Raw genomic sequence first — 365,731 nt, 5'->3', positions numbered from 1 at the left:
ACCGGGTTAACCGGGTAAGGCCCCCAGTAGACCACTGGGTTGATAGGCCAGAAGTGGAAGCGCCGCAAGGTGTGGAGCTGACTGGTACTAATAGGCCGAGGGCTTGTCACACACACAACACTGGACGTGCACGACACGGGAGTGTTGTACAGACTTCGACAAGTACTGCGCTGCAAGTAACGATGTTCGCGTTCACTGTACGGTTCCCGGAATACGGTCACCCCAGCAACCAGATCCCTGAGGGGGTTTGTGGTTCTGTGTTGGTTGATAGTGTTCTCATATTGTTTCGGTGGCCATAGCGTCGGGGAAACACCCAGTCTCCATTCCGAACCTGGAAGTTAAGCCCGCCAGCGCCGATGGTACTGCGACCGGGAGGTCGTGGGAGAGTAGGACGCCGCCGGACATTCACACTGTTAAGGGCCACCCCAACCGGGGTGGCCCTTAACATATGTATAGCCAGTTTTGCTGGTTGTTGTCCTGCCTTGTGCTGCCGTCGGGTGTCTGACTGGCGGCCAGGGCCTCACCCCCGCTGCGGACGCGGTAACGTTTGTCCGATTACTGCTCTTCAGCTTCGTTAGGAGTCCACCGTGGCTACGCCACCTCGCAATCCTCGCTCCGGTTCAGGGGACCGCCGCGGTTCCTCCGGAGGCGCCGGCCGTTCCGGCCGCAGTGGAGGTGGACGTCCTGAGTCCGGCGGTCGCTCGAGTTCTGGGGCCGGCCGGTCGGGTTCTGGCGGTGGTCGGTCTGGTTCTGGTGCCGGGCGTTCCAGCTACAGCGGTGGCACGGGCTCCGGCGCGGGTCGCTCGAGCTCGGGTGGCGGTGGCGGGCGTGCGGGTTCCGGAGGCGGTCGCGGCGGTTCCGGCGGTCGTTCTGGTGGCGCGCCGAGTCGTCCGGGTGGTTTTGCCGGTGGGCGTTCGGGTGGTTCGGGCGGACGGTCCGGTGGGCCTCGTTCGGGAGGCAGTTCGTCGTACCGAGATGAGGGCTCTACGGAGAACAGGCGTGGGTATGTCGGGTCCCGTGGGGATGACAAGGGTCAGCGGGATCCGTTCCGTGGCCAGCTGAGCGGCGAGGGTGGTCGCGGGGCTGGGCGTGGGGACAGGTCTGGTGGGTTCCGGCGCGATGACCGTGGCGACGATCGGCGTGATGACCGGTCCGGTGGCCGTGGTGGAAACGCGCGTGATGACCGTGGTGGGCCGCGGCGCGATGATCGCGGTGGTGACGGGCGTAGTTCGTACTCGCGGGATGACCGCGGTGGCCGTGGTGGTTCGCGGGATGACCGTGGCGGAGCCGGCGGATACAGGCGTGATGACCGCTCCGGCGGCGACCGCGGTGGATACCGGCGCGATGAGCGTTCTGGTGATGACCGTGGTGGATACCGGCGTGATGAGCGGTCCGGTGGTGAGCGCGGTGGGTATCGCGGGGATGCGCGGTCGGGTGATCAGCGCGGTGGATACAACCGTGATGACCGGTCGGGTGGCGATCGCGGTGGGTATCGGCGTGATGAGCAGTCCGGTGACTCGCGTGGTGGGTTCCGGCGTGACGAGCGTGGCGGAGACTCGCGTGGGCGGGGTCCCGGTGCGGCACGTGGTGGCGGGCCGGCGCGTGGAGAGCGTGGGGCTTTCCGGCGGGACGACCGTCCGGGCGGTGCTCGGCGAGACGAGCGCTCCGGCGACGACCGCGGCGGGTACAGCCGCGACGACCGTGGTGGCGACTCGCGTGGTGGGTATAACCGTGACGACCGAGGTGGCGACTCGCGTGGTGGCTTCCGGCGGGATGACCGGGCGGGCGACAACCGTGGTGATGCGCGCAGTGGATACCGGCGGGATGAGCGGTCGGGCGATGCACGCTCTGGCTACAACCGGGATGACCGCTCTGGCGGCGACCGTGGTGGTCGGGCGGGTGGGGCTCGGCGTGATGAGCGGGCCGGTGACTCGCGTGGTGGGTACAACCGCGATGAGCGGGCTGGTGACTCGCGTGGTGGGTACAGCCGGGATGATCGCGGTGGTGATGCTCGCGGTGGGTTCCGGCGGGATGAGCGTGGTGGGGATTCGCGGGGGCGTGGGCCTGTCGGGGATTCTCGGGGACGTGGTAGGGACGATCGGCGCGGGCCGGCCGGGCGCGATGAGCGCCGTGGCGGGCCTCGGCGGGAGGATCGCGAGGAGAAGGCCGGTCCTCGGCGGGATGACCCGAAGATTCCGGAAGGGATCACGGGCGGCGAGCTTGATCGTGGTGTGAAGGCTGAGCTCCGGTCGTTGCCGCGGACCTTGGCGGATCTGGTGGCGCAGCACCTGGTGGCGTCGGGGCGGTTCCTCGACGACGACCCGGAGCTGGCGTACCAGCATGCGCGGGTTGCGCGGCGGCTGGCGTCGCGACTTGGTGGAGTCCGCGAGGCTGTGGCGATCACGGCGTACCTGGCTGAGCACTACGACGAGGCGCTGACCGAATTCCGGGCCGTACGGCGGATGACCGGTAACCACGAGGTCATCGCGATGATGGCTGACTGCGAGCGGGCGCTCGGCCGGCCGGACAAGGCGCTGGCGCTGACCAAGGACAAGCACGTTCACGACCTGTCGGAGCCGACGCAGATGGAGCTGCTGATCGTGGCGGCCGGTGCGCGGCGTGACATGGGACAGACCGCGGCGGCGATCCAGACGCTCGAGGTGCCGGAGCTGACCAAGCGGACGCGGGCCGAGTGGCTGCCGCGACTGCGGTACGCGTACGCCGATGCGCTGGCGGAGGCCGGTCGTACGGACGAGGCGCTCGTCTGGTTCCACCGCGCGGCCGGCGTCGACGGTGACGGTCTGACCGGAGCCGCCGAGCGTGCTGCTGAGCTGGAAGGGCTCGAGTTCACCGACCTCGACGAAGACGACACCGTTCTCGACGACGAGTACTTCGAAGAAGAGGACGAGGTCGAGGAAGACGAGGACCTGGCGGACGAAGCCGACCTCGACGAACCTGAAGACGCCGCAGAAGACGACGCGGAAGACGACGCTGAAGACGAGTCCGAAGACGAAGCCGATGAGGTTGTGGACGAGGCTGATGAAGCTGAGGATGCGGCTGACGAGGCTGAGGATGCCGCCGCTGAAGCGAGCGACGAGCTGGATGAGGACGGGGTCGACGAGTTCGACGACGTGGCTGAGGACGTGAAGGACTCGGCCGGCGGCGAGCCCAAGGGCGCTGAGGAGTAGAGACGTGGCTGACCGGGACTTGGTAGTGGCTGAGAGCCCGGTCGGCGTGCTTGTCGGCGTGGCTCTCGCGAAGGGAGCGCGCCGGCTCGAGAAGTCGGTCGGGATGGTGTCGGCGGGGGAGGACGACGCCATCCATCAGGTGCGCGTCTCCTGCCGGCGGTTGCGCAGCGACCTCAAGCTGTTCCGCAAACTCCTGGCCGGCGACTGGGCGCCCGAGCTCCGGGCCGACCTGGCCGCGCTGGCCCAGGCGTGTGGTGAGGCGCGCGATCTGGAAGTGATCGCGGCCCTCGTCCGCGAGAACACCACCAGCGAGGACAACGAGGAACACGTCGACACGATCCTCACCGCACTCACCCTCGGACTCGACCGTGCCGCCGCGCGCTCCGCCGAGGTCGTGCTGGGCGAGACCACCAAGGACCTGCTCACCACGATTGAGTCGATCGCAGCGGGCCCGGACCTGAATCCCAAGGCAGACAGGCCATGCGGCGAGGTCCTACCCGAGCTCCTCGAGTCGGCCACCGCGAAGTTCACCCAGGAAGCCCACAAGCTGAAGCCCTGGAGCGCCGACGACCACTGGCACGAGGTCCGCCTGCTGGCGAAGCGCGTGCGGTACGCCGCCGACACCAGCGCCGCTGTACTCGGTGAGGAAGCAAAAGCCACCGCCGCCCAAGCAGCGACGTACCAGGAGCTGCTGGGCCAGCACCAGGACCACTGCGCCGCAGCGGACGCCCTGACCAGCATGGCTGCCGACGCGGCCGCTCAGGACGACCCGGAGCTGTCCTTCACCCTCGGACGGCTCACCGAACGCCACCGCGCCGCCCGCAAACCCCTCCGGGAGCAGTTCCTCAGCCTCTACCACCGGCCCTGAAACCTCACAGCATCCGGAACAGCAGCCCCACCCGCGGCTTCGGCCCGAACGACGTGGCCTTCTGCGGCAGTACGACGCCCTGGGCCGCAGAACGCAGTACCTGGTCCATCCGGGGTGCTGCGAGCTCTACAGCCGCCTGCTGAGGCCCAGCCAACGCCAGTGCGTCCGAGAGCGTGTGGTGGAAGCTGATGTCCTCCTCCACGACTCCCCAGGCCGGCAGCAGCACCTCATGCAGCAGTGCGACCGTTGGCGTATCCACATCGGAGTGGAGCGTCAGCCAACTGGTGCCGTCCGTGATCGAGATGCGGTCCGGATCGCCTTCCACCCGACCAGGCTGCATCTGCCAGCCGGTCGGCGTGTGCGTCCGCACAGTCTCCAGATCCAGACCCGGTACGACGCGATGGATCGGGTCCAGCGTGAGCGGATGGCGGATGTAGTCGACCAGCATCGCCAGACCGACCTCTGCGCCCGCCCTGTAAGGCTCCCGGAGCTGCCGCTCCAGGTACGCTGCGTACCGGTGGTGCCCGTCCGCGATGACGGCCTCGTGCTTGGCCAACTCCGCTGCGATCGCCTCGAGGGTCTCTGGGTCGTCGATCCGCCAGATGCGATGCTCGGCGCCGTTGTATGTCTCAGCCTCCACCCACGGCTCCCCGGAGCGCGCCGCGTCCACAGCATCGCTGGCCACGCTGCCGCCGGCGTACGCGAGCAGGATCGGCTCCAGATCCGCGTCCGTCGCCTCCATCAGCCGGAGCCGGTCGTCGACCCAGTGCGGCATGACTTCCTCGTGCGGCAGCACCACCGTCCGCGCCGGATCCAGCCGCAACGAGCCGACCAATCCGCACAGCATGGCGTTCCCCAGCCGCTGCTCGTACACGTACAGCGCGGGCCGTCCGTCCTGCACCACCACACCGTCCCGCTGCCAGCGGGCGAGCCGTTGCGCGGGCTCGTCGTACCGGCCGGGGCCGAGCTCCGGATCGCGTGGAAGGATGAGCCTCACCATGTTGTGCAGATCAGAGTCAGTCAGCCGCCGGACGATGGCGGGTTCCAGCACGTCGTACGGCGGTGACGTGACCGCGCCGAGCGCGCTCACCTTGCCGGCGACGAACCGCCAGGCACGCAGTGGATCGAGTCTCAGCACGCTCCTCCTCGAATCCGGCATGCGCGGCATCGTACGGTTTCCAGCATGAACACGGAACGTGAAGCGCCTGTTCCGCTGTCGGCGTGTGATGTACCGCTCGCGAGCCGGTACGACGTCGCGCTGCTCGACCTCGACGGAGTCGTGTACGTCGGCCCCGACCCGGTCCCGGACGCCCCGGAGAACCTGCGGAAAGCTGCCAAGGAAGGCATGCGGATCGGGTACATCACGAACAACGCGAGCCGGCCGGCGCGGGTCGTTGCCGAGCACCTCGCATCGTTCGGGCTGGATGTGATCGCCGACGACGTGGTGACCTCCGCGCAGGCGGCCGCGAAGCTGATCGCGAGCGAGTACCCGAAGGGCTCGCCGGTCCTCGTGGTCGGCGGCGAGGGGCTGATCGTCGCGCTCGAGGAGTACGGCCTGACGCCGGTCCGCAGCAGCGACGCGAACCCGGTCGCCGTCGTACAAGGTTTCCACCCGGACGTGAACTGGGTGATGCTCGCCGACGGCGCGCACGCGATCAACGAGGGCGCGAAGTGGTTCGCGACCAACCTGGACCTGACGATCCCGACCGCGGCAGGCAAGGCGCCCGGTAACGGGACGCTCGTGCAGGCGGTCCGGGCCGCGGTCGACGTCGATCCGGTCGTCGCCGGCAAGCCCGAGCCGCCGCTGCTGGAGACGAGCATCGAACGGCTGAAAGCCAAGCAGCCGTTGATGATCGGGGACCGGCTGGACTCCGACATCCAGGGCGCGAACGCGGTAGGCATCGCGAGCCTCTGGGTCGCGACCGGCGTCAACGACCCGTACGACCTGGCGCGGGCGCCGAAGAACCAGCGCCCGACGTACGTCGCCGCGGGGCTCAGCGCACTGGCCGAGAAGCAGCCCGGCGTGACCGTCGACGGCGGCAAGCACTCCTGTGCAGGCTGGACGGCCGAGATCGTCAACAATGCGGTCGCGGTCAAGGGCGAGGGCAAGCCGTACGACGGTCTGCGCGCGATCCTCTCCGCGGTCTGGACCGCCGTCGACGCGCCGACCGAGCAGGCCAAGACCGCGAAGGCCGCCGGCCGGACCCGTCGTCCCCGCCCGAAGCCTGCTCCGACACCCGATTCGATCGCGATCGACGCCGCGCTGCACCGCGTCGGCCTCGACAAGTAGGTGCTGCTGGCTGGTATCCCATGGCCGAGGCGATACCGTTGCTGGGAACGATGCGAGGAGGCAGTCATGGTGATGGACGCAGTACGTGGCTACGTACAGCTGGCGAGCGGGTTGACCGAGGTCACCAAGCAGAAGGCCCAGGCGGCTGCGAAAGCGTTGCTGCAGCAGACCGGGGCGGACGCGCTGACCACCAAGGTGAGCGACCTGGCCGACGAGATCGTTGCCACCAGCAAGAGCAATCGTCAGCTGCTGCAGGCGATCGTGGCGAACGAGGTCGAGGGCGCGGTCGCGCGGCTCGGGTTCGTCCGTTCCGAGGAGGTCGCGGCGCTGACCCGCCGGGTGAAGGCGCTGGAGACCGAGCTGGCCGAGGCACATGCCGCCGGGCCGGTTCCCGACCCGCTGATCGGGGACGCGCCGGTGCTGACCAAGAAGGCGGCAGCCAAGAAGGCCGCGAAGAAGGTGCCGGCCAAGAAGGCCGTGCCGCTCGCGAAGAAGGCCGCGGCGAAGAAGGCTGCCAAGAAGACGGCGAAGAAGGCCTGACGTGACCGAGCATCCTGGCGAGCAGTTCCCGCCGGACGTCGACCCCGACGTCGAGCCCGGTTTCGACCCGGCTGAAGAGACACCGGCCCACCCGGACTACGACACCGAGCCCGGCGCCCGGGACGCGGCCGAGCACGTGGAATCCGCCGAGCACGTCGATCCCGCCGCGGTCGAGTTCGGGCCGGAGTTCGCCCGGCCGCCGGGCGAAGAGTACGAGCACTCTTTTGAAGCCGAGTCGGCCGAGGATCCGAGCGAAGGTGGTCACCCGTTGGTCGAGGAGACCATGGCGCGGCTCGACGAGCTGCGGGACCGGCCGGTGAGCGACCACGGCGAGGTGTACGCCGATCTGCACGAGCGACTCCAGAGTGCCTTGGTGGAGGCGGACGCCGAGCAGGGCGACCGGAGCTGAGTGGCCAAGGCAGCCAAGCGTTCGCGACTCGACGCCGAGCTGGTACGACGTGGCCTGGCGCGCTCGCGTGAGCATGCGAGCGAGCTGATCGCGGCCGGCAAGGTGAAGGTGTCGGGCACTGTGGCCGGCAAGCCCGCGACCGGGGTCGGCTCGGACGCACCGATCGTCGTCGACACCTCCGAGCACGAGGACCCCGGCTATGCGAGCCGTGGCGCGCACAAGCTGATCGGCGCGCTGGAGGCGTTTCCGGCAGTCCAGGTCAAAGGCCGCCGGACTCTCGATGCCGGTGCGTCGACGGGCGGGTTCACCGACGTACTGCTGCGCAACGACGCCGCGCACGTGATCGCCGTCGATGTGGGTTACGGCCAGTTGGTGTGGGCTTTGCAGACCGACGAGCGGGTCACCGTGATGGACCGGACCAATGTCCGGACGCTGACGCTGGAGGACATCGGTGGTGAACCGGTTGATCTGGTCGTCAGCGATCTGAGTTTCATCAGCCTCACGCTGGTGCTGCCCGCGCTGATCGACGTGGTCAAGCCGGACGGCGAGCTGGTGCTGATGGTGAAGCCGCAGTTCGAGGTCGGCAAGGAGCGGCTCGGCAAGGGCGGCGTGGTCCGCGACCCGGAGTTGCGGGCGGACGCCGTACGCTCGGTGGCAGCGAAGGCTCACGACCTGGGGTGGGGAATCAAAGGGGTGGCGGCCAGCCCACTGCCTGGTCCGTCAGGAAATGTCGAATACTTCCTGTGGATACGCCGGGAAGCGCCGGTTCTCGATGAGACGATGCTGCTGACCGCTATCGAGCGCGGACCGCAATAAGGAGGCAGGGTGGCTGAGCACGAGCCGCGGCGCGTGCTGCTGGTGACGCACACCGGCCGGGAGCAGGCGGTGGAGGTCGCCCGCGAGGCGCATCGGTTGCTGACCGACGCCGGGCTGCTGGTCCGGCTGCTCGGCGGCGAGGCCGAGGCGCTCAAGCTGGACCCGGTCGAGATCGTCGACGACCCGGAGAAGGCGGCCAACGACGTCGAGCTGATCATGGTGCTCGGTGGCGACGGCTCGATCCTGCGCGGCGCCGAGCTGGCCCGCCCGCACGGTACGCCGGTGCTCGGGGTCAACCTGGGCCACGTCGGGTTCCTGGCCGAGGCCGAGGTCGACGACCTGGAGCGGATCGTCCAGGTGGTCGTCGACCGCAGTTACACGGTCGAGGAGCGGATGACGCTGGCCGTCGACGTGCGGCATGACGACGACCTGATCTTCGAGACCTGGGCGCTGAACGAGGCGAGTGTCGAGAAGGCCGCCCGCGAGAAGATGCTCGAGGTTCTGGTCGAGGTCGACGACCGCCCGCTGTCCCGCTGGGGATGCGACGGTGTCGTCGTCGCGACCCCGACCGGCAGTACGGCGTACGCGTTCTCCGCCGGCGGTCCGATCGTCTGGCCGGAGGTCGAGGCGATCTTGATGGTCCCGCTGAGTGCGCACGCGTTGTTCTCGCGGCCCATCGTGGTGGCGCCGACGTCGCGGCTGTCGATCGAGCTGGTCCCGTCCTGGAACGGGCGCGGAGTGCTGTGGTGCGACGGCCGCCGGATGGTCGAGGTGCCACCCGGCGCCGAGATCACGGTACGGCGAGGCACGACACCGGTCCGGCTGGCGCGGGCGCACGAGGCGCCGTTCACCGACCGACTGGTGGCGAAGTTCGACCTCCCGGTGCTCGGCTGGCGTGGGGCCGCCGAGCGCAAACGCAACGGAAACGGAAACTAGCCATGCTGTCAGAGATCCGCATCACCGGGTTGGGCGTGATCGAGGACGCGACGCTGGACCTCGACCCCGGATTCACTGCCGTCACGGGTGAGACCGGTGCCGGTAAGACGATGGTCGTGACCGGCGTGAACATGCTGCTCGGCGGCCGCGCGGACAGTGGCCTGGTGCGGCACGGGACCCGCCGGGCGCGGGTCGAGGGCCGCGCCAGCGCCGTACCGCGGTCGATCGTGCAGCAGGCCGAGGACCGTGGCGGCGAGCTGGACGACGACGAGTTGCTGATCGCGCGTGAGCTCTCGGCCGAGGGTCGCTCGCGGGCGTTCCTCGGCGGCGCGTCGGTGCCGGTGTCCGTGCTGGGCGAGGTGTCCGGCGACCTGGTCGCGATCCACGGGCAGGCTGATCAGTGGCGGTTGCTGCAGCCCGCACGGCAGCGCGAAACGCTGGATACCTTTGCAGGTAAGGCGGTTCTCGTCCCACTGCAGGAGTACTCCGCTGCCTACAAGCGGCACCGCGAGGTCGAGGCCGAGCTGACCGAGCTGACCACCCGCGAGCGCGATCGCCTCGCCGAGGCCGACCTGCTGCGCTTCGGTCTGGACGAGATCGCGAAGGCCGAGCCGTTGCCCGGCGAGGACCTCGAGCTCGCCGCGGAAGAGGAGCGCCTGGCGTACGCCGACGGTCTGCGTACTGCGGCAACGACCGCCGCTGATGCGCTGGCCTCCGAAGACCTCGATTCCACCCGGCCGAACGACGTACTCGGCCTGCTCTCGTTGGCGAAGCAGGTCCTGGACGCCGAGCGCGACCACGACGCCAAGCTCGCCGAGCTGGCCGACCGGGCGGGCGAGCTCGGGTATCTGGCCGCGGACCTGTCCGGCGAGCTGTCGTCGTACGCGGCCGATGTCGACACCGACCCGGCGCGGCTGGCCGTGGTCAGCGAGCGACGGTCCTTGCTGCATGGGCTCGTGCGCAAGTACGGCGCTGAGCAAGGCACTGTGGACGAAGTACTGGAGTGGACGAAGCGGTCCGCGGCCAGGCTCGCCGATCTTGACGGCAGCGACGAGCGGGTCGAGCAACTGACCGCGGAGCTGGCCGAGCTGGACGCGAAGCTTGCCGATCTCGGCAAGCAGATGCGGGAAGCGCGGATCGAAGCATCGCAACGACTCGGTGTCGCGGTGTCCGAAGAGCTGACCGGGTTGGCGATGCCACACGCGAAGCTGTCGATCGAGGTGCACGAGACTGCGGCCGGTCCGTTCGGCATCGACGAGGTCGAGTTCTGCTTCGCGGCGAACCCGGGCAGCCCGGCACGCCCGTTGCAGAAGGCCGCGTCCGGTGGTGAGTTGTCGCGGGTGATGCTCGCGCTCGAGGTGATCCTGTCCGACACGCATCCCGTGCCGACGTTGGTGTTCGACGAGATCGACGCCGGCATCGGCGGCCGGGCCGCGGTCGAGGTCGGCAAGCGGCTGGCAAGGCTGGCGGAGCGGACCCAGGTGATCGTGGTCACCCATCTGCCGCAGGTCGCCGCGTTCGCGGACCGTCACGCTGTGGTGCTGAAGAGCGACGACGGCTCGGTCACCACCAGTGGTCTGGTGGCTCTGGACGATGACGCCCGGTTGAAGGAACTGTCCCGGATGATGGCCGGCCTGGAGAACTCCGATGCCGCCCAGGCGCACGCCGAGGAACTGCTCGCGCTCGCCGCCGAACGGCACAAACCCAGGAAGAAAAGTCGTTCCAAAGGATGATTTGACGCACAGTGATCGTTATTTCAAAGCGTTAACGAGGGCCTGCCCGGGTAAATGAACCGGAAGGGGGCTCTTGACATGGCAGGATGAGAGGGCGATGAAACTGCCCAGCCTGCGGAGAGCACGACCCACTGAACTGCCCGGCGTCACCGGAGTGGTCCGGCTGGATCGACGTACCAAGAATCTCACCAAACGACTCAAACCGGGCGATATCGCGGTCATCGACCATGTCGATCTGGACCGGGTGAGCGCCGAGGCGCTGGTCGACTGCAAGATCGCCGCCGTGGTGAACGTCGCCGATTCGATCAGCGGCCGGTACCCGAACCTGGGCCCGGAGATCCTGGTCGAGGCCGGTATCCCGTTGGTCGACGGGGTCGGCCGCGAGGTGTTCTCGATCCTGCACGAGGGCGAGCAGGTCCGGCTCGACGACGGCACGCTGTACCGCGGGACCGAAGCCGTCGCGAAGGGCATGTCCCAGGACAGCAAGTCGGTCGCGGAGTTGATGGACGACGCCCGCGCCGGGCTGTCGACCCAGCTCGAGGCATTCACCGCGAACACGCTCGAGTACCTGCGGCGCGAGAAGGACCTGCTGCTCGACGGTGTCGGCGTACCGCATATCCACACGGCGATGGAGGGCAAGCACGTCCTGATTGTGGTCCGCGGGTACGACTACCGCGAGGACCTGGTCGCGCTGAAGTCCTACATCCGTGAGTACCGGCCGGTCCTGATCGGCGTCGACGGCGGCGCCGACGCCCTGGTCGAGAACGGGTACGTCCCGGACCTGATCGTCGGCGATATGGACTCGGTCAAGGACGAGACGCTGAAGAGCGGCGCCGAGGTGGTCGTGCACGCGTACCGCGACGGTCGCGCGCCCGGCTCCGAACGGCTGGAGCGCCTCGGCGTCGAGTCGATCGAGTTCCCGGCCACCGGCACCAGCGAGGACGTCGCGATGCTGTTGGCCGACTCCAAGGGCGCCTCGCTGATCGTCGCGGTCGGCACCCACAACTCGCTGGTGGAGTTCCTGGACAAGGGCCGCTCCGGGATGGCGAGCACGTTCATCACCCGGTTGCGGGTCGGTGCCAAGTTGGTGGACGCCAAGGGCGTCGGCCGGCTGTACCGAAGCCGGGTCTCTACTCTTCAGGTGGTCGCGCTCGCCGCGGCCGGCCTGTTCGCACTCGGCATGGCGCTGGTCGCGATCGGCGCCGACGACGTGCTCTGGTCGATCCTGCGGGCGCGCTGGAGCGACTTCGTCTATTGGATCCGGGAGCTGTTCACGTGATCGACTTTCGCTACCACATCGTCTCGATCGTGGCGATCTTCTTCGCCCTGGGCGCCGGTGTGGTGCTCGGCGCCGGACCGTTGAAGGGCACCGCCAGCGAGGTCGTCGCGGCGCAGGCCGACAAGGACCGGCAGCAACTCGCCGACGCGCGGGACGAGCTGACCCAGCTGAAGGCCCTGGACAAGTACCGCGACGACTACGTTGCCAAGGTCACCGCGGGGCTGACTCATGGCAAGCTGGCGAACAAGAAGATCGCGATCGTCACGATGCCGAACGCCGACAGCGACCTGAGCGACGGCGTCCAGGCCGAGCTGGAGAAGGCCGGCGGCGTGGTGAACACGAAGGTCGCGCTGGACGCGAAGCTGTTCGACCCCGGTCAGCGCCAGCTGGTCGAGTCGCTGGTGAACCAGCTCGTCACCGCGGACATGGACTTCCCGAAGGACAGTACGACGTACCAGCGGGCCGGGCTGCTGCTGGCCCGCGGGGTCGCGGCGAAGGAAGAGGGCAAGACCGCCGACGCGGACTCGACCAAGGTGATCAGCGGGCTGACCGGCGCGAAGCTGTTGTCGCTGAAGCCGTCGCAGATCACGGAGCGGGCCAGCCTGATCGTGGTGATCGCGGCCAAGCCGCCGACACCGACGCCGGACAACTCGACGTACAACGACGCGGTCGACTTCATCAAGGGCCTGGACATCGGCAGCGGCGGCGTCGTGGTCGGGGGTACGCCGGCCACCGCGGCCGACGGCGGACTGCTCAAGGCCTTGCGGAGTGACTCCGAGGCCACCAAGATCGTTTCCTCGGTGGACGTGGCCGACCTCCCCGCCGGCCAGATGACGATCGTCTTCGCGCTGGTCGAGCAGGCCGGCGGCAAGGCGGGGCAGTACGGCGCGATCAACGCGAAGAACGGCGTCGCGCCGTCGGCCGTACAGATAAAGGACAATTGACGTGGGAATTCTGAGCGCTGCCGTTGCGGCGGCCGCTACTGCCGGGCTCGAGCGCGCAGCGGAGAAGCTGCCGAAGGAGAACCGGGAGCCGTTCGAGCGCACCAACCATCGCGGTGAGTCGGTCACGCTGCTCGAGGGTCCGGTCGCGGTGCTCGGCGCGCTCGCCGGCGTCGCCGCGTCGCGGGGCAGCGGCAAGGTGAAGGCGGCCGCGCTGGTCGCCGGCGCCGTGTCCGGTGCGGTCGGTGCATACGACGATCTGCGCGGGACGACGCAGGCCAAGGGTTTCCGCGGCCACCTGAGCGCGTTGAAGCGCGGCGAGGTGACGAGCGGCGCGGTGAAGATCCTCGGCGTCGGCGCCGCCGGTCTCGCGGCTGCGGCGCTGTTGCCGCGCAAGTCCCGTGGCTTCAAGGCCTTCGCCGGAGTCGTTGCCGACGGCGCCTTGATCGCCGGTACGGCGAACCTCACCAACCTCCTCGACCTCCGCCCGGGCCGCGCGCTCAAGGCGGTCACGGCGCTGAACGCTCCGCTCGCTGTCGTCAGCGGTCCGGCCGGTGCTGTCGCCGGCGCCGCCGCTGCCTCCGCGCCCTCCGACCTCGGCGAACGCTCGATGCTCGGCGACTGCGGCGCGAACGGCCTCGGCGCGATCACCGGTACGGCGCTGGCCGCGTCGCTCCCGCGCCCGTTGAAGACCCTCGTCCTGGCGGCGGTCGTCGGGCTGAACCTGGCGAGCGAGAAGGTCAGCTTCACCAAGGTCATCGCCGACACCCCTGTCCTCGACAAGATCGACCAGTGGGGCCGACGACCCAGGTGAGTCGGCTGGCCCGCGCCGCGCTGGTTGTCGCGGCGATCACCGTTCTGGCGCGGGTGGTCGGGTTCGCCCGGTGGTTGGTTTTCTCGAAGACCGTAGGGGCCGGGTGTCTGGCCGAGGCCTACACGACGGCGAATCAGCTCCCCAACATCCTGTTCGAGGTCGTCGCCGGCGGAGCGTTGGCGGGCGCCGTCATCCCGGTGCTCGCCGGGCCGGTGGCGCGCGGGGACCGGGCGGCTCAGGGGCGGATCATCGGGGCGTTGCTGTCCTGGTCGTTGGTGCTGCTGACCCCGGTCGCCTTGCTGGCTTGGGTTCTGGCCGGCCGGTACACCGACGCGATGCTCGACCCCGGCGCCGACTGCGGTAGCACGACGGCGACCGCGACCCGGATGCTGGCGATCTTCGTACCGCAGGTCTTCGGGTACGCCGTGGCGGTGATCGCGACCGCGGTTCTCCAGTCCCACAAGCGTTTCGCGGCCGGTGCCATGGCGCCACTGATCTCGAGCCTGGTGGTCGTCGCGACGTACATCGTCTTCGCAGCCGCTGCCCCGAACGCCGATGCGGCCGCGCGCGGAGCGACCGACCTGCTCGCCTGGGGTACGACGGCCGGCGTCGCGGCGCTCGCCCTCACGGTGCTGATCCCGATGCTTTCCCTCCGCCTGCCGATCAGGCCGACGCTGCGCCTCGACCCCGGCGTCGGCCCGGTCCTGCGCAGGCTCGCGCTGGCGGGTCTCGCCGTACTGATCGCGCAGCAGCTGACTTTCGTCGTGACGACGTACTTGGCAAACCATCGCGGGGTGCCGGGCAGCATCGCGGTCTACACGTGGGCCAACGCCGTTTACCTGTTGCCGTACGCCGTTCTGGCGGTCCCGATCACGACGGCCGTGTTCCCGCGACTGGCGGCCGCGTTCGACGCGGGGGAGCGGTTCGAGTACTACGCGGCGACCTCCACCCGCGCGGTGATGTTGGCGGGCGGCGCGGGGGCCGCGCTGCTGGTCGGCACCGCGGTACCGGTCGCGAGGATCTTCGCGTACGACGACGGCGCCGTCGTCGAGTCGAGGGCAACCGCGCTCGTCGATGGGCTGCTGTTCTTCGCCCCGGCGGCGATCGGCTTCGCGGTACTGATGCATGTCGGCCGGGTGCTGTACGCGCGGCACTGCGGTCGTGAGGTGGCTGTTGTGACGTCTGCGGCCTGGGTACTGGTGGCGCTGGCCGGTGTGGTGCTGACCGCCCGATGGGCAGCGGTGCCGGCACTGGCGGCAGCGATGTCGATCGGCATGGTGATCGGCGCGGTGGTGCTGCTCGGAGTGCTACGACGGGAGGCAGGCCCGACTGTGCTGACCGGATTTGCGCGTGCGACCCTTGCAACGTTGGTCGGTGCCGCTCTGGCAGGAGCGGCAGGCTGGCTGGTCTCGGTACCGGCCGGCGACGCGGGACCGGCGAAGGCGGTCGTGTTCGCGATCCTCTCCGGCCTGGCCGTCGTCCTGGTGTACGCCGGTGTCGTGCTTGTCTTGGATCGCGCGGACGCTCGCGCACTCGTTCGACGGGAGAAGCGATGAGGATCGGGTTGCTGCTCGCGGAGTCGCGGGGCGGCATCGGGCAGCATGTGGCCTCGCTGGTGCCGCGGTTCGTGAGTGCCGGGCACGAGGTCGTCGTGTGTGCACCGCCCGGCACAGCCGAGCATTTCGAGTTCGGTCCGGCGACGGTTGTCACGCAGGCGGCCGGGCTGCGCGGCTGCGACGTGATCCATGCGCACGGCTACCGCGCTGCTATGACTGCCCTGCGGGACAGGTCGCGGCTGCGTCCGCTGGTCGTCACCTGGCACAACGCAGTGATCGCACCCGGACCACGTGGCCTGATGATGCGGATGGGGCAGCGGTTGGTTGCCCGAGGCGCTGATCTGACTCTGGGCGCCTCGAGCGACCTGGTCGAGCTGGCGAAGAGCCTGGGCGCTCGCAACGCCCAGCTGGCTCCGGTGGCCGCTCCGGCGATGCCTCGGGTCCGTACGCCGCGCGCGGACGTCCGGCACGCGCTTGGTGTCGGCAACCGGCCCATGGTGCTCACGGTCGGCCGGCTGGCGCCGCAGAAGGACTACCCGACGCTGCTGTCGGTCGCCGCGCGCGTCCACGAGTCCACACCGCACGCGGTCTTCGTCGTGGTCGGTGACGGACCGTTACGGGACAACCTGCAGGCCCGGATCGACGCCGAGAACCTGCCGGTCCAGTTGCTGGGACACCGCAACGACGTGGCCGACCTGCTCGGTGCGGCCGACGTGTTCTTGCTCACCTCCCACTGGGAGGCCCGCGCGCTGGTCATCCAGGAGGCCATGCAGGTCGGCGTACCGGTCGTGGCGACGGCGGTCGGCGGCGTACCCGAGCTGGTCGGGGACAGCGCAGTACTGGCGTTTCCGGGCGACGCGGACGGGCTGGCCGACGGTGTCCGGGCGGTTCTGGCCGAGCCGGAGACGGCGAACGCTATGCGGACACGCGGCCGGGAGTTGTCCGCTCGATGGATGGACGAGGACGCGGTGGCAAAGAATCTGCTCGACATCTACGCGGGTCTCGTCGCGACCGGTGGTTGACAAGAGGTAGACTGGAGACCCGTGGACAGGGCTTCGACTTCCCAGCAGACCAAGCACGTATTCGTCACCGGTGGCGTGGCATCCAGTCTCGGTAAGGGACTGACAGCGTCCAGCCTCGGCAGTCTGCTGACGGCTCGGGGCATCCGCGTCACGATGCAGAAGCTGGATCCGTATCTGAACGTGGATCCCGGCACGATGAACCCGTTCCAGCACGGCGAGGTGTTCGTCACCAACGACGGAGCCGAGACCGACCTGGACATCGGGCACTACGAGCGTTTCCTCGACCGGGACCTCTCCCAGGTCGCCAACGTGACCACCGGACAGGTCTACTCCAGCGTCATCGCCAAGGAGCGCCGCGGCGAGTACCTCGGTGACACCGTGCAGGTCATCCCGCACATCACCAACGAGATCAAGGAACGGATGCTCGCGATGGCGGGCGCCGACGTCGACGTCGTACTGCACGAGATCGGTGGCACCGTCGGTGACATCGAGTCACTGCCGTTCCTCGAGGCCGCGCGGCAGGTCCGGCACGACGTCGGCCGCGACAACGTGTTCTTCCTGCACATCTCGCTGGTCCCGTACATGGCGCCGAGCGGCGAGCTGAAGACCAAGCCGACCCAGCACTCGGTCGCCGCGCTGCGCTCGATCGGCATCGCGCCGGACGCGGTCGTCTGCCGGGCCGACCGGCCGATCCCGGACAGCGTGAAGCGGAAGATCTCGCTGATGTGCGACGTCGACCAGGAGGCCGTGGTGGCCGCCCCGGACGCGCCGTCGATCTACGACATCCCCAAGGTGCTGCACGCCGAGGGCCTCGACGCGTACGTCGTACGCCGCTTGAACCTGCCGTTCCGCGACGTCGACTGGACCCGTTGGGACGAGCTGCTGCGGGTCGTGCACCACCCGAAGGACGAGGTCACCGTCGCGCTGGTCGGCAAGTACATCGACCTGCCGGATGCGTACCTGTCGGTCGCGGAGGCGCTGCGCGCGGGCGGGTTCGACAACGACGCCCGGGTGAACCTGCGCTGGATCGCTTCCGACGAGTGCGCCACGCCCGAGGTTGCGGCCCGGCTGCTCGGTGACGTCGACGCGATCTGCATCCCCGGCGGTTTCGGGGTGCGCGGTATCGAGGGCAAGATCGGCGCGATCCGGTTCGCCCGCGAGCAGGGGATCCCGATCCTCGGGCTGTGCCTCGGCCTGCAGTGCATGGTGATCGAGGTGGCCCGCGACCTGGCCGGCCTGGTGGACGCGAACTCCAGCGAGTTCGACCCGGACGCCGAGCAGCCGGTGATCGCGACGATGGAGGAGCAGAAGCACATCGTCTCCGGCTCCGGCGACCTCGGCGGCACGATGCGGCTCGGCCTGTACCCGGCGAACCTCGCCGACGGTTCGATCGTCCGCGGTCTGTACGGCGCTCCGTCGATCCAGGAGCGGCACCGGCACCGCTACGAGGTGAACAACGCCTACCGGGACAAGCTGGAGACGGCCGGCCTGGTGTTCAGCGGCCTGTCGCCGGACCACGAGCTGGTCGAGTTCATCGAGCTGGACCGGTCCGTGCACCCGTACTTCGTGGCCACCCAGGCGCACCCGGAGCTGCGGTCGCGGCCGACCAAGCCGCACCCGCTGTTCTCCGGTCTGGTCGCAGCTGCCCTGGACCGGCAGCGCGAGTCCCGGCTCCCGGTCGAGGAGCCGAAGCCGGCCGCGGCCAAGAAGACGCCGGTCAAGACCCGATGACGGACCACCCCGAGCTGCGGTTCGGCGCCGGGCTCGCCGACCAGCCGGAGCACTGGCCGGTCTCCTCGTCCGAGGTTGTGCACGAGACCGGCCGGGTGATCTCGGTACGCCGGGACACCATCGACCCGCCGGTCGGTGAGGCGTTCGTGCGCGACGTCGTCGTACATCCCGGCGCCGTCGGCGTGGTCGCGCTTGACGACAACAACCGGATGCTGCTGGTGCGCCAGTACCGGCACCCGGTCGGCTACAAGCTGCTCGAACCGCCGGCCGGGCTGCTCGATGTCCAGGGGGAGCAGTACCGCCTGGGCGCCGAGCGCGAGCTGTGGGAGGAGACCGCGACCAAGGCCGCCGACTGGCGGATCCTGGTCGACGCCTTCACCTCGCCCGGCCTCACCAACGAGGCCGTCCGGATCTTCCTGGCCCGCGACCTGTCGCCCGCCAACGAGTCCTTCGAACGCCTCCACGAAGAGGCCGACATGGAGACCGTCTGGGCACCGCTCATCGACGTGGTGGGTGCGGTCCTGGCCGGCCAGCTCCAGAACCCGATCCTCGTCATGGGCTCGCTGGCCACCTGGACCGCACTCAACGGCCCCGGCTTCGACACCCTCCGCCCCGCCGACTCACCCTGGCCGGCGAAGGACCGCTGAAGTACCGGAACTACGCGGAGGTCTTGACCCACTGCGGTGGGTGAGGGTATCTGTTGCTGACAACGATGTCACACGCCACCTCACTCCGCCCCAAGGTTGGTTCCGCCCATGCGTCGTCCTGTCCGTCGTCCCCTGCTGTCCCGTCGCGCGTGCCTGCTGCTCGCCGGCGCCCTGATCGTCGCCGTCGCTCCTACGGCTCACGCCGTTCCTTCACCGTCGCCGGTTGCCTCAGGCGGGCATCCGACGACTGCGACGCCGCCGGATCCGTTGGCTGTCGGTCTTCGTACGTCTGCGGCTGCCGGGAGCAGCCGGATCACCACGAGTTCGGTTGATCCGACCGAGCAGGTGGATCCGTTGATCGGGACGTCCAATGCGGGGAACGTGTTTCCCGGGGCGGTGTTGCCGTTCGGGATGTTCTCGTTCAGTCCGGAGACGAGTCGGGGGAATGCTTATCGGACCGCTGCGCCCGGTGGGTATCTGTACGGCGCGAACAAGATCCGCGGCTTCAGCCTCACGCACATGAGCGGGACCGGGTGTGCAGGTGGTTCGGGAGACATCCCGATCTTCCCGCTGGCCGGTGAGGTGACGACCTCGCCGCAGAGTGACGCCAAGGACGAGATCTATGCGTCGACCTTCAGCCACGCGCAGGAGGTCGCGAAGCCGGGGTACTACAAGGTCGGGCTCGACTCCGGTGTGACGGCCGAGTTGGCTGCGACGACGCGGACCGGGTCGGCGGCGTTCACGTTCCCGGCCGACAAGGCCAGGACGCTGATGTTCCGGACGTCGAACTCCGAGGTCGGATCGAGCGACGCTGCCGTCAGCATCGACGCGGCGCATCGCACGGTCAGCGGATCGGTGACGAGCGGCAACTTCTGCGGGTACCTCGCGAGCGTCGGGCAGCGCAGTTACTACACGCTGCATTTCGTCGCCGAGTTCGACCAGCCCTTCAAGAACCAGGGCACGTGGACCGACACCACGGTCACGCCGGGAAGCACTCAGGCAAGCGGGGGTACGACGTACGGCACCGACGGCTGGATGCCGCCGAACAAGGGGTCCGGCGGGTACGTCGGCTTCGACAGCGACACGGTGACGATGCGGATCGGCATCTCCTACGTGAGCGCCGCCAACGCGCTGGCGAATCTGCGGGCCGAGAACCCGCGCGGTACGTCGGTCGCGATGACGGCCGCGAAAGCCAAGCAGGCCTGGCGAAAGCAGCTCGACCGGATCGAGATCACCGGCGGTACGGCGGACCAGCGCACGACCTTCTACAGCGCGCTGTACCACGCGTCGCTGCACCCGAACGTGTTCAGCGACGTCAATCACCAGTACTGGGGATTCGACCAGAAGCCGCATTACATGTCGCGCGGGCAGGCGGCGCAGTACGCGACGTTCTCCGGGTGGGATGTCTACAGGTCGCAGCTGCAACTAGTTACGTTGCTCGATCCTGATCGGGCTGGGGATATCGCGCAGTCGTTGCTCAACCAAGCCACGCAGAACGACGGCATCTGGGACCGATGGACGCACGCCTCCGGGAGTACGTCGGTGATGACCGGTGACCCGTCGGCACCTGCCGTGGCCGGCATCTATGCGTTCGGTGGGACGAACTTCGACGCCCGCGGAGCACTGCGCTCGCTGGTGAAGGCGGCGACCGTGCCGACGGCGAAGGACCTGAGCTCGGCCGGTAAGCCGGTCATGACGATCGGACAGCGGCCCTCCCTCGACAAGTACCTGGCGCTGCACTACGTCCCGACCAAGTCCAACGCGTGGGGCGGTGCGGTCGAGACGCTCGAGGACGTGACGGACGATTTCGCCTTGTCCCAGCTGGCGCAGCGGACCGGCGACAAGGCGACGTACCAGAAGTTCCTGACGCGGTCGCAGTACTGGCAGAACGTGTTCAACCCGGACAACGGCGGCTACGTGCAGAACCGGGACGACAACGGCGCCTGGCCCGCGTTCACGCCGTCGACGTACGACGGGTTCGCCGAGGGGAGCAGTGCGCAGTACACGTGGATGGTTCCGCACAACCGGGCCGGACTGGTCGACGCGATCGGCGGTGTGGACGCGACGAACCAGCGGCTGGACGCGTTCTTCAAGAACCCGGACGGGACGTGGGCGCTGACCGGTGCGGGCGAGCTGCACGCCGAGATGGACAACGAGCCGTCGATCAACACGCCGTGGATCTACAACTACACCGGTCGGCCGTACCAGACGCAGGAGACGTTGCGGCAGGCAATGAACCAGCTGTGGAACACGAGCACCGGCGGGATCCCTGGCAACGACGACCTCGCTGCGATGTCGTCCTGGTACGTATGGACTGCGCTGGGGCTGTACCCGGACGTGCCGAGCCGGGCGGAGCTGCAGGTTGCCGCACCGCTGTTCTCGAAGGCAGTGATCCACCGGGGCAGCCGGACGATCCGGATCAACGCTCCGGGTGCGGATGCGCAGTACGTGCAGTCGTTGAAGGTCAACGGGAAGTCGTCGACCAAGGCGTGGCTGCCGGAGTCGTTCGTGCGGCACGGCGGGACGTTGGACTTCAAGCTGGGTACGACGGCCAACACCTCGTGGGGGTCTGCAGCCAAGGACGCACCGCCGTCGTGGCGGACCGGTGAGATCCCGTTCCAGACGTCGACCGACACCAGCCGCGTCGTCGTCGCGCCGGGCACCACCAGTGTACCGATCGCTGTGCAGGCCCACCGACTGAGTGGGACCGCGCAGGACGTCACCTACACGATCAACGCTCCTGCAGGTCTCACCGCGACACCTACTACTGGCACGCTTCATGTGGACAAGGTCGGCAGTGCGCCGGTGACGATCGCCGCTGCAGCTGGCACGCCGGACGGCCGCTACCCGGTCACGGTGTCGATGAAGGCCGCTGACGGCACGGCCTTGCCACAGGTCGGTTTCACGGTGGTCGTCGGTCAGCCGAACTCGTTCTTCGTGCTGCGGGAAGGCGCCGGCATCTCCGACGACAACGGCGACCACACCGAGGCGGACTACGACGGCGGCGGCGTCAGCTACTCCCGCCAGGCGCTGGCCGCGGCGGGGTTGACTGCTGGGGGCAGCGGGACGGTGCAGGGCCTCACGTTCACGTGGCCCGACGTGCCGGCTGGTGACCCCGACAACGTGCCCGCCGACGGCCAGCTGCTCAACCTGAACCTGCCCGCCGGTACGACGATGCTGTCGTTCATCGGCAGTGCGGTCAACGGCAACCAGCAGACGACGGCGACGCTGAACTACGCCGACGGCAGTACGTCGCCGATCGACCTGTCCTTCAGTGACTGGACGCTGGGCGGTGGCGGCGACACCCTGCACTACGGCAACGTCATTGTCGCGACCACGCCGTACCGCAACGAGTCCGGTGGCGGGAAGGACAACGTCACGACGCACATCTTCGCCACGGCGCCTGTGACCTTGACCCAGGCCCCGGTGAGTATCACGCTGCCCAAGAACCGCGACCTACGGCTTTTCACCGTAGCAGCGGGCTGAATCGGAGGGGACTGCTGATGAGACTGACAAGTGCGCTTGCGGGCGCTGCGGTGATGGTGGCCGGTGTACTGGTCGCCACTGCACCGGCCGACGCGGCCGTTGCGCCGGTGAGCACCAAGGGTCCGTGCGGTTACACGTCGACCCCGGACGATCCGCCGGCGCGGCCGGTGTCGTTGCCGCCGGATCCGAAGCACACGCCGGACAAGGGGATCGTCAAGGTCCTCGTCGCGACCAACCAGGGCCCGATGCTGCTGTCGCTGGACCGGGCCAAGGCGCCGTGCACGGTGCAGAGCTTCCTGCACCTGGCGAAGAGCCGGTTCTACGATTTCACCACCTGCCACCGGCTCACGCTCTACCCGACCCTGAAGGTGCTGCAGTGCGGCGACCCGAGCGGTACGGGCGAAGGCGGGCCGGGCTACTCGTACAAGGACGAGTTGCCGACCGGTCTGCCGAACTGGCCGACCGATCCGACAGGTGTCAGCAAGGTGTACGCGCGGGGCACGCTCGCGATGGCGAACGCCGGACCGGACACCAACGGGTCGCAGTTCTTCCTCGTGTTCGCCGACTCGCGGCTGCGTCCGGACTACACGATCTTCGGCTCGGTCGACCGGGTCGGGCTCAGCGTGCTCGACCGCGTGGCTGCCGGCGGAGTGGTACCGACGGCCGACGACCCGGCTCCGGTCGACGGTGCGCCGGTCCGCAAGACCGACATCCTCATCGCGCGCTCACTCGGCGTCTGGTGAGGTAACGGCCTCGCCGCCGTCCTCCGCGAGGGCGGCGGCGACCTGCCGCGAGTTGGCCGCGAACTCGTCGTCGGGGATCTTCGGCAGCATGTCGTCCCAGGCCGCGATCATCGCGCCGCGGAGCTGCATCATGCCGAGCGGTCGCGCCATGAACCACACGTGGAAATGCTCGCTGCCGTCACCCCACCGGTTGAAGTGCGTCCGCGCGACGCTGTCGATCCCCTGGATCGCCTTCGCCACCCGCTGGATCATCGGCCCGAGCGTCGCCGTCAGCTCGGGTGGCAGGTTGTCGAGCCGGTAATGCTCCTGCGGCTCGAGCAGCGCCACGAACGGCAGTCCGGTCGGCCCGAACGTCTTCAACGACCACTGCTCGTCCCGCCAGATCACGTATCCGTCCGGATCCGCACACTTCGCGCACGGCTTCCCGCCGGTCTCTCCACCCCGCGGCGGCTCCGGCAACTCGGGCTCGGCTAGCGGTACTACCTGCACGTCACCCTCGAACGGGAAGAACGGGTGACCGAGCAAGGGCTCGGCCGACATGCGCTCGCCGTACGGAAGTCTGCGGTGGTACTCGGAAGGCAGCATGCACCGCACTCTGCCGGAGAATCGGTTCATGGAGAAGCCGGAGTTGGCGACGTTGCTGGACCTCGAAGCGCATCCCGAGGGCGGCTGGTATCGGGAGACGTGGCGGTCGGGAGTCGAGTTCGAGCCGGAGGGGTACGACGGGGTGCGGGCGAGTGCGACCGCTATCTACTTCCTGCTGGCGCCGGGGGAGGAGTCGCGGCTGCATCGGGTGCGGTCGGCAGAGATCTGGTTGTGGCACTCCGGCGGGCCGCTGACGTTGGAGTACGACGACGAGTCCGTCGTACTCGGACCGGATGTGCAGGCGGGGCAGCAGCCGCAGGTGGTGATCCCGCCCGGCGCATGGCAGGCAGCCCGGCCCGCGGGTGACGAGGCCGTGCTGGTGTCGTGCATCGTCTCACCCGGCTTCGACTTCGCCGACTTCACGATGCAGTAGTGAGTGCCCCTGGCAACCGTTGCCAGGGGCATCAATCTACTCGAGGACCGTTGCCAGCGCCTCGTAGCCGGGGAGCAGGTCGATCCCTTCGCGTCCCAGTTGCTGGATCGCGACGTGGTCGGCACCTGCGTCCAGATGCGCCTTCAGGCCTTCGGCGACCTCGACCGCCGAGCCGTGCAGGACCATCGCGTCGACGAGCCGGTCGCTGCCGCCGTCGGCGATGTCGTCGTCGGTGAACCCGAACCGCTTGAAGTTCGAGGTGTAGTTCGACAGCTGCAGGTACGACGCCAGCCGGTCCCGCGCCGTCGCCCGGGCGACCTCCGGATCGGTCTCGAGCACGATCATCTGCTCCGGCGCCAGCAGTACGCCGCCGCCGAGGATCCGGCGCGCCTCCCGGGTGTGCTCCGGGGTCGTCAGGTACGGCAGTGCTCCGGCGGTCCGGGCGCCGGCGAGTTGCAGCACCTTCGGCCCGAGCGCGGCCAGCGCCCGCCGGTCGGCCGGCACCTTCGCGTCGTCCAGCTCGTCCAGGTAGCTGACGATCGTCTCGTACGGCGACCGGTAGTCGTCGTTCCGCTCACGGTGACCGATCCCGACGCCGAGCAGGAACCGGCCCGGGTGCTCGTCCTCCAGCCGGTGGTACGACGCGGCGACGTCGGCGGCCGGCGACTTCCACATGTTCACAATGCTGGTGCCGACAGCAACCGAAGTCGTTGCGGCGAGCAACACCTCGGCGTCGCGCAGGCCGGTGTCGGGCGACGCGCCCAGCCACAGCGTGCCGTACCCCACTTGCTCCAGTCCCGCCGCCAGTTCCGGGCCGAAGTGCTGGGGCCCGTGCCAGACCCCGTACCGTCCCAGTTCGACTGCCACGCCGTACTCCTCTCGTCGACCAACTCAGCGCACAACCCGGGGCGGACGGGCTCCGTTCCAAGCATCCCTGACCCCAACGAATGGCCGTCAATGATCGTTGCCGAATCAGCGGTGACCGACCGTAGCCGGATCACTTCTTCTCCGTGGGGTCATCTTCTGGGAAAGGTACTGTCAAGATCAGACCATCCCGTCGGGTGGTATGAACCGGAGAGGCTTACACTCGGCAGCGACCTAGCGGCACACCCCTCAACCGCCGGGCCCGCGGACACAACGACGTGAGCCGCACACCTGGAACGTGAAAGAAGGGCAAGTTGTGAAGGTCGGAGTACCGAAGGAAGTCAAGAACCACGAGTACCGGGTGGCGATCACCCCGTCCGGTGTGCACGAGTTCGTGCGCAGCGGGCACGAGGTGCTGATCGAGCAGGGGGCGGGTGACGGTTCGCTGATCCCGGACGAGGAGTTCGTCGCGGCCGGGGCGCGGATCGTGCCGGCGGCCGACGACGTCTGGGCCGACGCGGAGCTGGTGCTCAAGGTGAAGGAGCCGGTGGCGGAGGAGTACCACCGGATGCGCAAGGACCAGGTGCTGTTCACGTACCTGCACCTTGCTGCCAGCCAGGAGACGACCGACGCGCTGCTCAAGTCCGGCATCACCGGCATCGCCTACGAGACCGTGCAGCTTCCGGACGGCACCCTGCCGCTGCTGGCGCCGATGAGCGAGGTCGCCGGCCGGCTGGCCCCGCAGTCCGGTGCGTACCACCTGATGGCGCAGGGCGGCGGCCGCGGCGTGCTGCTCGGCGGCGTGTCCGGCGTACACCCGGCCCGTGTGGTCGTCCTCGGAGCGGGTGTCTCCGGGATGAACGCGGCCGCGATCGCGCTCGGCATGCAGGCGCAGGTGCAGCTGTTCGACCGCAACATCGCCCGGCTGCGGCAGGCCGACCAGATCTACCAGGGCCACCTGTTGACGATCGCCTCGAACGCGTACGAGATCGAGCGCGCCGTCCTCGAGGCCGACCTGGTCATCGGTGCGGTGCTGGTGGTCGGTGCGAAGGCGCCGAAGCTGGTCACCAACGACATGGTCAGCCGGATGAAGCCCGGCAGTGTGCTCGTCGACATCGCGATCGACCAGGGCGGCTGCTTCGAGGACTCACGTCCGACCACGCACGCCGACCCGGTGTACCGGGTCCACAACTCTCTGTTCTACTGCGTTGCCAACATGCCCGGTGCGGTGCCGAACACGTCGACGTACGCGCTCACCAACGTGACGCTGCCGTACGCGATCGACCTGGCGAACCTGGGCTGGCGGGAGGCGCTGAAGTCGGACCACAGCCTCGCACTCGGCCTGAACACGTTCGACGGTCACGTCACCTACGGCCCGGTGGCCGAGGCCCACGACCTGTCCCAGTTGAAGCTCGACGAGGTGCTGGTCTGAGCATCAGCAGGGCAGTTGGCACCTACCTGGACCACCTCACGGTGGAGCGCGGCCTGGCCGCCAACACTCTGGCGTCGTACCGGCGTGACCTGCGCCGGTACGACGGCTACCTCGCCTCCGCCGGGGTCGACGACCTCGGCCGGATCACCGAGGCCGTCGTCAGCGACTTCCTGATGCGGCTGCGCGAAGGCGACGCGGACCATCCGCCGCTGACCGCCTCGAGCGCCGGGCGGACAGTTGTCGCGGTCCGCGGGTTCCACAAGTTCTGTGTACGCGAGGGGCTGGCCGCGGTGGACCCTGCGGCGGCCGTGAAGCCGCCTGTACCGCCGCAGCGGCTGCCGAAGGCACTGTCTGTCGACGAGGTGACCCGGATCCTCACAGCGGCCGCTGGCGCCGAGGCCGAGCCGGCTGTTCTGGCCACTCGGGACGCTGCTCTTCTGGAGTTCCTGTACGGCACCGGAGCCCGCATCTCCGAGGCAGTCGGCCTGGACGTCGACGACATCGACCTGGACGCCGGTGCGGTCCTGCTGCGAGGCAAGGGCAGCAAAGAGCGGGTAGTACCCGTCGGCTCGTACGCCCGCGACGCCCTGTCGGCGTACCAGGTCCGTGGCCGCCCCGACCTGGTGTCGCGCGGTCGTGGCACCCATGCGCTCTTCCTGAACGCCCGCGGCGGCCGCCTGTCCCGCCAGAGCGCTTGGACGGTACTGCGTCGCGCTGCGCAGCGGGCCGGGATCTCGAAGGAGATCTCCCCGCACACGCTGCGTCACTCGTACGCAACCCACCTGCTGGACGGCGGGGCCGACGTACGCGTCGTCCAGGAGCTCCTGGGACACGCGTCCGTCACGACGACGCAGGTGTACACCCTGGTCACCGTCGACAAGCTGCGTGAGGTCTACGCGACCTCGCACCCCAGAGCGCTGTCCTCTTAAGGTTCACCGCGTGAGTGAACAGACGGGGGCGGCCGAAGAGCGGCACGCGAGCTGGCTGGAGTTGTTCTTCGATCTGACGGTGGTTGCCGCGGCCGCGCAGATCTCGCATCGGCTGCACGGTGCCGCGACGATCGGGCAGGTCGCCATCTGCGCGGCGATGTTCTACGCGATCTGGAGCGTGTGGACGGCGACCAGCGTCTACGCCAACGTCGCGGGGGAGCACACGAGGCGGCGAGCGGTACTGCGGACGATGCTCGGCATCGGGGTGATGGCAGCCTCCGTACCCGGCGTCTGGCCGGGACTGCTGCCGGACCACGGCGACGAGCCACACGGTGGCAGCCGGACCATCGCGTTCACTGTCGCGTTCCTGGTCTGTCGGGGTATCGCTGCGGGCTCGGCCAGCCGGGACGGGAAGGTGATCGGCTTCTGGCCGGCTACGCAGGGTGTCATGGCTGCGCCCTGGGTCGTCGCGCTGTTCGTCCCGGCGGAGACGGCGTACTGGCTGTGGGCCGGCGGGATCGCCGCCGACCTGATGTTCTCCGTGATGGGTGCTCGCAACCCGAAGGCGATGGAGCAGCGGGCGACCAGCATCCGCCGCCAGCAGGAACAGGAGCAGTTCCGGGACCGGCTGTTGCGCCGCCTGTGGCGCGGGCGTCACGAGGAGGCACCGGCGAAACCGCCGTTGATCACGACCGCGCAGGTCGAGCGGGGGCACCTGGACGAGCGGCTCGGGCTGTTCGTGATCATCGTGCTCGGCGAGGCGTTGGCGCAGGTGGTCGCCGCGAACACCGAGATCGACTGGGACTGGCGGGTCGGTCTGGCCTCGCTGGCGGCGTTCTGGCTGCTGATCGAGCTGTGGCAGCTCACGACGCTGTACGGGTTCACGCCGGCACCCCGCAGTACCACTCCGCTCGAGCCGTGGGCCGCATTGCTCGCCCACCTCGTCGTCACCGGGGCAATCGTCGCCATGGCGGCCGGACTGGGCGGACTGATCCCGGAGGCCGGGGAGCATCTGGAGACGAAGGAGCGCTGGTACCTGTTCGGGGGGCTCGCGCTGTACTTCGTGATCAGCGGTGTGGCCGGTGTCATCGGGAGAGTGCGGCTGCGCTGGTTCCTCGGCTGGCAGATCCCGTGTCTGCTCGTGTCGGTCCTGGTCGCCGCGCTGGGGCACTCGCTGCCGGCGTACGGGCTGGCTGTCGTCGCGGCCGCCGTACCGACGTGGTTCTACAGCTACAACCGGCTCGTGCAAGGGTAGACCCCGGTGCTCGGGTTTCCGGGACGGTGTGCGATCATCTGCTCACGGCCGGTAACTCGGAGTGGGTGATCGGCCAGGTTCGGAGCTTTGTCGACAAACAGCCCCACCCCGGTGCGGAGTGGCTGGTTGAGAGTGCTTGAATGCACGCTTACAGTCGCTGGGATCGCCCGTATCGGTTGAAAGGTTTGACGAGTCATGAACGAGTCGACATTCCCGGGCACCGAGCACGTGACCGACCACCTTTCGGGCCGCATCCCGGGGCACCACCCGACCCCGGAGCCGGCCCAGCCGTTCAGCACGCCACCCCGCCCGGTGACGACGCCCCGGGCGCTGCCCGACAACTATGCGGAGATGCCGAAGCCGACGGCCAAGCTCACCGCGGAGGACCTTGCACCCGTGAACGACCCGAACGGCCCGCGTCACAAGATCGGGCCGACCGGCCGGCCGCTGCCGGACCTGCCGGTGCCGCAGCCACCCGCCAAGACCGGCCCGGCGCAGGTGATCGCGATGTGCAACCAGAAGGGCGGCGTCGGTAAGACGACGACCACGATCAACCTCGGCGCGGCGATCGCCGAGACCGGTCGCAAGGTGCTGCTGATCGACTTCGACCCGCAGGGGTCCGCCTCGATCGGCCTCGGCGTACAGCCGCACGACCTCGAGCTGTCGGTCTACAACCTGCTGATGCAGCGCGACATCACGCCGGACGAGGTGATCCAGCCGACCCGGGTGGAGAACCTCGACCTGCTGCCGGCCAACATCGACCTGTCCGCGGCCGAGGTGCAGCTGGTCCAGGAGGTCGCCCGCGAGTACACGCTGCAGCGGGTGCTGGACCCGATCATCCCGAACTACGACGTGATCCTGATCGACTGCGCCCCGTCGCTCGGTCTGCTCACGGTGAACGCGCTGACCGCGTCGAACGGCATCGTCGTACCGCTGGAGTGTGAGTTCTTCGCGCTCCGCGGCCTGGCCATGCTGACCGACACGATCGCCAAGGTGCAGGACCGGCTGAACCCGAAGCTCGAGATCGTCGGGATCCTCGGCACCATGTTCGACGGGCGTACGACGCACGCCCGGGAGGTCCTCGACCGGGTGGTCCAGGCCTTCGACGAACGCGTCTTCCACACCGTCATCCGGCGTACCGTCAAGTTCCCCGAGACCACGGTCGTCGGCGAACCGATCACGACGTACGCCCCCTCGTCCCAAGCGGCTACGCAGTACCGCGACCTTGCCAAGGAGGTGCTGGCGCGTTGTCCCGCCGGGTGAGCCTGCCAGGTGCCAGTGAACTCTTCGGGGGTGCGGCACCGAAGCAGACCAGACCCGAGAAGCGCACCACCACTGACGGACCGTCCACCGTACGGTCCCGTACGACGGTCGTCGACGACCGGAAGTCGAGTGGTCGGATCCGTCACGACACGAAGATCACCGTGTACGTGACGGAGGAGGAGCTGCTCGGCTTGGAACAGACCAGACTTGCGCTGCGCGCGGAGCACGGCCTGACGGCCGACCGCGGCCGGATCGTCCGCGAGGCGATCGACGTCCTGCTGGCCGACTTCGTCGACCACGGGCCGGACTCGGTGCTGGTCCGGCGGCTGCGCGCGTCCGAAGACCGCGCCGCGGACCGGGCCGCGGAGCTCAAGGGCCCGGAGTGACGGTGTCCTCGGACTCGTTACCACTGGACCTCGGCGCCGACGACACGTCGGCCGTTGCTGAGGGCAAGGGGTTCAGTGTTCACCTGGTGAACTTCGAGGGCCCGTTCGACCTGCTGCTGCAGCTGATCTCGAAGCACAAGCTCGACATCACCGAGATCGCGCTGTCGGTGATCACGGACGACTTCATCGCGCACATCAAGGCGCTGGGGTCGGAGTGGGATCTGGACCAGACGTCGGAGTTCCTGCTGATCGCGGCGACGCTGCTCGACCTGAAGGCGGCGCGGTTGCTGCCGAAGGGCGAGGTCGAGGACGACGAGGACCTCGCGCTGCTCGAGGCGCGGGATCTGTTGTTCGCGCGGCTGCTGCAGTACCGGGCGTTCAAGCAGATCGCGGCGCTGGTGCAGGAGCGGATGGCGGCCGAGTCGCGGCGGTTCCCTCGGGCTGTGGGGGTGGAGCCGCGGTTCGCTGAGTTGCTGCCTGAGGTGTTGCTGGGGCTTGATCCGGCCGGGTTGGCGGCGCTCGCGGCGCGGGCGATGGCGCCGAAGAACGACGTACCTGAAGGGGTTTCGCTCGCGCACCTGCATGCGCCGGCGGTGACGGTGCGGGAGCAGGCGATCGTGATCGTGGATCGGTTGCGGCGGCAACGGAGTACGACGTTCCGGGCGCTGGTGTCGGACTCGCCGGACACGGTGACGACGGTGTGCCGGTTCTTGGCGTTGTTGGAGTTGTTCCGTGAGGCTGCGGTTTCGTTCGACCAGGTGACGCCGTTGGGGGAGCTGACGATCCGGTGGACCGGTACGGACGAGGGCGAGATCGACGTCAGCGACGAGTTCGACGAGGAATCCAAACCGGTGGACGAATCCGGTGAGGCGCCGGTAGTTGCCGAGGACACCGACTTCCTGGAACCCGGCGAGAGCCTGACCGACGAATCCGACATCCCCCCGCCCCCCGCATCCGACGAGACGGCAAACCAGTGACCGACCAAACCAACACCCCCGAGTCCTCCGTACATGTTGAGGAGCAGGCCGTGACGGCCGTTCCCGACGCGCAGGAAGAAACCGCGCCGGAGCACTCGTCCGTCGTAGACGACGCCGCGGACGAGCCGGACACCGCAGGCGAGCAGGTCGACGCGGAGGATGCCGCGGGTGAACACCTCGACGGGGACGGCGCCGCAGACGGGCAAGTTGCTGCTGACGCTTCCGCGCAGAAGGCGGCAGACGTGCAGACGGACGCAGACGGCTCGGTGGGCGAGCAGGTCGACGCGGATGATGCCTCCGACGAGCAGGTAACTGCGGAGGAGCAGGTCGGTGCCGAGGGCGTGACGGAGCACGCGGCTGAGGCAGCAGGCTCCGCGCAGGCGGACGAGCAGGCTGCCGAGGACGAGCAGGTCGGTGCCGAGGAGCATGCGGCCGACGCGGAGAGCTCCGCGGAGGAGGCGGCTGACGCGGAGGGGTCGGCCGGCGGCGTGCTGGTGGATGAGGAGCATTTGCCGCCGGGGCAGACTGAGGTGCCGGTGGGGGATGAGGTTGTTGTTGATGACGACACCATGCGGCGGGCGATCGAGGCGATCCTGATGGTGACAGACGAGCCGTTGCCGGTGCTCACGTTGGCGCGGGCTGTCGGGCGGCCCACCACGGATGTTGCGAATGCGCTGGGGACGCTGGCGGAGGAGTACACCGAGCAGGGGCGCGGGTTCGACCTGCGTGAGGTGGGCGGGGGCTGGCGGTACTACACCCGCGCCGAGGCAGCGCCGTACGTCGAACGCTTCGTCCTCGACGGCCAGCAGGCGAGGCTCACGCAGGCGGCGCTGGAGACCTTGTCTGTGGTCGCGTACAAGCAACCGGTCAGCCGGGCGCGCGTGTCCGCCATCCGCGGGGTGAACGTCGACGGCGTCATGCGCACGCTGGTCGCCCGCGGGCTGGTCGAGGAGGCAGGCGCCGACACGGAGTCCCAGGCCACGCTGTACCGCACCACGACGTACTTCTTGGAACGCATGGGCATGCAGTCCCTCGACGATCTCCCCGAGCTAGCCCCGTACCTCCCCGACATGGACGACATAGAGGACGAACTAGCCGCCCAATCCCTCCCACCCGCCCCCTCACCAGACGAAGCCACCTCCACAACAGCCGAAGACTCTCCCCAGGACGCCGACTCCACAGAAACCCCCGAGCCCGACGAGTCGGAACAAACCGCCCTGACGCAACCGGCGGACGACGCCGAGCACGCGGAGCCGGAGTACGCCGACCACGCGGCGGAGCCGGAGTACGCCGAGCCGGCGCAGCACGCGACGGACGCCCAGGCCGAGTACCCCGAGCTGGCGCAGGACACGGTCGGCATGCACGACGCGAGCGGCGACGACGCGCAGGAGGCTGGCGCCGAGGTGGATGACGCACCGACGGCTGGTGCGGAGTTCGAGCAGGCGGAGTACGTCGACTCGACGGAGAACGCTGAGCAGGCGGAGGACATCGCAGAGGCGGAGGGCGTCGAGGAGGCGGGCGTGGAGTCTGCCGGCGATGCCGAGCCGGCTGCGGAGGGCTCGGCGTACGACGTGGATGTGGAAGGCGACTTGGGTGTTTTGACGCAGGGTGAGGGTGTGCGGGATGGGGGATGAGGGTGGGGTTCGGTTGCAGAAGGTTTTGGCTCGGGCGGGGGTGGCTTCTCGGCGGAATGCTGAGTTGCTGATCGAGGAGGGGCGGGTTGAGGTTGACGGCAGGGTGGTGACGGAGTTCGGGGTTCGGGTGGATCCTGAGACTGCGGTCATCCGGGTCGACGGCGAGCGGATCCCGCCGGTGAGTGCGAACGTCTACCTCGTCTTCAACAAGCCGCGCGGCGTCGTGAGCACCATGTCCGACCCGCAAGGCCGCCCCTGCATCACCGACTACGTGCAGGACCGCCCCGAGCGCCTCTTCCACATCGGTCGGCTCGACACCGACACCGAAGGGCTTCTGCTCCTCACCAACCACGGCGAGTTCGCCCACCGTCTCGCGCACCCGTCGTACGAAGTCTCCAAGACGTACGTCGCCGAGGTCGACGGCAACGTCAAACCCGGCGTACTGCGAACCCTCCTCGACGGCATCGAGCTCGACGACGGCCCGGCCCGCGCGGACACGGTGAAGATCGTCTCGACCGTCCCCGGCCGCACCCTCGTCGAGATGAGCCTGCACGAGGGCCGCAACCGCATCGTCCGCCGCATGTTCGACGCGGTCGGCCACCCGGTCAAGCGCCTCACGCGTACCGCGATCGGCCCGGTCCGCCGCGGCAACCTCCACACCGGCGAACTCCGCGACCTCAACCAGAAAGAACTAGGCCAACTCCTCGACCTCGTCGACCTCTAGCCCCAGACTGGTCCCGACCAGGGGAGGACGTCATGTGGGCAGTCATCGGGGTGTGGGACATCGATCCGGAGCTGATCGACGGGCTGCGTGACCAGGTCCCGTTGATGGCGGCAAGCAAGATCGCGTTGCCCGGCTTCGTCCACGGGACCTGGACGCAGGACGGGCACATGATCCAGGTGTACGAGGACGAGACGAGCGCGCGCAGCTACCACCAAGCGATGCTCGACCAGGGCGCGGTCGACCGCCCCGGCATTCGCAGTGTCGTCTGGCACGTCTCCGAGGTCGGCGCCGAGTCCGACACCACCGGCTGGACCGCCCGCGACGGCGAACGCCACGACCCCTCGGACCAGCCGGCGGCGACCCACTAGCCCAGGTTGGCTTCCTCGGGCAGCACGACCTGGTCGACCATGCGCTGGATCTGCTCGGCCGGCAACGCGACCGCGAGCGCCCAGAAGTAGATCACCAGACTGAAGACCGCCGTCACCAACATGTCCCACCACAGCGGGAACCACGGGTGCTTCAACGGGCCGAAGTCGCTCAGATACACGATCAGCCCCATCCCGACCAGGTACGCCGGCAACCACTGCGCCGCGCGGAGATCCAGCTGCGGCATGATCGGGTTGAGCTTGAAGACCCGGTTGGCGATCAGGATCACGTACCCGAGCAGGATCGCCACGCCGAGCTTCCAGTCCGTCATCCACCCGGACCACAGGATCAGCAGGTTCGCGACCACGAACGCCAACGGCGACAACCACGTTGCCCCAGGCAACCGGTATGGCCGATGCGCGGTCGGCAGCCGGCGCCGGAACACCCCGAGCGACAACGGCGCACCGGCGTACATCAGCACGCTCGCGCTCGTGATCAACCCGACCAGTGAACGCCAGCTCGGGAACGGCAGGAAGCAGATGCACCCGATGATGAACGCGGTGATCAGCCCGACCCACGGTACGCCGCGCCTGTTGGTCCGCTCGAACACCGACGGCACGTACCCGTTCCGGCTCAGCCCGTACGACACCCGCGAACTCCCGGTGATGTAGATCAGCCCTGTCCCACCAGGCGAAACCACCGCGTCGATGTACAGGATCGTTGCCAACCACCCCATACTCAGCAACGTCGCAACCTGCGCGAACGGCCCCGTCATCGTCGTGTACGCCGCGTGCGCCCACATGCCCTGGATCTGGTCCTTCGGCAGTGCCGCGATGAACACGATCTGCAGCAGGATGTAGATGACCGCACCGATCACGATCGACCCGATCACCGCGCGGGGGATGTCGCGCCGCGGGTTGCTGCTCTCGCCGGCCAGCTGGTCGGCCTGTTCGAAGCCGAGCAGCGCGAAGATGATGCCGCTGGTCGACACCGCGGACAGGATGCCCTTGGCGCCGTACGGGTTGAAACCGTCCGCGGCGGTGAAGTTGCTGCCGTGGAACTGGACCACGGCCAGCGCGAAGATCGTCAGCAGCGGGATGCCGACCTTCCACCACGTCGCCACGCTGTTGGTCCGCGCGAGCAGCCGGATGCTGAGGAAGTTGATCGCGGTGACCGCGGCCATCAGCAACACCGCGACCACGATCCCGGACGCGGTCAGGATGTGCTGGCCGTTCTTGGTCTTCAGCCAGCCGCTGGCGAACGAGTAGTGCTGGCCGTAGGTGATCATCGCCAGCACCTCGATCGGCGCGACGGTTGCCGCCTGCAACCAGGAGAACCAGCCGAACGACGCTCCGGCCGCGCCGCCGAACGCGTAGTGCGGGAAGCGCGCCGTACCGCCGGAGACCGGGTACATGCCGCCGAGCTCCGCGTGCACGAGCGCCAGGATCAGGATCGCCGTACCGCCGATCACCCAGGAGATGATCGCCGCGGGGCCGGCGGTGGACAGGGCGCCTTGCGCGCCGAACAACCAGCCGGAGCCGATGATCGATCCCTCGGACGCCCAGATCAGACCGACGAAGCCGATGTCACGCTTCAGGCCCGGCCGGCTCTGCCGAGCGGAGGGTACTGCTGCAGATGTGGCCATACTCAGTACCATGGCCCGCGCCGTCCGGTGGTGCAGTGAAGCTGTCCGCCGTCCCGGACCCCTGCCAGCCGGTACCCCAGCTACCCACTGACCGGCAACGGAGTTGGGTGCCTGCTGCGACGACGGGACGCGGCGGCGATCGCATGCTGGGCAGGAGAGAACCCTGCGGCGATCACGAAGGACGCACCATGCGAACACCAAGAGCTGTCGCGCTGACCGGACTCACCCTGACACTGATGGCGGGTCTGGTTGCCTGTGGCAATAACAACAACAATTCGTCCGGGAGCAGCACCACGCCGCCGCCGAACACGAAGGTCGGTGTACTGCTTCCCGACACGGCGTCCTCGCCCCGCTGGGTCTCGGCCGATCCGAACGAGCTGCGCAAGCAATGTACGGCGAACAAGCTCACCTGCTACATCGACAACGCGAACAACAGCGCGACGACGATGGAGTCCCAGGCCCAGGCGCTGATCAACCAGGGCGTCGGCGTCCTGCTGGTGACGAACCTCGACTCCGGCTCCGGCAAGGCGATCGAGTCGCTGGCCAAGCAGCACAACGTGGTGGCGATCGACTACGACCGCCTGACCACCGGCGGTACGGCGGAGTACTACGTGTCGTACGACAACGTGAAGGTCGGCGAGGACCAAGGTACGGCGCTGACCGCGTGCCCGCAGGTCGCGGGTAAGGCTGCCGTCGGGTACGTCGACATCGACGGCGCGCCGACCGACAACAACGCGACGTTGTTTGCCCAGGGCTACAACTCCGTACTGTCGAAGCAGGCCGGCTGGAAGAAGCTCGGCGAGCAGACCGGCAACTGGGACCCGGCGACCGCGCAGACCGTGTTCACCACGATGCTCGGCAAGAACCCGACCCTGAACGCGGTGATGGTTGCCAACGACACCATGGCGCAGTCCGTCATCAACGTGCTGAAGTCGCAGGGTCTGGCCGGCAAGGTCGCGGTCTCCGGACAGGACGCCACTGCAGGCGGTCTGGACAACGTGATGGCCGGCACTCAGTGCTTCACGATCTACAAGCCGGTCGCCGGTGAGGCCGATGTCGCGATCAAGCTCGCGGGCCAGATCCTGTCCGGCCAGAAGCCGACCGCCCCGGCCACGATCAAGGACCCGACCAGCGGGCGCGAGGTCCCGTCGTACCTGGCCGATCCGACGGTGATCACCAAGAAGAACGTGGCGCTGCCGGTGACGGACGGCTACGAGACGGCGGCGTCGGTGTGCCCGACTCCCGCGCTCGTGAAGCTCTGCAACGAGAACGGCATCCACACCCCGTGAAAACACTCGAACTGCGAGGCGTCGGCAAGTCGTTCGGTCCGGTCGTGGCGCTGTCGGAAGTCGACTTCAGCGCCGAGGCCGGCGACGTGACCGCCCTGGTCGGCGACAACGGAGCGGGCAAGTCGACACTGGTCAAATGCATCGGCGGTATCCACCGCATCGACGCCGGCGAGATCCTGGTGGACGGTGAGCCGCAGCAGCTGCACGAACCGCGGGACGCGGCGCGGCTCGGCATCGAGATCGTCCACCAGGACCTGGCCCTGGCGGACAATCTCGATGTCGTCGGCAACATGTTCCTCGGCCGCGAACGCGTCGGCCGGCTGCGTACGCTCGACGAGAACACGATGGAGAAGCTCGCCTCGCAAACCCTTGCCTCGTTGGGGGTCCGGACGGTTCGGTCGGTCCGCCAACGGGTCGCGAGCCTATCGGGTGGCCAGCGGCAGACGGTGGCGATCGCGAAGTCGGTGCTGTGGAGTTCGAAGATCGTCATCCTCGACGAGCCGACCGCGGCACTCGGCGTCGCCCAGACCGAGCAGGTGCTGGACCTGGTACGCCGGTTGGCCGATCGCGGCGTCGCCGTCGTACTGGTCTCGCACAACATGAACGACGTCATGCAGGTCGCCGACTCGATCGCCGTCCTGTTCCTGGGCCGGATGGCCACCCAGGTACGACGCAAGGACGTGACCCAGACCCAGGTCGTCGAGCTGATCACCAGTGGCCGGTCCGGTGAACTCGGACTGCCGGCCGAGTCGAGGGGAGCGACCCAGTGAACGCCCAGGCCGGACCGGCGGTCGCCGACGAGACATCTCACCGCAAGCCCGTCCAGGGTCCGCTCAGCGCCTATATCCGCGACTACCTGGCGAGGTTGCGGGGCGGCGAGCTCGGATCGGCTCCGGCGATCGTCGGACTGGTCGTGATCACCGCCTTCTTCGCCATCGTGCACCAAGGATTCCTGAGCGCGTACAACCTCGAGGCGCTGGTGATCCAGGCCGCCCCGATCATCGTGATGGCGATGGGGCTGGTCTTCGTCCTGCTGCTCGGCGAAATCGATCTGTCCGCCGGCACGACCGGTGGACTGTGCTCGGCGATCATGGCCGTGCTGTTGTTGCGGCACGGGCAGCCGTGGTGGATCGGCGTACTCGCAGGTCTTGCGACCGGGCTGGTGATCGGGTTCGTGATGGGGTGGTTGCGGGCGCGGGCCGGCATTCCGTCGTTCGTGATCACGCTCGCGACGTTCCTGGCGTTCCAGGGGCTGACGCTGATCCTGATCGGCGGCCAGGGCTCGGTGATCCTGCCGACCGGTTCACCGTTGATCTCGTTGGAGAACAGCTTCGTGCCGATCTGGCTGGGCTGGACGCTGCTGGGGATCTTCGTTCTCGGGTACGCCGCCGTCAAGCTGATCGATGCGCGCGGACGACGCGAGAGTGGACTGCCTGCGACGCCGGTCGTCGTGATCGTGGCGAAGGTGATTGCGGTCGCCTTGCTCGGCAGCGCGTTCACGTACGAGATGGGGATCAACCGCAACCTCATCACCAACGCGTTCTTCAGCAACAAGGCCCAGGGCGAGCCGTGGGCCGTCGTACTGCTGGTGCTGTTGTTCGTGATCTGGCATTTCACCCTCAGCCGCACCCGCTACGGCAGGCACGTGTACGCCGTCGGCGGCAACGAGGAGGCTGCTCGTCGCGCCGGCGTCGTGGTGTCGCGGATCCGGATCTCGGTCTTCGTGATCTGCTCCGGTATGGCGGCCATCTCGGGCGTGGTTGCGGCGTCGCTCCTGCAGTCGGTGCAGTCGAACGCAGGCGCCGGGAACACCCTGCTGCTGGCAGTCGGCGCAGCAGTCATCGGCGGTACGTCATTGTTCGGCGGCCGCGGGCGGATGATCGACGCCGTACTCGGCGGCCTGGTGGTTGCCGTGATCATCAATGGCATGAGCGACCTGATCCAGGGCTCGAACTCGTCGGGCTACGAGTGGGTCGTCACCGGCGCAGTCCTCTTGCTGGCTGCTGGATTCGACGCCGTGGTACGCCGCGGCCGCTCGACCTAGACCCGGTCCAGCAGCCGCTGGATCGCGGCGGCGGACAGGTTCGTCTTCGGCACGAAGCCGATCGCAGGGCTCGCGGCAATCAAGTCCGCGTAGTCCTGCTCGGCGTGCGTGGAGATCAGGATCATCGGCGGCGGTGAGCTGGCCGACCGCAGGTGTGCGATCAGGTCGAAGCCGCTCTCTTCGCCGAGGTCGATGTCAACGAGTACGACGTCCGGCCGCAGGTCCTCGACCAGCTCACCGGCCTCGGCGGCCGACGTCGCCGTACCGACGACTGTGACGCCTTCGCGCACGAGCAGACCGCGCGCCGCATCGAGGAAGTGCCGGCTGTCGTCGACGATCAGGCACCGCATGGACCAAGCATTGCAGGCACACAACGCGGTGGCATTCCTGCTGCCTGTACTACACGGTGATAGGCAGCGCGACCGAGAGCGTAGTACCTGCTCCTGTTGGGCTGTCGACCAGCAACGTGCCACCGAGAGCCTGCACCCGGTCGTCGAGCCCGATCAGCCCGGAGCCCCTTGTCGGGTCCGCGCCGCCACGTCCGTCATCGCGGACTCGCAGTAGCAGCTTGCCGTCCGCAACGTCGGCTTCGATGAGTACGACGGACGCGTCGGCATGCTTCGCCGCGTTGGTGAGTGCTTCGGATACGACGTAGTACGTGGCTGCTTCGATCGGCGCCGGGAGGCGGGTCGTGAAGCCGACCGTGACTTCCGCCGGGACCTTCGACCGGCGCGCGAGCATCCGCAGCGCCGGGCCGATGCCGCCCTCGGACAGGATCGCGGGATGGATGCCTCGGGCAATCTCTCGCAATTCGTCCAGGGTCGACGCCAACCCGTCGGCCACCTTGTCCAGCTCCACGACCGGGGTGTCCGCCTGGATCGCCCGTACGTCGAGGGTCAGCGAGACGAGCCGCTGCTGGATCCCGTCGTGCAGATCGCGTTCGATCCGGCGCCGGGTCTCGTCCGCCGACCGCACGATGCGCGCTCGCGACGCGGCCACGTCGGCACTCGCCGCGCCGAGCGAGGTCGCCATCGTGTTGAACGTACGCTCGAGCGTGCGGATCTCACCGACGCCCGTTTCCGGCACGCGTACGCCGAGGTCGCCCGCTGCGAGCTGCTTCGCCATCGCCGCCGTGACACGCACTGGCCGCACGATCGCGCGGGTCAGGTAGATCGTGAAGCCCAGGATGAGTACAACGGAACCGGCCAGCCCGACGACCGCGGCAAGAACTGCCTGATTGGCGACCGAGTCCGAGTGCTGTTGCTCGGTCACCGACAACTGCTGCTCGGAGCCGATCAGCTGGTCGAGCACCGAGCGGATCTGAGCCACCCGCTGCGCGCCCTCGGCAGTAGCAGCCTCGGTCCGAGCAGCATCCGGGTCGAGACGCGCAGCCTCGATCTCCGGCATCGAGTAGTCATGCAGGTACGACGTGACGCTCTGGCTCACCTGTTCCGCCCGCGTGAGCTCATCCGGGCTGCCGGCAACCAACTGCTGCAACGCCGCGGTCTGCGCCGGCAGCTGTGCCTGCGCCGACTGCCACGGCTGCAGGAACTTCTCCTGACCGGTGATCACGAAGTCGCGCTGGCCGGTTGCCAGGTCGCTGACCAGCCGCTCCACCTGATGCGCACTGGTGAGCACAGTCGCGGTGTGCCGGGCCTGGTGCTCCGACGTGCGCAGTCCCTGCACCGAGATGAGCAGCACCACGAACCCGGAGCCGACCAGCACCATCAACAGCCCGCTCGCGACCAGCACCCGCCGGGCGACTCCGCCGATCACGTCGCCCTCATGTCGCCGGGCGGTGCACGCCGTCCAAGTAGGTGAGTACGGCCAGCACACGGCGGTGGTCGTCGTCGGTCTCGGGCAGGTCGAGCTTGGTGAGGATGCTGCGGACGTGCTTCTCGACGGTGCCCTCGGCAACCCACAGCCGCCGCGCGACACCGGCGTTCGAGCGGCCCTCGGCGACCAGCGAGAGGACCTCCCGCTCGCGCTCGCTGAGAGCGGCCAGCGGGTCATGCCGGCGCCGGGCGTCGACCAGCTCCCGGACCAGCGCCGGATCCACCACCGACCCGCCGCGCGCGACCCGGCGCAGACTCTCGAGGAACTCGTCGACGTCCGTCACCCGGCTCTTGAGCAGGTAGCCGACCCCCTGCCCGGCAGCCATCAGCTGGAGCGCGTGCTCGACCTCCACATGCGCCGACAGCAGCAGTACGGCGGTCTCCGGGTGCTCCCGGCGGATGACGTCGGCCGCGTCGAGCCCCTCCGTCGAGAGACCGGGTGGCATCCGGATGTCGACGATGACGAGCTCCGGCCCCTCGCGTCGTACCAGCTCCAGCAGGTCCTCGGCGTTGCCCGCGGTACCGAGCACGGCGAAGCCGGACCGCTCGAGCAGACTGGCCAGACCTTCGCGCAACAGCACGTCGTCGTCTGCGATAGCCACTCGGGTCCGGCCCACGTCTGCCCCTCGATCGCCCAGCTGAGTCTGGTGAGTTCCAGTGTGGCACCGGAAACTCACCAGACAATCGGCCTCACTCGCCGGACAGCTGGTCGTAGTCCTGGGTGTCGTCGTAGTACCGCGAGTAGGCGACCTCACCGAACGTGCGCGGCACCTTGCCGAGACCCTTGATCACGGTCGCCGTCCCGTTGGCGTGCCCGATCGTGTAGAGGTACGGCGCTCCGGTCTCCTTGTCGACGCCCAGCAGCATCGTCCCGGTCCCGCACTTGGAGGCCACCAGCGCGTCGAACCCCTGCCAGGTGGTCCGCCGTACGACCTTCACCACCGGCTTGCCCGTCACCGGGATCCGGATCGTGTAGAGCGCACCGGCGCGGGTGTTGGCGAGGAAGGTGTCGTACGTGGCGGTCTGGCTGATCAGCGTCATCGTCTTGACCGCACTGAACCCGGCGTACGTCGCCTTGCGGGTGAACGACGTGCCGTCGACGGTCCAGCGCAGGATGTTGTCACCGATGACGGCGTACGCGCTGTTGCGGGCCAGTTTGTTGCCGATGTTGTAGCGGGAGTTCTCGATGTACCGCGCGTCGCCCCAGCCGCCGCCCACCGGCGTCCGCTTCACCGACGCCGGATCGACCTCGCCGCTGAAGCCCTTCACGTCGTACGTGAGCAGGTTGAGTGTGGAGCCCAGTACGACGTACTGACGCCGGCTGACTCCGGACTGGTCGGCGTTGACCTGGAGACCGAGCCCACCGGCCACCTTGATCTGGTTGTCCGGCATCAGGTCCTTGCCGCCCCAGGTGCTCGCGCCGGCGCTGGGCGGGACGGTCCCCGACAGCACCCGGAGGATGAGGTCCCCACCGCTCGTCGTCGAGCCCAGCGCCAACTGGCAGAACGGCGGTGGCGCCGTCGTACCAGCACTCGCCGGTGCGGCCTGGACCAGCGCCCCGGCAGCCATCACTACCCCCAGCAGCCCAGCTGCACGTTTCTTCATCCTGCTCACTCCCCGTAGAGAAGGTCGTCGGCCTCAGAGCTGCCGGCGAAGTATCGGAAGTACGTCTTGTCCTCGGGCCCGACGAGCTGGTCGCCCACCTTGCCCAGACCCTTGATGACCGTAGCGGTGCCGTTTGCGTGGCTGACGGCGTACAAGTAGCCGGTGCGGGTGTCCTTGTCGATGCCCAGCAGCAGAGTGCTCTGCTTGCCACACCTCTCGGCGATCAGCGTGTCGAAGGCCTGCCAGGTCGACGTACGCACCTTCTTGACCACCGGGGCGCCGCTCACCGGGATCCTGATCGTGTAGAGCGCCCCACCCCTGGTGTTGGCCAGGAAGGAGTCGTACGTGGCGGTCTGGCTGATCAGCGCCATCGTCTTCACCGCCGAGAACCCGCTGTACGCCGCTTTGTTGCGCCAGGCCGATCCCTCCACGGTCCAGCGCGTGATCACGTCGTCCTGCAGGGCATAGGTGTTCGTGCGGGTGCGGGTTCCGTAGAACGTCGACTGATCCAGGTACGTCTGATGGATCCAGCCGCCACCCACCCTCGACTTCACGTACGACGTGGGGTCGAGCTGACCGGTGCTGTTGTCGATGGCGTAGCTGAACCGGTACAGGTCGGTCCCGATCGTCACGTAGCCGCGGCTGAGCATGGCCGACGGCGGATCCGGCTCCCAGCCGAGCGACGACGCGAGCCGCACCTGGTCCACCGGGAACAGCCCCTTCGGGCGGACGACAGGTGTGCCGGCGGTCACCGGTGACGTCGCCGTGATCGTCTGGAACTTGTGATCGCCCTGCACCGTCACCGTGCCCAGGGTGAGGCTGCAGGCCGCGCTTGCCTGTGCACTCGCGGCCTGAGCCGACCCGGGCACCAGGGCGGCCGCCACCATCGTCGCGCCGAGCATCCCCGCCGCGATCCGAAGTCTCGTCATGGCCGAAAGGCTAGGGCTCGCTGGACGACCCGGTAGACCGGTTTGCATCCGTCAGGCGCCCGTCAGGTTGGTGCCGGCGGTGTAGTAGCGGAAGTACGAGTCCGTGGCCGGGAAGGTCGTCGGGACCTTGCCGAGGCCCTTGATGACGGTTGCTGCGCCGTTGGCGTGGCCGACGGCGTACAGGTAGCCGGAGCCGGTGTCCTTGTCGATACCGAGCAGCAGGGTGCCGTAGTTGCCACACTTCTCCGCGATCAGCGTCTCGAAGCTCTGCCACGTCGAGGTGCGCACCTTCGTGACCACGGGCTTACCGGAGCCGGTCTGCACCTTGACGGTGTAGAGCGCGCCGCCGTTAGTGGTGGCCAGGAAGGTGTCGTAGGTGCTGCCCTGACCGATCAGCGTCATCGTCTTGACCGCCTTGAAGCCACCGAACGTCGTGTAGTACCTCCAGCCGCTCGAGGTCACCGTCCACCGGGCGATCAGCCCGTCGGTGAACTGGTTGATCAACGAGTAGGCATTGGACCGGCTGAGCTCGACATACTTGTGCAGGTCGTCCCAGCCGCCACCGACCAGCGTCTGCTTCAGAGTCCCCGGCACGATCGCCGTACCGGTGCCGTCGGTGATGTAGCTGGTGCCGTACAGCTGCACGCCGACGACGGCCAGACCGGTGCGCTCTTCGCCGGCCGGTACGACGAGTTCGGTGCGGACTGCGGTGGGCAGGTGTGCCTTGCCGTCCGGATAGAGGTCTTTCGGGCCGACCTGGCGGGCGCCGGCCGACGGGGTCGCGGTGATGGTCTGCTGGGTGTGGTCGCCACTCGGGGTGATCGAGCCCAGTCGCATCGAGCAGACTGCCGATTGGCTCGTCGTACTGGCTGTGGCCGGTGTGGATACCAGGGTGCCGGCGGCCAGCACTCCGGTGGCGATCGCGCCGAGCGCCCGCCTGTTCTTGGTCATGTAGAAGTCCTTCCTCGCAACCAACTCGATGCGGGCGGACAGCTGATTGTTGCGTCGCGAAGGTGCATCAAAGGGGTAACGCCGGACGACGGCGCGCCTGAGATCTGGCCCGCTTGTCGGAACCGCGCCGTAGTGTGGGTGATGTGAACCGGCGAATCTTCGGTCTGGAGAACGAGTACGGCGTGACCTGTACGTTCCGCGGGCAGCGACGACTGACCCCGGACGAGGTCGCGCGGTACCTCTTTCGGCGGGTCGTGTCCTGGGGGCGGAGCAGCAACGTCTTCCTCCGCAACGGGGCCCGGCTCTACCTCGACGTGGGCTCCCACCCGGAGTACGCGACCGGTGAGTGCGACTCGGTCACCGACCTGATCGCGCACGACAAGGCCGGTGAGCGGATCCTGGAGGGACTGCTGGTCGACGCGCAGAAGCGGCTGCACGACGAAGGCATCTTCGGCGACGTCTACCTGTTCAAGAACAACACCGACTCGGCCGGTAACAGCTACGGCTGCCACGAGAACTACCTGGTCTCCCGGCACGGCGACTTCGCCAAGCTGGCCGACGTGCTGATCCCGTTCCTGGTCACCCGGCAGCTGATCTGCGGCGCCGGCAAGGTGCTGCAGACGCCGCGCGGCGCGGTGTACTCCGTGTCGCAGCGGGCCGAGCACATCTGGGAAGGGGTCTCCAGCGCGACCACCCGGTCCCGGCCGATCATCAACACTCGCGACGAGCCGCACGCGGACGCCGAGCGGTTCCGCCGGCTGCACGTGATCGTCGGCGACTCGAACATGTCCGAGACCACCATGCTGCTGAAGGTGGCCAGCACCGACCTGGTGCTGCGGATGATCGAGGCCGGCATCGTGATGCGCGACCTGACCCTGGACAACCCGATCCGGGCGATCCGCGAGATCAGCCACGACATGACCGGCCGCCGCGAGGTCCGGCTGGCGAACGGCCGCGAGGCGTCGGCGCTGGACATCCAGACGGAGTACCTGACCAAGGCGCGCGACTTCGTCGACCGCCGCGAGCTCGGGACGCCGGCCGTCGAGCGGGCGCTGTCGCTGTGGGAGCGGACGCTGAAGGCGATCGAGTCCGGCGATATGTCCGGGATCGAGCGCGAGATCGACTGGGTGATCAAGTACCGGCTGATCGAGCGGTACCGCGCGCAGAACAACCTCGGTCTGGCCAGCCCGCGGGTGGCGCAGCTCGACCTGGCGTACCACGACATCCACCGGCCGCGCGGGCTGTACTACCTGCTCGAGCGCAAGGGCGCCGTCACCCGGGTCGTCGACGACCTGCGGGTGTTCGAGGCCAAGTCGGTGCCGCCGCAGACCACGCGGGCCCGGCTGCGCGGCGAGTTCATCAAGCGCGCGCAGGAGCGCCGCCGCGACTTCACCGTCGACTGGGTGCACCTGAAGCTCAACGACCAGGCCCAGCGCACCGTGCTGTGCAAGGACCCGTTCAAGTCCCACGACGAGCGGGTGGAGAAGCTGATCGCCAGCATGTAGGTGATCACTAAATAGAGTGCCTCGTCGCCATGCGCTGCTTAGAAAGGGCGCATGGCGATTGATATCCGGCCGATCACCGCGGCCGAGTCCCTGGAGTACTTGCGCGTCCTGCCGTACGTGAACGGCTTCCCGCAGGAGGAGCCCGAGCCCTCGGCCTGGTACGCCGGAACGGCCGCCTGGCCACCGCAGGTCCCGCCGAGCCCGGCCGACCTCGAGCGGTACGCCGAGGAGCTCCAGGCGGACTGGATCCGTCCGCAGGCAGCGTTCGTCGACGGCAAGATCGCAGGTGGATCAGCGATCGTGTCGGTGCAGGTCACCGTCCCGGGTGGGCGACAGTTGGACCTCGGCGGAGTGACCTCGACGGCGGTGCTTCCGACGTACCGGAGGCGCGGGCTGCTGCGGAAGATCATGTCCGCGATGCTGGCGGACTGCCGGGAGCGTGGTGAGTTCCTGGCCGGGCTCAGTGCGAGCGAGGGGACGATCTACGGGCGGTACGGGTTCTCGCCGGCGACGTTCCAGCACCGCTGGGAGGTACGGCGTACCGACGTCGCTTTCCGGTCCGAGTTCACGGACTCGGGTGAGCTCGAGTTGGTGGACGGTGTGGTGGCGGGGGAGGTGTGGCCGGTGCTGCATGAGCAGGTGCGGGCGCAGCGCGTGGGGGAGATCAGTCCGCTGCCAGGAAAGTGGGACGGGCTCCCGTCGGGCGCGTTGCCGGCGGACGGGTCGGGGCGGGCGCATCACCTGGTGCATCGTGATGCTACGCGTGCAGTGGACGGCGCTGCGATCTTCCGGTTGCCATGGTCGCCGGATCCGGCGCAGGCCGGCGTACTGCAGGTGGAAGCGTTCGAGGCGCTGACGTCTGATGCGTACCGGGCGCTGTGGGGGTTGCTGCTCGACTTCGACCTCACCAAGCGCGTGGTCGCTGCACGCCGGCCGGTCGACGAGCCTCTGCGATGGATGCTGACCAATCCGCGGGCGTTGAAGCTCACCCGGACGCGGGACAACCTGTGGCAGCGCATCCTCGACGTACAAGGAGCTCTGGAAGCTCGGACGTACGCCGCGACCGATTCGCTCGTACTGGACGTGTCGGACGACCTGTTCGGCTCTGGCCGCTGGCGTCTGGACGCAGCACCGGATGGAGCCACCTGCACAGCCACTGACCAGAGTGCAGACCTGTCCCTTGGCATTGCCGAGCTGGGTTCGATGTACCTCGGCGGGGTCCGCGCGAGTGAGCTGTCCCACGCCGGCCGCATCGACGAACACACACCAGGCGCGGTGTCCCGGCTCGACGCAGTACTCCGAACCGAGCGCGCACCGCACAACGCCGTCGGTTTCTGAGCCTGTGACTGTACGTGGTGTGACTCAACGGTGACGCAGCCAGCCGCCCACCCGGTTGAACCCCCAGGCTAGGGTGGGCGGCGTTGTTGACCGGAGGCTAGCGGCGCGGATCGCGCCGGGATGGTTCGAGGTGCTGGTTTCGTGCGCAAGTTGTTGAGTCTGGTCGTGGTTGCGGCGCTGGGGTCGTCCCTGGTGGCGTGCGGATCGGACAAGAAGGACGATTTCGGGGCCGCCGGGGTCAAGGTGACCTCCGACTTCGGTCAGAAGCCGACCGTCACCCACCGCGACGGTGAGCCGGACAAGAACCTGGTGACCGAGGTCCTCAAGGAGGGCGACGGTCCCGAGGTGAAGAAGGGCGAGCTGCTCACCGCGAACTACCTCGGCCAGATCTGGCGCGACGGCAAGGTCTTCGACAACTCCTACGACCGCGGCGCGCCGTCGTCGTTCCCGATCGGGGTCGGCGGCGTCATCGCCGGCTGGGACGAGGGTCTGGTCGGCAAGAAGATCGGCAGCCGCGTGCTGCTGTCGATCCCGGCCGACAAGGGCTACAAGGAGCAGGGCAACACCGACGCCGGTATCAAGGGCGACGACACGCTGATCTTCGTGGTCGACCTGGTCGGCGAGGCCGCCAACGACACCCCGCTGGACGCGAACCCGGTGACCCCCTCGACGCCGACCAAGATCTCGGTCAGCGGCCCGCTGAACGCCGAGCCGAAGGTGACGGTCGCGGCCGGCACCAAGCCGCCGGCGAAGCCGGGCAAGCCGGTCGTGTTCGCGCTCGGCAAGGGCAAGCCGATCGAGAAGGCCAGCCAGCTGGTCGGCCGCTACGTCGTGTACGACTACACCGGCAAGAAGCAGGCCAGCACCTGGGACGGCCAGCCCGCCACCGCGCAGAGCCCCGCCCAGCCGGGCGCCCCGACCGACCAGCTCCAGGTCGGCCCGAGTGCGACCGGCCAGACCGGCGCCCTCGACGGCCTCGCCGGCGTACCGGTCGGCAGCCGCGTCCTGGTCGAGCTTCCGGCGTCGAAGGACCAGGCCGGCAAGACGGTCAACGCCTTCGCCGTCATCGACATCCTGAACGCGTTCCCGGCCCCGAAGCAGACGGGCCAGTAGTCACAGCTCCTCATCGAAGGCCGGTCTCTCCTACCTGGGAGACCGGCCTTCGGCGTTGAACCAGCGGGCGGTGTCGCGGTGGAAGGTGAGGAACAGCGCGCTGATCACCGCGGTGAGGTGGACGGCGCGGAGCGCGGCGATCGTGACGAAGCTGACCGACCAGTCGATCGTGGTGAAGTCGCCGTTGTCGATCAGCCAGCCGATCGGTTCGGTGACCAGCGAGACCACGCCGACCGTCCCGAGTACGCCGGCCAGCAGGTACCGCGACCAGCGCACACCCGGCCGGAAGTACCGGTCGATGATCACGAACAGCGCGCCGTAGATGACCGCGCGAACTGCGATCTGCCCGACGATCGCGGACGTCGAGACGTCGTCGGCCAGCGCGAGCCCCACCTGGACCACAGTCTCCACGACCCCGGCGCCGACCGCCAGCAACCACATCATCGTCGCGGACCGGGCGGTCAGCGGCGGTTCAACCCGACTAATCGTTCTCATGCTCCCAGCGTGGCCGCGAAGGCCCGCGGGATCAGGAGTACTGCGTCCCCACTCCGGGTGGAGGTATATCCACCAGCCCCGCCGCATGCCGTCCCGCCGCGGCGGCGGCCTCGAAGTACGCGCGGTCCTCGTCCAGGCCGCGGCCCATCGTGGACAGCTTGACCGGCGCCGCCTCCATCGCCTCGTACAACCCGTCCACGCCGACACGGACCACCCGATGCCGGGCCTTCAACGGCTCGGCCGCATCCCGTACGGCGTCCCCGAAGTCGCCCGGCAGGTCCGGTACGACGACGTCCGCCGGCTGGAGCGCCACGCGGCCGTACGCGGTCAGGCTGTGGTGCGAGATGCCCCGGTGACGCGGACGCGGGTCGGCCTCGGAGATCCGGAGCGACGCGACGGCCCGGCCGCCCAGCGTGCCGACTGTGTTCACCGCCTCGCCTGACTGCACGCCGGAGAAGCCCCAGCGCGTGCCCGTGCCCAGATTGCCCGGTCCTTGCGTGATGACGACCACCTCGGCGGCCAGGACCTGCACTGCCGTCAACAGCCCGGTGTGGACGGTGACAGCCTCCCGGTCCCCGCCGTACGCCTGGCCGACGGTCACGGTCCCGCTGAGCCAGCCGGCGTCCCGGAGCGTCGCCACGTTCCGCGAGAACGCCAGGGGGAGCGCTCCGCCGTCTGTCATCACGTAAACGACCCGCGTGGTCGGCCGAGCCTCGTAGATACCCGCCAGCACCGCAGGCAGCGCGGAGTGCAGGTCCGCGACGACAACCGGCGTACCGAAGAGGTCGTCCGCGTCTCGCAGTACGTCGTGGTCGGGGGAGTCCTGCTCGTCGGCGCCCAGCACCATCGCCTGCAGCGGCGTGTAGCGAGCCTTGACCAGGTGCCCGCGCTCCGGCGGGTCCTCCGGCAGCCGGTCCGGTACGGCGACGACCAGCGCGTACCCACCTGTTCCCAGGCCGCGGTCCAGCGCGCTCACGTTGAGCAGCACGCGGTCGCCCGGCACCGGCGTACCGACCAGGTCCGGGTACGCCAGGGCGCGCACGGTCTGCGCACCGACCGTCACAGTCAGCTCAACTGCCCCGGCCCAGCTCCGGCCGACCTGCGCCACCACACCGTCCCGCCAGCGAATCACGGAGCGACCATAGCGTGTCTTCAGCGCGTCGAAGGTGTGTTCGAAGTTTCGGTGCGGAAAGGCGGGTTTTGGACGCCCGGAGGCCGTAAGGTGGTCGGGTGTCGGCGCGGAAGAGTGAGCGACTGCTCAATGTGGTCATCTGCCTGCTGGTCGCGCGCACCTACGTGACGAAGGAACGCATCCGCGAGGTCGTCGAGGGGTACGCCGGCCAGACCGACGACGCGTTCGAGAAGATGTTCGAGCGGGACAAGGACGAGCTGCGCGATCTCGGCATCCCGATCGAGATGGGCACGATCGACAAGTTCTTCTCCGACGAGGTCGGCTACCGGATCCGCCGCGACGTCTTCGAGCTCCCCGAAGTACACCTGGAGCCGGACGAGGCCGCTGTGCTCGGCGTGGCCGCGCGGGTCTGGCAGCACGCCGGTCTGTCCGAGGCCACCACGTCGGCCGTGTTGAAGCTGAAGGCGGCCGGGATCCAGACCGACCAGTCCGCGCTGAGCGCCATCGAGCCGCACGTCGGCGCGTCCGAGCCGGCCTTCGACCCACTCTGGTCCGCTGTCGTGGCGCGGCAGGTAGTCCGGTTCCAGCACCTGCGGAGTGGTGCGTCGGAGCCGACCACGCGGACGCTGGAGCCCTGGGGCATCGTGTCGTGGCACGGCCGCTGGTACGTCGTCGGTCGCGACCGTGACCGTCAGGCCACCCGCATGTTCCGGATGTCGCGGATCGGCGGCAACGTGAAGACGGTGGGGGAGCCGGGCGCGTTCACAGTGCCTGAGGGGACGGACCTGCGCTCGCTGGTGACAGAGCTGGCTCCGCCGCGTCCGACCTCCGAGGCGAAGGTCCGGGCACGGACCGGGTCCTGTGTGAGCCTGCGTCGTCGCGCGAACGCGATCGAGGAGTACGAAGAAGGCTGGGACCTGCTGCACGTCCCGTACGCCGACTCGTCCGTCCTGGCCGAGGAGATCGCGTCGTACGGGCCGGATGCGGTCGTTGAAGGACCTGGAGACGTGCTGGACGGCGTGCTGTGGCGGCTGCGGACGGTGGCCGGGGCATGAGCAATGCGCGTGACCAGGTGCAGCGCTTGTTGGCATTGGTGCCGTACCTGCGGGAGAACGACGGCGCGCGCGTCGACGATGTGGCCAAGGAGTTCGGCGTACGGCCGAAGCAGATCATCGCGGACCTGAAGGTGCTGTGGTTCTGTGGCCTGCCCGGTGCGCAGATGGGCGATCTGATCGAGATCGACATCGAGGCGGCCGAGGGCGACGGCGTCATCCACATCAACAACGCCGACTACTTGGCGCGTCCGCTGCGGCTGGCCGCGGCTGAGGCGCTGGCGCTGCTGACTGCGCTGCGCACGCTGCGCGAGGTGACGGCCGGCACGGACCGGGACGCGGTCGACCGGGCGATTGCCAAGCTGGAGCGAGCAGCGGGCGAGGCGGCTGCGGCGAGCGAGGGCTCAGTCGCACACGTCCACGTCGAGCCGGCCGCACCGGAGATCGCGGAGACCGTCAACCGCGGCCTGGCCGGCAAGCGGCGGCTCCACCTGACGTACGACGTACCGTCGCGCGACGAGACGACCGAGCGCGACGTGGACCCCATGCGACTGGTTGTCTCGGAGGGCCGCACGTACCTCGAGGCCTGGTGCCGCCTGGCCGAGGACGTCCGCCTCTTCCGCCTGGACCGCATCGCCGCGGTCAAGCTCCTGGACCTGCCGAGCGAGCCACCGCCCGAGGCCACGCCGCGTGACCTCTCGAACGGTATGTTCCAGCCCTCCGAGCAGGACCTCCTCGCCACCGTGAAGCTGGCCCCACCGGCCCGCTGGGTCGCCGAGTACTACCCGAACGAGTCCGTCGAAGAAGGCCCCGACGACTCACTGATCGTCAAACTCCGCGTCGCCGACACCGCCTGGCTCCAACGCCTCGTCCTCCGCCTCGGCGGCGCCGCAACAGTCCTCGACCCACCCGACCTCAGCACCCAGATCGCCGCCACCGCCCGCGACGCGCTATCGGCGTACGACGACTAACCCTGGCTTAGCTGCTTCTCCAAGGGGGAGCGGAAGCGGGGGGTGACGCGGACGCCGGCCAGCCAGTTGGTCCAGCGTGCTGCTTCGGACTCGACCAGGGTGGTGGTGTCGCTGCCTACGTCTTCCAGGAGTTCGTAGCGGACCTCGCCGGACTCGGGTTGGCCCCAGCCGCCGATGATCCGGCCGTCGGCCCAGATCGTGGGGCCGATGTTGCCGGTGTTGTCGAAGAGCTTGGACTTGTGCGGGCCGAGGAACCAGTCACGTTCCTTCCAGCCCATCGGCGTCGGGTCCAGGCCGGGGAGGAACGCGACCCACGGCTCGACAGGTACTTCGGGTGCCTCGTCGCCGGGCAACACGTAGCCCACCTGCCCATCCAGATCCACGGCGACCGCCTCGACCGCTGCCAGCGCCTTCTTCGTCTGCCCGCCGGTCCACCCCGCCCACCACTGCAGATCAGCCGCCGTACCCGGGCCGAACGACGCCAGCCAGGCGCGCGCGAGCATGACCCGCGCCTCCTCCGCCACCGGCCGGTCGCCGAGCCCGCCGGGCAGCCAGTCGGCCGAGGGCGACCACTGGTGCTGGCCGCTCAGCCACGTCCCCAGCGGCCGTCCACGCACGATCCGCCCCTCTGCGGACAGCTGGAACAACACCCGGCTCGTCACGTACGGCTGAGCGGCGTACGTCTTGCCGACCGCCATGCTGAGCCTCGTCCGGAGCCGCGGCTCGTCAGCGGACAGCTCCTGCGCCGTCGCAGACCCGCGCAGCGCCAGCGCGGTCGCAGTCGACTCCTCCACGGCAGCCAGCCAGCGCCCACACGCCTCAGGGTCCTCCGCGACCCCGGCCTCGTTCAGGTGCTTGACCAGCAGCTTCCGCTGTTTGACCGCGATGTCGTCCGTGCACGCCGCCTGCACGACCGGCGCAAACGGCGTCGGTACGACGAACACCGTACGGCGCATGCCGAGCATCCGGATCAGCGAGCGATCGTCGTACAACGCACGCTCCGTGCCTGCGACATCACTCCCTGGCACGCGCGCGGCGACGCTCAGGTGCACCGTGGCCGGATCGGTGGCGTGCAGGGCGACCATCGACGCGGCCGCCTCGACCGGGTCGGCCGCCTGGCAGTCCGCCCCGAGCCGATGCCTCCGCCCGAGCCGTGCCCGCCGCTCATCGACGCCGATCCGCGCCATCCTTGCTCCCTCACCCGGCCGATCCTGAAGCCGTTGTCGTACCAGCTGTCCCGCGCTGTCACACTGCGGAGACACTCGGTTTTACCATCACGTTCCGACACCGTTGTCCGCAGAGACGCCCCGGCGGGCGTGGGCGATCGCCGGGAACCGGCTAGGCTCCTGGGTATGTACTGGTTCCTGCTCTTCCTCGCGGTGGTGGCGGTGTGGATACTCGTCCTCGCCCTGCTCGCGAAGAAATTGTGGGGCCAGGCCAAGGCACTGACGCGTGAGTTGGTCGCCGCCCAGTCCAAGCTGGACGCTGCGCAGTCCACCACCGGGTCTGGACAGACCCGCGAGGAAGCGCACGCTCCGGCGTAGTATTCGGCCACGAACTCAGGCTCGAGCTTCGAGTTGATGTTGGAAAGGGAGATCGACATGGCACCGCTCCTCGGTATGCCCCAAGGCGCAGAGTGGCTCGTCATCCTCGCGATCGTCGTGCTGCTGTTCGGATCGGCGAAGCTGCCGGCACTCGTGAAGCAGCTCGGCAAGTCGAAGAAGATCTGGGAGGAGGAGGTCGGCCCCAAGAAGAAGGACGGGGAACTGACCCAGGAGGCGTCGCAGCCTCCGGCGCAGCAGCCGGCCCCGCAGGCCCAGGCAGCTCAGCCGAACCAGGTGAACGGCCAGGCGCCGGGCGACGGCCTGCCGCCGACCCACACCGCCAACTGAGCCGAACGCCCCACCTGTGTCGATGGTGAAGTTCGGGCGACGGAAGGACAAGCAGGACCGTCGCCCGAGGGACCCAGAGGGTCGGATGACCCTGCGCGAGCACATTGTCGAGCTCCGGAACCGGCTGCTCATCAGCGTGCTCGCGATCGTGGTGTGCACGATCGCGGCCTGGTTCATCTACTACCAGGCGCTGGAGATCCTCAAGCACCCGTTCGAGACGGCCGTCAAGCCGTTCGCGGAGAACCGCGGCCTGAAGCCGCAGCTCACCTTCCAGGGCGTCGGCGACCCGCTGACCTTCCGGATCAAGGTGTCGGCCCTGCTCGGCCTGGTCGTCGCCGGGCCGATCTGGCTGTTCCAGCTGTGGGCGTTCATCGCGCCGGGCCTGCATCGCAGCGAGAAGAAGTGGGCGTACCTGTTCGCCGCGATCGCGGCGCCGCTGTTCGCCACGGGTATCGCGCTCGGTTACTGGACCCTGCCGAAGGGCATCCAGATCCTGCTCGGCTTCACTCCGGACCAGGTGCAGAACCTGATCGAGCTCGGCAAGTACCTGGACTTCGTGATCCGGACGTTGCTGGTGTTCGGCATAGCGTTCCTGATACCGCTGGTCGTCGTCCTGCTGAATATGGTCGGGGTGCTGCCGGCCAGTGCGCTGTCGAAGTTCCGGCCGTACATCATCCTGGTGATCTTCGTGTTCGCCGCGGTGGCGACGCCGTCCGGCGACCCGTTCACGATGTGTCTGCTGGCGTTCCCGATGTGCGTGCTGTTCTTCGCCTCCGAAGTGATCGCGCGGATCAACGACAAACGCCGCAAGGCGCGCAGCGACGAACTCCTGGCTGATTGATGAGTCGTCGGATCGCGCTGGTGGTCAACCCCACCAGCGGTCGTGGGCTGGGTGCGCGGATTGCGCCGGTGGTTCGGGATCGGTTGGCTGCGGCCGGGCTGACGGTTGACGTTCACGCCACGACCTGCGCCGAGGACGTCGGCCGGATCGCCGCGGAGGTGGTCGCGTCCGGGGCGGATGCGGTCACGCTGATCGGTGGTGACGGCACGATCCACCTCGGGGCGCAGGTGCTGGCCAATTCCGGGATGCCGTTCGGCGTGATCCCGGCCGGCACCGGCAACGACTTCGCGCGCGGTATCGGCGTACCGCTGAAGGACCCGCTCGCGGCAGCTGATCTGGTGGTGGCCGGCAAGACCCGGACGATCGACCTCGCCACCGCGAAGGACGTCTTCATCACCACGGTCGTCGCCGGCGGTTTCGACTCGCTAGTGAACAAGCGGGCCAACGCGATGTCCTGGCCCAAGGGCAGTTCCCGCTACACGGTCGCGACGCTGGCCGAGCTGCGCACGTTCAAACCGCTCGAGTACGTCGTGACCGTCGACGGCGACCCGATCGAGACGAGCGCGATGCTCGTCGCGGTCGGCACCGGCCCGACGTACGGCGGGGGACTGCAGATCTGCGCCGGCGCCACGATCGACGACGGCCTGCTCGACGTCACGATCATCCAGCCGGTGTCGCGGCTGACGCTGCTGCAGCTGTTCCCGAAGCTGTCCAAGGGCACCCACGTCGGCCATCCGGCGGTGCGCACGCTCCAGGGTCGCTCGGTCCGGATCGAGTCGCCCGGCATCACGGCGTACGCCGATGGTGAGCCGCTGGGCCAACTGCCGGTCGACATCGGCATCGCGCCCGGCGCCCTGACCGTCTTCGCCTGAAAACCTTAACGTTCGAGCTATTCTCATTTCTGTCCTCCGTCTGATAGGAAAGCTTCCTAACAGTTGCTGCCTCGGACGCCCCTCGGAGGAGTCATGGAGAACCGCCCCACCCGCAGGAACGCTTTGCTGCTCGGACTGTCGCTAGCGGCTGTCCCCGCAGGCCTGGCTGTCTCGCGCTACGCCCCGCACGCCGACGCTGCCGTGCAGGCGACCGGTCTCGACGATCCCGCGAAGAAGGAGATCGCGATGGAGATCGTCTGCAGCGCGGAGAACTCGTCGCTGGACTGGAAGGCGCAGTACAAGTACATCGAGGACATCGACGACGGCCGCGGCTACACCGCCGGCATCATCGGGTTCTGCTCGGGCACCGGCGACATGCTGGAGCTGGTCGAGCTGTACGCCGACCGCAAGCCGAACAACGTCCTGCAGAAGTACCTGCCGGCGCTGCGCAAGGTGAACGGCGGCGACTCGCACCAGGGTCTCGACCCGAACTACACCAAGGACTGGAAGACCGCGGCGAAGGACACCGTCTTCCAGGGCTGCCAGAACGACGAGCGCGACCGGGTCTACTTCAACCCGGCGGTCGCACAGGGCAAGTCCGACGGGGTCCGCACCCTCGGTCAGTTCTGCTACTACGACGCGATCGTCATGCACGGTCCCGGCAACGACTCGACCAGCTTCGGCGGCATCCGCAAGCGCGCGCTGGGCAAGGCGAAGCCGCCGTCGCAGGGCGGCAACGAGACCACCTGGCTCAACGCCTTCCTCGACGCGCGGGTGTGGGCTATGAAGCAGGAAGAGGCCCACAGCGACACCAGCCGGGTCGACACCGCCCAGCGGGTGTTCCTCCGCAACGGCAACTTCAACCTGGACACCCCGCTCGACTGGAAGGTGTACGGCGACCCGTACCACATCAGCTAGCCACCAGGCGCGCAGCCGGGCTCCCATCGGACCACCAGGGAAGGGAGCCCGGCTGCGTCATGTCTTGAACACCTCGCGGCGGTCCGTGCGGGAGTCGGCCTCGGCGCGCTGTCTGAGCATCGACAGGCTGGTCCCGAGCTGCTCAAGCACGCCGGCGGGTAGGACCGAGCCGACCCAGGTGTTGAGCTCGGACTCGACTGTGGGTGACGCTGCGGCCAGCGCGTGTTCGCCCGCCGGGGTCAGTGCGACGAGGGAGGAGCGGCGGTCGTGGGGGTTCGCCGTACGGCGAACGCGGCCGGCGGACTCGAGGCGGTCGACAGCCTTGCTGGTGGCGCCGACGGTGATGGCCATCGCGCGGGCCAGGTCGAAGACCCGGGCCGTGCCGTGGCTCTCGATGAAGCGCAGGAACTCGAACTGGCCGAGGGGGAGGTCGTGCTCGGCCTTCAGGCGGGTGTCGAGGACGTTGTAGAGCCGCGTTTCCAACCGGACCAGGTCCGTGAACAATGCTGTGAGATCAGTCACGGAATTAGATTCCTCGGAATGTAGTTGGAGAGAACTATATTCCTCGGAATCTATCACCAGGAGACGGACGGATGAGCGCTGAAGAACGTGAAGCAGCACGCAGCATGATGCAGAAGGCCGAGCTCGGGCGGACGCCGGACGAGCAACGGGCCGGCTTCGACGAGTTGTTCGCGAGCCGCCCGCTCGGCGACGACGTGAAGGTGGTCGAGCGGACGCTGGGTGGAGTACCGGCACTGGATGTGCACGTCGACGGCGCCGATGCGGACGGGGTGATCCTCTACCTGCACGGCGGTTCGTACGTCGTGGGTTCCGCGCGGACCGGCGCCAACCTCGCGGCGCCGTTGTCGCGCCGCAGTGGCGTGCCGGCGGTCGCGCTGGACTACCGGCTCGCTCCCGAGCACCCCTTCCCGGCCGGCATCCACGATGCGTTGGCGGCATACCGGGAATTGGTGGAGAGCGGTCAGAAGGTCGTCATCGTCGGCGATTCGGCCGGTGGCGGGCTCGGGCTGGCCACGATGATCGCGGCGCGGGCCGAAGGGTTGGCCCTGCCGGCGGGCGCGGTCCTGCTGTCGCCGTGGACCGATGTGTCGCTGAAGAGCCCGAGCATGGACAGCCGGGGCGACGACGACCCGCTGTTCAGTCGCGCCAACATGGCCGAGTCCGCTGAGTTCTACCTGAGCGGCACGAGCCCGCAGAACGAGCTCGCGAGCCCGGTCTTCGCCGACCTGAAGGGCCTGCCGCCCCTACTCGTCCAGGTCGGTACGGCGGAGATCCTGCTCGACGACTCGCTCCGCCTGGTCGCGCGCGCCGCCGAGCAGGACGTGGACATCAGCCTCGACGTGATCGCCGGCGCCCCGCACGTGTTCCAGTACTTCGCCGGCGCCATGGCCGAGGCCGACGAAGCCCTCGACCACGCCGCCACGTTCATCAAGAGCCGGCTAGCAGCTGGCTGACGCGGGTTTTGTGGGTGCCGTCGCATAGATTGGGGTCATGAGTACCCCGTCCGAGAAATATGCCTCGTTTCGCTCGGACCAGGAGCATCCGGCCGTCAAGGAGTTCCGGGGGCTCTACGACTTCGAGCTGGACGAGTTCCAGCTGCGTGCCTGCGCCGCCCTCGAGGACGGCCACCAGGTGCTGGTTGCGGCACCCACCGGCTCCGGGAAGACGCTGGTCGGCGAGTTCGCCGTCCACCTCGCCCTGGAGCGCGGCCAGAAGTGCTTCTACACGACCCCGATCAAGGCCCTCAGCAACCAGAAGTACGGCGACCTTGTCAGCCGCTACGGCGCTGACAAGGTCGGCCTGCTCACCGGCGACAACTCGGTCAACTCCGAGGCCCCGATCGTCGTGATGACCACCGAGGTCCTCCGCAACATGCTGTACGCCGGATCCCAGACGCTGCTCGGTCTGTCGTACGTCGTGATGGACGAGGTGCACTACCTGGCCGACCGGTCCCGTGGCGCGGTCTGGGAAGAGGTGCTGATCCACCTCGCGGACTCGGTCTCGGTGGTCTCGCTCTCGGCGACGGTGAGCAACGCCGAGGAGTTCGGCGACTGGCTGGAGACGGTCCGCGGCAACACCGTCGTCGTCCTGGAGGAGAAGCGGCCGGTGCCGCTGTTCCAGCACGTGATGGTGGGCAAGCGGCTGCACGACCTGTTCGCCGGCGAGGCGCCGACCGCGCGCGTCGGTGCGCCCAGCAAATCGGGTAATCCGGCCAAGGCAAACGCGCCGGTCAAGGCCGACGTGAAGGACCTGGTCAACCCGCAGCTGGTCCGGATCGCCCGCGACGACAACCGGATCTTCCGCGACGATTCGCGCAAACCCCGTCGGCGCAGGGATCTGCCGAAGAGCCGGCCGTCCCGGTCGCACTTCACGCCGTACCGCTCGGATGTGGTCGAGGAGCTGGACGCGGGCGCGTTGCTGCCGGCGATCTTCTTCATCTTCTCCCGCAAGGGTTGTGAGGATGCGGTCGTGCAGTGCCTGCGGTCCGGGCTGCGGCTGACCAAGCCGTCGGAGCGGGACGAGATCAAGCGGGTGGTGGCCGAGCGGACGGCGGATCTGCCCGACGAGGACCTCGGCGTGCTCGGGTACCACGACTTCGCCGAGGCGCTCAGTCGCGGGATCGCGGCGCACCACGCGGGCATGCTGGCGGCGTTCAAGGAGGTCGTCGAGGAGCTGTTCGCGCGCGGCCTGATCAAGGTCGTGTTCGCCACCGAGACGCTTGCCCTGGGCATCAACATGCCGGCGCGTACGGTCGTACTCGAGAAGCTGTCGAAGTGGAACGGCGAGGCGCACGTCGACATCACGCCGGGGGAGTACACGCAGCTGACCGGGCGGGCCGGGCGTCGTGGGATCGACGTCGAGGGACACGCGGTCGTGCTGTGGCAGCCCGGGTTCGATCCGCGCGAGGTCGCGGGTCTCGCGTCGACCCGTACGTATCCGCTCCGGTCGTCGTTCTCCCCGTCGTACAACATGGCCGTCAACCTGGTGCGCCAGGTCGGGCGGACGCGGGCGCGGGACATGCTCGAGCTGTCGTTCGCGCAGTTCCAGTCCGACCAGGCCGTGGTGGGGCTGGCGCGACAGGTGCAGCGGAACACCGAGGCGCTGGAGGGGTACAAGGAGTCGATCGAGTGCCACCTCGGCGACTTCCTCGAGTACGCCGCTCTGCGCCGGCGGATCGGTGATCGCGAGGCGTCCGGCTCGAAGCGGCGCAAGCTCGACCGGCGGGTCGAGGCGCAGGAGTCGATCGAGAAGCTGAAGACCGGCGACATCATCCGGATCCCGGCCGGCCGCAGCGCGGGCTGGGCGCTGGTGCTCGACCCGGGGATGCGGTCGGAGCGAGAAGGGCCGCGGCCGACCGTGCTGACGCTGGACCGGCAGGTGCGGAAGCTGTCGATGGTCGACTTCCCGGCCCCGGTCGAGGCGATCGGCGTACTGCGGATCCCGCGCAAGTTCAACCCGCGCAACCCGCAGCAGCGTCGCGAACTGGCCCAGGTACTGCGGACGCGGACCGACCTCCTCGGCGAGGACGGGCCGCCGTCGCGGACCCGTGGTCGCGACGCCGTTGCGCACGCGGATGATCCCGAGCTGCAGGAGATGCGCGCGCAGCTGCGTGCGCACCCGTGTCACGGTTGCTCGGACCGCGAGGACCACGCGCGGTGGGCGGAGCGGTACTTCCGGCTCGACCGGGAGAACCGTGAGGTGCAGCGGAAGATCGAGCAGCGGACGAACACGATCGCCCGCCAGTTCGACCGGGTCTGCCAGGTGCTGGACGCGCTGCACTACCTCGACGGCGACAAGACGACCGAGGCCGGCGATCGGCTGGCCCGGATCTACACCGAGCTGGATCTGGTCGCGGCTGAGTGCCTTCGGCAAGGAGTTTTCGACGACCTCACCGTCCCGGAGCTGGCGTCTTGTCTGGCCGCATTGGTCTACGAGTCGCGGTCGAAGGACGAGCCGACGTCACCGCGGCTGCCGCGTGGCGACGTCCGGGAAGCGCTCGAGCGGATGGGGTCGATCTGGCGCGACCTGTCCGCGCTGGAGCGGGACATGCGGGTGGACTTCCTGCGGTCGATGGACCTCAACTTCTGCTGGCCCGCGTTCCGGTGGGCGTCGGGTGCGTCGCTGGCCGAGGTGCTGTACGAGTCGGACCTCGCCGCGGGCGACTTCGTCCGGTGGGTCAAACAACTCATCGACCTCACCGAACAGATCGCCGACGCCGCCGGCGACACCCCGCTCCGCAAAACAGCCCGGTCGGTCGTCGACCAGATCCGCCGCGGCGTGATCTCCTACGCCTCGATGGTCGAGTAGACCTCTTGGGTGAAAGACTTCCTTCAACGTTGTGAGTGGTTGTAAACCTCTGCCTTGAAGGAGTAGACGTTCGTGGAGTTGTCGCGCCGGAATCTCGGGAAGCTGGCTGTCGCTACTGGTGCTACCGCGGCGGTCGGCACCGGGGTCGGTTATTCGATCGGGCGGCCGGCTGATGCCGCTGCCACCTGGAAGACGACCGGGACCGCCGTGCCGGCGTTGGCCGGGTTCGACAACCAGATGAAGGCGTTCATGCAGGCCCGCGGCATCACCGCCGGGCAGGTTGCGGTGACGTACAAGGGCCGTTTGGTGCTTGCCCGCGGCTACAGTACGTCGACCGCGATCACCGTGCAGCCGACGTCGCTGTTCCGGATCGCGAGCCTGTCGAAGTCGTTCACCGCGGCCGCGATCGTGAAGCTGGTGCAGGACGGGAAGGTGAGCCTGTCCACGCCGGTCGCGAACATCATCGACATCACGCCCGCGACGGGGCTGACCAGGGACCCGCGGTGGTCGCAGATCACCTTGTGGAAGGTACTCCAGCACCTCGGTGGCTGGGACCGGGATGTGTCCGGCGACCCGGAGTGGAAGGACGCCACCATCTCCCGGACGCTCGGCGTGCCGATGGAGCTGCACCAGGCCGACGTGATCAAGTACGTCGCCGGTCAGAAGCTCGACTTCGCCCCGGGCACGAAGTATGCGTACTCCAACTTCGGATACACGCTTGCCGGCCGGGTGATCGAGAAGGTCAGCGGACTGAGCTACGAGGACTACGTCAAGCAGAAGCTGCTCGCGCCGCTGAAGATCAAGCGGATGTCGCTCGGCTACTCGATCGCCAAGCACAGCGGCGAGACGTCGTACGAGTCGCAGTACTCCGGTCCGACCGTGCTCGACATGTCCGGTAAGACGGTGCCCGCGCCGTACGGCACGTTCAGCATGCGGATCCAGGACGCCAACGGCGGCTGGATCGCGAGCGCGCCGGACCTGGTCCGCTGGGCGAAGATGTTCGACGCCCCGTCGAGCGTCCTGAACAGCGCCTCGCTCGGCCACGTCTGGGCGAAGCCGTCGATCGGCGTCAACCCCGACGGCTGGTACTACGGCCTCGGCTGGCAGATCCGCCCCGTCACGACCGGCGGCACCGGTCGCAACACGTGGCACACCGGCAGCATGCCCGGTACGTTCACGATCGTCGTCCGCACGTACAACGGGATGAGCTGGGCCGCCCTCTTCAACCGCCGCGACGACGCCAGCGGCAAGTCGTACGGCGACATCGACGCCGCCCTCTGGACCGCCGCCAACGGCGTCAAGTCCTGGCCGACGAACGACCTGTTCCCGACGTACTTCAGCTAGAACATCAACGCCCTGAAGTGCGGCGTACTGATCTGGGCCTCGCCGGCCATGTCGGTCAGTACGTCGCGCAGGGTGTCGATCGCCTCGTCGCCGAAGCGTTTGCGGAGGCGGCGTTCGTACGCCTGATGGAACTTCCGCGCCGTCGACAGCGCGGCCTCACCACGCGCCGTCAGGTGCAGCAGCTTCGCACGCGCGTCCGACGGGTCCGGGCGGCGTTCGACGTACCCGCGGCGCTCCATGTCGTCGACGATCTGGCCCGCGCCCTGCTTGGTGATCTCCAGCCGCTCGGCCAGCCCGCTGATCGTCCGCGGGCCGGCGCCGAGCGTCCGCAGGACGAATCCGTCCGACCGGCCCTGGTCCTCGTACCCCAGCGCCGCCGTGTGCGCGCGCAGTTCGCGGACGAACTCCTGGTCCGCCAGCAGCAACAAGATCCCGATATCCGGCTTGCCCGATCGCGTCATGACAGTCATGATAGACAAGCTGACTTGGTCAAGTCAGCTTGTCTAATTGATTGGGGGACGAGATGCACGTCATTCGCGCGACCGAGGCACAGCGGTTCCAGCTGCCGGGGGTCGAGTTCACCGGGCTGGCCGCGCCGAGCCGCGGTTCGGCCGGGTTGTGCACGTGGAAGCTCACGGTCGAGCCCGGGCACGGCGGCGACGCGCCGCATACGCTCGACCGCGACGAGGTGTTCATGGTCATCAGCGGCACCGTGTCACTCGGCGCGGACAAGCTCGGCCCGGGCGACGCGGTCGTCGTACCGGCCGGTGAGCCGATCTCGCTGACCAACCTCGGCGAAGGTCCGGCGGAGCTGTACGTCGCCATCACCGCCGGCTTCACGGGCTACATGGCCGACGGCACCGCGGTCCAGCCGCCCTGGGCACAGTAAGCCTTCAGCAGCGACGGATCGGTGCGGTGTACGTCGTGTTGCTCGCCGTAGCGACGTAGTAGTCGGTGACCCAGCTGCCGTCACTCAGCCGATCCCAGACCGAGGTAGTGCCGACTCTCGACCCAGCTGTCTGACAGGTGACCCACGCCAGCGACCCAGCGGGCAGAGTGCTCGGGTACGCCGCATACGCCGCGCCCGGGCCGTGCCGCCGACTCAGCCCGCTGATCGTTGTCTGGAAGGGGAAACTGCAGCCGGGGAGTGGTGCGCTGTACCCGGGTTTGCTCGGCGTGCGGACATAGTAGTCGGTGACGTAGGTGCCGTCGATCAGCTTGTCCCAGACCGAGCTGGTTCCGATCTTCGGGCCGACCGTCTGACAGACCACGCGGACGCCGGCGTTCGCTGCGATTGTCGAGCGGACCGGGTACGCCGTCGACGGACCGGAGTACGAGTGGATCGTCGTACGGACGGTGTAGTTGTAGCCGACGGACGCAACAGGCGCGTCGAAGCGGTCGTTGTCGATGTTGAGCGTCACGCCGCCGTGCGTCTCGGTGTGGTCACCGACGTACTGCTTGCCACGCTGTCCGACCGCCCAGAACGTGTTGGGGATACCGGCCCACCCGGTGAGCAGGCTGCTGTTGTCCCAGCGTGCAATCCACAGTGCGTCCGGCCGGGCATACGACGGGGAGTTGTAGGCCGCAGCGAGGTCGGGCGCGCCCGAGCCCAGGTTGGCGTACACGCCGGACAGATAGCGCTGCAGGTGCAGCTCTTTCGTCCAGGACGACAGGTAGTGCAGCACGGCGGAACGGCAGACGGAGTTGGTGTGGTCGTAGTTCTCCATGTCGTTGTAGAGCGCACTACCCGGCAGGAGGCCTAACGCCTTGGCTTTCGCGACCGCATCGTCCGCGTCCCGCACCCCCTCGCGGTTGGACGCGGTCGTCGACATCTTGTACGTCCGCGTGCCACAGGGGGCCTGCAGCCCAAGATAGATCGGCACGAGTCGCCAGCCCATCGCGGTGACGGCTGTGACCCATGCTGGGGTCAGCTGTGGTTGTGCACAGCTCCGGTTGACGCCGCCGAAGTAGATACCGATCGCCTTGTACGGCGAGGCCTTCCACGCGGTCATCTGCGCCAGCGTCGGCGCAGTACACGTGTCGAACGCGAACCCGGTGAACCGCGTCGCCGTAGTACCCGCGTTGTAGGTGATCGGCGTCGTCGGCTCGGCGTATGCGGGCAGGACCGCGACCGAGAGCGCCATGGTGGCGAGCAAGACCTTGAGCTTCAGCATCGTGACCCCCTGGTCTCAGTAGACCCTCAGGAATCGCCGGGCGGTAGGTTGAGGCCACCATCGAGTATTTGGAGGACCGATGCCGGAGATCGTCGAGTTGGAGGAACGCCCGTACGTCGCGCTGCGGGGCAAAGTCGCGATGGACGGAATCGCCGCGTTCGCGGACCGGATGCGGGAGGTGATCGACTGGCTCGCGGCCAAGGAGATCGCCCCGAACGACGCGCCGTTCTTCAAGTACGACGTGGTCGACATGGACGCCGGACTGGTGATGGAGATCGGGTTCCCGGTCGACGACCTGCGCTCCGGTGAGGGCGAGATCGTCACCGGCGTACTCCCGGCCGGCCGGTACGCGACCGTCAGCCACCATGGCCACCCGGACGGCCTGATGGCAGCCACCCGCGACCTCCTGGCGTGGGGCGAGGAGCAGGGCGTCGAGTGGGACGCGAACGGCGACCACTGGACCGCCCGCCTGGAGATCTACCGCTCCGACCCGCGCGAGGTCCCGGACATGAACGACTGGGACACCGACCTCCAGTTCAAACTGAAGGACTGAGTGCCGACTGTCCTGGCCGGCGTCAGTCGGCTTGAGCCGGAGCGGGTTCGGCACGTTGCGTCGCCGCTGATCGAGCTGGGTTGCGCTCTGCACGTGCTGGCCGAGCCCACTCACCATGACCGGGTCGAGTGGGCGGCGTCCGTACCGCTGTCCGCCGAGCTGCGCTCCGAGCTGGCGCAGTGGTCGTGGACGGTCCGCGCGGTCCGTGCTCGCTTCTTCGCGACAACAGCTGCTACCGGCATGCCGTCGTGGTCCGATGAGCTGGCCGCGCTCCGGTCGCGCCCGCCGGAGGAGGTGGCCGCCGAGCTGGTCCGGCCGTTGCACGGTCGCCCGTTGAGCAGCCGCACCGTCGACACCGACGCCGTACTGCACTGGGCTCGCAGCCGTGGCCGTGCGGTGGCTGGGCTGGTGGAGTCGCTCGTGACGTCCCCTGCAGATCCGGTACGGCGGTTTGTCGACCTGCTGGATGCCTGCTGGCAGGAGTGGTTCGGCGAGGTCTGGTCGGCGTCACGGGACGAGCTGGCTGCCCGCGGCCGGCACGACCGCGACCTGGCGATCCGCGACGGGGTCGGAGCGATGCTGCGGTCGCTGGACGGTTCGATCGACCTGCGTGACGCGGACAGCGTCGTCGTACAGAAGGTGCAGAGCAAGCGGATCGACGTCAGCACGCGTTCGCTGTTGCTTGTCCCCAGCAACTACATCGCGCCGCACCTGTTCGTCGGCGAGATCCCTGGCGAACCGATCACGATCATCTACCCGCTGAGCGGCCGCAGTACCGTCGTACCGACCGCTCAACAGATCCGCGCCCGGCTGGACGCACTTGCGTCACCCGACCGCCTACAGGTCTGCCGAGCCGTCGCCAGCGAACCCCGCACCGCCGGTGAGATCGCCGCGCTCTGGGGTCTGCACCCGACCCAGGTCACCCGCCATCTCAGAGCGCTGACGAGAGCCGGTCTGGTCACGGCTGAACGGCAGGGCCGCTTCGTCGCCTACCGCCTCGACGAATCCGCCCTGACCACGCTCGGCACCGACCTCCTGACCCTGATCATGCGCTGATGGACTGACAGAAGTCGGCAATCCAACGGCCGGACCGGGCCGCCTGGCTTTGAGTGAGCAGGTGACTTCTCTTCCGCCTGCCGTGCGTCGGTTGATTCTGGCAACGTTGGTGAACACGCTCGGGAACGGCGTCTACGCGGCCGTCGGAGCGCTGTTCCTGACCAGGTCGGTCGGCCTGTCCGTGGGGCATGTCGGCATCGGGCTGACCGTGGCCGCACTGATCGGTCTGGTGACGAGTACCCCGCTCGGTGTCGTTGCCGATCGCCTCGGCCCGAACCGGGCGTACGTCGGATTCCTGCTGCTCCAGGCGCTCACGATGACCGCGCTCACCCAGGTCCGTTCCTTCATCCCGTACGTCGTGGTCGCCGGCGTGACCGCGATCGCGGACTCCGGGCAGCGCGGCGCCAAGGGCGCTCTGATCGCGGGACTGTCACCGGCCGACCAGCGGGTGCGGACCCGGGCGATCCTCCGGGTCGCGACGAACGTCGGCATGGGTGCCGGCATGGGACTGGCCGGGATCGTGCTCGCGGTCGACCGTCGAGAGGTCTACGTGATCGCCTTGCTCGCGAACGCGGCGACGTACCTGGTCACGGCCGGACTTGTCCGCTTCGGCATGCCCGAGGTGGACAGGGTGCCCTCGGCCGGCGGGCCGTCCGGCCTGACCGCGCTGGCGGACCGGCGGTTCCTGGTGTTCGTGGCACTGGACGGCGTACTGACGATGCACGCCGCGCTGGCGCAGGTCGGGATCCCGCTCTGGGTGGCGACCGCGACCGACGCGCCGCGGTGGATGATCTCGGTCCTGCTGGTGATCAACTCGGTCGCGGTGATCCTGCTGCAGGTAAGGGTCGCCCGAGGCACCGAACATCTCGCCGGCGCCGCCCGAGCCGGCCGTCGGGCCGGACTGCTACTCGCCGGCGCCTGCGTCGTGCTCGCTCTCACCGACACGACGTCCGGCGTGGTCACGGTTGGTCTGCTGATCGTCGCGGCACTTTTCCACGTCCTCGGCGAGATGCTCCAGTCGGCGGGCGGGTGGGGCATCAGCTTCGAACTCGCGCCGCCCGGCGCACAGGGCCAGTACCAGGGCGCGTATGCGATGGGCCGTCAACTCGGCGACCTCGTGGCGCCGTTGCTCCTCACCACGGTCGCCGTCTCCTGGGGCTGGCCCGGATGGCTGCTCGTTGGCACTCTCTTCCTCATCGCGGGTCTCCTGATCCCGGGCACGGTCGCCGGGCACCGCGCGAACACCGAACGGCGCGACCTCGTTGTGAGCTGATTCGTTGGCGAGAATGCCTGCATGGATCTGCATCTGCAGTTGGGGGAGGGCGGGCTGGCCGAGCAGATCTACGCGCAGTTGCACGAGCGGATCAGCACGGGTGTCTTGCCTGCGGGGACGGTGCTGCCGTCGTCACGGGAGCTGGCCGGGCGGTTGTCGGTGTCGCGGGCGACGGTGGTTGCGGCGTACGAACGGCTCGCGGCGCACGGGTTGATCCGCTCTCGTGCTGGGGTCGGGACGGTCGTCACCGGCCAACGCGTCCCTGCGCCGACCACCCCGCCTGCCTCGCCGCTGCGGCCTCGGGAGATCTGGACCGCCGAGCGGCTCGCCGTACCGGATCTTGTTGCGCCGGTTGCCGAGTTCGACTTCGCGCCGGGCATTCCCGCGCGGACGCAGTTCCCGTTCGCGCGGTGGCGGGCGCTGCTCAACGATCAGCTGCGTACTCGGACCGAGGTCAGGTACGCCGATCCGGCGGGCTCGGCCCAGTTGCGTACGGCGCTTGCGCGGCATTTGGTCGTGAGCCGCGGCGTCCGGATCGCTTCGGAGCAGCTCGTGATCACGACAGGTGCGCAGCAGGCCTTCGACATCGCTGCACGCATCCTGCTCGAGCCGGGCGACACGGTAGCCATGGAGGATCCCGGCTATCTGCCGGCCTATCGGGGATTCGTTGCCCACGGCGCCAAGGTCGTCGGGGTGCCGGTGGACGGCGAGGGGCTGGTCGTCGACCGGATCCCGGCCGGGACGCGGCTCGTGTACGTGACCCCGTCGCATCAGTTCCCGCTCGGCATGCCGCTGTCGGATTCCCGCCGTACGGCGCTACTCGCCTGGGCCGCGCGACACGACGCGGCGATCGTGGAGGACGACTACGACTCGGAGTTCCGGTTCAGCGGGCGTCCGCTCACGCCGCTGCAGGCGACCGACATGGAAGGGCGCGTGCTGTACGTCGGGTCGTTCTCCAAGACGCTGCTGCCGGCGCTGCGGGTCGGGTTCCTCGCCGTACCGGAGACGCTGGCGGAGGCCGCGCGGCGGGCGAAGTTCGTCGCCGACTACGGCACTGGCGGGCATGTGCAGGCGGCGCTCGCCGCCTTCATCGAGGACGGCGGTCTCGCGCACCACATCCGGCGGATGCGGCGCGCGTACGAACGCAGGCACGGCGTGCTGATCAGCACCCTGCGGGAACACTTCGACGGCGTACTCGAGCCGATCGAGTCCAGCGGCGGCACACACATGGCCGCACTCCTCACGCCCGGGCAACCGCCGGACACGACGCTCGCCGCGCGGGCCCTCGCGGCGGGCGTCAACGTCGGGACCGTCTCGCGCTGGGGGATCGACGGCGCCGGTCCGAACGGGTTCGTCTTCGGGTACGGCGCGATCGCGGCCGACCGCATCCCCGCCGGGCTGGCCGCGCTGCGCCGCGTTATCTGATCGAGATTGGACTGGCGCAGTACGTCGCGAACCGGCACCTCCACCGGCCTGAGTCCGTTCCTAGGCTGCCGCGGACACTCACCACAGGAGGACTCGATGAGATCCCTGCGCATCGCCGCCGTTGCCCTCGCCAGTGCCGGCGTGGTCGCCGGTTCGTCCGTCGCCAACGCGCATCCGCGCTGCGAGCAGATCGACGCGACCATTTCCGACAAGGTCGTCGACGTGGGCTGCCCGCCGCCGACCCAGGTCTGTGTGGCCGGCACGGTCCGCGGCAAGCACGGCTTCGACGGGACGACCGTCTTCATCCTCGGCTCCCGCGGCGAGGCGCCGCCCACTGCACCCGGCTACCGCCCGGTCAGCGGGACGATCACCTACACCTTCAAGGACGGCTCGACGCTCACCGCCCTAGAGACGAGCATCGGCAACGTCAACACCACCACGGGCACCGGGCACGCCGGCGGCACGCAGGAATTCACCGGCGGCACCGGACGCTACGAGAACGCCACCGGTTACACCTACCTCAACCAGCACTGGCAGACCGACCACTTCGTCACCACGATCCAGGGCGAGGTCTGCCGCCCGCAAAGCTAAGCGGCCTGGGACTTCAGGAGGTCGCGCAGGGCTCGGGCGGCGGTGAAGCCGGCTCGGTTGGCGCCGATGGTGCTGGCGGAGGGGCCGTAGCCGACCAGGTGGATACGGGGGTCGGCGGCCGTCGCCGTGCCGTTCATACGGATGCCGCCGGAGGTTTCGCGGAGGTGGAGCGGGGCGAGGTGGGCGAGGTCAGCGCGGAAGCCGGTCGCCCAGAGGATGGTGTCGATGTGTTCGTGACGGCCGTCCGCCCACTCCACGCCGTCTGGGGTGATGCGAGTGAACATCGGATAGCGGGTGTAGACGCCGCGGTCCCAGGCGGCCTGTTCCTGCGGACGCAGGTGCAGTCCGGTCACGCTGACGACGCTCCGCGGCGGCAGCCCGGCGCGTACCCGCTCCTCGACCCGCGCGACCACCTGTCGCCCGTACTCCGGCGTGAAGTCGTCACCCGTCCGCCACTCCGGCGGCCGCCGCGTCACCCAGGTCGTGGTCGCAACAGCAGAGATCTCCGCCAGCAACTGCACCGCCGACGCGCCACCGCCGACCACGAGCACGTGCTGCCCGGCGAGCTCTGCCGCGCCCGCGTAGTCCGCGGTGTGCAACTGCCGGCCCTTGAACGTCTCGATCCCCGGATACCAGGGGATGAACGGCCGGTCCCACGTCCCGGTCGCGTTCACCAGCGCGGCCGCGGAGTACACGCCCTTTGAGGTCTGCAGTTCGAAGCCTTGAGCGATCTCGTGCACGCTCTCGACCGCCACCGGCCGCACCACCGGCAGGTCGAAACGCTGCTCGTAGTCCGCGAAGTACGCCGGGACGAACGCGTTGGCCCGCTCCGTGTCGGCGCTAGGCGGCACCGGTACGCCGGGCAGGTTCGCGATCCCGTGGACGTCGTGCATCGTCAGCGAGTCCCACCGGTGCTGCCAGGCGCCGCCGGGCGCCGGATTCCGGTCCAGTACGACGACCTCGTCGTAGGGCGTGAATCCGAGCCGCACCAGGTGGTACGCAGCCGACAGTCCCGCCTGTCCCGCACCGATCACCGCAACTTCGAGCACACCAGCGTCAACGCCCGGGCAGGCGCTCGTCTTCCCGCGCTACCGTGACGCGCGTGGACCTCAACGCGGCGTACGGCTTCCGGATGGACTGGATCGTGAGCTTCGTCGCCGTCGCCCGGTACGGCGGGTTCTCCGCGGCCGGCAAGGCGGTGTACCGCGGTCAGTCGCGGATCAGCGAGCATGTCGCCGAGCTGGAGCGTGCCCTCGGCGTACAGCTCTTCGACCGCACACATCCCACCAGCCTGACCCCTGAGGGCCGTGCGCTGCTCCCACGGGCCGAGGAGCTCCTGCGCAACCTCCAGAGCCTGAACGGCGGGGGAGAGGTCCGCTTCGGCGCCTACCCGAGCGCGGCCGCCTGGCTGTTCCCCCGCGTCGTACGCCGCCTGCCGGACAGCATCCGGCTCCTGCTGGTCGAGGGACCGAGCATCGACCTGGAGAGCGCACTGCTGCGTGGCGACATCGACCTCGCGATCCGACCGGTGCATCCGCTCGTCACCGATGAGTCGCTCGTCCACCAGGTGCTCTGGCGAGAACCGCTCACCGCAGTCTTCCCGGCCGACCACCCGCTGGCCGAGGCTTCGTCGGTAAGCCTCGGAGAGCTCGCCCAGCTCCCGCTCATCTCGATCGGTGAGGCGGACGGGCCGCGGCAGTTCGAGTCCCACCTGGCGTTCGCGTCCGCAGGTCTCAACCCCGAGTCCGCCTTCCGCACCAACCAGCCGCAGACTCTGCTGTCGCTCGTCCGCCACGGTCTCGGCGTTGGCGTGACCAACCAGTTGGCGGTCACCACCGCCAACCTCGACGGCGTGAAGCTCGTCCCGATTCACGACGCCGGTGTGGACCGCCAGGTCGGTCTGTTCACCCGCGGCGACCGCGTGCACTCGCCCTCGCTCGACCAGGTGATCGAGGCCGTCCGGGAAGTCAGCGGATGAACTGGTCCACGTAGTCCGCGCCGAGGCCGTTGGCGCCGTAGTGGTCGCGGCAGAGCTGGATCTTGGTGAACGTGTCCTCGTACCCGATCTGGTTGCCGGCCTCGTCGACGTAGATCATCGCGCCGGAGATGTTGAAGAACGTGATCATCTCGGTGCAGTCCTCGGGTACGCGCAGCGTGTGGATCTCGCCCGGCGGTTCGTACACGAACGAGCCGGTGTCGGCGACCCAGTCGTGTTCGTCGTACTGCCACTTGCCCTTGATCACATAGCCGAAGACCGCGCTCGGGTGGCGGTGCCGCGAGACGATGCCGGCCCGGGTGACCTTGAGCAGGTTGCACCACTGGCCGGTGATCGTGTTCAGCATCAGCGGCCGGAACCACACGTCCGGCGCCTGCTGCACCCAGAGCCGGTCGTCATCGGGCACGGCCTGTACGGCGATCTCGGGCGGGACACCTGCGGATACGGGGATCATCGGGTTCTCCTCACATGCTCAGGTAGCCGCCGTCGACGGGTACGACGGTGCCGGTGACGAAGCCCGCGTCGGGGCCGGACAGGAAGGCGATCACGCCCGCGACCTCGTCCGGAGTGCCCCAGCGAGCCATCGGCGTACGGGACAGGATCCGGTCGGAGGCGATCGGATCGGACTGCAGCGCGGCAGTCAGGTCGGTGGCGATCCAGCCTGGTGCGACGGCGTTCACCCGGATGCCGTCCGGAGCCCATGCGACGGCAAGGGACTTGGTCAGCTGGACGATGCCGCCCTTGGAGGCGCTGTACGCCGGTACGAGCGGACCGCCGAAGTAGCTGAGCATCGAGGCCACGTTGACGATGCAACCGCTGCTGGCCGCGAGGAGGTCGTGTGCGGCCTCGGAGGCCCGCATTGCGCCGGTCAGGTTGATCTCGACGACCTCACGAAACACGTCTGGCTGGTGCTCGTCGCCGCGCCGGATGATGCCGGCTGCGTTCACCAGTACGTCGAGAGCCCCGAGCGAACTGATCAGTCCCTCGAGGTCGCCGGGCTGGCGCAGATCCAGCTCCACCTGGACGGGGTGGGGCGCGCTCGCTTCGGGCGTGTGGGCGTTCAGGCCGGCCGCGATGACGTGCAGACCGTCTGCCGCGAGGCGGCGTGCTGTGGCCGCGCCGATGCCGCTGGTGCCTCCGACGACCAGCGCGGTGCGTGTCATGCCTCGCATCCTGCAGGCTGCCGTGCGGTCCGACAAGCGTGACCCGGACGGCGGATCGTCGTCATCCGCCGTCCGGGTTGCCGCTTGTCAGCTCACATCGATCCGCTTGTGGTACCGCTGTCCGGCCATGCTGCCGACCAGCGCCGCCAGCAGCGTGATGACGACTGCCGCGATCACCACGACCACTCCGCCGGTCGTGAGCGTGTGGTCATCGATCGGCACCGACGGCAGATCCACCCGGTCCAGTACGTCGTACTGCGAACCGGCCAGCGCCGCCAGCCCTGCCACGACCGCCGTCACGATCACGCCGATCATCCAGACGCCGAATCCCTGACGGGCGCCGTCGAAGCGGGCCAGCCGTCCGGCGACGTACCCGCCGTTGTAGTAGGCGATCGCCAGGATCACCAGCAGGACCGCCGCCGAGGCGATCCCGATCGTGCCGGCCGAGTTGTTCCAGTCGATCGTGAGCGCGTAGTCGGCCGCGGCCGCGAGCGCCCCGACGATCCCGGTGAGCAGCGCGATCAGCCCGATCGCGACGATCCAGCCGAAGAAGGCCGCGCCGCCCTTGAACCCGCGGTACGACGGATCGACCCGATCCTTCGTCGCCACGGTGGTCCGGTCGACGGTTGTAGTCGTTCGATCGTCGTCGTACTTCTCCGACGGATCGATCCGTGTCTCTTCCTGATGCTGCTGGGTCATAGCAGTTGTCTCCTCACCAGACAGCCCCGTGCAGCCGTCCGGTACCCCGCAGCGAAACCCTCTAGCTCAGCAGTTCGTCGATCCGGTCGTGGTACCGCCGGCCGTTCTTGCCGCCGAGGATCGCCATCAGCAGCGTGAGGACCAGCAGCGCGGCCGCGGCGGCGATGCCGCCGAGCAGGAGCGTGTTGTCGGCCAGCGCCACGTCCGGCCAGTTGATCCGGCCGACCAGGTCGTACTGGTTGTCCAGCACCCAGCCGCCGCCACCCACGATCACACCGACCACGAGCGCGATCATCCACACCCCGAAGCCCTGCCGTCCGCCGTCGAAGCGGGCCAGCCGGCCGGCGACGTACCCGCCGGTGTAGAACGCGATCATCAGCATGAAGATCGACACCGCCGCCGCGGTGATCAACGCCGCGCCGGGCTGGGCCTTCGCGTCGCTGGTGGTGTAGTCGAGGACCTCGGCGGTGCCGAGCGCGGCCGCGGACACGGCTGCCAGCAGCAGGACCGACATCGAGATCGCGATCAGCCAGCCGAAGAACGCGGCGCCGAACTTGAACCCGCGGTACGACAGCAGCTCCGGCGCGACGTCGGGCTCCGCGGGAGCCGCGCCCGGCGGCTCCGGGATCGAGATCGTGCTCATCGCCCGGCTCGCCGCGGCCCGGGCTTCCTCGTACCGCTGCGTGGTGGTGTCTTCGCCGACGGGTGTGGCGATCGTGGCGGTGCTGCCCTGGTCGCCCGGGTACTGCTGAGTCATGTCCGCTGGCTCCTCACTGGTCGGCTTCCGCGCGGGTCCCTACCCGTCCGTACGGCGCCTGACACAGCCCGGGAGCGGATTTAACCGGCTCCTGGCGTGGACTCACTCACCGTGCCCGGATAGCGGCGGGGAGTGAAGACCAACGGACCATTGGGGCGGGACACGGTACGGGTCTGCGACGAGCCGATCAGGAGCAGGCACCGCATGTCAACCGTCTGAGCGTCGAGTTCGGCCAGTGTTGTCACGGTGATCGTTTCCTCCGGCCCACCGACGTCCCGGCCGATCACCACCGGCGTACCGGGAGAGCGGTGCTCGAGCAGGAGGTCGCGGGTCGCCGCCACCTGCCAGGTGCGGGACTTCGAGGCGGGGTTGTAGATCGCGATCGCCAGATCGGCCTTTGCGGCCGCGGTCAGCCGTTGGGCGATGACCTCCCAGGGCTTGAGCCGGTCTGAGAGGGAAAGGACGCAGTAGTCGTGCCCGAGCGGCGCGCCGACCCGGCTGGCGACGGCCTGGGCTGCAGTCATGCCGGGGAGCACGCGTACGGCGATATCGGCGTACTCCGGCTCCGACGCGACCTCGGTGACCGCACTGGCCATCGCGAACACGCCGGGGTCGCCGGACGAGACCACGACAACGTTCGAGCCCTTGCGGGCGAGGTCGAGGGCGAAAGCGGCCCGCTCGGACTCCACGCGGTTGTCGGACCCGTGCTTGCGCTGCCGGGCGCGGTCCGGGAGGCGGTCGACGTACGTGGTGTAGCCGATCACGTCGTCGGCACCTGCGATCGCAGCGCGGGCCTCAGGGGTCATCCACTCCGGTCCGGCCGGTCCGAGGCCGACGACGGTGACTGAGCCTTCGGTCGCGGTCTTGGTCTGTGGGGGAGTGAAGGTGTTGTTGATGGGGCTCGGGAGGAGGGCGAGGGAGAAGTACGGGACGTCGTCCGGATCTACGTCGTTGAGGGGCGCCGTGCGCTGTGCGTCGGTGGTGGCGCGTTCGACGTACCAGGCCTCGTCTGCACGTCCGGCCAGCTCGAAGGCTTCCCGGACGTTGGCGAAGGTGCGTCCTAGCTTCATCACGGCCGCCGCATCGGTTTCTCTCAGGCGGTCCGCCAGCACGTCCGGCGGCAGGGTGCCGGGGAGGACGGTGAGGATCTCGTCGCGCTCACACAGGGGGCGTCCCAGTACTGCGGCCGCCGCGCTCACCGACGTCACGCCGGGAACCACCTCGCACGGGTAGCGGTCGGCCAGGCGTTTGTGCATGTGCATATACGAGCCGTAGAACAGCGGGTCCCCTTCCGCGAGCACGACGACATTGCGGCCGGCATCGAGGTGCGCTGCGAGCCGGGCGGCGCAGTCTTCGTAGAAGTCGTCCATCGCGCCCTGATAGCCACCGGGGTGATCGGTCGTCTCAGTCGTGAGCGGATAAACGAGGTGCTCCTCGACCTGGCCGTCGGTGAGGTACGGCGCTGCCACCCCGCGCGCAATGCTCCGCCCGTGCCGCGCACTGTGAAAGGCAATCACGTCGGCGGCCCCGATCAGCCTCGCCGCCTTCACCGTGACCAGCTCAGGATCCCCAGGCCCGAGTCCGACTCCCCACAACCGCCCGGTCATCACTCCTCCTCGCTTGCGATTGCGTTGACGGCGGCGGCGGTGATCGCACTTCCGCCGCGGCGGCCGCGGACGATCAGGTACTCGAGGCCGAGCTCATTCCCCGCCAGCGCGTCCTTCGACTCGGCCGCGCCGATGAAACCGACCGGAATGCCAAGGATCGCCGCCGGCCTCGGTGCGCCTTGGGACAGCCGGTCGAGAAGGTGGAACAACGTCGTGGGAGCGTTGCCGATAGCAACAACCGCGCCGTGCAGGTGCTCGTCCCATAGCTCGACCGCTGCCGCGCTCCGGGTGGTCTCGAGGCGTTGGGCCAGCTCGACGGTCCGAGGATCCTGCAACGTGCAGATCACCTCGTTGTGGGCCGGCAACCGCCGGCGAGTGATTCCGGCCGCCACCATCTGCGCATCACACAGAATCGGCGCTCCACCTTGCAGCGCAGCCCGCGCGCTCTTCACGACGTTGGGCGACCAGGCGAGATCGCCAACCAGGTCAGTCATCCCACAGGCATGAATCATCCGCACGGCAACCTGCGCCACGTCCGCCGGCAACCCGTCCAGCGCCGCCTCTGCCCGGATCGTCGCAAACGACCGCCGATAGATCTCCGCGCCGTCGCGCACGTACTCGTAGCTCACAGCCGTTCCCCATCCACCAGATACCCATCGCCTACCGCAACCACGTCCACAAACTCGCCAGCAGGCTTCCCGCACCGGCGCTCACACCCAGCCCAATGCACCCGCCGCCCGTCACGCTCGAACGCGGGCATAAGCCTGGCCGCATCCGCCCGCACATCACCCAACGCCTTCGAACACCCCGGCCTCCCCGCACACGCCGTCACACCCTCCCAAACCGAGCCAGGCGCACTAACCAACCCAACCCCTTCCAACCCAGCAACCCCCACCCCCACCACAACAGACCGCCAAGGCGTAACCCGCATCCCACCCACCGCACCGGCTAGTACAGCTGCCTGGTCTTGCGTGAGGCTGCCGAGGGGGACAGTCACCACCAGCGCCTCGCCATGCACACCAGCCGTCACCCGGGTGGTGCTGGTGTCCAGCGGCTCGTCCGCCTGCAGACCGAGCCGCTCCAAGATCCGCTCCTCGCCACCAGGTACCTCAGCGATCCGCCACTCCTGATCACGCACCGCCAGGAACGCCTCCGCCGCACCCAGCATCAGCTCCGCCACCTCGCCCCACGACACCCGCACGCCAAGCCCCCCGAGGCTCAGCACCGCACTCCGCTCATCCACCGCACGCACAGCAACATCCGCCCGCACATCCGCCAGATCCCCCCGCCCGTCATCCAGCGCGAACAGAAACCGCCCCGGCAGCTCCGCCAACCCCGGCCGCGCACACAGCCCCCGATCCAGCGCAGCCGCCACCGGGAGTACGTCGTACCGCGACTCCCGATCCAATCCGGAGAGCGGCGACGCCAGGATGTTCCGCACCCGCTCATGCGCCATCGACGGCAACAGCCCCACGCCAAACAACCGGTCAGACAACTCCCGCGGCCCCCGCGCGTCCAGCCCGCGGATCTGCACATTCGCACGAGACGTGAGCTCCAGCCGCCCATCACCGAGCTCAGCGGCAGCAACCCGCAGTACCTCCAGCTGCTCCGCACTCACCACCCCACCCGGCAACCGGACACGCGCGAGACCGCCGTCCGCCGCCTGGTGCACAGCCAGCACACCAGGGCATCGATCGGTCTCGGTCCGCGCCATGCCCGCGATGCTACGTCCCCGGCACCTCCTGTGTTCTGGACCACAGCAGCACCGCCACCGCCACCACCGCGCACCCACCGCCGGCGACCATCGCCACCGGTATCGACCACGCGTCCACCACCAGCCCACCCAGTAGCGCACCGATAGACAACACAGCCTGGTACGACGACGTGAACCACACCGTCGCCGCCTCCCGAGACTCCGGCGCCGCCTGCGCGAACATGCTCATCGAGCAGACCGGGATCCCGCCGTACCCAAGCCCCCAGACCACGAGCAGCCCAAGCGCACCCGCCGCCGTGTGACCCGCCAGCGGCAACAGCAGAGTCGCAGCCGCAATCAGCCCTGCGCAGGCTGCGAACGTCGCCCTCAGGTTCCGTGCCGCCGCCGTACCAGCGATCACGTTGCCCACCAGCCCCGCAGCTCCGTAGATCAGCAAGAACAGTCCGATCAGCTCCGGCCGTACGACGTCGCGCAGGAACGGCGTGACATACGTGTAGGTCGCGAACTGCGCCGTGACAATCAGACAGGTCACAATGAGCGCATTCCGACTCCCGCGGAGAGCATTACGCAGTACCGCGGCTCGGGTGACCTGCAACGGCGGCAGCGGCGGCACCGTGATCCGCAGTACGCCCAGTGCCACCAGAGCGAGCACTCCGAGCGCAGCAAACGACGTACGCCAGCCAGCAAACTCACCCACAAACGTGCCAGCCGGTACGCCGAGCACCGACCCGAGCGGCACCGCGGAGAAGATCACAGCCGTCGCCCGCGGCGCCCACCGCTCCGGGACCAGCCTCCCGGCCAGGCCGGCGCCAATCGACCAGAAACCGCCGATAGTCAGTCCGACGAGGAATCTGGCGACCAGCTCGAGCCAGAAGACCGGTGCGGTCGCCGCGATAAGTCCTGCGACCGCCAGCAGCACCATGAGCACGCAGAGCATCAGCCGGCGGTCCAGCCGAGCTGTCGCGACTGTGACGACCGGTGCGGCCACGGCCGCGACCAGTCCGGGCATTGTCATCAGCCAACCGGTGCGCCCGGGAGTGAGCGCGAAGTCCGTGCCGATCGGGGTGAGGAGGCCGATCGGCAGGATCTCCGTGGTCACGATGGCAAAGATCCCGAGCGTCACCGCGACGACTCCGAGCCACCGGACAGTCGGCGTACGGGTTTCCAGAAGAGTCATAGTGTCGAGCGAACTAGTTGCAATAACGCCAGGCTCGCGGTTTTGCGACACCGCGGTGGTCGGCGAGCAAGCCGTCGCATTTCCGCGACTGTCGGTGCGGGGTGAGAGGGTGCGGCGCATGGTGCTGAGAGACCGGCCGTGGCCGGATGACGACCTGACGCTCGCACAGTCGGTGATCGGGTACTTCGAGTTCATCCACACCACCGCGGTGAACAAACTCGACGGGCTGGACGAGCAGCAGGCGCGCGCGACGCCGCTCGCCACGTCGCCGGTGATGAATCCGCTCGGGCTGATCAAACACCTGACCGCGGTGCAACGGCAGCACATCCAGCGGACCATCGGAGGGCAGGACCTGCCGTCGTTGTGGCGTTCGGACGACCATGACTACGAGTTCCGGATCGGGCCGGACGAGACGGTCACCTCGGTCGTGGCGGCGTACGACGCGGAGTGGGAGCGGTCGCGGCAGACGCTGCGTGAGGTGGACTGGAGCGGGTTCATCGAGGGGTATCGCGGGCCGATCCGGGTCGAGCGGCTGCTGCTCGACGTACTGCAGGAATCGGCCCGGCACCTCGGCCACCTCGACGTGGTCCGCGAGCTGATCGACGGCGCCCGCGGAGAATAATCTAGCTCCGGATCATCTGCGGACAGACGATCCCGCGCTACTCTCGAAGGTATGGCGCAGCTTCCGGAACGTACCGTGCCCGACCTGACCGGCTACCTCACCCACGCCGGCCACGTCCTGGAGACCCAGCTGTCCGCGGCACTGGCGGAGATCGGCCTGACCCTGCGGATGCAGTGCGTACTGCGGCATGCGCTGGAGGCGGAACGCACCCAGATCCAGATCGCCGAGCTCGCCTACATGGACAAGACCACGATGGTCGTCACCGTCGACGCCCTCGAGGAAGCCGGGTACGCCGAACGCAAACCCGCCGCCACCGACCGCCGCGCCCGCGTCATCGCCGTCACCGACGCCGGCGCCAAAATCGCCGCCGAAGGCCAGAAAATCGTCGACCGAGTCCACGCCGACGTCCTCAACGCCCTCGCCACCCCCCAACGCAAACCCTTCGTCGACGCAATCACCACCCTCGTAGACGGCCCCCTCTCCACCCCCACCACAGCCCAACCCGTACGCCGCAGCCGCCAACGCACCAGCTGAAAGAAGAACCCCCCGCGGTGCTACGCGCGACTCCTTCGTCGCCGTGCTCCGCGCCGCCCCGCCCACCCCCGGCCTTATCGCCCGGAGCATCCTTTCCGGCTATCGCCGGGGTTCTTCCGGCTGTCGCCGGACCTGCGGGCTATCGCCCGGACCCGTGCGCGCTACCGCGCGAGCGACCGCCCCGTGGTGCGGCGGGTCGTACCAGGCGAGGTGACTGCGGCCGGCCTGCGCCGCTAGGTCGTGCCTGCTGAAGACCGTTGCCGTCGGCGCTCATTCGCCCTTGTAGCAAAGGCAGAACGGGTGGCCGGCGGGGTCGGCGTACACGGGGCAGCTGCCACCCTGCGGCGGTAGCCGTCTCCCTCCGAGCTCGAGGGCGATGCGTTCCTTCTCCGTCCGGTCGTCGAAGCCGATGTCGAAGTGCATCTGTGGCGGGTATTCGGGGTCGGGCCACCGTGGTGGTTGGTAGTCGGGAACGCGCTGCAGGGCGAGCATCGGCAGCCTGTCGTCGTCGCGGGCGATCACGATCCTGTCGGGCGAGTCTTCGACCGTACGGGGCATCTCCAGCACAGCGCCCCAGAATCGCGCCAGCGGTGCTGGATCGGCGCAGTCGATCACCACGCGAACGAGCGTGCCGAGTCGGTCCGTGGACTCGGTGAGGCCGGGGTACAAGCAGAAGGGATGGCCCACTGGATCGGCGTACACGCGCCAGCCGGGGAAGTCCTCCAGCTTCGTAGCGCCGCACTCCAGGACGGCGTGCTCGGCGGCTTCCAGGTCGGCGACCTGCACATCGATGTGAATCTGCGTCGGGTTCGCCCGGTCGCGCCAGCGTGGAGTGCGCATCGGACCCTCGCCTGGCCCGATCCGTCCATCGGTGAGCATGGTGTAGAACGACCGCAGCTCGTCCTCTCGCTCCTCAGGGCAGCCCACAACGACCCAGAATCGTCCGTCCTGCTCATCGGCGTCGATCGAAGTACCGACGACCTTGCCGACCTCGTCCAGCACCACGCTCGCGAACGCCTGTCCGCGGTCGCCGACCAGCACGACCCGAACCATGTGGTCGTTGACCTGCCGCGCACTGCCCATCGTCCGATCCGAACCCGCGAGCTCCTCCACCCTTGGCTGCCACGCCTCGCCAATCCACGGACCTGGATCCCATCCGTGCAGACCACTGACCGCGATGGCCGCCGGCACATCCGCTCGCTCCAACGCATCGACCCAACGACATGCAACTTCGACGAGATCCTCCGGCATCTCGGTAGTCTCACGCCGCCAACCCATCCGAGCAAGACTCGGCGACCTCGAGCTCTGCTGGTCGTGACGCCGCCGTAAATCCCTGAAATGTGACCAGAAATCAGGGCAGGATCGCCGCATGATCACTCGTGACCGACCCGCGCGCCACTCCGCCTTCTCCGATCCGGGCCGGCACGGTCGGCTGCTCCGGGAGCTGTCCGGGATCGAGGAGATCTGCACGGCCGCGACGAATCTCGTCTTCCACTATCGCGCCGAGGAGCACTTGCTCCGCGACGACCGTCGCGACGAGATCAACTCACGCTGGGTCTCGACCATCCTGGACATCGATCAGGCACGGCATCCTGGCCCGCTGCTGGATCCACGGCCGCCTGGCGACCGGGTAGCTGGATGCTGTCGTGATCATTCCCTGCTCGCGGTCGCCGCACTTCGCGAACAGGGAATCCCGGCACGGACCCGAGTTGGCTTCACCAGCTACTTCCCAAGACCTCCGGACTTCCGTGGTGACCACGTCGTCGCCGAACGGTGGAACGGCACCAGGTGGCAGCGGTTCGATCCCGAGCTCGAGCCGGGAAGTCGCTCGTTCGACGTCCGCGATCTACCGACCGGCGAGGGCGCCCCCTTCGAGACCGCCGCGGAGGTCTGGTCGGGCTACCGTGCCGGTCGCCTCGATCCCGCGCGCTATGGCGTGGCTGCGGAGTCAGAGCTATCCGGACCAGGATTCATCCGGACATACGTGATCATGGAAGTCCTGCACCGGTATGGTCACGAGGCGCTCCTGTGGGACGAGGTCGGCACTGCCATCACGGATTCCGATGCCGACGAAATTGCCCGACTACTGCTGGCCGCCGACGCCGGAGACTCGGCTGCCGAAGATCACCTGCACCGGCAACTCCAAACCGACGCGAAGCTCCGACCGGCCTCAACGATCACCCAACTCTCGCCGTACGGAGACCCACCAGTCACGATCGACCTCACACAGCGCCGTCGCCCCTGAGGTCGCGGCGGAGTGGAACTCTATTGCGCCGTCCTGATGCACGCCCTTGCCGCATAGGCCTTGCGGTAATCGGGAGGCCGGGTTCCGGATGAGAATCCGCAGGTGAGACTCGAACTGCCGACCTACCGCTGGTGAGGTTTACCGTTCGGTTCCGGCGGCCAATGGCTGGACCTCCGCGCAGAGCCTCGGCCTCCCCAAGATGCGTCCGATATGAGGTCTTTTCGGTGTGCGTGTTCCGGTGGAGGCTTGGCTGTGGGCGATGTCCTCAGCGCAAGATGCCTCAGCGGGAGTCAACCTGGACTAAGATCACCGTAAGTCCAGGTTAAGTAGATAACCTGGACTTGCCTACAGGGAGATCCAGGTTGAGTCAGCAGATCAGTGCAGTCTGGCAAGCCAGTCCGGATGCGTACGGGCCTCGCAAGCACAGGCGTCCTTGCGAGTACACAGCGTACGTGCCTGACCTGCTCAGCGCTCATGCGCTGGAGTTCAGTGCTGAACTCGCAGCGGACATCGCCGATACCGAACGCGCTCTGGCAGCCTCTAGAGGGCCTGGCGAGCACAATCTGGAGCAACTGGCCAGATTCTTGTTACGAGCCGAGGCCGTCGCCTCGTCCAAGATTGAGGGTCTGCAGGTCAACAGCCGTCGGCTCGCGAGACATGAAGCCAAGTTGGCGGCCGGCGTACAAGACAACGACGCTACCGCGGACGCCGTTCTGGGCAACGTCAAGGCCATGAACCACGCAGTGCAGTCGGTTGCAGTGGTCGACAAGATCGAGGTGGGGGACCTTCTCGACATTCACCGGGCTCTCATGGAGCACTCGGATCGACCCGACATCGCCGGCGTGATCAGAACGACGCAGAACTGGATCGGTGGCAACAACTTCAACCCCTGCCAGGCCGCCTTCGTGCCGCCGCCGCCGGAGTACGTCGAACCATTGATGGAGGACCTGTGCGCGTTCGTGAATCGCGATGATTTGCCCGGAACAGTGCAGGCCGCATTGGCTCACGCGCAATTCGAGACGATTCATCCCTTCGCGGACGGGAACGGTCGAACCGGTCGCGCTTTGATCCATGTTGTCCTCAAGAGGCGACGGCTGGCGGACGCCTTCATTCCGCCGATCAGCCTTGCGCTGGCAACCCGTGCTTCAGCGTACGTCGGTGGCCTCTCTAGCTTCAGGTATACAGGACCCCCGGACGGGCAAGCGGCGCTCGATGGCATCCGCGACTGGCTGGACCTCTTCCTGAGCGCAACGCGGCGAGCGGCAGAAGACGCAGTCGTTTTGCAAACGAGTCTGGCGGAGTTGGAGTTGGAATGGCGAGCCACACTCAAACCGCGCAGAGGCAGCGCGGCCGAACGCCTGCTTCCCGAGTTGATCGGGCATCCAGTGGTCACCGCGGAAGACGTCATGCAGTTGACGGGGGCGAGCAGATCTGCCGCGTTCGCGGCCATGGAAAGTTTCGTCGAGGCTGGAATTCTCCAACCGATCGGCAACCAGCAGCGCTCTCGTCTCTATGAGGCTCCGAAGGTGTTCGGGATCCTTACCGACTATGAGCGTGCGTCCGCCACCGAGTCAGGAAATACCCGGGGCGAGCAGCCGAAACGCCCGGTTCCCTATCGCCAGAACCACTCTTGAGCGTGCCGATCCGCGCTCATGCTGGATCCGCGGTCTGGCGTGAGGGGCTGCCCGTCATGGATGCGGCGGCGTGGTGACAAATGCTGCGCGCTGACGACGGCCTGCAGTTACAGCCTGTCGCCGCCGTCGAGCTGGGGCTCGGCATCACGTTCCCAGCCGAGTTGCGCGGACTGTACGAGGCGACGGGCGGCACCTTTGACAAGCTAGGCGACTGGTTTGTGATGTAGCTGCTTGGAGACGTCGCACGCTGGAATCTTGAAGCCTGGAACGGATGGGAGTCCGAGGCTCGACAGAAGCTGCGTGGCTTCGGTGACGACGGCGCCGGAGATCCCTTCTGTGTCGCACTAGACGTCGGCAGGCGCCGCGGCGTCAGTCGGGGAGGTACTCCGTCAGGTCCTGCCAGGACTGTTTGGTGTCTTCGGAGTTGGTGTGTGGTTGGCGGAATAGGTGGACGTAGGAGGCGATCTCGGCCAGGGACCACCAGGTGTCGAAGAGTTCTAGGGCTTCTGGGCGTGGGGTGAACGGGCCGGCCTCTGATTGGTAGGCCGGGAGTACGTCGGTTGTGCCGTCGAGGATGGCGGCCAGGTCGCGTTCGCGAGGGGCGAGGCGGGCGGTTTCCCAGTCGACCAGGCGCATGCCGTTTGTGGTGCGGAGGACGTTTGCGCTGTGGGGTTCGCCGTGGGTTATGACCCAGGGGTCGTCTGATGCCTCAAGTTGGCGGACTAGTGCGTCGTAGTGCTTCAGCTTGTTGTGCACGTAGTCGTGCGCGGCGGCCAGCCGGAGACGGGTCGGTTCCGCGTACGGACCGGTGGACCAAGGTCGGTCGAGGTCCGCGAGCGCGGCCAGGAGATTGTCGCGGTCCGGTATCGCGAAGTCCCAACGCTGCAAGGCTTCTGGAGGCGGAGCTGCGTGTAGGCGGCCGAGGATCTGTGCGATCTGCTCTCGCTCTGTTGGGTCGTCCCAGGCGCCGTCCGGTGTGCTCCATCCCTGCAGATAGGGCAGGACTGTGAATGCCCAGCCAGCGATCGTTTTGTGAACAAGGTTGCCGGTGCGATCAGGTAGCGGGGGTACGACGAACTCGTAGCCGTGGCCGGCTAGCTCGTGGGCGGTTTGCATGGCGGCGGTGATCGCCCGCCTGCCGTTCGTGGCGACTCGATCTGCGGTCACGAACCACTGCGGTCCCTTGCCTGTGGACGCGATCCAGTGGTAGCTGCCGAATCCCACGGGAGCATAGGACACGGCGGCGACGTCGAAACCCCAATGTTCATTGAGGATTCCAGCCACCAGCTCGCACGAGATCTCCGTCGGCTCATCCCTCACTCGGCGACCCTAACCGTCGGGACGCGCGGTGGTCAGGTGGTTTTCGAAGGCGACGGGATGCGCTTGTGCAGGTGAGTTTCCCGCAAGGGTGGGACGCTCGGTGAGCGCGCAGCCGAGCGGTGGTAGCCGACTGCAGTCACCTCGACAGGTACCAACCCGCCGCACCAAGGGGCGGTCGATCGCACGGGAGCGCGCACGGGTGCGGGCGGTAGCCCGCAGGTCCGGCGACAGCCGGAAGAACCCGGCGATAGCCGGAAAGGATGCTCCGGGCGATGAGCCCGGGGCGGGTGGGGCGGCGCGTAGCACGGCGACGAAGGAGTCGCGCGTAGCACCGCGATGGGCTGACCGCAGCCACCTCTACAGGTACGAACTGGCCGGACCACGGGGCGGTCGCACGCGCGATAGCGCGCTCGGGTCCGGGCGGCAGCCCGCAAGTCCGGCGATAGCCGGAAAGGATGCTCCGGGCGATAAGCGCGGGGGTGGGTGGGTGCGGCGCGCAGCACGGTGACGAAGGAGTCGCGCGTAGCACCGCGATGGGCTCGATCTTCACCTGACCAGAAGTTCATCTGATAAGAGATCGTCTACTACAGGACTATCTGTTATGGTCGTTCTGAGTGACCAAACTGAGGAGAAGGCCTGTGAGTGTGGACGTGGTGGTGGAGGCGGCGCGGGGGCGGGGTAAGGCGCTCGTCGTGCTGTTTGTGATGCAGTTGATGATCATTCTCGATGGGACCGTCGTCACGGTTGCGTTGCCGACGATTCAGGGGGATCTGGGGTTTTCGCAGGCGGGGTTGGCATGGGTCATGAACTCGTACCTGATCGCGTTCGCCGGCCTCCTCCTGCTCGCCGGCCGCATCGGCGACCTGATCGGGAGCAAGCGGATCTTCCTAGCAGGCCTCGGGTTGTTCACCGCAGCCTCGCTCCTATGCGGACTGGCGGCCGACAAAGAGGTGCTGATCGCCGGAAGGTTCCTGCAAGGCGTGGGCGGCGCGCTGGCCTCCGCGGTGATTCTCGGGATGATCGTCAACCTGTTCCCCAAGCCAGGCGAGCAAGCACGAGCCATGGGCGTCTACAGCTTCACGGCTGCCAGCGGTGCGTCGATCGGGCTGATTCTCGGTGGCGTCATCACGCAGACGATCGGCTGGCACTGGGCATTCCTGATCAACGTCCCGATCGGAGCGATCGCGCTGGCGTTCGCAGTACGGCTGCTGGCACACCAGCCAGGACTCGGCCTCGCAAACGGCGCCGACGTACTAGGCGCCGTGCTTGTGACCGCAGGTCTATCGCTAGGCGTCTACACGATCGTCCAGACCGCAGAGCCCAGTGCCACGCTAACCCGGACGCTCTTACAGGCCGCTGCGTCGATAGCACTCCTGGCGGCGTTCGTAGTACGCCAAGCACGCATCAAGAACCCATTGCTTGCCCTGCGCATCTTCCGGCGCCGTCAGCTTAGCGTGGCCAACATAGTCGTCGTACTGCTCTTCGCAGCCGGCTTCGGCTTCCAGTTCACCACTGCGCTGTACGTGCAACGCGTACTCGGCTACGACTCCCTCACCACTGGCCTGGCATTCCTGCCCGCGCCACTCATGAACGCACTCATGTCGCTGTCGATCGCCCCACGCCTTACCGTCCGCTTCGGCCCCCGCAAGATGCTGATCGCCGGACTGGTCGTCTTCCTGCTGGCCCTCCTCTGGATCAGCCAGGCACCGGTCGACGGCTCGTACGTCGTCAACGTAGGCCCAGTTCTCGCAGTCATGGGCGCAGGTATCGGTGTAGCCATCCCAGCCGCGATCATGCTGGCCATGTCCGGCGCGGACCCCAGTGACGCCGGGCTCGCCTCGGGCCTCAACAACACCGCGCAACAGGCAGGCGCGGCGATCGGCACCGCAGTACTCGCCACGCTCGCAGCATCGACCACCGCGCACAGAGCGACCGAGGGCACCCTGAAAGCGCTCAGGGACGGGTACGGCGCAGCCTGGCTCGCGGCAGCCGGGTTCGTGTTCGCCGCGGTGGTCCTGTCGATCAGCCTGCTCCGCGAACGACACACCTGACGGCTACTCTTTCGGCCGTGAGTATGACGAGAGACCCCGACCGCCTGGTTCTGTTCACCGATGCGGTCGTCGCGATCGCCATCACGCTGCTGGTGCTGCCGCTGGTCGACCTGGTGCCGGAGGTGAGGGCGGAGGGCGGCGACGCGGTCAGTGTGGTCACCGACCACTGGCAGGAGATCTTCACGTTCTTGCTCAGCTTCGTCGTGATCGCCAACTTCTGGCTGGGGCATCACCGGCTCTTCGAACACGTTCGCGCCTACAACTCCGCGATGATTCGTCTGAATCTGCTCTGGCTGCTCACGATCGTCGTCCTGCCGTTCCCGACCGAGATCATCGGGGCCTTCCCGAGCAACCGGTTCACTGCCGGGTTCTACACCGGCACGATCCTGGCGCTGAGCATCTGCCAGTCGGCGATCGCCTGGATGATCCACGGTCACAAGGAGCTCGAGAACCCGGACAACCCGGTCAGCAGAGAGGGCCTGGTCGGCTCCCTGATCCTGACCGGGTTGACCGTGGTCGCCTTCCTGCTGGCGGCCTTCGTTCCCGGAGTGAACTTCTACGCGCTGCTCCTGCTGCTCCTGTCGCCGATCCTCATGCCGATCTGGAGGAGAACGTCAGCCAAGGTGTGACCAGAACCCGCACTGGTGCTCGGTGCTCAGGTTGACCTGCTGGATGCCGGTCTGGTCCGTCGGCGCGAGTGAGAGGCCCTTGACCTCACGTACGCCGGTGGGCGACCAGTGCGGCCGATCCGGACCGTTCGGGTTGCCGGTCCGGGCGAACGCCGTCCAGTAGTCGATCATCTGGTTCGACAGCGTCTGCTGCGTCGCCGACATCGGGAAGTCGTACCCGCCGAGCCGGAACAGGTACGGCAGCTCCATGGCGTGTGCCGCACCCAGTCCGGGCGAGGCGATCGGCGAGTGCTTGTCGGCGAACTCGTACGCGTACACCGGTACCTTCCCGGCCGCCTGCTGGTCCGAAGCGACCTGTGTGCACGACCAGATCCGGTCCGTCGTGACAGCGCCCCACGCCGCAGCGGGAGAGTCGTACCGAGCCTGCGGGTAGTGCTGCAGCACCTGCGGAGCCTTCTCGGCGCCGACCATATTCTTGACCAGTTGCGGGTAGTCCTTGATGTCGCCGAAGGCCGCCAGCCAGCCGTTGGCCTCGTCGTGGTTGTTTCCGGAGATGATCGGCACCCGGTGGAACAGTCCGGCCTTCAACGCACGCGCAGGTGACAGCGGTACGACGGTGGTCCCGCCGTACCCGATCTGGGTGAAGTTGAGCGTCTCGTCGACCAGTACGTCGGACTTCGCGGCGCGGAGGCAGTCGAGCATGGACTGTCCGGGCTTGCAGCCGAGCTTGGCCTTGTTGTCGGCTGCCCACTCCTTGCCGTTCGCCTGCACCGTGCTGGCTGGAATCCAGGGCGAGTCCGCGGCCTGACCGGGGTACTGGCTGTTGGCGGCCCAGTTGAACTCGCACGAGCCGCTCTGCATGATCGCCTTCGAGAACAGACCCGTCGAGGTCGGCGAGGTCAGCTGGGCGCAGACGCTCATGCCGCCGGCAGACTCGCCCGCGACCGTCACGTTGCGCGGATCGCCGCCGAACGCGCGGGCGTTGCGCTGCACCCAACGCAGCGCGGCCTGCTGGTCCTGGATGCCATAGGTGCCGGATCCCGGCAGACCCGGGTACCCGAAGAAGCCGAAGATGCCGAGCCGGTAGTTGACCGTCACGACGACCACGTCGCCGCGGGCGGCGAACTTCGACGCCTCGTAGCTGTTGCCGGCGCCGGAGAAGAACCCGCCGCCGGGGATCCACACCACGACGGCGCGCGGCTTCGGGGAGGGCTTGGTCGGGGTGGTGACGTTCAGGTAGAGGCAGTCCTCGGTGGACGACCCGTCCGGCGCCTCGGAGTTCGCCTGCTGTGGGCAGACGTTGCCGAGCTTCGACTCACGTACGCCGGTCCACGGCTTGGCCGGCGCAGGCGCCTTCCAGCGCAGCGGGCCGACCGGGGGAGCGGCGTACGGGATGCCGTCGAAGACCCTTGCGTCCCCGACCGTCTTGCTCGCAACCAGTCCGCCATCAGTTCGTACGACATCCTGCTGGGCCGCGTCGCTCGGCTCGGCCAGGCCCACCAACAGGCCCGCCGGCGCCAAGGCGGCCGTCATGATCACCAAGAGTTTCTTCTTCATGCCTGCAGCGTGATCGAGCCGCCGGCATCCCCGCGTCGACCCGAAGGCCAAACCGCCTACACCTTTGGTATAGGTCGGCGCCCCCTCCCACCCGCCGCTGAAGGCGGCGTTCTTTTACCTAGGTCGCCGCAGCAGGTAGGTGTCCATGATCCAGCCCTTACGATCCCGGGCCTCGGCGCGCACCTTCTCGATCTCACTCGCGACCTCGCGCAGCGGTCCGGAGATGAGAATCTCGTCAGGCGTGCCGAGATACGCGCCCCAATAGATGTCAGCGTCGAGATACTCCGTGAACGCCGTCTGCGCGTCGAGCATCACGACCACGTCGTCCACGTCCTCCGGCCAGCCGGCCGCGAGCCTTCGCCCAGTGGTGATCTGGATCGGTCGGCCCACCTGGTTCAGCCCGACTTTGTGCCGTGCGGCCAGCGTCGACACGCTGCTGATCCCGGGAATCACCTCGACCTCGAAGCCGAGCTCACCCCGCGCGAGGATGTCGTCCAGAATCGCCAGCGTGCTGTCGTACAGCGACGGATCGCCCCAGACCAGGAACGCCCCCACCTGGTCCTCGCCCAGCTCGGACGCGATCATCCCCGCGCACACATCGGCCCGTCGTCGCCGCCAGTCGTCGACGGCCTCGACGTACGCCGAAGCCGTGCGATCCCGCTCCGGGTCCCGTCCGACGACGACCCGGTAGTCCTTCGACGTCGCGTACCGGCGCAGGATCTCGGACCGCAGGTCGACCAGCTCCTGCTTCACCTCGCCCTTGTCCAGCACGAAGAACACATCGACCCGGTTCAGCGCCGACACACCCTGCATCGTCACCTGCTCCGGATCGCCCGCCCCGACGCCGATGACCAGAATCTCCCGCATGCCGGGCAGCCTAACTACTCCCGCCATTCCCTTTCGAAGGGGAGGCGCCAGGCACGCGGTGCGATCAGCTGGTGGATCGCGTTCGGGCCCCACGTGCCGGGCTGGTACGGCTTGACCGGCGGCGGGTCCTCGAGCAGATGGGAGGAACGATCCCAGAGCGACTCGATGCCCTCGGCGGTCGTGAACAGCGTGTGGTCGCCGCGCATCGCGTCCAGGATCAAGCGCTCGTACGCCTCGAGGACGTCGCCGGCGCTCTCCGTCTCCTGGGTGGAGAACTGCATCGACAGCTTCTCCAGCCGCATCCCCGGCCCGGGGCGCTTGCCGTAGAACGACAGCGACACCCGGGACGAGTCGGCGAGGTCGAACGTCAGGTGGTCCGGGCCCTCCGAGCCGACACCCGAGCCGGACGGGAACATCGTCTTCGGCGCCTCCTTGAAGGCGATCGAGATGATCCGCTGGCCCTCGGCCATCTTCTTGCCGGTGCGCAGGAAGAACGGCGTACCGGCCCAGCGCCAGTTGTCGATCTCGACCCGCAGCGCGATGAACGTCTCGGTGTCGGAGTCCGGCGCGACACCCTCCTCGTTGCGGTAGCCGGAGTACTGACCGCGGACCACATCGGTCGGGCTGATCGGCAGCATCGACCTGAAGACCTTGTTCTTCTCCTCGGAGATCGCCCGCGGCTCCAGAGCGGTCGGCGGCTCCATCGCGACGAACGACATCACCTGCATCAGGTGCGTGACGACCATGTCCTTGAACGCGCCGGTCGGCTCGTAGAAGGTGGCGCGCTGGTCCAGCCCGAGGGACTCCGGGATGTCGATCTGCACGTGGTCGATGAAGTTCCGGTTCCAGATCGGCTCGAACAGGCCGTTCGCGAACCGGAACGCGAGGATGTTCAGCGCCGCTTCCTTGCCGAGGAAGTGGTCGATCCGGAAGATCTGCGACTCGTCGAACGTCTCGTGGACGAAGTCGTTGAGCTTGATCGCGCTGGCCAGGTCGTCACCGAACGGCTTCTCCATCACCACCCGGGCCCGGTCGACCAGGTCCGCGTCGCGCAGCATCGCGATCACCGACTGGGCCGCCTTCGGGGGCACTGACAGGTAGTGCAGCCGCCGTACGTCGGGGCCGAGATGCCCCTCGGCCGCCTTCACCGCGGTCGCCAGCGCCTCGGGCCCGGCTGTCACCGGCACGTAGTCGAGCGTCTCGGAGAACTGTGACCACTGCTCGTCGGTCAGCTTGTGCATGCCGAACGTCTCGACAGCCTCCCGGGCGCGGGCCCGGAACTCCTCCGAGGTCAGCTCCTCGGTCGCCGTCCCGATGATGCGTACGTCGGGCGTGAACCGGGACTGCTGCAGATAGGCCAGCCCGGGCAGCAGTTTGCGCTTGGCCAGGTCACCGGTCGCCCCGAACAGCACGATCACGTGCGGCGCGAGCGGATCCGGATCCCGCCGCGAAGGCCGCGATCCCGGTGCCGGATAGGCAATGGTCTGGATACGGTCAGGCATTCAGTCCTCCCGAGGACGCCACCGGAGCCAACACACCCCGCAGTCTAGGCACTCAACTGTGAACTAACGGTGTACGTCGACCTGAACCGCTAGGCGGTCTGCCAGAGACCGAGGACATTGCCTTCGGGGTCCTTGAAGTACGCCGCGTAACCCATGTCGCCGACCGGGAGCTTCTCGCCGACGCGTTCGCCGCCGAGGCTCTCGATCGTCTTCCAGGCGGCGTCGATGTCGGGGACGTCGACGGTCAGGATCGGGCGGGTCAGCTCGCCGGTGCGCTGGTACATGCCGCCGTTGATGAACCCGGGCTCGGCCGGCATCGACTGCTCGTTCACCGGTCCGGTCGACACCATCGTGTAGTTCATCTCGGGCATTTCCATCAGGTTCCACCCGAATGCCTCGCGGTAGAACGCCCGCGCTCGCTCGCCGTCGTCGTACGGCACCTCGAAATGCACGATCCGTCCGGTCATCGCATGCCCTCCCGCCTGAAGTTCCCTTGCTGTCGACGCTAGACCTGCGACGATGGCTGGGTGAAGTACCTGCTGATGATCTGTGGAGACGCCTCCGCGACCGAGTACGCCGACGCCGGGTGTGGCGGTTGGACGGAGGAGATGGAGGCCCGGGGCGTGGTGGCAGGCGGCGCGGGGCTTCGGCCACCGCATGAGGCCACCACGGTGCGGGTGCGTGACGACGAGCTTCTGCTCACCGACGGGCCGTTCGCGGAGACGAAGGAGCAGATCGGCGGTTTCGTGCTGATCGACTGCGCCGACCTGGACGAGGCGATCGAGATCGCGTCCAAACACCCTGCGGCCGGCTACGGCACGATCGAGATCCGCCCGGTGCTGGAGCCGCCGGTGTGACGTTGGAGGACATCTACCGGCAGGAGTGGGGCCAGGTGGTCGCCACTCTGATCCGGGTGACCGGCGACTGGGGGCTGGCGGAGGAGTGCGCCCAGGAAGCGTTCGGCGCGGCGCTGCAGCGGTGGCCGGTCGACGGCGTACCGGACCGGCCCGGTGCCTGGCTGACCACGACCGCGCGCAACCGTGCGATCGACTGGATGCGCCGTGAGTCAGTGGGTGCCGCCAAGCTGCGCGAGGTCGCGGCCATCGCGTACGACGACGATCCGCCGTACGACGTACCGGACGACCGGCTGCGGCTGATGTTCACCTGCTGCCACCCCGCACTGGCTATGGAGGCGCGGGTCGCGTTGACGCTGCGCACACTGGCCGGTCTGAGTACTGCGGAGATCGCGCGGGCGTTCCTGGTCCCGGAGACGACCATGTCGAAGCGGCTGACCCGCGCCAAGCAGAAGATCCAGCACGCCGGCATCCCGTACCGCGTCCCGCCGGCGCATCTGCTCCCGCAGCGGACACCAGCCGTACTCGCGGTCCTGTATCTGCTCTTCAACGAGGGGTACTCCGATGTCGTCCGAACCAATCTGAGCGGTGAAGCGATCAGACTGGCCAGACTGCTCGTCCAGCTGATGCCATCGGAGCCCGAGGCTGCAGGACTCCTCGCTCTGATGCTGCTGCATGACGCGCGACGAGACACGCGGCTTGCTGAGGACGGCGCGCTCATCACCCTCGATGACCAGGACCGCACCCGCTGGGACCACAGCCAGATCAAGGAGGGCGTCGACCTGCTGGACTCCGCACTCGACCGTGGAGCTCCAGGCCCGTACCAGGTCCAGGCCGCCATCGCCGCCTGCCACGCGACTGCCCACACCGCAGCCGACACAGACTGGCCCCAGATCGCCGCCCTGTACGCCCAGCTCCCACAGACTCCGGTCGTCACCCTCAACCGCGCAGTAGCCATCGGCATGGCAGACGGCCCAGCCGTAGGCCTACGCCTAGTCGAGGAGCTCGCCGAAGGCCCGCTGGCCGGCTACCACCTCCTCCCAGCCACCCGCGCCGACTTCCTCCGCCGCCTGGAACGCTGGCCGGAGGCGAAGACGGCGTACGAAGAGGCCCTCGAACTCGCGACCACGGACGCGGAGCGGCTGTATCTGCAGAAAAGATTGCGAGAAGTGTCTGTGCGGACCTGAGACGTTCGTCGGTGGGGTATGACGGATATCAGAACTGCGGTCGCGGCCGAGCGCACCGAGCTGGCGGAGGTGCTGGCCGGGCTGCCGGAGGACGACTGGGACAGGTCCACGCTGTGCAAGGAGTGGCGGGTGCGCGAGCTGGTTGCCCACATCACCATGCCGTACCGCATCTCGATGCCACGGTTCCTCGCCGGGATGATCCGGGCCGGCGGCAAGTTCGACCGGTACGCCGATCGCCAGGCCCGCGCGGACGCTACTGAACTCTCATCGGCCGAGCTGGTCGAATGCCTGCGCCAGAACGTCAACCACCCGTGGAAGCCACCAGGCGGCGGCTATGTGGGCGCCCTGTCCCACGACGTCATCCACGGCCTCGACGTGACCGTTGCACTAGGCATCGATCGCCAGATCCCCGCCGAGCGACTGCACTACATTCTCGACGACATGAACCCACGCCAGGTCAAGTACTTCGGCGTCGACCTCACCGGCATCCACCTGCAGGCCACCGACCTCGACTGGACCTACGGCACCGGCACGCCGCTCACCGGCGCCGCCCAGGACCTCCTGCTGGTGCTCTGCGGCCGTACCCTCCCACCGAACCACCTGACCGGCTCCGACGCCGCCCGATTCACCGCAGGAGTAACCCGATGATCATCAGCCTCCCGATCGAGGACCGGCCCCGCTCGTACGCCTTCTACCAGGAGGCACTCGGCCTGACACCAGTCGGCGAGCCGGACGAGGACGGCATCCCCGAACCCCTGCAGTTCACATTGGCAGACGGCGTACGGCTGATGCTCATCCCGACCGGTGGCTTCGGCTGGGTCCTCGGCGACCAGCCCGCCGCTCCGCGCGGCCAGAGCGAGTGCATCCTCACTGTCAGCGTCGACACCGAGGAGGCCGTCGACGCACTGGCCGCTCAGGCGGTGAAGGCCGGCGCCACGATGGTCACCGAGGCGGTCCGCCAACCGTGGGCGTACATGGCGACGTTCACCGACCCAGACGGGCATCTCTGGATGGTCGAAGCACACTGGGAGCTGCCGTAGGTCGGACGCGTCTTGCTCGCAGCGCCTGGAGCCGTCGACTGAGCCAGGACCGCCGACCGGACCGCGCCGAACGGACGAGACGATGCTGCTCGGCCTGGCGCAGCAGCTCGTTCTGATGGGCTTCGGCCAGTGCCTTGCCGATGTAGGGATGCATGAGTTCCTCCGTAACTGACTGGAGCGACGACCGCCCCTTCGAATGAGCGTCAGGCAGAGGCACAGCGGTGCGAATCGGCATCCGATGCCTATCTCGGCGGGCGATCCACCTACCTTTCGCAGGGCATCACCCATTCCCGGGCAGGCTGTTTACGGTGGTCTGAACCGGTCCCACACTGGCCTCATGCTCTTGCTCGAGCGCGACAGCGCTCTGGAGGCGTTGTCGCAGTACGCGGCACAGGCCCGGGCCGGTGAGGGACGGGTGGTATTGATCTCGGGCGAGGCCGGCGCCGGGAAGACCGCCTTGCTGGAGCAGCTTCGGGAGAACCTGGACGAGGTCAGCTGGGTCGGCGGGACCTGTGACGGACTGATCACTCCACGGCCGCTCGGCCCGTTGTTCGAGATCGCCGAGCAGTTGGGCGGCGAACTGCTCGAGGCGTGCAACCGGGACGCGGGGCGGGACGAGCTGTTCGCCGTACTGCTGCGTCGTCTGTCCGCTCCGGGTACGCCGGTCGTCGTCGCGATCGAGGATCTGCACTGGGCGGACGAATCCACGCTCGACCTGGTGCGGTTCCTCGGCCGACGCATCCGTACGACGCGATCGTTGCTGCTCGTCACCTTTCGCGACGACGCGATCCGGTCCGACGAGGCGTTGCGTATCGCCCTGGGCGGACTCGCCGCCGAACGCGCGACGCGTCGGGTGACCGTGCCCGCATTGTCGGCGGGAGCGGTCGCGACGCTTGCCGCCGGCTCCGGGCTTGCGGCCGAGGACGTCTACCGGCTGAGCGGCGGGAACGCGTTCTTCGTCCAGGAGATCGTGCAGTCCGCGAGCGAGTTGCCCGCCTCCGCGCGGGACGCCGTACTGGCTCGGGTCGCGCGGCTGAGCGAGTCCGCGCGGGCTGTGCTCGATGTGGTGGCCGTTGCTGGATACCGCGTCGATGTGGGTCTGCTCGAGTCGTTGGACACGCCGGTTCGCGATCTCGATGAGCTCGTCGTCGCCGGTGCGCTGGTCAGCGAATCGCGCTCGCTGCGGTTCCGTCACGAGCTCAACCGGCGGGCCGTCGAGAGCGAGATCCCGGTGTATCGCAAGGCAGCAATCCACGCGCTGCTCCTCGCCGCTTTGGAGCGCGCAGGCGCCGACGAGGCCGTGCTGGCCTCTCACGCAGACGGTGCGGGGGACCGGGACGCCGTACTGCGTTATGCGCCGGCAGCGGGGGAGAGGGCGGCTGAGCTGGGCGCACACCGAGAAGCCGTCGAGCACTTCCGGGCAGCGTTGCGTTTCGCCGACCAGGTCGAGCCGCGAACGGCAGCCGACTTGTACTCCCGCCTGGCGACCGAGGCATCGGTGGTCGAACGCTGGGAGCTCGCACTCGACGCCGGCCAGCGGGCGCTGGAGCTCTGGACCGCGGTCGCCGATCCACCCCGGCAGAGCGATGCGATGCGTGCGCTGTCCGCGACCATGTGGCGCCTGTGCCGGGGACCGGAATCGACGGAGCTCGCTGTCGCGGCTGTAGAAGTTGGTACGACGCCTGAGCGTGCCTACGCACATCTCGCGCAGCTGAAGAGTCACTACGGCGAGATCGAGGAAGCCACGGCATTGCTCCGCCAGGCGGGAGACCTCCCGGACCTCCGCAGCGAAGTCGCGAACACCGCAGCCGTGGTCGCGTGGATGTCCGGCGCGGAGTGGATGCCCTTGATGACCAGCGCACTGCAGATCGCGATCGGGCAGGGAGCACGCGAGCAGACCGCCCGTGCCTACGCAAACCTGTGTACGGCGCTCTGCGACTTCGGCCGCTACGCCGAAGCGGAGTCGTACTACGCGCAGGGAGCCGCCTTCTGCGAGGAGACCGGCATGATCCGGCTCGGGCTCTCGCTGCGCGCAACCTTGGGCGAGATTCTGCTCGGAGTCGGCCGATGGGACGAGGCCGTCGACGTGTGCCGCGAGGTTCTCGCCAGCGGCGCATCGCCGCTCAACCGGCTCTCCGCCGCGATCGTGCTCGGCCGGATCCTGGCCCGACGCGGCGACGGCGACCCGTGGCCGTACCTGGACGAAGCGGTGACCAGCGCCGACGCGACCGGACGCCCGGACCTCATCGGCCTGACCCGCTGCGCGCGGGCCGAGGCGCACTGGCTGGCAGGCAATCCTGACAAGGCGCTGCAGGACATCGCCGTCGGAAGTACCCACATCGACCGCGCACACGGCTGGATCCAGGGCCAGCTCGCGACCTGGCAGGCGCGTCTCGACGTCACCGTCACGCCGACCAGGCTCCCGGAGCCCCACGCATGCTCGATCAGCGGGGACTTCGAAAGAGCCGCCGAACTCTGGGACGGCATCGGCAGCTCGTACGACGCGGCGCTGGCCCTCCTCGATTCCGGCTCAGAGCAAGGGATGCGGGAAGCCCTGAGCCGCTTCGACACCGGCGGGGCGTCCGCCGCCGCGATGCTGACCCGTCGACGGATGCGCCGGCTCGGCCTGCGCGGCATCCCTTCCGGCGCCCATCAGTCCACCCGCTCCGACGCAGCCGGCATGACCCGCCGCGAGCGCGAGGTGATGACGATGGTCGCGGCCGGCCAGTCGAACGCGACCATCTCCGCGCAGCTGGTGATCTCCCCGCGCACCGTCGAGCACCATGTCGCAGCCGTCCTCGCCAAGCTCGGCGTCGGATCGCGAACGCTGGTCGAAGCCGAGGCGCGCCGGCGCGGCCTGCTCGAAAACTAGGTCGCGACCTGCAGAACCTGGGCAGTCACTACCGATCTCTCGACCACAGGCGTCGCCCTACGTTCGTTGCGGAAACGAACCAACGAACGGAAGAGAGCGAATCATGCCGCTGTACATGGACATCCACCACATCACCGACGGTGTCTCGGCCGAGGACGTCGCCAAGGCGCACGCCGCCGATCTGCAGACCGAGGCCGGGTACGAGGTGAGTTACCTGCGGTACTGGGTGAACGAGCCGCACGGCAAGGTGTTCTGCCTGGTCGAGGCGCCGTCGGCCGAGGCGGCGTCGTCGGTGCACCGGGAAGCGCACGGTCTGGTCGCGGACGAGATCTTCCAGGTCCAGGAAGGTGCCTGACGATGACCGGACTTGCTTTCCAGCGAACCGGAACCGGACCGCCGCTGGTGCTGTTGCACGGCATCGGGTCGTCGCGCCGGGTGTGGTCTCCCGTGATCGACGTACTGGCCGAACACCTCGACGTCATCGCCGTCGACCTTCCCGGCTTCGGGGAGTCGCCGCCGCTGGACCCAGGGGTGGAACCGCATCCGGCCGCGATCGCGGATAAGGTCGCCGGCTTTCTCGATGCCCTCGGCATCATTGCGCCGGCCGTCGTCGGGAACTCGCTCGGCGGGTGGGTCGCGCTCGAGTTGGCCGAGGTCCGGCCGACCGCCTCGCTCGTGCTGATCTCCCCGGCCGGCCTGTGGCCGTGGGGTACGCCGACGTACAACCGGCTCAGCCTGCGGGCGACGAGGTGGCTCGCGTACCACTGGGCGGAGCCTGTGTCGCGGCTGGTGAACCACAAGGTCGGCCGTGCGCTCGTGATGCGCCAGGTCATCGGCCGGCCGTTCCGGATGAGTCCTGAGCTGGCCCGGGAGATGGTGTGGGACATGGCGTCCGGTCCCGGATTCGACGCGACACTCGAGGCCAGCCGCAACCGGCACTACCTGGCCCAGCCGGGGCCGGAGGTGCCGATCACGGTTGCCTTCGGCACGCGGGATCTCCTGCTCCGACGTCGCTCACGCCACGTCGAGCAACTCCCGCTCGGCGCTCGGCTCGAGCTGTTGCCCGGTTGCGGCCATGTGCCGATGAGCGACGACCCGAGCGCCGTGGCCAACCTGATCATGGCCACGGCACGCCGGGTCCCGACGGTGGTCTAGAGCAGGCGGAGGTTGGCTGCGCGGGCCGTGGCCTGCACGGTCCCAGTGGGGTGGTGACGGAACAGGCGTCCGCCGTACCTGAACCACTCCACTTGGCCGGCCGAGCCGCGGACGAAGTTGGCGCGGGTGTGGGTCTGCGTACCGTCCGGGTTGAGAGCGAGCACGTAGTCGTTGCGGTAGAAGGCGAGACGCAGCAAGGCCTGCCCACCCGCCCCTGCGACCAATGAGCCGTTGTCAGCGGTCACGTCGAGGGCCAGGTCCTCCGGCTTGCCGTCGAGACCGATCTGCTGTGAGACGTACGTTCCTTCGTACTCCGCAAGCCGGCGCGGCGGCAGCTCACGCGGTACGGCGGGACGGTTGTTCACGCCGGCGAACTCCTGCAGCGCCCAATCGTCCGCGAACAACTCGGCCACCAGCAACGGACCGCTCTCGGAGTTCGTCAGCAGCGTGATGGCGAAGTCCCGCTGCGGTACGAACAGGAAGCCCGAGTGCTGACCGGACCAGTCGCCGCCGTGCTGCACGATCGTCGGACCCTGTGCAGTCGGACGCAGCATCCAGCTGACACCCACACCGTTCAGCTCGACGAACAGCGTGCCGCCCGGACCTGGGTGAGACTGCATCGCCAATCGGCTGCGGTCGCTGAGCAGGTGGGGGAGACCGCGGTGCCCGAGGTGGTACCGCGCGTACCGCAGCTGGTCGCGGGCGCTCGAGATGAGCCCACCGATCGACTGCAGGCTGCGCGGAATCGCATCGAACGCCGGCTCCACCACCGCCTTGCCGTCGACGATGTTGTGCGAGGCGGCGACGCTGAATCCGCCCAGCTCACTCCGGAAGAAGCGGCTGTGGTCGAGACCGAGCGGATCCACCACCAGCTCGCGCGCGGCGATCTCGTACGGCTGGCCGGTCACCACCTCGATGATCCGGCCGGCCACTCCGAGCGAGGCGTTGTTGTACGCGAACACCTTGCCGAGCGGGGTCAGCTGCGGGACCTTCGCCATACCGGCGACGTACTTCGCCAGCGCGTCCTCGCCCTCGCCGAAGTCCTGGAGGTAGTCGCCCTGCCAGCCGGCAGTGTGGTTGAGCAGCTGGCGCACGGTGACCCGCGCGGCAACGGACGGGTCGGCCGTCTGGAAATCGGGCAGGTACGCGCGCACAGGCCGATCGAGACTGACCCGGCCGCGCTCGACGAGCCGCATGATCGCGGTCGCGGTGAACGTCTTGGTGGTCGAGCCGATCCGGAACACGGTGTCGCCGGACACCGGCTCGTTGGTGTCGACGCTGGTGACCCCGAAGCCGCGGACGTACTCGCGACCGCGGTACCAGACGCCGAGACCGGCACCGGGGATCGCGTACTTCGCCATCCCCGCCTCGATCTTGTCGGCCAGCCGCCCGATCGCGACCGGTTCACGAGTGGCGGTGGCTGATGCGGGCAGAGAAGAGAGCGCGGCGACCGGCACGGCGGCAGCGGCGGACTTGAGCACGGTACGACGGGTGAGCGACACAGCACGTTCTCCTTGGGCGACGGGGAAATGCTTCCGTTCACGCTATTATTACCAAACTTGGGACCAATGGAGACCCGTGAGAACCCTGGAGCGACCCTGATGGACGAGTCATCCACTCCGGTGTCGGACCTGCTCCTGCACCCGATCCGCTGGCGGATCGTCCAGCGCGTGCTCGGCCGCGAGCTGACCACGACCGACCTCAAGCGCGACCTCCCCGACGTACCGAGTACGTCGCTGTACCGCCACGTCGCCGTACTGATCGACGCCGGGTTCCTGACCGTGGTCCGCGAGCGGAAGGTCCGCGGTACGACGGAACGCACGCTCAGCCTGGACCAGACCAAGGTCGGCCGGATCGACGAACGCGAGGCGCGCGCGATGACGCCGGAGCAGCACCGCCAGGCGTTCCTGATGATGCTCACCGGCCTGGCCGCGGACTTCGACCGCGCCGTCGAGCGCGGCGACCTGGAGACCCGCCTGCCGCAGCTCGGCTACAGCCAACTCGCTGTGTACGTCGACGCCGCGGACCTGGACGTGATCCGCGAGGGCATCAACGCCGTCCTCGAGCCGCATCTGCAGGAGGCGCCCGGCAAGGATCGGGTTGTGCTGTCGCTGGTCGCGCTGCCCGACGTCTAGGAGCGGCGTCGGAGGCGGGCGTGCTCGATCGCGGGCGGGGTGGCGGCGTAGTTGTCGGCCGGGTCGAGTTCGGTGCCTGGTGCAACGATCTCGTCGATCTGGTCGAGGACGTCGCCGGTCAGCTCGAGCTCGGCGGCCGGGAGCAGGCTGTCGAGATGGTCCTGCGTACGTGGGCCGATCAGGACGGAGGTGACGGCCGGGTGCGCCCGGACGAACGCGATCGCGAGCTGGGGGAGCGTCACCCCGACCTCGGCGGCGAGCGCGGCGAGCTTGGTGACAGCCGCGGTCTTCGCCTGACCGGTCGGCGTACTCGGGTCGTAGCTGGACGGCCGCGTCGTCGCCCGGTGCGACGACGCCTGGTTCGCCCGGCCGGAGAGCCAGCCGCCGTTGAGCGGCCCGAAGGTCAGTACGCCGAGATTGTGCCGCTGAGCCACTGGGAACACCGACGCCTCCGGCCGGCGGGTCAGGATCGAGTACATGGTCTGCTCGGTGACGAACCGGTGGGTGCCGCGACGCTCCGCCGTCCACTGCGCCTCGACGATGGTCTCGGCCGGGAACATCGACGAACCGAAGGCGAGGATCTTCCCCGCCTGGACCAGCTCGGTCAGCGCCGCCAACGTCTCACTCGGATCGGTGTCGTGATCCGGACGGTGCAGTTGGTACAGGTCGAGGTGATCGGTGCGGAGCCGGCGCAGGCTGTTCTCGACCGCTTGCCTGATCCAGCGGCGGGAGGCGCCGCGCTGGTTCGGATCCGCGCCCATCGGCAGGCCGAACTTGCTCGCCAGTACGACGTCGTCGCGCCGGCCGCGGATCGCCGTACCGACGATCTCCTCGGACTCGCCGCCGGAGTAGACGTCGGCGGTGTCGATCAGGTTGATACCGGCGTCGAGGGCGCGGTGGATGATCCGGACCGAGTCCTCGTGGTCGGGGTTGCCCATCGCGCCGAACATCATCGCGCCGAGGGCGAGGTCGCTGACGGAAGTACCGGTGGCGCCGAGGATTCTGCGATTCATGCCTCCATCAGAGCACCGCGCGACGTCCGGGCGTGAGCCTCATCCTGGCGCCGGCTTGCGCGATCCTGCCGAAGTCGCTCCACTGGAGAGGTGGACCTGCTCGACGAACTCCGGACCCTGATCATTCGGCACGCGGTCGGCCAACGTGGGACCAGCGTGCAGCTGATCGACGGGGTGCAGATCAGCCGGCGCGACGAACCGACCGAGCTGACCGCGGGCATCGCACAGCCGTCGGTCGCGATCGTTGCCTCAGGCGTCAAACTGACGCTGCTCAACGGCGTCCCCTACGAGTACGGCGTCGGCCAGTTCCTCGTCACCTCGCTGGATCTACCAGTGGTCGGCCGGGCGTTGAAGGCCAGCGCGGACGAACCGTTCGCCGTGGTCAGCCTGCGACTCGACCCGGTCGAGATCGCGCCGCTGCTGCTCGACGCCCCGGAACGGAAGCCGCAGTACGCCGGTCTAGTGGTGAGCGACGCGACACCTGACTTGCTCGATCCCGTCGTACGGCTGTTGCGGATCGCGGACCGTCCCGACGACGTACGCGTGCTTGCGCCCGGGATCCGGCGGGAGATTCTCTGGCGGCTGCTGACCGGTGAACAGGGCGGACTGGTCCGGCAGATCGGTCTGGCCGACGGCATGCTCGCGCACATCTCGCGAGCGATCAGCTGGATCCGCAATCACCACCACGAGCCACTCCTGGTCGCAGACCTGGCCGACCTGGCCGGCATGAGCGCATCGACCTTCCACCGCCACTTCCTGGCGGCGAGCTCGATGACACCGATCCAGTTCCAGAAACAGATCCGTCTGCAGGAGGCCAGGATCCTGCTTCGCACCCAGTCCCTCACCGCGGCCGAAGTCGGCTTCCGGGTCGGTTACACCAGCGCGGCCCACTTCACGCGGACCTACCAGCAGGCGTTCGGCCGGACTCCGGGCGAGGATCGGACCGCCTGAGCAGCAGCTGGCCGACGTCGAGATAGCCGGACGCGAAGCCGGCTTCGCTGTACGCGAGGTAGAACTCCCAGGTACGCCGGAAGGTCTCGTCGAACCCCTGCGCGCGGACGGCCGGCCAGTTCGCGATGAACTGCCGTCGCCAGCGGCGCAGGGTCTCGGCGTAGTCCGGACCGAAGCGAAGATCGGCCTGCACCGCCAGGGCGGTGTGGTGCGCCAGCGTCTCGTCGATCGCGGTCCGGGACGGGATCAGACCGCCCGGGAAGATGTACTTCTGGATCCAGCTGTACGAGTTCCGGGTCGCGAGCATCCGGTTGTGGTCCATCAGAATCGCCTGCAGTGCAACTGATCCGCCGGGCGCCAGCAGCCGGTCGAGGGTGCCGAAGTACTCGGGCCAGAACTCCTCGCCGACGGCCTCGATCATCTCCACGCTGACGATCGCGTCGTACGAGCCGGTCACCGCGCGGTAGTCCTGCAGCCGCAGGTCGACGCGATCACTCAGCCCGGCGTCGGCGACGCGTTCGCGGGCGAGCGTCAGCTGCTCTCTCGACAACGTGATGCCGGTGACGCGGGCGCCGCGACGTGCGGCGGCGATGGCGAGCGTGCCCCAACCGATACCGATCTCGAGCACGCGACTGCCACGCCGTACCCCGGCCAGGTCGAGGATGTGCTCGATCTTACGGGTCTGTGCGTCCTCCAGTAAGTCATCGGGGCTCTCGAACATGGCCGAGCTGTAGGACATCCCTGGGTCCAGGAAGGCCGCGAACAAGGCGTTGCTGAGGTCGTAGTGCGCACTGATGTTGCTGCGGGCACCGTCTGGGGTGTTGCGCAACCGGTCGGGGACGCGCTGGTCGACCAGAGTTCGGAAGCGGACCAACGGACGGGGGACCAGCTTGGTGAGGCGCTCGGCGAACGGAGTCAGCAGCTCGCCGAGGTCGGTCTCTTCGCCTGGCTCCCAGTCGCCGGCGGTGTAGGCCTCGCCCAGCCCGATCTTGGGGTTCTGCGCGAGCCGTTCGTAGAGCGAGTCCGGCCGGACGATCCGCAGAACGGGCTCTCCCTGACCCCTGACGGTTCCGTCCGGGAAGACCGTGCGTACTGGCACCCGGTTGAGCACTCGGCTGACGATCAACCGCGCGACTCGCCCACGCAGAGTCGGAGACCGCTTGAGGACGGGGAGGCGCCGGGCCCACAGCCACACCCCGTGCATCCGGATCAGCGCCGACACCCGCTGCGGCATCAGTGGCATCCGTACGGCGGCTGCGAGCACCGCTCGGCGGGTAGCCGGTCGCGGTACGCCATCGAAGCTCGCTCCGAACACCCTGTGGTGGCCGCGGGACAGACTGACCTGGACCCGCACCCGGCTGCGATCGAGCTCGAACCGGAGCTGGTAGTCGCCCGACACGTCGTTGAACGGCGAGACGTAGAACTTCTTCGCGGTCTCGGCAGTGCCTTCCGCGTCCGGTGTGAGCAGGTAGGCGTGCCGCTCGCCGTACGTGTTGTGCACCTCGGCGACGACGTACGGGCTGTCGACGCACCAGAACACGGTGATCGGGTCGAAGACATGGCCGAGCACGCGGGCGTTGGCCAGCATCACGATCCGGCCGTCGTACTCGATGCCCTGCTCGGCCAGGTAGCGGCGTACCCCGGCTTTGATCGTCGGACCGTCGCCGCCCAGATGATCGCGTACGTCGAACCCGCCGAGCGGCCGCAGGTACCAGGGCAGTCGCGGCAGATCATCGAGGTCGACGAGCCACTGGTAGACCCGGTGCCGGAACGCGTGCCGGATCGGGATCGACCGCGCGTGCCGGACGAAGCCGGTGACGACCGCCGGGAGGGTGGGGATCTCACCGACGATCGTCACCAGCGCACCCCGAAGGACTCCGCCGCCGCGACCCCGGCGCGACAGCCGTCCTCATGGAAGCCCCAGCCGTGATACGCCCCCGCGAACGCGATCCGGCCGGTGTTCAGCGCCGCCAGCTTGCTCTGCGCGGCCACCGCCTTCGGGGTGTAGATCGGGTGCTCGTACTCCATCCGCGCGATCACCTTCGCCGGATCGACTGCCTCGGCACCGTTCAGCGTGACGAGATAGGTCTCGTCGGTCTCGAGGCCCTGCAGCCGGTTCATCCAGTACGTCGTGAGCGGTGCGTCGCCGCGGACGACGTAGTTCCAGCTGGCACGGGCGTTCTTCGTTGTCGGAAGCAACGACGAGTCGGTGTGCAGGACGGTCTCGTTGCGGCTGTACTCGAACTGCCCGAGCACGGACTTCTCCGCCGGCGTCGCATCCGTGAGCAGGTCGAGCGCTTGGTCCGCATGCGTCGCCAGCACGACCCGGTCGAAGTCCATTGTGTTGCCGTCGGCAACGGTCAAGGCGACGCCGTCGGGATGGCGGTTGACGGTCCGGACCGGGAGAGCCGTCCGTACTGCGTCCAGCCGGGCGGCGAGCGCATCGACGTACTGCCGGGAGCCGCCGGTGACGGTCAGCCATTCCGGCGAGCCGCTGACCGAGAGCATGCCGTGGTGGTCGAGGAAGCGGAACAGGTAGCGCGCCGGGTAGCTCAGCGCCGAGCCACCGCCGCAGGACCAGACGCAGGAGACGACCGGGACGGCGTACAGGCGGATGAAGGCCGGGCTGAAGCGCTCGGCCTCGAGGAACTCGCCGAAGGTCGCGAGGTCGTCGTCGCCGGTCCGCTCGATGTAGGCGGTCGCGCGGCGGTGGAAGCGGCGTACCTCGGTCAGGAGGCGGAGGAAGTGCGGATCCGACAGGCGGCGGCTCTGGGCGAAGACTCCGGTCAGCCCGCGGCCGCCGGCGAACTCCAGGCCGCTGGCCGGATCGCTGATACTCATGCTCATCTCGGTCGGCCGAGTCAGGACACCCAGCTCTGCGAACAGGCGACGCAGCAGCGGATAGGTGCGGGCGTTGTGCACGATGAAGCCGGTGTCGATCGCGAGCGGACGGCCGGCGGGGTCGGTGATGTCGTGGGTGTGGGCGTGGCCGCCCAGCCGCGGCTCGGCCTCGAACAGCGTCACGTCGTACCTGGGGGTCAATAGATATGCGGCGGTCAGCCCGGACACTCCGGCGCCGACCACCGCCACGGTCTCTCGCATCGGTGGTCCCTCACGTTTGTCTAAGGTCTGTCTAGAGATTAGGCAGATTGGCTTGACTTCGTCAAAGGTATGTCTAGAGTTTGTATAGTGTCCCTGTGGAGACTTCGGTGCCGAGCGGTCTACGGATCGGCGCGTTGAGCAAACGCGCCGGTGTCAGTGAGCACGTCCTCCGTGCCTGGGAGACCAGGTACGGGCTGCTGACGCCGACGCGGTCGTCCGGCGGTTACCGGCTGTACTCCGAGAGCGACGTACGCCGTGTGCAACGCATGCGCGCGTTCCTCGCGCAGGGGCTGTCCGCGGCCGAGGCGGCTCGCGCAGTACTCGCAGAACGCTCGACCGTGGCTGCCGACCCGGCCTCCGTACGCAAGGCGGAGGCCGGGGGTGCAGCCGGTCTCAGATCGGCGCTGGACGACCTGGACGAGCGGGCGGCGCACCACGTGCTGGACGAGCTGTTCGGAGCGCTGACCATCGAGGCTGTCATCCGGGACGTGCTGATTCCTTACCTGCACGAGCTGGGTGACCGGTGGGACCGCGGTGAGGTGACTGTCGGACAGGAGCATTTCGCCAGCAACCTCATCCGGTCCCGGCTGGCGGGCCTGGCCCCTGGGTGGGGTGGGGGCCAGGGCCCGCGGGCATTGCTGGCCTGTCCGCCCGGTGAGCTCCACGACATCGCGCTGCTGTCGTTCGGACTGGTACTGCGGCGGTCCGGCTGGCGGGTGATCTACCTGGGCTCCGACTCGCCGATGGTCGATATCGAACACGCCGCGTCGGTGCTGCAGCCGGATGTGGTGATGCTGTCGTCCTCTGATCCCGAGAGGTTCGAGCGAGTGCAGTCCGACCTGACTCGGCTGTCGCGGGCCTGGTCCGTCGCTCTGGCTGGGCCTGGAGCGTCCAGTGAGCTCGCAGGCGCCGTCGGCGCCCAGTACGTCGACTCCGACCCGGTGACCGCCGCCGAGCAGTGGGCAGACCGATGACCCGCGTCCTCGTGACCGGAGCTACTGGCTACATCGGCGGCAGGCTGGTGCCGGAACTGCTTGCGGCCGGGTACGACGTCCGCGTCCTGGCCCGGAACCCGCAGCGGCTCGACACGCGTCCGTGGCGGTCCCGGATCGACGTGGTCGAGGGTGACGCGTCCGACCCGATCGTGCTGACCAGGGCGCTGGACTGCGTCGACGTCGCGTACTACCTGATCCACTCGATGGGGGCCGGTCGACGGTTCGAGGAGCGTGACCGGCGTACTGCGTTGGCGTTCGGTGCGGCCTGCCGCGAGTCCGGCGTCGGGAGGATCGTCTACCTGGGCGGTCTGCACCCGGACAACGAGGAGCTGTCGCCGCATCTCGGCTCTCGTCGTGAGGTGGGGGAGATCCTGCTCGCGAGCGGCGTACCGACGACGGTGCTGCAGGCGGCGGTGATCATCGGCTCCGGGTCTGCGTCGTTCGAGATGCTGCGCTACCTGACGGAGCGGTTGCCGGTGATGATCACGCCGCGCTGGCTGGACACGCGGATCCAGCCGATCGCGGTTCGCGACGTACTGCACTATCTCGTCGGGTCAGCCCGGATGCCGACCGATGTGAACCGCGGCTTCGACATCGGCGGGCCGGATGTGCTGACGTACCGCGCGATGATGCAGCGGTACGCCGCCGTGGCGGGTCTGCGTCCGCGCCGGATCCGGACGGTGCCGCTGTTGACGCCGAGACTGTCCAGCCACTGGGTCGGTCTGGTCACGCCGGTGCCGACCGGCATCGCACGGCCACTGGTCGACAGCCTGGTGCACGAGGTGGTCTGCAAGGACCACGACATCGACAGGTACGTCGGGCCGCGTCGGAGCGGCGGGATCGGGTTCGACCGCGCCGTCTCGCTTGCACTGAAGAAGGTGCAGGACCTCGACGTGAGTACGTCATGGGCCTCTGCCTCCACACCGGGTGCGCCGAGCGATCCGCTGCCGAGCGATCCGGACTGGTCTGGCGGCTCGCTGTACGTCGACGAACGCGACTATGCGGTCGACGCGCCACCGGAGCGGCTGTGGAAGGTCATCGAGGGCATCGGCGGGCGGCGCGGCTGGTACTCGTGGCGCCTCGGCTGGTGGACCCGCGGACTGCTCGACCGGATCGTCGGCGGGCCCGGACTGCGGCGCGGCCGGCTGCATCCGGACACGTTGTCGGTCGGCGATCCGCTCGACTGGTGGCGGGTCGAGACGCTCGAGCGCGGCCGGCTGCTCCGGCTGCGGGCCGAGATGCGCCTGCCGGGTGAGGCCTGGCTCGAGCTGCGCGCGGGGACCGACGAGCACGGGCGCACGCTGTTCCGGCAGCGCGCGCTGTTCCATCCACGGGGTCTGCCGGGGGAACTGTACTGGGCGGCCATCCGGCCGTTCCACGACGTCGTCTTCGGTGGCATGCAACGCAACATCGCGCACGCCGCCGAACGAGCCGAGGAGACCCGATGATCGTCATCGAACGCGAAGTAGCCGTTGCCGCCACCCCGGAACGAGTCTTCGACTACTTGGCCGATTTCACCACCACGGAGGAGTGGGACCCGGGTACGGTCCGGACCGAGTTGATGCAGGGGGACGGCGGCATCGGTACGACGTACCGCAACACCTCACGCTTCTCCGGTCGGGAGACGGAGCTGATCTACGAGGTGGTGGAGTACATCCGGCCGGACCGCATCGTCCTCCGGGGTGAGAACCGTACGGTCGTTGCCCACGACACCATGTCCTTCCGCATCGACTCGCACATCACCCGGGTCATCTATCGCGCGGAGTTCCAGCTCAAAGGCCTGGCCCGCTTGGCCGAACCCTTCTTCCGCAGGCCGTTCGACCGGCTCGGCGAGGAAGCCGAGCAAGGTCTGCGCGACGCACTGGGGAAGTTGGCGGCATGAGCGCGCTGGACACGCTCATGGACCGGACCGTCGTCCCTGGCTACAGCAAACTCGGCTACCTGTTCCGCAGCCGTGGTTGGCCGGACAACGACCCTGCACGGGACGCTCTGCAAGGTAAAACCGTTGTTGTCACCGGTGCGCGCAGCGGGCTGGGCAAAGCGACCGCATCCGGCCTAGCCGGGCTGGGGGCGACCGTCCGGCTGGTGGTGCGTGACGCGGGCAAGGCGGCGGGCGCGGTGGCGGACCTGCGTGGTGAGGTCCCCGGCGCCACGTTCGTCGTCGACGAGTGCGACATCTCCGACCTGGACGCCGTACGCCGCTACGCCGGCCGACTGACCGACCCGATCCACGCCCTGATCCACAACGCCGGCGTCATGCCACCCGAGCGCACCGAGTCACCCCAGGGCCACGAACTCACGCTGGCCACCCACGTCCTGGGCCCGCTACTCCTGACAGAGCTCCTGAAACCCCTGCTGCTGAACGGCCGCGTGATCCTCGTCGCGTCCGGAGGCATGTACACGCAGCAGCTGCCGACCGACGACCCGGAGTACCAGCGCGGCACCTACCGAGGTGCGACCGCCTATGCGCGTTCCAAACGCATCCAGGTAGCCCTGACCCCACTCCTGGCCACCCACCTGGCCCCCACCTTCGTAGCCACCATGCACCCCGGCTGGTCCACCACACCGGGCCTCACCAGCTCACTCCCACTCTTCACCAAACTCACCAGCCCCCTCCTCCGCACCCCCGCCGAAGGAGCCGACACCACCATCTGGCTAACAGCAACAACCCACCCCCTACCCACCGGCCACTTCTGGCACGACCGAGACATCCGCCCGACCCACTACCTCAACCGCACCCAGGACACCGAAGCAGACCGCCTCAAGATGTGGTCCTACTGCCGAACAGCAGCCGGGCTCAGCGGCTGACGAAGGCGACCACCGAGGGGGTCCGGGGGGCGAAGCCCCGCCGGGCGGGGACCGGGGGTTGCACCCCCGGAAAACACGGCGGCCGATCCCACGTGCGCGCTTTCTGCGCACAAGGATCGGCCAGATCGGTCGCGCCCCCGGCAGGATTCGAACCTGCGCACCCGCCTCCGGAGGGCGGTGCTCTATCCCCTGAGCTACGGGGGCTCAGGAACGTGCAGAACAGTAGCAGGAAGTTCACCCGTTTCCCGAATTGGGGACCGTGTCGATCGTCGTACGGGGGACCCCTGAGTGGACCCTGGAACCCCGGTGCGGCGGGATCGGATCGGGTACCGGCACCGTCATAGTGGGTGTAAAGGCTCAACGGTGGAAAGGAAAACGGTACTCATGGCAAGCTCTCTGGTCCGCCCGTCAAATGATCGCTGGATCGGCGGTGTCTGTTCCGGACTCGCTCGCCGGTTCGGTATCTCGTCCAACACGATGCGCCTGATCTTCGTGGTCAGCTGCCTCCTGCCCGGCCCGCAGTTCCTGATCTACATCGTGCTGTGGGTGCTGATGCCGCCGGAGCGCTGACCCTCCGACGGCGTACGCCGCGCCGCATGGCAACCTGCTCTGCATGAGAGCAGGCAGCTGGCGAACGGCCGTAACGGCGGCCGCCCTGCTGCTCACGAGCAGCGTGGTGGGCGGCTGCCAGGTCGGCCCCGCGCAACCGGCGCCCGCCGTACTGCGGACCAGCGCGCCGCCCTGGGACGCCCCGCGGGACGCGGTCTCCTACATCGACAAGGCAGGCTTCGAACGCCTCCCGCTCGACTTCTCCGGCCCCTCGCCGTACACCGTGACCATTGCAGTCACCGTCGACGGCAAACCGGTCCAGGTCCCGGCCGGCATCGGCATCGACAAACTCCGCGCCGAACAGGCCGCCGTCCACACCCACACCACCGACGGCCTCGTCTGGGTCGAATCCAAAACCACCTCCGACCACCCCACCCTCGCCCAGTTCTTCACCCTCTGGGGCCTCAAGTACACCGCCACCTGCCTCGCCAACGCCTGCAAGAACCTGAAGATCACCGTCAACGGCCAACCCGCTGCCTGGGACACCCCGCTGACTCCGAAAGCGAAGATCGCCATCACAGTGCGTCACTGAAGTGCAATCATTTCCGGCATCTCCTGCTAGCATCGGATGCAGAGGAGGTGGTCGATGATGGCAGCGATCACGGTGCGAAATCTGGATGATCACGTCAAGCAGCGGCTGCGGGTCCGAGCCGCACGGCACGGCCGGTCGATGGAGGCCGAGGTGCGAGCCATCCTCATCGATGCTGTCGGCGAAGATGAGCCCAAGAACCTTCTGATGGCACTGCACGAGCGGTTCGCCGAGCTCGGCGGCGTCGACCTCGACATTCCGCCGCGGAACAGCGCCCCGAGGATCGTGGAATTCGACTGATGATCGTGTTCGACACCAACGTCGTTTCAGAGCTGATGAAGGCGACGCCGGATGAAACGGTTCTGAGCTGGGCCTTGGCGCACAAGGAATACGGCATGTACACGACCGCAATCACTGTGGCCGAGATCCGGCTGGGGATCGAGCAGATGCCGGACGGCCGACGCAAAACGCGGATGGCGGAGGCCGCGGGCGAGGCCTTCACCGCGTTCTCCGCCACCGTCCTGCCGTTCGACGTGGTGGCAGCTGTGCTTTATCCGCAGGTGGTCGTCGGCCGGTTCAAAGCCGGGTTGCCGATCGACGACGCCGACGCGAAGATCGCGGCGATCTGCCGGATTGTGGATGCGACCTTGGCGACGCGGAACACCAAGGACTTCGCCGGGACGGGGATCCGGCTTGTCAACCCCTGGGAGTGACCCCGCGTACCGGGCTGTGGATAGCGAGTCAAGGGTTTGGGGGGTGGGCCATTAGGCTGAGGCGGTGACTCCGGAACAGCTCGCTGAGAAGATCCTGCAGGCCCTGGCCGCGCTCGCCGACGACGGTGCCATCACCGTCGAGGGTGGGCTGCCGCGCGAGCTGAAGGTCGAGCGGCCCAAGAACCCCGAGCACGGGGACTACGCCACCAACGTCGCGATGCAGCTCGGCAAGCGGGCCGGGATGAATCCGCGGCAGTTCGCCGAGCTGCTCGCCGCCCGGCTCCGGGACGACGACGCGATCACCGCGGTGGAGATCGCCGGGCCGGGGTTCATCAACCTCCGGGTCGCCGCCGATGCCCAGGGCAAGATCGCGCAGTCGATCCTCGACGCGGGTCCGCAGTACGGGACGAGCGACAGCCTCCAGGGCCGCACGGTCAACCTCGAGTTCATCTCGGCCAACCCGACCGGCCCGCTGCACCTCGGCCACACCCGCTGGGCCGCCGTCGGCGACGCGCTCGCCCGGGTGTTGTCCGCGGCCGGCGCGAGCGTCACCCGCGAGTTCTACATCAACGACCGCGGCGCCCAGATGGACAAGTTCGGCGCCAGCCTGAAGGCCGCGGCGCACGGCGAGCCGATCCCCGAGGACGGGTACCACGGGGAGTACATCCTCGACCTGGCCAAGCAGATCGTCGCCGAGGTGCCGGGGATCACCGAGCTGCCGGACGACGAGCAGCAGATCGCGTTCCGCGAGGCGGGGTACGAGCGCCAGCTCAAGGAGCAGCAGTCCCAGCTCGAGCACTTCCGGACCAAGTTCGACGTCTGGTTCTCCGAGCGCAGCCTGCACGAGCAGGACGGTGTCGGCCACGCGATCCAGAAGCTCCGCGAGCAGGGCCATCTGTACGACGCGGACGACGCGTTGTGGATGCGGACCACCGACTTCAGCGACGACAAGGACCGCGTGCTGATCCGCTCGAACGGCGAGCCGACGTACTTCGCCTCCGACGCGGCGTACTACGTGAACAAGCGCGAGCGCGGTTTCGAGACCTGTGTGTACATGCTCGGCGCCGACCACCACGGCTACGTGAACCGGCTGAAGGCGATCGCGGCCTGCGCCGGCGACGACCCCGAGCACAACATCGAGATCCTGATCGGCCAGCTGGTGAAGATCCTCAAGGGCGGCGAGGAGATGAAGCTGTCCAAGCGGGCCGGCACGATCGTCACGCTCGCCGAGCTGGTCGAGGAGGGCGGCGTCGACGCCCTGCGTTACACGCTCTGCCGCTACCCGACCGACTCCCCGCTGACCCTGGACATCGAGGAGATGACCCGCCAGGCCAGCGAGAACCCGGTGTACTACGTGCAGTACGCGCATGCCCGGCTGGCCTCGATCCTGCGCAACGCGGACGAGCTCGGCATCAAGCTGGACGAGTTCGACCCGGGCCTGCTCAGCCACGAGCGCGAGGGCGACCTGCTCCGCGCGCTGGCCGAGTTCCCGCGCATCGTCGCCACCGCTGCCGAGCTGCGCGAGCCGCACCGGATCGCGCGGTACCTGGAGGACACGGCGTCGGCGTTCCACAAGTTCTACGACAGCTGCCGCGTCCTGCCGCGCGGCGACGAGGAGGTCGAGCCGGTGCACAAGGCCCGCCTGACCCTGGTCTCCGCGACCCGGACCGTGATCGCCAACGGGCTCGACCTGCTCGGCGTCTCCGCACCGGAGCGGATGTGAGGGCGCACGAGGCGGGCGCGCTGCACGCCGACATCGGCCACAAGGCTCCGCCGTGGCTGCGCGCGCCGCGGGACCCCAACGACCTGGTCACTTCGCTGTGGTCGAACACCGCGAAGAAGAACGGTGAAGGCGCGCTCGAGGTCGGCGGTGTCGACCTGCGCGACCTGGTCGCCGAACACGGCAGCCCGGCGTACGTGCTGGACGAGGACGACTTCCGGGCCCGGGCGCGCGCGTTCAAGCACGCCTTCAAGGACTTCGACGTCTACTACGCCGGCAAGGCCTTCCTGAGTACGACGATTGTCCGCTGGGTGATGGAAGAGGGCCTGAACCTCGACATCTGCAGCGGGGGAGAGCTCGCGGTCGCGCTCCGGGCCGGTGCCGACCCGAAGCGGCTGGGGTTCCACGGCAACAACAAGTCCGAGTCCGAGCTGGCCCGCGCGCTGGACGTCGGCGTCGGGCGGATCATCGTCGACTCGCAGTACGAGATCTCCCGGCTGATCGAGCTGGCGGGGGAGCGCAATGTGGTCGCGCCGGTGATGATCCGGGTGACCGCGGGCGTCGAGGCGCACACCCACGAGTACATCGCGACCGCGCACGAGGACCAGAAGTTCGGCTTCTCGATCACCTCCGGTGCGGCCTTCGAAGCCGTTGCCCGGGTCAACGAAGCGCCGGAGCTCGAGCTGCTCGGGCTGCACTCGCACATCGGTTCGCAGATCTTCGACTCGTCCGGCTTCGAGGTCGCCGCGAAGCGCGTGATCGCCTTGCACGCAAGGGTTTCCGAGGAGCTCGGCGTCGACATGCCGGAGCTCGACCTCGGCGGCGGGTTCGGGATCGCGTACACCACCCAGGACGACCCGTCCGACCCGGCGCAGCTCGCGACCGAGATGGGCAAGATCGTCGAGCACGAGTGCCGCGCGTTCGAGGTCGACGTGCCCAAGGTGTCGATCGAGCCCGGTCGCGCGATCGTCGGCCCGGCGATGTGCACGGTGTACTCGGTCGGCACGGTCAAGGAGGTCGAGCTCGACGCCGGCGCCGCGCGGACGTACGTGTCCGTCGATGGCGGCATGAGCGACAACATCCGCGCCGCGCTGTACGACGCCGACTACTCCTGCACGCTCGCCAATCGGTACTCCGACACCGAGCCGACCCTCGCCCGCGTGGTCGGGAAGCACTGCGAGGCCGGCGACATCGTCGTGAAGGACGAGTTCCTGCCGTCCGACGTGCAGCCCGGCGACCTGATCGCGGTGCCGGGGACGGGCGCGTACTGCCGGTCGATGGCGAGCAACTACAACCACGTGCCGCGGCCACCGGTGATCGCGGTCAAGGACGGTCGAACGCGGGTCGTCGTACGCCGTGAGACCGAAGACGACCTGCTGCGCCTTGATATGGGGGCCGAATGAACGACAACAAACCGCTCAAGGTGGGCCTGCTCGGTTGCGGAGTGGTCGGCACCGAAGTGGTGCGGATCCTGACCGAGCAGGCGGACCATCTCGCGGCCCGTGTCGGCGCCCGCCTGGAGATCGCCGGCATCGCCGTACGTCGTCCCGGCCGCGCGCGTGACATCGCGGTCGACCCCGAACTGATCACCACCGACGCGCAGGCGCTGGTGTCGCGCGGCGACCTGGATCTGGTGATCGAGGTGATCGGCGGTCTCGAGCCCGCCCGCAGCCTGATCCTGACCGCGCTCGAGCACGGCGCCTCGGTCGTCACGGCCAACAAGGCGCTGCTCGCCGAGGACGGCCCGACGCTGTTCGCCGCCGCGGAGAAGTACCAGCGCGACCTGTACTTCGAGGCCGCGGTCGCCGGCGCGATCCCGATCCTGCGGCCACTGCGTGAGTCGCTCGCCGGTGACGACGTGATCCGGGTGATGGGCATCGTCAACGGCACCACGAACTACATCCTCGACAAGATGGACACGACCGGCGCCGGTTTCGACGAGGCGCTCGAGGAGGCCCAGGCACTCGGGTACGCCGAGGCCGACCCGACCGCGGACATCGAGGGATTCGACGCGGCCGCGAAGGCAGCACTCCTTGCCAGCCTGGCGTTCCACACCCGCGTGTCGATCGCCGACGTACACCGCGAGGGCATCACCGAGGTGAGCGCGACCGATATCGCGTCGGCCCGCGAGATGGGCTGCGTGGTGAAGTCGCTGGCGATCTGCGAGCTCGACGAGACGACCGACTCGGTCAGCGCGCGGGTGTATCCGGCGATGATCCCGGTCACCCATCCGTTGGCCAGTGTTCGGGACGCGTACAACGCGGTTTTCGTGGAAAGCAAGGCAGCCGGGCGGCTGATGTTCTATGGTCGTGGTGCCGGCGGCGCCCCGACGGCCAGTGCAGTCCTCGGGGATCTGGTGTCCGCCGCGCGCAACCGGCTCAAGGGCGTGCCGGGTGTCGGCGAGTCGTCGTACACCCAGCGGGCCGTGCGGCCGATGGGCGACGCGATGACCCGCTACCACGTGTCGCTGGACGTGGCCGACAAGGCCGGTGTGCTGGCGGCGGTGGCCCAGGCCTTCGCGGAGCACGACGTGTCGATCCAGACCGTCCGCCAGGAAGGCCGGGGCAGTGACGCGGAGCTGGTGGTGGTCACGCACACCGCGACCGACGCCGCGTTGTCCGCGACCGTGGAGGCCTTGCGCGACATGGACATCGTTCGGGAAGTCAGCAGTGTGATGCGGGTGGAAGGCGAGTAGAACTATGGCTCACCAGTGGCAGGGCGTGATCGAGGAATACCGAGACCGGCTTCCCGTGTCCGCGGACACGCCGGTCGTCACGCTCGGCGAGGGCGGTACGCCGCTGGTGGCCGCGCAGTGGCTGAGCGAGCAGACCGGCTGCGAGGTCTGGCTGAAGGTCGAGGGCAACAATCCGACCGGCTCGTTCAAGGACCGCGGCATGACCGTGGCGATCTCGCTCGCCGCACAGGCCGGCGACAAGGCGGTCGTCTGCGCCTCGACCGGTAACACGTCGGCCTCGGCCGCGGCGTACGCCGTTCGGGCCGGGATGGTCCCGCTGGTGCTGATTCCGGCCGGCCGGATCGCCAAGGGCAAGCTCGCCCAGGCGGTCGTGCACGGCGCCAAGCTCGTGCAGATCGACGGCGGGTTCGACGACTGCCTGCGGATCGTTCGTGAACTGGGCAAGCACTACCCGGTCGCCCTGGTGAACTCGGTCAACCCGGTCCGCCTGGAAGGTCAGAAGACCGCGGCGTTCGAGGTGTGCGACGCGCTCGGCGACGCTCCCGATCTGCACCTGCTTCCGGTCGGCAACGCGGGCAACATCGCGGCCTACTGGAAGGGCTACCAGGAGTACGCGAAGGACAAGCTGGCTTCGAAGACCCCGCAGATGTGGGGTTTCCAGGCCGAGGGCGCTGCGCCGATCGTGCGCGGCGCGATCGTGGAGAAGCCGGAGACCGCGGCCACCGCGATCCGGGTCGGGAACCCGGCGTCCTGGACGCTGGCCGAGGCTGCGCGGGACGAGTCCGGCGGCCGGATCGAGATCGTCACCGACGAGCAGATCCTGAGCGCGCAGCGTGAGCTCGCCGCACGTGAAGGCGTGTTCGTGGAGCCTGCTTCCGCGGCCGGAGTCGCCGGTCTGCTGCACGCGAAGGCCCAGGGCTGGCTGCCGGGCGGCTCGACCGTGGTGATCACGGTGACCGGCCACGGCCTCAAGGACATCGACACGGCGCTCGATCACGCGACCGTCGACGAGTCACCGGTCACCCCGGCCGACACCGACGCCGTCGCCCGCGTCGCCGGACTCGCCTGAGGTCAGGGCGGTGGAGAGCAAGGTGGACGACGCGACGGGATCCGCGGAGCGGTCGGAGGCGAAGGCCGGCCGGCGACCGTGTGACCAGGTCCGGGTGCGGGTGCCCGCGACGAGTGCCAACCTCGGGCCGGGCTTCGACGCGTTCGGGCTCGCGCTGACGCTGTACGACGACCTCATCGTCACGCCGTGCGCGTCCGGGGTGACCGTTCAGGTGAGCGGGTGCGGCGAAGGCGAAGTACCGCTGGACGAGACGCATCTTGTGGTGCGGTCGATCCGGGCCGGGCTCGAGGCATTGGGTGCATCGGTGCCCGGGTTCACGTTGCGGTGCGAGAACCGGATCCCGCACGGTCGCGGGCTCGGTTCGTCGTCGGCAGCGATCGTCGGCGGGCTCGCAGCGGCGTACGCGCTGGCCGGTGAGCCGGTCGATCGTGAGCGTCTCGTCGTACTGGCGAACGAGCTCGAAGGGCATCCGGACAACGTCGCGGCAGCAGCCCTTGGTGGGTTCACGATCGCTTGGACGGAAGGCGAAACCGGCCGCGCAGTTCGGTTGGAACCGGCGGACGGGTTGGCTGCAGTTGCCTATGTACCGGACAACCGCGTGCTGACCAAAGAGGCGCGCGGTCTGCTGCCAGGCGTTGTTTCCCACACCGACGCCGCCGCGAACGCGGGCAAGGCCGCGCTGCTCGTCGCCGCGATGACCGGCCGGCCGGAACTGCTGCTGACCGCGACCGAGGACCGGCTGCACCAGGAGTACCGCGAGCCGGCCATGCCCGAGAGCCTCGCGCTGGTGCACAAACTGCGCGGCAGCGGTCTGGCCGCGATCGTCAGCGGAGCCGGCCCGACGGTCGCCGTACTCGGCGGTCACGCCAGCAAAAGCGCAGGTCAGAGCGTCTTCTTCCGGAGTACGCCGGAGCCGCCGGACGGCTGGACGAAGTACGAGCTGGGCATTGAACCAGTCGGCGTACAGGTCTGGTCCATGGAAGCCGGCTGAGCCGGGGAATCCTGAGCCGCTGACACGCGTTGTACATACCGAGTCAACCGGACGACCCGTAGTGGTGCTAGTCTCGACTCACCCGATCCCCTCCAGGTGATCGGTGAACTCTCGTCACGATCCGGGCTGTGCTCCCGGCACCCTGTGTTGTGTGGCGACCCTCCTGTGGATGTGACCTTGCGCCGCCTGCGTCGGAGAAGTCCGGGGGGACTCAGATCGAGCGAGAGCCTCTTGTACCCCGCGTGCCCGTTGTGCGGCCGTGGGTGGAATGAAATTGGTCGATGAGCCGTATCGGCATCGACGATCCGTGTGGGAAGGACCTCACGTGACAGAAACTGTAGAAGCCTCCAGCGCAGGAGACGCCGCGGCGACCACCGCGCCGCGTCGCCGGAAAGCTGGCGGCGGCCTCGAGGGCATGCTGCTCCCCGAGCTCAAGCAGCTCGCCGGGACGCTCGGCATCAAGGGCACCGGCGCACTGCGCAAGGGCCAGCTGATCGAGGCGATCAAGGCCGCTCAGGCCGGCGGTTCCACCGCCGGGGGCGGCTCGACCGGTGGCTCCCGGGCGAAGGCGACGCAGCCGACCCTGGACGAGGTCGCCGAGTCGTCCGCGCCCGCGGCGAAGACCGCCGAGGCGCCGGCCAAGCGCGAGGGCGGCAGCCGCCGGACCCGCGCCGCGGCCCAGAAGGACACCCCGAAGGACGAGCCGGCGCAGAACGGCGCCGCCCCTGAGGTGACTGCTGCCGCCACTGCCACGGCTCCGGCCGAGGCGTCGGCCGCTGCGCCGCACGCCGGCACCGCCGCCCAGAACGGCGCCGCCGAGCGGGTCGAGACCCGTGGCGACGACCGCGCCGACGATCGCACGGACGACCGTGCCGACGAGCGCGGTGACGGCCAGGCCCGCAACCGGGACCGTGGCCGCGACAACAACCGGGACAACCGCGACGGCAACCAGGGTCGCGAGCAGAACCGGGACCGCAACCGCGACAACCAGAGCCGCGACGGTCAGCGTGATGGCCAGCGCGACGGTCAGCGTGACGGTCAGCGTGATGGTCAGGGCAACCGCGACGGCAACCGTGATGGCGGCCGCGACGGCAACCGGGACCGCAACCGCGACAACCAGAACCGGGACACGAACCGCGACGGTCAGGGTGACCAGCGGAACCGCCAGGACCAGAACGACCGCGGCGAGGAAGGCGACGGACGCCGTCGTCGCCGCCGGGGTCGCGACCGTGAGCGCAACCGCGACGGGCAGCCCACCAACCGCGACAGCGGTCGGGACGGCGGTCGTGACAGCGGCCGCGACAGCAACCGCAACCGTGGTCGCGGCGAGCGGTTCGACGCCGAGCCGACGATCAGCGAGGACGACGTCCTGGTCCCGGCCGCGGGCATCCTCGACGTACTCGACAACTACGCGTTCGTCCGGACCAGCGGCTACCTGCCCGGCCCGAACGACGTGTACGTCGCGCTCTCGATGGTGAAGCGTTACGGCCTGCGCAAGGGCGACGCGATCACCGGTGCGGTGAAGCAGCCGCAGGAGGGCGAGCGCAAGGAGAAGTTCAACCCGCTGGTCCGGATCGACACCGTCAACGGCGCCGACCCGGAGATCGCCAAGCAACGGCAGGACTTCAACAAGCTCACCCCGCTGTACGCGACCGAGCGGCTCCGGCTGGAGACCGAGCCGGGGATCCTCACCACCCGGATCGTCGACATCGTCAGCCCGATCGGCAAGGGCCAGCGCGGCCTGATCGTCTCGCCGCCGAAGGCCGGTAAGACGATGGTGCTGCAGGCGCTCGCGAACGCGATCACCACGAACAACCCCGAAGTGCACCTGATGGTCGTGCTGGTGGACGAGCGGCCCGAAGAGGTCACCGACATGCAGCGCACGGTCAAGGGCGAGGTCATCGCCTCGACGTTCGACCGGCCGGCCGACGACCACACCACGGTCGCGGAGCTGGCGATCGAGCGGGCCAAGAGGCTGGTCGAGCTCGGCCACGACGTCGTCGTACTGCTCGACTCGATCACCCGGCTGGGCCGGGCGTACAACATCGCGGCACCCGCCAGCGGCCGGATCCTGTCCGGTGGTGTGGACTCGTCCGCGCTGTACCCGCCGAAGCGGTTCTTCGGTGCGGCCCGCAACATCGAGGACGGCGGCTCGCTGACCATCCTCGCGACCGCGCTGATCGAGACCGGCTCGAAGATGGACGAGGTGATCTTCGAGGAGTTCAAGGGCACCGGCAACATGGAGCTCCGGCTGCGCCGCGAGTTCGCCGACCGGCGGATCTTCCCGGCCATCGACGTCGTCGCCTCCGGCACCCGCCGCGAGGAGCTGCTGATGTCGAAGGACGAGACCCAGGTGGTCTGGAAGCTGCGCCGGGTGCTGTCCGCACTCGACGGCCAGGCGGCGCTGGAACTGCTGATCGGCAAGCTCAAGGAGAGCAAGTCGAACATCGAGTTCCTGCTCCAGGTCAACAAGACCACCCCGTCAACTGGTACGTCGCACAGCACGACCAACGGCGACTGACCAGAGCTGATCGACCCTCGATTACCAGTTTGCCGTCCGCGGATGGCAAACTGGTACGTCGGTTCCGGTTCACGTTCACGCCCGTGTGGACGACCCGGGGCGCTTGATACTTCCTAGGAGACTTGTTGTGAAGGCTGACATTCACCCGACGTACGTCGAGACCACGGTGACGTGCACCTGTGGCGCCACGTTCCAGACCCGCTCCACCGCGGAGAACGGCGTGATCCACGCCGACGTCTGCTCGCAGTGCCACCCGTTCTACACCGGCAAGCAGAAGATCCTCGACACCGGCGGCCGGGTCGCCCGCTTCGAGAAGCGGTACGCCAAGAAGTAGCTTTCCTGCCGCGCGCCGGTTCCGCCTGTCACGGGCGGGACCGGCGCGCGGTTTGTGTTGTCAGCGGTGGTTCCGAGAGGAGGAGTGCGAGATGTTCGAGGCAGTCGAGACGCTCAAGGCGGAGTACGCCGAGCTCGAGCGGCAGATGGCTCAGCCGGAGCTGCACTCCGACCAGGCCAACGCCCGCCGGGTCGGCAAGCGGTACGCCGCGCTGGCGCCGGTGGTTCGCACGTACGACGAGTGGCAGCAGACCGGCGACGACATCGAGGCCGCGCGGGAGCTGGCGCACGAGGACCCGGCGTTCGCCGAGGAGGCGACGCGGCTGACCGCGCGCCGCGACGAGCTGGCGGAGCGGCTGCAGACGCTGCTCGTGCCGCGGGACCCCAACGACGACAAGGACGCGATCCTCGAGATCAAGGCGGGTGAGGGCGGCGACGAGTCCGCGCTGTTCGCCGCCGACCTGCTGAAGATGTACCTGAAGTACGCCGAGTCGCAGAACTGGAAGACCGAGGTGCTCGACTCGGCCGAGTCCGACCTGGGCGGGTACAAGTCGATCACGGTCGCGGTGAAGGCGAAAGGTACGCCGGAGCCAGGCGATGCGCCGTACGCGAAGCTGAAGTTCGAGGGCGGCGTGCATCGCGTGCAGCGGGTGCCGGTGACCGAGTCGCAGGGGCGGATCCACACGTCCGCGGCCGGCGTGCTGGTGCTGCCGGAGGCCGAGGACGTCGACGTCGAGATCGACCCGAACGACCTGCGGATCGACGTGTTCCGGTCGTCGGGTCCGGGCGGGCAGAGCGTGAACACGACGGACTCCGCCGTACGCATCACGCACCTGCCGACGGGCATCGTGGTGTCGATGCAGAACGAGAAGTCCCAGCTGCAGAACCGCGAGCAGGCGATGCGGGTACTGCGTTCGCGGCTGCTGGCTGCTGCGCAGGAGGCTGCTGATCAGGAGGCGTCGGACGCGCGTCGCTTGCAGATCCGGACTGTTGACCGGTCGGAGCGGGTCCGCACGTACAACTTCCCCGAGAACCGCTTCTCGGACCACCGCGTCGGCTACAAGGCCCACAACCTCGACCAGGTCCTCGGCGGCGAGCTGGAGCCCGTCATCACAGCCCTGACCGAAGCCGACCTGACCGCCCGCCTCGAGGCCGTCGAATCCCAGTGAGAACTCTGCTCGCGGAGGCCGCAGCGAAGCTGACTGCGGCCGGGGTTGCTTCGCCGGAGTACGACGCTGCTGAGTTGCTTGCGTTTGTCACTGGGTCGAGTCGGATGCATCTGGCTGAGCCGACGGTGGAGCAACTGCGCGTGTATGAGGAGTTGATTGCGCGGCGGGCGGCTCGGGAGCCGTTGCAGCATCTGACTGGTACGGCGGGCTTCAGATATCGGGAGCTGGCGGTGGGGCCGGGGGTGTTTGTGCCGCGGCCTGAGACCGAGGTGATGGTCGGGTGGATGCTCGAGCGGATCGCCGGCGTGAAGAACCCGTTGGTGGTCGACCTCTGCTCCGGATCGGGCGCGATTGCGGGTGCCGTGGCGACCGAGCGACCGGACAGCATCGTGCATGCCGTCGAGTTGTCGCCCGAGGCATGTGTCTGGGCCCGACGCAATCTGGCGGGCACCGGTGCGGTCCTGCACGAGGGCGACATCGACGGGTGTCTGCCGGAGTTCGACGGGCAGGTCGATGCGGTGATCTCCAACCCGCCCTACATCCCGTTGACCGCCTGGGAGTCCGTCACCGCCGAGGTGCGCGACCACGACCCGGCGCTCGCCCTCTGGTCCGGTGACGACGGCCTCGACGAGATCAAGGTCGTCGCCGCCACCGCAGCCCGCCTGCTCAAACCCGGCGGCTGGTTCGCCTGCGAACACGCCGACGTCCAGGGCGAGTCGGCCCCCGCCGTCTTCACCACCACCGCCTCCTTCACCGAGATCCGAGACCAACTAGACCTCGCCCACCGCCACCGCTTCACCACCGGCCGCCGAATCTAACGACTGTCGGCCATGTTCGTGAAGGTGATCACTCGTAGATCACCAACTCCGGGCGCGGTTTCAGCGCGAGCACCTGCGGCGGTGTCATCAGTGGGCCGTGCCGCGTGTCCTCGGTGTAGAAGAGTTTGAACCCGGCGTGCACAGCCGGCGGCAGGCTCGTCGTCAGCTTGGCCCACGTCTTGAGCTTGTCGGTCCGCGCGCCGATCCCGTCGACCGACTTGATCGTCACCACGCCCGGATGCGGCTTCAGCGCCTTCTCGTTACTCACGATCCGCGCCGATAGCTGATGGAACACGAACACCTTCTCCGGAAGGTCGTTCGCCGTCACCAGCCCCGAGAGGTACGCCGCGATGCTGTCGAGCTCCACGCCCGTCGTATGCCCGAAGACCCGCCCCGGCACCTGCCCCGGACCGACCGCCCATTCCGGATCGAACGCCAGCCCGACATCCGGCTCCTTCAACCACCGCTCGAGCCGCTTCACCTCCGGCAGGATCTTCGCCCGCCCCGGCTGGATGTCGAGCAGCAACAGCATCTTGTGCTTCCGCGCGACCGTCAGGTACTGCTCGATCGCCGAGTCGTCCAGCCGTCCGCGGTACATGCCGTCCTTGCCGCGAGACCCACGAGCGACGACCGCGATCAGCTCCATCACCGGCTGCGGCGTCCGACCGTCCGCGTACGCCTGCGCCAGCTTCTCCAGCTTGGCCGCCTTCGCATCAAGGTCCTTGTCCAGCGGCCCAAGCGCAGGCGATCCCGGCAGACCGACGTACCCGACCAGTTGGTACTTCGGGAAGATCACCCGTCCGCCCCGCGGCAGCTCACCATCCGCCGGTGGAGGAGGCGGAGTCGGTGTAGTGCGCACAGGTGTCGGCGACGGCTTGGCGGCGGGTGCGGGTGAGGGTGTGTCGCTGCAGGCCGCCAGGCACAGCAGTCCGACGGCCAGCACCCCACTCACCTTCCGCACCGCACCAGCCAACCACACCACTCACGCGGCCGGGCTGGTCCGAGCGAGCCCACTGGCCGCGCGCAGGATCATCGACTCCTGTCCGTCGACGACCGCGAGCTCCATCGCCCGGGCGAAATGCGGCCGCGCGCGGGCGAGATCTCCCTTGGCCAGCAGCGTTTCGGCGAGCCGCACGTAAGCGTTCTGCTGCGACTCCGTCGAGTCGCTGTCCTGCGCCAGCTCGACCGCCTGGCGCCCGAAGTCGAGCGCCTCGCTCCACTGCCGCCGCCGCGCGTACGCCGTACCGAGGAAGGCGTAGGTGTAGATCAGGCTGTAGTCGGACCCACGTTCAACGCCGAGGTCGCGCGCGTTCGTCAGCGCAGTAACGGCCTCGTCCACGCGGTCCAACTCGAGCAGACACTCGCCGATCCCGTTCAGTACTTCGGCCTGTACGCCGGGATCGCCTTCCGCCAGCGACTCCTGGTACGCCGTCAAGGCCTGCGCGAACTCCAGCCGATCGCTGTACGTCACCCCGACATACGCCAGCACCCGCGCCGCGATGCTCCGGTCGCCGGCCTGCCGGGACGCTTCCAGCGCATCGTCGAGTACGGCGAGCGCCTCCTCGTCCGGACGCAGTTTCGCCTGGCTGTACCCGATCGACGCCAGCAACCGCGCCCGCAGCGTCAGGTCCGCGTTCTCCGGGAGCTTGTCTCGCGCCGCCAGCAGCGTCCGCAGACTCTCCTCCGCGCCCAACCGGTAACGCCCGAGACTGCCGATCGACAGCAGCACGCGAGACTCCGCCTCCGCATCACCCTCAGCCGCACGCAGGCTCAGCTGGTGCGCCTCGTCCAGCTCGTAGACCTGGCCACGCTGGAAGAAGCACGACGCCACCGACAGACCGGTCCGCCACGCTTGCTCCAGTGCACCGCTCGACTCGGAGTACCGAATCGTCGCCAGCACGTTGGCGCCCTCAGCGTCGATCCACGCCAGTCCGTCGGCCACCGAGGCAAACTCAGGCAACCGGACCATGGCCGGCTCCGGCAGCGGGTGCAAACGACTGCCGAAGATCGCAGCACTCGCCTCCGCGGTCGCATAGAGGTAGTAGTCCAGCAAACGCCGTACTGCGTCCGGCTCCGGCGCCAGCGTCCGTGCGTACTGCCGCAGCAGGTCGTGGAACTGGAAGCGCCCAGGACGCAGCTGCAGCAGCAGATTGGCATCGACGAGCTGCTCCAGCAGGTCCTCTGCTTCCACCACGTCCAGATCGGCCAGTGCAGCAGCGGCGTACATCTCGATGTCCTGTCCGGTCATCGCGCCGAGCAGACGGAACAGGCGCTGCTGGTCCGGCGGCAGACTCTCGTAGGACAAGGCGAATGCGGGGGAGACCCCACCGCTGTCCGTGCTGAGCTCAGCCAGCCGCCTGTCCTCGGCGTCGAGTCGTTTGGACAGGTGTTCGATCGTCCAGCTCGGCCGATGCCGCAGTCGCGCTCCAGCGACCCGGATTGCCAACGGGAGATGACCACACTGGCTCACCACCTCGGCCGCAGCACCTGCGGAACCAGCACGGTCCGGCCCGACGATCTCCGCCAGCAACTCCCGCGCATCCTCAGGCCGCAGTACGTCGAGTGCCAGCCGCGCAGTCGCGTCCAGACCAGTCAGCTGCCGCCGACTCGTCACCAGCACGCCACAACGTGGACCGCCCGCCAGCAACGGCCGCACCGCCGCACTGTCCGGTGCATTGTCGAGTACGACGAGGATGCGCCGCCCCGCCAACTCAGACCGCCACAGCGCAGCCCGCTCCTCGAGGTCGGCCGGGATCCGCTCAGCCGGGACGGACAGCGTGCGCAGCAACCGATCCAGCGCCTGCAACGCCGACACCGGCTCATGCCCCGGCGTGTACCCGTGCAGGTCGATGAACAGCCGCCCGTCCGGATACACATCGCCCAGCTGCCGTGCAGCGCGCACAGCGAGCGCAGTCTTCCCAACACCCGCCATACCGTCGATCGCAACGACCGCAGGCCCTGCAGTGTGCAGTGCGTCGACCACCTGCCTCAGTACGTCGTCCCGCCCGACGAACGCGGCACCGTCGTACGGCAGCTCGTCACGCACCGCCGGGCGTGCAAGCGGCTCATCGTTCTGCAGGATCCGCTCGTGGATCGCCCGCAGCTCCGGACCGGGCTCCACGCCGAGCTGCTCGACCAGCTCCTGCCGCGTGCGCGTGTAGGTGTCGAGTGCCTCGGAGATCCGGCCGCTGCGCCAGTACGCGAGCATCAGCTGCCCCGCGAACTGCTCCCGCAGCCGGTCCTCCTCCACCAGTGCGACCAGCTCCGGCACGAGATCGCCGTACCGGCCGCGCTCGAGATCCAGCTCGATCCGCTCGGCCAGCACCTTCAACCGCCGCTCGGTCAGCCGATGGCGCTGCACGCTGAGGTAGTGCCCGGCGAGACCGCTGAAAGGCTCGCCGGTGAACAACTCCAGCGCCTCCGACAGCCTCGCCGCGGCCCGGTCCTTGTCCCGATCCGCATGACCAGCGCTGACGAGGCTCTCGAACCGCTCCAGGTCCGAAGCACCAGGAGCCAGCCGCAAGCTGTACCCGTCGCGCGTGTGCACCAGCACGCCCTCCGGAAGCAGCTTGCGCAGCCGATAGATGTACGGCGGAACGATCTTGGCGCCCGTCGACGGCGGCGCATCACTCCAGACGAGCTCGACCAGCTCGTCCGCCGAGATGACCTGGTTCGGCCGCAGCGCCAGGACCGCGAGCAGAGTCTGCTGACGGATCGGCCCGAGGTCGAGCCGGCGCTCACCGGCCCAACCGCGCAGCGGGCCCAGGAGGTCCAGCCGCAGGTCATCCGTCACGGTGCATAGTCTGTCAGCTACTCCTTGTTCTGCTCGAGGTAGGCGTCGATCTCGGTCAGCAGCGAGTCCTTCACCGATTCATCGGCGAACGACACCCGCACGGCGGTCTTCGCCAGCTCGGCAGCGCCGGTCGCGTCCAGGTCCAGCAGCTGCGACGCGACGACGTACTCGTTGGTGAGGTCGGTGCCGAACATCGGCGGGTCGTCGGAGTTGATCGTGACGACCAGGCCGGCGTCGACCATCGCGCGCAACGGATGGACGTCGTACGACGCGACCGCGCGGGTGGCGATGTTCGACGTCGGGCTGACCTCCAGCGGGATCCGGTGCTCGCGCAGGTACTCGACCAGCTCCGGGTCCTGCATCGTCGACGTACCGTGGCCGATCCGCTCGGCCTTCAGCACCCGGACCGCGTCCCAGATCGTCTGCGGCCCGGTCGTCTCGCCCGCGTGCGGCACGCTGTGCAGCCCGGCCGCGATCGCCGCCTCGAAATGCGGCTGGAACTGCGGCCGCGGTACGCCGATCTCCGGGCCGCCGAGCCCGAAGCCGACCAGCCCCTCCGGACGGATCTTGGTCGCGATCCGCAGCGTCTCGTCGGCGGCCGGGATCCCTGCCTCACCGGAGATGTCGAAGATCCACCGCAGCACCAGGCCGAACTCCTTCTCGGCCGCGACCCGCGCGTCCTCGATCGCCTCGCAGAACGCCTCGGCCTGGATCCCGCGCACCACCGAGGTGTACGGCGTGACCGTGAGCTCGGCGTACCGGAGGTTCTGCTGCTCGGCCATCTCGCGGGCGATCTCGTACGTCAGCAGCCGCACGTCCTCCGGCGTCTTGATCAGCTCGACGACGGACAGGTAGATGTCGATGAAATGCGCGAAGTCGCTGAACTTGAAGTACTCCGTCAGCGCGCCCGGGTCGGCCGGCACCGGCGATCCCGGGTGCCGCGCGGCGAGCTCGGCGACGATCCGCGGCGACGCGGACCCGACGTGGTGGACATGCAACTCGGCCTTCGGCAACCCGGCAAGGAACTCACGCGACACAGTCATGCCCGGGATCTTAGAGAACGCTGCGGGCGGCCGTAGCGAAAGCTGACAGTTGTTTGTCAGTATCGACCCGGTTAGGGGTGGGGCCCGCCTGAGTGGCACCATTCACCCCGTGAGTGAGCGCTTCGACTTCACCGGGGACGAACTGGCACCGGCGTTCCGCGCGGCTGTGGACGCCATCGAGGCCGGCGACCTGGTCGTGCTGCCGACCGACACCGTGTACGGCATCGCCGCGGACGCCTTCAAGGCCGACGCGGTCCAGCGGCTGCTGGACGCCAAGGGCCGCGGCCGGGACATGCCGCCGCCGGTGCTGATCTCGGTGGTCGAGTCGCTGGACGCGCTCGCCACCGACGTACCGGACAACGGCCGCAAGCTCGCGCAGGAGTTCTGGCCCGGCCCGCTGACGCTGATCTGCCACGCGCAGACCTCGCTGATGTGGGACCTGGGGGAGACCCAGGGCACCGTCGCGCTGCGGGTCCCGGATCACGAGAACACCCGCGAGCTGCTGTCCCGGACCGGACCGCTCGCGGTCAGCTCGGCGAACAAGTCCGGTCAGCCCGCGGCGATGGACGTGTACGACGCCGAGGAGCAGCTGGCCGAGTCGGTCGCGGTCTACCTCGACGGCGGCCAGGTCACCGGCGGGGAGCCGTCGACGATCGTCGACGTCACCGGCGACACACCCCGGGTGGTCCGCGTCGGCGCCCTCTCGCTCGAGCAGCTGCGCGTCGTCGTACCCGAGGTAAGCACCGAGGACGACGAACCGAAGCCCGACGAGACCAAGCCGGACGAAGCCGAGCCAACTGATGAGCCGGTCGAGGCGTCCAAGTCCGAGAAGGACGACGAGGACACGACCGATCCCGATGCGAGGCCTGCGGACTAGTGCGCGAGTACCTGCTGGTCCTGTTCGTGGCGATGGCCACGACCTTCTTGCTGACCGGCGTGGCCCGGCAGATCGCGCTGCGGTACGGCGCGGTCGCCAAGGTCCGGGCCCGGGACGTGCACAAGGTACCGATCCCGTACTTCGGCGGCCTGTCGATCCTCGGCGGCCTGATCGCCGGGTTCGCGGTCGCTTCCAGCCTGCCGTTCCTGGGTAATAGCCTGCAGGTCGCGCACGACGCCCGGGCGATCCTGATCGGCGGCGTGGTGATCTGCGCGGTCGGCGTGGTCGACGACCTGTACGAGCTGGACGCGATCACCAAGCTGGCCGGTGAGGTGCTCGCAGTCGGCGTACTCGTTGTCCAAGGCATCCAGTTGTACTGGCTGCCGCTGCCCGGCGGGGTGATCTCGCCCTCACCGGCACAGCTGGCGGTCCTGACGGCCGGCATCCTGCTGGTCTCCTGCAACGCGGTGAACTTCGTCGACGGCCTGGACGGGCTCGCGGCCGGTGTCACCGCGATCGGCGCGACCGCGTTCTTCGCGTACTCGTACCTGCTGAACTTCCACGAGAACCTCGACCGGGCAACCACCTCGACGCTGATCACGGTCGCGCTGGCCGGCGCCTGCCTCGGCTTCCTGCCGCACAACTTCTTCCCCGCAAGGGTTTTCATGGGCGACTCCGGCGCCCTGCTGATCGGCCTGATGCTGGCCGCGTCGACGATCAGCCTGACCGGCCAGATGGACCCGAACGCCGTCCCGTACGAGGTCGGCGGCTCGAGCCTGCTGCCCGCACTGCTTCCGTTGGTGCTACCAATCGCCATCCTCGCGATCCCCGCGCTGGACCTGACGCTGGCCTACATCCGCCGTACCAAGGCCGGCCGCTCGCCGTTCGCGGCCGACAAGCAGCACCTCCACCACCGCCTGATGCAACGCGGCCACTCACACCGCCGCGCCGTCCTGCTGATGTACCTCTGGACCGCCCTCATCGCGTACGGCGTGGTGGTGCTCGGCCTGGTCCTGTACTGGTGGACGGCCCTGATCGTGCTGGCCGTCGCGGTCACCGCGGTCCTGCTCACGACCGGTCTCCCGAGGCGCTCCCGGAAACCGCTCGCCAAAGTTTGATCCCCGCGGGCCGGGACCAGACCACTCACCTTCCTGGCATACCGATAAGGTGTGGCTGTACAGCGGGAGGGAACCTCGTTTTGCTGACTGTGCAGACTTTGTGCTAGTTTTCACAAGCACCAGCAAAGAACAGCGACACCCCTGACCCCGCCCACCCGACGAACTGGCCGCGAGCCAGTTTCGCCAGCAGGACGGAACCACCAGATGGCTCCTACGGCCCACAGCCCGAAAACCGCCGGACAAGCGACAAAGCACCCGGCGCTGGCAATGCTGCGTGGCGCGCTGATCGCCGCGCTGGTCGTCGGAGTCAACGCGACCGCGGTGTCCACGGTCGCGGCCGGTGTCGCCGGTCTCTGGGGCGCGTTGCTCGGCCTGCTGATGGTGATCGTCTTCTCCGGCGCCGGCCTGATCGCGCTGCACCTGTCCCGCAAGACTTCTCCGACCATGCAGCTCGCGGTCGCGATGGCGTCGTACACCGGCCGGATCGCGATCTTCGGCGGTCTGCTCGCGGTCGCGCTGAGCTCGGACAGCCTGGCCAGGCACGTGAATCTGACCGTGCTCGGCCTGGTCGCCCTGGTCGTCGTGATGGGCTGGATGGCCGGCGAGATCTGGGCCTGGTCCCGGCTCCGCGTGCCGATCTACGACCTCGACAAAGAGGTGACCGCATGAGCACCCTAGGTAACGATTTCCCTGCTGTGGTGGAGATTACGGGGCCCGATGTGACCGCATCTGTCGCCAACTGGTACGTTTCGGGTGCCAATGAGCGAGCATCAGGATCCGAAGCCATCACCCCCGAACTCGGGCGACGGCTGGCGGGTCCTGTCCTACTTGATCGGCGGTGTCCTGATCTACGGGGGCATCGGCTTCGGGCTGGATCGCCTCTTCGGCACCGAATTCTTGCTTCCGGTGGGCATCGTCCTCGGTGCCGGGCTCACCATCTTGATGCTGCACTTCCGGTACGGAAAGTCCTGATCCCTTCGGGGTACGGCGCGATCCGCACCGGGTCTGACGTTGTTGACCGCCATGCCCTGAGCCGCCCTGCCCTTACGTACAAGGCGTCCGACTTGAGCACGACGCGAGAGGAGACCCGGTGATTGCCGGCGTTCCGACCGAGTTCATCCCGCCCGGTCCCCAGAGCTTCGACACCCCGCCCATCATCGATGGCGTGGCCTGGTTCACCAAGCCTGTGCTGGTGGCCGCGCTGTCCGTCGTCGTGATCGCCTGGTTCTACTGGGGTGCGTCCCGTAAGTCCGCGATCGTCCCGAGCAAACTGCAGTTCGCGGGCGAGCTCGGCTACAACTTCGTCCGCAACTCGATCGCCCGCGACGCGATCGGCAGCCAGGAGTACATGAAGTACGTGCCGTACCTGTGCGGCCTGTTCTACTTCATCCTGCTGAACAACGTCGCCGGGACGATCCCGCTGGTCCAGTTCCCGACCTTCAGCCACATCGGCTGGGCGTACGTGGCCGCGATCATGAGCTGGGTCATCTACAACGCGGTCGGCGTCCGCAAGCACGGCGTCTGGGGCTACTTCAAGCACCAGACCATGCCGGCCGGCGTGCCGATCTGGCTGATGCCGCTGATGATCCCGATCGAGTTCATCTCGAACATCCTGGTCCGGCCGATCTCGCTGAGCCTGCGGTTGTTCGCCAACATGTTCGCCGGTCACATCCTGCTGCTGGTGTTCGTGCTCGGCGGCCACTACATGGTGTTCGAGTCGGGGAAGATCTTCCTCGGCGGCGTCGGCATCATCACGTTCATCATGGGCCTCGCGATCGCCGGGCTGGAGCTGTTCGTCCAGTGCATCCAGGCGTACATCTTCGTGGTGCTGACCGCGCAGTACATCGGCAGCGCCATCGCCGACGACCACTGATCCGCAGTACCCCCACCAGACCCGTAGTAACGGAAACCCGGATAGTCCCTATCCGTACCGAAAGGAAACACCTGAGATGGCTCTCGAGATTGCCGGCAACATCGCAGTCCTCGGCTACGGCCTCGCCGCGATCGGCCCGGGCGTCGGCGTCGGTCTGATCTTCGCTGCCGTCATCAACGGCACCGCGCGTCAGCCGGAGGCCCAGAGCAAGCTGCAGTCGATCGCGTGGATCGGCTTCGGCGTCACCGAGGTTCTGGCGATCATCGGTATCGCGCTCGCCTTCGTCTTCAAGGCCAGCTGACCCCTTTCCGGACTGACTGACAGGACGCAGACATGACGACGTTGGTGCTACCGCTCAGCGAGGCAGCCGGTGAGGACGTGAACCCGCTGCTGCCGCACACCCCAGAGATCATCTTTGGCTTCGTCTTCCTGGTCCTGCTGGCCATTCTCTTCGCCAAGGTCGTCGTCCCGAAGTTCGAGAAGGCGTACGCCGATCGGACCGCGGCCATCGAAGGCGGGATGGAAGAGGCCAAGCAGGCCCAGGCCGAGGCGAAGGCTGCTTTGGAGAAGTACAACGCGCAGCTGGCGGAGGCCCGCCAGGAGGCTGCGAAGATCCGCGAGGACGCCCGCGAGCAGGGTGCGGCGATCATCGCGGAGATGCGCGAGCAGGCGAACGTGGAGGCCGAGCGGATCGTCACGCACGCGCGCACCCAGATCGACGCCGAGCGGGCCCAGGCGGTCGCCTCGCTGCGCAGTGAGGTCGGCACGATGGCGACCACCCTGGCCGGCCGGATCGTCGGTGAGTCGCTCGAGGACGAGGCGCGTCAGCGTCGCACCGTCGAGCGCTTCCTGGCCGAGCTGGAGGAGTCGGAGTCGGCTCGTCAGGCCGTCGGAACGGACGGCTGATGCGCGGCGCGTCGCACGAGTCACTCGCCCGGGCCGAAGAGGCCCTGGCGGGCGTCACCGTGTCCGAAGGGCTGGGCGGCGAGCTGTTCTCGGTCGCCAAGCTGCTGGACGGTACCGGCGCGCTCCGGCGTGCGCTGACCGATCCGGCCCGGCCGCGGGACGCCCGGGTCGCCCTGGTGCAGCAGTTGTTCGGCGGCAAGATCTCCGCCCAGACGCAGGAGATCCTGTCCGTGGCCGCAGCCGGGCGCTGGGTCAGCAGCCGCGATCTCGCGGACGCGCTGGACCAGCTGAGCATCGAGGCCGAGGTCGCGTTCGCGGACGGCCGGCGCAAGCTGGACGACGTCGAGGACGAGCTGTTCCGGCTGGACCGGATCGTCGCGGCCGAGCGGGGACTGAGCGAGACGCTCAGCGACCGCAGGATCCCCGTCGACGCCCGGCAGGAACTGCTCGGCGGACTGCTGCAGGGCAAGGCCGACGCCGTCACGGTGCGGCTGGCCGAGCGTGCGGTGGACGGCCGGGGCCGCAGCTTCGCTGCTGCGATGCGGTCGTACCAGGTCGCCGCGGCGGCCCGGCGCAACGCCAGCATCGCGACCGTGCGGGTGGCAGCCGACCTGAGCGAGGCCGAACGTACCCGGCTCGCGACGGCGCTCGGACGGCAGTACGGCCGGGACATCCAGCTGAACGTGATCGTCGACCCGAACGTGGTCGGCGGCGTCCGGGTGGACATCGGCGACGAAGTGATCGACGGAACCATCGCGGCCAGGCTCGACGAAGCGCAACGGCGCATCGCGGGCTGAACCCCCTTAACGACATACAGCGGCGCTAAGGGTCGGGAAAGCCTTTAGAGCCACAACAGGCCAGCAAGGGTCAAGGAAGCAGGAAACACAATGGCTGAGCTCACGATCAGGCCGGAGGAGATCCGGGACGCCCTGGATCGGTTCGTCACCGAGTACCAACCGGCCGAGACGGCCGCCGAAGAGGTCGGCACCGTCGTCGACGCGGGTGACGGTATCGCGCACGTCGAGGGTCTGCCCTCGGCGATGACCAACGAGCTGCTCGAGTTCGAGGACGGCACCCGGGGTATCGCGCTGAACCTGGACGTCCGCGACATCGGTGTCGTCGTTCTCGGTGAGTTCGACGGGATCGAGGAGGGCCAGCAGGTCCGCCGTACCGGCCAGGTGCTGTCGGTGCCGGTCGGCGAGGGCTACCTCGGCCGGGTCGTCGACCCGCTGGGCAAGCCGATCGACGGTCTGGGCGAGATCCAGGGCATCGAGGGCGACCGCGCGCTGGAGCTGCAGGCGGCCGGCGTGATGGACCGTCAGGAGGTCCGCCAGCCGCTGCAGACCGGTATCAAGGCGATCGACGGGATGATCCCGATCGGCCGCGGCCAGCGCGAGCTGATCATCGGCGACCGCAAGACCGGCAAGACCGCGATCGCGATCGACACGATCATCAACCAGAAGGCGAACTGGGAGTCCGGCGACCCGGACAAGCAGGTCCGCTGCATCTACGTCGCCATCGGCCAGAAGGGCTCGACGATCGCCGCCGTCCGCGGTTCGCTCGAAGAGGCCGGCGCGATGGAGTACACCACGATCGTCGCCTCCCCGGCGTCCGACCCGGCCGGCTTCAAGTACGTCGCGCCGTACACCGGCTCGGCCATCGGCCAGCACTGGATGTACCAGGGCAAGCACGTGCTGATCGTCTTCGACGACCTGACCAAGCAGGCCGAGGCGTACCGCGCGATGTCGCTGCTGCTGCGCCGCCCGCCGGGCCGCGAGGCGTACCCGGGTGACGTATTCTACCTGCACAGCCGTCTGCTGGAGCGGTGCGCGAAGCTGTCCGACGAGCTCGGCGCGGGCTCGATGACCGGTCTGCCGATCATCGAGACCAAGGCCAACGACGTCTCGGCGTTCATCCCGACCAACGTCATCTCGATCACCGACGGCCAGATCTTCCTGCAGTCGGACCTGTTCAACGCCAACATCCGGCCGGCCATCGACGTCGGTATCTCGGTCTCCCGGGTCGGCGGCGCCGCGCAGGTCAAGGGCATGAAGAACGTGTCCGGCTCGCTGAAGATCGACCTGGCCCAGTTCCGCGCGATGGAGGCGTTCGCGATGTTCGCGTCCGACCTCGACGCCACCTCCCGCCGGCAGCTCGACCGCGGTCAGCGGCTCGTGCAGCTGCTGCGTCAGCCGCAGTACTCGCCGTACCCGGTGGAGGACCAGATCGTCTCCATCTGGTCCGGCACCCGCGGCCACTTCGACGACGTACCGGTGAACGACGTACTCCGCTTCGAGCGGGACTTCCTGGACTACCTGCGGCGCGAGAGCAAGGTGCTCGAGGGTATCCGCGAGTCCGGCCTGTTCGGCGACGACGAGGCGCAGGCCGTCACCGACGCGCTGGAGGCGTTCAAGCCGACGTTCCAGACCTCCGAGGGCACCCTGCTGGGTACCGAGGCCGAGGCCGAGGCGATGGACGAAGAGGACGTCGAGCAGGAGCAGATCGTCAAGCAGAAGCGGGGCTGACCGATGCCGGCCAACTTGCGGGAGCTTCGTGATCGGAAGGCCTCGGTCTCCACGATCAAGAAGCTCACCCGTGCGATGGAGCTCATCGCGGCGTCCCGGATCGTCAAGGCGCAGCAGCGCGCCCAGGCGGCCGGACCGTACGCGCGTGAGCTCACCCGCGCCGTGTCGGCGGTGGCGACGTTCTCGAACGTCGACCACCCGCTGACCACCGAGAAGCCGAACCCGAAGCGGGCCGCGGTACTGCTGATCACCTCCGACCGCGGTCAGGCCGGTGCGTACTCGGCGAACGTGATCCGCGAAGGGGAGCGGCTGCACCAGCTGCTGCGCGAGGACGAGAAGGAGATCGTCTCGTTCCTCAGCGGCCGTAAGGGCATCGCCTACTACCACTTCCGGCAGCGTGAGGTCGCCGAGTCGTGGAGCGGTGACTCCGACGCGCCGTCGTTCGCCCGGGCCCGGGAGATCGCCGACGCCCTGATCGAGTCCTTCCTGACCCCGACCGAGGAGGGCGGCGTGGACGAGATCCACATCGTCTTCACCCGGTTCGTGTCGATGCTGACCCAGCGCCCGGACGTGATCCGGCTGCTGCCGTTGGAGGTCGTCGAGGGCGAGGAGGCGCCGGCGGCGGACGACGTGCTGCCGCTGTACGAGTTCGAGCCGTCCGCCGAAGAGGTGCTCGACGGACTGCTGCCGAAGTACGTCGCCAGCCGGATCCACTACTGCATGCTGCAGGCAGCGGCCTCCGAGCTGGCCAACCGGCAGCGGGCGATGAAGTCCGCGACCGACAACGCGCAGGACCTGATCGAGAGCCTGACCCGGGACCTGAACCAGGCCCGGCAGGCGCAAATTACCCAGGAAATCAGCGAGATCGTCGGTGGCGCCAGCGCGCTGGCCGACGCGAGCGCCGGGAGCGAGTGAGAGAGATGACTGCCACGGTTACCGAGAAGAACAACGAGGCGGGTGCCACCGGCACCGGTCGCGTCGCCCGGGTGATCGGCCCGGTCGTCGACGTCGAGTTCCCTGTGGACGCGATGCCCGACATGTACAACGCGCTCGAGGTGGACATCACCCTGGGCGACGTGACCCAGACGATCACCCTCGAGGTGGCGCTGCACGTCGGCGACAACATCGTCCGGGCGATCTCGATGAAGCCCACCGACGGCCTGGTCCGCGGCGCCGAGGTGCGCGACACCGGCGCGGCGATCTCCGTGCCGGTCGGCGACGTCACCAAGGGCCGGGTCTGGTCCGTGACCGGCAAGTGCCTGAACCAGGACGAGTCCGAGTTCGAGATCACCGAGCGCTGGCCGATCCACCGCAAGGCGCCGGCCTTCGACCAGCTCGAGTCCAAGACCGAGATGCTGGAGACCGGCATCAAGGTACTCGACCTGCTCACGCCGTACGTGCAGGGCGGCAAGATCGGCCTGTTCGGCGGTGCGGGTGTCGGCAAGACCGTTCTGATCCAGGAGATGATCTACCGGATCGCCCACAACTTCGGTGGTACGTCGGTGTTCGCCGGCGTGGGCGAGCGGACCCGTGAGGGCAACGACCTCATCAACGAGATGGAAGAGGCCGGCGTCTTCAAGGACACCGCGCTGGTGTTCGGCCAGATGGACGAGCCGCCGGGCACGCGGCTTCGCGTCGCGCTGTCGGCGCTGACGATGGCGGAGTATTTCCGCGACGTCAAGCAGCAGGACGTGCTGCTGTTCATCGACAACATCTTCCGGTTCACCCAGGCCGGTTCCGAGGTCTCCACGCTGCTCGGCCGGATGCCGAGCGCGGTCGGTTACCAGCCGAACCTGGCCGACGAGATGGGCGTGCTGCAGGAGCGGATCACGTCGACCCGCGGTCACTCGATCACCTCGATGCAGGCGATCTACGTGCCCGCCGACGACTACACCGACCCGGCGCCGGCCACCACGTTCGCGCACCTGGACGCGACCACCGAGCTCTCGCGTGACATCGCCGCCCGGGGTCTGTACCCGGCCGTCGACCCGCTGACCTCGACGTCGCGGATCCTCGACCCGCAGTACATCGGCCAGGAGCACTACGACGTGGCCGTCCGGGTGAAGCAGATCCTGCAGAAGAACAAGGAACTGCAGGACATCATCGCGATCCTCGGTGTCGACGAGCTCTCCGAAGAGGACAAGATCACCGTCGCGCGGGCGCGCCGGATCGAGCAGTTCCTCTCCCAGAACACCTACATGGCGGAGAAGTTCACCAACATCCCGGGTTCGACCGTGCCGCTGAAGGACACGATCGAGTCGTTCAAGAAGATCACCGAGGGCGAGTACGACCACGTCGCCGAGCAGGCCTTCTTCAACGTCGGTTCGCTCGAGGACGTCGACCGCAAGTGGGCCGAGCTGCAGAAGGAAAACTGAGATGGCTGACCACTTGGAGGTGGCGCTCGTCGCCGCCGAGCGGACGGTCTGGCAGGGGCAGGCGAAGATCGTCATCGCCCGGACCACGGACGGTGACGTCGGCATCCTGCCCGGCCACGCGCCGTTGCTGGGTCTGCTGCAGGGCGGCACCGTCCAGGTGCGGACCGTCGACGACGAGTACTTCGTCGCGGCCGCGCCGGACGGCTTCATCTCGGTCGCCAACAACCGGGTCTCGATCCTGGCCGAGAACGCCGAGATGGGTCACGACATCGACCTGGAAGAGGCCCGGCGCGAGCTCGAGGAGGCGATGGCGGCCGGCCTGGCCGACGCCGACGCCGACGAGGTGCGACTCGCCGAGGCCAGGGTCCGGGCCGCCGAGCAGACGTCCTGATCCTCCTGCCATAATCGAATATCGTCACTGACAGTACGGTTCTCCTCCGGTGCCCGGGGTGTACCGGACATCGGGCACCGGAAAGGGTCGGCAAGGTATGAGGACAGTCCTCGACGTCGTCGGGGTTTGTCTGCTTGCCGCCGTACTGTTCATCGTGCTTGTCGCGTTCCGCCGTCGCTGGTTGTCCAGGGACGGCGGAACTTTTGATTGCAGCCTCCAGCTCGCCGAGAAGGAGCACGGCCGCGGCTGGGCCCTCGGCCTGGCCCGCTACGTCGGCGACGAGCTGCAGTGGTTCCGCGTCTTCAGCCTGGCCTGGTGGCCCAAGCTCGTCGTCAACCGCCGTCAGCTCGACGGCATCGCCACCCGCCGCCCGATGGGCAACGAGCCGCTCGTGACGTACGCCGGCCACGTCATCGTCGACGCCGACCTGCACGAGCGCACCGTCCACTTCGCCATGACCGAAGAAGCCCTCACCGGCGTCCTGGCCTGGATGGAATCCGCACCTCCCAGCACCCAGACCTACCTGTAGCTCAACGGACGCCGAGCGCCTTGAGCAGCATGGGCAGGGAGGCGTGCAGTTCGCGCTGCCAGTAGGCCCAGCCGTGCGTGCCCGGTCCGTAGAAGTTGGTCGTCAGGTGTTTCGCGCCGACCTGCTCCAGCTGGGCAGCGAGGGCGTGGTTCTGGCGGTTGAAGTCGGCCTCGAGCGCGTCGGTCTTCCCGGGCGGGTCGAACGGTCCGGCAGTGCCGTCGCCGCAGGAGAGGTAGACCGGCAGTGATTTGAGCCGGTGCGCCAGGTAGTACGGGTCGTGTGCCTCCCAGATCCGTCGCTGGGCGATCGGGTCTCCCCAGACGCGGAGCGGGTCGTTGCCCTGTCCGGCGAAGAAGCCCATGATCCGGTTGACCGACTCGTCGTTCAGGAGCGGATGCGCCGAGCCGGAGTACGCCGCGGCCGCGCGGAACATGCCGGGGTGGCGGGCGGCGTACAGCAGGGCTCCCTGGCCGCCCATCGACAGGCCGGCCACGACCCGGTTCGAGCTTGCGCCCCAGTCGTGTTCCAGCAGGTGCGCCAGTTCGACGGTGTGGAACGTCTCCCACGCAGGGTCTCCGCCGGCGCCGTAGTTCCACCAGTCGCTGTACCAGCCGTTCCAGCCGGCCTCGGGCATCACGACGAGGACCTTGCGCAGAACTCTGGATGGTCGCGATGTCGGTGCCGGACCAGGACGTGTAGTCCCCGCAGCAGCCGTGCAAAAGCCAGAACGTCGGCCAGTGCTGACGGCGGTCGGCCGGATTCCAGCCGTCCGGCGTGAGCAGCCGGACGTTGACGGTGCGGCCACCGAGAGCCTGGGACCGCACAGTCAGGTCGGTCAGCCGGTCGGCGACCTGCCGGACTGCGACGACCTCCGCGCCGCGCGGCGCACCATGGGGCGCACTCTGGACAGTCGCCGTGGTCTGTGCGGGCACCGCCTGCGCGGGTGCGAGGGGAGAGACTCCGAGGAACACGGCGGCGACGAGGAGCGCTCGTCGGCCGAGCCAGGACAGCTTTGCGTGCACGAGAAACCTCCGGGGCGGGGACGGATTCCTGGTCACAGCAGGTCGCCGGGCGACCACCTGAAGTTGAAACCATTCAGGTTGGTTCCTCAAGACTGCGGCCGGTCCCGTCGATCGGCGGTCCGTGATCTGCGGCGAACGGTCGGGGGTAATTCAGTGGGCCGCGGGTCCGCTGCATGCCATGATCTCCGCCATGGAGACATACTTCTTCCGCGTGGGCGTAGGGCCTGTCCGCTGACCCAGCGCCTACTGCGGGGCACTCGGCACGGCACCTCGCCGCACGGGTGCAAAGGCCACGATGCTCCGCATCGAGACCTTCGCCCCCGCGCGCCGATGCACCGCACCGAGCACCTCCTCGCTACGGCGCTGGATCACCGGACAGGACCTAGCTTCCGCTGGCCTGTTCGAGGTGTTTCCCGCGGTCAGCGATGCGGGAGTGACCGGTTGGTTGTTCCCGGGTGCTATCCGGGAGATTCTCCATGCACTTGGTGCTGGTGCGGACTGTCACGGGGTTGGAAGGACTGGCGGCCGAGGAAGTCGTCGCTGCTGGGCATCGGGTGGTCGAGGTGTCGAAGCGGCAGTTGGTGGTTGAGTACGGCGCTGTCGACTGCAGTCCGCCGCGGTTGGCGGACGATGTGTTCGTCGTACATGGTGCTGTGGTTGATCCTGGGCGGACCAGGGATGCGTTGGCGGCGGCGGTTCGGTCGTTGGAGTTGCCGGCGGGGTCGGGTGCGTTCGCGGTCAGTGCGTCGTTTGTCGGGGCGCGGAACTTCAACCGGTTCGATATCGAGGACCTGGTTGGGGCGCGGCTCGGTGGGCGGTACTACTCGCGGCGCGGTGGTGCCGTGCCGCCGGTCGAGCGGGACGAGTGGCGGGTCGTGCTGGACGGGAAGACGTTGTGGGTCGGGCTGCGGCCGTACGCCGTACCGCTGCATCGGCGGCCGTGGCGGACGCGGACCGTGCGGGGGAGTCTGCACCCGCCGGTTGCTGCCGCGATGGCTCGGCTCGCCGGCATCACCCCCGACCACACGATCCTCGATCCGTTCTGCGGTGCCGGCACGGTGCTGCTCGAAGCACACGCGGTCGAGCCGCAAGCTACGTACGTCGGCATCGACCGCGACCCCGCCGCGGTCGACGCGGCCAGGGCGAACGCGCCCGGAGCGGGCGCCGCGGGGTCGAGGGGCGCGGGGTCGAGGGACGCGGAGGCGGGCGGCGCGGGAGAACGTGCTGCGGGGGTGGGCGTTGGCGGGGTGCTGTGGCGGGTGGGGGATGCGCGGCGGTTGGATGTGACCGCCGATCGCATCGTCACCAACCCGCCGTGGGACGTGCGGTTGAGCATCGGTGACCTCGGGCCGTACGTCCGTCAGTGGCGTCGGGTGCTGCGGCCGGGAGGGCGGTTGGTCGCCGTCCTCAATCAGACGCAGGCCGCTCAAGTCACCCGTGGCTGGCATGTGCTGGCCACCTACGAGCTGTCCGTGGCGGGGCAGCATCCGCGGATTGTGGTGGCGGTGCCGTCTCGGTCTTGACATGCGCGCGTAACGTTCGTAACTTTCTGCGCATACGTAAGAGCAACCCGGAAATAGCTCATACCCGAGTGCTCATACGTATGAACGTGCAGCCGCTCTAGTTCTGGGGTGAGAGATATGCGCAGTCGGTGGCGGGTCTTGCTGGTGGTCGGTGCGGTGCTGGCGGCGGGATGCTCAGGTCCCGTCGCCAAGCCGGCGAGTGGTGGTGGCGCGGCGGACGCGTCGATCGTCTATGCGAAGACCGACGGCGGTACGACGTTCGTCCGCAACTACAACGTGATGGGCCCGGCGACCGACAAGGCGCCGAACATGGAGCTCGTCTACGAGCCGCTGATGCGGGTCGACTACGGCGACGGCGGCGTAGTGAAGCCGTGGCTGGCGGAGAGCTGGACGTTCTCCGCGCAGGGCAAGCAGCTGACGATCAAGCTGCGCAAGGACGTCACCTGGTCGGACGGGCAGAGGTTCACCGCGGACGACGTCGTCTACTCGCTCGGTCTGCCGATCGAGAAGCCAGACTTCAGCATCGCGGGTGTCACCTACAAGTCGGTGCAGAAGGTCGACGACAGCACCGTGAAGGTCGTCTTCGCCGACCCGTCGTACGCGACGCTGAACCAGTTCGCGAACATCCTGCTCCCGATGGTCCCCAAGCACATCTGGTCGACGCAGAACCTCAACACCTGGACGAACCCGGACCCGATCGGCACCGGCCCGTTCACGCTGAAGGAGTTCAAGCCGCAGCAGATCACGCTCCAGGCGCGCACCGACTACTGGGGCGGGAAGCTGCCGATGACGACGTACAAGATCATCCCGACCAGCGCCGACGCGCTCAAAGCCCAACTGCTGAAGGGCGATATCGACTGGGCGTCCGCGAGCTGGCCGAACGGCGAGAAGGAGTACGTCGCCAAAGACCCGGACAAGCACCTCTACCAGCTCTACTCCAACGGCGGCGCGATGTCCGTCCTGTTCAACACCGCCAAAGCACCGTTCGACGACGTGCACGTACGGCGGGCGCTCGCGCTCACGATCGACCGCACCGCCGTCGTCACCACGCTGCAACGCCCCGGCACCGAGGCCGGCCCGACCGGGCTCTCGGACCAACTGTTCGCCGACTGGCTCGACCCGGCGTACAAGGGCAAGGTCCAGAAGGTCGACGCCGTCGCAGCGAAGGCCGAGCTGGCCGCGGGCGGCTGGACGATCGACAACGGCGCGCTGGTCAAGGACGGCAAGCGGTACCAGCCGAGCATCCTGTTCAACTCCGACTGGGGCTGGGGCAACTACGCCGACATCCTGATCAACACCTGGAAGCAGACCCTCGGCCTGCAGGTGAAGGGCGCCGGCCAGCCGAGCGCCGGGTACTACGACAAGCAGAACCTCGGCCAGTTCGACCTGGCCGCCGCGTCCACCGGCGGCTCCGGGGTGTACGGCGTGTACCGCTTCCTCAGCAGCTCGTTCAAGGTCCCGATCGGCAAGTCGGCGACGCTGAACCAGGGCCGGTGGAGCGATCCCAAGACCGACTCGATCCTCGCCGCGATGGAGCGCACCGACAACGTCGACCAGCTGAAGACGCTCGGCCGCGAACTGCAGCAGATCGTCGTCGACAAGGTGCCGTTCAGCCCGATCTACAACAACTTCTACTTCGTCGACATCAACGCGACCCGCTGGACCGGCTGGCCGACGCCGGACAGTTTCGACCACATCCCGTTCGTCGGGATGGGGCCGGACACGATCCTGACCATGCTCAAGCTCCAGCGCCGGGGGAGCTGACCGATGCGGTGGGCTTTCCTGGCCCGGCGGCTGGGTTTCTACCTGGCCGCCGCGGCCGCCGCGATCGGGCTGAACTTCCTGCTGCCCAGACTCATGCCCGGGGACCCGTCGTCGGCGATCGTCGAGGAACTGGAGCGCGTCAGCGGTCAGCAGGTCCCGGCCGAGACGCTGATGTCGATCCGCGCGATCTTCGGCAACCCGCACGCCAACCTCGCCCAGCAGTTCGCCGACTACCTCCGCCAGTTGTCCCACGGTGACCTCGGCGTCTCCGTGGTCAACTTCCCGGTCCCGGTCGCCGACCTAGTCTGGCAGGCGTTGCCGTGGACGCTGCTGCTGGTCGGTACGACGACCATCACCGCGTTCGCGATCGGCACCCTGCTCGGCGTCGTCGCCGGCTGGAAGGCGGGTAGTCGCCTCGACGCGATCCTGACCCCGTTCACCACATTCCTGAGCAGCGTCCCGTACTTCTGGGTGGCCCTGCTCGCGCTCTGGATCTTCGGCTTCGTCCTCGGCTGGACGCCGCTCTCCGGCGGGTACGACGCCGACCTGCCGCAGGGCTTCAGCCTCGCGTACGCCGTCAGCGTGCTCCATCACGGAGTGTTGCCAGCAGCAACCATCGTGTTCTCGGCCTTCGGCGGCTGGCTGCTCGGGATGCGGAACATGACCGTCACGACGGTCCGCGAGGACTACGTCCTGCTCGCCCAGGCGAAGGGCCTGTCGCCGAAGCGGGTGATGTTCCGATACGCCGCCCGCAACGCGATGCTGCCGAGCTTCACCGGATTCGCGATGGCGCTGGGCGGAGTCGTCGGCGGCGCGCTGCTGACCGAGATCGTGTTCAGCTACCCGGGCATCGGCTATCTGCTCTACGAGTCGCTGCAGAAGCGGGACTACCCGATGATGCAGGGCGTCTTCCTGCTGATCACGCTCGCCGTTCTGCTGGCCAACCTGGTCGCCGACCTGGCCTACGTCCTGCTCGATCCACGCATCCGGGCGAGGGGATGACCATGCTCAAGAGCTGGAAGGTCCGCTTCGGCCTCGGCGTGCTCGCGTTCTTCGTCCTGCTGGCGATCTTCGGCCCGCTCCTCCCGCTGGATCCGCGGGCGAACGACATCAGCGCGATCTCGCAGCCGCCGAGCGCGCACCACCTCTTCGGTACGACGCAGTTCGGCCAGGATGTGCTCGCGCAGACCATCGCCGGCGCGCGCGGTTCGATGCTGGTCGGGATCCTGGCCGCGGCGATCGGCACGCTGATCGCGATCCTGGTCGGCGTACCGGCCGGGTACTTCGGCGGCGCGGTCGACAACGGCCTGAACTTCCTCACCAACCTGTTCCTGGTGATGCCGGTCCTCCCGCTGATCCTGATCGTCGCGGGGTACGTGCAGGGCACCGGGCCGTTCGTGATCGCGTTGATCATCGGCCTGTTCGGCTGGTCGGGCGGCGCGCGGACGCTGCGGGCGCAGTCGCTCAGCCTGAGCAGCCGTGACTTCGTGCTGGCGATGCGGATGGTCGGCGAGCCGCACCGGCGGCTGATCTTCTTCGAGGTGCTCCCGCATCTGACCGGCTGGATCTCGGCGATGTTCCTGCACGGGATGATCGGCGGCGTGATGGCCGAGGCCGGGCTCGCCTTCCTCGGCATCACCGACTCCGGCTCGATCAGCTGGGGCACGATGATCCAGGCCGCACAACAGCAGAGCGCAGTACTGCGGGGTCTCTGGTGGTGGTTCGTACCGCCCGGGTTGTGCATCGCGCTGATCGGTACGGCGGCAACGCTGGTGAACTTCGGCGTCGACGAAGTGTCCAACCCCAAGCTGCGGCAGGCCCGCCGGTCGGTGCTCGTCCGGGCCAGGAAGGTCGTGGAGGCATGACGATCACGGAGCCGCGGACGCGGACGACGGTCCTCGCGGTCGAGGGACTCACCGTCGACTACGTGACCGCAGATCGGCCCGTGCGGGCGTGTGACGACGTGTCGTTCGAGTTGCGGCGCGGCGAGATCCTCGGTGTGGCGGGGGAGTCGGGGTCGGGCAAGTCGACGCTGATCACCGCGTTGACCCGGCTCCAGCGTCCGCCGGCCGTCACGACCGCCGGCCGGATCGAGTTCCATCCGCGCGACGGCGAGCCCACAGATCTCGTCGGTCTGACGCCGGCCGAGCTGCGGTCGCTGCGCTGGACCTCGCTCGCAATCGTGCTGCAGAGTGCGATGGATGCGCTCAACCCGGTGATGCGGGTCGGCGCCCAGTTCGTCGACGTCCTGCGCTCGCATGACAAGCACCTCAGCAAGAAAGATGCCTGGGACCGCGCCGCCGAGCTGCTCGCGATGGTGGGGATCTCCGCGGACCGCGTCCGCAGCTATCCGCACGAGCTGTCCGGCGGCATGCGCCAACGAGCCAGCATCGCTCTCGCCCTCGCCTGCGGCCCAGAGCTGGTCGTGATGGACGAGCCGACGACAGCCGTCGACGTCGTGATGCAACGCCAGATCCTCGCCCAGGTACTGCGTCTGCGCCGCGAGCTCGGCTTCGCGGTCGTCTTCGTCACGCACGACCTTTCGCTGCTCCTGGAGCTCGCCGACCGCATCGCGATCATGTACGGCGGCCGCATCGTCGAGATCGGCACGGCTGAATCGCTGTACACCAAACCCCGGCACCCGTACACCCGCGGTCTGCGCGACTCGTTCCCACCACTCCGCTCGCCGCTCCGCAAGCTGACCGGCATCCCCGGCAGCCCACCGGACCTGCGCAATCCACCGCCCGGCTGCCCGTTCCACCCGCGCTGTGCGGACCGGTTCGACGGTTGCGACGAGCAACGACCCGAACTACTGACGATCGAGGACCACGCCGTCGCCTGCCGGCTCTACCCGACGGGAGATGATCAGCTATGAGCCAACCTGTTCTCGAGGCCCGGGCGGTCTCGAAGCATTTCCCGGCGGGCCGGTCGACGGTCCGGGCGGTGGAGGACGCGACGCTCGCGTTGCAGCCCGGCCGGATCGTCGCGCTGGTCGGCGAGAGCGGTAGCGGGAAGACCACGCTCGCGCGGTTGCTGGCGCGGTTCTATCCGCCGACGTCGGGTGAGATCCGGCTGCACGGTGAGACCGTGAAGGGCAGGCCGCGGTCGTACTACAGCGACGTACAGCTGATCTTCCAGGACCCGTTCGGCTCGCTGAACCCGCTGCATCGGGTCCGGTACAACCTGGAGCGAGCGGTCAAGCTGCATCACGCCGTACGTTCTCGCGCTGAGCTGGACCAGAAGGTCACCGAGCTGCTGGAGCGGGTCAGTCTGACGCCGACCGAGCAGTACTTCGACAAGTTCCCGCACGAGTTGTCCGGTGGGCAGCGGCAGCGGGTGGTGATCGCGCGGGCGCTGGCGGTCGAGCCGAAGGTGTTGCTCGGCGACGAGCCGATCTCGATGCTGGACGTATCGATCCGGTTGGAGATGCTCAACCTGCTCGACCGGCTGCGGACCGAGGCCGGCCTGGCCCTGCTGTACATCACGCACGACATCGCCAGCGCGCGCTATCTGTGCGACGACATCGTCGTGATGTACGCCGGACGCATGGTCGAAGGCGGTCCGAAAGAGGACGTGATCGCGAACCCGCTGCACCCGTACACGCAGCTGCTGATCGACTCGTCACCCGATCCCGAGCGCAGGGACCGACCGGACCTCTTCGCTGCGGAGGATCTCGGCGAGCCGCCGAGCCTGATCGACCCGCCGACGGGGTGCCGGTTCCACCCGCGGTGCCCGTTCGCGATGGACGTGTGCCGGACCGAAACGCCGCCCCGGACCGAACTGCCGGACGGCCGCTGGACCCACTGCTGGTTGCAGGAGAACGCATGAAAGCGCCACGACAAGCCGATGTCGCCCGTCTCGCGGGTGTCTCCCAGTCCGCCGTGTCCCGCGTCGTCAGCGGGGACATCGACCGGATCCCGGAGGAGACCCAGGAGCGGATCCGGGCCGCGGTCAAGGAGCTCGGATACGTCCCGAACGCAGCCGCCCGCAACCTCCGCAACAAGCGCAACCGGCTGCTCGGCGTCCATACCTTCGAGTCGGTGTTCCCGCATGCGCGTGAGGACTTCTACTTCGAGTTCCTGCTCGGGATCGAGGAGCGCGCCGAGGAGATCGGGTACGACCTGGTCCTGTTCACCTCGACCGGGACGAGCGACGGCCGCCGCCGGATCTATCGCGACGGCACGAACCGGCTCAATCTCGCCGACGGCACCGTTCTGCTCGGCGCCGCGACCGACCGCGAGGAGCTGGCCCGGCTGTGGCACGACGGGTACCTGTTCGTCCACATCGGCCGCCGCGAGGTCGCCGGCGCGGAGATCCCGTGCATCATCCCGGACTACGTCTCGGCCGCCGACAGCCTCGTCGCGTCGCTCGCCGAGCGTGGCCACCGGCATTTCGCCTACCTGCGCTCCGGGATCGAGCAGGAGGCGTACGCCGATCGCCGGGCCGGCTACCGCAACGCGATCGAGCGGCTCGGGCTGCACGACCGCTCGCCCGGGTACCGCGGCGAGCCGGAGCTGACCGAGGAGTGGCTGGACGAACTGGCGGCCGGACCGGAGACGGCCGTGGTCGCCGAGAACATCGGGCTGGCCGAGCAATTGCGGACCGGCCTGGCAGCGCGCGGGCTGAGCATCCCGGCGGACGTGTCCGTCGCGGTCCTGGAGGGATCCGGCGACGAGCCCGGTCACCGCTGGGACTGCTTGGTCATCCCGCGCAAGGAGATCGGCCGGATCGCGATCGACGCCCTGGTGGCGCGGGTCGAGAACCCGGACGCGGAACCGGTCAGCCAACTGGTGGCCTGTGATCTGGTGGCCGGCGAAACCGTCGCCGCGCCCCGAGTAGAGGAGTGAACGGGTGGAACTCGAGACGGATGTCCTGGTCGTCGGCGGTGGACTCGGAGGGGTCGCGGCCGCGCTGACCGCAGTACGGCTGGGTCACCGCGTCGTACTGACCGGGCCGACGGACTGGCTGGGCGGGCAGCTGACCAGCCAACTGGTGCCACCCGACGAGCACCCGTGGATCGAGGAGTACGCCGCCAGCGGGTACGCCGAACTCCGCCGCCGGATCCGCGACTACTACCGCCGCAACTACCCGCTGACACCCGAGGCCGCTGCGAATCCGTTGCTCGACCCGGGTCTCGGCGTCGTCAGCCGGTTCTGCCACGAGCCGCGCGTTGCTGCTGCGGTCCTGGAAGAGATGCTCGCTCCTTGGCGCGCGTCCGGCCGGCTCCGCCTGTTGCTCGAGCACGACGCGATCGTTGCCGAGGCCAACGGTGACGAGGTCGAGGCGGTGACGTTGAAGGACCTGCGCAGCGGTGACGAGCTGACGGTGTCCGCGACGTACGTCGTCGACGCGACCGAGCTCGGCGACCTGCTGGAGTTGGCGGACGTCGAGCACGTCATCGGCGCGGAAGGACGCGATCAGACCGGCGAGCTGCACGCGCCGGAGGTCGCGAATCCCCTTGATCAGCAGGCGTTCTCGTGGTGCTTCGCGCTCGAGCACCGGCCGGGGGAGGACCACACGATCGACCGGCCGGCCGGCTACGAGCACTGGCGGGACACGGTCGCGCCGTTCTGGCCGGGGCCGCAGTTGTCCTGGACGGACGTCGTACCGGTGACGCTGGAACAGCGCGAGTGGAAGCTGCTCGAGGCGAATCCGGATCAGCGAGCGCCGTTCTCGCTCTGGCGTTATCGACAAATCCTTGCCAGCAGCAACTTTGTCGACAAGGTGATCCCGGACGTCACGGTGGTGAACTGGCCGCAGCTCGACTACTGGGAGCAGCCACTGCTCGGCGGGCCCGACCCGGCGAAGGCGCTGGCCGCGAGCCGGGACCTGTCGTTGTCCTTCCTCTACTGGATGCAGACCGAGGGTGGCTATCCCGGCCTGCGGTTGCGCCCGGACATCACCGGTACCGCGGACGGCCTGGCCAAGTCGCCGTACATCCGCGAATCGCGCCGGATCCAGGCCGAGTTCACCGTGCTCGAGCAGCACGTCGGCGTGGAAGCACGGCCGGACGGCGCGGGCAGCGAGCTGTTCGCGGATGCCGTCGGCCTCGGCCGGTACCGGATCGATCTGCACCCGAGTACGGCGGGCCGGACGTACGTCGACATCGAGGCGTACCCGTTCCAGATCCCGCTCGGCGCGCTGATCCCGGTCCGTGTCGACAACCTGCTGCCGGCGAACAAGAACATCGGCACGACGCACATCACCAATGGTTGCTACCGCCTGCACCCGGTCGAATGGAGCATCGGCGAGGCGGTTGGCGCACTGGTCAGCTTCTGCCTGACCGAAGGCCTGTCACCGCGCAAGGTCCGCAACGATCCCACCCACCTGGCCGACTACCAACGCCTCCTCACCGACGGCCTCGGCACCCGGATCGCCTGGCCGGAGGAGATCCGCACCCATCGCGACTGAAAAGGATGATGCTGTGCCCCATCATGCGCTCCGAAAGTCTTTGGCCGCCCTGTGTACTGCATTGTTGTTCTCCGGAGCTTCCCTGGTGAATGCATCCGCGAACATCAACGCCCTCCCCGCCCTGCACACCGAAGGCAATCGCATCAAGAACAGCGCCGGGACCGCCGTGACCCTCAAAGGTCTCTCGGTCATCGCCCCCGAACAGAACGACGTCTGCACCGACTGCAACTCCAAGCCGATCAACGACCTGATCGACATGACGGTCTCGAACGGCTGGAACTCGAAGGTCCTCCGGCTGCTCGTCACCGAGGCCATCGGCAAGGACCTGAACGCGTACGACGCGACGTACATCAAGCCGTACGTCGACCATGCCGTTGCCAAGGGCCTCTACGTGATCATCGACCTGCATCTGGTCCGCAACTACGGTGACGCAGCCGGCGCCGTACCGCAGTCCGACGTGAAGGGCTTCTGGGACTTCATCGCGCCGCGGTACGCGAACAACCCGAACGTGCTGTTCGAGGTGTTCAACGAGCCGATTGCCCCGGACAACTGGGCCACCTGGAAGTCGTACATCCAGCCGGTCGTGGACTCGATCCGGTCGGTGGCGTCGAACGTGATCCTGATGGGCAGTCCGTCCTGGAGCACCCGGCTCAACGGCGCGCTCACCGACCCGATCACCGGCGGCAACATCGCGTACGTCTACCACCTCTACCCGAACCAAGGACCGGCCACCGCGGCCAGTCTCGATCCGAAGTTCGGCAACGCCTCGGCGACGCTGCCGGTTGTGTTGACTGAGTTCGGCTGGGATCCGTCGCCGTCGGCGAACCAGGTCACCGCCGGTACGACGTCCGGCTGGGGACTGCCGCTGCGGCAGTACCTGGATGCGCGTCCGCAGATCGGGTGGCTCGGCTGGGTGTTCGACAACTTCTGGGCGCCTGTGATGTTCGACAAGAACTGGAACCTGCTGTCCGGCGAGTACGAGGGTGCGTTCATCCGCGACTGGCTGGCCGGTGCGCCGGCGGTGTCGCCGTGCTCCGATCACCTCGCCCGCGGGGCGACCGTGACCGCGTCGTCGACGTACGACGCGAACTCGGGCGCGCCGAAAGCGGTTGACGGTTCCTGTCTGGACAGCGGACGCTGGATGTCGGCGGAGGGTGACACCGCGCCGGTGCTCACAGTGGATCTGGGGACCTACAAGGATGTGAGTCAGGTGGACGTCTACAGCGGGTACGGCTACCCGAATGTTGCCACCGGCACCGTCCTGACCGCCTTCAAGGTCGAGGGGCATACGTCCGCGGGCTGGGTCCAGCTCGGGAGCTATACCGCGAACACCCGCGCGCTGGTCTCGACCCCGGTGACGTCGGCGGCGATCGATCAGATCCGGCTGACGATCACCGACCCGTCCAGCACGACTCCTGATATCGCCCGCGTCTACGAGGTGGCCGCCCACTAGGAGGACTCGTGACCGGTTCCCGACCAGTTCGGCTGGCCGTCGTCCTGCTCGCCAGCGCGCTTGTCCTTCCCGCGGTTCCGGCCGTGGCGTCGCAGGAGGTGAAGCTGGAGATCCTGTCCAGCCGCCCGGACAAGATCACCGGCGGCGACGCGCTCGTCCATGTCGACGCACCGGACACTCAAGTCCGCGTGACGCTCAACGGCAAGGACGTGTCGTCGGTGTTCACCGAGGACGAGCACGGTGTGACCGGACTGGTCGGGGGCCTGCGCCTGGGATCGAACGTCCTCCGCGCCGAGGCCGACGGACGTCGTACGACGCTTGACGTGCGCAACTATCCGCGCCAGGGGCCGGTGTTCTCCGGGCCGCACGAGCAGCCGTTCGTCTGTGAGACCGAGCAGTTCACGATCCCGGTGATCGGCGGGACACTCGGCGCTCCGCTCGACGCCGACTGCACGGTCAAGCCGCGGATCGACTACTTCTACCGGACGACCGCGGGCGCCTTCGTGAGGTGGCCGGCCGGTACGACGTCGTACCCGGCCGATCTCGCGAAGACGGATGCTGGTGACCCGTTCATCGTGCGGATGGAGACGGGCAGCGCGAACCGGGCCGTCGTCCAGACCACGATGCTGCACGATCCGTTGCGTGAGGCAACGCCGACGCCGACCCGGCGGTCGTCGAGCTGGAACGGGCGGGCGATCTTCACGCTCGGCGGCGGCTGCGCCGGCGGGTGGCACCGGTCGGGGTCGACGACCGGTGGTGTGACGGACGCCTTCCTGCTCGGTCGTGGGTATGCGCTGATGTCCTCGTCGCTGAACGTCTTCGGCCAGAACTGCAACGACCTGACCGCGGCCGAGTCGGCGATGATGACTAAGGAGTTCTTCGTCGAGCACTACGGCAAGCCGTCGTTCACGGTCGGCTTCGGATGCTCCGGTGGCTCGTACCAGGCGCATCAGATCACCGACAACTACCCGGGCATCTTCGACGGGATCATCGTCGGCTGTTCGTTCCCGGAGGTCGGGTTCGGCACGATCTCGTTCATCAGCGACTCGTGGCTGCTCGACTCGTACTTCAACAAGTCGAGCCTCGCCTGGACCCAGGAACAGAAACGCAAGGTGGCCGGGTTCGCGACGTACGCGACCCTCCCGAGTATGGCCGCCAGCGCGAACCGGATCGATCCGCGGCGCAACTGCGACATCGTCCCGGCCGCGCAGCGCTACGACCCGGCGTCGAACCCGCACGGCGTCCGGTGCGATGTGTTCGACCACGCGATCAACACGTACGGCGTGGATCCGACAACCGGGTTCGTACGGCGTCCGCTCGACAACGTCGGCGTGCAGTACGGGCTCGGCGTACTGAAGTCCGGCGTGATCACACCGTCGCAGTTCCTCGATCTCAACGAGCGCATCGGCGGCTTCGACGCGGACGCGAACCTCGTGCCGGCGCGCACCGTCGCGGACCCGCAGGCCGTGCGTACGGCGTACCGCACCGGGCGGCTGACCAACGGCGGGGGCGGGCTGAAGGACGTCCCGATCATCGACTACCGCGCCTACTTCGACACCCAGTCGTACGGCGACATCCACGTCCGGTACCACACGTTCTCGATGCGAGCCCGGCTCGAGAAGGCGAACGGTACGTCGGCGAACCAGGTGAGTCTGCTCGAGGATGCGCGCTACGGACTGTTCAGCACCGACAGTCCGTTGCTGCAGCACGCCGTCGACGAGATGGACCGCTGGCTGACCGTCCTGGACGCCGACGCCACTTCCCGCCCGCGCATCGCCAAGATCGTTTCCGCGAAGCCGGACGGCCTGCGCGAGGGCTGCCGCGGGCCGTCGGGCTTCATCGCCCAACCACTGAACCGCGACCCGGCATCGCGCTGCGAGCAACTGTTCTCGTCCGCGTCGTTCCCGCGCGAGGTCGCCGGCGCCGGGGTCGCCGCCGACATCATCAAGTGCACGCTGCGCGCCCCGGTCCGGTCGGAGTACCCGGGCTTCACCGACGCCCAGTGGACCCGGCTGCGGACGATCTTTCCTGGCGGCGTCTGCGACTGGTCGAAGCCAGGTATCGGCCAGCAACCACCGGCCGGAACCTGGCAGTAACCGTCTGTTGAGGTTGATCACGTCCGGTGGTCACCGGGCAGTAATCCCCGGGTGACGCTCCGAACGGAGCTGCGCGATTCCCCAAGACACGACAGCATCGAACAAAGGGGAACGGAAAACGCTCTCCGTTGCGGGAGCGACGACAACCACCCAGGGAGTCTCGCGTGGCTCGAACAGATGCAATCAACAGCCTCCAGACCGACCGGACCACCCCGAGCGACAGCGCCGGGGCGACCGGTTCCGGACCACCGGGCGCAGCCGCCGAGAGTGGCGCGGGGCTGCGCTCGGCCAGTAAACCGCTGTCCTGGTGGGGTCGTGCCCGCCGGGACAAGGTTTTGTTGCTGATGGCCCTTCCCGGGCTGGTCCTGCTGCTGGTGTTCCACTACCTGCCGCTGCTCGGGAACCTGATCGCGTTCCAGGAGTACCTGCCGTTCGTCCCGTTCGGACGCAGCGCATGGGTCGGCCTGGACAACTTCGCCGTGATCTTCAACGGCGACCCGGAGTTCCTCAACGCCCTCAAGAACACGCTGCTGATCACCCTGGTGCAGGTCATCTTCGTGTTTCCGGCGCCGATCGCGCTGGCGCTGCTGCTGAACAGCCTGCTGTCGGAGCGGATCAAGCGGGTCGTGCAGTCGGTGCTGTACCTGCCGCACTTCCTGTCCTGGGTGATCGTGATCGCGATCTTCCAGCAGCTCCTCGGCGGCAGCGGCCTGATCAACAACTTCCTGCGTTCGCACGGGATGGGCACGATCGACTTCCTCGGCAACCCGGACGGCTTCATCGCGCTGCTGACCAGCCAGGTGATCTGGAAGGACACCGGCTGGGGAACGATCCTGTTCCTGGCCGCGCTCACCCAGATCGATCCCGGGCTGTACGAGGCCGCCCGGGTCGACGGAGCGTCGCGATGGCGGCAACTGTGGCACGTCACCGTGCCGGGCATTCGCGGGTTGATCATCCTGCTGCTGATCCTGCGGCTCGGCGACTCGCTGACCGTCGGCTTCGAGCAGATCATCCTGCAGCAGAACCTGGTAGGCAGACCGGCTTCCGAAGTACTCGATACGTACGTCTACAACAACGGCGTGCTGGCGGGTCAATGGGGTGTCTCGGCCGCGGTCGGATTGGTGAAGGGACTTGTTGCCGTCGTCCTGGTGCTCGGCGCCAACAAGATCGCGCACATCTTCGGTGAGGCGGGGGTGTATCAGAAATGAGCACGGTGCAGAAATTCCAGAACGGCATCGACGACGGACCGGCGATGTCGTCGCGGGTGCTCAAGACCGTCGTACTCGTCGTCTGCTGCGCGGTCGTCATCGTCCCGTTCCTCGGCGTGATCTCGACCAGCATCGCCAGCCAGGAGCACGTGACGAACTCCGGCGGCTTCGTGCTCTGGCCGGACGCGCTCAACCTCGATGCGTACAAGTCGATCTTCAACGGCGGCGTCGTACAGCGGGCGCTGCTGGTCAGCATCGTGATCGCCGCCGGCGGCACGCTGATCAGTCTCGCCGGGTCGACGATGCTGGCGTACTCGTTGAGCCGGCCGGGCTCGTTCGGGCAGCGGCCGATCCTGATGATCGTGCTGTTCAGCATCTTGTTCAGCCCGGGCCTGATCCCGAACTACCTGGTGGTGAAGCAGTTCGGGCTGCTCGACTCGCTGTTCGCGCTGATCCTGCCGACGGCGATCAGCGGGTTCAACGTGATCGTGCTGCGTTCGTTCTTCATGGGCATCCCGGACTCGGTGCTCGACTCGGCCCGGATCGACGGCGCCGGCGACTTCCGGATCTTCTGGTCGATCGTGCTGCCGCTGTCCCGGGCGGTGCTCGCGGTCGTCGGGCTGTTCTACGCGGTCGGGTACTGGAACGCGTTCTTCAACGCGATGCTCTACATCAGCGACACCGCGAAATGGCCGCTGCAGCTGGTACTACGGACATACGTCATCAACAACACCGAGCTCAGCAGCGGTGATCTCGGTGGCGCGGCGGCCGATCAGCTACCGCCGCAGGAATCGATCCAGATGGCGATCCTGGTGGTATCGCTCGTCCCGATCCTGATCGTGTATCCGTTCCTGCAACGGCACTTCGCCAAGGGCATGCTGACCGGGGCGGTGAAGGGATGACCATCAACCGCAGGAGATTCCTGGGCGGATCGCTGGCCGCGGTCGCGACGGCCGGCGGGTTGAGCGGCTGCTCGACGGTCACCCGGTCGACGGATATCGCCGCGTTGAACAAGCCGGTCGCGTTGCCGACGTACAAGCGGTTCGACGGGCCGAAGCCGGACCTGCCGCGGAGCCATCCGTTGATGCCGGACTGCTTCTACCGGTTCCCGCAGCATCCGACGAAGGTGACGAACGGGGCCCCGGGCAACGGTCAGACGGTCACGGGTACGACGCTGACGTCGAACCCGATCCCGCCGACGGCCGACCGCAACCCGTACTGGCAGGAGTTGAACAAGCGGCTCGGAGCGCCGCTCGAGCTCAACATCACGGCGGCCACCGACTATCCGAACAAGTTCGCCACCTCAGTCGCGGGCGACACGTTGGGCGACCTGTTCAACGTGGACAGCGGGTTCGCGTACCTGCCGCAGTTCCTCGAGGCGCGGGCGCAGGATCTGACCGAGTACCTGTCCGGGGACGCGATCCTCGAGTACCCGTTCCTGGCGAACGCGCCGCAGGCGTCCTGGCGGGGCTGCGTGTTCTCCGGCGGCATCCGCGCCGTACCGATCCAGCGCGGGATCATGTCGTCGAACACGTTGCTGGTTCGCCAGGACCTGATGGACAAGTTCGGCGTCGACCTCGGGTCGGCGACCGTCGAAGACCTGCAGAAGGCGGCGAAGGCGGTCACCGACGGGAAGAAGAACCGGTGGGCCTTCGCGGTGCCGCCGACCGCCGCGGTCAGCGCGATGCTTGGTCTGCCCAACGGTTGGGAGGTGCGCGACGGCAAGCTGGTGCAGAGCCGGGAGCTGCCGGAGCACAAGGAGATGCTGGCGATCACCCGGCAGATGGTGAAGGACGGCGTGATCCATCCGGACGGGGTGGCGAAGAACAACCAGAAGGTCTGGTTCACCCAGGGGTCGGCGGTGATGACGCAGGACACCTACTCGTCGATCCAGAGCTTCTACCGACGGGCCACGAACGACGACTTCAGTATCTCGATCCCGGTGCCGCGCGCCGCGGACGGCAAGGTCGGGCGGGTACTGCTCGGAGCGCCGAACAACTCGATCGCCGCGATCCGGCCGAGTTCGCCCGAGCGGACGAAGACGCTGCTGCGGATCCTGAACTGGTTCGCGGCGCCGTTCGGGACCGAGGAGTACCTGTTCCGGAAGTTCGGCCTGCCGGGACGGCACTACACGCTGAACGGCACCGACCCGGTGCTGACCAAGGACGGCGGCAGTGAGGTGTGCCTCGGCGAGTTCCCGATCCAGTACCTCGCCGACGGGCCGTACCCGGCGTACTTCCCCGGCCATCCCGAGGCGGTCGACACGGCGTACAACCACTTCAAGGCCATCCTGCCGACGGCGATCATGCCGCCGACGTACGGCCTGTACTCACCCACCCAGTCGACCAAGGGCAAGATCCTCGACACCCGGATGGATTCGCTCACCAAGGACATCCAGCTGGGCCGGGCCGACCTGGACGCCTGGGACGACGCGGTCGCCGACTACCGGAAAGCCGGCGCCGACGCCATCCGCGACGAACTGGAACAAGCCCTGGCCATCAAGGGCGACAAGTAGTCCGGCCGCGTGCGCCGCCTACCCCGGCGGCGCACGCGGCACCCGGCGGAGCCTGCCGATTGGCCGTTCGGGGACAATGGGTGACGATGACGCTGACTGAGCAACTGCCGGGGACGACCGAGCCTGACGACCTGTACGACGTGTTCGCGCGTTGGGTGGGGGAGCAGGGGATCTCGTTGTACCCGGCTCAGGAAGAAGCGTTGATCGAGGTGATGACGGGGTCGAACGTGATCCTGTCCACGCCGACCGGCTCCGGGAAGAGCCTGGTGGCGACCGGTGCGCACTTCGCGGCGCTCGCGCACGGGCAGCGGACGTTCTACACGGCGCCGATCAAGGCGCTGGTGTCGGAGAAGTTCTTCGCGCTCTGTGACGTCTTCGGCGCGGACAAGGTCGGCATGCTGACCGGCGACGCGTCCGTGAACGCCGGCGCACCGATCATCTGCTGTACGGCGGAGGTCCTCGCCAACATCGCCCTGCGGGAAGGGGACGAAGCGGACGTCGGCCAGGTGGTGATGGACGAGTTCCACTTCTACTCCGAGCCGGATCGCGGCTGGGCCTGGCAGGTCCCGCTGCTCGAGCTGCCGAAGGCGCAGTTCGTACTGATGTCCGCGACCCTCGGCGACGTCGAGCGGTTCAAGATCGACCTGTCGCGACGGACCGGCCGCCCGACCGCGATCGTCGCGTCCGGCGAACGCCCGGTCCCGCTGATCTACAAGTACGTCACGACCGCTCTGCACGAGACGCTCGAAGAGCTGCTCACCACCCACCAGGCCCCGGTGTACGTCGTCCACTTCACCCAGGCGGCCGCGCTCGAACGCGCGCAGGCGCTGATGAGCATCAACGTCTCCTCCAAGGAGGAGAAGGAGAAGATCAACGAGCTGATCGGCCACTTCCGGTTCAGCAAGGGCTTCGGCCGGACGTTGCAGCGGCTCGTGAAGCACGGCATCGGGGTGCATCACGCCGGCATGCTGCCGAAGTACCGTCGGCTGGTCGAGCAGCTGGCACAGGCCGGGCTGCTCAAGGTGATCTGCGGCACGGACACGCTCGGGGTCGGGATCAACGTGCCGATCCGGACCGTCGTACTGACGGCGTTGAGCAAGTACGACGGACGCCGGCAGCGGATCCTGAAGGCGCGCGAGTTCCACCAGATCGCGGGGCGGGCCGGCCGGGCCGGGTACGACACGTCGGGGACGGTCGTCGTACAGGCGCCGGACCACGTGGTCGAGAACGTGAAGGCGCTGGCGAAGGCGGGCGACGACCCGAAGAAGCAGCGCAAGGTGCAGCGGAAGAAGCCGCCGGAGGGGTTCGTCACCTGGGGTGAGGACACGTTCGACCGGCTGGTCGCGGCCGAGCCCGAGGCGTTGCAGTCGCGGATGCGGGTCAGCCACGCGATGCTGCTGAACGTCATTGCGCGCGACGGCGACGCGTTCGCGAGCATGCGGCACCTCCTTCGCGACAACCATGAGGACTCGCGTGCGCAGGTCCGGCTGATCCGGCGGGCGATCCAGATCTACCGGACGCTGTTGACCGCCGGCGTGGTCGAGCGGCTGGACGAGCCGGACGAGAACGGCCGGTCGCTGCGGTTGACCGTCGATCTGCAGAAGGACTTCAGCCTCAACCAGCCGCTGTCGACGTTCGCGCTGGCCGCGCTGGATCTGCTCGACCCGGAGGATCCGTCGTACGCGCTCGACGTGGTGTCGGTCGTCGAGGCGACGCTCGAGGATCCGCGCGCGGTGCTGTGGGCGCAGGAGCATCACGCCCGCGGCGAGGCGGTGAACGCGATGAAGGCCGAGGGGATCGAGTACGAGGAGCGGATGGAGCTGCTCGAGGACGTCACCTGGCCGAAGCCGCTCAATGAGTTGCTTGAGGCAACGTTCGAGATGTACCGGCAGACGCATCCGTGGATCGCCGACGCCGGGTTGTCGCCGAAGGCCGTCGTGCGGGACATGTTCGAGCGGGCGATGACGTTCGGCGAGTTCATCGGGTTCTACGGACTGGCGCGGTCGGAGGGCGTCGTACTGCGGTATCTGAGCGACGCGTACAAGGCGCTCAAGCAGACCGTGCCGCCGGACAAGGTGAACGAGGACCTGACCGACCTGATCGAGTGGCTCGGCGAGGTTGTCCGGCAGACCGACTCCAGCCTGCTCGACGAGTGGGAGGAGCTGACCAACCCCACCGACGAGCCGGAGGCCGAGGTCACGCCGACCGGTCCGCGCCGGATCACCCTGAATACAAGGGCTTTCCGCGTCCTCGTCCGCAACGCGATGTTCCGCCGCGTCGAGCTCCTCGCCCTGCACCGCTGGGCCGAGCTGGGCCAACTGGACGCCGACGCCGGCTGGGACGCCGCGCGCTGGGCCGAGGCCGGTACGGCGTACTACGCCGAGCACGACGTGGTGAACACCGGCCCGGCCGCCCGCGGCCCCGCCCTGTTCATGGTCGAGGAACACCCCGGCTACTGGGAAGTCCAGCAGATCATCGACGACCCCGAAGGCAACCACGACTGGCGCATCAGCGCGTCGGTCGACCTGGCCGCCTCGGACGAAGCCGGAGACCTCGTCCTGGAACTGGCCTCGTTCAAGCCTTTGTAGGCCACTCCACGTCGACCTCGGTCTCGGCTTCGTAGTCCACATCCGGTACGTCGAAGCCGTAGAGGCGGCGTACCTCGGCCAGGAACCACTCGGTGTCGGCTACCTCGCCGATGTTGGCTGCGGTCGCGGCTTCCCACTGGGTGCGGATCGCGGACTGGACGTCGTCGGCGAGTTCCCAGCGGTCCAGACGGATGCGGCCCTCGTCGTCGAGATCCAGCGGGGCCTCGCCGGTGAGCTGGTCCCAGAGCGAGATCGACTGCTGGACAGGGGTCTGCAGGCCGTGGACCTTGTGCAGGATGCTGACGTAGAGGCCGATGCCGGGAATCGCGGACGAGGCCTGGGTGACGGCCGCGCCGTTGACCGACGTCATCGCGGTGACGCCGTCCTTCGCCAGGTTCAACGCGGTCTGCTCGAGGTCGGCCTTCGCCGCGCCGATCGAACCCTGGCGGTAGATCGGCCCGGTCAGCTCGGAGCCGATGTAGGTCAGCGCAACGGTGTTGAACCCCGGCTTCAGCAGGTCACGCTCCTGCAGCGCGGTGATCCACCGGGCCCAGTCCTCGCCGCCCATCACCTTCACGGTCTGCGCGAGTTCGTCGTCGGTGGCGACGTCGATCGAGACCTCCTGCAGCACCGGCTCGCCGTCCTCGTACGCGAGGCTCTTGGTGGTGTACGGCGCACCGATCGTCTTCAGCGCGGACTGGTACGTCTCGCCGTTGCGCGGATCGACCCGCCGCGGCGCGGCCACGCTGTAGATCAGGTGATCGATCCCGCCTAGCTTCGCGACCAGATCGAGTACGTCGTTCTTCGTGTCGTCCGCGAACGCATCCGCATTCACGAAGCTCCACGAGCGCCCGAGCTCGGCCGCCAGCGCTGCCGTCTCCGCGGTCCGGTACCACCCGGCGGTCGCCGTACGACGAGCTGTCGGCGCCTTCTCGAACGACACCCCGATCCCGTCGACGCCGTACCGGGCCAGACCCGCGATCGTCGTCGCCAGCCCGTAGCCCGAGCTCGACCCGATGACGAGCGCCGTACGGCGTCCCGGCGTACGGGCCTCGACCTGCCCGGCCATGTCCCGCACGATCCGGGCGCAGCCGGCCGGGTGGGAGTCGAGGAAGAGGAATCCGCGGCCGAGGGGCTTGATCACGCGCTCAGTCATGCGCACGACCCTAGCTGTGGCGTCAGTTCCAGTACATCTCGGCGTCGTCCGGCTCGACGATGACGTCGGCGCCGAGGCGGCGGAGGTTGCCGGCGAAGTCGGTGTAGCCGCGGTGGACGTGATGCGCGGCCGACACGAGCGTCTCGCCCTCGGCCGCGAGGCCGGCGAGCACGAGCGCCGCGCCCGCGCGGATGTCGGAGGCGACCACAGGCGCACCGGACAGCCGCGGTACGCCGCGGACGACCGCGTGATGCCCGTCGGTCTGGATCTGCGCGCCCAGCCGGGTCAGCTCCTGTGCGAACGTGAACCGGCCCTCGAACAGGTTCTCGGTCACCATCGCCGCGCCGTCGCTGAGCGCGTTGAGCGCGATCACGAAGGCCTGCAGGTCGGTCGCGAACCCCGGGTACGGCAACGTCACCACGTCCACAGGCTTCGGCCGGTCGTGCATCCGGACCCGGAAGCCCGGGTTCAGCACGGTGATCTCCGCGCCGGCCTTGTGCAGCTTGTCGAGCGGAAGCTCCAGGTGCTCGGCGTGGCCGTTCGCGATCGTGATGTCACCCTTGGTGATAGCAGCCGCGAACGCCCAGCTCCCGGACACGATCCGGTCCGGCACCACGACGTGATCCACCGGGTTCAGCAGCCCGTCCACGCCGGTGATCTCGATCCGCGGCGAGCCGGCGCCGTCGATCTGGGCGCCCATTTCCACGAGCATCTTGGCGATGTCCTGGATCTCGGGCTCGCGGGCGGCGTTCTCGATGATCGTCGTACCCTTCGCGAGCACCGAGGCCATCATGATCGTCTCGGTCGCGCCGACGCTCGGGAAGTCCAGCCACACCTCGGCGCCGTGCAGGCCCTGCGGTGCGTCGGCGATCACGAAGCCGTGCTCGATGTGCACCTTCGCGCCCATCGACTCCAGGCCGGCGACGTGCATGTTCAGCCCGCGGGAGCCGATGTTGTCGCCGCCCGGCAGCGCGACCTCCGCCTGACCGCAGCGGGCCAGCAGCGGGCCGAGCACCGAGATCGACGCGCGCAGCTTGCGCACCAGGTCGTAGTCGCACTGGTGCTTGACCGTGGCCGGTACGGCGATCGTCGCCAGCCGCCCGTCCGGATCCACCTTCACCGAGCACCCGAGGGTGTCGAGCAGCTGGGCCATGAACGTGACGTCCAGGATCCCCGGCACCTGCCGCAGCGTCGTCGTACCCTCTGCCAGCAGCGCAGCCGCCATCAGCTTGAGCACACTGTTCTTCGCCCCGGCTACCTCGACCGTGCCGTCGAGCCGTGCCTCACCTGCGATCCGAAACCGTTCCACCGGTCGACTGTAGCGTTTGACCGAGTCGGGCTTTGCGTAGAGTCCTGGCATGGCTGTGAACTTGACGCGGATCTACACGCGCACCGGTGACGCCGGCGAGACCCGCCTGGGCGACAATTCCACGACCTCGAAGACGGATCCGCGCCTGGCGGCGTACGGCGAGGTGGACGAGGCGAACTCCGCCATCGGTGTGGCCATCGCGGCCGGTCACCTGAACAGCACACTCGTGGTGCTGCTCACCCGGATCCAGAACGATCTGTTCGACGTCGGGGCCGACCTGTGCAATCCGATCGCGCCGGATCCGGAGTACCCGCCGCTGCGGATCACCCAGGACTACATCGACCGGCTCGAGGCATGGTGCGACGACTACAACGGTCGTTTGACCAAGCTCCGCTCGTTCATCCTGCCGGGCGGCACCGAGGGCGCGGCGTACCTCAACGTCGCCCGCACGGTCGTACGCCGTGCCGAGCGGGCCGGCTGGGCCGCCGTCGAGGCGCACGGCCCGTCGGTCAACCTGCTCGCGCTCACGTACCTCAACCGCCTGTCCGACCTGCTCTTCATCCTCGGCCGAGTCGCCAACCTGTCCTCCGGCGGCGACGTCCTCTGGGTGCCGGGCGGCGAGCGCGACTAGCTGATCTCCCAGTTGAACGGCATCCGGAGTACTCCGGCCGGGGGGAGACCCAGCGCGCTGTAGAGACCGGTGGTCAGGCCGTCCAGCGTCAGCGGCGCCGCACTGACGGCCAGATCATCGGTCGTCACGGGCGCGCGCAGCTGGCTGAGCAGGTTGCGGTGCGGCGCAGCGATCACGCCGATCTCGTCCCGATCCAGACCAGCGCGGTTGCAGGCGAGCGTCAGTGCGTGCTGGAAGCCGCCCAGTTCGTCCACGAGCTTGTGGCCGTGCGCGTCGGAGCCGGTCCAGACCCGTCCGCGCGCCAGCGCCTCCAGCCGCTCCTCGGGCAGTCCGCGGTCCTGAGCGGCCTTGGCGACGAAGTCCTTGTAGATGCGGTCGAGTGTCTCCTCCAGCCGCGCCCACTGCTCGTCGGTGAACTCCTCCTGCGCCGAGTACATCTGCGCGTTCGCACCCTCGGACACGGCGTCCCGTGAGATCCCGATCCGGCCGAGCGCGTCGCGTACGACGCCCTTTCCGGTCAGTACGCCGATAGACCCGGTGATCGTGCCGGGCTGCGCCACGATCACGTCAGCCGGCATCGCCACGAAGTACCCGCCTGACGCGGCCACGCTGCCCATGGACGCGATCACAGGGCGCCCGGTCGAGCGGAGTCGCAGTACCTCGTTGCGGATCGCGTCGGAGGCGACGTACGAGCCGCCTGGGCTGTCCACTCGCAGTACGACGGCCTTCACGTGCTCGTTGGCCGCAACGGCACGCAGTGCGGCGCCGACGGTGTCGGAGCCGGACCCTGGGCCGCCCATCGGGCTGTTGGAGTTGCGGCCGACCGAGATACCACCGGTCACGCGGACGACGGCTACGAGTGGCTTCTGCGGCCAGGGGAGCGTTTTACGCAGGTCCTCGAGGCTGCGCGGACCACGCCGGATGTAGCGCTCGGCCAGCAGCCGGTCGTCGTACTGGAGCTGCTTCTCGAGCTCGTCGTACACGTCGGACCGGTAGCCGAGTCGATCGACCAGTCCGGCGTCCAGACCGTCCTGTGCGGGCAGTGGGGCGCTGTCGACGAGCTCCCGGACCCGCGTGGTGTCCAGACGCCGCCGTACTGCGATGCCCTCGACGATCTGCTCGTACGCCGACTCCGCGAGCCGCGACGCCATCTCGCGTCCCGGCGCGGTCATCTCCTTCTCGGTGAACGTGTCGGCCGCCGTCTTGTACTCACGCCGCTTGCCGAACTGCGGGATCACGCCCGCCTTGTCCAGCGCGCCGCGGATGAAGACGGCCTGCACGGTCACACCGGTGATGGCCAGGTCACCGGACGGCTGCAGCCAGATCTCGTCGAACGCGGTGGCCAGGTAGTAGGGAACCGTGCCCTGACCGGACTCGCCGAACGACTCGGTCCAGGCGACTGCGGGCTTCCCCGACGTACGGAAGTCGGCCACCGCCTCGCGCAGCTCCTGCACCTGCGCGAGCGACAGCCGGCTGCCACCCAGATGGGCGACCACGCCGACGACCGAGTCGTCCCGCGCACCCTTCCGCAAGGCAGACACCAGCTCGCGCAGCGTCGGCAGATGACGGGCCCGAAAGGCCGCCACCGGAGAGGCAGGCGGCGTCTCGAGAACACCACGGGTCAGATCCAGCTCCAGGAGAGTCCCCATGCACCCAACCTAGACGCTGGACCCAACCGGTCAACGGATGGCGGCAGACGGCGGAGTCGGCCTGTCGTCGGTCCAGCCGGACTGCAGCACAACGGTCGAGCCGGGCTTCGGCCCGCCGATCGTGGAGCTCAGCAGGCGGCCAGTGGTCGGGTCGATGATGTACGTCGCTCCGCTCCAGAACAGGCTGGTCCGGTCGCCGCTCGGCTTGCTCAGCGCGGCAGTCAGGCTGACCTCCGTGCCGACGCGGCCCAGCGGATCCTTCACACCGGTGCGAATGTGCGTCCCCGGCAGGGTGGCGAGCACGCGGAGTGCTGCGCCCCGCAGCTTCGGGGGAGCAGGCATCTCGAACAGGAGCCGCCCGGCGGCCGCGAAGACGGCGTACTCGCGGTCTGCTGCCGGCACGTCCCTGGCGGCGGTGTTGTCGAGGTACTGGCGGAGCTGGATCGGGCTGGTTGGCAGGTGCGCGATCTGCTCGGCGCTGAGCGGCTTGTCGCCGGTCAGGTAGTACCCGGGCGGGACGTCGCGGAACGACATCTTGTTCACCACAGGTACGCCGTCGGACATGGTGATCGGAGTCCGCTCGTACGGCAGCTGCCAGGACGTCGGCGAACCCTGCGCCCGCCACTTCGCCTCATCGGCCGGGCTGACGAGCTGATAGCCGAGGTTCACCCAGCCGAACCAGGACTCCACGCCCGGCTTCATCGGCATCCAGCTCTCGGTGATCGACCGCCGTTCCAACGTGTACTTCGGGTTGCCGACCCGGGTCGTCGGGTTCAGTTGCAGGCTGCGCACCCGGTAGTACTTCCCGGACACCTTCTCGTCCTTCTCCTGGTGCACCGCCGCCGCGATCAGCACCTCGGCTGCTGCGGTCAGCCGCGGCGCAGTGGTGGTGGTCGGTGCACCCGGCTCTGTCCCGCCGTTCTGTCCCACCACCAGCGCGCCACCCAGGCCGACCACGGCCACCAGCGCGGTCGCCGCAGTAACAGCAGTCCCGAGCCAGCCGGCCCGGACAAAGGTCGTGAAGGACCTGGCCGGCTTGGCCTGGTGGATCAGCTCCTCCACCTGACGCCGGGCGGCGTCGGTCGCCTCCGGCGTCGGACCGTCCGTTTCCGGGAACGCCTTCCGCAGTACGTCGAACTCGTTCATGCCGGATCCTCCGCGGGGTTCGTCACGGCCGCCCGTACTACCCGGCGTGCACGCGACAGCCGCGAGCACACCGTCCCGTAGGCGATCCCGAGCGCCGCCGCCACCTCGTCGTACGTGAGCTGTCCGAGCGCCACCAGCAGGAGGACCTCCCGGTCCTTCGCGTTCAGCTTCGCCAACGCGGCTGCCAGTTCAGGTGAGGCGCCCTCCGCTGTCACCTGAGCGGCGACCCGGTCCTCATGTGTCGCGGCCGGGACCGGCAGCGGGAGCTTCGCGGCGGCACGCCACGCCCGTACCTCGTCTCGACGGTGCCGGCGGATCAGATTGGTCGCGATGCCGTACAGCCACGCCCGCACGACCCCGTTGCGGCGGTCGAACCGGGCGCGCTGCCGGAACGCGATCAGGAACGTCTCCGCGGCCAGATCGTCCGCGACATCGCTCCCGAGCCGGCGGGCGACGTACGAGTGCACCTGGCCGAAGTACCGGTCGAAGATCGCCGCGAACCGCTCCGGCTCGCGCACCGACGCCTCGAGCTCCCACCCGTCGTCGTCCGCGGGTACGGCGTCACGGCGTACCCGGCTGGGCAGCGTGACGGCGGCGAGGGCCACCTCGGGCGTCATGGTCCTCCTCGTGGGCTCACTCTGCTCTTGTCCGATGTCCCCAGACCCCTTCTCGCGACCCCGTCGTCGCTAAAGGACGCGCGAGAGCGCTCTCTGGATGACAGAAGGTCTAAGAGTGGTCGAGCAGCCCGCGGGCGGCGGCCTCGTCGCGCGGCCAGACGTAGATGGTCCAGCCGTCCTTGGTGTGGGCGGCGGTCGCCTTGATGCCGAAATCCTTCAGCCGGGACACGAGAACCCGGGCCTCGTTGTAGTTCGCCACCGTCCGGATGTCGGTGAGCAGGCCGAACGCGTCCCGGTCTGCGGGGCGGTGATCGACGCGACGTACCAGCGATCCACCCTTGGCCTTCGAGAAGGCCCAGCGGCACAGCAGCACCATCACACCGGCCAGGGCGATGGCCACCACCGGGAACAGGAAGTAATGCTCGGCGAACACGGACACCATTGTCTCGCGAAACAAAAGATCGCGAGGTCTTGGCAACCTTCCGTGTCTCCGGGGAGTCTTTACCATCAAGACGCTGCCACGCGGCCGATCACTCGGGGGCCGCCGGAAGAGCGGAGGGCACGGACATGCTGGCACCGACCCACAGAACATCAGCTGAGCCTGACAACGTCATACACCTGACCGGCATCCTCGATGTCCGGTCTGTCGGCGACGTCCGCCAAACTCTCAACCACCTGATCGACACCTCCGACGGGGACGTGATCGTCGACCTGGAGGAGGTCGACGCGGTCGACGCCACCGGCCTCGGCCTCCTGGTCGCGACCCACCGCCGAACCCAGTCCCTCGGCCGGCAGTTGGTGCTCTGGCACCCCCTGCCATCCGTCGTCCGCATCCTCGCCGTCACCCGCCTCCACCGGGTCCTCAAGGTCGAGCGAACACCGCTGCCACTCAGCGCCTGAGTGTGATCCACGCCCCTGGTGACACCAGTCACGAGGGGCAGACTCACAAGGGCACACAGTCCTACTCTCGGGTACATGGCGACCTCGGATCGACCCTGGGTGATGCGTACGTACGCGGGCCACTCGTCCGCGGCGGAGTCCAACGCGTTGTTCCGGCGGAACCTGGCGAAGGGGCAGACCGGGCTGTCGGTCGCGTTCGATCTGCCGACGCAGACCGGGTACGACGCGGATCATCCGCTGGCCAAGGGTGAGGTCGGGAAGGTCGGCGTACCGGTCGCGCATCTCGGCGACGTGCGGGCGCTGTTCGACCAGATCCCGCTCGCGCAGATGAACACGTCGATGACGATCAACGCGACCGCGATGTGGTTGCTCGCGCTCTACCAGGTCGCGGCGCAGGAGCAGGGCGCGCTGCCGTCCGAGCTCACGGGGACGACGCAGAACGACATCGTGAAGGAGTACCTGTCGCGCGGGACGTACGCGTTCCCGCCGGATGCGTCGCTGCGGCTGACGACCGACGTGATCGCGTACACGGTCGCGCAGATGCCGAAGTGGAATCCGATCAACATCTGCAGCTACCACCTGCAGGAGGCGGGGGCCACGCCGGTGCAGGAGCTGGCGTTCGCGCTGTCGACGGCGATCGCCGTACTCGATCGGGTCCGCGACGGCGGGCAGGTGCCGCCGGAGCGGTTCGGGGACGTCGTACAGCGGATCTCGTTCTTCGTGAATGCCGGCGTGCGGTTCATCGAGGAGACGTGCAAGATGCGCGCGTTCGTGCAGCTGTGGGATCAGCTGACGCTGGAGCGGTACGGCGTGACCGATCCGAAGGCGCGGCGGTTGCGGTACGGCGTACAGGTGAACTCGCTCGGGTTGACCGAGGCGCAGCCGGAGAACAACGTGCAGCGGATCGTGCTCGAGATGCTCGGCGTCACGCTGTCGAAGAACGCGCGGGCCCGGGCGGTGCAGCTGCCGGCCTGGAACGAGGCGCTCGGGCTGCCGCGGCCGTGGGACCAGCAGTGGTCGTTGCGGATGCAGCAGGTGCTGGCTTATGAGAGCGACTTGCTCGAGTACGACGACATCTTCGACGGCTCGCATGTGATCGAGGCGAAGGTGGCTTCGCTGGTCGAGGGTGCGCGCGAGGAGATCGACCGGGTGCAGGCGATGGGCGGGGCGGTCGCGGCGGTCGAGAGCGGGTACTTGAAGCAGGCGCTCGTTGCGTCGCATGCCGAACGACGCCAGCGGATCGAGTCCGGCGAGCAGGTCGTCGTCGGGGTGAACCGGTTCGAGAACACCGAGCCGTCACCGCTCACCGCCGACCTCGACACGGCGATCCAGACCGTCGATCCCGCAGCCGAGTCCGCTGCGCTGTCGTCGTTGGAGAGCTGGCGCGCCTCGCGTGATGCCTCCGCGGTCGAGGCCGCGCTGGGCAAGCTGCGCGCTGCCGCCAAGGGGACCGACAACCTGATGCCCGTCACGCTCGAGTGCGCTCGCGCCGGTGTGACCACGGGGGAGTGGTCCGGGGTCCTCCGGGAGATGTACGGCGAGTACCGCGCGCCGACCGGTGTGTCCGGCTCGGTCGGCGTCTCCGCGGGCGGCACCGAGATCGCCGCCGTACGCGCGACGGTCGCGGCCACCTCCGACGAACTCGGCGGCCGGCTCCGCCTGCTCGTCGGCAAACCCGGCCTGGACGGCCACTCGAACGGCGCCGAACAGGTCGCCGTCCGTGCCCGCGATGTCGGCTTCGAGGTCATCTACCAGGGCATCCGCCTCACCCCCGAACAGATCGTCGCCGCCGCCGTCGCGGAGGACGTCCACTGCGTGGGTCTGTCCATCCTGTCCGGCTCCCACATGGAGCTGGTCCCGCAGGTCGTGGCGGGTCTGCGCGAGGCAGGCCTGGAGGACGTCCCGGTAGTAGTCGGCGGCATCGTCCCCGACACCGACGCCAGGTCCCTCCGCGCGGCCGGCGTAGCCGCCATCTACACCCCGAAGGACTACGACCTCACCGGCATGATGGCGGATGTGGTCCAAGTAATCCGCCATGCCAACAAGCTGTAGGTCGCGCGTGGTAGAAGAAGTACATGACTGCGAACACTCGTGAGCTCTCGAACGGAACTGAGATCCCGGTGCTGGGGCTGGGGGTTTGGCAGGTTGAGGACGGCGCGCAGACCGAGCGGGCCGTCAGCTGGGCGCTCGAGGCCGGGTATCGGCTGATCGACACCGCCCAGGCGTACCGGAACGAGACCAGCGTCGGGAAGGCGATCCGCGAGAGCGGGATCCCGCGCGAGGAGATCTTCCTGACCACGAAGTTCTACCCGGGCGGCAAGGACGCGCGGGTCGAGGCGGAGAAGAGTCTCGAGCGGCTCGGCACGGAGTATCTCGACCTGTACCTGATCCACTGGCCGCAGGGCGGGCCGACCTGGGCCTGGCCGGGCATGGAGGCCGCCGTCGAGGCCGGCCTGACCAAGGGCATCGGCATCTCGAACTTCGGTGCCGACGAGATCCAGGAGCTGTCGAAGGTCGCCACCGTCCAGCCGGCCGTCAACCAGATCCAGTTCAGCCCGTTCGAGTACCGCGCCGGCCTGGTCGCCGCCGGTGACGACGCGAACATCGTGTCCCAGGCGTACAGCCCGCTCGGGACCGGCCGCCACCTCGACGGTCCGGTCGTGGCCCGCCTCGCGGAAGCCACCGGCCACACCCCGGCGCAGGTGCTGATCCGCTGGGCGATCCAGAAGGGCCTCTCGGTCATCCCCAAGTCCACCCACCAGGACCGGATCATCGAGAACTTCAACGTCTTCGACTTCGAGCTCGACGACGCCGCGATCGCCGACCTCGACACCCTCGACACCACGCACCGGACGGCGGACGCCCTGTCCAGCAGCGGGAAGTGGTGGTCCTGATTCAGGAGGTACTGCGTGAGCCCGCGAAGGCGGCCGTCTTCCTGGTGCTCGCCGTACGTCCGGGATCCGAGGACACCGCGCGGGCCCTGCTGGAGGACATCGCCGGGCTCACGCGTGCCGTCGGGTTCCGAGCGCCGGACGACCTGCTGAGCTGTGTCGTCGGCATCGGCGCGTCCGCGTGGAGCCGGCTCTACCGGGTGCCGGCTCCGCGCGACCTGCATCCCTTCCGGGCGTTGTCCGGCGCGAAGCACACCGCGCCGGCGACGCACGGCGACCTGCTGTTCCACTTCCGCGCCCGCCGGCTCGACCTGTGTTTCGAGCTCGCCCGCCAGGTGATGGCGCGGCTGGCCGGCCACGTGAAGGTGCTCGACGAAGTACAGGGCTTCAAGTACTTCGACGAGCGCGATCTGCTCGGCTTCGTCGACGGCACCGAGAACCCGACCGGGTCGAAGGCCGTCGCCGCGATCACCGTCGGCGACGAGGACCCGGCGTACGCCGGCGGTAGCTATGTCGTCGTACAGAAGTATCTGCATGACCTCGACGCCTGGCAGGCACTGCCGGTCGCCGAGCAGGAGCGCGTGATCGGCCGCGAGAAGCTCAGCGACTTCGAGCTGTCCGACGAGGACAAGCCGGCCAACTCGCACGTCGCGGTGAACACGATCGTCGACCCGGACGGCACCGAGCGGCAGATCGTCCGCGAGAACATGGCCTTCGGCTCACTCGGCGCCGCCGAGTTCGGCACCTACTTCATCGGGTACGCCGCCACGCCGGACGTGATCGAGCGGATGCTGCACCGGATGTTCGTCGGTGAGCCGCCCGGGAACTACGACCGGATCCTTGACTTCTCGACCGCGGTCACCGGCAGTCTGTTCTTCGTGCCGACCGCGGAGTTCCTCGAAGACCCGTCGCCGGCGCCCGCTGCGACCACGCCCGCCCGGATCAATAGGAACCCGGCGGACGGATCGCTGGGAATCGGCAGCCTCAGAAGGAGTCGCACATGACGAACAACCTGCACCGCGAGCTGGCCCCGGTCTCGGACGCCGCCTGGGGCGAGATCGAGGAGGAGGCTCGCCGTACCTTCACCCGCGACATCGCCGGGCGCCGGGTGGTCGACCTGGTCGGCCCGTCCGGCCCGGAGCTGTCCTCGGTCGGCACCGGCCACCTGGAGACGGTCGAGGCGCCGGGCGACGGCGTGATCGCGCGCCGGCGGCTGTCCCAGCCGATCATCGAGCTGCGCGTCCCGTTCACCGTCACCCGGCAGGCCGTCGACGACGTGGAGCGCGGCGCGAAGGACTCGGACTGGCAGCCGGTCAAGGACGCCGCGAAGCAGATCGCGTACGCCGAGGACCACCTGGTCTTCCACGGCTCCGGCGCCGCCGGGATCGAGGGTCTCGCGCCGAGCAGCTCGAACGACGTACTCACGTTGCCGTCCGAGGCTCGCGAGCTGCCTGACTCCATCGCCCAGGCCCTGCGGGCGCTCCGGTTGGCTGGGGTGGACGGACCGTACAGCTTGCTGCTGTCGGCCGACCTGTACACGGCCGTCGCGGAGACGACCGACCACGGTTACCCGATCCGCGATCACCTGGCCCGGCTCGTCGGCGACGGCGAGATCATCTGGGCGCCGGCGCTCGAGGGTGCTCTGCTGGTGTCGACGCGCGGTGGTGACTACGAGCTGCACCTCGGCCAGGACCTGTCCATCGGCTATCTGTCCCACGACGCCGACACCGTCGAGCTGTACCTGCAGGAATCGCTGACCTTCCTCGCTCTCACGTCGGAGTCCAGCGTCGTACTGCAGGGCTAGTCCTCGAGGAGCTCGGCGAGCACGGCGGCCTGGCTGATCGCGAAGTCCTTCGTTGCGGTCAGCAACGTCAGCGTGCCGTTCCCGGCGAGCTCACGCAGCTCGCTGAGGGCGGCAGCACGGACCGGGTCGTCGAGCTCGCTGCGGTACCGGTTCGCGAACTCGTCGTACCGATCGGGGTCGTGCCCGTACCACTCGCGCAGTTCGGTGGACGGGGCAACGTCCTTGCACCACTCGTCGATCCGCGCCTTCGACCGGCTGAGCCCGCGCGGCCACAGCCGGTCCACCAGGACCCGCCGGCCGCCGTCGTCCTCCACCGGGTCGTACACGCGCCGAACTCTTACCGTCATCGGGCCACGGTAGTTCCTTCGCCGCCGTAGCGGAGGAGCGGCGGTGTCCAGATCGCGAGGGCGCCGACCATGACGACAAGCAGAACCGCGCTGACGAACGTGGTGATATCGACGCCGTAGCTCTCGGCAAAAGCACCCAGCACCAGGGACGCCGCCGGCATGATGCCGATGGCAAGCTCCTGTACGCCGAGCGCCCGCCCGTGGAGTGACTCGGGCGTGGTCATCAGCAGCAGCGTGGTTTGGAGTACGCCGAATGCCGCGCTCAGCACGCCGATCGCGGTCATGAGCACGAACGACGCGATGACGCTGTGGGAGAGGCCGAACAGCGCCCACAACATCCCCCACGCGGCCGTGCCGACGACGAACATGCCGCCCTTGAAGCGAAAGTCGCCGAGCCAGGCGATCACCAGCGAGCCGGCCAGACCGCCTACGCCCGCACAGGTCAGCAGCCAGCCCAGGCCGGCGGCGTTGAGGCCGAGTGACTCCTGCGCGAAGACCGGCATGAACGACTGGGCGATCGGCCACAGCAGAGTGTTCGCGGCCAGGGTGATCAGGAGGACGGTGGAGGCGAGCCGGTTCCGGGCGATCTCGCGCAGGCCGCTCGTGACCATCCGCACCGCCGATTGGGTATGCCCGCCGAGCACCTGGCCGTACTCGCGCAACGGCAGCAGGGTCACCAGAGAAATGGCATACCAAAATGTCGAGACCCACAGCGCGGCCGGCGCACCGAGTCCGGTGATCATCAGTCCGCCGATCGCCGGCCCGATCACCTGCGTCATGTTCAGCGCCATCGAGTTGAGCGCGTTGGCGTTGCTGAGGTTCTGCCGCCCGACCAGGTCGAGCACGAGCGAGGCACGTGCCGGCTGCGACGGCGACTGCGCCAGCCCGATCGCGAACCCGCCGAGCACGAGCACCCAGTAGGTCGCACGTCCGAGCGATGCCAGCGTGGCCACCGCGCTGACCGCGACCAGCGCCCACGAGGCCGCGATGATCAGCAGCCGGACCCGGTTGTGCCGATCCGCGAACGCACCCGCGAACGGCCCGAGCAGCAAGGGCGCCAGCCGCACGGCACCGAACACCGCGACGAGGAAGTCGGAATGCGTGGTCTCGTACGCGAGCCAGCCGAGCACGAGCGTCTGCGTCCACACCCCGCCGAAGAAGAACAGATTCGAGAACCAGAACAGGCGAAACGCGCGGCTGTCCCGGAGCGAGCCAAGCGTGCGCTCGACGACAGAGTTGGTACTCACACCCGGAGTTCGCCGTCGCGCACGACGACCTGCCCGCCTGCGATGACCAGCTCACGACGCGGCGCCCGGACGAGCACATCCGGCACGTTCTCGGCGTCGAGCAGTACGACGTCCGCGCGTGCTCCCGGCGTCAGTCCGTAGTTCTCGCGATGGACGAACGGGGCGCCGTACGTCGTCGCGAGCTCGATCGCGTAGGTGAGGTCCTCGTCGGCGCGCAGCCCGTGCAGCCGGGCGAACTGGCGCGCGACCTGCAGCAGATCGCCATCGCCGTACGGCGACCAGAGGTCACGGATGCCGTCGGTGCCGAGGCCGACCGCGACGCCCGCCGTGCGCATCTCGCGCCAGGGGAGCGGGGCCGAGTTGATCGGCGCGACCGTCGTCCAGGAGATCCCGGCCTCGCCGAGCTGGTCTACCATTTCGGCCCGTCGCTGCTCGGGCAGTTCGCCGAGGGCGAATCCGTGGGAGACGTTGACCTTGCCGCCGAGGCCGGCCTGCTTGGTGCGCTCGACGATCAGCTCGTACTGGAACGCGCCGAGGTCGCCGCGGTCGTGCAGGTGGATGTCGATCCCGACCTCACGACGGGCCGCGATCTCGAACAGCGCGTCCAGCTGGCCGACCGGGTCGCGGTCGATCGACGCCGGGTCGAGTCCGCCGATGCTGGTGGCGCCTTCGGTCGCGGCCTTGTCCAGCAGCTCGAGTACGCCGGGTCGCCGCAGTACGCCGTCCTGCGGGAACGCGACGATCTCCACCTCGACCGCGCCGTCGAGCGCGTCGACCGCCTCGCGCACGTTCGCGATCCCCTGCAGCCCGACGCCGAGGTCGACGTCGACATGCGTGCGGGTGGCCGTCGTACCGTGCCGCAAGAACTCACGCAGTACTGCGGTCGCGCCCGCGACGCTCGGGATCCCGTACTTGTCGCGCTCGGCCCGCTCGTGCGCGATCCGGCCCTGGGTCGTCGGCTCGCCGCCGTACGAGACCCACGGCTGACCCCACCAGCTCTTGTCGACGTGTGCGTGCGCGTTGACGAAGCCCGGGAGCGCGAGCAGACCGCGCCCGTCGACGACCTGCTGATCCGCTGCTGTCTGACGGCCGGCCGGGGTGATGTCTGTGATCACACCATCGGCGATCGCGAGGTCGACCGGGGCACCGCCCCACGGGCGCACGTCAGCAAGCAGAAAGGAGGTCATGAACAGAATGGTATACCAAATTGCCGACCGCGCCGACTGGCTCGGAGCCCCCGTCAGTCCATGCCGCGGCTGAACCGGAACAGGACCTGCGACTGGGTCAGATGTTCGCTCGCCAGCCGCTCGGCCTCGTCGACGTCGCGGTTCGCGATGGCCCGGTACAACTCCAGGTGCTGGCCCGCGACAGCGATCAGGTCGTCGTGCTGGGTCAGCAGCCAGCGCATCCGGCTGCGCAGCGGCCGCTCGATCTCGATCAGCAGCTCGTTCGAGGCGAGCTCGGTGACGAGCTCGTGAAAGTCGGCCGCCTTCCGCCGCGCGACCACGGCGTCCTTCGCGCGTGCTGCCACAAGCTGTTCGTCCAATGTCTTTCGCAGCCGATCGAGCCCTTCGCGGGTACGGCGCTCGGCCGCGAGCCGGAACGTCAGCGGTTCGAAGGCGGTCCGTACCTCGGTCAGATCGGCGATGTCGGAATCGGTGAACGTGCGGACGACCGACCAGGACCGGGGGCGTGGTGTCACCAGCCCTTCGTTCACCAGCACCTTCAGTGCCTCCCGGACGGGCACTCGGCTAACCTCGAGTGCGGTCGCGAGGTCCCGCTCGACCAGCCGGTCACCGGGTGGCCGGACGCCGTCGAGGATCTCGTCCCGCAGCTGCCGCGTGACCCGCTCGGTCTCGGACTCTCGACTGTCGCTCATCGACTTCTCCCGGATTTGGTATACCACCACCCAAGGATGCCGCACGCGCGCAACACTCTGCGCCACCGGCTGTGATCAGCCGGCGCTCTTCTCGTTGATCAGGTCCTCGACCGCCTTCGGGATCGTGGTCTCGAAGTCGAGCAGCTTGGCCCAGGTCGGCGTGATCGTGATGACGGCCATCGCGTCGTACAGGCTCTGGACGCCGGCGGCCCAGTCCGGGTACTGCTCGTCGGTCATCACCTTGTGGCCGGCGGTCAGGTAGCCCTCCGTGACGCCCGGGACCACTTCCACCTCGGCGGTGCCGCGGATCAGCAGGGCCTTGGGCGGGAACGCGCCGGTGTCGATCGTGAGCGCGACCTTTGGGTTCTTGCGGATCGCGGCGACCTTGGCGGCCTTCGGCACCGTGGCGACCAGGATCTGCTCGCCCTCGACCCAGAAGCCGATCGGGATGACGCGCGGGTCGCCGTCCAGGCCGTCGTACGCGAGACGGGCCGGCTCAGAGCCGTTGAGCAGCTGCTGCGTGTACGGCTTGGCGAGGATCTCGGCGATCTGCTGCTTGTCCATCGGAGTCAACCTTTCGTCGTGAGCGTGTTCTCATCAGGGGACGGAGCCGTTGAGCGGTTCTCGACATCGATAGGTTGGCGAATCGTGGAGAGTTTCAGATTCGGTCCAGGTTTCGTTGAGGTCGGCGACGACGGAGCGGTCGTGCAGGTGGTGCACCCGGACGGCCGGCGGGTCCTGCTGGACGACGGGGTCGTGCACGACAGTCTGCATGCCTGGGGCAAGGGATTCGTGATCACGGACCGGGCGGCATACCGTTTCGACAACCCGGCGTTCACCCGGTGGCGGAGCAGCGGCATCGACCTGATGTACCAGTTCGGCGGGCTGGAGCTGCGCGTCGGCCGCCGCTTCGGCGAGCACTGGACCGAGACGTACGAGCTCCGCAACACGAGCGCCGAGTCCATCGAGATCGGCTCGCTCGCGATCAGCACGCCGTACCGCGACGTCTACACGTCGAGCCGCGAGAGCCTTACCGGCGCCGTACATGCGCATGTCTGGACCGGTGGCGCCGACGCGTGGGTCTGGGCGGTCCCGATGGACGGCAGTGGACCAGGCCTAGGACTGCAACTGAAGGAGGGCGAGCTCTGGGCGTACTCCGTCGAGTCGCGCGAGCCCAGCACGAGCAGCAATATCCGCGGGCACATCTACCTCCACGTCACCGACCACGCCCGGGCGCCGCACGCGATGGGAGGCCAACCGGCGATCACGCTCGAGCCAGGTGTTTCCTACCGGTGGACCTGGCAGCTCGATTGGTATACCGATCTGCCCGCCTTCCACGCGGATCGCGCACCACTCATCGGTGCCGACCGTCTGGCGGCCGAGCTCAACGAGACGATCCAGCTCCACGACGGCCGCGAGATCACCGCGACCGAGCCCGGCATCAAGTACGTCGAATCAGCTGACGGCCGGTCCCGGATCGCGCTCCTCTTCCACGAACCGCTCCGGCAGATCGCCGAGCGCCGGGTCCGCTTCATCCTCGACCACCAACGCCGCCCCGAGCTGGCAGGCAGCCGCAAGTACGCCTTCGTGCCGTACGACAACAACAGCGGCCTCACTGTCCTGTCCAGCGCCTGGCGAGACTGGTCGGACGCGCGCGAGCGAGTAGGGATGGCGCTTCTCCTGCAGGAGGTCCGCGACCGCGGTTGGGGCGACCGCGTCGAGTTGGACGAGGCGCTCGACGGCTACGAGCAGTTCGTCCGCGAGTACCTGCTCGACGACGCCGGCACGATCCAGGACGACAGCGTCCACCAAAACGACGTACGCCTATACAACTTCCCCTGGTTCGCGCGCTTCCTGCTCGGCCAGGGTGACCGGTCCGGCGCGACCCGCATCCTCAACCGGTACTACGAACTCGGCGGCGACCACTTCCTCGCGTTCGACCTCGGCCCGCTCCTCAGCGAGCTCGGCCTGCACGAGCACCTGATCCGGCATACCAAAACCTTCATCGGGTACGGCGACGAACTGCCGCCCCACGAGGTGAACTACGAGCAGTCGATGGTTGCCCCGCTCCTCGAGCTGCTCGTTTCGGCATACCAAATCGCGCCGGACGAGATCGACGGCGCCGAGCTGACCCGCCGCCTGCCCTGGCTGACCGCGTTCGCCGCCGACCAACCCGACGTACGGCTACGGCACGTCCCGATCCGGCACTGGGACGGCTACTGGTTCGGCCGGCTGCGGTTGTGGGGCGACGTCTTCCCGCATTACTGGTCCGCGCTAAGTGCAGTCGTGTACGCCGCCTGGCCGCGCGAACTCGTCACGCCCGAACAGGCCGCCTGGCTCGACGCCGCCGAAGACGCGATCCTCCGCGCGAACCTGGTCAGCTTCAACGCGGACGGATCGGCGACGTGCGCATTCGTCTACCCGAGCTGCGTCAACGGCCAGCCCGCGCACCTCGCCGACCCTCTCGCCAACGACCAGGACTGGGCCCTCGTCTATGTGCTCAGGAGCGCCGCGTTCTGACGCTCGAGCTCCTTCACGGATCCGCCGACCCAACTCGGAGCCAGCAGAGCCGACAACGGATCCGGGAAGATCTCCTCATCGCCCGCCGCGACCCCGTCGAAGATCGCCGCCGCGACCGACTCCGGTGACGCCTTCGGCACGTCGAGATCCCGCGACATCTCGGTGTCCGTCGGCCCGGTCAGGACGGCATGCACCCGCACACCTTGCGGCGCCAGCAGCGCACGCTGCGACTGAGTCAACGAGAACGCCGCCGCCTTCGAGATCGAGTACGCCGGGATCATCGGCAGCGACGCGAGCGCTGCCACGGACAGCACGTTGACGATCGCGCCGCGCGACTCGACGAGCTGCGGTAGGAACGCCGAGGCCATGGCATGCGGCCCGAAGAGATTGACCGCCAGGTGCTGCTCCAGCTGCGCGCGATCGGACAGGTTGTCGTACGCCGCCAGGCCGGCGTTGTTGACCAGTACGTCGAGTGACTCGACGGCCTTCGCCGCCGCCTCGATCTGGGCCTGGTCGGTCACATCCAGGCTCAGATACGTCACCCGTTCATCCGGGTGCGTGCACACGACCCGCGTTCCGGCGTACACACGTTTGGCGCCCCGGCGCAGGGCTTCCTCGACCAAGGCGCGTCCGATGCCTCGGTTGGCGCCGGTGATCAGGACGGTGCGGTTCTCGATGGACATGGTGTTCTCCGTTTCGGTTGTCCTTGCACAGAGGACAGACCGCACCGGCCGCCGGAACTGCTCGCTCCGGAACCGATCAGTTCTCGCCCATCCCGGTGTCACAACCAGTGCGAGGATGAATGACGACGGAGGTGACTCATGCCGGACGACCTGCTCCAGCGTGCGCGGGAAGGCGACCGGGAGGCGTTCGCGGCGCTGGTCGAGCCGCATCGCCGAGAGCTGCAGCTGCACTGCTACCGGATGCTCGGGTCGTTGCAGGACGCCGAGGACGCGCTGCAGGAAACGTTGCTCTCGGCATGGATCGGGCTGAGCGGGTTCGAGGGCCGGTCGTCGGTCCGCACCTGGCTCTACCGCATCGCGACCAACCGCTGCCTGAACGTACTGCGCTCCTCGTCACGCCGACCGTTGCCGACGGCACCACTCCCGGTCCCGGCGCCGGAGCCCTACCGTTCGGGCGAGGTCCTCTGGCTGCAGCCCTATCCCGATGTCCTGCTGGATGGCATACCAGATCAGCTGCCCGGACCGGAAGCACGGTACGAGTCGCGCGAGGCGATCTCGCTCGCGTTCGTCACCGCAGTACAACTGCTCCCGCCGAATCAGCGCGCGGTGCTGTTGCTGCGCGACGTACTGGGCTATCGAGCCAGTGAGACCGCGGAGCTGCTCGGTCTGACCGAGGCGGCCGTCAACAGCGCACTTGCTCGTGCTCGATCGACGATGGACGCTGCCGATCGATCCACGGGCGTCGGCGGCGCGGAGGAGCGCGAGTTGACCGACCGCTTCGTCGAGGCGTTCACCGCGCAGGACGTCGATGCGCTGGTCGCGTTGATGACCAGCGATGCGTGGGTGCGGATGCCACCGCTGCCGTTCGAGTACCACGGCACCGAGGCCGCGCACCGATTCTTTACCGCGCTCGCTGCGCACCGACGGTTGATCGCAGCGATGGTCCCGGTCGGCGCGAACGGTCAGCCGGCCTGGGGCGAGTACATCCGTGATCCGGTCACCGGCGGCCTCCACCTGATCGGCGTGGTCGTGATCAGCATCGCCGGCGACCGCATCAACGAGATCGTCCACTTCGACACCACAGTCGCGTCGTACTTCGGTCTGCCGCGCACCCTCGACGGCTAGCCCAACGTCGGCAGCAACTCCTGCAGCTTGGTCATCAAATACGTGTGCACGCTCGTCCCGTAAGAGATCCGGGTGGCGCCGGCAGCCGCGAGCTCCGACGGCGTCGGTCCGCCCGGTGAAGCGTGCGCGTTGATCGGTCCGCCAACGCCCTCGACCACCTCAGCCAGCTGGTCAACCGGCGCGAGGATCGGATAGACGCAGTCAACTCCGGCGCGACGGTACTCACGCCCCCGGCGTACCGCTTCCCCAACCGGATCGTCGACCGGCCGGATGAACGTGTCCACCCGAGCGTTGATCACCAGCTCGGCTCCCGCGGCGGCGCGTACCTCGGCCAGGTAATCGGCCTGCTGCGCCACATCGACCAGCCCGCCGTCGAGCGAGTCCTCCAGGTTGCAACCGACCGCGCCGGTCTCCAGCAACCGCTCGGCGAACTCCTTCGCCGGCAGGCCGTACCCGGCCTCCATGTCGGCAGTGACCGGTACGTCGACCGCCCGGACGATCTGGGCGACCGCCGCGAACATCGCCGACGGTGGCGTCAGCTGCCCGTCGTCGTACCCGAGGACGCGGGCGACCGCCCCGCTGCTGGTCGCAACAGCGGGGAAGCCGGCCTCGGCGATCAGACGTGCGCTTACCGGGTCCCACGCATTCGGAAGGACCAGGGGAGTGCCGCCGTGATGCATGGCTCTGAACAGCTCGGCAGTCATCGTGAGCACCTCACGGCTTGTAATGGCCGGGCTCCATCTTCCCGGTCACGCCGACCCGGGTCCACATGTTGATCGTGATGATCAGCGCGATCAGCTGGGCCAGTTCCTTCTCGTCGAAGGCCGCGGCCGCGATCTCGTACACGTCGTCCGGGACGTGGTCGACGCTGATCAGCGTGATCGCCTCGGTCAGGTGCAGGGCCGCCTTCTCCTGCTCGGTGTAGAACTTGTCCGCCTCGCGCCACACCGGGAGCAGCGCGATCCGCTGCTGCTGCTCCGCGCCGAACTCGAGCAGGTCGAGCGAGTGCATGTCGGTGCAGTACGAGCAGCCGTTGATCTGCGAGGCCCGGATCCGGACCAGGTGCGCCAGCTTCGGGTCCAGCCCGGCGTCGGACACCTTGTCCAGCTCGATCATGGCCTTGTAGAAGTCGGGGGCAAGGTTGGCGAGCTTGACCCGCCGCGTCGTTGAACTCATACCCTCACGCTATGACCGGATCGGCCCAGGTACGTGGTCCATTCCCACGGCAGATCCCTGGGCCAATACGGTCCGCGGCTACGACAAGTTGTCAGGCCTTGTCGCGGCGGACGAGGTTGCGCAGCTGGGTCCACGCGGTGCGGAACGGCGTACGCGGTGCCCGTTTCGTCAGCGGTTTCATCAGCTCGTCGACGGGCGACGGCGGCGGCGTGACGGGGGCAGGGGTCTCGGGCGTGCTCTGAGAATCGGACATGACGTTCCCTAACGGGAGGGCCGGTTTGGCTTCACCACGAGGTGGGATGTCGTCGTTCCGGAGCTACCGCCACAGTACGCCTGTATGGACCGGAAAGCGCTAGCCGTGCAGCGAGCTGCTCAGACCGTCGAGGATCAGGTTGAGGCCGAAGTCGAACTCGTCGGCGAAGTCGTAGCTGGTCTTGAAGTAGTAGCCGGTCGCCATCTCGACGAGATGCGGGTAGTCGCCCGCGGGGAACTGCTCCATGATCGAGTCCGCGACCGGCGCCACGGTGTCCGGGCCTTCGAAGGGGAGCCCGGCTTCCTGGAGCGCGAAGCCGTAGGTGTAGCTGTCGATCAGCGCGTACGCGTGCGCCGTCATCTCCAATGAGAAGCCCGCTGCCCGCAGAGTCGCGATGACCGCGTCGTGATGGCGGAGCGTCGCCGGGCCTGGAGTCGTCCGTGACTCCATCAGCCCGATCGCCCAGCGATGCCGTCGCAGTACCTGCCGGGCCGACGCCGCGCGCCGGCGCAGCTCGGAGCGCCAGTCGCCGCCGGGTGACGGCAGGTCGATCTCGCTGAAGACCACATCGACGATGCCGTCGAGGATCGCGTCCTTGTTGGCCACGTGGTAGTAGACCGACATCGGTTTCGCCCCGAGCTCCTGGGCCAGCGAACGGATCGTGAGAGCCCCGATCCCGCCCGCGTCGGCCACCCCGACGGCGGCAGCCAGCACCCGCTCCCGGCTCAGCCGCTGGCGGCCCTGCGCTGTGTCACCAGCTGACTTCTCCACCCCCGGACCATAGCAGTTTCGTACAAAGTACGATACGGTCACCGTACTTAGTACGAAAGGCCATCGGCGCTGGGGGCTCCGACATCCAGGACACCAGGGGGAAACACCATGGCCAGCACGACCACGACCACCATGAGAGCGATCGTGCAGGACAGGTACGGCGACGCCGATGTCCTGCAGGTCAGGCAGATCGCCCGTCCCGAACCGGCCGCGACCGACGTGCTCGTCCGCGTGCACGCCGCCGGCCTCGACCGCGGCACCTGGCACGTGATGACGGGTACGCCGTACCTGCTCCGGCTCGCCTTCGGATTCCGCGGCCCGCGCAACCCGGTCCCCGGACGCGATGTGGCCGGCACGGTCGAGGCCGTCGGCTCCGGTGTCACCAAGTTCGCCGTCGGGGACGAGGTGTACGGCGAGGCGCCCGGCTCGTTCGCGGAGTACGCCGTCGCCCGCGAGGACAAGCTCGCCCACAAGCCGGCCAACCTCGCGTTCGAGGAGGCTGCCGTCGTCCCGATCTCGGCGCTCACCGCGCTGGACGCGTTGACCACCGGCCGGGTCGAGGCCGGGCAGCATGTCCTCGTCATCGGTGCATCAGGCGGCGTCGGCAGCTTCGCCGTACAGCTGGCCAAGGCCTTCGGGGCGGAAGTCACCGGCGTCGCCAGCACCTCCAAGCTCGATCTCGTCCGGGCGCTGGGCGCTGATCACGTCATCGACTACACGCGCGACGACTTCGCCGCGAGTGGCGATCGCTACGACCTGATCATCGATATCGCCGGCAACCCCGCGCTCTCCAGGCTCCGGCGCGCGCTGACGCCGACCGGCACGGTTGTCATCACCGGTGGTGAGGACGGCGGCGGCCCGAGCGGCGGGATGAACCGGCAGTTCCGGGCACTGGCCCTGTCGCTGTTCGTACGCCAGCGGCTGACCTTCTTCGTCGGCAACGTGCGCGGCAGCGAACTCGTCCGCCTCACCGCCCTGATCGAGACCGGCAAGGTCACCCCGAGCCTCGACCGCACCTACCCGCTCGACCAGGTCCCCGACGCCATGCGCCACCTGACCACCGGCAAGGCCCGCGGCAAGATCGCGATCACCGGGATGTCCGCATGATCACCGTCGAAGGACTCTCGAAGAAGTACGGCGGCACGCTCGCCGTCGACGACGTCAGCTTCACCGCCGCCGCGGGCCGGGTGACCGGATTCCTCGGCCCGAACGGTGCCGGCAAATCGACCACGATGCGGATCATGGTCGGCCTGACCCGAGCCACCTCCGGAACGGCAACGATCGCGGGACGGAAGTTCTCGGACCTGCCGAACCCGGGACGCGAGGTAGGAGTCCTGCTCGACGCGTCCGCACAACACGCGGGTCGCACCGGCCGCGAGATCCTGACCCTGGCGCAGCGCCTGATGGGCCTGCCGCGTACACGGGTCGAGGAGATGCTGACCACGGTCAGCCTGACCCCGGACGAGGCGTCGCGGCGAGTGGGGGAGTACTCGCTCGGCATGCGTCAACGGCTCGGCATCGCGACCGCGCTGATCGGCGACCCCGACGTACTGATCCTCGACGAGCCCGCGAACGGGCTGGACCCGGCCGGCATCCGCTGGATGCGGGACCTGCTCCGCGGGTACGCCGACCGCGGCGGGACCGTCCTGCTGTCCTCGCATCTGCTGCACGAGATCGAGGTCATCGCCGACGACATCGTGATGATCGGCCACGGCCGGATCGTCTCGCACGGCACCAAGACCGAACTGCTGCACGCCGCCGGCACCATCGTTCGCGCCGTCGATCTGGCCCGCCTCGAGCAGGCTCTGACGGACTGGGGACTGACCGCGAGTGCGACCGGCGACGGCGCGCTGCGGACCGACGCGGACGCCGCACTCGTCGGGACGGTGGCGCTCGAGTCGGGTATCGCGCTGACCGAACTGCGTGCCGCGGAGGGCGCCGGCCTGGAGGAGATGTTCCTCGAGCTCACATCCACGACCCAGCGCGAAGGAGCACCGGCATGACCGCCGTCGCAGTAGAAGCAGTCCGGCCGCGCCGGGCCGTCGTCCCATCGGTCCCGTTGACCCGGATCATCGCGGTCGAGCTCCGCAAGATGTTCGACACCCGATCCGGCTTCTGGCTGATCGCCAGCATCGCGATCACCGCCGTACTCGCGGCCACCGGGGTGATCCTGTTCGCCGAGCCTGCCCAGCTCACGTACTCGACCTTCGCGACCGCGATCCGGTTCCCGGTGGTGATCATCCTGCCGCTGGTCGCGATCCTGGCCGTCACCAGTGAATGGAGCCAGCGCACCGGTCTGACCACGTTCACGCTCGTCCCGCACCGGGGCCGGATCATCACCGCCAAGGCGATCTCGTCGGTCGTCATCGCGATCGCGGCGATGGCGCTGACCTTCGCGGTCGGTGCCCTCGGCAACTTGATCGGCGCGGCCGTCACCGGTGCCGATCTGGTCTGGGACGTGACGATCACCCAATGCCTGTACTACGTCCTCGGCATGGTGCTGAGTCTGCTGGTCGGTTTCATGCTGGGCGTCCTGATCCGGGCCTCGATCGGGGCGGTGGTGGCGTACTTCGTCCTCACCTTCCTGCTGCCGACGGTCTTCAGCCTGCTGGCTGCGGGCTCGCACTGGTTCCACAACCTGCAGCCGTGGGTCGACATCCAGTTCGCCCAGAGCGGCCTGTTCGTCTTCGACAAGTCCCTCACCGGCGAGCAATGGGCGAACATCGGCGTCACGGGAATCGTCTGGCTCGTCATCCCGCTACTCATCGGACTCCGAATGGTCATGCGAGCAGAGGTCAAGTGACAACGAATCGAGAGGGCCGGATGACCGGGCGAACAGTCCTGGTCACCGGCGGCACCGGTGGCATCGGCAAGGCAACCGCCACGGGCCTGGCCATCCTGGGCGCCCGCGTCGCGATCACCGGTCGCGACCGGGCGCGGGCCGAGGCGGCCGCGGCCGAGATCCGTACGAGGTCCGGTGCGCTGGTGGACGTGTTCGTGGCCGACCTGTCGTCCCAGTCGGAGGTTCGCCGCTTGGCCGCCGCCGTACTGGCCGAGCTGCCGCGGATCGACGTACTGGTCAACAACGTCGGCGGGTATTGGGACACAAGGCACCTCACCGCCGACGGCCTCGAGCGGACCTTCGCGCTGAACCACCTCGCGCCGTTCCTGCTCACTCACCTGCTCCTCGACCGGCTCGAGGACAGCGCACCGGCACGTGTGGTCACGGTCTCGTCGAGTGCGCAGGCCTCCGGGCGTATCGACTTCGGCGATCTGCAAGGAGAGCAGTCGTACTCCGGTGCGGCCGCCTACAGCCAGTCCAAGCTCGCCAACCTGCTGTTCAGCTACGAGCTGGCCAGGCGGGTGGGATCCGGCCACATCACGGCGAACGCGCTGCATCCGGGGGTGGTGAGTACGTCGTTCGGGGCCGAGGATCCCAGCGGCGTACAGCGGATGGTGGTCCCGTTCCTGCGGCCGTTCATGAGGTCCGCGGCCAAGGGTGCGATGACTTCGATCCACTTGGCCTCGGCACCTGCGCTCAGCCGGGTGACGGGTGGGTTCTTCACCAACGGCAGGCCCGGCAGGTCCTCGGTACGCAGCTACGACGAGGTGGCCGCGGGGCGGCTCTGGGGGATCAGTGAGGAACTGGTGGCGGGCTGAGGCGCGATAAAGTCCGGTTTCATGGAGGATTCCGAGGCGGGGGCGGATCTGCATCTGGATCTGGCCGCCGCGCGGGGGCGGAACGAGCTGGTGCATGCCTTGCACGAGTCGATCCGGACGGGGCGATTGCCTGCCGGGACGCGGTTGCCGTCGTCGCGGTCGTTGGCGAAGGATCTCGGGATTGCGCGGAACACGGTCGCGGATGCGTACGGGCAGCTGGTGGCCGAGGGGTGGCTGACTGCGCGGCAGGGGTCCGGGACGGTGGTTGCCAACCGGGCCGCCGTACCGTCGATGCCGGCTGTGGTGCTTCCGGAGGAGCGGTCGTATCGGTACGACCTGACGCCGGGGTCTCCGGATGTGGCGACGTTCCCGCGGACGGAGTGGTTGGCGGCGGCACGCAAGGCGTTGACGCTGGCGCCGAACGAGGCGTTCGGGTTGGGCGATCCGCGCGGCCGGATCGAGCTGCGGCGGGAGCTAGCGGACTACCTCGCCCGGGCTCGCGGGGTGCGGGCGGATCCGGAGCGGATCCTGATCTGCTCGGGGTATGTGCAGGCCTTGAGTCTGCTGGGCGAGGCGATCAAGAACCTCGGCGGTACGACGATCGCGGTCGAGGAGTTCGGGTACGGGCTGCATCGGGACGTGATCCGGGCGCGTGGTCTGTCGGCTGTGGCTGTGCCGGTGGACGAGCTCGGTGCGCAGACGTCGCGGCTGACCGGGCAGGGGGTGCTGCTCACGCCTGCACACCAGATGCCGACGGGCGTGCCGCTCGCGCCGGAGCGTCGTACCGCTGCTGTCGAGTGGGCGCGGGAGAGCGGCGCGGTGCTGATCGAGGACGACTACGACGGCGAGTTCCGGTACGACCGGCAGTCGGTGGGGGCGCTGCAGGCGCTCGATCCGGAGCGGGTCGTCTACACGGGTACGGCGAGCAAGAGTCTCGCGCCCGGCCTGCGACTGGCGTGGATGGTGCTGCCGCAACGCCTGATCGAACCGGTGGTCGCCGCGAAGCGCACAGCGGATTACCAGACCGCGACGCTCGACCAGTTGATCCTCGCCGAATTCATTGCCTCCGGCCACTACGACCGCCACGTACGCCGTTCCCGCCTGCACTACCGCCGCCGCCGCGACCGCCTGGTCGAACTCCTGGCCGTCCGCGCCCCCAACGTCCAGGTAGCCGGCATCTCCGCCGGCCTGCACGTCCTCCTCGACGTACCGGGCGACGCCGAGGACATCGTCACCCGAGCCGCCCGCCAAGGCCTCGGCCTGGCCAACCTCTCCACGTACCACTTCAACCCAACCCCAGCCACCCGCCAAGCAGTCATCGTCGGCTACGGCACCCCACCCGACCACGCCTACCCCGGAGCCCTAGACCTCCTCTGCCAGGTACTTGGCGTGTAGCTCCCGGATGTCGTTCGGACCGACCCGGCAGCAACCGCCGATGTAGGTCGCCCCGGCTGCCGCCCAGTCGAAGGCGAAGGTCGCTGGGCCTGTGCCATTGCCGACCCAGCGTTTGGTGTTGGCATCCCAGGACTCACCGCGGTTGGGGTAGGCAACTGCTGGCTTCCCGGTGACGGCTACCGCGGCCTCGACGGCGGATAGTACGTCTTCCGGCCGGCAACAGTTGATGCCTACGGCAACCACCTGGTCGATCGCCGCGATGGCGAAGGCATCCCGCAGCGGTTGGCCGGCACGGGTATGCGAGCCGTCGATCGAGTACGAGAACCACGCCGGAAAGTCCAGCTCGGCCAACAGCTCCACCAGCACCTCGGCTTCCTGAGCGTCGGGGATGGTTTCGATGGCGAGCAGGTCAGGGCCGGCGTTCATCAGCAGTTCGAGGCGTGGCCCGTGAAAGTCGCGCAGGACGGCGGAGGTCACGCCATACCGACCGCGGTACTCCGAGCCATCCGCCAGCATCGCGCCGTACGGGCCGACGGACGCGGCGACCAGTCGCCCGGGGAACTCGTCGCGCACCTCCTGCGCGATCCGCACGCTGCTCGCGATCAGCCGCTCCGCCTCGGCCCGCCCGACGCCGGCCCGCTCGAACCCGACCACGCTCGCCTGGTAGCTCGCCGTCGTCGCGACCATCGCGCCTGCTTCGTAGTACGCACGATGAACCGCCGCGATCTCCGCCGGATCGTCCCGCAACAACCGCGCCGACCACAGCGCGTCGGACAGGTCGTGACCGCGGTCCTCGAGAGCGTTCGAGAGACCACCGTCGAGGATGACCAAACCGTCAGAGGCCTTGGACAAGTTCCAAGACCTCGTCCGCGCAGCCCCACGACAGTGTGACGCCCGACCCGCCGTGCCCGTAGCAGTGGATCACCGGCTCGCCGGTCCGCGTACGCACGAGCTCGCACCGGATCGTCGGCCGCGCCGGCCGCAGGCCGACCCGCTGCCGGATGATCTTCGCCTTGCGGAGTTGGGGAACGAGCTCCGCCGCCCGCTCGAGGATCGCCGAGCTGGTCGAAGGATCAACAGCCAGGTTCCAGTCGCCCGGCTGACTCGTGCCGCCGACGACCACGTCTTTTTCCCGCGGGACCACGTACGTCAGCTCAGACGGCGACCGATCCGCAAGCAGCCACTCGGTCAGACCGCACGGCTCGACCGTCATCACCTGACCACGGACCGGCGTCACCGTCGGATCACTCGCGGTCAGTCGCGCCCCGAGCCCTGTGCAGTTCACGACCAGATCCGCCCCGGTCGGCAACGCGGACAACGCCGCCCGCGTCAATGTCCCGCCGGCTTGCTCGAGCCGCTTCACCAACGCAGGCAGGTACGTCGGCATGTCGATCACCGGCGCCGTGAACGACCATCCGTCCACGAACCCCTCCGGCGGCGACCCGAGCCGCGTCAGATCAGGCAGTACGTCGGCCCACCGCGGATCCGGCGTACGTTCGGTCAGGAACTCCCGCCCGTGCCGCAGCTGCACCGACGGCTCGATCTCCGCCAGCTTCGCGAACTCCTCGTACGACGCCCGCGACCAGCCGGCCACCCGATCCTCCGGCGCCGACAGGTACGGGTACCAGATCGCGGCCGCGACGGACGACGTCGTCTCCAACGGCAGGTCCCGGGCGAACACGGCCACGTCGTACCCGCCCTCGGCGAGCCGGACGGCACAGCTCAGCCCGATCACGCCCGCACCGACCACGATCACGCGCATTCACACAGTGTTACCCAAGCACCGTGATCACGCCAGCGTGCTAGAGCTTGACCGCCAGCGAGTAGAACCGGGTGATCTGGGTGGCGCCGTTGTTGTCGTCGGACATCAGGTACAGCTGCCGCCGCCCGCCGGGCAGGTTTCCACCCAGACCAAGCGCTTCGACGTTGTCCAGCAGCGGGTTCGGCTGCGGCTGCTTGGCGACCGCGCCCGACGGCGGGCAGTTCACCAGGTCGAACAGCAGCTTCTTCTGCAGGAAGACCTTCTCCGGCGCGTCGGCCAGGGACGCCACCTTGGTCACATCCGACGCCCGCCGCAGCGACACGGTGAACACGCGGATCGTGTTCCCGACGCCCGCGGTGAACGTCCGCTCCATCGACACCAGCTCGGTCGGGCTCACCCATGCAAGCTCGACCAGCGCGAGGCCCGGGTCCGGCTTGTACGCGTACTGCGCGATCGGCCGGTACTGGTGGCCCGGCAGACCGAAGTACCGAATGATCCGGTTCCGGGTGCGGTTGTTGGCGTCCGTGCCGTCCGACGCCAGCGGGCCTTCCATGCCGGCGAACAACGACAGCCCGTCACGGCTGACCGCCAGCGACTCGAACGTCGCGTTGCTGGTCGCCTCGCCGGCCGGCGCGACCTGGAACCGGCTCGGGACCGGCAGCGACGCGATCTCCTTGCCGTCCGACAGCCGGAAGCGGCGGATCGACGGCTCACGCTCCGAGGTCGCGAGGATGGTGCGGTTGCCCCGCTCGACGACGAGCCCTTCACCGTCGAAGTCGCCACCGTTGTACGGCGTACCGTCCGGGCGGGTGAGGATCGTCATCCCGTCGACGCGGACCGAGGTCGGCTTGCTGTTGACCTTGAGGTCGAACACGCGGGCCGGCGTGGTCCCGACGTTGTCGACCAGCGCAAGAGCGCTGTGCGGGCCGGTGACGTTGAGTGCCGACAGGCCGGCGACCGGCTGTCCGTCGAATGTCGTCTTGTCCAGCGCGTCGCTGAAGCCGAGGAAGTTGGCGTCCGGCGAGCAGGCGCCGCCGCTGCTGCCGTTGCCGTGGCTGTGCTTGTCAGCTGTGGCGGACGCGGTCAGCGTCGTAGTGAGAGCGGTCAGGACAACTGCTGCGGCAAGCGGCTTCTGCCAACGCATGCGGGCTCCTCGGTCGAGACGACAGCTGCGATCAAAACCTATCCTGCGCAACAGCAGTTGAACGCCTGGTTACTCGCTCACACCGCGGCTCAGCAGCACGGTCGCGATGAAGGTCCGGTACAGCTCCAGCGGATCATCGTTGCGCAGAGCAACGACCTTGTCCTCGCGGCGTTCGACGTTCCGCAGCGCACACGCCAGCTCGGCGAACGCGCGACTGTGGAACCGGACGGTCAGCTCGGCCGGCAGCGTGATGCTCGGCGGCCTGATGTCGCTCAACCGCGCGAGCGCGCGCCGGGCGCCGTCGTGGATCAGCTCGCGGGCCCGTTCCGGATGTACGGAGAGCGCGGCGTTGTGCGAGACCGAGTCCTTGACGACGATCGACTCGATGTCCGGGCAGAACGGCTGCGCCTCGTCGATCGTCACCCGGTCGCCCGAGATCAGTACGACGGGAACGCCGTACGCGAGCGCCACCAGCGCGTTGATCCCGGCCTCACCGGTGATCGTGCCGTTCAGACGTACTTCGGCGACCGCGCGCGGGTTGTACGTGTGGTGCAGTACGGACCCTGTCGACCCGGCCGACCCGTGGTACGAGACGAAGAACGCCGCGTCGTACGAGTCGTCGAGGCCCTCCATCATGTAGAGCGGCTTGTGCTTGCCGGACAGGTAGCTCGCGCGACCGTGCAGCGCGTCGGGACGCAGGTTCTGCATGGTCGAGTGCGAGTCGTTGACGAGGAACTCGGTGCCGCCGGCAGCCAGCGCGCCGTCGATCGCGGCGTTCACCTCGGCCTGCAGTTGATCTCGGTAGTACTCGTACTCCGGACCGGGTCCGCGACACTGACTCCAGTCGACGACGCCCGCCGTACCTTCCATGTCCGTTGACAAGAAGACCCTCATCTAGCGCACCATACAGGGCCGTTTCGGGTCGAAGGTCCAGTCCTTGATGAGGTACTGCATGGCGATCGCGTCGTCACGGGCGCCGAGTCCGTGCTCCAGGTAGAGCTCGTGTGCCGCGTCCACTGCGTCGCGGTCGAGCTCGACGCCCAGGCCGGGACGCGTGGGTACGGCGATCTCGCCGTCGACGATCTGCAACGGCTCCTTCGTGAGGGCCTGGCCGTCCTGCCAGATCCAGTGCGTGTCGAGCGCAGTGATGTCGCCGGGCGCGGCCGCGCCGACCTGCGTGAACATCGCGAGCGAGATGTCGAAGTGGTTGTTCGAGTGCGAACCCCAGGTCAGCCCGAAGTCGTTGCAGAGCTGCGCGACCCGCACCGATCCGGCCATCGTCCAGAAGTGCGGGTCGGCCAGCGGGATGTCGACGGCGTCCATCCGGATCGCGTGCGCGAGTTCCCGCCAGTCGGTCGCGATCATGTTGGTCGCGGTGCGGAGTCCGGTATACCGCTTGAATTCGGCCATCGTCTCCCGGCCGGAGAACCCGGGCTCGGCGCCGCACGGGTCCTCGACATATGCGAGTACGTCGTCCAGTCCCGAGCAGACCGCGATGGCTTCGCGGACCGACCAGGCGCCGTTCGGATCAACGGTGATGCGCGCCGTCGGGAAACGTTCATGCAGCGCGCGGACCGCGTCGATCTCCACCTGCGCGTCGAACACGCCGCCCTTCAGCTTGAAGTCGGCAAACCCGTACCGCTCCTGAGCAGCCTCCGCCAAAGCAACAACCGCCTCCGCCGTCAACGCCGCCCGCCGCCGCAGTTCCTCCCACTTGCCGCCACCGTCATCGGTTCGGTAGGGCAGGTCTGTCTGCGCTATATCCCCGACGTAGAACAGATAACCCAGCACTGGGACTGCGGTGCGTTGTTGCCCGTCCCCGAGCAGTTCGGCGACTGGTATACCAAGGTGCTGGCCAAGCAGATCCAGCAACGCGGACTCGAGCCCTGTCACCGCGTGCACGGTCGTGCGGAGGTCGAAGGTTTGCAGCCCGCGCCCACCGCTGTCCCGTCCCGCGAACGTCGTGGAGACCTCGCGGAGCAGACTCCGATGCCGGCTGAGCTGTTGTCCGACGAGAAGCGGCGCGGCCTCGCGGATGGTGTCGGCGATCTTCTCGCCGCCCGGCACCTCGCCGAGCCCGGTGTTACCCGAGCTGTCGGTCACGATCACGATGTTGCGAGTGAAGAACGGGCCATGCGCACCGCTCAGATTGAGCAGCATGCTGTCATACCCGGCGACGGGCACGACCTCGACAGACGCAACGGTCGGTGTCATTTGACCTTCCCGATCAAGCCGATCAACTTGGTCAGCTGCGCCAGTTCGTCATCGGTCAGGTCCTGCAGCGGCGGTCGCACCGGGCCCGCCGACCGGCCGATCGCGTTCACTCCGGCCTTCACGATCGAAACGGCATACCCCTTCATCCGGTCCCGGATGTCCAGGTACGGCAGCACGAACTGGTTCAGCTTTTGGTATACCGAAGTCCGGTCCTGCGCGACGACGTCCGCATAGAAGCCGAGCGCGAACTCCGGCACGAAGTTGAAGATCGCCGACGAGTACGTGCTGTACCCGAGCTGCAGCAGCGGCAGCGCGAACGTCTCGGCCGTCGGCAGCCCGCCGATGTACGTGAGCCGCTCACCCACCCGCGCGTACGTCCGCGTCATCATCTCGATGTTGCCGACCCCGTCCTTGAGACAGACCAGGTTCGGATTCCGCTCCACGAGCTCGGCGACCGAGACGTCGTTGAGGATCGCGTTCGCCCGGCTGTACACGGTCACGCCGAGGTTCGTGCTTTGGCATACCGCCGTCACGTGCTCGATCAGACCGTGCTGTCCCGCTTCGGTCAGGTACGGCGGCAGCAGCAAGATCCCGTCCGCTCCAGCAGCCTCGGCCGCCTGCGCTCCCGCGATCGCGGTCGCCGTACCGCCGGTGGCCGGCGCAATCACCGGGACCCGTCCGTTCACCTCCGAGACAGCTGTCCGTACGACGGTGTCGCTCTCGGCCGTGGTCAGCGAGAAGCCCTCGCCGGTACCGCCCGCGGCGAAGAGGCCCGCGACGTCGTACTGGCTGAGCCACGACAGGTGCTCGCGGTAGGCGGCGGCGTTGAAGCTCAGATCCGGGTGGAAATGCGTGACGGGGAACGAGAGCAAGCCGGTCTTCAGCTGCGCTGCGAGCTCGGTGGGGGAGTAGTGGGTCACGCTGGTCAGCGTAGGAAGGCTGGTGGATACCTGTCCAAGATCGATTTTGGATCTAGCGATGCTCTGGAAGCATCGTGAGCACCCGTCGCAGGACCGGACTGGTCGCGTCCCGCCGCCAGATCGCGTGCAACTCGACCGGGTCGCCGGCGTCCTCGAGGTCGCAGTACGCGACGCCCTCCACGCCGAGGCTGCGGGCTGACGCCGGGACGAGGGCGACGCCGCGTCCGGCCGCGACGAGCAGGATCACCGTCAGGATCTGCTGCACTCGTTGCTCGATCCGTGGGTGCGACTCGGCGAGGAACCGCACGGTCAGTTCGTGGAAGTAGCGCGCCTGCGTCGGCGAGTAGCTGATCACCTGCTCACCGGCGAAGTCGGCCGCGGTCAACGGCCGGCCGAGCGCCGCCAGCCGATGGTTGCCGGGGACAACAGCACACAACGGCTCGCGGTATACCACCCGCGACTCCAGTACGTCGGTGTCGAATGGCGGCCGCCCGAGGCCGAGATCGAGCTCGCCACGCAGCAGGGCGTCGAGCTGAGCAGGCGTGACCCGCTCGTGCAGGATCACGTCGACGTCCGGCAGTTCCTCCGACAGCCGACGCAGTAGCGGACCGAGAGTGCGAATCGCCGAGGTCGCGGTGAACCCGAGCCGCAGTGTCCCGGCCGCGCCCCGGTCGACCCGACGCGCCAGATCACCCGCGGTCTCAACCAGCGCCAGCAACAGCCGAGCCTCAACCAGAAACGCCCGCCCCGCCTCGGTCAGCTCGACCTTGCGGTTGTCCCGTTCAAGCAGCCGCACCCTGACGGCCCGCTCGAGCTTCTGCACCTGCCGACTCAGCGGCGGCTGAGTCATATTCAACCGCTCCGCCGCCCGCCCAAAGTGCAACTCCTCAGCAACGGCGACAAAAGCACTCAACTGATCGAGCGAAAACATGATTCCCAAAAGGTATCACTCGACGCAGTATCCGCCTTGATCGCGCATGATCACTGCCCGTTGGTGAGGCGGTGGCGGGTGTTTGAGAGGTGGATGCGGGTTGCTGCGCGGGCTGCTTCGGGGTCGGAGCGGGTGATGGCGGCGTAGATGTTCTCGTGTTCGAGGACGACGCGGGTGAGATGGGTCGCGTCGGACATCTCGTACGCCGGGTCGAGTCGGGTTCGCGGCAGCATGATCATCATCGGGCCGAGGTCAGCGATCAGGTCGGAGTAGAACCGGTTGCCTGAGGCAACCGCAACCTTCAGGTGGAACGCGAAGTCGGCCTCCACCGATCGGGCCGGATCGTCGCCGATCAGCCGGTAGTCGTCCAGCGCCCGCTCGATCCCTTTCAGTTGGTATACCGTCCGTCGGCCTGCCGCCAGCGCGGCCGCCTCGCTCTCCACACCGATCCGGAAGTCCATCAGCTCCAGCACGTCCCGATGCGATCGCACCTCGCGCAACCCCGACGTACGCTCCGGAACCTCGAGCACGAACGAACCGCGCCCCTGGAACGTCTCCACCAGCCCGGCCGCCTGCAGCCTGGAGACCGCTTCGCGCACCACCGTCCGGCTCACGCCGAACTCCTCCACCAGACCGTTCTCACCCGGCAACTTCTCGCCGGGCCTGATCTCGCCGCTCAGAATCCGTTGCTTCAGCTCCTCGACGATTTGGTATGCCAAACCGCTCATCGGAACTCACAGCCGTCGACCGTCCACCGCGCACACTGCTCGCTGGTAGTGAAGCCGAGCCCCGGCCGGTCCGGCACGAGCATCCGGCCGTCGATCGTCTCCAGACGCTCGTTGAACAAGGGATTCAGCCACTCGAAGTGCTCGACCCAGGGCTCGCGCGGGTAGGCGGCCGCGAGATGCAGGTGGATCTCCATCGCGAAGTGCGGCGCCAGCTGAAGACCGTTGTGGTCGGCAAGCGTCGCGAGCTTGAGGAACGGCGTGATACCGCCGATCCGCGGTGCGTCCGGCTGGATGATGTCGGCGGCCCGCGCCTCGATCAGCCGGACGTGTTCGCCGACGCTCGACAGCATCTCGCCGGTCGCGATCGGAGTGTCCAGCGCCGCGGCCAGCTCCGCGTGACCGACGGCGTCGTACGCGTCGAGCGGCTCCTCGATCCAGACCAGGTCGAACTGCTCGAGCACGCGGCCGAAGCGCAGCGCGGTCGGGCGGTCCCACTGCTGGTTCGCGTCGACCATCAGCGGTACGTCGTCGCCGAGGTGCTCGCGGACGGCGCGGACCCGTTCGAGGTCGATCCGGGTGTCGGGCTGGCCGACCTTGATCTTGATCCCGCCGATGCCGTCGGCAAGCGATTTCGAGGCGCGCTCCTTGACCTCCTCGATCGGCGCGTGCAGGAAGCCGCCGGACGTGTTGTACGCACGGACCGAGTTGCGATGCGCGCCGAGCAGCTTGGCCAGCGGGAGGCCGGCCCGCTTCGCCTTCAGGTCCCAGAGTGCGATGTCGATCGCCGCGATCGCCTGCGTCGCGACGCCGGATCGGCCGACCGATGCGCCGGCCCAGAGCAGCTTGTCGTACACCTTCGCGATGTCGGACGGATCCTCGCCGATCAACCCCGCCGCGATCTCCTTGGCATGCGCGTACTGCGCCGGACCGCCGGCGCGCTTGGAGTAGCTGAACCCGATTCCGTGCTGCTCCTGCTCGGTCGCGATCTCCGCGAACAGGAACACGATCTCGGTCATCGGCCGCTGCCGCCCGGTCAGCACCTTCGCGTCGCTGATTGGCTGATCCAGCGGAAGAACAACGGACGAGAGTTTCACCTGGCGGATGCGATCCATGGCCAGTGATCGTACAAGTCATCAACTTGTCCGACAAGAGCACGATTGACGCCGCCGTAACACCAGGTGACTCGCACGGAAACACGCGTCGGCCAGGCTGCTCCTTCGCCGACAGCGTCGTCGCGTGACCACATCTGCCTGGGGAAGGAAATCGCGATGGATGTGTCGGAGTCGGAACTCCTGCGGACGTTCACGTCGATCGACAAGGACGACAACGGCCGCATCTGGGCCTGGGAGCTGCTCGCGAAGCTGGGACAGGCGGGGATCCAGCCGGACGACGCGCGCGTCCGCGCAGCGCTGGCCGATGTCCGCGATGCTGACGGTCGGCCGGGAATCCGGGTCGACATCCAGCCGGTCGAGATCGACTTCCGGCAGTACGCCGGGATCGCGCAGCACGGCGACGGGATCGTGCATCGAGCGTTGGCCGGCGAGCTTGCGGTCTCGCCGGACGAGTTCCAGGAGTACGCGCGGAGCATCGAGGCGATGTACGCCGACCTGCTGCCGAACCGGGACGGGAATGTCGCCGACTACATCCCGACGTTGCGGGACGCGGACCCGGAGCGGTTCGGGATCGCGATCTGTACGGCGGACGGGCAGCTGTTCTCGATCGGTGATGCCGAGCAGGGGTTCAGCGTGCAGTCGACGTCGAAGCCGTTCAACTACGCGATGGCGCTCTCGCAGTTGGGGCCGACCGAAGTACATCAGTGGGTCGGTCAGGAGCAGAGCGGCGGGACGTTCAACGACTACCGGTTGTCGCTCGGCGAGGGACGGCGGCCGCACAACCCGATGATCAATGCGGGCGCGATGGCGACGCTCGCGTTGGTTGATCATGGCAAGCAGACGAGCGACCGGTTCCGGACCGTGCGCGAGACGTGGACGGCGATGATGGGGCGGCCGCCGGGATTCGACCAGGAGACGTACCTGGCGGAGAAGGCGACCGGTGACGGGAACCGTGGGTTGGCGAGTCTGATGAAGGCGGCCGACATGTTGAAGGCCGAGCCGGGTGAGGACGGCGCGGCCCGGACGGCCGACTTCTATTTCCAGATCTGTTCGCTCGAGGTCGATGCGCAGGGGTTGGCTGCGGCGGGTGCGACGCTCGCGAACGGGGGAGTCTCGCCGTACTCCGGTGAGCAGGTGTTCTCGCGGGAGACCGCCGGGCGGGTGCTGTCGGTGATGGGGCACAGCGGGATGTACAACGACTCGGGGAAGTTCTCGGATCAGGTCGGGTTGCCGGCGAAGAGCGGTGTGTCCGGCAACGTGATGATGGTCGTGCCGTCGAAGCGGTTGGCGGTGGTGACGTTCTCGCCGAGGTTGGACGCGGCCGGCAACTCGGTCCGCGGCGTCGAGGTGTGCAAGCGGTTCGTGAACGAGTTCGGCCTGCACCCGTACCGCGGCCTGGACACCGAGCGCACGCGCGTCGCCAGCACCTTCAACGAAGCAGACCGCCGAGCCGAAGCAGCAAGCGCCGCCGACCGCGCGCTGGGTGGCCTGGCCAGGCCTGGAACCGGAGGAACGGTCCAGAGCGCCGACACCGAGCGAGCCGGCACGGCGTCGACCCGCCGCGCAGCACAATCAACCCAGCACCTCTGACACAGGTTCTGCAGAACAGCAGCGGCCCCCGTCACGCTCAGCGTGACGGGGGCCGCAAACGTGCAACTGCTACTCGACGGTGACGGACTTGGCCAGGTTGCGGGGCTTGTCCACGTCGTGGCCGAGGGCGACGGCCGCGTAGTACGCGATGATCTGCAGCGGGATCGTCAGCAGGATCGGGTCGAGCTCGGCCTCGTTCTTCGGTACGACGATCTTCGCCGCGACCCCGTCCGGCACCTCGACGCCCGGGTGCGTGACGACGTACAGCGGACCCGACCGCGCGCCGATCTCGTGCAGCGCGCCAATGTTCCGGTCCAGCAGCTCGTCGTCCGGGACGATCGCGACGCTCGGCACATCCGGCGAGATCAGCGCCAGCGGACCATGCTTCAGCTCAGACGTCTGATACGCCTCCGCATGCCGGTACGAGATCTCCTTCAGCTTCTGCGCACCCTCACGCGCGACCGGGTACCCGCGGGTCCGGCCAACGAAGAAGAGCGACTCGTGCTTCGCGAGCCGCCCCGCGATCTTCGCCAGCTCCTCCTCCTGCGCGACGATCGCGGCGATGTCCTCGGGCAGCTTCTTCAGGCCGTCGATCAGCCGGCGACCGTCGGCGGGGGAGACGTCCCGGATCCGGCCGAGGTGGATGCCGAGCATCGCGAACCCGACCGCCATGTTCGTCAACGCCTTCGTCGACGCGACCGAAACCTCCGGGCCGGCGTGCAGGTACACACCGCCGTCGACCTCGCGGGCGATGCTCGAACCGACCGCGTTCACCAGGCCGATCACGCGACCGCCCTTGCGCTTCAGCTCCTGCACCGCGACCAGCGTGTCCAGCGTTTCACCGGACTGCGACACCGCGACGTACAACGTGTCCCGCTCGACGACCGGGTTGCGGTACCGGAACTCCGACGCGGGCTCGGCGTCGGCGGGGATCCGCGCGACCTCCTCGATGAACTGCGCGCCCATCTGACCCGCGTAGTACGCCGAACCGCAGCCTAGGATCTTGACCCGCTTGATCTCGCGCGCCTCGCGGGCGTCCATGTTCAGACCGCCGAGGTGCACGGTGTGGAAGCGTTCGTCCAGGCGGCCGCGGATGACCCGGCCGACCGCGTCCGGCTGCTCGTGGATCTCCTTCATCATGAAGTGCTCGTGCAGGCCGCGCTCGAACTCCTCGGCCTCCCACTCGACCGTCTTCGCGGTCTTCGTGGTCGGCGACGCGTCCTGCGTGAAGGTGCGGTACCCGTCGGCGCGCACGGTGGCCAGCTCGCCGTCGTCCAAGTACACGACCTGGCGGGTGTAGCGGATCAGCGCGGCCGCGTCGGAGGCGACGTGCATCTCGCCGTCGCCGATGCCGAGGATCAGCGGGCTGCCGTTGCGGGCGACCACGATCCGGTCCGGGAAGTCGAGGTCGATGACGGCGATGCCGTACGTGCCCTCGATCCGGCGCAGCGCGGCCATCACCTTCTCCTCGAGGGTGGCGCCGTCGGACTGCTCGATCAGGTGCGCGAGCACCTCGGTGTCGGTCTCGGAGCGCAGCTTGACGCCGGCGTCCTCGAGCTGGGTGCGCAGCGCGCCGGCGTTGTCGAAGATGCCGTTGTGTACGACGGCGATCCGCTCGTTGCCGCTGGCGTGCGGGTGCGCGTTGTCCTTGCTGGGCCCGCCGTGCGTGGCCCACCGGGTGTGGCCGATACCGAGCTTGCCGCCGAACCGCTTGGGCAGCGACGCCTCCAGCTCACGGACCCGGCCGGCGTCCTTGTGCACCTTCAGCTCGCTGGAGCCCAGTACGGCGACACCCGCCGAGTCGTAGCCCCGGTACTCGAGCCGGGCCAGTCCGTCCACCAGGATGGGCGCGGCCGGCTTGGTGCCGACGTACCCGACGATTCCGCACATGTAGTGGGTGCCTTTCGTATGGGTTCGGTCCCGCGTCAGCCGTAGACGATCCGTCGCAGCTGGCGGGCAGAGAGTTCGGGTGAGCGGACCGGCCAGTGCCGGAGCTCGCTGCCGAGGCGGGCGAAGATCTCGTCGTTGCGGGCGCCGTAGGTCTGCAACTCACGGTGCCGGCGCCGGACGTACTCCTCTGTCGTCTCGGTGAAATAGGCCAGTACGTCGGCGACCACGCGCCGCGCGACATCCGCCGACAGTCCGGTCGTCCGGCTGACCTGATCGGCCAACTCGTCGACCGGCTCCACAGCCGCCGCCTCACTGATCACCCGTCAACCATGCAGTCTTTCCAGGGTCAGCGCAAAGCTTCTGCCCGAAATCGGGCAAATTCTCTGATTTGTCAGGATCTAGAACAGCCGGAGCACGTCGGATTCCATCCCGCGGAGGGCGTCGTAGTCGACGGTGACGCATTCGAGGCCGCGGTCGGTGGCGAGGAACTGGGCCTGGGGTTTGATCAGCTGGGCGGCGAAGATGCCGCGGACCGGGGCGAGGAGCGGGTCGCGGTTGAGGAGTTCGACGTACCGGGTGAGCTGCTCGACGCCGTCGATCTCGCCGCGGCGTTTGATCTCGACCGCGACGTGCTTGCCGTCGGCGTCGCGGCAGAGCAGGTCGACCGGGCCGATCGCGGTCGGGTACTCGCGGCGTACCAGCGTCCAGCCCTCGCCGAAGGTCTGGACGTGCTCGGCGAGCAGCTCCTGCAGGTGCGCCTCGACGCCGTCCTTGATCAGGCCGGGATCGGTGCCCAGCTCGTACGACGTGTCGCTGTGCACCTCCTCGAGCGTGATCCGGAGCTCCTCACCAGCCTTGTTGGTGACGCTCCAGACCCCCTCTTCCTCGGTCAGCTTGCACGGCGGCGACATCCAGTTCAGCGGTTTGTACGACCCGCCGTCGGCGTGGATCAGCACAGATCCGTCCGCCTTCACCATCAGCAGCCGCGGCGCCATCGGCAGATGAGCCGTCAGCCGCCCCGAGTAGTCGACAGAACAAGTAGCAATCACCAAGCGCACGAGAAAGCACCGTAGTGCACCGGCCGTCCGGAGTGGGAGGGTGGATGCGTGAACCTCATGTGTCCCGCCCGGATTCTGCTGCTGCCTGGTGATGTGCAGGAGGCGGCGGTGGGGGAGCGGGTTGTTCAGGTGTACGCCGGGACGTTCGAGGCGGCTGCCGGGTCGCGGCTGGCGGAGCGTCTTGGGGTTCGGCTGACCGTCGTACCGGAGTTGACGCAGCGGCCGGACCAGGAGCTGCAGTCGATCGCGGACCTGCATCGCGGCGAGACGGTCGTCGTACTCGGTGTGGATCTCGGCCTCAAGCTTCCGGCGACGGTCGAGCACAACGGCGACGGGTGGACGCGGGTCGCGACCGACAACGAGGTGACTTTGTCGGCGTACGAGCAGGCGGCGGAGAAGTTCCGCGCCTCGATCCCGACGGAGCCCAACAACACGCTGATCGATCTGCTCGCCGAGCTGATCCAGCCGGGTGGGCGGGTGCTGGAGATCGGCAGTGGGACCGGACGGGATGCGCTCGAGCTGGAACGCCGCGGCTTCGTCGTACGCCGAACCGACGCCACGCAGGCGTTCATCGACATGATCCGGGCCGACGGGTACGCCGTCGACCGGTTGAACGCGCTGACCGACGACTTCGGCGGACCGTACGAGGCGGTGTTCGCGGACGCGGTGTTCCTGCACTTCGACCGCCCCGACCTGGCCCAGGTCCTGAAGAAAGCGGCGCGATCGGCTCCGGTACTGGCGTTCTCGACGCGTGAAGGCAAAGGCGAGGAGTGGTCCGATCGCAACCTGGATCTGCCGCGACATTTCGTCCACTGGCAGGAGGATGCGCTGCGTGAGCTACTGACGAGCACCGGCTGGCAGGTACAGCGGTTGGAACGCGGCGAGGGCAAGCTCGGGATGTGGTTCCACGTGCTGGCGACGCGCGCATGATCCGGGCCGGCGTCGTACTGCTCACCGACGACGGGATCGCCGCGATCGAGCGCGTCCGGGACGGGATGACGTACTACGTTCTGCCCGGCGGCCAGGTCGAAGAAGGCGAGAGCCCGGCCGAGACTGCGCGGCGGGAGATCTACGAAGAGCTCGGGCTGCTGGTCAAGATCCGCAGCGTCGTCGCGGTCGTGCACTTCGGCGACAGCACGCAGCACTACTTCTGCGCGGACGTCATCGGCGGCGAGTTCGGCACCGGCGAAGGCCCGGAGCTGGCGAGCCCGGCCGAGTCGGAGCGCGGGAGCTACCGAGCCGTCTGGCTGCCGCTGCCCGAGCTGTCCGGGCGGGATCTGCGGCCGCGGCCGATCGCGGCGGCACTCGTGGCGGCCCCGGATCCGCAGTGGTTGCTGGACGGCTGGATGGAGACACCGGTCGTGTACGACGAGAACGTGTGAGCTTGGCCTCGCCGGTGATGCAACTCATGGGCGGACCACTGGCCGGACTGGCATAGTGCAGAGCATGGCTCGGGAATTGACGACAGTGGGTGTGGTGGGTCTCGGCACGATGGGCGCCGGGATCGCCGAGGTGTTCGCGCGGAACGGGCTGACGGTGGTCGGCGTCGAGCGTGACGAGGAGGCCGCCGAGCGCGGCCGCGGCCACATCCAGCACTCGACCGACCGGGCCGTGAAGCGCGGCAAGCTGTCCGTCGAGGACCAGCAGGCGCTGTTCGACCGGGTCACGTTCGCCACCACGATGGAGGCGCTGGCCGAGTGCGATCTGGTGATCGAGGCCGTCGTCGAGCGGCTCGAACTGAAGCGCGAGATCTTCGCCGCGCTGGACAAGATCGTCGGCGAGGACGCGATCCTGGCGACCAACACCTCGTCGTTGTCGGTGACCGAGATCTCCGTCGCCACCCAGCGCCCGCGCCGCGTCGTCGGCATGCACTTCTTCAACCCGGCGCCGGTTCAGGAGTTCGTCGAGGTGATCAAGACCGTCGTCACCGAGCCGGACGTGGTCGACGACGTACAGGCGCTCGCTCGCCGCCTCGACAAGGTCCCGGTGGTCGCGGCCGACCGGGCCGGCTTCATCGCCAACGCGCTGCTGTTCGGGTACCTGAACCACGCGGTCTCGATGGTCGAATCCCGCTACGCCACCCGTGAGGACGTCGACGCGGCGATGCGGCTCGGCTGCGGATACCCGATGGGTCCGCTGGCGCTGCTCGACCTGATCGGGCTCGACACGGCGTACGAGATCCTCGACACGATGTACAAGCAGGGCCGCAACCGGCTGCACGCGCCGGCGCCGATCCTCAAGCAGATGGTCACCGCCGGACTGCTCGGCCGGAAGACCGGGCGCGGCTTCTACACCTACGAAGGCCCGGACTCGCCGGTCGTCGTCGACGACGAACACACCCCGTCGACCGCCGGCGGCGCGCCGGATATCCGCGCGATCAAGCAGGTCGGCGTGGTCGGCTCCGGCACGATGGCGGTCGGCATCGTCGAGGTCGCGGCCAAGGCCGGGTACGACGTGCTGTACGTCGCCCGCGGTACCGAGAAGGTCGACCGGGTCCGCGCCGCGCTCGAACGCTCGCTGGAGAAGGGCGTCCAGCGCGGCAAGCTCTCCTCGGAGGAACGCGACGCCGCGCTGCGCCGGGTCACCGGTACGGCGAAGCTCGACGACCTCGCGTCCGTCGACCTGGTGATCGAGGCCGTGGTCGAGGAGCTGACCGTCAAGCAGGCGTTGTTCGAGACGTTCGACGAGATCTGCAAGCCGGGCGCGATCCTGGCGACCACGACGTCCTCGCTGCCGGTGATCGACCTCGCGATGGCGACCAAGCGGCCGTCCGACGTGGTCGGTCTGCACTTCTTCAACCCCGCGCCGGTGATGCAGCTGGTCGAGGTCGTCAGCACGGTCAGCACCGCTCCCGAGGTCGCCGACACGGTGGCCGCCGTGGCCGTTGCCGCAGGCAAGCACCCGGTGCGCTGCGGCGACCGGGCCGGCTTCATCGTCAACGCGCTGCTGTTCCCGTACCTGAACGACGCGGTCCGGATGCTCGAGGCGCACTACGCCGGTGTCGACGACATCGACGCCGCGATGAAGCTCGGCTGCCGCCTCCCGATGGGCCCGTTCGCCCTCCTCGACGTGGTCGGCCTGGACGTCGCCCTCGCGATCCAGCGCACCCTGTACCTGGAGTTCCGCGAGCCCGGCTTCGCCCCGGCCCCACTCCTCGAACACCTGGTCACCGCCGGCTACCTCGGCCGCAAGACCGGCCGAGGCTTCCGCGACTACGCGAGCTGATCCGCTTGTAGCCTGGGCCCATGCGGCCGACCGACCTCGAGCTGACACCGCGCGAGGTCGCTGCGCTGATCGCGTTCCGCAAGGCCCAGATCACCCCGCCGGTGCCGCCGGGCCGACCGGCCGGGGGTCCGGCCGACGGTGATCCTGATCGGCGGTACGCCGGGCACGGGCAAGACCACTCTGCAATGGCAGATCCAGCAGTCGCTCGGCGCCGACTCGCTCGCCGTCTACGACTTCGACGACGACTCCGCGGCCCATCCCCGGTTCGACCGGATCATGCGGACGCTGGGGCTGCGGGGTCATCAGGCAGTGACCGAACAGCTGCCGCGGAACCTGAGGTTCCAGCTGCTCGAGCATCTCCGGCGCGGTGATCCGCAGTACGACATCCTCGCCAGCGCGCCGCTGCACCGCGACATTCTCGTGCGGGGATGGGTGGACGACTTCCGGTCGGCGAAGTACCGGATCGTCGTCGCCTACGCGGTGACGCACCCGGCCAACAGCATGCTCGGCCGGGCCGAGCGGTTCCAGCGGGCGTACGACGACACCGGGATCGGCCGGTGGGTGGATCCGGCCGTGGCACGTCGTCCGGACGGCCTGATCCCGGACACGGCTCACTTCCTCGAATCCACGGCGTACGCCGACGATCTGTACATCGTCGACCGGAACGGCTTCTTCCTGTACGAGAACCACCGCGACCAGGACGGCCGGATGCCGGGCCCATGGGAGGCCAGGAAGGCGATCCTCGACGAGTTCGGCCGCCCGCCGACGCCGGCCGAGTACGAGCGGTTCGTCGCGACCGCCGTACCGCTGCTGGACCGTCGTGGCGAACTCCTGCGACCTGTCGCGGAGGAGGTCCAGCGTGCGTGGGAGCTGCACGAGCTGCGTCCGCCGCCTGTGCCGGACGCCCGCGGGTCTTTGGTACGCCTCGATCAGGGGCTGGCCGAGCTGCACCGGGTGACCGGGGCCGGGATAGCTTCGGCACGGACCATCGGTTCACCCAGGGCGGATCAGGCGGACCGGACCGGCTCGACCCGCGAGCCGATGGGCCGGCCGTCGCCGGACCGGACGCCGGATCGCTGACCGGCTAGCGTTGGCTCGCACACTGCACGGGAGGATCCGACCATGCCGGACGGCGAGGAGCCGAGGAAGCACATCACCGAGGCGCTCGGTGGTCGGTACGTCGCGCCGTCGGACGAGGAGCGCGTGGAGCGGGAGCGCGTGCGGAACCTGATCCAGGCGGTGCTGTCGTGCTACCGCGCTCTGGTCAGCCAGGAGGCCGACGAGACCCGCCGAGCCGAACTCCAGGCCGAAGAAGCGTTGTACACCGAGGAGTCCCGCCGGCAGATCTCGATGTCGGCCGCAGAGCGGCAGGAGGTCCTGCGCACCTATCCGGAGCTCCTGGCTCGCCTCCGCGCCGATCTGAGCTGACGGTTTACGGCTCGGCCTGGGCGTAGTCGCCGCAGGGGCCGCCGCCGATGGCTTCGGGGAGTACGGTTTCGCGGCGGTCGAGTTTGACGAGTGGGTTGTAGAAGGCGGCGATCTCGACGCTGTCCTCCGGGATGTAGTGAAAGATCAGCGAACGCCGGAAGCGGTCGTCGGTACCGTTCGGACGCGATCCGTGCACCACGCTGCCGTGGAAGAACAGCACGTCGCCGGCCTTCATCTTGGTCTGCACCTTGCTGAGACCGTCCGGGATCGGGACCTCGACGGTGGTGAACGACTCGGTGAGGTCGGCAGGCTCCGGGCAGACCAGCTCGGTCTTGTGTGAGCCCGGCACGACGGCGAGCCCGCCGTTCTCCTCGTCGACGTCGTCGACCGCGATCCACGCGGCGAGACACGTCTCCGGATCGGCGCGCAGGAACGTGTTGTCCTGGTGCAGCGCCTGCCCGCGGGCGCCGGGCGGCTTGAAGTAGAACATCGATTGCGCGCCCAGCGCGGGACCGATCAGCGCCTGGACGACATCGAGGATCCGGCTGTCCAGCATCAGCTCCAGTGAGAGCCGGCCCGCCTCGACGTCGGTACGCCGGTGCGGATGCACGAACCGCGGGTACTTCGCCAGCGGGTCGTCCTCGGGTACGCCGTCGTCGATCGCGAGCGAATGATCGACGGCGACCTGCTCCATGAACACGGTCTTGATCCGCTCGACCTCAGCGGTGTCGAACAACTGGGGAACCTGGACGATGCCGTCCCGCTGGTAGATGTCCACGACTGTCATAGCTCTAGAGTGCGACGGCGAGCGCTTGCCAGCGATACGCTATCGAGCTGTGAACCTTCGAGATCCTGCTGACTCGCCGATCCCGCTCGTGCGCCGGGTGGCGACCGGTGAGTTCGAGGAAGGCCCTGACTACGCGACGTACCGGCGGCGCGGTACGACGGATTGGCTGCTGGTGCAGACCCTCGACGGCCAGGGACGATTCGGTCATGTCGCCGCGGTGCCGGGCAGCGTCACGCTGGTCCGGCCCGGCACGCTGCACGACTACGCCACGGTCGGTGATCGCTGGCATTTCCTGTATGCGCACATGAACCCGAAGCCCGATTGGCTCCCGCTGCTCGACTGGCCGGAAGTTGCTCCTGGCATCGTTCAGCTCCAGCCGGCCGGCCCGACCTTCGACCGGATCGCCGACCATCTTCGCGACGCCGTACGCCATCAACGCAGCGTGCTCCCGCAGTCCGAGCAGCTGAGTGCGAACTCGCTGGAGGCCGCGCTGCTGTGGTGCGACACGCAGAACCCGAAGGCCGTCCAGATCGACGATCGCCTGCTCCGCGCGATCGAGCTGATCGACCAGGACCTGACCGCCAACCTCGACATCCCGCGGCTGGCACGGGCGGTGAACCTGTCGGTATCCCGCTTCGCCCACCTGTTCCGGGACCAACTCGGCGTCAGCCCGCAACAGTTCGTCGAACGCCGCCGCCTCGACGCCGCGGCCCGCCTCCTCGAACTCACTGGCCGCTCGGTCGCGTCGGTCGCGGCCGAGGTCGGTTACGCGGACCCGCTCTACTTCTCGACACGCTTCCGTCTACACACTGGATCGAGCCCCACGGCCTACCGGAAGAGGTCTTAGTCTTCTCAGCATGAGAACGCGTGCAGTGGTGGTGGGCGTGGCGGTTCTGGCTGCCGTGGGGCTCGGGGCGTGTGCGCCGGAGGACAACTCGTCGTCGGGCTCCTCGACACCGTCCGGGGCGGATGCCTGTGCGAAGGACAAGCTGGCCGTCAAGACGGCCGGCACGTTGACGGTCGGGACCGACAAACCGGCGTACGAACCGTGGTTCAGCAACAACGACCCGAGCAACGGCAAGGGGTACGAGTCGGCCGTTACCTACGCCTTGGCGAAGAAGCTCGGGTTCGAGCAGGCGAACGTGAAGTGGCTGACCGTGCAGTTCAACACCGCCTTCGCGCCCGGCACGAAGGCGTTCGACCTCGACGTGAACCAGGTGTCGATCTCGGAGGACCGGCGCAAGGCCGTCGACTTCTCGTCCGGGTACTACGACGTCCGGCAGACCGTGATCACGACCGCGGGCAGCAAGATCGCCAACGCCAAGTCGGTCGCCGACCTGATGGATGCGAAGCTCGGCGCCCAGGTCGGTACGACGAGTTACACCGCCCTGCGCGACCAGGTGAAGCCGAAGCAGACGCCGGCCGTGTTCGACACCAACGACCTGGCCGTGCAGGCGCTGAAGAACAAGCAGATCGACGGCATCGTGGTCGACCTGCCGACGGCGTTCTACATGACCGGAGCGCAGCTCGACGACGGCAAGATCGTCGGTCAGCTGCCGTCGACCGGGACCACCGAGCAGTTCGGATTCGTGCTCGAGAAGGGCTCGAAGCTGACCGGCTGCGTCAGCCAGGCGGTCGATGCACTCAAGTCGGACGGCACCCTGGCCAACCTGCAGAAGCAGTACCTGACCGAGTCCGGCGCTCCAGAACTGTCGTGACCGACTGGCAGCCCTCGGCGCTTCAGCTCGAACGGATCGCGTACCGGCGTAGGCGGGCCCGGCGATCGACCCTGATCGCCCTGGTCAGCTCGGTGGTGCTGCTCGCGCTGGTTGCCGTGGGCATCGGTTCCACGCCGGGCTGGCCGCGGGTCCGGGACACGTTCTTCGACTTCCACCGCGGCTGGGAAGCGCTGCCGGTCGTTGCCCAGGGCCTCTGGTTGAACATCCGGGTGATGCTGATCTGCGCCGTACTGATCGTGATCTTCGGCATGACGCTGGCGATCATGCGCACGTTGCGCGGCCCGATCTTCTTTCCGTTGCGGGTGTTCGCGGCCGCCTACACGGATGTGTTCCGCGGCCTTCCTCTGCTGTTGGTGATCTTCCTGCTCGGCTTCGGCGTACCGGCTCTGCAGTTGCGCGGGCTGCCGAACCAGGCGGTGATCTGGGGTGGGGCGGCGCTCGTCCTGACCTACTCGTCGTACGTCGCCGAGGTGTTCCGGGCCGGTATCGAATCGGTGCATCCGTCCCAGCGAGCGGCGGCGCGGTCGCTCGGGCTGACCTATCGCCAGACACTGCGCTTCGTCGTACTCCCACAGGCTGTACGCCGGGTGATGCCGCCGTTGCTCAACGACTTCGTCAGCCTGCAGAAGGATTCCGGCCTGATCGCCGTACTCGGTGTCATCGACGCGATCCGCGCCGCCCAGCTTGAGACGGCCGAGGACTTCAACTTCACGCCGTACGTCGTGGCCGGTCTGCTGTTCGTTGCCCTGACAATCCCGCTGACCCGACTGACCGACTACGTCGCCCGCCGACAGGGCTGGTACGGCGGAGGAGGTGGTCTGGTGTGAGCCTGCTGTCGTTGCGCGGAGTACGGAAGGTGTACGGCGAGAACGTCGTACTGGACAGATTCGATCTGGATGTGGACGCGGGGGAGTGCGTCGTACTGATCGGCGCCTCGGGATCCGGGAAGTCGACGTTGTTGCGGTGTGTGAACCTGCTCGAGACGGTCGACGACGGCGTGGTCGAGCTGGGCGGGGTGGACATCACGGATCCGCGGGTCGACGCCGACAAGGTGCGGTCGGGGATCGGGATCGTGTTCCAGGCGTACAACCTGTTTCCGCATCTGAGCGTGCTCGACAACATCACGCTCGCCCCGATCCGGGTGCACGGCGTACGGCGGGAGGTCGCCCGGGCACGGGCAATCGAGATGTTGGAACGGGTCGGGCTCGCGGACAAGGCCGCGGCCAAGCCGGACGAGCTGTCCGGCGGTCAGCAGCAGCGGGCGGCGATCGCGCGCGCGATGGTGAACTCGCCCCAGCTGATGCTGCTCGACGAGGTCACATCGGCGCTCGATCCCGAGCTTGTCGGTGAGGTGCTGGACCTGCTCCGCGAGCTCAAGTCCGAAGGCATGACGATGCTCGTCTGCACGCACGAAATGGCCTTCGCCCGCGACGTCGCCGACCGGGTCTGCTTCCTCCACCACGGCCGTCCGCTCGAGGTCGGCCCACCCGCCCAGGTCCTGGACGCACCCCGCGAGGCGCGGACCAGGGAGTTCCTGAGCCGGGTCACCGGGACGACAGGTAGGTGAGGACGGCGATCACGCGGCGGTTGTCGTCCTCGGACGGGGGCAGGTCGAGCTTCGCGAAGATGTTGTTGGTGTGCTTGCTGACCGCCTTCTCGGTGACGAAGAGCGCGCTCGCGATCGCGGCGTTCGAGCGTCCTTCGGCCATCAGGCCCAGGACCTCGGACTCGCGTGGCGTGAGCCGGCCGATCGGTTCGTCGCGGGTGTTGCGGGCGAGCAGCTGACCGATCACGTCCGGGTCCATCGCCGTACCGCCGGCGGCAACCCGCCGTACGGCGTCGAGGAACTCGGCCACGTTCGACACGCGGTCCTTCAGCAGGTAGCCGACGCCGCCGCCACCGCCGGTGAGGAGCTCACGCGCGTACAGCTGCTCGACGTACTGCGAGAGCACCAGGATCGGCAGGCCGGGGACCTGGCTGCGGGCTTCGATCGCTGCCTTCAGGCCCTCGTCGGTGAACGTCGGGGGCAGCCGGACGTCGACCACGGCAACGTCCGGCCGGTGCTCCACGAGTGCGGGCACCAGCCGGGGTCCGTTGTCGACCGCCTCCACGACCTCGAAGTCGTGCGCCTCCAGCAGGCGGATCAGGCCGTCCCGGAGGAGGGCGTGGTCTTCAGCGATGAGGACTCGCAAGGCAGCTCCATGATCACGGTGGTCGGCCCGGCGCTCGGGCTCACCACGGTCAACGTACCGTCGAAGGCGGCCAGCCGCCGCTCGATACCGTACAGACCCCCTCCGGGCCTGACCACGGCACCGCCGATGCCGTCGTCGCCGACGATCATGTGCAGCTTCTCGTCCTCATGGGTGATCTGGATCCACGCGGTGGTCGCGGCGGAGTACTTGACCGCGTTCGCGAGGCATTCGGCGACCGCGAAGTACGCCGCGGACTCGACCGGCGCGGGCGGGCGACCGGGTACGTCGTACGTCACGTCGACCTTGAACGGGCAGGACATCGCCAGCGCCCTGACCGCACCGTCCAGTCCGCGGTCGGCCAGCACCGGCGGGTGGATCCCGCGGACCAGGTCGCGCAGCTCGGACAGCGCCGTACTCGCCGACTGGCGGGCTTCGGTGAGCAGGGCGGCGGCCTGGGCCGGGTCGCGGGCGACCATCTCCTCGGCCATCCCGAGGTTCATGCTCAGCGCGGCCAGGCGGGCCTGGGCGCCGTCGTGCAGGTCACGCTCGATCCGGCGCAGCTCGGCCGCCTGGGTGTCGACGGTCTCGGCGCGGGACTCGGCCAGCTCGCGGACCCGCATCGCCAGCTTCGCGCTCTCGGTCGGGCCGAGCAGCGAGCGGGCCAGGAACGCGTTCGCCTTCAGCAGCCGCTCGCCGGCGGCCTGCCAGATCAGGAACGCGATCAGCGCGACCGGCATCAGCAGGAAGCTGGTCCAGAAGTTCACGGTCAGCAGCCCGCCGAACGGCTCGGTGAACACGCCCTCCGGCGTCACGCCGACCAGCAGCGGGTAGACCAGGTAGAACAGCGTGGCCAGGAACAGCACGGCGCTCAGCAGACACAGGGTGAAGCCGAGTACGGCGTTCACGAGCAGCCAGATGATGTCCCGCCAGGTCTGCGGGTCGGTCAGGATGGTCCGCAGCCGCATCAGCATGCCGGGCATCGGCGGCTTCTTGTACGGCCGCGGGATCCGCTCGCCGAGGAAGCCGGCCAGGATCGTGCGGTGGCAGTTCGCGAACCACCGGGCGGCCGGTACGACCACCAGCAGCAGCGGGATCCCGACCCAGACCGCGATCAGCGGGACGGAAACCACGCTGAGCACGAACAGGGCGATCCCCAGCTCGGCCAGGATCGCCAGGAACAGCGCGATCCACGGCTGGGCGAGCTTGGGATACCGCATCGGCGGTGCTTCGGTGGTCACGACGGTGCTCATGCCTCCATCATGACTCAGCGTGTGCTCAGGCGCGGTGGAGTTAACTCCCCTCTGGCCGGAGGCCTGCCACCCCCCGGCATCTGGGTAGTAGCGCTCATGTTTTCCGCGGTGCCGAGGATGAGGCTGGATGCATGACAGCGACAGTGACCCCACCTGGGACCAAGGGCAGCGATTTCTCGCCACTGCTGCGGGAGATCAAGGCCGCCGGACTGCTGGAGCGCCGTACGGCGGCGTACGCGATGGCGATCGGGATCAACGTGGCCCTGATGGCCCTGACCTGGGCGGCGATCGCCGCGGTCGGCGCCTCGTGGTGGGTGGTGCTGCTCGCGCTCCCGCTGGGGATCCTGACCACCCGGGCGGCGTTCTTCGGGCACGACGCCGGTCACCAGCAGATCGCCAGCTCGCGCAAGCTGCACGACTGGATCGGGATGCTGCACGGCAACGTTGTACTCGGGATGAGCTACGCGTGGTGGAACGACAAGCACAACCGCCACCACGCCAACCCGAACCACACCGACAAGGACCCGGACGTCGGCGAGGGCGTGTTCGTCTGGACGCTCCAGCAGGCCGAGGGCCGCAAGGGGCTGGAGGGCTGGCTGACCCGCAACCAGGCTCGCGTCTTCTTCCCGCTGCTCACGCTGGAGGGCTTCAACCTCAAGGTGTCGAGCATCCGCTTCCTGCTGGCGCGTCGCCGTACGCATCGGCTCGAGCTGGGGCTGATGGCCGCGCATGTGGTGCTGTACCTGACCGCGCTGTTCCTGATCATGTCGCCGGCGCAGGCGCTGGTGTTCGCGCTGGTGCACCACATGGTGTTCGGGCTGCACCTCGGCAGCGTGTTCGCGCCGAACCACAAGGGCATGGAGATGCCCGACGACGACAGCAACTGGTGCCACCTCGAGAAGCAGGTGCTGACGTCCCGCAACGTCAACGGCAGTCTGGTCACCGACTGGATGATGGGCGGACTCAACTACCAGATCGAGCACCACCTCTTCCCGAGCATGCCGCGGGCCAACCTCCGGTTCGCCCAGCCGATCGTGCGGGCGTACTGCGAACGCGTCGGAATGCCCTATATTTCAACGGGTTTGATCGATTCGTACCGAATGGGGTTGCGCCATATGCACGAGGTCGGCGAGGAACTTCGTGCCAATGCTTAGCAATCGCTAGGAACCTCTAGGCGACTCAGTCGCAGGTGGGCTACGGTCTGGCTTCTCGGGGCCGCCCACCTTCGTGAGGAGACCTTCATGACCGACAGATCCGGTCTGAGTCGCCGTGGATTGCTGATCGCCGGCGTTGCCGCCGCCACTGCCGTTCCTGTTGCGCCCGCGTGGGGTGCTGACGATCTTCGGCCGGGGGCGGTGACCCGGCCGAAGCTGGACAAGTACGACCGGCAGATCGTGTCGGGCCTGTCCTCCGAGCGTGCGCTGCAGCACCTACAGGTGTTGTCGGAGCGCATCGGTCCGCGCATCGGCGGTACTGCGAGCGAGAAGCGCGCGGCCGACTACATCGCGGGACAACTCGACAAGTTCGGCTACCGCACCAAGCTTGAACCGTTCCCGGTGGCGGACAAGTTCCTTGCCCAGATCACCGATGTCCGCGGCATGTTGCCGGACGACCTGTGCTGGCAGGCCGGCGCTGCTCCCGGCGGCAAGCTGGACGTCACCGTCGAAGGACCGGTGCGCGACGTCGGTCCTGCTACTGCGCCGGTCTGGCCGGCTGATGTCGCGGGCTCGATCGTGATCGCCGATGACACCGCGGCGGCTCGGCCCGCGTTTGTCGCGGATGCGGCCGCGCGAGGTGCGGTCGGGGTGATTCTGCTGCCTGCTGATCAGGTGTATCCGCGCCGGGCGTCGGCGTTCTCGCCGAGTGGTCTGACCAGTGCACCGATCCCGGTCATCGGTGTCGCTCAGGTGCAGAAGCGGTTGATCCGCGAGGCGCTTGCAGTCGTCACCGCCTTGCCTTTGCGGATCAGTACGGCTGCACACCGTGGCCTGATATCGAACAACGTGATCGGCGAGCGCCGCGGGAAGTCCGGCGGGCCGATCGTGATGGTGAGCGGTCACTACGACTCGGTGATCGGAGCGCCCGGCGCGAACGACGACGGGTCGGGCACCGTGCTCACGATGGAGCTGGCGCGGGTCTTCGCGCGGATTCCTACTGATGCCACATTGCGGTTCGCTTTGTGGGGCTCGGAGGAGCAGGGGCTGATCGGCTCGCGGTACCACGTCGCGCAGCTCGCCCAAGATCAGCGAGACCGGTATAGGGCCGTCTTCCAGAACGACATGGTCGCGACGAGTTGGGATCCGGCCGTCACGTACTGGCTGCTGTCGTTCACCGGGCTCGCGAACACCGCGACCGATGCGGTGCGGGCAGCCGGTCAGCGGCTCGGGTACGACGCGCAGCTGGTCGGACCAGTCGAACGTGGCGCGTCCGACCACCAGTCGTTCCAGGAGGTCGGGATCGCCGCGGCCAACTTCTCCTGGCGGGGCGAGCTCGCGCCGTCGTACCTCGAACCGCCGTACCACTCGCCGGAGGACACGATCGCGAAGAACGTGAGTCTCGAGCGGCTGCAGGTCTCGATGGAGCTGATCGGGTGTGCGGCGTACGCGGTGGCGCGGGCCTCGTCGTAAGGGTGAGCTAGGTCATACGACTAGCCTTGAGGGGTTATGTCGCGCAGAAGGCCTTCCAAGTGGCAGCGGCCGGTCAGTGACCGGCCGCTCCTCGGTGGTACCCAGAGTCGTGAGGCCAAGGCCGACGGCGAGTGGAACGTACGGCGCGTGTCCGGGTCCGCCTCCGCCAAGTCGTACCGCTGCCCGGGCTGCGACCAGCAGATCCTGCCGGCCACCCCGCATGTCGTCGTGTGGCCGGAGAACCCCAGCCTGCTCGGTGCGATCGGCGGCGCCCAGTCTCTCGACGAGCGGCGCCATTGGCATACCGCGTGCTGGCAACGGAGCCGTTGAAAGGTGTCTGTCTGTATGAAGCTTCCGGTCACGTCGTACGGCGACGCCGGTACGCCGGTCGTCGTGATGCACGGGCTGTTCGGCTCGGGTCGGAACTGGATGACGGCCGCGCGCCGGCTCGCCGACAAGCACCGGGTGTTCGCGTTCGACCTGCGCAACCACGGGACCTCGCCGCACGTCGACACGATGAGCTACCCGGAGATGGCCGCCGACGTCCGCGAGACGATCGAGTCGCTCGGGGTCGGACCGGTCGCGCTGGTCGGTCACTCGATGGGTGGCAAGACCGCGATGCTGACCGCTCTGCAGTATCCGGAGGTGGTCTCGCGTCTCGTTGTGGTTGATGCAGCTCCGGTCGTGTATCCGCCGGCCTTCGTCGAGTATGCGCAGGCGATGCGGAACGCCGATCTGTCGTCGGTGAGTCGTCGGGCCGAGGTGGACGCGCAGTTGGTGTCCGCCGTACCGACGCCGGGGACGCGCGCCTTCCTGCTGCAGAACCTCATCCTCGATGCTGACGGTGCGCGGTGGCGGCCGAACCTTCCGGTGATCGAGGCTGGTCTGCCGGCGATCTCGGGCTGGCCCGCGGAGGCGGCCGGACTGGTGTACGACGGGCCGACGCTGTTCATCTTCGGCGGGAAGTCCGACTACGTGCAGCAGGACCACCGCGAGACGATCGCCGCCTACTTCCCGCAGGTGCAGTACGCCGAGGTCCCCGAGGCCGGGCACTGGGTGCACGCCGAGCGGCTCGACGACTTCCTGGCAGCCCTCACGCCGTTCCTCGACTGACGTTGGTAAACGTTTGTCCGTAATCCATTGACCTCCGCCTGACATCATCGGTAAGTTTTCAACCCAGTTCCTGCAGGATCCATGATCTGGGGTTTGGTGGTGGCGGCGATGGTGGTCCGGACCGGCGCGCAGCGTCTGGCCGAGGACCGGGGGCTGGTGCCCGACGGGCGCCTGGGACTGATCACGAACTTCACCGGCGTACTGCCGGACCTCACGCCGACCTCGGTCGCGTTGCGTGCGGCCGGCATGCCGTTGACGGCGTTGTTCGGTCCCGAGCACGGCCTCCGCGGTACGGCGCAAGCTGGTGCGAGTGAAGGTGAAGGCGTCGATCCCGACACCGGCCTCTCGGTCTTCGACACTTATCTGCGGCACGGGCGGGAGCTCGACGACCTGTTCTCCGGTGTCGACGTGCTGCTCTTCGACATCCAGGACATCGGGACGCGGTTCTACACGTACGTCTGGACGATGTACGACTGCCAGCAGGCAGCCGCTCGGCTTGGTATGCCATTTGTCGTCCTCGACCGGCCGAACCCGCTCGGGGGCGTGCGGGTCGAGGGACCGGTGCTACAGCCGGGGTTCGAGAGCTTCGTCGGCCGGGCGCCGATTCCGTTGCGACATGGGCTGACTGTTGGCGAGCTCGCGCGACAGTTGGGTGAGGCAACGGTCATCCCGGTCGACGGCTGGACGCCCGGGTCGTGGGGGACCGGTATGCCATGGGTGCCGCCGTCGCCGAACATGCCGACGCCGGAGACAGCTTTGGTATACCCCGGGACCGGCTTGTTCGAAGGCACGAACCTCAGCGAGGGCCGCGGTACGACGCGGCCGTTCGAGACGATCGGGGCGCCGTACGTCGACGATCGGCTGGTGCCGGCGCTGGCTGCGTGTGAGTTGCCGGGCGTGATCTTCCGGCGGACCTGGTTCGAGCCGGTGTTCAGCAAGTACGCCGGCCAGGCGGTGTCCGGCGTACAGCTTCATGTCGTCGATCGGGATGCGTTCGAGCCGGTGCGGACCGCGCTGGTGATGCTCCGGGTGCTGAACGAGCTGTACCCGGACGACTTCGGGATGCTGCCGTCGCTCGATCGGCTGTGGGGCTCGGACTCGCTGCGCAAGGCGCTCGAGGCCGGCGACGACCCGGTCGATCTCTTGCCCGCGGCAACGACGCCTTCCGGATGGGTACGACCTGGCGTGCTGCTCTACGAAGGGACTGCCCGATGACGTCGTCGGATGTGAAGATCCGCTCGTTCCAGGTCGGCGACGGACCGGCTCTCGCCGACACCTGGACCGCCGCGGCGCCGGCCGACCCGATCTCCTATCAGCGATTCCGCGACCTGTTCCTGCTCGATCGCAACTTCGACGCGGCCGGTCTGCAGGTGGCCGTGATGGATGATCAGATTGTCGGCGCTGCCTACGCGGTCCGGCGGCTGATCGCGGTCGACGCCGACGACCTCGAACCCACGGCCGGCTGGATCCCGTTCTTCTTCGTGCATCCGGAGTACCGCGGGCGCGGTGTCGGCCGCGCGTTGTTGTCGGCGGCAATGGATTGGCTGCGGTCGCACGGCAGGTCCGAGGTGTTCTTCTCGTCGTACACGCCGAGCTACTTCCTCCCCGGCCTCGACAGCGCTCGCTATCCGTCCGCGGCCCGGTTGCTGGCCGAGCTGAGCTTCGAGCGGCAGTACGACGCGGTCGCGATGGACCGCGGTCTGGTCGGGTATGCCATTCCGGACGAGGTCCGGAAGCGGATCGACGCCCTGACGGCCGAGGGCTACAGCTTTGGTATACCAACCGATGACGAGCTGACCGCGCTGATCACGATCGCCGGCGCGGAGTTCAACCCGGACTGGGCGCGCGCGATCCGCGAGGGCGTCGTGTCCGGTCTGCCATTGGAGCGCATTGTGGTGGCGCGTGACCCGGGCCGGGCGATCCTCGGCTGGGCGATGCACGGCACCTATGAAGGAGTGATCGACCGCTTCGGACCGTTCGGCGTACTGCCGAGCTCGCGCGGCACCGGGCTCGGGAAGGTGCTGCTGCACCTGACACTCGAGCGGATGGTTGCCGCCGGCGCCCACTCTGCCTGGTTCCTGTGGACCGGGGAGAAGTCCGCGGCCGGGCAGCTGTACCTGAAGACGGGGTTCGACATCACCCGCACGTTCACCATTCTCCGGGCGCCCCTGCGCCCGGCTGACTTTGAGGAGTGACATGCGCATTGCCAGAGGTTTGCGGCTTGCCGTTGTCCTGGGGCTCCTGGCTACGAGCGCCGCCTGCGGAGGTGGAAGCGACTCCGGCAGCGGCGACAAGGTCGAGCTGACGTTGCTGAGCCACTACAGCGACGGCCCGTCGAAGGACGGGCTGGACAAGATGATCGCCGAATGGAACAAGGACAACCCGAAGATCCAGGTGAAGGCGCAGGTGGTCAAGTTCGACGACCTGCTCACCACGATGACGGTCCGCCAGACCGGCGGTCGCGGCGCGGACATCGTCAGCGCGTACGGCCTGTGGGGCGGCCAGCTGATGAAGGCGAACGTCGTGGCGAAGGTGCCGGACGACATCGCCACCAAGATCAAGGCGGAGTACAGCCCGGCCGCGCTCGGCGCGGTCACCACCGGCGACACGCTCCTCGGCTACCCGACCGAGCTGAACACGTACGTGCTCTTCTACAACAAGAAGATCCTCGCCGCGGCCGGCATCACCAAGCCGCCAACCACCTGGGCCGAGCTCGCCGACGCCGCGAAGAAGACGGTCAAGCGTGATGCCAAGGGCAACATCCAGGTCGAGGGCCTGAGCCTGATCCAGGACGGCGACAACAAGTCCGTGCACCCGTTCCTGTCGCTGCTCGACTCGGCCGGCGGCAAGTTCCTCGGCCCCGACGGCACGCCGCAGTTCGACAACGACCAGGGCAAGGCGGCGCTGAAGTTCGAGGGTGATCTGGCCGCCGCGAAGGCGTCGAACACCTCGATCTCGCCGACCAAGCAGTTCCGCAGCGGCGGCGTCGCGATGGCGATCCAGGCCGGCTGGTGGATCGGCAGCCTCAAGACCCAGATGAAGGACAAGTACGGCTCGGACGTCGGCGTGACCGCGATCCCCGGACCGACGCCGGGTAGCAAGGGCTCGCTGGCGTACGGGTTCTTCATGGGCGTGAACCAGCGCAGCAAGCACGCGGACGAGGCGTGGAAGTTCCTGACCTGGATGAACGAGCACAAGGCGCAGGGCGGCAGCGTGACCGAGACCGGCAAGTGGCTCGCCGACCAGGGCCTGATCCCGCCGCGGACGGCGGACCAGGCGGAGTACAAGAAGTCGTTGTCCGACCCGAACCTGGCGCCGATCTACGACGCGGCGACGTACGCGATGGCGGAGCCGAACCAGCCGGGTGCCTACGAGGCGAAGACCGCGCTGCACAACGCGATCATGACGGTGCTTGCTGATGGCAAGAATCCGGACGATGCGCTGGCGCAGGCGGCGAAGGCCGTCAAGCCGCAATGACCACCGCGGTCGGTCGGGTCGGCGCTGACGGCATGGCTGCCACGCCGGCCCGGCGGGTCGGCAGGCTGCATCGCGAGGGGCTCGCGGCGTACCTGTTCCTGTCGCCGGCGTTGCTGTTCTTCTGCGTGTTCCTGATCCTGCCGTTCATCTTCGCGATCGTGCTGGCGTTCTCGGACTGGGGCGGGTTCGACCTCAGTACGTTGAAGTGGGCCGGGTTCTCGAACTTCGGCGACGTGCTGAGCTTCGACGGGACGTTCGTCAAGCCGATCCTGGTCAACACGTTGCTGTTCGCGTTCGGATCGGTGTTCCTGGCAACGTTCGGCTCGGTGCTGGTTGCCTACTGCATCGACCGGTTGTCGTTCCAGGGGTTCTGGCGGGTGCTCTACTTCTTGCCGGTCGTTGCCACGGTGGTTGCGATCGGCAACGTGTGGAAGATGATGTACCAGCCGGCCGGCCTGATCAACGCAGTACTGAACAAGCTCGGGGTGAACAGCGTCGGGTTCCTGTCCGATTCGTCGTACGCGCTGCCGTCGGTCACCGTCGTCCACGCCTGGGCGTCGATCGGCGGCGCCGTACTGATCCTGACCGCCGGCCTGAAGGCGATCCCGGAGATGTACTACGAGGCCGCCGAGGTGGACGGGGCGAACTCGTGGCACATGTTCTGGTCGATCACGTTGCCGTTGCTGCGGCCGGCGTTGCTGTTCGTGCTGATCACGCAGTTCATCGGCGGGCTCCAGTCGTTCGCGCTGATCATCGTGATGACCGGTGACGGCGGGCCGGTGAACGCGACCAACGTGGCGGCGTTCGAGATGTACCAGCGGGCGTTCAAGTTCGGCGCCTGGGGGACGGCCAGCGCGATGGCGATGGTGCTGTTCGTGATCATCCTGGCGATCACCTTGCTGCAGCTGTGGATCGCCCGGCGGCGCGGAGAGGAGACCTCGTGAAGCGGCGCGGCAAGTTCCCATGGTTCGCGTACCTGGTGGTGATCCTCGGCGGGGTGGCGATGGTGATGCCGTTCCTCGACATGGTGATGAGCTCGTTCAAGGGTCCAGGGGAGTACGGCGTGATTCCGTACAAGCTCCTCCCTGAGTCGTTCAACCTGGACAACTATCGCGAGGCGTTCTCGCAGCTGGAGCTGCTCCGGCTGTTCCGCAACAGCGTCATCGTCACCGTGAGCGTGACGGTGTCTGTGCTGGTGACGTCGTCGATGGCCGGCTACGCGCTCGCGAAGCTGCGGTTCCGCGGCCGGGCGGTGATCTTCCGGTTCATCCTCGCGACGATGATGCTGCCGCCGTTCCTGCTGCTGATCCCGACGTTCCTGATCATGCTGAACTGGCCGCTTGCCGGCGGCAACGACATCCTCGGGCGCGGCGGGGACGGCGGGCTGACGACGAGTCTGATCGCGCTGATCCTGCCGTTCGCAGTGAGCGGTTTCGGCATCTTCCTGATGCGGCAGTTCATGGTGTCGCTGCCGGACGAGATGCTCGAGGCGGCCAAGATCGACGGGGCGAACCAGTGGCAGACCTGGCGGCTGATCGTGCTGCCGCAGACCAAGCCGGTGGCGATCACGCTCGGGCTGATCACGTTCATCGGCACCTGGAACGAGTACATCTGGACGCTGCTGATCTCGTCCTCGGACCCCGACCTGCAGACGTTGCCGGTCGGCATCCAGTTGTTGCAGAGCTTCCTCGACCCGGACCGCACGATGCCGATCGTGATGGCCGGACTGGTGATCAGCACACTGCCGGTGCTGGTCGTGTTCCTGCTGTTCCAGAAGTACTACGTGCGCGGCGTCGTACTCAGTGGCCTGAAATGAGGAGACGGTTGTGACCCTTGTGAACAGAACGGTGCTCGCCATCGGGGCGCACATCGGCGACATGGACCTGACCGCGGGGCCGACGCTGGCCAAGCTGATCATGGAAGGCGCGTCGGCCACGATCGTCGCGCTGACGCCGGGCGAACGCGGTCACCCGCGGCTGACGCCGACGGAGTACAAGAAGCAGAAGATCGCCGAGGGTACGGCGTTCGCGGACGCGATCGGCGCGGATTTCGTGGTGTTCGACCAGAGCGACGGGTTCCTTGGCGCGACCGACGACGTAGCGCTGGAGCTGGCCCGGATCATCCGCGAGAAGCAGCCCGACACGATCATCGCCCACTGGACACACTCCATCCACAGCGACCACGAGAACGCCGCCGCCCTGTCGGAACGCGCCCGCTTCCTGGCCGGGCTACCGATCGATCCGACCGACGACTTCGCGACGCCGTACCCCGACCTGGTCGCCAAGCTCGCCGCCCTCCCGCGACACGGCGTACGCAGCTTCCTGCACGCCGAGAACTGGGAGGACATGGAGGGCTTCACGCCGTCCCTCTACGTCCCCATCCCCGACGAGGCCTTCTACCGCTGGGTCTCCGCCATCCGCCACCAGGCCTTCGCCCGCGGCGAAACCTACGGCTTCCGCTACATCGACTACTACACCGCCCTGATGACCACCCGAGGCTGCCTCGCCTCCTACCCCCGAGCCTGCGCCTTCCACACCAATCAGACCCCGGAGGTCACCAAACTCGCCGGTCCGTAGATCTCGCGGTGCGGTCGACGGCGTGCAGGAAGTACGGTCGTAGGCGGTTCTGTCGGCTATGGATGGAGTGGGCGTGGCTGAGGTTCGGTTGGTTGTGCAGGCGGATGATTTCGGGATGTTGCATGCCGTGAACGTCGGGACGGTGGAGGCGTTTCGGGACGGGATCGTCACGCAGGTGTCGACGATGGCGGCATGTCCTTGGTTTACCGAGGCGGCGGCATTGGCTCGGGAGTTCGGGATTCCGCTGGGCGTGCATCAGACGTTGACGTGTGAGTGGGACTTCTTGCGGTGGCGGCCGTTGACGTCCGGGACGTCGTTGGTGGGGGAGGACGGGACCTTCCTGCGGTCGGTGGCTGAGGCGCAGGCGTCGGTGACTTATGAGGACTCGGTGGCCGAGTTGAACGCTCAGGTCGCGAAGTTCGCGGCGGAGGGGCTGGCGATCGAGTACCTCGACGTACACATGGGTCAGTCGGCGACGCCCGCGGCGTACGACGAGGTGTCTCGCGCGGCGGGCAAGCCGTTCATCTATGGGGCGGTGGAGTCGCAGCGGTTCGCGTCGATCGAGACGTTGAGCGATCGGGACGCGGACGTGAAGCGGGCGTGGCTGCTCGAGTACCTCGACAAGCTCACGCCGGGAGTGCATCTGCTCGTGACGCACTGCGCGGCGGCGGAGCCTGAGCTCGGCGCGCTGCACAAGCCTGGGTCCTACACGTATCGCTGGGCCGAGGAGTACCGGCTGTCCGACCAGGAACTCGTCACCGATCCCGAGATCCGCAAGGCAATCGAGGAACGCGGCATCGAGCTCACAACGGTCGCCGCCGCCTTCTCGTGATCAGCGCGGGCCGGCTGCTGCTGCGGCCGTTCACGATGGCGGATGTCTCGTGGGTGTACGACGTGTCGCAGGATCCGCTGCTGCAGCAGTACGTCGGCGTGCCATCGCCGTACCTGACGGAGCACGCGGAGTACTTCGTCGAGCACCTCGCCATCGGGAATCCGCAGCGGGTCGAGTTCGTCGTCGAGGAGGCCGGTGAGCGGCTCGCGCGTGTCGGGCTCGGCCTGCGCGGAGACGGTACTGCGGAGGTCGGCTACTGGACTGCCCCGGCCGCACGTGGCCGGGGCGTCGCGCCGGCAGCGGTGCGGGCCGTCTGTCGGTGGGCCTTCGAGACGCAGGGCCTGGAGCTCATCGAGTGGCGTGCGGAGATCGGGAATCACGCGTCGCGTCGCGTTGCGGAGAAGGCCGGCTTCGTGATGGAGGGACAGCTGCGCAAGCGACTGGTGCATCGCGGGCGGCGGGTCGATGCGTGGATCGGTTCACTGCTCAAGGGCGAACTCGGTACTGCGGAGAGCCCCGGGCGGTGAGCCGGTGGCTGCCTTGATGTGGCGGGTCAGGTGGCTGACGGAGTGGTAGCCGGTGAGGTCCGCGATCGCTTGCAGCGGGAGCGTCGAGTTCCGGATGTGCGAGAGCGCGTGGCGTAGGCGTACCGCTTGGAGTGCGGCTTGCGGGCTCGTACCGCGGAGGCGGGTGAAGGCGGCGCGCAGGCCGGACTGAGAGATGCCCAGGTCGGCGGCGACGGTGGCGATTCGGAGGCCGCTGGCGAAGCGTTCCTCGAAGATGCGTTCTGCTTCGATGACTAGTTGCTCAGCCGGGGTTGTGGGCGGGGCTGCGGCTGCGCGCCTCAGGCGGAGGTCGAGCTCGGAGAGCAGGAGCGCGCGGAGGTCGTCGTTGTTCTCGCGTACGAGGGCGTCGAAGACCCGGCCGAGCGTGTGGTCGGCGTCGTCGTAGCAGAGTCGGGGCCAGGGGTGGGTCGTTGCCGCGTCGACCTGGAGGAAGCGGTTGGCGTACCCGGTGCGGCTCTGTTCGGCGTGCCAGGTGCTCGGCGGAGTCAGCAGTACGGTGCCGGGCGTCGCGGCGTACGTCTCCTCGCCGACGGGACAGGTGATGCGGCCGCGAACGTAGTACACGAGCTCCCACGACGTGTGCGCGTGCAGCGGGTAGTCCTTGCCGGGCGCTGCCGTGTGTACGCCGGCGCCGAGCAGCCGTAGCGATTTGTGCATAAGCCCTGTCGCCTTCTGCATTGTTTCTCGGGTACGTCGGATTGATGCTGGCATCGATTCGTGCATCTTGGGAAGGAGAGCTGTGATGGATATGGCGACCGCATTACGCGACCTCGGCGTGACCGACGACGTACTCACCCAAGCCGAGAAGGACAAGCTGGACCGCGACGGATTCCTCCCGCTGGAGGGGATCCTGACGCTGGAGGAGGTGTCCGCGCTCAACAAACGGCTGGCGGAGCTCACCGCGGCGGAGGGCGATCGGGCCGGTCTCGAAGTACATCAGGAGAAGGGCACGGACCGGCTCGCCGACCTGGTCAACAAGGACGCGAAGTTCGAGGTCTGCTTCAGCCATCCCCGCGTGCTGGCCGCGATGCAGCACGTGCTGGGCGAGTTCAAACTCTCGTCCCTGAACAGCCGCGCCGCTCTACCCGGCGAGGGGCATCAAGGGCTGCATGCGGACTCCGGGCACCCTGTCCAGCCCGGTGAGTACGAGGTCTGCAACTCGATCTGGCTCCTCGACGACTTCACCCCCGAGAACGGCGCCACCCGAGTAGTCCCCGGTTCCCACCGCCGCGGCACCCTGCCCGGCGACGAGATGCCCAACCCCGGCGACCCCCACCCCGACCAGATCCAACTGACCGGCAAAGCCGGCACCGTAGTCATCTTCAACAGCCACCTCTGGCACGGCGGCACCCAAAACCAAACCCAATCCCCCCGCCGAGCCCTCCACTCCTACTTCGCCCTCCGCCACCTCCCCCAGCAGCTGGACCAGCAGTCCTACATCCGCGTAGAAACCTACAAACGCCTAACCCCAGCCCAACACTTCATCCTCGACGTCACCAACTGAGTTCTGTCTATACGATTTGCCTTGAAACTGTCTAGCTTCCTAGACCAAAATGCATGGTTAGTGAGCAGCCGACACGGAAGGTCGTGAAGGCGTTCAAGGATGCTGGTTGGCGGCAGATCAGGACGGAAGGGTCGCACAGCTTGTACGAGTGCTCCTGTGGTCAGCACACGTTCGCCTTGCCGGACGGCCATCGGATGATCTCACCGGGCGTCGTACGGAAGGTCGGTAAGGCGCTCGCTGAATGTGAGGGGACAGGCCAGTGAAGACATACGAGGTGACGGTTGAGCGTGACGGCCGATGGTGGATGGTGGCGGTGCCGGAGCTTGACGGTCTGACGCAGGCGCGTCGGTTGGACGAGGTCGAGCAGATGGCTCGTGAGTACATCGCCGTTACGACCGACGTTCCGCTCTCCCGGGTTGCCGTCGAGGTATCCGGCATCGCTGCCGATGGTCAGGATCTGCTCGAAGCGAAGACTCTCGTGGACGGACTGCGTCGCCGGGCCAAGGACCTCGAAGCCATGATCGCCGAGCTCACCCGCGAGGTTGCGTCGTCCTTGACGGACGCGAGTGTTCCGGTCAGAGACGTGAGCAACGTACTCGGAATCTCGCACCAACGCGTCTCGCAGCTGGTACAGGCAGCCGCGCAGAGCGACGGCGACTCAACGAAAGTGATCCGTCAGTCTCGACAGGAGTTCGCCCACGACCTCGTCATCCAACTCGCCGACGGCCGAGCCGTGCGACTCGTCGAGGTGAGCGGGCCGAAGAAGAACCGGCAGTCCAAGGAACCTGTGCAGCAGGGGAGCGGGCCATCGGTTCGAAAGGCGCCACACCCCCGCCCTGCCAAGCGCCCGGCCAGCCGTTCGGCTTCGCAAAAGCAGAGCGTGTGACGCGGGAGGCGGAGCGCGTTGACCCGTCCGGCGCTCCGCCTCGTCTGCCGTTTGCCGGCGGACTCGTAAACCATGTCTCGACGGGGCACGTGATCTGGCACGACACGTGCACGCACGCGAGGTCGCAGGTCGCGACAGGACGCCGCGCTCGCCTCAGGTATCCACGTCAGGTGCCCGCCACGGTGCGAGGATGTGCCACCGCACCTGATCAGGTATTCGCAGCCCGCGGCGTCACGCTGCGGTCGGACGCGCGGTAGCGCGCACGGGTCCGGGCGGCAGCCCGCAACTCCGGCGGCAGCCGGAAGGTCCCGGCGATAGCCGGAAGGTCCCGGCGGTAGCCGGAAGGGATGGTCCGGGCGATGAGCCCGGGGGTGGGTGGGTGCGGCGCGTAGCACGGCGAGGAACGAGCCGCGCGTAGCACCGCGATGGGCTGGCTTGTTCTAGGAGGCGTCGGCTTTGCGGACCCAGACCTCGCGGATTATCAGGAGGATGGCGGCGGCGGAGGGGATGGCCAGGAGGGCGCCTACTACGCCTAGGAGGGCGCCGCCGAGGAGGGCGGCGATGACTGTTACGGCGCCGGGGATGTCTACGGCGCGGCGCATGATGCGGGGGGCGACGATGTAGTTCTCGACCTGCTGGTAGATGATGCCGTAGATCAGGCAGGCGATGCCGGTCCAGAGGCCGGTGGTGAAGCCGATCAGGGCTACCACGACGACGCCGATCAGGCCGCCGACCATCGGGATGAAGTCGCAGAACATCACCACGATCGCCAGTGCGACGGCGTAGTCACGCAGGCCGGCGATCTCCAGGAAGATGAACATGCAGACGCCGGCGCACAGCGCGACCAGGAACTGGCCGCTGACGTACCCGCCGACGCGGCCGAGGACCTCGTCGCCGAGGATCGAGACGCGGGTACGGCGGGTGCGCGGGACCAGGCTGTACGCCGCTCGCTTGACCGACGGCAGCGACGCGAGGAAGTACAGCGTCAGCACCAGGATCGTGAACGTGTTGAACAGCGCGTTCGCGACCACCTTGCCGACGCCGAGGATGCCGCCGAACGCGCGCTGCGCCAGCGCCGGGTCCTGGATGTAGTCCTGGGCCTTCTGGATGAAGTGGTACTTGTCGTCCAGCTGGTTGAGCGTCTTCGACTTCTGCAGCAGGTCGAGGTAGCCCGGCGCGTTCTTGATCAGGCTGTCGATCTGATCCGTGACGACCGGGACGATCGCGAACCCGACGCCGGCGACCGCGAGGATCATCAGCAGGAACACCACGGCGACGGACACGCCACGCTTCAGGCCGCGGCGCATGAACCACTCGACCAGCGGGTTCAGTCCGACGGCGATGAACATCGAGACCAGCAGCAGGATGAGCACCGAACGGGCCTGGCCGGCTGCGTTCCACAGACCCCAGGCGACGAGTACGCCGAGCGCCGCGAAGAACCCGAACGTGAACGGGTTGCCGCGCCGCAGCGGCGGACCGGGAACGCCCATCCCGACGGACGGGTGGCGTTCCTCGATCAGCATCTCGTCGACGAAGTCCCCGTCGGCGTCCGCGTCCTTGGCCGCTGCCGCAGCCTTCTCAGCGGCAGCATCCGCGGCGCCTTCCGCCTCTTCAGCAGATTCATCAGCCTTGTCGGCAGAGTCGTCGGCTTTGTCAGCGGACTCATCGGCCTTGTCCGCGGACGAGTCGGCGGCCTGTGCCGCGCCGGCGGCTTGTCCAGCAGCAGCTTCCGCCTCTTCGGCCGAGTCGTCGGCCTTGTCGGCGGCTGCTTCGGCCTGGGCGGCGGCGGTCTCCGCAGCGCGAGTGGCTTCCGCGAGGTCCGGGTCGGTCGCTGTGGAGGTGTCGTCGCCGGCTGGCGTCACATCTTGTCCTTCGGGGATCGTGCGCTCGAGGTAGCCGCATCGGTCTTGTCGTCCGCGGACGACTTGCCCCCGGAGGACTTCGCCGAGGCGGCCGACCGCGTCTGGACCCGAGTCTCCTCGTCGGCGAGGTCATCGAGCCGGAACTCGTCCACCTTCGTCGAATCCTTCGGCTCGTCGTCCTCGTCCGAGTCTGCGGCGTCGTCGGCGTCAGCACCCGCGGAGCCGTTCAGTGCAACGGGGGAGTCGGCCGGGCCGCCGGCGGTCTTGCTCGTCTTGTCGGCCAGGTCGGACGCGTCCTTCGGGTCCACCCGCAGGGCGGTGTCGATCCGGGTCTCGTCGACGCGCGCGTCGCCGGCACCGATCCCGACGAACGGGCTGGCTCCGGTGAACGGTCCGTCCCCATCGTCGTACGCCGAATCGCCTGCGGCGCCCGAAGACGCGTACCCGCTCGCAGCCGGCGTCGCGCCCGGGAACGGGTTGTCGTCGCTGGTCGAACCAGGCGCCGCCGAGCCGGCCGCCCCGGCCCCGAACGAGCTGTCGTCCGAGTCGGCCGCGTCCGAGTCGAGCGAGCTCGCGCCGGCCGAACCGGCGTCGAATGAGCTGCTCGGCGAGGACGCCCTACTGGCGCTGAACGCGTCGTCGGTCGACGAAGTCGCGTCCGAGTCCAGCGAGCTCCCGCTTGAGCCTGCTGCGCCGGCTGAACCGGCGTCGAACGAGCTGGCCGGCGAGGACGCCGTACCGGCCCCGAACGGGCTGTCGTCGGAGTCAGATGCGTCCGAGTCGAGGGTGCTGCCGCTCGAGCCCGCCGTTCCGGCGCCGAACGCGCTGGCCGACGAGGACGCAGGTCCGGCGCTGAACGGGTTGTCGTCCGAGTCCGTCGCATCCGAGTCGAGCGAGTTGCCGCTTGAGCCTGCCGCCCCGGTGCCGAACGTGCTCGGCGAGGACGTCGCCCCGCCACCGAATCCGTTATCGGTCGACGGCGTGGTGCCGGAGTTGAACGGGCTGTCGCCTGCCGCACCCGGGGTGAACGAGGCGTCCGACGGGTCGGTGGTGGCGAACGGGCTGCCGATTCCGGAGCCGGGGGTGGAGCTGAAGGGGCTGCCGGATTGGGCGTCAGCGGTGCCGGCTCCACCAGTGGTGGGGCCGGTGTTCGGTCGGGCGAAAGGGTTGACGTACGCCGGTGCCGCGGTCTCGGAGTCGAGCTCGGCTGCCTGCCGCGCGATGTTGCTGGCGATCTCGTTCAGCCCGGCGATCTGGGTGAGGATGCCGTCGCGGCGCTTGGCCAGCCGCTCGGTCTCGCGGGCGACGACCGTCCGGGACCGCTCCGCCTCGTCGGCCGCGTTCGCCAGCTCGGCCTCGGCGCGGGTCCGCGCGGTGGTGAGCAGCTGCTCGGCCTCCCGGCGGGCGCGGGACAGCGTGCGCTCGGCCGACTCCTCGGCCTCGGAACGGATCTTGCGGGCCTGCTCGGTCGCCTCGGCCACCCGGCGCTCGGACGCCTCGGCGGCGTCCTTCATCTGAGTGGTCAGGCTGTCGGTGTCGGCCGCGATCTGCTGGTGCTTGTCCGCGAGCTCCTTGGCCTGCTGCTCGCGCTCGTCCGCCAGCCGCGCCCGCAGCGCCGCCGACTCCCGCTGGATCGCGGTCCGGATCTTCTCCGCCTCGTGCAGTGCGCCGTTCTTCAGCGTGCTCGCCTGCGACTCGGCCGTCAGCTGCAGCTGCTCGGACTTCCGCCGCGCCGCGGCCAGCACCTCGGCCGCCTCGGTCTCCGCCGTACGCCGGACCTCCGCCGCGTCACCCTCAGCGGTACGCCGCATGCTGTCGGCCTCGTTGAGCGCGACGGTCCGGATGTCCTCGGCCTCGCGGTCACCGGTCGCCCGCGCCGCGGATGCCTCCTTGGCCGCGTTCGCCCGCAGCTCCTCGGCCTCGCGCTTGGCCTCCTCGAGCGCCTCGGACGCCTGGTCCTGCGCGAGCCGGAGGATCTGCGCGGCCCGGTCGCCGAGTCCGGCGTACGACGGGTTGGCGCTGGCCTCGAGCTGGCGTCGCGTCTCCTCGAGCTGGTGCTGCATCGGCGCGACACTGTGCTGGAGCTCGTCGGCGCGGTTGCGCGCCTGGACGAGTTGCATCTCCAGCGCGCGGACATAGTCGTCCACCGCCTGTTTGTCGTACCCACGACGGCTGACCGGGAAGCCCCCGGCCGCGGTCGCCGTGCGGTCGAAGAACGGCAGGCTCGACTCGTCAGGCATCTCCCGAGATTCCCTTCTGGCGGCTCAGCGTGAATCCCCCACCATAAGCCTGTCAGAACCCACCCGAAACCAGCCAATCGAGTGCTGGGGACAACTACCTGTTGCGGAAGCGATTAATGGCGTCCAGATGCTCCGAGCGCAGGGCCGGGTCGGAGACGCCGAGGCCCTCCTCGGGGGCGAGGGTGAGGACGCCGACCTTGCCCTGGTGCAGGTTGCGATGCACGTCGTACGCCGCCTGCGCGGTGTCCTCGAGCGCATAGACCTTGCTGACCGTCGGGTGCACCATCCCGCGGGCGATCAGCCGGTTCGCCTCCCAGGCCTCGCGGTAATTGGCGAAATGCGAGCCGATGATTCGCTTCAAGTTCATCCACAGGTACCGGTTGTCGTACTCGTGCATGAATCCCGACGTCGACGCACACGTCACGATCGTCCCGCCGCGGCGAGCGACGTACACCGACGCCCCGAACGTCTCCCGGCCCGGATGCTCGAACACGATGTCCGGGTCGTCCCCGCCGGTCAGTTCCCGGATCCGCGCCCCGAACCGCTTCCACTCCTTCTGGTCCTGCGTCACCGGGTCCGACCAGAACTTGTACCCCTCCGCCGACCGATCGATGATCAACGAGGCACCCATCGCGCGGCAGATCTCCGCCTTCTCCGGCGAAGAGACCACGCAGACCGGGATCGCCCCGCCGTTCAACGCAAACTGCGTCGCATAAGATCCCAGCCCGCCGGAAGCGCCCCAGATCAGTACGACGTCGCCCTGCTTCATGTTGGCGCCGTTCGCCGACACCAACTGCCGGTACGCCGTGCTGTTCACCAAGCCCGGCGACGCCGCCTCCTCCCACGTCAGGTGGGCCGGCTTCGGCATCAGCTGGTTCGACTTCACCAGCGCGAGCTCGGCGAGACCGCCGAAGTTCGTCTCGAATCCCCAGATCCGCTGCTCGGAATCGAGCATCGTGTCGTTGTGCCCGTCCGGCGATTCCAGCTCGACCGACAGACAGTGCGCGACCACCTCATCGCCAGGCTTCCAGGCGTTCACGCCCGGCCCGGTTCGCAGTACGACGCCGGCCAGGTCGGAACCGACCACGTGGTACGGCAGGTCGTGGCGGGCCGTCAGCGGCGACAACTTCCCGTACCGCTTCAAGAACGAGAACGTCGACACCGGCTCGAAGATCGACGTCCACACGGTGTTGTAGTTGATCGCGCTCGCCATCACCGCGACCAGCGCCTCGCCCGGCCCGAGCTCCGGCGTCGGTACGTCGTCCAGATGCAGACTCTTCCGCGGATCCTTCTCCTTGCTCTCCAGACCCTCGAACATGCCCGCCTCGTCGGCGTGCACGGTGATGCCGCGGTAGTGCTCCGGTACGTCGAGCTCGCCGACGGCGGCGGTGTCACCGGACAAGATCGCTTCGAGGATCTGCTTCACGAAAGTAACCTCCTGCAGCGGCGGCCTGGTGAGCGGAACTTACCGCTGAGTATGCACGCCTGGCTGTGCCCTGTAACACAGCGAGCGACGGTTGAGACGACCGTCACTTTTGCAGTCCACCGTTGTCAGTGGTCTTACCGGAGTCTGGTGTAGAGCCGCACCTGGGTGAAGTCGTCGCCGGACCGTAACTGGACCAGGTCGCACAGCTGGTTCGCCAGCCAGACACCCCGCCCGCCGAGCCCGTCCAGCGGCGGCAGCACGCGCCCGACCATCAGGTCTTCGATCCGGCCGCGGTCGGTCACGTCGCAGATCAGCGCACCGTCCGCGATCCACACGGCGAGCGCCCCGCGACCCCCACCGAACCGGATGCTGTTCGTGCAGATCTCGTGCAACGCCAGCGCCAGGTCCTCGAGCCGGTCCCGCGACACCCCGTGCGAGGACGCCTGCCCGCCAACCCACTGCCGCACCTGCCCGAGCTCGTCCGGACCGAACTCCCACCGCTCGGCACGATCCGGTACGTCGCTCAGCGCCGTCCGGAACGCCTTGTCCGCAAGGGCTTCTGTGCCGGAATGGCCCGAATGGGTCGCGGTCGGGTCGATGCCCACGGACGCGTCGTACCCGCAGCACAGCCGGAACGAACGGTCCGCGGCGAAAGCGATCTCGCTCAACGCCTCGTGCAGCAGGACCTCGTCGTACTCCGGGGCGCTCCGGCCCGGGTACGCGGCCTCGCTGAGACCGCGCACCCGTCGGCCGGGCTCCTTCTCGAGGATCGCCCGCCAGAACGGGATCAGCCGCGCAGGGTTGCCCCCGGCAACAGTCATGTCGACGAACGTCACCTCGGACGACTGCGGTTCCAGGGCGTCACGCAGTACCGCGATCCGCTCCGGTGGTAGCGCGGCCACGACCTTTTCCCCCGCCGCCAGCCCTTCGCGAACGAACGCGACCGCGCGCAGCACGAACTCCTCGTCTGTTCCATGGACGAAGGCATCATGCTTGAACCCGGCCGGCGCACCGTGCAAGGAGTCGGTGGCGCTGTCCTTCAGCACCTGAACAGAGTAGTCCGCCCGGAGCAACCGAGCAGGCTAATTGCGCGTGCCGTCACACCCTGTCGGCGACCCGTAACACTGGGCCCCGGGCCGGTGCTAGCAGGCGGCGATCTTCTTGTAGCCGATCCAGAACTCGCCCCTGGTGTTCACGTTGGCGTTCGTCCCCAGATGGAGATAGGTGTGCGCGCCGACGATCTGCTTCAGTTGGCCCTGGGAGACGCTGCCGATGGTGACGAACGGCGCCCCCACCGGACCACCGTGGAAGGTCGCCGACGTGTCACCGCCGGGCGCGACCGCGGTCCCGCTCGCCCAGCACGCCGCACCCGTCGAGATCACCCGCAGCACCAGGTCCCCGTTGGTCTGCATCCGCACCAGATAGTTCCCGTTGCAGATCGCCTTACCGGCCCCGAGCGTCCCCGAGAACGCCGTACCGACACACCCTCCCACCGCTGCCGCTGCCTGATCGGAGTCGTTCAGCTTTCAAAGCACTGTCATGCCGGTTCGACGAGCTCGACCAGGACGCCGCCGGCGGACTTCGGGTGGATGAAGTTGACCCGTGATCCGGACGTCCCGCGCCGCGGTTCGTCGTACAGGAGTCGGGCGCCTCGCTCCCGCAGTACTTCGGAGACCGCGTCGAGATCGCTGACCCGGTAGGCGAGCTGCTGGATGCCCGGGCCGCGCTGGTCGAGGAACTTGGCGATCGGCGACGCGTCGGACAGCGGCGCCAGCAACTGGATCGACGAACCCGAGTCGCCGACCGAGAGCATCGCCTCGCGGACGCCCTGCTCCTCGTTGATCTCCTCGTGGGTCACCGTCATGCCGAACACGTCCGCGTAGTACCGGACGGCCTCGTCGAAATCGGCGACCGCGATACCGACATGGTCGATCGCGTCGAACAGCTGATCCATCCAGCCAGGGTGGCGTAAACCCGGTTCGGCAGGCCATCGAAAGTGGCCCAGCCGACACGATCCGTGTGACCCGTCTGACGCGTCCGGGCAGCGGCGTACCAGTGCCGTCGCAGGTATCGTGACGATATGTCTGACACGCGGAACACCACCGTTCTCGTCGCCGGCGCGCGGACCCCGATCGGGCGGCTGCTGGGCGGACTCAAGGGCTTCACCGGCGCCGAGCTCGGCGGCTTCGCGATCAAGGGCGCGCTGGACAAGGCCGGCGTCGCGCCGGACCAGGTCGAGTACGTGATCATGGGCCAGGTGCTGCAGGCCGGTGGCGGTCAGATCACCGCCCGCCAGGCCGCGGTCAAGGGCGGTATCCCGATGGACGTTCCGGCCATCACGATCAACAAGGTCTGCCTGTCCGGGCTGAACGCGATCGCGCTCGCCGACCAGCTGATCCGCGCCGGCGAGTACGAGGTCGTCGTCGCCGGCGGCATGGAGTCGATGACGAACGCACCGCACCTGCTGCCGAAGTCCCGCGAGGGCTTCAAGTACGGCGATGTGCCGCTGGTCGACTCGATGGCGTACGACGGGTTGTGGGACGCGTTCACCGATCAGGCCATGGGCGCGCTGACCGACCAGAAGAACAACGCCGACGAGAAGCTGAGCCGCGAGGAGCAGGACGAGTTCAGCGCTCGTTCGCACCAACGCGCCGCGGAGGCGTGGAAGAACGGCGTGTTCGCCGACGAGGTCATCCCGGTCGAGGTGCCGCAACGCAAGGGCGACCCGATCGTGGTGGACAGCGACGAAGGTGTCCGCGGCGACACGTCGGTCGAGGTGCTGGCCAAGCTGCGGCCCGCGTTCGGCAAGGACGGCACGATCACGGCCGGTTCGGCCTCGCAGATCTCCGACGGCGGCTGCGCTGTCGTCGTGATGAGCAAGGCGAAGGCCGAGGAGCTCGGGCTGAGCTGGATCGCCGAGATCGGCGCGCACGGCTCGGTCGCCGGGCCGGACTCGACGCTGCAAAGCCAGCCGGCCAACGCGATCGCCAAGGCCTGCAAGAAGGAAGGCATCGAGCCCGCGGACCTCGACCTGATCGAGATCAACGAGGCGTTCGCGGCGGTCGGGATCGCGTCCGCGCGCGAGCTGAACGTCGGCGACGACAAGGTCAACGTGAACGGCGGCGCGATCGCGCTCGGCCACCCGATCGGAATGTCCGGCGCCCGCCTGGTGCTGCATCTCGCGCTGGAGCTCGGTCGGCGCGGCGGTGGCGTCGGCGCCGCGGCCCTGTGCGGTGGCGGCGGTCAGGGCGACGCGCTGATCGTCCGGGTACCGAAGAGCTGATGCTGGTCCCGCACTCGCCCGCTGGCTCGGAGCCGTGCCGCTCGCTCGTCGAGGGGCACGGGGTCTGATGCCGCGGCGGACGCCACCGGTCGGTGAGTTGGTCGAGCGTGCCCGCGAGGGGGACTCGCGGGCGGTTGCTCGGCTGATCTCGCTGGTCGAGGACGAGTCCCCGCTGCTGCGCGAGGTGATGGCCGCGCTGGCGCCGCATGCCGGCCACGCCCACATCGTCGGCATCACGGGCTCGCCCGGCGTCGGTAAGTCCACGTCGACGTCGGCGCTGGTTTCGGCGTACCGCGAGACCGGCAAGCGCGTCGGCGTACTCGCGGTGGACCCGTCGTCGCCGTTCTCCGGCGGTGCGCTGCTGGGGGACCGGGTGCGGATGCAGGACCACGCGACCGATCGTGGCGTGTTCATCCGGTCGATGGCTTCTCGTGGGCATCTCGGTGGGCTCTCGTGGTCGACGCCGCAGGCGCTCCGGGTGCTGGATGCGGCCGGGTTCGACGTTGTGCTGGTTGAAACGGTCGGAGTAGGACAGTCCGAGGTCGAGATCGCCGGTATGGCGGACACGACGCTGGTCCTGCTGGCGCCGGGGATGGGCGACGGGATCCAGGCGGCCAAGGCCGGGATCCTCGAGGTCGGCGACATCTACGTGGTGAACAAGGCGGACCGCGACGGCGTCCAGTCGGTCACCCGGGATCTCCGGGCGATGCTGGCGCTGGCCGAGCGGTCCGAGGGCGCCTGGACGCCGCCGATCCTGAAGACGGTTGCCTCCCGCAATGAAGGCGTCGACGAGGTGGTGCAGGCGATCGAGGACCGGCTGGTCTGGATGCGCGGGAACGGCGTACTCACCGAGCGCCGGCAGTCCCGGGCCCGGGACGAGATCGAGGCGATCGCGACGACGGCGTTGCGGGCCCGGTTCGCGCATCTGCACGGGGACGCGCGGCTCGACGTACTGGCGGCCAAGGTCGCGGACGGCGGCACCGACCCGTATTCTGCGGCGGACGAGTTGATTGCGGCTTTGTGACCTCGGTCGCACTGTTGGAACACTCGACCACGCAGTGTCACATTGTGTCTTTGCTTTCCGTTCATCGGATGTTGTGCCGAATTCGGGCAAATGCCGCAGGATTTACGCTCCGCCAGCCGATACGCGTCTCGGGGCGGCGCGCCGGTGGCTGCCGTGCCCCCGAATCCGTTACAGAATGGACCTTGTAGCTGGTGAGCATTGTGCGGTGGGCTGTGTTCAGTCAGTGACAATTGGTGACGGTCCGTGATACAAATTCCAACACAGTCGACCGAGTGGTTAGGAACAAGGAGTGGCGACATGCCGAAGAAGCTGTTGATCTGGTCGCTCATCGCCTTTGCCGGCTTCTATCTGTTCACTCAGCCGGCGAACGCCGCCAACGCGGTGGGAGGCGCGTTCTCGGCCGTCGGTGACGCGTTCGGGAGCGTCATCACCTTCCTGACCGCGCTGTTCAGCTGATCTGCCGTCTGAGTGTCCCGTTGCGAGCGATCGTGCGGGACACTTGGCTGTACGGGGTCACACAACAGCGCGCCAGGGGAGTGAGTGGATGGCCGGCATAGGCGTGTTCCGGATCTTCGACCCGAAGGTCCGGCGCCACCTGATCTCGGACGAGGGCGAGGTCGTCATCGACGAGGTGCGGCAGCACTGGGTGGTGTATTCGGTGCCGATGCTCGAGGTTGCGCTGGCGGCCGCGCTGCTGCTGACGATGGCCGCCACCGCGATCGGCGGGCAGCCGGTGCTGCTGGCGATCGTGCTGGTGTTGCTGACCCATGCCTTCTGGCAGTTCCTCACCCACCATCGGGACCGCTTCGTGGTCACCAACATGCGGGTGATGCGGATCCGCGGCGTCTTCTCCCAGACCGTCGCGACCACCCCGATCGCCCGGGTCCTCGACATCACGCTGCAGAAGCCGATCATCGGCCGGATGCTGGGCTACGGCCACTTCGTCTTCGAGTCGGCCGCGCAGGACCAGGGTTTCCGCGAGATCAAATGGGTCAGCCGGCCCGATGACCGCGACCTGACCATCCAGCGAGTCATCCAGCGCACCGGTCTGCGCGCGTCGGCGAGCGTCGACGTACTGCAGGGCGACGAGGACTCCGACGACGACGGCACCGGTCCGATCGGGATGGACTCGGCGCAGGAGGTCACCGCCACCGCGCCGGTGATCACGACCACCGCACCGCAGGCCCGCCCCTCGTCGTCCCCGTCCGCCACCAAGTCGATCTTCAACAGCGAACGCGGCAACTGGACCGACGAGGATTAACCAGCCGGACGCGCGGCTAGTTGTTGGAAGTGGGCTCGGCGGCGTTCGCGGTGGGCGCGTTCGGGGTGAGTTGCCGGGGCGGTGGCTAGTGCTTCGTCCAGTTCTTGGACGGCTTCGGCGTAGCGGTGGTGGCGGGCGAGGAGTTCGGCGCGGATTGCGTGCCGGCGTGAGCTGGGTGGGATGGCGTCCAGGAGGTTGAGGGCGGCGTCGACCTCGCCGGTTTCGGCGATCGCGACCACGCGGGCCAGCTCGGCTGCCGGGCTGGGGGAGATCTCGACGAGCAGGTCGTACAGGCGGACGATCTCGCGCCAGTCGGTCGCCGTATAGCTCGGGACTCGCGCATGCTCGGCCGCGATTGCGGCCTGCAGCTGATACGCGTCGGCCTGACGATCCGAGCGCTCCAGCGACTCGTTCAGGAGCCCGACACCGCGCGTGATCAGGCTCTGGTCCCACCGGGAGCGGTCCTGGAGGTCCAGCGTCACCACCTCGCCGGACTCGTCGACACGAGCCGGCCGCCGGGCTTCCGTCAGGAGCAGGAGCGCCAACACCGCAGTCGGCGTGGGTTGGCCGGGCAGCAGCGTGTACAGGAGCTCGGCCAGGCGGATCCCCTCCGCGCAGACGTCGACGTCGTACGCCGCCTCGCCCTCGGACGGAGCATGGCCCGCGGTGTAGAGGCTGTGGATGACCGCACAGACCGCCGGCAGCCGTTCGGGCAGCTCGGCCTCAGGCGGGACCCGGTACGGGATGCGAGCAGCGGCAATCTTCTGGCGGGCACGGACCAGCCGCTTGGTGGTCGCGACCTCGGTGGTGAGCAGTACGTCCGCGATCTGCGCGGACGAGAGCCCACAGAGCGTGCGCAGGGCCAGAGCGACTCGGGTCGGCGGTGAGAGCGACGGGTGGCAGCAGGTGAAGATGAGCCGCAGGAGGTCGTCGTGGACGACCTCGTCCGAGTCTGGTTCACCCCGGGACAGCTCGATCAGGTCGGCGCCGGCCCGTTCCTTGCCGGCGCGGGCGCCTTCGCGGCGGATGATGTCGATCGCCTTACGCCGAGCGGTCACGGTCAGCCAGGCCCGCGGCTCGGGCGGTACGCCGGTCACCTCCCACGCGCCGAGCGCCGCCAGGGCTGCCTCCTGGACGGCGTCCTCGGCGAGCTGCACGTCTCCGACGGTCCGGATCAGGGTGGCGAGGATCCGCGTCCCCTCGATCCGGATCGTGTCGGCAACTACGTCGTACCGCTGGTTCATTTGGCGATGATGACCGGCCGCACCTCGACCGCTCCGCCCCACGCTGCCGGGATCTCGGCCGCGATCTTGACCGCCGCCTCGAGGTCGTCGGCCTCGATCAGGTAGTAGCCGGTCAGCGCTTCCTTGGTCTCGGCGTACGGGCCGTCGGTGGTGATCACCGGTCCGCCACGTGCGCCCTCGACCCGGACGACGGTCGCCGTCGCGGTCGGATGCAGCACGGCGCTCGCCTTGACCTGCTCGGCGTACTCGACGCCGAACTTCCGGTACTCGGCCAGCTCCTCGGCCTGCTCGGGCGCCCACCAATCGACGTCCGCGGTGTAGGTCAGTGCAAGGTACTGCGCCATCTGAGTCCTCCTTCTCGCTGAGACCACTGTGGTCTCTCGTCAAAGGAACGAACAGCAGGACCCGCAGAGGACATCGCTACTGCGTGGCTTCCGAGATCCTGCCGCGGAACGCACGAACGACGTTCGGGTCGCCGACGGTCTGGATCGCGTCCTCGCCGACCCGCCCCCACAGCCACAGGTAGATCGGCGCCGGATCACCGAAGATCTCCGCCGCCGCCTCGCCCTCGGAGCCCTGCTGTACGTCGATGCTCGTCGCGTCGGCGTTGATCGTCCAGGACCGGCCGGCCGCGGTGATCCGGAGCGTGGCATCGATCGGGTACTCGGTGTCGCCCTCCTCCCACCACGGGCCGGCGAGATTCGGGTACAGCACCTCGTCGATGCCGTCGAGCGCCAGGTCGGTGTCGATCGGCGTGACGACGTCGTGAGCCTGCTCGACATCGATGCGGTGGATGAGACTCTCGTGCGCCATCCGTCGGTACCAGAAGGTGGAGGTCGTGTCGCGCGGGTTGAACGTCCACGTCTCCGTATCGGTCCCGGCCGCCTCCAGCGCGCTGATGAGCGCCGCCCGCGCCTCGTCGTACCAGGCGAGGGTCTCGTTGGCGCTGAAGTCCGGCGGCCACGGGTCGGGGCGGGCGCCGAGTTTCAGCACCTCGACCTTGTGCACATAGACCATCGCCACATGGCGAACCACATCGTCCACGGTCCACCCCGGACAGCTGGGCACGGCCGCGTCGAGCCCCATCCGCGCCACCTCACCCAGCCGCGCACTCTCGGCCCGCACATGCTCGAGAAATCTCATGCCCGCACCCTCCCAGACCCCGCGGACAGTTTCATACACTCCGCGCCTTGAGTGCCTCCTCCCAATCCGAAGTCTCCGAGTGGCTGATCTCGACGACCCTTTGGGTCAGCAACTTCCCGGCATCGTCGGCGGTCGCGTACTGCCCGGCGCGCTGGACGTACAGCCACGCCTCGTTCCGCAGGTCTTCCGCGGTACGGCGATAGGTCGGATAGGAGTCCTTGAACCCGAACAGCGTCCGGATCCCTTCGGCCAGCGCGATCACGCCACCGAGCGCGGGCGCCAGCCACTTCGGTATGTCGAACGCGACCGAGATCGCGATCAGCAGGGCGGCGACGAGTTGCACGGTCCCGAGGCCGCGGTAGGCGATGCGGGCCCAGTTGGCCTGCCGGTTGTACCACTGGAACCGGAGACTGATCAGCTGTTCGGCGGGGGTCTCGGTCCCGAGGGCGGGGAAGTCCGAATCTCTGAGTTTCGACATGGTCTGCCTAGTGTCGGGCTAATCTTCGGCCCATGGCGAGGAAGAGGGCGTTGCCGTTCGATCCGATCGACGAGGCGTCGCGGCAGTGGGGGCGGCGGTGGGGCGCGGTCGAGCAGATGCGCGCCGTCACGTCGCTGATGCGCGCGCAGCAGATCGTGATCAACGAGCTGGACGACATCCTCCGCAAGCACGGGCTGACGTTCGCGCGGTTCGAGGCGCTGGTGCTGCTCACGTTCTCGCGGCGAGGCTCGCTGCCGCTGGGCAAGATGGGCGAGCGCCTGCAGGTGCACCCAACGTCGGTGACCTCGATCGTCCGCCGGCTGGAGGCGGCCGGCCTGGTGACGCGTACGCCGCACCCCGACGACGGCCGCGCGATCCTGTGCGAGATCACCCCCGAGGGCCGTGACCTGGTCGAACGCGCCACCGCGGACCTGGTCGCCGCCGACTTCGCCGTCTCCGGCCTCACCGACGAGCAACTCAAGATGCTCTGGACCGTGCTGGAACCCCTCCGCCACAACGCCGGCGACTTCTGATCGGGCCTCCTCAGGCGCTCCGCGGTTGGAAATAGTTGGACGTCCTAGTATTTTGGGACCAGTTCCCGAGGAGGTCTGACTGATGGATGCCGATTCGATTGCGGCCGGCCGGAGCCGGTGGCAGCAGCGGTACGACGCGGCGCGCAAGCGGGAGGCGGACTTCACCACGCTCTCCGGCACCGAGGTCGAGCCTGTCTACGGGCCGCCCGAGGGGGTCGAGGACCCGCGGATGGAGCGGATCGGCTGGCCGGGGGAGTTCCCGTTCACCCGCGGGCTGTACCCGACCGGGTACCGCGGCCGGACCTGGACGATCCGTCAGTTCGCCGGCTTCGGCAACGCCGAGCAGACCAACGAGCGGTACCGGATGATCCTGAACGGCGGTGGCGGCGGCCTGTCGGTCGCGTTCGACATGCCGACGCTGATGGGCCGCGACTCCGACGACCCGAAGTCGCTCGGCGAGGTCGGGCACTGCGGCGTCGCGATCGACTCGGCCGCCGACATGGACCGGCTGTTCAAGGACATCCCGCTGCAGGACGTCACGACGTCGATGACGATCTCCGGCCCCGCCGTACCGGCGTTCTGCATGTACCTCGTCTCGGCCGAGCGGCAGGGCGCGGACATCACCAAGCTCAACGGGACGCTGCAGACCGACATCTTCAAGGAGTACATCGCGCAGAAGGAGTGGCTGTTCCCGCCGGAGCCGCATCTGCGCCTGATCGGCGACCTGATGGAGTACTGCGCGACCACGATCCCGGCGTACAAGCCGCTCAGCGTCTCGGGGTACCACATCCGTGAGGCCGGCTCGACGGCTGCGCAGGAGCTCGCGTACACGCTCGCCGACGGCTTCGGGTACGTCGAGCTCGGGCTGTCCCGCGGGCTCGACGTCGACGTGTTCGCGCCTGGCCTGTCGTTCTTCTTCGACAGCCACCTGGACTTCTTCGAGGAGATCGCGAAGTTCCGTGCGGCCCGCCGGATCTGGGCCCGCTGGCTGCGCGATGTGTACGGCGCGAAGACGGAGAAGGCCCAGTCGCTGCGGTTCCACACCCAGACGGCCGGCGTGTCCCTGACCGCGCAGCAGCCGGTGAACAACGTCGTACGGACGGCCGTCGAGGCGCTGGCCGCGGTGCTCGGCGGGACGAACTCGCTGCACACCAACGCGCTCGACGAGACGCTCGCGCTGCCGACCGCGGAGTCCGCGGAGATCGCGCTGCGGACGCAGTCGGTGCTGATGGAAGAGGTCGGGGTCACGAACGTCGCCGACCCGCTCGGCGGATCCTGGTACGTCGAGGCGCTCACCGATGCCATCGAGGCCGAGGCTGAGCAGATTTTCGCCCGGATCAAGGAGATGAGCCCGGACGAGACGATGACCGGCGGCATCCTGCGCGGGATCGAGGACGGCTGGTTCATGGCCGAGATCGCCGACGCCGCGTTCGAGTACCAGCAGAAGCTCGAGAAGGGCGAGAAGAAGATCGTCGGCGTCAACACGCTGACCGACACCGTGTCCGGCAACCTGGAGATCCTCCGCGTCTCGCACGAGGTCGAGATCGAGCAGTGCCGGGTGCTCGCGGAACGCAAGGCAGGGCGTGACGAGGACCTGGTACGGCGTACGCTAACGGCTCTGGTGGAGGCGGCCAGCGGCACTGGCAACCTGATCGAACCCATGCTGGAGGCAGTGCGTGCGGAGGCCACGATGGGGGAAATCTGTCACGTTCTTCGGGAACAGTGGGGCGAGTACCGAGAGCCCGCCCGATTCTGAGGAGCCGTCACCGCCCGACCTGACTGCCGCGGCGACCAGCGCGATCGGGCCGCCGGACGGACGCCGCGTGGTGGTCTGCGGCTCGGATCGCACGATGCTGCGGGTCACCACCGAGCTGGTGAGTTCGGGCGAGCGGGTCACCGCGATCGTCAACCCGGACTCGCGTCACTACGACCGGATCAAAGAGCTGGGCGCGAACGCGATGGGCGCCCGCGTGATCAGCGAATCGCTGCTGCGGCGCGCCGGGGTCGACGCTGCCGATGACGGGGCGCCGTCGACGGCGCGCGCCCTGGTGCTGCTGGACAACGACGACGTTCACAACGTGCACACGGCGTTGACCGCGCGGGACATGGATCCGGAGCTGCGGATCGTCGTACAGATGGTCAACCCGCGGCTGGGTAAGCACATGAACCGGCTGCTCGGCGACTGCGTGGTGATCAACGGGCCGTCGCTGGCTGCGCCGGCATTCGTGTCGGATGCCTTGGAGGACGACGAGCTGACCTGGCTGGATCTTGGCGGGCGTCGGCTGGTGGCGGGGCAGGCCGATCTGATTCGGGAGCCGCATCTGACTGTGCTGGCGGATACGAGTTCGTCTGCGACGCCGACGTTGTTGCCGTTGTCGAGTTCGGATCCGGATGGCGACATCGTGCTGGGCACCGGCGTACGGACGGTTTGGCGGAGTCGCGATGTCCGCCCGGCGGGCTGGTTCATGGCGCTGCGGGACATTCTCGACAGCCGGGTGCGGAAGATCGCGGCGGTGATGGCGTTCCTGATCGTGGCCGGGACGGGGGTCATCCACTTCTTCGGCGGGATCGAGTGGTGGCGGGCGCTGTACCTCGCGGCCGGGGTGGTGACGTCGGCGGGGATCGACGACGACAAGTTCAACGACGCGCAGCCGTGGGTGAAGGTGAGCGCGGTTCTGGTGCAGCTGACCGGGATCGTGTTGATGGCGCTGCTGACGGCGGTGGTGGTCGACTCGCTGATCGGGGCCCGGTTGTCTCGGCTGATCGGTGGGGTGCGGGGGCGGCCGCGGAATCATGTGGTGGTGTGTGGGCTCGGCACGGTCGGGTCGCGAGTGCTGGAGATTCTTACTGAGCGTGGGGTTGCGGTGGTGGGGGTGGATCAGGATGACGAGGCTCCTGGGATCCAGACTGCGCATCGGTTGAAGATTCCGGTGGTGGTCGGGGACAGCAGCAATGAGGAGACGCTGCGGTCGGCCGGGGTGCAGCGGTGTCAGTCGGTGCTGGCGATCACCGACGGGGACATCACGAATTTGGAGTGCGCGATCATGGCGCGGGATCTGAACCCGGATGCGTGGATCACGATGCGGATGTTCGACCACGACCTGGCGCAGCGGGTTGAGCGGCGGCTTGGTCTCGGTCATAGCCGGTCGGTGTCGATGCTGGTCGCGCCGGCTGTGGCTGCCGCGGTGGCTAACCGGCGGAGTCAGGTCACTGTGCCTGCTGGTCGGCGGGTGCTGTTGCTGACCGAGGTGACTGTCGAGCCCGGGTCGATCGCCGTTGGGAAACGGATGGGGGAGTTGGACGAGGCCGGCGGACTGCGGGTGCTGGCGAGGCAGGACCTGGGCGAACCCTGGGACTGGAGTCCGACGTCGGGCGCCGAGCGTCAGAATGGCCGCGATGCGCGTCAGAACGGTCGGGTGCCGGCGGGCGAGCGGGAGTCGCGGGCGGGTGGGCGCGGGCCGGGAGCTGAGCGGGAGTCGCGGGCGGGAGGGCGTGGGCCCGCGGGTGAGCGGGAGTCGCGGGCGGCAGGGCGTGGGCCGGCAGGCGAGCGGGAGTCGCGGTCTGCGGGGCGGGCGCCGGTGGCCGAGCGGGTGCCGGCGGTTGAGCGGGAGCTTCGGGCGGGGGATCGGATGGCGGTTGCCGGGACCCGGAGTGGGCTGGCTCGGCTGTTGATGGCGACCCGGGGGCAGCAGAGTTCGGCATCGTCGTAGAGGATGGACCTGTGAACGTACGTAGTGCGCACGGAATGCGAGGACAGTGGTGAGCCAGTCCAACTTCTCCCGTCCCGGGGCGATCGACCTGTCGGGCCTGCGCAAGCCGGCCGGTGCGGCTCCTGGTGCGCCGGGCGCGCCCGGTGGTCAGGGCGGTGGCGGCGCCGCGGGGTCGTACGTGCTGAACGTGAGCGAGCCGACCTTCCAGAGCGATGTCATCGAGCGGTCCCTGCAGGTACCGGTCGTGGTCGAGTTCTGGTCGCAGCGCTCGCAGGGATCGGTCGCGCTGGGCCCGGTGCTCGCGCGGCTGTCCACGGAGTACGCCGGTAAGTTCCTGCTCGCGCGGATCGACATCGACGCGAACCCGCAGCTGGCCCAGGCGGTCGGTGTACAGACGGTTCCGCTGGTGATCGCCGTACTGCGAGGGCAGGTCGTGCCGCTGTTCCAGGGCGCCCTCGGCGAGCCGGAGGCGCGGCAGTACCTCGACCAGCTGCTGACTGTGGCGGTGGCGAACGGGATCACCGGCCGCGCCGAGCCCGTCGGTCCGGCTGATCCCGACGCCGACTCGGCCGAGGAGCCGCCGCCGAACCCGCGGTACGAGAAGGCCGAGAACGCTGTCGCTGCGGGCGACCTGGACGGCGCGATCGCGGCGTACGAGGAGCTGCTCAAGGAGACGCCGGCCGACGCCGAGGCGAAGTCCGGGCTGGCCCGGGTACAGCTGGTGAAGCGGACGCAGGACGTGCCGGCCGACGTACGGACGCGTGCGGCGGACAACCCGGCCGATGTCGAGGCGCAGATGCTGGTCGCGGATGTCGACCTGATGGGCGGGCATGTCGATGACGCCTTCGCGCGGCTGATCAGCACGGTCCAGGCGACCTCGGGCGACGAGCGGAACACCGTCCGGCTGCATCTGCTCGAGCTGTTCGAGGTCGTTGGGGCGGACGACGACCGGGTGATCAAGGCCCGCCGTCGGCTGATGTCGGCCCTGTTCTAGCCCTTCAGTATCGGATCTGTTGTCAGGGTTTCTGACACCCGGGCGAGGAGGGCGCGGAGGATCTCCGCCTCCTCCTCGCTGAAGGCTGCGGCGAGCCGGCGTTCGACGCCGGTGGCCCGTTTGTCTGCCTGATCGAGAGCCTTGCGCCCGGCGTGCGTCGGGCGGGTCTCGATCACGTGCTTGTGTAGCGGGTGCGGCGTGCGTTCGATCAGGCCGCCGGCCTCCAGGTTGCGCAGGATCGTCGTCATCGTCTGCGGGGTGACGGCGCAGCGGCGGGCCAGCTCGGCCGCCGAGATGCCCGGCTGCTCGTCCAGCACGAACAGAGCGGCGTACTGCGGAACCGTGAGTCCGGCCGGCTTCACCGCCGCTGACTTCGCGGCCTGCAGCTCCTGCTCGACCCGCTTGAGGTGACTGCCGAGCCGTTCGTCGAAGGACATCCGCATGCGGACCATCCTACGAACGGCGGTGGTGGTATATGCATTGACGATCATCAGAGCTCTGATTAGTCTCTGTGCTCGTATTCATCTCGAGGAGGGGTTCTTGATGAAGTTTCGTGTGCTGGCCGTGGCGCTCCTTGCGCTGGCCGCAGGGTCGGCGTCGCCGGCCGCAGTACCCGTCCAGGCCGCTGCTTCGCACGGGATTCCCGTGCAGGTCGACGGCCGGACGGCTGACAGGTATCCGGAGGGGATCGCCTGGGATCCGACCCGGCAGGCGTTCCTGATCGGGTCGCTGGCCACCGGGCGGATCTCGGTGGTCGGCCGGGACGGCGTACCGCATCCGTTCGGTGTCGCGCCGGGCGTGTCGACGTTCGGACTGCATGTCGATGCCGTGCGCAACCGTGTGCTCGTCACGTACGCCGACATCGGGAACGGTGAGCGGTCGTCGGATGCGACGCTCTACAAGCAGTCCGGGGTCGCGATCTACAACCTGCGGACCGGCCGGCTCGAGCGGAGGGTCGATCTGAACACCCCGCGGCTGAACCCGGCCGGCGGTCGCCACGGTGTGAACGATCTGGCGATCGATGCCGTGGGCAACGCCTATGTCACCGATCCGTCGGGTGACGCGATCTATCGGATCACGCCTGCTGGTACGGCCTCGGTTCTCGTCCGCGATGCGCGGCTGCAGAGCGACACGATCGGGCCTAACGGCATCGTGTGGCACCCGGGCGGCTACCTGCTGGTGGTCCGGTACGACGTGGGCACGCTGTTCCGGATCTCGCTGCGGGGTGAACTCAGTACGACTGGTCTGACCAGTGCACTGGTCGGGGGAGACGGCCTAGCGCTCCAGCGGGATGGGCGGCTGATCGCGATCACCAACAAGCTCGGTGCGGCCGGCGTCGAGCAGGCGACGGTGCTGAGCAGCCGGGACAACTACCGGACCGCGCAGGTGCGGTCGGTCGAGCCGTGGCCGGTCTCCGGTCCGACGACGGCTGCGATCACGCCGTACGGGACGTACGTACTGAGTGGGCGGATCGATGTGCTGATCGCGGGCGGCTGGTCTGACCAGTTCACTATCCGGCGGATGGGGGTGAGCTGAGCTGGCCGGAATCGGACAGTGTGAATTCTTGTAATTGGTACTGAAGTGCTCTGAGAATTCTTCACATGAGTGCTGTCGCGTCGCCGCCGCCGAGTCTCGAGGCGCGGATCCACGGCTTGCTGCCGGCGTTGAGCCCGGCGCAGGCCCGGATCGCCGCCGAGGTACTGCGGGATCCGGCGGCGGTCGCGGGCTCGACGATCGGCCAGTTGGCGGCGCGCTGCGGTACGTCGCTGCCGAGTGTCACGCGCTTCTGCCTCGCGCTCGGGCTGTCGGGGTATGCCGAGTTGCGTCTCGCGTTGGCGGCGGAGACTGGTCGGACCAGTCTCAGCTGGGAGCGCGGGACCGGATCCGAGGTCGGACCAGACGACTCGCTCGACGACGTACTCCGGACGTTGCTTCGCGCCGACACGCGGGCGCTCGAGGACACTGTCGCGTCGCTCGACGTGGGCGCGCTCGGGCGTGCGGTGCGGGCGATCTCTGACGCGCGGCGGATCGACCTGTACGCCGTGGCGGGGTCGGCGGCTGTCGCTGAGGACCTGCGGTTGCGGTTGCATCGGATCGGGCGGGGCGCGAGTACGTGGAGCGACGTACACACCGCGCTCGCCAGCTCTGCGTTGCTCGGGTCGGGTGATGTCGCGATCGGGATCTCGCACAGTGGCGAGACGATCGAGGTGCTGGAACCGGTGGTGCGGGCCGGGCGGCAGGGCGCGACGACTGTTGCCATCACCAACTATCCGCGCTCGCCGTTGGCGCGGGCGGCGGACATCGTGCTGGTCACCGCGGCGCGCGACGTCACATTCCGGACCGGGGGACTGGCCGGCCGGCACGCCCAGCTGATCGTGCTGGATGCGCTCTATCTCGGCGTCGCGCAACGCGACTATCCGTTGGCCGAGCAGGCCTTCGACGCCACTGCCGAGGCGGTCGCCGATCACCGCCAACGGTCCTGAAACGTCTTCTGCCGCAAGCTCCGTTCGTCCGCCTTCCGAAGGAGAATCATGCAGAGTCCGCACCAGATCCTTGGCCCCAGCCGCCGCAGCCTACTGCTCGGCGCCGGCGCCACCGCCCTGACCGCAGCCGCAGCAAGCGCCGCATCCGCCACAACCGCAGCCGCCTCGACCACCTCCGCCGGAGCCGGCTCTGCAGCCGGGGCCGGTTCGGCAGGGGCGGCGTCGGCAGGAGCGGCGTCGGGGGCGGGAGGCGCCTCCGCTGCAGCGGGTGGTGTCGCGGCTGCCGCCGTACCGTCGCCGGACGCGTTGCCGTTGACGGGTGGGCCTGACTTTCCGATCGGGTTGTTCTGGCCGCCGCATCCGTATGCGAGCACCGCTCAGCGGTTCGCGGAGATCAAGAACGCCGGGTTCGACTTCGTCATCTCCGGCAACTACGCCGGCGACGGCAACATCTTCCAGTACCAGCTCGGCCTCGCCCGCGACGCCGGCCTGAAGATGCTGATCTCGGACGACATCCAGATCCGCAACATGTCCCGCTGGTTCTCGATCTCCGACACCACCACCGACTTCCTCAGCGTGACCCCGGCCGAGGCCAGTGCGCTCTACATCCGCGCCCGCGACGCGTACGGCCCGTACTCGTCGCTGGCCGGCTTCAACTTCTACGACGAGCCGGGCGCGGGCTGGTTCGCGACGCTGGCGAAGGCGCTTACGATCTCGCGTGAGCTGGCGCCACAGTTGCTGCCGTACATCAACCTGCTGCCGTCCGACGACGCGACGTACTATCGCAACTTCGTCGATGTGGTGAAGCCGTCGCTGATCTCCTTCGACCGGTACCCGCTGCTGTCCGAGGGGCGGGAGGACGAGAACTACTTCCACAACTGGGCGATCGTCCGGGACGCGGCGTTGTACGGCGACATCCCGTCGTGGGTCTACATCCAGACGCTTGCCTACAACAACCATCGCGAACCGACGGCGGCCGAGCTGCTCTGGCAGATCAACGTCAGCCTCGCGTACGGCGCGAAGGGCATCCAGTACTTCACATACTGGACGCCGGAGGCCGCTCGCGGTGAGGGATTCGGGCCGGCGCTGATCACGGTCGACGGCAAGCGGACGGCGCGGTACGACGCCGCGAAGCAGATCAACACCGGTTGGTTGCATCAGGTCGGGCGTGAGCTGAAGCCGCTGGTGTCGGAGTCCGTGGTGCATGCCAACGAGACTCCGTTGCCCAACGGTGCGGTTGGGTTCACGCCGACGAACCTGGTGTCGGCGGTCTCCGGGGATTCGGTTGTCGTGGGCACCTTCCGGTCGCGGGATGCCGCGTTGGGTGATCGGTGGGTGTTGGTTGCCAACCGGTCGCATAGCGCGCGGGCTCGGGCGGTTGTGGCGGTGAACGAGCAGACGGTTGGGTCGGTTGGGGTGTTCCAGCCGGCGAGGGGGAAGTACGTGTCGCAGCGGGTCGGGCCGGTTCAGGTCTCGCTGGCTCCTGGTGCGGCGACGTTGGTCAAGCTCGGCGCGAAGTAGTCAGGTGGTCTGGCCGGTGTAGATGCCCATCGCGCGGAAGCGGAGGGCCGGGGCCGCGTACTCCTCCAGGGCGTGGGCGGTCCAGCCGATCATCCGGGCGAGCGCGAACAGGGCGTCGCCGGTGTCCGGGCGGAAGTTGTACGCATGCATGATCGCGGCGATGGCGAGGTCGCTGTTCGGGAAGGTCGGGGCGCGCTCGGTGATGGCGGCGATCGTGCTGACGATCGGGTGGTCGCCGAGGAGACCTATCAGTACTTCGGCGCGTGGGTCGCGGTGCTGGTAGATGCGGTGGCCAAAGCCGGGGATGGGTTCGCCTGATCGCAGTTGGTCCGAGAGTGCTTTCAGGGGGTCCTGCTGTGCGCGCTGGAGGAACTCGTAGGCGAGGGTCGGCGCGGCGCCGTGGTACTGGCCGTCGAGGGCGCCGAGGCCGGCGGAGATCACGGCGTACAAGTTCGCGCGTGCGCTGGCAGCAACCCTCGCTGCAACAGTCGAAACAGCAAGCCCGTGGTCGGCCAGCAGGATCAGAGCCGCATCAAGCACCTCCGGCCGAGCCGGTTCGTCCGACAGCTTGGGCCAGAGCCGTGCCCCGAGGGTCGCGTCGGGGGCCGCGTCGTCACCGTGATCCCGCGGCTGCTCGGTTAGGTCGGGCAACGCTGTCACCAGGATCCCGATCAGCCTGCCGGCCGCAGCAGTCACCGCCGGCACCGACAGATCAAACCGCAGCGGATCAGCTGCCCCCAGTACAGCCACGGCCACCCGCACCCGATCCGTCAACCGAGCCCCCTCCGGCACCACGGCAATAGCGGCCCGAGCAAGCTCCACCCCGTCCGCCGTCCCGACGAACGCATCCGGGCTGCCCGCGCTCGCGGCTGAGGTGAGGGCGGAGGTCTCCCCAGCCATCCCGGGAGAGGCGGCTGGGGACGCAGCACCCCGGGTGCTGGCGGCGGGCGCCGCGTCTGTGGGGGAGGGCTTCGGGGCTGTGCCGGTCCAGAGGAGGTGGGCTACTTGTTCGGCGGTCCAGGTGGTGGAGAGGGTGCTGGCGGGGTGACCCCGGTAGTAGAGCTCGTCGTTCTGGAGGAGGGTTAGTTGGGATTCGATGCGTTCTACTACGCCGGAGTGGTCGACCGAGCGGCTGGCCAGGCGTTCTACTTCGGTGGCTGAGAAGAGGCTGCCTCGGCGGCCTCGGGCTCGGGTGCTGGTGAGGAGGCCTCGGCTGACGTAGGCGTAGATGGTTTCGGGTTTGACCTGGAGGCGGCGGGCGACCTCGGCGGTGGTCAGGTAATTCTCGTCACCTTCGGCGGTCATCCACGCTCCCCAACGGATTCACATTGACTGGATCAATATTGACAATAGTTGATTGGCTGTCAACTCTGAAGATATGTCAACAGTGATCAATGTTCCGCCCGGTCTGCGCAACGTCGTCGTCACCGAGACGACCCTCGGCGACGTCCGTGGGGACGAGGGGTTCTACCACTACCGCCAGTACTCGGCGATCGATCTCGCCAAGTCGAAGACGCTCGAAGACGTCTGGTACCTGATGTTCGAAGGCCACCTCCCGACCGACGCCGAACGCGACCGGTTCATCGCCGAGGTCGCCCCGCTGCGCGTCCTTCCCGACGAGGTCAGCGCGGTCCTGCCCGCGATCGCGGCCGCCGGCGACAAGTTCAACCCACTCGCCGGTCTCCGCACCGCGCTCTCGCTCCTCGCGGCCGTCCGTGGTCTCAAGCCGCTGTGGGACATCGACCCGGCCCACCGCAAGGCCGACGCGATGCTGGTCTGCGCGGTCACCCCGACCATCCTCGCCGCCCTCTACCGCCTCCGCGAAGGCCAGCAGCCGCTCCAGCCCCGCGCCGACCTCTCCGCCGCCGCGAACTGGCTCTACCTCGTGACAGGCACCGAGCCGAACGCCGTACACGCCACCGCGATCGAGCACTACCTCGTCTCGACGCTGGACCACGGCTTCAACGCCTCCACCTTCACCGCCCGCGTGATCGCCTCCACCGGCGCAGACGTCGTCTCGGCCGTCGCCGGCGCGATCGGCGCCTTCTCCGGCCCGCTCCACGGCGGCGCCCCGGACCGCGCCCTCGCGAGCCTCGACGAGATCGGTACGCCGGATCGCATCGACGCCTGGGTCCGCGAGAAGGTGTCCGCGGGCGACCGGATCATGGGCTTCGGCCACGCGGTCTACCGAACCGAGGACCCGCGTTCGCTGATGCTCCGCGACATCGCCCGCGGTATCGGCGGCGACCTGGTCGACTTCGCCACCACCGTCGAGCAACGCATCGTCGACGTCCTGGCCGAGCTGAAGCCCGGCCGCAACCTCTACGCGAACGTCGAGTTCTACGCCGGCGTCGTGATGGAGCTCTGCGGCATCCCGCGCGCGATGTTCACGCCGACGTTCGCGGTCAGCCGCATCATCGGCTGGTCCGCCAACATCCTCGAACAGGCCCAGGACCCGAAGATCATCCGCCCGATCGCCACGTACGTCGGCCCGCAACCGCCGGCCCCAATTGCCTAGACGGTCAGCTAGGCGACGAACTGCATGACCCCGTCCTCGACCGCTCCGAACCGAAGCGTGACCAGGTCGCGCGGGTAGTTCTGCCGAAGGCGCCAGGGCCCCTGACTGCCCTGGCGCGGGAGGATCGCGGCCGCCCGGCGAATGTACCCGGATGACAGGTCGACCACCGGCCGGGGCGGAGCGTCGTACTCGGCCGGGTCGACCTCCGGGACGCAGATCCGTGTGCCGGTCGAGGTCAGGTGGTTGAGCAGCCGGCAGACGTACTGCGAGGTCAGGTCGGAGCGCAGCGTCCAGGAGTTGTTGGTGTACCCGATGCACCAGGCAAGGTTCGGTACGCCGCTGAGCATCATGCCCTTGTAGACAAAGGTGTCGTGCGGCTCGACCGGCCGCCCGTCGACCGTCACCTTGATGTTGCCGAGCGCAACCATCCGCAACCCGGTCGCGGTGACCACGAGATCGGCATCAAGCTCGGCCCCGGACCGCAGCAGCAGACCGGTCGGAGTGAAGCGGACGATCTCGTCGGTCACCACCGACGCCGACCCGTCCCGCAACGACTTGAAGAGATCAGCGTCCGGCACCAGACACAACCGTTGGTCCCACGGCTTGTACTGCGGCGTGAAGTGCGGATCGACCGGGATCGACTCCGGCAACTCCCGAGCCACACCGGCGTTCAGCAACCACGCCGCATGCGCCGGCCACTTGCGGAACGCGCTGTAGAGCGCGGTGCTCACGGCAACGTTCTTGCCGCGGATCAGCCGGTGTGCGAGGTTCTCCGGCAGTACGGCGCGGAGCCGGTCCGAGAACGCGTCGCGGGCGGGGCGGGAGGCGACGTAGCTCGGCGTACGCTGCAGCATCGTCACGTGTTCCGCCGTACCGGCCATGGCGGGCACGAGCGTCACCGCGGTCGCGCCGCTGCCGATGACGACCACCCGCTGGCCGGTGTAGTCCAGGTCGGCCGGCCAGTGCTGCGGGTGCACAATCCGGCCCTCGAACGAATCCTGACCGGGGAAATCGACCACATACCCCGAGTCGTAGTCGTAGTACCCGCTGCACACGTACAGGAACGAGCACGTATAAAGCGAGTCGCCAGTCTCAACGGTCCACAGCGCGTCCGCCGACGACCACGAGGCGTGTACGACGCGTTGCCCGAAGCGGATGTGCTTGTCGATGCCGTACGCCGACGCAGTCTCGTGGAGGTAGTCGAGGATCGACGGCCCGTCCGCGATCGCCTTCGCCGCCTTCCACGGGTGGAACGGGAACCCGAGCGTGAACATGTCCGAGTCCGACCGCACCCCCGGATACCGGAACAGGTCCCACGTGCCGCCGAGCGCGTCCCGCGCCTCCAGTACGGCGTACGTCCGGTCCGGGCAGCGGGTCTGGAGACGGTACGCCGCGCCGATCCCGGACAGGCCCGCGCCGACGACCAGCACGTCGAAGTGCTCCATGGAACTCACAGTACTCAACAGTAATGAAGATTCTTCCCGGGTGTTGTCGATTCCGTGTGGCGGCGATCGTCAGCAAGATGTTCAGTACAAGCCCTACACGAGGGAGAGCCTGAGATGGCGCAGTACATGTTCCTGCTGTACGACAGCGAAGAGTGGTACGACAACGTCACGCCGGACGACTGGCAGCAGGCGATGAAGCTGCACGGAGCGTTCGCCGAGGCGGTGGAGAAGGCCGGGGCGCGGATCCTCGGTGGGGAGGCGCTCGAGCGGTCGACGACGGCGAGCACCGTGAAGCAGCGCGAGGGCGCCGAGCCGCTCGTCACCGACGGTCCGTTCATCGAGACCAAGGAGGCGCTCGGCGGCTACTACGTGATCGAGGCCCGCGATCTCGACCAGGCGCTGGAGCTGGCCAAGATCTGCCCGTCCGGCAATGTCGAGGTCCGTCCGGTGATGGACACCTCGTCGGACTCGCAGCCGTCGGCCTGACATGCCTGAGCCGGGTACGCCGACGTTCCGTCCCGTCGGCGTACCCGCGGGGGACGAGCGATGACTGAGGCGGTAGAGGTCACGCGAGTGGTCGACCAGGCTCATCGCGAGAGCTGGTCGACCGTGCTCGCGTCGGTCGTGCGCCTGACGCGCGACCTCGATCTGGCCGAGGACTGCACGCAGGACGCGTTCGTCCAGGCGCTACGAACCTGGCCGGACGGGATCCCGTCGAATCCGGGTGGCTGGCTGACGACGGTCGCGCGGCGTCTCGCGCTGGACCGGCTGCGGCGGGAGACGAACCTGTGGCGGAAGCTGCCGCTGCTGGTCGAGGAGCCCGGCGAGGTCGAGCAGCCGACCGATCCGCTGCGGCTGGTGTTCACCTGCTGCCACCCGGCGCTGGCGCGCGAATCACAGGTAGCGCTGACCCTGCGGCTGATCTGCGGGCTCACGACCCGCGAGGTGGCGGCTGTCCTGCTGATCAGCGAATCGACGGCCGCGGCGCGGATCACCCGGGCCAAGAAGAAGATCGCGGCCGCGGGTATTCCGTACCGGATCCCCGCGGATCACGAGCTGCCCAAGCGGCTGGACGTCGTGCTGACCGTCGTACATCTGGTCTACACGGCAGGTCATGTGGCGGCCGGATCGGAGTTGACGCGGACGGATCTGACCGGTCGGGCGGTGGAGTTGTCGCGGCTGCTGGAGCGGTTGATGCCGGACGAGCCGGAACCGCAGGCGTTGCTCGGGTTGCTGTTGATGACCGAGGCGCGGGGTGACGCGCGGGTGAGTGCGGACGGCGAGCTGGTTCTGCTGGCGGATCAGGATCGTTCGCGGTGGGACGCGCAACTGCTGGCGGAGGGCGTCTCGCGGGCGACCTCGGCCCTCCAGCGAGGACATGGGCGCTTCGCGTTGCAGGCGGCCGTCGCCGGGCTGCATGTGACTGCGCCGACCTGGGAGAGGACCGATTGGCGTCAGGTGGTCCGGATGTACGACGCGATGATGGTGAGCTGGCCGACCCCGATCGTCGCGCTCAACCGGGCTGCCGCGCACAGCCTCGTCCCCGGCGCGGATCTGGACACGGTCCTGGACGAATTGGATGCCTTGAGCAAGGAACCCGCGCTGGCGACGTACGCGTACCTGCCTGCGACCCGCGCCGACGTGCTCACCCGCCTCGGTCGCGCGGACGAGGCCGCCGACGCCTATCGGGAAGCGATCGAGCTCACCGCCAACGAGACCGAGCGCCGCTTCCTGACGGCGAGGCTTCAGGCGCGGGGCGCCCAGAGCTGATCGGCGTCGCCGGCTTCCATCCGGCCGCGGTACACGTCGATCTTGTGGTCGATGAGCTCCAGACTCTCCTGCAGCTCGGCGAGCTGGGTGAGTACGTCGGAACGGTGCCGCTCGAGTAGTTCAAGCCGGTCCTTCTCGTTGCCACGCCCGGCGAGGACGAGCTCGGCGTACTGCCGGATCACGCGGATCGGCATCCCGGTGGCCCGGAACTTCGTGCAGATCTTGATCCAGTCCAGGTCGATCTTGCGGTAGCGGCGGCGCCCGCCCGAGGTGCGGTCGACGGTGGTGACCACCAGGCCGGCGCGTTCGTAGTACCGGAGCGTGTGGACGCTGACGCCGGTGCGTTCGGCGGCCTCGGCGATGCTGATCCCGCGTTCATTGACTTCGAGCACGCTCTAAATCCTAGCGTGGTCGGTATGACCCTCTCAACGCTCGAGGACACTGGTCTGACCAGTGTCCGCCGGTACGCCGTCCTCGTGATCTGCTGCGCGAGCCTGCTGATCTCGGTGATGGACATCTCGATCGTGAACGTCGCCCTGCCCGCGATCCGGGACGGGCTCGGGGCCTCGACGGCCGGGCTGCAGTGGACCGTCGACGCCTACACGCTGGTGCTGGCGAGCTTCCTGCTGCTGGCCGGTTCGACCGCGGATCGGTTCGGCCGGCGCCGGATGTTCCGGCTCGGGCTGATCGTGTTCGGGATCGGTTCGCTGCTGTGCAGCCTGGCGCCCGGGATCGGCTGGCTGATCGCCGCGCGGGCCGTGCAGGCGGTCGGCGGCACGATGCTGAACCCGGTCGCGATGGCGATCGTGGTGGGGGTGTTCCCGGACCGGGCCGAGCGGGCGCGGGCGATCGGGATCTTCGGTGCGACGGCCGGTCTGTCGCTCGTGCTCGGTCCGATCCTCGGCGGCGCGCTCGTCGACGGCCTCGGCTGGCGGTCGATCTTCTGGGTGAACCTTCCGATCGTCGTACTCGCAGTGATCTTCACGAGCCTGTTCGTCCCGGAGTCCCGCGCCGCCCACGGCCGCAGGTTCGACCCGGTCGGTCAGCTCCTCGTGATCTTCGTGCTCGGCGGCGTCGTGTCGGCGATCATCGAGTCGGAGAAGCACGGCTGGGGTACGCCGTTCATCGTCGGTCTGCTCGTGGTCGCAGCGGTTTCGGCGGTCGCGCTGATCGCGTACGAACGCCGGCGCGTGGAGCCGTTGCTCGAGCTTCGCCTGTTCCGCAGCGTCCCGTTCAGCTCCGCCGTACTGATCGCGCTGTTCGCCTACAGCGGCTTCGGCGCGTTCCTCTTCGTCACGACCCTCTACCTGCAGAGCGTCCGCGGCCTGTCCGCGCTCGACGCCGGCCTGTCCCTGCTGCCCGTCGGTCTGCTGATCTGCGTACTGTCGCCGCTCACCGGCCGCGTGGTCGGTTCGCACGGCCCACGTTGGCCGCTCGTCGTCGCCGGTACGGCGCTGACACTCGGAGCAGCCGCGTCGATGACGATCGGCGTCTCCACACCACTGCCCGTCATCCTCGCGATCTTCCTGCTGTTCGGCGTCTTCCTCGGCACGATCAACCCGCCGATCGCGAACTCGGCGGTCTCCGGCATGCCCGCGTCGATGACCGGCCTCGCGGCATCGCTCGCGTCGGTCGGCCGGCAGACCGGTACGTCGCTCGGCGTCGCGATCGCCGGATCGATCGTCGGTGCCAAGGCGACGACCGATCCGCAGGCGTTCGTCCACGCCGCCCACCTGGTCTGGTGGCCGATCATCGCGATGGGACTCGTCGTACTGGCGCTGGCCTTGGCGAGCACGAGCCGCCGAGCGCTCCTTACGGCGCAGGCGGTGTGAGCGGTAGACCGAAGTACGGGACGAGGCTCGGTGTGCTGAAGACGTGGATGCCGGTCAGACCAGTGGCCGTCGGCGTGAGTACGGCGACGCCGTACGCCTCGCCCTTGAAGTAGGCGCCGACCGCGGGCTGACCGTTCGCGACGATCGGGATCATCCGCCAGTCCCCGGGCTCGCCGAGCGCGGACTCCAGCAGTTGCAGGCACATCACGCGGCCGTTGAACCAGGCCGTCGTACCGACCATCTCGATCGCCGCGTCTGCGCGCAGCGCCCGTTCGAGAGCAGCCAGATCGGCGTTCTCGAAGCCGGAGATGTAATCCGCGAGCAGGGCTTGGGCCTGTGGGTCGTCCGGCTCGACAACCTCTGAGGGCGGGTTCTCGTCGAGTCGGGCTCGCGCTCGCTGCAGCGTGCTCTTCACCGCCGCGACCGAGGTGTCGAGCATGGTCGCGACCTCGGCCGCCGGGAACGCGAGCACCTCACGCAGGATCAGTACGGCGCGCTGCTTGGCCGGCAGGTACTGCAGCGCCGCGATGAGCGCCAGCCGCAGGCTCTCCCTCGTGGTCACGATCGTCGCCGGGTCGTGCACCAGCGACTCGGCGATCGGCTCGACGAAGAGCACGGACGGGTCGTCGGGAGGTGTGCCGGGGGAGAGGTCGGTGGCTGGAGCGCCGAGACCGGACGGCAGGGCGCGGCGGCCGCGTTGCTCGAGTGCGGTCAGGCAGACGTTGGTCGCGATCCGGTACAGCCACACCCGTACCGACGAGCGTTCCTCGAACGCCGACCACGACCGCCAGGCGCGCAGGTACGTTTCCTGTACGGCGTCCTCGGCCTCGTGCACTGACGCGAGCATTCGGTAGCAATGGGCGAGCAGCTCCTTCCGGAACGGCTCCGTCCGGCTACCGAAGTCACTCACCACAACCTCCTCGATCGTCACAGGCCCAGCACCGGCCGTGCCCAGCGTGCCATCCGCTGGATCGCATCGTCGGCCTCCGGCGCGCGACCCGCCGCCATCTGGAACGTGTGCTGCATCTCCGGGAACACGTCCAGCCGTACGTCGACCCCGGCCTTCTCCGCCGCCTCGGCCAGCATGTTCGCGTCGTCGAGCAGTACTTCGTCGCCGCCGACCTGGATGTAGATCGGCCCGAGCCCGGTGAGGTCGCCGTACAGCGGGTTCACGAACGGGTCCCGCGGCGAGCCGTCCGGTCCCAGGAAGAGGTAGGCGAGTCCACGGACCAGGTCGCGGTGGAAGAACGCGTCGCGGTCGCGGTTGCCGTCGTACGACGCTCCTGTCGCCTCGAAGTCGACCGCGGGGGAGAACGGCAGCGCACCGGCGGGTAAGGGCAGGCCGATCGAGCGGGCGCGGAGCTGGGTGGTGATGGCCATGCCGCCTCCGACCGAGTCGCCGGCGAACACGATGTGCTCGGGTGCGAGGCCCTGGTTGAGCAGCCAGCGGTAGGTGTCGACCGCGTGGTCGAGCTGCGCTGGGTGTGTGTGCGCGGGCGCCATCGGGTAGTCGAAGACGAGCGCACGGGACCCGACGGCTTTAGCCAGGTGAGCGAACAGCTTCCGGTGTGAGTACCGCGATCCGCCGACGTAGCCGCCGCCGTGGAGGCACAGCAGGACCCGGTCCGTGGCGGCGTTGTGCGGGTTGATCCAGAGCGCCTCGCGGCCGTCGACGGACAGGTAGTCCACGTCCGACGGTTCGGTCGTCAGCTCGGCCCAGCGGTGGTCGTCCAGTTCCTGGTCGCCTTCGCGGGTGTCCTGCTCGGCCGCTGCCCGCGACTTGGCCCAATGCCGGCGGACTGCTTCCGACTCCTTGCTCGCCATCGTGGTTCCTTTCGTTGCTGGTCGTTATCGGTACTGACCAGCGCTGCCGCGAAAAGGAATCGGCGTGCTTCACTGGGAGCATGAGCACTCCGGGCTCAGGGTCGGCGCTGTCGGCCTCGGAAGAACGCACGTGGGCGATGCTCGCGCATGTGGGGGTGTTCATCGCGGCCTGGTTCGCGATGGGGTTCCTCTGTCCGCTGATCATCTGGCTGCTGTTCCGCGGGCGGTCCGAGTTCGTCCGCAAGAACGCGGTGGAGTCGCTGAACTTCCAGATCTCCCTGCTGATCTACACGGCGATCGCGGTGGTGCTGGTACTGATCACGTTCGGTCTCGGGGTGCTGATCATCGTGCCGCTGATCGTGATCGGCGCGGTCGCGGCGGTGGTGGTCATCGTGATGGCGACGATCGCGGCGTCGAGCGGACAGGACTACCGGTATCCGTTGACAATCCGGTTCATCCGTTGACGGTCGGCTAGGGTCGGGCCGGTGGAACTCATCGGCCAGGGCATGGAAGGCGCGGTCTACGACCTCGGGGACGGGACCGTGCGGAAGGTCTGGTTCGACCGGCGGCCGGAGGATGTGCTGCCGCTGAAGGCGTTCCTGGACGAGCTGCCGGAGCTGCCGTTCCGTACGCCGCGGATCCGCGAGATCGGCGTGGGGGAGAACGGGCTGGCGGTCAGCGTCGAGGACAAGCTGACCGGCGTACCGCTGCGCGAGGCCGGTCTACCGGAGGAGCAGGCCCTCGACGCGTTCGTGCTGGTCGTCGAAGCGCTGCGATCCACCCGCCCCGGACCGGCGGCCACGGCAATGACCGTGATCAACGAGCCTTTCTGGAAGCAGTCCTGGGGCGAGAGTCTCGCGGTCTTGGTGGGGCGTCGCGCGGCGGCCTCGAAGGTTCACCTCGAGCGGGACGTGCCTGGGTTCCCTCGGCTGTTGGACCAGGTGGTTGAGGGGCTGAGCAGCCTGCCTGACCTCGCGTTGAGTGTGGTGCATGGCGACATCTGCCCGCCCAACGTGCTGATGGACGGCGCACGGGTCGCGGCGGTGTTGGACTGGGGGTTCTTGTCGACCGCGGGGGACAACACGTTCGAGGCGTCGTTGGCGGCCGGGTTCTTCGACATGTATGGGCCGGAGGCGCGGCGGCTGGACGAGCTGCTGCTGGGGCGGTTCGAAGAGCTCGGGCATGACCGGGAGCGGATGCGGCTCTACCGCCAGGCGTACGCGATCATCACCGCGACCATCTACGACGAGAACGCCGGAGACGGGCATTACGTCTGGTGCGTCAACCAGCTCACGAAGTGATCGGTACGCCGGCTCGCAGGTTGTGGAGCTGATCCGGCGCGGCCAGAAGCATCGGGAGCCGCCTGGCATTCAGCGGCGAGACCAGGCCTTCCAGCTCCTCGGGTGCGTGCCACGACAGGCCGCGGATCTCGAAGCCGTCCGGCTGCAGCTCGTCGATCAGTGACGGGTCATGTACGCCGCCGTCGTACAGGATCTCGACCGCGTCGCCCCAGCCCTCCCAGCGCGGTAGCCAGTCGATCGCCAGCACGGCGAGCAGCGGCAGCGCCGTACCGATCTCTTCCTGCATCTCCCGGGACGCACCGGTCGCCGGGTCCTCGTCGGGCTCGACCACACCGCCGGGCAGCTCCAGGTCCTTCTTGTAGCTGACCTGACAGAGCAGGACGCGCCCAGCGGTGTCGCGTACGACGACGTGGGCGATCACCCGCTTCTTGGGCAGCGTCGAGTCCATCAACGCCGTCCAGCCCGTCACCGAGTCCGGCCGCGGGTCGTCCTTGCGCATCCCGTAGATCGCGACGTCCCGGCGCTCGCCGTCGACCAGCGCGCCGCCGCGCAACACGCCCTCACGCCGGAAACCGGACCGGATGGCCACCCGGGCGCTCGAGTGCAGCTCGGGGTCGACCTCGACCTGCAGCCGCTCCAGCCCGAGCTCGGCGAATGCGTACTCCGACACGAGTCGCAGCGCCTGCTGGGCCGGTCCGGGGCCGCCGTCGAGCGACCAGACGACCAGAGCGACTCCGGGCGTGGTCCGGCGCACCTCGACCGTGCCCAGGGTGTCTCCCGCGTGCTCCGGGCCGCCCGGGTGGATGTGCTCGACGGTGAACGTCGTCACCTGCCCGTTCGGCGGCGAAGGTCGCAGCGTCAGCTCACCATCTGACAAGGGGTCCACGGCGGTCACCCCTGAACGCTACCCGGTGAAGCGTAGGTACACCGTTGCCAGGGGTGGGACGGACAGTTCGGTGCTGGTGGTCATCCCGTGCCACTCCGGCCCGTCGGCCTCGACGGCGCCGAAGTTGCCGACGCCGGAGCCGCCGTACGTGTTGGCGTCGGTGTTGACGACCTCTTCCCAGCGGCCGGCGTACGGGAGGCCGAGTCGGTAGCCGTGGTGCGGGATCGCGGAGAAGTTCGCGACACACGCCACGGTGGGCTCGCCCTCGTCGCCGTACCGGACGAACGAGAAGATGTTGTTGCTGGCGTCGTTCGCGTCGATCCAGCTGAACTTCTCCGCGTCATGGTCGGTGCGCCAGAACGCCGGAGTGTCCTTGTAGACGCGGTTCAGGTCGCGGACCAGCTGCTGCAGACCCTGGTGGTCGCTGTGGTCCAGCAGCCACCAGTCCAGCTCGCCCTTCTCCGACCACTCCGACTCCTGGCCGAACTCGCAGCCCATGAACAGCAGCTGCTTGCCCGGGTGCGCCCACATCATCGCCAGGTACGCACGCAGGTTCGCCAGCTGCTGCCAGCGGTCGCCGGGCATCTTGCGCAGCAGCGATCCCTTGCCGTGCACGACCTCGTCGTGGGAAAGCGGGAGGACGAAGTTCTCGGAGTACGCGTACATCATCGAGAACGTCAGCTCGTGGTGGTGGTACTGCCGATGGATCGGCTCGTGCTCCAGGTAGCGGAGTGAGTCGTTCATCCAGCCCATGTTCCACTTGAAGCCGAAGCCGAGCCCGCCGAGATGCGTCCCGCGGGTGACGCCCGGCCAGGACGTCGACTCCTCGGCGACGGTGATGACTCCGGGGACGCGCTTGTAGAGGGTCGCGTTCATCTCCTGCAGGAACGAGACGGCCTCCAGGTTCTCGCGGCCGCCGTACTGGTTCGGGACCCACTGGCCGTCCTGGCGCGAGTAGTCCAGGTAGAGCATCGAGGCGACCGCGTCCACGCGCAGGCCGTCGATGTGGAACTCCTCGGCCCAGTAGATCGCGTTCGCCACCAGGAAGTTCCGCACCTGCGGGCGGCCGAAGTCGAAGACCAGCGTGCCCCAGTCCGGCTGCTCGCCGCGGCGCGGATCCGGGTGCTCGTACAGCGGCGTACCGTCGAAGCGGGCCAGGGCCCAGGCATCCTTCGGGAAGTGTGCGGGCACCCAGTCGACGATCACGCCGATCCCGGCCTGGTGCAGCCGGTCGACGAGCAGGCGGAAGTCGTCGGGGTCGCCGAAGCGCGAGGTCGGGGCGAAGTACGACGTGACCTGGTAGCCCCACGATCCGCCGAACGGGTGCTCCATCACCGGCATCAGCTCGACGTGGGTGAACCCCATGTCGTTGACGTAGGCAACAAGTTCGTCGGCCAGCTCGCGGTACGAGCGGCCCTTCCGCCAGGACCCGAGATGTACTTCGTACACGCTCATCGGCTCGGCGTACGCCTCGGCCTGCGCGCGCCGCTCCAGCCACGCCGCGTCGCTCCACTCGTACGCCGACTCGGTGACGACTGACGCGTTCGCCGGGGGAGTCTCGGCCAGGTTGGCCATCGGGTCGGCCTTCTGCCGCCAGACGCCGTCGCGGCCGCAGATGTCGAACTTGTACCGCGTGCCGGCGCCGACGCCGGGCACGAAGATCTCCCAGACACCGGAAGAGCCCAGCGAGCGCATCGGGTGGGCGCGGCCGTCCCAGAAGTTGAAGTCCGCGGTCAGCCGGATCCCCTGCGCGTTCGGGGCCCAGACGGCGAACGACGTACCGGTGACGGTCCCGGTCGGGCCGTCGTACCGGCGGACGTGGGCGCCGAGCACGGTCCACAGCTGCTCGTGCCGGCCCTCGCCGATCAGGTGCAGGTCGACCTCGCCCAGCGACGGGAGATAGCGGTACGGGTCGTCGACCACGGTCGCGGGACCGTCGGTGTAGGTCACCTCGAGGCGGTAGTCCGGGACCTTGTCGACGTCGAGTACGCCGACCCAGATGCCGTCGTACTCGTGCCGGAGATCGAGGCGGTGGTCGTCGTACAGCACGGTGACGCTCTTCGCGAACGGCCGCAGCGCTCGCACCGTCACACCGTGCTCACCGAGATGCGGGCCGAGCACCCGATGAGGATCGTGGTACGTGCCGCCGACGAGTCTCTCCAGCTCGGTCCGATCGACCGGTACCGCTGTCACCACAGGCTCCTCAACCGCCACCACAGGCTCCTCAAAAGCTTCGCGCTCTCCCATGAATCCCATCCTGCCCGATCAGCCCCGTCTTCACTGCACCCCGTACCCGCCGAGTCCCGACGTACACAATCCTCAATCGGCCAAAGCTTCTCGTACGGCGTTGAGGCGGGCGGCGTACCTGGACCAGGCGAAGCCCGTCTGCGTGTAGATCGTGGTGGTTTCGGCCAGCAGCGTGGCGGCTTGCAGGCCGTTGCCCTGCGCGAGGGCGAGCGCGGTGGCTACTGCCCGGGCGGCCAGCCAGGAGGTGCTCTGCTCGGTCGTCTCGGCGAAGACTGCGTCGAGGAGGGCGGCTGCCTCGGCCACTTCGCCTTGCAGGATGAGCAGATCGGCCAGGTCGATGTACGCGTGCGTGACGCCGCTGTCGTCGGCGACGGCGTACTCGACCGCTGAGCGCAGGTACTTCTCGGCAGCGTCGAGGTCGGCGCGGGCGACGGCGACCACGCCGCGGATCACCTCGTTGAGCGGGAGGATCTGGCGGTCGTCGAGGCGGCGGGCGTAGTAGTCGGACTCGGCGGCTGCTTTGAGTGCTTCGTCGTACCGGTTGAGGCTGACGAGCGCGCCGGCGAGGTTGCTGAGGCCGCGGGACAGGCCGTGCTCGTCGCCGTACTCGCGGTCCGCGACGATGCAGGTCTCGTAGCACTCGAGGGCCTTCGCGGGTTGGCCTGTGTAGACGTACAGGGTGCCCAGTGCGTCGGTGCAGGCGGAGAGTCTGCGTTCGTGCTGCGGTGAGGTCCGGGCGAGCGCTTGGCCGGCCAGCAAGGGGGTGAACGCGTCTGTGAGATGGCCGCGTTCGATCTCGACGATGCTGCGGTAGTAGAGCGCTGTCAGGGTGAGGCTGTCGTCGTCCTGTGTCCGGGCCAGTGCCTCGGCTTCGGTGAGGGCCTCTGCGGCTTCGTCGAAGCGGCCGCGCATGGTGAGGACGAAGCCGTGGTTGCTGAGGGCGGCGACTCGTTCGGCGGTGGTTGCGTTCGGGGCGTCCGCCAGTGCGGCGAAATGGCGGGCGGCTTCGGCGTACCAGCCTCTGATCAGCCAGGGGGTGTGGAGGGCGAGCGCTAGTCGGAGGCCGACGACGGCCCGGTCTGTGCCTGGGGCGCGGTCCAGGATGTCGAGCAGGTTGGGCCATTCGGCGAAGACTTCGGTGATCGAGTCGGCCGATGCGAAGTCGTCGTCGCGGGCGGCTGTCTCGACGAAGCTGAGGGCCCAGCCGAGTTGTGCTTTGCGGGCTTGGTCGGTTTCGTGTGCGTCCTCGAGCTTGGTCAGGGCGTAGTCGCGGACGGTTTCCAGGAGGCGGAAGCGGCGGCCGTTCACAGCTTCGACCGTGAGGAGGGAGCGGTCGGCCAGTTCGGTCAGGGCGGGTGCTACGTCGCGCGGGTTGTCGGCGACCTGTTCGGCGGCTTCGAGGGTGAAGCCGCCGGCGAATACGGCTATGCGGCGGAGTACTGCGCGCTCTCGGTCACCTAGGAGTTGATGGCTCCAGTCGAGTGCGGCGACCAGACTGGTGTGTCTGAGTTGGGCGTCGCGGGAGCCGGCGACCAGTAGTCGCATGCGGTCGGCGAGGCGCTTTGCGAGTTGGGGGACGGTCAGGGTGCGGGTGAGACCGGCAGCTAGCTCGATGCCTAGTGGGTAGCGGTCTACCGCCGTACAGATGGCTGCGATCTGCTCGGGGTCGGCGCTGTGGGCGTCGGTGGCGCAGCGCTCGGTGAACAGCTTGGCCGCGTCGAGTGCGTCCAGGGGGCGCATCGGGCGGACTTCCTCGGCGGCCAGCTGCAGTGGTCGCTGGGAGGTGACCAGGATGGTGAGGGCGGGCGCCCGACGGAGCAGTCCGGCGACGATCTCCGCTGTCGGCTCGACCACATGCTCCGCGTTGTCGAGCACCAGCACGGACCCATCCAGGCTCGCCGCAGCCGCCCCAATCGGATCGTGCCCGCCGGCGTCATCCCCCACAATCGCTTCCAGCACAGCACTCTCCCGCTGCAACGGCGCCAACTCAACAACCCGCACCACGCGCCCCACCGCCCGCGCCGCCTCAAACCCCAACCGCGACTTCCCACTCCCCGGCCCACCCGTCAACGTAACCAACCCAGGCTGCTCGAGCCGCCGCACGAGCGAGGCGAGGTCGAGGTCACGCCCCACAAAGCTCGTGAGGGGAGCCGGCAGTCCGCTCACCCCGGTGGGCGCCGGAGCGCCGCCCACCACCGACTCCGCTCGCGCGGGGGGCGCGCTTCCGACCGTCCGCCCCGCCCGCGGAGCGGGTGGGGTTGGGGTTAGCAGGAGGGTTGGGTCTTGGCGGAGTAGGCGTAGTTCCATCGCCGCCGTGTCGGGGGTGGGGTCTACGCCTAGTTCTTCGGCTAGGCGGGTGCGGAGTTTGGAGAGGCGGGAGAGGGCGTCGGCTTGGCGGCCGGTGCGGTAGAGGGAGAGGGCCAGTAGGCACCAGAGGCGTTCGTGTAAAGGGTTTTCGCCCGCCAGCGCCTCGAGCTCGCGGGCGGCTTCGGCGGCGTGGCCCAGGGCTAGCTCGGCGTCCAGGAGTTCGACCTGGAGAGCCAGTCGCCACGCGTCGAGTTGTTCGCCCTCGGCAACGGAGTACGGGACGGTGCGTAGGTCGGCGAGGGATGGGCCTCGCCAGTGGGAGAGCGCCGCGCGGGCCGACGTACGGACGAGGGCGTGGTCACCGGAGCGGACGGCTGCGTGCATCTGATCGGCCGCGGCGCGGGCTTCGGTCAGGTCAGTGACGCGCGCCGCCAGCGCGTACCCGCCGTTCGAGCGGGTGAGGAGTGAAGGGAGCTCGAGTGCTGACCGGAGCCGGGACGCGAGGACGCGGAGGCGCTCGGTCGGTCGGGCCAGGTCGACGTCACCCCAGAGGTCGGCCGCGAGCCGGTTGTCCGGAACGGACATGCCGCCGGCCAGCGCGAGCCGGACGAGCAGCGCCCGTTCCAGCGGGCGGTCGACCGAGAGCGGGGTGCCGCCAAGCCTGACCACCAGAGGGCCGAGAACACGGACCTCTAGCAGCGGCTCGGGAGGCATACGCGCAAGTATTACAGTGGTCGGCCACCCACGCTCTGTAATTCTCCGCCGGAGTTGGATTACTTGGCAGAGATTTGGGGTACTACTGTCCGGCCAAATGCGCCGCTGCGGACAGCGGGATCTGCAGCCAGGTCGGCCGGTTCCGCGCCTCGTACAGCACCTCGTAGATCACCTTGTCGGCGAGGAACGAGTTCAGCAGCACGGTCTGCTCACGCGGATCGGTGCCCGCCACCTCGGCGTACCCGTCGCAGAAGGCCTGCTGGTTGCGCGCTGCCCACTCGGTCGCCCGGTACGCGATCTGCTGGTCACCGCGGTGATCGGCCAGCAACGACCGGGCCGCGTAGTCGAACGAGCGCAGCATCCCGGCGATGTCCTTCACCGGGGTGTCCAGCGCCCGCCGCTCGATCAGCGACTTGGCCGGCTCGCCCTCGAAGTCGATCAGCTTCCAGCCGTCGATCGTCCGCAGTACCTGTCCGAGGTGGAAGTCCCCGTGGATGCGTTGAACGGTGACCGGCTGGTCGTACGCCGCGAGCGCGTCGAACGCACGCGTCAGACCGTCGGCGTACGGCGCGAGCTCCGGGATCGCGGCCGCCGCCTTGTCGAGCCGGCGGCGCATCGCGTCCGCGTGCTCGACCAGCTTGGCCGGCTCCCAGATGTCGGTGCCGAGCGCCTTGGCCAACTCCGAGTGCACCTGCGCGGTGCTCGCGCCGAGCCGGTGCGACTCGGGCGCGAAGTCGCCGCCGACCTCCTCGGCGTGCAGGTCGGCCTCGGCGTACAGGTCCCGCACCGAGGAGGTCGCGAACGACCAGCCGTCGGTGGCGTTGCTCTGGAACGCCGTCATCATCGCCAGCTCGCCCGAGTCGGTGCCGCCGCCGGCGCGCGGCCACCTACCGCGCGCAGACCCCAGCACCTCCGGGACCAGTTCGGACCCGGACTCGGTGAGCGCCGACTCGATCTCGACCCCCGGGTTGCTCCCGGGCTCGAGCCGGCGGAACACCTTCAGCAGCGCGACATCGCCGAACACCAGCGACGTGTTGCTCTGCTCGACGGTGAGGACCAGCGACTGTGCGTCCTCCGGTACCTCGATCTTGCGGTCCGGAGCCTGGACGGGATGGAACTCCAGCCCGTCCAGCTGCCGTCCGTGGGTCAGCCCGTCCAGCCAGTACGGCGTTGCTTCCTTGTCGTGCAAGGCGTCGTACACCCAGACCTCGGCGTCGTCGAGATCCGGCTCCACCCACTCACCGATCAGCGCATGGCCGAGGTTGTCGACCGGTGTGCGGTGGTAGCTGAGCGGCAGCTGGTAGACCCGGATCGGGATCTCCACCCCAGGCGGACCCGCACAGTAGACGAACCCGATCCGGACCGCCGGCCAGGCGCCCTCGTCCGACAGCCACACCGAAGTGGCCATCGCTTCGACGCGGACGTCGTGTCCCTTCTCCCCGAACCACCTCTGGCCCGCGCAGAAGGACTGGACCTGGTCCAGATGCGAATTCACTACATGCTCTCCTCGTGGTCAGCCGGCTTCGCCAGCCGGAACCAGTAGAAACCGTGGGCGCCGAGGGTCAGAAGGTAGGGCAACTCCCCGATCGTCGGGAAGTGCACACCGCCGAGCAACTCGATCGGCTCCACTCCTTGCCACTGCCGCAGATCCAGCTCGATCGGCTGCGGGAAGCGGGACAGGTTGTTCACGCACAGCACCACGTCGTCGCCGAACTCGCGCACGTACGACAGGACGCTCGGGTTCGAGCCGCCGAGATCGGTGAACGTGCCCATCCCGAAGCAGGGGTGCTGCTTGCGGGTCTGGATCATCCGGCGGGTCCAGTGCAGCAGCGACGAGGCGTTCTCCATCTCGGCCTCGACGTTCACCGCCTGGAAGCCGTAGACCGGGTCCATGATCACCGGCAGGCTCAGCTTGCCGGGCGTCGCGGTGGAGAACGAGGCGTTGCGGTCCGGGGACCACTGCATCGGCGTACGGACGCCGTCGCGGTCGCCCAGCCAGATGTTGTCGCCCATGCCGATCTCGTCGCCGTAGTACAGGATCGGGGAGCCGGGCAGGCTGAGCAGCAGCGCGGTGAACAGCTCCATCTTGTTCACGTCGTTGTCCAGCAGCGGTGCCAGCCGGCGGCGGATGCCGATGTTCGCCTTCATCCGCGGGTCCTGGGCGTACTCGCCCCACATGTAGTCGCGGTCCTCGTCGCTGACCATCTCGAGCGTGAGCTCGTCGTGGTTGCGCAGGAAGATGCCCCACTGGCAGGTGTCCGGGATCTCCGGCGTCTGCGCCAGGATCTCCGAGATCGGGAAGCGGGACTCGCGCCGTACGCCCATGAAGATGCGCGGCATCACCGGGAAGTGGAACGCCATCTGGCACTCGTCGCCGCCGGAGTCGCGGTCGCCGAAGTACTCGACCACGTCGGCCGGCCACTGGTTCGCCTCGCAGAGCAGGACGCGGTCCTCGTAGTTCGCGTCGACCTCCTTGCGGATCCGCTTCAGGAACTCGTGGGTCCGGGGGAGGTTCTCGCAGTTCGTGCCGTCGGTCTCGAACAGGTACGGCACCGCGTCCAGCCGGAAGCCGTCGACGCCGCGGTCCAGCCAGAACTTGAGCGCGTCGACGATCGCGTCGCCGACGGCCGGGTTCTCGAAGTTCAGGTCCGGCTGGTTGGCGTAGAACCGGTGCCAGAAGTACTGGCCGCGGACCGGGTCCCAGGTCCAGTTCGAGCTCTCGGTGTCGACGAAGATGATCCGCGCGTCGGCGTACTTGTTGTCGGTGTCCGACCAGACGTAGAAGTCGCCGAACGGGCCGTCCGGGTCCTGCCGGGAGGCCTGGAACCAGGGGTGCTGGTCCGAGGTGTGGTTCATCACGAAGTCGACGATCACCCGGATGCCGCGCGCGTGCGCCTGGACCAGGAACTCCTCGAAGTCCTGCACGGTGCCGACCTCCGGCATCACGCCGGTGTAGTCGGAGACGTCGTAACCGCCGTCGCGCAGCGGGGACGGCTGGAACGGCGGCAACCAGAGGCAGTCGACACCGAGCCACTCGAGATAGTCGAGCTTCTCGGTCAGACCCTGCAGGTCGCCGATGCCGTCGGCGTTCGAGTCCTTGAAGGACCGCACGAGGACCTCGTAGAAGACGGCCCGCTTGAACCACAGCGGGTCACTCTTCGTCAGTCCGTGGTGCTGCTCCGGCAGCATGTCGGTCACGCTCACCTCCATCGGGTGTCTCCAAACCTAGCGGTACTGCGGCTTGTACTACGGCACGCCGCCACGAACGTGACGACGGTGTGTGGACCCGCCCTGGACATGCACTGATCTCAGGTACCCCACCAGGGCGCACCTAAAAGGAGCAGTACGTAGATCCGGACGCTTCCGGTGATGTGGTGACGCCGTCGGTCGGACGGTCCCGCAAGGCGTTCCGCATAGTCTGACGGCCCTTTGCCAGTACAAGCAAATAGGCACGCACTCACTCAGCGACGACGGCCTTCGTTCTGCCGTTCGGCCCCCTGCGCGGTACCTCGCCGACCGCCCCCACGGCGCAACCGGGGCCGCCTCTTGACCGCCCCGTTGGCATCCGCGACCCCGTCCCGCGGGTCCCGCTGCCTGAGCAACTCCTCAGCCGTGAACACCTGATCCGGCTCGAGGGGTTCCGTCGCGTCCGGCTCCATCGGCCTCTCTCCCTTGTTCGGCAATGCGAGCTACCTGCGGCGACCTCGCTCGCCCTTCTCCCGCGACGGCTGTCTCGCTGCCCCGCGCCCGCCGGGCCGACCTGTTCCGTCCCCGGACTGCACGGCCTGTGCCGCGGGCGCGCTTCCTTGGGCGACCTCCTGCGGGGTCAACTCCCGCGCTTGGCGCCTGGCCAGCTTCGGGTTGCGGAGCTGCTCGGCCGTCAGGCCGGTGTCTCGCATGATGCTGCCCATCGTGCCCTTGGCCACGTCCCGGTTGTGCACCGGCACGGTCGTACCGCGACCGTCCGGATGTTTCATGATGTGGTGGCTGCCCTCGACCCGGTCGACGGTGAAGTCCCACTTCTCGAGAGCGGCGACGACGTCGGCGCCGCGCATCGCCGGGATGCTGCTGGCCATCAGGGCGTTTCGACGGTGACGGTGATCAGGTTCGGCACCCCGAACGACTTGATCAGTCCGGTCAGTGCCTCACGGAGATCCTCGACGGCTGCTTCCGGTGTGTCGCCCTCACCGTTCGCACCGACGCCATGGCGCAGGAGCGCGTGCGCGCACCAAACACCGTCCTCGTCCTGCTCGATCGTGTAGGGGACAGTGACCTCGCTCTTCACAGTCCAACCCTCTTTCCCGCGGCGTCCTCGACCGTCACCACCAACTGCTCGGGCACGCCGACTTCCTCGGCCTCCTGGCTGCTGAGTGTTGTTGCGATCGTAGGGCTGGGGGTGGGTCAGTCGGGGAGGGTGATTACCAGGTGGTCAGGGATGCCGGAGTCGGTGGTGGCTTGGGTTATTGAGGTGCGGAGGTCTTCTAGGGCTTGTTCGCGGGTTTCGCCTTCGCCCTGGAGGAAGATGTCGGGGGTGAGGGCCGCCTCGGCGAGCCAGGTGCCGTCCTCGTCCTGTTCGACGACGTAGGGGACGTGGAGCTCGGGCAACTGCGTCTCCTCGTGATCAGTCGCGGGGGTCCGCGGACTTGCGGGGGCGGCGGGTGTACTTCGTGAAACCGGCCCGCTCGGCATCGGCCTCGGAGCGGAACCAGACCTCAGGTTTCGTACGTCCGTAGTACGGCGAATCCGGCGTGTGGAACAGCTTCGACTGCGCATTGCCCTTGATCGTGAACCCGTCCGGCGGCCCCTGGTGCGGCACCGCCTCGGCCGAACCTTCGCCGTACCGCCCGGGCTGCACCACGGTCGCCTGCCGCTCAGGCGCAGTCATCTCCGCGTCGAACAGGGTCGGCTCAGAGTCCATCACCCGAGAGAAGACCGGCTCACCCCTCTCCCGGACCGGAGCAGCTGGTGCGGCTGGGCTCGCCGGCGCTGCCGGGGTCGCCCGTGCTGCCGGGGTCGCCCGTGCTGCCGGGGTGGCTGGAGCGGCCGGGGTGGGGTGTGGTGTTGGGGCTGCTTGGGATGCTGTGGCGCCAACAAGCACTGGCTCTGGCTCGAGTTCGGGCTCTTCGAGCGGGGGAGCGGCGGCGGGTTTGCGGCGTTCGAGCAGGACCCACGTGATCGCCGCACCGAGGAAGAACGCGAGCATCGACCACAGCCAGTTGTGGCGTAACAGCCAGCTCATCCGCGCGCCTCCCTCACCAGGCGATGTACGAGCCACGCGGCTGCGCTGCCCAGGACGAAGGCGACCAGTAGCAGGATCCAGGTCTCGGCGATCAGCCAACTCATTCAGTTCCCCTGCACTACTCGGAGCTCGGCCCGGCGGTTCGCGATCCGCCCGGCGCCGGTGGCGTTGGAAGCGATCGGGAAGGCCTGCCCGTACCCGTGCGCGAGGATGCGGTCCGCGTTCACCCCGAGCCGCACCAGCTCCGCCTTCACCGCGGCGGCGCGACGCTCGGACAACGGCAGGCTGGTCGCCGGCGAACCCAGGTCGTCGGTGTGACCCGCAACCTCGACCCGCGCCGTCGCACACGACTTCAGTACGGCGGCCGCCCGCACCACCGACGGCTTCGACGCGTCGTTCACGATCGACGTACCGGACAGGAAGTTGATCTTGTACTGCCGGCTGAACTCGGCCAGCCGGGTCGGGAACGTACGGCACGGTTCGCTCACGGTCGACTTCGACGGCGCCGGCAGCTGCAGCTGGTCGGCCACGACCGCGCCGGGCACCGCCTTCGCAGCGGCCCGCCCCACGGTCGCCTTGGTCGCCTGGTCCGGCACCTCGCCCGACAGCGTGACCGTGTCCCCGTCGTACCGCACGGAAGCATCGCCCGTCCCGATCGCGAGCGCCCGCAGCAGCGCGGAGATCGTCGCGGCATCGGCGATCCCGTTGGCCGGGTCGATCGTGGTGCGGTCGTCGTACTCGCGGTCCGGGCCGAGCAGCTGCTCAACCTCCGCGGAGAACGCGTCCTTCACCGCCTGGCTCTTCACCGGCGCCTGCACCCGGATCGACCGATCCGTCCGCCCGACCTCGAACGCCGGTACGGCGGACTCTTCCGCCGGCGCACTCGTCGCAGTCGGTGTCGGCGTCGGAGTGGACGCACCCTCGATCCGTACCGACCGAACCCCTTCGACCGCGGCCGCGATCTCCTGCACCTGCGCAGGATCCACGGCATCGGGTACGACGATCTTCGCGTCCCGGCCGTCGAAATCGACCGCTGCGTTCTCGATCCCGCGGGCCTTCAGCGCGGCGACCGTACGGTCGCGCAGATCGTCCTCGGTGGTGCCGGCCCGGGCGGGAATCAGCACAGCCGTCAGCAGTACAGGTACTGCGAGGGCCGCCAGCAACCAGATGACGAGCGGCCGCCGAACCAGACCGGGCACTGTTCCTCCGTGGATGCGGTCAGAGTGGCCGTGCGCGAGGAGACTACTCCGCATCGCCCCGGCTCCGCACACTCCATCGGGGAGCGTCGCCGTTTTTCCTTCTGCAGAAGCTGTCCGGGACCATGCGGGGGAGCTGTCCTGTCTCGGACAGGACGCATATGTGCCAGCCGGGTGCGCAAGGAATCCCTTGACTTAGTTCGCGCCGTGAACCGTACTTATGGCGGGCCGGATCGAGTGGGAGGGGCTTGCTGTGGTGTCGATGGAGTCGATGGAGAGGTCGTCCGATTCGTCATTGATCATCGGCGTGGCCGCGTCCACGGCCGAACGAGTACACCTGGCTCGTCTGCTCGGTGAAGCCGACGCACTGCTCCTGGTGTCGAGCGCGGACCAGGCCCGCGCGTTCCTGGAGCTCACCGGAGTCAGCATCGCGCCGAGCTCGGCAGTGCTGGCTCCCGCCGTCGCACCGGTCGCCAAGCCGATCAGGGCGGTGCCGGAACCGGTGGCCGAACTGCGGCTGGACGTCGACCGCCGCGTGGTCCGCTGGAAGGACCGTGAGATGCCGCTGACCCGGCTGGAGCACGACTTCCTGCACTGCCTGGTGACAGAGCCCGGACGGGTCTGGACGTACCAGCGTCTGCACCACGCCGTCTGGGGCAACGAGCACCTCGGCCACGGCTCGCATATCCACTCCGTCGTCAAACGCCTGCGCCAGAAGCTCGCGAACCTCGGTGCCACCGTCACCATCCACGCGGTCCGCGGCGTCGGCTTCCACCTTCTTCCCACGGCCTGAGAAAAGGGCTCGGCCCCCGGACCATGCGGTCCGGGGGCCGAGCTCTTTACTGCCTGACTACTTGATCGACTTCAGTGCGAAGTTCTCGGTGACCGGCGTGCCGGCAACGAGCTTCGTCGTACGGGTCTGTGGCTTGTAGCCGTCCTTGGCGGCGATCAGGGTGAGCGGGTTGTTGCGACGGTCGAGCCAGTAGGCGTACTTACCGTCCTTGTCGGTGATGAAGGTGTACGACTGCGCCCACGAGTCCACCTCGACGATCGCACCCGGGAGGGCGGCGGTGGCGCCGGACGAGCTGACGCCCGTGACGGTGCCGAGCAGCTTGCTCCAGGTGTTCGGCGGGGTGACGTTCATCGTCACGCCGACCGCTGCGACGTTGTACGGGGTGTTCTCGCCGATCGTCACGGCACCGGTGTAGGCGCCGGGCTGGTCGACGTTCGCGGTGAGCGTGACCTTGACGGTCGTCGACTGTCCCGGGGCCAGCGTGGCCTCGGTCTTGTCGAGCGACAGCCAGCTCACGTCCGCCGACGACTCGGTGCAGTCCTCGAGACCCGGCAGGGCCTCACTGTCCGCGGTCGCGGTGAAGCCGCCGGACGAGCCGCCGACCTTGTAGAAGCCACACGCCGCGCCACCGCGGTACCGCGGCAGGTTGGAGTTCGGCAGCGCGGTCCAGCTGTCCGACGCCGGGTCGTACGAGAACCCTGCGTTGGTCACTGCACCGGCCTGGACACCGCCGACGATCAGCAGCTTGCCACCGGCGACGGCGTACGACGCCGCCCAGTGGTCGGCCGGAGCGTCCGCGATCGCGGTCCAGGAGTCTGCTCCCGGGTCGTAGACGTACGCCGACTTCAGCGAGTTCACGCCGTCGTTACCGCCGGCGCAGTACAGCTTGCCGTCGATGGCGCCGCAGGATGCGAACGCGACCGACTGCGGGTAGTTCGCCAGCGTGGCCCAGGTGTTGCTGGCCGCGTCGTAGCTCACCACGGTGTTGCTCATCGGGGTGCAGCCGGACGTGGTGCAACCGCCGACGGCGTACAGCTTGCCGTCGAGCACAGCCTGACCGGCAGCCGCACGCGGAGCCGGGTTGGCCGCGAGTGCGGACCAGGCGTTGGCGGACGGGTCGTACGACCAGGTCTCCGGCGCCGGGCCGGCGTCCGCCCAGCCGGAGCTGGCGATGATCTTGCCGCCGACGACGCCGACGGTGATGGCGTTGCGAGCACCCGGCAGCGGGGCGATCGCGGTCCACGCGAGCGTGGCCGGGTCGTACACGTAGCTGTTGGCCGTCGACGCGCTGCCGTTGCCGCCGCCGATCGAGTAGACCTTGCCGTCGAGGTTGACGACCCGGTTGTCCATCACGGTTGCCGGGTAGTCGGCGATGTCGGCCCACGGAGCCGCCTGCGGCTTCGCGGCGACCGGCGCGGTGCCGGTCTTGCCCGACATCATCCGGGCGAACGAGGTGTTCACGGCGATCCGCTGCAGCGGCGCGCCGGTCCCGCTCTCCACCTCGGCCTTGCTGGTCTTGGTGCCGTTCGCGTTCTCCAGGACGAAGCCGCTGTCCTTCTCACCGAACTTCACGTCGACATCCGCGCCGCCGGTGTTGGTGACCTTGAACGACTTGGTCACGGTGCCGGTCGGCAGCTTCAGGTTGCCGGTGATGCTGCCCGGCGTGACCGACAGCTGGCCGGCCTTCAGCGTGTAGTCGGCCGTGGTGGTCCAGTCGGCCTCGACCGGAACGGTCGCGGTCGAGCTGACGTAGTTGCCGGCCTTGGCGGTGAAGCCCTGGTCGCCGTCCACGGAGGAGTACAGCCAGTAGAAGCCGTCGTTCAGGCCGGTGTCCTCCGGCGTCGCGACGGTGGTCGCGCTCTCCGACGAGCCGTCACGGGTGACGACCGCGCCGTTCACGAAAGCGCTGGTGTTGGCGTCCTTGACGTTGCCGACGACGAGACCGCCGCCGTTCGGCTCACAGGTGATCTGGCTGCCGATCAGCACGCTGTCGACCTCCCACCACCATTCGTACGACGCGTCGTAGTAGTGGAACCGCACCTGTACGGCGGACTTGCCCGCCGCCTGCGGGATGGCGATCTCCTTGACCCCACGGGCATCCGCGGCCTGCGTCAGCACGTTGGCCCAGGTGGCGCCGCCGTCGATCGACAGGTCGACATCGGCCTTCTCGCCGCCGAGCCAGTTGAGGTCCTGGTTGAACCGGATCACCGGAGCGGTGACCGAGCTCAGGTCGACCACCGGGCTGACCAGTGAGGTGTCCTGCGAACCGCCGGGGCCGTAGTGATCGCTGTCGATGACCGCGAAGCCGCCGTTGCCGCCGGACAGGTTGGTCCGGTTGCCCGGGTCGTTGAACTGCCACACCTGGCCGTTGCCCTTGTTGTCCACCAGGTTCCAGCCGCTCGGGGTCGCACCCGAGTCGAAGGTCTGGTATACGCCGTCCGAGCCGTACTTGTAGCCCGGCGCGGTGGTGCAGGAGTCAGCGGTGACCGGTACCGAGATGTTCTTGGTCAGGTTGCCGCTGCCGACCGTGATCGGCTGGCTGACGGTCTGGTAGCCCGGGTACTTCGACTCGACCTTGAGCGAGTACGCCGCACCGGACGGGACCTTCAGGCTGTAGCGGCCGTTGCTCGGGGTCGTGTAGTCGAACACGCCACCCGGGCCCTCCACCGACACCTTCGCGTACAGCGGCCAGCCGTGGCCGGAGCCGTCCGTGACGGTGCCACCGACACTCACCTGCGGAGTGCTCTCCAGGGCGAAGTTCTTGGTGGTGGTCTGACCGGTGGTGATGGTGGCCGTGGCGGTCTGGGTCTTGTACCCGAACGACGCGACCGTGAGCGTGTAGTCGCCGGCCGGAAGCACCGACGAGAACGTGCCGTTGCTGCTGGTGGTCAGCGTCTTGTCGGCCTGACCGTCCTGGTGCACCGTCACGCTGGCGCCCGCGAGGGCAGCGCCACCGGTGGCGGCGGTAACCGTGCCGGACAGCGTGCCGGTGTCGCCGATCGGGGCAGCGTTCAGCAGTGCGAGCGCGTCCAGACGACCCTGACCGAAGACGTTGTTGTTCGCGTCCGTCCCGCCGCACTGGCTGTTCGGCGTGTCGATCGCGGTCTGGTTCAGCAGCGCGCGGGTGGCCGCGACATCACCCTTCAGGGACGGCGATGCCGACCACAGCAGGGCGACAGTTGCCGTCAGGTGCGGTGTGGCCATCGACGTACCGTTGAAAGCGCCGTACGTGTTATCCGGCAGGCTGGACCGGACGTTGACACCGGGAGCCGAGATGTTCGGCTTGATGGTGCCGTCCTGGCCGACCCCGCGACCGGAGAACGACGCGATGTTGTTGTTGATGTCGTAGGCGCCGGCCGAGTAGTTGCTGGTCAGGCTGCCCGGCGAACCGGAGGTGTTGCAGCCGCCCTCACCACTGTTGCCGTTGGCGAACGCACCGAAGATCCCGGACGCGGTCCAGGCCAGGGTGATGTCCTCCATGAACGGGTCGTTCGACGGCAGGGTCGAGCCCCACGAGTTGTTGATGACGTTCGGCCGCTTGCTCGCGTCCGGGTTCTGCCCGGCGAGGTCGGTCGGCTCGAGCATCCACTGGCCGGACGAGATCAGCGCGGCGTCGCTCGGGCAGCAGCCGTTCGCGGCGATCCACTTCACGCCCGGGGCGACACCGATCTGGTTGCCCGCGCCGTCGTCGCCGACCATGGTGCCCATCGTGTGGGTGCCGTGGCCGTTGCCGTCGGACGGTGCGTTCGGCGAGGTGCCGGCCGCGTCGAACCAGTTGTAGTTGTGGTTGAAGGTGCCGTCACCGTTGTTGCCGCGGTACTGGTTCACCAGCGCCGGGTGGTCGTACTGCACCCCGGTGTCGATGCTGGCGACGACGATGCCCTCACCCTTGTCGCCGTACTGCGACCAGACCTGGTTCGCCTTGATGTTCGCGACGCCCCACTCGACGGCCTGGATCGCCTTCTCCTGCTGGCCCGGCGTGACCTTCGGTACCTCGATCTGGACCGGTGCGTACAGGCCCTCGACCTCGTTGTGGGTGGCCAGGTCCTGGGCCAGGGCCAGCGATCCGCTCTCGATCCGGATCGCGTTCGTGCCCCAGAACGCCTGGTACTTCACGTGCTGCGCGTCCAGCTCGGCGCGAATCGACGCCTGGCTGTCCGCTGCGGCCTTCTTCAGCGCGGCGGCCACAGCCGTGCCGCGCTCGTTCCAGTTGGTGATCCTGCTGGCGGCGGTCAGGTCGGCCTTGGCGCCGAAACGGACCCAGTAGTCCGTCGCGGACTTGGCTTCCTTGCCCTCCAGCTGTGCCTTCAGCTCCGGCTTGATCTTGGCGGCGGGCGATGGCGTGGCTTCCGGTTTGGTCGGCGGTGACGCTTGGGCCTGGCCGGCGGCGGCCATCCCGGTCGCGACGACGGCCAGCGCCGCCAGGGTGCTCACCACGGATCTGGCGAGTCCCTTTCGTGGATGTGACATCTCTGCAGCCCCTCACTTGAACGACCCCGAGCTCGACTCCCCCGAGTCATTTGCTGCAGGAGGGCGCGAAGACGCTCTGTGCCCCCCAGGGCGCGGCATGTGACACCGCAAGCCTGACGAGGAATCTATGTGTCAGAACAACGTGGTAACAAGCACACCTGGTGAGCAAGATGTGACTAGCTGTCGCGCGAATCGAGGCAACCTGGGCAAAGGCTGGCAATCCGTTGACGATCTGAGGCAGAGGTTGACATCGTGATCAGATGGTCACCGCCCGTATAGACCTGACCACGACCGGACCCGACGAAGAGCCGTTCCCGCTGCTGATCGCGGTCGCGGCCTCTGCTGAGCAGCGCGTCCGCCTGGCCGAGCTCGTCGACGACGTTGCACCGTTGCTGCTGGTCTCGAGTCTCGACGAACTGCGCCGACTGTTGGTTCCCGCCCAGCAGCCACCGCCCGCCGCGCCCGAGCAGCCCGAACCGCCGGAGCCCGATGCGGTCGATGCCGCCGCGGTCCGAACCACGGGCGAGGAGCCGGACGCCGACGTACTCACGATCGACCGGGCCCGCTCGGTCGCGCGCTGGCGCGGAGGCGAGATCCAGCTGACCGACCTCGAGCACGACCTGCTGACCCGGCTGATGTCGACGCCGCTGCGGGTCTGGTCGTACGACGCTCTGCACCAGACCGTCTGGCGTGATCTCAACGTCCGCGGCACCGCCGACGTCCACTCGGTGGTGAAGCGGCTGCGTCGCAAACTCGACGAACTCGGTACGACGGTCACCATCGACGCCGTCCGGGGGATTGGCTTCCGTCTCACGGATCACCAACGCCCGATGATCACCGATCTGCGCGCGGGGTAGTTTCTTCGGATGTGACCTCCTTCTCTGCGCTGAGTCATCTCGAATGTCCTCGTTGTGGAGCGACCCACGACGCCGACCAGATCATCGGGCTGTGCCCGTGCGGGTCGCCGTTGCTCGCGCGGTACGACCTGCCGTCGGTGACGGTGACGCCTGCCTCGTTGGCCGATCGGGCACCGAACCTGTGGCGGTATCACGAGCTGCTGCCGGTGCGGTCGCCGGACAACGTGGTGACCCTGGGGGAGGGGATGACGCCGCTGCTGCCTCTGCCTCGGTACGGCGCTGAGCTCGGGGTGGATCGTCTGCTGATGAAGGACGAGGGGCTGATCCCGACGGGTACGTTCAAGGCGCGTGGGGCGGCGGTGGGGGTGTCGCGCGCGTACGAGGTCGGCGTACGGAAGATCGCGATGCCGACGAACGGGAACGCCGGGTCTGCGTGGGCCGCGTATGCCGCGCGTGCCGGGATGGAGGCGTTGATCGCGATGCCGATCGCGGCGCCGGAGATCTGCCGGCGTGAGGTGACGGTGGTTGGTGGTCGGCTGCAGCTGATCGACGGGCTGATCGGGGATGCGGCGGCGTACGTGCGGGAACAGCCCGGGTACTTCGACGCGTCGACGCTGAAGGAGCCGTACCGCATCGAAGGCAAGAAGACGATGGGGCTGGAGATCGCGGAGCAGCTGAACTGGGAGTTGCCCGACGTGATCGTGTACCCGACCGGTGGCGGCGTCGGCATCATCGGCATCTGGAAGGGCCTTCTGGAACTGCGAGAACTGGGGTGGATCTCGGGGCCGTTGCCGCGGCTGGTCGCCGTCCAGTCGACGGGGTGCGCGCCGATCGTCCGCGCATGGGAGAAGGGCCTACCGGAAAGCGAACCCTGGCCGGACGCGAAAACTATTGCCTTCGGCATCACCGTCCCGAAGGCACTCGGCGATTTCCTCGTCCTACAGGCGATCGCGGAGACGGATGGTTGCGCGGTAGCCGTCGACGACGAAGACATCCTCGCGGAACAACACAAGGTGGCTCGGATGGAAGGCTCCTTCATCTGCCCAGAAGGCGCAGCCAACTTCGCCGCCATCCGCACGCTGCGCGAATCCGGCTGGATCCGCGCGGACGACCAAGTAGTCGCCCTCAACACCGGCGCCGGCCTCAAGTACCCAGAGACTGTGCCGCTGCCGAGCTGATGTAGTCGGCCCCGGCGCGCTACGCAGCCGCTACCTTCGTCGCTCCGCTCCTCAACGCGGCTGCTACGCGCGCACCCATCCGCCCCCCGCTCATCGCGGTGCATCCCTTTCCGGCTACCGCCGGAGTGCCGGCTTATCGCCGGGTCTTCCCGGCTATCGCCGGCGGGTGGCGGCTTATCGCCGCGTGCTGCGGCTATCGCCTCTGTGTGCCGCTACCGCGGCGGTTTGCGGGCTGCCGCGCGATCGACTACCCGTGGGCTCGCGTCATGCGCGATACGAGCTCGCCTCGGTCCAGGACCATCCCGCGCGATCGACTGCCCCGTGGGTCATGTGAGGGGCAAGCTCGCCGTGTAGAGCATCCCGCGCGATCGCCGGCCGCGACCGTCGCGGGAACCACTCGCGGGAATCACTCGCGGCATCCGCCGTTGCCGCATCCGCTGCAACCATCGATGCTGCAACTACGCGCACCAACCGCCGGTGCTGCAACCGCCGGTGCTGCAACCGCCGGTGCTGCAACCGCCGGTGCTGCAACCACCGGTGCTGCAACCACCGCACCAACCGCTGGTGTGGCGTAGCCGCCGGTCGCAGCCTCGATCCAGTTCGGTTGCGAGTGCCAAGCTGGTCGCATTCCGCGCACAGTAGGTTCGTGGATTGCGAGCCGGGTCACCGATCAGATCAAGCCGCGCGACGGTGTACTCGCCGCGAGCGGCAGCTCGCAACCCGCCGGCGATAGCCGGCAACACCCGGCGATAGCCGGAAGCTCCGGCGGCAGCCGGCAATTCGCGGCGATGAGCCGCCACCCGCCGGCGGTAGCCGGCAACACCGGCGGTAGCCGGAAGACCCGGCGATAGCCGGAAGGGGATGCACCGCGCTGAGCGGGGGGTGGGTGGGGCGGCGCGTAGCACGGCGACGAAGGAGCCGCGCGTAGCACCGCGAGGGCTGGACCCATCTCCCCGGGTCCCGCGTAGCACCGCGAGGGGCTTCTAACCCCACCCATCACACCATTCAGGCTTGGCCGCGGCGTACTGCGAGGATGTGGGCGGGCTCGGCGTTCGGGTCCAGTTTGATGTAGTTCTGTTGGCCCCAGCGCCACGTTGCGCCGCTGATCTCGTCGTACACGGTGAACGTGTCCTCGGGGCGCATGCCGAGCGCGGCCATGTCGAGGTGGACCATCGACTCGCGGACCGAGTGCGGGTCGGTGTTGACCACCACGATCACCGTGTCCGTGTGTCCGTCCGGCGCGGTCGAGCGCTTCGAGTAGCACATGATCGCTTCGTCGTCGACCGTGTGCAGGGACAGGTTGCGCAGTTGCTGCAGCGACGGGTGCCGGCGGCGGATGTTGTTCAAGAGCGTGAGGTACGGCGCCAGCGACCGCCCCTCCGCCTCCGCAGCAGCCCAGTCCCGCGGCCGCAGCTGGAACTTCTCCGTGTCTAGGTACTCCTCAGAGCCCGGCCGCAGCGCGACATGCTCGAACAACTCATACCCCGCATACACACCCCACGCCGGCGACGACGTCGACGCGATCGCCGCGCGGATCTTGAACGCGCCCGGCCCGCCGTACTGCAGGTACGCCGTCAGGATGTCCGGCGTGTTCACGAAGAAGTTCGGGCGCAGGTAGTGCCCGGTCTCCTTGGTGAGCTCGGTGAGGTACTCCTCGAGCTCCCACTTCTCGTTGCGCCAGGTGAAGTACGTGTACGACTGGTGGAAGCCGACCTTCGCCAGCTCGCGCATCATCGGCCGCCGCGTGAACGCCTCCGACAGGAACACCACATCGGGATCGGTCTTGCGGATCTCGCCGAGCAGGTACTCCCAGAAGTTGACCGGCTTCGTGTGCGGGTTGTCGACGCGGAAGACCGTGACGCCCTTGGAGATCCACAGCCGGACGATCCGCAGTACCTCGGCGTAGATGCCTTCGGGGTCGTCGTCGAAGTTGATCGGGTAGATGTCCTGGTACTTCTTCGGCGGGTTCTCGGCGTACGCGATCGAACCGTCGGCGCGTTTGGCGAACCACTTCGGGTGGTCCTTCACCCACGGGTGGTCCGGCGACGCCTGCAGGGCAAGGTCGATCGCGACCTCGAGTCCGACCTCGCGCGCGCGGCCGACGAAGTACTCGAAGTCCTCGAACGTGCCGAGCTCCGGGTGGATCGCGTCGTGCCCGCCGTCCTCGGAGCCGATCGCCCACGGCGAACCCGGGTCGCCCGGCTTCGGGTCGAGCGTGTTGTTCGGGCCCTTGCGGAACGAGTGGCCGACCGGGTGGATCGGCGGCACGTAGAGGATGTCGAAGCCCATCTTCGCGACGGCCTCGAGCCGCTGCGCCGCGGTACGGAAGGTGCCCGAGGTCCACTGACCGGATTCCTCGTCGTACTTCGCACCCTCGGAGCGCGGGAAGAATTCGTACCAGCTGCCGTACAGCGCACGCCTCCGGTCGACCCACACCGGGTACGTCTCCGACGACGTGATCAGCTCACGCACCGGGTACCGACCGAGTGCGGCCCGGACCTGCGGCGAGATGCCCGCGGCCAAACGCGCCTCCGGCGGCAACGCGCCGTTCGCCAACGCGTGCGCGGCATCGCTCAACGTGCCGCGATCCGCACGCACCGCGGGCGGTACGCCGGCCGCCGCGCGATCGAAGAACGCTGCGCCCTCGGCGAACATCAGGTCGACGTCGAGACCGGCCGGCACCTTGATCTCGGCGTTGTGCCGCCACGTGCCGTACGGGTCGCTCCAGCCCTCGACCGCGAACGTCCACGCGCCCTGCTCCTGCAGCGTCACGTCGACGGTCCAGCGGTCGGAGCCCTGGCCCACCGGGCTCATCAGCATCCGTCTGGTCTGTCCCGACGGCGACGTCAGTACGACGTTCGCGTTCACCGCGTCGTGGCCCTCGCGGAAAACCGTGGCCGCGATGGTGAACGTCTCGCCGACCGCCGCCTTGGCCGGATACGCTCCGGCGTCGACGGTCGGGGTGACCTCGGTGATCGGGATGCGCCCAGTCATGGCGTAGGTGAACTCGCTTTCCGAATGTCGATCCGACGGTTCTGTACGTTTGCCGAACTACAGGACTGACGTTATCGGTTCCCAGTAGTCGTCTGTGCCACACGGGCCTGCAAAATCTTGCTCGCGTTGCAAGATCGATGCATCCCGAAGGTGTTTTGCGCACCCCGGCCCGGTACGGTGTCCCGGTGCGAGCGATACGACGATTTTCCGTCCGCCCTGTCCTGCCTGCGCCGCTGACCGGCCTGGGCACCCTGGTGAACAACCTCCGCTGGGCCTGGCACCCGGAGACGCAGGACGTCTTCGAGGCCGTCGACCCGCAGTTGTGGCGGAGCACCGGCGGTGACCCGGTCAAGCTGCTCGGTGAGGTACCGGCGGCCCGGCTCGACGAGCTGGCCAACGACCACGCTTTCCTGCGCCGGCTGGAACTGGCAGTAGCCGACCTGGACAGCTACGTGACCGAGGACCGGTGGTTCCAGAGTGCGGGATCGCCGCTGAACGCGGTGGCCTACTTCTCCCCGGAGTTCGGCATCACCCACGTCCTCCCGCAGTACTCCGGTGGTCTCGGCATCCTCGCCGGTGATCACCTGAAGGCGGCGAGCGACCTCGGCGTACCGCTGATCGGCGTCGGCCTGCTGTACCGGCACGGGTACTTCGCGCAGTCGCTGAACCGTGAAGGCTGGCAGCAGGAGCGATACCCGCTGGTCGACCCGGACGGCCTGCCGATCAGCCTCCTGCGCGATGGTGACGCGCCGGCGACGATCACGCTGACCCTTCCGGGCAACCGCGAGCTGCACGCGCAGATCTGGGTCGCCCAGGTCGGCCGTGTCCCGCTGCTGATGCTCGACTCCGACATCGAGGAGAACGAGCCCTCCGAGCGCGAGGTGACCGACCGGCTGTACGGCGGTAGCACCGAGCACCGTCTGCTCCAGGAGCTGCTGCTCGGCGTCGGCGGTGTCCGCGCGGTCCGCACGTACTGCCGGATCACCGGTCACGCGGCGCCCGAGGTGTTCCACACCAACGAGGGCCACGCCGGCTTCCTCGGTGTCGAGCGGATCCGCGAGCTGGCTGCCGAGAAGGACCTCGACTTCGACACCGCGCTCGAGGTCAACCGCGGCGGCACCGTGTTCACCACCCACACCCCGGTCCCAGCCGGTATCGACCGGTTCCCGGTCGAGCTGATCCAGCAGCACTTCTCGGCCGACGTGTTCGGTCCCGAGGTGCCGATCGACCGCATCCTCGAGCTCGGCGCCGAGGACTTCGAGGGCGGCGACCCGGCCCTGTTCAACATGGCGATCATGGGTCTGCGGCTGGCGCAGCGGGCCAACGGCGTGTCCAAGCTGCACGGCGTCGTCAGCCGCGGGATGTTCTCCGGGCTGTGGCCGAGCTTCGACTCCACCGACGTGCCGATCACCTCGATCACCAACGGCGTACATGCGCCGACCTGGGTGGCACGCGAGATCCACGACCTGACGTACGCGAACTACACCGCCGACGAGAACATCTTCGACGGCCTGGACAAGACCACCGACCAGCAGATCTGGGAGACGAAGCGACTGCTGCGGCAGCGGTTCATCGACGACACCCGGTCGCGGGTCCGGCAGTCCTGGATCAACCGCGGCGCGAGCGAGGCCGAGCTCGGCTGGGTCGACTCGATCCTCGACCCGGACGTCCTGACGATGGGCTTCGCGCGACGCGTTCCGTCGTACAAGCGGCTGACGCTGATGCTGCGCGACCCGGCCCGGCTGAAGTCGCTGCTGCTGCACCCGCAGCGGCCGGTCCAGATCGTGATCGCCGGCAAGGCGCACCCGCACGACGAGGGCGGCAAGAAGCTGATCCAGGAGATGGTCCGCTTCGCCGACGACCCGGAGGTGCGGCACCGGATCGTGTTCGTGCCGGACTACGACATCGCGCTGGCGCAGCCGATGTACCCGGGCTGCGACGTCTGGCTGAACAACCCGCTGCGTCCCTACGAGGCCTGCGGTACGTCGGGGATGAAGGCGGCGCTGAACGGCGCGCTGAACCTGTCGATCCGCGACGGCTGGTGGGATGAGTGGTACGACGACGAGTTCGGCTGGGCGATCCCGTCCGCCGAAGGGATCGAGGACACCGACCGCCGCGACGACCTCGAGGCGCACGCGTTGTACGACCTGATCGAGAAGCAGGTCGCGCCGCGCTTCTACGACGGTGAGGTCCCGGGCCGCTGGATCGAGATGCTCCGGCACACGATCAAGGAGCTCGGCCCGAAGGTGCTCGCGACCCGGATGGTGCGGGACTACGTCGAGCAGCTGTACGTGCCGGCCGCGAAGTCGTCGCGTTCGCTCAACTCGACGTACGACGGTGCTCGTGAACTCGCGGCGTGGAAGCAGAAGGTGGTTGCGGCCTGGCCGCAGATCCGCGTCGACCACGTGGAGCTGCAGGGGCTTGGCGACGTACCGCAGCTCGGCACGACGGTCGGGATCCGCGCGTTCGCTGCTCTTGGCGATCTGGCTCCGGCCGACATCTGCGTCGAGGTCCTGCACGGTCGCGTCGACACCAACGACGAGATCACGGACCCGGTCCGCGCGTCGCTGTCGCTGGCCGAGACGTACGAGGGCAACCGCCACCGCTACGAGGGCGAACTGAAACTGGACCGCACCGGCCCGTTCGGCTACACCGTCCGCGTCGTCCCGAACCACGCCGGCCTGGCCAGCGTCGCCGAACTAGGCCTGGCCGCCGGCCCGTCCGACCCCGACGACCCCTCCACCCCGGACCTCCCGGCCGGCTCGGAGTTCTAACCCCAACACAAAAGACACAACCCCGCCTGCCTCACCAGGCGGGGTTGTTTGTTGTCAACCCCGCGCTGCCGTGCCTCGGGTGCGGATGATGCCGTAGGCAACTAGTGTTGCGGCGAGGGCGGTGAGGGTTAGGGCTGCGGTGGTGGTTGCTTGGTGGAACTGGGTGGTTTGGTGGGTGGTCCAGTTGGGGGTGGTGATGGGGCCGGTGAAGATGAGGGCCAGGAGGGTGCCGGTGATCGCTATGCCGGCGGCGGAGGTTACTTCGGTGGCCGTGTCGGTGAGGGCTGCGCCGATTGTGGTGCGGTTTTCCGGGAGGCCTCGGAGGACGTTGACTCCGGCAACTACTCCGACGACGCGCATCCCGGCGGCGACGAGCACCAAAGCGACCGCGACCCAGAGGTAGCCGAAGCGGTTCAGCGAGCCGTAGACGGCGAGGCCGAGGACCACGGCAGCGGCACTGATCCAGGCAGCACGACCAAGGCCAACGCGACGTACGAAGGGGCCGATCAGCGCGCCGCCGGCGACGAGGACGACAACCTGGGGGAGCATCCCGATCGCGGCCAGTGCGGGGGACCAGCCCCAGTCGAGCTGGAGTTGGAGTGTGACGAGGTAGCCGAGGCCGGCGGTCGCCAGGCCCGCGGCAGCCTTGAAGGCCAGGCCGCTGGAGACCAGCGGATGAGCAACGAGTTTGGGGTCGAGCAGTGGGTACCGCGCCGACCGCTCGCGTAGGTAGAACAGGACGGCCGTAACAACAGCAGCCGCAGTCGTCGCCCACGCAGACCACGCTCGAGCGCCCTCGTTGACGAACAGCGTCGGAGCGACCAGCGCGAGCACGATCGTCGCAGTACCCAGCACTGCGCCGGCGACGTCGATCGGATCCCGGTGCAGCTCGGCCGCGACGTCCGCCGCGATCCCGAGACGCACACCGACCAGAGCGAGTACGGCGATCGGCACGTTCACCAGCAGAAGCACCTGCCACGGCGCGATCGCGAGCACGAAACCACCCGCCGTCGGACCGACCGCCAGCCCGACGAGCCCGACCGTCGAGATCAGCGTCGTCGCGCGCACCCGCAGTTCGTCGTCCTCGAACAGCCGGAACGACAACGCGAGCGACCCCGGCGTCGTCATCGCGGCGGCGACCCCCATCGCCACCCGTACGGCGATCAGCTGCTCCACGTTCGACACGAACGCCGTCGCCAGGCTCGCGACAGCGAGCAGCGCGAGCCCGACCAGCATGATCCGTCGCCGCCCGAACCGGTCCGCGATCGCCCCGAACGCGAGCATCAGCCCGCCGAACACCACGGCGTACGCGCCCGTCACCCACTGCAGCGCGGTCGTCGAAGCGTGCAACTCGCGCCCGATCGTGGGCAGCGCGACGTTCAGGATCGAGTTGTCGAGCATCTCGACCAGGAACACCGCGGACAGTCCGGCCAGCGCCACCCACGCGTCCCGCAGCGAGCGGGGCCGGTGAGCTGCTATGACGGTTGTCTGGGTTGAGGTCATGCCACTAAGTTAACTCACTAAGCTTAGTGACACAAGAGAGTGAGGTCACATGCCTAGAACCGATGCGCGCGGCGGGCCGCAGACGCGCGCCCGGATCTCGGACGTCGCGACGCAGTTGTTCCTCGAGCGCGGGTTCGACGGCGTCACGGTCGCCGAGGTCGCGCGCGAGGCCGGTGTCTCGAGCGTGACCGTCTTCAAGCACTTCCCCCGCAAGGAGGACCTGCTCCTGGACCGCACGGACGACGCCGTCGAGGTACTGCGTTCCGCCGTACGCGACCGCACCACCGACGTACTGACGTCCTTGCAGCAGGCAACCGTCCGGCTCCTCGACGAGGAGCACGCGCTGTCCGGGGTCAAGGACGGGTCCGTCCCGTTCTACCGGACCGTCGCGGCCTCGCCCGCGCTGATCGCCCGATCGCGCGAGATCGCGGCCGAGTTGCAGCAGGTCCTGACCGAGGAGCTCGATCGCGACCCGAACTTCGACGGCGACCCGGAGCTCCTGGCCGCGTTCTTCATCGCCGGCTACACCACCGTGCTCGTCGAGACTGCCCGCCGGGTGACCGCGGGAGACGCTGAGGTGGCGGCCGACCATCGCGCCCGATTGGACCGGTTGTTCGACGGCCTCCGCAACGGCGTCGGGTAGCGGGCTACGCTTCCGGCATGGAGTTCGTGCAGCTCGCCGATGGCCGCAAGTTGGAGTACTTGATCGAGGGACCGGCGGACGGCGTACCGCTCGTGTTCCATCACGGCACCCCGGGTGCTGCGGTGCGGTTCGCGCCACTCGCGGAGGCGGCCGAGAGGCACGGGCTGCGGTTGGTCAGCCCCAGCCGGGCCGGGTACGGCGCGTCGACCCCGCACCCTGGGCGGTCGATCGCCGATGTGGCAGCCGACACCGCCGGCCTGCTCGACGCGCTCGGCGCCGATCGCTTCTACAGCATCGGCATGTCCGGTGGGGGACCGCACTCACTGGCGTGCGCGGCCCTGCTCCCGGAGCGTTGCATCGCGGCGGCCTCCGTAGCTGGCGTTGGACCGGCCAATGTGGACGGGCTCGACTTCATGGTCGGCATGGGCGAGGAGAACCTTGCCGAGTTCGGTGCCGCATTCGAGGGACGCGACGCGCTCGAGCCGTTGCTCGAGGAGATGTCGAGCGCGCTGGCCGGTGCCGAACCGGAAGACCTCGCGGCCGCGTTCGGCGATCTGGTCTCCGACGTCGACAAGGCCGCGATGACCGGTCCGATCCTGGACTGGCTCGCGGCCTCGTCGCGTCGATCTGTTGCCGAGAGCATCGCCGGCTGGCGCGACGATGATCTGGCGTTCGTGAAGGACTGGGGATTCCGACTGGATCGGATCACCACCCCGGTGGCGATCTGGCAGGGCGATCAGGACCGCATGGTCCCCGCCGACCACGGCCACTGGCTGGCCGCGCACGTCTCGGGCTGCACCTTCCACTTCCTGCCGGGCGAAGGCCACCTCTCCCTGCTGAACAGCATCGACCAGGTGGTCGCAGACCTCGTCAGTTGACGTCGATCCAGGCGAACGGCGCGCCGGTCGGCGAGGTGATGAACGAGCGTCCGGCGAAGGTCAGCTCGGGGTCGGTGCGGTAGAGCTCGTTGACCTCCTTCGTCGCGGTCTCGTCACCGTTGTCAGAGGCAACCATCAGCCGTGCGATCCGGTCGGTGAGGTCGACGTCGGCGCCGTCGAGCCGGTCTGACATCGCACCCCAGTTGTCCCAGAGCAGCAGCTCGTCGCCGTTCAGGTGTGCGAGTTGGTAGTGCACGTAGTTGCGCACGAACCACCCGCCGCCGATCGGCATCCCGGGGTCGACACCGAAGAGGTCCGCGTCGAGGTCGCCGGCGCGGATCCCGAGCCAGACCTCAGCGGCTGACCGGAACGGCCCGCTCGGCATGTCCTGCACGTCGAACGGACGGTCCTCGGCCGGGTCGAGCTGTGCGTCGATCATCACCCAGCGGTCGCCGTTCCAGTACTCCGCGACCACGTGGTCGGGGTTGAATCCATCGGTGAAGTAGTTCGCGAACCCGATCCGGCTGCGCGCCGGGATCCCCTTGTGCCGCAGTGCGGACACGAACATCAGCGTGTAGTCGCGGCAGCATCCGACGACGCGATCGGCGGGCTCCCGCGGTACGGCGAGCGCCGTACCGTTGCGCTTCTGGTCGGTGGCGAGGATCGCCGACACCCAGCGATTGTCGATCTCGGCGAGGCGTTCACCGGTGAACTCGATGCCGCCGCCGCGGTAATGGATCAGCAGGTTGCGAACCACCGCGGCGATTCCGGGGATGTCGTCCGGCAGCGCGTCGAACAGTCCGGCGTGGTCGCCGGGGTCGCTGAACCGGGTCTGGGTCGTGTAGTCCATCAGGCGTTCCTCTCGAGAATGGGCAGAGCGATGTCGACGGCCGGTTCGTCGCGGGGGATCAGTTGGCAGTCCGGGAGGTACACCTCACGTGGCGGACCCGCTTCGGGTACGCCGATGGCCCGGACCCAGTCCGTCACGAGGTCGTAGGCGAGCATGATCCGCGGGTACGCGCACTCGTTCATCGTGATCGTGCAGTACGCCTCCCGGTGGGCCGGCTCGACCCGGATCGCGATCCGGCCGCTCGGGTCCACGAGACCGTCGAACGGCACGCACACCTCGACCGTCGCCTCGCCCTCGGGCGTCACCGCGCCGTGGTAGATCACCCACGACCCGGTGGTCGCGCTCGCGCCGGCCGCGGTCAGGTACGACATGATCTCGTCGGTGCACGTCACGATCACGCCGACCAGCAGCTGCTGGTTGGTGTCGGCACGGATCGACGCGATCTTGGTCGCCGGTACGTCGCGGGTCAGTACCGGTCGCGGCGCGAGTCCCGGCGTACCGGATCGGGACAGGCGGTCGCGCAGGTACTGCAGCGTCGACCGCCGGGCCTCCGTGGTCGCCTCCTCGGCGGCCCACCAGCGGTCGAGCCGGATCAAGCCTTCCTCGTCGGTTCCCGCCAGTACTTCGGCGATCGTGGTCAGCGGCATGTCCAACTGCCGCAGCACGCTGATCCGCCGGGCCCGCTCCAGCTGCGCTTCGTCGTAGAAGCGGTAGCCGTTGGCCGGATCGACCTGAGCGGGCGCGAGCAGCCCGGATACGTCGTACAGCCGCAAGGCCTTGTGCGAAAGCCCGGCCCGCTTCCCGAACTCACTGATCGTCAACACACGATCATCAAACCCTCTGCCCTAAGGGCAAGGTAAAGACCGCCACTCGCTTCGCTCGTGGCGGTTGTGGGGGTGTCACACCGGGAACGGCCTCACGTCCGGCTCGACCCAACCCACTCGCGCCTCATCTGATGCCAGCGTCCGCGATTCGTAGAAGTGCGTCAGCAGGCGCTTGTTCAGTAAGCCCGGGTTGCGGCCGACGAGCTCGTCGAAGCTCTCGTCCGGCGCCTCGTTCATGTGGTACGCCGTCAGCTCCACCCACGCCCGGCTGACCGTGGCGTTGTACTTCTGCGGCGCGCCCGCGTAGCGCGCCGTCTGCTGGATCCCGTTGCTGACCAGATCGACCGCGCCGGCCGTCCCGCAACGTCGTACGGCGAGCCAGGTCAGCCGCACGTGCTCGCGGTGGCCGAACCGCTCGGCGGTCGACAGCACTTCACCCATCAGTTCCTCGAAGGTGTCCATCTCCCCACGTTCGGTACGGCGGGGGCCGCCCGCAACCGAGTTTCCGGAAGGGGGTTGTGTAGAAGACGGTAACGATATATCGTTAGTGTCATGAACAATATCGAGGAGGATATTATGAACACCCCCAACGAGATCAGAGGCCGCCGCGGAGGCGGCCACCATCACCCCCGTCGCGGTGGACCGCGAATGGGAGAAGGCATGCCGATGCACGGCGGACGCGGTGGCCCCCGGGGCCGCGGTGGCCGGGGACCGGAGCGTGGCTCACGCCGCGGTTCCGGCCGTGGTCGCGCCCCGCGCGGCGATGTCCGAGCGGCCGTCCTGATGCTGCTTGCCGAGGAGCCGATGCACGGCTACCAGTTGATGCAGGCCATCGCAGACCGCAGCGACGGACGCTGGACCCCCAGCCCCGGCGCGATCTACCCGACCATCAACCAACTCGAGGACGAGGGCCTGGTCACCGTGACCGCGGAAGCCGGCCGCAAGCTCGTCACACTGACCGACGCCGGTCGCGAGTATGTCGAAGGGCGCCGCGAGACATCGGTCGACCCGTTCGCTCCGTTCGCAAGCACCAGCCCTGGTGCCGACCTGCGCGGACTGCTCGACGAGTTGGCCTCAGCCACCCGGCAGGTCGCCCGCACCGGCTCCGAAGAGCAGCGCACCGCGGCTGCCAAGATCCTGGCCGAAGCACGCCGCTCGCTCTACCTGCTGCTGGCTGACGCCCCGATCCAGACCGAACAGGACCCCGAGGACTGAGACCTGCGTCACCGCAGGGAACGTCCTGACCGAACGACTCCTCTTCGCAGATGTCAGGTACATCTGAGGAGGGGTCGGGATGGGGTCTCGAAGAATCGTCGCAGGCGTGCATGTCCTGCTTGCGGCGCTGCACATCTACTGGGCGACCGGCGCCACCTGGCCCGCGCCCGACGAGCGATCACTCTCCCGAGCGGTCCTCGGTGTTGAACTGTCATTCGCTCCACAGGTGGTGCTGCCGCTGGCAGCGCTGCACCTACTACTGGCGTTCGCGGTATTCCGGTCCGACCGGTCCGCTCTCTGCCGTGCCGTAGTAGCCGGCCTCGCTGCGGGGCTGGCCACCCGGGCCGCTCTCGGGCTGGTGTGGATCTTTACCGACAGTGCGTTCTATTGGCTCAATCTGCTGGTCTACACACCGGCCTGCATCGCGCTGTGTGTTGCCGATGTGAGGCTGCTGCGAGTGCGCTGGCTGAAGGCAGCCGTAGTCGCCGGCCCAGTGGCTGCGGTGACAGTGCTTACTCTGATCGCCTACGTCTACCAGCCGGCGGAGCAGGCGCATCCGGCCGCGTCGGCTGACTCGCGGTACGTCGAGACGCCGCTGGCCCGCTTCCACTACCTGCAACGCGGCACCGGCTCGCCCGTGGTGCTTCTCGCACCTGGCGCATCGCCTGCCTCCGCATGGGATGCCGAGCTCGCGACTCTCGCGCACGACCACACCGTCTATGCCGTGGACCTTCCCGGCCAGGGTGAGACTCGTCTGCACGACGAGCGGTTCGCGTTCGATCTGGACGGCATGACCAACGCGATTGGTCAGTTCCTTGACGCGCTGCGGCTCGAGAGCGTTGTGCTCGGCGGCAACTCGTGGAGCGGCGGCTGGGGACTCGCTTATGCACAACAGCATCCGGACAGGGTCAGCAAGCTTGTCTTGCTGGCCCCGTCCGGTCTGGACGTGTCGGACGTCTGGAGCTGGGAGATCCTCAAACAGCCACTGATCGGCGAGGCACTCGCCAAGCTGACGGCGAACCGCAGCATGGTCGAGGCGGCAGTCCGCAGCCTCTTCGTGCACCAGAACCTGGTCACGCCGCAGCTCATCGACTCGATGTGGGTCCCCGGAACGTATCGTGACAACGTGCGATCCATGTACGCCCTCGAGCGCCGCCTCGACTGGAGCGTCACCGAGAAAGCACTCCCGTCGACGCGGCAGCCCACGCTCGTGCTGTGGGGCGATCGCGACACCGTGTTGCCGGTCGCGCAGGCCGCCCGCTTCGGAGAGTTGTTGCCGAACGCAACCGTCCGGGTCTTGCCGGGTTGTGGACACGCGCTCACCGTCGACTGCGCCGACCGGGTGACCCCGTTGCTGAGTGCCTTCGTCAGATGATCGACGAGCAACTCGTCCGCGCAGCGCAACGCGGCGACACGGTCGCGATGAACGACGTGCTCGACGCGCTCACGCCGTACGTCGGGAGGATCTGCGGGCCGATCGCGCTCAACGACGGCCCGGACGCGGCGCAGGAGGCGTTGATCGCGATCTTCCGTGGACTGCGCGGCCTGGAGAATCCGGCCGCGCTGTTCGGCTGGGCTCGCGCGATCGCCGTACGCGAGGCGGTTCGGGTTGCACAGCGCGGGCAGCGGCAGGAGCCGGCTGAGTTGTCGGAGCTGCCTGCGGCTGACGATCCGCAGCTGCTGGTCGACGTACGGGATGTGCTCCGGCGGTTGTCGCCGGAGCATCGTGCGGTCCTGGTACTGCGGGACCTCGAAGGAATGGGCGAGGAGGCGGCGGCCGCCGTACTCGATGTCCCAGCAGGTACGGCGAAGTCGCGGCTGCACCGGGCGCGGGCGAGCTTTCGGAAGGCGTGGAGATCATGACGGACTGGCCGACCATCGAACTGACGGACGTCGAGCGGTTCCGCGCCCTCGCCGCGGGCGTGCCCGGTGCCGCGGTGACTGAGCGCGTCCTGCCTGCCGATCCCGATCAGGTGAAGGCGATGCTTGCCGACCTGGATGTCTTCGCCGAGCTCCAGGCCGACTTCGTGTCGGCGACTGTGCTCGAGCGTTCCGGCGACCGGGTCGTCGTACTGGCGAAGGGCCGTCGCGGCCAACGTGCCCGGCTGGTGGGGCAGTTCCGGCCGGGGTGGTGCTGGTTGCAGAGCCGGTTCGTGATCATCGGCATGGCGGTCGCGGCCGAGCCGGGCGGTGGTACTCGCGTGGCCCTCACCGGTGGCATTCGCGTACCGGGCCGTGCGGCGCTCGTGCCGATCCGGGTGCGGCACGAGAGTGCCAGGACCTTGGAACGTCTGGAGCGCTTGCTCAGGGCTTGAGTACGCCGGCCGGCAGTGCGGCGAGCAGGGCGTCGGCGTGGCGGCGGTAACCCAGGTTGTTCGGGTGGAAGGCGTCTGGGGCGAGCATGCCGCGCCATGGCGGGCGGGCGTACCGGGAGACCTCGGCGACGGGCAGTCCGCGGGATGTGGCCGAGTTGCTGATCAGCTGGTTGATGCCGGCGACGTACGGGCTGACTGCTCCACCTACTCGCCAGAGCCGGTCCGGAACGGTCAGGTCCATCACGACGGACGAGGAGGGGAGCCGGTCGATCACCTGACGCAGGTGGTCGCGGAGCCGCTTCGGTGGCGTAGCGAGGATGTCGTTGCTGCCGATGCCACAGGTCACCAGCGCCGGGGCCAGTCCGTCCAGCAGTGGCAGTTGGTCGTCGAGGACATGTCGCGTCTGCGCGCCGGACCGCGACAGGTTGAGCACCCGCCACGGCGTGCCCTTCCGACGCAGCGCATTCAGCACCTGTCCGACGTACCCGTGCAGCGGCGACGAGGCGCCCAGCCCCTGCGCCGTCGAGTCACCCAGCACGACCCAGAGTGGTCCGTCGGCCGACAGTGCGGCCGAGTTCTGCCGGTTCCAGTACTCCGCGTATGTCCGCGCCTGCACGTCGACGTACGCCACGCCGTCCACCCACCGCTGAATCGCCAACCGCGAACTGGTCCGCTCAGCCTGCCCCCACCGCATGATCCCGCGATGTAAAGCCCCAATAGGCGTAGTCCGCTCACGCCCTCGCTGCAGCAAGAACATCGATCCCCCCAGAGGTGAACAGCAGGTGACCGATGAATGTACAGGCGGAAGGTTAACAACCCTCAGACCTGCGGGCCGGGCCCTGACGACGAGCCCGGCCCGCTCTTCCGGTTTCAAGCGGAGCGGTCGCGGCGGCGCTGGATTCCCAACGAGATACCGAGGCCCGCGCCCCCGAGCGCGATTCCGGCGAGTACTCCGAGCCCGGCCGAGCTCAGGTCGACCGAGTCGGAGACCTCTGCTGATGCCGGCGGCTGCGACGGCACCGGCGGGTCCGTCGGGGCCACGTACGAACCGTGCGGGGAAGGATCCCGGGGCTGGTACGCCATCGCCGGAGCGACTGTGGTCAGGGCGGCGGCGACGAGCGCTCCGCCTGCGGCCAGCCGGCTGAGTCGGCGGGTCATGGACTGCTTCGAGTTACCTGCGTGCTTGGTGTTCATGGCTTCCTCTCCTCTTCCGGCGGGATCTCCGTGGTCGGCGATCCGGTTGCGCCTCGAGGTTTGGATCCGTTGTCCCGCTCGGCGGTATCGGCCCGGCGGACGCCGGTATCAGCGCGGTATCAGCCCGGGGCCGGTGCCCTTGACGGGTGTTCCCAGCGGGTGGAGGGTCGAAGAGTGGGTATCGCCGTACTCGGCCCACTAACCATCGAGGGGGAGTGGAAGAACCTCGCACGGCGGGACCGGATCGTTCTGGCCGCGCTCGCAGTGCACCCGGGGGAGGTTGTCAGCGCTGGGGTTCTAGCTGATGTTTTATGGGGAGAACGACCGCCCGCCTCGGCGGCCAAAGTCATCCAGGGCTGCGTGGTCCGGCTACGCAAGGTCCTCGGCAGCCATTCGATCGAAACGTCGCCGGACGGTTACCGCCTGACCATCCCGCACGACCAACTAGACAGCCAACGCTTCGAACGCGCCGTCGGGCGGGCCGGAGTGCTGCTCGCTGGTGGTGAGGCAGAGCGTGCTGCTGTGGTGCTGTCAGACGTACTGACGCTGTGGCGCGGCACGCCGTTCGACGAGGTCGCGGAGTGGGACTCCGCCCGGATCGAGGCTGCCCGACTGACCGAGCTACGGCAGGTCGCCGAGGAGATGTACGTCGAGTCGTCCTTGCGTTCTGGTGGTCAGGACGGCGTGCTGGCCAAGGCGCAGGCGCTGACCGCGGAGGCACCACTGCGCGAACGGAGATGGGCTCTGCTGGCGACGGCGCAGTACCAGACCGGCCGACAGGGCGAGGCGCTGGAGACGCTCCGGCGGCTGCGGATGGTGCTCGGCCGAGAGCTCGGACTCGACCCCAGTCCGGAGATCGATGCGCTGGAGCAGGCCATCCTGCGCCAGGACCCCGCGCTGCTCGGACCGGTCGCGCTGCCGGAACCGAGTGCGAGCTGTCCTTACCAAGGCCTGAAGCCGTACGACGTCGACGACGCCGAACTGTTCTTCGGCCGCGACACCGAGGTCGCCGCCGGACTCAGGAAGCTGTCCGATCGTTCGATCCTCGCGGTCGTCGGGCCGTCCGGATGTGGCAAGTCCTCGCTGATCCGGGCCGGCGTGGCCGCGACCTTGCGGCAGGACGGCGGCCGGATCGTGACGATCACGCCCGGCCTCCATCCGATGCAGGCACTCGCCGCTGCGATGCCCGGCGAGGGACCGTCGCCGACGCTGGTCGTCGATCAGTGCGAAGAGGTCTTCTCGGTGTGTCAGGACGTCAGCGAACGTCAGGCCTTTCTGGCCCGCCTGACAGCGCACGCGACCAGCGCGTCGCTGATCCTGTCGTTCCGCGCCGACCGGCTGGCCGACATCGCAACGCACCCCGGGTTCGCCCGGACGCTGGAAGATGGCCTGCACCTGCTCACCGGCATGTCCGACGAAGAGCTGCGGACGGCGATCACTGAGCCCGCGCGGCAAGCCGCTCTGGTCGTAGAACCGGGCCTGGTCGACCTGCTGGTGAGCGAGGTCGCCGGACGGCCCGGAGCCCTGCCACTGATGTCCCATGTCCTCGCCGAGACTTGGCAGCGTCGCGAAGGCCGCACCCTGACCGTCGCGGGCTACCAGGCATCCGGCGGCATCCAAGGTGCGGTGGCACAGTCCGCCGAGCAGGTCTATGCACAACTGACGCCGGAGCAGCGGCCGTTGTTCCGCGCGCTGCTGCTTCGTCTGGTCACTCCCGGCCCCGACGGCCAACCGGTTCGCAGCAGGCTGCCGCGACGTACGGTCGTCACCGGCCCCGAGTCGGAGCTGCTGATCGATCTGCTCATCGCTTCGCGCCTGGTTACCAGCGACGACGGTGTGGTGGAGCTGGCTCACGAAGCTCTGGCCAGGGCCTGGCCACGCCTTCTGGGCTGGCTCGACGACGACCTGGAAGGTCAGCGGATCTTCCACCATCTCACCCAGGTCGCCGACTCCTGGGATTCCTTGGAGCGTCCGGAGAGCGAGCTCTACCGCGGCGTCCGGCTCGCGAAGGCGCTGCAGTGGCGGGACGACGCACACCCGGACCTCACGGATACCGAGCGGGAGTTCCTCACCGCGAGCGAACGCCTCTCGGTCGCGGAGCTCCGGGCCGCCGAGGAGCAGGCGCGCCACCAGATCCGCGTCAACCGCCGCCTCCGTACGGCGCTCGGCACAGCCGCCTTTCTCCTCGCCGGGGCCCTGATCGCCGGATTCCTCGCGGCCGGCCAAGCTCAACGAGCCGACCGCCAGGCCCTCGCCGCCAAACAAGCGGCCGTCGTGGCCGATGCGGGCCGGGCCGGCGCAAAGGCCGTCGTGGAGACCGACATCGACACCTCGCTGCTGCTCGCGATCGCCGCGGTCCGCATGAACGACTCACCGGAGTCCCGCTCCAGCCTGCTGGCCACGATCGCCAAACACCCACAGCTGATGACCTCGGTCGAGACCGAGAAGGTGGATTCCTATGGCCTCGAGGTGAGTGCGGACGGTCGCCGGGCCTTCATCTACTCCGCGAGCGGGCATGTCCTCAGCTACGACCTGACCAACGGCACGCAGGTTGCTGCGTACAAGCCGCCGAACCGATCGCGTGGCGCGAACCATCTCGACTTCCTGGACCCCATCGCGCTGAGCCCGGGCGATCGCGAACTGGCCGTCGGGACGCCGCCCCCGACCACCGAACCGGTGGTGTTGCTCGATCCCGCGACGTTGAAGCCGACGGGCCGCCGCTTGCCGGGCTTCAGCAAGACACCTGCCCGCGCGACGCACGTCGGCTACAGCCGCAACGGGCGCTCGCTCGTCGCGGTGATCCAGTACTACGGCGACGGCATCGCGAACGACTTCAGCAGCGGCGCCGTCTTCATCTGGGACATCAGCCCGGGCCGCGCGCCGTCTGTGCGGCGAATCACGCCGCTGGCGGCCGCATCCGTTCAGGACGCAGTACTCAGCCCGTCCGGCGACCGGATCTACCTGAGCAAGCCGGCCTCGGCGTACGACGTTGCTACTGGCAAACAACTGTGGTCGCAACCGGATCTCGTCTTCACCCAGGCCGATGTCGCGCGGGACGGGAAGACCTTGGCGTTCGCCGGGGAGGCGAGGGATACCGCCGGCCGCGACTACGACAAGGTCGTGCTGGTGGACACGGTGACCGGCGCAACCCTGCGCCGGATGGACGGTCACGGGGCCAATCCGCTCAATGCCCATTTCTCGCATGACGGCAAGTCGTTGGTGTCGGTCGGAGCCGACTATCGGGTCGTGGTCTGGGACACGGCCAGTGGAGCGCCGGGCGAGAACATCCCGATCGCCGAACGCGACAGTTTGACCGCCGCCTTCGGGCCGCGGGACGACAAGCTGTACACCTCGGCAGGCGACAGCGCGCTGCGGAGCTGGGATCTCACCGGCAGCAACCGGCTTCTGAGCGAGCAAAGGGCTGCGCCCGTTTTCGCCTATGGATGCCGCTTCATCGCCCCCGGCGGGAGGAGCTATTTCCGGCTGCTCAACTCCGACGCCGCCTATCTCGATCCGGGCCAGCCGGCCGGCGTCTTCGTCGATACCGTCACCGGAAAACTCGTCCGGTTCGACGCGATCCCCCTCGGCGAGACGACGAACAGTTGCGGTACCTGGCACCCGAGCGGAGCCAGGTTCGCGCTCGGCAATGCCACCGGGGAAGTCTTCGTCGAGGATGCCCGCACCGGCCACCTCCTGGCCAGGCAGAAGGTCACGGCCGCCAAGATCCAGGACCTCGACTACAGCGGACGCGACGGCAGTCGATTGGTGGTCGGTGACGAGTCCGGCCTCGCCGCGCTCCTCGACAGTGCCACGCTCCGACCGGTCGGCAAGCCCGTTCAGGTCGGTGGACCGATCGCGTGGTTGTCGGCGAGCCCGGACAACCGGTCGGCGTTCCTGGTGATCGGGGGCCGCAAGATCTCCGACCGTCTCGACGCCCCGTCCGATCGGTGGGCGTTGGTAGACCTGATGGAGGGGCGCGTCGTCCGACGCGGAACCTTCCCGATGAGTGTCCCCAGCATCGTGACATTCGCGCCGGACGGGACACGGGTGGCCGTCGGCAGCGAGAAGGGAGACGTACTGCTACTGGATCCCACCACCGGCGAGAACCTCGCCGCACCGCGGATCGTCCACCAGGGGTGGGTGAATGGGATTGCGTTCTCTCCGGACAGCTCGCTGCTGGTCTCGTCCGGATGGGACGGCGGCGTCGCGCTCTTCGACGGAAAGACGGCTGCGTTGCTCGGCACGATCATGACGCCGAACCAGCAACTCGTCACGGCCGATTTCCTGCCGGACGGCCGTACCGTCGCGATTGCGGCGTACGACGACGGCGTCTATCACTGGGACACCCGGCTGGAGCACACGATCGCGATGGCGTGCCGGATGGCCGGGCGGCAGTTGACGGCCGACGAGTGGCGGGAGAACTTCGGGGCGCGGCCGTACGTGAAGACTTGTTAGAGGGCGCGGAGGAGGACCAGGCAGCGGGCGGCGAGGGGGACGGTGGCGCCGGCTTCTACTTCGGTGACCATGCTGTGGCTGGTGTCCAGGACTACCTCGTACGCCGGGGCCCAGGACGCGTCGGGGACTACGACGGGCTGGGTTTGGGGGGTGGCGTTCAGGGCCAGGAGGAACGAGCTGTCGGTGAGGGCGTTGCCTTCGGTGTCGGTGGCTCGTAGGGCGTCGCCGGCCAGGAACATGCCGATGGTGCGGAGGTTGCCGTCGAACCAGTCGGCGTCGGTCATTTCGCCGCCGTGGGGCGCGATCCAGGACAGGTCCTTGCGGCCGCCGGATACGACGGGCTGGCCGGAGAAGTAGTGCCATTGGCGCAGCGCGGGATGGGCTGAGCGCAGGGCGATCAGCTGCTTGGTCAGCTCGAGCTGGTCGGACCAGGCTGCGGGCAGCGACCAGTCGAACCAGGAGATCTCGTCGTCCTGGCAGTAGGCGTTGTTGTTGCCGTGTTGCGTCCGGCCGCACTCGTCGCCGGCGGTGATCATCGGTACGCCGGTGGACAGGATCAGCGTCGACATCAGGTTCGCCATCTGCCGTTTGCGCAACGCGATCACGCGGCGGTCGTCGGTCTCGCCCTCGACGCCGCAGTTCCAGGACCGGTTGTCGTCGGTGCCGTCGCGGTTGTCCTCGCGGTTCGCCTCGTTGTGCTTGTGGTCGTAGCTGACCAGGTCCCGCAGGGTGAACCCGTCGTGCGCGGTGACGAAGTTGATCGACGCGTACGGGTACCGCCCGTCGTCGCCGTACAGGTCGCTGGACCCGGATAACCGGTATGCGAGGTCTTTCACGCCGTCGGAGGTGTTCCGCCACACGTCGCGGACACTGTCGCGGAATTTACCGTTCCACTCCGACCACGGCGGGCCGAAGTTGCCGACCTGGTAGCCGAACGGGCCGACGTCCCACGGCTCGGCGATCAGCTTCACCCGGCCGAGCACCGGGTCGGCCGCGACCTCGGCGAGGAACGGATGGCCGGGGATGTCGACCTCGTGCCGCTCGTTCCGCACCAGCGTCACCGCCAGGTCGAAGCGGAACCCGTCGACGCCCATCTCCTCGACCCAGTAGCGCAGCGAGTCCATCACCAGGGCCCGCACCTGCGGGTGCGAGGTGTCGACCGAGTTGCCGGTCCCGGTCACGTCGTACATCGCGGCGCCGTGGGCGAGCCGGTAGTAGGCACGGTTGTCGATCCCGCGGAAGCTCAACGTCGGTCCGTCGAACCCGCCCTCGGCGGTGTGGTTGTAGACCACGTCGAGGATCACTTCGATGCCCGCGGCATGGAACGCGGCGACCATCGCCTTGAACTCGGCCACCTGCTCACCGCGCGAACCGGACGACGAGTACGGCGCGTGTGGCGCGAAGAAGCCGAGGGTGTTGTAACCCCAGTAGTTCGGTAGCCCGCGCGCGGCGATCGACGGCTCGGTCAGGAAGTGGTGGATCGGCAACAGCTCCACCGAGGTCACGCCGAGCTCGGTCAGATACCTGATCACCGACGGATGCGCGAGTCCGGCGTACGTGCCCTGTTGGTGCTCAGGTACGTCGGGATGCCGCTTCGTGAACCCCTTCGTGTGTAGCTCGTAGATGACCGTCTCGCCCCAGTGCACCGGCCTGCTGATCGGCGGCGGCGGATCGGAATCCGCGACCACGACGCCGACCGGGACGTGGCCGGCCGAATCGCCGTCGGACGAGTCGTAGATCAGCGGGCTGGCGAAGTCCAGCGAGCCGTCGACGGCCCGGGCGTACGGGTCGAGCAGCAGCTTCGACGGGTTGAAGCGGAGACCGTGCGACGGGTCGAACGGCCCGTGCACGCGGTACCCGTACCGCTGCCCGGCGCCGACACCCGGCACGAACCCGGTCCAGAACTCACCGGTGTGGCTGAGGTCCAGGTTCCGCTGGCTGCCGTCGTCCGCGATCAGGGCCAGTTCGACCCGTTCGGCGGCCGGAGCCCACAGCGTGAAGGTGGTCCCATCGGTCTGGACCACTGCGCCCGGACGCGGACCAGTGCCGGCGCTCGGGCCGGAAGCACTCGGGGCGGCGGTCGCTTCTTTCACCGGCACATTCTGCACAGTTCGGGGTGAGTTCTCGATAGTGAGGTACTTCTGTTCGTGAGACGGTAGTTGCGAACGCCTGTGCGCAGTGATACGCAAGGACCGTTACTAATTTACCCACAGGGTTGTAGGGGATCTCATGTCGGAAGAGCTTGCCGGTCTGACCGTGGGTCTGATCGGCGCGGGCAACATCAGCCATGTCCACGTGGCTGCGTGGAAGGCCCTCGGGGCCCGCGTCCTGGTGCACTCGCTGGAGGGTGCCGAGGAACTGTCGGAGCAGTACGGGCTGGAGGTCGCGGCGACGCTGGACGGTTGCCTGGCCGAGGCCGAGTTCGTCGACATCGTCACGCCGTCGGCGACGCACAAGGAGATCACGCTGGCCGCGATCAAGGCGGGCAAGAACGTGATCTGCGAGAAGCCGCTGACGCTCACCGCGGCCGACTCGCACGAGGTGATCGACGCGGCGCGGGCGGCCGGCGTCCGGTTGTACCCGGCGCACGTGGTGCGGTTCTTCCCGGAGTACAAGGCGGCGTACGACGCGATCCAGGCCGGGCGGATCGGTGAGGTCGCGGTGGCACGGTTCTACCGGCAGGCGTCCTCGCCCGCGGGTGCCGGCTGGTACCGCGACGTGGCCCACTCCGGCGGTGTGATCATGGACCTGATGGTGCACGACCTCGACCAGGCACGCTGGCTGTGCGGCGAGGTGACCACGGTGTACGCCGCGCAGAACCCGCCGACCGTCGACGGGATCAGCCCGGTCAACGTGGCGGCGCATGTCACGCTCACGCACGAGAGCGGCGCGATCAGCCACTGCCGGGCGACCTGGGGGGCGACGGGTACGACGTTCCAGACCGGGTTCCAGGTGGCGGGGTCGACCGGCGTACTGAAGTTCACGTCGGAGGGCGACACCGGGTACAAGGAGGAGCTGCAGAACGGTGGTGCCGGCGGCGACCTGCTGATTCCGGCGTCGACGCTGGGGGAGAGCCCCTACCTGACGCAGCTGCGTGAGCTGGCCATCGGGCTGCGCGGTGGACCGGAGCCGCGGGTCCTCGCATCCGACGGCGCGACCGCCGTCTATCTGGCCGAGGCGGCGCGTGCGTCGATGGAGTCCGGTCAGCCGATCGACATGAAGACCTTCGTCTCGAGTGGAGCAGTGGCATGACCCTGAAGGTTGCTCTGGCTTCGTTTGCCCACGTCCACGCCGGTTCCTACGCGCACCTGCTGGCCGCGATGCCCGACGTCGAAGTACTGTCCGCCGACCCCGACGGTGCGTCCGCACCGGACGAGGGGCCGCGGGGCGCCGAGCTGGCCAAGCTGTTCGGCATCCCGTACGTCGACACGTACGACGAACTGTTCGACTGGGGACCCGACGCCGTCATCGTGACGTCCGAGAACGCCGGCCACCGCGCACTGGTCGAGCGGGCCGCCGCAGCCGGCGCACATGTGCTGTGCGAGAAGCCGCTGGCCACTGAGGTCGCTGACGGCGAGGCGATGCTGGCCGCGTGCGAGGCGGCCGGCGTGATCCTGATGGTCGCGTACCCGGTCCGGTTCGCGCCGTCGTACCTGCAGCTGCGGGCGAACGTCGAAGCGGGTCGGCTGGGCGATGTGTTCGCCGTACTGGGGACGAACAACGGGAAGATCCCGTACGCCGCGCGCCAGTGGTTCGTTGACGCCAAGCAGGCTGGTGGGGGCGCCATGGTCGACCACACTGTGCACTGCGCGGACCTGATCGACGGCCTGACCGGCGGTGCGTCCGCCACCCGCGTGTACGCCGCGTCGAACCGCATCCTGCATCAGGACAAGGGAGTCGAGGTGGAGACCGGCGGCCTGGTCACGATCAACTACGACAACGGGCTGATGGCAACCATCGACTTCTCCTGGAGCGTCCCGGACAACGGCCCGACCTGGGGCGGCGTCTCACTCCAGGTGACCGGCGCCAACGGCTCGGTCGAGATCGAACCGTTCCTCCCGCACGTCGGCGGCACCGACGCCAACGGCGAGGTCTTCCTCGGAATCGGCGGCAACCTGGACGAGTCGATGCTCGACACGTTCCTCGACGCCGTCCGCACCTCAGGCCCGTCCAAGGCCGGCACCGCGCCCGCCGTCATCCCCCAACCCGACGGCGCCGTAGGCCTCCGCACCCTCAAGATCGTCGACGCCGCCCGCCGCTCCGCGGCATCTGGCCAAGCCGTAGACCTGTAGTCGCACCACCGCTCTCCTCGCCGCGTCTGCTGCCACAGGCAGCGGAGGCGGCGTGCGGTTGTTTGCTCTGGTCCGGTACGGTTCCCGAGATGTGACCCGTGGGTAGTCGCGAAGGAGCTGGGTTATGGGTGAGTTCGTCAATCTGACCGTGAGTGATGGGGTCGGGACGATCCGGCTGGATCGGCCGAAGATGAACGCACTGAACGTCCAGGTCCAGGAGGAGATCCGGGCCGCCGCCACCGCAGCGGCCGAGGACGACGCCGTACGCGCAGTAGTCATCTACGGCGGTGAGCGGGTGTTCGCGGCCGGCGCGGACATCAAGGAGATGGCCGACATGTCGTACGCCGACATGGCCAAGCGCTCCGGCCCGTTGCAATCCTCGCTCTCCGCCGTCGCCGCGATCCCGAAGCCGACCGTTGCCGCGATCACCGGATATGCGCTGGGAGGCGGTTGCGAGCTCGCGCTCTGTGCCGACTACCGGATTGCCGCCGACGACGCCAAGCTCGGTCAGCCGGAGATCCTGCTCGGCATCATCCCCGGCGCCGGCGGCACGCAGCGCCTGTCCCGGCTGGTCGGCCCGTCCAAGGCCAAGGATCTGATCTACACCGGCCGCTTCGTCGACGCCGCCGAGTCGCTCGCCATCGGCCTGGTGGACAAGGTCGTACCCGCTGCCGAGGTCTACACCGCGGCCGTTGCCTGGGCCTCGCAGTTCTCCCGCGGCGCCGCGATGGCACTGCGGGCGGCCAAGGAATCGATCGACTCCGGACTGGGTGTCGACCTGGCCACCGGCCTGGAGATCGAGCGGCAGCAGTTCGCCGCGCTGTTCGCCACCGAGGACCGCGCGATCGGCATGACGTCGTTCGTCGAGAACGGTCCTGGCAAAGCTGAGTTCAAGGGAAAATGATGTCTGCTACTTCGAAGCCCGCCGCGTCCGCCGAGGACATCGAGGCGGCCTGGAACGACAACAAGCTCGCCCAGGTGCTCTATCACGACTGGGAAGCGTCGACGTACGACGAGAAGTGGTCGATCTCGTACGACGAACGCTGCGTCGACTACGCCCGCGACCGCTTCACCGCGGTCGCCGGCTCCCGCGGCTGGCCGTACGGGAAGTCGCTCGAGATCGGCGCCGGTACGGGCTTCTTCACGCTGAACCTGAAGCTGGCCGGCGTACTCGACGAGGCGCACGTCACCGACCTCTCGCCGGGCATGGTCGAGGCCGCGAAGAAGAACGCGAAGACGCTCGGCTTCGCGATCGAGGGTCAGGTCGCGGACGCGGAGAAGCTGCCGTACGACGACGACACGTTCGATCTCGTCATCGGGCACGCGGTCATCCACCACATCCCGGACGTCGAGCTGGCGTTCCGCGAGATGCTGCGGGTGCTCAAGCCCGGCGGCCGGTTCGTGATCTGCGGCGAGCCCACGCGGTACGGCGATTTCGTCGCGCGTCGACTGTCCCGCTTCACCTGGTGGGCGACGACGAACGTGACCAAGCTGCCCGCGCTCGCGCACTGGCGTCGGCCGCAGGAGGAGCTGGACGAGTCCTCGCGGGCGGCTGCGCTCGAGGCGGTCGTGGACCTGCACACGTTCGACCCGGACACGCTGGCGCGGATGGCGACGCGGGCAGGTGCTTCGCAGGTCAAGACGGTGACGGAAGAGTTGCTGGCGGCATGGGTCGGGTGGCCGATCCGGACGTTCGAGGCCGCCGTACCGGAGCAGAAGCTCGGGTTCGGCTGGCGGATGTTCGCGTACAAGTCGTGGCTGCAGCTGTCGAAGGTGGACAAGGTGCTGTCGACCGTCGTGCCGGACGAGCTGTACTACAACGTCTCCATAACCGGGGTAGCGCAGTAGGGTGTGTTGATGCGGTTGCTGTCCGTGGCGAATCTGCGCTGGGTGGTGCGCCATCGGGCGTGGACGCCGTACTACCTCAAGCGCTACTGGCGGTTCGCCTGGTTCAAGCTGCGCCATCCGCAGGTGATCACCGAGGGTTTCGTTTTCCTGGGCAAGCACCTGGAGATCGTGGCGCGGCGCGGTCACGGCCGGATCATTCTCGGCAAGTGGGTGCACCTCGGTGACGAGACGCGGTTGCGTGCGCACGAGGGGACGTTGCGGATCGGCGACAAGGTGGTGTTCGCCCGCGACGTCACCGTGAACTGCTATCTGGATGTGGAGATCGGCGCGTCGACGTTGATCGCGGACTGGACCTACATCTGCGACTTCGACCACAAGACCGAGGACCTCGACCTGCCGATCAAGGACCAGGGTCTGGTGAAGTCCCCGGTCCGGATCGGTCCTGACTGCTGGCTGGCCACGAAGGTGACGGTCACGCGCGGTGCCGACATCGGCCGCGGTACGGTGATCGGCGCCAATAGCGTTGCCCGCGGCAACATCCCGGCGTACTCCGTGGCCGTGGGGATCCCGGCTGCCGTCGTCGCGGATCGCACGGCCCGGTTCACTGCGAACGCAGAGCGACGTAAGTACCTGGCCGGACTGGCTGCGGCCAACGACAGGACCAGCGCTCAACTCCGCGCCGGAGCGATCCCGACACCGGCCGAAGACGTTCCGGAGACCCCGTCTGAAACCCCGTCTGAAAACCCGCCGGAGGCTCCTCGGAGCGTCGGTGAGGCGGATGCGGGTGGTGATGAGGTAGAAGCAGGTGGTGAAAAAGAGAACCGTGAGGGGTTCTCAAGTTACTCACCAGTCGGGCACTATGGCCCCCACGTCCGGTCGGACGCCCACGACCGGTTGAGCGTCGGAGAGGAGAAGTAGCGTGGCGGATCCGGCTGCGATCGATCCGGCCGATCCGGCCGCCCGGTCGTTGCTCGACCAGGCCGCGGCCGACGACTCGATCACGCAGGCCAGGACGCGTGCGGTCGACCCGGTGCCGATCGTCGTACCGGTCGTCGTGCAGCAGTCAGCACCTGCCGGCGCTACGTTGGAACCAGTGCTTGAAACAAACGAACCAGACATGGGCGTGAACGGACGGATGAACACCGAAGCACAGGCAGCGGACGGCAGTACTGCGGAACCGGCACCGGTAGCGGGTGCCCGCCGCCGGCTGTCACCGCGCCCGGTCCCGGTCAGTCGGCGGAGGAGACCGCCGGCCGCAGCGACCGAGGTGACCACCGGCAAGGTGGCCACGGACGAGGAACGGACCCCGGCTGAGGAGATGGACGACGTGGGTACGCAGGACGAGAAGGGCACGGCCGGCACGACGCCGGACAAGGACGCCGGTACGGGATCCGAGGTGAGCGCTGGACTGAGCACTGACGCGACCGGTGGAGCGGGCGCGGCGACCGGCTCGGGTACGGCGACCGCGACCAAGACGGCTCGCCCGAAGACCGCGGCGGAGATCGTCGCGGAACAGCGTGCGCGGGAGAAGGCGGCGGCCGAGGCCCCGTCGGGTGCGGCCGCCTCGGAGGATGCCGCACCCGGGCAGCCGGCCGAGACCAAGGACAAACCCGCGACCGGAACCACTTCGGCGACCGCAGCGGTCACACCGGTTGCGAAGCCTTCCGGCCCGACTGGTGCCTCAGGCAACAAACCGCCGACGGCCCGGGGCGGAGCATCAGGCTCGTCGGGCTCGGGCAAGGGCAAGCAGGCGTTGTCCTCGGTCGGCTCCGGCGTACGGAAGCTGCGGAACCTGATCGCCTCGCTGATCTGGTTGATCGCGGTGCTCGCGGCCGCAGTACTGGCGCTCGGCGCGCTGTTCACCGCGCTGGACCAGACCAACCAGAGCAACGAGATCGTGCGCTGGATCCTCGAGCGCGGTCACGACCTGGTCGGCCCGTTCAAGGACCTGTTCCGGCTGGAGACCGCGAAGAACACCCTGCTGGTCAACTGGGGTATCGCGGCGCTGGTCTACCTGATCGCCGGCAAGATCGTCGAGCGCATCATCCGGCCGTAGCTACCAGGATCAGATCGAGAGATCCGTCCAGGTCGCCTGGGCGGATCTCGAAGTCTGTGTACGTCGTACTCCGCACGAGCGCGGCCAGGTTGTCGTCCCACTGGTCGTGCTCGGCCGCGAGCTGAGCATCCACACACGATCCGTACTGCGCCTCCCATGACGTCAGCCGCTTGCCGTGGTGGAGCCCGAGCGCGTGCGTGATCTCGAAGTACGGCTCGAGCAGTTCGATGAACTCGGCGGCGGTCAGCTCGCGCGTGTGATACCAGTTCCCGCTCGGGAAGGTGAGGCGGTTCGGCGTACTCAGGACGACGGTGCCGCCCGGCGCGAGGATGCGCGCGCACTCCGCGATGAACCGCGGCTGCTCCCAGAGATGCTCGATCGTCTGCAGCGAGGTGACGACGCCGAACGCGCCGTCCGCGAACGGCGTCTGGACGAGATTGCCCCGCACGACATTGGTCTGTGGATAAACCCGGCGGACGTGGCGCAACGTCGTATGTTCATAGTCGAGACCGGTCACGGAGTCCGCGCCCGCCAGGCGGAGCAGCTCCGCGCCGTAGCCCTCGCCGCAGCCGGCGTCGAGGATCCGGCCGGTCGGCTTGGTCAGAAGTTGGGCCGTGATCCAGCGATAGGCCGCATCGTGGCGCGCGAACCAGTAGTTCTCGTGCCAGATCCCGGGTGCGGTCCTCTCGCCGGTGAGCGGTAACGTCTCGGTCACCTGAGTCAGAGTAGTCGTGGCCGGAACTGTGATGGGACTCGCATGGTGCTTATGTTTCTCGCGAGTAACATCCGTGGCAGGCTTGGGAGAGACCGTTAACCAGAAGGGGTCCCACACGCTATGAAGATCGTCGTCTGCGCGAAGTTCGTGCCGGATGCCACGGCGGACCGCCGCTTCCGCTCCGAGGACAACACGGTGGATCGTGCCGGTGTCGACGGGTTGCTGTCCGAGCTGGACGAGTATGCCGTCGAGACCGCGTTGACCGTGAAGGAGTCCGGGGACGGTGAGGTGACGATTCTCACCGTTGGTCCGGAGCAGGCTGCTGACGCGGTGAAGAAGGGTCTGCAGATGGGCGCCGACGCCGGCGTGCACGTGGTCGACGACGCGATCCACGGTTCGGACGCGGTCGCCACCTCGCTGATCCTGTCGAAGGCGCTGGCCAAGCTCGAGGCCGACCTGGTCGTGTTCGGGATGGGCTCGACCGACGGTGGCATGGGTGTGGTCCCGGCGATGGTGTCGGAGCGGCTCGGGCTGCCGGCCGTGACGCTGGGCTCGGAGGTGACCGTCGACGGGCAGACCGTCCGGATCCGCCGCGACGGCGACACGGCGAGCGAGACGATCGAGGGCACGCTGCCGCTGGTGCTGTCGGTGTCCGACCAGGCGAACGAGCCGCGGTACCCGTCGTTCAAGGGGATCATGGCCGCGAAGAAGAAGCCGGTCGAGACCTGGTCGCTGGCCGATCTGGAGCTGACGCCCGAGCAGGTCGGCGGCTCGTCGGCGTGGACCGAGGTGGTCGAGGTGACCGCGCGTCCGCCGCGTAGCGCCGGCACGATCGTCACCGACGAGGACGGCAGCGGCGCCACCGAACTGGTCGAGTTCCTGTCCACGAACAAGTTCCTCTGAGGAGCGGGGTCTTAGTTATGTCGAACGTTCTGGTTCTGGTTGACCACGCCGCGGGCAAGGTCCGCAAGACGACCGCCGAGCTCCTCACGATCGCCCGCCGTCTGGGCGAGCCCGTTGCGGTATTCATCGGCGAGGGCGTGCAGGATGCCCTGCCGGCCCTGGGGCAGTACGGCGCGACCAAGGTGATCGCGCTGACGAACCCGGAGCTGTCGCAGTTCCTGGTGGCGCCGAAGGCCGAGGCGTTGCAGCAGGTCGCGGCCAAGGTCGAGCCGTCGGCGATCCTGATCTCGTCGAACGCCGAGGGCAAGGAGATCGCGGCGCGGCTCGCGGTCAAGCTCGACTCGGGTCTGATCACCGACGCCGTCGACGTGCAGGAAGGTCCCGTCACCACGCAGTCGGTGTTCGCGGGCAACTACACGGTCAAGTCGAAGATCACGCACGGGACGCCGATCATCACGGTGAAGCCGAACGCTGCGACGCCGGAGGCCGCCGAGACGTCGCCGGAGGTCGAGGAGTTCGACGTGTCGATCTCCGACACGGCGAAGACGGCGCGGATCACCGAGTCGAAGCCGCGGGAGGCGACGGGTCGTCCGGAGCTGACCGAGGCGGCGATCATCGTGTCCGGTGGTCGCGGTACGGGCGGTGACTTCGGTCCGGTCGAGGCATTCGCGGACTCGCTCGGCGCGGCCGTTGGTGCGTCGCGGGCGGCGGTGGACTCGGGTTGGTACCCGCACGCGTACCAGGTCGGGCAGACCGGCAAAACGGTGTCGCCGCAGCTGTATGTCGCGGCGGGTATCTCGGGTGCGATCCAGCACCGCGCCGGTATGCAGACCTCGAAGACGATCGTCGCGGTCAACAAGGACCCCGAGGCCCCGATCTTCGAGCTGGTCGACTTCGGCGTCGTCGGCGACCTGCACAAGGTCCTCCCGACCGCTACCGAAGAAGTCACCAAGCGCAAGTCCTGATCCCGCAGTACGTGGTTCAGCTGGCCGGCTCTCTTTCGGAGCCGGCCAGCTGCATACATCAGGCGGTCAGCTTGGCCGTTGCCCGGCTAGCATGCGGTAGATGCGGATCTGGGTCAGTGGAGCACGAGGCAAGCTGGGCGCGGAGGTCTGCCGGCAGTTGGTTGCCGACGGCCACGAGGTGATCGAGGCCGACGTCACCGGACCCGATCCGGTCGATCTGCTGGACCGCGATGCAGTTGCCCGTTCGTTGCGTGGTGCTGATGCGATCGTGCACTGCGCCGCCATCGCCAGCCCCGAGAACATCGAGCCGGTCCGCCTGTTCGAGATCAACACGATCACGACGTTCAACGCCCTCGAAGAAGCCTGGAAACAAGGCATCCGTACGGCGGTACTCGCCTCCAGCGGATCGATCTACGGTACCGCCTGGTCGCCCGACGAGATCGGCACACCGGACGTCCCGATCGACGAGAACACCGAACTCCGGTACGTCGACCCGTACGCGCTCACGAAGGACGTTCTCGAACGGACGGGGCAGACGTACGCACGCCGCGGCGCACAGGTCACCGCCCTGCGCTTCCACTGGATCCTCACCCCCGACGAGGTACGCCGGTACATCGCCGGAGCGCCACCCGAAGACAACCGTCGCAACCTCTGGGGCTACGTCGACCTAGCCGAAGCCGCCCGCGCCTGCACCCTCTCGCTCCATCCCCGCACTCACAGCCCGTACGCCACCCTCGTCATAGCCGCCGAAGACACCGGCCGCTACGAGCCCACCAGCGACCTCCTGGCCACGTACTCACCCCACACCAAGATTCACACGAACCTCGAGGGCACCACCTCCCTCTTCGACACCACCCGAGCCGCCGACATCATTGGTTGGACCCACCAAACCACCTGGCGCACCCACTAGCTCAGCCGCGGCGCTGCGGGTGATCAACCTTCATGCCGCACGCGCCGAGCCCGTGGCCGAGCCGTCGGGGCGTGCGCTGGACCAACCGCTGCACCTGGCGCACCTACTAGCTCAGCCGCGGCGCGGCGGGTGATCAGCCTTCAGGTCGCAGGCGCCGACCCCGTGGCCGTACCGTCGGGGGCGTGCGCTGGACCTACCGCTGCACCTGGCGCACCCACTGGCTCAGCCGCGGCGCGGCGGGTGATCAGCCTTCAGGTCGCAGGTGCCGAGCCTGTGACCGTGTCGTCGGGGGCGTGCGCTGGACCTACCGCAGCACCTGTTGCCGGAGTGGTTCAGGGGGCGCGGGTCCCGGCTGTCCGCGGCTGATCGGTTGGTGCGGGCGGGATCCCGTCTGGTTTGGGGACTAGGTGGTGAGGTGTTGGCGGATGGTGGTTAGGTCGGTGGTGACGGCGGTCTGGCGGGACTCGGTGGCGTTGGTGTGTTTGGCGAGTTGGGCGGCGGCGGTGGTGCAGCGGTCGGTGAGGCGGGTAGCTCGGTCGGCTGCAGCTGTTTTGTCGTTCTTGCTGGCGGTGCGGATGCTCCAGTAGCGGAAGGCGCCGATGCCGATCAGGATCAGGCCGGCGACGATCCAGATCGCGTTCACGAAGCCGAGGCCGATCGCTACGATCGCGCCGACGCCGACGAGTACGGCCGGGACGGCGAGCTTGCCAGCTGTGACGGGGCCGGCGGACTGTTTGATCGTGGACAGGGCTGTGTTCAGTTGGAGCTGGTCGGGGCCGTCGGGGCGGATCGCGATCGTGTGGGAATCGCTGGTCACGTCGATCTGCTTCGGGCTCGGTTGGCCCGCGACCTGCGCGAGGTCTTCGATCGCCGGGAGGACGGACGGGCCGATGACGCGGAGTACGGCTGCTGCGAGGTGGGGGTCGTCGGTCTGGCTCAGGTCGTTGGCTAGCAGCTCGTCGACGGTGCCGACCGAGTCCTCGAGGCGCTCGACAGCAGACTCACCGGCGCCGCTGATCTGAGCACGCAGTACGGCGACCCGCGCCAGCGACTCACGCTCCGGCTCACTCCCTTCGGAAATCAACAACCGCAACAACCCCGCAGCACTATCCGCAGCAGCCGCACCCTCAGCACTTGCACCCGCAGCACCCCGACCACGCCCGCCCTGCGGGCGCCTGGAACCTCGCCCGGACTCGCGGCCGGAGCCGTGCCCGCCGGCGGCGTCGAGGCCGGTGTCTCGTGTGGTGTGGCGCCGGGAGCCATCGACCGGCCCGTGCCCAGTGTCGCGTGTGGCGTCGTGGTCGAGGGCGCGGTTGGCGGCGTGCCCGGCATCGCGGGTGGTGTCGCGGTTGGAGGCGTCGCCGGTGTCGCGTCCGTTGTCGGGTGCGATTGGGCGGTCGGTGTTGTTCGTGGAGTTGGTGGTGGGGGAGATGTAGCTGAGGGTGGGAGCTGGTTCGCGGGCTTCTGTGTTGCCGGCTATGGATTCGATGGCGTTGCGGATTCGGGCGAGGCGGGTGCGGGCGGTTTCCTGGTCTGCGACGGCTTCGAAGCGGGTGCCGGATGCCCGGGGCGCCTCGCCGCGTTTCTCCAGCTTCGGCAACCAGCCGTCCGCAGGAGGCGCGGCAGACTGCAGCCGCTTCACCACCAGCTCCAGCCCGTCCGCCCCGAACCCACCCCGAGCCGCAGTAGCCCACAGCACCCGCTGCACCCGCGTAACAGTCTACGCCGAACGCCCCATCCAGCCACTCACTCCGCACCTGATGACGCTGCCCAAGCGCAGCCAACGCCAGCGCCAGGAACGTCGACGTACGGCGCTCATCCAGCCCCATCGCCGTACCGAGCGCCGCCTCGTCCTGCCCCGCGATCAGCGCGTCAATAGCCGGCCCCAGCCAGTACTGCGGGACCGCCGCGCCAACCGGCGGCAGCGGAGTACCGGAAGCCATAGCCGTCAACACCCGAGTCGCATACCGCCGGAGCTCAGCAGCCTCGACGAATCCTGCCATCTCGTAGCGGAGATCGGACAGCTCGACGAACGCGTCGAAGGCGGTGGAGAGGCGATTGACCCGTTCCTGCAGACCACCCTGGATCTGGGACAGCTGGGACTGCAGTCGCGAGGTCTGCTGCCGCGCGTACGACATCTCGCTCTGCAGATCTTCGAGCTGCTCGTTCTGCCGCTGTTCCTGCCACCAGTTCGTCATGGTCCCCTCCGAAGCGATTGCTCTCCGGAAGGATGCCGTGCCGGCGGGTCATCAAGTCGTGGGGACCAGGCGGAGCTGGAGCATGGCGGCGAAGCGGGAGTCGGGGTCGTCGAGGTCCAGCCCGCCTACCTCGGCCAGGCGGCGCAGGCGGTACCGGAACGTGTTTGGATGCACGTAGACCGCCGCAGCAGCCGCTGCGACGTCGCCAAACGCGTCGAGCCACGCCCGCAGGGTCTCAACCAGGTCGGTGTTGTGCTGGCGGTCGTATGCAACGAGTCGCGCGATCGGACCGGTCGGCTCGTCGCCGCGCGCTTCGATCAGATCGCGCAGTTCGAGCAGCAGAGTGTCCACGTGGACGTCCGCGAGCCGGGCCACACGTGGTGCGCCACGCCCTGTCCGCAGTACCCGAAGTGCGCGGTCGGCCCCTGCACGTGCGTTGGGTAGGTGCGCTGCATCGGCGACGACCGGGCCGACCCCGATGCTGGCGGCAACGCGATCGCCGATCCGTTCGAGGAAGTGCTTGCCGATCCGTACGGCGCGCTCCTCGCCGTCGGACCGGTCCGGGCGTACCGGAATCAGCCCATAAGCAACATCCCCAACCAACGCAGCCGCCGCCCGCGGATGCACAGCGCCCAGATGCATGGCGAATGCATCGGCCAACCGCTGACGCTCCCCGGCGAGCCCGGCCTGGCTGACGAGCGACTCACCCGCAACGTCGGCAACGACGGATTCGTCCGCGTCGGAAGGGATGATCCCCAGAGCCAGTACGACGACAGCCTGGCCGGCCAGGCCCAACCGGTCCAGGGCAGCGCGAGCACCCGCGCCACCTTCCAGCGCCGTACTGACGAGGTCGGCGCGCAGGCGGCGTTCGACGTCGGCACCGGCGCGGATGCGAAGCATGTGCAAGGCAACTAACTTCGCGGCGTCGCAGAGCGCCTGGGAACGTTCGGCGGTCAGCGGGTCGCGCACGGCGGCCCAGATCGAGCCGAGGATCTCGTCGCCGGCGCGGACCGCGACCGCCACCCGCGGGATCGTGAAGGTCTCGCCGGCGGCCGGCAACGGCGGCACGTGGACCGGCCGATCGGTGCGGTACAGCTCGCGGAAGATGCCGTACTCCGTCAACAGCCGGAAGTACCGCTGCGGTACCTGACGGCCGAGCACCGTCTCCACCCGCGCCTTGTCGGCCTCGTCCTGCCGCCCCGAGAACGCAAGCACCCGCGAGCTGCGGTCCTCGATCGTGACCGGCGCGTCGAGCAGCGCGGCAGTCGCGTTGGCGAGCGCGAACAGATCGCCGGAGGGCATGCCGGCCAGGGTCTGCACCTCACCGACATCGCCGTCGGCGAGCAGAGACCGCAGCAGTACGGCGAGTTGGTCCCACGACGCGCCGCGAGTCAACGCCAGCAGCGCGACGCCCGACTCGGCCACAGCGGCAGCCAAGAGGTCACCGGCCGCGATGGGGGAGCGGACGACCAGCCCGGCGGCCTGCTGACGGCCGAGGTCACGCAGTACGTCGGCGATCCGGTCGGGCTCGTGGAGACCGACGCCGAGGACGAGCGCGTTCGAGGGGAGCACGGGCTCGTCGAGCGGATCGTGGATGACGATCCCGCCGATCTCCGCCGGCCCATCCGGATCACCGTGTACGAGCTCCAGCAAGGTCGCGCCCAGGTCGTCGAGAACCCGGCCGAGGCTTGCCCGCGGTCGATTCGTCACCGCTCACCTCCGAGCCCCCAGCGTAGGGCCTGTCAAAGCGGTAGCCATTCGGTAGCAGTCGTCACGGCGGCCAGTTCGGCCTCGAGCGGTTCGATCCCGATCCCGGGGCTCGTCGGCACCGGCAGATACCCGTTGTCGAGGGTGAACGGCGGCGTGATGTCGGTCCGGTAGTAGCGGTCCGAGGCCGACGTGTCGCCGGGCAGCGTGCACCCAGGTAGGGCAGCCAGGGCAACGTTCGCGGCTCGGCCGATGCCGGTTTCGAGCATGCCGCCGCACCAGACCGGGATGTCGTTGGCGACGCACACGTCGTGAATGCGGCGCGCCTCCAGATAGCCGCCGACGCGTCCCGGCTTGATGTTGACGATCGCGCACGCACGCAGCCGGATCGCAGCGGCCGCCGCGCGCGCCGACGTGATCGACTCGTCCAGGCACACCGGCGTACTGATCTGCTGAGCCAGATCCGCGTGCCCGAGCACATCCTCCTCGTCGAGCGGCTGCTCGATCAGCAACAAATCAAACGGATCGAGCCGAGCCAGATGTCGCGCGTCCGCCAGCGTGTACGCCGTGTTGGCGTCGACCTGCAGCAGGATGTCGCCGAACTGCTCCCGTACGGCGCGCACCGGCTCGATGTCCCACCCCGGCTGGATCTTCAGCTTGATCCGCTTGTACCCCTGCTCGAGATACCCGCCGACGGCATCCAGTAACTCACCGATCGAGTCCATGATCCCGACCGACACCCCGCACGGCACGCGATCCTTCACCGCACCCAACTCACGCGCCAACGGCCGGTTCTCGGCCCGCAACTCGGCATCGAGTACGGCAGTCTCCACCGCGGCCTTGGCCATCCGATGCCCGTGGAACCGACTCAACGCGGGCCCGACCCCGACAGCAGAATCCACCGAAGCCAGTGCCGGTACGAAGAACCGCCGCAGTACGTCGGCCGCCGCGTCGACGTACTCCGACGAGTACAGCGGCCCGCTCATCGCAACGCACTCGCCCCACCCCTCGGCCTCCGTGCTCACGGCGCGCACGAGCAGCACGTCCCGCGTCGTCTCGGTGCCGAACGACGTCCGGAACGGCGACACCAACGGCATCGAGATCCGCCGCAGCTCGAATCCGGTCAGCTTCATCACAACCCTTTCTGCTCGACGACATACCATCCGGCCCGATCGAATCCGGTCACCCGCGCACCATCCGCGAGCAACCCGCCCAGCACCTCACGCAACGCCGCCCGCCACGCCTTCGCGGCACCCGGATCCGTACGCCGCAACCCCTCGACATCAGGCGGTACGGCGACCAGCAGCACGTCACCAGCGGGTGCACCTTCAGTCGGCCGCCCGTCCGCTCCACACGCCAGCGCAACCGTTGCCCCAGGCATCATCCCGACGTCGGTGATCACGGACCGGCGAGCCGCAGCGGCACCGACGGCAGGAGAATCCAGCTCCCACCGGACCAGTAACCGATCGGTGTCGTCGCCGCTGTTGATCCCGTCGCGCATGTCGCCGTAGAAGTTCGTCAGGTACTCCGTCGGCCGCGCCGCGAGCTTCGCCACGTTGAAGTACGCGTTGCGCCGGATCAGTGGATCGAACGTCCACGAGATCGTGGACACCCCTCGGCGCAAGGCCCAGGCGCGCTGATGCAGTTTCAACGCGAACCCGACGTTGCGTCCGCGCGCAGCCCCCGACACCCCGGCGACGTGGCTGTGCATCGAGACCTCCGCCGGCGCCGAGAAGAACCCGACACAGGCGCCGATCAGCTCGTCCCCGTCATAAGCCCCGCCGACGTAGTTGCCGGCCTTCGTCAACGCCCGCAGCAACTCCGTCGTCACCGGCGGATTGCTCGGATCCGGCCGCCAGATCGAGTCGTACAGCCGGTAGACCTCATCGAGCTCAGCCAGCTCCCGCAACTCACGCACCCGTACTCCGGCCGCAACCGCCGCGTCGATACCCGCCTCCGTCGCGGCGGCAATCGACGGGCTGAGATCGACCGTCATGGCCGGTCCATCAGATCGGTCAGCAGTGCGGCCAGTAGAGCTGTCCGCGGGGCGAGTTCGGCGACCACGACGTGTTCGTCGTCGGCGTGCGCGCCACCACCGACGGCGCCCAGCCCGTCGAGGGTGGGCGTACCGATCCCTGCGGTGAAGTTCCCGTCCGATCCGCCGCCGACCGCAACCGACCGCAAAGCTGGCAGGGCCAGATCCGCCGCGAGCCGGGAAGCTCGCGCGTACAGCTCTTCGGACATCTTCCGCTCCAGCGGCGGCCGGTTCGGCCCGCCGATGATGTCCAGTGAGTTGCCGGGCAGCACGGGGAGCAGGGCGTGCATCGCCTCGTCCACCCGGAGTTGCTCCTCGACCGTCCACGCACGCGCATCGACAAAGAACGCAGCAGCAGCCGGCACGGTGTTCCGCGTGGTCCCTGAGGTCAGCACCGTCGGCGTCACCGTCGTACCCAGCTCGGCGTCGCCAAGGTTGCTCACGGCAAGCACTTGGTGCGCGGCCTCGACCGAGGCGTTGATGCCGAGCTCCGGCTCCAGGCCCGCGTGTGCCGCCCGACCGGTGATCCGCACCTCGTAGACCGAGACGCCCTTTCGCTCGAGTTTGAGCGCACCGGCATCGGCCGACGCCTCCAGCACCAGAGCGGCCGAGCATCCGGCAGCCTCGGTCTCGATCAGCTCCCGCGACGACGGCGACCCCAGCTCCTCGTCCCCGGTCACCAACAGCGTGACAGTTGCCGACGGCAACGTGGAGATCGCATGCAGCGCCATCACCAGGCCGGCCTTCATGTCGAAGCATCCCGGCCCCCGCAGTACGCCGTCCTCGATCGTGAACGGATGCGTGGCCAGCGAACCGAGTGGCCACACGGTGTCGTGATGCGCGAGTACCAGGACCCGGCGCGGTCCGTCACCGAGCCGCCAGCGCAGATGCGTGCAGCCGTCGACCACGACGTACTCCGGCTTGGACCCGAGCCGCTCCGCTCCGAGCTGGGCCACGACATCCGCGCTGTGAGCCACCGCCGCGACATCCGACGACGGCGACTCACGGGTCACCAGCGTTTCGAGATCCGCGAGCATCTGCGGCAACCGCGCCGCGAGGACCGACTCACTCATCCGCTGACCTTCGGCGTAGCCCGGACTCCGAAGTGCACGTACTTCTCGCCGGTCGGCAGCGAGTAGAACGTCACCGGAGTCCACGTGAGCGACCCGGGCGCCCGGACCACGAACAGGTCGCCGCTGTCGTCGACGGGCGTCATGCGCAGCTCCTCCGTCGGCTCCGGCAGCAGCTCGGCCAATGGCCCGGTGATCGTCATCCGCAGCAGCGGACCCTCGTCGTCGACCAGCACCTCCTGGATCGTGCTGGCGCGTTCGTACCGGCCGACATGCCGGCGTACGTCGACCTCCAGCGGCTCTGCCGGGGGAGCGAGCGGAGTGGGCATCGAGACGCCTGCCAGCTCGTCGAAGATCTCCCGGTAGAGGTCCTCGTACAGGTCACGCGTGTGACCGCCGTTCGTCAGCAGTACGACGGCCAGCCCCTCGTCCGGCAGCACCCGCAGGAACGCGGCCTGGCCGATCGTGTTGCCGTCGTGCCCGATCAGCCGCCGGCCGTCCCAGCCGAACCGGATCCAGCCGAGCCCCCACGAGTCACCGAGTGAATACTTGTCCGGCAGCTCCGCCTGCTGTGCGGCCATCGCCGTCACCGAGTCCTCGCTGAGCAGCCGGGTGCCGTCCGGCGCGACGCCGTCGTTGAGGTGCAGTCGGGCGAACGCCAGCGCGTCCGCCACGGTTGACGTGATCAGTCCGGCCGGGCCGAGCGAGCGGGGGAGTTGCCAGACCGGTGCGCGCTTCGGCTCCTCTTCGCCTTCGCTGACGTGTCCGACCGCGGCCGAACGGAGCAGTGCCTCTTCTGGCAGGGTGATCGTGTTCTGCAGACCGAGCGGCGTGATGATCCGGTCCCGCAGTGCCTGGTCCCAGGTGGAGCCGGTGAGCTTCTCGATCACCCGGCCGGCCAGCGAGAAGCCGGAGTTGCAGTACGACCACGTCGCGCCGAGCGGATGGTTCTGGACGACGTCGGCCAGCAGGTCGACGTACTTCTCCAGGCAGTCATCACCTCGGCCTGTGTCGGTGAAGACGTCGCCGTCGATCCCACTGGTGTGCGTGAGCAGGTGCCGCATCGTCACCTGCTTCGCGACGTCCGGATCACCTAGCTGCAGCTCGGGAAGCACCTGGCTGATCGGTGCGTCCAGCTCGAGCAGTCCTTCGTCGACGAGCTGCAGTGCGAGCGTCGCCGTCCAGACCTTCGACATAGAACCGATCTGGAAGACAGAGTCGGTCGTGGTCGCCACTTCGGTGTCCTTGTTCAGTACGCCGGTCGCGGCCTCCACCAGCTCGTCCTCCACGCCCGGCCGCACCCGCAGGATGCCGAGCGTCGCACCTGGTACGCCGTGCCGCGCGGCCAGCGTGGTCAGTCGACGCTGCCAGTGCGCCGCGTCGATCTTCGCCCGGCGCGGACCGCTCGCGTCTCCGGCGTACTGCTCGACCCAGTCGCGGATGCGCCGGTTGAAGTCGAGGCGATGGGACGGCCGGCCTTCCACGATGAACAGGTGACTGGCGTCCGGGTACAGCACCAGCTGGCTCGGTACGCCGTTCTCGCGCAGGGCAGTGTGCCACTGCTGGGCCTGTCCGACCGGGCAGCGTACGTCGGCGTCGCCCTGCAGGATCAGCGTCGGCGTTGCCACCTTGCTGACCTCGGCGAACGGCGACATCGAGCTGTAGTCGGTGGAGCTGTTCAGCTCGTACACGTCGAGGAAGTGGCCCATGTCCGACGTACCGGCCATGCTGGTGAGGTCGCTGACCACCCCGCCCGTCACAGCTGCGGCGAACCGGTCGTCGCGGCTGGTCAGGTAGCAGGTCATGAATCCGCCGTAGCTGTAGCCGGCTACGGCCAAGCGGTCGGCGTCAGCGATGCCCTCGGCAACCAGTTCGTCGAGCGGCTCGAGGAAGTCGCGGGCATCCGCCGTACCCCAGGCTCCGAGCGCTGCGTTGAAGAACTCCTCGCCGTAGCCGTCACTGCCACGAGGGTTGAGCAGCAGCACAGTCCAGCCGTGAGCGGCCAGCTCTTGGTGGTAGAGGTGCACCTCGTCGGCTGCAGCGTTCCACGCGTTGTGCGGACCGCCATGGATGTCCAGCAGCAACGGCTGGGGTCCGTCAGCGGCCGGGTCGCGGACAAGCCACCCAGACACCACAGTCCCGTCGGAGATCGTGAACTGCCTCTCCTCTCTTACAAACGCGTTCGGGACCTTCTCGTCGTATGTCGTGCGCGTTGTCGCCTCGCCGGTCGCCAGGTCCAGCGTGACGATCTCCCCGAAGGACGTGGGCGTGCTGAGCGCGAACGTTGCCACCCCACCTGCCACGGACAGCCCGGAGACGACCTGTCCCGGTTCACCGAAGACGTGCTGAGGGACGCCACCCTCAACAGGTACCGAGAACAGGTGCGTGCACCCACGGTCCCGGACCGCGAAGAGGACAGTCTCGTCCACGAGGGTTGGCACGGCACCCGGGTACGCAGGTCCGCCGGCCATCACGTTGCGGTCGAGGGGAGCCGCCAGGTTCACCATCTCGCTGGTGTCCAGGGAGAGCTTCAGAAGCCCTGCGTGACCGACCGGTCCGGAGAGCATGCCGACGATGAGCAGCGCGGCGCCGTCCGCGGTCCAGGTCACCGTGCCCGCGAGTCCGTCAGCCAGACCGACCAGCTGCGGTTTCGCCTTGGCATCTGAGGCGTCGAGCACGTACGCCGGAGCAGTCGGGGTCAGGTCAGCGTCAGGTGCGGTGGCTGCTCCGAAGGCGAGCTTGGACCCGTCCGGTGACCAGGCCGGGTCGCCGGCGTGCCAGTCGCCCTCCGTGGCCTGACGGCACTCCTTCGACTCGACCTCGACCAGGTGCAGGTGCTTGCGGATCGTCCTCAGCCAGCCCGCGCCATCGGCCTGGTAGTCCAGTCGCTCCGTGACAATCGGCGCGTGCTCGTCACCAGCTGCAGTCTCGACTGGTGCAGCGAAAGCGATCCGCTTGCCATCCGGACTCCACTTCGGAGCTCCCGCACCCAGAGGCAGCTCGGTGAGCTGCGACGGCTCACCACCTCCGGCCGGCAGCAGCCAGATCTGTGCAGGCCCGTCCTTGGCTCGCAGGAACGCCAGCTGCGACCCGTCCGGCGACCAGACGGGGGTTGTGTCCGATTCGCCGCGGGTCAGCTGCTGCGGCGTACCACCGGAGGCCGGGATCCGCCACAGACTCCGCAGTGTGCGGTCGGCCTTTGCGTCGGTGGTCCGGAGGACATAGACGAGCTGGGTGGCGTCCGGCGACAGCGCCGGCTGCTCAGGTACGGCTAGCTCGGTCAGGTCGTCGATGCGCAGACGTCGGGTCACTGGGAGTCCTCCTTGAGTTCCTGCAGTACAGGCGGGTTCGAGCCGACCGCCCGCAGTACGCCGGCTGCGTGGTGACAGGCGGCGCGGTGCAGACGGTGATCGGCCTCGGGGGTGGGATCGAGGGTCAGACAGTGCTCGCGGTCGGTCCGGATCAGCGGACCTATCGGGCACCTCGGATGGAACCGGCAGCCCGCCGGCGGATAGTGCGGATCGGCCGGCTCCGCGTCGGCGACCAGGGCCTCGTCCGGTGGCGGCAACGAGGTCGAGCCGCGTCGCGGAGCCGCCGCGAGAAGCTCTTTGGTGTAGGGGTGTTGAGGGTTGCTGAGTACGTCGCGGGCAGGGCCGACTTCGACGATCCGGCCCAGGTACATGACTGCGACGATGTCGCTGACGTACCTCACCACGGCCAGGTTGTGCGAGATGAACAGCATCGACAACCGCAGCTCGCGTTGCAGCGTCCGGACCAGGTTCAGCACAGTGCCCTGGATCGACACATCCAGAGCGGAGGTGATCTCGTCGGCGATGAGCACCTCCGGCTTGCCCGCCAGCGCCCGCGCGATCGCGACCCGCTGCCGCTGACCGCCCGACAACGCACCCGGGTACGCCGACACCCGGTCGGCCTCCAGTCCGACGAGCTCGAGCAACCGGATCACCTCGTCGCGTCGACGATCCGCTCTGGGCATGGCCTCGGCGATCGAGTCGCCGATGGTCATCCGTGGATCCAGTGAGGAGTACGGATCCTGGAACACCATCTGCAGCGGACGTCGATCCCGCATCGGTACTCCGTCCAGCAGGATCCGACCGCCCGCAGGTTCGGCCAACCCCACCGCTGCCCGTGCCAACGTCGACTTGCCCGACCCTGACTCACCGACCAGTCCGACCACCTGACCCGACGGCACGGTCAGGTTGACCCCGTCGACGGCCGTCAGCGCGCGCCCGTACCGGATCGTCACGTCTTCGAAGCGCAGTTCGCTCATCGCTGCCCCGTCCGGAAGTTCGAGTACTCAGCCTGCGCCTGCGGATGCCAGCACGCCACCTGGTCGACCAGCACAGGGTCCTCGGCCCGGCAGCGGTCGGACGCGAACGCACAGCGCTCCGCGAACGCACACCCCACCGGCATCCGCGCCGGATCCACCGGACGCCCTGGGATCACCGCGAGCGGTTCGTCGAGCGGAGTGTCCAGATCGGGTACTGCGGCCAGCAGCGCCCGCGTGTACGGATGCCGCGCACCATTGGCCAGCTCCGTCGACGGGAGGTCCTCGACGATACGTCCGGCGTACATCACCAGGACGCGATCGCAGATCTGGGAGACCACGCTGATGTCGTGGCTGATCAGCAGCACCGCGACGTCGTCCTCGGTGCGGATCGTCTCCAGCAACCGCAGTACCTGTCGCTGCACGGTGACGTCGAGGGCAGTGGTCGGCTCGTCGGCGACGATCAACGCCGGTGCGCCCATCAGCCCCATACCGATCATGGCCCGCTGCCGCATGCCGCCGGAGAACTCATGCGGGTACTGCCGCGCCCGACGCTCCGCAGCAGGTACCCGTACCGCCCGCAGCCGATCGATCGCTCGGTCCATCGCGGCCCGACGAGTGAGGCCCTGGTGCTCGCGTGCACCCTCAGCCAGTTGTACGCCGATCCGCTTGGTCGGGTTGAACGAGGTCATCGGGTCCTGGAACACCATCGCGAACGACGTACCCAGTAGCCGTCGCCGCACCGCCGCCGTACTGCGGACCGGCAGCCGGCCGAGCAGGGGAGCGCCGAGGAACGACAGCTCGGCCGCACTGACCTGTCCCGGCGGCTCGATCAATTGGGCGACGGCGAGCGCGGTCAGGCTCTTCCCCGAGCCGGACTCGCCGACCACCCCGACGATCTCGCCCTTGTGGATCGTGAAGCTCACACCGCGGACGGGAGTGACCGGTCCGGGGAAGCTGACCTGCAGGTCCTCCACCACGAGCACGGCGTCGTTGTCGTCGTCACGTGCGGGCGTGGCTTCCGGCGTACGGTCGGCCCAGCGCGCACGGGGAACCTGTACGCCGAGACCCTTCGCCACCGCCTCGCCGAACAGGTTGAACGCCAGCCCTGCAATGACCACAGCGACTCCGGGGGCGAGTGCCGCGGCTGGATGCACGTAGATGCCGCTGAGGCTCTCGCCCAGCATCCGGCCCCAGTCGTACGCCGGCGGTTGCACGCCCAGCCCGATGAACGACAGCCCGGCAAAGGCGAGCAGCGTGCCGCCCGCGCCGATCGTCGCGTTCACTACCAGCGGCTCGGCGATGTTCGGCAGGATGTGCCGCACGAGCATCCGGAACCGGCCGACCCCCGCGATCCGCGCCGCCGAGATGAAGTCCCGCTCCGCAACCCCCGCGACCAGCGTCTGCGTCAGCCGCGCGAACGACGGCGCACCCGCGAAGCCGATCGCCAGTACGGCGCCCTTCGCGCCCACTCCGAACACGACGGCGAAGAACAACGCGAGCAGCAGCCCGGGAAAGGCGACCGCGATGTTCACCACAGCCGTAGCGATCCGGCCGCCACGCTTGCCCAGGATCGCGGGCGCACTGCCCAGCGCGAGCCCTGTGACCACTGCGATTGACGTCGCGAGCAGTGCCAGCAGGATCGACGTACGCGACGCGACGAGCACCCGGTAGAAGATGTCGCGGCCGAGGTTGTCGGTGCCGAGCCAGTGCTCCGCAGACGGTCCCTGCAGCAGGTGGTCGGTGTCGATCGCGTTCGCCTGGTCTGACCAGAGCACCGGCGCGAAGACGGCAAGCAGCAGCACGACGAGCAGGAGCAGGCCGGCACCCGCGCCCACCGGCGTACGAAGTACTGCCATCCAACGGCGGCGCATCAGCTCTCCCTGATGGTGGATCGGGGGTCGAGCAGGGCGAGCGTCACGTCGACGGCCAGATTCACCAGCAGTACGCCGACGCCGTACACGAGGACCACGCCCTGCACCAGCGGGTAGTCCTTCGCGATGATCGAGGACACGATCGTGCTGCCGAGTCCGGGCCAGCCGAAGACGTTCTCGACCAGTACGGTCCCGGCGACCATGCCACCGAGCAGCAGGCCGCCCAGCGTGATCGTGGCCGTCACTGCGTTCGGCAATGCGTGCCGCAGATAGATGGCCGCCGGAGGCAGTCGCTTCGCGCGGGCAGTGCGCAGGTAGTCCGTCTGCAGCACCGCCAGCAGCTCGACGCGGCAGATCCGTGCGAGCACAGCAGCCGGACCGACTGCCAGCGACAGCACCGGCAGCACGTACGATGCGACGCTGCCGCGACCCGCGACTGGGAACCAATGCAGCGTCACCGCGAACACGTAGACGAGCCCAACCGCCAACAGGAACTCAGGAATCGCAGCGAGCACCACTGCTGTCGAGGTGAAGCCCAGCTCAGCTCGTGGCCGACGGCCTCCGCGAGTCAGGACTCCCATCACCAGACCGAGCGGTACTGCGATCAGCACCGCCACCAGGAACGCCGCCACGGCCAGCTCGACCGTGGCCGGTAGGCGGTCCCGGATCACGTCGGAGACGGGCAGGCCGGTCGTGATCGACGTACCGAGGTTGCCGGTGACCAGGTGGTGCAGGAAGTTCAGGTACTGCTGCCAGAGCGGGTCGTCGAGGCCCAGCGAGGCACGCTGGGCATCGACGAGGCTCTGTGCGGCAGCAGGTCCGAGTGCTCCCCGGACCGGGTCACCCGGGATCAGGTGGATCATCAGGAAAGCAGCACTGACCAGGACGAGGACAGAGCCGACCAGCCGGCCGAGCCGCCGTACGGCGAAGCCCAGCCACGGGTGTGTGGTGAGGACCGGGCTGCTGACGGTGGCCGTCACTGGCTGAGCATCTTGATCGACGACGGGATCACGCTGCCCTCGCTCAGGTCGAAGGTCGCGCCCTTGCCGAAGACCGGCACGGTTGCGTTCACGAACGGCACCAGGTTGACCTGCTTGAACAGAGCGCGCTCGGCCGTCGCCCAGTCCGCGCAGCCATCGGCGCCGGGGATCGCGGCGGCCTTGGCCACGGCAGCGTCGTACTCCGGGTTCTTGATCGAGGAGAAGTTGCTGCCGTTCGGGGGACCGGTGCCGGAGAGGAAGCTGACCAGCTGGCTGGGCAGGGACACGGTCAGCGGGATCAGACCGGCATGCCAGGTGCCTTGCCCGGCCAGGACGACAGTGCTGATCTCGGCAGTGGAGACGGCCTTGAGGGACACATCGACACCCAGCTCACTCCACGCTTTCTGGAGCAGCTCCGCGCCGGACTGCAGCGTCGGGCCGAGGCTGGTCGGGTAGTAGAAGACCAGCGACAGCTTCGTACCGGCCTTCTCCCGGATGCCACCCGCTCCGGGCCGCCAGCCCGCCGCGTCGAGTGCCGCCTTGGCCGCGTCCAGGTCGTGACCGGGCAGGTTGCCGGTGACAGTGTCGTCGGGGCACGGACCCATGCCGGGGGCAACCAACCTGGTAGCCGGCGAACCGGTGCCGCTGGTGATCACCTTGCCGAGCTGAGCGAGATCGAGTGCCTGCGTGAGCGCCTTGCGTACTCCGAGGTCCGCGGTGGGCAGACCGGACTTCTGGTTGAACCAGAGCTCACCCAGTGGGGTGCCTGCCTCACGCTGGAACGTCTTCTGAGCCTGCAGCCGCTGTTTGTCCGGTCCGGCGATCGCGGCGACGTTGACCTGCCCGGACAGCAGCAGGTTGGCCGCAGTGGTCTCGTTGCTGACCACCTTCAGCACAACCTTGTCCGGCAGACCGGACTGTCCCTGCTTGAAGTCACCCGGCCCCCACGCGTACTCCTTGCGACGGGTGAGCGTGTAGTGGTCGCCGGGGACGGCCTCCGCGACCGTGTACATGCCCGTGCCGTCCGAACCCTGCTTGAGGATGGTGCGATCCTTCATCCCCTTGCTGCACACGATGTGCAGCCCACCGACGTTGCGGACCAGGAAGGCGTCCGGCGCCGGCGCTGTCACGGTGACTGTGCCGGTCGTGTCGTCGGCCGTCGCCTTGGCGCCCGGTGGGATGAACACACCGATCCGCGTCGACTTGTTGGCCGGGTCGCCGACGAAGTTGATGTTCTGCGCGACCGTACTGGCCGTCAGCGGGCTCCCGTCCGCGCAGGTGACTCCCTTGCGCAGTGTGTACTTCGCCGTGGTGCTGTTGCCCTCGAACTTGTCGGCGAGACCAGGCACCTGCTTGCCGTCCGGGCTGATGCCGACCAGCGAGTCGTACAGGAACCAGTCGACCTGCATGGTGACCGACAACGAGGTGAACTGCGGATCGAGGTTGCCGGGGTCGGCGCTGATCGCCATGGTCATCGTCTTGCCCTCGGCGGCCTGACTGGTACTCGCGGTCTGCTCACCCGAACTGCAGGCGGACAAAGCGAGACCGGTGGCCAGGGCTCCGGCGGCTAGAGCGGTGCGTACGGTTCGCATGTTGCCTCCGGGAGTCAGACAGCTGCGCGGCGGAGGGCCCGGCCGCTGTGCAGGTACAGGGCACGGCCGGAGCCGTCGTCGCCGACGAAGACGTGCGGCTGGTGCATACCGTGCTCGGCCTTGACCGCGATCAGGCTCTGCTCGTCGCGACCGACCAGCTCGACCGGGTCGGGTTTCGGACCGAGTTCGGTGAAGATGCCCTTCGGGGTCTGGTCGAGCCAGATCTTCCCGTCCTCGTCCTGGCGCACGGTGATGTCGGCGACCTCGCAGCTGTACGTGCCGAGGACCCGGTCCACGTCCACAGACGCCGGCTCGGCCGGTGGGGTGGGCAGCGGCGGCAGGGTCAGTCCGGCAAGCTCCTGGACCAGGTGGCCGAAGACCTTCTTGTAGACCTCGATGGTCTCGCCGCCGTTGGTCAGCAGCGCGACAGCGAGCCCGTGCTCGGGAACGACCCGCAGGAAGGCGTTCTGGCCGATCGTCCCGCCGTCGTGGCCGATCACCTTGGTACCGCCCCAGTCGAACAGCTCCCAGCCGAGGCCCCACGACTCGCCCATCATCCCGAGAGCCGGCAGCTTGACCTGCGGTTCCTGCATCGCCTTGACGCTGGCGGCGCTCAGGACGGCCTTGCCGTCGGCCGCAGTACCGGAGTCCAGGTGGAGCTTGGCGAAGGCGAGCAGGTCGCGAGCACTCATCGCCAGCATCGCGCCGGCGGGAGCCATGCCGCGGGTCATCGCCCAGATCGGTGCGGGTACGGGCGCGGCGTCGGTCTCCGGCTGGATGTGTCCGACAGCGGCCCGGTGCAGGATCGCCTCGTACGGATCGGTCGCGGCGTGGGCCAGGCCGAGCGGCGTGAAGACGTGCTCCCGCAGTGCAGCGTCGTACGGCGTGCCACGCAGTACCTCGACGAGACGCCCGAGTACTGCGAAGCCGGCGTTGTTGTAGGAGAACATCTCGCCGGGCGGGAAGAGCTGCGTGGTCGTGGACAGCGAGGCGACGAACTTCTCGACGGCGTCGTCGCCCTTGCCGGTCTCGTTGAAGATGTCGCCCTCGAACCCGGCGGTGTGGCAGAGCAGCTGCCGCGCGGTGATCACGGCGGCCGCGGCCTCGTCCTTGATGACGAACTGGGGCAGGTACGTCCGGATCGGCTGGTCGAGGTCCAGCTTGCCCTCGTCGACCAGCTGCATGACCAGCGTGGTCGTCCAGACCTTGGTGATCGACCCGATCTGGAACACGGAGTCAGGTGTCGTGTCGACTCCGGTCGATTTGCTCAGTACGCCGGCCGCGTGGTCGATCACCTCGCCGCCCAGCAGTACGCCGACCGCTGCACCGGGGACCTGATGCTCGGCGAGCAGCGTCGCCAGCCGGTCTTGTAGCCACGTCTCGATCTCGCTCAGAGTCGCCATGCGCCGACGCTAGGCGCGCGACCACCTCCCGGTATTGGTGCCGGCGAACGAGGAGCCGACCGCAATTCGTTCGATCCGACGAAGCAGGGGTGCCATGATCGACCGGTGGTCAGCTACCCCGACGGCCTGGACCCCGAAGAGCTCGCCTTCCAGCGCCTCTACGGCCCCTGGAAGCAGTCCGCCCCGGCCGACGCCCAGCGCATTCTGGACGGCTACGAAGGTGAGTGGTGGATCGCAGGCGGCTGGGCGATCGAGGCGTTCACCGGCGTACGGCGGGAGCACGAGGACGTCGATCTGTCGCTGTGGCGCCGCGACATCGAGCCGCTCCGGCAGCACCTGCAGGGCTCCTACGACCTGTGGTCGAACGCCGGCGGCCGGCTGCAGCCGCTGACCGACCAGCGCCCGGAGCAGCCCGACGACGCCGACCAGATCTGGCTCCGGCAGCACGCCCTGGCGCCGTGGGAGTTCGACGTGGTCGTCAACCCGGACCGCGACGGCCGCTGGGTCTTCCGCCGTGATCCGGCCCTGGACTTCGCCCTGGACGAGATCACCTGGATGGCGGCTGACGGCATCCGCTATCTCAACCCCGAGATGGCGCTGGCCTACAAAGCCAAGCTCGCCCGGCCCAAGGACGAGCAGGACCTGGCCGCCGCGCTGCCGCTCCTCAGCCGGGCGCAGAGGACGTGGTTGGCCGACATGATCGACCACCTGCACCCCGGTCACGCCTGGCCGGGCCGGATCCGCAGGTAGTCCGCCTGACAGGCCCAACACGCGGGAACATCCGTGGCGGACATACTCTTGAAACCGACATGACTGCTTCCGACCGGCGCACGGTGTACCTGGACCACGCGGCGACGACTCCGATGCTCCCGGCTGCGATCGAGGCGATGACCCATCACCTCGCCCGCACCGGCAATGCGTCGTCCCTGCACGGCTCCGGCCGGTGTGCCCGGCGGACGGTCGAGGAATCACGGGAGTCGATCGCTGCCGCGCTCGGTGCGCAGCCCAGTGAAGTGGTGTTCACCTCCGGCGGCACCGAGGCGGACAACCTCGCGCTGAAGGGCCTGTGGTGGTCCCGCCTGGCCGAGGACCCGCGCCGCCGCCGGATCCTGCTGAGCGGTATCGAGCACCACGCCGTCCTCGACCCGGCGATCTGGCTCGGTCAGCACGAGAAGGCCGAGATCGAGTGGCTGCCGGTCGACGAGCTCGGCCGGGTGAGTCCGGACGACGTACGGCGGGCCCTCGAGAGCGATCCGGAGTCCGTGTCGTTCATCACGTTAATGATGGCGAACAACGAGGTCGGCACGCTCCAGCCGGTCCGCGAGATCGCGGAGCTCGCCCAGCAGTACGGCGTACCCGTGCACACCGACGCGGTCCAGGCGATCGGGCAGGTGCCGGTGGACTTCAGCGAGCTGGGCGTGGACGCGATGACGGTGTCGGCGCACAAGCTCGGCGGTCCGTACGGGATCGGTGCGCTCGTCGTCCACAAGGAGACGAAGCTGACCCCGATCCTGCACGGCGGGGGACAGGAGCGCGACGTACGGTCCGGCACGCTCGACGTACCTGCGACGGCCGGCTTCGCCGTGGCGATGGAGCACGCGATCAAGCACCAGGCCGACGAGGCGCGACGCCTGACCGAGCTGCGGGACGCGCTGATCGAGGGCATCACCAGCACGGTCGAGGGCGCCCAGCTGTCGGGTGACCCGGCCGGCCGCTTGCCCAATAACGCACACTTGTCCTTCAGCGACTGCGAGGGCGACTCGCTGTTGCTGCTGCTCGACGCACGCGGCATCGAGGTGTCCACCGGGTCCGCGTGCAACGCCGGGGTCGCCGAGCCGAGCCACGTCCTGCTGGCCATGGGGTACGACGACCAGCGGGCCCGCGGCTCGCTCCGGTTCACCCTCGGGCACACTTCGACCCGGGCCGACATCGACGCCGTCCTGGACAACATCGGACCGGTAGTGGAGCGCGCGAAGTCCGCCGGTCTGCAGAACGTGGGAAGGAACACCTGATGCGGGTACTCGCAGCCATGTCCGGCGGAGTGGACTCCGCGGTCGCGGCGGCGCGGATGGCCGAGGCCGGGCACGACGTGACCGGAGTACACCTGGCACTCAGCCGGAACCCGCAGTCGTACCGCAGCGGCGCTCGTGGGTGCTGCACCATCGAGGACTCCCGTGACGCGCGCCGGGCCGCGGACGTGATCGGCATCCCGTTCTACGTCTGGGACCTGGCCGAGCGCTTCCACGCCGACGTGGTCGAGGACTTCGTCAGCGAGTACGCCGCCGGCCGTACGCCGAACCCGTGTCTGCGCTGCAACGAGAAGGTCAAGTTCAGCGCCGTCCTGGAGCGGGCGCTCGCGCTCGGCTTCGACGCGGTCGCTACCGGTCACTACGCGCGGATCGTGGACACTGCGTCCGGTCGTGAGCTGCACCGGGCGGTGGACCCGGCCAAGGACCAGTCGTACGTGCTCGGCGTGCTCACCCAGCAGCAGCTCGCCCACGCGTTCTTCCCGCTCGGTGACACGGTGAAGACCGAGGTGCGGGCGGAGGCCGAGCGGCGCGGGCTGTCGGTGGCGGCCAAGCCGGACAGCCACGACATCTGCTTCATTGCCGACGGCAACACCGCGGGCTTCCTCGGCCAGCACCTGGGCGAGGCTCCCGGCGACATCGTCGACGCACAGGGCAACAAGCTCGGCTCCCACCAGGGCACGCACGGCTTCACCATCGGCCAGCGCAAGGGGCTGAAGATCGGCACTCCGGCGGCGGACGGCAAGCCGCGGTTCGTCCTCGACATCAGCCCGGTGGACCGCACGGTCACCGTCGGCTCCCGCGACGAGCTGGCAGTTTCTGAGCTGACCGCCTCCAAGCCGCGCTGGTGCGGTCCAGAGCCGACCGCCGAGCTTCACGCAACCGCCCAGCTCCGTGCACACGGCGAGGAGGTCGCCGTGACCGCAACAGTCGACGGCGATGAGGTGCGGGTCTCCTTCGACGAGCCCACCGCCGCGGTTGCCCCCGGGCAGGCGGTTGTGCTGTACGACGGCACCCGCGTGATCGGCTCCGCCACCATTGACGCAGTTCAGCGCGTAGCCTCCGCCGTATGACGACAACGGGCCTCGGCTCAGTCCCCGGTGACGACATTCGCGAGTGGATGCGCGCCGTACTCGAGCTGGTAGACATCCCGTTCCTCCCGGAGCTGCCGGCACGCCCGTACGGCGACATGCTGAGCCGGACCGTCGCCGTACTGACCGAGCTGGCTGCGGACCTGCAGCCGGCCGGCTGGCGGCTGACCGGTGGAGGCGATGCGCGGGCGAGTCTGGACCAGCGGCGGGCGCGGGCTCAGCTGCAGGAAGACCTGGACGTGCTCGAGGAGTACGCGTACGAGTACGAGGGGCCGCTGAAGATCCAGGTCACCGGGCCGTGGACGCTGGCGGCGTCGATGGAGCGGCCGCGCGGTGACAAGGTGCTGGCGGACCACGGCGCGCGGCGGGATCTGGCGCAGGCGTTGGCCGATGGGGTGCAGCAGCACGTGGCCGAAGTACGGAAGCGCGTGCCGGGCGCTGAGCTCGTGTTGCAGATCGACGAGCCCGGACTGCCCGCTGTACTCGCTGGAGCCGTCCCGACGGCGTCTGGCTGGAGCAAGCACCGCTCCGTGGACGGTCCGGGCGCTGTGGAGCTCCTGAGCATGTTCACCACGGCCGCGCCGACAATCGTCCACTGTTGCGCAGCTCGCCCGCCGATCGAGGTCTTCACCAAGTCCGGCGCCGCTGGGGTAGCCATAGACGTCTCGCTCCTGAACAACGCCGCCTGGGACCAGATCGCCATCGCCGCCGAAGCCGGCACCACCCTGTACGCCGGACTCGTCTCTACAACCGGTCCGCTCCCAGAGCCGGATCACGCCGCCGCACCCCTGGTACGCCGCTGGCGCGAACTCGGCCTGGACCCGGAGCTGATGAAACAGATCGTGATCACCCCGGCCTGCGGACTCGCCGCCGCTCCGTCACCAGGCGACGCCAGAGCGCGACTAGAGCTCCTTCGCCGGATCGTCGACGTCGTCGGAGAAGCCGCCGACGCCTGACCAAAATAGTCGGTTATCCCCTGTAAGTTCAGCTCATGGGCACGGAGGAGAAGGGCGCTGCGACGCCTGAGGCGCGGGTGCGGCACGCGGAGCTGAGCACGGAGATCGACGACCACCGGGCGCGGTACTACCTGGCCAGCCCGATCATCTCGGACGCCGAGTTCGACACGCTGATGCATGAGCTGCAGGACCTCGAGGAGAAGTACCCCGAGCTCCGCACTCCGGACTCGCCCACGCAGAAGGTCGGCATCCCGATCTCGACGCTGTTCTCCCCGGTCGAGCACCCGATGCGGATGGAGAGCCTCGCGAACGCGTTCTCCGCCGAGCAGATGGAGGCGTGGGCCAAGCGCCTCGAGCGCGAGGTCACGCTCCAGCAGATCCACGACAGCGGGTTCATCTGCGAGCTCAAGGTCGACGGTCTCGCCCTCGACCTGGTGTACGAGAACGGCAAGCTCGTCACCGGCGCCACCCGCGGCGACGGCCGCACCGGCGAGGACGTCACCCCGAACGTCCGCACCATCAAGAGCATCCCGAACCAGCTGAAGGGCAAGGACCTCCCGTCCTTCCTCGAGGTCCGCGGCGAGGTCTACTTCCGCGTCGAGGACTTCGAAGAGCTGAACGCGCAGCTCGTCGAGGCCGGCAAGGACGTCTTCTCCAACCCGCGCAACAGCGCCGCCGGATCCCTGCGCCAGAAGGACCCGCGGGTCTCGGCGGCCCGGCCGCTGCGCTTCGTCGTGCACGGACTCGGCAAGGTCGAGGGTCACCACATCGGCCGCCTGTCGGAGGCGTACGAGCAGCTGAAGGCGTGGGGCCTGCCGGTCAGCGATCGCGCCCGCCGGGTCGGCACGCTCAAGGAAGTCAACGAGTTCATCGCGTACTACGGCGAGAACCGCCACTCGGTCGACCACGAGATCGACGGTGTCGTGGTGAAGGTCGACGAGGTCGATCTGCAGCGCGCGCTCGGGTCCACCTCGAGCGCGCCGCGCTGGGCGATCGCGTTCAAGTACCCGCCGGAAGAGGTCAACACCAAGCTGATCGAGATCGAGGTGAATGTTGGCCGCACCGGTCGCGTCACCCCGTTCGCGCATATGGAGCCGGTCCGCGTCGCCGGGTCGACCGTGGAGTACGCGACGCTGCACAACGCCAAGGAGGTCGCCCGCAAGGACGTCCGCCCCGGCGACACCGTCGTACTGCGGAAAGCCGGCGACGTGATCCCCGAAGTACTCGGACCGGTCGTGGATCTGCGTCCGAAGGGGCTGCCGGCGTGGGAGATGCCGACGCGATGCCCGTGGTGTGACACGGTGCTGGCGCCGGCCAAGGAGTCCGATGTCGATATCCGCTGCCCGAACTCGCAGTACTGCCAGGGGCAACTGCGCGAGCGGCTCTTCTACCTGGCCGGTCGGTCCGCGTTCGATATCGAGGGCTTGGGGTTCAAGGCGGCCGATGCGTTGATCACCGGCGGCCTGATCGTCAACGAGGCCGACCTGTTCGGGCTGACCGAGGAGAAGCTTGCCGAGAGCGCCTTCTTCACCACGAAGGCCGGTGCCCTCTCGGCGAACGCGCGCAAACTGCTGGCGAACCTCGAAGAGGCCAAGACCAAGCCGCTGTCCCGCGCACTGGTCGCGCTGTCGATCCGGCACGTCGGCCCGACCGCGGCCGCCGCGTTGACCGAGGTATTCGACAACATCGAAGACATCCGTACGGCGAGCGAGCAGCAGCTGGCCGAGATCGAGGGCGTCGGGCCGACGATCGCGCAGGCGATGATCGAGTGGTTCCAGGTGCCGTGGCACCAGGAGATCGTTGACAACTGGCTCGCGGCCGGCGTGGTCATGCGCGAGGAGCGGACCGGGCCCAGCCTTCCGCAGATCCTGAGCGGGCTGTCGGTCGTGGTGACCGGGACCGTCGAGGGGTTCAGCCGGGACGAGGCGACCGAGGCAATCGTCGGGCGCGGCGGGAAGGTCGCGAGCTCGGTGTCGAAGAAGACGTCGTTCGTGGTGGTCGGTGACTCGCCGGGATCGAAGTACGACAAGGCGGTCCAGCTCGGTGTGCCGATCCTGGACGCGGCCGGGTTCGAGGTCCTGCTGGCCGACGGCGCCGAGGCGGCGAGCGCGGTCGCGACCACGGGTTCGCCGGACGCGGGATAACGATTCACAACTGCCTCGTGCGAGGTGGATCCGGCGGCTGCGCTGAGCCGTCGGACTGTTAACTTTGCACGTCGAGACGTGGGTCAGAAGGAGCAGATATGACGACGCCGCCGCAAGGACCATGGGGTCCTGGGCAGCCGGGGGGCCAGCCAGGCGGGCAGCACGGGGGACAGGACGGGCAGGGCGGCCAGCACGGCGGCCAGTCGCCTCAGCAGGGTAACCAGCAGCCGCCGCACGGCGGGCAGCAGCCGCAGCAGCAGGCGGGCTGGGGGCAGCAGCCCCCGCCGCCGCAGGGCGGCGGATGGGGCCAGCGCCCGCCGCAGCAGGGACAGCCCCCGCACCAGGGGTACCCGCCGCAGGGTCAGCCCCCACACGGTCAGCCGCAACAAGGTGGCTGGGGTCCGCAGCCGGGCCAGGGCGGCCAGCAGGGTCAGCCGCCGCAGGGCTGGGGACAGCAGCCCCAGCAGGGCGGCCAGGGTAGTCAGCAGGGTCAGCCGGCGCAGGGCTGGGGACAGCCGCCGCAGGGCGGTCCGTACCAGCAGCAGTCCTGGGGGCAGCGGCCTGGTCAGCAGCAGGGCGGCTGGCAGCAACAGGAGCAGTCGCCGTGGCAGCCCGGTGGTCCAGGTGGTTCGGGCGGCCGCGACAAGGGCCCGTTCGGGATCAGCAAGGACAAGCTGCCGTTCGTGATCGGCGGCGGTGTGGTCGGCATCATCGTGATCGCGCTGCTGGTCTTCCTCGGCATCCACCAGTTCGGTGGTGACGACACCCCGGAGTCGAACCCGACTGCCACGGAGCAGCCGACCGGCGGCCAGTCCAAGGGCGGCGAGAACGGCGAGCTCGGCAACGCGACCGGTCAGGCCAAGAACGCGACCGAGAAGCTGCAGGGCAACGGTTTCGGCTGCAGCGACCTGTTCAACACCGCACAGGGCGCGCACCGCGGCTGCTTCAAGTACGAGGACCGCTCGCAGGCCGAGGCGCTGTTCCAGTTCAAGTCGGACGGCACGATCATCGCGATCCAGTTCCAGTCGGTGAACGAGGACAACAACAACAACGCCGCGGTCGTGTTCGACCAGGTGCTGCAGGCGGTCGGCAACGACACGTTCGGCGGCGACCAGGTGAAGAAGGTCCAGGACGCGGTCAAGCAGGGTCAGAAGTCGGAGAAGATCGACAGCAGCTGGGGCGAGTTCGAGCTGCGCAACGACGGTGACACCTACGAGCTGTCCGGCGCGAAGTCCGGCGAGGAGTCGCTCGACATTCCGGACAAGACCTTCGAGACCACCAAGCCGCAGATGCTCGCGGCGCTGAAGGCGAAGGCCTACGTGTGCACGAGCTCCTGCACCAAGGAGATCGGCAAGTACGGCCAGCAGCGGGTGTACTTCTACGCCAGCGACGGCGAGGGCATCAAGGACATCCAGGTCAGTGCCTCCGGTGACGCCTCGGATGTGAAGAAGGCGCTGCCGACCGCGCTGAACGACGCGTTCGGGGTGCTCAAGGGCGGCGATCTCGGGGCACTGAAGTCGTACATCCAGGCGCACAGTGACGGGAAGTCGTACGCTTCTTATGTGGCCGGTTGGCGGGTCGAGATCCGCGGGAACAGCTCGGACAGCTATTCCTCGCAGCAGGTCGAGATCACGTACGAGTCGTTCTACGTGTAGTTCTTCGGAGGCTGGATGAAGTTCCCCCGGGAGAAGCGGGAGCAGCGGACGGTGGTCGCCCCACCGCCCGAGGCGGGCCGGCGCGTCGACGGCGGCGGGGCCTGGGGCCCCACGCAGTTCGACCTCCCGGATCAGAACGGCAGCAACAGCCAGGCGATCCTGATCGTCGCCCTGGTCGGCGCGGTGGTCCTGCTGATCATCGCGGCGCTCTGGGCATTCGCTTACTTCCAGTTCACCTGACCCCACGCAGAGCGAAGCCCCCGCCAGTTGGCGGGGGCTTCGGCATGTCTGTAGGACTTGTCAGGCGGTGGCGCGGATCGTCACGGCCAGCGAGGCCAGGTAGGACAGGCGCGCTACCTCAGAGCCGAGGAACTCCGGCCCACCGCGACGGCCGATCACCAGGACCCGGCGGTCGGACTCCAGCGGCGCCGCGACCAGCACCGACTCCGCGAGACCCTTGTGGTCCGGAGCTTCCAGCGTGGTCGCCTTCTCCATCGGCAGCCACCGGCCGGCCACATCGCCGAACTCCGGCGTCGCGCTCGTCTCCAGCGCGACCTTGACCTCGCTACCGGTGCCGTCGAGCAGTGCGGCCCAGTCGGCATGCAGTACGGCGGGGGACTGTTCGACGAGGATGTCGATCGCGTCGGCGGGCGCAGACGTCATCTGCTCGACCGCTTCGAGGTCCATGTGCAGGCCGCCGCCGGCGCCGTACCGCGAGAACCAGATGACCTCGACGTCAGGTACGCCGTTGCACGCGGACACCAGCCGGTCGGGCAGCACGCCGGGCGGGAGGTCGACCACGATTTCGTCGACAGCCGTGCCGTTCTCCCGGCGATGCTCGACGATCTCGATCGCGTGGATGTCGGCATTCACCTCGCCGAGGGCAGTTGACACGGTGCCCAGCGAACCGGGCCGGTCGGGGATGATCAAGCGCAGCAAGAACACCGAACGATCATCTCCCAGCCGATCACCAAGCGCGTAACGCCCTGTCGCCGCCCATGTTACAGAGCGGTAGCCACAAACACGCGCGCCCATCTCATCGAGGTCTTGTCCACAGGCCGGGGACGGCGAAATGAACCTGTCATCACCGGCCACTAGGATGGCCGGGCCGGGAGGATTTCGCCCGGAAGTCCTGCGAACCATTGGATAGTTCATGCCATCGATTACCCGCGAAGAGGTTGCGCACCTGGCGCGACTGGCGCGGATCGAGCTCAGCGACGACGAGCTCGACCACCTTGCGCCGCAGCTCGACCAGATCATCGGACTGGTCGGACAGGTCAGCCAGGTGGCGGCGGACGACATCCCGCCGACCTCGCACGCCCTGCCGCTGACCAACGTGATGCGCGCGGACGAGAACGTTCCGTGCCTCACGCCCGAGCAGGCGCTCTCCGGCGCGCCCGCCCAGGAGGAGCAGCGCTTCCGGGTGCCGCGGATCCTGGAGGAGGACTGACATGTCAGATCTCACCAGGAAGACCGCGGCCGAGCTCGCGGAGCTGATGACGTCCGGGCAGGCCAGCTCGGTCGAGGTGACCCAGGCCCATCTGGACCGGATCGCCGCCGTCGACGGTGACGTGCACGCGTTCCTGCACGTGGACACCGAGGGCGCACTGGCGCAGGCGAAGGCGGTCGACACGAAGCGGGCGGCGGGCGAGCAGCTCGCGCCGCTGGCCGGCGTACCGCTGGCGCTGAAGGACGTGCTCACCCAGGAGGGTGTGCCGACCACGGCCGGTTCGAAGATCCTCGAGGGCTGGAAGCCGCCGTACGACTCGACCGTCGTCAAGCGGTTGAAGGCGGCCGGGATCGTGATCCTCGGCAAGACCAACATGGACGAGTTCGCGATGGGCTCCTCCACGGAGAACTCGGCGTACGGCACGACCCACAACCCGTGGGACCTAGGCCGCATCCCGGGCGGTTCCGGCGGCGGTTCGTCCGCGGCCATCTCGGCGTACGAGGCGCCGCTCGCGATCGGCACCGACACCGGCGGCTCGATCCGCCAGCCGGGTGCGTTCACCGGCACGGTCGGCGTCAAGCCGACGTACGGCGGCACCTCGCGGTACGGGCTGATCGCGCTGGCGTCGTCGCTGGACACGCCCGGTCCGTGTGCGCGGACGACGCTCGACGCGGCGCTGCTGCACGAGGCGATCGCCGGGTACGACCCGATGGACTCGACCTCGATCAACCAGCCGGTCCCGGCCGTCGTGGAGGCCGCGCGCAACGGCGATGTCGCCGGTCTGCGGATCGGTGTGGTCAAGGAGCTCGGCGGCGAGGGATACCAGCCGGGTGTCGAGGCGCGCTTCCACGAGGCGGTCGAGCTGCTCACCAAGCTCGGCGCCGAGGTGGTCGAGGTCTCCTGCCCGCACTTCGAGTACGCGTTGCCGGCTTACTACCTGATCCTGCCGAGCGAGGCCTCGTCCAACCTGGCCAAGTTCGACGCGATGCGGTACGGCCTGCGGGTCGGCGACAACGGCGAGAACAGCGCCGAGAAGGTGACGAGCCTGACCCGCGAGGCCGGCTTCGGCGCCGAGGTCAAGCGCCGCATTATCCTGGGCACCCACGCGCTCTCGAGCGGGTACTACGACGCGTACTACGGCCAGGCACAGAAGGTGCGGACGCTGATCGCCCGCGACTTCACCAAGGCCTACGAGCAGGTCGACGTACTGGTCTCGCCGGCGACGCCGACGACCGCGTTCGCGATCGGCGACCGGATCGACGACCCGATCGCCATGTACAAGAACGACCTCTGCACGATCCCGTCCAACCTGGCCGGTAACGCGGCAGCGTCGTTCCCGTGCGGTCTCGCCGACGAGGACGGTATGCCGGTCGGGTTCCACGTGATGGCGCCGGTGATGCGCGACGACCTGTGCTACCAGGTCGGCGCCGCGCTGGAGTCCGCGCTGGCCGAGCAGTGGGGCGGCGTACTGATGACGAAGGCTCCGGAGCTGGAGGTGACCCGATGACCGCTGATGTTCTCGAAATCAATGACGCTTTGACGCAGTACGACCCGGTCATGGGTCTGGAAGTCCACGTCGAGCTGAACACGAAGTCGAAGATGTTCTGCGGCTGCCCGACCGAGTTCGGCGCGCCGCCGAACACGCAGACCTGCCCGGTCTGCCTCGGTCTGCCGGGCGCGCTGCCGGTGGTGAACGCCCGCGGCGTCGAGTCGGCGATCAAGATCGGCCTGGCGCTGAACTGCGAGATCGCCGAGTGGTGCCGGTTCGCCCGGAAGAACTACTTCTACCCGGACATGCCGAAGAACTTCCAGACCTCGCAGTACGACGAGCCGATCGCGTTCAACGGCTGGACCGAGGTCGTCGTCGACGGCGAGACGTACCGGATCGAGATCGAGCGCGCGCACATGGAGGAGGACACCGGCAAGTCCACCCACATCGGTGGCGCGACCGGTCGCATCCACGGCGCCTCACACTCGCTGGTCGACTACAACCGCGCCGGTATCCCGCTGATCGAGATCGTCACGAAGACGATCGAGGTGCCGGGGGAGAAGGCGGCTGCGGTCGCGCGGGCGTACGTGAGCATGCTGCGTGACCTGCTGCTCGCGCTCGACGTGTCCGACGTGCGGATGGACCAGGGCTCGCTGCGCTGCGACGCGAACGTGTCGCTGAAGCCGCGCGGGTCGTCGGTGCTGGGCACGCGGACCGAGACGAAGAACGTGAACTCGTTCCGGTCGGTCGAGCGTGCGGTGACGTACGAGATCACCCGGCAGGCGGCGGTGCTGTCGTCCGGCGGGAAGGTCGTGCAGGAGACGCGGCACTGGCACGAGGACACCGGCATCACGACGTCCGGGCGGGAGAAGTCCGACGCCGAGGACTACCGGTACTTCCCGGAGCCCGACCTGGTGCCGGTCGCGCCGTCGCGTGAGTGGGTCGAGGAGATCCGCGCGACGCTGCCCGAGGCGCCTTCGCTGCGGCGGGTCCGGCTGCAGGAGGAGTGGGGTTTCACCGACCTCGAGATGCGCGACGTCATCAACGGCAACGCGCTCGAGCCGATCGTGGCGACGATCGAGCTCGGGGTGACGCCGGCTGCTGCGAAGAAGTGGTGGCTGGGTGAGCTGGCTCGTTCTGCGAACGAGTCGGGTCAGGACCTGGACGCGCTGGGCGTCGGCCCGGTGCAGGTCGCTGAGGTCCAGAAGTTGGTGGACGAAGGCACGCTGAACGACAAGCTGGCGCGTCAGGTCTTCGAGGGCCTGCTGGCCGGCGAGGGTACGCCGGCGGAGATCATCGAGAAGCGCGGTCTCGCCCTCGTCTCCGACGACTCGGCCCTGCTCGAAGCCATCGACCGAGCCATCGCCGCCAACCCCAACGTCGTCGAAAAGGTCAACTCCGGCAAACCAGCCGCCGCCGGCGCCCTCATCGGCGCCGTCATGAAAGACATGCGAGGCCAGGCAGACGCCGCCAAGGTCCGCCAACTCCTGATCGAAAAGCTGGGCATCTAACACCCGCGTGCGGGGTCGCCGACTCCGGCGACCCCGCACACGCCCACCGGGTCCGACGAGTCCGCACACGCCCACCGGGCGCCCCCCGCACCCGGCGCGGCTCATCACCGACCCCCGCCCCGAGCGCCCCCACGGGGCGCACCACCCCGGCACCTGGTGCGGCTCATCACGCCCACCCCGCTCCGGCGCCCCGAGCGCCCACCGGGCACACACCACCCCACCGCTTGCGCGGCTCAGCACCCACCCCCGCCCCGAGCGGAGCGAGGGGCGGGTGCTTTTTAGGCGGCGTTCTTGTGTTCTGTGGTGGCGTTCGCGATGACTTCGCGTTCGACTCGGCCGTCTTCTACGTCGGCAGCGTCGGCGAGGAGGGTTTGGGCTACGGGTAGGTCGTCGGTGGGGCAGCGGACCTCGTAGCTGGTGGGGAGGGTCTGGGTGATGGTCGCCTCGGGGCGGTTGCGGATGAGGCCGCGGAACAGACCCCAGAGCAGCCCGACGATCACGCCGTACACGAAGCCCCAGACCACGACGGCCAGACCGTTGAGCGTCGTCTCGGCGACCAGCGTGGTGAAGACGGCCGCGAGTACGCCGAGGGCCGCGCCCTTCAGCGCGCCCACGCCCGCGAGCCGTGCGACCGGGACGGTCCGGTGTCTGGTTGCTTGGCGGAGTCCGGCGCCGACCACCTCCAGGCGGGCCGCGTCCATCCCGTAACTTCGCAGGTAATCCACTGTCCGCTGAGCATCCTCGTAGGTGCTCACCGCAGCGATCACACTGCTGGGAACGCCGGGCCCCTGGCCGGTCCGCATACCGATCTCCTCCTCAGGTCGTCTGCTTACTTCACAAGTACCAGACGACCCAAGACTTGAAACGGTTGACGACCTAAGACGTGCCGATAGTCACGCGCAGAATCCGGTCGTCGCCGTCCCGCGGCTGCCCGCGGCCGTCGGTGTTCGACGTCGTCACCCACAACGACCCGTCCGGCGCCACCTCGACCGTACGCAACCGCCCGTACTTGTTGGTGAAGAACGCCTGCGGCTCGCCAATTCGCTTGCCGTCGGCAACTGGTATCGCCCACAGCCGCTCCCCGCGCAGCGACGCCATGAAGATGTGCCCCTGCGCGAACGCGATCCCCGACGGCGACGCGTCGGCCGTGTGCCACTGCGCGATCGGATCGGTCATCCCGTCCAGCTGACTGATCCCCTCCGCGGCCGGCCAGCCGTAGTTCGAGCCGGGGGTGATCACGTTCAGCTCGTCCCAGGTGTTCTGCCCGAACTCCGCGGCGTACAGCTGGTTCCCGTCGAATGCGAGCCCCTGCACGTTCCGATGCCCCTTGGTGATCCACACCCGCCCGTCCGGGTTCCCCGGCGCAGCCTTCCCGTCGGTGGTGATCCGCAGGATCTTGCCGCCGAGCGAGTTGTCGTCCTGCGAGTTCGGCCGGTCCGAGCCGTCCCCGGTCCCGGCGTACAGGAATCCGTCCGGCCCGAACCGCAGCCGCCCGCCGTTGTGGATCGCCGCCTTCGGGATCCCCTCGAGGATCACCTGCTGGTCGGACAGCTTCCCGTCCTGGTACGTGATCCGCGCGATCCGGTTGTCGTCCCCGCCCGAGTAGTACGCGTAGATGTACGGCTTGCCCGGGTACCCCGGATCCACCGCCAGCCCCAGCAGCCCACCCTCGGACGAGGACTTCACGTCATCGACCGTGCCGACCTCCGACACCTGCCCACCGGCGATCCGCTTGACCTTCCCCGAGTCGCGCTCCGCCACCAACGCACTCTTGTCCGGCAGGAACGCCAGCCCCCACGGCACCTCGATCCCGGTCGCCACCGTCGAGGCCACCGTCAACGTCACCGCCGCCGGCCCACCAACCGTGCTCGCACTGCTCGGCGGCGCCGAAGTAGACCCCGAACTGCTCGGAGTCGCCTCCGAGCACCCACTCACCAACGTCAACGCCGCAACCACCACAGCAGCCCGACCGCGCACGCCAATCTCCTCCGTTAGACCTGCCTACTTACTACACCGCAGGTCAACGAATGGTTCAGCTTCCCCAGGTGGGTCGGAGGGGGAAGTGCGAGTTGCCGCGCTCGTCGGGCTTCACCGCGAGGACCTGGTGGAGCTGGATGGTGTTGTGTTCGAAGCCGGCGCGGCTGGCGGCGAGGTAGAGGCCCCAAATCTTGGCGGTGGCGGGGCCGACCTCGGCGACGGCCTCGTCCCAGTGGGCTTCGAGGTTGTCGTTCCAGGCGGCCAGCGTGAGGGCGTAGTGCTCGCGCAGGTTCTCCTCGTGGCGGACCTCGAAGCCCGCGTCCTGGGCCTCGGCGATGATGCGGCCGGAGCCGATCAGCTCGCCGTCGGGGAAGATGTAGCGGTCGATGAACGCGCCGGTGTGGCGGAAGCGGTTGTCCGGCCGGGTGATGCAGTGGTTGAGCAGCCGGCCGCCCGGCTTCAGCCGGTCCAGCAGGAACCCGAAGTACGACGGGTAGTTCCGTACGCCGATGTGCTCGGTCAGGCCGATCGAGCTGACCACGTCGAAGTCCCGCTCGGGTACGTCGCGGTAGTCGAGGTACCGCACCTCGGCCCGGTCCTCCAGCCCGTCTTCCTTGATCTTGGCGGCACCCCACTCCGCCTGCGCCGCCGACAACGTCACGCCGAGCGCCTGTACGCCGTACTCGCGCGCCGCGTGCCGGACCATCCCGCCCCAGCCGCAGCCGACGTCGAGCAGCCGCATCCCCGGCTTCAGGTCGAGCTTCCGCGCGACCAGGTCGTACTTCTCGTACTGCGCCTCTTCCAGCGTCGCGTCAGCCGTCGGGTAGACAGCGCACGTGTACGTCATCGACGGCCCGAGCACCCACTCGTAGAACGTGTTCGACACGTCGTAGTGGTGGTGGATCGCGGACTTGTCCCGCGCCTTCGAGTGCCGCAGCCCCTCGAACGTACGGCGCCACTTCGGCAGATGCTCCTGCGGCGGGGGAGGCGGCGGCTTCAGGTGGCTCCAGCCGAGACCGCGGACGATCCGCAGCGCCTCCGCGGCGGACGGCCGCTGGAAGTGGAAGCTGTCGAGGATCAGCCGCATCAGCTCGTACGGGTTGCCGGGGTGGACGCCGGTGATCTCCAGGTCGCCCATCACGTACGCACGGACCATGCCGAGGTCGCCGGGCGCGGTCAGGATGTACGACAACCCGCGCTCGGTGGCCAGGTGCATGTGGATCTGCGAGTCCTCCGGTCCGGCCGCGCTGCCGTCGTACGCCGTGAAGCGGAACGGGAGCCCGTCGGGGAGCACAGTGGTGAGGGCATCAGCGATCGAAACCTGATGTGCGAGCGTCGTCATCGGCGCGTCACCGCCTTCTCGTAGAGCCCGGTGAGCCGGGCATCCGGGTCGTAGCGTTTCTTCACCTCGGCCAGCGCTGCGACGTTGTAGAGCCGGTCGAAGGTGTCTCGGTCGTAGTAGGCGTCGGAGTACAGCGACTTGTGCCCGCCGAACTCGGTCACGGCCGCCTCGATGCGACGGTTGACATCGCCGTCGGAGGCGCCGGGGGCGATCGGCACGGTGCCCCAGAAGCCGACGTTCACGTACGTCTCGCCGGGCGAGAGTGGATACAAAGGCCAGGCCGCGGACCCCCGGAGCCGCAGCGGGCACAGCCAGACCGGCCGCATACCCACCTCGGCGTCGAACCAGCGCAGGAAGTCCTCCAGCCGCTCGACCGGGATCTCCACATCCTGGACGACCCGCTCACGATCCGGCTGCCCGCGGCGCCGGTTCAGACCTGCCATCCAACCGTGCCGGTTCTCGAAGCCGACGATCTTGTGGAACACGTCGCTCCGCCGCCAGCGTCGAGGCCACAACCGTCGTACGACGGGCTGCTGCGCGCCGAAGGCCGCGGAACACCAGAACCAGTCGGTGTCCCACCGCCACAGGTAGTCGTGCGCGGTGAGGAAGTCCTGCTGCCGCTGCTGGATCGAGCGGTAGAAGATCTGCTGGCCGGTGTAGTCGCTGGTCCGGGTGGCGGCGTCGCTGTTGCGGCCGAACGTCAGGTACGCCTCGGCCGGGCTGAACACGACCCCGTCGACGAAGTGCACCGGCTCGCCGTCGTACGTGCTGGAGGCAACGATCTGGTCGATCGCCGGAGCCAGCTCGTCGAGCCCGAGTCGCACGTGCCGGAGCGCGACGTACGGCGAGATCTTGTCGAGCTCGATCCGCAGCCGGGTCGCGTACCCGAGCGTGCCGTACGAGTTCGGGAACATCCGGAACAGGTCCGTGTGCTCACCGTCCGGGCGCGCGGTGACGAGGTCGCCGGCGCCGGTGAGGATGTCGAGCTCGAGCACCGACTCGTGCGGCAGGCCGGCCCGGAACGACGACGACTCGATGCCGAGCCCGGTCACCGCGCCGCCGAGCGTGATCGTCTTCAGCTGCGGCACGACCATCGGCGTCAGCCCGTACGGCAGGGTCGCCGCGACCAGGTCCTCGTAGGTGCACATGCCCTGGACGTCGGCGGTCCGGGCGGCCGGGTCGACGCTGATCACGCCGGTCAGCTTGGATACGTCCAGGCCGGGCCGGTCGAGCTCGGTTCGCGGCCGGAACAGGTTCGAAGAGCGCTTCGCCAGCCGGACCGGGTCGCCCTGCGGGATGCGCTCGTACGACTCCCGCAGCCGCCCGACGGCCTGATCGTGTGCGAGCGTCGCCGCCAGATCCGATGTCGAAGGCACCGATCCAGAGTACGACGATGCACCGCGTCCGGCACGGGATAGTAGGTTCGTCACATGGCTGACGTGAAGGCTTGGCTGCCCTGGGAGGACCCCGACGATTTCCTCCGCGGCGTGCCCAAGGGCTACGACGTGGATTTCTACGCCGGCGGCGACCGGCCGGCGTCGTTGGACCAGGTCGAGTTCTACGTGCCGAGCTACATGGGCGGCGGCGACGTGCTCGACATCGTCCGCGAGATGCCCGCGCTGAAGGTCGTCCAGCTGCAGACGGCCGGGTTCGAGCACGTCCAGTCGCGGCTCGCCGAGGGCGTGACCTTGTGCAATGCGCGCGGCGTACATGACGCCTCGACGGCGGAGCTCGCGGTCGGGCTGATCCTGGCGTCGTACCGGCGGCTGCCCCGGGCGGTCCGCGACCAGGAGCGGGAGATCTGGCCGGACTCGTACGACGAGGTCGACGACTCGCTCGCAGACCGGACCGTGCTGATCCTCGGGTACGGCGCGATCGGCGAGGCGCTCGAACGGCGGCTGAGCGGATTCGAGTGCGAGGTGATCCGGGTGGCCCGGCGGGAGCGCGACGGCGTACACCCGACGAGTGAGCTGCCGGAGCTGCTGCCGCGCGCGGACGTCGTCGTACTGCTGACGCCGGCGACTCCGGAGACGACGGGGATGGTGGACGCCAAGTTCCTGGCGAGCATGAAGGACGGCGCGCTGCTGGTGAACGTCGCGCGCGGTGTCGTCGTGGACACGGACGCCCTGCTGACCGAGCTCCGCACGCGGCGGATCAGAGCCGCCCTCGATGTGACCGACCCTGAGCCGTTGCCGACCGGACATCCGCTGTGGTCAGCTCCGAACGTACTGATCAATCCGCATCGCGGTGGCGCGTCGACGGCGTTCGCGCCGCGGGTGGCCCGGCTGGTCCGCGCGCAGCTCGAGCGCTACGCATCCGGTGAGCCGCTGATCAACGTCGTGGCAGGTCCGCAACGCTAGGAGGGCAAGAATGTCCGAGGCCGTACTGCTGATCGGGACCAAGAAGGGTCTCTGGATCGGCCGGAGCGACGCCGCCCGCACGGAGTGGCGGCTGGACGGGCCGGTCCCGGAGTTCGAGATGCAGGGTGTGTACGCCGTGGGCATCGACACGCGCGGCGACCAGCCGCGGCTGTTCGTCGGCGGCACCAGCGAGCACTGGGGTCCGGCGGTCTTCCACTCCGACGACCTCGGCGCGACCTGGGCCGAGCCGCCGGAGGGCTCGATCGGGTTCCCGGCCGACGCCGGTGCCTCGCTCGAGCGGGTCTGGCAGATCCAGCCGGCGCCTCCCGGTCAGCCGGGTGTCGTGTACGCCGGGTCGCAGCCGTCCGCGCTGTGGATGTCGACCGACGGGGGAGTGACGTTCGAGCTCGTCCGCGGGCTGTGGGACCACCCGCACCGGACCCAGTGGGACGCCGGCTTCGGCGGGCAGGCTGTCCACACCGTGCTCCCGCACGCGTCCGATCCTGATCGCGTCAGCGTGGCGATGTCGACCGGCGGCGTCTACCAGACCACGGACGGCGGTACGTCGTGGTCGCCGGCGAACCACGGGATCAAGGCGTACTTCATGCCGGATCCCGACCCCGAGTTCGGTCAGTGCGTGCACAAGCTCGCGGGGCATCCCGACGTACCCGAGCGGCTGTTCGCGCAGAACCACCACGGCGTCTACCGCTCCGACGACGGTGGGGAGATCTGGAAGTCGATCGCGGACGGGCTCCCGTCGGACTTCGGCTTCCCGATCGTGGTGCACCCGCACGAGCCCGAGACCGTATACGTATTCCCGCTCGTTGCGGACGGCAACAGGATCCCGACCGAGGCGAAATGCCGCGTCTACCGGTCCCGCGACGCCGGCTCCACCTGGGAGGCCCTCTCCGCCGGGTTGCCCGACGTGTCCTACGTGCCGGTACTGCGGGACGCGCTGACCACCGATGCCGCGAACCCGGCCGGCGTGTACGTCGGCACGCGCGACGGCTGCGTCTACGCGAGCGCCGACGCCGGCGACACCTGGGTCGAGGTCGCCCGCCACCTCCCCGACGTGCTCACGGTGCGCGCCGCGGTGGTCGGATGATCGCAGTCCGCCTGCCCACCGTGCTCCGCCCGTTCGCCGGCGGCGCCGAGCGGGTGGAGGTCGAGGGCACGACGGTCGCCGAGGCGTTCGCGGCCCTGGAGTCGCCGCTGCGCCGCAGGCTCACCGACGAGCAGGGCGGCCTGCGTCGGCACGTGAACATCTATCTCCGCGACGACAACATCCGCGACCTGGACGGCCTCGACACCCCGCTCGCCGACGGCGACGAGCTCCTGGTCCTGCCGAGCGTTGCCGGCGGCTGAGAACCCGCTGTCACCAGGCGATGGCGTTGTGGTGACTGTCGGTGCCGAAGGGTTGTGGGCCTGGCCGGTGCCGATTTACATTCGCCCGAAGGGGCCGACGGCTGGGCCGTCGCCTGGGGGGCGCCCTGGGGGAGGGGCGCCTTATGCACGCATTTCTGGATCGGCTCGGCCGGGGAGCGGCACGCTTTCACTGGTTCGTGATCGCGGGCTGGTTGGTGGTCGTGGTCGGTCTGTTCGTACTGCGGTCCGCGTTCGGCGGGACGTACGTCAACAACTACACGGTCCCGGGCAGTGAATCGTCCGCTGGTTTGAACATCCTGAACAAGGACTTCACCAGCGCCGGCGGGTACTCGGGCTCGATCGTTTTCCACGCCAAGACCGGCACGGTGTCCGAGCACGCCGACGCGGTCAAGTCGTCGATGGAGGCCGTCGGCAAGCTGCCCGACGTCGTCACCGCCATCGATCCGCTGGCGACCTCGCAGACGGCGTACATCTCGAAGGACGGCAGCATCGTCAACGCGCCGGTGTCGTTCTCGGTCGTGCCGGCGTCACTCGACAAGTCGTACGTCGACAAGCTGGACGCGGCCGTCCAGCCGGCCCGGGCCGCCGGGCTCCAGGTCGAGTACGGCGGGGGCACCGGCCAGATCGGGAAGCAGGCGGACGACGGGCCGTCGGAGGCGATCGGTCTCGCGCTCGCGCTGTTGCTGCTGTTCCTGATGTTCCGATCCGTGGTCGCGTCCGGACTGCCGCTGGTGTCGGCGGTCTTCAGCGTCGGCGGCGGGCTGGCGGTCCTCGGGTTGCTCGCGGCCGTCAAGGACTTCCCGGTCTCCGCGCCGACGGTGGCGACCCTGCTCGGGCTGGGTGTCGCGATCGACTACGGCCTGTTCCTGGTGTCGCGGCATCGAGAGCAGTTGGACGACGGCATGGGGGTCGTCGAGTCGGCGGGCCGGGCCGAGTCCACCTCCGGCGCGGCGATCTTGGTTGCCGGGGGCACCGTCGTGATCGCGATCCTCGGGCTGTACGTGTCCGGCGTACCGTTCGTCGGCGCGCTCGGTCTGTCGTCGGCGATCGTGGTCGCGGTCACCGTGCTGGCTGCGCTCACGCTGATCCCGGCGCTGCTCGGCCTGGCGAAGTTCACTGTGCTCAATCGCAAGGACCGGCATCACCTCGCCGAGGAGCGTGAGTTGGAGTCGTCGCTCCCGGACGAGACGGCGATCGCGGAGCACCGCTTGGAGGAACGCGAACGCCGCGATGCCAAGCACGAGCAGAGCGCGTTCGCCCGCTGGGGTCGCAAGGTGAGCGATCGGCCGTGGCCGTACGGCATCGCCGCGACGCTGGTGCTGCTCGTCCTCGCGATCCCGTTGCTGTCGATGAACCTCGGCCAGCTCGACGCCGGCACCGATCCGGCCGCCGATTCGAGCCGGAAGGCGTACGACCTGATCGCGCAAGGGTTCGGCCCCGGCGCCAACGGTCCGCTGACGGTCGTCGTACAACTGCCGTCCTCAGGTGACAAGCAAACCTTGCTGACCGGGCTCTCATCGACCTTGCAGAAGACGCCGGGGGTCGCCGCGGTCCAGCCGCCGAGCACGAACAGCGCTGGTACGACAGCCATCATCAACGTCATCCCGACCACCTCGCCGTCGGCTGCGGAGACCGAGGACCTGGTCAACCGGATCCGCGACGACGTGCTGTCCGGCCAGCAGGAACCGACGTACGTCGTCGGCACCACGGCCGGGTACGTCGACTTCACCGAGAAGGTCGGCAGCCGGATGCCGTGGCTGATCGGGGCGGTCGTGGTGCTCGCGTTCCTGCTGCTCACGGTCGCGTTCCGCTCGTTGCTGATCGGGGTGAAGGCGGCGATTCTGAACCTGCTCTCGGTCGGCGCGGCGTACGGCGTGATCGTGGCGGTCTTCCAGTGGGGCTGGGGATCGTCTCTGGTCGGGATCGACGAGAAGGTGCCGATCCCGTCGTTCGTGCCGATGCTGATGTTCGCGATCGTGTTCGGGCTGTCGATGGACTACGAGGTGTTCCTGCTGTCGCGGGTGCACGAGGCGTGGATCGCGACGAAGGACAGCCATCGCGCGGTGGCGATCGGGATCGGCGCGACGGCCCGGGTGATCACCACCGCGGCCGCGATCATGATCGTGGTCTTCCTGAGCTTCGTGCTGGACGACGACCCGACGGTGAAGATGCTCGCCGTCGGCATGGCGGTCGCGGTACTGATCGACGCCAGCGTGGTCCGGATGATCCTGGTGCCGTCGGTGATGACGCTTCTCGGCGATCGGGCGTGGTGGCTGCCGCGCTGGCTCGACCGCATCGTCCCCGACATCCAACTTGAGGGCGGCCCGCAACCGCCGCCGCAGCCGGCTCGGGAGGTCGAGCACGTGTAACCGGGTACGGTCGGTCGGCATGAGCGATGTGCTTCTGCTGACCGGCCCGTCCGGCTCGGGCAAGACCACCGTGGCACGACTCGTCGCCACCGACGCATCCGGTCCCACGGTGCATCTGACGACCGACGAGTTCTACCGCGCCATCCGCACCGGTTTCGTCGCGCCGTGGCTGGCCGAGGCACAGCACCAGAACGAGGTGGTCGTCGACGCGATCGTCGCGACCGTGGGCGTCTACACGCGCGGCGGGTACGACGTCGTGGTGGACGGGATCATCGGGCCGTGGTTCCTCGGCCCGTTCCGGGCGGCGGCGGCCGAGTGGCGGATGTCGTACGTCGTACTGCGTCCGGACCTGGACACGACGCTACGGCGTGGTCAGGCGCGCGACGGGGTCGAGCTGACCGACGTCGACGCGCTCACCGGGCTGCACGGCGCGTTCGCGGACCTCGGCGAGCTCGAGGCGCACGCGATCGACACGTCGATGCTCGATCCCGCCGCCACGGCCGCCGAGGTCCGCAAAGCTGTTGCCTCCGGCGACTACCTGCTCAGTGCCTGAACAGCCGTACGCCGGTCGCACGCCAGCTGATGCCATACTCCGCGCACGCGGCGGCGACCTCAGCTGAGCGGATCGAACCACCCGGCTCGGCGATGTGCGTCACGCCGTACCGGTGTGCTTCCTCGACGTTGTCGGCGAAGGGGAGTGCGCCATCGGACACCATCGACACGCCGGTGAGTGGCTCGCTCGAACGACGGGACCACCAGAGCGCGGCCTTCTCGCCGGCGAGCCGGGTGCAGTCGACGCGGGACTGCTGACCGGCCCCGACGCCGATGGTCATGCCGTCCTTCACCAGCACGACGGTGTTGGATTGGGTGTACCGGGCAACGATCATCCCGAGCTTCAGATCATCGGAGAGGTCAGCGGGCAACGGCAGGTCGTCGCGCTGCTGCGTGAGGCGCATGCCGTAGATCTCGCGTACTTCCTCGGCCGGCGGTTCGAAGTCGGGGTCCGCCTCGAGGACGAGGTACGTGCCGCGCTTCTTCGCCGCGAGGACCTCGACGACGCCTTCGTCGTACCCGGGCGCGATGATCCCGTCCGACACGACCCGCTTCAACAGAGCCGCCAGCTCCGCGTCGACCGGATGCGAGACCGCCACGAAGTCGCCGTACGACGACTTCGGATCCGCGTCCCGCGCCCGGGTATAGGCCTCGACCACGCTCCCGCCGAGGGCCGCCCCGGCCGGCGACACATGCTTGTACGACGCGGCAGACGGCGTACCGAACGCCTTTGCCGCCTCCCGAACCAGCTGCCACCCGGTCAACGCATCAAGCACGTTGATATACGACGGCGCACCCGCGACAACTGCGAACGGCGCCCGCCCGACCGGCTCCATCACAGCCGACTGATGCGGATTCATCCCATAACGCACGACAACCTCCGAACTCGTTCGGAGGCGCCCAGGCGGACGACGCCTTACTCTTCGCTCCCCGGTGGTAACCCACCCTCGCCAGTCGCGCTGCCCTCAGCCTACGTCCACACACCGGTCCAGTCGTACAGCGGTGCCGTCGTCGCGTACTCGCGGAGATACGCAATACGCCCCTGGCCGAGCCGCGCGACGGTCGCCCCGTCGAACGCGCCGAGCTCGCCCTTCCACGTGCACTCGAAATGCCACTCGGCAACCAGTACGTCGCCGGCCGCGGCCCGCGAGGTGATCTCCCACGCGTCGACGGTCCCGCCCGCGCCGAACCAGGCATCCATCCACTGCTCGACCCGCGGTTTGCCGCGGTAGACCGGCCCGTAGCACTCGATCACGACGCAGTCGTCGGTCAGCGTCTCGAGTACGGCGGCTTTGTCGTGCCGCCGCCATCCGTCGATGTATGCCTCGAGCTGGTCCACGGTCGTCAGCTCCTGGTTGCGTGGAAGATCAATAGCCGCGAGTCCTCGGTCGCCGGCTCCTGTTGCCAGTTGCCGTGGACCATGATGTCGACGAAGCCCGCGGCTGCGAGGTCGGCGGTGATTGCCTCGGGGGAGCGGAAGTACAGGGTGTTCCGGTAGACGGCGTCGTGGCCGTCGGGGAAGACGTTGTGCGCGTCGAACACCACCCGGCCGTCGGCGACCTCGATCAGGTCGAGCCATTCGACGAGGTGTCCGACGGAGGTGTCCCGTTCGCCGTACGTCGCCTCGCGGGTCCACTGCTCCCACGCGCGTGCCGCCGGATTCCGCGACTCGAAGCTGATGACACCGCCGGGCCGGAGCGCATCAGCGAGCGCGGTGAACGCCTCGGCCTGGTTGCCGACATGCATCATCGTGTTACCCGTGCTGATCACGAGGTCGGCATCGTGAGTCGGCTCCACGGCCCGGAAGTCTCCCTCGATCCAGGTGACTGCATCCGCCCCCGGCTGACGGCGCGCGTAGTCGAGCATCGTGGCACTTGGATCCACGCCGATCACCACCCGACCCGGCGCGACGAGCGAACGGGTCAACAGACCCGTGCCGCAACCGAAGTCCACAACCTTGCGGGCATCCGCGGCCAGTGCGCGGTAGTAGGCATGGTCAGCACCGGGTGGATTGTCGAGGTCGTACAACTCCACCAGCTGCTCATCGCCGTACGGATCGTCGGTCACCCGCGAATGCTAGAAGCGGATCCGCCGGACGACAACGAAATAAGAGCCGGTGCGGTCGGCGAGAACCGCACCGGCTCGTCGATGGGATTACTGCGCCGAGACCCAGCCGTAGATGTTCCCGGGCCGGCCGGCGTTCTTCGCGTGCTTCGGATCGAACGGCCCGAGCTTCTGCACCTTGTCGTGCGAGTTGCCTTCGACGGTCGTGATCTTCCCGTTGCCAGTAGCAACTACAACACCGGTGTGCAGACTGGTGCTCGTGTTCTGCGGCCCGGTCCCGTAGAGCACGATGTCGCCGGGCTTCATCCCGCTGTTCCCGGAGTGCGCCCGACCCTTGCGCCGGCCCCAAGTGTAGATGTCACCGGTGAAGCCGTAGTTCGGGATGTCACTTCCGGCCTTGCGCCAGGTCCAGGTGGCGAAATGCGCACACCAGGACTCACAGGCGCCGTACGGATTGCAGTTACTGCCAGGCGGCGTCTCACCCTGCCCAACCTCACCGTTGGCGGCGTTGACGATCTTGGTCCGGGTATCAGCCGCTGCCGCAGTGAGCGACAGCGAGCCCAGCAGGGAAAGGACGACAGCGGACAACAGGAGTCGCAATGTGGGGCGCATCAGCTTGCTCCGTTTCGGATTGGGACAAATCCCCCCAGGCGGCTAGCACAATGAGTATGTAATTGACTAACCACACAAAGCAATCACAGTGTCGTTAAGTTACGAAGGCATAGAGTGAGGCGCATGGTCGATGTGAAGCCTCGTAGCCGGACAGTGACCGATGGGCTGGAGGCGACTGCCAGTCGTGGCATGCTTCGGGCGGTTGGGATGGGGGACGACGACTGGGCCAAACCGCAGGTCGGGGTTGCCTCCAGCTGGAACGAGATCACCCCGTGCAACCTGTCCCTCGACCGGCTCGCCAAGGCCGTCAAGGACGGCGTGCACGCGGCCGGTGGGTATCCGCTGGAGTTCGGCACGATCAGCGTGTCCGACGGGATCTCGATGGGTCACGTCGGCATGCACTACTCCCTCGTCAGCCGGGAGATCATCGCCGACTCGGTCGAGACCGTGATGGAGGCCGAGCGGCTCGACGGCTCGGTGCTGCTGGCCGGTTGTGACAAGTCGCTGCCGGGCATGCTGATGGCGGCCGCGCGCCTCGATCTGGCAAGTGTCTTCCTGTACGCCGGTTCGATCATGCCCGGCCGGCTCGGGGACAAGGACGTCACGATCATCGACGCGTTCGAGGCCGTCGGCGCCTGCGTACGCGGCCTGATCACGCGCGACGAGGTCGACGCGGTCGAACGCGCGATCTGCCCGGGCGAAGGCGCCTGCGGCGGCATGTACACCGCCAACACGATGGCCGCGTCTGCCGAAGCCCTCGGTATGTCGCTGCCGGGCTCAGCCGCTCCGCCTGCCGTCGACCGCCGCCGCGACGGCTACGCGCGGAAGTCCGGCGAGGCTGTGGTCGGTCTGCTGCAGAAGGGCATCACCGCCCGCCAGATCCTCACCAAGGAGGCGTTCGAGAACGCGATCGCCGTGGTGATGGCGCTGGGCGGTTCGACGAATGCGGTCCTCCATCTGCTGGCCATCGCCCGGGAGGCGGAGGTCGAGCTGACCCTGGCCGACTTCAATCGGGTGGGCGAGAAGGTTCCGCATCTCGGTGACCTCAAGCCGTTCGGGCGGTACGTGATGACCGACGTGGACCGCGTCGGCGGGATCCCGGTCGTGATGCGCGCTCTGCTCGACGCGGGTCTACTGCACGGCGACTGCCTGACCGTGACCGGCAAGACGATGGCCGAGAACCTGGCCGACATCGCCCCGCCGGACATCGACGGCACGATCATCCGCGCGCTCGACAAGCCGATCCACCACACCGGCGGCATCACGATCCTGCACGGCTCGCTCGCCCCCGAAGGCGCGGTCGTGAAGAGCGCGGGCTTCGACTCCGACGTGTTCGAGGGGACGGCCCGCGTCTTCGACGGCGAGCGCGCCGCGATGGACGCCGTACCGGATCTCAACCCCGGCGACGTGGTCGTGATCAGGTACGAAGGGCCGAAGGGCGGGCCGGGGATGCGCGAGATGCTCGCGGTCACCGGCGCGATCAAGGGAGCCGGTCTCGGCAAGGACGTGTTGCTGCTGACCGATGGCCGCTTCTCCGGCGGTACGACGGGACTCTGCGTCGGACACGTCGCGCCCGAGGCCGTCGACGGCGGACCGATCGCATTCGTCCGCGACGGCGACCGCATCACGCTCGACGTCGCGAACCGCACCCTCGACCTCCACATCAGCCCGGAAGAACTCGAGGCCCGCAAGCAGGGCTGGACCCCGAAGACGCCGGCGATCACCAAGGGCGTGCTGGGTAAGTACACCCGCCTGGTCCGGTCCGCATCCGAGGGAGCTGTCTGCATCTAGGGACGGCTGTATCAAATGATGAGACACGGAGGCGCCCAACTTGACCAGGTCGCGGTCTGCGGGCGAATAATGCCTACATGCGATCGATTCTCCTCGTACTTGTGCGGCGCGCCGACTGACGCGACCACCGAGTCGAGCGCGCCCCTTCAGCCAACCCGGCCGAAGGGGTTTTTTGTTGCCAATGCGACTATCCGAGACCCGGAGACGCACGGACAGCAGCCACAAGCGAGGATGGATCGGTCGCGACAAAAGCAAACATCGTGACAGGACAGGAAGGCTCTCTCATGAGTGAGCAGCTGACCGGGGCACAGGCTCTGATCCGCGCACTGGAACATGCCGGAGTGGACACCGTCTTCGGCATCCCGGGCGGCGCGATCCTCCCGGCGTACGACCCGATGCTCGACTCGACCCAGATCCGCCACATCCTGGTACGTCACGAGCAGGGCGCCGGCCACGCCGCCCAGGGGTACGCCGCCGCGTCGGGTAAGACCGGCGTGTGCATGGCGACCTCTGGCCCCGGCGCGACGAACCTGGTGACGCCGATCGCCGACGCCTACATGGACTCGGTGCCGATGGTCGCGATCACCGGTCAGGTCGCCGGCGCCGCGATCGGCACGGACGCCTTCCAGGAGGCGGACATCCGCGGCATCACGATGCCGATCACCAAGCACAACTTCCTGGTGACCGACCCGGCCGACATCGCCACCACGATCGCCGAGGCGTTCCACATCGCCTCGACCGGCCGGCCCGGTCCGGTGCTGGTCGACGTGACCAAGGACGCGATGCAGACCCAGGGCGTCGACTTCCAGTGGCCGACCGAGCTCGCGCTGCCCGGCTACCGCCCGGTGACCCGCCCGCACCCCAAGCAGGTGCGTGAGGCGGCCCGCCTGATCGCCGCGGCCGAGAAGCCGGTGCTGTACGTCGGCGGCGGCGTGATCCGGGCCCAGGCCAGCGCCGAGCTGAAGGAGCTCGCCGAGCTGCTCGGCATCCCCGTGGTCACCACACTGATGGCCCGCGGTGCCCTGCCCGACACCCACGAGCTGCACTTCGGCATGCCCGGTATGCACGGCTCAGTGTCCGCGGTCGGCGCACTGCAGCGCTCCGATCTGCTGATCACGCTGGGTGCGCGGTTCGACGACCGGGTGACCGGCAAGCTCGACTCGTTCGCCCCCGAGGCGAAGGTCATCCACGCCGACATCGACCCGGCCGAGATCGGCAAGAACCGCGCCGCCGACGTCCCGATCGTGGGTGACTGCAAGGAGGTCATCACCGACCTGATCGCCGCGTTGCGGACCGAGATCGCAGCCTCCGGCCGCACCCCGTCGTACGACGCCTGGCGCAACCAGCTCGAATCGGTGCGGGCGAAGTACCCGGTCGCGTACGACGAGCCCGAGGACGGCACGCTGTCCCCGCAGTACGTGATCGAGCGGATCGGCAAGATCGCCGGACCGGACGCCGTGTACACCGCGGGCGTCGGCCAGCACCAGATGTGGTCCGCGCACTACCTGCCGTTCGAGAAGCCCCGGCACTGGCTGAACTCCGGCGGCCTCGGCACGATGGGGTATGCCGTGCCGGCCGCGATGGGCGCCAAGGTCGCGCGCCCGGACAAGACCGTCTGGGCGATCGACGGCGACGGCTGCTTCCAGATGACCAACCAGGAGCTCGTCACCTGCGCGCTGGAGGGCATCCCGATCAAGGTTGCCGTGATCAACAACCAGTCGCTGGGCATGGTCCGGCAGTGGCAGACGCTGTTCTACGACAAGCGCTACTCCAACACCGACCTGCACTCGGCCCGGATCCCGGACTTCGCCAAGCTGGCCGAGGCGATGGGCGGCGTCGGGCTGCGCTGCTCGGACAAGGAGTCCGTCGACGCCACCATCGACAAGGCGATGTCGGTCACCGACCAGCCGGTCGTCGTGGACTTCGTCGTGCACCGCGACGCGATGGTGTGGCCGATGGTCGCGGCCGGCACCAGCAACGACGACATCCAGATCGCCCGCGACATGGCGCCGAAGTGGGACGGGGAGGAGCTGTAAATGTCGAAGCACACGTTGAGCATCCTGGTCGAGAACAAGCACGGTGTGCTGGCTCGGGTGGCCGCGTTGATCTCGCGGCGGGGCTTCAACATCGATTCGCTCGCGGTCGGTCCGACCGAGCACCCCGAGGTGTCCCGGATGACCATCGCGGTCAGCGTGGACGAGCAGCCTTTGGAGCAGATCACCAAGCAGCTGAACAAGCTGGTGAACGTGATCAAGATCGTCGAACTCGAACCCAGCCAGACGGTTCAGCGCGAACTGCTGCTGGTGAAGGTGAAGGCGGACACCCTGACCCGCGGACAGGTGCTGGAGACCGTCCAGCTGTTCCGTGCGAAGGTGGTCGACGTGGCACCGGACGCGATCACGATCGAGGCGACCGGCAATCCCGAGAAACTCGAAGCCATGCTCCGGGTGCTGGAACCCTTCGGCGTCCGCGAGCTGGTGCAGTCCGGCATGGTGGCGATCGGCCGGGGCAGCCGCTCCATCTCCGACCGCACGCTGCGGCCGGTCCCGGTGCCGCCGCCGCACGTCCAGTCGGGTCCTCCGACCGTGCAGGCTCGACCCGCCGAACGTACACACCACCCGGTGCCGGGCCCGCCGCCAGGCCGAGCCGCCGCCGTACCGAATCAACACTAAGGAGAAGTGCCGCAAGTGGCAGCTGAAATGTTCTACGACGACAACGCCGACCTGTCGGTGATCCAGGGCCGCCACGTGGCCGTCCTCGGCTACGGCTCCCAGGGCCACGCCCACGCGCTCTCGCTGCGCGACTCCGGCGTCGACGTCCGGGTCGGTCTGCCGGAGGGTTCGAAGAGCCGGGCCAAGGCCGAGGCCCAGGGCCTGCGGGTGCTCAGCCCGGCCGAGGCGGTCGAGGAGGCCGACGTCATCGTCGTACTCGCGCCGGACCCGGCCCAGCGCAAGCTCTACAAGGAGGCCATCGAGCCGAACCTGGTCGACGGCGACGCGCTCGTCTTCGGTCACGGCTTCAACATCCGGTTCGGCTACATCAAGCCGCCGGCCGGCGTGGACGTGTTCATGGTCGCCCCGAAGGGCCCGGGCCACCTGGTCCGCCGCGAGTACACCGAGGGTCGCGGCGTACCGGTGCTGGTCGCGGTCGAGCAGGACGCCACCGGCAAGGCGTGGGACCTGGCGCTGTCGTACGCCAAGGGCATCGGCGGCCTGCGGGCCGGCGGGATCAAGACCACGTTCACCGAGGAGACCGAGACCGACCTGTTCGGTGAGCAGGCCGTCCTTTGCGGTGGTGTGTCCGCGCTGATCACCGCCGGGTACGAGACGCTGACGGAGGCCGGCTACCAGCCCGAGGTCGCGTACTTCGAGTGCCTGCACGAGCTCAAGCTGATCGTCGACCTGATCTACGAAGGCGGTATCGCCAAGCAGCGCTGGTCGGTGTCCGACACCGCCGAGTACGGCGACTACGTGTCCGGCCCGCGGATCATCGACGCATCGGTCAAGGCCCGGATGAAGGAGGTCCTCGGCGACATCACCGACGGCACCTTCGCGGCCCGCTTCATCGCCGACCAGGACGCCGGCGCGCCGGAGTTCGCCGAGTTCCGCAAGAAGAGCCAGGAGCACCCGATCGAGGCCGTCGGCAAGGAACTGCGCGGCCTGATGGCGTGGGTCAAGTCGCACGACGACGACTACGTCGAGGGCAGCGCCGCCCGCTGACACACCAGCTGTCGGGGCCCGGACCATCCAGGTGGATGGCCCGGGCCCCTTCCTTTGACACAATGTGTGACGGTTGTAGTTCGAGCACGTGATTGCGGGGGAGGTGACCGGCGGTGGAGGACGGCAGGAACGAGCTGCCGCGGCCGCCTCGGCGGATCCCCGCGAACGCCGGTTCGCTGACGCAGCTGGAGGTCCCCAGCCGGCCCGCCGCACCCCAGCCGCCCGGCCGCCGGCCGTGGCTCTTCGGCCGGATCCTGGCCGGGTTCGTCGTACTGCTGGTGATCATCGCGGCCGGCGCCGGTGCAGGCTGGTTCGTCCATGAGCGACGGCTGGGGATCAACACCGACGAAATCCTGAAGTCGGCCGGCCCGGCGGTGGTCCGGGTGCTCGCGACGACGTGCGGCTCGACCGGCGAGGCATCCGGCGTACTGATCGACAACGGGCGGGTCCTGACCGCGGCGTCGGCGGTCGCGAACCCGCGGTCGATCGTGATCGTGACGGCTGACGGCCGGATCCGGAGGGCCAACCTGCTCGGCACCAGCGCGGACGGCGTCGCCGTACTGCAGTCGATCGGCCTCGACGGTACGCCGATGCACCTCGCGGCCGCCGATCCCGACCCGAAGGCGCAGCGCGCTCTGATCGGCTACACTGCCGCGGGCAAGCAGACGATCAACCAGGTCGGCTCGACGGCCGACCCGCGGGCGTTGAGCGAGGTCATGAACGCGGCCAAGCTCGGCGGGCCGATCGTCGACAAGTCCGGCGGCCTGATCGGGCTCGTCACCGGCGCGACGGTGCAGGCCAGTGCGATCGTCCCGCTGGAGAAGCTCCGGGGGTACGTCGCCGCGTCGCCGTTGGGCCTCGACCTCGCGACGGCCGGGACCTGCGCACTGTCGCGCGGTCCGCAGGCCGCGGTCGTTCCGGCTCTGCAGGTCGCCAGGACGCCGTTGAACGTCGAGGTGCAGCGGTTGTTCGGCAACTACGTCACGCTGGAGAACCAGCAGGACTTCCGTGCGCTGCAGTCGCTGTACTCGGCGCGGTTCGCCAAGGGCATGACCGAAGCGCGGGACCTGAACAACCACAGGACGTCGTACTTCTTCAATCCGAGGATCACCGACGTCGCACCGGACGGCTCGTACGCCCGGATGGCGTACGACATCCTGTTCGCGCCGACCGCGACCGGCGCGGGCGGCCAGAACTGCAACCGGCTCGACGTGCGCTTCCAGTTGGTCCGCGTGGACGGCAAACTGCTGATCGACCGGACCGTTCCGATGGCGACCCCCGTCAGCTGCGACAGTGACTGACCGTCATCCGGGCCCTCGAACAGCCCCGGATGCGGACGCGGTACCATCGAGGCAGCGGGCACAGCGCGGTGCTCTGAAGATCACGAGCCCCTACCGCTTCTGCAGGAGATTCCTCCATGACTGACGTAACCCGGCCCGTCGTCCTGATCGCCGAAGAGCTCAGCCCGGCCACCGTCGAGGCGCTCGGCCCCGACTTCGAGATCCGTCACGCGAACGGCGCCGACCGCGCCGAGCTGATCCCGGCCATCGCCGATGTCGACGCCATCCTGATCCGCAGCGCCACCAAGGTGGACGCCGAGGCGCTCGCCGCCGCGAAGAAGCTGAAGGTCGTCGCCCGCGCCGGCGTCGGTCTCGACAACGTCGACGTGAAGGCCGCCACCCAGGCCGGCGTGATGGTCGTCAACGCGCCGACCTCCAACATCACCAGCGCCGCCGAGCTCGCGGTCGCGCTGCTGCTCGCGTCCGCGCGCCGCGTCCCGGCCGCGAACGAGTCGCTCAAGAAGGGCGAGTGGAAGCGCAGCAAGTACTCGGGTGTCGAGCTGTTCGAGAAGACCGTCGGCATCGTCGGCCTCGGCAAGATCGGCGTCCTGGTCGCGCAGCGGCTGGCCGCTTTCGGCATGAACGTGATCGCCTACGACCCGTACGTGCAGGCCGGCCGGGCCGCGCAGATGGGTGTCCGGCTCGCCACCCTGGACGAGCTGCTGGCGACCAGTGACTTCATCTCGGTGCACCTGCCGAAGACCCCGGAGACCATCGGCCTGATCGGCGACGAGCAGCTGCACAAGGTCAAGCCCGAGGTCATCATCGTGAACGCGGCCCGCGGCGGCATCGTCGACGAGCAGGCGCTGTACAGCGCGCTCAAGGAGGGTCGCGTCGCCGGCGCCGGCCTGGACGTGTTCGCGAGCGAGCCGTGCACGGACTCGCCGCTGTTCGAGTTCGAGAACGTCGTCGTCACCCCGCACCTCGGCGCGTCCACCGACGAGGCGCAGGAGAAGGCCGGTATCGCGGTCGCGAAGTCGGTCCGGCTGGCGCTGTCGGGCGAGCTGGTCCCGGACGCGGTCAACGTCCAGGGCGGCGTGATCGCCGAGGACGTCCGCCCGGGCATCGGGCTGACCGAGAAGCTCGGCCGGATCTTCACCGCGCTGGCCGGTGGCGTCGCGCAGCAGCTCGACGTCGAGGTGCGCGGCGAGATCACGCAGTACGACGTGAAGGTGCTCGAGCTGGCCGCGCTGAAGGGTGTCTTCGCGGATGTCGTCGAGGACAACGTCTCGTACGTGAACGCGCCGCTGCTGGCGGCCGAGCGGGGCCTCGAGGTCCGGCTCGTCACCGACCACGACAGCCCCGAGCACCGCAACCTGATCACGCTGCGTGGCACGCTCGCCGACGGTGTCCAGGTGTCGGTGTCCGGCACGCTGGTCGGTGTCCGGCAGTCGGAGCGGCTGGTCGAGATCGACGGGTACGACGTCGAGATCGAGCTCGCCGCACACCTGGCCTTCCTCACCTACGAGGACCGTCCGGGCGCGGTCGGCCAGATCGGCCGCATCCTCGGCGACGCCGACGTGAACATCGCCGGCATGCAGGTCAGCCGCGACCGCAAGGGCGGCAAGGCCCTGGTCGCGCTGTCGGTCGACTCGAAGATCGTCCCGGCGGTCCTCGACGACATCGCCGCCGCGGTCCAGGCCGACACGGCCCGCACAGTGGACCTCGAGGCCTGAGTCACACGAACGACTGATTTACTGGAGGCGGCCAGCCGCCCGCAGGCGCATGGCGGCCGGCAAGGGCCCGGGCTCAATAGCCCGGGCCCGCTTCAGTTCTAGTGGCGGGTCGCCAGCAGTACGGCGGCGTCCGGCGCGACCATCACCTCGACGGTGGTGAAGCGCTTGTCCATCAGCCACTCCTGCCGGAGCGTGTCGACGCGGCCCTCGTACATCGGCGGCCAGACCGCCGACGGCGTGAAGTCGTCCAGTACGACGAAGCCGCCGGGCTCGACTACGTCCGCGATGATGTCGCGGGCCGACAGCTTCGCCTCGCGCGCGTCCACGAACAGCAGCGCGAACGGTCCGCGCTCGATCAGCGCGGTCCAGTCCGCCGAGACGACCTCGATCCGCTCGTCGGCGGCGAACAGCTCCGCGACCACCTGCGCCAACTGCGGATCGCTCTCCGCGGTGACGATGTTCGTCGACTCCCCGGCGCCGCTGCGCAGCCAGGCCGAGCCGACGCCGCAGCCTGTCCCTAGCTCACCGAGCAGGCCGGTCTTGGACGCGGCGAGCGTGGCGAGCAGCCGGCCGGTCTCGTTGCGGGTCGAGCTGACGAATCCGCGCCGGCCGGACAGGCTGAGGGCCGCCGATACCAGCGGCGGCAGTTCTGGAGGAGCACTCACCGGCTGAGAGTTGCACAGGTCTGGTCCAGGACCAGCACTGGGATCTCACATTTCGGGACAGGCTGCCCGCATAGTGGCGAATTAGTCGGACGTGCGAGTAAATTCGTGCGCATCCTGCCGCCCACGACATATTGGGAAGGAGCAGCATGTACGACATGTATCCAGCCAACTGGCCCGCGATCGACGCCCGGGAGCGGAAGGCGGCGCGCCGTCGCCGTACCGTCCGCCCGGCCAGTGACGAGGTCAAGGCTGTCCAAGAGGCCATGAACCGCCGTGACAATGGGGGAGAACCCAAGAAGTGAGCGAGAACAAGAACTTCACGCTGGCCGTCGTTCCCGGTGACGGGATCGGACCGGAGGTCACCACCGAGGCGCTCAAGGTCCTCGACGCGGTAGCCGCACAGCACGGCGTGACGTTCGAGCGGACCGAGTACGACCTCGGCGCGAGGCGCTGGCATGCCACCGGTGAGACGCTGCCGGACGCCGAGCTGGAGGAGATTCGCAAGCACGACGCGATCCTGCTCGGCGCGGTCGGCGACCCGAGCGTCCCGTCCGGCGTACTCGAGCGTGGTCTGCTGCTCAAGCTCCGCTTCACCCTCGACCACTACGTGAACCTGCGGCCGTCGAAGATCTATCCGTCGGTCGGTTCCCCGCTGGCGAACCCGGGTGAGGTCGACTTCGTCGTCGTCCGCGAAGGCACCGAGGGTCCGTACGTCGGCAACGGCGGCGCGCTCCGGGTCGGTACGCCGGCCGAGATCGCCACCGAGGTGTCGGTCAACACGGCGTACGGCGTCGAGCGGGTCGTCCGCGACGCGTTCGCCCGCGCACAGGCGCGGCCGCGCAAGAAGCTGACGCTGGTGCACAAGAACAACGTGCTCGTGTACGCCGGTCACCTGTGGAAGCGAACCGTCGACAAGGTCGCCGAGGAGTTCCCGGAGATCACCGTCGACTACCTGCACGTGGACGCGGCGACGATCTTCCTGGTCACCGACCCGGCCCGGTTCGACGTGATCGTCACCGACAACCTGTTCGGCGACATCATCACCGACCTGGCGGCTGCGATCAGCGGCGGGATCGGGCTGGCCGCGAGCGGCAACATCAACCCGGACCGGACCGCGCCGAGCATGTTCGAGCCGGTGCACGGCTCCGCGCCGGACATCGCCGGCCAGCAGAAGGCCGACCCGACCGCGGCCATCCTCTCCGCGTCCCTGCTGCTCGACCACCTCGGCCTGACCGAGGCCGCGGCCGCGATCGAGGCAGCCGTCACCGCGGACATCGAAGAGCGTACCGGCGCCGTCCGGACCACCGCCGAGATCGGCGACGCCATCGCCAAGCGCGCGGCGGGCTGACCGGTGCCCGCGCACGACGCTCGCATGACCAGTTGGTCGAGAGGTACGGTGCGGCTATGAGCGAGTTCACCGTTGAGCCAACCACCACACCGGCCAGCGACGACCAGCGCGCCCAGATCCTGGCGAACCCGGGATTCGGGCAGTACTTCTCCGACCACATGGCGATCGCCACCTGGACGGCCGAGAAGGGCTGGCACGACGCGCGGATCACCGCCTTCGGACCGCTGGAGCTGTCTCCCGCGACCGCGGTGTTCCACTACGCCCAGACGATCTTCGAAGGGATGAAGGCCTACCGGCATCCCGACGACTCGATCCACCTGTTCCGGCCCGAGGCCAATGCGACCCGGTTCCAGCGGTCCGCGCAGCGCCTCGCGCTGCCGGAGCTGCCGACCGAGGTCTTCCTCGAGTCGCTGCACACGCTGGTCGAGCTCGACAAGGCCTGGGTACCGGGCGGCGGTGAGACCTCGCTGTACCTGCGCCCGTTCATGTTCGGCTCCGACCCGTTCCTCGGCGTACGCCCGTCCAGTCACGTGACGTACTGCCTGATCGCGTCACCGGCCGGCTCGTACTTCGCCAAGGGCGTGAAGCCGGTCCGGATCTGGCTGAGCGAGGAGTACACCCGGGCGGCCCCCGGCGGCACCGGCGCGGCGAAGACCGGCGGCAACTACGCCTCCTCGCTGCTCGCGCAGGCCGAGGCGATCGAGGAGGGCTGCGACCAGGTCGCGTTCCTCGACGCGGTCGAGAAGAAGTGGGTCGAGGAGCTCGGCGGGATGAACCTGTACTTCGTCCTCGACGACAACACGGTCGTCACCCCGGAGCTGTCCGGCACGATCCTCGAGGGCGTCACCCGGGACTCGATCCTGAAGCTGGTCACCGACCTCGGCTACACCGTCACCGAGCGCAAGATCTCGGTCGACGAGTGGCGCGAAGGCGCGGCCTCCGGCAAGGTCAAGGAGGTGTTCGCCTGCGGCACCGCCGCGGTCGTCACCCCGGTCGCCTCGCTCAAGTGGAAGGACGGCGAGTCCCAGATCGGCGACGGCAACGGCGGCCCTGTTACTGCCGCCGTCCGCAGCGCCCTGCTGGACGTCCAGTACGGTCGCGCCGCCGACCCGCACGGCTGGATGACCCGCATCGTCTGAGTTCTTCCAGTTGGTGGCCCGGCGCAACGGTGCCGGGCCACTGCTGTTTTCACAGCATCTTCTCAGGTCTGCTGCGTGGACCGGTGGTCGCTGCCGGCAACGTCGGTTCGGTAGGGTCGGGCGGCATGAGCGGGTTTCCGGATGAGGTCGAGGGCTACTACGTCGAGCTGGCCGAGCGTCGGGGATGGTCGGACGAGACGTCGGCGGCGATCCGGTCGACCGTCGAGCTGATCCGGGATCTTGACCGGGGTACGGCGCCGCGGACGTACGGCGCGGTCGTCGACGACCACGGGACCGACTGGCTGTACGAGGCGGTCTGGCACGAGCGCGAGTGGGTCGTGATCCGCCAGCTCGGCTCGGGCGAGGACGGCGAGGTCACCCGGTACTGGTGGCAGCGGCTCGAGGACGACGAGGGCATGCTCACCGACCAGGCACTGGACCGCGAGGAGTGGGCATTGCGGCCTTTGTCACGCGAAGACTTCTATACAGCCTGGGATGATCCCGGTTGGTCGCTTACCGCCTGAACTCCAGTACGGGCCGGAGTACTGAATGTTCGTGATGCGAGACAGTGACGCCACCGTTCGGACATTGTGTGGCAGACTGCAAAACGTCATGAAGAACTACCAGGGCATTATTCCCTAGGCGCGCTCAGCAAGCTGTACCTGAGCGCGCAGACCTCTCGCACCTTGCGGGAGGTTTTTTGTTTGCCCCCCAAAGAGTGCGACACCCCCTCGGAAGGCCGGCCCCCTATGAGCATCTCGGACGATTTCCACGTCTACGACACGACTCTTCGCGATGGCGCGCAGCAGGAGGGGCTGGCGCTGTCCGTGGCCGACAAGATCGCCATCGCGCAGTACCTGGACGAGCTTGGGGTCGGCTTCATCGAGGGCGGCTGGCCGGGTGCGGTGCCCAAGGACACCGAGTTCTTCGAGCGCGCACGGACCGAGCTGCACCTGAAGAACGCGACGTTCGCGGCCTTCGGCGCGACCCGCAAGCCGGAGACCGCGGCCGCCGACGACCCGCAGGTCGCCGCCCTGCGCGACTCTGGCGCCGGCGTCGTCACACTCGTTGCCAAGAGCCACGATGCGCACGTCGAGCGCGCGCTGCGGACGACGCTCGACGAGAACCTGCGCATGGTCGCCGACACCGTGAAGCATCTGCATGAACACGGTCAGCGGGTCTTCCTCGACACCGAGCACTTCTTCGACGGGTACCGCGCGAACCGCGCGTACGCGCTGGAAGTCGTACGGGTAGCCGTCGAGGCCGGCGCCGATGTGGTCGCGCTCTGCGACACCAACGGCGGGACCTTGCCGCGGGAGCTGCAGGACGTCGTACGGGATGTCCTCGATTCCACCGGGGCCCGGCTCGGCATCCACTGTCACAACGACGCCGGCTGCGCGGTGGCGAACTCGATCGCCGCCGTCGAGGCCGGCGTCACGCACGTCCAGGGCACGATCAACGGGTACGGCGAGCGCACCGGTAACGCCGACCTGCTCGCGATCGTCGCCAACCTCGAACTGAAGCGCGAGCACGAACTGCTCCCGCCGGGGAACCTGGCCGAGTCGTTCCGGATCGCCCACGCGATCGCCGAAGTCACGAACGTGCCGCCGTCGACCCGGCAGCCGTACGTGGGCCTGTCCGCGTTCGCCCACAAGGCGGGCCTGCACGCCAGCGCGATCAAGGTGGACCCGGATCTCTACCAGCACACGGATCCGGCGCTGGTCGGGAACGACATGCGGATGCTGGTGTCGGAGATGGCCGGGCGGGCGAGTGTGGAGCTGAAGGGCCGCGAGCTCGGGTTCGACCTCGGGAACGACCGCGATGTGGTCACGCGGGTGACTGAGCGGGTGAAGGAGATGGAGTCGCGCGGGTACACGTTCGAGGCCGCGGACGCGTCGTTCTCGCTGCTGCTGACCGAGGAGGTCACCGGGAAGCGGGCCTCGTTCTTCGACGTCGAGTCGTGGCGGGTGATCACCGAGTCCCGCGCCGACGGCGAGGCGGTGTCCGAGTCGACGGTGAAGCTGGTCGCGGGCGGCGAGCGGGAGATCGTGACGGGGGAGGGCAACGGTCCGGTGAACGCGCTCGACCACGCGCTGCGGACGGCGATCGAGCGCGCGTACCCGGTGGTGAACAAGTTCGAGCTGGTCGACTACAAGGTCCGCATCCTCGACTCGGGCCATGGCACCGACGCCGTTATCAGAGTTCTGATCGAGACCGCGGACGGCGAGGGCTCGTGGGTGACGGTCGGGGTCGGTCACAACATCGTCGAGGCGTCGTGGGAGGCGCTGGTCGACGGGGTCACGTTCGGTCTGCTGCGCCACAAGGAGGTCGGACGATGAGTCTGCTCGCGGTCGAGCGAACGATGACGGTCTTCACGGCCGAGGTTGTTGAGACCGGCGGCATGCTGGCGCGGATCGCCGTACTGCTGAATCCGTACGACGTCCGTGAGCTCGAGCTGTCGCTGGACCGCGGCGAGCTGCGGATCGTTGTCGAGGGCAATGGGTTTGACGCCGGGCGGGTGGCGGCGCGGCTGGAGAAGGTGATCGGTGTGCTCGAGGTGTCGGTCAGCTGACCTGGGTACCGCCCAGGTAGACGGCTTCTACGGTGAGGTCTTGCGAGAGCAGGACCAGGTCGGCGATGTTGCCGACGGCAAGCGTGCCGCGGTCGTGCCAGCCGTAGTGGCGAGCTGCGTTGGTCGCTACCAGTTGGGCGGCTTCGGGGACGGTGAGCTTGAGGACGCGTACGGCGGTTGCCAGCGCGTCGGCGAGGAAGTGGACCGAACCGGCGAGCGTGTCGGTGCCGCGCAGCGTGGCGATGCCGTCGTGGACGTGGACGTGGCGGTCGGCGTACGAGTAGTCACCGTCGCCGAGACCGGTCGCTGCCATTGCGTCGGTGACGAGCATGGCCCGGTCGAGGCCGGCGGTGCGGGTCGCGACGATCAGGGCCTCGGGTGACAGGTGGATGCCGTCGGCAATCAGTTCACAGGCGACCCGGTCATCCGTGAGTGCAGCCCCGACCGGACCTGGCTGCCGGTGCGTCATCGGCGGCATCGCGTTGAACAGATGCGTCGCGGTCCGCGCACCGGCATCGAACGCCCGCCGCGTCCAGGTCCCGTCATCATCGGTATGCCCGACGGCGAACGTGATCTCGTCCCGATGCCGCTCGATCAACTCGACCGCCCCCGGCAACTCAGGCGCAATCGTCATACTCACCGCCAGCCCACCAGCCGCCGCGATCAGCTCTTCAAACACCTCCTCATCAGGCTCAAGCAAGGCGTCCGCCGTCTGTGCCCCACGCCGCCGCTGCGACAGAAACGGCCCTTCCAGGTGAATCCCGCGGATGTTCGGCGCACCCGCCTCGGCAATCGCCTCCGCAGCTCGAACCATCCGATCCAGCCGCATCGTCGCCACCGACGCAACCAGACTCGTCGTCCCATGCTCAAGATGACTACGAGCCGCCCGCAGGACATCCGCCACCTCACCGGAGTACAGCGCCGCCCCACCACCCCCATGACAATGCGTATCCACAAACCCCGGCAGCAACCACCGCCCCCGAGCATCAACCACCGCCTGGTCGTCAGCCCGCCCACCCGCCTGGTCGTCAGCCCGCGCTCCCGCCTGCTGCGCGGTGCCCATCTCCTCCTCCCCGCCGGGGGCGGCGGTGCCCGCCCCCGCCGGGGGGTGTGGGGGGCTGCCCGGGGCCCAGGCGGCGAAAGGGGC

General features: G+C 68.4%; 340 protein-coding genes, 1 tRNA gene, 2 rRNA genes, 2 pseudogenes and 1 riboswitch. Of the genes and pseudogenes, 215 read left to right on the top strand and 130 right to left on the bottom strand.

Annotated features, from left to right (window positions below):
• The 5 genes from FDA38_RS41275 to FDA38_RS41255 all read left to right on the top strand — a co-directional run.
• A 23S ribosomal RNA gene (locus FDA38_RS41275) occupies positions 1-111 on the top strand; the annotation flags it as partial.
• A gap of 174 nt (positions 112-285) precedes the next feature.
• Positions 286-403, top strand: a 5S ribosomal RNA gene (rrf, locus tag FDA38_RS41270).
• A 686-nt stretch (positions 404-1,089) separates the two neighbouring features.
• On the top strand, positions 1,090-2,235 hold the full coding sequence (locus tag FDA38_RS41265) for a hypothetical protein (protein ID WP_137259616.1): 1,146 nt from the start codon (positions 1,090-1,092) through the stop codon (positions 2,233-2,235).
• Positions 2,232-3,188 (top strand): tetratricopeptide repeat protein, encoded by a 957-nt coding sequence (locus FDA38_RS41260; protein WP_233715229.1) that lies wholly within the window; start codon positions 2,232-2,234, stop codon positions 3,186-3,188. The genes FDA38_RS41265 and FDA38_RS41260 overlap by 4 nt, the downstream gene beginning before the upstream one ends.
• A gap of 4 nt (positions 3,189-3,192) precedes the next feature.
• Positions 3,193-4,056, top strand: coding sequence for a CHAD domain-containing protein (locus tag FDA38_RS41255; protein WP_137259615.1), 864 nt, complete (start codon positions 3,193-3,195; stop codon positions 4,054-4,056).
• Between the two features lie 4 nt (positions 4,057-4,060).
• Here the strand turns inward: FDA38_RS41255 and FDA38_RS41250 are convergent, their stop codons facing one another.
• Positions 4,061-5,194 (bottom strand): DUF1015 family protein, encoded by a 1,134-nt coding sequence (locus FDA38_RS41250; protein WP_233715228.1) that lies wholly within the window; start codon positions 5,192-5,194, stop codon positions 4,061-4,063.
• 45 nt (positions 5,195-5,239) lie between these two features.
• Between FDA38_RS41250 and FDA38_RS41245 the strand changes: the two genes are divergently transcribed.
• The 15 genes from FDA38_RS41245 (at position 5,240) to FDA38_RS41175 (ending at position 22,999) form a co-directional block, all read left to right on the top strand.
• Positions 5,240-6,346, top strand: coding sequence for an HAD-IIA family hydrolase (locus tag FDA38_RS41245; RefSeq protein ID WP_137259613.1), 1,107 nt, complete (start codon positions 5,240-5,242; stop codon positions 6,344-6,346).
• 66 nt (positions 6,347-6,412) lie between these two features.
• A complete protein-coding gene (locus tag FDA38_RS41240; RefSeq protein ID WP_137259612.1) occupies positions 6,413-6,886 on the top strand; it encodes a phasin family protein in 474 nt (157 codons plus the stop codon).
• Between the two features lies 1 nt (position 6,887).
• On the top strand, positions 6,888-7,295 hold the full coding sequence (locus tag FDA38_RS41235; RefSeq protein WP_137259611.1) for a hypothetical protein: 408 nt from the start codon (positions 6,888-6,890) through the stop codon (positions 7,293-7,295).
• On the top strand, positions 7,296-8,111 hold the full coding sequence (locus tag FDA38_RS41230; protein ID WP_137259610.1) for a TlyA family RNA methyltransferase: 816 nt from the start codon (positions 7,296-7,298) through the stop codon (positions 8,109-8,111).
• 9 nt (positions 8,112-8,120) lie between these two features.
• Entirely contained in the window at positions 8,121-9,047 is a 927-nt protein-coding gene (locus tag FDA38_RS41225; protein WP_137259609.1) for an NAD kinase, read from the top strand.
• A gap of 2 nt (positions 9,048-9,049) precedes the next feature.
• The gene (recN, locus tag FDA38_RS41220) at positions 9,050-10,780 is read left to right on the top strand and encodes a DNA repair protein RecN (RefSeq protein ID WP_137259608.1); all 1,731 of its coding nucleotides are present in this window, start codon (positions 9,050-9,052) and stop codon (positions 10,778-10,780) included.
• Positions 10,781-10,877: 97 nt separating this feature from the next.
• Positions 10,878-12,059 (top strand): putative cytokinetic ring protein SteA, encoded by a 1,182-nt coding sequence (gene steA / locus FDA38_RS41215; protein ID WP_137259607.1) that lies wholly within the window; start codon positions 10,878-10,880, stop codon positions 12,057-12,059.
• A complete protein-coding gene (locus tag FDA38_RS41210) occupies positions 12,056-13,003 on the top strand; it encodes a copper transporter (RefSeq protein WP_137259606.1) in 948 nt (315 codons plus the stop codon). Before steA ends, FDA38_RS41210 begins: the two co-directional genes overlap by 4 nt.
• Position 13,004: 1 nt before the next feature.
• Positions 13,005-13,814 carry a hypothetical protein gene (locus FDA38_RS41205; protein WP_137259605.1) on the top strand — a complete coding sequence of 270 codons (810 nt, stop codon included), beginning with the start codon at positions 13,005-13,007 and terminating at the stop codon, positions 13,812-13,814.
• Positions 13,793-15,370 (top strand): murein biosynthesis integral membrane protein MurJ, encoded by a 1,578-nt coding sequence (gene murJ / locus FDA38_RS41200; protein ID WP_233715227.1) that lies wholly within the window; start codon positions 13,793-13,795, stop codon positions 15,368-15,370. Before FDA38_RS41205 ends, murJ begins: the two co-directional genes overlap by 22 nt.
• Complete coding sequence (locus FDA38_RS41195) at positions 15,367-16,392, top strand: glycosyltransferase family 4 protein (protein ID WP_137259604.1); 1,026 nt, start codon at positions 15,367-15,369, stop codon at positions 16,390-16,392. Before murJ ends, FDA38_RS41195 begins: the two co-directional genes overlap by 4 nt.
• A 21-nt stretch (positions 16,393-16,413) precedes the next feature.
• The gene (locus FDA38_RS41190; protein ID WP_137259603.1) at positions 16,414-18,123 is read left to right on the top strand and encodes a CTP synthase; all 1,710 of its coding nucleotides are present in this window, start codon (positions 16,414-16,416) and stop codon (positions 18,121-18,123) included.
• Positions 18,120-18,770, top strand: coding sequence for an NUDIX domain-containing protein (locus tag FDA38_RS41185; RefSeq protein ID WP_137259602.1), 651 nt, complete (start codon positions 18,120-18,122; stop codon positions 18,768-18,770). Before FDA38_RS41190 ends, FDA38_RS41185 begins: the two co-directional genes overlap by 4 nt.
• Before the next feature lie 108 nt (positions 18,771-18,878).
• Positions 18,879-22,256 carry a GH92 family glycosyl hydrolase gene (locus FDA38_RS41180; protein ID WP_137259601.1) on the top strand — a complete coding sequence of 1,126 codons (3,378 nt, stop codon included), beginning with the start codon at positions 18,879-18,881 and terminating at the stop codon, positions 22,254-22,256.
• A gap of 17 nt (positions 22,257-22,273) precedes the next feature.
• Entirely contained in the window at positions 22,274-22,999 is a 726-nt protein-coding gene (locus FDA38_RS41175) for a peptidylprolyl isomerase (protein ID WP_137259600.1), read from the top strand.
• Here FDA38_RS41175 and FDA38_RS41170 read toward each other — a convergent pair.
• Positions 22,982-23,584, bottom strand: a complete 603-nt coding sequence (locus FDA38_RS41170; RefSeq protein WP_137259599.1) for an HIT family protein — start codon at positions 23,582-23,584, stop codon at positions 22,982-22,984. The two genes, FDA38_RS41175 and FDA38_RS41170, sit on opposite strands and share 18 nt — an antisense overlap.
• Here FDA38_RS41170 and FDA38_RS41165 point away from each other — a divergent pair.
• A complete protein-coding gene (locus tag FDA38_RS41165; protein WP_233715226.1) occupies positions 23,583-24,017 on the top strand; it encodes a cupin domain-containing protein in 435 nt (144 codons plus the stop codon). The two genes, FDA38_RS41170 and FDA38_RS41165, sit on opposite strands and share 2 nt — an antisense overlap.
• A gap of 36 nt (positions 24,018-24,053) precedes the next feature.
• Here the strand turns inward: FDA38_RS41165 and FDA38_RS41160 are convergent, their stop codons facing one another.
• Entirely contained in the window at positions 24,054-24,884 is an 831-nt protein-coding gene (locus tag FDA38_RS41160; RefSeq protein WP_137259598.1) for an LLM class F420-dependent oxidoreductase, read from the bottom strand.
• A 313-nt stretch (positions 24,885-25,197) separates the two neighbouring features.
• On the opposite strand from FDA38_RS41160, the gene ald reads away from it, so the two are divergent.
• The 9 genes from ald (at position 25,198) to FDA38_RS41115 (ending at position 33,849) form a co-directional block, all read left to right on the top strand.
• The gene (gene ald, locus FDA38_RS41155; protein WP_137259597.1) at positions 25,198-26,313 is read left to right on the top strand and encodes an alanine dehydrogenase; all 1,116 of its coding nucleotides are present in this window, start codon (positions 25,198-25,200) and stop codon (positions 26,311-26,313) included.
• Positions 26,310-27,242, top strand: a complete 933-nt coding sequence (xerD, locus tag FDA38_RS41150; protein ID WP_137259596.1) for a site-specific tyrosine recombinase XerD — start codon at positions 26,310-26,312, stop codon at positions 27,240-27,242. The genes ald and xerD overlap by 4 nt, the downstream gene beginning before the upstream one ends.
• Positions 27,243-27,252: 10 nt before the next feature.
• Positions 27,253-28,497 carry a low temperature requirement protein A gene (locus FDA38_RS41145; protein WP_170990040.1) on the top strand — a complete coding sequence of 415 codons (1,245 nt, stop codon included), beginning with the start codon at positions 27,253-27,255 and terminating at the stop codon, positions 28,495-28,497.
• A gap of 195 nt (positions 28,498-28,692) precedes the next feature.
• Positions 28,693-29,760 carry a ParA family protein gene (locus tag FDA38_RS41140; RefSeq protein WP_233715224.1) on the top strand — a complete coding sequence of 356 codons (1,068 nt, stop codon included), beginning with the start codon at positions 28,693-28,695 and terminating at the stop codon, positions 29,758-29,760.
• Positions 29,745-30,146 (top strand): hypothetical protein, encoded by a 402-nt coding sequence (locus tag FDA38_RS41135; protein WP_137259594.1) that lies wholly within the window; start codon positions 29,745-29,747, stop codon positions 30,144-30,146. Before FDA38_RS41140 ends, FDA38_RS41135 begins: the two co-directional genes overlap by 16 nt.
• Before the next feature lie 2 nt (positions 30,147-30,148).
• On the top strand, positions 30,149-31,123 hold the full coding sequence (locus tag FDA38_RS41130; protein ID WP_233715236.1) for a segregation and condensation protein A: 975 nt from the start codon (positions 30,149-30,151) through the stop codon (positions 31,121-31,123).
• Between the two features lie 50 nt (positions 31,124-31,173).
• Positions 31,174-32,757, top strand: coding sequence for an SMC-Scp complex subunit ScpB (scpB, locus tag FDA38_RS43585; protein WP_325053148.1), 1,584 nt, complete (start codon positions 31,174-31,176; stop codon positions 32,755-32,757).
• A complete protein-coding gene (locus FDA38_RS41120; RefSeq protein WP_137259592.1) occupies positions 32,747-33,481 on the top strand; it encodes a pseudouridine synthase in 735 nt (244 codons plus the stop codon). Before scpB ends, FDA38_RS41120 begins: the two co-directional genes overlap by 11 nt.
• Before the next feature lie 32 nt (positions 33,482-33,513).
• Positions 33,514-33,849, top strand: coding sequence for a hypothetical protein (locus FDA38_RS41115; protein WP_137259591.1), 336 nt, complete (start codon positions 33,514-33,516; stop codon positions 33,847-33,849).
• Here FDA38_RS41115 and FDA38_RS41110 read toward each other — a convergent pair.
• Positions 33,846-35,492 (bottom strand): APC family permease, encoded by a 1,647-nt coding sequence (locus FDA38_RS41110; protein WP_137259590.1) that lies wholly within the window; start codon positions 35,490-35,492, stop codon positions 33,846-33,848. The two genes, FDA38_RS41115 and FDA38_RS41110, sit on opposite strands and share 4 nt — an antisense overlap.
• Before the next feature lie 188 nt (positions 35,493-35,680).
• Between FDA38_RS41110 and FDA38_RS41105 the strand changes: the two genes are divergently transcribed.
• The 3 genes from FDA38_RS41105 to FDA38_RS41095 are packed head-to-tail and all read left to right on the top strand — an operon-like array spanning position 35,681 to position 38,825.
• Positions 35,681-36,781: a sugar ABC transporter substrate-binding protein gene (locus FDA38_RS41105; RefSeq protein WP_137259589.1), complete on the top strand. Its 1,101-nt coding sequence runs from the start codon at positions 35,681-35,683 to the stop codon at positions 36,779-36,781.
• Positions 36,778-37,551 (top strand): ATP-binding cassette domain-containing protein, encoded by a 774-nt coding sequence (locus tag FDA38_RS41100; RefSeq protein ID WP_137259588.1) that lies wholly within the window; start codon positions 36,778-36,780, stop codon positions 37,549-37,551. Before FDA38_RS41105 ends, FDA38_RS41100 begins: the two co-directional genes overlap by 4 nt.
• Complete coding sequence (locus FDA38_RS41095) at positions 37,548-38,825, top strand: sugar ABC transporter permease (RefSeq protein ID WP_137259587.1); 1,278 nt, start codon at positions 37,548-37,550, stop codon at positions 38,823-38,825. Before FDA38_RS41100 ends, FDA38_RS41095 begins: the two co-directional genes overlap by 4 nt.
• Here FDA38_RS41095 and FDA38_RS41090 read toward each other — a convergent pair.
• The 6 genes from FDA38_RS41090 to FDA38_RS41065 all read right to left on the bottom strand — a co-directional run bounded on the left by FDA38_RS41090 (position 38,822) and on the right by FDA38_RS41065 (position 44,145).
• Positions 38,822-39,175: a response regulator transcription factor gene (locus tag FDA38_RS41090; RefSeq protein ID WP_137259586.1), complete on the bottom strand. Its 354-nt coding sequence runs from the start codon at positions 39,173-39,175 to the stop codon at positions 38,822-38,824. The two genes, FDA38_RS41095 and FDA38_RS41090, sit on opposite strands and share 4 nt — an antisense overlap.
• A 49-nt stretch (positions 39,176-39,224) precedes the next feature.
• Positions 39,225-40,601 (bottom strand): sensor histidine kinase, encoded by a 1,377-nt coding sequence (locus FDA38_RS41085; protein WP_137259585.1) that lies wholly within the window; start codon positions 40,599-40,601, stop codon positions 39,225-39,227.
• A 7-nt stretch (positions 40,602-40,608) separates the two neighbouring features.
• Positions 40,609-41,262, bottom strand: coding sequence for a response regulator transcription factor (locus FDA38_RS41080; protein ID WP_233715223.1), 654 nt, complete (start codon positions 41,260-41,262; stop codon positions 40,609-40,611).
• Positions 41,263-41,350: 88 nt separating this feature from the next.
• Entirely contained in the window at positions 41,351-42,265 is a 915-nt protein-coding gene (locus tag FDA38_RS41075) for a hypothetical protein (RefSeq protein ID WP_137259583.1), read from the bottom strand.
• Positions 42,266-42,270: 5 nt separating this feature from the next.
• Positions 42,271-43,194 carry a hypothetical protein gene (locus FDA38_RS41070; protein WP_137259582.1) on the bottom strand — a complete coding sequence of 308 codons (924 nt, stop codon included), beginning with the start codon at positions 43,192-43,194 and terminating at the stop codon, positions 42,271-42,273.
• A gap of 51 nt (positions 43,195-43,245) precedes the next feature.
• Positions 43,246-44,145, bottom strand: a complete 900-nt coding sequence (locus FDA38_RS41065; protein ID WP_233715222.1) for a hypothetical protein — start codon at positions 44,143-44,145, stop codon at positions 43,246-43,248.
• A gap of 143 nt (positions 44,146-44,288) precedes the next feature.
• Here FDA38_RS41065 and pafA point away from each other — a divergent pair, with 143 nt between their 5' ends.
• The 3 genes from pafA (at position 44,289) to FDA38_RS41050 (ending at position 48,101) form a co-directional block, all read left to right on the top strand.
• Entirely contained in the window at positions 44,289-45,650 is a 1,362-nt protein-coding gene (pafA, locus tag FDA38_RS41060) for a Pup--protein ligase (protein ID WP_130439232.1), read from the top strand.
• Between the two features lie 51 nt (positions 45,651-45,701).
• A complete protein-coding gene (locus FDA38_RS41055) occupies positions 45,702-46,988 on the top strand; it encodes a GNAT family N-acetyltransferase (protein WP_137259581.1) in 1,287 nt (428 codons plus the stop codon).
• Positions 46,989-47,129: 141 nt separating this feature from the next.
• Complete coding sequence (locus tag FDA38_RS41050; RefSeq protein WP_137259580.1) at positions 47,130-48,101, top strand: FKBP-type peptidyl-prolyl cis-trans isomerase; 972 nt, start codon at positions 47,130-47,132, stop codon at positions 48,099-48,101.
• A gap of 30 nt (positions 48,102-48,131) precedes the next feature.
• On the opposite strand, the gene FDA38_RS41045 is transcribed toward FDA38_RS41050, so the two are convergent.
• Together FDA38_RS41045 and FDA38_RS41040 are read right to left on the bottom strand one after the other, a co-directional pair.
• Positions 48,132-48,596 (bottom strand): hypothetical protein, encoded by a 465-nt coding sequence (locus FDA38_RS41045; RefSeq protein WP_137259579.1) that lies wholly within the window; start codon positions 48,594-48,596, stop codon positions 48,132-48,134.
• Positions 48,597-48,627: 31 nt separating this feature from the next.
• On the bottom strand, positions 48,628-49,728 hold the full coding sequence (locus tag FDA38_RS41040; protein ID WP_137259578.1) for a DUF3866 family protein: 1,101 nt from the start codon (positions 49,726-49,728) through the stop codon (positions 48,628-48,630).
• Positions 49,729-49,826: 98 nt separating this feature from the next.
• Here FDA38_RS41040 and FDA38_RS41035 point away from each other — a divergent pair, with 98 nt between their 5' ends.
• The gene (locus FDA38_RS41035; protein ID WP_137259577.1) at positions 49,827-50,783 is read left to right on the top strand and encodes a helix-turn-helix transcriptional regulator; all 957 of its coding nucleotides are present in this window, start codon (positions 49,827-49,829) and stop codon (positions 50,781-50,783) included.
• The gene (locus tag FDA38_RS41030; RefSeq protein WP_137259576.1) at positions 50,780-51,751 is read left to right on the top strand and encodes a helix-turn-helix transcriptional regulator; all 972 of its coding nucleotides are present in this window, start codon (positions 50,780-50,782) and stop codon (positions 51,749-51,751) included. Before FDA38_RS41035 ends, FDA38_RS41030 begins: the two co-directional genes overlap by 4 nt.
• On the opposite strand, the gene FDA38_RS41025 is transcribed toward FDA38_RS41030, so the two are convergent.
• Positions 51,748-52,938, bottom strand: coding sequence for a winged helix DNA-binding domain-containing protein (locus FDA38_RS41025; protein ID WP_137259575.1), 1,191 nt, complete (start codon positions 52,936-52,938; stop codon positions 51,748-51,750). The genes FDA38_RS41030 and FDA38_RS41025 overlap by 4 nt on opposite strands.
• Before the next feature lie 165 nt (positions 52,939-53,103).
• On the opposite strand from FDA38_RS41025, the gene FDA38_RS41020 reads away from it, so the two are divergent.
• The 5 genes from FDA38_RS41020 to FDA38_RS41000 all read left to right on the top strand — a co-directional run bounded on the left by FDA38_RS41020 (position 53,104) and on the right by FDA38_RS41000 (position 56,274).
• Positions 53,104-53,295, top strand: coding sequence for a hypothetical protein (locus tag FDA38_RS41020; RefSeq protein WP_137259574.1), 192 nt, complete (start codon positions 53,104-53,106; stop codon positions 53,293-53,295).
• Between the two features lie 57 nt (positions 53,296-53,352).
• Positions 53,353-53,643, top strand: coding sequence for a twin-arginine translocase TatA/TatE family subunit (locus FDA38_RS41015; protein WP_130439214.1), 291 nt, complete (start codon positions 53,353-53,355; stop codon positions 53,641-53,643).
• Positions 53,644-53,728: 85 nt separating this feature from the next.
• Positions 53,729-54,484 (top strand): twin-arginine translocase subunit TatC, encoded by a 756-nt coding sequence (gene tatC / locus FDA38_RS41010; protein ID WP_130439305.1) that lies wholly within the window; start codon positions 53,729-53,731, stop codon positions 54,482-54,484.
• The gene (locus tag FDA38_RS41005) at positions 54,484-55,356 is read left to right on the top strand and encodes a diacylglycerol/lipid kinase family protein (protein WP_137259573.1); all 873 of its coding nucleotides are present in this window, start codon (positions 54,484-54,486) and stop codon (positions 55,354-55,356) included. Before tatC ends, FDA38_RS41005 begins: the two co-directional genes overlap by 1 nt.
• A gap of 93 nt (positions 55,357-55,449) precedes the next feature.
• The gene (locus tag FDA38_RS41000; protein ID WP_137259572.1) at positions 55,450-56,274 is read left to right on the top strand and encodes a chitosanase; all 825 of its coding nucleotides are present in this window, start codon (positions 55,450-55,452) and stop codon (positions 56,272-56,274) included.
• A 57-nt stretch (positions 56,275-56,331) separates the two neighbouring features.
• On the opposite strand, the gene FDA38_RS40995 is transcribed toward FDA38_RS41000, so the two are convergent.
• Positions 56,332-56,796 carry a MarR family winged helix-turn-helix transcriptional regulator gene (locus FDA38_RS40995; RefSeq protein ID WP_137259571.1) on the bottom strand — a complete coding sequence of 155 codons (465 nt, stop codon included), beginning with the start codon at positions 56,794-56,796 and terminating at the stop codon, positions 56,332-56,334.
• A gap of 71 nt (positions 56,797-56,867) precedes the next feature.
• On the opposite strand from FDA38_RS40995, the gene FDA38_RS40990 reads away from it, so the two are divergent.
• The 3 genes from FDA38_RS40990 (at position 56,868) to FDA38_RS40980 (ending at position 61,947) form a co-directional block, all read left to right on the top strand.
• Complete coding sequence (locus tag FDA38_RS40990) at positions 56,868-57,749, top strand: alpha/beta hydrolase (RefSeq protein ID WP_137259570.1); 882 nt, start codon at positions 56,868-56,870, stop codon at positions 57,747-57,749.
• A 37-nt stretch (positions 57,750-57,786) separates the two neighbouring features.
• Positions 57,787-60,603: a DEAD/DEAH box helicase gene (locus tag FDA38_RS40985; protein WP_137259569.1), complete on the top strand. Its 2,817-nt coding sequence runs from the start codon at positions 57,787-57,789 to the stop codon at positions 60,601-60,603.
• A 72-nt stretch (positions 60,604-60,675) separates the two neighbouring features.
• A complete protein-coding gene (locus FDA38_RS40980; RefSeq protein WP_202878060.1) occupies positions 60,676-61,947 on the top strand; it encodes a serine hydrolase domain-containing protein in 1,272 nt (423 codons plus the stop codon).
• Here FDA38_RS40980 and FDA38_RS40975 read toward each other — a convergent pair.
• Positions 61,944-62,408: a MarR family winged helix-turn-helix transcriptional regulator gene (locus tag FDA38_RS40975; RefSeq protein ID WP_137259568.1), complete on the bottom strand. Its 465-nt coding sequence runs from the start codon at positions 62,406-62,408 to the stop codon at positions 61,944-61,946. The two genes, FDA38_RS40980 and FDA38_RS40975, sit on opposite strands and share 4 nt — an antisense overlap.
• A 62-nt stretch (positions 62,409-62,470) precedes the next feature.
• On the opposite strand from FDA38_RS40975, the gene FDA38_RS40970 reads away from it, so the two are divergent.
• On the top strand, positions 62,471-62,836 hold the full coding sequence (locus FDA38_RS40970; protein WP_137259567.1) for a cupin domain-containing protein: 366 nt from the start codon (positions 62,471-62,473) through the stop codon (positions 62,834-62,836).
• Between the two features lie 4 nt (positions 62,837-62,840).
• On the opposite strand, the gene FDA38_RS40965 is transcribed toward FDA38_RS40970, so the two are convergent.
• Positions 62,841-64,121 carry a glycoside hydrolase domain-containing protein gene (locus tag FDA38_RS40965; protein ID WP_137259566.1) on the bottom strand — a complete coding sequence of 427 codons (1,281 nt, stop codon included), beginning with the start codon at positions 64,119-64,121 and terminating at the stop codon, positions 62,841-62,843.
• Positions 64,122-64,200: 79 nt separating this feature from the next.
• Here FDA38_RS40965 and FDA38_RS40960 point away from each other — a divergent pair, with 79 nt between their 5' ends.
• From FDA38_RS40960 to FDA38_RS40940, 5 genes are all read left to right on the top strand, one after another.
• Positions 64,201-64,674 carry a GyrI-like domain-containing protein gene (locus FDA38_RS40960; RefSeq protein WP_137259565.1) on the top strand — a complete coding sequence of 158 codons (474 nt, stop codon included), beginning with the start codon at positions 64,201-64,203 and terminating at the stop codon, positions 64,672-64,674.
• Positions 64,675-65,730 (top strand): ArsR/SmtB family transcription factor, encoded by a 1,056-nt coding sequence (locus FDA38_RS40955; RefSeq protein ID WP_137259564.1) that lies wholly within the window; start codon positions 64,675-64,677, stop codon positions 65,728-65,730.
• Positions 65,731-65,791: 61 nt separating this feature from the next.
• Positions 65,792-67,003 (top strand): MFS transporter, encoded by a 1,212-nt coding sequence (locus FDA38_RS40950; protein ID WP_137259563.1) that lies wholly within the window; start codon positions 65,792-65,794, stop codon positions 67,001-67,003.
• 21 nt (positions 67,004-67,024) lie between these two features.
• Positions 67,025-68,428 (top strand): MocR-like pyridoxine biosynthesis transcription factor PdxR, encoded by a 1,404-nt coding sequence (gene pdxR, locus FDA38_RS40945; protein WP_137259562.1) that lies wholly within the window; start codon positions 67,025-67,027, stop codon positions 68,426-68,428.
• Positions 68,429-68,524: 96 nt separating this feature from the next.
• The gene (locus tag FDA38_RS40940; protein WP_137259561.1) at positions 68,525-69,019 is read left to right on the top strand and encodes a hypothetical protein; all 495 of its coding nucleotides are present in this window, start codon (positions 68,525-68,527) and stop codon (positions 69,017-69,019) included.
• Here the strand turns inward: FDA38_RS40940 and FDA38_RS40935 are convergent.
• Positions 69,016-70,068, bottom strand: coding sequence for an FAD-dependent oxidoreductase (locus tag FDA38_RS40935; protein WP_137259560.1), 1,053 nt, complete (start codon positions 70,066-70,068; stop codon positions 69,016-69,018). The genes FDA38_RS40940 and FDA38_RS40935 overlap by 4 nt on opposite strands.
• Before the next feature lie 53 nt (positions 70,069-70,121).
• On the opposite strand from FDA38_RS40935, the gene FDA38_RS40930 reads away from it, so the two are divergent.
• Positions 70,122-70,997 carry a LysR family transcriptional regulator gene (locus FDA38_RS40930; protein WP_137259559.1) on the top strand — a complete coding sequence of 292 codons (876 nt, stop codon included), beginning with the start codon at positions 70,122-70,124 and terminating at the stop codon, positions 70,995-70,997.
• Here FDA38_RS40930 and FDA38_RS40925 read toward each other — a convergent pair.
• The 8 genes from FDA38_RS40925 to FDA38_RS40890 form a co-directional block, all read right to left on the bottom strand.
• Positions 70,987-71,469 (bottom strand): 2,4'-dihydroxyacetophenone dioxygenase family protein, encoded by a 483-nt coding sequence (locus tag FDA38_RS40925; RefSeq protein ID WP_137259558.1) that lies wholly within the window; start codon positions 71,467-71,469, stop codon positions 70,987-70,989. The genes FDA38_RS40930 and FDA38_RS40925 overlap by 11 nt on opposite strands.
• Before the next feature lie 10 nt (positions 71,470-71,479).
• Positions 71,480-72,178 (bottom strand): SDR family NAD(P)-dependent oxidoreductase, encoded by a 699-nt coding sequence (locus FDA38_RS40920; RefSeq protein ID WP_202878059.1) that lies wholly within the window; start codon positions 72,176-72,178, stop codon positions 71,480-71,482.
• A gap of 87 nt (positions 72,179-72,265) precedes the next feature.
• Positions 72,266-72,877 (bottom strand): hypothetical protein, encoded by a 612-nt coding sequence (locus FDA38_RS40915; RefSeq protein ID WP_202878058.1) that lies wholly within the window; start codon positions 72,875-72,877, stop codon positions 72,266-72,268.
• Positions 72,878-72,938: 61 nt separating this feature from the next.
• Positions 72,939-73,634, bottom strand: coding sequence for a hypothetical protein (locus FDA38_RS40910; RefSeq protein ID WP_137259556.1), 696 nt, complete (start codon positions 73,632-73,634; stop codon positions 72,939-72,941).
• Between the two features lie 80 nt (positions 73,635-73,714).
• Entirely contained in the window at positions 73,715-75,241 is a 1,527-nt protein-coding gene (locus tag FDA38_RS40905) for a precorrin-2 C(20)-methyltransferase (RefSeq protein ID WP_137259555.1), read from the bottom strand.
• Entirely contained in the window at positions 75,241-75,870 is a 630-nt protein-coding gene (locus FDA38_RS40900; protein ID WP_137259554.1) for a precorrin-8X methylmutase, read from the bottom strand. The genes FDA38_RS40905 and FDA38_RS40900 overlap by 1 nt, the downstream gene beginning before the upstream one ends.
• Positions 75,867-76,955, bottom strand: coding sequence for a precorrin-3B synthase (locus FDA38_RS40895; protein WP_137259553.1), 1,089 nt, complete (start codon positions 76,953-76,955; stop codon positions 75,867-75,869). Before FDA38_RS40895 ends, FDA38_RS40900 begins: the two co-directional genes overlap by 4 nt.
• A gap of 10 nt (positions 76,956-76,965) precedes the next feature.
• Complete coding sequence (locus tag FDA38_RS40890) at positions 76,966-78,132, bottom strand: MFS transporter (protein ID WP_137259552.1); 1,167 nt, start codon at positions 78,130-78,132, stop codon at positions 76,966-76,968.
• A 118-nt stretch (positions 78,133-78,250) separates the two neighbouring features.
• Between FDA38_RS40890 and FDA38_RS40885 the strand changes: the two genes are divergently transcribed.
• A complete protein-coding gene (locus tag FDA38_RS40885; RefSeq protein ID WP_170990039.1) occupies positions 78,251-78,754 on the top strand; it encodes a DinB family protein in 504 nt (167 codons plus the stop codon).
• Positions 78,755-78,805: 51 nt separating this feature from the next.
• A complete protein-coding gene (locus FDA38_RS40880) occupies positions 78,806-79,288 on the top strand; it encodes a MarR family winged helix-turn-helix transcriptional regulator (protein WP_137259550.1) in 483 nt (160 codons plus the stop codon).
• A 270-nt stretch (positions 79,289-79,558) separates the two neighbouring features.
• Here the strand turns inward: FDA38_RS40880 and FDA38_RS40875 are convergent, their stop codons facing one another.
• On the bottom strand, positions 79,559-80,539 hold the full coding sequence (locus FDA38_RS40875) for a VOC family protein (RefSeq protein ID WP_137259549.1): 981 nt from the start codon (positions 80,537-80,539) through the stop codon (positions 79,559-79,561).
• A gap of 118 nt (positions 80,540-80,657) precedes the next feature.
• Here FDA38_RS40875 and FDA38_RS40870 point away from each other — a divergent pair, with 118 nt between their 5' ends.
• The 3 genes from FDA38_RS40870 (at position 80,658) to FDA38_RS42545 (ending at position 83,394) form a co-directional block, all read left to right on the top strand.
• Positions 80,658-81,533, top strand: coding sequence for a transglutaminase-like domain-containing protein (locus tag FDA38_RS40870; RefSeq protein ID WP_137259548.1), 876 nt, complete (start codon positions 80,658-80,660; stop codon positions 81,531-81,533).
• A gap of 452 nt (positions 81,534-81,985) precedes the next feature.
• Entirely contained in the window at positions 81,986-83,167 is a 1,182-nt protein-coding gene (locus FDA38_RS40865) for a Fic family protein (RefSeq protein ID WP_137259547.1), read from the top strand.
• Between the two features lie 80 nt (positions 83,168-83,247).
• Entirely contained in the window at positions 83,248-83,394 is a 147-nt protein-coding gene (locus FDA38_RS42545; RefSeq protein ID WP_170990038.1) for a hypothetical protein, read from the top strand.
• A 142-nt stretch (positions 83,395-83,536) separates the two neighbouring features.
• On the opposite strand, the gene FDA38_RS40860 is transcribed toward FDA38_RS42545, so the two are convergent.
• Positions 83,537-84,391 carry a phosphotransferase enzyme family protein gene (locus tag FDA38_RS40860; RefSeq protein ID WP_170990037.1) on the bottom strand — a complete coding sequence of 285 codons (855 nt, stop codon included), beginning with the start codon at positions 84,389-84,391 and terminating at the stop codon, positions 83,537-83,539.
• A gap of 734 nt (positions 84,392-85,125) precedes the next feature.
• Here FDA38_RS40860 and FDA38_RS40855 point away from each other — a divergent pair.
• Together FDA38_RS40855 and FDA38_RS40850 are read left to right on the top strand one after the other, a co-directional pair.
• The gene (locus FDA38_RS40855; RefSeq protein ID WP_233715221.1) at positions 85,126-86,538 is read left to right on the top strand and encodes an MFS transporter; all 1,413 of its coding nucleotides are present in this window, start codon (positions 85,126-85,128) and stop codon (positions 86,536-86,538) included.
• Between the two features lie 23 nt (positions 86,539-86,561).
• Positions 86,562-87,167: a TMEM175 family protein gene (locus FDA38_RS40850; protein ID WP_233715235.1), complete on the top strand. Its 606-nt coding sequence runs from the start codon at positions 86,562-86,564 to the stop codon at positions 87,165-87,167.
• Here the strand turns inward: FDA38_RS40850 and FDA38_RS40845 are convergent.
• From FDA38_RS40845 to FDA38_RS40830, 4 genes are all read right to left on the bottom strand, one after another.
• Complete coding sequence (locus FDA38_RS40845; RefSeq protein WP_202878057.1) at positions 87,153-88,724, bottom strand: carboxylesterase/lipase family protein; 1,572 nt, start codon at positions 88,722-88,724, stop codon at positions 87,153-87,155. The two genes, FDA38_RS40850 and FDA38_RS40845, sit on opposite strands and share 15 nt — an antisense overlap.
• Before the next feature lie 114 nt (positions 88,725-88,838).
• The gene (gene cobF, locus FDA38_RS40840; RefSeq protein WP_137259544.1) at positions 88,839-89,591 is read right to left on the bottom strand and encodes a precorrin-6A synthase (deacetylating); all 753 of its coding nucleotides are present in this window, start codon (positions 89,589-89,591) and stop codon (positions 88,839-88,841) included.
• Between the two features lie 14 nt (positions 89,592-89,605).
• Positions 89,606-91,093, bottom strand: coding sequence for a glucose-6-phosphate dehydrogenase (gene zwf / locus FDA38_RS40835; RefSeq protein WP_137259543.1), 1,488 nt, complete (start codon positions 91,091-91,093; stop codon positions 89,606-89,608).
• Between the two features lie 89 nt (positions 91,094-91,182).
• Positions 91,183-91,560, bottom strand: a complete 378-nt coding sequence (locus FDA38_RS40830; protein ID WP_137259542.1) for a VOC family protein — start codon at positions 91,558-91,560, stop codon at positions 91,183-91,185.
• A 60-nt stretch (positions 91,561-91,620) separates the two neighbouring features.
• Between FDA38_RS40830 and FDA38_RS40825 the strand changes: the two genes are divergently transcribed.
• From FDA38_RS40825 to FDA38_RS40790, 7 genes are all read left to right on the top strand, one after another.
• Positions 91,621-91,950 (top strand): YciI family protein, encoded by a 330-nt coding sequence (locus tag FDA38_RS40825; protein WP_137259541.1) that lies wholly within the window; start codon positions 91,621-91,623, stop codon positions 91,948-91,950.
• Entirely contained in the window at positions 91,947-93,134 is a 1,188-nt protein-coding gene (locus tag FDA38_RS40820; RefSeq protein WP_137259540.1) for an RNA polymerase sigma factor, read from the top strand. Before FDA38_RS40825 ends, FDA38_RS40820 begins: the two co-directional genes overlap by 4 nt.
• Positions 93,135-93,152: 18 nt before the next feature.
• Positions 93,153-93,782 (top strand): maleylpyruvate isomerase family mycothiol-dependent enzyme, encoded by a 630-nt coding sequence (locus FDA38_RS40815; RefSeq protein WP_137259539.1) that lies wholly within the window; start codon positions 93,153-93,155, stop codon positions 93,780-93,782.
• Entirely contained in the window at positions 93,779-94,174 is a 396-nt protein-coding gene (locus tag FDA38_RS40810; protein ID WP_170990036.1) for a VOC family protein, read from the top strand. Before FDA38_RS40815 ends, FDA38_RS40810 begins: the two co-directional genes overlap by 4 nt.
• Before the next feature lie 337 nt (positions 94,175-94,511).
• The gene (locus FDA38_RS40800; protein ID WP_170990035.1) at positions 94,512-97,046 is read left to right on the top strand and encodes an ATP-binding protein; all 2,535 of its coding nucleotides are present in this window, start codon (positions 94,512-94,514) and stop codon (positions 97,044-97,046) included.
• 103 nt (positions 97,047-97,149) lie between these two features.
• Positions 97,150-97,401: a DUF4242 domain-containing protein gene (locus FDA38_RS40795; protein WP_137259536.1), complete on the top strand. Its 252-nt coding sequence runs from the start codon at positions 97,150-97,152 to the stop codon at positions 97,399-97,401.
• Positions 97,402-97,403: 2 nt separating this feature from the next.
• Entirely contained in the window at positions 97,404-98,201 is a 798-nt protein-coding gene (locus FDA38_RS40790; protein WP_137259535.1) for an alpha/beta fold hydrolase, read from the top strand.
• On the opposite strand, the gene FDA38_RS40785 is transcribed toward FDA38_RS40790, so the two are convergent.
• The gene (locus FDA38_RS40785; RefSeq protein ID WP_137259534.1) at positions 98,198-99,703 is read right to left on the bottom strand and encodes a serine hydrolase domain-containing protein; all 1,506 of its coding nucleotides are present in this window, start codon (positions 99,701-99,703) and stop codon (positions 98,198-98,200) included. The genes FDA38_RS40790 and FDA38_RS40785 overlap by 4 nt on opposite strands.
• 99 nt (positions 99,704-99,802) lie before the next feature.
• On the opposite strand from FDA38_RS40785, the gene FDA38_RS40780 reads away from it, so the two are divergent.
• Entirely contained in the window at positions 99,803-100,336 is a 534-nt protein-coding gene (locus FDA38_RS40780) for a helix-turn-helix domain-containing protein (protein WP_170990034.1), read from the top strand.
• Here the strand turns inward: FDA38_RS40780 and FDA38_RS40775 are convergent.
• Positions 100,333-101,349, bottom strand: coding sequence for an aldo/keto reductase (locus FDA38_RS40775; protein WP_137259532.1), 1,017 nt, complete (start codon positions 101,347-101,349; stop codon positions 100,333-100,335). The two genes, FDA38_RS40780 and FDA38_RS40775, sit on opposite strands and share 4 nt — an antisense overlap.
• Positions 101,350-101,439: 90 nt before the next feature.
• Between FDA38_RS40775 and FDA38_RS40770 the strand changes: the two genes are divergently transcribed.
• The gene (locus tag FDA38_RS40770) at positions 101,440-102,300 is read left to right on the top strand and encodes an AraC family transcriptional regulator (RefSeq protein WP_137259531.1); all 861 of its coding nucleotides are present in this window, start codon (positions 101,440-101,442) and stop codon (positions 102,298-102,300) included.
• Here FDA38_RS40770 and FDA38_RS40765 read toward each other — a convergent pair.
• Entirely contained in the window at positions 102,242-104,158 is a 1,917-nt protein-coding gene (locus tag FDA38_RS40765; protein ID WP_170990033.1) for a DUF1365 family protein, read from the bottom strand. The two genes, FDA38_RS40770 and FDA38_RS40765, sit on opposite strands and share 59 nt — an antisense overlap.
• Positions 104,155-105,402, bottom strand: a complete 1,248-nt coding sequence (locus FDA38_RS40760; RefSeq protein WP_137259529.1) for an NAD(P)/FAD-dependent oxidoreductase — start codon at positions 105,400-105,402, stop codon at positions 104,155-104,157. Before FDA38_RS40760 ends, FDA38_RS40765 begins: the two co-directional genes overlap by 4 nt.
• 95 nt (positions 105,403-105,497) lie before the next feature.
• On the opposite strand from FDA38_RS40760, the gene FDA38_RS40755 reads away from it, so the two are divergent.
• From FDA38_RS40755 to FDA38_RS40740, 4 genes are read left to right on the top strand one after another with little or no spacing between them, the layout of a single operon-like run.
• Complete coding sequence (locus tag FDA38_RS40755) at positions 105,498-106,376, top strand: MerR family transcriptional regulator (protein ID WP_170990032.1); 879 nt, start codon at positions 105,498-105,500, stop codon at positions 106,374-106,376.
• On the top strand, positions 106,373-107,845 hold the full coding sequence (locus FDA38_RS40750) for an SDR family oxidoreductase (protein ID WP_137259527.1): 1,473 nt from the start codon (positions 106,373-106,375) through the stop codon (positions 107,843-107,845). Before FDA38_RS40755 ends, FDA38_RS40750 begins: the two co-directional genes overlap by 4 nt.
• On the top strand, positions 107,842-108,279 hold the full coding sequence (locus FDA38_RS40745; protein WP_137259526.1) for an SRPBCC family protein: 438 nt from the start codon (positions 107,842-107,844) through the stop codon (positions 108,277-108,279). Before FDA38_RS40750 ends, FDA38_RS40745 begins: the two co-directional genes overlap by 4 nt.
• The gene (locus tag FDA38_RS40740) at positions 108,276-109,205 is read left to right on the top strand and encodes an SDR family NAD(P)-dependent oxidoreductase (RefSeq protein WP_137259525.1); all 930 of its coding nucleotides are present in this window, start codon (positions 108,276-108,278) and stop codon (positions 109,203-109,205) included. Before FDA38_RS40745 ends, FDA38_RS40740 begins: the two co-directional genes overlap by 4 nt.
• Positions 109,206-109,337: 132 nt before the next feature.
• Here FDA38_RS40740 and FDA38_RS40735 read toward each other — a convergent pair.
• Positions 109,338-109,409: transfer RNA gene (locus FDA38_RS40735), tRNA-Arg, on the bottom strand.
• A gap of 180 nt (positions 109,410-109,589) precedes the next feature.
• On the opposite strand from FDA38_RS40735, the gene FDA38_RS40730 reads away from it, so the two are divergent.
• From FDA38_RS40730 to prmC, 13 genes are all read left to right on the top strand, one after another.
• The gene (locus FDA38_RS40730; RefSeq protein WP_137259524.1) at positions 109,590-109,775 is read left to right on the top strand and encodes a PspC domain-containing protein; all 186 of its coding nucleotides are present in this window, start codon (positions 109,590-109,592) and stop codon (positions 109,773-109,775) included.
• Positions 109,776-109,818: 43 nt separating this feature from the next.
• A complete protein-coding gene (locus tag FDA38_RS40725; RefSeq protein WP_137259523.1) occupies positions 109,819-110,346 on the top strand; it encodes a hypothetical protein in 528 nt (175 codons plus the stop codon).
• A 54-nt stretch (positions 110,347-110,400) separates the two neighbouring features.
• On the top strand, positions 110,401-110,643 hold the full coding sequence (locus FDA38_RS40720; RefSeq protein WP_233715220.1) for a FitA-like ribbon-helix-helix domain-containing protein: 243 nt from the start codon (positions 110,401-110,403) through the stop codon (positions 110,641-110,643).
• A complete protein-coding gene (locus FDA38_RS40715; RefSeq protein WP_137259522.1) occupies positions 110,643-111,056 on the top strand; it encodes a type II toxin-antitoxin system VapC family toxin in 414 nt (137 codons plus the stop codon). The genes FDA38_RS40720 and FDA38_RS40715 overlap by 1 nt, the downstream gene beginning before the upstream one ends.
• Positions 111,057-111,120: 64 nt before the next feature.
• The gene (argS, locus tag FDA38_RS40710; protein ID WP_137259521.1) at positions 111,121-112,779 is read left to right on the top strand and encodes an arginine--tRNA ligase; all 1,659 of its coding nucleotides are present in this window, start codon (positions 111,121-111,123) and stop codon (positions 112,777-112,779) included.
• The gene (lysA, locus tag FDA38_RS40705) at positions 112,776-114,179 is read left to right on the top strand and encodes a diaminopimelate decarboxylase (protein ID WP_137259520.1); all 1,404 of its coding nucleotides are present in this window, start codon (positions 112,776-112,778) and stop codon (positions 114,177-114,179) included. The genes argS and lysA overlap by 4 nt, the downstream gene beginning before the upstream one ends.
• Complete coding sequence (locus tag FDA38_RS40700; RefSeq protein WP_137259519.1) at positions 114,176-115,471, top strand: homoserine dehydrogenase; 1,296 nt, start codon at positions 114,176-114,178, stop codon at positions 115,469-115,471. The genes lysA and FDA38_RS40700 overlap by 4 nt, the downstream gene beginning before the upstream one ends.
• A gap of 4 nt (positions 115,472-115,475) precedes the next feature.
• Positions 115,476-116,540: a threonine synthase gene (thrC, locus tag FDA38_RS40695; protein WP_137259518.1), complete on the top strand. Its 1,065-nt coding sequence runs from the start codon at positions 115,476-115,478 to the stop codon at positions 116,538-116,540.
• A 10-nt stretch (positions 116,541-116,550) separates the two neighbouring features.
• On the top strand, positions 116,551-117,531 hold the full coding sequence (gene thrB, locus FDA38_RS40690; RefSeq protein ID WP_233715219.1) for a homoserine kinase: 981 nt from the start codon (positions 116,551-116,553) through the stop codon (positions 117,529-117,531).
• 325 nt (positions 117,532-117,856) lie between these two features.
• Positions 117,857-120,052, top strand: a complete 2,196-nt coding sequence (gene rho, locus FDA38_RS40685) for a transcription termination factor Rho (protein ID WP_137259517.1) — start codon at positions 117,857-117,859, stop codon at positions 120,050-120,052.
• Between the two features lie 127 nt (positions 120,053-120,179).
• Entirely contained in the window at positions 120,180-120,386 is a 207-nt protein-coding gene (gene rpmE, locus FDA38_RS40680; RefSeq protein ID WP_137259516.1) for a 50S ribosomal protein L31, read from the top strand.
• Positions 120,387-120,477: 91 nt separating this feature from the next.
• Positions 120,478-121,554, top strand: coding sequence for a peptide chain release factor 1 (gene prfA, locus FDA38_RS40675; protein ID WP_137259515.1), 1,077 nt, complete (start codon positions 120,478-120,480; stop codon positions 121,552-121,554).
• Entirely contained in the window at positions 121,545-122,372 is an 828-nt protein-coding gene (gene prmC, locus FDA38_RS40670) for a peptide chain release factor N(5)-glutamine methyltransferase (protein ID WP_137259514.1), read from the top strand. The genes prfA and prmC overlap by 10 nt, the downstream gene beginning before the upstream one ends.
• 28 nt (positions 122,373-122,400) lie before the next feature.
• Here the strand turns inward: prmC and FDA38_RS40665 are convergent, their stop codons facing one another.
• Genes FDA38_RS40665 through FDA38_RS40655 form a run of 3 tightly spaced genes read right to left on the bottom strand, consistent with a single transcriptional unit; the run spans position 122,401 to position 127,208 of the window.
• Complete coding sequence (locus tag FDA38_RS40665; RefSeq protein WP_137259513.1) at positions 122,401-123,333, bottom strand: hypothetical protein; 933 nt, start codon at positions 123,331-123,333, stop codon at positions 122,401-122,403.
• Between the two features lie 21 nt (positions 123,334-123,354).
• The gene (locus FDA38_RS40660) at positions 123,355-126,165 is read right to left on the bottom strand and encodes an AfsR/SARP family transcriptional regulator (protein ID WP_137259512.1); all 2,811 of its coding nucleotides are present in this window, start codon (positions 126,163-126,165) and stop codon (positions 123,355-123,357) included.
• A gap of 17 nt (positions 126,166-126,182) precedes the next feature.
• The gene (locus FDA38_RS40655) at positions 126,183-127,208 is read right to left on the bottom strand and encodes an adenosine deaminase (protein WP_137259511.1); all 1,026 of its coding nucleotides are present in this window, start codon (positions 127,206-127,208) and stop codon (positions 126,183-126,185) included.
• Positions 127,209-127,317: 109 nt separating this feature from the next.
• Here FDA38_RS40655 and FDA38_RS40650 point away from each other — a divergent pair, with 109 nt between their 5' ends.
• The 13 genes from FDA38_RS40650 to FDA38_RS40590 all read left to right on the top strand — a co-directional run bounded on the left by FDA38_RS40650 (position 127,318) and on the right by FDA38_RS40590 (position 137,802).
• A complete protein-coding gene (locus FDA38_RS40650) occupies positions 127,318-128,085 on the top strand; it encodes an L-threonylcarbamoyladenylate synthase (protein ID WP_233715218.1) in 768 nt (255 codons plus the stop codon).
• Entirely contained in the window at positions 128,085-129,203 is a 1,119-nt protein-coding gene (locus FDA38_RS40645; RefSeq protein ID WP_130448638.1) for a glycosyltransferase family 4 protein, read from the top strand. Before FDA38_RS40650 ends, FDA38_RS40645 begins: the two co-directional genes overlap by 1 nt.
• A 204-nt stretch (positions 129,204-129,407) precedes the next feature.
• A complete protein-coding gene (locus FDA38_RS40640) occupies positions 129,408-129,872 on the top strand; it encodes a hypothetical protein (protein WP_137259510.1) in 465 nt (154 codons plus the stop codon).
• A gap of 90 nt (positions 129,873-129,962) precedes the next feature.
• The gene (locus FDA38_RS40635) at positions 129,963-130,175 is read left to right on the top strand and encodes an AtpZ/AtpI family protein (protein WP_137259509.1); all 213 of its coding nucleotides are present in this window, start codon (positions 129,963-129,965) and stop codon (positions 130,173-130,175) included.
• Positions 130,176-130,293: 118 nt separating this feature from the next.
• Complete coding sequence (gene atpB / locus FDA38_RS40630) at positions 130,294-131,076, top strand: F0F1 ATP synthase subunit A (RefSeq protein WP_137259508.1); 783 nt, start codon at positions 130,294-130,296, stop codon at positions 131,074-131,076.
• Positions 131,077-131,152: 76 nt separating this feature from the next.
• The gene (atpE, locus tag FDA38_RS40625) at positions 131,153-131,377 is read left to right on the top strand and encodes an ATP synthase F0 subunit C (protein WP_130448646.1); all 225 of its coding nucleotides are present in this window, start codon (positions 131,153-131,155) and stop codon (positions 131,375-131,377) included.
• 32 nt (positions 131,378-131,409) lie between these two features.
• The gene (locus tag FDA38_RS40620; protein ID WP_137259507.1) at positions 131,410-131,982 is read left to right on the top strand and encodes a F0F1 ATP synthase subunit B; all 573 of its coding nucleotides are present in this window, start codon (positions 131,410-131,412) and stop codon (positions 131,980-131,982) included.
• Positions 131,982-132,779, top strand: a complete 798-nt coding sequence (locus tag FDA38_RS40615) for a F0F1 ATP synthase subunit delta (protein ID WP_137259506.1) — start codon at positions 131,982-131,984, stop codon at positions 132,777-132,779. Before FDA38_RS40620 ends, FDA38_RS40615 begins: the two co-directional genes overlap by 1 nt.
• Before the next feature lie 90 nt (positions 132,780-132,869).
• Entirely contained in the window at positions 132,870-134,507 is a 1,638-nt protein-coding gene (atpA, locus tag FDA38_RS40610) for a F0F1 ATP synthase subunit alpha (RefSeq protein WP_137259505.1), read from the top strand.
• 3 nt (positions 134,508-134,510) lie between these two features.
• Positions 134,511-135,422 (top strand): F0F1 ATP synthase subunit gamma, encoded by a 912-nt coding sequence (locus FDA38_RS40605; protein ID WP_137259504.1) that lies wholly within the window; start codon positions 134,511-134,513, stop codon positions 135,420-135,422.
• A gap of 5 nt (positions 135,423-135,427) precedes the next feature.
• Positions 135,428-136,882 (top strand): F0F1 ATP synthase subunit beta, encoded by a 1,455-nt coding sequence (gene atpD / locus FDA38_RS40600; RefSeq protein WP_137259503.1) that lies wholly within the window; start codon positions 135,428-135,430, stop codon positions 136,880-136,882.
• A 1-nt stretch (position 136,883) separates the two neighbouring features.
• The gene (locus tag FDA38_RS40595; RefSeq protein WP_137259502.1) at positions 136,884-137,273 is read left to right on the top strand and encodes a F0F1 ATP synthase subunit epsilon; all 390 of its coding nucleotides are present in this window, start codon (positions 136,884-136,886) and stop codon (positions 137,271-137,273) included.
• 97 nt (positions 137,274-137,370) lie between these two features.
• Positions 137,371-137,802: a DUF2550 domain-containing protein gene (locus FDA38_RS40590; RefSeq protein ID WP_137259501.1), complete on the top strand. Its 432-nt coding sequence runs from the start codon at positions 137,371-137,373 to the stop codon at positions 137,800-137,802.
• Position 137,803: 1 nt separating this feature from the next.
• Here the strand turns inward: FDA38_RS40590 and FDA38_RS42830 are convergent, their stop codons facing one another.
• On the bottom strand, positions 137,804-138,436 hold the full coding sequence (locus tag FDA38_RS42830; RefSeq protein WP_233715234.1) for an alpha/beta hydrolase: 633 nt from the start codon (positions 138,434-138,436) through the stop codon (positions 137,804-137,806).
• Positions 138,437-139,300: 864 nt separating this feature from the next.
• Between FDA38_RS42830 and FDA38_RS40580 the strand changes: the two genes are divergently transcribed.
• The 14 genes from FDA38_RS40580 to FDA38_RS40515 all read left to right on the top strand — a co-directional run bounded on the left by FDA38_RS40580 (position 139,301) and on the right by FDA38_RS40515 (position 158,382).
• Entirely contained in the window at positions 139,301-140,347 is a 1,047-nt protein-coding gene (locus FDA38_RS40580; RefSeq protein WP_137259500.1) for a methyltransferase domain-containing protein, read from the top strand.
• Positions 140,348-140,464: 117 nt separating this feature from the next.
• A complete protein-coding gene (locus FDA38_RS40575; protein ID WP_137259499.1) occupies positions 140,465-142,111 on the top strand; it encodes an ABC transporter substrate-binding protein in 1,647 nt (548 codons plus the stop codon).
• Between the two features lie 3 nt (positions 142,112-142,114).
• Entirely contained in the window at positions 142,115-143,113 is a 999-nt protein-coding gene (locus tag FDA38_RS40570; RefSeq protein WP_137259498.1) for an ABC transporter permease, read from the top strand.
• Between the two features lie 2 nt (positions 143,114-143,115).
• A complete protein-coding gene (locus FDA38_RS40565; protein WP_137259497.1) occupies positions 143,116-143,976 on the top strand; it encodes an ABC transporter permease in 861 nt (286 codons plus the stop codon).
• The gene (locus FDA38_RS40560; RefSeq protein ID WP_137259496.1) at positions 143,973-144,986 is read left to right on the top strand and encodes an ABC transporter ATP-binding protein; all 1,014 of its coding nucleotides are present in this window, start codon (positions 143,973-143,975) and stop codon (positions 144,984-144,986) included. Before FDA38_RS40565 ends, FDA38_RS40560 begins: the two co-directional genes overlap by 4 nt.
• Positions 144,983-145,939 carry an ABC transporter ATP-binding protein gene (locus FDA38_RS40555; protein WP_137259495.1) on the top strand — a complete coding sequence of 319 codons (957 nt, stop codon included), beginning with the start codon at positions 144,983-144,985 and terminating at the stop codon, positions 145,937-145,939. The genes FDA38_RS40560 and FDA38_RS40555 overlap by 4 nt, the downstream gene beginning before the upstream one ends.
• A complete protein-coding gene (locus FDA38_RS40550) occupies positions 145,936-146,958 on the top strand; it encodes a LacI family DNA-binding transcriptional regulator (RefSeq protein WP_137259494.1) in 1,023 nt (340 codons plus the stop codon). Before FDA38_RS40555 ends, FDA38_RS40550 begins: the two co-directional genes overlap by 4 nt.
• A 4-nt stretch (positions 146,959-146,962) precedes the next feature.
• Positions 146,963-148,522, top strand: coding sequence for an FAD-dependent oxidoreductase (locus FDA38_RS40545; RefSeq protein ID WP_137259493.1), 1,560 nt, complete (start codon positions 146,963-146,965; stop codon positions 148,520-148,522).
• 85 nt (positions 148,523-148,607) lie between these two features.
• Positions 148,608-149,975, top strand: a complete 1,368-nt coding sequence (locus tag FDA38_RS40540; protein ID WP_137259492.1) for a cellulase family glycosylhydrolase — start codon at positions 148,608-148,610, stop codon at positions 149,973-149,975.
• 8 nt (positions 149,976-149,983) lie between these two features.
• Positions 149,984-152,071 (top strand): DUF6351 family protein, encoded by a 2,088-nt coding sequence (locus FDA38_RS40535; protein ID WP_137259491.1) that lies wholly within the window; start codon positions 149,984-149,986, stop codon positions 152,069-152,071.
• Positions 152,072-152,235: 164 nt separating this feature from the next.
• A complete protein-coding gene (locus FDA38_RS40530; protein WP_233715217.1) occupies positions 152,236-153,279 on the top strand; it encodes an ABC transporter permease in 1,044 nt (347 codons plus the stop codon).
• Positions 153,276-154,181 carry a carbohydrate ABC transporter permease gene (locus FDA38_RS40525; protein ID WP_137259490.1) on the top strand — a complete coding sequence of 302 codons (906 nt, stop codon included), beginning with the start codon at positions 153,276-153,278 and terminating at the stop codon, positions 154,179-154,181. Before FDA38_RS40530 ends, FDA38_RS40525 begins: the two co-directional genes overlap by 4 nt.
• Positions 154,178-155,794 (top strand): type 2 periplasmic-binding domain-containing protein, encoded by a 1,617-nt coding sequence (locus tag FDA38_RS40520; RefSeq protein ID WP_137259489.1) that lies wholly within the window; start codon positions 154,178-154,180, stop codon positions 155,792-155,794. The genes FDA38_RS40525 and FDA38_RS40520 overlap by 4 nt, the downstream gene beginning before the upstream one ends.
• Positions 155,795-155,880: 86 nt before the next feature.
• Positions 155,881-158,382, top strand: coding sequence for a DEAD/DEAH box helicase (locus FDA38_RS40515; protein WP_137259488.1), 2,502 nt, complete (start codon positions 155,881-155,883; stop codon positions 158,380-158,382).
• On the opposite strand, the gene fabV is transcribed toward FDA38_RS40515, so the two are convergent.
• Both fabV and murA read right to left on the bottom strand, forming a co-directional pair.
• The gene (gene fabV / locus FDA38_RS40510) at positions 158,369-159,538 is read right to left on the bottom strand and encodes an enoyl-[acyl-carrier-protein] reductase FabV (RefSeq protein WP_137259487.1); all 1,170 of its coding nucleotides are present in this window, start codon (positions 159,536-159,538) and stop codon (positions 158,369-158,371) included. The genes FDA38_RS40515 and fabV overlap by 14 nt on opposite strands.
• Before the next feature lie 22 nt (positions 159,539-159,560).
• Complete coding sequence (murA, locus tag FDA38_RS40505) at positions 159,561-160,847, bottom strand: UDP-N-acetylglucosamine 1-carboxyvinyltransferase (protein WP_137259486.1); 1,287 nt, start codon at positions 160,845-160,847, stop codon at positions 159,561-159,563.
• Between the two features lie 49 nt (positions 160,848-160,896).
• On the opposite strand from murA, the gene FDA38_RS40500 reads away from it, so the two are divergent.
• Positions 160,897-161,478: a cob(I)yrinic acid a,c-diamide adenosyltransferase gene (locus FDA38_RS40500; RefSeq protein ID WP_137259485.1), complete on the top strand. Its 582-nt coding sequence runs from the start codon at positions 160,897-160,899 to the stop codon at positions 161,476-161,478.
• Here the strand turns inward: FDA38_RS40500 and sppA are convergent.
• The 4 genes from sppA to FDA38_RS40480 form a co-directional block, all read right to left on the bottom strand.
• Positions 161,475-163,127, bottom strand: a complete 1,653-nt coding sequence (gene sppA, locus FDA38_RS40495) for a signal peptide peptidase SppA (protein WP_137259484.1) — start codon at positions 163,125-163,127, stop codon at positions 161,475-161,477. The genes FDA38_RS40500 and sppA overlap by 4 nt on opposite strands.
• A 30-nt stretch (positions 163,128-163,157) precedes the next feature.
• Entirely contained in the window at positions 163,158-164,273 is a 1,116-nt protein-coding gene (locus FDA38_RS40490; protein ID WP_137259483.1) for a CU044_5270 family protein, read from the bottom strand.
• Positions 164,270-164,890 carry an RNA polymerase sigma factor gene (locus FDA38_RS40485; protein WP_137259482.1) on the bottom strand — a complete coding sequence of 207 codons (621 nt, stop codon included), beginning with the start codon at positions 164,888-164,890 and terminating at the stop codon, positions 164,270-164,272. Before FDA38_RS40485 ends, FDA38_RS40490 begins: the two co-directional genes overlap by 4 nt.
• Before the next feature lie 109 nt (positions 164,891-164,999).
• A complete protein-coding gene (locus FDA38_RS40480; RefSeq protein ID WP_137259481.1) occupies positions 165,000-165,332 on the bottom strand; it encodes a hypothetical protein in 333 nt (110 codons plus the stop codon).
• A 125-nt stretch (positions 165,333-165,457) separates the two neighbouring features.
• On the opposite strand from FDA38_RS40480, the gene FDA38_RS40475 reads away from it, so the two are divergent.
• The 5 genes from FDA38_RS40475 to FDA38_RS40455 all read left to right on the top strand — a co-directional run bounded on the left by FDA38_RS40475 (position 165,458) and on the right by FDA38_RS40455 (position 170,485).
• Positions 165,458-165,790 carry an STAS domain-containing protein gene (locus tag FDA38_RS40475; protein WP_137259480.1) on the top strand — a complete coding sequence of 111 codons (333 nt, stop codon included), beginning with the start codon at positions 165,458-165,460 and terminating at the stop codon, positions 165,788-165,790.
• Positions 165,791-165,865: 75 nt separating this feature from the next.
• The gene (locus FDA38_RS40470) at positions 165,866-167,842 is read left to right on the top strand and encodes a protein meaA (protein ID WP_137259479.1); all 1,977 of its coding nucleotides are present in this window, start codon (positions 165,866-165,868) and stop codon (positions 167,840-167,842) included.
• A 23-nt stretch (positions 167,843-167,865) separates the two neighbouring features.
• Positions 167,866-168,684: an aldo/keto reductase gene (locus FDA38_RS40465; RefSeq protein ID WP_137259478.1), complete on the top strand. Its 819-nt coding sequence runs from the start codon at positions 167,866-167,868 to the stop codon at positions 168,682-168,684.
• On the top strand, positions 168,672-169,685 hold the full coding sequence (locus tag FDA38_RS40460) for a Dyp-type peroxidase (protein WP_202878054.1): 1,014 nt from the start codon (positions 168,672-168,674) through the stop codon (positions 169,683-169,685). The genes FDA38_RS40465 and FDA38_RS40460 overlap by 13 nt, the downstream gene beginning before the upstream one ends.
• A complete protein-coding gene (locus FDA38_RS40455; protein ID WP_137259477.1) occupies positions 169,682-170,485 on the top strand; it encodes a family 1 encapsulin nanocompartment shell protein in 804 nt (267 codons plus the stop codon). Before FDA38_RS40460 ends, FDA38_RS40455 begins: the two co-directional genes overlap by 4 nt.
• Here FDA38_RS40455 and FDA38_RS40450 read toward each other — a convergent pair.
• The 5 genes from FDA38_RS40450 to FDA38_RS40430 form a co-directional block, all read right to left on the bottom strand.
• On the bottom strand, positions 170,482-170,832 hold the full coding sequence (locus tag FDA38_RS40450) for a DUF488 domain-containing protein (protein ID WP_137259476.1): 351 nt from the start codon (positions 170,830-170,832) through the stop codon (positions 170,482-170,484). The genes FDA38_RS40455 and FDA38_RS40450 overlap by 4 nt on opposite strands.
• Entirely contained in the window at positions 170,829-172,079 is a 1,251-nt protein-coding gene (locus tag FDA38_RS40445) for an MFS transporter (RefSeq protein ID WP_137259475.1), read from the bottom strand. Before FDA38_RS40445 ends, FDA38_RS40450 begins: the two co-directional genes overlap by 4 nt.
• Positions 172,076-173,266 (bottom strand): amidohydrolase, encoded by a 1,191-nt coding sequence (locus tag FDA38_RS40440; protein WP_137259474.1) that lies wholly within the window; start codon positions 173,264-173,266, stop codon positions 172,076-172,078. The genes FDA38_RS40445 and FDA38_RS40440 overlap by 4 nt, the downstream gene beginning before the upstream one ends.
• A gap of 53 nt (positions 173,267-173,319) precedes the next feature.
• Positions 173,320-173,958, bottom strand: coding sequence for a GntR family transcriptional regulator (locus tag FDA38_RS40435; RefSeq protein ID WP_137259473.1), 639 nt, complete (start codon positions 173,956-173,958; stop codon positions 173,320-173,322).
• Between the two features lie 75 nt (positions 173,959-174,033).
• Positions 174,034-174,522 carry a pyridoxamine 5'-phosphate oxidase family protein gene (locus tag FDA38_RS40430; protein ID WP_137259472.1) on the bottom strand — a complete coding sequence of 163 codons (489 nt, stop codon included), beginning with the start codon at positions 174,520-174,522 and terminating at the stop codon, positions 174,034-174,036.
• Between the two features lie 84 nt (positions 174,523-174,606).
• On the opposite strand from FDA38_RS40430, the gene FDA38_RS40425 reads away from it, so the two are divergent.
• Positions 174,607-176,478: a hypothetical protein gene (locus FDA38_RS40425; RefSeq protein WP_233715216.1), complete on the top strand. Its 1,872-nt coding sequence runs from the start codon at positions 174,607-174,609 to the stop codon at positions 176,476-176,478.
• Here FDA38_RS40425 and FDA38_RS40420 read toward each other — a convergent pair.
• Positions 176,451-177,161, bottom strand: coding sequence for an SDR family NAD(P)-dependent oxidoreductase (locus FDA38_RS40420; RefSeq protein WP_137259471.1), 711 nt, complete (start codon positions 177,159-177,161; stop codon positions 176,451-176,453). The genes FDA38_RS40425 and FDA38_RS40420 overlap by 28 nt on opposite strands.
• A gap of 138 nt (positions 177,162-177,299) precedes the next feature.
• Here FDA38_RS40420 and FDA38_RS40415 point away from each other — a divergent pair, with 138 nt between their 5' ends.
• Positions 177,300-178,286, top strand: coding sequence for a sigma-70 family RNA polymerase sigma factor (locus FDA38_RS40415; RefSeq protein WP_137259470.1), 987 nt, complete (start codon positions 177,300-177,302; stop codon positions 178,284-178,286).
• On the opposite strand, the gene FDA38_RS40410 is transcribed toward FDA38_RS40415, so the two are convergent.
• The 4 genes from FDA38_RS40410 to FDA38_RS40400 form a co-directional block, all read right to left on the bottom strand.
• The gene (locus tag FDA38_RS40410; RefSeq protein WP_137259469.1) at positions 178,283-178,990 is read right to left on the bottom strand and encodes an isocitrate lyase/PEP mutase family protein; all 708 of its coding nucleotides are present in this window, start codon (positions 178,988-178,990) and stop codon (positions 178,283-178,285) included. The genes FDA38_RS40415 and FDA38_RS40410 overlap by 4 nt on opposite strands.
• 10 nt (positions 178,991-179,000) lie before the next feature.
• Complete coding sequence (locus FDA38_RS40405) at positions 179,001-179,462, bottom strand: carboxymuconolactone decarboxylase family protein (RefSeq protein WP_137259468.1); 462 nt, start codon at positions 179,460-179,462, stop codon at positions 179,001-179,003.
• A gap of 91 nt (positions 179,463-179,553) precedes the next feature.
• On the bottom strand, positions 179,554-179,715 hold the full coding sequence (locus FDA38_RS42540) for a hypothetical protein (RefSeq protein WP_170990029.1): 162 nt from the start codon (positions 179,713-179,715) through the stop codon (positions 179,554-179,556).
• Between the two features lie 99 nt (positions 179,716-179,814).
• Complete coding sequence (locus FDA38_RS40400; protein WP_202878053.1) at positions 179,815-180,486, bottom strand: TetR/AcrR family transcriptional regulator; 672 nt, start codon at positions 180,484-180,486, stop codon at positions 179,815-179,817.
• 108 nt (positions 180,487-180,594) lie between these two features.
• Between FDA38_RS40400 and FDA38_RS40395 the strand changes: the two genes are divergently transcribed.
• Genes FDA38_RS40395 through pdxR (FDA38_RS40375) form a run of 5 tightly spaced genes read left to right on the top strand, consistent with a single transcriptional unit; the run spans position 180,595 to position 185,541 of the window.
• Positions 180,595-181,593, top strand: coding sequence for an NAD(P)-dependent alcohol dehydrogenase (locus FDA38_RS40395; RefSeq protein ID WP_233715215.1), 999 nt, complete (start codon positions 180,595-180,597; stop codon positions 181,591-181,593).
• Positions 181,590-182,489, top strand: coding sequence for an ABC transporter ATP-binding protein (locus FDA38_RS40390; RefSeq protein ID WP_137259467.1), 900 nt, complete (start codon positions 181,590-181,592; stop codon positions 182,487-182,489). The genes FDA38_RS40395 and FDA38_RS40390 overlap by 4 nt, the downstream gene beginning before the upstream one ends.
• Positions 182,486-183,289, top strand: coding sequence for an ABC-2 transporter permease (locus FDA38_RS40385; protein WP_137259466.1), 804 nt, complete (start codon positions 182,486-182,488; stop codon positions 183,287-183,289). Before FDA38_RS40390 ends, FDA38_RS40385 begins: the two co-directional genes overlap by 4 nt.
• Positions 183,286-184,146 carry an SDR family oxidoreductase gene (locus FDA38_RS40380; protein WP_202878052.1) on the top strand — a complete coding sequence of 287 codons (861 nt, stop codon included), beginning with the start codon at positions 183,286-183,288 and terminating at the stop codon, positions 184,144-184,146. Before FDA38_RS40385 ends, FDA38_RS40380 begins: the two co-directional genes overlap by 4 nt.
• 21 nt (positions 184,147-184,167) lie before the next feature.
• Complete coding sequence (gene pdxR / locus FDA38_RS40375) at positions 184,168-185,541, top strand: MocR-like pyridoxine biosynthesis transcription factor PdxR (protein ID WP_137259465.1); 1,374 nt, start codon at positions 184,168-184,170, stop codon at positions 185,539-185,541.
• On the opposite strand, the gene mmuM is transcribed toward pdxR (FDA38_RS40375), so the two are convergent.
• The 9 genes from mmuM to FDA38_RS40330 all read right to left on the bottom strand — a co-directional run bounded on the left by mmuM (position 185,509) and on the right by FDA38_RS40330 (position 194,352).
• Positions 185,509-186,393 (bottom strand): homocysteine S-methyltransferase, encoded by an 885-nt coding sequence (gene mmuM, locus FDA38_RS40370; protein ID WP_233715214.1) that lies wholly within the window; start codon positions 186,391-186,393, stop codon positions 185,509-185,511. The two genes, pdxR (FDA38_RS40375) and mmuM, sit on opposite strands and share 33 nt — an antisense overlap.
• Positions 186,377-187,303, bottom strand: a complete 927-nt coding sequence (locus FDA38_RS40365; RefSeq protein WP_137259464.1) for an FAD-dependent oxidoreductase — start codon at positions 187,301-187,303, stop codon at positions 186,377-186,379. The genes mmuM and FDA38_RS40365 overlap by 17 nt, the downstream gene beginning before the upstream one ends.
• 40 nt (positions 187,304-187,343) lie before the next feature.
• Positions 187,344-188,447 (bottom strand): esterase-like activity of phytase family protein, encoded by a 1,104-nt coding sequence (locus tag FDA38_RS40360; protein WP_137259463.1) that lies wholly within the window; start codon positions 188,445-188,447, stop codon positions 187,344-187,346.
• 69 nt (positions 188,448-188,516) lie between these two features.
• A complete protein-coding gene (locus FDA38_RS40355; RefSeq protein WP_137259462.1) occupies positions 188,517-189,341 on the bottom strand; it encodes a M55 family metallopeptidase in 825 nt (274 codons plus the stop codon).
• Entirely contained in the window at positions 189,342-190,661 is a 1,320-nt protein-coding gene (locus FDA38_RS40350; protein WP_137259461.1) for an enolase C-terminal domain-like protein, read from the bottom strand.
• The gene (gene kdgD, locus FDA38_RS40345; RefSeq protein WP_137259460.1) at positions 190,658-191,581 is read right to left on the bottom strand and encodes a 5-dehydro-4-deoxyglucarate dehydratase; all 924 of its coding nucleotides are present in this window, start codon (positions 191,579-191,581) and stop codon (positions 190,658-190,660) included. The genes FDA38_RS40350 and kdgD overlap by 4 nt, the downstream gene beginning before the upstream one ends.
• 52 nt (positions 191,582-191,633) lie before the next feature.
• Positions 191,634-192,512 carry a LysR family transcriptional regulator gene (locus tag FDA38_RS40340; RefSeq protein WP_137259459.1) on the bottom strand — a complete coding sequence of 293 codons (879 nt, stop codon included), beginning with the start codon at positions 192,510-192,512 and terminating at the stop codon, positions 191,634-191,636.
• A 50-nt stretch (positions 192,513-192,562) separates the two neighbouring features.
• Entirely contained in the window at positions 192,563-193,240 is a 678-nt protein-coding gene (locus FDA38_RS40335; protein WP_137259458.1) for a FadR/GntR family transcriptional regulator, read from the bottom strand.
• Positions 193,237-194,352: an L-talarate/galactarate dehydratase gene (locus tag FDA38_RS40330; RefSeq protein ID WP_137259457.1), complete on the bottom strand. Its 1,116-nt coding sequence runs from the start codon at positions 194,350-194,352 to the stop codon at positions 193,237-193,239. The genes FDA38_RS40335 and FDA38_RS40330 overlap by 4 nt, the downstream gene beginning before the upstream one ends.
• 156 nt (positions 194,353-194,508) lie before the next feature.
• On the opposite strand from FDA38_RS40330, the gene glsA reads away from it, so the two are divergent.
• Complete coding sequence (glsA, locus tag FDA38_RS40325) at positions 194,509-195,942, top strand: glutaminase A (RefSeq protein WP_137259456.1); 1,434 nt, start codon at positions 194,509-194,511, stop codon at positions 195,940-195,942.
• A gap of 69 nt (positions 195,943-196,011) precedes the next feature.
• Here the strand turns inward: glsA and glmS are convergent, their stop codons facing one another.
• The 3 genes from glmS to nucS form a co-directional block, all read right to left on the bottom strand.
• Entirely contained in the window at positions 196,012-197,832 is a 1,821-nt protein-coding gene (gene glmS, locus FDA38_RS40320) for a glutamine--fructose-6-phosphate transaminase (isomerizing) (protein WP_137259455.1), read from the bottom strand.
• 35 nt (positions 197,833-197,867) lie between these two features.
• Positions 197,868-198,152, bottom strand: coding sequence for a hypothetical protein (locus FDA38_RS40315; protein WP_233715213.1), 285 nt, complete (start codon positions 198,150-198,152; stop codon positions 197,868-197,870).
• Between the two features lie 78 nt (positions 198,153-198,230).
• Positions 198,231-198,890, bottom strand: coding sequence for an endonuclease NucS (nucS, locus tag FDA38_RS40310; RefSeq protein WP_130448766.1), 660 nt, complete (start codon positions 198,888-198,890; stop codon positions 198,231-198,233).
• Positions 198,891-198,947: 57 nt separating this feature from the next.
• On the opposite strand from nucS, the gene FDA38_RS40305 reads away from it, so the two are divergent.
• From FDA38_RS40305 to FDA38_RS40285, 5 genes and pseudogenes are all read left to right on the top strand, one after another.
• A complete protein-coding gene (locus tag FDA38_RS40305; protein ID WP_233715233.1) occupies positions 198,948-199,820 on the top strand; it encodes a class I SAM-dependent methyltransferase in 873 nt (290 codons plus the stop codon).
• Positions 199,790-200,272 (top strand): NUDIX hydrolase, encoded by a 483-nt coding sequence (locus tag FDA38_RS40300; protein ID WP_137259453.1) that lies wholly within the window; start codon positions 199,790-199,792, stop codon positions 200,270-200,272. The genes FDA38_RS40305 and FDA38_RS40300 overlap by 31 nt, the downstream gene beginning before the upstream one ends.
• 64 nt (positions 200,273-200,336) lie before the next feature.
• Positions 200,337-202,115: a 3-hydroxyacyl-CoA dehydrogenase family protein gene (locus FDA38_RS40295; RefSeq protein ID WP_137259452.1), complete on the top strand. Its 1,779-nt coding sequence runs from the start codon at positions 200,337-200,339 to the stop codon at positions 202,113-202,115.
• 135 nt (positions 202,116-202,250) lie between these two features.
• Positions 202,251-203,195, top strand: a pseudogene (locus FDA38_RS40290) (zeta toxin family protein); the annotation flags it as partial.
• 42 nt (positions 203,196-203,237) lie between these two features.
• A complete protein-coding gene (locus tag FDA38_RS40285) occupies positions 203,238-203,543 on the top strand; it encodes a hypothetical protein (RefSeq protein ID WP_137259450.1) in 306 nt (101 codons plus the stop codon).
• 4 nt (positions 203,544-203,547) lie between these two features.
• Here the strand turns inward: FDA38_RS40285 and FDA38_RS40280 are convergent, their stop codons facing one another.
• A complete protein-coding gene (locus FDA38_RS40280) occupies positions 203,548-204,330 on the bottom strand; it encodes a phytanoyl-CoA dioxygenase family protein (RefSeq protein ID WP_137259449.1) in 783 nt (260 codons plus the stop codon).
• Between the two features lie 49 nt (positions 204,331-204,379).
• On the opposite strand from FDA38_RS40280, the gene FDA38_RS40275 reads away from it, so the two are divergent.
• The 4 genes from FDA38_RS40275 to FDA38_RS40260 are packed head-to-tail and all read left to right on the top strand — an operon-like array spanning position 204,380 to position 207,636.
• On the top strand, positions 204,380-205,177 hold the full coding sequence (locus tag FDA38_RS40275; protein ID WP_233715212.1) for a helix-turn-helix domain-containing protein: 798 nt from the start codon (positions 204,380-204,382) through the stop codon (positions 205,175-205,177).
• A 10-nt stretch (positions 205,178-205,187) separates the two neighbouring features.
• Positions 205,188-206,048, top strand: coding sequence for an ABC transporter substrate-binding protein (locus tag FDA38_RS40270; RefSeq protein ID WP_137259448.1), 861 nt, complete (start codon positions 205,188-205,190; stop codon positions 206,046-206,048).
• Positions 206,045-206,896, top strand: coding sequence for an amino acid ABC transporter permease (locus tag FDA38_RS40265; RefSeq protein ID WP_170990028.1), 852 nt, complete (start codon positions 206,045-206,047; stop codon positions 206,894-206,896). The genes FDA38_RS40270 and FDA38_RS40265 overlap by 4 nt, the downstream gene beginning before the upstream one ends.
• Positions 206,893-207,636 (top strand): amino acid ABC transporter ATP-binding protein, encoded by a 744-nt coding sequence (locus FDA38_RS40260; RefSeq protein WP_137259447.1) that lies wholly within the window; start codon positions 206,893-206,895, stop codon positions 207,634-207,636. The genes FDA38_RS40265 and FDA38_RS40260 overlap by 4 nt, the downstream gene beginning before the upstream one ends.
• Here the strand turns inward: FDA38_RS40260 and FDA38_RS40255 are convergent.
• Together FDA38_RS40255 and FDA38_RS40250 are read right to left on the bottom strand one after the other, a co-directional pair.
• Positions 207,614-208,261 carry a response regulator gene (locus FDA38_RS40255; RefSeq protein ID WP_137259446.1) on the bottom strand — a complete coding sequence of 216 codons (648 nt, stop codon included), beginning with the start codon at positions 208,259-208,261 and terminating at the stop codon, positions 207,614-207,616. The genes FDA38_RS40260 and FDA38_RS40255 overlap by 23 nt on opposite strands.
• Positions 208,213-209,511: a sensor histidine kinase gene (locus tag FDA38_RS40250; RefSeq protein WP_137259445.1), complete on the bottom strand. Its 1,299-nt coding sequence runs from the start codon at positions 209,509-209,511 to the stop codon at positions 208,213-208,215. The genes FDA38_RS40255 and FDA38_RS40250 overlap by 49 nt, the downstream gene beginning before the upstream one ends.
• A 131-nt stretch (positions 209,512-209,642) precedes the next feature.
• On the opposite strand from FDA38_RS40250, the gene FDA38_RS40245 reads away from it, so the two are divergent.
• The 12 genes from FDA38_RS40245 to FDA38_RS40190 all read left to right on the top strand — a co-directional run bounded on the left by FDA38_RS40245 (position 209,643) and on the right by FDA38_RS40190 (position 220,663).
• Positions 209,643-210,665 (top strand): fatty acid desaturase family protein, encoded by a 1,023-nt coding sequence (locus FDA38_RS40245; RefSeq protein WP_137259444.1) that lies wholly within the window; start codon positions 209,643-209,645, stop codon positions 210,663-210,665.
• Between the two features lie 87 nt (positions 210,666-210,752).
• Positions 210,753-212,138, top strand: coding sequence for a M28 family peptidase (locus tag FDA38_RS40240; RefSeq protein ID WP_137259443.1), 1,386 nt, complete (start codon positions 210,753-210,755; stop codon positions 212,136-212,138).
• A 36-nt stretch (positions 212,139-212,174) separates the two neighbouring features.
• Positions 212,175-212,468: a hypothetical protein gene (locus tag FDA38_RS40235; protein WP_137259442.1), complete on the top strand. Its 294-nt coding sequence runs from the start codon at positions 212,175-212,177 to the stop codon at positions 212,466-212,468.
• Between the two features lie 15 nt (positions 212,469-212,483).
• A complete protein-coding gene (locus tag FDA38_RS40230) occupies positions 212,484-213,251 on the top strand; it encodes an alpha/beta fold hydrolase (RefSeq protein ID WP_137259441.1) in 768 nt (255 codons plus the stop codon).
• Between the two features lie 81 nt (positions 213,252-213,332).
• Entirely contained in the window at positions 213,333-214,466 is a 1,134-nt protein-coding gene (locus FDA38_RS40225; protein WP_233715211.1) for an exo-beta-N-acetylmuramidase NamZ family protein, read from the top strand.
• Complete coding sequence (locus FDA38_RS40220) at positions 214,463-215,446, top strand: GNAT family N-acetyltransferase (protein WP_137259440.1); 984 nt, start codon at positions 214,463-214,465, stop codon at positions 215,444-215,446. The genes FDA38_RS40225 and FDA38_RS40220 overlap by 4 nt, the downstream gene beginning before the upstream one ends.
• Position 215,447: 1 nt before the next feature.
• The gene (locus tag FDA38_RS40215; protein ID WP_233715210.1) at positions 215,448-216,728 is read left to right on the top strand and encodes an ABC transporter substrate-binding protein; all 1,281 of its coding nucleotides are present in this window, start codon (positions 215,448-215,450) and stop codon (positions 216,726-216,728) included.
• Positions 216,725-217,672, top strand: a complete 948-nt coding sequence (locus tag FDA38_RS40210; protein ID WP_137259439.1) for a carbohydrate ABC transporter permease — start codon at positions 216,725-216,727, stop codon at positions 217,670-217,672. The genes FDA38_RS40215 and FDA38_RS40210 overlap by 4 nt, the downstream gene beginning before the upstream one ends.
• Positions 217,669-218,544, top strand: a complete 876-nt coding sequence (locus FDA38_RS40205; protein ID WP_202878051.1) for a carbohydrate ABC transporter permease — start codon at positions 217,669-217,671, stop codon at positions 218,542-218,544. The genes FDA38_RS40210 and FDA38_RS40205 overlap by 4 nt, the downstream gene beginning before the upstream one ends.
• Before the next feature lie 10 nt (positions 218,545-218,554).
• Positions 218,555-219,304: a PIG-L deacetylase family protein gene (locus tag FDA38_RS40200; RefSeq protein WP_233715209.1), complete on the top strand. Its 750-nt coding sequence runs from the start codon at positions 218,555-218,557 to the stop codon at positions 219,302-219,304.
• Between the two features lie 73 nt (positions 219,305-219,377).
• Positions 219,378-220,136 (top strand): carbohydrate deacetylase, encoded by a 759-nt coding sequence (locus FDA38_RS40195; RefSeq protein WP_170990027.1) that lies wholly within the window; start codon positions 219,378-219,380, stop codon positions 220,134-220,136.
• On the top strand, positions 220,133-220,663 hold the full coding sequence (locus FDA38_RS40190) for a GNAT family N-acetyltransferase (RefSeq protein ID WP_137259437.1): 531 nt from the start codon (positions 220,133-220,135) through the stop codon (positions 220,661-220,663). Before FDA38_RS40195 ends, FDA38_RS40190 begins: the two co-directional genes overlap by 4 nt.
• Here FDA38_RS40190 and FDA38_RS40185 read toward each other — a convergent pair.
• Positions 220,616-221,359, bottom strand: a complete 744-nt coding sequence (locus FDA38_RS40185; protein ID WP_170990026.1) for an AraC family transcriptional regulator — start codon at positions 221,357-221,359, stop codon at positions 220,616-220,618. The two genes, FDA38_RS40190 and FDA38_RS40185, sit on opposite strands and share 48 nt — an antisense overlap.
• Before the next feature lie 85 nt (positions 221,360-221,444).
• Here FDA38_RS40185 and FDA38_RS40180 point away from each other — a divergent pair, with 85 nt between their 5' ends.
• From FDA38_RS40180 to FDA38_RS42825, 3 genes are read left to right on the top strand one after another with little or no spacing between them, the layout of a single operon-like run.
• Entirely contained in the window at positions 221,445-222,206 is a 762-nt protein-coding gene (locus tag FDA38_RS40180) for a phytanoyl-CoA dioxygenase family protein (RefSeq protein WP_137259435.1), read from the top strand.
• Positions 222,207-222,259: 53 nt separating this feature from the next.
• Positions 222,260-222,469, top strand: coding sequence for a type II toxin-antitoxin system HicA family toxin (locus FDA38_RS43740; RefSeq protein ID WP_137259434.1), 210 nt, complete (start codon positions 222,260-222,262; stop codon positions 222,467-222,469).
• Complete coding sequence (locus tag FDA38_RS42825) at positions 222,466-223,092, top strand: type II toxin-antitoxin system HicB family antitoxin (RefSeq protein WP_202878050.1); 627 nt, start codon at positions 222,466-222,468, stop codon at positions 223,090-223,092. Before FDA38_RS43740 ends, FDA38_RS42825 begins: the two co-directional genes overlap by 4 nt.
• 440 nt (positions 223,093-223,532) lie before the next feature.
• Here the strand turns inward: FDA38_RS42825 and FDA38_RS40165 are convergent, their stop codons facing one another.
• The 6 genes from FDA38_RS40165 to mce form a co-directional block, all read right to left on the bottom strand.
• Positions 223,533-224,954 (bottom strand): AI-2E family transporter, encoded by a 1,422-nt coding sequence (locus FDA38_RS40165; protein WP_137259433.1) that lies wholly within the window; start codon positions 224,952-224,954, stop codon positions 223,533-223,535.
• Entirely contained in the window at positions 224,951-227,194 is a 2,244-nt protein-coding gene (locus FDA38_RS43325) for a coiled-coil domain-containing protein (RefSeq protein ID WP_233715208.1), read from the bottom strand. Before FDA38_RS43325 ends, FDA38_RS40165 begins: the two co-directional genes overlap by 4 nt.
• 94 nt (positions 227,195-227,288) lie before the next feature.
• Positions 227,289-228,620 (bottom strand): crotonyl-CoA carboxylase/reductase, encoded by a 1,332-nt coding sequence (gene ccrA / locus FDA38_RS40155; RefSeq protein WP_170990025.1) that lies wholly within the window; start codon positions 228,618-228,620, stop codon positions 227,289-227,291.
• A gap of 134 nt (positions 228,621-228,754) precedes the next feature.
• On the bottom strand, positions 228,755-229,666 hold the full coding sequence (locus FDA38_RS40150; protein WP_233715207.1) for a sensor histidine kinase: 912 nt from the start codon (positions 229,664-229,666) through the stop codon (positions 228,755-228,757).
• Between the two features lie 96 nt (positions 229,667-229,762).
• Positions 229,763-230,113: a hypothetical protein gene (locus FDA38_RS40145; RefSeq protein WP_137259430.1), complete on the bottom strand. Its 351-nt coding sequence runs from the start codon at positions 230,111-230,113 to the stop codon at positions 229,763-229,765.
• Positions 230,114-230,157: 44 nt separating this feature from the next.
• Positions 230,158-230,574, bottom strand: a complete 417-nt coding sequence (mce, locus tag FDA38_RS40140) for a methylmalonyl-CoA epimerase (protein ID WP_137259429.1) — start codon at positions 230,572-230,574, stop codon at positions 230,158-230,160.
• Between the two features lie 126 nt (positions 230,575-230,700).
• Between mce and FDA38_RS40135 the strand changes: the two genes are divergently transcribed.
• From FDA38_RS40135 to FDA38_RS40125, 4 genes are all read left to right on the top strand, one after another.
• Positions 230,701-231,903, top strand: coding sequence for an acetyl-CoA C-acetyltransferase (locus tag FDA38_RS40135; RefSeq protein WP_137259428.1), 1,203 nt, complete (start codon positions 230,701-230,703; stop codon positions 231,901-231,903).
• Positions 231,904-231,970: 67 nt separating this feature from the next.
• Positions 231,971-232,927, top strand: coding sequence for a methylmalonyl Co-A mutase-associated GTPase MeaB (meaB, locus tag FDA38_RS40130; RefSeq protein ID WP_137259427.1), 957 nt, complete (start codon positions 231,971-231,973; stop codon positions 232,925-232,927).
• Between the two features lie 297 nt (positions 232,928-233,224).
• Positions 233,225-233,383, top strand: a complete 159-nt coding sequence (locus tag FDA38_RS42535) for a hypothetical protein (protein ID WP_166678426.1) — start codon at positions 233,225-233,227, stop codon at positions 233,381-233,383.
• An 88-nt stretch (positions 233,384-233,471) separates the two neighbouring features.
• The gene (locus tag FDA38_RS40125; RefSeq protein WP_137259426.1) at positions 233,472-234,188 is read left to right on the top strand and encodes a PH domain-containing protein; all 717 of its coding nucleotides are present in this window, start codon (positions 233,472-233,474) and stop codon (positions 234,186-234,188) included.
• Here the strand turns inward: FDA38_RS40125 and FDA38_RS40120 are convergent.
• From FDA38_RS40120 to FDA38_RS40105, 4 genes are all read right to left on the bottom strand, one after another.
• Positions 234,185-235,432 carry an RNA polymerase sigma factor gene (locus FDA38_RS40120; RefSeq protein ID WP_137259425.1) on the bottom strand — a complete coding sequence of 416 codons (1,248 nt, stop codon included), beginning with the start codon at positions 235,430-235,432 and terminating at the stop codon, positions 234,185-234,187. The two genes, FDA38_RS40125 and FDA38_RS40120, sit on opposite strands and share 4 nt — an antisense overlap.
• The gene (locus tag FDA38_RS40115; protein ID WP_137259424.1) at positions 235,429-235,776 is read right to left on the bottom strand and encodes a YciI family protein; all 348 of its coding nucleotides are present in this window, start codon (positions 235,774-235,776) and stop codon (positions 235,429-235,431) included. Before FDA38_RS40115 ends, FDA38_RS40120 begins: the two co-directional genes overlap by 4 nt.
• 76 nt (positions 235,777-235,852) lie before the next feature.
• Positions 235,853-236,575 carry a maleylpyruvate isomerase family mycothiol-dependent enzyme gene (locus FDA38_RS40110; protein ID WP_137259423.1) on the bottom strand — a complete coding sequence of 241 codons (723 nt, stop codon included), beginning with the start codon at positions 236,573-236,575 and terminating at the stop codon, positions 235,853-235,855.
• Between the two features lie 31 nt (positions 236,576-236,606).
• Positions 236,607-237,053 carry a DUF4231 domain-containing protein gene (locus FDA38_RS40105; protein WP_137259422.1) on the bottom strand — a complete coding sequence of 149 codons (447 nt, stop codon included), beginning with the start codon at positions 237,051-237,053 and terminating at the stop codon, positions 236,607-236,609.
• A 32-nt stretch (positions 237,054-237,085) separates the two neighbouring features.
• On the opposite strand from FDA38_RS40105, the gene FDA38_RS40100 reads away from it, so the two are divergent.
• The 4 genes from FDA38_RS40100 (at position 237,086) to FDA38_RS40085 (ending at position 242,290) form a co-directional block, all read left to right on the top strand.
• Positions 237,086-237,586, top strand: coding sequence for a MarR family winged helix-turn-helix transcriptional regulator (locus FDA38_RS40100; protein ID WP_137259421.1), 501 nt, complete (start codon positions 237,086-237,088; stop codon positions 237,584-237,586).
• An 82-nt stretch (positions 237,587-237,668) separates the two neighbouring features.
• Complete coding sequence (locus tag FDA38_RS40095; protein ID WP_137259420.1) at positions 237,669-239,342, top strand: acyl-CoA mutase large subunit family protein; 1,674 nt, start codon at positions 237,669-237,671, stop codon at positions 239,340-239,342.
• Positions 239,263-241,296 (top strand): NAD-binding protein, encoded by a 2,034-nt coding sequence (locus FDA38_RS40090; protein WP_233715206.1) that lies wholly within the window; start codon positions 239,263-239,265, stop codon positions 241,294-241,296. The genes FDA38_RS40095 and FDA38_RS40090 overlap by 80 nt, the downstream gene beginning before the upstream one ends.
• A gap of 49 nt (positions 241,297-241,345) precedes the next feature.
• The gene (locus FDA38_RS40085; RefSeq protein WP_137259419.1) at positions 241,346-242,290 is read left to right on the top strand and encodes a tetratricopeptide repeat protein; all 945 of its coding nucleotides are present in this window, start codon (positions 241,346-241,348) and stop codon (positions 242,288-242,290) included.
• On the opposite strand, the gene FDA38_RS40080 is transcribed toward FDA38_RS40085, so the two are convergent.
• Complete coding sequence (locus FDA38_RS40080; protein WP_202878049.1) at positions 242,287-242,733, bottom strand: MarR family winged helix-turn-helix transcriptional regulator; 447 nt, start codon at positions 242,731-242,733, stop codon at positions 242,287-242,289. The genes FDA38_RS40085 and FDA38_RS40080 overlap by 4 nt on opposite strands.
• A 100-nt stretch (positions 242,734-242,833) precedes the next feature.
• On the opposite strand from FDA38_RS40080, the gene FDA38_RS40075 reads away from it, so the two are divergent.
• The 3 genes from FDA38_RS40075 (at position 242,834) to FDA38_RS40060 (ending at position 246,294) form a co-directional block, all read left to right on the top strand.
• A complete protein-coding gene (locus FDA38_RS40075) occupies positions 242,834-243,826 on the top strand; it encodes a hypothetical protein (protein WP_137259418.1) in 993 nt (330 codons plus the stop codon).
• Between the two features lie 65 nt (positions 243,827-243,891).
• The gene (locus FDA38_RS40070; RefSeq protein WP_137259417.1) at positions 243,892-244,773 is read left to right on the top strand and encodes a MurR/RpiR family transcriptional regulator; all 882 of its coding nucleotides are present in this window, start codon (positions 243,892-243,894) and stop codon (positions 244,771-244,773) included.
• Positions 244,774-244,821: 48 nt separating this feature from the next.
• Positions 244,822-246,294, top strand: coding sequence for a hypothetical protein (locus tag FDA38_RS40060; RefSeq protein ID WP_233715205.1), 1,473 nt, complete (start codon positions 244,822-244,824; stop codon positions 246,292-246,294).
• On the opposite strand, the gene FDA38_RS40055 is transcribed toward FDA38_RS40060, so the two are convergent.
• Positions 246,295-247,599 (bottom strand): citrate/2-methylcitrate synthase, encoded by a 1,305-nt coding sequence (locus FDA38_RS40055; RefSeq protein WP_137259415.1) that lies wholly within the window; start codon positions 247,597-247,599, stop codon positions 246,295-246,297.
• A 73-nt stretch (positions 247,600-247,672) separates the two neighbouring features.
• Here FDA38_RS40055 and FDA38_RS40050 point away from each other — a divergent pair, with 73 nt between their 5' ends.
• Positions 247,673-248,812: a citrate/2-methylcitrate synthase gene (locus FDA38_RS40050; RefSeq protein ID WP_137259414.1), complete on the top strand. Its 1,140-nt coding sequence runs from the start codon at positions 247,673-247,675 to the stop codon at positions 248,810-248,812.
• Between the two features lie 8 nt (positions 248,813-248,820).
• Here the strand turns inward: FDA38_RS40050 and FDA38_RS40045 are convergent, their stop codons facing one another.
• Positions 248,821-250,257, bottom strand: a complete 1,437-nt coding sequence (locus tag FDA38_RS40045; RefSeq protein ID WP_137259413.1) for a flavin-containing monooxygenase — start codon at positions 250,255-250,257, stop codon at positions 248,821-248,823.
• Positions 250,258-250,371: 114 nt separating this feature from the next.
• On the opposite strand from FDA38_RS40045, the gene FDA38_RS40040 reads away from it, so the two are divergent.
• Positions 250,372-250,743 (top strand): YciI family protein, encoded by a 372-nt coding sequence (locus FDA38_RS40040; RefSeq protein ID WP_137259412.1) that lies wholly within the window; start codon positions 250,372-250,374, stop codon positions 250,741-250,743.
• A gap of 60 nt (positions 250,744-250,803) precedes the next feature.
• The gene (locus tag FDA38_RS40035; RefSeq protein WP_137259411.1) at positions 250,804-252,027 is read left to right on the top strand and encodes an RNA polymerase sigma factor; all 1,224 of its coding nucleotides are present in this window, start codon (positions 250,804-250,806) and stop codon (positions 252,025-252,027) included.
• On the opposite strand, the gene FDA38_RS40030 is transcribed toward FDA38_RS40035, so the two are convergent.
• Positions 252,003-252,419, bottom strand: a complete 417-nt coding sequence (locus tag FDA38_RS40030) for a MerR family transcriptional regulator (protein ID WP_137259410.1) — start codon at positions 252,417-252,419, stop codon at positions 252,003-252,005. The two genes, FDA38_RS40035 and FDA38_RS40030, sit on opposite strands and share 25 nt — an antisense overlap.
• A gap of 24 nt (positions 252,420-252,443) precedes the next feature.
• On the opposite strand from FDA38_RS40030, the gene FDA38_RS40025 reads away from it, so the two are divergent.
• A complete protein-coding gene (locus FDA38_RS40025; RefSeq protein WP_137259409.1) occupies positions 252,444-253,859 on the top strand; it encodes an MFS transporter in 1,416 nt (471 codons plus the stop codon).
• On the opposite strand, the gene FDA38_RS40020 is transcribed toward FDA38_RS40025, so the two are convergent.
• On the bottom strand, positions 253,840-254,769 hold the full coding sequence (locus FDA38_RS40020) for an RNA polymerase subunit sigma-70 (protein ID WP_137259408.1): 930 nt from the start codon (positions 254,767-254,769) through the stop codon (positions 253,840-253,842). The genes FDA38_RS40025 and FDA38_RS40020 overlap by 20 nt on opposite strands.
• A gap of 17 nt (positions 254,770-254,786) precedes the next feature.
• Entirely contained in the window at positions 254,787-255,683 is an 897-nt protein-coding gene (locus tag FDA38_RS40015; RefSeq protein ID WP_137259407.1) for an alpha/beta hydrolase, read from the bottom strand.
• 80 nt (positions 255,684-255,763) lie between these two features.
• On the opposite strand from FDA38_RS40015, the gene FDA38_RS40010 reads away from it, so the two are divergent.
• Positions 255,764-256,147 (top strand): DUF4870 domain-containing protein, encoded by a 384-nt coding sequence (locus FDA38_RS40010; RefSeq protein ID WP_137259406.1) that lies wholly within the window; start codon positions 255,764-255,766, stop codon positions 256,145-256,147.
• Between the two features lie 21 nt (positions 256,148-256,168).
• Positions 256,169-256,984, top strand: a complete 816-nt coding sequence (locus tag FDA38_RS40005; RefSeq protein ID WP_137259405.1) for an aminoglycoside phosphotransferase family protein — start codon at positions 256,169-256,171, stop codon at positions 256,982-256,984.
• Here FDA38_RS40005 and FDA38_RS40000 read toward each other — a convergent pair.
• The 10 genes from FDA38_RS40000 to arfA form a co-directional block, all read right to left on the bottom strand.
• The gene (locus FDA38_RS40000; protein WP_137259404.1) at positions 256,974-257,879 is read right to left on the bottom strand and encodes an NUDIX hydrolase; all 906 of its coding nucleotides are present in this window, start codon (positions 257,877-257,879) and stop codon (positions 256,974-256,976) included. The genes FDA38_RS40005 and FDA38_RS40000 overlap by 11 nt on opposite strands.
• A 9-nt stretch (positions 257,880-257,888) precedes the next feature.
• A complete protein-coding gene (gene glgB, locus FDA38_RS39995; protein ID WP_267901784.1) occupies positions 257,889-260,063 on the bottom strand; it encodes a 1,4-alpha-glucan branching protein GlgB in 2,175 nt (724 codons plus the stop codon).
• Between the two features lie 126 nt (positions 260,064-260,189).
• The gene (locus tag FDA38_RS39990) at positions 260,190-263,138 is read right to left on the bottom strand and encodes an AfsR/SARP family transcriptional regulator (protein ID WP_137259402.1); all 2,949 of its coding nucleotides are present in this window, start codon (positions 263,136-263,138) and stop codon (positions 260,190-260,192) included.
• Between the two features lie 82 nt (positions 263,139-263,220).
• The gene (locus tag FDA38_RS39985; protein ID WP_137259401.1) at positions 263,221-264,633 is read right to left on the bottom strand and encodes a maltokinase N-terminal cap-like domain-containing protein; all 1,413 of its coding nucleotides are present in this window, start codon (positions 264,631-264,633) and stop codon (positions 263,221-263,223) included.
• The gene (gene treS, locus FDA38_RS39980) at positions 264,633-266,348 is read right to left on the bottom strand and encodes a maltose alpha-D-glucosyltransferase (RefSeq protein WP_137259400.1); all 1,716 of its coding nucleotides are present in this window, start codon (positions 266,346-266,348) and stop codon (positions 264,633-264,635) included. Before treS ends, FDA38_RS39985 begins: the two co-directional genes overlap by 1 nt.
• Before the next feature lie 479 nt (positions 266,349-266,827).
• Positions 266,828-267,214 (bottom strand): type II toxin-antitoxin system HicA family toxin, encoded by a 387-nt coding sequence (locus tag FDA38_RS39975; protein WP_137259399.1) that lies wholly within the window; start codon positions 267,212-267,214, stop codon positions 266,828-266,830.
• Positions 267,214-267,423: a type II toxin-antitoxin system HicB family antitoxin gene (locus FDA38_RS39970; protein ID WP_137259398.1), complete on the bottom strand. Its 210-nt coding sequence runs from the start codon at positions 267,421-267,423 to the stop codon at positions 267,214-267,216. Before FDA38_RS39970 ends, FDA38_RS39975 begins: the two co-directional genes overlap by 1 nt.
• A 116-nt stretch (positions 267,424-267,539) precedes the next feature.
• Positions 267,540-267,743 (bottom strand): hypothetical protein, encoded by a 204-nt coding sequence (locus FDA38_RS39965; protein ID WP_137259397.1) that lies wholly within the window; start codon positions 267,741-267,743, stop codon positions 267,540-267,542.
• Positions 267,744-267,759: 16 nt separating this feature from the next.
• Positions 267,760-268,377, bottom strand: a complete 618-nt coding sequence (locus FDA38_RS43735; RefSeq protein WP_137259396.1) for a sunset domain-containing protein — start codon at positions 268,375-268,377, stop codon at positions 267,760-267,762.
• 104 nt (positions 268,378-268,481) lie between these two features.
• Positions 268,482-269,576, bottom strand: coding sequence for a channel-forming protein ArfA/OmpATb (arfA, locus tag FDA38_RS39955; protein ID WP_233715204.1), 1,095 nt, complete (start codon positions 269,574-269,576; stop codon positions 268,482-268,484).
• A 217-nt stretch (positions 269,577-269,793) separates the two neighbouring features.
• On the opposite strand from arfA, the gene FDA38_RS39950 reads away from it, so the two are divergent.
• Positions 269,794-270,366: a winged helix-turn-helix domain-containing protein gene (locus FDA38_RS39950; RefSeq protein WP_233715203.1), complete on the top strand. Its 573-nt coding sequence runs from the start codon at positions 269,794-269,796 to the stop codon at positions 270,364-270,366.
• Between the two features lie 57 nt (positions 270,367-270,423).
• On the opposite strand, the gene FDA38_RS39945 is transcribed toward FDA38_RS39950, so the two are convergent.
• Positions 270,424-274,803: a S8 family serine peptidase gene (locus tag FDA38_RS39945; protein ID WP_233715202.1), complete on the bottom strand. Its 4,380-nt coding sequence runs from the start codon at positions 274,801-274,803 to the stop codon at positions 270,424-270,426.
• 293 nt (positions 274,804-275,096) lie between these two features.
• Here FDA38_RS39945 and FDA38_RS39940 point away from each other — a divergent pair, with 293 nt between their 5' ends.
• Both FDA38_RS39940 and FDA38_RS39935 read left to right on the top strand, forming a co-directional pair.
• Complete coding sequence (locus tag FDA38_RS39940) at positions 275,097-275,693, top strand: winged helix-turn-helix domain-containing protein (protein ID WP_137259393.1); 597 nt, start codon at positions 275,097-275,099, stop codon at positions 275,691-275,693.
• An 11-nt stretch (positions 275,694-275,704) separates the two neighbouring features.
• Complete coding sequence (locus tag FDA38_RS39935; RefSeq protein ID WP_137259392.1) at positions 275,705-276,871, top strand: threonine synthase; 1,167 nt, start codon at positions 275,705-275,707, stop codon at positions 276,869-276,871.
• 1,005 nt (positions 276,872-277,876) lie between these two features.
• On the opposite strand, the gene FDA38_RS39925 is transcribed toward FDA38_RS39935, so the two are convergent.
• Entirely contained in the window at positions 277,877-279,865 is a 1,989-nt protein-coding gene (locus FDA38_RS39925; protein WP_137259391.1) for an alpha-1,4-glucan--maltose-1-phosphate maltosyltransferase, read from the bottom strand.
• Positions 279,866-280,050: 185 nt separating this feature from the next.
• Between FDA38_RS39925 and glgP the strand changes: the two genes are divergently transcribed.
• The gene (glgP, locus tag FDA38_RS39920) at positions 280,051-282,639 is read left to right on the top strand and encodes an alpha-glucan family phosphorylase (protein WP_137259390.1); all 2,589 of its coding nucleotides are present in this window, start codon (positions 280,051-280,053) and stop codon (positions 282,637-282,639) included.
• A gap of 54 nt (positions 282,640-282,693) precedes the next feature.
• Here the strand turns inward: glgP and FDA38_RS39915 are convergent, their stop codons facing one another.
• Positions 282,694-284,142, bottom strand: a complete 1,449-nt coding sequence (locus FDA38_RS39915; protein ID WP_137259389.1) for an MFS transporter — start codon at positions 284,140-284,142, stop codon at positions 282,694-282,696.
• A gap of 49 nt (positions 284,143-284,191) precedes the next feature.
• On the opposite strand from FDA38_RS39915, the gene FDA38_RS39910 reads away from it, so the two are divergent.
• On the top strand, positions 284,192-284,785 hold the full coding sequence (locus tag FDA38_RS39910; protein WP_137259388.1) for a TetR/AcrR family transcriptional regulator: 594 nt from the start codon (positions 284,192-284,194) through the stop codon (positions 284,783-284,785).
• A 17-nt stretch (positions 284,786-284,802) separates the two neighbouring features.
• Entirely contained in the window at positions 284,803-285,663 is an 861-nt protein-coding gene (locus tag FDA38_RS39905; protein WP_137259387.1) for an alpha/beta fold hydrolase, read from the top strand.
• Here the strand turns inward: FDA38_RS39905 and FDA38_RS39900 are convergent.
• The 3 genes from FDA38_RS39900 to FDA38_RS39890 form a co-directional block, all read right to left on the bottom strand.
• Positions 285,656-286,513 carry a transglutaminase domain-containing protein gene (locus FDA38_RS39900; protein ID WP_137259386.1) on the bottom strand — a complete coding sequence of 286 codons (858 nt, stop codon included), beginning with the start codon at positions 286,511-286,513 and terminating at the stop codon, positions 285,656-285,658. The two genes, FDA38_RS39905 and FDA38_RS39900, sit on opposite strands and share 8 nt — an antisense overlap.
• A complete protein-coding gene (locus FDA38_RS39895) occupies positions 286,513-287,337 on the bottom strand; it encodes a MerR family transcriptional regulator (protein WP_137259385.1) in 825 nt (274 codons plus the stop codon). Before FDA38_RS39895 ends, FDA38_RS39900 begins: the two co-directional genes overlap by 1 nt.
• Before the next feature lie 75 nt (positions 287,338-287,412).
• A complete protein-coding gene (locus tag FDA38_RS39890) occupies positions 287,413-287,799 on the bottom strand; it encodes a hypothetical protein (protein ID WP_202878048.1) in 387 nt (128 codons plus the stop codon).
• 321 nt (positions 287,800-288,120) lie between these two features.
• On the opposite strand from FDA38_RS39890, the gene FDA38_RS39885 reads away from it, so the two are divergent.
• The 4 genes from FDA38_RS39885 (at position 288,121) to FDA38_RS39870 (ending at position 290,867) form a co-directional block, all read left to right on the top strand.
• Complete coding sequence (locus tag FDA38_RS39885; protein ID WP_202878047.1) at positions 288,121-288,552, top strand: PadR family transcriptional regulator; 432 nt, start codon at positions 288,121-288,123, stop codon at positions 288,550-288,552.
• A 79-nt stretch (positions 288,553-288,631) separates the two neighbouring features.
• Positions 288,632-289,927: an alpha/beta fold hydrolase gene (locus tag FDA38_RS39880; RefSeq protein ID WP_137259384.1), complete on the top strand. Its 1,296-nt coding sequence runs from the start codon at positions 288,632-288,634 to the stop codon at positions 289,925-289,927.
• Positions 289,924-290,415 (top strand): RNA polymerase sigma factor, encoded by a 492-nt coding sequence (locus FDA38_RS39875; protein ID WP_137259383.1) that lies wholly within the window; start codon positions 289,924-289,926, stop codon positions 290,413-290,415. The genes FDA38_RS39880 and FDA38_RS39875 overlap by 4 nt, the downstream gene beginning before the upstream one ends.
• Positions 290,412-290,867 carry a hypothetical protein gene (locus tag FDA38_RS39870; protein WP_137259382.1) on the top strand — a complete coding sequence of 152 codons (456 nt, stop codon included), beginning with the start codon at positions 290,412-290,414 and terminating at the stop codon, positions 290,865-290,867. The genes FDA38_RS39875 and FDA38_RS39870 overlap by 4 nt, the downstream gene beginning before the upstream one ends.
• Here FDA38_RS39870 and FDA38_RS39865 read toward each other — a convergent pair.
• The gene (locus FDA38_RS39865) at positions 290,857-291,561 is read right to left on the bottom strand and encodes an SGNH/GDSL hydrolase family protein (RefSeq protein ID WP_170990024.1); all 705 of its coding nucleotides are present in this window, start codon (positions 291,559-291,561) and stop codon (positions 290,857-290,859) included. The genes FDA38_RS39870 and FDA38_RS39865 overlap by 11 nt on opposite strands.
• Positions 291,562-291,737: 176 nt before the next feature.
• Entirely contained in the window at positions 291,738-292,061 is a 324-nt protein-coding gene (locus FDA38_RS39860) for a hypothetical protein (RefSeq protein WP_137259380.1), read from the bottom strand.
• Between the two features lie 174 nt (positions 292,062-292,235).
• Between FDA38_RS39860 and FDA38_RS39855 the strand changes: the two genes are divergently transcribed.
• A complete protein-coding gene (locus FDA38_RS39855; protein WP_137259379.1) occupies positions 292,236-296,516 on the top strand; it encodes an nSTAND1 domain-containing NTPase in 4,281 nt (1,426 codons plus the stop codon).
• On the opposite strand, the gene glgX is transcribed toward FDA38_RS39855, so the two are convergent.
• A complete protein-coding gene (glgX, locus tag FDA38_RS39850; RefSeq protein ID WP_380092102.1) occupies positions 296,513-298,540 on the bottom strand; it encodes a glycogen debranching protein GlgX in 2,028 nt (675 codons plus the stop codon). The two genes, FDA38_RS39855 and glgX, sit on opposite strands and share 4 nt — an antisense overlap.
• A 205-nt stretch (positions 298,541-298,745) precedes the next feature.
• Here glgX and FDA38_RS39845 point away from each other — a divergent pair, with 205 nt between their 5' ends.
• The 6 genes from FDA38_RS39845 to FDA38_RS39820 all read left to right on the top strand — a co-directional run bounded on the left by FDA38_RS39845 (position 298,746) and on the right by FDA38_RS39820 (position 304,712).
• Positions 298,746-299,768 (top strand): Gfo/Idh/MocA family protein, encoded by a 1,023-nt coding sequence (locus FDA38_RS39845; protein WP_137259377.1) that lies wholly within the window; start codon positions 298,746-298,748, stop codon positions 299,766-299,768.
• Positions 299,765-300,808, top strand: a complete 1,044-nt coding sequence (locus FDA38_RS39840; RefSeq protein WP_137259376.1) for a Gfo/Idh/MocA family protein — start codon at positions 299,765-299,767, stop codon at positions 300,806-300,808. Before FDA38_RS39845 ends, FDA38_RS39840 begins: the two co-directional genes overlap by 4 nt.
• Before the next feature lie 124 nt (positions 300,809-300,932).
• The gene (locus FDA38_RS39835) at positions 300,933-301,712 is read left to right on the top strand and encodes an enoyl-CoA hydratase/isomerase family protein (protein ID WP_137259375.1); all 780 of its coding nucleotides are present in this window, start codon (positions 300,933-300,935) and stop codon (positions 301,710-301,712) included.
• On the top strand, positions 301,712-302,656 hold the full coding sequence (locus tag FDA38_RS39830; protein ID WP_137259374.1) for a class I SAM-dependent methyltransferase: 945 nt from the start codon (positions 301,712-301,714) through the stop codon (positions 302,654-302,656). The genes FDA38_RS39835 and FDA38_RS39830 overlap by 1 nt, the downstream gene beginning before the upstream one ends.
• Before the next feature lie 9 nt (positions 302,657-302,665).
• Entirely contained in the window at positions 302,666-303,574 is a 909-nt protein-coding gene (locus tag FDA38_RS39825; protein ID WP_137259373.1) for an acyltransferase, read from the top strand.
• Between the two features lies 1 nt (position 303,575).
• Positions 303,576-304,712 carry a hypothetical protein gene (locus FDA38_RS39820; protein ID WP_137259372.1) on the top strand — a complete coding sequence of 379 codons (1,137 nt, stop codon included), beginning with the start codon at positions 303,576-303,578 and terminating at the stop codon, positions 304,710-304,712.
• Here FDA38_RS39820 and FDA38_RS39815 read toward each other — a convergent pair.
• Positions 304,699-305,427, bottom strand: coding sequence for a class I SAM-dependent methyltransferase (locus FDA38_RS39815; RefSeq protein WP_137259371.1), 729 nt, complete (start codon positions 305,425-305,427; stop codon positions 304,699-304,701). The genes FDA38_RS39820 and FDA38_RS39815 overlap by 14 nt on opposite strands.
• A gap of 120 nt (positions 305,428-305,547) precedes the next feature.
• Between FDA38_RS39815 and FDA38_RS39810 the strand changes: the two genes are divergently transcribed.
• From FDA38_RS39810 to FDA38_RS39800, 3 genes are all read left to right on the top strand, one after another.
• Complete coding sequence (locus FDA38_RS39810; RefSeq protein ID WP_137259370.1) at positions 305,548-306,330, top strand: electron transfer flavoprotein subunit beta/FixA family protein; 783 nt, start codon at positions 305,548-305,550, stop codon at positions 306,328-306,330.
• A 17-nt stretch (positions 306,331-306,347) separates the two neighbouring features.
• Entirely contained in the window at positions 306,348-307,295 is a 948-nt protein-coding gene (locus FDA38_RS39805) for an electron transfer flavoprotein subunit alpha/FixB family protein (RefSeq protein WP_137259369.1), read from the top strand.
• Between the two features lie 100 nt (positions 307,296-307,395).
• Positions 307,396-308,205: an NAD-dependent epimerase/dehydratase family protein gene (locus FDA38_RS39800; protein ID WP_137259368.1), complete on the top strand. Its 810-nt coding sequence runs from the start codon at positions 307,396-307,398 to the stop codon at positions 308,203-308,205.
• A gap of 403 nt (positions 308,206-308,608) precedes the next feature.
• On the opposite strand, the gene FDA38_RS39795 is transcribed toward FDA38_RS39800, so the two are convergent.
• The 11 genes from FDA38_RS39795 to FDA38_RS39745 form a co-directional block, all read right to left on the bottom strand.
• The gene (locus FDA38_RS39795) at positions 308,609-309,913 is read right to left on the bottom strand and encodes a hypothetical protein (protein ID WP_137259367.1); all 1,305 of its coding nucleotides are present in this window, start codon (positions 309,911-309,913) and stop codon (positions 308,609-308,611) included.
• Positions 309,914-310,454: 541 nt separating this feature from the next.
• A complete protein-coding gene (locus FDA38_RS39790) occupies positions 310,455-312,113 on the bottom strand; it encodes a PucR family transcriptional regulator (protein WP_137259366.1) in 1,659 nt (552 codons plus the stop codon).
• Positions 312,114-312,145: 32 nt separating this feature from the next.
• The gene (menC, locus tag FDA38_RS39785) at positions 312,146-313,243 is read right to left on the bottom strand and encodes an o-succinylbenzoate synthase (RefSeq protein ID WP_137259365.1); all 1,098 of its coding nucleotides are present in this window, start codon (positions 313,241-313,243) and stop codon (positions 312,146-312,148) included.
• On the bottom strand, positions 313,243-314,106 hold the full coding sequence (locus FDA38_RS39780) for a GNAT family N-acetyltransferase (RefSeq protein WP_137259364.1): 864 nt from the start codon (positions 314,104-314,106) through the stop codon (positions 313,243-313,245). Before FDA38_RS39780 ends, menC begins: the two co-directional genes overlap by 1 nt.
• A complete protein-coding gene (locus tag FDA38_RS39775) occupies positions 314,103-315,218 on the bottom strand; it encodes a M20 family metallopeptidase (RefSeq protein WP_137259363.1) in 1,116 nt (371 codons plus the stop codon). The genes FDA38_RS39780 and FDA38_RS39775 overlap by 4 nt, the downstream gene beginning before the upstream one ends.
• Complete coding sequence (locus tag FDA38_RS39770; protein WP_137259362.1) at positions 315,215-318,526, bottom strand: serine hydrolase; 3,312 nt, start codon at positions 318,524-318,526, stop codon at positions 315,215-315,217. The genes FDA38_RS39775 and FDA38_RS39770 overlap by 4 nt, the downstream gene beginning before the upstream one ends.
• Positions 318,523-319,503 (bottom strand): ABC transporter ATP-binding protein, encoded by a 981-nt coding sequence (locus FDA38_RS39765; RefSeq protein WP_137259361.1) that lies wholly within the window; start codon positions 319,501-319,503, stop codon positions 318,523-318,525. The genes FDA38_RS39770 and FDA38_RS39765 overlap by 4 nt, the downstream gene beginning before the upstream one ends.
• Positions 319,500-321,374 (bottom strand): dipeptide/oligopeptide/nickel ABC transporter permease/ATP-binding protein, encoded by a 1,875-nt coding sequence (locus FDA38_RS39760; RefSeq protein WP_170990023.1) that lies wholly within the window; start codon positions 321,372-321,374, stop codon positions 319,500-319,502. The genes FDA38_RS39765 and FDA38_RS39760 overlap by 4 nt, the downstream gene beginning before the upstream one ends.
• Entirely contained in the window at positions 321,374-322,354 is a 981-nt protein-coding gene (locus tag FDA38_RS39755; RefSeq protein WP_137259360.1) for an ABC transporter permease, read from the bottom strand. The genes FDA38_RS39760 and FDA38_RS39755 overlap by 1 nt, the downstream gene beginning before the upstream one ends.
• Entirely contained in the window at positions 322,351-323,946 is a 1,596-nt protein-coding gene (locus FDA38_RS39750; RefSeq protein ID WP_137259359.1) for an ABC transporter substrate-binding protein, read from the bottom strand. Before FDA38_RS39750 ends, FDA38_RS39755 begins: the two co-directional genes overlap by 4 nt.
• Before the next feature lie 14 nt (positions 323,947-323,960).
• Entirely contained in the window at positions 323,961-325,349 is a 1,389-nt protein-coding gene (locus tag FDA38_RS39745) for a serine hydrolase domain-containing protein (protein WP_137259358.1), read from the bottom strand.
• 105 nt (positions 325,350-325,454) lie between these two features.
• Here FDA38_RS39745 and FDA38_RS39740 point away from each other — a divergent pair, with 105 nt between their 5' ends.
• From FDA38_RS39740 to FDA38_RS39710, 7 genes are all read left to right on the top strand, one after another.
• Complete coding sequence (locus FDA38_RS39740; RefSeq protein WP_137259357.1) at positions 325,455-326,099, top strand: nucleotidyltransferase domain-containing protein; 645 nt, start codon at positions 325,455-325,457, stop codon at positions 326,097-326,099.
• Positions 326,100-326,158: 59 nt separating this feature from the next.
• A complete protein-coding gene (locus FDA38_RS39735) occupies positions 326,159-327,361 on the top strand; it encodes a cysteine desulfurase family protein (protein WP_137259356.1) in 1,203 nt (400 codons plus the stop codon).
• On the top strand, positions 327,361-328,449 hold the full coding sequence (gene mnmA, locus FDA38_RS39730; protein WP_137259355.1) for a tRNA 2-thiouridine(34) synthase MnmA: 1,089 nt from the start codon (positions 327,361-327,363) through the stop codon (positions 328,447-328,449). Before FDA38_RS39735 ends, mnmA begins: the two co-directional genes overlap by 1 nt.
• Entirely contained in the window at positions 328,446-329,423 is a 978-nt protein-coding gene (locus tag FDA38_RS39725; protein ID WP_137259354.1) for a uroporphyrinogen decarboxylase/cobalamine-independent methonine synthase family protein, read from the top strand. Before mnmA ends, FDA38_RS39725 begins: the two co-directional genes overlap by 4 nt.
• Positions 329,424-329,458: 35 nt before the next feature.
• Positions 329,459-331,567, top strand: coding sequence for an NAD-dependent DNA ligase LigA (ligA, locus tag FDA38_RS39720; RefSeq protein ID WP_137259353.1), 2,109 nt, complete (start codon positions 329,459-329,461; stop codon positions 331,565-331,567).
• Positions 331,568-331,665: 98 nt separating this feature from the next.
• Positions 331,666-333,222, top strand: a complete 1,557-nt coding sequence (locus FDA38_RS39715; protein ID WP_137259352.1) for a hypothetical protein — start codon at positions 331,666-331,668, stop codon at positions 333,220-333,222.
• A gap of 15 nt (positions 333,223-333,237) precedes the next feature.
• Positions 333,238-333,462 carry a hypothetical protein gene (locus FDA38_RS39710; protein ID WP_137259351.1) on the top strand — a complete coding sequence of 75 codons (225 nt, stop codon included), beginning with the start codon at positions 333,238-333,240 and terminating at the stop codon, positions 333,460-333,462.
• Between the two features lie 60 nt (positions 333,463-333,522).
• Here FDA38_RS39710 and FDA38_RS39705 read toward each other — a convergent pair whose 3' ends face one another.
• Positions 333,523-334,167: an ACT domain-containing protein gene (locus FDA38_RS39705; protein WP_137259350.1), complete on the bottom strand. Its 645-nt coding sequence runs from the start codon at positions 334,165-334,167 to the stop codon at positions 333,523-333,525.
• Between the two features lie 208 nt (positions 334,168-334,375).
• Between FDA38_RS39705 and gatC the strand changes: the two genes are divergently transcribed.
• The 3 genes from gatC to gatB are packed head-to-tail and all read left to right on the top strand — an operon-like array spanning position 334,376 to position 337,672.
• A complete protein-coding gene (gene gatC, locus FDA38_RS39700) occupies positions 334,376-334,672 on the top strand; it encodes an Asp-tRNA(Asn)/Glu-tRNA(Gln) amidotransferase subunit GatC (protein ID WP_130448975.1) in 297 nt (98 codons plus the stop codon).
• A 1-nt stretch (position 334,673) separates the two neighbouring features.
• On the top strand, positions 334,674-336,179 hold the full coding sequence (gene gatA, locus FDA38_RS39695; RefSeq protein ID WP_137259349.1) for an Asp-tRNA(Asn)/Glu-tRNA(Gln) amidotransferase subunit GatA: 1,506 nt from the start codon (positions 334,674-334,676) through the stop codon (positions 336,177-336,179).
• The gene (gene gatB / locus FDA38_RS39690) at positions 336,176-337,672 is read left to right on the top strand and encodes an Asp-tRNA(Asn)/Glu-tRNA(Gln) amidotransferase subunit GatB (protein ID WP_137259348.1); all 1,497 of its coding nucleotides are present in this window, start codon (positions 336,176-336,178) and stop codon (positions 337,670-337,672) included. The genes gatA and gatB overlap by 4 nt, the downstream gene beginning before the upstream one ends.
• Before the next feature lie 278 nt (positions 337,673-337,950).
• On the opposite strand, the gene FDA38_RS39685 is transcribed toward gatB, so the two are convergent.
• The 4 genes from FDA38_RS39685 to FDA38_RS39670 all read right to left on the bottom strand — a co-directional run bounded on the left by FDA38_RS39685 (position 337,951) and on the right by FDA38_RS39670 (position 342,367).
• Positions 337,951-338,475 carry a general stress protein gene (locus tag FDA38_RS39685; protein ID WP_137259347.1) on the bottom strand — a complete coding sequence of 175 codons (525 nt, stop codon included), beginning with the start codon at positions 338,473-338,475 and terminating at the stop codon, positions 337,951-337,953.
• Between the two features lie 73 nt (positions 338,476-338,548).
• Complete coding sequence (locus FDA38_RS39680) at positions 338,549-339,649, bottom strand: PQQ-dependent sugar dehydrogenase (RefSeq protein ID WP_233715199.1); 1,101 nt, start codon at positions 339,647-339,649, stop codon at positions 338,549-338,551.
• Positions 339,650-339,704: 55 nt separating this feature from the next.
• Positions 339,705-340,991, bottom strand: coding sequence for an SAM-dependent methyltransferase (locus tag FDA38_RS39675; protein ID WP_137259345.1), 1,287 nt, complete (start codon positions 340,989-340,991; stop codon positions 339,705-339,707).
• Positions 340,988-342,367, bottom strand: a complete 1,380-nt coding sequence (locus FDA38_RS39670; RefSeq protein WP_233715198.1) for an FAD-binding oxidoreductase — start codon at positions 342,365-342,367, stop codon at positions 340,988-340,990. Before FDA38_RS39670 ends, FDA38_RS39675 begins: the two co-directional genes overlap by 4 nt.
• A 54-nt stretch (positions 342,368-342,421) precedes the next feature.
• Here FDA38_RS39670 and FDA38_RS39665 point away from each other — a divergent pair, with 54 nt between their 5' ends.
• The 5 genes from FDA38_RS39665 to FDA38_RS39645 all read left to right on the top strand — a co-directional run bounded on the left by FDA38_RS39665 (position 342,422) and on the right by FDA38_RS39645 (position 347,659).
• A complete protein-coding gene (locus FDA38_RS39665) occupies positions 342,422-343,351 on the top strand; it encodes a 2-hydroxyacid dehydrogenase (RefSeq protein WP_137259344.1) in 930 nt (309 codons plus the stop codon).
• Positions 343,352-343,361: 10 nt separating this feature from the next.
• Positions 343,362-344,456 (top strand): WD40/YVTN/BNR-like repeat-containing protein, encoded by a 1,095-nt coding sequence (locus tag FDA38_RS39660; RefSeq protein ID WP_137259343.1) that lies wholly within the window; start codon positions 343,362-343,364, stop codon positions 344,454-344,456.
• Complete coding sequence (locus FDA38_RS39655; RefSeq protein WP_137259342.1) at positions 344,453-344,716, top strand: MoaD/ThiS family protein; 264 nt, start codon at positions 344,453-344,455, stop codon at positions 344,714-344,716. Before FDA38_RS39660 ends, FDA38_RS39655 begins: the two co-directional genes overlap by 4 nt.
• Positions 344,717-344,859: 143 nt before the next feature.
• Complete coding sequence (locus tag FDA38_RS39650; protein ID WP_137259341.1) at positions 344,860-347,106, top strand: MMPL family transporter; 2,247 nt, start codon at positions 344,860-344,862, stop codon at positions 347,104-347,106.
• 19 nt (positions 347,107-347,125) lie between these two features.
• Positions 347,126-347,659: a phosphotransferase-like protein gene (locus FDA38_RS39645; RefSeq protein ID WP_137259340.1), complete on the top strand. Its 534-nt coding sequence runs from the start codon at positions 347,126-347,128 to the stop codon at positions 347,657-347,659.
• Here FDA38_RS39645 and FDA38_RS39640 read toward each other — a convergent pair.
• From FDA38_RS39640 to FDA38_RS39625, 4 genes and pseudogenes are all read right to left on the bottom strand, one after another.
• Positions 347,649-348,536 (bottom strand): annotated as a pseudogene (locus FDA38_RS39640) (5-aminoimidazole-4-carboxamide ribonucleotide transformylase); the annotation flags it as partial. The gene FDA38_RS39645 and the pseudogene FDA38_RS39640 overlap by 11 nt on opposite strands.
• A 13-nt stretch (positions 348,537-348,549) precedes the next feature.
• Positions 348,550-348,626, bottom strand: a riboswitch (ZMP/ZTP riboswitch).
• Positions 348,627-348,628: 2 nt separating this feature from the next.
• Positions 348,629-348,997: a nuclear transport factor 2 family protein gene (locus tag FDA38_RS42530; RefSeq protein WP_170990022.1), complete on the bottom strand. Its 369-nt coding sequence runs from the start codon at positions 348,995-348,997 to the stop codon at positions 348,629-348,631.
• Between the two features lie 5 nt (positions 348,998-349,002).
• The gene (locus tag FDA38_RS39630) at positions 349,003-349,725 is read right to left on the bottom strand and encodes a class I SAM-dependent methyltransferase (protein ID WP_137259337.1); all 723 of its coding nucleotides are present in this window, start codon (positions 349,723-349,725) and stop codon (positions 349,003-349,005) included.
• An 87-nt stretch (positions 349,726-349,812) separates the two neighbouring features.
• Positions 349,813-350,334, bottom strand: coding sequence for a CHAP domain-containing protein (locus tag FDA38_RS39625; RefSeq protein WP_137259336.1), 522 nt, complete (start codon positions 350,332-350,334; stop codon positions 349,813-349,815).
• A 123-nt stretch (positions 350,335-350,457) separates the two neighbouring features.
• Between FDA38_RS39625 and ilvD the strand changes: the two genes are divergently transcribed.
• The 6 genes from ilvD to serA all read left to right on the top strand — a co-directional run bounded on the left by ilvD (position 350,458) and on the right by serA (position 358,860).
• Positions 350,458-352,125 carry a dihydroxy-acid dehydratase gene (gene ilvD, locus FDA38_RS39620; protein WP_137259335.1) on the top strand — a complete coding sequence of 556 codons (1,668 nt, stop codon included), beginning with the start codon at positions 350,458-350,460 and terminating at the stop codon, positions 352,123-352,125.
• A gap of 284 nt (positions 352,126-352,409) precedes the next feature.
• Entirely contained in the window at positions 352,410-354,161 is a 1,752-nt protein-coding gene (locus tag FDA38_RS39615) for an acetolactate synthase large subunit (RefSeq protein WP_233715197.1), read from the top strand.
• Entirely contained in the window at positions 354,162-354,797 is a 636-nt protein-coding gene (gene ilvN / locus FDA38_RS39610) for an acetolactate synthase small subunit (RefSeq protein WP_137259333.1), read from the top strand.
• Positions 354,798-354,824: 27 nt separating this feature from the next.
• Complete coding sequence (ilvC, locus tag FDA38_RS39605) at positions 354,825-355,844, top strand: ketol-acid reductoisomerase (protein ID WP_137259630.1); 1,020 nt, start codon at positions 354,825-354,827, stop codon at positions 355,842-355,844.
• A gap of 113 nt (positions 355,845-355,957) precedes the next feature.
• Complete coding sequence (locus tag FDA38_RS39600) at positions 355,958-357,145, top strand: S1 family peptidase (RefSeq protein ID WP_137259332.1); 1,188 nt, start codon at positions 355,958-355,960, stop codon at positions 357,143-357,145.
• 116 nt (positions 357,146-357,261) lie between these two features.
• Entirely contained in the window at positions 357,262-358,860 is a 1,599-nt protein-coding gene (gene serA, locus FDA38_RS39595) for a phosphoglycerate dehydrogenase (RefSeq protein ID WP_137259331.1), read from the top strand.
• A 98-nt stretch (positions 358,861-358,958) separates the two neighbouring features.
• Here serA and FDA38_RS39590 read toward each other — a convergent pair whose 3' ends face one another.
• On the bottom strand, positions 358,959-359,525 hold the full coding sequence (locus FDA38_RS39590) for an O-methyltransferase (RefSeq protein WP_137259330.1): 567 nt from the start codon (positions 359,523-359,525) through the stop codon (positions 358,959-358,961).
• Positions 359,526-359,671: 146 nt separating this feature from the next.
• Here FDA38_RS39590 and FDA38_RS42525 point away from each other — a divergent pair, with 146 nt between their 5' ends.
• The 6 genes from FDA38_RS42525 to FDA38_RS39565 all read left to right on the top strand — a co-directional run bounded on the left by FDA38_RS42525 (position 359,672) and on the right by FDA38_RS39565 (position 364,584).
• Positions 359,672-359,827 carry a hypothetical protein gene (locus FDA38_RS42525; protein WP_170990021.1) on the top strand — a complete coding sequence of 52 codons (156 nt, stop codon included), beginning with the start codon at positions 359,672-359,674 and terminating at the stop codon, positions 359,825-359,827.
• Positions 359,824-360,873 (top strand): 3-isopropylmalate dehydrogenase, encoded by a 1,050-nt coding sequence (locus tag FDA38_RS39585; protein ID WP_137259329.1) that lies wholly within the window; start codon positions 359,824-359,826, stop codon positions 360,871-360,873. Before FDA38_RS42525 ends, FDA38_RS39585 begins: the two co-directional genes overlap by 4 nt.
• A 56-nt stretch (positions 360,874-360,929) precedes the next feature.
• Positions 360,930-362,012, top strand: coding sequence for a branched-chain amino acid aminotransferase (locus FDA38_RS39580; RefSeq protein WP_137259328.1), 1,083 nt, complete (start codon positions 360,930-360,932; stop codon positions 362,010-362,012).
• Positions 362,013-362,137: 125 nt separating this feature from the next.
• Positions 362,138-362,536, top strand: a complete 399-nt coding sequence (locus FDA38_RS39575; protein ID WP_137259327.1) for a hypothetical protein — start codon at positions 362,138-362,140, stop codon at positions 362,534-362,536.
• A gap of 225 nt (positions 362,537-362,761) precedes the next feature.
• Positions 362,762-364,351 (top strand): citramalate synthase, encoded by a 1,590-nt coding sequence (cimA, locus tag FDA38_RS39570; RefSeq protein WP_137259326.1) that lies wholly within the window; start codon positions 362,762-362,764, stop codon positions 364,349-364,351.
• Complete coding sequence (locus FDA38_RS39565) at positions 364,348-364,584, top strand: hypothetical protein (protein WP_137259325.1); 237 nt, start codon at positions 364,348-364,350, stop codon at positions 364,582-364,584. Before cimA ends, FDA38_RS39565 begins: the two co-directional genes overlap by 4 nt.
• Here the strand turns inward: FDA38_RS39565 and nagA are convergent.
• The gene (gene nagA, locus FDA38_RS39560; RefSeq protein ID WP_137259324.1) at positions 364,577-365,647 is read right to left on the bottom strand and encodes an N-acetylglucosamine-6-phosphate deacetylase; all 1,071 of its coding nucleotides are present in this window, start codon (positions 365,645-365,647) and stop codon (positions 364,577-364,579) included. The genes FDA38_RS39565 and nagA overlap by 8 nt on opposite strands.
• Positions 365,648-365,731: the final 84 nt, after the last annotated feature.

Source organism: Kribbella jiaozuonensis (assembly GCF_005233875.1).
GTDB lineage: Bacteria > Actinomycetota > Actinomycetes > Propionibacteriales > Kribbellaceae > Kribbella > Kribbella jiaozuonensis.
Note: the sequence above shows the minus strand (reverse complement) of the source record. Positions and strands in the feature narration are given on the sequence as shown.

Excerpts from the sequence above, each read along its gene's own strand:
- FDA38_RS39865 (WP_170990024.1), bottom strand. The coding sequence starts at position 291,561 with ATGCGGTGGGGGCAGGCTGAGCGGACCAGTTCGCGGTTGGCGATTCAG.
- serA (WP_137259331.1), top strand. The coding sequence starts at position 357,262 with ATGACTGACGTAACCCGGCCCGTCGTCCTGATCGCCGAAGAGCTCAGC.
- FDA38_RS43735 (WP_137259396.1), bottom strand. The coding sequence starts at position 268,377 with ATGAGCTGGCTGTTACGCCACAACTGGCTGTGGTCGATGCTCGCGTTC.
- FDA38_RS40280 (WP_137259449.1), bottom strand. The coding sequence starts at position 204,330 with ATGACAGTCGTGGACATCTACCAGCGGGACGGCATCGTCCAGGTTCCC.
- FDA38_RS39810 (WP_137259370.1), top strand. The coding sequence starts at position 305,548 with ATGAAGATCGTCGTCTGCGCGAAGTTCGTGCCGGATGCCACGGCGGAC.
- FDA38_RS39745 (WP_137259358.1), bottom strand. The coding sequence starts at position 325,349 with ATGGCGACTCTGAGCGAGATCGAGACGTGGCTACAAGACCGGCTGGCG.
- FDA38_RS40465 (WP_137259478.1), top strand. The coding sequence starts at position 167,866 with ATGACTGCGAACACTCGTGAGCTCTCGAACGGAACTGAGATCCCGGTG.
- FDA38_RS40965 (WP_137259566.1), bottom strand. The coding sequence starts at position 64,121 with ATGCTGAAGCTCAAGGTCTTGCTCGCCACCATGGCGCTCTCGGTCGCG.
- pdxR (WP_137259465.1), top strand. The coding sequence starts at position 184,168 with ATGGAGGATTCCGAGGCGGGGGCGGATCTGCATCTGGATCTGGCCGCC.
- FDA38_RS40740 (WP_137259525.1), top strand. The coding sequence starts at position 108,276 with ATGAGCGCGCTGGACACGCTCATGGACCGGACCGTCGTCCCTGGCTAC.
- FDA38_RS41195 (WP_137259604.1), top strand. The coding sequence starts at position 15,367 with ATGAGGATCGGGTTGCTGCTCGCGGAGTCGCGGGGCGGCATCGGGCAG.
- FDA38_RS39905 (WP_137259387.1), top strand. The coding sequence starts at position 284,803 with ATGGAGTTCGTGCAGCTCGCCGATGGCCGCAAGTTGGAGTACTTGATC.
- FDA38_RS40715 (WP_137259522.1), top strand. The coding sequence starts at position 110,643 with ATGATCGTGTTCGACACCAACGTCGTTTCAGAGCTGATGAAGGCGACG.
- FDA38_RS40795 (WP_137259536.1), top strand. The coding sequence starts at position 97,150 with ATGCCGCTGTACATGGACATCCACCACATCACCGACGGTGTCTCGGCC.
- FDA38_RS39805 (WP_137259369.1), top strand. The coding sequence starts at position 306,348 with ATGTCGAACGTTCTGGTTCTGGTTGACCACGCCGCGGGCAAGGTCCGC.
- FDA38_RS41120 (WP_137259592.1), top strand. The coding sequence starts at position 32,747 with ATGGGGGATGAGGGTGGGGTTCGGTTGCAGAAGGTTTTGGCTCGGGCG.
- FDA38_RS40605 (WP_137259504.1), top strand. The coding sequence starts at position 134,511 with ATGCCGGCCAACTTGCGGGAGCTTCGTGATCGGAAGGCCTCGGTCTCC.
- FDA38_RS41055 (WP_137259581.1), top strand. The coding sequence starts at position 45,702 with ATGGCGATTGATATCCGGCCGATCACCGCGGCCGAGTCCCTGGAGTAC.
- FDA38_RS40050 (WP_137259414.1), top strand. The coding sequence starts at position 247,673 with ATGTCAACAGTGATCAATGTTCCGCCCGGTCTGCGCAACGTCGTCGTC.
- FDA38_RS40780 (WP_170990034.1), top strand. The coding sequence starts at position 99,803 with ATGGACGAGTCATCCACTCCGGTGTCGGACCTGCTCCTGCACCCGATC.
- FDA38_RS40480 (WP_137259481.1), bottom strand. The coding sequence starts at position 165,332 with ATGGTGTCCGTGTTCGCCGAGCATTACTTCCTGTTCCCGGTGGTGGCC.
- FDA38_RS39880 (WP_137259384.1), top strand. The coding sequence starts at position 288,632 with ATGGGGTCTCGAAGAATCGTCGCAGGCGTGCATGTCCTGCTTGCGGCG.
- FDA38_RS40515 (WP_137259488.1), top strand. The coding sequence starts at position 155,881 with ATGACGCTGACTGAGCAACTGCCGGGGACGACCGAGCCTGACGACCTG.
- FDA38_RS40985 (WP_137259569.1), top strand. The coding sequence starts at position 57,787 with ATGAGTACCCCGTCCGAGAAATATGCCTCGTTTCGCTCGGACCAGGAG.
- FDA38_RS39715 (WP_137259352.1), top strand. The coding sequence starts at position 331,666 with ATGACGACGCCGCCGCAAGGACCATGGGGTCCTGGGCAGCCGGGGGGC.
- FDA38_RS39750 (WP_137259359.1), bottom strand. The coding sequence starts at position 323,946 with ATGCGAACCGTACGCACCGCTCTAGCCGCCGGAGCCCTGGCCACCGGT.
- fabV (WP_137259487.1), bottom strand. The coding sequence starts at position 159,538 with ATGACTGAGCGCGTGATCAAGCCCCTCGGCCGCGGATTCCTCTTCCTC.
- FDA38_RS40390 (WP_137259467.1), top strand. The coding sequence starts at position 181,590 with ATGATCACCGTCGAAGGACTCTCGAAGAAGTACGGCGGCACGCTCGCC.
- FDA38_RS40430 (WP_137259472.1), bottom strand. The coding sequence starts at position 174,522 with ATGGACAAGCAGCAGATCGCCGAGATCCTCGCCAAGCCGTACACGCAG.
- FDA38_RS40285 (WP_137259450.1), top strand. The coding sequence starts at position 203,238 with ATGCCGGACGGCGAGGAGCCGAGGAAGCACATCACCGAGGCGCTCGGT.
- FDA38_RS39870 (WP_137259382.1), top strand. The coding sequence starts at position 290,412 with ATGACGGACTGGCCGACCATCGAACTGACGGACGTCGAGCGGTTCCGC.
- FDA38_RS40115 (WP_137259424.1), bottom strand. The coding sequence starts at position 235,776 with ATGGCGCAGTACCTTGCACTGACCTACACCGCGGACGTCGATTGGTGG.
- FDA38_RS40915 (WP_202878058.1), bottom strand. The coding sequence starts at position 72,877 with ATGACCCAGCAGCATCAGGAAGAGACACGGATCGATCCGTCGGAGAAG.
- FDA38_RS39900 (WP_137259386.1), bottom strand. The coding sequence starts at position 286,513 with ATGGACTACACGACCCAGACCCGGTTCAGCGACCCCGGCGACCACGCC.
- FDA38_RS40350 (WP_137259461.1), bottom strand. The coding sequence starts at position 190,661 with ATGACACCGACCGTTGCGTCTGTCGAGGTCGTGCCCGTCGCCGGGTAT.
- FDA38_RS39825 (WP_137259373.1), top strand. The coding sequence starts at position 302,666 with ATGCGGTTGCTGTCCGTGGCGAATCTGCGCTGGGTGGTGCGCCATCGG.
- FDA38_RS40580 (WP_137259500.1), top strand. The coding sequence starts at position 139,301 with ATGCACTTGGTGCTGGTGCGGACTGTCACGGGGTTGGAAGGACTGGCG.
- FDA38_RS40940 (WP_137259561.1), top strand. The coding sequence starts at position 68,525 with ATGAGATCCCTGCGCATCGCCGCCGTTGCCCTCGCCAGTGCCGGCGTG.
- FDA38_RS40230 (WP_137259441.1), top strand. The coding sequence starts at position 212,484 with ATGAAGCTTCCGGTCACGTCGTACGGCGACGCCGGTACGCCGGTCGTC.
- FDA38_RS40615 (WP_137259506.1), top strand. The coding sequence starts at position 131,982 with ATGCGCGGCGCGTCGCACGAGTCACTCGCCCGGGCCGAAGAGGCCCTG.
- FDA38_RS42830 (WP_233715234.1), bottom strand. The coding sequence starts at position 138,436 with ATGCCCGAGGCCGGCTGGAACGGCTGGTACAGCGACTGGTGGAACTAC.
- FDA38_RS40440 (WP_137259474.1), bottom strand. The coding sequence starts at position 173,266 with ATGACCTCCTTTCTGCTTGCTGACGTGCGCCCGTGGGGCGGTGCCCCG.
- FDA38_RS39710 (WP_137259351.1), top strand. The coding sequence starts at position 333,238 with ATGAAGTTCCCCCGGGAGAAGCGGGAGCAGCGGACGGTGGTCGCCCCA.
- FDA38_RS40295 (WP_137259452.1), top strand. The coding sequence starts at position 200,337 with ATGGCTCGGGAATTGACGACAGTGGGTGTGGTGGGTCTCGGCACGATG.
- FDA38_RS40215 (WP_233715210.1), top strand. The coding sequence starts at position 215,448 with ATGCGCATTGCCAGAGGTTTGCGGCTTGCCGTTGTCCTGGGGCTCCTG.
- FDA38_RS40045 (WP_137259413.1), bottom strand. The coding sequence starts at position 250,257 with ATGGAGCACTTCGACGTGCTGGTCGTCGGCGCGGGCCTGTCCGGGATC.
- FDA38_RS40245 (WP_137259444.1), top strand. The coding sequence starts at position 209,643 with ATGACAGCGACAGTGACCCCACCTGGGACCAAGGGCAGCGATTTCTCG.
- FDA38_RS40760 (WP_137259529.1), bottom strand. The coding sequence starts at position 105,402 with ATGCGAGAGACCGTGGCGGTGGTCGGCGCCGGAGTGTCCGGGCTGACC.
- FDA38_RS40055 (WP_137259415.1), bottom strand. The coding sequence starts at position 247,599 with ATGACCGCCGAAGGTGACGAGAATTACCTGACCACCGCCGAGGTCGCC.
- FDA38_RS41180 (WP_137259601.1), top strand. The coding sequence starts at position 18,879 with ATGCGTCGTCCTGTCCGTCGTCCCCTGCTGTCCCGTCGCGCGTGCCTG.
- recN (WP_137259608.1), top strand. The coding sequence starts at position 9,050 with ATGCTGTCAGAGATCCGCATCACCGGGTTGGGCGTGATCGAGGACGCG.
- FDA38_RS40725 (WP_137259523.1), top strand. The coding sequence starts at position 109,819 with ATGAGAGCAGGCAGCTGGCGAACGGCCGTAACGGCGGCCGCCCTGCTG.
- FDA38_RS40235 (WP_137259442.1), top strand. The coding sequence starts at position 212,175 with ATGTCGCGCAGAAGGCCTTCCAAGTGGCAGCGGCCGGTCAGTGACCGG.
- FDA38_RS39565 (WP_137259325.1), top strand. The coding sequence starts at position 364,348 with ATGAGTCTGCTCGCGGTCGAGCGAACGATGACGGTCTTCACGGCCGAG.
- FDA38_RS41015 (WP_130439214.1), top strand. The coding sequence starts at position 53,353 with ATGGCACCGCTCCTCGGTATGCCCCAAGGCGCAGAGTGGCTCGTCATC.
- FDA38_RS41170 (WP_137259599.1), bottom strand. The coding sequence starts at position 23,584 with ATGCTGCCTTCCGAGTACCACCGCAGACTTCCGTACGGCGAGCGCATG.
- FDA38_RS40905 (WP_137259555.1), bottom strand. The coding sequence starts at position 75,241 with ATGACCGGGCGGTTGTGGGGAGTCGGACTCGGGCCTGGGGATCCTGAG.
- FDA38_RS43740 (WP_137259434.1), top strand. The coding sequence starts at position 222,260 with ATGGTTAGTGAGCAGCCGACACGGAAGGTCGTGAAGGCGTTCAAGGAT.
- FDA38_RS40220 (WP_137259440.1), top strand. The coding sequence starts at position 214,463 with ATGACGTCGTCGGATGTGAAGATCCGCTCGTTCCAGGTCGGCGACGGA.
- cobF (WP_137259544.1), bottom strand. The coding sequence starts at position 89,591 with ATGCGGGAGATTCTGGTCATCGGCGTCGGGGCGGGCGATCCGGAGCAG.
- FDA38_RS40810 (WP_170990036.1), top strand. The coding sequence starts at position 93,779 with ATGATCATCAGCCTCCCGATCGAGGACCGGCCCCGCTCGTACGCCTTC.
- FDA38_RS40875 (WP_137259549.1), bottom strand. The coding sequence starts at position 80,539 with ATGCCGGAGGATCTCGTCGAAGTTGCATGTCGTTGGGTCGATGCGTTG.
- FDA38_RS39760 (WP_170990023.1), bottom strand. The coding sequence starts at position 321,374 with ATGCGCCGCCGTTGGATGGCAGTACTTCGTACGCCGGTGGGCGCGGGT.
- FDA38_RS39625 (WP_137259336.1), bottom strand. The coding sequence starts at position 350,334 with ATGCGCCCCACATTGCGACTCCTGTTGTCCGCTGTCGTCCTTTCCCTG.
- FDA38_RS40405 (WP_137259468.1), bottom strand. The coding sequence starts at position 179,462 with ATGAGTTCAACGACGCGGCGGGTCAAGCTCGCCAACCTTGCCCCCGAC.
- FDA38_RS40385 (WP_137259466.1), top strand. The coding sequence starts at position 182,486 with ATGACCGCCGTCGCAGTAGAAGCAGTCCGGCCGCGCCGGGCCGTCGTC.
- atpA (WP_137259505.1), top strand. The coding sequence starts at position 132,870 with ATGGCTGAGCTCACGATCAGGCCGGAGGAGATCCGGGACGCCCTGGAT.
- FDA38_RS41030 (WP_137259576.1), top strand. The coding sequence starts at position 50,780 with ATGAGCAATGCGCGTGACCAGGTGCAGCGCTTGTTGGCATTGGTGCCG.
- ilvC (WP_137259630.1), top strand. The coding sequence starts at position 354,825 with ATGTTCTACGACGACAACGCCGACCTGTCGGTGATCCAGGGCCGCCAC.
- FDA38_RS39660 (WP_137259343.1), top strand. The coding sequence starts at position 343,362 with ATGTCCGAGGCCGTACTGCTGATCGGGACCAAGAAGGGTCTCTGGATC.
- ligA (WP_137259353.1), top strand. The coding sequence starts at position 329,459 with ATGGGCACGGAGGAGAAGGGCGCTGCGACGCCTGAGGCGCGGGTGCGG.
- FDA38_RS40250 (WP_137259445.1), bottom strand. The coding sequence starts at position 209,511 with ATGAGCACCGTCGTGACCACCGAAGCACCGCCGATGCGGTATCCCAAG.
- FDA38_RS40100 (WP_137259421.1), top strand. The coding sequence starts at position 237,086 with ATGGCGAGGAAGAGGGCGTTGCCGTTCGATCCGATCGACGAGGCGTCG.
- FDA38_RS41070 (WP_137259582.1), bottom strand. The coding sequence starts at position 43,194 with ATGACGAGACTTCGGATCGCGGCGGGGATGCTCGGCGCGACGATGGTG.
- FDA38_RS40110 (WP_137259423.1), bottom strand. The coding sequence starts at position 236,575 with ATGAGATTTCTCGAGCATGTGCGGGCCGAGAGTGCGCGGCTGGGTGAG.
- gatA (WP_137259349.1), top strand. The coding sequence starts at position 334,674 with ATGTCAGATCTCACCAGGAAGACCGCGGCCGAGCTCGCGGAGCTGATG.
- FDA38_RS39845 (WP_137259377.1), top strand. The coding sequence starts at position 298,746 with ATGTCGGAAGAGCTTGCCGGTCTGACCGTGGGTCTGATCGGCGCGGGC.
- FDA38_RS41065 (WP_233715222.1), bottom strand. The coding sequence starts at position 44,145 with ATGACCAAGAACAGGCGGGCGCTCGGCGCGATCGCCACCGGAGTGCTG.
- atpE (WP_130448646.1), top strand. The coding sequence starts at position 131,153 with ATGGCTCTCGAGATTGCCGGCAACATCGCAGTCCTCGGCTACGGCCTC.
- FDA38_RS40745 (WP_137259526.1), top strand. The coding sequence starts at position 107,842 with ATGATCGTCATCGAACGCGAAGTAGCCGTTGCCGCCACCCCGGAACGA.
- FDA38_RS40870 (WP_137259548.1), top strand. The coding sequence starts at position 80,658 with ATGATCACTCGTGACCGACCCGCGCGCCACTCCGCCTTCTCCGATCCG.
- FDA38_RS40105 (WP_137259422.1), bottom strand. The coding sequence starts at position 237,053 with ATGTCGAAACTCAGAGATTCGGACTTCCCCGCCCTCGGGACCGAGACC.
- FDA38_RS43325 (WP_233715208.1), bottom strand. The coding sequence starts at position 227,194 with ATGCCTGACGAGTCGAGCCTGCCGTTCTTCGACCGCACGGCGACCGCG.
- FDA38_RS40920 (WP_202878059.1), bottom strand. The coding sequence starts at position 72,178 with ATGACACGCACCGCGCTGGTCGTCGGAGGCACCAGCGGCATCGGCGCG.
- FDA38_RS39990 (WP_137259402.1), bottom strand. The coding sequence starts at position 263,138 with ATGCCTCCCGAGCCGCTGCTAGAGGTCCGTGTTCTCGGCCCTCTGGTG.
- FDA38_RS40410 (WP_137259469.1), bottom strand. The coding sequence starts at position 178,990 with ATGACTGCCGAGCTGTTCAGAGCCATGCATCACGGCGGCACTCCCCTG.
- FDA38_RS40420 (WP_137259471.1), bottom strand. The coding sequence starts at position 177,161 with ATGTCCATCGAGAACCGCACCGTCCTGATCACCGGCGCCAACCGAGGC.
- FDA38_RS39575 (WP_137259327.1), top strand. The coding sequence starts at position 362,138 with ATGAGCGGGTTTCCGGATGAGGTCGAGGGCTACTACGTCGAGCTGGCC.
- FDA38_RS41245 (WP_137259613.1), top strand. The coding sequence starts at position 5,240 with ATGAACACGGAACGTGAAGCGCCTGTTCCGCTGTCGGCGTGTGATGTA.
- FDA38_RS40340 (WP_137259459.1), bottom strand. The coding sequence starts at position 192,512 with ATGTTTTCGCTCGATCAGTTGAGTGCTTTTGTCGCCGTTGCTGAGGAG.
- FDA38_RS40225 (WP_233715211.1), top strand. The coding sequence starts at position 213,333 with ATGATCTGGGGTTTGGTGGTGGCGGCGATGGTGGTCCGGACCGGCGCG.
- FDA38_RS40500 (WP_137259485.1), top strand. The coding sequence starts at position 160,897 with ATGGCTGTGAACTTGACGCGGATCTACACGCGCACCGGTGACGCCGGC.
- menC (WP_137259365.1), bottom strand. The coding sequence starts at position 313,243 with ATGAAGCTGACCGGATTCGAGCTGCGGCGGATCTCGATGCCGTTGGTG.
- FDA38_RS40435 (WP_137259473.1), bottom strand. The coding sequence starts at position 173,958 with ATGAGCGACAGTCGAGAGTCCGAGACCGAGCGGGTCACGCGGCAGCTG.
- FDA38_RS41025 (WP_137259575.1), bottom strand. The coding sequence starts at position 52,938 with ATGGCGCGGATCGGCGTCGATGAGCGGCGGGCACGGCTCGGGCGGAGG.
- FDA38_RS40655 (WP_137259511.1), bottom strand. The coding sequence starts at position 127,208 with ATGACTGTGTCGCGTGAGTTCCTTGCCGGGTTGCCGAAGGCCGAGTTG.
- FDA38_RS40040 (WP_137259412.1), top strand. The coding sequence starts at position 250,372 with ATGGCGCAGTACATGTTCCTGCTGTACGACAGCGAAGAGTGGTACGAC.
- prfA (WP_137259515.1), top strand. The coding sequence starts at position 120,478 with ATGTTCGAGGCAGTCGAGACGCTCAAGGCGGAGTACGCCGAGCTCGAG.
- FDA38_RS40360 (WP_137259463.1), bottom strand. The coding sequence starts at position 188,447 with ATGCGTTGGCAGAAGCCGCTTGCCGCAGCAGTTGTCCTGACCGCTCTC.
- FDA38_RS40750 (WP_137259527.1), top strand. The coding sequence starts at position 106,373 with ATGACCCGCGTCCTCGTGACCGGAGCTACTGGCTACATCGGCGGCAGG.
- FDA38_RS40270 (WP_137259448.1), top strand. The coding sequence starts at position 205,188 with ATGAGAACGCGTGCAGTGGTGGTGGGCGTGGCGGTTCTGGCTGCCGTG.
- FDA38_RS42540 (WP_170990029.1), bottom strand. The coding sequence starts at position 179,715 with ATGTCCGATTCTCAGAGCACGCCCGAGACCCCTGCCCCCGTCACGCCG.
- glmS (WP_137259455.1), bottom strand. The coding sequence starts at position 197,832 with ATGTGCGGAATCGTCGGGTACGTCGGCACCAAGCCGGCCGCGCCCATC.
- FDA38_RS39780 (WP_137259364.1), bottom strand. The coding sequence starts at position 314,106 with ATGACGGTCGATCTCAGCCCGTCGATTGCCGCCGCGACGGAGGCGGGT.
- FDA38_RS41000 (WP_137259572.1), top strand. The coding sequence starts at position 55,450 with ATGGAGAACCGCCCCACCCGCAGGAACGCTTTGCTGCTCGGACTGTCG.
- FDA38_RS40640 (WP_137259510.1), top strand. The coding sequence starts at position 129,408 with ATGGCTCCTACGGCCCACAGCCCGAAAACCGCCGGACAAGCGACAAAG.
- FDA38_RS40475 (WP_137259480.1), top strand. The coding sequence starts at position 165,458 with ATGCTGGCACCGACCCACAGAACATCAGCTGAGCCTGACAACGTCATA.
- FDA38_RS40925 (WP_137259558.1), bottom strand. The coding sequence starts at position 71,469 with ATGATCCCCGTATCCGCAGGTGTCCCGCCCGAGATCGCCGTACAGGCC.
- FDA38_RS41240 (WP_137259612.1), top strand. The coding sequence starts at position 6,413 with ATGGTGATGGACGCAGTACGTGGCTACGTACAGCTGGCGAGCGGGTTG.
- FDA38_RS40305 (WP_233715233.1), top strand. The coding sequence starts at position 198,948 with ATGTGTCCCGCCCGGATTCTGCTGCTGCCTGGTGATGTGCAGGAGGCG.
- mce (WP_137259429.1), bottom strand. The coding sequence starts at position 230,574 with ATGGATCAGCTGTTCGACGCGATCGACCATGTCGGTATCGCGGTCGCC.
- FDA38_RS40815 (WP_137259539.1), top strand. The coding sequence starts at position 93,153 with ATGACGGATATCAGAACTGCGGTCGCGGCCGAGCGCACCGAGCTGGCG.
- FDA38_RS40550 (WP_137259494.1), top strand. The coding sequence starts at position 145,936 with ATGAAAGCGCCACGACAAGCCGATGTCGCCCGTCTCGCGGGTGTCTCC.
- FDA38_RS39830 (WP_137259374.1), top strand. The coding sequence starts at position 301,712 with ATGTCTGCTACTTCGAAGCCCGCCGCGTCCGCCGAGGACATCGAGGCG.
- FDA38_RS39925 (WP_137259391.1), bottom strand. The coding sequence starts at position 279,865 with ATGACTGGGCGCATCCCGATCACCGAGGTCACCCCGACCGTCGACGCC.
- steA (WP_137259607.1), top strand. The coding sequence starts at position 10,878 with ATGAAACTGCCCAGCCTGCGGAGAGCACGACCCACTGAACTGCCCGGC.
- FDA38_RS40395 (WP_233715215.1), top strand. The coding sequence starts at position 180,595 with ATGGCCAGCACGACCACGACCACCATGAGAGCGATCGTGCAGGACAGG.
- FDA38_RS41075 (WP_137259583.1), bottom strand. The coding sequence starts at position 42,265 with ATGAAGAAACGTGCAGCTGGGCTGCTGGGGGTAGTGATGGCTGCCGGG.
- FDA38_RS40365 (WP_137259464.1), bottom strand. The coding sequence starts at position 187,303 with ATGCGCGTGATCGTGGTCGGTGCGGGCGTGATCGGGCTGAGCTGTGCC.
- FDA38_RS40895 (WP_137259553.1), bottom strand. The coding sequence starts at position 76,955 with ATGGCGCGGACCGAGACCGATCGATGCCCTGGTGTGCTGGCTGTGCAC.
- FDA38_RS39840 (WP_137259376.1), top strand. The coding sequence starts at position 299,765 with ATGACCCTGAAGGTTGCTCTGGCTTCGTTTGCCCACGTCCACGCCGGT.
- FDA38_RS39910 (WP_137259388.1), top strand. The coding sequence starts at position 284,192 with ATGCCTAGAACCGATGCGCGCGGCGGGCCGCAGACGCGCGCCCGGATC.
- FDA38_RS40485 (WP_137259482.1), bottom strand. The coding sequence starts at position 164,890 with ATGACGCCCGAGGTGGCCCTCGCCGCCGTCACGCTGCCCAGCCGGGTA.
- FDA38_RS39950 (WP_233715203.1), top strand. The coding sequence starts at position 269,794 with ATGGCGGGCCGGATCGAGTGGGAGGGGCTTGCTGTGGTGTCGATGGAG.
- FDA38_RS40080 (WP_202878049.1), bottom strand. The coding sequence starts at position 242,733 with ATGCGGATGTCCTTCGACGAACGGCTCGGCAGTCACCTCAAGCGGGTC.
- FDA38_RS39655 (WP_137259342.1), top strand. The coding sequence starts at position 344,453 with ATGATCGCAGTCCGCCTGCCCACCGTGCTCCGCCCGTTCGCCGGCGGC.
- FDA38_RS39650 (WP_137259341.1), top strand. The coding sequence starts at position 344,860 with ATGCACGCATTTCTGGATCGGCTCGGCCGGGGAGCGGCACGCTTTCAC.
- FDA38_RS40570 (WP_137259498.1), top strand. The coding sequence starts at position 142,115 with ATGCGGTGGGCTTTCCTGGCCCGGCGGCTGGGTTTCTACCTGGCCGCC.
- FDA38_RS39915 (WP_137259389.1), bottom strand. The coding sequence starts at position 284,142 with ATGACCTCAACCCAGACAACCGTCATAGCAGCTCACCGGCCCCGCTCG.
- FDA38_RS42525 (WP_170990021.1), top strand. The coding sequence starts at position 359,672 with ATGTACGACATGTATCCAGCCAACTGGCCCGCGATCGACGCCCGGGAG.
- FDA38_RS40565 (WP_137259497.1), top strand. The coding sequence starts at position 143,116 with ATGCTCAAGAGCTGGAAGGTCCGCTTCGGCCTCGGCGTGCTCGCGTTC.
- FDA38_RS39580 (WP_137259328.1), top strand. The coding sequence starts at position 360,930 with ATGAGCGAGTTCACCGTTGAGCCAACCACCACACCGGCCAGCGACGAC.
- FDA38_RS40910 (WP_137259556.1), bottom strand. The coding sequence starts at position 73,634 with ATGACTCAGCAGTACCCGGGCGACCAGGGCAGCACCGCCACGATCGCC.
- glsA (WP_137259456.1), top strand. The coding sequence starts at position 194,509 with ATGGATGTGTCGGAGTCGGAACTCCTGCGGACGTTCACGTCGATCGAC.
- FDA38_RS40070 (WP_137259417.1), top strand. The coding sequence starts at position 243,892 with ATGAGTGCTGTCGCGTCGCCGCCGCCGAGTCTCGAGGCGCGGATCCAC.
- FDA38_RS40635 (WP_137259509.1), top strand. The coding sequence starts at position 129,963 with ATGAGCGAGCATCAGGATCCGAAGCCATCACCCCCGAACTCGGGCGAC.
- FDA38_RS39940 (WP_137259393.1), top strand. The coding sequence starts at position 275,097 with ATGGTCACCGCCCGTATAGACCTGACCACGACCGGACCCGACGAAGAG.
- FDA38_RS40590 (WP_137259501.1), top strand. The coding sequence starts at position 137,371 with ATGAGGACAGTCCTCGACGTCGTCGGGGTTTGTCTGCTTGCCGCCGTA.
- FDA38_RS40490 (WP_137259483.1), bottom strand. The coding sequence starts at position 164,273 with ATGAACGAGTTCGACGTACTGCGGAAGGCGTTCCCGGAAACGGACGGT.
- FDA38_RS39975 (WP_137259399.1), bottom strand. The coding sequence starts at position 267,214 with ATGGCCAGCAGCATCCCGGCGATGCGCGGCGCCGACGTCGTCGCCGCT.
- ilvN (WP_137259333.1), top strand. The coding sequence starts at position 354,162 with ATGTCGAAGCACACGTTGAGCATCCTGGTCGAGAACAAGCACGGTGTG.
- FDA38_RS40885 (WP_170990039.1), top strand. The coding sequence starts at position 78,251 with ATGGTGCTGAGAGACCGGCCGTGGCCGGATGACGACCTGACGCTCGCA.
- FDA38_RS40125 (WP_137259426.1), top strand. The coding sequence starts at position 233,472 with ATGGCCGGCATAGGCGTGTTCCGGATCTTCGACCCGAAGGTCCGGCGC.
- FDA38_RS40560 (WP_137259496.1), top strand. The coding sequence starts at position 143,973 with ATGACGATCACGGAGCCGCGGACGCGGACGACGGTCCTCGCGGTCGAG.
- FDA38_RS42545 (WP_170990038.1), top strand. The coding sequence starts at position 83,248 with ATGCTGCGCGCTGACGACGGCCTGCAGTTACAGCCTGTCGCCGCCGTC.
- FDA38_RS40135 (WP_137259428.1), top strand. The coding sequence starts at position 230,701 with ATGTCTGACACGCGGAACACCACCGTTCTCGTCGCCGGCGCGCGGACC.
- FDA38_RS40970 (WP_137259567.1), top strand. The coding sequence starts at position 62,471 with ATGCACGTCATTCGCGCGACCGAGGCACAGCGGTTCCAGCTGCCGGGG.
- FDA38_RS39675 (WP_137259345.1), bottom strand. The coding sequence starts at position 340,991 with ATGACGACGCTCGCACATCAGGTTTCGATCGCTGATGCCCTCACCACT.
- FDA38_RS39615 (WP_233715197.1), top strand. The coding sequence starts at position 352,410 with ATGAGTGAGCAGCTGACCGGGGCACAGGCTCTGATCCGCGCACTGGAA.
- FDA38_RS39890 (WP_202878048.1), bottom strand. The coding sequence starts at position 287,799 with ATGGACACCTTCGAGGAACTGATGGGTGAAGTGCTGTCGACCGCCGAG.
- sppA (WP_137259484.1), bottom strand. The coding sequence starts at position 163,127 with ATGGGGACTCTCCTGGAGCTGGATCTGACCCGTGGTGTTCTCGAGACG.
- meaB (WP_137259427.1), top strand. The coding sequence starts at position 231,971 with ATGCCGCGGCGGACGCCACCGGTCGGTGAGTTGGTCGAGCGTGCCCGC.
- zwf (WP_137259543.1), bottom strand. The coding sequence starts at position 91,093 with ATGCCTGACCGTATCCAGACCATTGCCTATCCGGCACCGGGATCGCGG.
- FDA38_RS40525 (WP_137259490.1), top strand. The coding sequence starts at position 153,276 with ATGAGCACGGTGCAGAAATTCCAGAACGGCATCGACGACGGACCGGCG.
- thrC (WP_137259518.1), top strand. The coding sequence starts at position 115,476 with ATGGCTCACCAGTGGCAGGGCGTGATCGAGGAATACCGAGACCGGCTT.
- FDA38_RS39835 (WP_137259375.1), top strand. The coding sequence starts at position 300,933 with ATGGGTGAGTTCGTCAATCTGACCGTGAGTGATGGGGTCGGGACGATC.
- FDA38_RS39725 (WP_137259354.1), top strand. The coding sequence starts at position 328,446 with ATGACGACAACGGGCCTCGGCTCAGTCCCCGGTGACGACATTCGCGAG.
- FDA38_RS40180 (WP_137259435.1), top strand. The coding sequence starts at position 221,445 with ATGGATATGGCGACCGCATTACGCGACCTCGGCGTGACCGACGACGTA.
- FDA38_RS40240 (WP_137259443.1), top strand. The coding sequence starts at position 210,753 with ATGACCGACAGATCCGGTCTGAGTCGCCGTGGATTGCTGATCGCCGGC.
- FDA38_RS40470 (WP_137259479.1), top strand. The coding sequence starts at position 165,866 with ATGGCGACCTCGGATCGACCCTGGGTGATGCGTACGTACGCGGGCCAC.
- FDA38_RS41185 (WP_137259602.1), top strand. The coding sequence starts at position 18,120 with ATGACGGACCACCCCGAGCTGCGGTTCGGCGCCGGGCTCGCCGACCAG.
- FDA38_RS40890 (WP_137259552.1), bottom strand. The coding sequence starts at position 78,132 with ATGACTCTTCTGGAAACCCGTACGCCGACTGTCCGGTGGCTCGGAGTC.
- FDA38_RS40595 (WP_137259502.1), top strand. The coding sequence starts at position 136,884 with ATGGCTGACCACTTGGAGGTGGCGCTCGTCGCCGCCGAGCGGACGGTC.
- FDA38_RS40730 (WP_137259524.1), top strand. The coding sequence starts at position 109,590 with ATGGCAAGCTCTCTGGTCCGCCCGTCAAATGATCGCTGGATCGGCGGT.
- FDA38_RS40830 (WP_137259542.1), bottom strand. The coding sequence starts at position 91,560 with ATGACCGGACGGATCGTGCATTTCGAGGTGCCGTACGACGACGGCGAG.
- FDA38_RS41045 (WP_137259579.1), bottom strand. The coding sequence starts at position 48,596 with ATGAGAACGATTAGTCGGGTTGAACCGCCGCTGACCGCCCGGTCCGCG.
- FDA38_RS40960 (WP_137259565.1), top strand. The coding sequence starts at position 64,201 with ATGCCGGAGATCGTCGAGTTGGAGGAACGCCCGTACGTCGCGCTGCGG.
- FDA38_RS40185 (WP_170990026.1), bottom strand. The coding sequence starts at position 221,359 with ATGCACAAATCGCTACGGCTGCTCGGCGCCGGCGTACACACGGCAGCG.
- FDA38_RS40060 (WP_233715205.1), top strand. The coding sequence starts at position 244,822 with ATGCAGAGTCCGCACCAGATCCTTGGCCCCAGCCGCCGCAGCCTACTG.
- FDA38_RS40700 (WP_137259519.1), top strand. The coding sequence starts at position 114,176 with ATGAACGACAACAAACCGCTCAAGGTGGGCCTGCTCGGTTGCGGAGTG.
- FDA38_RS40575 (WP_137259499.1), top strand. The coding sequence starts at position 140,465 with ATGCGCAGTCGGTGGCGGGTCTTGCTGGTGGTCGGTGCGGTGCTGGCG.
- FDA38_RS40035 (WP_137259411.1), top strand. The coding sequence starts at position 250,804 with ATGACTGAGGCGGTAGAGGTCACGCGAGTGGTCGACCAGGCTCATCGC.
- FDA38_RS41090 (WP_137259586.1), bottom strand. The coding sequence starts at position 39,175 with ATGCGGTGCCTGATCGTCGACGACAGCCGGCACTTCCTCGATGCGGCG.
- FDA38_RS40075 (WP_137259418.1), top strand. The coding sequence starts at position 242,834 with ATGAAGTTTCGTGTGCTGGCCGTGGCGCTCCTTGCGCTGGCCGCAGGG.
- FDA38_RS39765 (WP_137259361.1), bottom strand. The coding sequence starts at position 319,503 with ATGAGCGAACTGCGCTTCGAAGACGTGACGATCCGGTACGGGCGCGCG.
- FDA38_RS41115 (WP_137259591.1), top strand. The coding sequence starts at position 33,514 with ATGTGGGCAGTCATCGGGGTGTGGGACATCGATCCGGAGCTGATCGAC.
- FDA38_RS40450 (WP_137259476.1), bottom strand. The coding sequence starts at position 170,832 with ATGACGGTAAGAGTTCGGCGCGTGTACGACCCGGTGGAGGACGACGGC.
- FDA38_RS40355 (WP_137259462.1), bottom strand. The coding sequence starts at position 189,341 with ATGAGGGTCTTCTTGTCAACGGACATGGAAGGTACGGCGGGCGTCGTC.
- tatC (WP_130439305.1), top strand. The coding sequence starts at position 53,729 with ATGACCCTGCGCGAGCACATTGTCGAGCTCCGGAACCGGCTGCTCATC.
- FDA38_RS39665 (WP_137259344.1), top strand. The coding sequence starts at position 342,422 with ATGGCTGACGTGAAGGCTTGGCTGCCCTGGGAGGACCCCGACGATTTC.
- FDA38_RS41140 (WP_233715224.1), top strand. The coding sequence starts at position 28,693 with ATGAACGAGTCGACATTCCCGGGCACCGAGCACGTGACCGACCACCTT.
- FDA38_RS40415 (WP_137259470.1), top strand. The coding sequence starts at position 177,300 with ATGCCGGACGACCTGCTCCAGCGTGCGCGGGAAGGCGACCGGGAGGCG.
- FDA38_RS41105 (WP_137259589.1), top strand. The coding sequence starts at position 35,681 with ATGCGAACACCAAGAGCTGTCGCGCTGACCGGACTCACCCTGACACTG.
- FDA38_RS39685 (WP_137259347.1), bottom strand. The coding sequence starts at position 338,475 with ATGCGGACCGGCCAGGGGCCCGGCGTTCCCAGCAGTGTGATCGCTGCG.
- pdxR (WP_137259562.1), top strand. The coding sequence starts at position 67,025 with ATGGATCTGCATCTGCAGTTGGGGGAGGGCGGGCTGGCCGAGCAGATC.
- mnmA (WP_137259355.1), top strand. The coding sequence starts at position 327,361 with ATGCGGGTACTCGCAGCCATGTCCGGCGGAGTGGACTCCGCGGTCGCG.
- nagA (WP_137259324.1), bottom strand. The coding sequence starts at position 365,647 with ATGGGCACCGCGCAGCAGGCGGGAGCGCGGGCTGACGACCAGGCGGGT.
- FDA38_RS40335 (WP_137259458.1), bottom strand. The coding sequence starts at position 193,240 with ATGAGCGGTTTGGCATACCAAATCGTCGAGGAGCTGAAGCAACGGATT.
- FDA38_RS40880 (WP_137259550.1), top strand. The coding sequence starts at position 78,806 with ATGGCGCAGCTTCCGGAACGTACCGTGCCCGACCTGACCGGCTACCTC.
- cimA (WP_137259326.1), top strand. The coding sequence starts at position 362,762 with ATGAGCATCTCGGACGATTTCCACGTCTACGACACGACTCTTCGCGAT.
- FDA38_RS40845 (WP_202878057.1), bottom strand. The coding sequence starts at position 88,724 with ATGAAGAAGAAACTCTTGGTGATCATGACGGCCGCCTTGGCGCCGGCG.
- FDA38_RS40015 (WP_137259407.1), bottom strand. The coding sequence starts at position 255,683 with ATGGCGAGCAAGGAGTCGGAAGCAGTCCGCCGGCATTGGGCCAAGTCG.
- FDA38_RS39800 (WP_137259368.1), top strand. The coding sequence starts at position 307,396 with ATGCGGATCTGGGTCAGTGGAGCACGAGGCAAGCTGGGCGCGGAGGTC.
- FDA38_RS40210 (WP_137259439.1), top strand. The coding sequence starts at position 216,725 with ATGACCACCGCGGTCGGTCGGGTCGGCGCTGACGGCATGGCTGCCACG.
- FDA38_RS40620 (WP_137259507.1), top strand. The coding sequence starts at position 131,410 with ATGACGACGTTGGTGCTACCGCTCAGCGAGGCAGCCGGTGAGGACGTG.
- FDA38_RS40120 (WP_137259425.1), bottom strand. The coding sequence starts at position 235,432 with ATGAACCAGCGGTACGACGTAGTTGCCGACACGATCCGGATCGAGGGG.
- FDA38_RS39860 (WP_137259380.1), bottom strand. The coding sequence starts at position 292,061 with ATGAACACCAAGCACGCAGGTAACTCGAAGCAGTCCATGACCCGCCGA.
- FDA38_RS39645 (WP_137259340.1), top strand. The coding sequence starts at position 347,126 with ATGAGCGATGTGCTTCTGCTGACCGGCCCGTCCGGCTCGGGCAAGACC.
- FDA38_RS40720 (WP_233715220.1), top strand. The coding sequence starts at position 110,401 with ATGATGGCAGCGATCACGGTGCGAAATCTGGATGATCACGTCAAGCAG.
- FDA38_RS39775 (WP_137259363.1), bottom strand. The coding sequence starts at position 315,218 with ATGAGTGAGTCGGTCCTCGCGGCGCGGTTGCCGCAGATGCTCGCGGAT.
- FDA38_RS40555 (WP_137259495.1), top strand. The coding sequence starts at position 144,983 with ATGAGCCAACCTGTTCTCGAGGCCCGGGCGGTCTCGAAGCATTTCCCG.
- FDA38_RS42535 (WP_166678426.1), top strand. The coding sequence starts at position 233,225 with ATGCCGAAGAAGCTGTTGATCTGGTCGCTCATCGCCTTTGCCGGCTTC.
- FDA38_RS40455 (WP_137259477.1), top strand. The coding sequence starts at position 169,682 with ATGACGAACAACCTGCACCGCGAGCTGGCCCCGGTCTCGGACGCCGCC.
- gatC (WP_130448975.1), top strand. The coding sequence starts at position 334,376 with ATGCCATCGATTACCCGCGAAGAGGTTGCGCACCTGGCGCGACTGGCG.
- FDA38_RS40775 (WP_137259532.1), bottom strand. The coding sequence starts at position 101,349 with ATGAATCGCAGAATCCTCGGCGCCACCGGTACTTCCGTCAGCGACCTC.
- FDA38_RS41165 (WP_233715226.1), top strand. The coding sequence starts at position 23,583 with ATGCACCGCACTCTGCCGGAGAATCGGTTCATGGAGAAGCCGGAGTTG.
- FDA38_RS40010 (WP_137259406.1), top strand. The coding sequence starts at position 255,764 with ATGAGCACTCCGGGCTCAGGGTCGGCGCTGTCGGCCTCGGAAGAACGC.
- FDA38_RS41175 (WP_137259600.1), top strand. The coding sequence starts at position 22,274 with ATGAGACTGACAAGTGCGCTTGCGGGCGCTGCGGTGATGGTGGCCGGT.
- FDA38_RS40790 (WP_137259535.1), top strand. The coding sequence starts at position 97,404 with ATGACCGGACTTGCTTTCCAGCGAACCGGAACCGGACCGCCGCTGGTG.
- ilvD (WP_137259335.1), top strand. The coding sequence starts at position 350,458 with ATGGTCGATGTGAAGCCTCGTAGCCGGACAGTGACCGATGGGCTGGAG.
- FDA38_RS40520 (WP_137259489.1), top strand. The coding sequence starts at position 154,178 with ATGACCATCAACCGCAGGAGATTCCTGGGCGGATCGCTGGCCGCGGTC.
- FDA38_RS39875 (WP_137259383.1), top strand. The coding sequence starts at position 289,924 with ATGATCGACGAGCAACTCGTCCGCGCAGCGCAACGCGGCGACACGGTC.
- FDA38_RS40850 (WP_233715235.1), top strand. The coding sequence starts at position 86,562 with ATGACGAGAGACCCCGACCGCCTGGTTCTGTTCACCGATGCGGTCGTC.
- FDA38_RS41020 (WP_137259574.1), top strand. The coding sequence starts at position 53,104 with ATGTACTGGTTCCTGCTCTTCCTCGCGGTGGTGGCGGTGTGGATACTC.
- FDA38_RS40095 (WP_137259420.1), top strand. The coding sequence starts at position 237,669 with ATGGATGCCGATTCGATTGCGGCCGGCCGGAGCCGGTGGCAGCAGCGG.
- gatB (WP_137259348.1), top strand. The coding sequence starts at position 336,176 with ATGACCGCTGATGTTCTCGAAATCAATGACGCTTTGACGCAGTACGAC.
- atpD (WP_137259503.1), top strand. The coding sequence starts at position 135,428 with ATGACTGCCACGGTTACCGAGAAGAACAACGAGGCGGGTGCCACCGGC.
- FDA38_RS41110 (WP_137259590.1), bottom strand. The coding sequence starts at position 35,492 with ATGGCCACATCTGCAGCAGTACCCTCCGCTCGGCAGAGCCGGCCGGGC.
- FDA38_RS40975 (WP_137259568.1), bottom strand. The coding sequence starts at position 62,408 with ATGACGCGATCGGGCAAGCCGGATATCGGGATCTTGTTGCTGCTGGCG.
- FDA38_RS40990 (WP_137259570.1), top strand. The coding sequence starts at position 56,868 with ATGAGCGCTGAAGAACGTGAAGCAGCACGCAGCATGATGCAGAAGGCC.
- FDA38_RS40330 (WP_137259457.1), bottom strand. The coding sequence starts at position 194,352 with ATGGATCGCATCCGCCAGGTGAAACTCTCGTCCGTTGTTCTTCCGCTG.
- FDA38_RS39735 (WP_137259356.1), top strand. The coding sequence starts at position 326,159 with ATGACTGCTTCCGACCGGCGCACGGTGTACCTGGACCACGCGGCGACG.
- FDA38_RS40025 (WP_137259409.1), top strand. The coding sequence starts at position 252,444 with ATGACCCTCTCAACGCTCGAGGACACTGGTCTGACCAGTGTCCGCCGG.
- FDA38_RS39885 (WP_202878047.1), top strand. The coding sequence starts at position 288,121 with ATGCTGCTTGCCGAGGAGCCGATGCACGGCTACCAGTTGATGCAGGCC.
- FDA38_RS40800 (WP_170990035.1), top strand. The coding sequence starts at position 94,512 with ATGCTCTTGCTCGAGCGCGACAGCGCTCTGGAGGCGTTGTCGCAGTAC.
- treS (WP_137259400.1), bottom strand. The coding sequence starts at position 266,348 with ATGGAGGTGAGCGTGACCGACATGCTGCCGGAGCAGCACCACGGACTG.
- FDA38_RS41005 (WP_137259573.1), top strand. The coding sequence starts at position 54,484 with ATGAGTCGTCGGATCGCGCTGGTGGTCAACCCCACCAGCGGTCGTGGG.